375 protein-coding genes, 4 tRNA genes, 1 other RNA gene and 3 pseudogenes (1 of these 383 only partly in view) are annotated in these 458,892 nt (G+C 59.2%); 192 read left to right on the top strand and 191 right to left on the bottom strand.

Annotated elements, in window-relative coordinates; genetic code table 11:
• The coding region (locus LAO20_03885) for a hypothetical protein (GenBank protein ID MBZ5530550.1) at window positions 1-224 on the bottom strand (224 nt) is incomplete at its 3' end.
• A gap of 666 nt (window positions 225-890) precedes the next feature.
• Window positions 891-2,813 carry a M2 family metallopeptidase gene (locus LAO20_03880; GenBank protein MBZ5530549.1) on the bottom strand — a complete coding sequence of 641 codons (1,923 nt, stop codon included), beginning with the start codon at window positions 2,811-2,813 and terminating at the stop codon, window positions 891-893.
• Between the two features lie 589 nt (window positions 2,814-3,402).
• Between LAO20_03880 and LAO20_03875 the strand changes: the two genes are divergently transcribed.
• Window positions 3,403-4,230 carry a hypothetical protein gene (locus LAO20_03875; protein ID MBZ5530548.1) on the top strand — a complete coding sequence of 276 codons (828 nt, stop codon included), beginning with the start codon at window positions 3,403-3,405 and terminating at the stop codon, window positions 4,228-4,230.
• Between the two features lie 6 nt (window positions 4,231-4,236).
• On the opposite strand, the gene LAO20_03870 is transcribed toward LAO20_03875, so the two are convergent.
• Window positions 4,237-5,073: a DUF5677 domain-containing protein gene (locus tag LAO20_03870; GenBank protein ID MBZ5530547.1), complete on the bottom strand. Its 837-nt coding sequence runs from the start codon at window positions 5,071-5,073 to the stop codon at window positions 4,237-4,239.
• Window positions 5,074-5,381: 308 nt separating this feature from the next.
• Between LAO20_03870 and LAO20_03865 the strand changes: the two genes are divergently transcribed.
• The 3 genes from LAO20_03865 (at window position 5,382) to LAO20_03855 (ending at window position 9,134) form a co-directional block, all read left to right on the top strand.
• On the top strand, window positions 5,382-7,856 hold the full coding sequence (locus LAO20_03865; GenBank protein MBZ5530546.1) for an ABC transporter permease: 2,475 nt from the start codon (window positions 5,382-5,384) through the stop codon (window positions 7,854-7,856).
• 133 nt (window positions 7,857-7,989) lie between these two features.
• Entirely contained in the window at window positions 7,990-8,526 is a 537-nt protein-coding gene (locus LAO20_03860; GenBank protein ID MBZ5530545.1) for a nucleoside 2-deoxyribosyltransferase, read from the top strand.
• Window positions 8,523-9,134, top strand: a complete 612-nt coding sequence (locus LAO20_03855; GenBank protein ID MBZ5530544.1) for a thymidine kinase — start codon at window positions 8,523-8,525, stop codon at window positions 9,132-9,134. The genes LAO20_03860 and LAO20_03855 overlap by 4 nt, the downstream gene beginning before the upstream one ends.
• A 184-nt stretch (window positions 9,135-9,318) precedes the next feature.
• Here LAO20_03855 and fusA read toward each other — a convergent pair whose 3' ends face one another.
• The 5 genes from fusA to LAO20_03830 all read right to left on the bottom strand — a co-directional run bounded on the left by fusA (window position 9,319) and on the right by LAO20_03830 (window position 19,600).
• Window positions 9,319-11,427, bottom strand: a complete 2,109-nt coding sequence (gene fusA, locus LAO20_03850) for an elongation factor G (protein MBZ5530543.1) — start codon at window positions 11,425-11,427, stop codon at window positions 9,319-9,321.
• 322 nt (window positions 11,428-11,749) lie between these two features.
• Window positions 11,750-12,034 (bottom strand): hypothetical protein, encoded by a 285-nt coding sequence (locus LAO20_03845; protein ID MBZ5530542.1) that lies wholly within the window; start codon window positions 12,032-12,034, stop codon window positions 11,750-11,752.
• Window positions 12,035-12,502: 468 nt separating this feature from the next.
• Window positions 12,503-15,319: an aconitate hydratase AcnA gene (gene acnA, locus LAO20_03840; protein ID MBZ5530541.1), complete on the bottom strand. Its 2,817-nt coding sequence runs from the start codon at window positions 15,317-15,319 to the stop codon at window positions 12,503-12,505.
• Between the two features lie 134 nt (window positions 15,320-15,453).
• Window positions 15,454-16,680: an Nramp family divalent metal transporter gene (locus tag LAO20_03835; protein ID MBZ5530540.1), complete on the bottom strand. Its 1,227-nt coding sequence runs from the start codon at window positions 16,678-16,680 to the stop codon at window positions 15,454-15,456.
• A gap of 238 nt (window positions 16,681-16,918) precedes the next feature.
• Entirely contained in the window at window positions 16,919-19,600 is a 2,682-nt protein-coding gene (locus LAO20_03830) for a prolyl oligopeptidase family serine peptidase (GenBank protein ID MBZ5530539.1), read from the bottom strand.
• Window positions 19,601-19,901: 301 nt separating this feature from the next.
• On the opposite strand from LAO20_03830, the gene LAO20_03825 reads away from it, so the two are divergent.
• Window positions 19,902-20,405, top strand: coding sequence for a GNAT family N-acetyltransferase (locus tag LAO20_03825; protein MBZ5530538.1), 504 nt, complete (start codon window positions 19,902-19,904; stop codon window positions 20,403-20,405).
• Here the strand turns inward: LAO20_03825 and LAO20_03820 are convergent.
• Complete coding sequence (locus LAO20_03820) at window positions 20,402-20,584, bottom strand: hypothetical protein (GenBank protein ID MBZ5530537.1); 183 nt, start codon at window positions 20,582-20,584, stop codon at window positions 20,402-20,404. The two genes, LAO20_03825 and LAO20_03820, sit on opposite strands and share 4 nt — an antisense overlap.
• Before the next feature lie 61 nt (window positions 20,585-20,645).
• Here LAO20_03820 and purD point away from each other — a divergent pair, with 61 nt between their 5' ends.
• The 6 genes from purD (at window position 20,646) to ispF (ending at window position 25,479) form a co-directional block, all read left to right on the top strand.
• Window positions 20,646-21,923 carry a phosphoribosylamine--glycine ligase gene (gene purD / locus LAO20_03815; protein ID MBZ5530536.1) on the top strand — a complete coding sequence of 426 codons (1,278 nt, stop codon included), beginning with the start codon at window positions 20,646-20,648 and terminating at the stop codon, window positions 21,921-21,923.
• A 96-nt stretch (window positions 21,924-22,019) separates the two neighbouring features.
• A complete protein-coding gene (gene purE, locus LAO20_03810; protein MBZ5530535.1) occupies window positions 22,020-22,535 on the top strand; it encodes a 5-(carboxyamino)imidazole ribonucleotide mutase in 516 nt (171 codons plus the stop codon).
• Window positions 22,536-22,847: 312 nt separating this feature from the next.
• Window positions 22,848-23,585 carry a 3-deoxy-manno-octulosonate cytidylyltransferase gene (kdsB, locus tag LAO20_03805; GenBank protein ID MBZ5530534.1) on the top strand — a complete coding sequence of 246 codons (738 nt, stop codon included), beginning with the start codon at window positions 22,848-22,850 and terminating at the stop codon, window positions 23,583-23,585.
• A gap of 93 nt (window positions 23,586-23,678) precedes the next feature.
• The gene (gene ispD / locus LAO20_03800) at window positions 23,679-24,407 is read left to right on the top strand and encodes a 2-C-methyl-D-erythritol 4-phosphate cytidylyltransferase (GenBank protein MBZ5530533.1); all 729 of its coding nucleotides are present in this window, start codon (window positions 23,679-23,681) and stop codon (window positions 24,405-24,407) included.
• Between the two features lie 66 nt (window positions 24,408-24,473).
• Window positions 24,474-24,914 carry a GxxExxY protein gene (locus LAO20_03795; protein ID MBZ5530532.1) on the top strand — a complete coding sequence of 147 codons (441 nt, stop codon included), beginning with the start codon at window positions 24,474-24,476 and terminating at the stop codon, window positions 24,912-24,914.
• A 49-nt stretch (window positions 24,915-24,963) separates the two neighbouring features.
• Window positions 24,964-25,479, top strand: a complete 516-nt coding sequence (ispF, locus tag LAO20_03790) for a 2-C-methyl-D-erythritol 2,4-cyclodiphosphate synthase (protein MBZ5530531.1) — start codon at window positions 24,964-24,966, stop codon at window positions 25,477-25,479.
• Between the two features lie 47 nt (window positions 25,480-25,526).
• Here ispF and LAO20_03785 read toward each other — a convergent pair whose 3' ends face one another.
• A complete protein-coding gene (locus LAO20_03785; protein ID MBZ5530530.1) occupies window positions 25,527-26,372 on the bottom strand; it encodes a prolyl oligopeptidase family serine peptidase in 846 nt (281 codons plus the stop codon).
• 194 nt (window positions 26,373-26,566) lie between these two features.
• Here LAO20_03785 and LAO20_03780 point away from each other — a divergent pair, with 194 nt between their 5' ends.
• The 7 genes and pseudogenes from LAO20_03780 (at window position 26,567) to LAO20_03750 (ending at window position 37,756) form a co-directional block, all read left to right on the top strand.
• Window positions 26,567-29,929, top strand: a complete 3,363-nt coding sequence (locus tag LAO20_03780; GenBank protein MBZ5530529.1) for a PDZ domain-containing protein — start codon at window positions 26,567-26,569, stop codon at window positions 29,927-29,929.
• A 250-nt stretch (window positions 29,930-30,179) separates the two neighbouring features.
• Window positions 30,180-31,034, top strand: coding sequence for a TIGR04255 family protein (locus LAO20_03775; protein MBZ5530528.1), 855 nt, complete (start codon window positions 30,180-30,182; stop codon window positions 31,032-31,034).
• 996 nt (window positions 31,035-32,030) lie between these two features.
• A complete protein-coding gene (locus LAO20_03770; GenBank protein ID MBZ5530527.1) occupies window positions 32,031-32,879 on the top strand; it encodes a hypothetical protein in 849 nt (282 codons plus the stop codon).
• 27 nt (window positions 32,880-32,906) lie between these two features.
• On the top strand, window positions 32,907-34,109 hold the full coding sequence (locus LAO20_03765) for a class I SAM-dependent rRNA methyltransferase (GenBank protein MBZ5530526.1): 1,203 nt from the start codon (window positions 32,907-32,909) through the stop codon (window positions 34,107-34,109).
• Between the two features lie 148 nt (window positions 34,110-34,257).
• Window positions 34,258-34,722, top strand: a complete 465-nt coding sequence (locus LAO20_03760; GenBank protein ID MBZ5530525.1) for an Hsp20/alpha crystallin family protein — start codon at window positions 34,258-34,260, stop codon at window positions 34,720-34,722.
• 106 nt (window positions 34,723-34,828) lie between these two features.
• A pseudogene (gene clpB / locus LAO20_03755) lies at window positions 34,829-37,380 on the top strand (ATP-dependent chaperone ClpB).
• Between the two features lie 67 nt (window positions 37,381-37,447).
• Window positions 37,448-37,756, top strand: coding sequence for a zinc ribbon domain-containing protein (locus tag LAO20_03750; GenBank protein ID MBZ5530524.1), 309 nt, complete (start codon window positions 37,448-37,450; stop codon window positions 37,754-37,756).
• Window positions 37,757-37,816: 60 nt separating this feature from the next.
• Here the strand turns inward: LAO20_03750 and hemL are convergent, their stop codons facing one another.
• The gene (gene hemL / locus LAO20_03745; protein ID MBZ5530523.1) at window positions 37,817-39,115 is read right to left on the bottom strand and encodes a glutamate-1-semialdehyde 2,1-aminomutase; all 1,299 of its coding nucleotides are present in this window, start codon (window positions 39,113-39,115) and stop codon (window positions 37,817-37,819) included.
• 168 nt (window positions 39,116-39,283) lie between these two features.
• On the opposite strand from hemL, the gene mfd reads away from it, so the two are divergent.
• Window positions 39,284-42,883 (top strand): transcription-repair coupling factor, encoded by a 3,600-nt coding sequence (gene mfd / locus LAO20_03740; GenBank protein MBZ5530522.1) that lies wholly within the window; start codon window positions 39,284-39,286, stop codon window positions 42,881-42,883.
• Between the two features lie 159 nt (window positions 42,884-43,042).
• Here mfd and LAO20_03735 read toward each other — a convergent pair whose 3' ends face one another.
• Window positions 43,043-44,047, bottom strand: coding sequence for a redoxin domain-containing protein (locus LAO20_03735; protein MBZ5530521.1), 1,005 nt, complete (start codon window positions 44,045-44,047; stop codon window positions 43,043-43,045).
• Window positions 44,048-44,212: 165 nt separating this feature from the next.
• Here LAO20_03735 and LAO20_03730 point away from each other — a divergent pair, with 165 nt between their 5' ends.
• Both LAO20_03730 and LAO20_03725 read left to right on the top strand, forming a co-directional pair.
• Window positions 44,213-44,362, top strand: coding sequence for a redoxin domain-containing protein (locus LAO20_03730; protein MBZ5530520.1), 150 nt, complete (start codon window positions 44,213-44,215; stop codon window positions 44,360-44,362).
• Between the two features lie 9 nt (window positions 44,363-44,371).
• Entirely contained in the window at window positions 44,372-44,701 is a 330-nt protein-coding gene (locus tag LAO20_03725; GenBank protein MBZ5530519.1) for a redoxin domain-containing protein, read from the top strand.
• A 56-nt stretch (window positions 44,702-44,757) separates the two neighbouring features.
• On the opposite strand, the gene LAO20_03720 is transcribed toward LAO20_03725, so the two are convergent.
• Both LAO20_03720 and LAO20_03715 read right to left on the bottom strand, forming a co-directional pair.
• Window positions 44,758-45,420: a DsbA family protein gene (locus LAO20_03720; GenBank protein ID MBZ5530518.1), complete on the bottom strand. Its 663-nt coding sequence runs from the start codon at window positions 45,418-45,420 to the stop codon at window positions 44,758-44,760.
• Window positions 45,421-46,152: 732 nt separating this feature from the next.
• A complete protein-coding gene (locus LAO20_03715) occupies window positions 46,153-48,414 on the bottom strand; it encodes a TonB-dependent receptor (GenBank protein MBZ5530517.1) in 2,262 nt (753 codons plus the stop codon).
• Between the two features lie 270 nt (window positions 48,415-48,684).
• Between LAO20_03715 and LAO20_03710 the strand changes: the two genes are divergently transcribed.
• Window positions 48,685-49,023, top strand: coding sequence for an antibiotic biosynthesis monooxygenase (locus LAO20_03710; protein ID MBZ5530516.1), 339 nt, complete (start codon window positions 48,685-48,687; stop codon window positions 49,021-49,023).
• A gap of 20 nt (window positions 49,024-49,043) precedes the next feature.
• Complete coding sequence (locus LAO20_03705) at window positions 49,044-49,418, top strand: cupin domain-containing protein (GenBank protein ID MBZ5530515.1); 375 nt, start codon at window positions 49,044-49,046, stop codon at window positions 49,416-49,418.
• A gap of 101 nt (window positions 49,419-49,519) precedes the next feature.
• On the opposite strand, the gene LAO20_03700 is transcribed toward LAO20_03705, so the two are convergent.
• The 4 genes from LAO20_03700 to LAO20_03685 all read right to left on the bottom strand — a co-directional run bounded on the left by LAO20_03700 (window position 49,520) and on the right by LAO20_03685 (window position 52,690).
• Window positions 49,520-49,996, bottom strand: coding sequence for a MogA/MoaB family molybdenum cofactor biosynthesis protein (locus LAO20_03700; protein ID MBZ5530514.1), 477 nt, complete (start codon window positions 49,994-49,996; stop codon window positions 49,520-49,522).
• Between the two features lie 53 nt (window positions 49,997-50,049).
• Window positions 50,050-50,799, bottom strand: coding sequence for a response regulator (locus LAO20_03695; protein MBZ5530513.1), 750 nt, complete (start codon window positions 50,797-50,799; stop codon window positions 50,050-50,052).
• A gap of 13 nt (window positions 50,800-50,812) precedes the next feature.
• Window positions 50,813-51,319 (bottom strand): cyclic pyranopterin monophosphate synthase MoaC, encoded by a 507-nt coding sequence (gene moaC, locus LAO20_03690; protein ID MBZ5530512.1) that lies wholly within the window; start codon window positions 51,317-51,319, stop codon window positions 50,813-50,815.
• 63 nt (window positions 51,320-51,382) lie between these two features.
• Window positions 51,383-52,690 (bottom strand): molybdopterin molybdotransferase MoeA, encoded by a 1,308-nt coding sequence (locus LAO20_03685; GenBank protein ID MBZ5530511.1) that lies wholly within the window; start codon window positions 52,688-52,690, stop codon window positions 51,383-51,385.
• Window positions 52,691-52,882: 192 nt separating this feature from the next.
• Here LAO20_03685 and LAO20_03680 point away from each other — a divergent pair, with 192 nt between their 5' ends.
• The 3 genes from LAO20_03680 to gatB all read left to right on the top strand — a co-directional run bounded on the left by LAO20_03680 (window position 52,883) and on the right by gatB (window position 56,640).
• A complete protein-coding gene (locus LAO20_03680; protein MBZ5530510.1) occupies window positions 52,883-54,274 on the top strand; it encodes an acetamidase/formamidase family protein in 1,392 nt (463 codons plus the stop codon).
• A 201-nt stretch (window positions 54,275-54,475) separates the two neighbouring features.
• Entirely contained in the window at window positions 54,476-55,090 is a 615-nt protein-coding gene (locus tag LAO20_03675; GenBank protein MBZ5530509.1) for a hypothetical protein, read from the top strand.
• A 65-nt stretch (window positions 55,091-55,155) separates the two neighbouring features.
• Window positions 55,156-56,640, top strand: coding sequence for an Asp-tRNA(Asn)/Glu-tRNA(Gln) amidotransferase subunit GatB (gatB, locus tag LAO20_03670; protein ID MBZ5530508.1), 1,485 nt, complete (start codon window positions 55,156-55,158; stop codon window positions 56,638-56,640).
• A gap of 147 nt (window positions 56,641-56,787) precedes the next feature.
• Here the strand turns inward: gatB and LAO20_03665 are convergent, their stop codons facing one another.
• Window positions 56,788-57,717 carry an MBL fold metallo-hydrolase gene (locus LAO20_03665; protein MBZ5530507.1) on the bottom strand — a complete coding sequence of 310 codons (930 nt, stop codon included), beginning with the start codon at window positions 57,715-57,717 and terminating at the stop codon, window positions 56,788-56,790.
• A gap of 152 nt (window positions 57,718-57,869) precedes the next feature.
• Between LAO20_03665 and LAO20_03660 the strand changes: the two genes are divergently transcribed.
• Window positions 57,870-59,111 (top strand): exo-alpha-sialidase, encoded by a 1,242-nt coding sequence (locus LAO20_03660; protein MBZ5530506.1) that lies wholly within the window; start codon window positions 57,870-57,872, stop codon window positions 59,109-59,111.
• A complete protein-coding gene (locus LAO20_03655; GenBank protein ID MBZ5530505.1) occupies window positions 59,112-59,393 on the top strand; it encodes a MoaD/ThiS family protein in 282 nt (93 codons plus the stop codon).
• A gap of 10 nt (window positions 59,394-59,403) precedes the next feature.
• On the opposite strand, the gene LAO20_03650 is transcribed toward LAO20_03655, so the two are convergent.
• The 4 genes from LAO20_03650 to LAO20_03635 form a co-directional block, all read right to left on the bottom strand.
• Window positions 59,404-60,450 (bottom strand): lactonase family protein, encoded by a 1,047-nt coding sequence (locus tag LAO20_03650; protein MBZ5530504.1) that lies wholly within the window; start codon window positions 60,448-60,450, stop codon window positions 59,404-59,406.
• Window positions 60,451-60,815: 365 nt separating this feature from the next.
• Window positions 60,816-61,016, bottom strand: coding sequence for a hypothetical protein (locus LAO20_03645; GenBank protein MBZ5530503.1), 201 nt, complete (start codon window positions 61,014-61,016; stop codon window positions 60,816-60,818).
• A 31-nt stretch (window positions 61,017-61,047) separates the two neighbouring features.
• Window positions 61,048-61,281, bottom strand: a complete 234-nt coding sequence (locus LAO20_03640; GenBank protein MBZ5530502.1) for a hypothetical protein — start codon at window positions 61,279-61,281, stop codon at window positions 61,048-61,050.
• 47 nt (window positions 61,282-61,328) lie between these two features.
• On the bottom strand, window positions 61,329-62,591 hold the full coding sequence (locus tag LAO20_03635) for a hypothetical protein (GenBank protein MBZ5530501.1): 1,263 nt from the start codon (window positions 62,589-62,591) through the stop codon (window positions 61,329-61,331).
• Between the two features lie 26 nt (window positions 62,592-62,617).
• Here LAO20_03635 and bcp point away from each other — a divergent pair, with 26 nt between their 5' ends.
• The 4 genes from bcp to LAO20_03615 all read left to right on the top strand — a co-directional run bounded on the left by bcp (window position 62,618) and on the right by LAO20_03615 (window position 66,621).
• Complete coding sequence (gene bcp / locus LAO20_03630; protein MBZ5530500.1) at window positions 62,618-63,070, top strand: thioredoxin-dependent thiol peroxidase; 453 nt, start codon at window positions 62,618-62,620, stop codon at window positions 63,068-63,070.
• Between the two features lie 23 nt (window positions 63,071-63,093).
• Window positions 63,094-64,926, top strand: a complete 1,833-nt coding sequence (locus LAO20_03625) for a DUF885 domain-containing protein (GenBank protein ID MBZ5530499.1) — start codon at window positions 63,094-63,096, stop codon at window positions 64,924-64,926.
• Between the two features lie 87 nt (window positions 64,927-65,013).
• Window positions 65,014-65,925, top strand: a complete 912-nt coding sequence (locus LAO20_03620; protein MBZ5530498.1) for a pyridoxal-phosphate dependent enzyme — start codon at window positions 65,014-65,016, stop codon at window positions 65,923-65,925.
• 33 nt (window positions 65,926-65,958) lie between these two features.
• Window positions 65,959-66,621, top strand: a complete 663-nt coding sequence (locus tag LAO20_03615) for a DNA-3-methyladenine glycosylase (GenBank protein ID MBZ5530497.1) — start codon at window positions 65,959-65,961, stop codon at window positions 66,619-66,621.
• A 130-nt stretch (window positions 66,622-66,751) separates the two neighbouring features.
• Here LAO20_03615 and panC read toward each other — a convergent pair whose 3' ends face one another.
• Complete coding sequence (gene panC, locus LAO20_03610; protein ID MBZ5530496.1) at window positions 66,752-67,600, bottom strand: pantoate--beta-alanine ligase; 849 nt, start codon at window positions 67,598-67,600, stop codon at window positions 66,752-66,754.
• Between the two features lie 303 nt (window positions 67,601-67,903).
• Window positions 67,904-68,815: a 3-methyl-2-oxobutanoate hydroxymethyltransferase gene (gene panB, locus LAO20_03605; GenBank protein MBZ5530495.1), complete on the bottom strand. Its 912-nt coding sequence runs from the start codon at window positions 68,813-68,815 to the stop codon at window positions 67,904-67,906.
• 443 nt (window positions 68,816-69,258) lie between these two features.
• On the opposite strand from panB, the gene LAO20_03600 reads away from it, so the two are divergent.
• On the top strand, window positions 69,259-69,594 hold the full coding sequence (locus LAO20_03600; GenBank protein MBZ5530494.1) for a hypothetical protein: 336 nt from the start codon (window positions 69,259-69,261) through the stop codon (window positions 69,592-69,594).
• 60 nt (window positions 69,595-69,654) lie between these two features.
• Window positions 69,655-70,686, top strand: coding sequence for a radical SAM protein (locus tag LAO20_03595; GenBank protein ID MBZ5530493.1), 1,032 nt, complete (start codon window positions 69,655-69,657; stop codon window positions 70,684-70,686).
• A gap of 644 nt (window positions 70,687-71,330) precedes the next feature.
• Here the strand turns inward: LAO20_03595 and LAO20_03590 are convergent.
• Window positions 71,331-71,555 carry a DUF6429 family protein gene (locus tag LAO20_03590; protein MBZ5530492.1) on the bottom strand — a complete coding sequence of 75 codons (225 nt, stop codon included), beginning with the start codon at window positions 71,553-71,555 and terminating at the stop codon, window positions 71,331-71,333.
• Window positions 71,556-72,052: 497 nt separating this feature from the next.
• Entirely contained in the window at window positions 72,053-72,718 is a 666-nt protein-coding gene (locus LAO20_03585; protein ID MBZ5530491.1) for a deoxynucleoside kinase, read from the bottom strand.
• 315 nt (window positions 72,719-73,033) lie between these two features.
• Here LAO20_03585 and LAO20_03580 point away from each other — a divergent pair, with 315 nt between their 5' ends.
• A complete protein-coding gene (locus LAO20_03580) occupies window positions 73,034-73,753 on the top strand; it encodes a polysaccharide deacetylase family protein (GenBank protein ID MBZ5530490.1) in 720 nt (239 codons plus the stop codon).
• A gap of 161 nt (window positions 73,754-73,914) precedes the next feature.
• Here LAO20_03580 and LAO20_03575 read toward each other — a convergent pair whose 3' ends face one another.
• A complete protein-coding gene (locus LAO20_03575) occupies window positions 73,915-74,433 on the bottom strand; it encodes a CarD family transcriptional regulator (GenBank protein MBZ5530489.1) in 519 nt (172 codons plus the stop codon).
• A gap of 241 nt (window positions 74,434-74,674) precedes the next feature.
• On the opposite strand from LAO20_03575, the gene LAO20_03570 reads away from it, so the two are divergent.
• Both LAO20_03570 and LAO20_03565 read left to right on the top strand, forming a co-directional pair.
• Complete coding sequence (locus LAO20_03570) at window positions 74,675-75,148, top strand: transcription elongation factor GreA (protein ID MBZ5530488.1); 474 nt, start codon at window positions 74,675-74,677, stop codon at window positions 75,146-75,148.
• Window positions 75,145-75,867 carry a CDP-alcohol phosphatidyltransferase family protein gene (locus tag LAO20_03565; GenBank protein ID MBZ5530487.1) on the top strand — a complete coding sequence of 241 codons (723 nt, stop codon included), beginning with the start codon at window positions 75,145-75,147 and terminating at the stop codon, window positions 75,865-75,867. Before LAO20_03570 ends, LAO20_03565 begins: the two co-directional genes overlap by 4 nt.
• Before the next feature lie 34 nt (window positions 75,868-75,901).
• On the opposite strand, the gene gltB is transcribed toward LAO20_03565, so the two are convergent.
• The 8 genes from gltB to LAO20_03525 form a co-directional block, all read right to left on the bottom strand.
• Window positions 75,902-80,389 (bottom strand): glutamate synthase large subunit, encoded by a 4,488-nt coding sequence (gene gltB, locus LAO20_03560; GenBank protein ID MBZ5530486.1) that lies wholly within the window; start codon window positions 80,387-80,389, stop codon window positions 75,902-75,904.
• 119 nt (window positions 80,390-80,508) lie between these two features.
• Window positions 80,509-81,414, bottom strand: a complete 906-nt coding sequence (locus LAO20_03555) for a LysR family transcriptional regulator (GenBank protein MBZ5530485.1) — start codon at window positions 81,412-81,414, stop codon at window positions 80,509-80,511.
• A 56-nt stretch (window positions 81,415-81,470) separates the two neighbouring features.
• A complete protein-coding gene (locus LAO20_03550; protein ID MBZ5530484.1) occupies window positions 81,471-81,770 on the bottom strand; it encodes a hypothetical protein in 300 nt (99 codons plus the stop codon).
• A 78-nt stretch (window positions 81,771-81,848) separates the two neighbouring features.
• Window positions 81,849-82,940, bottom strand: a complete 1,092-nt coding sequence (locus LAO20_03545) for an acyl-CoA/acyl-ACP dehydrogenase (protein MBZ5530483.1) — start codon at window positions 82,938-82,940, stop codon at window positions 81,849-81,851.
• 222 nt (window positions 82,941-83,162) lie between these two features.
• Complete coding sequence (locus LAO20_03540) at window positions 83,163-84,350, bottom strand: acyl-CoA dehydrogenase family protein (GenBank protein MBZ5530482.1); 1,188 nt, start codon at window positions 84,348-84,350, stop codon at window positions 83,163-83,165.
• 180 nt (window positions 84,351-84,530) lie between these two features.
• A complete protein-coding gene (locus LAO20_03535; GenBank protein ID MBZ5530481.1) occupies window positions 84,531-84,704 on the bottom strand; it encodes a hypothetical protein in 174 nt (57 codons plus the stop codon).
• 18 nt (window positions 84,705-84,722) lie between these two features.
• Window positions 84,723-84,941 carry a hypothetical protein gene (locus LAO20_03530; protein ID MBZ5530480.1) on the bottom strand — a complete coding sequence of 73 codons (219 nt, stop codon included), beginning with the start codon at window positions 84,939-84,941 and terminating at the stop codon, window positions 84,723-84,725.
• Window positions 84,938-85,210 carry a hypothetical protein gene (locus tag LAO20_03525; GenBank protein MBZ5530479.1) on the bottom strand — a complete coding sequence of 91 codons (273 nt, stop codon included), beginning with the start codon at window positions 85,208-85,210 and terminating at the stop codon, window positions 84,938-84,940. The genes LAO20_03530 and LAO20_03525 overlap by 4 nt, the downstream gene beginning before the upstream one ends.
• 225 nt (window positions 85,211-85,435) lie before the next feature.
• On the opposite strand from LAO20_03525, the gene LAO20_03520 reads away from it, so the two are divergent.
• Window positions 85,436-86,401, top strand: coding sequence for an isoaspartyl peptidase/L-asparaginase (locus LAO20_03520; GenBank protein ID MBZ5530478.1), 966 nt, complete (start codon window positions 85,436-85,438; stop codon window positions 86,399-86,401).
• A gap of 323 nt (window positions 86,402-86,724) precedes the next feature.
• Here LAO20_03520 and LAO20_03515 read toward each other — a convergent pair whose 3' ends face one another.
• The 3 genes from LAO20_03515 to LAO20_03505 all read right to left on the bottom strand — a co-directional run bounded on the left by LAO20_03515 (window position 86,725) and on the right by LAO20_03505 (window position 94,064).
• Window positions 86,725-89,694, bottom strand: coding sequence for a hypothetical protein (locus tag LAO20_03515; GenBank protein MBZ5530477.1), 2,970 nt, complete (start codon window positions 89,692-89,694; stop codon window positions 86,725-86,727).
• Between the two features lie 240 nt (window positions 89,695-89,934).
• Entirely contained in the window at window positions 89,935-90,825 is an 891-nt protein-coding gene (locus LAO20_03510; GenBank protein ID MBZ5530476.1) for a M48 family metalloprotease, read from the bottom strand.
• Window positions 90,822-94,064 carry a DUF2339 domain-containing protein gene (locus tag LAO20_03505; protein MBZ5530475.1) on the bottom strand — a complete coding sequence of 1,081 codons (3,243 nt, stop codon included), beginning with the start codon at window positions 94,062-94,064 and terminating at the stop codon, window positions 90,822-90,824. Before LAO20_03505 ends, LAO20_03510 begins: the two co-directional genes overlap by 4 nt.
• Here LAO20_03505 and LAO20_03500 point away from each other — a divergent pair.
• Window positions 94,057-94,494, top strand: coding sequence for a hypothetical protein (locus tag LAO20_03500; protein ID MBZ5530474.1), 438 nt, complete (start codon window positions 94,057-94,059; stop codon window positions 94,492-94,494). The genes LAO20_03505 and LAO20_03500 overlap by 8 nt on opposite strands.
• Window positions 94,495-94,778: 284 nt before the next feature.
• Here LAO20_03500 and dusB read toward each other — a convergent pair whose 3' ends face one another.
• The 11 genes and pseudogenes from dusB to LAO20_03445 form a co-directional block, all read right to left on the bottom strand.
• Window positions 94,779-96,005: a tRNA dihydrouridine synthase DusB gene (gene dusB / locus LAO20_03495; GenBank protein MBZ5530473.1), complete on the bottom strand. Its 1,227-nt coding sequence runs from the start codon at window positions 96,003-96,005 to the stop codon at window positions 94,779-94,781.
• 415 nt (window positions 96,006-96,420) lie between these two features.
• Window positions 96,421-97,281, bottom strand: coding sequence for a peptide chain release factor N(5)-glutamine methyltransferase (gene prmC, locus LAO20_03490; GenBank protein MBZ5530472.1), 861 nt, complete (start codon window positions 97,279-97,281; stop codon window positions 96,421-96,423).
• 696 nt (window positions 97,282-97,977) lie between these two features.
• Window positions 97,978-99,057 carry a peptide chain release factor 1 gene (gene prfA, locus LAO20_03485; protein ID MBZ5530471.1) on the bottom strand — a complete coding sequence of 360 codons (1,080 nt, stop codon included), beginning with the start codon at window positions 99,055-99,057 and terminating at the stop codon, window positions 97,978-97,980.
• A gap of 143 nt (window positions 99,058-99,200) precedes the next feature.
• Window positions 99,201-100,190, bottom strand: coding sequence for a DUF1385 domain-containing protein (locus LAO20_03480; protein ID MBZ5530470.1), 990 nt, complete (start codon window positions 100,188-100,190; stop codon window positions 99,201-99,203).
• Window positions 100,191-100,382: 192 nt separating this feature from the next.
• Window positions 100,383-102,854 (bottom strand): ABC transporter permease, encoded by a 2,472-nt coding sequence (locus LAO20_03475; GenBank protein MBZ5530469.1) that lies wholly within the window; start codon window positions 102,852-102,854, stop codon window positions 100,383-100,385.
• A gap of 140 nt (window positions 102,855-102,994) precedes the next feature.
• Window positions 102,995-103,936 carry a cation diffusion facilitator family transporter gene (locus LAO20_03470; GenBank protein MBZ5530468.1) on the bottom strand — a complete coding sequence of 314 codons (942 nt, stop codon included), beginning with the start codon at window positions 103,934-103,936 and terminating at the stop codon, window positions 102,995-102,997.
• A 281-nt stretch (window positions 103,937-104,217) separates the two neighbouring features.
• Window positions 104,218-104,766: a methylated-DNA--[protein]-cysteine S-methyltransferase gene (locus tag LAO20_03465; GenBank protein MBZ5530467.1), complete on the bottom strand. Its 549-nt coding sequence runs from the start codon at window positions 104,764-104,766 to the stop codon at window positions 104,218-104,220.
• 42 nt (window positions 104,767-104,808) lie between these two features.
• Window positions 104,809-106,242 (bottom strand): amidophosphoribosyltransferase, encoded by a 1,434-nt coding sequence (gene purF, locus LAO20_03460; GenBank protein MBZ5530466.1) that lies wholly within the window; start codon window positions 106,240-106,242, stop codon window positions 104,809-104,811.
• A 117-nt stretch (window positions 106,243-106,359) separates the two neighbouring features.
• Window positions 106,360-108,541, bottom strand: a pseudogene (locus tag LAO20_03455) (phosphoribosylformylglycinamidine synthase subunit PurL).
• A gap of 363 nt (window positions 108,542-108,904) precedes the next feature.
• Window positions 108,905-109,240 carry a helix-turn-helix domain-containing protein gene (locus LAO20_03450; GenBank protein ID MBZ5530465.1) on the bottom strand — a complete coding sequence of 112 codons (336 nt, stop codon included), beginning with the start codon at window positions 109,238-109,240 and terminating at the stop codon, window positions 108,905-108,907.
• Window positions 109,221-109,496, bottom strand: a complete 276-nt coding sequence (locus LAO20_03445) for a type II toxin-antitoxin system RelE/ParE family toxin (GenBank protein MBZ5530464.1) — start codon at window positions 109,494-109,496, stop codon at window positions 109,221-109,223. Before LAO20_03445 ends, LAO20_03450 begins: the two co-directional genes overlap by 20 nt.
• Before the next feature lie 252 nt (window positions 109,497-109,748).
• Between LAO20_03445 and LAO20_03440 the strand changes: the two genes are divergently transcribed.
• Window positions 109,749-111,413 (top strand): carboxylesterase family protein, encoded by a 1,665-nt coding sequence (locus LAO20_03440; GenBank protein ID MBZ5530463.1) that lies wholly within the window; start codon window positions 109,749-109,751, stop codon window positions 111,411-111,413.
• Entirely contained in the window at window positions 111,410-113,311 is a 1,902-nt protein-coding gene (gene selB / locus LAO20_03435; protein ID MBZ5530462.1) for a selenocysteine-specific translation elongation factor, read from the top strand. Before LAO20_03440 ends, selB begins: the two co-directional genes overlap by 4 nt.
• Before the next feature lie 105 nt (window positions 113,312-113,416).
• On the opposite strand, the gene LAO20_03430 is transcribed toward selB, so the two are convergent.
• Entirely contained in the window at window positions 113,417-114,163 is a 747-nt protein-coding gene (locus LAO20_03430) for a PilZ domain-containing protein (protein ID MBZ5530461.1), read from the bottom strand.
• Between the two features lie 265 nt (window positions 114,164-114,428).
• Between LAO20_03430 and LAO20_03425 the strand changes: the two genes are divergently transcribed.
• The 4 genes from LAO20_03425 to LAO20_03410 all read left to right on the top strand — a co-directional run bounded on the left by LAO20_03425 (window position 114,429) and on the right by LAO20_03410 (window position 118,768).
• Window positions 114,429-115,463 carry an NAD-dependent epimerase/dehydratase family protein gene (locus LAO20_03425; protein MBZ5530460.1) on the top strand — a complete coding sequence of 345 codons (1,035 nt, stop codon included), beginning with the start codon at window positions 114,429-114,431 and terminating at the stop codon, window positions 115,461-115,463.
• A 146-nt stretch (window positions 115,464-115,609) separates the two neighbouring features.
• Window positions 115,610-116,170: a GNAT family N-acetyltransferase gene (locus LAO20_03420; protein ID MBZ5530459.1), complete on the top strand. Its 561-nt coding sequence runs from the start codon at window positions 115,610-115,612 to the stop codon at window positions 116,168-116,170.
• Between the two features lie 137 nt (window positions 116,171-116,307).
• Window positions 116,308-117,684, top strand: coding sequence for a methylenetetrahydrofolate--tRNA-(uracil(54)-C(5))-methyltransferase (FADH(2)-oxidizing) TrmFO (gene trmFO / locus LAO20_03415; protein ID MBZ5530458.1), 1,377 nt, complete (start codon window positions 116,308-116,310; stop codon window positions 117,682-117,684).
• Window positions 117,659-118,768, top strand: coding sequence for a hypothetical protein (locus tag LAO20_03410; protein MBZ5530457.1), 1,110 nt, complete (start codon window positions 117,659-117,661; stop codon window positions 118,766-118,768). Before trmFO ends, LAO20_03410 begins: the two co-directional genes overlap by 26 nt.
• Before the next feature lie 77 nt (window positions 118,769-118,845).
• Here the strand turns inward: LAO20_03410 and der are convergent, their stop codons facing one another.
• A complete protein-coding gene (gene der / locus LAO20_03405) occupies window positions 118,846-120,420 on the bottom strand; it encodes a ribosome biogenesis GTPase Der (protein MBZ5530456.1) in 1,575 nt (524 codons plus the stop codon).
• A gap of 90 nt (window positions 120,421-120,510) precedes the next feature.
• On the opposite strand from der, the gene LAO20_03400 reads away from it, so the two are divergent.
• A complete protein-coding gene (locus tag LAO20_03400; protein MBZ5530455.1) occupies window positions 120,511-122,523 on the top strand; it encodes an ATP-dependent DNA helicase in 2,013 nt (670 codons plus the stop codon).
• A 114-nt stretch (window positions 122,524-122,637) separates the two neighbouring features.
• On the opposite strand, the gene LAO20_03395 is transcribed toward LAO20_03400, so the two are convergent.
• Window positions 122,638-122,895 carry a hypothetical protein gene (locus tag LAO20_03395; GenBank protein ID MBZ5530454.1) on the bottom strand — a complete coding sequence of 86 codons (258 nt, stop codon included), beginning with the start codon at window positions 122,893-122,895 and terminating at the stop codon, window positions 122,638-122,640.
• Between the two features lie 289 nt (window positions 122,896-123,184).
• On the opposite strand from LAO20_03395, the gene queD reads away from it, so the two are divergent.
• The 13 genes from queD to LAO20_03330 all read left to right on the top strand — a co-directional run bounded on the left by queD (window position 123,185) and on the right by LAO20_03330 (window position 134,560).
• Window positions 123,185-123,562, top strand: coding sequence for a 6-carboxytetrahydropterin synthase QueD (queD, locus tag LAO20_03390; GenBank protein MBZ5530453.1), 378 nt, complete (start codon window positions 123,185-123,187; stop codon window positions 123,560-123,562).
• A gap of 201 nt (window positions 123,563-123,763) precedes the next feature.
• Window positions 123,764-124,444 (top strand): radical SAM protein, encoded by a 681-nt coding sequence (locus LAO20_03385; GenBank protein MBZ5530452.1) that lies wholly within the window; start codon window positions 123,764-123,766, stop codon window positions 124,442-124,444.
• A gap of 165 nt (window positions 124,445-124,609) precedes the next feature.
• Window positions 124,610-125,311 (top strand): 7-cyano-7-deazaguanine synthase QueC, encoded by a 702-nt coding sequence (gene queC, locus LAO20_03380; protein MBZ5530451.1) that lies wholly within the window; start codon window positions 124,610-124,612, stop codon window positions 125,309-125,311.
• Between the two features lie 29 nt (window positions 125,312-125,340).
• Window positions 125,341-126,435 (top strand): tetratricopeptide repeat protein, encoded by a 1,095-nt coding sequence (locus LAO20_03375; protein MBZ5530450.1) that lies wholly within the window; start codon window positions 125,341-125,343, stop codon window positions 126,433-126,435.
• Between the two features lie 97 nt (window positions 126,436-126,532).
• A complete protein-coding gene (locus LAO20_03370) occupies window positions 126,533-127,639 on the top strand; it encodes a tetratricopeptide repeat protein (protein ID MBZ5530449.1) in 1,107 nt (368 codons plus the stop codon).
• Window positions 127,640-127,732: 93 nt separating this feature from the next.
• On the top strand, window positions 127,733-129,094 hold the full coding sequence (locus LAO20_03365) for a 3-deoxy-D-manno-octulosonic acid transferase (GenBank protein MBZ5530448.1): 1,362 nt from the start codon (window positions 127,733-127,735) through the stop codon (window positions 129,092-129,094).
• Window positions 129,091-130,053 carry a tetraacyldisaccharide 4'-kinase gene (gene lpxK, locus LAO20_03360; GenBank protein ID MBZ5530447.1) on the top strand — a complete coding sequence of 321 codons (963 nt, stop codon included), beginning with the start codon at window positions 129,091-129,093 and terminating at the stop codon, window positions 130,051-130,053. The genes LAO20_03365 and lpxK overlap by 4 nt, the downstream gene beginning before the upstream one ends.
• A gap of 144 nt (window positions 130,054-130,197) precedes the next feature.
• A complete protein-coding gene (locus tag LAO20_03355) occupies window positions 130,198-131,211 on the top strand; it encodes a hypothetical protein (GenBank protein ID MBZ5530446.1) in 1,014 nt (337 codons plus the stop codon).
• Between the two features lie 22 nt (window positions 131,212-131,233).
• Window positions 131,234-131,689, top strand: a complete 456-nt coding sequence (locus tag LAO20_03350; protein ID MBZ5530445.1) for an adenylyltransferase/cytidyltransferase family protein — start codon at window positions 131,234-131,236, stop codon at window positions 131,687-131,689.
• Window positions 131,686-132,804: a glycosyltransferase family 9 protein gene (locus tag LAO20_03345; protein ID MBZ5530444.1), complete on the top strand. Its 1,119-nt coding sequence runs from the start codon at window positions 131,686-131,688 to the stop codon at window positions 132,802-132,804. Before LAO20_03350 ends, LAO20_03345 begins: the two co-directional genes overlap by 4 nt.
• A complete protein-coding gene (locus LAO20_03340) occupies window positions 132,797-133,360 on the top strand; it encodes an isoprenylcysteine carboxylmethyltransferase family protein (GenBank protein ID MBZ5530443.1) in 564 nt (187 codons plus the stop codon). Before LAO20_03345 ends, LAO20_03340 begins: the two co-directional genes overlap by 8 nt.
• A 32-nt stretch (window positions 133,361-133,392) precedes the next feature.
• On the top strand, window positions 133,393-134,163 hold the full coding sequence (locus LAO20_03335; GenBank protein MBZ5530442.1) for a DUF3108 domain-containing protein: 771 nt from the start codon (window positions 133,393-133,395) through the stop codon (window positions 134,161-134,163).
• 112 nt (window positions 134,164-134,275) lie between these two features.
• The gene (locus tag LAO20_03330; GenBank protein ID MBZ5530441.1) at window positions 134,276-134,560 is read left to right on the top strand and encodes a DUF2007 domain-containing protein; all 285 of its coding nucleotides are present in this window, start codon (window positions 134,276-134,278) and stop codon (window positions 134,558-134,560) included.
• Window positions 134,561-134,574: 14 nt separating this feature from the next.
• On the opposite strand, the gene LAO20_03325 is transcribed toward LAO20_03330, so the two are convergent.
• Genes LAO20_03325 through LAO20_03315 form a run of 3 tightly spaced genes read right to left on the bottom strand, consistent with a single transcriptional unit; the run spans window position 134,575 to window position 139,175 of the window.
• On the bottom strand, window positions 134,575-137,190 hold the full coding sequence (locus LAO20_03325; GenBank protein ID MBZ5530440.1) for a ComEC/Rec2 family competence protein: 2,616 nt from the start codon (window positions 137,188-137,190) through the stop codon (window positions 134,575-134,577).
• A 30-nt stretch (window positions 137,191-137,220) separates the two neighbouring features.
• Complete coding sequence (locus LAO20_03320) at window positions 137,221-138,486, bottom strand: class I SAM-dependent RNA methyltransferase (GenBank protein ID MBZ5530439.1); 1,266 nt, start codon at window positions 138,484-138,486, stop codon at window positions 137,221-137,223.
• Window positions 138,483-139,175: a hypothetical protein gene (locus LAO20_03315; protein ID MBZ5530438.1), complete on the bottom strand. Its 693-nt coding sequence runs from the start codon at window positions 139,173-139,175 to the stop codon at window positions 138,483-138,485. Before LAO20_03315 ends, LAO20_03320 begins: the two co-directional genes overlap by 4 nt.
• Before the next feature lie 135 nt (window positions 139,176-139,310).
• Between LAO20_03315 and LAO20_03310 the strand changes: the two genes are divergently transcribed.
• Window positions 139,311-141,224 (top strand): S9 family peptidase, encoded by a 1,914-nt coding sequence (locus LAO20_03310; GenBank protein MBZ5530437.1) that lies wholly within the window; start codon window positions 139,311-139,313, stop codon window positions 141,222-141,224.
• Between the two features lie 26 nt (window positions 141,225-141,250).
• Here LAO20_03310 and LAO20_03305 read toward each other — a convergent pair whose 3' ends face one another.
• The 12 genes from LAO20_03305 to LAO20_03250 all read right to left on the bottom strand — a co-directional run bounded on the left by LAO20_03305 (window position 141,251) and on the right by LAO20_03250 (window position 156,190).
• Window positions 141,251-142,072, bottom strand: coding sequence for a type III pantothenate kinase (locus LAO20_03305; protein ID MBZ5530436.1), 822 nt, complete (start codon window positions 142,070-142,072; stop codon window positions 141,251-141,253).
• Window positions 142,056-142,919: a biotin--[acetyl-CoA-carboxylase] ligase gene (locus LAO20_03300; GenBank protein MBZ5530435.1), complete on the bottom strand. Its 864-nt coding sequence runs from the start codon at window positions 142,917-142,919 to the stop codon at window positions 142,056-142,058. Before LAO20_03300 ends, LAO20_03305 begins: the two co-directional genes overlap by 17 nt.
• Before the next feature lie 21 nt (window positions 142,920-142,940).
• Entirely contained in the window at window positions 142,941-143,537 is a 597-nt protein-coding gene (locus LAO20_03295; protein MBZ5530434.1) for a YceI family protein, read from the bottom strand.
• 139 nt (window positions 143,538-143,676) lie between these two features.
• Window positions 143,677-144,555 carry a carboxylating nicotinate-nucleotide diphosphorylase gene (gene nadC, locus LAO20_03290; GenBank protein MBZ5530433.1) on the bottom strand — a complete coding sequence of 293 codons (879 nt, stop codon included), beginning with the start codon at window positions 144,553-144,555 and terminating at the stop codon, window positions 143,677-143,679.
• 12 nt (window positions 144,556-144,567) lie between these two features.
• Window positions 144,568-145,179 (bottom strand): hypothetical protein, encoded by a 612-nt coding sequence (locus LAO20_03285; GenBank protein MBZ5530432.1) that lies wholly within the window; start codon window positions 145,177-145,179, stop codon window positions 144,568-144,570.
• A gap of 48 nt (window positions 145,180-145,227) precedes the next feature.
• Window positions 145,228-147,993: a valine--tRNA ligase gene (locus tag LAO20_03280; GenBank protein MBZ5530431.1), complete on the bottom strand. Its 2,766-nt coding sequence runs from the start codon at window positions 147,991-147,993 to the stop codon at window positions 145,228-145,230.
• Between the two features lie 169 nt (window positions 147,994-148,162).
• Window positions 148,163-149,965, bottom strand: a complete 1,803-nt coding sequence (locus LAO20_03275) for a response regulator (GenBank protein MBZ5530430.1) — start codon at window positions 149,963-149,965, stop codon at window positions 148,163-148,165.
• Window positions 149,966-150,113: 148 nt separating this feature from the next.
• The gene (gene bamD / locus LAO20_03270; protein MBZ5530429.1) at window positions 150,114-151,457 is read right to left on the bottom strand and encodes an outer membrane protein assembly factor BamD; all 1,344 of its coding nucleotides are present in this window, start codon (window positions 151,455-151,457) and stop codon (window positions 150,114-150,116) included.
• 19 nt (window positions 151,458-151,476) lie between these two features.
• Entirely contained in the window at window positions 151,477-152,151 is a 675-nt protein-coding gene (rpe, locus tag LAO20_03265; protein ID MBZ5530428.1) for a ribulose-phosphate 3-epimerase, read from the bottom strand.
• A 951-nt stretch (window positions 152,152-153,102) separates the two neighbouring features.
• Complete coding sequence (locus tag LAO20_03260) at window positions 153,103-154,680, bottom strand: hypothetical protein (GenBank protein MBZ5530427.1); 1,578 nt, start codon at window positions 154,678-154,680, stop codon at window positions 153,103-153,105.
• A 425-nt stretch (window positions 154,681-155,105) separates the two neighbouring features.
• Window positions 155,106-155,651 (bottom strand): hypothetical protein, encoded by a 546-nt coding sequence (locus LAO20_03255; protein ID MBZ5530426.1) that lies wholly within the window; start codon window positions 155,649-155,651, stop codon window positions 155,106-155,108.
• On the bottom strand, window positions 155,639-156,190 hold the full coding sequence (locus tag LAO20_03250; protein MBZ5530425.1) for a hypothetical protein: 552 nt from the start codon (window positions 156,188-156,190) through the stop codon (window positions 155,639-155,641). The genes LAO20_03255 and LAO20_03250 overlap by 13 nt, the downstream gene beginning before the upstream one ends.
• A gap of 237 nt (window positions 156,191-156,427) precedes the next feature.
• Between LAO20_03250 and LAO20_03245 the strand changes: the two genes are divergently transcribed.
• A complete protein-coding gene (locus tag LAO20_03245) occupies window positions 156,428-157,285 on the top strand; it encodes an ATP-binding cassette domain-containing protein (protein MBZ5530424.1) in 858 nt (285 codons plus the stop codon).
• 139 nt (window positions 157,286-157,424) lie between these two features.
• Here LAO20_03245 and LAO20_03240 read toward each other — a convergent pair whose 3' ends face one another.
• The 3 genes from LAO20_03240 to LAO20_03230 form a co-directional block, all read right to left on the bottom strand.
• Entirely contained in the window at window positions 157,425-159,884 is a 2,460-nt protein-coding gene (locus tag LAO20_03240; GenBank protein ID MBZ5530423.1) for a TonB-dependent receptor, read from the bottom strand.
• Between the two features lie 238 nt (window positions 159,885-160,122).
• Window positions 160,123-161,223: a TRAM domain-containing protein gene (locus LAO20_03235; protein MBZ5530422.1), complete on the bottom strand. Its 1,101-nt coding sequence runs from the start codon at window positions 161,221-161,223 to the stop codon at window positions 160,123-160,125.
• Between the two features lie 436 nt (window positions 161,224-161,659).
• A complete protein-coding gene (locus LAO20_03230; protein ID MBZ5530421.1) occupies window positions 161,660-164,143 on the bottom strand; it encodes a hypothetical protein in 2,484 nt (827 codons plus the stop codon).
• 256 nt (window positions 164,144-164,399) lie between these two features.
• Here LAO20_03230 and LAO20_03225 point away from each other — a divergent pair, with 256 nt between their 5' ends.
• The gene (locus LAO20_03225) at window positions 164,400-164,867 is read left to right on the top strand and encodes a hypothetical protein (GenBank protein MBZ5530420.1); all 468 of its coding nucleotides are present in this window, start codon (window positions 164,400-164,402) and stop codon (window positions 164,865-164,867) included.
• An 867-nt stretch (window positions 164,868-165,734) separates the two neighbouring features.
• Window positions 165,735-165,875, top strand: a pseudogene (locus LAO20_03220) (helix-hairpin-helix domain-containing protein).
• A gap of 42 nt (window positions 165,876-165,917) precedes the next feature.
• Here LAO20_03220 and LAO20_03215 read toward each other — a convergent pair.
• Both LAO20_03215 and LAO20_03210 read right to left on the bottom strand, forming a co-directional pair.
• A complete protein-coding gene (locus tag LAO20_03215; GenBank protein ID MBZ5530419.1) occupies window positions 165,918-167,606 on the bottom strand; it encodes an FHA domain-containing protein in 1,689 nt (562 codons plus the stop codon).
• 6 nt (window positions 167,607-167,612) lie between these two features.
• The gene (locus tag LAO20_03210) at window positions 167,613-169,697 is read right to left on the bottom strand and encodes a protein kinase (protein ID MBZ5530418.1); all 2,085 of its coding nucleotides are present in this window, start codon (window positions 169,695-169,697) and stop codon (window positions 167,613-167,615) included.
• 282 nt (window positions 169,698-169,979) lie between these two features.
• Here LAO20_03210 and LAO20_03205 point away from each other — a divergent pair, with 282 nt between their 5' ends.
• Window positions 169,980-170,489, top strand: coding sequence for a DUF4440 domain-containing protein (locus LAO20_03205; protein ID MBZ5530417.1), 510 nt, complete (start codon window positions 169,980-169,982; stop codon window positions 170,487-170,489).
• Window positions 170,490-170,704: 215 nt separating this feature from the next.
• Here the strand turns inward: LAO20_03205 and rsmI are convergent, their stop codons facing one another.
• Window positions 170,705-171,553 (bottom strand): 16S rRNA (cytidine(1402)-2'-O)-methyltransferase, encoded by an 849-nt coding sequence (gene rsmI, locus LAO20_03200; protein MBZ5530416.1) that lies wholly within the window; start codon window positions 171,551-171,553, stop codon window positions 170,705-170,707.
• Window positions 171,554-171,800: 247 nt separating this feature from the next.
• Here rsmI and LAO20_03195 point away from each other — a divergent pair, with 247 nt between their 5' ends.
• The 6 genes from LAO20_03195 to LAO20_03170 all read left to right on the top strand — a co-directional run bounded on the left by LAO20_03195 (window position 171,801) and on the right by LAO20_03170 (window position 178,163).
• Window positions 171,801-173,093 carry an amidohydrolase family protein gene (locus LAO20_03195; protein MBZ5530415.1) on the top strand — a complete coding sequence of 431 codons (1,293 nt, stop codon included), beginning with the start codon at window positions 171,801-171,803 and terminating at the stop codon, window positions 173,091-173,093.
• Window positions 173,094-173,197: 104 nt separating this feature from the next.
• Window positions 173,198-173,953: a succinate dehydrogenase gene (locus tag LAO20_03190; protein MBZ5530414.1), complete on the top strand. Its 756-nt coding sequence runs from the start codon at window positions 173,198-173,200 to the stop codon at window positions 173,951-173,953.
• Window positions 173,950-175,674, top strand: coding sequence for an FAD-binding protein (locus tag LAO20_03185; GenBank protein ID MBZ5530413.1), 1,725 nt, complete (start codon window positions 173,950-173,952; stop codon window positions 175,672-175,674). Before LAO20_03190 ends, LAO20_03185 begins: the two co-directional genes overlap by 4 nt.
• Window positions 175,675-175,800: 126 nt before the next feature.
• On the top strand, window positions 175,801-176,544 hold the full coding sequence (locus LAO20_03180) for a succinate dehydrogenase/fumarate reductase iron-sulfur subunit (protein MBZ5530412.1): 744 nt from the start codon (window positions 175,801-175,803) through the stop codon (window positions 176,542-176,544).
• Between the two features lie 60 nt (window positions 176,545-176,604).
• Complete coding sequence (locus tag LAO20_03175; GenBank protein ID MBZ5530411.1) at window positions 176,605-177,114, top strand: hypothetical protein; 510 nt, start codon at window positions 176,605-176,607, stop codon at window positions 177,112-177,114.
• A gap of 92 nt (window positions 177,115-177,206) precedes the next feature.
• On the top strand, window positions 177,207-178,163 hold the full coding sequence (locus LAO20_03170) for a universal stress protein (protein ID MBZ5530410.1): 957 nt from the start codon (window positions 177,207-177,209) through the stop codon (window positions 178,161-178,163).
• Between the two features lie 130 nt (window positions 178,164-178,293).
• On the opposite strand, the gene LAO20_03165 is transcribed toward LAO20_03170, so the two are convergent.
• Window positions 178,294-179,757, bottom strand: a complete 1,464-nt coding sequence (locus LAO20_03165) for an alpha/beta fold hydrolase (protein MBZ5530409.1) — start codon at window positions 179,755-179,757, stop codon at window positions 178,294-178,296.
• Between the two features lie 274 nt (window positions 179,758-180,031).
• Here LAO20_03165 and LAO20_03160 point away from each other — a divergent pair, with 274 nt between their 5' ends.
• On the top strand, window positions 180,032-180,205 hold the full coding sequence (locus LAO20_03160) for a hypothetical protein (protein ID MBZ5530408.1): 174 nt from the start codon (window positions 180,032-180,034) through the stop codon (window positions 180,203-180,205).
• Here LAO20_03160 and LAO20_03155 read toward each other — a convergent pair.
• Window positions 180,191-180,805 (bottom strand): methyltransferase domain-containing protein, encoded by a 615-nt coding sequence (locus tag LAO20_03155; GenBank protein ID MBZ5530407.1) that lies wholly within the window; start codon window positions 180,803-180,805, stop codon window positions 180,191-180,193. The genes LAO20_03160 and LAO20_03155 overlap by 15 nt on opposite strands.
• A 370-nt stretch (window positions 180,806-181,175) precedes the next feature.
• Between LAO20_03155 and coaD the strand changes: the two genes are divergently transcribed.
• The 7 genes from coaD to LAO20_03120 all read left to right on the top strand — a co-directional run bounded on the left by coaD (window position 181,176) and on the right by LAO20_03120 (window position 189,535).
• A complete protein-coding gene (gene coaD / locus LAO20_03150) occupies window positions 181,176-181,685 on the top strand; it encodes a pantetheine-phosphate adenylyltransferase (GenBank protein ID MBZ5530406.1) in 510 nt (169 codons plus the stop codon).
• Window positions 181,686-181,769: 84 nt separating this feature from the next.
• Complete coding sequence (locus LAO20_03145) at window positions 181,770-182,963, top strand: pyridoxal phosphate-dependent aminotransferase (protein ID MBZ5530405.1); 1,194 nt, start codon at window positions 181,770-181,772, stop codon at window positions 182,961-182,963.
• Between the two features lie 240 nt (window positions 182,964-183,203).
• Entirely contained in the window at window positions 183,204-184,196 is a 993-nt protein-coding gene (locus tag LAO20_03140; GenBank protein MBZ5530404.1) for a class I mannose-6-phosphate isomerase, read from the top strand.
• Window positions 184,197-184,306: 110 nt separating this feature from the next.
• Window positions 184,307-185,422: a mannose-1-phosphate guanylyltransferase gene (locus LAO20_03135; protein ID MBZ5530403.1), complete on the top strand. Its 1,116-nt coding sequence runs from the start codon at window positions 184,307-184,309 to the stop codon at window positions 185,420-185,422.
• A gap of 256 nt (window positions 185,423-185,678) precedes the next feature.
• Entirely contained in the window at window positions 185,679-187,118 is a 1,440-nt protein-coding gene (locus LAO20_03130; protein MBZ5530402.1) for a phosphoglucomutase/phosphomannomutase family protein, read from the top strand.
• A gap of 101 nt (window positions 187,119-187,219) precedes the next feature.
• Entirely contained in the window at window positions 187,220-188,095 is an 876-nt protein-coding gene (locus LAO20_03125) for a hypothetical protein (GenBank protein MBZ5530401.1), read from the top strand.
• A gap of 204 nt (window positions 188,096-188,299) precedes the next feature.
• A complete protein-coding gene (locus LAO20_03120; GenBank protein ID MBZ5530400.1) occupies window positions 188,300-189,535 on the top strand; it encodes a M48 family metallopeptidase in 1,236 nt (411 codons plus the stop codon).
• A gap of 249 nt (window positions 189,536-189,784) precedes the next feature.
• Here the strand turns inward: LAO20_03120 and LAO20_03115 are convergent, their stop codons facing one another.
• Both LAO20_03115 and LAO20_03110 read right to left on the bottom strand, forming a co-directional pair.
• Entirely contained in the window at window positions 189,785-190,759 is a 975-nt protein-coding gene (locus tag LAO20_03115; GenBank protein MBZ5530399.1) for an IS3 family transposase, read from the bottom strand.
• On the bottom strand, window positions 190,759-190,998 hold the full coding sequence (locus LAO20_03110; GenBank protein ID MBZ5530398.1) for a hypothetical protein: 240 nt from the start codon (window positions 190,996-190,998) through the stop codon (window positions 190,759-190,761). The genes LAO20_03115 and LAO20_03110 overlap by 1 nt, the downstream gene beginning before the upstream one ends.
• A gap of 863 nt (window positions 190,999-191,861) precedes the next feature.
• On the opposite strand from LAO20_03110, the gene LAO20_03105 reads away from it, so the two are divergent.
• Both LAO20_03105 and LAO20_03100 read left to right on the top strand, forming a co-directional pair.
• Complete coding sequence (locus LAO20_03105) at window positions 191,862-192,665, top strand: hypothetical protein (protein ID MBZ5530397.1); 804 nt, start codon at window positions 191,862-191,864, stop codon at window positions 192,663-192,665.
• Between the two features lie 110 nt (window positions 192,666-192,775).
• A complete protein-coding gene (locus LAO20_03100) occupies window positions 192,776-194,254 on the top strand; it encodes a GMC family oxidoreductase N-terminal domain-containing protein (protein ID MBZ5530396.1) in 1,479 nt (492 codons plus the stop codon).
• A 70-nt stretch (window positions 194,255-194,324) separates the two neighbouring features.
• Here LAO20_03100 and LAO20_03095 read toward each other — a convergent pair whose 3' ends face one another.
• Window positions 194,325-195,311 (bottom strand): NAD(P)H-quinone oxidoreductase, encoded by a 987-nt coding sequence (locus tag LAO20_03095; protein ID MBZ5530395.1) that lies wholly within the window; start codon window positions 195,309-195,311, stop codon window positions 194,325-194,327.
• A gap of 166 nt (window positions 195,312-195,477) precedes the next feature.
• On the opposite strand from LAO20_03095, the gene LAO20_03090 reads away from it, so the two are divergent.
• Both LAO20_03090 and pckA read left to right on the top strand, forming a co-directional pair.
• Window positions 195,478-195,852 (top strand): hypothetical protein, encoded by a 375-nt coding sequence (locus LAO20_03090; GenBank protein ID MBZ5530394.1) that lies wholly within the window; start codon window positions 195,478-195,480, stop codon window positions 195,850-195,852.
• Window positions 195,853-195,934: 82 nt separating this feature from the next.
• On the top strand, window positions 195,935-197,527 hold the full coding sequence (gene pckA, locus LAO20_03085; protein ID MBZ5530393.1) for a phosphoenolpyruvate carboxykinase (ATP): 1,593 nt from the start codon (window positions 195,935-195,937) through the stop codon (window positions 197,525-197,527).
• Between the two features lie 176 nt (window positions 197,528-197,703).
• On the opposite strand, the gene LAO20_03080 is transcribed toward pckA, so the two are convergent.
• The gene (locus tag LAO20_03080; protein MBZ5530392.1) at window positions 197,704-198,105 is read right to left on the bottom strand and encodes a hypothetical protein; all 402 of its coding nucleotides are present in this window, start codon (window positions 198,103-198,105) and stop codon (window positions 197,704-197,706) included.
• A gap of 250 nt (window positions 198,106-198,355) precedes the next feature.
• Here LAO20_03080 and LAO20_03075 point away from each other — a divergent pair, with 250 nt between their 5' ends.
• From LAO20_03075 to LAO20_03060, 4 genes are all read left to right on the top strand, one after another.
• Window positions 198,356-198,655, top strand: a complete 300-nt coding sequence (locus LAO20_03075) for a hypothetical protein (protein ID MBZ5530391.1) — start codon at window positions 198,356-198,358, stop codon at window positions 198,653-198,655.
• Between the two features lie 179 nt (window positions 198,656-198,834).
• Window positions 198,835-202,425, top strand: coding sequence for a TonB-dependent receptor (locus tag LAO20_03070; protein ID MBZ5530390.1), 3,591 nt, complete (start codon window positions 198,835-198,837; stop codon window positions 202,423-202,425).
• Window positions 202,426-202,714: 289 nt separating this feature from the next.
• Window positions 202,715-204,424, top strand: a complete 1,710-nt coding sequence (locus LAO20_03065; GenBank protein ID MBZ5530389.1) for a transglycosylase SLT domain-containing protein — start codon at window positions 202,715-202,717, stop codon at window positions 204,422-204,424.
• Window positions 204,425-204,567: 143 nt separating this feature from the next.
• Window positions 204,568-204,972, top strand: a complete 405-nt coding sequence (locus tag LAO20_03060; GenBank protein MBZ5530388.1) for a hypothetical protein — start codon at window positions 204,568-204,570, stop codon at window positions 204,970-204,972.
• 186 nt (window positions 204,973-205,158) lie between these two features.
• Here LAO20_03060 and LAO20_03055 read toward each other — a convergent pair whose 3' ends face one another.
• Window positions 205,159-206,430: a Glu/Leu/Phe/Val dehydrogenase gene (locus tag LAO20_03055; protein MBZ5530387.1), complete on the bottom strand. Its 1,272-nt coding sequence runs from the start codon at window positions 206,428-206,430 to the stop codon at window positions 205,159-205,161.
• Between the two features lie 288 nt (window positions 206,431-206,718).
• Between LAO20_03055 and LAO20_03050 the strand changes: the two genes are divergently transcribed.
• A complete protein-coding gene (locus LAO20_03050; protein ID MBZ5530386.1) occupies window positions 206,719-207,555 on the top strand; it encodes an isocitrate lyase/phosphoenolpyruvate mutase family protein in 837 nt (278 codons plus the stop codon).
• Between the two features lie 82 nt (window positions 207,556-207,637).
• Here LAO20_03050 and LAO20_03045 read toward each other — a convergent pair whose 3' ends face one another.
• On the bottom strand, window positions 207,638-208,243 hold the full coding sequence (locus LAO20_03045; protein MBZ5530385.1) for a hypothetical protein: 606 nt from the start codon (window positions 208,241-208,243) through the stop codon (window positions 207,638-207,640).
• A 246-nt stretch (window positions 208,244-208,489) separates the two neighbouring features.
• On the bottom strand, window positions 208,490-209,308 hold the full coding sequence (locus tag LAO20_03040) for an MBL fold metallo-hydrolase (protein MBZ5530384.1): 819 nt from the start codon (window positions 209,306-209,308) through the stop codon (window positions 208,490-208,492).
• 259 nt (window positions 209,309-209,567) lie between these two features.
• Between LAO20_03040 and trpE the strand changes: the two genes are divergently transcribed.
• The 5 genes from trpE to LAO20_03015 all read left to right on the top strand — a co-directional run bounded on the left by trpE (window position 209,568) and on the right by LAO20_03015 (window position 213,666).
• A complete protein-coding gene (gene trpE, locus LAO20_03035; protein ID MBZ5530383.1) occupies window positions 209,568-211,109 on the top strand; it encodes an anthranilate synthase component I in 1,542 nt (513 codons plus the stop codon).
• 344 nt (window positions 211,110-211,453) lie between these two features.
• Entirely contained in the window at window positions 211,454-212,554 is a 1,101-nt protein-coding gene (locus LAO20_03030; GenBank protein ID MBZ5530382.1) for an oxidoreductase, read from the top strand.
• 121 nt (window positions 212,555-212,675) lie between these two features.
• Entirely contained in the window at window positions 212,676-212,999 is a 324-nt protein-coding gene (locus tag LAO20_03025) for a helix-turn-helix domain-containing protein (protein ID MBZ5530381.1), read from the top strand.
• Between the two features lie 125 nt (window positions 213,000-213,124).
• Complete coding sequence (locus LAO20_03020) at window positions 213,125-213,349, top strand: hypothetical protein (GenBank protein ID MBZ5530380.1); 225 nt, start codon at window positions 213,125-213,127, stop codon at window positions 213,347-213,349.
• Window positions 213,346-213,666, top strand: coding sequence for a type II toxin-antitoxin system RelE/ParE family toxin (locus LAO20_03015; protein MBZ5530379.1), 321 nt, complete (start codon window positions 213,346-213,348; stop codon window positions 213,664-213,666). Before LAO20_03020 ends, LAO20_03015 begins: the two co-directional genes overlap by 4 nt.
• A 158-nt stretch (window positions 213,667-213,824) precedes the next feature.
• Here the strand turns inward: LAO20_03015 and rnpB are convergent.
• An RNA gene (rnpB, locus tag LAO20_03010) (RNase P RNA component class A) lies at window positions 213,825-214,254 on the bottom strand.
• Between the two features lie 96 nt (window positions 214,255-214,350).
• Between rnpB and LAO20_03005 the strand changes: the two genes are divergently transcribed.
• On the top strand, window positions 214,351-215,061 hold the full coding sequence (locus LAO20_03005; protein ID MBZ5530378.1) for a hypothetical protein: 711 nt from the start codon (window positions 214,351-214,353) through the stop codon (window positions 215,059-215,061).
• Between the two features lie 231 nt (window positions 215,062-215,292).
• Complete coding sequence (hpnI, locus tag LAO20_03000; GenBank protein MBZ5530377.1) at window positions 215,293-216,501, top strand: bacteriohopanetetrol glucosamine biosynthesis glycosyltransferase HpnI; 1,209 nt, start codon at window positions 215,293-215,295, stop codon at window positions 216,499-216,501.
• Here hpnI and LAO20_02995 read toward each other — a convergent pair.
• Window positions 216,455-218,401 (bottom strand): glycosyltransferase family 39 protein, encoded by a 1,947-nt coding sequence (locus LAO20_02995; GenBank protein ID MBZ5530376.1) that lies wholly within the window; start codon window positions 218,399-218,401, stop codon window positions 216,455-216,457. The genes hpnI and LAO20_02995 overlap by 47 nt on opposite strands.
• A gap of 160 nt (window positions 218,402-218,561) precedes the next feature.
• Between LAO20_02995 and LAO20_02990 the strand changes: the two genes are divergently transcribed.
• The 4 genes from LAO20_02990 to LAO20_02975 all read left to right on the top strand — a co-directional run bounded on the left by LAO20_02990 (window position 218,562) and on the right by LAO20_02975 (window position 224,032).
• Window positions 218,562-220,016, top strand: coding sequence for a tyrosinase family protein (locus LAO20_02990; protein ID MBZ5530375.1), 1,455 nt, complete (start codon window positions 218,562-218,564; stop codon window positions 220,014-220,016).
• Window positions 220,017-220,148: 132 nt separating this feature from the next.
• Window positions 220,149-223,154: an FAD-binding oxidoreductase gene (locus LAO20_02985; protein MBZ5530374.1), complete on the top strand. Its 3,006-nt coding sequence runs from the start codon at window positions 220,149-220,151 to the stop codon at window positions 223,152-223,154.
• A 75-nt stretch (window positions 223,155-223,229) separates the two neighbouring features.
• Window positions 223,230-223,565 carry an AbrB/MazE/SpoVT family DNA-binding domain-containing protein gene (locus LAO20_02980; protein ID MBZ5530373.1) on the top strand — a complete coding sequence of 112 codons (336 nt, stop codon included), beginning with the start codon at window positions 223,230-223,232 and terminating at the stop codon, window positions 223,563-223,565.
• Window positions 223,566-223,621: 56 nt separating this feature from the next.
• Window positions 223,622-224,032, top strand: coding sequence for a PIN domain-containing protein (locus tag LAO20_02975; protein MBZ5530372.1), 411 nt, complete (start codon window positions 223,622-223,624; stop codon window positions 224,030-224,032).
• 113 nt (window positions 224,033-224,145) lie between these two features.
• Here the strand turns inward: LAO20_02975 and LAO20_02970 are convergent, their stop codons facing one another.
• Complete coding sequence (locus LAO20_02970) at window positions 224,146-224,379, bottom strand: hypothetical protein (GenBank protein MBZ5530371.1); 234 nt, start codon at window positions 224,377-224,379, stop codon at window positions 224,146-224,148.
• 171 nt (window positions 224,380-224,550) lie between these two features.
• Between LAO20_02970 and LAO20_02965 the strand changes: the two genes are divergently transcribed.
• From LAO20_02965 to LAO20_02910, 12 genes are all read left to right on the top strand, one after another.
• Window positions 224,551-225,249: a cytochrome c family protein gene (locus LAO20_02965; protein ID MBZ5530370.1), complete on the top strand. Its 699-nt coding sequence runs from the start codon at window positions 224,551-224,553 to the stop codon at window positions 225,247-225,249.
• Between the two features lie 30 nt (window positions 225,250-225,279).
• On the top strand, window positions 225,280-228,426 hold the full coding sequence (locus tag LAO20_02960; protein MBZ5530369.1) for a TAT-variant-translocated molybdopterin oxidoreductase: 3,147 nt from the start codon (window positions 225,280-225,282) through the stop codon (window positions 228,424-228,426).
• A gap of 3 nt (window positions 228,427-228,429) precedes the next feature.
• On the top strand, window positions 228,430-229,815 hold the full coding sequence (gene nrfD, locus LAO20_02955; protein ID MBZ5530368.1) for a polysulfide reductase NrfD: 1,386 nt from the start codon (window positions 228,430-228,432) through the stop codon (window positions 229,813-229,815).
• Window positions 229,812-230,348 carry a DUF3341 domain-containing protein gene (locus LAO20_02950; GenBank protein ID MBZ5530367.1) on the top strand — a complete coding sequence of 179 codons (537 nt, stop codon included), beginning with the start codon at window positions 229,812-229,814 and terminating at the stop codon, window positions 230,346-230,348. The genes nrfD and LAO20_02950 overlap by 4 nt, the downstream gene beginning before the upstream one ends.
• Before the next feature lie 73 nt (window positions 230,349-230,421).
• On the top strand, window positions 230,422-231,072 hold the full coding sequence (locus LAO20_02945; GenBank protein MBZ5530366.1) for a cytochrome c: 651 nt from the start codon (window positions 230,422-230,424) through the stop codon (window positions 231,070-231,072).
• A complete protein-coding gene (locus tag LAO20_02940; protein MBZ5530365.1) occupies window positions 231,069-232,328 on the top strand; it encodes a hypothetical protein in 1,260 nt (419 codons plus the stop codon). Before LAO20_02945 ends, LAO20_02940 begins: the two co-directional genes overlap by 4 nt.
• Complete coding sequence (locus LAO20_02935; protein MBZ5530364.1) at window positions 232,321-232,905, top strand: hypothetical protein; 585 nt, start codon at window positions 232,321-232,323, stop codon at window positions 232,903-232,905. Before LAO20_02940 ends, LAO20_02935 begins: the two co-directional genes overlap by 8 nt.
• A gap of 115 nt (window positions 232,906-233,020) precedes the next feature.
• Window positions 233,021-233,848, top strand: a complete 828-nt coding sequence (locus LAO20_02930) for an SCO family protein (protein MBZ5530363.1) — start codon at window positions 233,021-233,023, stop codon at window positions 233,846-233,848.
• On the top strand, window positions 233,849-234,898 hold the full coding sequence (gene coxB / locus LAO20_02925) for a cytochrome c oxidase subunit II (protein MBZ5530362.1): 1,050 nt from the start codon (window positions 233,849-233,851) through the stop codon (window positions 234,896-234,898).
• Window positions 234,895-236,532, top strand: coding sequence for a cytochrome c oxidase subunit I (ctaD, locus tag LAO20_02920; protein MBZ5530361.1), 1,638 nt, complete (start codon window positions 234,895-234,897; stop codon window positions 236,530-236,532). Before coxB ends, ctaD begins: the two co-directional genes overlap by 4 nt.
• Window positions 236,507-237,298 (top strand): cytochrome c oxidase subunit 3 family protein, encoded by a 792-nt coding sequence (locus LAO20_02915; protein MBZ5530360.1) that lies wholly within the window; start codon window positions 236,507-236,509, stop codon window positions 237,296-237,298. The genes ctaD and LAO20_02915 overlap by 26 nt, the downstream gene beginning before the upstream one ends.
• 17 nt (window positions 237,299-237,315) lie before the next feature.
• A complete protein-coding gene (locus LAO20_02910) occupies window positions 237,316-237,618 on the top strand; it encodes a cytochrome C oxidase subunit IV family protein (GenBank protein MBZ5530359.1) in 303 nt (100 codons plus the stop codon).
• Between the two features lie 274 nt (window positions 237,619-237,892).
• On the opposite strand, the gene gatA is transcribed toward LAO20_02910, so the two are convergent.
• The 4 genes from gatA to LAO20_02890 all read right to left on the bottom strand — a co-directional run bounded on the left by gatA (window position 237,893) and on the right by LAO20_02890 (window position 242,779).
• Window positions 237,893-239,329: an Asp-tRNA(Asn)/Glu-tRNA(Gln) amidotransferase subunit GatA gene (gene gatA, locus LAO20_02905; GenBank protein ID MBZ5530358.1), complete on the bottom strand. Its 1,437-nt coding sequence runs from the start codon at window positions 239,327-239,329 to the stop codon at window positions 237,893-237,895.
• A 135-nt stretch (window positions 239,330-239,464) separates the two neighbouring features.
• Window positions 239,465-239,794 carry an Asp-tRNA(Asn)/Glu-tRNA(Gln) amidotransferase subunit GatC gene (gatC, locus tag LAO20_02900; GenBank protein ID MBZ5530357.1) on the bottom strand — a complete coding sequence of 110 codons (330 nt, stop codon included), beginning with the start codon at window positions 239,792-239,794 and terminating at the stop codon, window positions 239,465-239,467.
• 80 nt (window positions 239,795-239,874) lie between these two features.
• A complete protein-coding gene (locus LAO20_02895) occupies window positions 239,875-240,159 on the bottom strand; it encodes a DUF721 domain-containing protein (GenBank protein ID MBZ5530356.1) in 285 nt (94 codons plus the stop codon).
• 136 nt (window positions 240,160-240,295) lie between these two features.
• A complete protein-coding gene (locus tag LAO20_02890) occupies window positions 240,296-242,779 on the bottom strand; it encodes a hypothetical protein (protein ID MBZ5530355.1) in 2,484 nt (827 codons plus the stop codon).
• Between the two features lie 579 nt (window positions 242,780-243,358).
• Here LAO20_02890 and LAO20_02885 point away from each other — a divergent pair.
• The 8 genes from LAO20_02885 to LAO20_02850 all read left to right on the top strand — a co-directional run bounded on the left by LAO20_02885 (window position 243,359) and on the right by LAO20_02850 (window position 251,368).
• Window positions 243,359-245,476 carry a radical SAM protein gene (locus LAO20_02885; protein ID MBZ5530354.1) on the top strand — a complete coding sequence of 706 codons (2,118 nt, stop codon included), beginning with the start codon at window positions 243,359-243,361 and terminating at the stop codon, window positions 245,474-245,476.
• A 122-nt stretch (window positions 245,477-245,598) separates the two neighbouring features.
• Window positions 245,599-246,096 (top strand): hypothetical protein, encoded by a 498-nt coding sequence (locus LAO20_02880; protein MBZ5530353.1) that lies wholly within the window; start codon window positions 245,599-245,601, stop codon window positions 246,094-246,096.
• 286 nt (window positions 246,097-246,382) lie between these two features.
• The gene (locus LAO20_02875; GenBank protein ID MBZ5530352.1) at window positions 246,383-246,988 is read left to right on the top strand and encodes a hypothetical protein; all 606 of its coding nucleotides are present in this window, start codon (window positions 246,383-246,385) and stop codon (window positions 246,986-246,988) included.
• A 10-nt stretch (window positions 246,989-246,998) separates the two neighbouring features.
• The gene (locus LAO20_02870; protein ID MBZ5530351.1) at window positions 246,999-247,556 is read left to right on the top strand and encodes a prepilin-type N-terminal cleavage/methylation domain-containing protein; all 558 of its coding nucleotides are present in this window, start codon (window positions 246,999-247,001) and stop codon (window positions 247,554-247,556) included.
• A gap of 7 nt (window positions 247,557-247,563) precedes the next feature.
• Entirely contained in the window at window positions 247,564-248,292 is a 729-nt protein-coding gene (locus LAO20_02865; protein ID MBZ5530350.1) for a type II secretion system GspH family protein, read from the top strand.
• Window positions 248,293-248,307: 15 nt separating this feature from the next.
• Window positions 248,308-249,885 carry a hypothetical protein gene (locus tag LAO20_02860; protein MBZ5530349.1) on the top strand — a complete coding sequence of 526 codons (1,578 nt, stop codon included), beginning with the start codon at window positions 248,308-248,310 and terminating at the stop codon, window positions 249,883-249,885.
• A gap of 11 nt (window positions 249,886-249,896) precedes the next feature.
• Complete coding sequence (locus LAO20_02855) at window positions 249,897-250,493, top strand: hypothetical protein (GenBank protein ID MBZ5530348.1); 597 nt, start codon at window positions 249,897-249,899, stop codon at window positions 250,491-250,493.
• Between the two features lie 413 nt (window positions 250,494-250,906).
• Entirely contained in the window at window positions 250,907-251,368 is a 462-nt protein-coding gene (locus LAO20_02850) for a hypothetical protein (protein MBZ5530347.1), read from the top strand.
• Here LAO20_02850 and LAO20_02845 read toward each other — a convergent pair.
• Window positions 251,365-252,315, bottom strand: coding sequence for an S-adenosyl-l-methionine hydroxide adenosyltransferase family protein (locus LAO20_02845; protein ID MBZ5530346.1), 951 nt, complete (start codon window positions 252,313-252,315; stop codon window positions 251,365-251,367). The genes LAO20_02850 and LAO20_02845 overlap by 4 nt on opposite strands.
• Before the next feature lie 207 nt (window positions 252,316-252,522).
• Between LAO20_02845 and LAO20_02840 the strand changes: the two genes are divergently transcribed.
• Complete coding sequence (locus LAO20_02840; protein ID MBZ5530345.1) at window positions 252,523-253,524, top strand: A/G-specific adenine glycosylase; 1,002 nt, start codon at window positions 252,523-252,525, stop codon at window positions 253,522-253,524.
• A 97-nt stretch (window positions 253,525-253,621) separates the two neighbouring features.
• Window positions 253,622-255,034: a hypothetical protein gene (locus LAO20_02835; GenBank protein MBZ5530344.1), complete on the top strand. Its 1,413-nt coding sequence runs from the start codon at window positions 253,622-253,624 to the stop codon at window positions 255,032-255,034.
• 14 nt (window positions 255,035-255,048) lie between these two features.
• Here LAO20_02835 and LAO20_02830 read toward each other — a convergent pair whose 3' ends face one another.
• Window positions 255,049-255,474 (bottom strand): PIN domain-containing protein, encoded by a 426-nt coding sequence (locus LAO20_02830; protein MBZ5530343.1) that lies wholly within the window; start codon window positions 255,472-255,474, stop codon window positions 255,049-255,051.
• Window positions 255,471-255,758 carry an AbrB/MazE/SpoVT family DNA-binding domain-containing protein gene (locus LAO20_02825; protein ID MBZ5530342.1) on the bottom strand — a complete coding sequence of 96 codons (288 nt, stop codon included), beginning with the start codon at window positions 255,756-255,758 and terminating at the stop codon, window positions 255,471-255,473. Before LAO20_02825 ends, LAO20_02830 begins: the two co-directional genes overlap by 4 nt.
• A 107-nt stretch (window positions 255,759-255,865) precedes the next feature.
• Here LAO20_02825 and LAO20_02820 point away from each other — a divergent pair, with 107 nt between their 5' ends.
• From LAO20_02820 to LAO20_02810, 3 genes are all read left to right on the top strand, one after another.
• Window positions 255,866-256,369: a TlpA family protein disulfide reductase gene (locus tag LAO20_02820; protein ID MBZ5530341.1), complete on the top strand. Its 504-nt coding sequence runs from the start codon at window positions 255,866-255,868 to the stop codon at window positions 256,367-256,369.
• Window positions 256,370-256,717: 348 nt separating this feature from the next.
• Entirely contained in the window at window positions 256,718-258,406 is a 1,689-nt protein-coding gene (locus LAO20_02815) for a M28 family peptidase (protein MBZ5530340.1), read from the top strand.
• A 103-nt stretch (window positions 258,407-258,509) separates the two neighbouring features.
• Entirely contained in the window at window positions 258,510-260,750 is a 2,241-nt protein-coding gene (locus LAO20_02810) for a hypothetical protein (GenBank protein ID MBZ5530339.1), read from the top strand.
• A gap of 10 nt (window positions 260,751-260,760) precedes the next feature.
• Here LAO20_02810 and alr read toward each other — a convergent pair whose 3' ends face one another.
• The 3 genes from alr to LAO20_02795 all read right to left on the bottom strand — a co-directional run bounded on the left by alr (window position 260,761) and on the right by LAO20_02795 (window position 265,696).
• The gene (alr, locus tag LAO20_02805) at window positions 260,761-261,909 is read right to left on the bottom strand and encodes an alanine racemase (protein ID MBZ5530338.1); all 1,149 of its coding nucleotides are present in this window, start codon (window positions 261,907-261,909) and stop codon (window positions 260,761-260,763) included.
• 175 nt (window positions 261,910-262,084) lie between these two features.
• Window positions 262,085-264,025: an AAA family ATPase gene (locus LAO20_02800; GenBank protein MBZ5530337.1), complete on the bottom strand. Its 1,941-nt coding sequence runs from the start codon at window positions 264,023-264,025 to the stop codon at window positions 262,085-262,087.
• A 510-nt stretch (window positions 264,026-264,535) separates the two neighbouring features.
• Entirely contained in the window at window positions 264,536-265,696 is a 1,161-nt protein-coding gene (locus LAO20_02795) for a DUF4297 domain-containing protein (protein ID MBZ5530336.1), read from the bottom strand.
• A 693-nt stretch (window positions 265,697-266,389) separates the two neighbouring features.
• On the opposite strand from LAO20_02795, the gene LAO20_02790 reads away from it, so the two are divergent.
• Entirely contained in the window at window positions 266,390-267,778 is a 1,389-nt protein-coding gene (locus LAO20_02790; protein MBZ5530335.1) for a beta-lactamase family protein, read from the top strand.
• A gap of 18 nt (window positions 267,779-267,796) precedes the next feature.
• Here the strand turns inward: LAO20_02790 and dnaB are convergent, their stop codons facing one another.
• Window positions 267,797-269,179 (bottom strand): replicative DNA helicase, encoded by a 1,383-nt coding sequence (dnaB, locus tag LAO20_02785; protein MBZ5530334.1) that lies wholly within the window; start codon window positions 269,177-269,179, stop codon window positions 267,797-267,799.
• Window positions 269,180-269,929: 750 nt separating this feature from the next.
• On the opposite strand from dnaB, the gene LAO20_02780 reads away from it, so the two are divergent.
• On the top strand, window positions 269,930-271,321 hold the full coding sequence (locus LAO20_02780) for a beta-lactamase family protein (protein MBZ5530333.1): 1,392 nt from the start codon (window positions 269,930-269,932) through the stop codon (window positions 271,319-271,321).
• A gap of 49 nt (window positions 271,322-271,370) precedes the next feature.
• Here LAO20_02780 and LAO20_02775 read toward each other — a convergent pair whose 3' ends face one another.
• Entirely contained in the window at window positions 271,371-271,880 is a 510-nt protein-coding gene (locus tag LAO20_02775) for a hypothetical protein (GenBank protein ID MBZ5530332.1), read from the bottom strand.
• 67 nt (window positions 271,881-271,947) lie between these two features.
• On the opposite strand from LAO20_02775, the gene LAO20_02770 reads away from it, so the two are divergent.
• Entirely contained in the window at window positions 271,948-273,681 is a 1,734-nt protein-coding gene (locus tag LAO20_02770; GenBank protein ID MBZ5530331.1) for a TonB family protein, read from the top strand.
• Window positions 273,682-273,685: 4 nt separating this feature from the next.
• Here the strand turns inward: LAO20_02770 and LAO20_02765 are convergent, their stop codons facing one another.
• The gene (locus LAO20_02765; protein MBZ5530330.1) at window positions 273,686-274,192 is read right to left on the bottom strand and encodes a L,D-transpeptidase family protein; all 507 of its coding nucleotides are present in this window, start codon (window positions 274,190-274,192) and stop codon (window positions 273,686-273,688) included.
• A gap of 133 nt (window positions 274,193-274,325) precedes the next feature.
• Here LAO20_02765 and LAO20_02760 point away from each other — a divergent pair, with 133 nt between their 5' ends.
• Window positions 274,326-275,402: an alpha/beta hydrolase family protein gene (locus LAO20_02760; protein MBZ5530329.1), complete on the top strand. Its 1,077-nt coding sequence runs from the start codon at window positions 274,326-274,328 to the stop codon at window positions 275,400-275,402.
• 221 nt (window positions 275,403-275,623) lie between these two features.
• Here the strand turns inward: LAO20_02760 and LAO20_02755 are convergent, their stop codons facing one another.
• On the bottom strand, window positions 275,624-276,448 hold the full coding sequence (locus tag LAO20_02755) for an enoyl-CoA hydratase/isomerase family protein (protein MBZ5530328.1): 825 nt from the start codon (window positions 276,446-276,448) through the stop codon (window positions 275,624-275,626).
• 234 nt (window positions 276,449-276,682) lie between these two features.
• On the opposite strand from LAO20_02755, the gene LAO20_02750 reads away from it, so the two are divergent.
• The 6 genes from LAO20_02750 to LAO20_02725 all read left to right on the top strand — a co-directional run bounded on the left by LAO20_02750 (window position 276,683) and on the right by LAO20_02725 (window position 283,408).
• Window positions 276,683-276,949, top strand: a complete 267-nt coding sequence (locus LAO20_02750) for a hypothetical protein (protein ID MBZ5530327.1) — start codon at window positions 276,683-276,685, stop codon at window positions 276,947-276,949.
• A gap of 104 nt (window positions 276,950-277,053) precedes the next feature.
• Window positions 277,054-277,533, top strand: coding sequence for a ribose 5-phosphate isomerase B (rpiB, locus tag LAO20_02745; protein ID MBZ5530326.1), 480 nt, complete (start codon window positions 277,054-277,056; stop codon window positions 277,531-277,533).
• Between the two features lie 91 nt (window positions 277,534-277,624).
• A complete protein-coding gene (locus LAO20_02740; GenBank protein ID MBZ5530325.1) occupies window positions 277,625-278,017 on the top strand; it encodes a hypothetical protein in 393 nt (130 codons plus the stop codon).
• A gap of 26 nt (window positions 278,018-278,043) precedes the next feature.
• Window positions 278,044-278,562, top strand: a complete 519-nt coding sequence (locus tag LAO20_02735) for a hypothetical protein (protein ID MBZ5530324.1) — start codon at window positions 278,044-278,046, stop codon at window positions 278,560-278,562.
• Between the two features lie 88 nt (window positions 278,563-278,650).
• Window positions 278,651-279,916, top strand: coding sequence for a serine hydroxymethyltransferase (locus LAO20_02730; GenBank protein ID MBZ5530323.1), 1,266 nt, complete (start codon window positions 278,651-278,653; stop codon window positions 279,914-279,916).
• A 111-nt stretch (window positions 279,917-280,027) separates the two neighbouring features.
• Window positions 280,028-283,408: an N-6 DNA methylase gene (locus LAO20_02725; GenBank protein MBZ5530322.1), complete on the top strand. Its 3,381-nt coding sequence runs from the start codon at window positions 280,028-280,030 to the stop codon at window positions 283,406-283,408.
• Window positions 283,409-283,779: 371 nt separating this feature from the next.
• Here the strand turns inward: LAO20_02725 and LAO20_02720 are convergent, their stop codons facing one another.
• Window positions 283,780-284,958, bottom strand: coding sequence for a PQQ-dependent sugar dehydrogenase (locus LAO20_02720; GenBank protein ID MBZ5530321.1), 1,179 nt, complete (start codon window positions 284,956-284,958; stop codon window positions 283,780-283,782).
• A gap of 300 nt (window positions 284,959-285,258) precedes the next feature.
• Between LAO20_02720 and LAO20_02715 the strand changes: the two genes are divergently transcribed.
• A tRNA-Pro gene (locus tag LAO20_02715) sits at window positions 285,259-285,335 on the top strand.
• Window positions 285,336-286,200: 865 nt separating this feature from the next.
• Here the strand turns inward: LAO20_02715 and LAO20_02710 are convergent.
• From LAO20_02710 to LAO20_02695, 4 genes are all read right to left on the bottom strand, one after another.
• Window positions 286,201-286,674 (bottom strand): DUF4265 domain-containing protein, encoded by a 474-nt coding sequence (locus LAO20_02710; protein ID MBZ5530320.1) that lies wholly within the window; start codon window positions 286,672-286,674, stop codon window positions 286,201-286,203.
• Complete coding sequence (locus LAO20_02705) at window positions 286,671-288,095, bottom strand: hypothetical protein (GenBank protein ID MBZ5530319.1); 1,425 nt, start codon at window positions 288,093-288,095, stop codon at window positions 286,671-286,673. The genes LAO20_02710 and LAO20_02705 overlap by 4 nt, the downstream gene beginning before the upstream one ends.
• Window positions 288,096-288,495: 400 nt before the next feature.
• Window positions 288,496-288,957, bottom strand: coding sequence for a DUF4265 domain-containing protein (locus LAO20_02700; GenBank protein MBZ5530318.1), 462 nt, complete (start codon window positions 288,955-288,957; stop codon window positions 288,496-288,498).
• A 17-nt stretch (window positions 288,958-288,974) separates the two neighbouring features.
• Complete coding sequence (locus LAO20_02695) at window positions 288,975-294,296, bottom strand: hypothetical protein (protein ID MBZ5530317.1); 5,322 nt, start codon at window positions 294,294-294,296, stop codon at window positions 288,975-288,977.
• Window positions 294,297-296,080: 1,784 nt separating this feature from the next.
• Between LAO20_02695 and LAO20_02690 the strand changes: the two genes are divergently transcribed.
• Entirely contained in the window at window positions 296,081-296,590 is a 510-nt protein-coding gene (locus LAO20_02690; GenBank protein ID MBZ5530316.1) for a hypothetical protein, read from the top strand.
• Between the two features lie 838 nt (window positions 296,591-297,428).
• Here LAO20_02690 and LAO20_02685 read toward each other — a convergent pair.
• From LAO20_02685 to LAO20_02670, 4 genes are all read right to left on the bottom strand, one after another.
• On the bottom strand, window positions 297,429-297,956 hold the full coding sequence (locus LAO20_02685; GenBank protein MBZ5530315.1) for a hypothetical protein: 528 nt from the start codon (window positions 297,954-297,956) through the stop codon (window positions 297,429-297,431).
• 121 nt (window positions 297,957-298,077) lie between these two features.
• A complete protein-coding gene (locus tag LAO20_02680) occupies window positions 298,078-298,476 on the bottom strand; it encodes a cupin domain-containing protein (protein ID MBZ5530314.1) in 399 nt (132 codons plus the stop codon).
• Window positions 298,477-298,492: 16 nt separating this feature from the next.
• A complete protein-coding gene (locus LAO20_02675) occupies window positions 298,493-299,491 on the bottom strand; it encodes an aldo/keto reductase (GenBank protein ID MBZ5530313.1) in 999 nt (332 codons plus the stop codon).
• A gap of 25 nt (window positions 299,492-299,516) precedes the next feature.
• On the bottom strand, window positions 299,517-300,524 hold the full coding sequence (locus tag LAO20_02670; protein MBZ5530312.1) for an AraC family transcriptional regulator: 1,008 nt from the start codon (window positions 300,522-300,524) through the stop codon (window positions 299,517-299,519).
• A 660-nt stretch (window positions 300,525-301,184) separates the two neighbouring features.
• Here LAO20_02670 and LAO20_02665 point away from each other — a divergent pair.
• Both LAO20_02665 and LAO20_02660 read left to right on the top strand, forming a co-directional pair.
• Complete coding sequence (locus LAO20_02665; GenBank protein MBZ5530311.1) at window positions 301,185-301,490, top strand: hypothetical protein; 306 nt, start codon at window positions 301,185-301,187, stop codon at window positions 301,488-301,490.
• 201 nt (window positions 301,491-301,691) lie between these two features.
• Window positions 301,692-303,779, top strand: a complete 2,088-nt coding sequence (locus LAO20_02660) for a B12-binding domain-containing radical SAM protein (GenBank protein MBZ5530310.1) — start codon at window positions 301,692-301,694, stop codon at window positions 303,777-303,779.
• Between the two features lie 135 nt (window positions 303,780-303,914).
• On the opposite strand, the gene LAO20_02655 is transcribed toward LAO20_02660, so the two are convergent.
• The 11 genes from LAO20_02655 to LAO20_02605 all read right to left on the bottom strand — a co-directional run bounded on the left by LAO20_02655 (window position 303,915) and on the right by LAO20_02605 (window position 314,874).
• Window positions 303,915-304,265: a hypothetical protein gene (locus LAO20_02655; protein ID MBZ5530309.1), complete on the bottom strand. Its 351-nt coding sequence runs from the start codon at window positions 304,263-304,265 to the stop codon at window positions 303,915-303,917.
• A 31-nt stretch (window positions 304,266-304,296) separates the two neighbouring features.
• On the bottom strand, window positions 304,297-304,854 hold the full coding sequence (locus LAO20_02650; protein MBZ5530308.1) for a sigma-70 family RNA polymerase sigma factor: 558 nt from the start codon (window positions 304,852-304,854) through the stop codon (window positions 304,297-304,299).
• A 197-nt stretch (window positions 304,855-305,051) separates the two neighbouring features.
• Window positions 305,052-305,441 (bottom strand): hypothetical protein, encoded by a 390-nt coding sequence (locus LAO20_02645; GenBank protein MBZ5530307.1) that lies wholly within the window; start codon window positions 305,439-305,441, stop codon window positions 305,052-305,054.
• 113 nt (window positions 305,442-305,554) lie between these two features.
• Window positions 305,555-306,508 carry an ABC-2 transporter permease gene (locus tag LAO20_02640; GenBank protein ID MBZ5530306.1) on the bottom strand — a complete coding sequence of 318 codons (954 nt, stop codon included), beginning with the start codon at window positions 306,506-306,508 and terminating at the stop codon, window positions 305,555-305,557.
• The gene (locus tag LAO20_02635; protein ID MBZ5530305.1) at window positions 306,505-307,392 is read right to left on the bottom strand and encodes an ABC transporter ATP-binding protein; all 888 of its coding nucleotides are present in this window, start codon (window positions 307,390-307,392) and stop codon (window positions 306,505-306,507) included. The genes LAO20_02640 and LAO20_02635 overlap by 4 nt, the downstream gene beginning before the upstream one ends.
• 4 nt (window positions 307,393-307,396) lie before the next feature.
• Window positions 307,397-307,828, bottom strand: coding sequence for a GntR family transcriptional regulator (locus LAO20_02630; protein MBZ5530304.1), 432 nt, complete (start codon window positions 307,826-307,828; stop codon window positions 307,397-307,399).
• 17 nt (window positions 307,829-307,845) lie between these two features.
• Entirely contained in the window at window positions 307,846-308,439 is a 594-nt protein-coding gene (locus tag LAO20_02625; protein MBZ5530303.1) for a hypothetical protein, read from the bottom strand.
• 384 nt (window positions 308,440-308,823) lie between these two features.
• Window positions 308,824-309,333: a hypothetical protein gene (locus LAO20_02620; protein MBZ5530302.1), complete on the bottom strand. Its 510-nt coding sequence runs from the start codon at window positions 309,331-309,333 to the stop codon at window positions 308,824-308,826.
• A gap of 261 nt (window positions 309,334-309,594) precedes the next feature.
• Complete coding sequence (locus LAO20_02615; protein MBZ5530301.1) at window positions 309,595-310,632, bottom strand: hypothetical protein; 1,038 nt, start codon at window positions 310,630-310,632, stop codon at window positions 309,595-309,597.
• An 83-nt stretch (window positions 310,633-310,715) separates the two neighbouring features.
• Window positions 310,716-314,264, bottom strand: a complete 3,549-nt coding sequence (locus tag LAO20_02610) for a CHAT domain-containing protein (protein MBZ5530300.1) — start codon at window positions 314,262-314,264, stop codon at window positions 310,716-310,718.
• 55 nt (window positions 314,265-314,319) lie between these two features.
• Window positions 314,320-314,874 (bottom strand): sigma-70 family RNA polymerase sigma factor, encoded by a 555-nt coding sequence (locus tag LAO20_02605; protein MBZ5530299.1) that lies wholly within the window; start codon window positions 314,872-314,874, stop codon window positions 314,320-314,322.
• Window positions 314,875-315,252: 378 nt separating this feature from the next.
• Between LAO20_02605 and LAO20_02600 the strand changes: the two genes are divergently transcribed.
• The 4 genes from LAO20_02600 (at window position 315,253) to LAO20_02585 (ending at window position 319,069) form a co-directional block, all read left to right on the top strand.
• Window positions 315,253-315,993: a sigma-70 family RNA polymerase sigma factor gene (locus LAO20_02600; protein MBZ5530298.1), complete on the top strand. Its 741-nt coding sequence runs from the start codon at window positions 315,253-315,255 to the stop codon at window positions 315,991-315,993.
• A 262-nt stretch (window positions 315,994-316,255) separates the two neighbouring features.
• Window positions 316,256-316,483 (top strand): hypothetical protein, encoded by a 228-nt coding sequence (locus LAO20_02595; protein ID MBZ5530297.1) that lies wholly within the window; start codon window positions 316,256-316,258, stop codon window positions 316,481-316,483.
• A 178-nt stretch (window positions 316,484-316,661) separates the two neighbouring features.
• Window positions 316,662-317,123, top strand: coding sequence for a hypothetical protein (locus LAO20_02590; protein ID MBZ5530296.1), 462 nt, complete (start codon window positions 316,662-316,664; stop codon window positions 317,121-317,123).
• Window positions 317,124-317,185: 62 nt separating this feature from the next.
• Window positions 317,186-319,069, top strand: coding sequence for a glycoside hydrolase family 3 protein (locus LAO20_02585; protein MBZ5530295.1), 1,884 nt, complete (start codon window positions 317,186-317,188; stop codon window positions 319,067-319,069).
• A gap of 26 nt (window positions 319,070-319,095) precedes the next feature.
• On the opposite strand, the gene LAO20_02580 is transcribed toward LAO20_02585, so the two are convergent.
• The 4 genes from LAO20_02580 to LAO20_02565 all read right to left on the bottom strand — a co-directional run bounded on the left by LAO20_02580 (window position 319,096) and on the right by LAO20_02565 (window position 325,032).
• Window positions 319,096-321,759, bottom strand: coding sequence for a CHAT domain-containing protein (locus tag LAO20_02580; protein MBZ5530294.1), 2,664 nt, complete (start codon window positions 321,757-321,759; stop codon window positions 319,096-319,098).
• 788 nt (window positions 321,760-322,547) lie between these two features.
• Complete coding sequence (locus LAO20_02575; GenBank protein MBZ5530293.1) at window positions 322,548-323,222, bottom strand: hypothetical protein; 675 nt, start codon at window positions 323,220-323,222, stop codon at window positions 322,548-322,550.
• 18 nt (window positions 323,223-323,240) lie between these two features.
• Window positions 323,241-323,828, bottom strand: coding sequence for a sigma-70 family RNA polymerase sigma factor (locus LAO20_02570; GenBank protein MBZ5530292.1), 588 nt, complete (start codon window positions 323,826-323,828; stop codon window positions 323,241-323,243).
• Between the two features lie 184 nt (window positions 323,829-324,012).
• On the bottom strand, window positions 324,013-325,032 hold the full coding sequence (locus tag LAO20_02565) for a hypothetical protein (protein ID MBZ5530291.1): 1,020 nt from the start codon (window positions 325,030-325,032) through the stop codon (window positions 324,013-324,015).
• Window positions 325,033-325,794: 762 nt separating this feature from the next.
• Between LAO20_02565 and LAO20_02560 the strand changes: the two genes are divergently transcribed.
• Entirely contained in the window at window positions 325,795-327,336 is a 1,542-nt protein-coding gene (locus LAO20_02560; protein MBZ5530290.1) for a multicopper oxidase domain-containing protein, read from the top strand.
• 302 nt (window positions 327,337-327,638) lie between these two features.
• Here LAO20_02560 and LAO20_02555 read toward each other — a convergent pair whose 3' ends face one another.
• From LAO20_02555 to LAO20_02545, 3 genes are all read right to left on the bottom strand, one after another.
• Window positions 327,639-329,732: a tetratricopeptide repeat protein gene (locus tag LAO20_02555; GenBank protein ID MBZ5530289.1), complete on the bottom strand. Its 2,094-nt coding sequence runs from the start codon at window positions 329,730-329,732 to the stop codon at window positions 327,639-327,641.
• Between the two features lie 126 nt (window positions 329,733-329,858).
• Window positions 329,859-331,445 carry a bifunctional phosphoribosylaminoimidazolecarboxamide formyltransferase/IMP cyclohydrolase gene (purH, locus tag LAO20_02550; protein ID MBZ5530288.1) on the bottom strand — a complete coding sequence of 529 codons (1,587 nt, stop codon included), beginning with the start codon at window positions 331,443-331,445 and terminating at the stop codon, window positions 329,859-329,861.
• A gap of 169 nt (window positions 331,446-331,614) precedes the next feature.
• Window positions 331,615-332,220, bottom strand: coding sequence for a hypothetical protein (locus LAO20_02545; GenBank protein MBZ5530287.1), 606 nt, complete (start codon window positions 332,218-332,220; stop codon window positions 331,615-331,617).
• Between the two features lie 118 nt (window positions 332,221-332,338).
• Between LAO20_02545 and LAO20_02540 the strand changes: the two genes are divergently transcribed.
• On the top strand, window positions 332,339-333,013 hold the full coding sequence (locus LAO20_02540; GenBank protein ID MBZ5530286.1) for a response regulator transcription factor: 675 nt from the start codon (window positions 332,339-332,341) through the stop codon (window positions 333,011-333,013).
• Between the two features lie 236 nt (window positions 333,014-333,249).
• Here the strand turns inward: LAO20_02540 and LAO20_02535 are convergent, their stop codons facing one another.
• From LAO20_02535 to fabG, 4 genes are all read right to left on the bottom strand, one after another.
• Window positions 333,250-333,600 carry a helix-turn-helix transcriptional regulator gene (locus tag LAO20_02535; GenBank protein MBZ5530285.1) on the bottom strand — a complete coding sequence of 117 codons (351 nt, stop codon included), beginning with the start codon at window positions 333,598-333,600 and terminating at the stop codon, window positions 333,250-333,252.
• A gap of 287 nt (window positions 333,601-333,887) precedes the next feature.
• Complete coding sequence (locus LAO20_02530; GenBank protein ID MBZ5530284.1) at window positions 333,888-334,331, bottom strand: GNAT family N-acetyltransferase; 444 nt, start codon at window positions 334,329-334,331, stop codon at window positions 333,888-333,890.
• Window positions 334,332-334,402: 71 nt separating this feature from the next.
• A complete protein-coding gene (locus tag LAO20_02525; protein ID MBZ5530283.1) occupies window positions 334,403-335,053 on the bottom strand; it encodes a DUF2238 domain-containing protein in 651 nt (216 codons plus the stop codon).
• Window positions 335,054-335,077: 24 nt separating this feature from the next.
• On the bottom strand, window positions 335,078-335,824 hold the full coding sequence (gene fabG / locus LAO20_02520; protein MBZ5530282.1) for a 3-oxoacyl-[acyl-carrier-protein] reductase: 747 nt from the start codon (window positions 335,822-335,824) through the stop codon (window positions 335,078-335,080).
• A 781-nt stretch (window positions 335,825-336,605) separates the two neighbouring features.
• Between fabG and LAO20_02515 the strand changes: the two genes are divergently transcribed.
• Window positions 336,606-339,023, top strand: a complete 2,418-nt coding sequence (locus tag LAO20_02515; GenBank protein MBZ5530281.1) for a cadherin-like domain-containing protein — start codon at window positions 336,606-336,608, stop codon at window positions 339,021-339,023.
• Window positions 339,024-339,401: 378 nt separating this feature from the next.
• Window positions 339,402-339,836 carry a hypothetical protein gene (locus LAO20_02510; GenBank protein MBZ5530280.1) on the top strand — a complete coding sequence of 145 codons (435 nt, stop codon included), beginning with the start codon at window positions 339,402-339,404 and terminating at the stop codon, window positions 339,834-339,836.
• A 136-nt stretch (window positions 339,837-339,972) separates the two neighbouring features.
• On the opposite strand, the gene LAO20_02505 is transcribed toward LAO20_02510, so the two are convergent.
• Window positions 339,973-340,509, bottom strand: coding sequence for a GDYXXLXY domain-containing protein (locus LAO20_02505; GenBank protein ID MBZ5530279.1), 537 nt, complete (start codon window positions 340,507-340,509; stop codon window positions 339,973-339,975).
• Window positions 340,506-341,648 carry a DUF2157 domain-containing protein gene (locus tag LAO20_02500; protein MBZ5530278.1) on the bottom strand — a complete coding sequence of 381 codons (1,143 nt, stop codon included), beginning with the start codon at window positions 341,646-341,648 and terminating at the stop codon, window positions 340,506-340,508. Before LAO20_02500 ends, LAO20_02505 begins: the two co-directional genes overlap by 4 nt.
• Window positions 341,649-342,765: 1,117 nt before the next feature.
• Here LAO20_02500 and LAO20_02495 point away from each other — a divergent pair.
• From LAO20_02495 to LAO20_02465, 7 genes are all read left to right on the top strand, one after another.
• On the top strand, window positions 342,766-344,346 hold the full coding sequence (locus tag LAO20_02495; GenBank protein ID MBZ5530277.1) for an FAD-dependent thymidylate synthase: 1,581 nt from the start codon (window positions 342,766-342,768) through the stop codon (window positions 344,344-344,346).
• A gap of 12 nt (window positions 344,347-344,358) precedes the next feature.
• Window positions 344,359-344,541 (top strand): hypothetical protein, encoded by a 183-nt coding sequence (locus tag LAO20_02490; GenBank protein ID MBZ5530276.1) that lies wholly within the window; start codon window positions 344,359-344,361, stop codon window positions 344,539-344,541.
• Between the two features lie 180 nt (window positions 344,542-344,721).
• Complete coding sequence (locus LAO20_02485; GenBank protein ID MBZ5530275.1) at window positions 344,722-346,227, top strand: diguanylate cyclase; 1,506 nt, start codon at window positions 344,722-344,724, stop codon at window positions 346,225-346,227.
• 17 nt (window positions 346,228-346,244) lie between these two features.
• Entirely contained in the window at window positions 346,245-346,940 is a 696-nt protein-coding gene (locus LAO20_02480) for a PilZ domain-containing protein (GenBank protein MBZ5530274.1), read from the top strand.
• Window positions 346,941-346,988: 48 nt separating this feature from the next.
• On the top strand, window positions 346,989-347,891 hold the full coding sequence (locus LAO20_02475; GenBank protein MBZ5530273.1) for an ATP-binding cassette domain-containing protein: 903 nt from the start codon (window positions 346,989-346,991) through the stop codon (window positions 347,889-347,891).
• A complete protein-coding gene (locus tag LAO20_02470) occupies window positions 347,884-349,167 on the top strand; it encodes an ABC transporter permease (protein ID MBZ5530272.1) in 1,284 nt (427 codons plus the stop codon). The genes LAO20_02475 and LAO20_02470 overlap by 8 nt, the downstream gene beginning before the upstream one ends.
• A 31-nt stretch (window positions 349,168-349,198) precedes the next feature.
• On the top strand, window positions 349,199-349,939 hold the full coding sequence (locus tag LAO20_02465) for a lysophospholipid acyltransferase family protein (protein ID MBZ5530271.1): 741 nt from the start codon (window positions 349,199-349,201) through the stop codon (window positions 349,937-349,939).
• A gap of 104 nt (window positions 349,940-350,043) precedes the next feature.
• Here LAO20_02465 and LAO20_02460 read toward each other — a convergent pair whose 3' ends face one another.
• Window positions 350,044-351,009: a hypothetical protein gene (locus LAO20_02460; GenBank protein MBZ5530270.1), complete on the bottom strand. Its 966-nt coding sequence runs from the start codon at window positions 351,007-351,009 to the stop codon at window positions 350,044-350,046.
• 797 nt (window positions 351,010-351,806) lie between these two features.
• Here LAO20_02460 and ruvX point away from each other — a divergent pair.
• Together ruvX and LAO20_02450 are read left to right on the top strand one after the other, a co-directional pair.
• A complete protein-coding gene (gene ruvX / locus LAO20_02455) occupies window positions 351,807-352,238 on the top strand; it encodes a Holliday junction resolvase RuvX (protein MBZ5530269.1) in 432 nt (143 codons plus the stop codon).
• 184 nt (window positions 352,239-352,422) lie between these two features.
• The gene (locus LAO20_02450) at window positions 352,423-353,541 is read left to right on the top strand and encodes a VCBS repeat-containing protein (protein MBZ5530268.1); all 1,119 of its coding nucleotides are present in this window, start codon (window positions 352,423-352,425) and stop codon (window positions 353,539-353,541) included.
• 184 nt (window positions 353,542-353,725) lie between these two features.
• On the opposite strand, the gene LAO20_02445 is transcribed toward LAO20_02450, so the two are convergent.
• Complete coding sequence (locus LAO20_02445; protein ID MBZ5530267.1) at window positions 353,726-354,262, bottom strand: hypothetical protein; 537 nt, start codon at window positions 354,260-354,262, stop codon at window positions 353,726-353,728.
• Window positions 354,263-354,540: 278 nt separating this feature from the next.
• Here LAO20_02445 and LAO20_02440 point away from each other — a divergent pair, with 278 nt between their 5' ends.
• Window positions 354,541-355,059, top strand: a complete 519-nt coding sequence (locus LAO20_02440; protein ID MBZ5530266.1) for a hypothetical protein — start codon at window positions 354,541-354,543, stop codon at window positions 355,057-355,059.
• A 49-nt stretch (window positions 355,060-355,108) separates the two neighbouring features.
• Window positions 355,109-358,393, top strand: a complete 3,285-nt coding sequence (locus LAO20_02435; protein MBZ5530265.1) for a lantibiotic dehydratase — start codon at window positions 355,109-355,111, stop codon at window positions 358,391-358,393.
• Here LAO20_02435 and lpxI read toward each other — a convergent pair.
• The 3 genes from lpxI to fabZ form a co-directional block, all read right to left on the bottom strand.
• Complete coding sequence (lpxI, locus tag LAO20_02430; GenBank protein ID MBZ5530264.1) at window positions 358,380-359,249, bottom strand: UDP-2,3-diacylglucosamine diphosphatase LpxI; 870 nt, start codon at window positions 359,247-359,249, stop codon at window positions 358,380-358,382. The genes LAO20_02435 and lpxI overlap by 14 nt on opposite strands.
• 92 nt (window positions 359,250-359,341) lie before the next feature.
• Window positions 359,342-360,115 carry an acyl-ACP--UDP-N-acetylglucosamine O-acyltransferase gene (gene lpxA / locus LAO20_02425; GenBank protein ID MBZ5530263.1) on the bottom strand — a complete coding sequence of 258 codons (774 nt, stop codon included), beginning with the start codon at window positions 360,113-360,115 and terminating at the stop codon, window positions 359,342-359,344.
• Window positions 360,112-360,660: a 3-hydroxyacyl-ACP dehydratase FabZ gene (gene fabZ / locus LAO20_02420; GenBank protein MBZ5530262.1), complete on the bottom strand. Its 549-nt coding sequence runs from the start codon at window positions 360,658-360,660 to the stop codon at window positions 360,112-360,114. The genes lpxA and fabZ overlap by 4 nt, the downstream gene beginning before the upstream one ends.
• A gap of 179 nt (window positions 360,661-360,839) precedes the next feature.
• Here fabZ and LAO20_02415 point away from each other — a divergent pair, with 179 nt between their 5' ends.
• A complete protein-coding gene (locus tag LAO20_02415; protein ID MBZ5530261.1) occupies window positions 360,840-361,943 on the top strand; it encodes a M20 family metallopeptidase in 1,104 nt (367 codons plus the stop codon).
• A gap of 172 nt (window positions 361,944-362,115) precedes the next feature.
• A complete protein-coding gene (tatA, locus tag LAO20_02410; GenBank protein ID MBZ5530260.1) occupies window positions 362,116-362,304 on the top strand; it encodes a twin-arginine translocase TatA/TatE family subunit in 189 nt (62 codons plus the stop codon).
• A gap of 12 nt (window positions 362,305-362,316) precedes the next feature.
• Here tatA and LAO20_02405 read toward each other — a convergent pair whose 3' ends face one another.
• From LAO20_02405 to LAO20_02395, 3 genes are all read right to left on the bottom strand, one after another.
• Complete coding sequence (locus tag LAO20_02405) at window positions 362,317-362,946, bottom strand: Maf family protein (GenBank protein MBZ5530259.1); 630 nt, start codon at window positions 362,944-362,946, stop codon at window positions 362,317-362,319.
• A 186-nt stretch (window positions 362,947-363,132) separates the two neighbouring features.
• Entirely contained in the window at window positions 363,133-363,987 is an 855-nt protein-coding gene (locus LAO20_02400; protein ID MBZ5530258.1) for a hypothetical protein, read from the bottom strand.
• Window positions 363,988-364,079: 92 nt separating this feature from the next.
• Window positions 364,080-365,495: an amidohydrolase family protein gene (locus LAO20_02395; GenBank protein MBZ5530257.1), complete on the bottom strand. Its 1,416-nt coding sequence runs from the start codon at window positions 365,493-365,495 to the stop codon at window positions 364,080-364,082.
• A gap of 358 nt (window positions 365,496-365,853) precedes the next feature.
• Between LAO20_02395 and lepA the strand changes: the two genes are divergently transcribed.
• On the top strand, window positions 365,854-367,659 hold the full coding sequence (gene lepA, locus LAO20_02390) for a translation elongation factor 4 (GenBank protein MBZ5530256.1): 1,806 nt from the start codon (window positions 365,854-365,856) through the stop codon (window positions 367,657-367,659).
• Between the two features lie 329 nt (window positions 367,660-367,988).
• Here lepA and LAO20_02385 read toward each other — a convergent pair whose 3' ends face one another.
• The 5 genes from LAO20_02385 to LAO20_02365 all read right to left on the bottom strand — a co-directional run bounded on the left by LAO20_02385 (window position 367,989) and on the right by LAO20_02365 (window position 375,962).
• Window positions 367,989-368,699 (bottom strand): energy transducer TonB, encoded by a 711-nt coding sequence (locus tag LAO20_02385; GenBank protein MBZ5530255.1) that lies wholly within the window; start codon window positions 368,697-368,699, stop codon window positions 367,989-367,991.
• A 119-nt stretch (window positions 368,700-368,818) separates the two neighbouring features.
• Entirely contained in the window at window positions 368,819-369,463 is a 645-nt protein-coding gene (locus tag LAO20_02380; protein ID MBZ5530254.1) for an OmpH family outer membrane protein, read from the bottom strand.
• Between the two features lie 166 nt (window positions 369,464-369,629).
• Complete coding sequence (locus LAO20_02375) at window positions 369,630-370,277, bottom strand: OmpH family outer membrane protein (protein MBZ5530253.1); 648 nt, start codon at window positions 370,275-370,277, stop codon at window positions 369,630-369,632.
• A 200-nt stretch (window positions 370,278-370,477) separates the two neighbouring features.
• The gene (bamA, locus tag LAO20_02370; protein ID MBZ5530252.1) at window positions 370,478-373,219 is read right to left on the bottom strand and encodes an outer membrane protein assembly factor BamA; all 2,742 of its coding nucleotides are present in this window, start codon (window positions 373,217-373,219) and stop codon (window positions 370,478-370,480) included.
• A 601-nt stretch (window positions 373,220-373,820) separates the two neighbouring features.
• Window positions 373,821-375,962 (bottom strand): molybdopterin-dependent oxidoreductase, encoded by a 2,142-nt coding sequence (locus tag LAO20_02365; GenBank protein MBZ5530251.1) that lies wholly within the window; start codon window positions 375,960-375,962, stop codon window positions 373,821-373,823.
• Between the two features lie 156 nt (window positions 375,963-376,118).
• On the opposite strand from LAO20_02365, the gene LAO20_02360 reads away from it, so the two are divergent.
• Both LAO20_02360 and LAO20_02355 read left to right on the top strand, forming a co-directional pair.
• Entirely contained in the window at window positions 376,119-376,352 is a 234-nt protein-coding gene (locus tag LAO20_02360; protein MBZ5530250.1) for a type II toxin-antitoxin system Phd/YefM family antitoxin, read from the top strand.
• A complete protein-coding gene (locus LAO20_02355) occupies window positions 376,349-376,738 on the top strand; it encodes a type II toxin-antitoxin system VapC family toxin (protein ID MBZ5530249.1) in 390 nt (129 codons plus the stop codon). The genes LAO20_02360 and LAO20_02355 overlap by 4 nt, the downstream gene beginning before the upstream one ends.
• 8 nt (window positions 376,739-376,746) lie before the next feature.
• Here the strand turns inward: LAO20_02355 and LAO20_02350 are convergent, their stop codons facing one another.
• The 4 genes from LAO20_02350 to LAO20_02335 all read right to left on the bottom strand — a co-directional run bounded on the left by LAO20_02350 (window position 376,747) and on the right by LAO20_02335 (window position 384,437).
• Window positions 376,747-379,035: an AMP-binding protein gene (locus tag LAO20_02350; protein ID MBZ5530248.1), complete on the bottom strand. Its 2,289-nt coding sequence runs from the start codon at window positions 379,033-379,035 to the stop codon at window positions 376,747-376,749.
• 157 nt (window positions 379,036-379,192) lie between these two features.
• Window positions 379,193-382,723, bottom strand: coding sequence for an MFS transporter (locus LAO20_02345; GenBank protein ID MBZ5530247.1), 3,531 nt, complete (start codon window positions 382,721-382,723; stop codon window positions 379,193-379,195).
• Window positions 382,724-382,826: 103 nt separating this feature from the next.
• A complete protein-coding gene (frr, locus tag LAO20_02340) occupies window positions 382,827-383,411 on the bottom strand; it encodes a ribosome recycling factor (protein ID MBZ5530246.1) in 585 nt (194 codons plus the stop codon).
• Window positions 383,412-383,543: 132 nt separating this feature from the next.
• Entirely contained in the window at window positions 383,544-384,437 is an 894-nt protein-coding gene (locus LAO20_02335) for an energy transducer TonB (GenBank protein MBZ5530245.1), read from the bottom strand.
• 304 nt (window positions 384,438-384,741) lie between these two features.
• Between LAO20_02335 and LAO20_02330 the strand changes: the two genes are divergently transcribed.
• Window positions 384,742-385,692: a DUF1835 domain-containing protein gene (locus LAO20_02330; GenBank protein MBZ5530244.1), complete on the top strand. Its 951-nt coding sequence runs from the start codon at window positions 384,742-384,744 to the stop codon at window positions 385,690-385,692.
• A 69-nt stretch (window positions 385,693-385,761) separates the two neighbouring features.
• On the opposite strand, the gene rseP is transcribed toward LAO20_02330, so the two are convergent.
• From rseP to LAO20_02310, 4 genes are read right to left on the bottom strand one after another with little or no spacing between them, the layout of a single operon-like run.
• Window positions 385,762-387,093 carry an RIP metalloprotease RseP gene (gene rseP, locus LAO20_02325; GenBank protein ID MBZ5530243.1) on the bottom strand — a complete coding sequence of 444 codons (1,332 nt, stop codon included), beginning with the start codon at window positions 387,091-387,093 and terminating at the stop codon, window positions 385,762-385,764.
• A 42-nt stretch (window positions 387,094-387,135) separates the two neighbouring features.
• Window positions 387,136-388,305: a 1-deoxy-D-xylulose-5-phosphate reductoisomerase gene (locus LAO20_02320; protein MBZ5530242.1), complete on the bottom strand. Its 1,170-nt coding sequence runs from the start codon at window positions 388,303-388,305 to the stop codon at window positions 387,136-387,138.
• Window positions 388,302-389,207, bottom strand: coding sequence for a phosphatidate cytidylyltransferase (locus LAO20_02315; protein MBZ5530241.1), 906 nt, complete (start codon window positions 389,205-389,207; stop codon window positions 388,302-388,304). Before LAO20_02315 ends, LAO20_02320 begins: the two co-directional genes overlap by 4 nt.
• Entirely contained in the window at window positions 389,204-390,037 is an 834-nt protein-coding gene (locus tag LAO20_02310) for an isoprenyl transferase (GenBank protein MBZ5530240.1), read from the bottom strand. Before LAO20_02310 ends, LAO20_02315 begins: the two co-directional genes overlap by 4 nt.
• 191 nt (window positions 390,038-390,228) lie before the next feature.
• Between LAO20_02310 and LAO20_02305 the strand changes: the two genes are divergently transcribed.
• The 4 genes from LAO20_02305 to LAO20_02290 all read left to right on the top strand — a co-directional run bounded on the left by LAO20_02305 (window position 390,229) and on the right by LAO20_02290 (window position 396,568).
• Window positions 390,229-390,531 carry a hypothetical protein gene (locus tag LAO20_02305; protein MBZ5530239.1) on the top strand — a complete coding sequence of 101 codons (303 nt, stop codon included), beginning with the start codon at window positions 390,229-390,231 and terminating at the stop codon, window positions 390,529-390,531.
• 186 nt (window positions 390,532-390,717) lie between these two features.
• The gene (locus LAO20_02300) at window positions 390,718-391,989 is read left to right on the top strand and encodes a TolC family protein (protein ID MBZ5530238.1); all 1,272 of its coding nucleotides are present in this window, start codon (window positions 390,718-390,720) and stop codon (window positions 391,987-391,989) included.
• Window positions 391,986-393,149, top strand: a complete 1,164-nt coding sequence (locus LAO20_02295) for an efflux RND transporter periplasmic adaptor subunit (protein ID MBZ5530237.1) — start codon at window positions 391,986-391,988, stop codon at window positions 393,147-393,149. The genes LAO20_02300 and LAO20_02295 overlap by 4 nt, the downstream gene beginning before the upstream one ends.
• A 323-nt stretch (window positions 393,150-393,472) precedes the next feature.
• The gene (locus LAO20_02290; GenBank protein MBZ5530236.1) at window positions 393,473-396,568 is read left to right on the top strand and encodes a CusA/CzcA family heavy metal efflux RND transporter; all 3,096 of its coding nucleotides are present in this window, start codon (window positions 393,473-393,475) and stop codon (window positions 396,566-396,568) included.
• Between the two features lie 52 nt (window positions 396,569-396,620).
• Here LAO20_02290 and LAO20_02285 read toward each other — a convergent pair whose 3' ends face one another.
• A complete protein-coding gene (locus LAO20_02285; GenBank protein ID MBZ5530235.1) occupies window positions 396,621-397,322 on the bottom strand; it encodes a hypothetical protein in 702 nt (233 codons plus the stop codon).
• A 346-nt stretch (window positions 397,323-397,668) separates the two neighbouring features.
• On the opposite strand from LAO20_02285, the gene LAO20_02280 reads away from it, so the two are divergent.
• The 6 genes from LAO20_02280 to LAO20_02255 all read left to right on the top strand — a co-directional run bounded on the left by LAO20_02280 (window position 397,669) and on the right by LAO20_02255 (window position 403,997).
• Window positions 397,669-397,974 carry a DUF2607 family protein gene (locus LAO20_02280; GenBank protein MBZ5530234.1) on the top strand — a complete coding sequence of 102 codons (306 nt, stop codon included), beginning with the start codon at window positions 397,669-397,671 and terminating at the stop codon, window positions 397,972-397,974.
• 62 nt (window positions 397,975-398,036) lie between these two features.
• Window positions 398,037-400,757, top strand: a complete 2,721-nt coding sequence (locus LAO20_02275; protein MBZ5530233.1) for a TonB-dependent receptor — start codon at window positions 398,037-398,039, stop codon at window positions 400,755-400,757.
• 9 nt (window positions 400,758-400,766) lie between these two features.
• Entirely contained in the window at window positions 400,767-400,973 is a 207-nt protein-coding gene (locus LAO20_02270) for a hypothetical protein (GenBank protein MBZ5530232.1), read from the top strand.
• Window positions 400,974-401,497: 524 nt separating this feature from the next.
• Window positions 401,498-402,346 carry a hypothetical protein gene (locus LAO20_02265; GenBank protein MBZ5530231.1) on the top strand — a complete coding sequence of 283 codons (849 nt, stop codon included), beginning with the start codon at window positions 401,498-401,500 and terminating at the stop codon, window positions 402,344-402,346.
• 95 nt (window positions 402,347-402,441) lie between these two features.
• Window positions 402,442-403,071: a cation transporter gene (locus LAO20_02260; protein ID MBZ5530230.1), complete on the top strand. Its 630-nt coding sequence runs from the start codon at window positions 402,442-402,444 to the stop codon at window positions 403,069-403,071.
• Between the two features lie 71 nt (window positions 403,072-403,142).
• The gene (locus LAO20_02255; protein MBZ5530229.1) at window positions 403,143-403,997 is read left to right on the top strand and encodes a transglutaminase-like domain-containing protein; all 855 of its coding nucleotides are present in this window, start codon (window positions 403,143-403,145) and stop codon (window positions 403,995-403,997) included.
• A 19-nt stretch (window positions 403,998-404,016) separates the two neighbouring features.
• On the opposite strand, the gene LAO20_02250 is transcribed toward LAO20_02255, so the two are convergent.
• Both LAO20_02250 and LAO20_02245 read right to left on the bottom strand, forming a co-directional pair.
• The gene (locus LAO20_02250) at window positions 404,017-404,571 is read right to left on the bottom strand and encodes a hypothetical protein (protein ID MBZ5530228.1); all 555 of its coding nucleotides are present in this window, start codon (window positions 404,569-404,571) and stop codon (window positions 404,017-404,019) included.
• A complete protein-coding gene (locus LAO20_02245; protein ID MBZ5530227.1) occupies window positions 404,568-404,837 on the bottom strand; it encodes a hypothetical protein in 270 nt (89 codons plus the stop codon). The genes LAO20_02250 and LAO20_02245 overlap by 4 nt, the downstream gene beginning before the upstream one ends.
• Before the next feature lie 100 nt (window positions 404,838-404,937).
• On the opposite strand from LAO20_02245, the gene LAO20_02240 reads away from it, so the two are divergent.
• Window positions 404,938-405,351, top strand: coding sequence for a secondary thiamine-phosphate synthase enzyme YjbQ (locus LAO20_02240; protein ID MBZ5530226.1), 414 nt, complete (start codon window positions 404,938-404,940; stop codon window positions 405,349-405,351).
• Between the two features lie 10 nt (window positions 405,352-405,361).
• Here LAO20_02240 and LAO20_02235 read toward each other — a convergent pair whose 3' ends face one another.
• Window positions 405,362-406,789, bottom strand: coding sequence for a response regulator (locus LAO20_02235; GenBank protein MBZ5530225.1), 1,428 nt, complete (start codon window positions 406,787-406,789; stop codon window positions 405,362-405,364).
• Between the two features lie 406 nt (window positions 406,790-407,195).
• Between LAO20_02235 and LAO20_02230 the strand changes: the two genes are divergently transcribed.
• A complete protein-coding gene (locus LAO20_02230; GenBank protein MBZ5530224.1) occupies window positions 407,196-408,686 on the top strand; it encodes an aldehyde dehydrogenase family protein in 1,491 nt (496 codons plus the stop codon).
• Window positions 408,687-408,707: 21 nt separating this feature from the next.
• Here the strand turns inward: LAO20_02230 and LAO20_02225 are convergent, their stop codons facing one another.
• The gene (locus tag LAO20_02225; protein MBZ5530223.1) at window positions 408,708-410,411 is read right to left on the bottom strand and encodes a D-aminoacylase; all 1,704 of its coding nucleotides are present in this window, start codon (window positions 410,409-410,411) and stop codon (window positions 408,708-408,710) included.
• 588 nt (window positions 410,412-410,999) lie between these two features.
• Here LAO20_02225 and LAO20_02220 point away from each other — a divergent pair.
• Together LAO20_02220 and LAO20_02215 are read left to right on the top strand one after the other, a co-directional pair.
• Window positions 411,000-413,237: a HAMP domain-containing protein gene (locus LAO20_02220; GenBank protein MBZ5530222.1), complete on the top strand. Its 2,238-nt coding sequence runs from the start codon at window positions 411,000-411,002 to the stop codon at window positions 413,235-413,237.
• Window positions 413,230-414,585: a sigma-54 dependent transcriptional regulator gene (locus tag LAO20_02215; protein ID MBZ5530221.1), complete on the top strand. Its 1,356-nt coding sequence runs from the start codon at window positions 413,230-413,232 to the stop codon at window positions 414,583-414,585. The genes LAO20_02220 and LAO20_02215 overlap by 8 nt, the downstream gene beginning before the upstream one ends.
• Window positions 414,586-415,635: 1,050 nt before the next feature.
• Here the strand turns inward: LAO20_02215 and LAO20_02210 are convergent.
• The 6 genes from LAO20_02210 to LAO20_02185 all read right to left on the bottom strand — a co-directional run bounded on the left by LAO20_02210 (window position 415,636) and on the right by LAO20_02185 (window position 420,524).
• A complete protein-coding gene (locus LAO20_02210; GenBank protein MBZ5530220.1) occupies window positions 415,636-415,974 on the bottom strand; it encodes a hypothetical protein in 339 nt (112 codons plus the stop codon).
• A 68-nt stretch (window positions 415,975-416,042) separates the two neighbouring features.
• Window positions 416,043-416,462, bottom strand: a complete 420-nt coding sequence (locus LAO20_02205) for a hypothetical protein (GenBank protein ID MBZ5530219.1) — start codon at window positions 416,460-416,462, stop codon at window positions 416,043-416,045.
• Window positions 416,463-416,661: 199 nt separating this feature from the next.
• Complete coding sequence (gene era, locus LAO20_02200) at window positions 416,662-417,579, bottom strand: GTPase Era (protein MBZ5530218.1); 918 nt, start codon at window positions 417,577-417,579, stop codon at window positions 416,662-416,664.
• Window positions 417,579-418,856: a hemolysin family protein gene (locus LAO20_02195; GenBank protein ID MBZ5530217.1), complete on the bottom strand. Its 1,278-nt coding sequence runs from the start codon at window positions 418,854-418,856 to the stop codon at window positions 417,579-417,581. Before LAO20_02195 ends, era begins: the two co-directional genes overlap by 1 nt.
• Window positions 418,853-419,434: an rRNA maturation RNase YbeY gene (ybeY, locus tag LAO20_02190; GenBank protein MBZ5530216.1), complete on the bottom strand. Its 582-nt coding sequence runs from the start codon at window positions 419,432-419,434 to the stop codon at window positions 418,853-418,855. The genes LAO20_02195 and ybeY overlap by 4 nt, the downstream gene beginning before the upstream one ends.
• 73 nt (window positions 419,435-419,507) lie before the next feature.
• A complete protein-coding gene (locus LAO20_02185) occupies window positions 419,508-420,524 on the bottom strand; it encodes a PhoH family protein (GenBank protein MBZ5530215.1) in 1,017 nt (338 codons plus the stop codon).
• Between the two features lie 444 nt (window positions 420,525-420,968).
• On the opposite strand from LAO20_02185, the gene rpsT reads away from it, so the two are divergent.
• Together rpsT and LAO20_02175 are read left to right on the top strand one after the other, a co-directional pair.
• Complete coding sequence (rpsT, locus tag LAO20_02180) at window positions 420,969-421,232, top strand: 30S ribosomal protein S20 (GenBank protein MBZ5530214.1); 264 nt, start codon at window positions 420,969-420,971, stop codon at window positions 421,230-421,232.
• A gap of 234 nt (window positions 421,233-421,466) precedes the next feature.
• Window positions 421,467-423,614: a M13 family metallopeptidase gene (locus tag LAO20_02175; protein MBZ5530213.1), complete on the top strand. Its 2,148-nt coding sequence runs from the start codon at window positions 421,467-421,469 to the stop codon at window positions 423,612-423,614.
• A 37-nt stretch (window positions 423,615-423,651) separates the two neighbouring features.
• Here LAO20_02175 and LAO20_02170 read toward each other — a convergent pair whose 3' ends face one another.
• The 14 genes from LAO20_02170 to LAO20_02105 all read right to left on the bottom strand — a co-directional run bounded on the left by LAO20_02170 (window position 423,652) and on the right by LAO20_02105 (window position 438,869).
• Window positions 423,652-425,880 carry a hypothetical protein gene (locus LAO20_02170; protein MBZ5530212.1) on the bottom strand — a complete coding sequence of 743 codons (2,229 nt, stop codon included), beginning with the start codon at window positions 425,878-425,880 and terminating at the stop codon, window positions 423,652-423,654.
• Between the two features lie 1,515 nt (window positions 425,881-427,395).
• Window positions 427,396-428,292, bottom strand: coding sequence for a hypothetical protein (locus tag LAO20_02165; protein ID MBZ5530211.1), 897 nt, complete (start codon window positions 428,290-428,292; stop codon window positions 427,396-427,398).
• 273 nt (window positions 428,293-428,565) lie between these two features.
• A complete protein-coding gene (locus LAO20_02160) occupies window positions 428,566-428,892 on the bottom strand; it encodes a PH domain-containing protein (protein ID MBZ5530210.1) in 327 nt (108 codons plus the stop codon).
• 641 nt (window positions 428,893-429,533) lie between these two features.
• Window positions 429,534-430,715, bottom strand: coding sequence for a DNA polymerase III subunit delta (gene holA, locus LAO20_02155; protein ID MBZ5530209.1), 1,182 nt, complete (start codon window positions 430,713-430,715; stop codon window positions 429,534-429,536).
• On the bottom strand, window positions 430,715-431,260 hold the full coding sequence (locus tag LAO20_02150) for a hypothetical protein (protein ID MBZ5530208.1): 546 nt from the start codon (window positions 431,258-431,260) through the stop codon (window positions 430,715-430,717). The genes holA and LAO20_02150 overlap by 1 nt, the downstream gene beginning before the upstream one ends.
• Window positions 431,257-432,294: a segregation protein B gene (locus tag LAO20_02145; GenBank protein ID MBZ5530207.1), complete on the bottom strand. Its 1,038-nt coding sequence runs from the start codon at window positions 432,292-432,294 to the stop codon at window positions 431,257-431,259. Before LAO20_02145 ends, LAO20_02150 begins: the two co-directional genes overlap by 4 nt.
• Window positions 432,291-433,175 carry a phosphatidylcholine/phosphatidylserine synthase gene (locus tag LAO20_02140; GenBank protein MBZ5530206.1) on the bottom strand — a complete coding sequence of 295 codons (885 nt, stop codon included), beginning with the start codon at window positions 433,173-433,175 and terminating at the stop codon, window positions 432,291-432,293. The genes LAO20_02145 and LAO20_02140 overlap by 4 nt, the downstream gene beginning before the upstream one ends.
• Window positions 433,172-433,834, bottom strand: coding sequence for a phosphatidylserine decarboxylase family protein (locus LAO20_02135; GenBank protein MBZ5530205.1), 663 nt, complete (start codon window positions 433,832-433,834; stop codon window positions 433,172-433,174). Before LAO20_02135 ends, LAO20_02140 begins: the two co-directional genes overlap by 4 nt.
• Before the next feature lie 450 nt (window positions 433,835-434,284).
• Window positions 434,285-434,515: a DUF465 domain-containing protein gene (locus LAO20_02130; protein MBZ5530204.1), complete on the bottom strand. Its 231-nt coding sequence runs from the start codon at window positions 434,513-434,515 to the stop codon at window positions 434,285-434,287.
• Window positions 434,516-434,595: 80 nt separating this feature from the next.
• Window positions 434,596-435,063, bottom strand: a complete 468-nt coding sequence (gene rimI / locus LAO20_02125; protein ID MBZ5530203.1) for a ribosomal protein S18-alanine N-acetyltransferase — start codon at window positions 435,061-435,063, stop codon at window positions 434,596-434,598.
• A gap of 76 nt (window positions 435,064-435,139) precedes the next feature.
• Window positions 435,140-435,865 (bottom strand): tRNA (adenosine(37)-N6)-threonylcarbamoyltransferase complex dimerization subunit type 1 TsaB, encoded by a 726-nt coding sequence (gene tsaB / locus LAO20_02120; GenBank protein ID MBZ5530202.1) that lies wholly within the window; start codon window positions 435,863-435,865, stop codon window positions 435,140-435,142.
• Window positions 435,866-435,987: 122 nt separating this feature from the next.
• Window positions 435,988-436,383, bottom strand: a complete 396-nt coding sequence (gene mce / locus LAO20_02115; GenBank protein MBZ5530201.1) for a methylmalonyl-CoA epimerase — start codon at window positions 436,381-436,383, stop codon at window positions 435,988-435,990.
• A 123-nt stretch (window positions 436,384-436,506) separates the two neighbouring features.
• A complete protein-coding gene (gene meaB, locus LAO20_02110; GenBank protein ID MBZ5530200.1) occupies window positions 436,507-437,481 on the bottom strand; it encodes a methylmalonyl Co-A mutase-associated GTPase MeaB in 975 nt (324 codons plus the stop codon).
• Between the two features lie 245 nt (window positions 437,482-437,726).
• Complete coding sequence (locus LAO20_02105) at window positions 437,727-438,869, bottom strand: acyl-CoA dehydrogenase family protein (protein MBZ5530199.1); 1,143 nt, start codon at window positions 438,867-438,869, stop codon at window positions 437,727-437,729.
• 721 nt (window positions 438,870-439,590) lie between these two features.
• On the opposite strand from LAO20_02105, the gene LAO20_02100 reads away from it, so the two are divergent.
• Window positions 439,591-441,696 carry a hypothetical protein gene (locus LAO20_02100; protein ID MBZ5530198.1) on the top strand — a complete coding sequence of 702 codons (2,106 nt, stop codon included), beginning with the start codon at window positions 439,591-439,593 and terminating at the stop codon, window positions 441,694-441,696.
• 70 nt (window positions 441,697-441,766) lie between these two features.
• Here the strand turns inward: LAO20_02100 and LAO20_02095 are convergent, their stop codons facing one another.
• Complete coding sequence (locus tag LAO20_02095; protein ID MBZ5530197.1) at window positions 441,767-442,525, bottom strand: hypothetical protein; 759 nt, start codon at window positions 442,523-442,525, stop codon at window positions 441,767-441,769.
• 504 nt (window positions 442,526-443,029) lie between these two features.
• Here LAO20_02095 and LAO20_02090 point away from each other — a divergent pair.
• From LAO20_02090 to LAO20_02080, 3 genes are all read left to right on the top strand, one after another.
• The gene (locus LAO20_02090; protein MBZ5530196.1) at window positions 443,030-443,362 is read left to right on the top strand and encodes a PilZ domain-containing protein; all 333 of its coding nucleotides are present in this window, start codon (window positions 443,030-443,032) and stop codon (window positions 443,360-443,362) included.
• Between the two features lie 407 nt (window positions 443,363-443,769).
• The gene (locus LAO20_02085; protein MBZ5530195.1) at window positions 443,770-443,949 is read left to right on the top strand and encodes a hypothetical protein; all 180 of its coding nucleotides are present in this window, start codon (window positions 443,770-443,772) and stop codon (window positions 443,947-443,949) included.
• An 80-nt stretch (window positions 443,950-444,029) separates the two neighbouring features.
• Entirely contained in the window at window positions 444,030-444,785 is a 756-nt protein-coding gene (locus tag LAO20_02080; GenBank protein MBZ5530194.1) for a septal ring lytic transglycosylase RlpA family protein, read from the top strand.
• 75 nt (window positions 444,786-444,860) lie between these two features.
• Here the strand turns inward: LAO20_02080 and LAO20_02075 are convergent, their stop codons facing one another.
• From LAO20_02075 to LAO20_02060, 4 genes are all read right to left on the bottom strand, one after another.
• Window positions 444,861-445,352, bottom strand: a complete 492-nt coding sequence (locus LAO20_02075) for a DinB family protein (GenBank protein MBZ5530193.1) — start codon at window positions 445,350-445,352, stop codon at window positions 444,861-444,863.
• Window positions 445,353-445,391: 39 nt separating this feature from the next.
• The gene (locus tag LAO20_02070) at window positions 445,392-445,952 is read right to left on the bottom strand and encodes a hypothetical protein (GenBank protein MBZ5530192.1); all 561 of its coding nucleotides are present in this window, start codon (window positions 445,950-445,952) and stop codon (window positions 445,392-445,394) included.
• Between the two features lie 36 nt (window positions 445,953-445,988).
• Window positions 445,989-446,084, bottom strand: a tRNA-Ser gene (locus tag LAO20_02065).
• Window positions 446,085-446,100: 16 nt separating this feature from the next.
• A tRNA-Ser gene (locus LAO20_02060) sits at window positions 446,101-446,198 on the bottom strand.
• 159 nt (window positions 446,199-446,357) lie between these two features.
• On the opposite strand from LAO20_02060, the gene LAO20_02055 reads away from it, so the two are divergent.
• On the top strand, window positions 446,358-446,699 hold the full coding sequence (locus LAO20_02055) for a histidine triad nucleotide-binding protein (protein MBZ5530191.1): 342 nt from the start codon (window positions 446,358-446,360) through the stop codon (window positions 446,697-446,699).
• Between the two features lie 228 nt (window positions 446,700-446,927).
• Here LAO20_02055 and LAO20_02050 read toward each other — a convergent pair whose 3' ends face one another.
• Window positions 446,928-447,356: a response regulator gene (locus LAO20_02050; protein MBZ5530190.1), complete on the bottom strand. Its 429-nt coding sequence runs from the start codon at window positions 447,354-447,356 to the stop codon at window positions 446,928-446,930.
• A 571-nt stretch (window positions 447,357-447,927) separates the two neighbouring features.
• A tRNA-Val gene (locus LAO20_02045) sits at window positions 447,928-448,002 on the bottom strand.
• Window positions 448,003-448,338: 336 nt separating this feature from the next.
• Between LAO20_02045 and LAO20_02040 the strand changes: the two genes are divergently transcribed.
• Genes LAO20_02040 through LAO20_02030 form a run of 3 tightly spaced genes read left to right on the top strand, consistent with a single transcriptional unit; the run spans window position 448,339 to window position 450,090 of the window.
• Complete coding sequence (locus LAO20_02040; GenBank protein MBZ5530189.1) at window positions 448,339-448,974, top strand: sigma-70 family RNA polymerase sigma factor; 636 nt, start codon at window positions 448,339-448,341, stop codon at window positions 448,972-448,974.
• Window positions 448,971-449,435: a hypothetical protein gene (locus LAO20_02035; protein ID MBZ5530188.1), complete on the top strand. Its 465-nt coding sequence runs from the start codon at window positions 448,971-448,973 to the stop codon at window positions 449,433-449,435. Before LAO20_02040 ends, LAO20_02035 begins: the two co-directional genes overlap by 4 nt.
• Before the next feature lie 28 nt (window positions 449,436-449,463).
• Window positions 449,464-450,090, top strand: coding sequence for a DUF3106 domain-containing protein (locus LAO20_02030; GenBank protein MBZ5530187.1), 627 nt, complete (start codon window positions 449,464-449,466; stop codon window positions 450,088-450,090).
• Window positions 450,091-450,157: 67 nt separating this feature from the next.
• Here the strand turns inward: LAO20_02030 and LAO20_02025 are convergent, their stop codons facing one another.
• The 5 genes from LAO20_02025 to LAO20_02005 form a co-directional block, all read right to left on the bottom strand.
• Window positions 450,158-450,655, bottom strand: a complete 498-nt coding sequence (locus tag LAO20_02025) for an Hsp20/alpha crystallin family protein (GenBank protein MBZ5530186.1) — start codon at window positions 450,653-450,655, stop codon at window positions 450,158-450,160.
• Window positions 450,656-450,936: 281 nt separating this feature from the next.
• Window positions 450,937-452,352, bottom strand: coding sequence for a bifunctional UDP-N-acetylglucosamine diphosphorylase/glucosamine-1-phosphate N-acetyltransferase GlmU (gene glmU / locus LAO20_02020; GenBank protein ID MBZ5530185.1), 1,416 nt, complete (start codon window positions 452,350-452,352; stop codon window positions 450,937-450,939).
• 23 nt (window positions 452,353-452,375) lie between these two features.
• Window positions 452,376-453,431, bottom strand: coding sequence for a YvcK family protein (locus LAO20_02015; protein MBZ5530184.1), 1,056 nt, complete (start codon window positions 453,429-453,431; stop codon window positions 452,376-452,378).
• A 7-nt stretch (window positions 453,432-453,438) separates the two neighbouring features.
• Complete coding sequence (locus LAO20_02010; GenBank protein MBZ5530183.1) at window positions 453,439-454,011, bottom strand: tetratricopeptide repeat protein; 573 nt, start codon at window positions 454,009-454,011, stop codon at window positions 453,439-453,441.
• A 241-nt stretch (window positions 454,012-454,252) separates the two neighbouring features.
• Entirely contained in the window at window positions 454,253-454,702 is a 450-nt protein-coding gene (locus tag LAO20_02005; GenBank protein ID MBZ5530182.1) for a PCYCGC domain-containing protein, read from the bottom strand.
• A 115-nt stretch (window positions 454,703-454,817) separates the two neighbouring features.
• Here LAO20_02005 and lepB point away from each other — a divergent pair, with 115 nt between their 5' ends.
• From lepB to carB, 6 genes are all read left to right on the top strand, one after another.
• The gene (gene lepB, locus LAO20_02000) at window positions 454,818-455,408 is read left to right on the top strand and encodes a signal peptidase I (protein MBZ5530181.1); all 591 of its coding nucleotides are present in this window, start codon (window positions 454,818-454,820) and stop codon (window positions 455,406-455,408) included.
• Between the two features lie 68 nt (window positions 455,409-455,476).
• Window positions 455,477-455,770: a hypothetical protein gene (locus LAO20_01995; GenBank protein MBZ5530180.1), complete on the top strand. Its 294-nt coding sequence runs from the start codon at window positions 455,477-455,479 to the stop codon at window positions 455,768-455,770.
• Window positions 455,771-455,899: 129 nt separating this feature from the next.
• Window positions 455,900-456,085: a hypothetical protein gene (locus LAO20_01990; GenBank protein MBZ5530179.1), complete on the top strand. Its 186-nt coding sequence runs from the start codon at window positions 455,900-455,902 to the stop codon at window positions 456,083-456,085.
• A 494-nt stretch (window positions 456,086-456,579) separates the two neighbouring features.
• Window positions 456,580-457,743, top strand: coding sequence for a glutamine-hydrolyzing carbamoyl-phosphate synthase small subunit (carA, locus tag LAO20_01985; GenBank protein ID MBZ5530178.1), 1,164 nt, complete (start codon window positions 456,580-456,582; stop codon window positions 457,741-457,743).
• Between the two features lie 50 nt (window positions 457,744-457,793).
• Window positions 457,794-458,732 (top strand): hypothetical protein, encoded by a 939-nt coding sequence (locus tag LAO20_01980; protein MBZ5530177.1) that lies wholly within the window; start codon window positions 457,794-457,796, stop codon window positions 458,730-458,732.
• 27 nt (window positions 458,733-458,759) lie between these two features.
• On the top strand, window positions 458,760-458,892 hold the 5' portion of the coding sequence (carB, locus tag LAO20_01975) for a carbamoyl-phosphate synthase large subunit (GenBank protein MBZ5530176.1). 3,161 nt of this gene lie beyond the right edge of the window; 133 of the gene's 3,294 nt are visible here — the first part of the coding sequence; the start codon lies at window positions 458,760-458,762; the stop codon falls past the right edge of the window.

Genomic DNA, 458,892 nt, shown 5'->3' with positions numbered 1-458,892 from the left:
ACGCGCAGCTCGACGGCCTGTCCCGCGACGCCCAGCGTGGCCGGCTGGATGAAGCCCGTGATGTCAAATTGGCTCGATGCTGGAATCGGTAACTGCGCTACAGAAACTGTAGCTAGCAAGATCACCGCGATCAGGGTGAGTACGTTTCTTGTTGAAGCCCCGCGCGAAAATGTTTCAGTTAGCTGGGGGGCCAGCCTGGTTTGCAGTCTTGCTGTCTTTCTCATGGAAGTGCTCCCGTCAGATTGAATTTCAAATGGGGAGGGTGTGCTGAGTAGGGCCACGAATCATTGCCGTTCAGACGAAGCACGGCCCAAATACACTTCTCCCTTTACCGCGGTTCGGCCTTTTTTTGGCTGCCGATTAAGCAGCCTTTGCGAAGTTGTCCCTGGGTTCGGTTCTTTCAGGAAAGATAGCTCGGCAGAGTTGGGCTAACAGGTACTCGGTCTTCCCAAAAGTTGATTCTTGCTGCAGGTTCTTACATCAGAGCTTGCAGAATATTGCTGAAAATATCAGGAGGCGGGAGGCTTGTCTGTGACAGCAGTCACAAGCTGAACATGATTAGAAATTTTAATCTCGCCCAACGATGCCAGACGGAAAGAACGTTTGCGGGGTATTCTTCATTGTTTGCTAATACATCGCCAACTGTTGGTTGCTAAGTCTTCCGAACTACGCTTGAGCCATAATCACAGGTCAAAAAATAGTTCCCCAGATCGTAGGTCCGGCAAAATCCTTACGATTTGCAGAGAAACGATTTGCGCAGAAAAACGCGGATCAGCAGGATAGATTTATGTTTCTTCTATCCATGATGATCCGCGTTAAGCTTTTGCCGTTTGCTTTTGCCGTTGCTTTTGCTTTTAGCTAATTGCCATTTGCTAACTGCTAATTGCTCCCTATCTGCTGGTATGCCGAGGTGCAGTTTCTGCTGGGGTATCCATGCCCTGCCAGCCGGGTTTCTCGCCCTGGTACTGCTCGTCGAGCCACTTCTTGAGTGGCGCGAAGTAGTCCAGAATGGCGGTGGCGTCCATCTGCCGCTGGCCGCTGATGGCTTCCAGCGCGTCCGGCCAGGGCTTGCTTTTGCCCATGCTGAGCATCTTGTTCAGCCGCTCGCCCGCAGCCTTGTTCTTGTAGATGGAGCAGCGATGCAGCGGCCCTTGAATGCCCGCGGCCTGGCAAAGCGCGCGGTGGAACTGGAACTGCAAGATGCGCGCCAGGAAATAGCGCGCGTACGGCGTGTTCGAAGCGATGTGATACTTGGCTCCGGGATCAAAGTCCGCTTCACTGCGGTCCACCGGCGGCGCCACGCCCTGATACTTGGCCTTCAGCTCCCACCACGCTTTGTTGTATTGCTCCGGAGTAATTTCGCCGGAAAAAACCTTCCATCGCCACTGATCAATCAGCAGGCCAAAAGGCAGGAAGGCAATTTTGTCCAGCGCCATCTTGAGCAGATAGCCGGTGTCCGCGCTCTCCGGAGGGACGGCATCGAGCAAGCCGACTTCCTTCAAGTACTCCGGCGTAACGGACAAAGCAATGGTGTCGCCCACGGCCTCATGGAAACCGTCATTGGCGCTGTCTTCAAAGAGCGGCGGCTGGTTTTTGTAAGCGCGCTGATAGAAGTTGTGGCCCAACTCATGATGGATGGTGACAAAGTCTTCGTCGCGGACTTCAATGCACATTTTCAGGCGAAGATCATCCTTGTTGTCCACGTCCCAGGCGCTGGCGTGGCACACCACGTCGCGATCTTTGGGTTTCACGAACAGTGACCGTTCCCAGAAGGTCTGCGGCAGCGGTGCAAAGCCCAGCGACTTGAAGAAGTTTTCTCCGTAGTGGACCATGCCCAGCTCGTCCACTTTGTGGTCTTTGAGAAGCTGCGTCAGGTCGTAGCCCTGTGCTCCGCTTGCCGGCGCGACAATCGGGTAAACGTTGCCCCACTCTTGCGCCCACATGTTGCCCAGAAGCTGCGCCGGAATCATGCCGTCCGGGCGCTCGGCGATCTTGCCGTACTTCTTGATCAGTTGCTTGCGGACGTATGTGTGCAAGGAAACGTAAAACGGCTCCACCTGACGCCACAGCCGCTCCATCTCCGCGCTGAACTGCTCCGGCGACATGTCGTAATTGGACCGCCACATGACGCTGGTGTCTTTGAACCCAAGTTCCTTCGCGCCCTGGTTGGCGAGATGCACAAAGCGCGCGTACTTGGGCCGCATAGGTACGGAGATCTTGTGCCAGCCGACCCAGGCGTCCAGCAGTTCGTCCGGATTGGTGCTGGTGGCCAGCGTGCGGCTCAGGTCGCCCAGCGACCGGCATTTTTCCTTGCCGTCCGCGCCGGGCTTGCAGTATTTGCCTTTGCCGTAAGTGCCGTCGAGCCAGGTGGCGATCTCAGTCAGCTCTTTTCGCTCGGCATCATTGTTCGGCGCAGGCGCGGTGAGCGAGAGCTTCAGCAGCATGAATTTGCGCGCCAGGTCGGGCGGCAGCTTCATGCCGTCAAAGCGGCGGGCGGCGAGCGCCAATTCCGTCACGGCTTTGGTAAGCACCTCCTGCGCCTGGGCGGACATGGTTTCCGTGTCGTCCGTGATGAAGTTCTCCTGCACCCACGATGCGCGGCCGGCGCGCACGCCCAGATCGTCGAGCGTGGCCTCGGCTTTCTTCATGAAAGCTTCCGCTTCAGCCACGGTGGGAGCGGCTTTGGCGGACTTCGCCGGCGCGGCGGCGGGTTTTTTGCCGGGCGCGACTTTTTTCGTCTCGGTCTGCGCCAATGCGGTGGCAGACACCAGTAACATCAGGATCACGGTGCGCAAAATCTTGGGTGACGGCATGGTTCCTCCCTTTGAGGCAAACTGGCTAGCCTAGCGTTTTAAGTCGGCCGTGGCAAATCTGTTTCGCAATCTCAAGTGCCCCTCCCCATCCCCGGTCATCCCCGGAAAATATAGACTTAGCTCAAGTCATCCCCAGCGATAAGTGCAATTTCGGAAGCCGCGCCACGTTTGTCGGGCCTTTCAATTGTCAATTTTGGCAATTCCGGCGATTTCGGCAATTTCTTCGCCCCCCCGCCCCTGCCCCCCTGTTTCACCCAATTACACCCAAGCTCACCCAATGTCACCCAAGAACAGGCTGAGGGCCACAACCCCTAAATGCAAAAACCCGGCTTTCAGCCGGGGTTCCAGAAATCCGATTGTGGAACGCAATCGCCTCGCCTTTGGCGCTACTCATTAGTTTCCACATCAGTATATCGTATTTTGTTCGCTTTGTCAATCGGAAATCCGTTCAATGTCCTTTTCCACCTGTAAGCGTTCAGCGCTTAGCCGAAGACGAGACGTGGTACCTCCGTGACGCGTGCGCCAAGGGGTCATCGCTTGGTGAGCAATCCAAGTTGCGCTCTCTGCACGGCCTGGTTGAGAATGAGGCATGGGCGGCAACACAAATAGGACTCCCCAAGATAGCGACCTTCTCGTTCCTTTTGAAATTGCGAGCATTTCTAAGGAATATCTTGAGTATTACAAAATCAGACGAAATAACTTCTTCGCAAGCATCCAGCAGTTTCCGAGCATGTGGAAGTATTTCATGCTGCTAGATAGAATCTGGCTCCGAGGATTCGAAGATCTTAACGTTGCTTCGGCGCCTGAGCGAATGTTCCCTTTGCTGTTGTATATAAATGCACATGCCAAGCTGCGAATCGCGATTGAGTTGGCATTCTCAGGATGTCTGGCGGAGGCCCGCTCCATTCTGCGGGACGGAATTGAATTCGTTGCACATGCACATTCGATGCTAACCGACCCAACACTTCAGAAAGTATGGCTCAGCAAGAACGATGGAAGGCCGGATTTGGAGGCGTTCAGAGACGCATTCGAGCGCAACAAGAAGACGAACGCCTTTAGAGGTTTGGATGAACTACACAAGGCATGGGGCGATTTGTCCGAGACGGGTTCTCACGCGAACATAAACGCCTTGATTGATCGTTTCGAGATTCAAGAAACGGCTACGCACGTCGAATACAAGATCAGATATACAGGTGTTGCGCCTGACTTTTGGGAGAAATCCATCTTTCTCCTGTTGCAATTCTGCACCCTAATGGAGGCTATTTTATTTCGGGACTATAACACCCGTTTGAATCTCGACGTCAATTTGGTACGAATGAGAGAGGAAGCTGCGCTGTTATGGGCTGACGTGAGCAAGAACCTCATTGCGAAACATAACCTAAAGCCGCCACCTGCGCCGCTGATTCACATGCCGTAACGCCTACTATGAAGTTGCCGCCCGTTTACTCATGTCCGTAAGCAGGTTTCCTAAAGGCTCGGCTATACCCGGATGAAACGGACGACCAAGCGCACGGAACGCCATAACCAGAATCTTGTTCAGGTAGATCCCAGCATTGAATGCCGCTAATCCTGCCGTATGTTTTCCACGCTTTGGGGCTGCGGTCATCAGAAAAGGCTCGAGTGGCATCACAGCATGACTGTCAAGACTGACCACGGTTCCGTGTACATATTGGGAAGTCCAAAAGTAAATCCAGTCGTAATCGAACTCCCACTTGAATGGCACACCCTCCAACGTCTCGTAGGTATCCGGTTCATTCGCCATCATCCACACACCCCCTCTTCCCGCCCAAGACGTGACACGCTTAGGATATTTGCGCGCGAGTCTCACAAGTTTCTTATAGTCTGTGATCAGTTTTCGCAACTGGGGTTTGGTGTATCGCGGTATTTTTTTGCCTGTGCTATCCACGATGTAAATATGTTTCAGCGTTCTGCGCATCAGCTCCGTTTTCCATCGGGCGATATAGTCAACGAATCTCTTTGCACGTCTTTCTGAGTATTTGTTTGTGATGAAACGCAAATTCAATGCAACTTCTACCATCGTTCTCGAAAGGCCAAATGCTTCTTCCGGGAAACCTGCATCAATGAGACACATGACAGCTTCGGCTACACTGAGACCTTTCGAGACGTGAGCCAGCACCACTTTGTCGAGAAAGAAATGACCGCGCGCGTAAAATCTTGTTTTGTTGAAGTAAGCCCGAGTGTTGCGGATGAGGCGTTTCATTTCGCGTTTGTGGTTGGGGCTAAGTTCTCTCGTCGCCATTCTCGTCTCCGGCCACTTGGAGCGGCACTTATCTCTCGCCGGCGTCTGGGGAGATTGTAAGCTGAAATAGGGCAGAGGACTTAGGCAAGCTTCCTTTCCTCCTTCCTCCATGGCTCCACAGGCTTTGGCGTTCGTTTTCTTCCGTCACTGTCCGGAATCGGACATTAAAAGTCGGAACCGGACTCCCACAGCCTGCGTATATCTGCTTCAAGGCGAGGCATTTGTCCGTTCGTTTCACCCTGGCATTGTGATTGCCATGTGAAGTTGGCACCCGACCCGCATCATCAGTCCCTGAGAGGAAGAGCCCCATGGAAACCCTGCTTCAAGACATACGTTTCGGTCTCCGCATGCTGGTGAAGAACCCCACGGTCACGCTGGTGGCGGCGCTAACTCTGGCGCTGGGCATCGGCGCGAACACCGCCATCTTCAGCACGCTGAACGGCCTTTTCCTCCGGCCACTGCCGGTGGCCAACGCCGACCGGCTCACGGTGATTGCGGGTCAGACCGTTACCGCGCAGGGCAGTGGCCAGGATTCCGGCTACGAACTCTCTTACCTGGACTACCGCGACGTCCGCGCGCAAGCCACCGCGTTTTCTGACGTGCTGGCTTACAGCCTGAATCTGATCGCCGTGGACTATGAGAACCAGGCCGAGTCCATCCTGGTCAGCCACGTGAGCGACAACTACTTCTCCGCTCTGGGACTCAAGCCGGCGGCGGGGCGGCTCCTCTACGGCGCGGAGACGGAACAGCGCGGCCACGAACCGGTCATCGTGCTGAGTTACGGATATTGGAAGAAACGGTTTAGCGGCGACCCCGGCATCGTCGGCAAGCAGGTCAGGATGAACGGGCGTTCCGCTACCGTGCTGGGCGTGGCTCCGGAAGGCTTCCATGGGCTTTATTCCGTGATTGACATGCAGGCCTACGTGCCCATGGGAATTCGCAGTCTCTGGAGCGACAACGAAGATTTCTGGACCAAACGCGACACGCGCGGTCTGAGAGTTTTCGGCGTGCTTAAGCCCGGCGTGAGCATGAAAGAAGCGCAAAGCTCACTGGACGTGGTGATGGGCCGCCTGGCGCAGCAGTATCCTGAGAATAAGAACCTCAGCGCCCGCATTTATCCGGAGAAGCAGGCCCGTCCGGAGCCCGATCCCTCCAACGGGACGATGATTGCCGGCGCGGTGTTCATGGGGCTGGCGGGCGTGGTGCTGCTGCTGGCTTGCACCAACGTGGTCAACATTGTGCTGGTCCGCTCCACTGCGCGCGGCCGGGAGATGGCCATTCGTGCCGCGCTGGGCGCCGCCCGCACCCGCCTTGTCCGGCAGATGATCACCGAAAGCACGTTGCTCACCTTGCTGGGCGGAATCGGGGGCATGGCGCTGGGCGCCTGGGTCAGCCACATGCTGGGCAACATCCACATTGTCGTTCTGGGCAGTCCGCTGCTGTTTGATTTCCCCTTTGACTGGCGCGTGTTTGTGTGCGGCATCGCCGCGGCGCTGATCACCGGAGTCCTAGTCGGCGTGGCCCCGGCGCTGCGCGCTTCACGCGCGGACATGAACCAGGTGCTCAATGAAGGCAGCCGCGGCGTGGTAGCCGGCTCCAACCGCTCCCTTCTCCGCAATGGTCTGGTAGTGGTCCAGGTCGCCTGTTCGTTGATCTTGCTTGTTGTGACCGGGCTTTTCGTGCGCAGCGCGCGCAATGCCGAGCATGTGTATCTGGGATTTGAGCCCAGCCATGTACTGAACGCCACTTTTGATACTCGTACTCTGAGTTACGACAAAGTGCGCGCACGGCGCTTTTACCGCGAGCTGGAAGAAAACCTGCGGCGCGTGCCCGGAGTGCAGTCGGCGGCGATTGCCTCCAGCGTTCCCATGGGCGTTTCCAGCAGCTCTGACCATATTTACATTGAAGGCCACTCATCGGACCGCAAGGAGTCAGCGCCCCAGGTCCGTTACAACGCCGTGGGCGTGCATTACTTTGAGACCATGCGCGTCCCTCTGCTGCGCGGGCGAACCTTCACCGAGCAGGACAATGACCAGGCGCCGCGCGTTGCCGTGGTGAATGAAGCCATGGCCCACAAGTTCTGGCCCAATGAGGACGCCATCGGCAAACGCTTCAGCGTGGAAGGCCCGGGTGGCCCGTTCATGGAAATCGTGGGATTGACCAAGCAGGGCAAATACACCGGCCCGGCGGAAGATCCCACGCCGTTTTTCTACGTGCCGATGGAACAGGGGAACGAGCTGATTAGCACGATCCAGGTGCGGACCGCGGGTGATCCTGAATCCATGGGACCGGAACTGGTCCGGCAGATTCATGCGTTGGCGCCCACGCTGCCCATTGTTGACCTGCAGGGCATGGATAGCGTCCTGCAAGGGGTGAATGGATTGTTCCTGTTCCGCATGGCCACACGCTTCTCCGGCGCGCTGGGGATGGTCGGGCTGATGTTGGCGATGGTGGGCGTGTACGGAGTAATTTCGTACGCTGCGGCGTTGCGCACGCATGAAATTGGCGTCCGCATGGCGCTGGGCGCTGACCGCAGCAGCATCATGAAGATGGTGCTGCGCCAAGGATTCTTCCTGATTGGCATTGGCGTGGCCGCTGGCTTGGTCTTGGCCGTGCTTGCGGGAATGGCCATCAAGGTCATGCTGGTGAATGTGAGCCCGGCCGATCCGGTGACGCTGGCTGTGGCGTCGGCTTTCTTGTGCGCTGTTGGACTGCTGGCGTCGTTCATCCCGGCACGGCGCGCGATGAACATTGAGCCGCTGAAGGCGCTGCGGCAGGACTGAGGCCAGATTGCCAAAATTGCCAAAATTGAACAACTGCGGAAAACATTGTGCACGCCTCTGGAAAACCCGTCCCAAACTCCGCCAAATCTGCGTTGACGCCGCGCCCGGCTATCGCTGACAATCCTTGCAACTCATGCTTTTCTATCTCGCAGGTTCCATCGAGTACTCGCCTGACCTGGGCAAAGCCTGGCGCGCGGAAATTGCTCCGGCGCTCAAGTCGCTGGGTCATGAAGTGTACGACCCTGCGGAAGACGAGCTGAAGAACCTGAGTGCCGCTGAGGCCCGGACTTTTCGCGCCTGGAAGACCGATGACTTGCCGCGTTTCCAGGCCACCGTCCGCAAGATTATTGCCTACGATCTTGACCTGATCCAGGACCGCTGTGACGCCATCGTCTGCTACTGGGACCAGCACGCCGGACGCGGCGCAGGCACCCAGGGCGAACTGACCTTCGCCCACCGGCTGGGAATTCCCGTGTATCTGATTTGTGGCATTCCGGTCGAGGAAATCAGCGGATGGCTCCTGGGCTGCGCCACGGAAGTGTTCACAAGCTTTGACGCCTTCCATGAATTTGCGCGGCACACGTTCGCACGGGAAGTCGCCTGCGAAGACGTAGCGTCAATCCGAGGAAGCCTGAATCGAGAAACTCTAACCAGAGGAAGCCGGGGATGAATGCCATGCGGGGAAATCTTGGCTGGATTGAAGTGGTCTGCGGTCCCATGTTCAGCGGCAAGAGTGAAGAACTGATCCGCCGCTTGCGCCGCGCGGAGATCGCCCGCCAGCGGGTGCAGATCTTCAAGCCGGTGATTGACCAGCGTTATTCGTCGGACCATATTGTGTCGCACGACGACGGCCGCATTCACGCCGAATCCGTCAGCAACTCGGCGGAAGTCGAGTCCAAGCTGGACTTGCGCACCGAAGTGATCGGCATTGATGAAGCCCAGTTCCTGGGCGAAGGCACGGTGGAATTCGTTGTCCGCCTGGCGGACATGGGCAAGCGCGTGATCATCGCCGGCCTGGACACCGACTACCTGGGACGCCCGTTCCATCCCATGCCTGAATTGCTGGCCGTCGCCGACGAAATCACCAAGACGCTCGCTATCTGCATGCAGTGCGGTAATCCCGCTAAGCACACGCAACGGTTGATCGCCAGCGAAGATTTGATCGTCGTCGGCGCTGCTGGGATGTATGAAGCCCGCTGCCGCCGCTGCTTCGAACCGGACTTGGCAGCCAAGGAAGCCGAGAAGAAAAAGAAAGCGCACTTGGCGACGGCCGGGTAATAGCTTCAAAAACAATCGGCCGCGAATGCACGCGAATTTCACGAATCAATTTTCCTTATTCGTGTTCATTCGCGAAATTCGCAGCGAGCGGTTTGTCGTGGTGATAGGGATCCCTCGCTCCGCTCGGGACTTGAGAAAAACCTCAATGACCCAGTTACCAACTTACCCAATTACCAATTCCGCTCTACTCTTCCACCTCCACCACTTCTCCGCGCTCGGCTTTGAACTGGGTGATGATCTTCTCCTGGTTCACAGCGGGCACAAAGTCATAGTGTGACATTTCCATATTGAAGCTGCCGCGGCCTTGCGTCATGGAGGTGAGGTCGGCGCCGTAGCTGAGCATTTCCGCCATCGGGCATTCGGCCTTGACCACCGTCTTGCCTGCCTTGTTGTCCATGCCCTGAATGCGTCCGCGGCGGGAGTTCAGGTCGCCCATGATGCTGCCGGCAAACTCATCTGGGATGGTGATTTCCACGTGCATGATCGGCTCCAGCAGCGTGGGCTTGGCCTGCTCCATGGCCTTCTTGAAGGCGATGCGCCCGGCGGTCTTAAAGGATAGTTCGTTGGAGTCCACGTCGTGATAGCTGCCGTCGTAGAGGATCACGCGAAAATCAACCACCGGGAACCCGGCCAGAAATCCGCGCTGCGCGGCTTCAACAATGCCTTTTTCCACGGCGGGAATGTAGTTCTTGGGAATGGAGCCGCCAAAGATATCATTCACGAACTCAAAGCCTTTGCCGCGCTCGTTGGGTTCCATCTTGATTTTGCAGTCGCCGTACTGGCCATGGCCGCCGCTCTGTTTCTTGTGCCGGCCCTGCACGTCGGCCTTGCCGCGGATGGTCTCGCGGTACGGGACCTTGGGCGCTTTCAGGTTTACTTCCGTGTGATAGCGCTTCTTGAGCTTGGAGACGATGACTTCGATATGCTGCTGCCCGGTCCCGGCGATGAGGAATTCCTTGGTCTGCGCGTCGCGGAAGAAGCGCACCATGGGGTCTTCTTCCATCAGTTTGTGCAGGCCGTTGGAGAGCTTATCTTCATCGTTGCGGCTCTTGGGCTCAATGGCAAACGTGATGGCCGGCTCCGGCAGGTTGATCGCCGCGAACTGAATGGGATTGGCTTTGTCGCCCAGCGTGTCGCCCGTCAGTGTCTCTCTCAGCTTGGCCACCGCGCCAATGTCTCCGGCATGAAGTTCCGGGACCGGCACCAGGTTCTTGCCCACGGGAACGGAAAGATGCGCCAGCTTTTCTGTGGTGCTGCGGGTAAAGTTCTGCAGTGTGGCGTCATTCTTCACCACGCCGGAGAAAACCTTGAAATAGGTGATGCGCCCGGCAAAAGGATCGTTGGCGGTCTTGAAGACGTAGAGCGAGGCCGGCTCGGCGTCGCTGACTTTGCGTTCAGCCTTGTGGCCGTTGGCGCTGGCTTCCGCGGCCGCCGGAACCGAGGCGTGTTCCGCGGCGGTGGGGAAGTAATCCACCACAAAGTCCAGCAGGTGGTCCGTGCCGATGTTGCCCAGCCCCGACGCAAACAGCACGGGGAAGATCTTGTCCTCTTTGATGGCTTCATGCAGCGCGGGGATCAGATGTTCTTCCACGATGGTGCCGTTGTCAAAGTACTCGGCCATCAACTCGTCTTTGCCTTCGGCGATCAGCTCCACCAGTTTTTCGTGGGCTTCTTTGGCGGCGGCCTCCATGTCGGCGGGAATGGGGCCTTCTTTGCCCTTTCCATTGCCGCCCATATCGTAGGTGTAGGCCTTCATGGTGACCAGGTCCACCACGCCCTTGAGGCTCTTCTCGCTCCCGATGGGAAGCTGCACCGGGACCACCTGGCGTCCGAAGGCGGCGACCAGGCTTTCCAGCGCCGTCTCATAGTTGGCTCGTTCACGGTCCATGCGGCTCACCACAATCACGCGCGGCAAATTGATCTCTTCCGCGTACTGCCAAACTTTTTCCGTCACCACTTCCACGCCGGAGACGCCGTCCACCACCACCAGCGCGGATTCGGCGGCGGACATGGCGACACGGGCTTCATGCGCGAACAGCGTGAAGCCGGGCGTATCCAGCAGATTGATCTTGGTGTTGCGCCATTCCAGCGGAGCAAGGCCGGTGGTGACGGTCATTTGCCGGGCGATTTCTTCTTCATCGTAATCGGTCACGGTGGAGCCGTCATCCACGCGGCCCAGTTTGGGAGTGGCGCCGGCGGTGAACAGCATGGAAGAAACCAGGGAGGTCTTGCCGGAATGGGAGTGCCCGATTACGACCAGATTGCGGATGTCCTTGCCTTCGTAAACCTTCAAAGTGCCTCCTTCAGGCAAACCCACACCGGATTGCAGACGAGTTGATCCGAAAAGTTCTAGCTTGGCGGTTAACTCTTGGTCAAGAGGGTCGGCCGACTCCAGTGGGACGTGGGTTAAGAACCGGTTAAACACAACATTATGCCGCTGGAATCAGGGTTTGAAAAGGGGGCAAGCGGGGAATCGGGAGATCGGGTCATCGGGCGAATGGGCGATCATCAACTGCCACGCGGCGGCAGTAAATGTGACGCGCAGCGAAGAGCGCGACATGAAAAGACTTGAAAAAGGTTGACAGTACGCTGAAGAGACTGTAGCCGGCACTGAGCTACTGCACAGAAGAGCTGGATTCGTTGCCGCGCAGGTTCTTATCGCGAATTTCTTCGTAGCAGCCGCCGCACACCAGAGCGATTTCCATCAGCTCTTCGGTGGCGTCGCCCCAGCCGTCAAACTCCATGCGAATCAGTTCACAGTTGTTGCACCACGCGTCGGGGAAAGGATTGCCGCGGTCGTCCAAATCGCAGAAGAACCCAAGATATTTGCCGTAAACCAGGTGTTTGCAGACAAATGCTTCGTGGCTGACGCCGTGCTGGTTACAACGAATCGTTGCCATAGTAACCTCGTGCTCAAAATCCTAGCAACGGCAGCCCCGCAACTGCCTAAACTATTCTTACATAGTTCCAATACCAAAATGTAACAAATTTTTGAAACCCAAAGGCCATGTCCAGCCATGCTTCGTTAAATTTTCTAATCTTTGGCTCAGTGCTGGACCCGGCATGAATGTGCACTGTCTGAGGCAAATTAAGCGGAAATTTCGATAGGTCTTAACGCTCCGCAAGCGTCTCAGTGCAATTACCTGAGAAAGCACCATTATTAGACAGGTAGCAAAGGTGCTCGCTAGAGATGTTATCTCTTCAGTTTCCTTATGAATTCAGGACGAGTTTCCCACAGCTACGCGCGCGGATCGTCTCTTGGAAGAACAACAGCAGGACCTAACCACAAAGGACGCGAAGGTCCGCAAAGGTCGTTTGTCTCTGCGTGAATCCTCCCCTTCGTGTCCTTCGTGGTTCAGCTTTTGCTTTTATCTTGCCGCTTCCGGCTTCGCCTTGCCCGCCAGCAATTGCCGCAACACGTACTGCAAAATGCCGCCATGTTCGTAGTAGAGAATTTCCTGCGGCGTATCAATGCGCACTAGGGCCGTAAATTCTGTGGTCTTTCCGTCCGGCGCCGTCGCACGGACTTTGATCTGGCGTCCGCCGGAGAATTTACTCCCCAGCATTTGCGGCAGGCCGGCGATGTCGAATACTTCGTCGCCCTTCAGGCCTAGCTTGTCGGCGTCCAGGTCCGGCAGAAACTGCAGCGGAAGAATGCCCATGCCAACCAGGTTCGAGCGATGAATGCGTTCGTAGCTTTCCGCGATCACGGCGCGAATGCCGAGAAGCAGCGGCCCCTTGGCCGCCCAGTCGCGCGACGAACCGGAGCCGTATTCCTTCCCGGCGAGCACGATCAGCGGGACACCGTCAGCGATGTACTTAACGGACGCGTCAAAGATGGACATGTCTTCCGTTGGCCTATCTTTGCCACTGGGAAAATAGCGCGTGACGCCGCCTTCTGATCCCGGCACCAGCGCGTTGCGCAGCCGCGTATTGGCGAAGGTGCCGCGCACCATCACTTCATGGTTGCCGCGGCGCGAGCCGTAAGAGTTAAAGCCCAGCGGCGGCACGCCGCGTTCCTGCAAGTATTTTCCCGCGGGACTGGCCGGCTTGATGGAGCCGGCGGGCGAAATGTGGTCCGTGGTTACGCTGTGTCCCAGCTTGGCCAGCACGCGCGCGCCCTTGATGTCTTTCACCGCCGCGGGCTGGGCCGGCATGTCGTCAAAATACGGAGCGCGCTTGATGTAGGTGGAGCTGGCGTCCCAGGCGTAGGTGTTGCCTTTGGGTATCTGGATCTTCTTCCACTCTTCGTCGCCGTCAAAGATGGTTTCGTACGTGTGCTTGAACATGCCGGAGTCAATGGCCCGGGCCACGGTGTCACTGACTTCTTTTTGCGTGGGCCAGATGTCGCGCAGGTACACCGGCTTGCCGTCTTTGCCTTTGCCCAGAGGCTCACGCGTGATGTCCATGTCAATGCGTCCGGCGAGCGCGTAGGCCACCACCAGCGGTGGCGACATCAGATAGTTGGCGCGGACGTCACTGTTAATGCGGCCCTCAAAGTTACGGTTGCCCGACAGCACGGAGACCGCGACGAGTTGCTTTTCATTGATGACGGCGGCAATTTCCGCCGGCAGCGGGCCGGAGTTGCCGATGCACGTGGTGCATCCGTAGCCCACGATGTTGAAGCCAAGCTGGTTGAGATAGGGCGTGAGTCCGGCCTTGTCGTAATAATCAGCCACCACGCGCGAACCCGGAGCCAGGGAAGTTTTGACCCAGTGCTTGCGGGACAGGCCTTTTTCCACGGCTTTCTGGGCCAGGATGCCGGCGGCCATCATCACCGACGGGTTCGATGTGTTGGTGCACGAAGTGATGGCGGCGATGACGATGGAGCCATCGTGCAAATTCTGAACGTCGTTCTCGTCAACCACCTCTTCCGCCACGGGCGCATGCGGGTCCGCCACTGCAACGGCGGCGCCGCCGCCTTCACCTTCGTATCTGGCCACTTGCACCGGTGCAGCCTTGGCGCCGTTCTGCATCGGTCGCGGACCAATCAGGGTCGGCAGCGCTTGCGCAAATGAATCTTGCGCCTTCGAAAGCGGTGCGCGGTCCTGCGGACGGCGCGGTCCGGCCACGCTGGGCTCCACCGTGCTGAGATCGAGTGCAACAGTTTGCGTGTACTCGGCGTCTTTTGCTCCGGCCGTGCGGAACAAGCCTTGCTCTTTGCAGTAGGCTTCCACCAGGGCGATCTGGTCAGCGCTGCGTCCGGTGATGCGGAGGTAGTCCAGCGTGGTCGAATCCACGGGGAAGATCCCGCAGGTGGCGCCGTATTCGGGCGCCATGTTGGCGATGGTGGCGCGGTCGGCGAGCGGCAGGTTGTCCAAGCCGGGTCCGAAGAATTCCACGAATTTTCCCACCACGCCGGTCTTGCGCAGCATTTCCGTCACGGTCAGCACCAGGTCCGTGGCCGTGGCGCCTTCTTTCAGTGATCCGGTGAGCTTGAAGCCCACCACTTGCGGCAGCAGCATGGAGACCGGCTGGCCCAGCATCGCGGCCTCGGCTTCAATTCCGCCTACGCCCCAGCCCAGCACGCCCAGGCCATTGATCATGGTGGTGTGCGAATCGGTGCCGACCACGGTGTCTGGATACGCCAGGGTCACTCCGTCTTTCATTTCCGGGAACACCACGCGTGCCAGATATTCCAGGTTCACCTGGTGGACGATGCCCATGTCCGGCGGTACGGCTTTGAAGTTGCGAAACGCCGACTGGCCCCAGCGCAGGAACGCGTAGCGCTCCTGGTTGCGCTCAAACTCAAGCCGGGCGTTCACGGCGAAAGCGCCGGCGGTGCCGAATTCATCCACCTGCACGGAGTGGTCAATGACCAGCTCGGCCGGCTGCAAAGGGTTGATCAAGTTGGGATCGCCGCCCATTTTCTTCATGGCATCGCGCATGGCGGCCAGGTCCACCACCGCCGGCACGCCGGTGAAGTCCTGCATGAGCACGCGCGCCGGCGTGAAGGCGATTTCTTTGTCGGGAACGGCCTGGGCTTTCCAGTTGGCCAGGAAGCGGATGTCGTCCGCGGTGACGCTGCGGCCGTTTTCCGTGCGCAGCAAATTTTCCAGCAAAATGCGCAGCGAATAAGGAAGGCGAAGCGTGGAGATACCCTGCTTGTCCAGCGCGTCCAGGCGGCAGATTTCAAATTCCTGGGCGCCCACGCGCAACTTGGAGCGGCTGCCAAAACTATTCATAGCAATTTCACCTGCTTGATTGGATTCGCGCGGGCTGGGAAACGTTCCGGAAGCTTCAGCGTTGGCCGGATGGCCGGCAAGACCCTTCCTTCTTCGCATCGGTTGCACGGGAGGTCCGCCGACTCAAGTCCCGATCAGTCGCCGTAATAGAATTCGCCGCCCCCAACCCGGTAGAGCAGGAGAAGGTTCAAGCCGATGATCAGCGCCGTCACGATATATGCCATGGCGTTGGTACGCTTGTTGTTGACCATATCCGCCATCACGGTTTTCGAGCGGGTCAGCAAGACCAGGGGGACCAGAGCAAACGGAATCGCAAAGCTCAGCACCACTTGAGATAGTAACAAAATCCTGAGGGGATTGAGCTTCAACGCGATGACCACCAGGGCGGGAATAATGGTAATCACGCGGCGCAGGAAGACGCTGAACTTGATATCTAAAAATCCTTCAATGATCACCTGTCCGGCCATGGTGCCGACCGTGGAAGAAGACAAGCCGGAGAACAGCAGGGCAAGGGCAAAGGCCACTCCGGAAACCGCCGGCAAAATGGGTTTGAGGGTGAGGTGGGCCTGATCAAAGGTGAAGGGCGTCCCGCTCTTGAACCAAACCGCGGCGGCCATGATGATCATGGCGGAATTGATGAGCCAGGCGCCGTTCATGGCCATGAGCACGTCCACCAGCTCGTAACGCAGATGGCGGAGCGTGAGCAGCCACTGGTTGGTGGGGCAGTGCTGGGAGTCTTCGCGCACGCGGTGCTGCACCAGCGCAGAATGCAAGTAGATCACATGGGGCATCACGGTGGCGCCCAGCATGGCCACCGCCACTTCAATGCTTGAAGAGCTGACATGGGGGACCATGACGCCGTGGGCAACGGCGGCCCAGTCCGGATGCACGATAAACAGCTCAAAGGCGTAGCAGGCGGCGATGGCAAAAACGAAAACCATGATGAGCTGTTCCAGACGGCGGAATCCGTACAGCTCAACCGCCAGCATCATGAACACCACCACCGCGGTGAGCAGAGCAGCGTAAAACAAAGGAATGTGGAACAGCAGATTAAAGCCCAGGGCCGCGCCCAGAAACTCCGCCAGGTCCGTGGCCACCGCCGCCAGTTCAGCGGCAATCCACAAGCCAAAGTTGACCTTGGGCGTGAAGTATGCGCGGCAGTTCTGCGGCAAAGTCTTGCCGGTGGCGATTCCTAGTTTCGCTGAGAGATATTGAATGAGGATGGCCATGGCGTTGGACCACAGCAGCACCCACAACAGCGTGTAGCCGAACTTGGCGCCGCCTTCAAAGTTGGCGGCAAAATTCCCCGGATCAATGTAGGCCACGCTGGCTACAAACGCCGGCCCCATGTAGCGCCACATCTCCCCGCGCTTGAGCGTGGGCAGCAGCCTCAGGCGGACGCGGAACGGCGGTTTTCGGGAAGTCGGCGGGGCATGCATATCGAGCACAACAGTATAAGGGATGATGCAAGAGGTTTTGCCGGGAGAAAACGTCTTCGCAGCCAAAAAATTAAGATAAAGTCTCGTTTTTCGCCGGTTTGCGCGCACAAAAAAGCGCGCTTCCATTTCTCAATGAAAGCGCGCCCGATAAAAGTTCGGCCTATGGTTCCAGTTCCTGGGTGAAGATGGCGCCTCCCATGGCGGCCAGCACCAGCGATTCCTTGACTGGCTTGCGGGAGTCCTTGGCCACCCACAACGTTTCCTTGTCGGGCCCGCCATCGGCGGAAGAGATCTCGACGCGGTACGCATCAAAGGTCCCGGCCGGCACGGTCACCTTCTCCACGCCTGTAACCTTTAACTGCATCAGCTTTACCTTTTGCTTCTCCACGTCAAAGTTCCGGAAGGTTGTGCTGTAACCTTCCGCCAGGGGCAAGCATGCGAAAGACTGCTTCGCTCCCGGGCCTTCGGCGAACAGCGGTCCACCCAGGTCCACGGAGATGGGCTTGTCCTGTCCGCCCACGTTCATGTTGCCCACGGCCTTGTCGCCGGCGAAGTTGAGGTCAATGGACACCGGCCCCTGTTTCACGCCGAGTTTGCGGGTCGCCAGCGTCCCTTTTTCCATGGAAGAAACCTGGGTCACCGCGCCGTTGGGTGTGTCAATGGTGTCGGTGGCCGTCCAGCCCCCGCCTTCTTCGCTGATCGTGGTCTTGACGCTGAGCGGAATCTGCTGTCCGCCGGCTTCGATCATCGCTTTGTACTTGAACGTGCCTGGCTGCAAATCAACCGCGGTCTTGGGCAGGCCCACGGCGCCGGCGTCTACCTTCTTCGCCAGCACCACGGTCTTGGGGTCAACCGTGATCTCTTTCAGGCGCGCCGTTACTTCCGGCGTGCCGCCTTCCTGGTAGCGTCCACCCAGGTATTTAGCGAAGAACTTCTCCGTGGCCATGGTGGAAGCCATGTTATTGACGGGCCGGGCAAAGCCGTGGCCCTCGTCGGGGATCAGCAGGTATTCCACGGGGAAGCCGCGGTCGCGCAGCGCCACGATGATCTGCTCTGACTCGGCGTGGTTGACTCGAGGATCGTTGGCGCCCTGCGCGATCATCAGCGGCGTCTTGATTTTGTTGGCGGAGGTAAGCGGAGAACGCTCCACCAGCAACGCTTTTCCTTCCGGCGTGGTGGGGTTCCCCATGCGCTGGTAGAACATCTGGCGGCCGGCCTCCCAGTAGGGCGGGATGGAATCCAGCAGAGTGATGAGATTGGACGGACCAAACAGGTCCACCGCCGCCGCGTAAACGTCAGGCGTGAAAGCTACGCCGGCCAAGGTCGCATAGCCGCCGTAAGAACCACCGAAGATGCCCACGCGTTTGGGATCAGCAATGCCTTCAGCGATCAGGTACTTCGCGCCCCAGGTGACGTCATCCTGCATTTTGCGGCCCCATTCGTTGTTGCCGCCATCAATGAACTTCTTGCCATAGCCGGCGGAACCGCGGAAGTTCATGCTCAGCACGGCATAGCCGCGGTTGGCAAAGAACTGCGCATAGGGGTTGTAGCCCCAGACATCCCGGCCCCACGGCCCGCCATGGGGGAAGATGATGGTGGGCAGGTTCTTGCCCGGGATGCCCTTGGGTAACGTGAGATAGGCGGGGATTTCCAGCCCGTCCGAAGACCTGTAGTGGACCACTTTCATCTCCGCCAGCGCTTCGCGGGGAAGTTTTTCCCGGACTCTGTACTGCAGCGCGAGCTTGTGGGTCTTGCGGTCGAACAGATAGGTTTCGCCCGGCTCGGTATCGCTGGTCACGGCCACCAGCCAGTGCTGTTCGTCCTTGGTCCATGAGGCGCGGCCCACGTCTTTGCCGGGAAACTTTGCCTGCAGCCATTTGAAGCCGGCCTCGGTGTCTTTGTCCTTGAAGTAGCGGCGCAGATGATCGTCCAGGTACTGGGTAAGGGCCAGCTCGTCAGTCACCTCTGAGAAAACAGCGCCGGTAAAGTCCACTCTCTTGAGGGGATCGGATTCCACCATCTCCGTTTTTCCGGTTTCCGGATCAATCAGCGCCAGGGCGGTCAGGTCCATGCCGGCGCCTTTGTTGGTCACCATGTACGCCCGCTTGCCGTCTTTCTGAAAGCGGATGATGTTGCATTGCTCAAACACGTTGCAGGAATAGATCTTGGTGAATTTGTCGGCGTCAACGCGAAGGATTTCCGTGTCCCCGTTCTCCGCGGAGCGTTCAGCCAGGCGCAGATTGCCTTGTCGATCGAAGACCCAGCCGGAGATGCGCTCAGTGTTCTTGCGCATCAGCGTCTTCTCCCCAGTGGAGATTTTCAGTTTGTAGAGGTCGTGCCAGGCTTTGTCGCGGTCATTGAGGCCGATGTAGAACACGTCGGGATCGCTCTTGGGCGCTTCATAAGGGATGACGCGTATGCCTTTGAGTCCAGTCAGGTCGCGCGAAGCAGGCGCGTCCGCGCCAGTCGCGGGCTTGGCCGCGGGATCCACGGCGTAGACGTTGTAGTTTTCGTCGCCGTCATTGTCTTTCACGAACAGGATGTACTTGCTGTCATGGGTCCAGAAAAAGCCGGCGATGGGCCGTTTGGTTTCCGTGGTCAGCAGCCGGGCCGCGCTGAAAGGCTCGTTGACGCCTTTTACGTAGACGTTGCGAGTGTCTTTCCAGGGTTTGAGGAACGCCAGATACTTTCCGTCGGGCGAAAGTTGCGCGCCCGCGATCTCCGGGTTGCCAAAGATCAATTCGCGGTCAATGATCGGAGGCAAGCCACTGGCCGGCGCTTTGGTTTTGTGAGCACTCTTGTCTTGCGCGCCCAGGGCAGGGGCCAGCAGTGCCAGGCACATTACGACCATGAACAGCTTCTTCATAAACAACTTCCTTTCTGCGTGAGGAAAGTGGTGGTGACGGTTGTTCTCTCTAAAATTGCCGGCCGCGGACGTGGCGGTCCAATCCAGCGAAGGCTAATCCTTCAGGGTTCCCAATGCAAGGCCAACGGCACGCAGCACGGCCTTTGCATGCCGCATTCTCTATACGCTGCCAGGCGCGAAAAGTTCCCCCGGATTGCGACGCCTACAGCGCTGGCCATCCGCCACCGGGGTCGCACGCCGTTTTTGCTGACGGCGGACGATCTTGCTGGAGTAAGTTATGAATGAGCGCCGCAACTTGACGATCCCCGACCAACTGCAATTTCGTCCTTTCCAGGAGCAGGACGCGCTGACCGCCGCTTCCTGGCGGCATCCTGAGCCGTATTCCGGCTACGACCTTGATCCCTGGGAGCCCAAAGTGTTGACGTCCCTGCTGCGTCCCGATTACAGCTACCACGCGATTCTGCGCGGTCAAGAAATGGTCGGATACTTCTGCGTGGGCGCGGATGCCCGCGTTCCCGGCTGGGCCTATGACGTTACGGCGCTGGACTTCGGCATGGGACTGCGTCCGGACCTGACGGGCCAAGGCAAAGGCGCGGAGTATTTGCAGGAGGTGATCGCGTTCATCGCGCAGAAGTGGCCGCAAAGGGCTTTGCGTGTCACCGTCGCCGGCTGGAACCAGCGCGCCATCCGCGTATGCTTGCGCGCTGGTTTCCGGACTGTGACGACTTTTACCGGCACACGGTCTGAACAGGGCGAGTATTTGGTGCTGGTAAGGAGCTAATCCTTGTCCGTCTCTTCACTTGCTTCAGACAATATCTGCCAAAGGGCCTTGCCGCGGTCCACAATTTGTTTCCGGCCGCATTTGGGGCACTGATACTCGCGCATGTCGCGGCCGGTGAACGTGGTCTTCTCGATTTGGTCCATCTCGACTTGGCAATCCGGACAGGTGGTGTCGCTCATAAGCAGATTCTACGCCGGGGAATGCGGCAATGATTTATCCTCGTCTGGTCATCATTCGTCTATGAAAGTCCTGGTCATCGGTAGCGGAGGACGGGAGCACGCACTGGCGTGGAAGCTGCGCCAGTCGCCGCGCGTCACCCAGGTGTATTGCCTGCCGGGCAACGGCGGCATTTGCCAGGAAGCCACGTGTCTGCCTGGCGATCCCAAGAACATTGACAGCCTGCTGGCCGCCGCGCACCAGATACAGGCGGACGTGACCGTGGTGGGGCCGGAGTTGCCGCTTTCCCTCGGCGTGGTGGACGAGTTCACGCGCCGGGGATTGAAGATTTTTGGTCCAACGCAGGCGGCCGCGCAGCTGGAATCGAGCAAGAGCTTCGCCAAGGAATTCATGCAGCGGTACAACATCCCCACGGCGCACTATGCCGTGGCCGGATCGGAAGAGGAGTTGCGCAAATCCTTGGGCTTGTTCTCCACGCCGGTGGTGGTCAAGGCCGACGGGCTGGCGGCGGGCAAAGGCGTGGTCATCGCCCCGACCAAAGAAGAAGCGGCCCTGGCCGCCGCGGACATGTTCAGCGGCAAGCTGCTGGGGACTCCGGTGCAGCGCGTGGTAGTGGAAGAATTTCTGGAAGGCGACGAGCTTTCTTTTCTGGTGCTGAGTGACGGAGTTCGCGTGGCGCCGCTGGTGGCGTCGCAAGACCACAAGCGCGTGGGCGAAGGCGATACCGGCGCCAACACCGGAGGCATGGGCGCCTATTCCATTGACGCTCTGGCGGATCCCGCCATGGTGGAGTGGCTGCTCAACCACATCGCGCGTCCGGTGGTGGCGGGGATGAAGGCGGAAGGCGCGGAGTATCGCGGCATCCTGTATTGCGGCCTGATGATGACCACGCGCGGCCCCATGGTGCTGGAATTCAACTGCCGCTTCGGCGATCCCGAGACCCAGGCCGTGCTCATGCGGCTGGACAGCGACCTGATGGAAGCCATTGAAGCCACCCTTGAGGGCCGGGTGAGCCACGCTGAGTTCAAATGGTCCAGCGATGCCAGTTGCTGCGTGGTGGTGGCGTCCGGCGGATACCCGGGAAGTTTTGTAACCGGCAAAGCCATCTCCGGCTTGGAGCGCGCCGCGGAAATCAAGGACGTGAAGGTGTTCCATGCCGGCACCAGCAAGCGCGACGGCAAGATCTATACCAGCGGCGGCCGCGTCCTGGGCGTGACCGCAAGGGCGCCGCGATTGGACGACGCCATCCGCAAAGCCTATGACGCCGCGGCGATGATTCAGTTTGAAGACATGTACTATCGAAAAGATATTGGAGCGCGGGCGCTGAAGGCGATGAGATAGGGCAGATTCCGCCAATTAACGCGAAACGACGCGAATCGGCGCCTAACACAAAACTAAATTCGTCATTTTAACTACATGAAGGAAAACCAAAATCGAATGTCTGATACTCCGCTTGTTTCCATTGTGATGGGGTCGGATTCCGACCTGGAGATCATGAATGAAGCCGCCAAGGCGCTGGACGACTTTGGCATCGAGTATGAAATTGACGTCACGTCGGCGCATCGCTCGCCGGCGCGCACGGGGGAGTTCGCGCGCAACGCGGCCGGGCGCGGCATAAAAGTCATTATTGCCGGGGCCGGCGGAGCCGCGCACCTGGCGGGTGTGATCGCAGCGGAGAGCACGCTGCCGGTCATCGGCGTGCCCATTCCATCCACCCCGCTCAACGGTTTGGATTCTCTGCTGGCCATTGTGCAGATGCCCGCGGGAATTCCTGTGGCGACTGTCGCCATCGGCAAAGCTGGCGCGACCAACGCTGGCATTCTGGCGGCCCAGATCATCGCTCTGAGCAATGCGACGGTGGCCGGAAAGATGAAGTCGCTGAAAGAAAAGCTGGCCAAGAGCGTGGAAGAGAAGTCGCAAAAGCTGCAGCAGATGCGGAAGCGCGGCGGGTAGCACCTTTCACCGCAAAGGTCGCAAAGGGCGCCAAGGGTGGGGAAACGTACCGCTAACGCGTAGTGGGTTCCTTTGAGCGGAGGGTGGGAAGCGCAACGTGCGATTCACGACTACCAATATCGTTCTAACCGTAGCAATGCTGGGATTGGTTATCTGGCGCATTTGGTACGGAGAAAAGATCAGCGAAGATCGTCTCGACAATCATGTGCAGAAGCTCTTTTCTGAGCACGATCCGGATGAAAATTCAAGTAGCCCACGCCCAGCTGATGAATACTTATTGAACTGATGAGCACTGATCAAGAGTCATAATTCATGCCCAATTCCTTCACCGCCGTCGCGATTATTCCTGCGCGCCTGGCGTCCACACGGCTGGCGCGCAAAGTGCTGCGCGAGATCGCCGGCAAGCCCATGGTCCAGCGCGTGTACGAAGCCGCCAAAAGCTCGCCGCTGCTGAGCGACGTGATCATCGCCACCGACTCCGATGAAGTCATGCAAGTGGCGCAGAAGCATGGTTGGAAAGTGCAGATGACTTCCTCGGCCCACCGCAGCGGGACGGACCGCATGCATGAAGTCGCGCAGCGGGTCACAGCGGACGTGTATGTCAACATCCAGGGCGACTTGCCCATCCTGCGCGCCGAGCAGATTGAAGCGCTCCTGCGGCCCATGCGGCGGCCGGAGGTGATGGTCTCCACCATCAAGACGCCGTGCCGGCCGGAGGAAATCGCCAACCCCAACGCGGTGAAAGTGGTCACTGACAAGAATGGCCGCGCGCTGTACTTCTCCCGGTCCACTATTCCCTTTGACCGCGACAAGTCAGGCCAATCGCGTTACTTCAAGCATCTGGGCATGTACGCGTATCGCAAGCCGGCGCTGGACCGCTTCTGCAGCCTGCCGGAATCGGCCTTGGAAGCCTCGGAACGGCTGGAGCAGTTGCGCTTGCTGGAAAACGGAATAGACATCTACGTGGAAGAGACGCCGTTCAACGTGGTGGAAGTCGATACTGAAGAAGATCTGCGCCGGGCGGAAGAGATCATCGCGCGCGGCTGGTAGGCAGTTGATTTCTCGCCGCCCCATAGTCGCCACCCTTGCAGTTCTTTGTGGGACTAACCCGTTGCCGCAAAGTTGTTATACTTTGAAACCCTGATGAAGGTCATTGCCATCATTCCCGCCGCCGGCCTGGGCACGCGTATGGCGCCCGTGGGCAAAAAGGGCGTTCCCTCCAAGCAGTGGGTGGAGATCAGCGGAGCGCCCATCGTCGCGCACACCCTGCGCGTGTTTGCCCGCAATCCTCAGATCACCCAAATTGTCGTTGCGCTGCGCAAAAACGAAATGGACCAGTTCCGGCGCATGCTGGAAAAAGAGCGCCTGGCGGCGAAAGTGCAGATGGTGGAAGGCGGCGAGCATCGCCAGGAATCGGTAGCCAACGCCCTGGCCAGCCTCAAAGCCGCCAAGGACGACGTGATCCTGGTCCACGATGCGGTGCGGCCTTTTGTGGACGACGAAATCATCGCCAGCGTGATTCAGGAAGTGGAGAAGCACGGCGCAGCCATTGCCGGGCTGCCCGCGGTGGACACCATCAAGCAGGTGGAACGCGCGGCTGACGGGGCCATTATCACCTCCACCATCCCGCGCGAGCGCGTGGTGCAGGCGCAGACGCCGCAGGGCTTCCGCTACGAGCTGATCAAACGCGCCTTTGATTCTGCCGCCGCCGACGGCTTCCTGGGTACCGATGAAGCGTCGCTGGTCGAACGCCTGGGAGAGAGCGTGCGCGTGGTGATGGGATCGGCGCGCAACATCAAGATCACTACTCCGGCGGACATGGAGCTGGCCGAGTTCCTGCTGGCGCAGCGGCGGGACATTCTAGCCGGTTGAAGGCTTACCACTGATGAACACTGATGACAGCGGTGGGGAGGAAAAACCTTACCGCTGATGACGCAGATGACGCTGATTGATATGAAAGTAAACCAAGCTTACAAACACAGTGAACTCACCGAAACAATTATTGGGGTCTTCTACGATGTGTACAACGAGCTTGGATACGGCTTCCTTGAGTCTGTATATCGCAATGCGCTTAAGCTCGCCTTGGCTGAGAAAAGACTTAAGATTGAGACAGAGGTGCCCGTCCCGGTTTACTTTCGCGGGGAAAAGGTGGGCGATTTCCGGGCAGACATGGTGGTGAACGGCTGTATTCTCCTCGAGCTGAAGACGGCGGATGCAATCGTGATTGCGCATGAGGCGCAACTCCTGAATTATCTCAAGGCTACAACCTTGGAACTAGGATTGATTTTGAATTTTGGGCCCAAACCACAGGTGCGGCGGCTTGTCTTTGAAAATGGCCGTAAAGAGGTGCGAGCCCATCGGCTGGGAGGATCTTCGTGAACCGCTCTAAATCAGCGTTATCAGCGTTCATCAGCGGTGAGGTTTTTCCGTGAGAATAGGTTACGGGTGGGATTCTCACGAGTTCAGAGCGGGAATTCCTCTGCGCATCGGCGGTGTTGAATTGCCGCATACACACGGCCTGTCCGGTCACTCCGACGGCGACGTCCTGCTTCACGCCATCACCGACGCGCTTCTGGGCGCCGTTGCGGCTGGCGACATCGGCAGCTACTTTCCTCCAACCGATCCCAAGTGGAAAGGCGCCGATTCGGCGATTTTTTTGGCTGAAGCCCTCAAGCAAGTCCGCAAAGCCGGATACACCATCGCTAACGTGGATTCCACGCTGGTCATGGCCGCGCCGAAGATTGTCCCGTATGCCAAAAAGATTCAGGCGCGCGTTGCCGAGCTGCTAGGAGTAAAGCCGGAGCAGGTCGGCATCAAGGCCAAGACACCGGAAGGCCTCAATCTGGAACACGCGGCGCTGGCGCACGTGGTGGTGTTGCTGATGGAAACTCGGCGCACGCTGCGACGCACGCGCAGCAAAAAATCTCCGGGCAAGAAGCGGTGAACCCACGCAATGTCCGCTGCATCGTGGCCTCTCCGTTGGGCGGGAGGCTAGCGTCGCAACTGATTGTCAAAAAAACGTGTGGCCCGTCTAAGGGCGTCTTCCGTGGCTTTGTGGTTGGCGCGCTTTGACTGCTTGGTTTTGCCCGGATCGTCGAAATTGTGTTCCGCTCCATCGTAGACAACCAATTCCAGGTCAGCGCCGGATTTTCTGGCCTTCTCGGCAAGTTCCTCGCAGAGCCTGGGGGAAACTTCCTCATCCGCCGAAGCTACCATGAGCAACAATGGCGCGTAGTTCCGGTAGTTGCCCTTTACCGCGTCCATGCCGCAACCGGGATATTCAGCCAGCGCAGCGCGGAAGCCGGTATCGCGCGAAGGTTCCTTGATTCCCGGGGCCCGCCGGCTGATGGTGACCAGCACGGTCATCCCGCCGTTCGACCAGCCCTGCACGCCGATGCGGTCTGGCTGTACGTCTTTTCGTCCGCGCAAGTAGCGCAGGGCCCCGTAGGCGTCCAGCGGCCGCACGGTTTGCTCGCTCACTTCAGCGGGGCGGTCCTCATAACTGCCCTTGGGAAATCCCTTGGCGTAGCCTCTAGGGCCAAAACTATCCACCAGCAACGCGATATAGCCGCGCGATGCCCAGTGCTCTCCCCAAGCCTTGTGCCGCTTGGAGAGAGTTGCCGCGTTGTAATGGCCTTTGGCCAGCGACGAATAAGGACCGGCGCGGCCATGCAGCATCACGATCGCGGGCATGGGAGCAGGCTTGTGGCCCTGGGGCCTAAAGAGGTAGCCGACCAGACGCGTATTCCCATCTGCGCTGGGAAAATGAACGGTTTCGGGAAGCGGTGATTCAGCGAAAGCAGGCACCGCCAACAATACAAGCAGCCATCTCAGCATCGGGGATTGATCCGGTTTTGGGGAGGTCGGGCTTTTATAAGCTCCGTGAAGCAGCTTGAGGATACCGCATGGGCGAAGACTTCGCTAGCATATGAGGCTCGGCGAGGATGGTCACCATGGATTGCCCGCCGCCCGCCGTTACTGCTAACCTTGCCAGTTTGCCGGAATGCTGATTTCTCACCTTGGTGGAGTCTATGAAGAAACTTTCCTTGCTGCTCTCGTCTTTGCTCTTGGCCGTATTTCTTGTCGTCAGCGCCCACGCGGCCGGGCCGTTGCTTTTGCAGAAACCCACGCTGTCGAAGACCCACATCGCCTTCTCTTATGCGGGCGATCTCTGGCTGGTTGCCCGTGACGGCGGCGAGGCCCGCCTGCTCACCAGCGGCAGCGGGACCAAGGGCGATCCCGTCTTCTCGCCCGACGGAAGCATGATCGCCTTCACCGGCGACTATGACGGCAACGTGGATGTTTACGTGATCCCGGCTGAAGGCGGCGTGCCCCGGCGGCTCACGCACCACCCGGGCGTTGACGAAGTAATCGGCTGGACGCCCGACGGCAAGCAGATTCTGTTTCGCTCAGCGCGAAGCAGCTACTCGCGTTTCAATAAGCTGTTTACCGTGAAGCTGGATGGCGGCCTGCCGCACGAGCTGCCTCTGCCCATGGCTGAGGCTGGATCGTACTCCCCGGACGGCAAGCACATTGCCTACGTTCCCACGGACAATACCCGGCGCCTCTCCTCTATCGGATGGAAGCGCTACCGCGGCGGCAAAGCGTCGCACATATGGATCGCCAATCTCACGGACTACGGCATTGAAAAGGTCCCGCGCGAGACGTCCAATGACGGCGCCCCCATGTGGGTGGGCGACAAAGTTTACTTTCTCTCTGACCGCAACGGCCCATTCAGCATGTATTCGTACGATCTGAAGAGCAAAAAGGTTGAAACCGTTGTGGCCGCCACATCGGACATCAAGTCGGCATCCGCCGGTCCCGGAGCAATTGTTTACGAGCAGTTTGGGGCTTTGAGCTTGTTGGATCTGGCGTCAGGGAAGTCGAAGCCAATCGCCGTGACCGTGCCCGCCGACTTGCCCAACGTTCGCCCGCACTTCAAGAAGGTCGAAAATGAAATCACCGCAGCGGACATTTCGCCCAGCGGCGCGCGCGCAGTGTTTGAGGCCCACGGAGAAATCCTGACCGCCCCGGCGGAAAAAGGCGACATCCGCAATCTCACCAACACACCCGGTGTGATGGAGCGCGACCCCTCGTGGTCGCCGGACGGCAAATGGATCGCCTACTTCTCTGACGAGTCGGGCGAGTACCAGCTGCACATCAAGGGCCCGGACGGCATGGGAGAAGCGCGCAAGATCCCGCTGGGCAGTCCGGCGTCGTTTTACTACAACCCGGTGTGGTCGCCGGACAGCAAGAAGATCGCCTTCACGGACAAGCGCCTGACCATGTGGTACGTGGACCTGGCCAAAGGCGCGCCGGTGAAAGTGGACAGCACAACTTACGATCTGCCGCAGCGCGCGTTGTCGCCGGTGTGGTCGCCGGACAGCCGCTGGATCGCTTACAACAAGCAGCTCTCCAGCCACATGTTTGCGATCTTTGCTTACTCGCTGGAACAAGGCAAAGCTCATCAACTCACTGATGGCCTGAGCGATGCCCGCTTCCCCGCCTTCGACCAGAAAGGCCAATACCTGTTCTTCACCGCCAGCACCGATGTTGGTCCCACCACCGGATGGCTTGATCTTTCCAGCGCTGACCGCCGCGTCACCCGCAGCGCCTACGTGATGGTGCTGAGGAAAGACCTGCCCTCGCCGCTGGCGCCGGAAAGCGACGAAGAAAAAGCCGGTGGCGACGAAGCCAAACCCGAGGGCGACAAAGCCGCCGCCAAGCCTGACGAAAAAGGTGAAGCCGAAGGCGCCGCTGACAAAGACAAAGATAAAGATAAAGACAAGCCCAAAGGAGGCAAGCCGGGCAAAGAAGAAGTGGTCGTCAAGATTGACGTGGAAAACATCAGCCAGCGCATCTTGGCCCTGCCCATTCCTCCCAGAAACTACGGGCAACTTCTATCGGGCAAGGCGGGAACGATTTTCCTGCTGGAACAACCTTCCACGCCGGGACCCGACGCGCAGACCACGTTGTGGCGCTTTGATCTGAAGTCGCGCAAAGCGGAAAAGGCGCTGGAAGGCGTGAACGCCTTCGTGGTTTCGGCGGACGGCAACAAGCTGCTCTATCACAAGGGCCGTGGTCCCGCGGGGCACTGGTACATCGGCTCGGCCACGGCGCCCGCTGCCGGCCCCGGTCCCGCCGGCAAGCCGGATACGCCGCTCAACCTGGCAAAGATGGAAGTCCTGGTGGACCCGCGCGCGGAATGGAAGCAGGAATACAACGAAGTCTGGCGCATTGAGCGCGACTTTCTCTACGATCCCAACCTGCACGGGCTCAACCTGGCCGCGGCGGAGAAGCATTACGCGCCTTTCGTCGAGAACCTGGGCAGCCGCATTGACTTCAGTTATTTGTTGAGCGAGATGCTGGGCGAAATCACCATCGGTCACATGTACATCCGCACGCCGCTCGATCCTCCGTCGGACGAAGGCAAGGTCGGGCTGCTGGGAGCGGACTACGCGATTGAAAACGGCCGCTACCGCTTTGCCCGCATTTACCAGGGCGAAAACTGGAACCCGCAGTTGCGCGCTCCGCTCACCCAGCCGGGAGTCAACGTCCAGGAAGGCGAATACCTGCTGGCGGTGAACGGACGCGACCTCAAAGGCACGGACGAAGTCTTTGCCTTCTTCGCCGGGACCGCGGACAGAAGTACGGTTCTCAAGGTCGGCCCCACCGCGGACGGCAAAAGCGCGCGCAACGTGACCGTGGTCCCCATTGAAAATGAGGCCGGGCTGCGCAATCGCGCATGGATTGACGGCAATATGAAGAAGACCCATGAGCTCAGCGGCGGCAAGCTGGCGTATGTTTACCTGCCGGACACCGGCTTTGGCGGATACACGTCCTTCAACCGCTACTTCTTTGCCCAGATCGGCCGCGAAGGTGCGGTGATTGACGAACGCTTCAACGGCGGCGGCGCGGCGGCGGACTACGTGATTGACTACCTGCGGCGTCCGCTGGCCAACTACTGGCTGACCCGCGAAGGCCAGGATTTCACTACGCCGGTCGGCTCCATCTTCGGGCCCAAGGCCATGATCATCAACGAATATGCCGGCTCGGGCGGCGACGCCCTGCCCTGGTATTTCCGCGACGCCAAGATCGGTCCGCTCGTTGGCACGCGCACATGGGGCGGTCTGGTGGGCATCTACGACTACCCGCAGCTCATGGATGGAGGCGCCGTCACCGCGCCGCGTGTGGCCTTCTACAACCGCAACGGCGAGTGGGACGTGGAGAACCATGGCGTCGCGCCCGACGTGGAAGTGGAGATCACGCCCAAAGACTGGATGAGCGGCCACGATCCGCAACTGGAGAAAACCATCGCTCTGCTGCTGGAGTCGCTCAAGAAGAACCCGCTGCCTGTGGGTAAACGGCCGGCGTTCCCGAACTATCACAAGTAAGCGTTGAGTGTTTGGACACAGAGGGCGCGGCTTCGGCTGCGCCCTTTCTTGAGCCGGATGAGATGCAAAAGCGAATGACTCGATCCTAGCGAGTTAATGTTGTTCTAATGTTTTGTCGATATACTTAAGAATGAGAAGGCATTGCAATTACACTTGCACTCCTAGATCTTGTGGTGTAAAAGCATCCGTATCAATATATCGTGGTCAAGAGCCATTCGTAAGGCCGTTTTTGGGCATCATAAATAACGACGTGAACGAATCTGGAGAATCCCGCAATTCAACAGTTGCTGGTGGAAAGCAGCGCTCTCTTCCCGACTTTGAGAATCCGCCGGTGGTGGAGACTGTATTGGGAGTTGAATTCGCTCCGCTGCAGGGTTGGAGCATTCCCCATTTCGGGCTGCTGTGGAACGAGCTTAAAGAGAAATACCCGCTCTTTGAAGTGCAATTGGCGCTTCCAAGTAGTGGTGATGTGGATGTAGGGCTTGGTGCCCAGTCCGGCCTCAGTCTGCATCTAAGTGCTTGGCCAACCCACCGTTGCTGGTTTTTCAATCCGGACCGCACTAGCTTGGTTCAAGTTCAAAATGACCGGTTCGTGCACAATTGGCTCAAAGCGGCTCCAAAAGACCAATATCCTCACTACGAGAATATTCGTCCTATGTTTGAACTAGAATGGACTCTGTTCAGAGATTTTCTAGCCGCTCAAAAGATTTCCTTGCCGGGCCTAGTTAAGTGCGAAATTACTTACATCAACCACATCGAACGCGGTCATGGCTGGCAGACGTTTGAAGACTTGTCTGATCTGATTAAAGTGTGGGCAGCCGAGCGAAAGTTCGACTTCTTGCCTGTGCCGGATCAAGTTATCTGTAACTTGAGATACCCGATGCCTAATGTCCATGGAACATTATCGATCACCGTTGAGCCGGCGATTCGCAAGTCAGATCAGAAAGAAGTTATCCAGTTACGATTAACCGCTCAAGGAAGACCAGACTCGGTCGAGTTGGTCGACATTGTTAAGTGGTTCGACACGGGTCGGGAGTGGATAGTTCGTGGGTTCACGGACTTTACAACTCCGAAAGCTCATCAGTTGTGGAAGAGGAGTGTCTAACATGTCGGGAAGCGCAGCTCTCAATAGAGGTCAGGTGATTTGGCAGCCGCCTGCTAGTCCGCAGGCGAGTCGCGTAACCGTTGCGCCAGTTACGTCGCATTCCGATTGGCTCGATCAATGTATCAGACGGGTGGAGGAGTTGAAACAGCTCCGTCCAAATTGGGACGGCTACGCTAGTCCTCCGATCACTACCGATGCTTTGTCCTCGGCTGCTCTTTTACTCAGAGCCGCTGGTAGACACACACTCCCCATACCGCGAGTTGCCCCCGTAAGCGGCGGCGGCTTAGTTTTGGAATGGAGAGTCGCATTGAGGAGTGTCGAGTTCGAGGTGCTCCCCAACGGCAGAGTTGAATATCTATGCGTGGAGCGTCGCCCGCCAGAGCCCGACCTATGCGAAGAAGGTGAGCTTTCGATAGCAAGGGTTTATGAAGCTCATTATCCGATTGAGTGGTTGCTTGGCTTGCACTGATAGCCGCATGAATGACAGAACCGTCAGAGTCGATCTCAAATGACGCGCTGTTGTATCGGAGGATAATTCCCTCCTGGATAACCTGGGAGGATGGTAAGCCTCGCCCGACATCTGAGGCATTCAAGGACCGGCGAGAATATAAACTTTCCGTCGTAATCGCGAGTGAGTGTTCGCCTAAACGCTTGTTGCGCGGTCGTCCAGAGGACAGCGTAATATCCATAAGGGTCAGTGCGGTACGCGACCTGGGGCTCCGAGTTGAACGAGATTTTGATCGAGACCTGCCCGGGCATGCAGTGATTTTCCCCGCCCCTAAGAGTGCTAAGGCGAGAACTCTGGCCCAAAGAGCAGATTGGGTACAGTTTCGTGATCCCCGGTCCCGTATGTTTGCGATTAAGGCCTGGATCAGGAAGGCGGCGCGTCGGCTTTTGCCGGTCAAGACCGATTAGAGGTCTGTCAATCAATGACTGCCAGGCCTCCGCATCAGGCCCGTCCCCGCGTGCTAAAATTCTTGCCTAGTCCTTCCGCCCATGAATGCAGACCTGCAAAAACTGATCGAACTGGAAAAGGTTGACCGGGAGTTCGTCCGGCTCACCGAGGAAGTTGCCGCGCTGCCCAAACGCGTGGACGCCATCGAGCACAAGCTGGCGGACGACAAGGCGGCGGTCGAAAAGGCCAAAACCGCCATCAAGAGCAATGAAGCCGCCCGTCGCCAACTGGAAACTGACATCAAGGGCCTGCAGGAAAAGATTGCCAAGTACCGGAGCCAGTCTTCCAGCGTGAAGACCAATGACGAATACCGCGCGCTGATGCATGAAGTGGAGTTTGCGGAGAAAGCAATCCGCGGTTGCGAAGACAAGATCCTGGACCTGATGGTGGCGCTGGAAGCTGAAGAAAAAGGCTTGAAGACCGCCGAAGCCGATTTGAAAACCGAAGCCGCCGACGTGGAAAAAGAAAAAGCCGAGGCCCGCAGCCGCACCGCGGAAGACGAAAAGCTGCTGAAAGGCCTGGGCGAGCAGCGCGCGCAGTTGCGCACCGGCGTCTCTGACAGCACCCTGGCCCACTATGACCGCTTGATGCGGCAGCGCAAGTCGGCGATCGCCGAAGCCCGCGACCAGCGGTGCCAGACCTGCTTTGTGCTGATGCGTCCGCAAACCTGGCAGGAAGTGAAGACTAACGAGCAGATCATTACCTGCAGTTCCTGCGCGCGGATCCTCTTCTACGACCCGGCGCACGAGCCTCCGCCACCGCCGGAGACCACCAAGAAAAAGAAGTCGCGCACAGCCGCCGCAAAAGTCGAAACCGCGGAAGGCGATGCAGAAGCGGAGCCGGAAACGGCGCAGGAAGAATCCACCCCGGAAACCACGCCGACGCAGTAGCCGCCTTTCCTATATGCTGTTTGCCAGATGGCAAACCGTTCTGAAATCAAAAAAATCATCATTGATGAACGCGCCGCAGGACGCTTGCGCGCCGGGCACGTGTGGGTTTACGCGTCCGACGTATTGAATGATGCCAGCGCCGCCCCCGGCTCGCTGGTCCACGTGGTCAACACCAAAGGCAAGCTGCAAGGCTCGGCGATCTACAGTTCGTCGTCGCAGCTCAAGCTGCGGCTGATGTCGCGAGAAGAAATTGGCTCGGAAGCCGAGTTGATGACGCTGGTCCGGCAGCGGCTGGCCGAAGCGGTTGCCTATCGCCAGCGGGTGGTGCGCGACTCCAACGCCTGCCGCCTGGTTTTCAGTGAAGCCGACGGCCTGCCTGGTCTGATCGTGGACCGCTATGACCAGATCGTCGCGCTGCAAATCCTGACCCAGGCGTGGGACCGCCCCGAGCGGCGCGAGGCGATCGTTGCCGCGCTAGGCGAACTCACTGGCGCCGGGAATATTGTCGAGCGCGTGGACGCGCGCATCCGCGAGCTGGAGCAGTTGCCGGCGCGCGAGTCGGGCAGCATCCTGGGCCAGCAAACGGCGACCGTCTTCACGATGAACAGCGTCCAGTTTCATTACGACGCGCTCAGCGGACAAAAGACCGGAGCGTTTCTTGACCAGCGGGAAAACTACGCCGCCGCCGCAGCCTACGCCCGCGGTCAGGCCCTGGACGTCTGCACCTACCAGGGCGGATTTGCTTTGCATCTGGCGCGGGTATGCGACCAAGTCACGGCGCTGGACAGTTCGCGCGAGGCGCTGGAGGTGGCCGAGCAGAATGAGAAGCTCAACGCCGCAGCCAACAAGCATGAGATTGAATGGATTGAAGCCAACGCCTTTGATCTGCTGCGCGACTACGCTGACGCCGGCCGCCAGTATGACGTCATCGTGCTTGATCCCCCGGCCTTTGCCAAGTCCAAGAAGAACCTGGCGGCCGCCATGCGCGGCTACAAGGAGCTGAATCTTCGCGCATTGAAGATGCTGCGCCCCGGCGGAACGCTGGTGACCTGCTCCTGCTCCTTCGCCGTGGGCGAAGCGGACTTCCTGGAGATGCTGGCTTCGGCCGCGGTGGACGCCCATCGCTCGGTCAAAATCACGGAGACGCGCGCTCAGGCCAAGGACCATCCCATCCTGCCGGGCGTGCCGGAAACCCACTATCTGAAGTGCTTTATCGCCGTAGTTTCCTAGAAAAATCGTTATAAACAATTGATAATAAAAGAAATAATTTTGTATTTTAATATTGACAATAACACACTCATATTTTATTATCGTGCTGCGCTAATATGCTATCCCGATTGGCGATGGCAAAAAACATTCATTTGAGAGGATTACCAACATGACTCTGATTACCCGAATTGACCCCTTCCATGAACTGGCGACCATTCAGGACCGCTTCAACAGCCTGTTTGAGAATTTTGCCCCCGTCAACGGCAAAGACCAGTTGGCCGCGGGCAATTTCGTCCCCCCGGTGGACATCTACGAAGACGAGCAGAACCTGGTCCTCAAGATGGAAATCCCCGGCATGAAGGAAGAAGACCTGAGCGTGAGCCTGGAGAACAACACCCTCACCGTGAGCGGCGAGCGCAAGTTCGAGCAGGAAGAGAAAGAAGAAAACTTCCATCGCATTGAGCGCCGCTACGGTTCGTTTGTACGCACCTTCCGCCTGCCCAACACGGTGGACCCTGAGAAAGTGTCGGCAGCGTACGAGCAAGGCTTGCTCAAGGTCACCCTGGGCAAGCGCGCCGAAGCCAAGCCCAAGCAGATCAAAGTGGGCAGCGCCGAGAAGACCTTGCAGGGCTGAAATGAAAACACAGCAACCTCCGGTGAATAGTGGAATCGGGAGGCACAGGCCTCCCGATTCTGCGTTTAGGCGGCGTAGGATAGCGGGAGTGCAGGAGTAAACAAACATGGCAATCCGTTGGGACAAATTCACCATCAAGTCGCAGGAAGCAGTCCAGCACGCCAATGAAGTGGCGTCGCAGAACGGCAACGCGGAGTTGCTGCCGGTGCACTTGCTGGCCGGGTTGATGCAGGACAAAGAAGGCATTGTTGTGCCGGTGCTGGCCAAGCTGGGCGCGAACCCGGCCAACGTGGAAGCCCAGGCCATGGAGCAGATCAATCGTCTGCCCAAGGTTTCCGGCAGCTCGGCGCAGCCGCAGCTTTCCAGCGCCATGCAGCAACTGGTGGAGCAGGCCTTCAAAGAAGCCGACCAGTTCAAGGATGAATACGTCTCCACCGAGCATCTCTTGCTGGCCATGGCGTCGCCCGCAAACAAGAAGGACGCGGCGCAGCAAATTCTCTTTTCTTCCGGCGCTACCTATGACTCCCTTCTGAAAGCCCTGACTGCCGTTCGCGGCTCGCAGCGCGTGACCGACCAGAATCCTGAAGGCAAGTACCAGGCCCTGGAACGCTACGCCAAAGATTTGAACGAACTGGCGCGCCGCGGGAAGCTGGACCCGGTGATTGGCCGCGACGAAGAAATTCGCCGCGTGGTGCAGGTGCTTTCGCGCAGGACGAAGAACAACCCGGTGCTGATTGGCGAGCCGGGCGTGGGCAAGACGGCCATCGTCGAAGGCCTGGCCCAGCGCATCATCAACGGCGACGTGCCGGAGATCCTCAAGAACAAGCGCGTCGTCGCCCTGGATCTGGGCGCGATGCTGGCGGGGGCCAAGTATCGCGGCGAATTTGAAGACCGCTTGAAGGCCGTGCTCAAAGAGATTGAAGACTCGCAGGGCCAGGTGATCCTGTTTATTGACGAACTGCACACGCTGGTCGGCGCGGGTGCGGCGGAAGGCGCCATTGACGCCAGCAATATGCTCAAGCCGGCGCTGGCGCGCGGCGAGCTGCGGGCCATTGGCGCTACCACGCTGAACGAATATCGCAAATACATTGAGAAGGACGCGGCGCTGGAGCGGCGCTTCCAGATCGTGTTCGTCGGGGAGCCCAACGTGGAAGACACCATCTCCATTTTGCGCGGGCTCAAGGAGCGCTACGAAGTGCATCATGGCGTGCGCATCAAGGACTCGGCCATTGTGGCGGCGGCCACGCTGTCGCATCGCTACATCTCTGACCGCTTTCTGCCGGACAAAGCCATTGACCTGATTGATGAAGCCGCGGCTTCTCTGCGCATACAGATTGACTCCATGCCCACGGAGATTGACCAACTGGAGCGCAAGGCCACGCAATTGGAAATCGAAAAGCAGGCCATGAAGAAAGAAACTGACGCGAACTCGCGCGACCGCTTGAAAGCGGTGGAACGCGAGCTGGCGCAGGCCCGCGAACAATCCAGCGCGCTCAAAGTGCGGTGGAAAGACGAGAAAGAAGCCATCACCCGCATTCGCCAGCTCAAAGAGCGGATTGATCAACTCAAGACGGAAGAGCAGCAGGCCGAGCGCAAGGGCGACCTGGAGCGCGTGGCGTCCATCCGCTATGGCGAACTGCGCCAGGCGGAGAAAGACCTGGCCAAACTCAGCAGCGAGCAGGAGAAGACCGGCCAGACCCGCATGCTCAAAGAAGAAGTGGACGAAGAGGACGTGGCCAAGATTGTCTCCAAGTGGACGGGCGTCCCCGTGTCCAAGATGCTGGAAGGCGAAGTGAAGAAGCTGGTGAGCATGGAAGACCGTTTGCGCCAGCGCGTGGTGGGGCAGGACGACCCGCTGGTCCGCGTAGCCAATGCCATTCGCCGTTCGCGCGCCGGGTTGAGCGATCCGCGCAAGCCCATCGGCTCATTCATCTTCCTCGGTCCCACGGGCGTGGGCAAGACCGAACTGGCGCGGGCCCTGGCGGAGTTTCTCTTTGACGACGAGCATGCCATGGTGCGCATTGACATGTCGGAATACATGGAGAAGCACGCCGTGTCGCGGTTGATTGGCGCGCCTCCGGGATACATTGGCCATGATGAAGGCGGCCAGCTCACGGAAGCGGTGCGCCGCCGGCCCTATTGCGTGATTCTGTTCGACGAAATTGAAAAAGCGCATCCGGACGTCTTCAACATCCTGCTGCAAATTTTGGATGACGGCCGCCTGACCGATTCGCGCGGCCGCACCGTGGACTTCAAGAACGCGGTGATCATCATGACGTCGAATCTCGGCGCCAGCTATTTGCAGGCTGAAGGCGTGGCCTCGCCGGAAGCTTTTGCGGAGGCCACCGAACATGTTCTGGAAGCCCTGCGGCAGCACTTCCGTCCGGAGTTCCTGAACCGCGTGGATGACATTATTGTGTTCAGTCCACTGGGCGAAGAGCGTTCGTCGAAGGCTATGACCGCGCTTATGGAGCGCGTCCGCTGAAACGGGCCATCCAAAAGATGATTCAGGACCCGCTGGCCTTGAAGATCCTGGAGGGCGAAGTCCTGCACGGCGACCATGTGGTGGTGGACGCCGATGTCGCTAAGCGGAAGATGACGTTTGCGGTGAGCGCCAGGGCGGGAGCGGAGAAGGTGAAGGCGAAAAGTACGGCGTAATGCACGGGCGCGTTGACCGCGTTCTCGCGTTCACCCTAAAATGAGGTCAGCCTCACAGCTTTAAACCATGCCTCTCTACGAATACGTCTGCAAAAAATGTCATCATCGGTTTGAGAAAATCCAGAAATTCTCAGATCGCATGGTGCGCAAGTGTCCCAAGTGCCGGGGGCCGGTGGAGACCACCATCACCGCTCCTGCCGTGCACTTTAAGGGCAGTGGCTTCTACGTAAACGACTACGCGGCCAAGACGCCGTCCAAGGACTCCCAGGACCACAGTCCCGTGGAAAAGGAAGCAACGCAGGACGCCGCGAAGAAGGGCAAAGAAAAGGTCGAAGAAAAGCCCAAAAAGCCCGTCGCTAAAAAAGACAAAGAATAGCGCTGCGGCGTTACGCCTCCGGAAGAAGCTCCCACTACAGTAACTGGTGCTCCGCCAGCCTCACGCTCCAAACGCATGCGCGGCGGCTTCAATGGTCCGGGCGATGTCGCCGTCGGTGTGCGCGGCGCTCACGAAAATGGCTTCATATTGTGATGGCGGCAGGTAGATGCCGCGATCGAGCATCGCCCGGTGGAACTTGGCAAATGCTTCCGTGTCCGACTTGGCAGCGGTGTCCCAGTCTTGCACCGGGCCAGCCTGGAAAAACCAGGTAAACATTGAGCCTATGCGGTTGGCGCTAAGCGTTACGCCGTTCTTTTTGGCCACAGAGAGGACGCCATCCACCAGCGCCGCCGTACGCCGCTCCAACTGAGAGTAAATTTCCGCATGTTCGCGCAGATGGCGTAATGTGGCCAAGCCGGCGGCCATCGCCAGCGGATTACCGGAGAGCGTCCCTGCCTGGTAGACCGGGCCCACCGGAGCAATCATGGCCATGATGTCCGCGCGCCCGCCGTAGGCGCCCACCGGGAGCCCGCCGCCGATGATCTTGCCCAGCGTGGTCAGGTCCGGCGTGATTTTGTACAGCTCTTGCGCGCCGCCCAGGGCCAGGCGGAAGCCGGTCATGACTTCATCAAAGATCAGGACAGCGCCGTGTTGCTGGGTAATTTCGCGGAGAAACTGCAAGTAGCCCGTACGCGGCGGGACGCATCCCATGTTGCCGACCACCGGCTCAACGATGATGCAAGCGATCTGGTCTTTGAACTTCTTGAAAGCCTCTTCCACCGCATGCTGATTGTTGTACGGCAGAGCCAGCGTGAATTGCGCCTGCTCCGGCAGCACGCCTGCCGAGCCGGGAATGCCCAGCGTGGCCACGCCCGAGCCGGCTTTCACCAGAAGCGAATCAGCGTGTCCGTGATAGCAGCCTTCAAACTTGATGATGTACTTGCGATTGGTGAACGCCCGCGCCAGCCGGATGGCCGACATGGTGGCTTCCGTCCCGGAGCTGACAAAACGGACTTTGTTGATGGACGGAAACGCCGCAATCACTTCTTCTGCCAACTCGGCTTCCATCGGCGTGCATGCGCCAAAGCTCACGCCGTCGCGATTGGCCCTCTCCACGGCGTCCACCACCGCGGGGAAAGCATGGCCCAGAATGAGCGGTCCCCAGGAACCCACGTAGTCCACGTATTCGTTGCCGTCCGCGTCCCACAGGTGCGCGCCCTTGCCGTGGGTCACGTAGGGCGGGTCGCCGCCTACGGAATTGAACGCCCGCACGGGTGAATTGACGCCCCCCGGGATGACCCGGGAAGCACGCTGGTGGTATTGGCGGCTCCGTTCCCTGGTGATGGTGGTCGTCGGCATGGCCTTAACAATATACCGCTGAGCGGGCACGGCGCGGATGTGATGAGGCGCACAGGCCCCAGTTAAAACCTACCACGGAGGCACGGAGACACGGAGAAAGCAGAGCGGGCACGAATCGGCATCGACCTCCGTGCCTCCGTGTCTGGGGTGGTGAGATAGAATAGTTGAGTGATCCTGCCGTTCGTCCGCGAAGTCCTGGCGGACGTGGAAAAGGGCCCTGGCTTCCAACAGGCGGCCGCATATCTCAAGCAGCGTAGGGGGGAGTCAGCTCCACCTGCGGGGCGCATTCGTCTGTCCGGGCTGGTATTTTCCGCAAAGACCCTGCTAGTTCCTTTTCTGCAACGCGTCTCCGGCAAGCCGCTGGTCCTCATTACCGCCAATAACCGCACGGCGGAGACCATTTTCTCCGTGGTGCAGGCTTTCTGCGAGCTGAGTGGCGCGTGCAGTCCGCAAGCGGTGGTCAAGCTGCCCGCGTATGACGTGTCTCCGTTTGAGAACATGTCGCCCCACCCGGAGATCCAGGAAGAGCGCGCGACCGCGCTGTGGAAGATTTCCACCGGCGCCGCCAAGATCATTATTACGCCCATGGAAGCCACGGCCATGCGGCTGCGGTCGGCAGAACACTACGCGGGACTGGCGCGGACCATCCGCCGCACCGACCAGGTGGACGTGGAAGAGCTCACGCAGCACCTGAACACCGTGGGCTACACCGCCGTGGACGTGGTGGAGATGCCGGGCGAGTACGCGGTGCGCGGCGGGCTGATTGATTCGTATCCTCCGGAAGCTGACCGGCCGCTGCGCATGGAGCTGTTTGGCGACGAAGTGGAGTCCATCCGCAAATTTGATCCCGGCACGCAGCGCTCGGCCGCTGAGGTGGATGAAGTCGTGCTGCTGCCGCTGACGGAAACTCCCGTCCGCGAAGAGCTGCTGACGGAGATTCATGCGCGGCTCTCCGGCGCGCGGGTGGAAGGCGCGGCGGAGACCGTCCGCGACGCGCTGGCCAGCAGCGGCGTTACCGTTTTTCCCGGCTGGGAATACTACGCCAACGCCGGCGCTCCGTACACCTTGTTTGATCTGCTGCCGGACGCCATGGTCTTTATCGAAGAACCAACTGCCATCGCTGCCGAACAGGAACACTGGTGGGAAAAAGTTGAGCGCCTGCATGAGCAGAGTCTTGTCGGCAAGCTGGCCACGCCGGAAGATATCTTTTTGCCGCCGGAGCAATGGGACGCGCTGATCGCACAGAAGCCGGGCGGCAGTCTGGAACAGCTTGGCTTGCTGCGAATCGCCCAGGCGGAAAACGAACTGGGAATCAGCCCGCCACAGGCGCCGGGGGGCAATCTCATCGAATGCTCGTCGCGGCCCACGTCGCGTTTCCACGGCTCGGTGCCGGGCATGATCGAAGAAGTCAAAAAACTCACGGCCGCCGGGCAGCGTGTGCTGTTCGCCGCGCCCAACACCGGCGAGATGGAGCGGCTGGCGGACATCTTCACCGAATATCAAGTGCCGTTCCGCATGGGAACACGCACGCCCGTCCCGGGGAGTGAAACTTATCTCGACGAAACGGCCTATTTCTCTGGCGACCTGCTTACCACCACCATCGTCCGCGCGCCTGTGCCGGACGGCGTGGCGCTGCCCGATGCTCGCCTAGTGATCTTTGGCGCGCATGATCTGTTTGACGATTCCGAGATCACGCTGGCGCAGCCCATGCGGAGCAAGTCCAAGATCGCGGCCTTCATGTCTGACTTCCGCGATCTGGCGGTGGGCGACTTTGTGGTGCACGTGGAACACGGCATCGGCATGTATCAGGGGCTCAAGGAGCTGCAGCAGGGAGAGATCGTCGGCGAGTACATGGTGCTGGAATTCGCCGAAGCGGCCAAGTTGTATGTTCCGCTTACCCGGCTGGACCTGATCCAGAAATACCGGTCCAGCGAGGGCGTGAAGCCCCCGCTCAGCCGGCTGGGCGGCGCGGCCTGGGCCCGGACCAAGGCGCGGGTGAAGAAGGCCATGAAAGACATGGCCGACGAACTGCTCAAACTCTACGCGGCGCGCAAAGCCGCGCAGGGCCATGTTTATCCGCCAGACACGCAATGGCAAAAAGAATTTGAAGACTCGTTTGAGTTCAACGAGACCGACGACCAGCTCACGGCCACCGCGGACATCAAGCGGGACATGGAGTCCGGCCTGCCCATGGACCGGCTGTTGTGCGGCGACGTGGGCTACGGCAAAACCGAAGTCGCCATGCGCGCCGCGTTCAAGGCGGTGCAGGACAACAAGCAAGTCGCGGTGCTGGCGCCGACCACGGTCCTGGCCTTCCAGCATTCGCAGAACTTCAAGCGCCGCTTTGCCGCTTTCCCCATCAGCATTGAAATGATGTCGCGCTTCCGCACCGCCAAGCAACTCAAGGAAATCGCCGAGCGCGTGGAGCAGGGTAAAGTGGACATTCTCATCGGCACGCACCGCATTTTGTCCAAGGACGTGAAGTTCCAGGACCTGGGCCTGGTGGTGGTGGACGAAGAGCAGCGCTTCGGCGTTCGTCACAAAGAGCGGCTCAAGCAGCTCCGTAAGGAAGTGGACGTGCTCACCATGTCGGCCACGCCGATTCCGCGGACGCTGCACATGTCCATGGTGGGCCTGCGCGACATGAGCGTGATTGAGACGCCGCCCAAAGACCGCATGGCCATACAGACGGTGGTCGCCGGGTACGACCAGGCGCTGGTGCAGTCCGCGCTGGAGCACGAGCTGGAACGCGGCGGCCAAGCCTACTTCGTCCACAACCGCGTGGACACCATTTACGAAATGGCGGCCAAGATCCAGGAAATTGTTCCGCGGGCGCGCGTGCTGGTCGGACACGGACAGATGAGTGAAGGCGAACTGGAGAAAGTGATGATGGCCTTTGTTCGCCATGAGGCCGATATTCTCGTCGCCACGACCATCATTGAAAACGGCCTGGATATTCCGCTGTGCAACACCATAATCATCAACCGCGCAGACCGCCATGGCCTGTCTGAGCTCTACCAGTTGCGCGGACGCGTGGGCCGGTCCAACCGGCGAGCCTATGCCTACCTGCTTGTGCCGGCCGACCAGGAACTGACTCCGGTCGCGCGACGCAGGCTGGCGGCGCTGAAAGAGTTTTCCGAACTGGGCGCGGGATTCAAGATTGCCGCGCTTGACCTGGAGCTGCGTGGCGCCGGCAACCTGCTGGGCGGCGAGCAGAGCGGCAACATTGATGCCGTGGGTTTTGAGATGTACACCGGCATGCTGGACCGCGCCATCCGCGAGCTGAAAGGCGAAGAGCTGGCCGAAAAAGTCAGCACGCAATTGAACCTGGGCATTGACCTGCGCATTCCCACCGGCTACATCACGGAAGAAAACCAGCGCCTGCGCATGTACAAGCGCGCCGCCGGGGTGGAGAGCGAATCGGCCATTGACGACGTCCGCAAAGAACTGCAAGACCGCTACGGCGAGCCTCCGGTGCAGGTGCGGCACCTGCTGCTGGCGGCGTCGCTCAAGCTGCTGTGCGAGCGCGCCGGCGTCCTGGCCATTGACCGCAAGCGCGACGCGGTGACCATCAAGTTCACCGAACAGGCGCAGATTGAGCCGGAGCGGCTGGCAAAGTTCGTCGCCGGGACCAAGGGCGCGCAGTTTTCGCCGGGCGGAGTACTGAAATTCAATCTGAAATCCATCCAGCCGGAAGCGGTGGTTGACCAGCTCAACGGCCTGCTGCGCGAACTGAGCGCGGAAGCGGAGAAGGTGTGGATGGAGTAGGGCTTTCTTCCCGAGCGCAGCGAGGGACCCCTCTAACCACAAAGGACACAAAGGGCCACAAAGGAGAGCTCTACCTCATGCGATGCCGAAGATGTTTTTGCGATGAGTCCACCCATTGATCCAGCCGCGCTCTGAAGAGATGTATTTTGGCGGGAACGGTTAAATGCCTACCGCGCCGTAGTCCGTTCCGGTCTCGGTGTCGCTCACTTGCTCTTTTTCGTACGCGCGATAGGGATTGCGACGCGTACCCAGGCGGCGCCGGCGGAGTTCGAACCCGGCGTAGAGTCCTCCTGACACCACGGCCGCGGTCAGAGCGCCAACCGCGAGGATGCGTCCGGTGTTGCCCAAGAGCGAGTAGCGGGCGGATTTTACCGGAGCCCCGGTGTCTGCTTCACCTGCGTGTTCCCCAGCATGCGCGGCTTCCATCTCCGCGGAAGCGTGCGCTTTGTCGCCAGAATGCAAGGCGCGCGCGCGCAGCCCCACGGCTTGGCGGAAATCACTGACCGACTCGTCGCCGCCGCGCTCCAATGCGCGGAAGGAACTCAGGGCGCTGTAGGAAAGCGGCATGCGCAAGTCCTGCCCGCCATTGACCACCGCGTGGTCGGCGTCGCGTTCCCGCTGCAATTCCAGCAATTCTTCAATGGCGGATTCCACGCCCGCCGGCTTGGCCCACATGGAACGAAACGCCACGCTGCCGGATTTGTCTATGAGAAACACCGGGTTGGGCAGCCGCGAGTATTTGCGATGGATGGAGCCTCGCAGGTCGTCCACCAGCATGGGCATGGCGATGTCTTCTTCGGCGCGCAGCAGCATGGCGGCGCGGACCTTATCGTCAGCCGACTGGTGCGCGGGAATCTGCTCGCCGGGGTGGGCCTCGCGGACGTAGATGAAGAGAAACTCAATGGGTTCGCCGCCGAATTGCCGGTGAAGGCGGTTGATGCCCCCAATGGAAGCGGCGGTCATGGGGCAAGTGGCCGAACCAAAGATCAGCAGCACGTTCTTCTTGCCTTGAAAATCGCTGAGGCGGAGTGTCTTGCCGTCCAAAGTCACGCCTTTGAAGTTGGGCGCGCGCTCCCCCGGTTCCGGGCCGGCAAAGGCCGCCTGCTGCAGCCCCTCAAGCAGCTCGCGCGAGAAGTGGTGGTAGTTATAAGAGCTGAATGGCATGGTCTTGTCCCTGGTACTTCGCTCCCCAGCCTGTGATGCCGGCGGGAACGTCCCTGTTTTCTAAGCTAACCTGTCTTAATTCATTTGACCACGATAAAATTGTAACCTTGCTGCCGGCGGGCCATGTCTTGCCGGTGGCGTCTTGAGTCGCACGTGGAGGAATGAATGGCAGCTTTGCAAGCCGGTCAAGCAGCACCTGACTTTGAACTCCCTGCATGCACGGGCAAGCAGCGGCACAAGTTCAAGCTCAGTGAGTTCCAGGGGAAAAAGCACGTGGTCCTGGCTTTTTATCCGCTGGATTGGAGTCCAACGTGAACCAACGAAATGTCGGCGTACAGCAGGTATCTGCCTAAGTTCGCCGAACACGATGCCCAGGTCGTGGGCATCAGCCCGGATTCAATCTACAGCCACATGGCATGGCAGGAAAAATCCATCGGATGGCAGGAGTATCCCCTGGCCAGCGACTACTGGCCGCACGCCGGTACCGCCGAGAAATACGGCATCCTGCGGCTGGGCGAGCCGCTGCCCGGCATTAATGACCGCGCCATCTTTATCGTCAATAAGCAAGGCGCAATCACGTTCTCCCGGGTTTTTGAACTGGGGCAGGAACCTGATTACGAAGAGATTGTCAGCGAATTGGCCAAGCTGAAATAACTGAAAAACACAAAGGCCGCGAATCTGGTGACAACCATTGCTTCGCGGCCTTATTCTTATCCGGTCTTCTTTGCCGGCTTGACGAATTTCTTCTTGCTGGGCGCCGCCTTGGCTGGAGTCGATGGGCCGGCCTTCTTCAGCATGTCCTCAATAATTTCGCCCATCTTCGCGCGGTCGGTGACTTCCACGAACGGCGTGGACGCGCCGCCGTTGCCGATGACAAAGATGGTGGGTGTATGTTCCAGCCCCAGCCGTTGTCCCAGGGCGTAATCGGCTTTCACCTTTTCCGCCAGCTTGCCGCCCGGATCCAGCATGAACGGCACCGGCGCCTTGTTGTCATTGGCAAACTTCTGGACGTACTGCTGCAAATTGGCGGGAGTGATCTGCGGCTGGTTCTTGTAGATGTAGCCGCGAAAATCGTTGCCCAGCTGTTCTGACTTGGCGTCAAAGAAGCGGGCATAGACGGCCGCCTGGAATGACCAGTTGTGCATGGGCAAGGGGTAGTCATGCAGCACCACCGGGACCTTGTGCGCTTTGGCCACTTCCCAAACCAGAGGGTAGGCGTGGGCGCAGTCCGGACACTGCAGGTCTTCGAACACCACAATGGCCACTTTCGCGCCCGGCGGCGGCTTGAGCGAAGAGGCGTCGGCAGCGAACGCGCTGGCGCACAAGGCCAGGGCAAAGAAAGAGGCAATCAAATACTTAATGCGAGGTCCCATTTAGGCTCCATTTAAAGAATAAGGGCTGTTTCTCTGAGATTTTACTAGAGAAACAACCCGGTTCGGAGCCCTGAGTTTCGCAAGCCAGACCAGTTCCAGCGTTGCTGTAGCCAGTGATCATAGAGGGGTACTCCTTTCTGAAACTGCCTAGCCGCTGTCCGTAAACGAACACCGCCAAAGCGCCTTCTTGTCAAGATGTACTACTTCGCACTGTATTCGTACAGGGCTTTGCGCTAGGATGACGCTGCGCCAAGATGCGCAAGGTCTTTGACAATCAAGCAGCTAGCAACTAGCAACTGGCAATAGCCAAGGCAAACCAAAAGTATTTGAAGGGGGTAGCTTCGACCGAGCGGTAACCGCCCGGTATCCGGCCGATGACCGAGCGGTGACCGACCGGTGACCGGCCCGTCGAATGCGCTTGGACCTTTGTTTGCAACAAAATGCAGGCTAAGGGGGGGCCAAACTCCGGCAAAGTGTCAGGGATGTGCCCGGTCTCAACTGTCAGGGATGCCCCGGCTGGACACTAAGGCGCGGCAATCGCCGGAATCGCGCATGATTGCAGCGTGATCGCCGAAATCGGAACCCCGAGGAGGAGCAGTTCCATCACAGCCGAGGGCGCCTCCACCCCGCCACGCAAAAGCGCGCGTCGGGGCGCCGGGCTGTGACACACGGGATAAGGTCGGGTGCCTGTGCCACACGATTGTAGAGGGGAACACCTTTTCTGAGACTGTCCTAGAAATGGAGCTTCAAGCTGCCGCCCAAAGTGCGGGAAGGGGCGAACTGTATGGGGATCTCTTCGCTTTCCTTGGCAATCTGGTAGCGGTTGTCCGTGATGTTGGTGGCGTCCAGCTGCATGTCCACGCGCCGGCCTTCGGCTTTCCACAGGTTGAAGCCCGCAGCCAGGTCAGTATTGAGGTGCTGGGGTAGCCGGGGGCCGTGCTCCACGATGGTCCCGCTGCCGTAGCGCATGGCTGCGCCGATCCAGGAGTGTCTCCAGCGATTGCGGTAGAAAACGTTGGCGGTGCCGGTGTGGGTCTGGTCAAAAGCCGGTTGGATGCGCTCCCCGGGTGCGAGAGGCTCGTCGCCGGTGAAGCCGCCGCTGACCGGCCCGTAGAAATAAGTGCGGGCCACGGTGTACTGCAGGCGTCCGGTGATCCCGGCTTTCTCCAGGTTGTTCACGTTCAAGACCACGTCCGCGCCGCTGGAACGCGCGGTATGAAAGTTGATGGGCAGGAAGAGGCGGGAGATGCTGATTTCGTGGTTCTCAAAGCTGTTGTGCCCGGAGTGGGTGTAGGCATCCACCTCCAGGCTGACCTGGCGATGCAGTTCCTGCTGCCATCCGATCTCAAAATAGTTCTGGGTGTAGGCCTTCACGTTGCCCACGCGCTGGGCCAGGTCGGCGGCGTTGTTGCCGATAAAGCTGGCCAGCAGCGAATACTCAATCGGCGGCGGCGAAAACAGCCGGTTGTACGCCGCGCGCAGCACAGATTTGCTGCGCGGCAAGTGATACGCCAGCCCGATGCGCGGGCTCACCTGCGCGTGGGTATCCACCAGGTCAAAGTAGTCGTAACGGGCGCCGGCGTCCACGGTGAGATCAGGGAACAGCTTGAAATGGTCTTGCAAATAGAAACTGGCCTGGCCGCCTTTGACTCCGCCGCGGAAGCTAAACACGCCGCTGGCATCCAGTTTGAAGAGGTCGGGATCGCCGCGGCCGTCAATGAAGAAGCTTTCGTTTTCGCGCAGGCGCACGCCGTCAAAGCCTGCTTTGATCACGTGCCCCTTCCACAGGTGGATGAAATCGCTCTTGCCGCCGAAGGCCAGCGGGCTGCGTGAGCCGTCCGAGAGCGGCGTGTCCGGGTCTGACGTGGGCAGAATGTGGTCCGAGCCGATACGCTGATAGAGCGACGTGGTGAGCACGGTGTTCGGCGAAAAATTGTGCCCCCAGGTAAGAATGGCGGTTTGCTGCTTCAGGCGGCGCGACGCGTTGCGGCCCACGGCCTGGTCGTCACTGATGTTGGGCTGCTGAAAGTCGGCGCCGCTGCCCATCATCAGCAGCTTGAAGGTGTTATTGCCGCTGCGCCAGTCAAGTTGGCCGGTACCGCGCAGGCCGCCGCCAAAATCGTTTAGCTCAACCGGCTCCGGCGGATCCAGAAACCGCCCGGAGGTAAAACCATCGGCAAAAATGTAATAGCCCAGCTTGCCCTTCGCGCCGCCGTATTCGGCATTCAGGTCATAGTTGTCCTGGGTGGCGCCGCGGAAAGCCGCGCTGCCGTGGCCGTCCATGGTGCGGCCGGAGCGGGTGGTCACGTCCAGCACGCCGCCGAAGCGGTTGCCGTATTCGGCGGTGAAGCCTCCGGTCATCAGGTCCACGGTCTCAAAGATCTGCGGGCTGGCGCCCGGTGCGAACTGCGGCTGGGTGTTGTCCAGAAAAGAAACGCCGTTGACGAACTCATGCAGGGAAAACTCATTGCCTCGCACGTTGATGAAATTGTCATGGCTCTGGCTGGCGCCGGGCATCAGGTTGGCGACCAGGGCATTGGTGGATTCCACCAGCGGATCAGGAAGGCGCTCCAGGTCCTGGTGGCTGAAGGTTTGCGACGTGCCGGTCTTGTCCGGATCAACCGTCCGGTATTCGGCGCGGACTTCAATGCTGGTCTGGACGGCGCTCTTCTGCGTCAGTTCCACGGTCAGCGACACCGGCTCACGCGGGCGCAGGACCAACTGGTAGTCGCTGGTATAAAAGCCGGAGGCCTCCACCTTCAGAGAGTAGGCCCCGCCTTCCACTCCGGCAAAACGGAACTTGCCCAGCGAATCGGTGGTGGCTTTCTGCGCCGGACTGGCTACCCCGGCATGGGCGAGAGAAACTTGCGCGCCGGCAACAGGTGTACCCGTTGAGCTCTTTACCACACCTTCAACGCTGGTTTGGGCAGCGCAGAAGGACATCGCAAACAAGACAAAGAAAGCAATTAAGCATGCATGACGCAGCACTTTCACAGGTCGGTCTCCGTGATGGAAGTAGCTCTTGCGGACAAGGGAAAGACTATTGGTTCCCGCTGACTTACTACTAGAGATAGTCATAGTCTGTTCAACCGCGGAATCCCGGCGAGCCAACGCGCGCGGCTCAGGCTGGTCCGGTAAAGGTTTCAAAGTTCTTCTGCTCTTCATAAAAAAATATTGTGGGTCGCAAACGGAGTCTGGTCAGTCCAATGGGTTAGACGCCGCTACATAGCTCAGCGGCGGGATTCCGCAGAGAGGCCAAGACCCATGATCGTGATTCTTTTTCGCTCCAAGCTCACGGCCGCGGCCGGCCAGGACTACGCTGACACCAACGCCGATCTTGAAGAATACGTGAAGACCATGCCGGGGTTTGTGGCCGTCAAGAGCTTCCTGGCCGAAGACGGCGAACGGCTCACCCTGGTCTGGTGGCGGGACAAAGAGTCGCTGGCGCACTGGCGCCATGACGCGCGTCATCAAGCGGCCCAGGTCCAGGGTCGCCAGAAGTGGTACGAGTACTACAAGATTGAGGTGGCGGAAGTGTTGCGGCAGAACGAGTTTGAGCGGCCAGCGGCCGCCGGAGTCGCTGCCGGCGCAGGAGACGACTAATGAGCGTCGCGAATGCCGAGATTCGGGTGGTCAATTTGGCCGAAAAGTTCGCCAAGTTCCAGGACCACTTCAGCCCCAAAGTAGTCGGCCAGATCAATGACTTTCAGGTCAAGCTGGTCAAGCTGCAAGGCGAATTCGTGTGGCACCACCACGACGCGGAGGACGAACTGTTCCTGGTCGCTCAGGGCGAGCTGCACATGAAGATTCGCCACGCTGAGGGGCGCGAGACCGATGAAACCATCCGCCCAGGCGAGTTCATCATCATTACGCACGCAGTGGAGCACATGCCGTACGCGCTGGTGGAAACCCACATCCTGCTGCTTGAACCCGGCAGCACGCTCAATACCGGCAACGTGCAGAATGAGCGTACGGTGGCGACGCTGGAACGGCTCTAGAGCGGCGAGGCCGGCTTGCGTGCCGAGCCGTCTGCTGCAGGCGCAGAGAACGGGATGTGGGGAGCAATAGTCGCTGGCGGTGTGGAGCGAAGCGACAGGAGTTATGGGTGTCCAGTTCTGCCATCCAGCAAATCAATCATGTGTCCCAGCAGGCCGATCACTGCTTCCAGCGATTCGGTAGCGCCCTTGGGGCTTCCGGGAAGGTTCAAGACCAGTGATTTTCCGCGGATGCCGCACAGCGCGCGGCTTAATGCGGCTTTGGGCGTCTTCTTTGCGCCTTCGGCGCGGATCGCTTCCGGGATGCCTTCAATCAGCCGGTCGACCACGGAGCGGGTGGCTTCCGGAGTGACGTCGCGCGACGCGATTCCCGTGCCGCCGGTGGTCACCACCAGACGGGTCAGTTCGCAGCATTCAATCAGCCGCGCCGCAATCTGATCTTTTTCGTCGGGAAGAATGGATGTGTGAATCACTTTGAACCCGACGCTCTCCAGCATGCGCGCAACGGCCGGGCCGGATAGATCGGCGCGCTGGCCTTGAAACGATGAGTCGCTGATGGTGAGGACGGAGGCGGTGTTCACTCAAATGGCTTTCACGGTCAGGATTCGTGCGGCTCAAGCGGCTTTAAGCGGCTTTAGGCCTCAAGGACGTTTTCTTCGGTATCGCGGTTTGACTCATCCAGCATGCGCAGCCCTTCCAGCAGCAGGCCTTGCGTGGACTGCGTGATGGTTTGTTCTTTGCTGCTCCCGGTAAAATCAATTTCAAAATTGCCGGAGGTCCAGGTAAGGACTTTGTACACGGCGGCATCGCCTTTGAGTTTGCCATAGACCGCGTGGTTGATCTGGCCCTCAGTAAAGAACATTTTGCATTTGTCGCTGGCGTTGGTCAGGGTCAGTTCGCAGGTCTTGCGTCCCATGTCCAGGGACTGCAACAGATCCAGCGCGTTCATCTGCGCCAGGCTGCCGCGCAGCACGGATTCACCGGGCGCTTCGCGGGCCATCTTCTCCAGCGAGATCTTGTCCACCACTTTTTTGATCCGCGCCGCGGCCTCTTTGGTGAAAAACGGCTTCTCCACAAAGTCTTCCACCGTGTCCTGCAGGCCTTTGAGTTTTTCCGTGATGTCCGTCCTGTCGGCCATCAGGATCACGGGGATGGAGGCGGTGGCGTTGCGGCCTTTAAGCTTTTGCAGCAACTGGCCGCCGTCCATGCCGTTCATGGAGTAGTCGGCGATGATCAGGTCGGGTTTGTCGTCAATGGATTTGAGCAGCGCGTCGGCGCCATCGGTCAAGGTCTGCACGGTACAGAATTGGGCAAGGGCCTGCCGCAACATTTCCAGGATCATGGGATTGTCGTCAACAAGCAGGACCTTGATATTGCTGGGCATGCAACCTGATTTCTCAATGCTGATTTGGCGAGCGCTTGCGCCGGTATTCCCCGCTCTTGCCGCCCGACTTGCGCTCTAACACGATCTCCCGGATGGCAATCCCCTTGTCCAGGGCCTTGCACATGTCGTAAACCGTAAGGGCCGCGACGCTGGCCGCCACCAGCGCTTCCATTTCCACTCCGGTCTGCGCGGTTGTTGTAGCTTTGGAGTAGACCTGAACGCCATTTTCGCATACCTGGGTAGTCACATCAATGAACGTGAGCGGTAACGGATGGCACATAGGTATCAGCTCTGATGTCCGCTTGGCGGCGGAAATCCCTGCAAATCGAGCCACTTCCAGAGGATTACCTTTCGGGTTCCGGGGCAGCGCGCGCAGGACTTCCGGCGACATTTGCACGAAAGCTGAGGCTTCGGCTTCACGCGCCGTTGCCGCCTTGGCGGAGACGTCAACCATGGTCGCCTTGCCGGCGGAATCGTAGTGGGAGAGCTTGGCGGACGTCTTTTTGGATTTTTTGGCCATTCATGCACGCGAGTCAACTGGCTCTACTCTACAAACCGAAACTCAAGGAACCCGGTACGCAGCTCAGCGAATCAATACGGTGACCATCTCTCCGGCCGGAATCTGATCACGGTCCGGCGGCACCACAAGATAGCAATTTGCCCGCGCTGAAGCCAGCAGGTCGCCGGAACCTTGCCAGGGAACGGCGTCCACCTGAGGATCGTCCAGGCCACCTTCGAGGACCGCCAGCAGAAATCTAGTAAGACCAGTCTTGGTCTTCACCGGACTGCGCAACCGCGCTCTGGCCGCCGGCAGGCTGGCGGGAACCGCGCCACCCAATGCTGCAACCAGCGGGCGGACGAACAAGTCAAACGTCACCATTACCGAGACCGGGTTGCCGGGAAGGCCGAAAAAGGGAATGTGGTCTCTTTTCTGTAAAACCGCTTGCGACTCTCGAACCTGCCGCGAACTTAGGTGCGCTGCCACATTGTTCTTGGCCACCTGCCCGAACACCACGGGCTTCCCCGGCTGGATCAGCGCGCCGGTAAAGAAAAATTCCGCGCCGAGGGAACTCAGGACTTTCTCCACCAGATCAAACTTGCCCATGGAGACGCCGCCGGAAAGCAGCAGCAGATCAGCCGACTCCAAGCCGGCCTGCATCAGCGTGGCCAGCTTGCGTTCTTCGTCGGGCGCGATGGGAAGCTGTATGGGTTCGCCGCCGCAAGATGTGACCTGCGCAGCCAAAGAATAGCTGTTGCTGTTGCGGATCTGATGCGGCCCGGGCTTCTCTGCAACTTCCACCAACTCGTCGCCGGTGGCCAATATGGCGACGCGCGGCCTGCGGAAGACTTGCAGCGCCGCCTTGCCCACGGCCGCGGCCATGGCGATCTGCGCCGGTCCCAGCCGCATTCCGACCGGCAGCAGCTTGTCGCCGGCGCGCGCTTCGGCCCCGGCCACCACCACGTTTTCGCCGGCAGCAACCGCGCGCTGAATTTCCACCTTGCCGCCGGAATCTTTTTGCGCGGTGTACTCCACCATCACCACCGCATCCGCGCCCGCGGGTACGGCAGCGCCGGTCATGATCTCTACCGCTTCTCCGGACGAAACCTGGCGGTCAAAGCTGCCGCCGGCCTTGATCTGGCCGATGACGCGCAGCGTCGCCGGCAGTTGGCCAAGAGCGGCCGAGCGGACCGCGAACCCGTCGCGCGTGGAACGATTGAAAGGAGGGAAATCGCGGTCGGCCAGGACGGTTTCCGCCAGAACGCGTCCCAACGCCTGCTGCAGCGGGACCTTTTCCGCTGGCGGAGCCGGCACATCGCGGCAATAGCCGAGCACGGCTTCGCACGCCGCTTCAAAAGTCAGCACGCCCGCGTTCTGTAGGGTAGAAGCCATCGGTTTGATTGTAGTTGTTTATGGCAAAAACGCACGTTAGCGCCTCGGAGTGCGTGCCGTTTTTCTTCTGCGCGCTATTACGAAAATCTATTGTCGCCAGGCTGCGGATTGGGAGTAAAATTCGCGCGATTTTCCGGCCCCGGTGTTTTTTTTGGCTTGTTCGGTTTGAATCCGCCTGAGACAAGGAGAACCATGAGCGACCACCAGCACCCTCACGACCACCAACATGATTCCGACCAGGAAGCTCCGCTGACGCATCACCACGCGTGCAGCAACCTTTTCGGTTGCGGCGACGAACTGGGCACCGGCGTGCTCCGCGAAGACATCAAAGACGCTGCGGTCACCCGGCGCTCGTCCGACCGGCTGCTGCACATGGACGAGATGGACCAGGAGACGCTGGACGGCTACCTGGGCGCGCGTGGCCGGGCCCGCCGCAAATTGTTGCGCGCCAGCAGCTTCATGGGAGTACTGGCGACGGTTGGGCCCTGGTTTGGCAACTTGGCGTTTGGCAAGCTGGCATACGCGGCCGGCCGTGAAGAAATTGACACCGAGCCTTCGGCGCAAGGCAAAGCCAAGCACAGCGCCAAAGCTGACGACAGCAAAGTCCACGTCGTGGAATCCAACGATCAGACCGTGCATCTTGGTGTGTTTGACGCCAATCTGCCGCCCGTCGTCAAGATTGATTCCGGCGACTCCGTCAGCTTTCCCAACACCTGGTCGCACTTCCTGAACCACATGCAGCCCGGCGTCCCGGTGGACAAGCTGGCTGAGATGCGAAAGAGCAATCCGGGGAAAGGGCCGCACTCCATCATCGGCCCCGTTTTCGTGAACAATGCTGAACCCGGCGACGTGCTGGAAGTCCGCTACAAAAAGTTCAGACCGTTTCCCTGGGGCGCGGTGTTCAATAATCCGGGCGCGATTGGCACTGGACTGCTGCCAGGCGATTATCCCCAGGGCCAGATCAAATATCTTGATCTCGACTTGAAAGCCATGAAGGCGCAGTTTCTGCCCGGCATCCACTTGCCGCTGCGCCCGTTCGCGGGTACGCTGGGCGTGGCGCCGCCGGACGGATACTATCCGCCGCTCAGCCCCGGCGTGACCAGTTCCGTTCCTCCGGGCCCGCACGGCGGCAACGTGGACTTGAGCGAGATGGGCGAAGGCACCACCATGTTCATTCCGGTGTGGAAGCCCGGAGCGCTGATCTTTACCGGCGACGCCCACGCCGTGCAGGGCGACGGTGAAATCTCCCTCACCGCGCTGGAAACGCGCATGCAGGAAATGCAGATCCAGGTGGTGCTGCACAAGCAGAAGAACTTTGCCTGGCCGATGGCGGAGACGCCCACGCACTGGATCGCATTGGGGCTGGACAAAGACCTGAACGTGGCCATGCAGATGGCGGCGCGCAACGCCATCAAGTTTCTGGCCACGCGGGCCAGCCTGACGGAACTGGATGCCTATGCGTTGTGCAGCATCGCCGCCAGCTTCCGCGTGACCCAGGTGGTGGACATTGTGCGCGGCGTGCACGCCATGATCCCCAAGAGCCTGTTCTCAGCGGAGTTGCAGAAGAAGATCACGGTGGTGTGAGCGCGCGGCAGCGGAAAAGCAGACTTACCGCGGATTGGCGCGGATAAACGCGGATCAGAGGCGAAGCGCAAGGCAAGATTGCCTTCGCCTTGATAGCCTCCGCGTCTCCGTGCCTCCGTGGTGGAGTTGCTGTGCGGCAGTTGTGAAACCGCCGGTCTCTGCATGATAATCAAGTCAGTGAAAACCAGAAGAACAGCGGTCGTGGTACTCATGCTCTCAGCCTTGGTCTGGTGCCGTGACAAGGGTTTCAACCCGCCGCCGGCCGCGCACGCCAAGACTTACGTCGCCCACGAGTCGCATGACGACGAGAAAGTAACCATCGCCATTGACCCCTATGACACAGCGGAAAAGGCGGCCATTTTCAGTGTCAAGTACAGGGACTACGGGTTTCTGCCGATTCGTTTGATCATCTCCAATGATGGCGATAGGCCGCTCATGCTGGATGGCGTAAAGATTGAGTTCGTCACCTATCGCCGTGACAAGATCCAGGCCGCGACCCGGGATGACATCTTTCGCCGCATTGCCCGGCCGGAAAAAGTCGGCAACAGACCCAAGGTGAACCTGCCCATTCCGCTGCCCCGCGACAACAAGCCTATCAAGGCTGAAGCGCGGGAAGAGGTTGAGTCCGCGGTGTTCGTAAATGTGCCGGTGACGGCGCACTCCAGCCATAACGGCTTCCTGTTTTTTGATGTGGCCGGCATTGAACGTCCTGAGGAGGAGGCCCATGTGTACATCTCCGGCATACGGGCCGGCAACCAAGAGCTGTTTTACTTTGACATTCCGCTGGACAAATACCTGAACCCGGGTGCGAAATAACTGAGCGCGAAGCGGCGCTGTTGTTCGCGGCGTGAACACGACAAATCGCCAAGAATCTTCTTCCTATGGGCAGCACAACTCAAATCTCTGACGCGGTACGGGCCAAGTACGAGCCGGTCATCGGGCTGGAAGTCCACGTCCAGCTGCTTACCCAGACCAAGATTTTCTGCGGATGTTCTACCCAGTTTGGCGCGACTCCGAACAGCAACGTGTGTCCGGTGTGCCTGGGGCTGCCGGGAGCGCTGCCGGTCCTGAACAAGAGAGCGGTTGAGTTCGCGGTGCTCGCCGCGCAGGCGTTGAACTGCCAGGTGCGCGAGACCTCCATCTTCGCCCGCAAGAATTATTTCTATCCTGACCTGCCCAAGGGTTACCAGATCTCGCAGTTTGATAAGCCGCTGGCCGAGCATGGCTTCATTGAAATTCCTGCGGCTGGCGGCGGCTCGAAACGGATCGGCATCACCCGGCTGCACATGGAAGAAGATGCCGGCAAGAGCCTGCATGAAGGCTTCGCCGACTCGGCGGCCAACACCTACATTGACCTGAACCGCACCGGCGTGCCGCTGATCGAAATCGTAAGCGAGCCGGACATGCGCTCGCCCGACGAAGCCTTTGAGTATCTGACGCGCCTGAAAGAGATCATCCTGTACACCGGCGTGAGCGATTGCAACATGGAAGAAGGGTCGCTGCGCTGCGACGCCAACGTCAGCATCCGCCCGCGTGGCCAGGAGCAGCTGGGCACCAAGACGGAGATCAAGAACGTAAATTCTTTCCGCTTTGTGCGCGAGGCGCTGGAATACGAAATCAACCGGCAGATGGAGCTGGTTGAGTCCGGCGAAAAGATCAGGCAGGAAACGCGCCTCTACAATTCCGGCGAAGGCCGCACCTACAGCATGCGTTCGAAGGAAGAAGCGCACGACTACCGCTATTTTCCCGAGCCTGACCTGCAGCCGCTGGTGGTGGACGCCGGCTGGCAAGCGGAGATTCGCAGCCGGTTGCCGGAGCTTCCCGAAGCCCGCCGCAAGCGCATGGTCAGCGACTACGGCATCACCGAGTATGACGCGCAGGTGCTCACGTCTTCGCGCGGTCTTGCAGACCAATTTGAAGAGGCCGCCAGGGCCTCCAAGAGCGCCAAGCGAGTGGCCAACCTGGTGCAGGGCGAACTGATGGGCCGCCTGAAGGCCAAAGGCCTGGAGATTGAGAAATCGCCCATCACCATGAAGGGCGTGGCCCTCTCGGCCGACCTGCTGGAGGACGGCAGCATCTCCAGCAAGATCCTGAAAGACCTGTACGACAAAGCTTTCGAAAACGGCGAAGATTTCTCCGCCGTCTACGAACGGGAAAAGCCGCAGCAAATCAGCGACGCCGGCGCCATCGAGAAGATGATTGATGAAATCATCGCCGCCAACCCCAAGCAGGTGGAGCAATACCGCGCGGGGAAGACGACCATCATCGGATTCTTTGTGGGGCAGGTGATGAAAGCGTCCAAAGGCCAGGCCAAGCCGGAGCTGGTGAATGAGCTGTTGAAGAAGAAACTAGCAGCTGGCAACTAACCTTTTCTGCTATCCCGAGCGTCCTTGCTTGATGTGGACCCTTTTGACAATAGGGTTCCCTCCCCTTCGGCTACGCTCAGGGTTTCGGGCCTGAGGCCCTCAAGCAAGGACGCTCGGGATGTAAAAACGAACGCCAGTTGCCAGTTGCTAGTTGCTTATATGCCCATGCGCGTTCTTTGGCCCGCTGGGCTTCTTGGTCAGGCTGTCAAACAGGACTTCGGTAAAGACGTCAGTATTGATGAAAGCTTTGCCCCATTCGTCCCACTTGGCCAGGACTTTTTCTTTTTTCATCTGGTCCAGCGTCTTGCCTTTCTTGATCGCGGCCTGCACCGCGGCTGAAGTTTCCTTCAACATGGTTACGAATTTGCGCAGGTCGTCTTTGGTGGCCAGCGGGCCGTGGCCGGGAATGATCTTCACGTCGTCGGGCACTTCGGCCAGCACTTTCTCGTCGCCGGCGATCATGCCTTGAACGCTGCCGCCGCTGTCCAGGTCAATAAAGGGAAACATGCCGCCGTTGAAGAAATCATCGCCCATGTGGACCACATTGGATTGGGTGAAGAAAATTACGCTGTCGCCGTCGGTGTGGCCGTGGGGGAAGTGGATGGCCCGGATGTCTTCACCGTTCAGGTGCACGGAGACGTTCTCTTCAAAGGTGATTACGGGCAGCGCGCCTTTGGGCGCGGGCTTGGTTTCGCCAAAACGCGTCTTGCCGCCTGTGGACAGGCGCTTGCGCACGTTTTCCTGGGCGATGATGGGCGCCTTTTCGCCGAAGTGAGGATTGCCTCCCGTATGGTCGCCGTGCCAGTGCGTATTGAGGACGATCTTGACCGGCTTGTCGGTGATGCCTTTCAGCGCGGCTTCAATCTTGTCCGCCAGGGGAAGATACTCGTCATCCACCACCACAATGCCGTCTTCACCCACGGAGGCCCCGATGTTCCCACCGGCTCCCACGAGCATGTAAACGCTGCCGGAAACTTTCTGGACTTTGATTTCCACCTTGCTGAAGTCCTGCTGGGCCATGAGCTGCACGGCCCCGAAGAAAAAGAGGGCGACACTGAACAAAGCAACTTTCCGCATGGGTTCCTCACTTTCACTGCTGTGAATGATGGATTGGGCTTTTTGAAGCGGGACAATATTAAAGGTTAGGGTTTGGTACGGCAAACGTTTTTCAAAATGCCGCGGTACATCGGGAACGCATAAAATATCCGGTTGTTTTAACGGAGGAGGCTATGCCCACTGTCCAGCAGGTTTCAGCCAAGAAAGGCGACGTGGTTTTGCTTGTCGGCACGGCCAAGGGGTTGTTTCTGTTGCGCTCAGACCGGGCGCGCAAGCGCTGGAACCTGGGCGGACCGCATTCGGCCGGCTCGCCGGTATACGCGGCGGCGTTTGACGGCCGCCAGGGGCGCCAGCGTATCTGGTGGGCGACGCAGAGTTTTCGCTGGGGAACGTTTCTTTGTTCGTCGGACGATTTTGGCAAGACCATCACCCAGCCGGAAACGTATTCCGTAAAATTTCCCCCCGAATCCGGCTTGGCGCTCAAGAACATATGGCAGATTTGCGTCGGCCGCGAAGACGAGCCGGACACTTTGTACTGCGGGGTTGAGCCGGCCTGCCTTTTCGTTTCGCGTGACGCGGGCAAAAGTTGGTCGGCGGGGGAAGGGCTGCTCAACCATCCTCACCGTCCCAAGTGGCAGCCGGGGGGCGGCGGGCTGTGCCTGCACACCGTTGTTCCTGATCCGGCGGACGCGAAGAAGATGATCATCGCCATGTCCACCGGCGGCTGTTACCGCACGGATGACGGCGGCATCACGTGGCAGGCCCGCAACGTGGGCATTCGCGCGGATTATCTGCCGGACAAGTACCCTGAGTTTGGGCAGTGCGTGCACAAGATTGCCCGCGATCCGCAGCAGCCCAACCGGCTGTTCCTGCAGAACCACTGGGGACTTTACCGCAGCGATGATGGCGGCGATTCCTGGAAGGACATTGCCAACGGCGTGCCCTCGGACTTCGGGTTTGCCATGGTCACGCACCCGCACGATGCGGACACCGCGTATATTGTGCCGATTGAGTCAGACGAATACCGTTGCACGCCGGAAGGCAAGCTGCGCGTCTATCGCACGCAAAACGCCGGCAAGAGCTGGGAGGCCATGACCAAGGGCCTGCCGCAGAAGAACGCGCTGGAAACCATCCTGCGCGACTCCATGGGCACTGACACGCTCTCTCCCGCTGGGATTTACTTTGGTACGCGCAGCGGAAGCGTCTACGGCTCACATGACGACGGCAAGAGCTGGCAGCTCATCATGGAAGGACTGCCGGCGGTGGTCTGCGTGCGCGCGGCGGTGGTGGGCGACGGGGCTCACTCACCACGGAGACACGGAGACACGGAGAAGAGCAAGGCAAGGGGCAAGAAACCAGTGAAGGCGCAGAGCAAGAAAGTCGTCAGCCGCAAAGCCGGCGCGCGAGGCCGCTAGATGCCTGTGACGTTCCGCATTCCCACATACCTGGCTGCGTTCGCAGGCGGCGCGGGCGAAGTGGCCGTGACCGGCGCCCCGCGCACGGTGCGTGAAGCTCTGGAGGCGCTGTGGGCGATGCATCCCGCGCTGCGTGACCGCATCGTGGACGAGCAGGGCGAAGTGCGCCAGCACATCAACGTGTTCGTCGGCAATGAAGCCATCCGTTTCGCGGATGGATTGAACACTCCGGCGCCCGACGGCGCGGAGATCCTGATTGTGCCAGCAGTAAGCGGAGGATGAACGGTTGCCTTTAGTGCATGGCAAGCTGCACGGATGCGGCGCCGGTGGCGCCGGCGATGGTGAGCGTCCCGTTGCTGTTCATGGTGTAAATGGAAACCGGACTCGACTCATTGACCACGTAGAGAAATTTTCCCGAGGGATCGAAATTAACGCGGAAAGGCTGGCCTCCGGTTGAGATTATGCCGTTCGCGGTCAAAGCTCCAGTGGTGGGGTTAATGGTGTACATGGAAAGCGTGTTGTCCTGCCGGTTCGTCACATACAAAAATCTGCTTGTAGGGTCCACGGCCACTGCAGTGGGCTCATTTCCCGTCGAAACGGCCACCGGGTTAATCCGGATCAATGCTCCGGTGACCTGATCGACAGAGAATTGTTCCATCAGGTTGACCAAGCGGTCCAAAGCGTACGCGAACTTACCCGAGGGAGTGACAGTAAATGCGAATTCTCCCGCAGATATGCTGGGAGGCGTCATCGGCGATAAAACTCCAGTGCTGCCATTGATGGTGTACATGGAAAGCATGCCGCCCTGGTTCGAAGCGTAGAGAAACCTGCCGGAAGGATCTATGGCTATCTGGACCGGCTGCGAGCCGGCTGGAACGCTGGCCGGGGTGGTTGGGGTCAAGATGCCCGTGGTGGCGTTGACGGTGAACATGGAGACCGTATCGTCGTCGGTGTTCGCCGTGTAAACAAATTTTCCGGAAGGATCAATCGCGATACCTTGAGGGAACCATCCCGTTGGGACCGTGGGAGGCGTGTTTGGGGTCAAAACGCCGGTGGTGGGATTGATGGTGTACATGGAAATCGCGGAAGGACCCGCAACGTTGGACACAAGATTCGCGACATAGAGAAACCTGCCCGAAGGGTCAACAACCATGTCCTCTGAGCCGACCAGGCTGGGGAATGTTGAGATGGTAGCGGGAGTTGTCGCCGTGAAGGTCCCGCAGGAGCTGACGGTGTACATCGAGACCGCGTCATGGCTCAACAGGTAGGCAAAGGCAGGGGTGGATGCAGGGACGCATGACGTTGGCGTCGGCGATGGCGGAGGAACAATCTGACTCATATTGCTTCCGCAACCAACGGCGAGCAGGACGAGCGCGCTCAATACGATAGCTCTTGAACATCTGGCGACCATATGAAATGTCCATTCCGGTAGAAACGTCTAGCCTCTATCTGAAGATATAGACTGGCGTAACTACAATCTGTACCCATACTATCCTCACCAAACTACATCCGTTGTAGTCTGCACAAAATAAGGAAAAGTCAAGATTTGTAAGGGATTGCGCGGTGTGAAAACAGGCACGCTGGCTTGTGCAAGGTGCGCGTCGTGAGGACGCGCGCAGGCATCGTCTTTGCTGACGGCCTGCAAAACACCGGTTCCCGACGGCGCGGAGATCCTGATTGTTCCGGCGGTGGGGGAAGCTGAGGTTAAGAAGCGAGCCGGACAGCCTTCTGAATGGCTGGCGAAAGCTTGATTGGTAGAAAATAAGCGGCCGGGTAAAGATAATCCTCGCCCGATTCGTCAATAATTCTTAGGAGGCCAAGTGAACCCGATTCTCTGTCAGGCACGATCTGGTAAATCTTGCGAAGCTCCAGAGAGGCGGGATAGTCGTGGTTTTTGACACACACGGCAAATCCGGCAACCCCGTGCGCTTTCTTCTTAGAAGAGGATCCGTTTGATTTTTGTTTCTTTTTTGCCGATGCCATGCGCCTCATACCAATGCAACTCCGCCGTATGTATCGTACCATCGGCAAGCCGGATTTGAGCTATCCCCTTCATTTTTCGCCAGCGTTTTCCTCTGTAAAACTTGCGCAGTCTCCTTGACTCGCGAACAGATTTGCCCGCCGCAATAACCCGGACGTCAGTGATTCTACCGACGATTTCAAATTCCATTGCGCCTCGGTGCGATCAATTCTGTCGCGCAAACTGAACAGCAAAACCTACTTCAGCGGCGCGCCGGCTCCTTCAAACACTTTGCTCACGCTGCCGCGGCCGACGGAGTAGATGACGTAGCTTTTCTGGTCAAAGTCATATTGGCGGAAGACCAGCTCGGCTGCGCCGTCGCCATCCACGTCAGCGGCGTCAATTAGTTCCAGACGCGGCGCAACATCCAGGCGTGAGGAATCAGCCACGCTGGCGGCCAGGCGTTGCGGGTTGCCTTCAAAATCCATGCGTGCAATCACCGTGATGTAGCGGGTGACGGGCTTGCCCCCCGCAGGAGCTTTTCCTGCGGCCTCCGCGGTGAGGACCACCACCGCGTCATTGCTCATGTCCAAGTCAAAGCCGCGAATGCTTACGTTCTTGAGCGAACTGTCAGTAAGCGCAGGCGTCTCGCGCGGCAACTGCGCCAGCGCCAAACGGCGCACCTTCGCGTCAACCGCAGCCTTCTCTCCTGGCTTCCAGGAAAACTCGTAGGAACGCATGTCCAGCGACTGCTCGTCGGATATTGCCACCAAAGTATGAGTTCCCGGACTCAGCACCGGAACGGGCGGCGCAGCTTTTGTCGTTGCAGGCTGGACGGGCGTGGTTGCGCTTTTGTCGGGACTATCGGTGGAGCCTGGCCGCTTTAGCACCGGACGATCTGTATCAGGCGGTGAAGCCGGCGCGCTCGATGTCGGCGGAACCGGCGTTGCCGTTGGACTGCCGGTGGAGCGGTGCAAGGTAGGCCGCTCGTCAGGAGCGGGCGCGACGCCGGTCTGAGCTGGCGCCGGACTAGGCGTAACCGCCGGCGTAGGCGAAGGGGCCGGCGTCGCCACGGGAACGCTGCCGGGGCGGCGCAACACCGGCCGCTCGTCAGGAGTAGGCGCGGGAGTAGGCGTGGCCTTGGCTTCGGCGGGTCGCACCGGCTGCCACTCGCCTTGTCCAATCCATATTCCTTGTTTGAAAGCGCCGCTCACTGTGACGTAACCAAGCACCGTCCCGGTTTGCTGCGCTTCATAAACCACTCCGGGCTGCAGCGCGAACGGCCGCGGCGCAGCCTTGTAGAGTCCGGCATCATGAAAGCTGCCTTCGTCCAGAATGGCGATGGGAATCAGCTGGGCCTTAGTTTTGCCGGAAGAATCTATGGTGAGCTCCAGCAACGCCGTGGCCCGCAGTTTATGCGACTTGCGGCGCTGCGCGACGACCGCCGCGCTCAGCACGAACATGCCCGCCAGCAGCAGAAGCAGGCTGGCTTGAAAACTTCTTCTGCGATATAAATTCATCTTGATGTTTTGACCTGGAAAAACTTATGCAACTCAATGATAAAGCCCCGGAGTTCACCCTGGCCAATGAAGATGGCCAGAACGTGTCGCTGAAGGACTATCGCGGCAAGAACGTGGCGCTGTTCTTTTATCCCAAAGCCAACACTTCCGGTTGAACGCTGGAAGCGTGCGGGTTCCGCGACGCATTCACAAAAATCCAGAAAGCCGGCGCCATCGTCCTGGGAATTTCCCCGGACAAGCCTTCGGCGCAGAAGAAATTCAAAGAGAAATACGATCTTCCTTACTCGCTGCTGGCTGACACGGAGAAGGCCGTCGCCATCAAATTCGGCGTGCTGAAAGAAAAGAGCATGTACGGACGAAAATACATGGGCATCGAGCGCACAACGTTCGTGATCAGTCCGGAAGGAAAGATCAGCGGGATCATCACCGGCATCAAGCCGGATGAGCACGCCGCCGCGGTTCTGGCTGCGCTCAAGTAAATGCAAGGCGGGAATGGATGGCCATGACCGCACAGAGGCTCGCAAGTATTCACGCGGAGGCGACAGTGCGCTGGTGTGCGATTGTAATTTTCTTGTCTTCAATTTTTGCTCTTGCTCAAGCCAAGTCCGGTCAAGCCGGACCGGGCACGGCTTCCACCACGCTGCATGATCTCTTCACCGCTGAGTGGGACTACGAAATGCAGCAGCGTCCGGAAGAAGCTTCCTCGCTCGGCGACCTGCGCTGGAACACCGCCTGGGACGACGATCGCCCAGAAGCCCACGCCGCCCGCTTCCAGCACAACCAAGGCGTCCTGGATAAACTGGCGAACATTGACCGCGCCGCGCTGCCTCCGGCTGACCAGCTGAACTTTGACCTGTTCAAAAAGCGCATTGAAGACCGCATGGCGCGGTACCAGTCGCACTGGTATCTCATGGTCTTTAACCAGCGCGAGGGAATCCAGACCAAAGACGATCTTGCCAACTCGCTCCGCTTTGAAAAAGTGAAGGACTATGAAGACTGGCTGGCCCGTCTGCATGCTTTCCCCACCGCGGTAGACAACTCCATCGCGCTGTTGCGCCTGGGGATCAAAGAGAAGATGGTCCATCCCAAAGTGATCATGCAGCGCATCCCCGCCCAGATTGACCGGCAGATTGTCGCCGACCCGGCTCAGAGCGGATTCTACAAACCGTTTCTTGAGTTCCCGGCAAGCATCGCTGCGGCTGATCGGCAGCGGCTGCGGCAGGCGGGCCGCCAGGCCGTGGAACAAGAGATTGTCCCCGCCTTCCGCAAATTCAAAGAGTTTTTCGCCAACGAATACCTGCCGGCCTGCTATGACCAGGTGGGAGCGTGGCAGCTCCCGCACGGCGACGAGCTCTACGCTTCCCTGATCCGCCACTACACCACCACCAACCTTACTGCTGATCAAATCCACGAGATCGGACTCAAGGAAGTCGCGCGTATCAAGGCGGAGATGGAACAGATCATGCAGCGGACCGGGTTCAAAGGCACGCGCCAGGAATTCTTTAAGTTCCTGCGCACTGATCCGCAGTTCTACTACAAGACGCCGGAAGACCTGCTCAACGCTTACAAAGCCGTGGCTAAAACGGTGGACCCCAACCTGGTCAAAGTTTTTCGCACGCTGCCGCGCGAGCCTTACGGCGTGAAGCCGATTCCTGACGTGGCCGCGCCAGACACCACGGCCGCGTACTACAGCCAGGGCTCGGCGGACGGGTCGCGCGCCGGGACCTACTTCGTCAATCTTTATAAACCTGAGTCCCGCCCCAAGTGGGAAATGATGGCGCTTACGCTGCATGAATCCGTGCCCGGACACCATCTGCAGATCGCCCGCGCGCATGAATTGGGAGCGCAACCCATGTTCCGGCGATTTGGCGAGTACACGGCGTATGTGGAAGGATGGGCGCTCTACGGCGAGTCGTTGGGGGAAGAAATGGGCCTATATGACGATCCCTATTCCAAGTTCGGCCAGTTGACTTACCAGATGTGGCGCGCCGTCCGGTTGGTGGTGGATACCGGCATGCACACCAAGCATTGGACGCGCAACCAGGCCATCCAGTACTTCATGGACAACGCGCCCAAAGCCGAGCTGGATATTGTGAACGAAATTGACCGCTATATCGCGTGGCCGGGCCAGGCCCTGGCGTACAAGATCGGCGAATTGAAGATCAAAGAGCTGCGCGTTCGCGCCCGCGAACAGCTGGGGGCCGGTTTTGATCTGAAGGGCTTTCATGACGTGGTCCTGGGTTCCGGCGCGGTTCCCCTGGACTTGCTGGAGAGGAACGTGGACCAGTGGATACTTCAGCAGAAAGCCGGGCAACAGAAAACCGGGCAGAAATAACGTCCTGCACGCAACATCTTTGACGTGGACGTGTGGAGCACCTGAGTGGCAGGCATTTCCTTTGCGGATGTTTTAAAGGCGCGAGAAGTGTTGCGTCCGCTGCTGCCGGTAACGCGGCTGGTGGCGGCGCCTTCGCTCAGCCGGGGCGACTCCAAAGTCTTCTTGAAGCTGGAAAGTGATCTGCCCACTGGCTCGTTCAAGGTGCGCGGCGCTCTCTATGCTCTCTCTCTGGCGATGCAGCGCGGCCGCGTCGGCGAAGTGATCGCGCACAGCACGGGCAACCACGGAGCGGCCGTGGCCTACGCGGCAAAATTGTTTCAACTTCCGGCGCGGATTTTTCTTCCCGAAAATCCAAATCCGGTGAAGCGCAACAACATCGCGCGGCTGGGAGCGCAGATTGTGGAACGTGGCCGCGACAGCTCCGAAGCCTTTGAGCACGCCACGGAGTACGCTCGCGCGGAAGGCGTCTTTTTTTTGAACGACGCAACCGATCCTGAATTGCCGGCGGGTCCAGCGACAATTGCCTGCGAAGTTCTGGAGCAACTGCCGGAGACCAGCGCGATCTTTGTCCCTATAGGCGATACGGCGCTGATTCGCGGCGTGGCTGCCGCGGCCAAACATCTTTCGCCAAGCGTGCGGATTGTCGGCGTCCAGGCCGAGCAGGCGCCGTCTTACTATCTTTCCTGGAAGGAGAAGCGCGTGGTTCCCACGGAGACCTGCAACACCCTGGCCGACGGGCTGGCCACCCGCACCCCGGACCCGCAGAACGTGGCGCAGATTGTGGAGCTCGTGGATGACGTGGTGACCGTGAGCGAACAGCAGATGCTGGACGCCATCCGCCATTTGCTGCTGGAAGAGCACATCGTGGCCGAAGGGGCCGGCGCAGCGGCGACTGCAGCGTGGATACAGCGCAGTCAGCCTGCGCGCAACACGGTGCTGCTCATGAGCGGCGCCAATGCTTCGCAGGCCGTGCTGCAGCAAGCCCTGTCGCGAGGCTGAAACGTGCCAACCAATCAAGGAAAATCTTCCGTTCTGAACCCGCGCGCACAAAACGCACCTCTTTCTGGCCGGTTGCTCCCGCGGTCTTTCTTTAACCGAGATCCGCGCGTCGTCGCGCGGGCGCTGCTGGGCAAGTTGATCGTGAGGAAGCAGCGCGGAAAATTTCTCGTCGGACGAATTGTTGAAGTCGAAGCCTATCTTGGCTCCTCCGACGCCGCTGCCCACGCCGCCGCCGGTCGCACCGCACGCAATGCTGTGCTGTGGGGACCTCCGGGACACGCGTACGTTTACTTCATTTACGGCATGTACTATTGCCTCAACATTTCCTGCATGCCTGACGGCAAAGCCGGATGCGTGCTGATTCGCGCAATGGAGCCAGTTGCGGGCATTGAGCAAATGGCCGACGCGCGCGGGATCGAGCTTCTTGGAATTGAAGGCACAAAGCCTCATTCAGTTGCCATGCGCGATCTACGCAGGCTCACCAGCGGCCCTGGACGCCTCTGCGAAGCTCTGGGCATCACGCGTCCGCGGGACAACGGCAAAGACATGGTCTCGCCGAAGTCTGATCTCCAGGTGCGCGACGACGGCTTCCGCGCAAAGAAAATTGCGGTCACGACGCGCATCGGCATTCGGAAATCGGCGGAGATGCCGCTGCGGTATGTGATTGCGGGGAACCAGTTCGTCTCAAAAAAGTGAGCGCTACGATTCCATTGCGCCATGCCAAAATCCAAATTCTTTTGCTGGATTTACCGGTGTTGTTGCCAATCCCATTTGAGACGCGGCGGTGCCGCGTCTCTACGCTAAGAGGCTCGTTCGTCGCGGTGGGCTACGTTGCCGCCAGCACAACGTTATCAATCAACCTGGTGCTGCCCACATACGCCGCGACGGCCACCAGCGCGCCGCCAGCCACATCAGCCACGGGATCGAGCGTGTCCGGATGCACGATGGCAAAATAGTCGAGCCTCACGGCGGGTTCCTCGGCCATCACTTGCTTGCCTGCGACGAGCAGTCTGTCAGCATTCTTCTCGCCTTTTGCCGCCAGTTCCTGCACGCGCCGCAACGCCCGGCTTAACACCAGAGCCTGCTTGCGCTGCTCGCCTTGCAGATAGACGTTGCGCGAGCTCATGGCCAAGCCATCGGGTTCGCGGACGATAGGGCAGACCACAATCTCCACGTCCAGCTTGAGGTCGCGCACCATCTTGCGGACCACCGCCACCTGGGCGGCGTCCTTCTGCCCGAAAAACGCCAGATCGGGCTGCACGATGTGGAACAACTTGCTCACCACAGTGGTCACGCCGCGAAAATGGCCGGGACGCGAGATGCCGTCCAGCTTGCCGCTGAGTCCTTCCACTTCAACCCATGTGGCCGCGCCTTGCGGATACATGTCTTCGACGGCGGGGAAGAACAGGTAGTCGGTTTTCTCCGCGGCCAGCATGGCAGAGTCGCCTTCCAGCGATCGGGGATACTTGGCAAAGTCTTCGTTAGGCCCGAACTGCGTGGGGTTGACGAAGATGGAGACCACGACCGCATCGCATTGCGCGCGCGCCGCGCGGACGAGAGACAAGTGTCCCTGATGCAATGCGCCCATGGTGGGCACAAATCCCACGCGCTTGCCGGCGCGGCGGGCTTGCTTGCTGAGGGCGGTCATTTCTTCGGCGGAAGAGATGGTGAGCATGGGAAGAAGAGGGTATTTGGTACTTAGTATTTGGTAGTTAGCTTTTTTCTGAAATCCCGAGCGGAGCGAGGGATCCCTATCGTTGAAACAAAAGTTAATACCCGTGTGCCGCCCCTACGGGGCTCTCCTCAATTTACGAGCCTACCCAGGCCTCACGGCCTGGGCTACCGTTATGCCGCGCCTGCGGCGCTGGACCCTTCTGGGGGACACAACTAAGTTCTACGAAGAGTGTTCCAGGCTGAAGGCCCAAGTGTTTATTGCCACTAAGTACCAACAGCCAAGAGCCAACTGCCAACAGCCGCTTTACCTCGCGTACGCTTTCAACTCTTTCCGCCGCAGGATGGCCTCCAGCTCAGCCCGCGTGTCTTTGGGAAGGTGATAGCTCTCTTCGTCGCTGGGATAGCCGCCTGACTCCACGTCGGACTTGAACTGGCGCACGGCGTTGCTGATGAGCACGGCGGCATCGCCATAGCGGCGGACGAACTTTGCCGGCGGCGCAAACGTCAGCCCCAGAATGTCAGACAGCACCAGCACCTGGCCGTCGCAATCCGGCCCGGCGCCAATGCCGATGGTCGGGGCCTTCACCTCTTTGGTGATCATCGCGGCAACTTCCCGCGGCACGCCTTCCAGTACCATGGAAAAAACGCCCGCGCGGTCCAGCGCGATGGCGTCTTTGATCAGCTGCTCCACGCCGGCCAGGTCTTTGCCCTGCACCTTGTAGCCGCCCATCTTGTTCACCGACTGCGGCGTCAGGCCGATGTGGCCCATCACCGGGATCTCCGCGTCCAGCACGCGGCGGACGAGCGATACCCGCTTGTCGCCGCCTTCCAGCTTGACGGCTTCCGCGCCGGACTCCTTCACAAAACGCACGGCATTGCGGACGCCTTCGCGGTCGTCGTCCTGGTAGGTGCCAAACGGCATGTCGGCAATCAGCAGCGCGGACTTCACCCCGCGCCGCACCGCGCGCGTGTGGTGCAGCATTTCGTCCAGCGTGACGGGCAGCGTGCTGTCATAGCCCAGCACGACCTGGGCGAGCGAATCGCCCACCAGGACCATGTCAATGCCGGCTTCATCCACCAGGCGCGACGTGGCGTAGTCATAGGCCGTCAAGCAGGTGATCTGCTCCCGGCGTTGTTTCTTCTCTTGGATGGTGAGGGTAGTAATTTTCGGGCGGCCGCTCGCGGACGGGCCTCCGTTGAACGAAGTGATGCTCATTGTGCCTCCAGTGCAGTTCGGGACCTCCCGATACCACCTGTCACCGCATGGGATGCGGATGAGGGTATTTTAGTCCCAATTTATCGGCGTTGGGTAGGGAAAGTTTGAGGGGGCGGTTTTGTCTGGGGGCGGCGAAAAGCTCACCACGGAGACACGGAGGCACGGAGAAAACGGGGCGGAGGTTCATCCCACGCTTCGCCAACACTGGGCGAAAGCGTGGGGCGGCCGGCCGACAGTTCTTAACGGCCCGGACGTACAAGAGGGAGGAGCATCCTATTTCTCGCTGGTCGTGAATGGCCGCCGCCTGTGTCGTGGGTCACAGACAGCAATCTGACTGTGCCATAACCTTGCTTTTGACCCACCTTGTCTGGCGGTTAACTTCCCTCGTGTGGAAGAAAACACCCCACCAGGGCGAGCCTTGATCTGTCCTGTACGGAGGTTTTATGGACCAGAAACAGAAATTCCCTGTTAATTTCACCGTCAATATCGAACCCGCGTCCCTGAAGAAGATCGTTGAGAGCGGCCGCCTGACGGAGTTCATTGACGCATTCTCCACCCTTGCCTCGGCCCACATTCAGTCCGAGATCATCAATCACGTTGCCACCGGTTCGATCGGCGGCCTCAGCATCGCACGCGGCTTCGACGATGAGCCTGGGTACGGCAATGGTCCGCACCACTGGCCGTACCCGAAAGGCATCTTCGAAGACGTCCTGCGCGAGAGGGCGAAGATCGAAACGGCCCGGGTTGTCGAGAAAGCCGTAGCCAAAACTGCAGCATAGCAATCCAAGGGAGGCGATGGCGGAGAGCCGCAACCGCCTCCTCTTTCTCAGGAGTCCACCATGCGCGTGTTGCAGAGCAACCTCGCCGCGGCAACGGCCGAATCAGGCGTGCTGGTCATCCATTTGTTGAATCAATGCAACTTGCATTGCCGGCACTGCTACATGAGTGCCGTCCCCAATCGTGGCGACATGCTTCCCGCAGACCTCGTCTGCCGTGCTCTAAGCGACGCTGTATTGTTGGGCGTCCGCACCGTGCATCTCACCGGTGGCGAACCTTTCATGTATCCCGATCTGCGCCGTGTGCTGGAATTTGCAGCGGAGCACCAAGAATTCCAATTATTCATCTCAACCAACGGAACGTACATCGGCTGCCTCGAAACGGAATGGCTAAAAGCGGCCGGCGCTGCCGCGCAGATTAGCATTGACGGGCCTGAAGAGTATCACGATCGATTCCGCGGTATGCCGGGAGCGTTTAGTGCTTCCAGCCAAGCCATCCAGTCACTGGTGGCAGCAGGTGTGCCTGTCACCGTGGTGGTGACCATCACGCGGGACAACCTCGACTGTCTGCCGTGGCTCGCCGAATGGGCATTGCGCAATCAGGTGGGCAGAATAAGTGTGCAGCCGCTCCAGGCAGTCGGGCGCGGCAGGCACATCGCCGACACGAAATTGTCTGAGCAGCAGGTCTGCACCCTGTTCGCCCGCGTGTCGGATCTGGGGCACGCCTACGCGAACAGCGGTTTGCGCTTCAGCCTTCATTATAAGGCGCGAAGTTTCCTAATTGAGCATCCGTGCGCAGCTTACGTCTGCAACGGCGCTCGCTGCCATCGACTGGTTGCTAAAGAGATCAAACGGCTAATCATTCGCGAGGATGGCACGGTCTTGCCCGAGATTGCGACCTTAAACCCGCGATTTGCACTCGGAAACATTCGGGAAGCGTCCCTACCCGACTTGGTGAGGAAATACTTCGGCGATGGGTACGCCACGTTCCAAGGTTTTTGTCGCTCTATTTACAATGAAGTGGTTGCCGGCAGTACTTCACCTATCATCGCCTGGGACGAAATCGTGTCGGAACGAAGCTGGAATACGCAATAAGCGCTAGCTAGCTTTCCCCCAGTTCTCCGAAGCTAGGACGAGCCGCTCGTTCCCGCCCCAACTATTGACGGGAGTTCCCGACTTTGTGCCAAGAGGCACTCAACGAGATAGCGGTCGGGTGGCCCATCCATTCGCGCCTTTTGCGAAAGGGTGGGATTCGACGATGCACCGCCCTCGTCTTGATTTGCGTGCTCCGCTGCGCTGTGCGCGGGCCTACGGCAGTGCGGAAGGATTCTTTCTGCTCTCTCCCCGGCTTTTCGCTTCGCTCAGTCTGGGATAAATCCCAGACCTGCTTCTTCCCTTGGTGCGCGTAGCTCGCCTCGTAAACGTACCGGGCTACTATCAATCGCCCCTGGCGGGGCTGGCGCGACGTTGGGGCAAGAGAAAGCGTCAAAGGGAACGATGTGTGGATAATGAGTGACTAGTCGCCGCCTCTATTTCTCGCATCAAGTTCCGCTTGGGTTGGCTCGCATCCTTTGTGGTACTCCTTATCGCGGACGATGACCCTGTCGGCGGCACTGGTAATGAGTCGCTCCTCACGTTTACAAGGGTCTCCGTTGCAGCGCCCATGAATGTCAATTACATCGCTCATTGCCGTTTTTTCCTTTCGACAACCTAATCTTCTCTTCCGCGCCTTCCTAACATCACCGCCCAAAATGCTTTTCAAAAAGCTCCCGGGACCGCTTCAGACCTTCTTCGGTCATCACCACCGATTTTGCTTTGCTGGCTGGCTCGGAGATATAGCCTTTGGCATGCAGGCGGTCCATCGCGTCCCAATCGTGTCCTTTCCATGCGCGGTTTCCCTCATGCAGAGTCAGATAGAGCAGGGCAAGGACCATTTCATCAATCTTGTCTTCGTTGTAGTCCATACGTTTTGCTGAAGATATTATCACCTGATTTCCTAGAGCATTTTGGCGGATTGTTAGGGAGCTTGTCCTTCAGGACACTTGACACGCGTGCGCGGCGATGAACTGTTTCGCGATTGCGAAGGCGAATAACAACCGATATTATCAGCAAACCCAGCCGCCCAGGTGGCGGGAAAAATAAGATTTTTGACAAAAGAAGAATTCAGCAATCAGCAGTCAGCACTCAGCACTCAGCAAACAAAGCCGCTTTTTTGGAGGCGGCTAAGTGGCCCATTGGCAGCGAGTTAGCTGATGATTTGCAATTTAGTTAACAGTTGGGTGACCGTTGGGTCGAATGAAATAAACCTTGTGTTTGCACCACGCACCTTAGGGGAGGGGTGGGGGTGGGAGTAACTACAGGGTGATTGGCGAGATGGTTAGTAGATCGCCACACGGGTAGGTTGGGATGAGTCCTGTAACCCTTTTGGAATCCTAGTTGAGGCCAGGGGGGCTTGGGCAGGTCACACGCTCGATCCACCCGTTGACCCCAGCGGCAAAAAGTACTGCGTCCCGCGGATGGGTTCGCTCACGCGGCGCAGCAGCTCCTGCAGGTCGGTGTGGCGCTCGACGAAATCAATGTCGTTGGTGTTCACCACCAGCAGGTCGGACGACGTGTAATGAAAAAAGAAGTGCTCGTAGGCTTTGACCACTTCTTCCAGGTAGGCGTCGCTCACGGCGGATTCGCCGGGGACATTCTTCTTGCGCAGCCGTTTTTTCAGCACCTCAGGCGAGGCCTGCAGATAGATCACCAGGTCGGGGACGGGCAGCTGCTCGCGGAAGTGCTGGTAATAGCGGTTGTAGACTTCCAGTTCCTGGTCGGTCAGGTTGATGTAGGCGAAGATCTTGTCTTTTTCAAAGATGTAGTCGGCGACGACCGCCTTGTGCGATTGCGGCCCCACTTCCAGCGGCTTCAATTGCTCAAACCGCCGAATCATGAACGCGAACTGCGCCTGGAACGCCGCGCCCGGCTTGGCTTCATAGAACTGGCGGAGAAAAGGGTTGTCTTCCGGCTCGATCACCCGCTGGGCGTTCAGCCGGTCGGCGATCACGTTGGCCAGGGTGCTCTTCCCCACCCGGATGGGGCCTTCCACGGCGATATAACGGGGCGGTTCAAAAAGCTTGGCCATGATCTTTGTGAAAAGCGATCTTTGGGAAAAACGTTCGCGACAAAAGTCTAACTGTGTGCAGAATAAATGGCGCGGAGCAGGCTGGCAATTGCCCGATGAGTAACGCCTGTGGGAAACCGGACGAACAGAATTGGTAAGTGGGTAATTTGGTAATTTAGTAATTTGAACCGATTTGGTAATTGGGTAAGTTGGTAATTGAGTAATTTGATGTTGGGGTGTGGTTCTCGAGGTTTGCGAGTCTGCATTGCGGTACCGGCGGGCGCAGCGCAAGAGAATTACCAAATTACCAAATTACTCATTTACCAAATCCACAAGATGCTCGGCCTTATCACATCTCTCGTCGCGGCTTCGGCAGCCGCCAGCTATGCCGGATATGCTGCTATGGCCCCTGGTGCGCAGCTTTACGGACGCACGCTCACCCACGGCAGCGACGCCAGCCAACTCGCCCTGACCTATGACGATGGGCCGAATGATCCGCACACGCTGCGCCTGCTGGACGTGCTGGCCAAGCACAACGCCCGCGCGACATTTTTTCTGATCGGCAAGTACGTCCGCCAGCGGCCGGACATCGCCCGCGCCATCCAGGCTGCGGGGCACGCCATCGGCAACCATACGGACAGCCATCCCAACCTGATCTTTGTGTCCGCCGCGCGCCTGAATCAGGAGCTTGGCGATTGCCGCAAGGCCTTGGAAGACGCTATCGGCGCACCGGCGCCGCTGTTTCGTCCGCCATTTGGCGGCCGCCGCCCCAATGTGCTGCGCACTGCGCGCAAGTTGGGCCTGGAACCCATCATGTGGTCGGTGACCGGCTATGACTGGAGCGCCAAGTCCTCAGACGCTATCGTTCAGAAAGTAACTCGGCAGATTGACTCGCGCAGCCGCAAGCAGAGCGAGATTGTTTTGCTCCACGATGGCGGCCATCTCGGCTTCGGCGCCGACCGCAGCTACACCGTGGAAGCCACGCGCGTCCTGCTGGAAACGTACGCGGCCGCGGGGAAGAGCTTTGTTTCTGTGCTTGATTTGAAAAGAAAATAGGGAAGGACGAGAGTTTGCGGAGCAGGGATATGAGGTTGGGAAGAAAGATCGCTCCAAGGAGCGGGGGAAAATCGGGCTTCAGCCTGTGTAGGTATCAGGGCTGGGCTTCCAGCCCAGCCGAAAGGGACGCAAGAACGATTTGGGCTTTAGCCCTTGAAATCTTACGCGTCGGCCGTAACTTCAGGGAACTTCAATTTGCACTTGGCCAGCGCTTTGTTGAGCAGGTCTTCGATTTCCGGCTCTTCCGCGTTCTTGACCATGGCCAGTTCGGTTACCAGCAGGTAACGGGCCCGGTCCAGCATCTTCTTTTCGCGGAAGGAGAGGGCCTTTTCCTTGCCCAGGATCAGCAGGCTTTTGAGCACGATGGCCACTTCCAGCAGGGAGCCGGTGCGCATTTTGTCGGAATTTTCCTTGAAGCGGTACTTCCAGTCCTGATGGTTGTCGCACTCCCCATCAGTGAGGAAGTTGAGGATTTTGGTGATTTCGCCGTTCTTGACCACCGGGCGCAGCCCTACCGTCGCTACGTTGTGGAAAGGGACTTCCACTTTCAGGCTGCTGGCCATGATCTTAAGCATGTAAAACTTCTGGACGTTCAGGCCGATGGTCCGGCTGCTGATCTGTTCGATCACGCCAACACCATGATTAGGATAGACAACCTTGTCGCCGACTTGAAAGCTCATCAAATTCATGACAACACCTGGATGGGAAATCCTTTGTAGGGGAGGAGCTTGGGACAAATACATTATAAACTTTTTAGGACCTTTAAGCAACTTTGGCCCGGTCAGACCCCAAGGCCGGCTATAAATTTGACAGCTCTGCCCCTCCCGCAGGGCAGGCAACGCATTCACGGGGAAAGGGTTATAATTACTTTTTTCACACGTCCGCCCGAGGCGGCCGGCGCAGGAGCGTATCTCCCGAAACATGCCAGAGCACATCAAAAAGAAGCTGGAAGAAGAGATTCGCGCCCTGGAGCACGAACTGACGCACGAGCTTCCCAAAGAGATCAAAAAGGCCGTGGCCATGGGTGACCTCAGCGAGAACGCCGAATACCACATGGCCAAGCAGCGCCAGGACATCGTCAACGCCCGCCTGGGCCGGCTCAAAAAGCGTATGAGCGAACTGGCCCTGGTGAACCTGGCCAACATTCCCCGCGACCGCGTGGCTTTCGGGTCGAAGATACGTGTGTTTGACTCCACCAAGGACGAAGAAATCGAGTACACGCTGGTGACCAGCGAGGAGTCGGACGTCTCCAAAGGGCTGATTTCCGCCACGTCGCCTATCGGCAAATCCTTGATGGGCAAGAAAGTGGGCGACACCGCGCTGGTGATCACCCCCAACGGCAAACGCGAGTTGGAGATTTTGAAACTCACCACCATCCACGACGAGGAACAATGACCTGGACCGGGGCCTTTGGACGAGCGTGCCGTGTGCTGTTGCACGCGATTGTGCGCGGCCTGGCTCTGACCAAGATTTCGCCCAACGTGCTGACCTTCCTCGGGCTGGTGATCAACATCATCGCGGCAACTTTGTTCGGCTACGCCAATGCCGGCAACACTCCGCGGATGTTTCTCTACGCCGGGCTGGTGATCATCGGCGCCGGCATCTTTGACATGGTGGATGGACGCGTGGCCCGGGCCACAGGGCAAGTTACTACCTTCGGCGCGTTTTTTGATTCGGTGATTGACCGCTACAGCGACGTGGCCCTGTTCTTCGGCCTCCTGGTGTATTACGCGCGCGCCGGCCGCTTCTTCTACCTGCTGCTGGTGGCCTTTGTCATGGTCAGCTCGGTGATGGTGAGCTATACGCGGGCGCGGGCCGAGTCGCTGATTGGCTTCTGCAAGGTCGGATTCATGGAGCGCCCGGAGCGCGTGGTGCTGGTCATTATCGGCGCGCTGTTTGCCCGTTGGCATGCCATGGCCCCGGTGCTGTGGGTGCTGGCCGTGGTTTCCACCATCACCATCATCCACCGGATCACATACACCTACCAGCAGACGCGCATTCTGGATGCCAAGGCCGCTGCTGAAGCCGCCGCCGCAGCGCAACAGCAGGTCACCGAGCCCGCCGTGACCGGCCAGAAACCTGCCAAGAACCCGCAGCAAGTTCCCTCGTTCTGAGCGATTCGCGCAGATTCCAACAGCAGAAGCTAACCTAACAGTTGGGCATGTACGCGTCGTAGTCGGCTTCCCATACCGTGGCGGCCAGCGGCCGGACGACGACTGGATTGGTCCGCGGCTGCCGCGCGGCCACGTCCGGCAGCGTGAACGTCGGATGTGACGCCGTGATGTGCAATCGCCCCAAGATCGGCGCCCAGGTCTGTTCCACGGTGCACGGCAAATTGACAGGTTGCACGCGGACCAAAGGAAGCCGTGGTCCGGAATTGAGCAACAGCGCCGCCCGCGGACTGCCGGTGAGCAGGCTGTGGCGAATCAGTACCTGGCGCAAAGCCCACTCTTCCGCTGCGGAAGAAGACTCAAACCGCACAAAATCCAGGTTGCAATTGTGTTCAGCCGCTAGTTCGGCGGGCAAGTAGGCCAAGCCGCCGGTCATCCCCGAGCCAAAGTTGGTTCCGGTTTCGCCCAGTACCAGCGCCACGCCGCCGGTCATGTATTCGCAGCCGTGGTCGCCCAACCCCTCCACCACGGCCAGCGCGCCGCTGTTGCGCACCGCAAAGCGCTCGCCCGCGCGTCCGGCAATGTACAGCTCGCCCGACGTGGCGCCGTACAGCACGGTGTTGCCGACCAGCACGTCGCCGCGCAAAGAAGCCGCCGGGCCGGAGTCAATGGCAATGCTGCCGCCGCTCAGGCCTTTGCCCACGTAGTCATTGGCTTCGCCCGACAAGTGAAAGCTCAGCCCGGCGATGAGGAACGCGCCAAAGCTTTGTCCCGCCGAACCGCGAAAACGCAGATGCATGGGCGCGGAGCTGGCTGAGAATGTTGCATAGCGGCGCAACAGTTCTCCGCTTAGCTCCGCTCCAATGCTGCGGTCTGCATTCACAATCGGAAGCTCGAATGGCCGCGCCCGGGACTGCTTGCTCAGCATGTCCAGAAGCTGGCGGGAAAGACCTTCAGGCTTCTTGGGTACGCGAGGACTCTCCGGCGCTGTAACGGGAGAGCGCAGCAGATCGCCCACCCAAGCTGCGGCGTCAGACGAGCGCGGCTGAAGAAACTCCGTGTGGCCTGTGATCTCATCCAACGAGCGCGCGCCCAGTCGCGCCAGCATTTCCCGCAGCTCCGCGGCCATGGATTGAAAGAAAGCCATGATCATTTCCGGTTTCCCGGCAAAGCGCATGCGTAACGCTTCGTCCTGGGTGGCGATGCCCACCGGGCACGTATTCAAATGGCATTGCCGGGCCATCACGCAGCCAATGGCCAGCAACGCGGCGGTGCCAAAGCCAAATTCGTCGGCGCCCAGGAGCGCGGCGATCACCAGGTCGCGGGCGAACTTCAGTCCGCCGTCCACCCGCAGCCTTACGTGCCGCCGCAAGCCGCATTGCACCAGCGTGCGATGCGCGTCGCGCAAGCCAAACTCCCAGGGCAAGCCGGTGTTCTTGATGGAACTCAGGGGCGAAGCCCCGGTGCCGCCGTCATGCCCGCTGATGGTAATCACGTCCGCGCCGGCCTTGGCGACGCCCGCAGCGATGATGCCCACGCCCGCTCCGGCGACCAGCTTCACGCCGATGCGCGCCCGTGGATTCACCTTGCGCAGGTCGTGGATCAACTGTTCCAGGTCTTCAATGCTGTAGATGTCGTGATGCGGCGGCGGCGAAATCAGCGCCATGCCCGGCACGGCGCGCCGCAGCTTGGCGATAAACGGGCTCACTTTTGCGGCCGGCAATTGCCCGCCTTCGCCGGGCTTCGATCCTTGCGCCATCTTGATTTCAATTTCCTGCGCGTTGACCAGGTATTCGGCCGTCACTCCAAATCTTCCTGAGGCGACCTGCTTGATGCGGCACGCCGCCTCAGGTTCCATGGAGTACAACTCTGGATCCTCACCTCCTTCTCCTGTATTGCTGCGGGCGCCCAGCCGGTTCATGGCCAGCGCCAGCGTGCGATGCGCTTCCGGGCTGATCGCGCCCACCGACATTGCCTGGGCGCTGAAGCGCGTCAGAATTTCCGCTTCCGAAGCAACGGTCTCTACCGGAACCGCTTCGGCCGACTCAGCAAACTTAATCGCCAGAAGATCGCGGATGGCCGTGGGCTCACGCTGCTCTGCCAGGTCTTCATACGCGCGATAACTCTGCTCGGTCGGCGACTTCACGTGCGTCTGCAAGCGACGCATCAGCTCCGGCGTGGTTCCGTGCACCTCGCCGGCCTTGCGGTAACGATAAAGCCCGGCATCGCGCGGCGCCTGACTTTCGCCGTCAAAGGCCAGCGCGTGGTTGTATAGATAGTCGGCCAGCACCTGTTCGATGGAAGATGCTTCCGCGCAATGCGGCGCGCTCTCAAAGAACTCGCGGCAGAGACGGTCATCCAGCCCCACTACTTCAAACAACTGCGTGTTGCGGTAGCTGGCCAGCGTTGAGATGCCCATGCGAGAAAGCACTTTTCTCAGGCCGGCGTTCACCGCCACGCAATAATTGGCCGCGCCGCCCGGCTTTGCGTCACCAACAGTCGCAGCATCCGCCGGCTTGATTTCTTCCGCAAGCTGCATGGCCAGGTACGGACGCACCGCGGTGGCGCCCGCGGCCAGCAGCAGCGCGATGTGATGCGTGTCTATGACCTGCGCGGTTTCAATGATCAGCGGGACCTGGAAATTTCCTGATTTGGCAATCTCCTGCCACGCCGCCGAAGCCGCCAGCAGCATAGGCAGCGCCGCGCGCTCGCCGCTGACGCCGCGGTCGCTGAGTATCACCAGCTTGGGACTTGTTCCGCGCGCCCATCGCACCTGCGAGCGGACTTCACGCAACGATTCAAGCGCGCCGGGAACGCCCAGCGAAGGGTCAAACGTCACGTCAACTCTCTGGCACGGCGTAAGCGTCCGCTCCAGGAAAGCCAGTTGTCCCGCGCCCAGCACCGGGGAATCCGCAGCCAGGCTGGGACCAATGCGCGTCTCCAGTGACATCACATGGGCCTCCCGCAACGGATCGATTGGGGGATTGGTCACCTGGGCAAAGCGTTGTTTGCAGTAATCCCAGATGGTCCGGCGAATCTTGGACATGAACGCCGGCGGCGTGTCGTCGCCCATGCTCCATATGGCTTCTTTGCCGTCGCTCAGCGGCTGCAAGAGAATGCGAAGCTGGTCTTCACTCCAGCCCAGCGCCGCCGCGGTCCTGCGCGGTTCGATGATTGGCGGCTCGCGGAACAAAGCCAAAGTCTGCGCTTCCTGCGGCAAACGCTCTACGCGATGGACAGACTTAGGCGCACTCTGGGCAGCCATATCATTCAGCAAATCGCCGTTGCGACGGACGCGTCCGGTGGCAACGTCAACCAGCAGCATTTCGCCCGGCGCAAGACGTTGGCGTTCGACGATGGTCTTTTCGTCGAAGTCGGCAAGTCCGGCTTCCGACCCGGCAATCAGCCAGCCGTCAGACGTTCGTGTGTAGCGCAGCGGACGCAGGCCGTTGCGGTCCAGCTTTGCTCCCACCACGCGGCCGTCAGTAAAGATGAGCGCGGCGGGGCCGTCCCACGGTTCATACTCGCCGGCCGCAGTCGCGAAAAATTCTCGGACTTCCGCCGAGACCGGAGCGCCCGCCGCTAGCGCCGGCGGCGTCAGGCTGAAGAGCGCGGTTTCAGCGCTTTGTCCCTGACGCACCAGCAGTTCCAACGCGTTGTCCAGGCTGGCGGAGTCGCTCACGTTCTCTTCCAGGCCATGAAACCACGGCCCGGCTTTCAGCTTGCTGCGGATGGCAGCCTCGCGCGCCTTCATCCAGCGACGATTGCCGGTAATGGTGTTGATCTCTCCGTTGTGCGCCAGCAAACGAAATGGCTGCGCCAGCGGCCATGCCGGTTGCGTGTTGGTGGAAAATCGCTGGTGGAAGATCGCAAACGGGCTTTCGAAGTCCGTGTCCCAAAGGTCAGGATAGAACAGCGGCAGTTGCCACGGCGCGAGCAGTCCCTTGTAAACCACGGTGCGCGACGAGAGCGAACAAAAATACGCAGCCGAACGCAGTTCCGTTTCCGCGCGTTTGCGCAGCAGCAACAACTGGCGTTCAAAGCTCTCGCCCTGAAAAGCGGATGCCATGAAGCATTGCAACACGGACGGCTGCGCTTCAGCGGCGCGTTGACCGGGCACAGAACGGTTGGTTGGAACTGCGCGCCAGCCCAGGCACTCCAGTCCTAGTGATGGAGCCAGCAATTTGACTTCGCGCTGCACCCGCGCCTCTTCGCCCGGCGTGACAAACAACATGCCCAGGCCAAAGTTGCGCGGCAGGCTGATGTTGAGGGCCGCGGCCTGGCGACGCAGAAATCGCTGGGGCAGGGCCGTGAGTAGGCCGGCGCCGTCACCGCTCGAGCCGTCCGCATCCACTCCACCGCGATGCGAAAGCCTTTGCAACGCCACCAGCGCACGGTCCACCACCTCATGCGAAGCGGCGCCGGAGAGCCGTACTACGAACCCGGTGCCACAAGCATCATGGTCAGGATGGCCAAGCGAGGAGGCGCCGTGGTCCCCGTTTCCATGTAAAAGCGTGTTGCCCATGATGATTGATAGCGCAGCGCGGACGATAAGGGAAATTGATAGTTTTGATGTTCAGTATTCGATTTTCTGTGAGTGTATATGCAGCGCGCGGGCCACGCTGACTTGACGCACGGAAGCGCTCAGTCACTCGCGGGATGCAGCCGGGCGGAAAGTTCCTTGCGCGCCAGCTCAAGAAATGACGACGCCACCAGCGGCAGGCTGCGGTCTTTGCGGTAGATCAATCCCAATTGCCGCCACAGCTCCAGGCCTTCCACTTCCAGCAGCCGCACCTCGCCGCGCCGGACGTTCTCGCCGGCAAACGCCGCGCAGATCAGGGACACGCCAAAGCCATCGCGCACGAAGCGCTTGATCATCACCACGCTGGTCAGCTCCATGGTGATGTTCAGGTTTTCGCGATACGGGCGCAGGTTCTTCTCCATCATCTTGCGGATGGACCCGGTCTTGGGCACGATGAGCGGCTGCTGCGCAAGCTCTTCCAGAGTCACGGAGCGTCGGTGAAACAGCGGGCTGCCCGGCCCCGCCATGAGAAAGATGCGGTCGCGAAACACCGGAACGGTCTTCAACTGCGGCGACTTCACCGGCATGCTCACCACGCCCAGGTCCACCGCGCCCTGCTCCACTTTCTCGCTCACCTTGTGGCTGAAGCTGCGGTACACGCTGATCTTTACCTGGGGAAATTTCTTGTGGTATTTGGCCAGCACGCTGGGCAGCACGTAAAGAAATGTGCCTTCATTGGCGCCCAGCGACAACGTCCCCGAGGGCACGCCGCGATGATCGGCCGTGGCGTGCAGAGACTTGCCGTGCAATTCCAGCATCTGCCGCGCGTACTCCAGCACCACCTCTCCCGCCGGCGTCAGGCGGACTTGCTTGGCGCTGCGGTCAAACAGTTTCTGCCCGTATTCCTGCTCCAGTTGCCGAATCTGCGTGCTCACCGCCGGTTGCGAACGCAGGACTTTCTCCGCGGCGCGGGAAAAACTTCCCAACCGCGCAACTTCCATGAACGTTCGTAGCTGGTCGAAATCCATAAGCGTTCAATCATATACAGCTACTGCATTATCTCTCGGCTCGGATTATTGCTTCTTTATCGTGCCAGATGCGACAGCGTCTTTCCGATGATGATGCCCAGACAGAACGCTACGCCCCAGCCTCCGCGGCGGAATTTTGCGCGGAACAACAAGAAGATCAGCAAAGAGACCAATATCAGGTTCCATGGCAATTGAAAAATATACAGCCCGATCCGTTCGTAGGCGCGAATCCAATTGTTGGTATTTGGCGCATTCAGGTCCGGGCCGTAGTGGGGCAAGAATGAAACCACCAAGCCGGCCACAGCCGCCATCACCGAGACTATTATGTCTCGACGTGAAACTTCCTCTAGCTTCACCACAATTCTCCCCAATCGAGCTTTCCGATAGATATGGCTATGCCGGCTTTAAGGAGTTTCTGCATCGGACCCTTTGTCTCACGCGGACTTATCAATCACCATTCTCGCGATCCGCTCGCGATGAAACGCCGCGTCGCCCAGCATGGTCTCCGAAGCTTTGGCGCGCCGATAATAAAGATGGATATCGTTCTCCCAGGTAAAGCCCATGCCGCCGTGGACCTGGATCCCGCGATTGCCCACCGTCCGGCTGGCGTCGCTCGAATACATCTTGGCAATGGACACAGCAACCGCAGCGTCCGGCGCATTCTCGCTCAGCGCCCAGGCTGCGTAATATGCGGACGAGCGGGAGCTCTCGGTTTCCAGATACATCTCCGCGCACATGTGCTGCACCGCTTGAAAGCTCCCGATGGGTTTGCCAAACTGCTTGCGCGTCTTGGCGTAGCCAACCGCCGCCTCCATCACGCGCTGCATCCCTCCGGTGAGCTCCGCCGCCAGCGCTGCCGTCGCCGTAGCCAGCGGTTTGGCCAGATCAGCCGGCTGGGCGCTACCCAGCGGCTCGGCGGGCGTGCTCGAAAACGTCACGGAATAAATCTTGCGCGTGAAGTCCATGCCTTTCATGGGCTCAATCTTGACACCTGGCGCTTTGCCGTCAACCAGGAAGACTCCGTTGCGCGCCGCCACGATGATGAAGTCGGCCACCGCCGCGTCGGTGACGAACAGTTTGGTTCCGGTGAGCTTGCCATTCGTCGCTGCGAGCTGGACGTCGTTTGGATCCCAGCTGGCGATGTCTTCCAGCAGAGCCAGCGTGGCCTTCGCCTGGCCGCCGCATATCCGCGAAAGATATTTCTTCTTCTGCTCCGCGGAGCCCAATGCGTTCAGGACAGTCCCGGCCAGCGCGACGGTAGAGAAGAACGGCCCGGGAAGTAGCGCGTAACCAGCTTCTTCCATGAACAGGGCCAGTTCCACCTGGCTCAGTCCCATGCCACCGAACTCTTCCGGAAAGATGATGCCGGTGAAACCCTGGCCCGTCATCTTGGCCCAAAGTTCTTCGTGGTGGCCCGTGGCGGTCTCCATGAGCCGGCGGACTTCCGCCATGGGCAGCTCGCCGCCAAAGAAACGGCGAGCGGTGTGTTTCAGGATTTCCTGGCTTTCACTGAGTCCAAACTGCATGGTTCTCTCCTAGAAAAAGAAACGGCTCAACCACGAAGGACACGAAGGAGCACAAAGGGACGAAAGGGCGATTGTAAGCACGATGCACGGATCCCCTTGTTCCTGTCCCTATCTTTGATTGACTTAGTATGCACATTGAAATTCCTTCGTGTTCCTTCGTGTCCTTTGTGGTTAAGGCCTTCTGCTTTGGCTAATTGCCAATTGCTAATTGCCAATTGCTTCCTAATAGCTTTTCGGCAACCCCAGCACAAAATGCCCGATAATATTGCGCTGAATTTCTGACGTGCCCGCCTCAATCGTGTTGCCGCGCGAACGCAGGTAGCCGTAGGCCCATGAGCCGTTGTCAATCGCGTGCTCGTCGCCGGATTCCAGTTGTCCGTAAGGGCCGAGCAGCTCTTGCGCCACTTGCTGGAAGCGCTGGTTCAACTCGCTCCAGAAGATTTTCTGGATGGACCCTTCCGGCCCCGGCACGCCCGTCGCGTTGATGCGACTGAAGGCGCGCATCTGGTTCCAGCGCATAATTTCGATTTCCGCGTAGCACTGCGCCAGCTTCTGCCGGATGACAGCATCTTCCGCCGCCGGACGCCCGTTGCGCTGCCGGGTGTGCGCCAGTTCGATCAGACGCTCCATGTTGCGGCGATACATCACCTGAATGCCCGCGCCCAGCGTGCCGCGCTCATGCATCAGCGTGCCCATGGCCACTTCCCAGCCTTCGTTCACCTTGCCCACAACGTTTTCCACGGGCACGCGAACGTCAAGGAAGAAAATTTCGTTAAATTCGGTTTCGCCGGTCATCTGGCGCAGCGGACGCACGTCCACGCCCGCGGACTTCATGTCCACCAGCAGCACGGTCATGCCTTTGTGCTTGGCGGCCGAGGGATCGGTGCGCACCACAACCTCGCACCAGTGCGCGGCCCAGCCGTAACTGTTCCAGACCTTCTGCCCATTCACCACGTAGTGATCGCCCTGCAGCTCCGCTTGGCAGCGCACGTTGGCCAGATCAGAGCCGGCGTCGGGCTCGGAGAATCCCTGGCACCAGATTTCTTCCGCGCTCAGGATTTTTGCCAGGAAGCGCTTCTTGTGGGCCTCCGTGCCGAAAGCGATCAGCGTGGGTCCAACCAGTCCCACGCCCAGGACGTTGGCCAGCGGCGGCGCTCCGGCCGCGGCCAGCTCCTGCCAGAAGATGACTTGTTCCATCAGCGTGGCGCCGCGTCCGCCATATTCCTTGGGCCAGGAAACTCCGGCCCATCCGGCTTCATACATCTTGCGCTGCCAGCTCTTGAGGAAGTCAAAGCGGGCTTCCATGGATTGTTCGCCGCGCGCGTCCCAGCCTTTGGGGACGTTGGCGGAGAGCCATGCGCGCAGCTCGGTTTGGAATATGAGTTCGGAAGGGCTGAGGTTCAGGTCCATGGGGGACTCCTGTTTTTGCAACGACGATAAGTTTACACGCGGCGGGGAGCAGTCAGCACGCAGCAGTCAGCAGTCAGCATTCAGCATTCAGCCTTGAGCCGGACATTTAGGCGCTGGAGCGCATTCAAGAAAAAGCCCCGGCATCTCTGCCGGGGCACAAAGTCAGCTTGTCGCGAAGACTTACTGTGGTTTTCCGCTCGCATCCAGAATGCGGATCTCGCCCAGGTTCAACTCGCGAACACCGGCTTCAATCTTGGCGCGGTCGCCCACCACCACCACTACCCATACCAAACTGTCAAATTCGGCCTCCCGGCTGAGGGGGTGCCGCAGCCGGGAAGCAAGAAGTAACGGCAACGCTGGAATATCGCTCCGCTACTTCAACTTTAGCTGTTTTTTCACCAGCTTGATCAGGTCGCCGGTCTTGCCCTTGTGATGGAATGCCTCGGCGTCTTTGATCTCGAGTTCGTGCATCTTCTGTCCTGGTCCGGCGACGATGCGGGTGACCGGTCCGCGCGGATCAGGCGGCTCCTGCGGCGGAATCCATGTGCCTACCAGCTTGCCTTTCTGACTGATTACGGTGACTTTGCTCATAGCGGATCCTGTATGTTCAAGTTGTATCGCACTGGCCGAGGGCTTGGGTTTTGGATAGTCACCAGGTAGGCCAAGCCGTTATTGCTGGCCAGCACGGCCTGGTCGGTCACCACGAGTTGGACGACGCCCAGGATATCGTCACTGATGTTGGGTGCCTGGATCACAATCCTGCGGTCCAAACCGAAGCCGCTGCCAAACGACGTGCTCCAGGTCGCGGTCGTACCGGGCTGTTGGGTAAAAAAGCCACCTACCGACACAAAAAGGGCCATGTAGCTAATTCCTTCCTCGCAAAGTTTCCATCTTGCAGCTGCATCTTTGCAGCAAAGAAGTAGTGCTTGCGCCGGGCTGAGCGTTTCCATGAAAAAACATGCCAGCGAAAGGTCCAGCTCGGCCGATCACAAACCCGAGGGATTCAGCGGCGCCTCGGATCGCCAAGCGGCTCCATCCCCTTCTGATAAACTTTCCTGTTTGAGTCCCTGCGAGGTAACTCTCAATTGAGACAGCTTCCTGTACTGGTCGTCCACGGCGGCGCGTGGGCCATTCCTGACGATATGGTGGACGCGCACCTGCTCGGCGTGCGCCGCGCCCTCGACGCCGGCTGGCGCGTGCTGGAACAAGGCGGCCGCGCGCTGGACGCCGTGCAAGCCGCCATCGTCCATATGGAAGACGACGAAACTTTTGACGCCGGACGCGGCAGCTTCCTCACCCGCGATGGCCGCGTACAGATGGACGCCCTCATGATGGACGGCGCAACGCTGCGCGCCGGTGGCGTTGGCTGCGTGGAGCGCATTCGCAACCCCATCGCCGCCGCCCGACTGGTGCTGGACGAAAGCCCGCACGTTTACTTCGTCACCGATGGCGCGGAGCGCTTTGCCCAGGAACACGGCATGCAGCTCTGCCGCAATGAAGAGCTGGTGGTCCCGCGCGAAGTCGCGCGCCTGAAAGAAGCGCAAGCCAAAGCCGCGGCCGGACAGCCGGATACTACATTCGCCGGCAGCCCTGATCCCGCGAGTTTGAATGCCGGAAGTCTTTCCGCTGGCCGGTCTGACGACGGCCACGACACCGTGGGCGCCGTAGCGCTCGACGCGGACGGCAACATCGCTGCCGGAACTTCCACCGGAGGCACCGTGAACAAGGCTCCGGGCCGCGTGGGCGACTCCAGCCTGATCGGCTGCGGCTGCTACGCCGACAACCAGAGCGCGGCCGTCTCCTGCACCGGCTGGGGTGAACCCATCATGAAACTGGTGCTGGCCAAGTGGGCCGCGGACCGCGTGCAGGGCGGCGGCGCGCCCGACGCCGTCTCCCAGGAAGCCATGTTTCACCTGCAGCGCCGCCTCAACGGACACGGCGGCATCATCCTGCTGGACCAGCGCGGCCGCTTCGGCATCGCCCACAACACTCCGCGCATGGCCTGGGCGTATAGGAGCACGGAGCGGGAGAAATCGGGGATGGAGTGCTAGGGAAGAGATTGCCAAAATTACCAAGTTGATAATCGCTCACGGGCCACTGACGCCATCGGCAACAAAGGTTTACGTCCCCGATCTTCGTGTTGCCGCCATTCACGTCCCCCTCGTCTTTCGGCACGGAAGATCAAAACAGCGAGGCGCGAAATAACTTGTACCTCGCAAGAGCACAACACCTGAAGCGCGTCTCACGCCACGGTTTTGCCGGGAATGGGTCCCCTACAAGCAAGAAGCAGGATCTGTAGACACGCATGTGAGGACCAGAAGCGCCGCCTTCTGACCGAGCAGCGCTCCTAGTCCAGGGATACGATGCTACCAGTCTAGCGATACCATAGCGCCTTGGCCGGACTCGTCGAGTTGTCATAGATCACCAGGCTGCCATCCGCTTGCATCAGCAGCTCGAAGCGCCCGTTTGAGGAGACAAAACATGAGCCCGTCCCCAAGACGCCCGTCCATCCCGTGCCAGAGCCAACATCGCAAGCAGGATGAGTAAAGGTCCCTGAAACCGGAGCTTGGACGGTGTTGCTGGCCCACACTGGTTTATAGAGGATGAGGCGGCCATCATCTTCCATATGGAGCCAGTTGGCAAAGGTATTGGCTGTATTGTTTGTCCAAAGAGGAGTACCGGCCGGCCCTAGGACCCAGAACCCTCCTAACGTATCCAAGGTCGCATAGGCGCCGGGATTGCCTATGGTGTTGGAAGCCCAGGTAATCTGAGCCAGTTGCCGGTCATACATCACCAAGTTCCCATCGTTCGCCTGCATCACGGCGAAGGTCAATCCGCTGGCCGATTCCAGACACGAACCCGCCGCCAGAATCTGCGACGTAAACAGCGAGCTGCCGATGCTGCACGGATCCTGGGCGATCTTGGCGACGGAGGGAGCACGATATGTTCCGGCCTGCCAAACTTCCTGATAGAGCACAAGGTTCCCGTCGTCTTGCATTCTAATGACCACAGCGGAGGTGCCTGCGGTGCCGGTTGACCATAGCGCCGTGCTATTCGGGCCGTAAACCACGAAGTTCCCGTCCGTCTGCAAGGTTGCGTAGGGCTGCACCGGCACGGCGCATGGGCCGCTCTGGGTGTTGGGAAGATTGCTAAGCTGTACCGAGAACTGGTTCCAATTGTTGAAAACGCAATTCCCGCTGGGGACCGGGCCGTTGCTGAATCTGCTGTTGATCTGGTTGTACTCAAATACGCTCCCCGCATTACCGCTCCCGCCAAAAGCAAGGCCTTTTAGGCCGGATGGGGCGCCGGCGGTAAGGATGTTATTGTTGATAACGGTCGCGCCTACCACCTTTCCGTTGAGCAGGATCCCGTTCTCATTGTTCTGCCCGATCGAGATCGTGTTGTATTGAATCCGGAAATAGTCGTAAATGCCGCCACCTCCCACCACGATCCCGTTCTTCGCCGGATTCAAGATCTGGTTGAATTCCACGATCACGCCGCGATTGGTCAGGCTGTCAGTAAGAAATCCGGAATCATTGTTGAAAGCGAAATTGTCATGGAACCAGACTCCGGGCATCTGCCAGCCTCCATAGCCTTGACATTGCCCATAAGTGTTCGCTAGACCGCTCCAGCCGTTGGCAATGTTAAAAGCAACCTCTGCATTGGCGTTAAAAACCACGAATCCGGTGCACGCCCCGGGCGGAGGTGACATGTTCCCCAGCGATACATACTTGATCTGGTTGTTCGAACTGGCTACCGGCGACGTATTGTTGACGGAGCCAATCGCAACAGGAAACGCTTCAAATTGAATGTTGAGCGATCCCACCTGGCCGGCATAGTTGGTAACGTTGACGTTGTGTATGTTGTTTCCGCCTGCGTCGGAGCGTAAGTTGATGGCCAGAAGGTTGATGGGAATGAAGCCCCCAAAGCTTGGATAGTTATCATCAATGTTCAGATCGGATATTTCAACGCCGCCGGCGTTGTCGTCGTGTGTGCCGATGACGATCCCCAAACCGGTCCCTTGGGGGAACCCCCAGCCCGGCGGATTCGCCAGATACATGGAAAGCTGCAAAGTCGTGGCCCACATTCCTTTGCCATGGATGTGCCAGTTCTTGTTCACCGTAAATCCCGCCGGATAACCATGTTGAGGATCATCCGGATTGCCCTTGGTATGCCCCGAATTGAGGCCATAATTGATCAAATGGTCGTAGATGCCCAGGGTGGGAAAAGTGCCTGAGTCTAGGCAAACCACCAGATTGTATGGACCGTACGGCTGCCCGCCACCGTTCTCCAGGTTGGCGACGCTTCCCGTCTGCTCCGAAATGTGACGTAAGGTGATATCAAGGATTGAAGCATCGAAAGGATCGCCCATCGTCCCAGTCCCCAAGCCGCTCTGGAGCTGTTGCTGGGTCCGATGAGTAAAGGCAATACGCGAGTATCCGCTGGGTACAGGAACCAGGGTGTAATTGATCTGCAGTGGCGATTCAGCATCGCCAGCGTTAAAGGTGTAAACGCCGCCGGCAACCGCATACTGTCCCCTGGCGGGAGAGGATGCCACGCGAGCAAGCTGCGCCGGGAAGCCGGCAGGTGGATTCACGTAAAGCACGCTGCCATCCGCAACGAACGCCGCACCGGAGTGGGCCACGGTAATACCGGGCAACGCCGGAGGCGGCGGTGCAACGGGCACCGTGGCGTATTCCGTGGTGTGACCGTCACCACACTCAGTAGGCGCAGGGAGGGCCCCAAAACCGTGCCGTCCGAAGCCTTTACCGCGGCGCAACCAATGCAGCGTCGCGTCCCAGTAGTCCGTCCACCCATATCCTCCGGCAACGTCCGGGTAGTTGCCAATGTAATCCTGAACGGCAAAATCAGCGCTGCCTCTCCGGCCCTCAACCGGCAGCCCCTGAATAAGGAAGTGGTCAGCCGCCGCAAGGTAGTTCGTGCCATATGCGGCCGCTAGATCAGAGTTATGACTCAGATAATACTTTACGTCAAATTCCAGGCTGCCCCTTCTTCCTTCCACCGGCAAACCTGTCGAGATGAAGTGCTGCAGTGCCGCCGAATATCCGCTGGCGCCATAGGCGGCAAGGAGGTCAGGATTGTGCTGGAGGTAGTACACAGGATCGAAAATAATGCTGGCCCGCCTGCCTTCCAGTGGCAAGCCCCAATTCGTCCAATGGTTTGTCGCGCCTGTAGTGTTGGCGGCCCCGTAAGCGTTCATAAGATCAGGGTAGGTTCCTTCATAGACATAGACGTTGAATATCTCAGGCTGTGTCTGCGCAGATAAAGCTGTCGTAAGAACGAGTATCGCAGTGAACGTAGCTAGCAAGGTTGTATGTTTCATGAATTTGTCTCTCCTGGTTCTGTTATAAGACTATAGTATAGCTATAAGCACTAGCCCTACCGTAAAGCTTGTGGTTAATAACTCTAATCATAATAGGTGTCTTGGTAGCTACCCACTGTGACCCACCACATAGGTTTCTATGGATTGGAGTGAGCGGCATCGGCGTGAAGCCAATTTAGTAAAATACGGGTGAACAATCGTAGTATTGGTTCCGTAATCCGGGGAGGATCAGGGGCGTTCTCACGGCTTCTGCCTGATCGGCCTCTCCCTCAGCGCCGGCCAACCGTTTGCCGCCATGATCCGCTTGATTTGGGCTTCGCGTTCTTCCGGCAGCGGGTGCGAACGGAAGTAGCCCAGAATGCCTTCAATCGCCACCTGGGACATTTCTTCATCCGGCGTGCTGGCCTTGAGGACGTACGTCTTGTGCAGCTTGCTGAACTCCTGGAACATGTGCACCGCGCCCTGCGCCGAGTAGCCGGCCGTCACCGCCAGTCCGGCGCCGTCGCGGTCAGCTTCCAGTTCCTGTTCTTTGCTGTAACCGGCCACAAAGAGTTCGATAGGCAGCGCCACCAGCCCGCCCAGAGGAATATTGCGGAGGCGGGCTTCAATCTGCACGCGCTCCGCGCAGTGGTAGTTGTCCACGTGCTCCACTTCGTGCCCCAGGACGGAGGCCAGCTCGTCTTCCGACTCCATCAGGTGGATGAGTCCCGAGCCGATGAACACATGCCCGCCGGGCAGCGCGAAAGCATTGACGAAGCCTGCGTTGGGAATGTAGTGGAACTTGTAAGGCAGCTTGCGCCGGGCATGCGCGGCGACGGCGCGGCCCACGTCGCTCACGTATTGCTGCATTCGCTCGTTGGCTGCGTTCTGTCCGTCTTTGTCCTTGGCGTCGTGCGGGGCGCCGAAGCGGCCCAGATAGCCTGCGGCCATGTCGTCGCCAATGCGGATCTCCTCGGCGTCAGAGAGCCGCGTGAGTTTGGCCGGGACGCGGCTCAAGTCGCGCTGCGTTTCCGCCAAAGCGTTGAGCACCGCTTCCGGACCTACGCGGGCTTCCGTCTTATGGCGATGGCTGTAATAAAGCACGCCGCCGCAAATCGCCAGCAGCGCCGCCAGGCCGATGAGTCGCTTCATAAGTAGTCCTTCAGCGCCTCGCGGTTTTTGCCGTAGAGGAATGTGACCACGAACAGAATCGCGCCCACGCCGATCCAGCTCAGCGGCCGCCGCACATCGTGGAAGTTCCACGTATCCCAGGGAATTTTCACCACGCAGAAGAGAACCAGGCTCAGTCCCGCCAGGCGGAAGCTGCGTTCCTTTACCCACAGCGCAAGGCTGAACGCCAGTACGCCTTCCGCAGCCCACGCCAGCGTGACAGCGCCTCCGGACATCTTCAGGTACAACAGCGCCGCCGTCAGCACCAGCGTGACAAAGAACACCGGCTGTTCCGGACGGCTCACCAACACGGCCCACCATCCGCCCCCGGATTTCTGCGTCTTCTGTTGGTTGCGAATCAGGAACGCCAGCGGCAGGCACGCCGCCAGCAAGGCCAGCGTCCATATGGAGTAGCTCAAGCTGGAGTACACCGGGTCTTTCAACCAATAGAAGTTCCGCATGGAGAGCCGGAACGCCGTAATACCCAGCATGATGAGCGCCTGGTAGAGAAAGATCTGATGGCGTATTTGCCACGCCACAGCCAGCAGGGCCACAAACAGCGCCGCTAGGCCGACAACCACGGCGTCAGCGGGTGCGGCGAACCAGAAAATGGCGGCCACCGTGGCTGTGCCGAGACAGGCCAGTAGGTATTCCACCATGCTGGTGACGCGCGCAGTTGCGGGCCGTCCAGTTTGCGTGCCGTGATTGATCGCGTACAGGCGTGAGTAAATCCAGAAATAAATTGCCGTCAGCGGCAAAATGGTAAGCACGCGCGGGTCCACCAGTACCTTGAAGAAGTCTGCAGCGACCGGAGTGTTCAGGTTCACAAAGAAGATGCGGACAAAGCTGCTTACCAGGGCCACGTAGCCCTGCGCGCGCCAGCTTCCCGGCGATCCCCAGTTGTGGATGCCGGCCATCTCCAGCAGTCCGGGCAGCTCGAACAGCAACAAGCCGAAGACGCCCCACGCCAACGCAACGTTGACCGCATCCAACTGCGCCCATAGTAGCCAGCTCACCAGCAGTGACGCGGCCCACGAATAGGCATAGCTGATGCGCTCGGACTCCGGCATGTCGGCAATGTTGGTGATCCACGTAAGCACGTACAGCAACGTGCCGGTAATGGCCACGCTGATCAGTTGCACGCCGGTAGCGCGATAGGACGGGGTGAAGCTGCCCCACAGCGTCCATCCCGTGGCCAGCAGTGCCAGCATGCGCGTCTGCCACAGCAGTGGACGGTCTTTCCACCACCGTCCGGCCAGCGCCAGCAGGGTCGCCAGGCTGATCCAGGCCACGGGCACCCACGGCGCTGGAGTTTCGTCGTACGCCAGCAGCGTGAGCAGCAAGGTGCCGATCACCGTGTAAACCGGACGAATAGCTTTGACCGGCGCCCATTTCGCTAGCAGGTAGATGCCCGCCGCGGCCAGACTCACGGAGATCAGTCGGAAGCTGATGTGCCGGGAGGTGACGGTGTTCGTCAGATAAAAATTGACGATCAGCGCGCGGACGCAAGACGCCAGCACCAGCGCAAATGCCTGCCACTTGAGATCGTTGCGATGGAAAAATTCTGCCGCCGCGCAAAGCGCCAGCCCCAGGCATATCCAGAAAACGATGACCGTCCACACCGGCGCCTGGAAATAAATCAGCACGGCCAGCAAGATCGTTGCGCCCCAGGTATAGACAGACGCGAAAAACTTGCCGCCGACGGTTTCCGACAAGCGCACAAAGCGCGAACTCAGGTACAACAGTCCGGCCACCGCGCTGAACATCCATACGCGCTGCGGAAGGCCAAGCCACGTGGCTTTCAGCGGCTCGCCCACAATGATGACTTGCACGAAAGCGACGGCGGAAATCCAGTGCGCCTGATAGGTGAGTTCGGCGATGGAGAACCGCTTGCCCAGCCAGCTCAGCGCCAGGACCATCAGCGCCAGCACCGTGGCTGCTGCGTTGTTGGCGACGCAGGCAAAAATCGCGCACACGCCGAACACGCTGGCAACGAACGACAGCACGCGCAGAGCAAGTTGTTCCGGTTCGTCTGCAAAAAGCTCGCGCCAGCGCCGCGTCAGCACGTGGGAGTTGGCGTACAACACCAGGGCCAGCGCACCCAGCACCCAGGCCAGGTGTGGGTCGTAGTGCGGCCCGCCGTCAACCAGCCTCGCTGACCAGGGCGCAATTCGCACCGGCAGCGCGTAGAGCGCAATCAGGAACGAAATGATCACGCCAAAGGCGCGGAAGAGGCGTTCGCGGGTGAAGATTCCCGACAACAGAAAGGCTTCCGCGCCGGCCAGCCACAACATCTCCAGCGCGTCGCCGGACCACTTGAATGGCAGCGCAGCCACCATCAGCGCGGCGCCCAGGCTGGAAAGGACCTTGAACGGCGCTTCCCGCCGGCGCGACACCGGCAGCTGGCCCAGCGTGAATTCAATCGCGCCCATGGTCAGCAGCGCCCACCAAGCCCACTCAGGATGCAGTGACTGGTACTTCATCACGGCCAGGAACAGCACCGGGTTCAACAGCGCGGACGCCGTGGAAATGGCTTCCTGTTCGCGGCTGGGAATCTTGCGCCACACGTACGACGCGCGGAACACCACCCAGTAGCCGACCACCAATGCAATGCTGGCTTCGTGATGTGGAAACGCGAATCGCACCGGCGGGAACCCCAAAAGCTTGTAGAGCCAATAGCCATGGCTCAAGTAGCTGGCCAGAATGCCGCACAGTTCCAACTGGTACCACTGGTACCGGTGAACAACCACCAGCAGGCCGGCCACCAGGATGGCGCCGGCGATCAAGTGCGATGGATCGGGCGAGGCCGAGCCCACCGACGCCACCACAGACGCGAAGCCCAGCAGAAACGCGCATCCGGTGACCAATTGCGACTTGTATTTCAGAGTGTGCCACACCATGGCCGTGGCCACGGCAATCATCAAGAACAAATCAATGACTTCAGAATGTTCGGACTTGAGGACGCGGATGGACGACACGTGTCCAATGCTGTAGGTCAGCAAGAAGATCGCGGCCCAGCCGCCGCCGACCAGACATCTTCCCATCAACTTGTAGGCGTCTTTCCTCTCCAGGAAGATTCCCAGAGCAAGCAGGCCGATACTCCCGGCATAGAGCATGAGCACTTGCATCCACAGGGCCAGGTGGCTCCAGCCCAGTTGCAGCAGCCAGCCCAGGCCAACCACGACAAGAACAACCGCCACCTTCGGCGCCCAAATGCTCACTAGTTTTTCCAATGAAACTTTCGGCTTTGGAGGCTTGACCGCGGCAAATCTTGGCGGCGCAACGGGAACACTTGGCGCTCGCGGCGGCGCACTCATGCTCGGCGATTGCGGCGCGCGCTCGGCTGCGCTGGCGGCGATAGGCGGCACAGTTGATGACGGACGCGGCGTAACAGGCGCCGGCGGCTTTGGCGGCGCGACGGGCGCGGGCGTTGTCACAGGTGGCGCGATTGACGCCGGACTAACCGGTCTTGGCGCGGCCGCGACTTCTGGCCGTGCCGCCGGCGGCATCAGCGGTGGCGGCGGTGCTGCAGCAGGTTTTTCCGGCGCCGGTTTCTCCAGTACGCTTGCTGGCTGCGGAGTCGGGGCAGCAACCGCGGGCTTCTCCGCAGGCCTTGTGGCTGCGCGCCTGGCTTGTTCTTCCAGGGAATAAAGCCTTGCTGCCAGATCTGCAATTTGCTCGCTGAGGGCTTCTTTGTCGCGGCGGCGGCGCCTGTTCACTACGAATACGTAAACCCCTAAAGCCAAGGTAACCAGAAAGAAGAAAGTCGCAAAGTCTTCCATGCATTCTCCAGTTCGGCAAAGCTAGTTTTTAAGGGGGGGTTAATGTTGCGCTGATTGTAGAACGCCGGTCAGGCAATGTCTTGCAATATTTTGGACAATAGACGTGTTTGGCTTAGGTTACCGCCCAGCAAGACTAGGAGCAGAACTACTTTGCTAGTCGCTGCAAGCCGGCAGGAGATCGGCGTCAGAGGTACGCGACTGGACAGATTTAGATGCCGCGCTTTGCGCCGGTACACGTCCGCTCAGAAGCTCTTCAAAAAACTTATCTACCCTTTCCAGGATGGCCGGCCCTTGCCGCGCTGAGTACACCGCCTGCCGCAGCGCGCTTCCGTTGGGCACGCCGTGCGTGAACCATGCGACGAACTGTTTCATCTTGCCTTCCTGCCCGTGCATGTTCTCTTCCACCAGCATCTGGAAATACGTGCGGATCATCTGGTAGCGGTCGAATTCGGTTGGCTTGTCATAGCGCCCCGTCTCTGCTTGCTGGCGAATTTGCCGGAAGATCCAGGGGTTCGACGCCGCGGTGCGGCCGATCATCACCGCATCGCAGCCGGTCTCAGCGACCATGGCCACCGCGTCCTCCGGCGTGCGAATGTCGCCGTTGCCGATCACCGGAATATTGATGGCGTCCTTGACCGCGGCAATCCATTCCCAGCGCGCGTTGCCGCTGTAGCCTTGTTCCCGCGTGCGCGCGTGCAAGGCCACGGCGTTCAAGCCGCATTCTTCCGCCATGCGCGCCAGGGGCACGCATACAATATTGTCGTCGTCCCAACCCAGGCGGAACTTCACCGTGAACGGGATCTTCACCGCCGCGCGGACGGCCTTGAAGATTTCGCCGATTACCGGCAGGTCTTTCAGCAAGCCCGATCCGCCGTTGCACTTGACCACGCGCTTGGCCGGACAGCCCAGGTTCAAGTCCACCAGGTCAAAGCCGGCGTCTTCCACAATCTTGGCCGATTCGGCCAGTGTGTACGGGTCGCTGCCGAAGAGTTGCGCGGAGATGGGATGCTCGTCCTGATAGAAATGCAGGTAGCGCTTACGCTTCTTCTCGCGCGTGCGGAAGAGGCCGTCGGCGGAGGTGAATTCGGTCATCAGCAGCCCGCAGGCCGAGGTAGGCTTCATTTCGCAAACCGCCGCAGATGGTTCGTCCGCTCCAACACCGTGCCGCGTCCCGACCTGCTTCATGTTTGTTGCCGAGGCGTTCTCTTGTTCTTCCGGCGCAGCCATGATGCTTCCCGGTGCCTCCACAAAGCTGGCGTTGCGGATGAAGCGGCGGAACACCGTGTCCGTGACGCCGGCCATGGGCGCCAGGATGGTCGCTGGCGCGATGCGCACATTGCCGATCTGGACAGACCCCGGCACACGCGCGCCTTGCGGCATGTCAGCCGTGCGGACCGGATTTTCCCAGAATTTGTGCACTTCTAAAATTATTCCATGAGATGGCGGAGAAGGACAGAGAAAGCGTCACGCGACTTGGCTCTGCCCAGTTAACTGCTTTGTTATGTTAGGAAAGGCCTGCCTGGGGCGACGGTGCCACACGTCTCCCCGTAAAGCGACGTCATCCCGAGCCCCGTTTTATGAGGGCGCGCTCTCATCAGCGCCCGAATAGGGGTGAGGGACCTTGTGCTGTTAAAGACTGGCGTAGGGGTACGTAAACACAAGGTCCCTCCAGCCTACTCGCGCGCTGGTCAAAGCGCGCGCTCGCTTCACGGCCGTCGGGATGACGTCGCACTTGAAAAGAAAAATGGAGACTTTCAATTTCCCAGAAGACGCTGTTTCGGGGAACAATGGATCGTTAGGCCCGTCTTGCCGCCACCACGCGGGGAATGCCCTGCAGGTCTGCCGTGGTCTGGATGTCTGCCCATCCGGAGAGCAACTCTTTCACCTGGGCTTCAGTGGAAAAGCCAATTTCGGTCACAAACCAGCCACCCGGACGAAGCGCTTCATGCGCCTGGGGAATGAGCCGGCGATAGATGTCCATGCCTTCCTTGCCGGAGAAGACGGCGATCTTGGGCTCAAATTCTTTGACTTGCTTCTGCACCTTGTCAGCCTCGTCCTCGCCCACGTACGGCGGGTTGGAGATGACAAAGTCAAACTTCTCTCCCGCGTAGATCGCCAGAAGATCAGAGCGGCGGAACAGGACACGTTGTCCCAGCGCCAGTCGCGCGGCGTTGATGCGGGCGATCTCCAGTGCTTCGTCGGAGATATCGCAGCCGTGGATCTCGGCGTTAGGCAGTTCGCTGGAGAGCGCCAGCGCAAGGCATCCCGACCCGGTGCCCACGTCCACGATGCGGATCTTGCCCGATTCCCGATGGTCGCGGTAGTAGTCGTGCACCAGCTCCAGGACCGTCTCGACTACGTGCTCGGTTTCCGGACGCGGCACCAGCACGGCGTCAGAAACCAGCAGGTCCAGGCCCCAGAACTCCTGATGTCCGGTGATGTACTGCGTAGGACAGCCGCGCGCCCGCTGCGCCACCACTTCTTCATAGCGCGCCTGCTCGTCGGCGGTGAGTTCATGCTCGGGGTGGGCGTAAAGATACGCGCGTTCGCGTCCCAGGACGAAGAGGACCAGCAACTCGGCATTCAAGCGGGGGGAAGGAACGTCACTCTCCACGAAGCGTTGGTGTGCGCGGTCAACGGCCTGCTTGAGCTGCATAAGAAGCAATTAGCCATTCGCGCAATTGGGGCGATAATGGCTTTTGGATTGTAACCGAGGTTAGCTTTTCGGCAACAGCCTACCGAATGAGATTTTGACCTTGGGAGACAGTCTCGTAAAGGGGCCGAGCATTTTTAGTGGAGCGTATGATCGTGTCTCCCGACGAATTCTTGTCAGCTCGACGAGCCGGCGCGACGGTTGGATTGCTCGGATAGGTCTCCCCGTCGAACTTGAGTTCAGCCTCGTAACCTAGTCGAAGCCCTCCTCCCCCGACCCAAACTGTGATGCTGTGCCAGCCATGCGTTGTCTTACGCAGAACGCGAATGGGAGGCCACGTGATCGTCGTTCTTGTGATGACTCTCCAGGAACCGGCATCCGAGCTCAGGATGAACAAGCTGCAACCACCGCTCCCGCACCATTCGTTACTCACCAGATAGACAATTGCTTCTTGCTGGCCGTCGCCGTTCAGGTCTATGAAGGCCAAAAGGTATCTGGCTGACTTGTCATCCACCAGAGTTTGAAGGAATTTCCTCACAGAAGCTTCCCTGGCTGAAGTCTGAAACGATGTGCCAGTCGCAAGCGCTGGACACGTGATGATGGCCAGCGCGGAAAGGACAAATGTCATGACGACTATGTGTCTCGATATGCGGTTCGCTCTCACGTGGAATCGTCCCAAAGGCACGGCCACTCGTCCCCCTACGCCACCACTTCCGCCTGGTGTTTGAGCTTCTCTGCCTGGTAGTGCGTACTCAGAGCTTCAACCACTGGGCCCAGCTTGCCGTCCATCACGTCAGAGAGCTGGTGCAGTGTGAGCCCGATGCGGTGGTCGGTCATGCGGTTCTGTGGGAAGTTGTAAGTGCGGATCTTCTCACTACGGTCGCCCGAGCCCACCATGGCTTTGCGTTCCTTGGCCAGGGCCTGTTGCTGCTTTTCCATCTCCATTTCATACAGACGGGCGCGCAGCACGCGCATGCCTTTTTCCCGGTTCTTGATCTGCGACTTTTCGTCCTGGCAGCTCACCACCGTGTTGGTCGGCAAGTGGGTGATGCGCACCGCCGAGTACGTGGTGTTCACCGATTGGCCGCCCGGCCCGGAAGAGCAGAAAGTATCAATCCGCAGGTCTTTGGCTTCAATCTTTACGTCCACGTCTTCCACTTCCGGCAGCACCGCCACGGTGACCGCCGAGGTGTGCACGCGGCCCTGCTGTTCCGTCTGCGGCACGCGCTGCACGCGGTGCACGCCGCTCTCGTATTTCAGCTTGGAGAACGCGCCTTTGCCTTCAATGATGGCGATGACTTCCTTCAACCCGCCGACCCCGGACTCTGACGTGGACAGCACTTCCACCTTCCAGCGCTGGGTTTCCGCGTAGCGCGAGTACATGCGGAACATCTCGGCGGCAAAGAGCGTGGCTTCGTCGCCGCCGGTGCCCGCGCGGATTTCCAGTACCACGTTCTTGTCGTCGTTGGGATCTTTGGGAATGAGCAGGACCTTGAGCTCGGCGTCCGTGGCGGCAAGGCGCTCTTCCAGACGCGTCAGCTCTTCCTGAGCGTAGGCGCGCAGCTCGGCGTCTGACTCTTCGGCCACCATGGTCTTGCTTTCCGCGATGCCGCGCTGCAGATCTTTGTACTCGCGGTACTTCTCCACGATCTCCGCCACTTCGCTGTGGGCCTTGGCGGTCTTCTGGTATTTGGCCGAGTCGCCAATCACCTCCGGCGACGACAGCGCCTGGGTAAGTTCGTCGTATTTCTTTTCGATCTGGTTTAGTCGTTCAAACATTTGCAATTTCCTATTGTAGGCTGCGAGTGCTGGCCTCCCAAGAACTTCGTGGGCGTCAGCCATGGTCCTGACCGTAGAGACGTAGCACCGCTGCGTCTCAAAAATCATTTCAATGGGGATGGGAATGTATGCGGCGGGCGCCGCTAGGCAATCACCAGTTCGCCGCCGTTTTTCTTTTCCAGTTCCATGGCTTCGCGCAGGGCGACAATCGCGCACTCCACCTGGTCGTCCGACGGAGGCTGGGTGGTAATGCGCTGCAGCCACAGGCCGGGCTTGGTCAGAAGGGCAAAGAACGAACGGCCGCGCTTGGCGGAAAAGCGGATGATCTCGTAAGAAACCGATGCGATGATCGGCAGGAACGCCACGCGCAGTCCGAACTTGCCCCAGAAACTCTGCACCGGAAACGCCGCGTACACAAAAATGCAGATCAGCATGATGGTCATCAGAAAGCTGGTGCCGCAGCGCGGATGATACGTAGAGTACTCCTGCGCCTGGGCAGTCGTGGGCATGCCGTGGTCTTCAAACGCGAACACGGTTTTGTGTTCTGCGCCGTGGTAGTGGTAGATGCGCTTGATGTCCTTGAACAGCGAAATGCCCCAGACAAACAGCAGGAAAAGCGCGATGCGGATGGCGCCGTCCACCAGGTTGAAGGCAAAGTTATTGTTCATCGCCGCCCAGTGCGGCTTCAGGGCGCTGGCCGCCGTCAGCGGCACAAACTTGTACATGAAGATGAAGAACGACAGGGAGAAGATCATGCTGGCGGCAATGCCCCAACTGCCCACTTCCATCTTCTTGCCGCCTTCTTCCTCGGCAATGGACTCCAGGCCCACGTTCAGGGAGAACTTGGAAGCGATGAATCCCAGGCGCATGGCCTGTCCCAGAGTGGCGATCCCGCGGATAAACGGCCATCCCAGCCATTTGTGTCTCTCGGAAGGCCGCTGCAGGGGCTCGCTGTGAGTGCTGATTTCCCCCGAACTCTTGCGGATGGCGATTCCCCACGCATGGGGCGAGCGCATCATCACGCCCTCGACCACCGCCTGGCCGCCGACCAAAAGCGTCTCCTCCCCGCTCTCCAATGCCGGCAGGAGTTGCAGGGACACAAAATATCGCAGAATTTGGCGCCAAGGCTTCATTAAGTAATTAGATGAGGAAGTAAGTCCTCAGGGCTCCAGAGATTACCGCAGCGCAGAGCTGCTGTAAAGCTATTGTACGCTATGTGGCTGGAAAGAAATGGACAAAGCGCGTCCATAAGCCCCAAACCGCCAGTAACCACGCTGGCCGGGACTCGGTAGGCGACGTCCCGAGCTGGGTGGCCCGTCAGAGTTCTATTCTCCTCTGAGGGCCTCCACCGGATCCACCGATGCAGCCTTTCGCGAAGGCAGGTAGCTGGCCAGCGTCGCCGTGATCGCCAAGCCCACGGACACTGCGGCATAAGTAGCGAGGTCCATAGGTTTCACGCCAAATAACAGCGATGACAAAAACCGCATAGAAAGCAGCGACGCCGCCAGCCCAAAGACCAGGCCTATGCCGGTAAGCACCAGTCCGTGCCGCACGAACAGGCCTGTTAGTTCCTGGCGCTGTGCACCCAGGGCCATGCGAATGCCAATTTCGCGTGTACGCTGCGAAACCGAGTAAGCAATCACGCCGTAGATCCCCACCGTGCCCAGCAGAACAGCCATGGCGCCAGCCACACCCAGCATCAGCAGAGTGAAGGACGTCCGGGCCATGGAAGATTTGTAGTAGTACTCCACGGTTCGCACGTCGGCCAAAGGAAGGTTGGGGTCCACCGACCACACGGCCTGGCGGACGTCTTTCATCAATCCTTCCGTTCCCGCGCGCGGCGTGCGCAGCACGAACGAGAGTGAGCGGAAGACCACGCTCTTGTCGCCATCAAAATTGGCCATCAAAATGGGCCAATAGACTTCGGTGGGAGCCGGCTTGTTCACGCCGTCATCGTAGATGTTGCCTACCACGCCGATGACCTCGCGCCAGTCGTCGGTGGTACCCACGCGAATGCGCTTGCCCAGCGCCGCCGCTGGACTCTGCCACAGCTCGCGCGCAACGTTTTCAGAAACCAGGGCTACCGGCGTTCTGTTGTAAAGGTCATTCCAGGTCAGGTCCCGGCCGGCGACTAGTGGCGTGCCCATCGTGGCCGGGAACCCAGGCGCTACCCACTTGAAGCGGCGCAGGGCGCCGATTTCTCCCGGCTTGTAGGATTTGTCCTGGGCAAAAATCGGGTCGAAGCTGGTGTTCCTGTCCATGGGGACGCTGGTAGAGAGCGCCACCATCCGCACGCCTGGTACAGCCGCCACCTTGTGCAGAATCTCTTCGAACGTGCGCGCCACGCGCTCTTCGTCGGCAATTTCCGCCTTGGGGATGGACAGGGCAAAGGTCTGTAACTCTTCCGGGTGGTCGAAGCCCGGTTGCACTCTGATCAGCGCGACGAAGGTCCGCGCCATGAGTCCCGAGCAGATCAACAACACCAGCGCCAAAGCGACTTGCACCACCACCAGGACGCTGCGTGCGCGATGCTGTTCGCGGCCCTGGCTCAGGCCGCGTGCGCCTTCACGCAAGCCGGTCGCCACGCGCACTCCGGCATACTTGAAGACGGGAATAATGCCAAAGAGCACGCTGGCCAGGAGCGCAATACCCAACGTAAATAGCAGCACCCAGCCGTCAATGCTGATTTCATTCACCCGCGGCAGACCTTTGGGAGCCATGGCTACCAGCGTCCGCAACGCGGCGTAGGCCAGCCCAAGTCCCAGCAGGCTGCCCAGCACACCCAGGACTACGCTCTCAAACAACAGCTCTGAAGCAATGCGTCCCCAGCCCGCGCCCAGCGCTGCGCGCACCGCCAGTTCCTGCCGCCGGCCTTCCACGCGGACCAGCACCAGGTTGGCCACGTTGGCGCACGCGATCAACAGCACCAGACCGATCGAACCCATCAGCACCCAGAGCAGTTTGCCCACGTCGCCCACCACGCGGCTCTTCAGCGGCGCCAGGTTCGGCGCCAGGTGCGCGTCCTCAAACATCTTCAGGCTGAAGCCCGGCGGAGGCGGAAAAGTCTGGGAGACGATAGGCAGCATGCGCGCGACGTCCGCGCTGGCCTGCTCGATGCTCACGCCCGGCCTGAGCCGCGCAATGGCCGTATAGCTGAAGTTGCCAAGAAACATCTTGCTGCGGTCAAATTGGAAAGGAATGAGCAGCGCGGGATCTTCCTGATCAAGAATGTGGAAATCGCGCGGCATTACGCCGATGATCTCGCGCATCTTGCCGTCCATTTTGATGGTCTGCCCAATGATGGCGCGATTGCCGCCGAACTTGCGCTGCCAGTAGCCGTACATCAGGATCGTCGTGTCCGGGTTGCCGGGTGTGTCGTCCTGGCGGCTGAACGCCCGTCCCAGCATGGGCGATACACCCAGAACAGACGTAAGACCGTCGGTGACTCGCAGCGTCGGCACCTGTTCCGGCTCGGCCAAGCCGGTCACGCTGGCGGAGTCGTTGGTCATCATGGCGATGTCCCGGAAGCTGCGATTCTGCTCGCGGTAGATGAAGTAGTTGGAGGGAGCTCCCGGCAGGCGCGGAACGTTGATTCCCAGCGCCGCGTGCTCCGCGTTCACCAGCTCTTCAGAATGGGGATAAGGCAACGGCTTCAGCAGAATGCTCTCCAGCACGCTGAAAACCACGGTGTTCGCGCCGACTCCAGCCGCCAAAGTGATCAGGGTTACCACGGCAAACATTGGCGCCCGGCTTAACCTTCTCAGCACCTGCTTGAGTTGCGTTGCAAAAAACCCCATTTTCGTCCGCCTCTCTAGGCCCGCACGCGTCCCTTGGCGTCCTGCTAATTAGACGTACGTGATCAATTACGATAACAAACAAGAAAAGGTTGCATCAGGACAAGGGAGGTTGCAAGTTTTGCGGGTCCCTTTGCGCCGCGCTAAACGCGGCGCTTGAGCTTCATGCGGGTCTCCAGACGCGGAATGGCCACCGGAATTGGGCATCCGTGGGAAACCTCACACACGCTGTGCTCGAACTGGATGGTCGTGTGCTCAATGTGGTATTGCTCCATCAAAATCGTCTTTACCTGGCGCAAGATGCGGTCGCTCTCGGAAAGCGGGATATCGTTGATCCGGATGTGGCATGACAGCGCGTGGGTGTCCGAGCCAATGCTCCAGACATGGACGTCATGTACATCATGGATTTCCGCAATTTCGCTGAGCTGGCTGACGATCTGTTCCACGGTCATTCCCCGGGGCGCGCCCTCCAGCAGAATATTGAGCGTCTCCTGAATGATCCCCAGGGACGACCAGAGAATCAGGCAGGCAATTCCGATGGACAGAGCGGGATCAATCCAGGTTTGTCCCGTCCACAGGATGGCCCAGCCGCCCACGATGACCGCCGCCGTGGAGAGGGTATCGCCCAGTTGATGGATGAACGCGCTGCGGATATTCACGTCACTGGCGGCGCGGAACAGGATCCAGGAAATCGTCCCGTTCATGATTACTCCGGCCACCGCCACCCAGATCATCAGTTGCGGCTGCACCTCAACCGGATGGCGCATGCGCAAGAGGGCTTCGTAGAAAATGTAGAAAGCAATGGCCACCAGAGTGAGCGCGTTGATGAACGCCGCCACCACGCCGGCGCGATGGTATCCAAAGGTCTTGGTGGAGCTGGGCGGACGGGTTTGAATGAAAACGGCTACCCAGGAGAGCAGCAGCGCCAGCACGTCAGTAACGTTGTGCCCGGCTTCAGAAAGCAACGCCAGACTGTGTGCGCGCAAACCCGCCACCAGCGTGACTACAACGTACACTGCCGTGGCCAACAGCGAGTACCGTAGCGCCCTCGCACTCAGAGGGGCATTGGGGTGCGCGTGCTGCATAGTCTGAGTCTACCGCCTCAGCGGGCATGAGCCAATCTCAAGCCGCTTGTTGTCCCAATTGTGCAACGGGATGCTTACAATGGACACAGGCAGGCATGATTATCCGCCCAAGCTGCGTATCTATTGTCGAGTAACCCAGCCCTGTAAATCCAGTAATATCGAATCACTGAAGATACAGTAGTAACCCGCCTTTTCCGTCGAAAAGCGAGAATCGGCCAAAACGACTTTCAGGACTGCTTGACGGTATATCTTGCAAGACTGAACTGCGCATAGCCTGTTATCTAAGCCAAAGCCCGTGCAACTCTGTTGCCACGCGAGTCATCGAAGCCCAGCGGTTCCTGCAGAGGCACGCCTTCCAGACGCAACAGCTTTTCCTTTACGTCCAACCCGCCGCCGTAGCCGGTAAGCGTCCCGTTGGCGCCCACCACGCGGTGGCACGGGACAACAATCGCCACTGGGTTGTTATGGTTGGCCTGGCCCACTGCGCGAAACGCCTGGGGCCTGCCTACCGCCTCAGCAATCTCCGCATACGAACAGGTTTGTCCGTACGGAATGCGGCAGAGCGCCTCCCAGCATTTCTTTTGAAACGCGGTGCCCTGCAGGTCCAGCTTGCAGGTAAAGGCGCGAAGTTCGCCGCGGAAATAGGCCTCTATCTCTTCCTGGTAGGGCCGCAGATGTTCTTCGGATTCGATCCAAACTTCATGCTTGGCCTGCCTGGGCATTTTGCCGTTGAATTGCAGACAACACAGGCCCCGCTCGGTGGCCGCGATCAACAAGGGACCAATGGGCGACGCGATGCGCGAGAAATAAACTGTGCGGACTTCAGGCATGGCAAAAAATCTTAGCGCAAAACGCGCCTGGCGGAAAACGCCCTACGGCTTCTTGATTTCCACCGGCGGCGGAATCAGCGTCTCCAGCGGCACAAACTCTGTGGGATAGATTCCGGTGTAGCACGACGTGCAGTAGGTGGTCTTCTCCCCTTCGGCGCAGGCTTCCTTCATCCCTTTCAACGAAAGATACGCCAGGGAATCCGCGCCGATGTAGTCGCGGATCTCGGTAATGGTCTTGTTCGCCGCGATCAGCTGGCCCTTGGACGGAGTGTCCACGCCGTAATAGCAAGGCGAAATGGTGGGCGGACAGGAGATGCGCATGTGCACTTCCTGGGCGCCGGCGTCGCGCACCATGCGGACAATCTTCCGGCTGGTGGTGCCGCGCACAATGGAGTCGTCAATCAGGACCACTCGTTTCCCCGCGAGCAAATTGCGCACCGGGTTCAGCTTGAGTTTCACGCCGAAGTCGCGCACCCGCTGCTCCGGCTCAATAAAAGTGCGGCCCACGTAATGATTGCGGATCAGGCCAAAGCGAAACGGAATCCCCGCTTCCGCGGCATAGCCCAGCGCAGCGGTCACGCCGGAGTCCGGCACGGGGACCACCACGTCCGCTGGAATACCGGATTCCCTTGCCAACTGGCGGCCCAGGGCCTCGCGGCTGGCCTGCACCGAACGTCCAAAGACCACGCTGTCCGGACGCGAAAAGTAAACGTGCTCAAAGATGCAGCTGGACTGCTTCATCTCCGCGGCGAAGAAGCGCGAAGAAACGCCTTCCGGTCCCACCACCACCATCTCGCCCGGCTTCACGTCGCGCTCGTACACGGCGCCGATCAGATCAAACGCGCAGGTCTCGGAAGCAAAGACAATGGTGTCACGCTCCGAGCCGCCGCCGTTGTGGATGCGTCCCATGGACAGCGGGCGGAAGCCGCGTGGATCGCGTACGGCAAAAACGCGGTCGCGGGTCATCATGACCAGCGAAAACGCGCCCTCAATGCGGCGCAGCGCGTCGCACACTGCTTCCGGCAAAGTCTGTTCCTTGGACTGCGCGATCAGGTGCACGATGACTTCCGTGTCGCTGGTCGTCTGGAAAATGGAACCTTGGGCTTCCAGTCGGCTGCGGATTTCCCACGCGTTGACCAGGTTGCCGTTGTGGGCCAGCGCGATCATGCCTTTGTTGCAGTCCACCATGATGGGCTGGGCATTGAGTACGGCGGAGTCGCCGGCCGTGGAGTAACGCGTGTGCCCAATGGCGATGCTGCCGGGAAGCTTGGCCAGCACTTCTTCGGTGAAAATCTCCGCAACTTCACCCATGGCTTTGTGCAGGTGCAGGCGTCCGCCATCGGAGGAAACCATGCCCGCCGACTCCTGGCCGCGATGCTGCAACTGGTGCAGACCCAGATACGCGAGCGTGGCTGCTTCCGCGTGCGTGTGCACGGCGACAACGCCACAATATTCCTTGAGTTTGTCAAATGCCATCGGCCCCACCTGCCCGCGATAGAGTCTCAACCAGTCACAAAGATTTCAAACCCTTGTCATCCATGTCGTCCTTCAGCAGTAACCAAATACCAAGTACCAAATACTAAGTACCAAGTACTAACTACCGCTTCCCGCCAACGCCGCAGTCAGCGCCGTTTCCCATACTTGCTTCAACTCTGACACCGGCGCGGAAATGGCTACCTTGCCATCAATCTTGATCACCAGTTTTCCAGGAACAGTGCGCCCGATCCGGTCCGCTGTCAGGCCCCATTGTAACGCTGTTCTTTTGATGCTCTCAGTCTTTTCCAAGTCGCAGGTAACCACGATGCGACTGGCGTCCTCGCCAAACAGCAGCGTTTCGGCGAACAAACCATTGGAGTTAAGGTCGATCTCCGCTCCCAGACCAGGCTGCACGAAGCCGGCTTCTGCCAGCGCGACCGCCAGCCCGCCATCGGAGACATCATGCGCCGATTCGATGCTGTGGCTGTGGATCAGCTCGCGCAGGCACTTTTGCAGCGCCGCTTCCTGCTTCAGGTCCAGCGCCGGCGGCTGGCCCCAAACCGCGCCCAGCACTTCCTTGGCGTATTCCGACGACCCAAATTCGGCTTCCGCCTGCGCGGAATCTGTTCTCGCACCACCACTCAAAATGAGGACATCACGATTGGGCTGGCGGAAGTGGAAGGTCATGGCGTCGTCCACGTTTTCCAGGATCCCCACAATGCCGACCACCGGCGTGGGATAAATTCCCTCGCCCAGGGTTTCGTTGTACAGGCTTACGTTCCCGCCGGTGATGGGAGTTTCCAGCGCGGTGCAGGCTTCCGCCAGGCCGTCCACCACGGCTGAAAATTGTCCCATGATCTGCGGCTTCTCCGGATTGCCAAAGTTCAGGCAGTTGGTGGCTGCCACCGGAGTGGCTCCGGTGCACGACACGTTGCGGGCGGCTTCGGCCACGGCATGCATGGCGCCCAGCTTCGGAGACAGCCAGCACCAGCGGCCGTTGCCGTCCAAAGCCATGGCCAGCGCGCGCTTGCTGCCCTTGATGCGCATCAGGCCGGCGTCCGCGCCCGGACCTTCCACGGTGTTCGATTGCACCATGGAGTCATATTGTTCAAACACCCAGCGCTTGGAGCAGATGTTCGGCGAAGCCAGCAGGCGCTTGAAGTTGGCAGTGAGATCGCCGTCCGTGAAGCGAATATTCGCTGGCTTGGTGCGCGATACCGGCGGCTCCCAAATCCCCACGGGGCGGTTGTACAAAGGCGCGTCATCCGTCAGCGCAGTGTTGGGTATGTCGGCGACGAGCTTGCCGTGTTCCAGCACACGCAATCGGCCGCTGCTGGTGACCTTTCCTACGATCACCGCGTCCAGTCCCCATTTCTCGAAGACGCGCAGCACTTCCTGCTCGCGCCCGCTCTCGGCGACGAGCAACAGCGCCCATGTCCTGTATGCCCACGACGGCGCCGGTGTGCATGGCTTCCAAACACGCTTCGAGCAAGAGTTTTTCCAGGAACGGATCGCCCACCTGCACGTTGGGCCGCTTGGCCTCTGAGCCTTCACTGAACTCTTCGCTGGCCATGGTGGCGCCGTGGATGCCGTCGCGCCCAGTCTTGGCGCCCACGTAGATGACTGGGTTCCCCTCGCCCGCGGCCTTGGCGTAAAAGATCTGGTCGCGACGCACCAGGCCCAGCGCGAAAGCGTTGACCAGAGGGTTCTGCGAATAGCAGGACTCAAACTTGGTTTCGCCGCCCAGGTTGGGCACGCCGAAACAGTTGCCGTAAGAGGCCACGCCGCTGACCACGCCTTCCATGGTCGAGTGGTTCTTGTGGATGGTGGCCTGGGCATTGTTGTCGTCCGGCGCTTTCGCGCCTGGCGTGATTGGCCCTGGCGTGATGGGTCCAAATCTCAACGAATCCATTACCGCCAGCGGCCGCGCCCCCATGGTAAAGATGTCGCGCAGAATTCCGCCGACTCCGGTGGCCGCTCCCTGAAACGGCTCAATGAACGACGGGTGGTTGTGCGACTCAATCTTGAACGCGCATGCCCAGCCGTCGCCGATGTCAATGATGCCGGCGTTTTCCCCCGGTCCCTGCACCACCAGCTTGCTGCGCGTGGGCAGGCGCTTCAAATGCACGCGCGACGACTTGTACGAGCAGTGCTCGCTCCACATCACGCTGAAGACGCCCAGTTCGGTGAGCGAGGGCTCGCGGCCCAGCGCGCTCTTGATGCGTCCATATTCTTCCGGCGTGATGCCGTGGTCGGCGATGACTTCAGGGGTAATCGCGGAGATTTGCACAGTAGACATAGGCGGTGATTCTATTTTCGCATGTTCCAACATTCAGAATTAAGCGGGTTTGAGCGGTTTGACTGTCCCCCTTTGTGTTCCTTCGTGTCCTTTGTGGTTAGAGGTTTTCCGATCACGGCGATGTCGGCGATCACGTGCGATACCCTCCCCCTCCCCGTTCATCCCCGAAAAATAAGGACTTAGCTCAAGTCATCCCCGGGGATCATTCCAGTTGGAGCACTCCCTTGCCTTCGACGGCAAGATAAGGCTATATGATAGTAAATAAACCACTTATCGTAGCACAATTCCAGGCAAATTTCAAGCAAAAATATGGTCTTAAAATGCCAGCTCTTGCCACCCGGCACTGCCAAATCGCGGCCGCCATCAGGCTACTCGGACTTTCTTTGACCGTGCCGAACGCGGCCTCATCTTCATCGTAATCTCCGCATCCAGATTCAAACGATGCGCATACGTGAGCAGCTTCTCGATGCTCATTTTCGAGATCTTTCCATTAAGCAGATTGCTGATGTTTGGCTGGTAATCATCAAGTAGCTCCGCCAAGCGAGCCTGGGTATAACGTTGCTGCTGTATCCGCTTCAACAGAGCGCTCAAGATCCTCGCCTTAATCTTGAGTGATGCAGCCTCGGACGGGGAAAACTCTAAATCATCAAAAATGTCGGCCTTGGTCACATGCCCGGGCCTATTTGCTCTTCTGGCCATGTTTCTTGTCCTTCTTCTGTTGTTGGATACGCTGCCGCACGCGAGCCAGCCTTTCCTGTGCAATCTCCAGATCGCGCCTATCGGTCTTCCGGCTTCGCTTTTCAAAACAATGCAGAACGTAAATCACAGTGTCGATCTTCGCGAGATAAATAACGCGATACCAAGATCGCTCGTCTTGCTCTTTCAGTTCCCACACACCGGAACCGACAGATTGCATCCGGCGCGTTGCTGAAGCCGGCATCTCGCCCTGCTGCAATTGCCAAAGCGAAAAGCCCAGGTCGGCACGGACCGGGATCAGGAAAGCCGGTGATCACTTCCCGCGAATCTCCTTCCCAGTGGATTTCCGCTGGGGATTTGGTCGGGGTCTTGCTCACACCCGCACTCTATCAGGACTCGGCAACGTTGTATATAAAATATGTTATAAACTCCCTCCTTGCCGCACCCTCGCCCCTGTGAAAGAATCCGATTCAACTTTGACCAGCTATACCGCACCGCGAGGGCACGCAATATGAAGCTTTGGTTTATCGCACTCTTTCTTCTAGGATTCGTATCCACCGTGACAACCCCGCCATCATTCGCCGCCGGGAAAGATCCCGTCCGCGTGGAGCAAGGTCTGCTCTCCGGAGTCCCCGGCGCCAACGCTGACGTACGCGTCTATCGCGGGATTCCTTACGCCGCGCCGCCGGTGGGCGATCTCCGCTGGAGGCCGCCGCAGCCGCCGGCTGCGTGGCAAGGCGTTCGCGACGCCGGCAAGTTCGGCGCCACCTGCTGGCAGGTCCCTTATCCGCCCGCGGCCGCCATCTTCCAGAATGACATCTCCACCATGAGCGAAGATTGCCTCCACCTGAACCTATGGACGCCGGCCAAGACCGCTAATGACCGCCTGCCCGTCATGGTCTGGATCCACGGCGGAGGTTTGACCCGCGGCTCCTCCACCACACCCATGTATGACGGCGAAAACCTCGCCCGCAAAGGCGTGGTGGTGGTCACGCTCAATTACCGCCTGGGCATCTTCGGCTTCTTTGCCAACCCTGAGCTCGCGTCGGAGTCCGCGCACCATGCTTCAGGAAATTACGGATTGCTGGACCAGGTTGCGGCGCTGCAATGGGTGAAGAAGAACATTGCGGCCTTTGGCGGCGATCCCAATCGCGTAACGATTTTCGGCGAATCAGCCGGCTCATGGAGCGTGTGCGCCCTCACCGCCAGCCCGCTGGCCAAAGGACTGTTCGCGCGCGCCATCGGCGAAAGCGGCGGTCTGTTTGCACCGATGCTGACGCAAGAGAAAGCCGAAAAAGAAGGTGAGCGAATCGCCGCGACCTTAGTAACCAACGCGGGGCCAGGTGCGACCACCGCCGCCGCGTCCAGCTCAGCCGCTGACGGGCCAAGCAATCCGTCCTCGGCGGCTCCAGCAGCGAAAAAAGATGTCCTCAAGGCCCTGCGAGCGATGCCCGCGGAAGAACTGGCCAAAACCAACCCTGACACCGCCCGCGCCAACGTGGACGGCTGGTTTCTGCCGCAGGACGTTTACAGCACCTTTGCTCAAGGCAAGCAGAATGACGTGCCGCTGCTGGTCGGAAACAACGCCGATGAAGGCACCATCTTTGCTCCTCCAGCCGGGTTCCTGACGGCAGCCGTGTTCTCCGCCGGAGCGCGCCAGCGCCTTGGCGATCTGGCCGATCAGTTCTTCAAGGTCTATCCGGCCGGCTCCGATCAGGAAGCCCTGGCCTCGTACCTGGCCAGCTTTCGCGACCTGACCTTTGGCTGGGAGATGCGCACGTGGGCGCGCATGCAGGTCAAGACCGGACACCATCCGGTGTACCGCTACTACTTCACGCGTCGCCCGCCCGGACGGCAGAGCGCGCGCCTCGGCGCATTCCATGCGTCGGAAATTCCTTATGTCTTCGGCAACTTCGTCTGGCCGTTCCCCTGGGAAGACGTGGACCACAAGTTGAGTGACGCGATGGCCGGCTACTGGGTGAACTTCGCCGCCACCGGAAACCCCAACGCCAAGGGACTCCCGGAATGGCCTGCCTATGACCCGGAGAAAGACGCGGTACTGGAACTGGGCGATCAGGTCGCCGTCGGCTCGCACATCAACAAAGCCGGGCTGGATTTTTATGACGCCTACTTCCAAGAGCGGATGAAGCCGCAATCGGCGGCCGGAACGAAATGAAGTCCATCATCATCGGCACGGCCGGACACATTGACCACGGCAAGACTTCGCTGGTCAAGGCCCTCACCGGCATTGACGCCGACCGTCTGGAAGAAGAGAAACGCCGCGGCATCACCATTGATCTGGGCTTCGCCCACCTTGAGCTTCCCGCGCCCAGCGGTGAGAATCTACGCCTCGGATTTATTGACGTCCCCGGCCACGAGCGTTTTGTGCGCAACATGCTGGCCGGCGTGGGCGGGATTGACCTGGTGCTGCTGGTCATTGCCGCCGACGAATCCATCAAACCGCAGACCCGCGAACATTTTGAAATCTGCCGGCTGCTTTCCATCCCGCGCGGCATCACCGTCATCACCAAGAGCGATATGGTGGACGAAGAAACCCTCAACGTGGTGAAGCTGGAAGTGGAAGACTTTGTGCGCGGGTCGTTCCTCGATAGCAGCCGCTCGCCGATCGTCGCCGTAAGCAGCCTTACCGGCGCCGGACTGGACGAATTGAAGAGCCAGATCGCGCGGCTGGCCGCCGAGGTTCCGGCGCGCGATACTGAAGCTCTCTTCCGCCTGCCGATAGACCGCGTCTTTGTGATGAAAGGCTTTGGCACGGTCATCACCGGCACGCTGATCGCCGGCAAAATCAAAAAAGAGGAAGAAGTTGAGATTTTCCCGGCGCGGCAACGCGCACGGGTACGCGGCGTGCAGGTCCACGGCGCTCCGGCTGGCGAAGCCGTTGCCGGGCAGCGCACCGCGCTCAACCTGGCCGGCGTTCCCATGGAAGACCTGGCGCGCGGCATGACGCTCGCTTCTCCCGGGCTACTGGACACCACGCAACGCATCGAAGTGCAGCTCTCCTTGCTCAAAGACGCCAAGCCGCTGAAGAACCGTGCGCGCGTCCACCTGCATGTGTTTGCGTCGGAGACCATTGCCGAAGTCGCGTTGCATGAAGGCAATGAAATCAAACCGGGAAGCACGACTTTCGCCCAACTGCGCACGGAAGAACCTTTGCTCTTGCTGCCGGGCGATCACGCCATCCTGCGGCAGTTTTCTCCAGTCGTGACCATTGGCGGCGCGCTGGTGCTGGACGCATTCCCGCTGGCGCGACAAAAAAAAGACGCACGCTTGGCCGTGCTCAAGGCACTGGCCGGCGGATCAAGACAAGACGCGTTGCTGGCGCGCGTTGCGCGGCGCGGGAAAGACGGCCTGGACATGCCTGCTGCCGTTCGCGAAACCGGCTTGAAGCCCTCCGTCCTGCAGCCGGTTTTTGCGGCGCTGGTCCAGCAAAAGCAGATCACGCAGGCGGGAGAATTTTTCGTCGCCAGTGAGTCTTTCAGCCATGCGCGTGAAAGTCTGCTGGCTGCGGTGGACGCCTTTCACAAAGCCAACCCGCTCGTCGGCGGCATCAGCAAAGAAGAGCTGCGGGCCAAGCTCGGCCTGCACCAGACCGTCATGGAAGCCCTGCTGGCGCAGCTGGCGCGCGACAAGAAGACGGAGGTCAGCGGCGAGCAGGTACGCCTGGCGGGACGCGGCGTGGAATTGAAAGACGATGAAGCCAAAGCCAAAGGGCAAATCGAAAAAGCGTTTGCCGACGCCGGCTTGAAAGTCCCGCTGATGAAGGAAGTCCTGGATAAACTTCCGGTGGATCGTACGCGCGCACAGAAGCTGGTCACCCTGCTGTTGCGCGACCGCGTGCTGGTGAAGCTCACCGACGACCTGGTGTTCCACCACAGCGCCCTCGAAAGCCTGCGCCAGGTGGTGGCCGCGCAGAAAGCCAAATCGCCCAAGATTGACGTCGCCACGTTCAAAGACCTGATCGGCGTGACCAGGAAGTACGCGATTCCCCTGCTCGAATATCTGGACCAGCAGCGGGTCACGCGCCGTGTGGGCGACGAACGGGTAATCCTCTAGAGCGCGTCTGAAAAAACTCCGCACAAACAACTGCCATAAACGACGCAAGCTCGCGCAATATCTGCGCGAGCCTGCAATCCACAACCAGTCTTCTTCGCTTTCGAACTAACCAGCGATTGAAAAAGGTGCAATCACCAGACGATCAAGTGGTTCTTCCCGCTGGGATTGCGCCATCTTCCTCTTCAGCCCTTGAATGGCCAGGGCCAGCTTCTTTTGTTTCTCCTGCGCCACGTTCAGGAAGCCAATGCCCATGCCGATGGCCGCGTCGCTGCTCTTGACCACGCCCGGCATCTCCACCAGAAAACCTTCAATGTTCATCTGCAGGCGGACCGAAGTGTTCTGCGGCAGCACCGTGGCGGTGGTCACATAGACGCCGCCTTCGGATATGTCAGTGATCCGGGCGTAGATGGGATGCTTGATTCCGGGCGCTTGAATGGAAGCCCCGGCGTTGCATTCCAGCCGCGAATGGCCGCGCCGCTCATCGGCGTCATGCACGGAGTGCACCACCGGATCGCTGGTGCGAAATTGTTCAGGATTGTTAAGGTTGTCGGGCTCATCGGGAGGCAACGCCACGCCCCATATGTTCTTGCCGGGGACAATGCATTGCGTGCCGATCTGTCCTGCCAGGGGCGTGCTGGCGGCTCCTACCCAAAAAACTCGAAACTTGGTCCGCGCCGTGCCGCGAAGTATTTCTATGACTTCGCCCGGCTCAATGTCCAGGTACAGCCCAGCCAGCCGGGCTGAGTCTGAGGTTACGTCCAATGTGTGGGCCAGTTGCCGTTGCGTTCCGTCGTTTCGGATTATGGTGACCGGAAGGACCACCCGTCTCCGAAGGCTGCTTCTTGTTGCCATTTCACTGCTCCTTACCCTGTACTGCTGAATCCAGGTGATTGCTCACCTGCCGGAAAATCGAATAAGGGTCTCTTCTGCCTACCAAAGTACCCTGTCCTTTGGTACATGTCCAAGATAACTTTAGTAACGTTACCATATATATCATTGAAAATAATAACGATATACACAGTGATCGCCCCGATAGGGATGGCCTTTGGGCATTTTGTGAAGGCTGAGATATGCTGAATTCGTAACATTCGCCATTCTGGCGAAGGAAAGCACACGGATGAAAGTTCTTCTCATCGGAGGCAGCGGTTTCATCGGCCCTGCGACGGCGGCTGCGCTGCAAAAGAGTGGACACCAGCTCACCGTGTTTCATCGTGGCAAGACCCGGGCGCCCGAAGGCGCGGAAGAGATTCGGGGCGATCGCCAGTTTCTTCAGGACTACCAGCTCGAGTTCCGCCGGCAAAAATTTGACGTGGTCGTGGATTTCGTTCTCAGCTCAGGCCGCCAGGCGCAGCAGTTGATGGATACCTTCCGCCATATCACGGGGCGCGTGATCGCGCTCAGCAGCATGGACGTGTATCGGGCCTGGGGCGTGTTCTACGGTCATGAATCCGGGGACCTGCAGGAAATGCCCGTCAACGAAGACTCAGCTCTGCGGACAAACCCGCAGACGTACCCTCCAGAGGTGCTAAAAAAGGTGCGCGTGATGCTGCCCTGGCTGGACGAGCACTATGACAAGGTTTCAGTCGAACGGGAAATTCTGGGCGACCAGGCCTTGCCGGGCACGGTGTTGCGTTTGCCCATGGTCTATGGACCGGGCGACTATGGCCATCGTTTTCGCGCCGTGCTCAAGCGCATCGACGATGGCCGGAGGCAAATCATCTTTGCTGACGACGTAGCAGCATGGCGCACGCCACGCGGATACGTGGAAGACGTTGGCGCGGCCGTCGCGCTCGCTGTGGCGTCACCCCAATCCGCCGGCAGGATTTACAACGTGTGTGAAACTGAATCGTTCAGCGAACTGGATTGGGCGCGAAGGATTGCTGCTGGCGCCGGCTGGACCGGCGAGTTCGTGGTGCTGCCGCATGACCGCACTCCAAAACATTTGCTCATGCCGGGCAACACCGCGCAACATCTGGTCGTGTCCTCAGAGCGCATCCGCAAAAAGCTTGGCTACCAGGAGGTAGTGTCGCGAGACGAAGCCATTCGCCGTACGATTGCTTGGGAACGCGCCAATCCGCCGGCCGCTTCGCTTGTTCCCTTTGACTACCCCGCGGAAGACGAGGCTCTGAGACAATTCAGGATGACCGCTTGAGCAGATGTTGAATCGCCGGCACATTCCCGGTCCCTCGTCATGCGTTTTCCTTGCGGCGATTTTTGGCAATTTCGACGATTCTGGCAAACTCCTCTGACTTTGCGTTCTTCGCGTCCATTGCTGTAAGTTCTGATAGGACCTTTCTCATGCTCTCGATTCGCAACGCTACCGCGCTCGATGCACCGCTGGTCCTGGATTTCATCCGCCGCCTGGCCGAATACGAGCGCGAGCCCGACGCCGTGGTGGCCACAGAAGCCGACCTGGTGCGCGACGGCTTTGGCCCTGACCCCAAGTATCGCTGCCTCATCGCCGAATGGGACGGCAAGCCCGCCGGCTTCGCATTTTTCTTCTTCAACTACTCCACCTGGCTGGGCAAGCCCGGTCTCTATCTGGAAGATCTGTTCGTGCTGCCGGAGATGCGCGGCCACGGCATTGGCAAGGCCCTGTTGCAAAAGCTGGCGCAGATTGCCGTGGCCGAAAACTGCTACGGCATGCGCTGGCAGGTGCTGGAGTGGAACGAGCCAGCGCTCAAGTTCTATGACACTCTGGGCGCCACCATCATGGACGAATGGGAGACCATGCGTTTGATGGAGCCCGCGCTGTCAAAGCTGGCGAAGGGCGGCGACTCATCTTCTGCGGAACAAAGTCGAAAAAAGGCCGAATCACAGTCGAAGCGGGGAATGCACGCTGGCGGTGTTCAAGAATGAAGATCATCGGCGCCGGCAGTGGGTCAGTCTGAAAGACTGCCCACCGCCGCGTATCAGCGTCTAGCGATTCGCGCGCGAATCGCGGGCCTTTAGGCAGACGTTCATCGCGGAGCGATGAAAAGGACAGCGGTTTCTTGATCACACAATCGCGAGCATCCAGAATAACGATCATCGGCGCCGGACTCGCCGGCTGCGAAGCCGCCTGGCAATGCGCCCTCCGCGGCGTGGACGTGGAACTGCACGAGATGCGTCCCGTGAAATCCACGCCCGCGCACCAGACCAGCAAGTTCGCCGAGCTCGTCTGCTCCAACTCGCTCAAATCAGAAAGCGAAAACACCGCGCCCTGGTTGCTGAAGGAAGAAATGCGCCGCGCGGGATCGCTGCTGATCAAGCTGGCGCAGGAAACATCTGTCCCTGCCGGCCACGCGCTGGCCGTGGATCGCGATGCGTTCGCCGCGCGCGTGACGGAAGCAATTTCCGCGGAGCCGCGCATCAAGGTCATTCGCGAAGAAGTCACGCGCATTGACGAAAACGACGGACTCACGGTGGTGGCCACCGGCCCGCTGACTTCCGATGCCTTGTCGCAAGAGATTGCGCGGCTTTCCGGCAGCGATCATCTCTACTTCTACGATTCCATCAGCCCCATCGTGGAAGCCGATTCCATTGACATGTCGCGCGTGTATCTTGCGGCGCGCTACGGCAAAGGCACCGCCGACTACATCAATTGCCCGCTCACCCAAGAAGAATACGACCGCTTCCTGGACGCGCTCATCGCCGCGCAGCCGGTGGAAGGCCACGACTGGGAAAAGCTGAATTATTTTGAAGGCTGCCTGCCCATCGAAGAAATCGCCCGCCGTGGCCGAGACACGCTGCGCTTTGGTCCCATGAAGCCCGTGGGTCTGGAAGACCCGCGCACCGGCAAGCGGCCCTATGCTGTGGTGCAGTTGCGGCAGGAAAACCTGCGCGCCGATTCCTACAACCTGGTGGGATTTCAAAATCACCTGAAATTCGGCGAGCAGGCACGAGTGCTGCGGCTCATCCCCGGCCTGGAGAACGCCAGGTTTCTGCGCTACGGACAGATCCATCGCAACACTTATATCAACGCGCCAACGCTGCTGACTGATCTGCTCAACATGAAGCAGCACCCGAACGTCTTCTTCGTCGGACAGATCTCCGGCGTGGAAGGCTATACCGAGTCCATCGCCATGGGCATGCTGGCGGGGATGCACGCTGCGCGCATCGCGCAAGGGCTGCCGCCGCTGGCGCCACCGCGGGAAACCGCGATGGGATCGTTGGTGCACTACCTCTGCCACGCGGAAGCCAAGCACTTCCAGCCGGCCAACATCACGTTCGATCTTCTTCCGCAACTCGATGAGGCCACGCGCCGGCGGGTTCGCGACAAAAAGCTGCGCCACAAAATGGTTTGTGAAAATGCGTTGAAAGCTCTGGCATCATGGCTTCAACCTGGCGTACACTCGGCTCCCAGCCATGCCGCCACGCCTGTCACCTATTGATGCCATCAGCCCTGCGTTTCAGCGGCTGGCCGATATGCTCTTCCGGCCTTTTCGCGTCTCCAGGTGGGTGAAAATCGGCTTTATTGGCTGGCTTGCGGGCGGAGGCGCCGGCGGAAGCTTGAATTACAACACCAGCCGGCCTTCATTCCCCGCGGGCATGGAGAAGTTTGATCCCTTTAAGGATTTGCCCAAAGCAATGGCCATGGTCCAGGCCTGGCTTGTGGGCCATCTGGTCTTGGTTGTGCTGGTGGCCGCGCTGGTTGTGCTGTTGAGTCTGGCATTCGGGTATCTCAGCTGCCGCTTTCGCTTCATCCAGCTGGACGCAGTGCTCACGCGTGACCCCGCCATCAAGCGCGCGTGGCGGCAATACGGCCCGCAAACCAACCGGTTCTTCGGGTTCTGGGCCATCTTCATGCTGGCCAGCTGGCTGGCGTTGTTCTTCATCATCGTGCGCCCGCTGTGGATGGCCCTCAAAAGCGGGGGTTTTTCCAAAGATCCTTTGGGAGCATTGTTTGGCCTGTTGGCCACTTTGCTCCTGGGCTTGCTCATCTTCGGCCTAGTGGCCGGAATTATCACCACGCTGGCCAACGATTTCGTTGTGCCGCTCCTGGCGATCGAGGACCTCAGCTTGGGCGAAGCGTGGTCCTACCTTGGCACTCTGGTTTCCGCCGAACCGGGTGCGTTTGCCGGTTATATGGGCATGAAGCTGGTTCTGTACATTGTCGGCGGCATCGCTTCTTCCGTCATTTTCTTGATCTGTTTTCTGATTCTGTTGCTGCCCATGCTGCTGCTTGTCTTCATAGGAATACTTGCGGCCACCGCCCTGAAAACTCTGGGAGCCGCCGGCGCCATATTGGGAGCCGTACTGGCCGTGGTCGGCGCGCTGGTGGGCGTGGCGCTGATTCTGCTCCTGACCATGCTGGCCATAGCGCCCTTCGCTGTGTTCTTTACGTCTTATTCGGTGTACTTCCTGGGCGGGCGTGTGCCGCGGTTGGGAGCCATCCTCTGGCCTGCTCCGCCTGTTCCACCTGCTCCACTGCCCGCGGGAATGCCGCCGCCTTCGCCTGGCCCGTGGACGAGTTGACGCCGCTTGTACCCAGCTGCAGTTCGACGATGTCTTCCAGGCCGGAAACGCATACAAAAAGCTGTCTAAGAGTTGCGTTAGCGGCGTCTTCTTTTTTGGGGCTTTAATTCAACTTTCTTCCTTGGACGGTTCTTGATCCAAATCGGCGTGCCGACAAAGCCAAACGCTTTGCGGATCTGATTTTCCAGAAACCGCTCGTAGGAAAAGTGCAGCTTCACGTCTTTATCGGTGAACAGAATAAAAGTCGGCGGCGAGACGTGCGCCTGGGTCATGTAAAAGACTTTGACCTTTTGCCGGTGCGGCACGCCAGCGCGGTCGAAGTCGACGGATTCCAGAAACCGGTTCATCTGTCCGGTGGTGATGCGCTTGCGCCTCTCGGCGGACACCAGCTCCAGCGCGCGGAAAATCTTGTCTATGCTCTTGCCCTCCGTGGCCGACACAAAAAGCATGGGCGCGTATTCCAAAAACTTCAGGGCGTGGCGCGCTCGCTCCTCGTAAACCTTGCGGTCGGCCGGAGGCTTGCCGTCTTTGCGTCCCGGGCCGACCAAGTCCCACTTGTTCACCACAATAATCACGGAGCGCCCGCTCTCATGCGCGTAGCCGCCGATGTTGGCGTCCAGGGAGTTCACGCCTTCCACCGCGTCAATCACCAGCAGAGCGACGTCGGCGGCCTCAAGGTGTTTACGTGCCATGACCACCGACATTTTCTCCGCCATCAGGTGGGTCTTGCCTTTGCGGCGAATCCCGGCCGTGTCAATGAAGCGGTAAGTGTGTCCGTCTTTTTCGATCAGCTCGTCAATCGCGTCACGTGTGGTCCCGGCGATGGGTGACACAATGGCCCGCGAACTGCCCGTGAGAATGTTGAGCAACGTTGATTTGCCCACGTTGGGATGGCCGATGATCGCCACCTTGGTTTCTTTCTCCACGACTTCAGGCGCTTCGGCTTCCGATGACTCGGGTTCCTCTGCCGCGCCGCCGGAAGGCTTAGGCACGAATTCTTCGCCCGTCTCCGGCGCCTCTTCAACTTGGCGCCGCGCTTTGGACTGTGCTCCGCGCTGGTTGGGATGGTCCTTGGTCGCAGCGTCCGCCTCAGCGCTGGCAGTTACTACGGGAACCACTGCCAGAATCGCATCGAGCAACTCCGTAGTCCCCAGCGCGTGTTCGGCGGCGATGGGAAACACCTCACGAATGCCCAGCGTCCTGAAGTTCTCCGCCGCCGCTTGCTGTTTGGCTGTATCCACTTTGTTCACCGCCAGAAAAAGCGGCTTGCCCAGACGCTGCAACAGGCGCGCCAGTTCCATGTCCGGTGAGGCGAGTTCGGTGCGAGCGTCCACCACCATCACCACGGCGTCGGCTTCTTCCAGGGCCACGCGGGCCTGGCGGAAGATTTCCGCGGGGATCAGCGCTTTGTCGTCGGGAACAATGCCGCCGGTATCCACCACGCGAAGGAGGCGCCCCAGCCAGTTGATCTCACCGTATAGGCGGTCGCGCGTGATGCCCGGCTCGTCGCCCACAATGGCGCGCCGCCGTCCAATCAGACGGTTGAACAGCGTGGACTTGCCCACGTTGGGCCGGCCCACGATGGCCAGCAAAGGAACACGAGTTTTGACAGGGTTATTCACTGAAGGTTGAAACGTTGCAACCGGCAGAATTCATTGGGTACTTCGAGCCAAGGTCAAGTACCAAGTACTAAATACCAATTACCATCTTCTTCCACGCTATCATAAGAACAACTCTCACTCATGTCTTCCTTCCCTCAACCCGGAACATCTGCTGGAAATCAGTCCGCGAAAAGACTCCTGCCCACTTTGCACCAGTTCTTTGCTCCGGGAGGAATGCTGAGCCAGGCGCATCCGAATTACGAATTTCGACGTGGTCAATTGCAGATGGCGGAAGCCGTGGAGAAAGCCCTGCAAGACCGCCGCCACCTGCTGGTGGAAGCCGGCACCGGTACCGGCAAAACGCTGGCCTACCTGCTGCCGGTGATTCGCAGCGGCAAGCGCGTGATCATCTCCACCGGCACCAAGAACCTGCAGGAACAACTGTTCTTCAAAGATATTCCTTTTCTTGAACAACTCCTGGGCCCGCTGCGCGTCTGCTACATGAAAGGCCGCAATAATTATCTCTGCCGGCAGAAGCTCTACGACCTCACCGAGCAGCCGGTGCTGAACGGCCTGCAGGAGATTGAACAGTACCGGCAGATCGCCGAATGGGAGCCGGAGACGCAGTCCGGCGACCGCGCCGAGCTGAAGGACCTTCCGGAGAACAACCAGCTCTGGCAGAAGCTGGACGCGCGAACCGAGCGCTGCACCGGCCAGAAGTGCGCGCAATGGGAACGCTGCTTCATCACGGAGATGCATCGGCGAGCGATGGAGAGCGACATTGTCATCGTGAACCATCATCTGTTCTTCGCCGACCTGGCCCTGCGCCAGACGGGCGCGCCGGACGCCGGCATTCTCCCGGAATTCAATGCCGTGATCTTTGACGAAGCCCATGAACTGGAAGACGTGGCCGGCAGCTATTTCGGCGTCAGCGTGAGCAACCTGCGCTTTGAAGAGCTGGCCCGCGACGTGGAATTCACCCTGCAGCGCAAGCAGGCTGCTTCGGCCGGGCTGTTGCAGGCGCTGGGCAAGCTGCGCGAGCGGGCGCGTTTCTTCTTTGGCGTGCTGCCCACGGGCGAAGGCCGCTTTGCTTTTCGTGATCGCGATGGTTTTCTGGAAAAACATGGCGATGATTACGATTCGGTCATGCAGTCGCTGCAGCGAGTCTTCTCCGAACTGGAGGTCCTGCCCAAAAAGCCCGACGAAGTCTTCAACCTGGCCCGTCGCACGCAGGAATTGCAGGCGCAACTGGCGTTCATCATGGAGTCGCAAGACAAGAACACGGTGTTCTGGATTGAGTATCGCGGCGAAGCGCGGCGCGGTCGCGGCGGACAATCCCACGTGGTGCTGCAAGCCGCGCCCATTGATGTCTCGCAGATTCTGAAGAAGACGTTGTTTGAGCCGCTGGAAACCGCCGTGCTAACCTCGGCCACTCTGGCCGTGGCCGGCGCGGAAGACCATGGCAAGTTTGAGTACATTCGCCAGCGCGTCGGCCTGGACCACGCCCGCGAACTGGTAGTGCCTTCGCACTTTGATTACAAGCGCCAGGCGATCCTGTATGTCCCGCCGGACCTGCCTGATCCGCGTTCCACCATCTTCGGCAACCGCGCCGCGGAAAAGATCCGCCGCCTGCTGGAGATCACCCAGGGCCGCGCGTTTTGCCTGTTCACCAGCTACGCCCAGATGCATGACATTCATGACCGCCTGCTGGGCGAGCTGCCTTATCCCATGCTGCTGCAAGGCTCGGCGCCCAAGAACGCGCTGCTGGAAGAATTTCGCCTCACGCCCAACGCCGTGCTCTTTGCTACCGCATCTTTCTGGCAGGGCGTGGACGTACAAGGCGAACAACTGAGCTGCGTGATCATTGACCGCTTGCCCTTCGCCGTGCCCAATGATCCCGTGGTGGCCGCGCGCATCCGCGCCGTGGACTCCAGCGGAGGCAACGCCTTCTTCGATTACCAGGTGCCTGCGGCGGTCATCTCGCTCAAGCAGGGCTTCGGCCGGCTGATCCGCTCGGTGAAAGACCGCGGCGTTCTGGCGCTGCTGGACAACCGAGTCCTCAAGCAGCGCTACGGCCGCGTCTTCCTGGAAAGTTTGCCGGGCTACTCGACGACCCAGGACTTGGGGGACGTGGAGCAGTTCTTCTCGCGCTGAACGTTTTTCGGCGAGCTTTTCTCGCAGGGCCTTGTTCGGCTGGACGTTCTTCCGCTGCAACTGGGCGAAGTCCAGCAGTGCACAGCTGTCATCTGTTTTGTGCCTTTTAGTCTTTCATTCTTTGACTACCTGCAGGCTGGGGCCGGCAATTTCTTCCAGCACCTCGATGACATATTCCTGGACCGCGAACTCCTCCTGGGTGGCGTGGCTGGAAGTGGTTACACCGTGCAAGACCACATTGCCGGCTTCAAGATCGTCGGCCAGTTTGCGGAGAAGCCGCACGGTTTTGGACTCGTCCACTCCAAAGGCATATTTCCCGGCCCGCCCTGCACAATCTGCTGCGCTGATGTTCTTCTTGGTTCCGCTAGACATTTGGTTCCCCTGTTGCGAAGAACGAGCCGTCGCCTCGCCTTTGCGAACGTTAAAAGGTTTGCTTATCCTTGTACACCCGCGCGGCCCAAAATGGCACAGCATTTTCGCATTAGATGAACGGTTTGCACGGCATAATCTAAGAGAAAACTTATAAAGTGCAGACTTTCGGCAAACCAATGGCTTGCGGGCGGGGCAATAAACGGAAGGCGTGGGGAATGGCTCGCTGAAACGCCTACCATTTACAATTAGGTCACGTCGCCAATCCACGCCGGAAACCACAGGGGAGCAGATGTACGAAGTCACGGTAGAAGACTCATTTGCCGCGGGACACTACTTGCGCAACTACAAAGGCAAGTGTGAGAACCCGCACGGCCACAATTACAAAGTCCGCGTGACTTTGCGCGGCGCGGAGCTGGATAAGGCCGGCTTGCTGCTGGATTTCAGAGACCTCAAGGAAGTCATGAAGCATGTGATTGACCGGCTGGACCATCAGATGCTCAACGATATTGACCCGTTCAAGGTTCTCAATCCTTCGGCGGAAAATCTGGCCAAGTATTTTTACGACGAAGCCGGCGCGCGGATGAAGGCCGTCACCCAGGGACGCGTAACCATCAAAGACGTCACCATCTGGGAGACGGACACCACCACCGCGCGATATTCGGAGTGAGCGGGAGCTGCAACCGGGCTGGGCAAGTTGCGAAATCGCAGCGAGCAGCGACACAAATATCAGGGCGCGAGCTAAGCGGACCGAACCCAGCTCAGAAAAGATTCGAGCCTTTAGCCGTAAGAAGCGCATCCGGGAGCGCCTGGCAAATTCGTCCCGGCTTTTCTCCGTGTATCCGTGCCTTCGTGGTGAGATTGGTTTTTGATGCAGATCACAGAAATCTACCGTTCCCTCCAGGGCGAATCCTCTTTCACCGGGATCCCCTGCGTGTTCGTGCGTCTCACGGCGTGCAATCTGCGTTGCCGCTGGTGTGACAGCGAATACACCTTCACGGGTGGCAAGAAAATGTCTGCCGACGAAGTAGAGCGCGAGGTGGAGCGCTTGGCGCCTTCGGGTCTGGTGGAAATCACCGGCGGCGAGCCGATGCTGCAAGAGCGCGAACTTGTCCCCCTGATGGAGCGCCTGCTCGCCCGTGGCTACACCCTGCTGCTGGAGACCAGCGGCGAGCGTCCCTTGGAAAGCGTCCCGCCGGCCGTGCACAAGATCGTGGACGTGAAGTGTCCCGGGTCGGGAGAAGGGGCATCGTTTCGCATGAGCAATCTGGATTCGATCTCCGCGCGCGATGAAGTCAAATTCGTCATCTCCGGCCGTGAGGACTACGAGTTTGCCCGCGACTTCACCCGCCAGCATGGGTTAGAGACCAAAGCCGGCTCGGTCATCTTTTCTCCTGTCTTCCGGAAAGATCCCAGCGCGCAGCGCGACGCTTCCAATTGTGAGCTTGATCCCCGCCAGTTGACGGAGTGGATCCTTCAGGATGGCTTGAACGTGCGACTGGGACTGCAGATACACAAGTTCATCTGGGAACCCGCCACCAAAGGCGTGTGAGACAGTGAGAGGTTTGGCGCGATGCTTTCGGCATTTTTTTGTCGCACAGCAACACTGAATCTGAGCGAAAGTTTTGAGATAATTCTTATGTTTGCAAGGCAGCGATTTCGCATTCGCCGGCCATCGAACTAAGGTAAGAAGCAAACTAAAAGGGAGCTCCTTTTTTTGACCGGTTCCAGGCTGCGGTCGGTGGTGCTATTGAGCGGGGGTATGGACTCCTGCGTGTGTGCCGCCCTGGCGGCGCGCGATACGGACGTTGCGGCGCTGCATGTCAGTTACGGCCAGCGAACGGAAGTTCGCGAACGGCGGGCGTTCGACGCAATCTGTGACCGCCTGGGAATCCGCCGTCGGCTCGTCGTCCGCAATGACGTTCTGAGCCAAGTTGGAGGCTCGGCCCTGACGGACCTGGAAATCCAGGTGCCTGAGGCCAAGCCGGAAATTGGATTCGGGCATGTTCCCGTGACTTACGTTCCTTTCCGCAACGCGCACTTTTTGTCGGCGGCGGTGAGCTGGGCGGAGGTCCTGGATGCCGATCAGATTTACATTGGTGCGGTGGAGCAGGACAGCTCGGGGTATCCCGATTGCCGTCCCGCGTACTACCAGGCGTTCAATGAGGTGATCAAGACCGGCACGCGCGACGGCAAGATCAAGATCGTGACTCCGCTGATCGCCATGCGCAAAGCGGAGATTGTGAAGCTCGGGCTGGATTTGGGCGCGCCGTTTGATTTGACCTGGTCGTGTTATAGCCAGGAAGAGGCCGCGTGCGGCGTTTGCGAAAGTTGCGTGCTGCGATTGCGGGCTTTTGCTGAAGCTGGGGCCCCTGACCCGATTCCGTACGCGTCCCAGGCCGCAGGACATAGAATATAGTTTCAAGTTCAAGCCGGAGGCTGAACACCATGAAGATGACATCAATTTGCTTGAACCTGGCCATGCTGTTTGCCCTGAGCGCGGCTGCGCTCGGCCAGGCCACGCTGACTCGCGTGAATGGCCGGGTCACGGACGGAAAACAGCCGGTCGTTGACGCCCAGGTCACGTTCACCAACCTCAATACGGGAAAGACCTTCAAAACCAAGACCGGCAAGGATGGAACTTACGCTCTCGTCGGGCTGGACCGCGCCGGCTACCAAATTGAGGTCACCAGTTCCAAAGGCGACAAACTGTACAAGGACAAAAGAAACGTCGTTGCCGAAGGCGCCAGCGAAGAGCAGGTGGATATTGACGTCTCGCAAGGCGGCGCTGCCGGTGGCGCGCCCAAGGTCAGCCAGGAACAACTGGAAAAGATCAAATCCGAGAATGCCAAAATCACCAACATCAACGCCCTGATCAACCAGGCCCAGGCGGCCATGCAGGCACAGAACTGGGCGGATGCTGAAACCGCCCTCAAGCAGCTTACGGCGGGCGAGCCGGGCCGCTGGGAGTTCTACCAGGCGCTGGGCAACGCGCAGAGCAATCAGCAGAAGTATGAAGAGGCCGCCGCCTCCTATGAACGCGGCATCCAGGCCGCTGAAGCCATCGTTAACGGCACCGCCAAAGACGTCCGCAACCCTGATCCGGTCAAGGCCAAAGCGGGCATCGGCCAGATGTTGGGCTCTGAAGGCAACATGCTCCTCAAGCTGAAAAAAACCGATGACGCTGTGGTTGCCTTTACCAAGGCAGCTGAAATGGACCCCAATCCGGGGGTCGCCTACTTCAATCTCTGCGCCACGCAGTACAACGTCGGCAACATGGAAGCCGCCGAGTCGGCGTGCACCAAGGCCATCGCCGCCGATCCCAACAAGGCCGATGCCTACTTCATCAAGGGCTCCGCCATGTTCGGCAAAGGCAAGATGGACGCCAGCAACAAATGGACGGTGCCGGACGGGACTGCTGAAGCCCTCAACAAATATCTGGAGCTGGCTCCCACCGGCGCCCACGCCAATGACGTGAAGCAGATGCTGGAGATGGTGGGCGCAAAAATTGAAACCGTTTATAAAGGCGGCAAAAAGAAGTAAATGAATTCATTGCGGGCCTGCGGGCCGGCCATCGGCCGTCCCCTGTGTGAACGTGGGCCCGCGACAAAATCCAACAGCGCGGAGGCGCGGTACTCTCATGAAGAAATACTGTGTTCTTTTCTTGGTCATGATCGCCTGGTCAATCCTGGGCGCCCTGGTAGCCTGGCCCCAACAGGTGAATGCAATTGTGGATGGCACCGTCACCGAAGAAGGCAAACCAGTCGTTGACGCCCAGGTGATTTTGACCAACCCTGACAACGGGCGCACCTACAAGACCAAGACGGACAAGAAGGGCGCGTTTTCCATGGCCGGGGTCGCCTATGGCGGGTACGGCGTGAAGGTTGTCAGCAAGAGTGGTGAAACCATTTTCTCCGACAAGACTGTCGTCGGTACGGGAACCAGTTCCGGCGACAACATTCTGACCATCCAGATCGGCAAAGAGCTTTCCGGCCCCGGTGTTGAAAAAGCCATGATCGGCGGAGGCACGCCCGGCACCGATGTGGGCGGCGGGGGCAAGTCATCCGGCCCCAAGATGACCAAAGAACAGATCAAAGCCGAACAGGAAAAAGTCGGCAACCTGAACGCCATGATCGGAAAAGCCCAGACGGCCATGCAAGCCGGTAAGTGGTCTGAAGCCGCCGACGCGCTAAAGCAGGTGATCGCGGCCCAGCCAGACACCACCAAATGGGAACTCTACAAGGCCCTGGCTGACAATCAGCAAAAGTCCGGCAAGCCCGAAGATGCGGTTCTTACCTACGACAAGGGCATTCAGGTGGCCCAGAGCATCGTGGATGGCAAAGCTCCCAAGGACCCGCGCAACCCCAATCCTGATCCCGCCAAGGCCAAGGCGGGCATCGGCGTGATGTCCACGTCGCAAGGCAACGCCTACGTAAAGCTGGGCAAGATGGATGAGGCCGTTACGTCGTTCAAGAAAGGCGCCGCCGTTGATCCCAATCCCGCGCTGGCGTACTACAACCTTTGCGCCGTGCAATTCAACGCCGGCAAGTATGATGACGCCGCTGCCGCCTGCGACAAATCTATCGCTGCCGATGCCAACAAGGCTGACGCCTGGTTCTTCAAGGGCGCCGCTCTTAACCGCGCCGGCAAGCCGGGCTCTGCGGACGCTCTCAACAAATATCTCCAGCTTGACGCCAACGGCGTTCACACCGCCGACGCCAAGGCCATGCTGGCCACGGCCAAATAGCCAAACGGAATCGCCAAGGTCCTCTCAGGGGCGGCCTTTTGCGGCCGCCCTTTCCGTTTGTGCCGCCTGCGCGAATAAAATGTCTGGTCTTTCATGTACACCCTTTACAGTCTGCTTCTGGCCGTCGTGGCGGCGCTCTCACTGCCGTGGTGGGCCTTGCAGATGCTGCGCCTCGGCAAGTATCGCGCCGGCTTCGCTGAGCGCATCGGCCGCGTGCCGTCCAGGATTGCCCAGCAGGCCAGGCAGCCGCGCGGCCCGATTTGGATCCACGCGGTCTCCGTGGGCGAAGTGCTGGCCGTGGGTCCGCTGGTCAGCCAGTTGCGCCAGGCGTCACCCGATCGCCAGGTTTTTGTTTCCACCACCACTGCCACCGGCCAGCGCCTGGCGCGGCAGCGATTCGGCGACGATCATGTATTTTTTATGCCGCTCGATTTCGGTTTTTCTCTCCGTCCTTACTTTCGGGCGCTCGGTCCCAGCCTGCTGGTTCTGGCTGAGACTGAGTTCTGGCCCAACCTGCTGCATCTAGCCCGCCGGCGCGCCATCCCTGTAGCCATCGTGAACGCCCGCATCTCAGACCGTTCCTTCCCGCGCTACCGCCGCTTCCGCTGGTTCTTTTCCCGTGTACTCGCCAACGTGGATTTGTTTCTCACCCAGACGGCAGACGACGCGCGGCGGCTCAAGGAGATCGGTGCTCCCGCGGAGCGGGTCCAGGTCAGCGGCAATCTGAAGTTCGACATTCCACCCAGCGCGGAAGTCCCATTGATAAAAGATCTGCGCCGCGCCATCAGCCAAGACGCGCCGGCGCACGACTCGCCCGTGATCGTCTGTGGCAGCACCACGGAAGGCGAGGAAGAAATCCTGCTGGCGGCGTTCCGCACCGTTCTTGGGCAGTTTCCCGGCTGTGTGCTGGTCCTGGCGCCCCGCCATCCGGAACGCTTCGATAAAGTGGCGCAACTGGTTTCGGCGTCGGCAATCTCGGGAATCAAAATGGTTCGACGCAGCACCTGGACGCCCGGCGTCCCGCTGCGCGGCTGCGTGTTCCTGCTGGACAGCTTGGGCGAACTGGCTTCTGTTTACGCCATCGCCAGCGTCGCTTTCGTCGGTGGCAGCCTGCTACCCGGAGTAGGAGGGCACAACATCCTGGAACCGGCGCAGCACGGCGTGGCCGTCGTCACTGGCCCGAACACGGAAAATTTCCGCGAGATTGTGCGTATCTTCCTCAACGGTTCAGAGAAACCTGGCGGCACGCCGGGTTCAATCCAGGCTCCGGCTCTGCGTATTGTGACGCCAGACAACATCGCCGGCGAATTCCTGCGGCTCCTGCAACACCGCGATGAATGCGCGCAGCTCGGCCAGCGGGCCAAAGAGCTGTTTCAACAGAACACCGGCGCTACGGCAAAAGCTTTTCAGGCCTTGCAGCCGCTGCTTGGCCGGAAAGAGAAGGGCGCGCAGTGAACCCGCTTTCGGCCATCTTCGCTGCCGGCGTCGCCGCCAGAAACGCGCTTTATGACCGGCGCATCCTGGCCACGCGCAAGCTCACGCGGCCGGTAGTCAGCATCGGCAATCTTTCGGTCGGCGGAAGCGGCAAGACGCCGTTTGTCATCGCCCTGGGTGAGCTGCTCAAAAAGCGCGGAATTACCTTTGATGTTCTTTCCCGCGGCTACGGCCGCAGCGGGCAGAAGCTTGCCGTGGTGGATCCCCAGGGGACCTCTGAGCAATTTGGCGACGAGCCGTTGCTGATCGCCCGCAAGCTGCAAGTCCCGGTCATCGTGGCGGCAGACCGTTATCAGGCCGGGTTGCTGGCGGAAGAAAAATTCCCCTCCAAACTCCACCTCCTGGATGACGCCTTTCAGCATCGCCGCCTGCACCGCGACTTTGACATTGTCATGCTGCCGGCCGCCGACCTGGACGACACCCTGCTGCCCATCGGCCGACTGCGTGAGCCGCTTTCATCGCTGCGCCGCGCCGACGCTGTGGTCCTGCAAGCCAAAACACCAGAGTTGCCGGCTGCGCTAGCCACAGGCCTTTCACGCATCTGGCGCGTTCGCCGGGAAATCATGACTTACTCCATCTCAGCGCGGCCAATTCCGTCTGTGGTTGCTTTCTGCGGGCTGGCCCGGCCGGAGCAGTTTTTTGCATCGCTGAGAAACGCAGGAATCGGAGTTTTGGACACCGTGGCATTTCCCGATCATCATCGTTATACAAAGCAGGACGTTGACCGCCTATGTGCATTGCGCAAGAGTTGCGGAGCAGTGGGCCTGATCACCACTGAGAAAGATCACGTAAAACTGAAGGCCTTTTCCGTGGAATTGCAGCCGCTGCAGATTGCCGTGCTACGGATGCAAATCGACTCGCCGGAAAACGTTGTCGCCGATTTGCTGTCTGCGCTGGCCCAGCGCGGCTACAAGCTGTGACATCTAGGATTGGCGAAGCGGCGCCCGCACTATTCTGGTCGAATTGTTCCCGGCATCCTGGCGGGAACACCGTCTCTCAATACGGCGCGTATACTGTTGTAGCTGCGGATTTTAGCCCCCGCGTGAGAGAATTTCACTTCTGACATGCAAAAGAATTCCAAGCCCGTTGACCGTCTAGTAAGGATCATTGAAGAGTTTCCCAAGCTCACCATCACCGTGCTGGGAGACCTGATCGCCGACGAATTTATTTACGGTGAAATCTCCCGCGTCTCGCGCGAGGCGCCGGTGCTGATCCTGCGCCACCGCGAACGCACCGTGGTGCCTGGCGGCGCCGGCAACGCCATCTACAACCTGGCCGATCTCGGCGTGACGGTATTGCCCGTAGGCATCGTTGGGGAAGATGAATCCGGCCGCGCGCTGCTGCATGCCTTCCGCCAGAAACATATTTCCATCTCCGCCATTCGCCGCATCAAAGGCTACAACACCGTCACCAAGACCCGCGTACTGGCCGGGACCACCCACTCCCCGCGCCAGCAGGTCATCCGCATTGACCGCGAGCCCGACGCCCCGCTGGACCGCACGGCCGTTCGCGATCTGGTCTTGAAGACGCGCGGCTACGTTCGCGCCTCTGACGCCCTGCTGATTTCCGACTACGGCTACGGCGCAGCCACCCCGCAGATTTTTGACTTGGTCCGCTCCCGCGCTTCGCTGACCAACATCCCGGTCACGCTCGATTCTCGCTATCGCGCGCTGGCCTACAACGGAGTCACCGCCGCCACTCCCAACGAGGCCGAACTGGAAGAAGCCCTGCGCACGCGCATCGGCAATGACAACGAACGGCTTCTAGCCGCCGGCAAAGCCGTGATGCAGAAGATGCGTTTGCAATCGCTGCTGGTCACCCGTGGTCGCGATGGCATGGTGGTCTTCGCCCGCTCCGCCAAGCCCACATTTATTCCCATTTACGGCTCTGATGAGGTCGCCGACGTCACCGGCGCCGGCGACACCGTGATCGCCACCTACACCGCCGCGCTGGCCGCGGGTGCGGACGCTGAATCGGCCGCCCGGCTCGCCAATTACGCTGGCGGAATCGTGGTGATGAAGCGCGGTACAGCCACGGTTTCTCGCGCGGAATTGCTGCGCGCCGTCATGGAGGGCTGATCTGGCGCCTCCTGTCCAAAAAATGTTTGAGCTCACCCCGCTTGCCGCGCTGGTGCGGCAATGGCGTACGGCTGGAGAAAAAATCATCCTGACCAACGGCTGCTTCGATCTGCTGCATGTGGGACACGTGCGCTACCTCCACGCGGCCAAGGCACTGGGAGGACGCCTGGTGGTCGCCGTAAACTCTGACGCCAGCGCCCGCGCTCTGAAGGGCGAAGGGCGCCCGCGTATCCCGGCAAGCGAGCGCGCTGAAATCCTTGCCGGCCTGGCTGACGTGGATGCGGTAACCATCTTTGACGCTCCCGACGTCCGCGAAGTGGTCCGTGCCCTCCGCCCGGACATCCACGCCAAGGGCACCGACTACACCGCCGCCACCGTCCCCGAACGCGACGTCGTTCTGGCCTGCGGCGGACGCGTGGAGATTGTCGGCGATCCCAAAGACCATTCGACTACCGAATTATTAGGTAAGGGAGAATGACCAAAATCCTCATCGTGCGCCTGGGCGCGCTCGGCGACATTCTCCATGCCTTGCCCGCGGCCACGGCCATCCGCCGCGCCCTGCCGGAGGCGACGCTTGGCTGGCTGGTGGAGGAGCGCTGGTCAGAACTGCTGACCGCGCGCCGTCACAAACACAGCCCCGTTGATCGCGGCCCGCAGAAGCCGGTGGTGGACCTGGTGCACACGGTCAACACCGCGCGCTGGCGCCGGCGTTTCTTTCGTCCGGCCACGCTCAAGGAAATTCGCGGAGGCTTCAAACGCGTGCGCGACACGCGCTATGACATCATTTTGGATTTCCAAGGCAACATCAAGTCAGGTTTTTTCGCCTGGCTCGGCGGCGCTCCGGTCATTGCCGGCTACGTTGATCCTCGCGAATCCGCAGCACGATTGTTTTACTCCCACAAATTCTCCCGCTCGGGTGACCACGTGATCGAACAGAATCTTGCTCTGGCTGCGCAAACGCTCAAGGACCATGTCGGGCTGGCAGAACTGCCAATGACGGCGCCGCAACTGCCGCGCGATCCTGCGGGCGAAGCCTGGGCCGAGCGCGAGATCCAGCGGCTGGGCATTGCCAGCTTCGCCATCGTGAACCCCGGCGCTGGCTGGGGCGGCAAGCAGTGGCCGGCGGAGCGCTTCGGACAGGTTGCCGCGGCGCTGGCCACCCACAACATCAAAACTCTGGTCAACGTGGGCCCCGGAGAAGAAACTTTGGGGCAGGCTGTGGCCGGCGCCAGCAAAAGCAACGCATTTCTCCTCAACTGCACAGTCGGACAACTCATCGCCATCACCCGCCGCGCGCGCCTTTTCGTTGGCGGCGATACCGGCCCGTTGCATCTGGCGGCTGCGCTCGGCGTTCCCGCCGTGGGACTCTACGGTCCCACCGATCCGGCGCGCACCGGCCCTTTTGGCCCCAACACCATTGCCCTGCGACATCCGGAGAGCGAGACAACTTTTTCTCATCATCGCCGGCCGGAAGAAGGCCTGCTGAAGATCGACGCGGAGGAAGTAATTGCCGCCGCCCGTCATCTCTTAGCAAGCAAACCAGTGTCAAGCAACCAAGTAGCTGGCAAGCCTGTGGAAAGCAGCCATGCCTAGCTGGTCGCGGATCGCAACTCGTATGCGCGTGCCGCTGGGCTTTGTTTTTGCCGCGGCGTATTTTTGGTTTGCGCGTCCGCAGTGGCTGTTTATTGCCGCCGGTGGCGTGGTCATTGTTGCCGGTGTTTTCGTCCGTGCAGTGTCCTCCGGACACATCCGCAAGAACGCCGAGCTCACCACCACCGGGCCGTACGCCTTCACCCGCAACCCGCTGTACCTGGGCTCCGTGCTCATCGCCATTGGGTTTGCCGTGGCCGCGCGCAACTGGTGGATTGCCGGCGGCGCACTCCTCATGTTCCTGGCGATCTACCTGCCGGTGATCCGCGCGGAAGAAAAATACTTGCGTTCAATTTTCCCTGATTACAACCAGTACGCGGCGCATGTGCCCCGTCTTCTGCCCCGGCTCACGCCCTACCGTAACGCGGGCGAAAGCGTTGCCTCGGCGCAGCAATTTTCTATGGAGCTTTATCTCCGCCACCGCGAGTACAATGCAGCTATAGGTTCTGCCTGCATGTTAGGCGCTTTGATCCTCAAAATGGTCTTGGTACAACATTGATCCGATTCCATCACGGACTGGCCGCAGCTCTCGTGTTTTTATTTCCCGGCGACTCATCGCCGCACCCGCCTGCCGATATCGCCCAGGCGGTCCTGGTCGCACCTTCCATCGCCAAGCCTCGCCCGGAGTACCAGCCCCAGGTCGGCCAGACCTACGTCTATGCGGCCGAATGGCGCATCTTCAGCGCGGGAGTCGCCACTCTGCGCATGGAGAAGGCTGGTCCGGAATACCGGACGGTGGGCACCGCTGACGCTGCCGGCACCGTGGCCCTGCTGTTCCATGTCCAGGACCGGCTGGAGTCTTTCTTTGACCCGTCCAGTTTTTGTTCGCGCAGCGTTTCCCGCCATCTGGAAGAAGGCTTCCGCCGCGTGGAGTCCAGCACCACCTTTGACTACCAGCGCCGCAAGTCGGTCACCGACCACAAGAACCTCAGGAAGAATGAGAGCCGGCACGAAGAGCATGACGTTCCCAACTGCGTGACTGACGTGCTTTCCGGAATCTACTACGTGGGTTCTCTGCCGCTGCTGCCCGGCCGCACCTACAATTTCCCGCTCAACGACGGCGGCGAGACGGTAACCGTCGGCGTGCACGCCGAAGCGCGCGAGCAGATCAAGACTCCAGCAGGGACGTTCGATACCATCCGCGTGCAGCCGGAAAGTTCCTCTCCTGTGCTGCGTAGCAAGGGCAAGCTATGGATCTGGTATTCAGAGGACGCCGCCCGCGTCCCGGTGCAGATGCGCGCCCGCATGGACTGGGGCACGCTCACTTTTGTCCTGCAGCGCATAGACAAGGCCAAGAAGTAGGCCCCATCCGGTGTCCCTTGGGTCTCCCGTTTCAAAAACCGCCCGCCAGCACATTGACGTTCGCACTTCTCCCGGCATCCTACTAAGATAGAGGACTGCAAGGAGGAAGAGCATGGGCACACAACCGCAAGCGGACCCTGAACTGGTGAATGTGTTTGACACGCAACAGGAATCGGAGGCCCTGGTGGTTCATGCGCTGCTGACTTCGGCGGGAATTGAATCCGACGTCGCCAGCATTGACGCCGCGCAGTCTATCTGGCCGGGCGTGGGCGGCGTGGTGGTGCGCGTGAACCCGGCGCAGGCCGAAGAAGCCAAGAAGGTCATTGAAGAGTACAAGAACAGCATTCCCGCGGAAGAAATAGAAGCGGAAGAAGGCGCGGAAGACACGGTGGAATAGCCGCTGGCCGTTCCTCAGTAGCTTGAGGCCAGCTTGGCTTGGACCTGTTTTCCATCGAGCAGAAAAGTCACCGCGCCCAGCAGATCAGTACGGTATGTGCGCACGTGCGACGCTTCCAGGCGTTGCAGGACGTCCGCGCGCGGATGTCCGAACGAATTTCGGTAACCCACAGAAACCACGGCGAACTTTGGCTCCACCGCTGCCAGCAGCTCCGGCGTGGTGGAGGTGGCGCTGCCGTGGTGCGCTACTTTCAGCAGATCGGCGTGCAGCGCTTCCGTGGCCACGAATTTTTCCATCTTGTTTTCCAAGTCACCGGCCAGCAGCGCAGACGTCCTGCCATAAGAAACCAGCAAAGCCAGGGAATCATCATTCGCAGGGCGTACCTTGGGCCGCCAGTCAGCGGGTGGAGCCAGCACGCGCACCTGGGCGCTGCCCCACTCCAATTCTTCGCCCGCAGTGTGTATGCGGATGACCGCGTGGTTCTGCAGCGCCGTCTGGTACAGCCGGGCCACCGCGTCCGTCTGGGGATTGATGCCCACCCACAGCTCGCGCGGATGAAAATTCTCAACGATTCGCGTCAGGCCGCCGATGTGATCACCATGTGCGTGGGTAAGCGCCACCACGTCCAGATGAGCAATGCCGCGCGACCACAAATACGTCGAGACCACGTCTTCTCCGAAATCGAATTCGCTCCGTACCGGGCCCACGCTGCCGCCGCCGTCAATCAACATGGTGCGGCCTTGTGGAGAAATCACCAGCAGGGAATCGCCCTGGCCAACGTCAATGCTGGTCACTTCCAGCTTGCCTGGTTCAATGGCGGGACGCGGCGCGTAGAACGCTACAACCGCCGCAGACGCGAATAACAGCGCAAGTCCGGCCGTGGCGGTCTGCGGTTGCCGGCGGACCGCCAGCAGCGCCAGCAAAATCCCTGTCGCCGCCACCAGGAAGATCACCACGCCGGCATCCGGCACGCGCCACTGCGAGATATTGAAGTGTGCCAGCCATTGCAGGCAGCCCAGCGTCCAGTGGAGGGCGGCCGCGGCGATGAAGCCGGCGACCCGCGCCAGCGGCCACCACACATAGCTCAACGCGATGGCGGCCACGCCGGAGTTGAGCATGACTCCGGCCAGCGGCAGCACCAGAATGTTGGCCGGCATCCCGATGATGGCTGCGCGGTGGAAATACGCCCGCATCGGCGCCACCAGCGTCGCCTGGGTAATCGCTGACACCGCGATCAACTCGAACACTGCCACGCCGGCGCTCACCACGGCCAGCACCAGCCATCGCGCTGGAGCTGCGCCTACAAAACGTCCCAGCCGTTCCATGATCAAGCGCATGTCCAGCCGAAGCTGCGCGAGCTTTGGCTCCAGATTGAGATCGTAAGCGGTGGAGTCCATATGCAGAAGAGCCAGGCGGTAGGGTGACGACGTGCGCTGCAACACCGGCACGCCGATGCCGGCAATCGCCACCAACGCCAGAAACGTTAGTTGGAACCCCGCCTCAAACAAGGCCGCGGGCGAAATTACCAGCACTATCAGTGCGGCAAACCCGGTGGCGTTCAGCGACTGTCTTCCCCGATAAAACAGCCGTGCCAGTAAATAGACAGACAACATGAGCACCGCGCGCATGATGGGTACGCCCATGCCCGCGATGTACGCATAAAAGACGGCCAGCGCAATCGTGACCACCGAAGCCGCCCACTGCGGTGTGCGCAGCCGCCGCGCCAGCCAGAATACGGCGAACGCCAGCAGCGCCACGTTCATTCCGGAGACCACCAGCAGGTGGTAAACGCCGGTCTGCTGAAATTCTTCGCGGACGTTGCGCAGCAGAAGCGAATCGTCGCCGATGATCATCGCGGAAAACAGCGCGGCGTCCTCGCGGCTCCACAGCGCCGTTGGTTGCCCGTTGATGTGCTCCAGAATGCTGCGGCGAATGCGGCTGCGCCAGAAACCCAGCCGGCCGCCGGCTCTTCCCGGAAGGATTTCAATTTCGTCGACGGAAACCGAAGCCAGCGTCGAAATTCCCAGGCTGTGCAGGTAGCCCTCGTAGTCAAATGCACCGGGGTTGCGAAAATTTCTCGGCGGTCGCAACTTGGCGATGAAATGTACACGGTCGCCGTACGCCATCTCGGGAAATTGCGGACTCCCGACTGAGTCCTCGCTTTTGGCTCGCCGGTTGCTGGAAAACAGCGTTGCGCGAATGCCCACCGGCTGCGTGAATTTGAGTTCGCCGAGCATCATGCTCTCGGTTTGCAGATCGAAGCGTTCGCGCGGCCCGCTTCCGGCCAGGGTTGCGCCGTCATTCACAACGTGGCCGATGACTTCCACGCGCTCGCCGCTGATGAACTCCGCAGGAGGAACCACCACGCTGGGGATTGGCGTGCAAACACGCGCAAAAGCTCCGGCCCCAACCAGAGCCAGCACTGCCGAAGCTTGCGCGATCCGCAGGTTCTTGTTGGCGACAGCGGCCATCGCGCACGCTGCCAGCAGCGCCGACGCGATGCTCCATTGCGAAGGAGAACGCAGCAGTTGTCCCGCCAGCCAGATTCCGCAAGCAAACGCCGCGGCTGCCACGATGAGAGGCGCATGAGTGTTTAGTTGCGGAGGCTCAGGATGTTGCGGGACGTTCATCGTGCTTACTTGCCTTGCCGAGCGAACTCTCTATCGTGACAGCCTTACGATGCTTTCAATATGAAAAGTCTGGGGAAACAGATCAATCAGGTGCACGTCTTCCACGTGGTAGCCGGTTTCCAGCAGCAGGCGGACGTCGCGCGCCAGCGTCGCTGGGTCGCAGGAGACGTACACAATCTTCTTCACCCGAAGCGCGGCCAGAAGCTGGCTGGCTTTGGTCCCCAGGCCGGAGCGCGGCGGATCAACCACCACCACGTCCGGATGAAGATTGAGGCAGCGCGGCAGAAACTGCTCGGTGGTGGTCTTCACCGGGACCACGTTCTTGAGCGCGTTGGCCTGGAGATCAGCCGCCGACGCCGGCGCCGACTCCACGGCAAACACCTGATCAAAGCGCTTGGCCAGATGGTTGGCGAACAACCCAACGCCGGCGTACAGGTCCACGGCGATCTTGCCGAAGAAATCAGAAGTCACCGTCTTTACCAGCTCCTGCACCAGCAAGCGGTTAGTCTGGAAAAACGATCCCGCGCTCACCCTGAAGGCCTTTTCACCCACCTGGTACATCAGTGACGGATTGCCCACCGCTTCTTTCATCTGCGCCTGTCCGCCCCCGGCTGGGCCGGAAAAGATGGCCAGGCCCTGTATCTCTGAGATTCGGTTCTGCAGCTCGCCGGCAAATTCGCGGATTCCCTGGGCGTCCGGGGCTTGGTAAATCTCCAACACCAGGCGGGAGTCAGCATGGTCGGCGAAGAACTCAATTTCGTTCACCCCTTGGGGAACGCCGCCAGCCAGCCCCAGTTCCCACAACTGCGTGATCAGCCGGTTCACCGCCGGCGAGCTGATGGGACAATTCTTTACCGGCAGCAGATCATGCGACGACACGCGATGGTAGCCCAGCGCAAAGTCCTTTCCGCCGCGAATCTTCACCCGCGTCCGGTTGCGGTAATTCCAGGCTTCCGCCGAATGCGTGATGATTTCCTTGGTCCACTCAAACTTGGCGTTGCGCAGCAGCGTTTCCCGCAGGATGGCGCGTTTGAACTCCAGTTGCGTCGAGTATGCGGTGTGCTGGTAGTGGCAGCCGCCGCAGCTCGAGAAGTACTCGCACTGCGGTTGGATCCGCATCTCTGACGGCTTGATCACATGCTCGGCCGTGCCCCGGGCAAAGCTGCTCTTCTCTTTGCTCAAGGTGGCGCTTACTTCCTCGCCGGGAAGCACAAAGGGCAAAAACACGGCTTTCCCGTCGGGAAGACGAGCCAGGCCATCGCCGCCGTAGACCATCTTTTCGATTTTAAGATTCACATGTAAAAGAGGCTGAGTCTGGGCATTGTAGCCTTTTCGAGCATCCGCCTGTGAGTAAATTGTTTCTGCAGTTGTACGATTTGTGCCGCCGGCATTTTGCTGCGATATGGTGCAATTTCGCGGTCGGCTTCCGCCCGCAAGGCGACGAGCTCTTCTTCCGGTGCAGCCACCGTCAGCGCCGCCTGAAGCTTTTCTTCCATCACGGTCAGCCGGCGTTCCAGGTCTTCGAGTCGCGGCAGGGTGGCAGCGCTCTCCACTTCGTCCGCCAGCGCGGAAAGCGCGGCCGCTACTTCTTCGGCCGTGGCGTGGACCTGCGCGGGCGACTGAATCTGCCGCAGCTTACCTGCATTCTTCCGCATGAACTTTGCGATTTCCGCGGCATTCAGCCCGGTATCAGCCTTTGCTGTCTCCCGCTCGGAGCCGACGGCCGCTTCTTTCATGTCTTCCGCAGCGGCCAGCACTTCCTGCGCGCAATAGGCCAGGCTGTTGATTTTTTTTGTCTTCACCGGACGACGATCGTACTTGTCAAACGTCTCATCTATGCCGCGCAGCACGGCTTCCAGCGGGATTCCGGCGTCTTTCCAGGTTTCAATCAGCGCCCAATCCAGCGTGGAAAGCAGCAGTCCCGTGCCGCGCCGCCGCTGGTAGCGCTCTTCGATCTCCGTAAAGTAGTTGAAGTAGTTTTCCACTGCCAGTGCGGCCTGAATTGATAGTATCAAGTGCGTTGCGCTTCGGCATACGGCGCCGCAACCGCCCCGTATGTGAATGTTTCAGTCGAGAATGTGCCACTGCGCTGAAAGCAGATCTGTCCCCGGAGAAGAAAAATGAAGAAGACTACCTTCCGCTGCGTGCAATCATTTCTGACCATCATCGCCCTGGTGCTGGCCGCCGCAAACGGCTATGGCGCTGACAAGCATCCCTTCAGCCGCGATGATTACTCCGCCCTGCGTCGTGCCCGGGCCACGGCCATCTCGCCGGACGGCAAGACCATCCTCTACCTGGTGACCTACGACGGCGTTCAAGGGCCGGAAAAGCGCGAGTGGTGGATGATCGGCATCTCCGGAGAAAATCCGCACAAACTTTCATTGCCGGAGAAATTCCGCCCGCAAGGCTTCTCCTCGGACGGCGCGCTGTACGGCGGGTATGAAGTGGACAAGTTGGGACAACTGGCCATTGTGCCCCTGGCGGAGAATCAGCCTGTCCGGATGATTGGCTTGAGGTCAGGGGTCCGCTCCGCCTCGATCTCGCCGGACGGTTCGCGCTTCGCGCTACTGGCCGATCCTCGCCCCAAAGATGCGCTAGAAGGCGTGCACACTGTGGTGCAGGCTGATCAGACCAGCCTGTACGTGGTCAACGCCAGCGGCGACAAGGGCGACTGGTGGTGCCCCGAGCTGAAGGACATCACCGACATCGCCTGGTCCGCCGACGGTACGCAGATCGCGGTCATCACGCAAAATCCAAAGATCGGCCATCATGAGCTGCATTCGGCCATTTACGTTTGCAGCGCATCGGGCGCGCGCCGCATTGCCCAGGTTCCCAACGCCACCAACGGACTCGCCTGGTCCGGCGGCGGTAAGGAACTGGTTTTTGCCAGCACTACCACTCCGGTGCTTACGCCCGATCACATCTGGAGCGTCCCACTGGACGGCGGCGCGCCGGTGGACCGCACCCCGCAACTGGATGGCTCGGCCGTGAACGTGACCTCCGATGCTCACGGCTCAGTGTGGGTGGAACTGCATCGCGGCGTGATCACGGAAATCGCCGCTTATCGCGACGGCAAGCTGGAAACCGCGTATCGCTGGACGGATGGCGTCATGAATGGCTTGCCGGTCTCCACCGCGTTTTCCGCATCGCCAGACGTGCGCGCGTTTACCGTAAGCGACCCCGCTCACCTCAACAACGTTGCCGTGGCCCACGGCGGCGAACTGGTGAAGATCACGCATGAGGGCGATGACGTGCTCGCCGGCGCGGACCTGGGCGATGTCCGCGTGGTGCACTGGACATCCAAGGAAGGCATCAAACTGGAGGGAATCGTAACGTTTCCCTCCGGCTACTCGGCCGCGAAGAAGTGGCCGTTCCTGGTGATGCCGCACGGCGGCCCGGAATCCAATGATGAACTCGCCTTCTCCCTTTTCTCCCGCCTGATTGCCGCGCAGGGATACGTGGTCATGGAGCCCGAGTACCGGGGATCAACCGGCTATGGCTCGGATTTTCTCTCCGCCATTTACCAGCACTTCGGCGATCGCGCTTACCGTGACGTGGACAGCGCCACCGACTACGCCATCGCCCAGGGCTGGGCTGATCCCCAGCGGCTGGCCATGTTTGGCTGGAGCGCCGGCGGCTTCATGACTTCATGGACCGTCACCCAGACGCATCGTTATCGCGCGGCGATTGAAGGCGCGGGAATTACCGACTGGCTCAGCTTTGTCCCCACCAGTGATACCTGGCAGACCGACTATGACGCCCGCCTGCAGGAAAAAGACCCCACGCCGCTGCTACAGTTTTCCGCCGTCATGCATTCTGACCAGGTGACCACGCCGCTTTTGATTCTCCACGGCGAAGCTGATGTCCGCGTACCCGTGCTGCAAGGCATGGAGTTTTTCGTGCTGCTGGCGGAGCGCGGCAAGACCGTGCGCATGGTTACCTATCCCGGAGCTCCTCATTTTCCACGCTTGGCGGAGCAAAGACGTGACGTGTTTAAGGAGATTGCCGAATGGCTGGCGAAGCATAACCCGTAGTTTCAGCGAGAAAAGCTGGAGAGAAACTAAGACGTGGCTTTCTGTTTATGCGCCCCCGAATTGCGCTCCCAGATGATGCGCAGGCCATCGAGCGTGAGCAAATCGTCCACGGTCTTGATGTACTTGGAGTGTTCGCCGATCAGCCGCGCCAGCCCGCCGGTAGCGACTACCTTTGCTTCGGAACCAAGCTCCGCCATCATGCGTTCCAGGATGCCGTCCACCAGACCCAGGTAGCCATAGAACATGCCGGACTGCATGCTGGCCACGGTGTTGGTGCCGATCAGTTTGGCCGGCCGGCGGATGTCCACGCGCGGCAGCCTGGCGGTATTTTCCACCAGCGCCTGCGCGGAAATGCCGATGCCCGGCGCGATCGCGCCGCCCAGGTACTCGCCTTTGCGCGAGACAACATCAAAAGTCGTCGCCGTGCCAAAGTCCACCACCACGCAGGGCCCGCCGTATTTCTCAAACGCCGCCACACCGTTCACAATGCGGTCCGCGCCCACTTCCTGCGGATTGTCACAAAGCACGGGCATGCCGGTCTTGGCGCCCGGCTCCACGAACAACGGCTTCAAGTGGAAGTAGCGCTCGCAAACTTCGCGCAGGGTGGAATCCATGGGCGGGACCACGGACGAGATGATGATGCCTCGGACTTCAGAAGACTCAATCTTGCCGATGGCAAACAGGTTGCGGAAGAGGACGCCGTATTCATCCACCGTATGGGTGGCGATGGTGGCCACGCGCCAGTGGGCTTCCAGCTTCGTGCCGACTTTCCCGGCGAATCCCGGCGTTTCCATCCGATAGACGCCCAGCACCGTGTTGGTGTTGCCCACGTCAAGAACCAGGAGCATCGTTTCTCCTTGCCACCGGGCGGACGCTGCCGGAGATCACCATGCGCAGGCCGGTATCGGTCCGGACGCGCAGGAAGCCGCTGGGATCCAGGCCGTCGGTCACGCCGTAATAGCCGCCGTCTTCGTCCACGTGCACCAGTTTGCCCAGCGCGTAAGAAGATCGCGATTCCACCCGGCGCATGATCGGCTCAAAGCGCAACGCTGGCGTGCGAATCGGACTGCTCATGGCCCGCAGCAGAGCGCGGTATTCGCGGTCTACTGCTCGGATCATGGCCCCGGTAAGCTCCACCCGCGAGAATTCCCGCCCTGCCTCTTTGCGCAGTGAAGTGGCGACGTTCCGCAAGCTCTCGGGAAAGCTCTCCTGGTTCACGTTGATGCCCACGCCCACCACCGCGTGGTTCACACGCGTAGGCTCGGAGCTCATCTCCGTCAGGATCCCCGCAAACTTCTTCTCGTTCAGCAGCAAATCATTCGGCCAGCGGATGTCCGGTTGCAATCCCGTGACCTCCTTCACCGCGTCCTGCACCGCCACTCCTGAAATCAACGACAGCCATAGCGCCTCTGCCGGCGACATGGGAGGAAAAATCAGAAACGAACAATAAATCCCCGTGCCTTTTTCCGAATGCCAGGTATGCCCGCCGCGTCCCCGGCCCGCGGTCTGTTCTTCCGCCACAAAGACCGCGCCTTCCGGCCCGGTGTCCGTATGGTGCTCGGAACGCGTGGCCGCGGCCAGCGCCAGAGCGTTGGTGGATTCAGCCTGGTCGAAATGGTGAATATTGCCGGAGAAGATCGTGTTCCGCACCAGCGGCGCAAGTTTCTCCGGCAATAACAAGTCGGCAGAAGACACGGGGCGTTGTCCTCAGGAACCTTATTTGGTTGCGGCGGGGGCCGGTGGTGCATGTCTTGCTTCAACGTTGAGATCAACCTTGACATCGTTGCCGATCATCGCGGCCGGCGCCTTGGAGATCCCAAAATCCTGGCGGCTGACGGTGAGAGAGGCATGCGCGCCCATCGCTTTTCCGCCTTTACCCGCGTCAATGGGCCCTTTCAACTCAAACGGCAGGTCCACGTTCTTGGCGACGCCGTGGATCGTCAGCGTTCCGTGGGCCACGTAGTTGTCGCCCTTTTTTTCCACCGATTTGCTTTGGAAAGTAATTTCCGGAAACTGCGCCACGTCAAAATAGTTGGCCGATTTCAGGTCATTGTCGCGGTTGTTGTTGTCCGTATTGATGCTCGCGGCTTTGATGGTCACCGTGACGGAAGACTTGGTCGCGTCTTTATCGTCAAAAAGGATCGTTCCGGCAAAATCGTTGAAGCGCCCGTTCACCGTGCTGATGGTCATGTGAGTGACCGCGAAATTGACCGACGAGTGCACCGGATCAATCTTGTATTCGTCGGCGGCCAGCGCCGAAAGGGAGAGAGCAAAAACGCCAAGCAACAGCCCAAGAACTTTTCGTACACGCATATTGAACAAGAGTCTCCTTAAAAGATTTTCCCTAGTTTGAGCAGATAGCATCCATCACCGACGCAAAATATTTTGATCTCAAACTATCTCTCAGATAAGTCAGATAAGTCCCTACAGTGCAGACGCTTAGCTCCCTAGCTTACGCGGGAATAATCCGCATACTCAAGTCCACCGCCTGCGGCGAATGGGTCAGCGCCCCCACGGAAATGTAATCCACCCCGGTTTCCGCGTACGCGCGGACGTTTTCCAGCCGAATGCCGCCGGAAGCCTCCAGCGTTACCGCAGTCGAGTGCTTACGCGCCCGGGCCACCGCGGCGCGCGCGTCGTCCACCGTCATGTTGTCGAGCATAAGTCTTTCCGCGCCGTTGGCCAGGGCTTCTTCCAGCTCCGCCATGTTGCGGACTTCGATTTCAATCGGCTGGTCTTCACGGCGATTGGCCTGCACCCGTTGCAGGGCCGCGGCCACGCCTCCGGCCAGCGCAATGTGGTTGTTCTTGATCAGCACGCCGTCAGAAAGGTCCAGCCGGTGATTATGCCCGCCGCCGCAGCGGACGGCATATTTGTCCAGCACGCGCAAGCCAGGCGCAGTTTTTCTCGTATCCAGGATGCGCGCTTGCGTCCCGTGGATGGCGTCCACGAATTTGCGCGTCAGGGTGGCAATGCCGCTCAGCCTCTGCAGCACGTTCAGCGTGACCCGCTCGCACGATAGCAGCACGCGCGCGTTATGCCGGACCACCGCAATCACCTGGCCTTTGCGCATGCGCACGCCGTCAAAGATTTCTCCGTGGCTGATCACTTCCGGGTGCCCGATCACGTGCTGGTCCAGCCGCTCGTAAAGCTCCAGGATGCGGGCCACGGCCCCCACGCCGGCGATGATGCAGTCCTGCTTGGCCAGGATGGTGGCCGTAGCGCGCTGCTGCGGATCAATGCAGGCGCGCGACGTCGCGTCACTGGTGGCGTGGTCCTCCAGCAACGCGTGTTCAAGTATGGCGCTGATTCTGCGGCTGTGCCAATCCATAGGCTGTTCCGCTTACGCCTCCGCCTTTTTCTTAAAAATCCCCTGCATTTGGATCATAATCAGCAACAACATGATCGAAGCTACTCCGAAGCCGAACTTATTTGCGTAAAGCCGGTCGGTCTGGATCGTTCTGGCCCAGGAAAAGAACTCAGGAGATGTCCAGAAGATAAATTCACTAAAAGCGATGATCGACAGAGTTAAACCCAACCACTGGTTCCATTTGGCATAGACCAGTGTTCCAATGATAAGAAACCCCAGGCCCGCGAACCAGTAGAAATGCAACGCGCGTATATCTTTGGCCCTGGCCTCCCACTCAGATATTGAACCTTGGAGTTCGCTTTCTGATTTGAAAGGCTCGATGTCGTAATTTTGTGGCGCCCATGGCTCCTTCCCGGCTTTCACTTCTTCCTGTCTCTTCTTTTCCGCTTCCTTGTGGGCCGCGTCATAGCGGGTCACCAGGTCATCGAGTGAAGTTGCCTTGGCGATATCGCTCTTTGTCTTGCGTCCGAAAACATCGAGGACAGAAGATTGCGGCGCCATCCAGAGCGCGTAAGCATTGCGAACAGTCTGCGTTGCCAAAAACAGGAACGCGATAATCGCCAACGTCTTCTGCAGCGCTTTCATTGAACCCGGTTCCCCATTGATGTCAAGCTAAGAACTTAGAATAGAAGCTTACCCTAGCTTGTCCCAAGCGTCCTTGATCTTTTTGATCAAGATTTCCAGTTCCAGCCCGCGCTGCCGCATGCCTTCCACCACTTTCGCCGGAGCCTTGGCCAGAAACTGCTCGTTTCCCAGTTGCTTTTTGTTGTTGGCCAGTTCGCCTTCCAGCTTGGCCAGATCTTTTTTCAGGCGCTCGCGCTCAGCCGCCACGTCAACTTTTTGTTCATACACCAGCACCACTTCGAATTTCGGCGTGGTCCGCGCTCCCGCCACCTGCGACAGCGACGCGCTGACAAACTCAATCGCTTCGATGCTGCCCAGCCGCTCCACCATGCTGCGGTTTTCTTCAACCAGCTTCTGGACATCGGCTGCGGCGTGAATGCGCACCGGCGCCTTCACCTTGGGCTCCACTTTCATCTCCGCCCGCAGGTTGCGCACGTTCACGATCAGCTCCTGCAGCACCGCCATCTGTTCTTCCGTCTGATCGTTGAGCCACTGTTTATCGAGCTCCGGATACTTCGCCAGCGCAATGGACTTTTTAGGCGGCTGGCCTTCATACATCGCGTGCCAGATTTCTTCCGTGATGAACGGCATGAAAGGCGAAAGCAGCCGCAGAGAGCCTTCAAACACGTCGCCCAGGAAAGCCAGCGCCGGGCGCGCTTCTGCTTCCGGCCCGGAGAGCCGAGGCTTGATGATCTCCAGGTACCAGTCGCAGAAATCCCCCCAGAAGAATTTGTAGATGGTGTTGGCCGCTTCATCAAAGCGATACGCCGCCAGACCGTCATTCACCTCGCCGGCCACGCGATAGAACCGCGAGTAGATCCAGCGGTTCTCCAGGCGTTTGAGTTCATCCGGAGGCGCACCCGAAGTCAGGCTGCCGCCGGCGCGGTCCAGGTTCATGAACACAAAGCGTGCGGCGTTCCATATCTTGTTGGCGAACGCCCGGTAGCCTTCCGTCCGGCTCTCACTGAACGCAATGTCCGTGCCCGGCGAAGCCATGGACGCCAGCGTGAAGCGCACCGCATCGGTGCCGTATTTTTCCGTGACCTCAATCGGGTCAATCACGTTGCCTTTGGTCTTGGACATCTTCTGGCGGTCAGCGTCGCGCACCAGGGCGTGTATGTACACTTCGCGGAAGGGCACACACTCCGGCAAGAACTGGTCCGCTGTCTTGCCTTGTTCGCCGGCCAGCGCAGGACGCTGCGGCGGCAGCATGAAATGGCTGCCCATCATGATCATGCGCGCCACCCAGAAAAACAGAATGTCAAAGCCGGTGATCAGCAGTTGCGTGGGATAGAAAATCTCCAGGTCGTGCGTGGCCTTGGGCCAGCCCAGCGTGGTGAAGGGCAGCAAGGCGGATGAAAACCACGTGTCGAGCACGTCGGTGTCCTGCGCAAGTTCCGTACTGCCGCATTTGCCGCACTTCTTGGGCGCTTCGCGGGCCACGGTGATCTCTTTGCACGCGGCGCAATGCCATGCGGGGATGCGGTGTCCCCACCACAGCTGGCGGGAGATGCACCAGTCGTAGATGTTCTCCATCCACTGCAGATAGATGGCTTGGTAGTTCGCGGGGGTAAAGCGAATGTGGCCGTCTTCCACCACTTTCTTCGCCGCGCCGGCCAGGCTCAACCCGCCGTGATTGGGCTGTTTGTTCACCGCCACAAACCATTGCGTGGAAAGCCGTGGTTCCACCACGGTCTTGCAGCGGTCGCATTTGCCGATGGACATGGCGTGGTCTTTGATGCCCACCAGCAGGCCGCGCTCTTCCAGGTCTTTGACAATCTTCTCCCGCGCCACGTAGCGGTCCAGGCCCTTGTAGGGACCGCCGTTCTCGTTGATGTGCGCAGTTTCGTCCATCACGTCAATCTGCGGTAAGCTGTGCCGCAGCCCGATCTGGAAGTCATTGGGGTCGTGCGCCGGCGTCACCTTCACCGCGCCGCTGCCGAACTGCGGATCAGCGTAGTCGTCAGCGATGATGGGAATCGGGCGCTCCATCAGCGGCAGAATGGCTTTCTTGCCCACCAGCGCGGTATAGCGCGCGTCCTTCGGGTTCACCGCGATGGCCGTATCGCCCAGCATGGTTTCCGGACGCGTCGTGGCAACGGTGATGGACGTCGTTTTGTCTTTATTCTCACCATCGGCCAGCGGGTAGCGAATCTGGTACAGCTTTCCGGTGATGTCCTCGTGCTTCACTTCCAGGTCGGAAATGGCCGTCATGCAGCGCGGACACCAATTGACGATGTATTTGCCGCGATAAATCAGACCTTCTTCATACAGGCGGACGAACACCTCACGCACGCAGTGCGATAGGTTGTCGTCCATGGTGAAGTACTCGCGGCTCCAGTCAACGGAGACACCCAGGCGCTTCATCTGGGTGAGAATCGCTCCGCCATAGTGCTCTTTCCAGTCCCACACGCGCTTGATGAAGGCTTCGCGGCCCATCTTCTGCCGGCTGGTGCCTTCGGCGAGCACCTGTTTTTCCACCATCATCTGCGTGGCAATTCCCGCGTGATCGGTACCGGGAATCCAGTTGGCCATGTCGCCCAGCATGCGCCGCCAGCGGGTGATGATGTCCATCTCCGTGTGGTTGAGCATGTGGCCCATGTGCAGGCGTCCGGTCACGTTCGGTGGCGGCAGCAGCAGCGTGAAGGGCTTGATCTGGGCCTGGGAGCCGGACTCCGGCGTCGGCGCCGAGAACAGCTTCTCCCGGACCCAGTATTCCGCCCAGCGGACCTCAATCGCGCTGGGATCGTATGCTTTTTGGAGCTCGTGTGGCATGCGCGCGCAAAAATGACTGAATCACTGATCTTACAGGCGCAGAGCGGAACTGGGCAAACGCGCCGTTTTTCTCGCGATTGAAAACCCCAGGCCCCCTTCTCGCCGTTCTAAAAAAGCTGAAGGGGGCGATTCTTTCGCCCCCTTCGCTGCATGATCTTGCAAAAAATCCTTACTTCTTCGACTTCAACTCCCGGACGATCTCCTGCACCAGGTCGCCCTTCATGCGTTCCATCACGCGATTGACCGCATCGCTAATGCTGTCATGTTCGCTGCCGGCGGCGCTGGCCACCGCAGCCGCGGCTTCCGGCAGCTTCTCTTCCAGCTTCGCCACCACCGCATCGTGGGTTGCGCTGGCGGGCGGTACTTCGATCGTGGGCTCTTCATGGGCTACTGGAGCGGGCGCAGCTTCAGGGGCAGGCGCAACCACAGCCGCAGGAGCGGCCTCTACTGCTGCTGCCACGGGCGCTGGCGGAGGCTCAGGAACTGTCACCGGCGGGTTGTATTCAAACGATGGCGGCGCCGCCTGGGCAGCCTGCGGCGCTGTTTCTATCGCTGCGGGCAGAACCGGGGCCGGAGGCTCAACCGCGGCAGATGCCAGGACGTCAGGACGCGCCTGATGGTTGTAGGCTGCCAGCGCAGCGGCGACTCGAGCTTCAAAATCAGTGTCGGCAATGCCACCCCGAGGTGCAGAGGCCGTCTCCGCCACTGGAGCGGGGGCTTCCGCGGAAACCGCGCTGGGAGCGCTGGCAGCGGCCGCGAGTACCGGCGTCGGCTCCGCGGTTTGTTGCGTTGGCACTAGTGCTGGTTCGCGAACATCAGCTACGGTTTCCCGGGTAATTTCTTCCGCACTCGCCTGCAGTTGCGGCTCGCGCGCTTCGGCCACTGTTTCGCGCGTAATCTCTTCCGCAGTTTCCTGCAGCTGCGGTTCGCGAGGAATGTCTACATCACCAATGGGCCCCGCTGCTGTCGGAACAACTTCATGCTCGCCCGCCGGCGCTTCGGGTTCCTGATACACCGGAATCATTTTCGGACGCGCGAGCACCGGGCCGGTCGGAATCGGCGCTGGAGGCGCGGCCTCAGCGGGCTCAGCCACCGCGGCGGCCTGAATCGGCGCAGGCAGCGGAGCGGCGGGAATTGCTGCTGGGGCCGCGACGGCGGCAGGCTCGATCACCGCGGCTGTGGCCTGAATCGGCGCACTGGTTGGAAGCGGCGCGGCATTCGCGACAGGCGGCGGCATCGGCGGCGCGATAACTCTTGCCGGAGTATCCATGATCATCGGTTCCGGCTCTACGTCCGGCCGCCATGAAACTGGAATCTCGGTTTCCTGAATTGGTGTGGGCGCCGGCTCAGTCGCGACCGCAGCCGCAGGAGGCGGCGGTGGCGGCGGAGCTGCCACCATGTGCCCCATGCCATGGGCTGCTTCGCCACCCAGCAAGTCACTGAATGCTGAAGAACTCGCCATATGGTCGGGGACTTCCACCATGGGCTGCAGGTTTCTCGCCGGTTGCGGCTCGTGGTGTTCGTGGTGCTCTTCCACGGGGGTGACTGCTATCTCTTCCACCGGACGCACCACCGGAGGCGCCGGAGGCGGAGGCATGGCCGCGATGCGCTCTTCAAATTTTTTGATGATCGCCAGCAGATCGCTGGCTTCAAACGGCTTGATGATCACGCCATCGGCGCGCACGCGACGCGCGTCCTCCGGCTTGTACGGTTCCATCTTGCCCACCGTCAGCAGCACCGGCGTCTTCACCGTCGCGGCGGACGCGCGCACTTTCTCGCACACTTCCAGGCCGGTATATCCCGGCATGTAAACGTCCAGGATGATGATGTCCGGCTTCTGCTCCGCGATTTTCTTCACCGCGGCAGCGCCGTTGCTCACAGCCACAACCTCGTAACCGGCCTCCGTGAGGATCTTCTTCCCCATGTTCTGGGCGGTTACGCTGTCATCGGCAAATAGGATTCGTAGCGACACGTCTAAATACCTTCATTTTAAGCAGGAAACGAGGACAACTTACTGGTAATTACCTTTGAAGTCAATGGGAAGACCACCTCAGTACCTATTCAGGTATGCCTCTTACCCCCATCAAAGGTGCTAGTCCTCCGGGGTAAACCCCTTATCCCTAAAAGGGTACCAGTTTGCGCAAGCCCTTTTTCTTCTTCTTTTTGCTGGTGGAATCCTGCTTGTCATCAGCGCTCTTGGCGTCTCCGCTCTGCGCGCTGCCCGGCTGGGCTGCGTCCTGGGCTTTCGCGTCTGTGGGGGGCGTCTTCTGCAGTTCGTTTACCTGGGCCGGCGCGGCCTTGGGAGGCGCGTTGCCCGGAGGAGGCTCATTGGCCCCCGGAGTCCCGGTTCCGCCGGTCACCGCGTCAATCCCGATCTTCTGTCCCGCCTGCGGGGTGGCTTGCGGGGTGATGCCCAGGATCTCATTGTTCACCGCCTGCACCATGGCCGGAGCGCTGGCGATCTTCTCTTCGCTCATGTTGGGCTCGCCCACTTTGCTGGCCCGCGCCACGCTGGGATGCTTCTTGAAGTTCCCCAGCATTCTCTGTGAAAAACGGTCATCGCTGCGGCTCTGCTGTTCCGCCTTGTTGGCGGCAATGGCTTCCGGCGCGGCTTGGGGGATGGGCGCCTTCATCGCGGCCAGTCGCTTGCGTGCATCCTCCGCGCGCGACATGGCGGGATAGCGCGTGATGATCTTGGAATAAGCGTCAATCGCGTGCTGTTCGAACCCCGCTGTCATCTTCTCGCGTTTGGCCGCGTCCAGTTTGTCCTGCTTCCGCATGGTTGCGGCTTCTCTTTCATAGGCCAACCCCAGTTCGTAAAGCGCTTCATCCACGCCGCTGTACAGCGGGTAAGAATCAATCAGCGACTGCAGACGGGCCTGCGACGCCGCCAGGTTGACCCGCAGGAAATAGAAGTGGGCGATGCGGAACTGACGTTCTGCCAGCACTTCCTGTACTTCCCGCAAACGTTGTTTGGCTTGCGGCACCAGCGGGCTCTCCGGATATTGCGAGATCAGCAGCTTGTATTCTTCCGCCGCGCGCGCCGCCTGGGCAAAATCGCGGTCCGGCTTTTCCATCTGCCGGTAATGGATGTTGGCCACCTTCAACTGCGCTTCTGACGCTTCCGGCAGGTTGGGGAAGAACGTCTGGAAGTCTTTGTATTCCATTTCCGCCTGCTGCGATGCCGCCGTGCCGCCTTCCGTGTACCAGGCGTCGCCGATCGCCAGCTTGGCGCGGGCAATGTACTCTGAATCCGGATAGGTATTGATCAGCGTTTCCAGCAGCGTGCGCGCTTCCTGGAAATGGCCCTTTCTCATGGATTCCATGGCGCGGTCAAAAAGGCCTTTGTCCGGCTGCTTGGAATCAACGTTGGCCAGGGGGTTCTGCACTTTATGATGGCCGCAGCCGCTGGCTGCCAGAAGTGCGCAGGCCAATGCGGCGGAAATAAGGATTTTTCGTAGCATTTTTTACAACCTCAGTTTTTCAGACTCTTTGCAGCGTGGCTTCCGTTGCCAGCTTGAGCAGGCGACGCACGTTGGCCGCCGGGTCGCCGTTGGCGAAGACGCCGTTGCCGGCCACCAGGACTTCCACTCCGGCGCGCACCGCGTCCGCGATATTGTCGGTGTTGATGCCGCCGTCAATCTCAATGCGGAAATTCAGGCGGCGCTCCGCCCGTATCGCCACCAGCTTGCGGACTTTGTCTAGCGTCATAGGAATAAATTTCTGTCCGCCGAATCCCGGATTCACCGACATGATGAGCACGTGGTCCACCATGTCCAGCACATCTTCCAGGGTGTGCACCGGCGTTGACGGATTGATCACCACGCCGGCGTTCAGGTTGCGTCCGCGAATCATCTCCAGCGTGCGGTGCAGATGAACACAAGCTTCCTGGTGGACGGAAATCCAGTCCGCCCCGGCGTCCACAAATGCGGGTATGAACTGGTCCGCGTTCTCAATCATCAGGTGCACGTCCAGGGCAAGGTTGGTCACCTTCCGCAGGCTGGCCACCACCGGAGGGCCAATCGTCAGGTTGGGCACAAAATGCCCGTCCATCACGTCCACGTGCAACAGCGTGGCTCCGCCGGCGGCCACGGCTTGAACGTGGTCGGCCAGGCGGGCAAAATCCGCGGACAATATGGAAGGTGCCAGTTCAGTCAAAGCGATGTGTCTCGGCCAAAATTTACGTGCACTAGATTAACTGGATTCTAACATGCTGAATATGCGCTTCCTGCCTCGAAACTCTACCCTATACTCCTCCGCCACCCTCACATATGGGCCGCGTCCGAACCTTAACCCGAGTGACGCTGTAAGAACGTAACAGGCCGATGACTCTTGCGGTCGCTCTCTCCGCCAATTCAAAATCGGGACTTCCCGATGTCGGCGATGTCGCTGCGATTTCGCGCGATCCCGGCGATCCCCTACCCCTCCCTGTCCATCCCAATATCTAAAGTTGAGCCGTCTTGCGGGCGTCTGAGCCCGCAGGCGAAATCCTGAGCGACCCTGAGGCTTGCCGAAGGGGAGTCGAGGGAGCCCTACCTACCCCCTGGCCTCCATCCCAAGATCTAAAGGACTTACGCAATGTATCCCAATCGAAAGCCGTGAAGCACAGCAGCCCCCGGCTGGCCCGCCTTACGCTCCTAGATATCCATAAGCTATTGTCAATAAATGGCTTACTATAGCATAACAGTAGGTACAAAAGCAACCAAAATACGCCAACTGTTCGCCTTGAACGACCCCAATCCAACATCTTGGGACGACGACCTTAGATCATCCCAACATATTGTGGTTTTGGCATAAGCTAAAGGACCTTCCGTGGATTCCCGGAGGTAAGCCAGCATGGCGGGGTTCAGGTGAGCTCAATCAAGATTTGATCCGCATTTGGCTTTGTGGCCTGCCTTACTCCCAAGGGTTCCGTCGCCCCAGTCCCGCCCTGCGGGACGGCTGGTAGTAGCCCGGCACAGTTCCGAGGCGAGCTTGCGAGCTGAGGAATAAGTGCCGGGTCGAGAGAGAAAGAATCCCTTCCGCGCGCCGCAGGCCGGCGCGCAACGGAGTGGAGCGCCATCGAAAAAGCACTGCCAGAATTACTCAAAGGCTCTTGTCTAACAGCAGCTATTGCCCTGAGCCGCCTCCGCCCTTGCCGCTTCCGCTGCTGTTCTTGCTGCCGCCACTCTTTCCGATTTTGCTGGCGATGGAGCCGACAGGAACTTCGATTCCGAAGACGCCCTTCCAGACGCGTTTGGTGGATGTGGCCGCGGTGAGTTGGGCCGTTGTGGTGGGGTTGCCCGTCACGACCGGGGTCTTCAACCAAATCACGCCGCCGAAAAGGTTAAGTCCCACAGGCAAATTCAGGTTCTTCTGCAGGTGCGTCCAACCGGTAAGATTTTCCGCCATGCCGAAGTAGGGCCGGTACAGGCTCTTGCTGCTTACCGGGATGCCTACGTTGAAGTGGGGGAACCAGGACTCCTTGGACAGCTTCGCCGCCGCGGGAAAGACATCGAAAAGGCCGTAAAGATCGGTGTGCCGTGTAGCCCCCTTCAGCAAGGCATTGTTGTTGATCGAAAACTGGTTCTCGCGGATCCCCGGCGTGGTCACTCCAATGCTCACATCCCACCATTCCCGGTCGTCGCTGGTAAATGTCCGAGTTACTGCACAGGGCGGACTGTTGCCATCACCCGAACAGCCGACGATTCCTGGGGACAAGTTCTGCGGTACAGTAGTCTCTTTCTCAGGAGCTTTCGGAGTGGGAGTTGAGCAGCAACACGCGGCGGGGCATGGAGTCGGTGTAGGAGTTGGAGAGAGGCTCGGTGCCGCTTTCGAGTCGGGGGCGGGGCGAACCGTAGCTGCGGTCACTTTCAGATCGAAGGGCAGCTTCTTGGTTCCCTCTTGTATATGAGCAGTCGCAGCAACTAAATAACAGCTCAGTTTGAGTGGTTTGTTGGCCTCGGGGAGAGCGGGGAGCGGTGGCGCACCACCAACTGGGCTTTGCTTTCCAACACCAACAAGCGCCGAAATAAGCTGGCCAAGATCCTGCTGATTCTCCGGAACCCCCTGAGTCGAAATCGTGGTGTAGATACTCCTGATTCTTTCTTCGAGCTTAACCGCTTCTTCGTCTTTCATTGTGTACGTAGGGGGATCTAGATCTATTTCGATAGCTTCATCAATGAAATCAATACCCACCACTACGGCGCGCTTTTTCCCATAGATCAGTGGATCGCCATTGCCCTTAAACCCGCTCCGCTTGAGCCTAGCACTGCCCGCAGCGACGTACACAATCCAATCGCTCGAGACAAGAATTGGCTGCTTGTCTTGATCTGCCCCCTTTGTGACCTTCGCTTGCGCTGTTTTTTCCGTTGACTTTTCCTTCATCTTCCACTCAACTACGTGAAAGATATAGGCCGCTTGAGGGTCGGGTCCCGCGTCTCCAAAGACTCTGTTGAATTCCTTCTTCAGGAAGTTTTCATAAAGCTGAGACCTTGTCTCGAGTTCTTTTCCTAACCTTAGGTTTACTACGTCTGCGATTTCGCCGCCAGGTCTGCAAAAACCCCGGCTCTTGGAACTCTGCGCCACCACATCGCGGATCGCATCAGGATTCGGCTTGTCTTTTTGCCCGACCCCTGCTCCGCTGAGACACCCAAACACAGCGACCAGACCAGCAAGTCTTACTACCGTTTTCCTTCTGAAATCCACATTGCCTCCAAATATCTTGGTCTCTTTCGGGCCGCCTCACTCACGCTTCAGAGTTTGGGATTGCGCTGCGACCCGTGTTCATCGGATACACGCGATGCGAAAGAATATCTAGTTGTCAAAGAACGTAAGAACGCATCTTTCCCCTTTTTGCCCAAAATCCATCCCGCTAATGCCGGGCGTCGTGGGCCAGGGCCGGGGATGGATATGGCGTCCACGCCGCCAACGGCGTGTCGCTTTGACGTCCATGCCGCTGAAACGCGGGGTCTGGCGAGCGCGGTGGTATGCGGCAAGAACACGCCTCCCGCGAACCTCCACCCGAATCGCCCAACGGCATTCAACGAATCGCGTCGGCGCAGCGGCATAAAGACCCCAGCCTGCTGCGCCGCGAATTTGTCACCGGCGGCCCGGAACAGACAGCCAGGTTTTTACTTGTCCTCCATCTCTTCCTTCAAATGCTTGGCGCAGGCTTCTGCGGTGCTGCGCTTTCCGTGGGCGGAACTCTGCTTGTTCACCGAGTAGGCAAACACTACTTCGCCGCTCTTGACGTCGTTCACCGTAATGCTGGCCTGCTCGTTCGAGTGCCAATCCTTCATGATGATTTTTTTCGCCGTACTGGCCTTCTGCGTGTCAGAAGTCCCGTTGATTTCGTAGTCGGCTTGGTCGCGCTCGGTCACCAGAACCACCGGCACTTTCTTCTTTTCGATGGCCGTCTTCAACTCCACTTCAAAGCCGTTCATGGGGGCCAGGTAGACCTTGGAGTTGGCTGGAATCTTCTTGCCCGATTTTTGGTCTTCCGCCTTCTGATCGTCCGTCTTCTTGTCGTCCGATTTCTGGTCGCCCGACTGCTTGGTTTCCGTCTTTTTCTCGTCTGCCTTCTGCGCGTCGGCTTTTTGGCTGCTCGCGTCCTGGGCCAGGACGGCCATAGGCAACGCCAGCGCCAACGTCAGCAGTAGAATCGTTAGTTTTCGCATGGGTTCTCCTTACAGTCCTTTCCAACACCTTCATTGCCCAGGTGCTTGCCAATCGCTTCGCCGGCGCTTTGCTTTCCTTTGTAGGAATTGAGCTTGTTGACCGAATAGGCAAACACCACGTTGCCGGTTTTGATTTCAAACACGTTGATGCTGGCCTGCTCGTTGGTTTGTTGCGAGCCCATAAAGAGCATCTTGGCCCATCCGGCTTTTTCCGTCTCTGCCGATCCCTTGATCTCATACTCGGCTTTGTCGCGGGCCGCCACCACCACCACGGGCACCTTTTTCTTGACGATCCCCGCGATCACGTAGTTTTCAAATCCTCCCATGGGTGCCACGTAGACCTTGGACCCCGGCGGAATCTTCTTGGTGACCACCGGCTTGTCTGAAGGGGCACCCGGTTCGGTGACGAGAGGTTTGTCCTGGGCATCGCCCTGCGGTTTGGCTGCCGCATCTGGAGCCGGCTTGTCATTGTCAGGTGCGGCCTGCGGCCTAGCCGATGGGCTGGCTTGTGGCTGGCTTTGTGGAGTGGATTGTGCCAAAGTGAAGCTTACACACACTAGGCAAAAGACTACTAGCTTAGCGACTCTCTGCATGGGGCGAGTCACCTCCGATTTATAGTTTTCAAAAAGGGGGTATAGCTAAGACTACTCCCCTGCTGTAAGCCGGGCAAGCAATATATAGGTAGTGGGTTGAGTGGATATGAACCGTGTGGCACAGCCGCCCTCGGCTGTGCGAGTTTACGCTGGGCTGTGAGCTGTCTGATTTATATTCATGCCATGGCCCTGCTGGAGCTGCGCAACCTGGTCAAGGTCTACCCCGCGGACGCTGGTGTCTTCGGCCCAAGCAACTCGCAAGGCGTCCGCGCCGTGAACGGCGTGTCGCTGGATGTCTACGCCGGGGAAACGCTCGGCCTCGTCGGCGAATCAGGATGCGGCAAAAGCACGCTGGGGCGGATGGCCCTCCGCTTGATCGAGCCTACGTCCGGCACGGTGCGCTTCCATGATCGCGATGTCCTGGCGGCATCGGGGGCCGAGCTGCGCCGCCTTCGTCGCGACATGCAGATCATCTTTCAGGACCCCTTCGCCTCCCTCAATCCCCGCATGAGGATTGAAGAAATCATCACCGAGCCGCTGGCAATTCACTCGCGAACGCCGCTTCCCGCAAGCTCCGCGCAGCTTCCCGCGAGCCAAGCCAGCGGCGGAACTCTTTCCCGTCCCCAACTCCACGCCGCCGCCAAGGAGATGATGCACGCCGTGGGCCTCGACGAAACCGCCCTGCGCCGCTATCCCCACGAATTTTCCGGGGGACAGCGCCAGCGCATCGGCATCGCGCGCGCTCTCATCCTGCGTCCCAAGCTCGTGATCTGTGACGAACCGGTGTCCGCGCTTGACGTCAGCGTGGGTGCGCAGATCGTGAACCTGCTCAAAGACCTGCAGCGCGCCTTCGGGCTCACCTATCTGTTTATCTCCCACTCCATGCCCGTGGTCCGTTATTTGAGTGACCGCATCGCCGTGATGCGCGCGGGAGAAATTGTGGAGATCGGCCCGGTGGAGCAAATCACCGAACGGCCTACGCATGACTATACGCGTACACTGCTCGCGGCCACTCCGGAGCCTGAATACCGGCCGGCTTAATTGCTTGTAACGCAACTTGTTATTCTTGAGCGACGCCCTTGATTGCTCGGTGTGCAAAGTTGGCACATCTCGCCCAAACTGCTCCTAAAAATCTGCGCAGATCAGTGTTATCAGCCTCATCAGCGGTAAGGTTTTTGCGCTAGTTCGGTTTCTTCCCCAGCCACCTTATGCGTCCGTTGAGTGTCCGGCGGCTGAACCCGCCGAACACCAGGAAGGTCGGCGAGTTTACGTTGTTGTCCACGAACGTTGGGTTCTGGCTGTCCGTGATGTTGTCTATGCCAATCCGCGCCGCCCAGAGATTGCCTTTGAAACCGAACTTGCGCTCAATCGCCGGGTTCAGGGAAAAGAAGCTGGGGAAGCGGAACTGTCCTGGTCCGGAAACTAAGCGGGCGAACTCGTCCGTGGTGACGAACGGAAATCCCGTGCGCCACAGCACGGAGTACGCGAAATCAAATTTCTTCAGCTTCCACGGCAGCGGCGTTGACCCCCAGGAAACAATCTGGTTGGGTGAATCCCACGGCAGCACTCCGCCCACCTGATTGCCGCTGGTGGTGTTGTCCACGGTGAAGTCCACGGTTTCATTGGAGCGGACTTTGGAGCGCGTGTAGGAAACCAGGAATGGATAGCCTCGCTTGAACTCTTTGCGCACCGTGATCTGCGCCGCGTCATAGTGGTCCTGGCGCTTGGTCTGCAGCAGGTAGTTTCCGTCGGGCTGCAGCTCGTAGGCCCAGCCGTTCACCCCATGCCGGCGGATGTACTCCACCCGCGTGTAAACCTTGCCCGGTAGCCGGCGTTCCGCTCCGGCGCTCCAGTTCACGAACCGCGGCAGCGTCAACTGCCGGGGATCGGCCGAAAACGTTGCCGGCAGAAACAGCGTGCCCGTAGGCAGGAAGAAGGTATCGGAGCGTCCGCCTTGCAGCGATACGGAATAAGTATTGAGGTTGGTGCGGTCGTAGTAGATGCCCGCGCCCGCCGTCAGCTTGGTCTCCGTGGATTTGTCCAGCAGCAGCGAGCCGGCCACCCGCGGCGAAAACACGTCGCGATGCACAAAGCTGTCGCGGTCCCAGCGCGCGCCGGTCTCCACCACCAGCCGCTGCTTGACCGACCAGCGGTCTTGAATAAACCCGCTCGATTCCATCGTGCTCAAGTTGAACGGCTGAGCGTTGGCAAAGATCAGTGTGCGTAGAATGTTGCCGCTGCCGTCCAGCGCCAGCACCTCGCTGCGCGTGATGGCCGCGCGATAGATCACCCGGTCCACGCGTCCGCCCATGGTGATCTGATGCGCGCCCAGGTGCTTCCACGGCTTCAGATACAGGTTGGAGAATGCCTGCGTCCGGTTGGAATCGTTGACCGTCCTGACAAAATAGTTTCCTTGCCGCCCGGTGAAGGTCAGCAGGTAAGGATCGTTCCCCAGCGGCAAGTTGGAGCTTTTGGTCCAGTGGAACGCCGTCCCGAATTCCAGCAGCGTGCCTGGCGTCAGCGTGATTTGGTCCTTCAGCGTCACCAGCCCCAGCGTGGAGTGCTGGTTCAGCGACACTGACACCGGATCAAACGGCGAAATCCCCGCGTGCGTAGCGTCCGCGATGTTCATTACGGCGGTAGCAGTCAGCACATTAGCCGAAGACAGGCTCATGCGCAGGCGCGCCATGTCGGCCGTGCGCCACAGCGTGGTGCTGTCCGCGCCGTCGGGCAGTTCTTTCACGATGGTGAGGTCGTTTTCGCCCTCATGGGAAATGTCGAACCACACTTTGTCCCGGACCACCGGGCCGGAAATGTAGGCCCGCGGCGTCCAGTTGTTGAAGTTGATTCCCTTGACCAATTGGAACGTCGGGATGAAATCGGTGGCGTTGTAGCGCAGCCGGTTGTCGCCGTCCTGGGCTTCCAGGTCCAGCAGTCCGCCGGAGCCCTTGCCATATTGCGCTGAATATCGCGTGTTGCGGACGTCCAGGCGCCGCAACGCGTCGGGACTGACCCGCAAAGCAAGCGCTCCGCTCGCCGGCTGCCCCACCTCAAATCCATCCATGTAGTCTTGTACTGACTGCGTCGCCGAGCCGGCCACGTGCGGCTGGCCGCCGCGGTCCACGATCACCCCGGGGACAAACGGCAGAATGTTGCGGTAGTCGCGCGTCGAAGGATAAGGGATGGTGGCAATGTTTTCCATGCTCAACGTCTGCGATCCCGCGCTCTCTTCCGGATCAATGATCGAAGGCTGGCTCCTTACCTCAACTTCTTCGTGAAACTCTTTTTTCGGCTGCAAACGAACGTCCACCGGCGAGGTCTGGCCGGCAACTGCCTCCAGCTTCTCCACGGTGGCGGCATAGAAACCTTGTTTTTCAACCACCACTTTGTAGTTCCCCGGAGCAAGCCCGGTGAAAGTGGCGCTGCCGCTGGCTGACGTCTTCGCCTGGGCCACTGTCTTGCCGTTTTGCTGGACCACAATCGCTACGCCGGAGAGCGGCTGCCCGGTAGGATCGCTCACCGTGACGTGGATCTGGCTGACTGCGTCCTGCGGCGGCGCCGCCTGAGCCCCTGCGAAGATCGCCACGCCTGCAATCAACAGGATGGCGATGGTCACTCGCAGATGAAAAGATGCTGGCATGTTATTCGGCTTTGTTCTTTGTTCATGGAGCCGGCCCCCGGCGGCTCCGCGAGCAGAATTTCGCGCGGCCTGGACTCGTTGGCCTGCGGATACTTGTCATTTTAAGCTGGAAATAACCTTGCAGAAAGATCAAATCAGGACAGGCCCATGCACGAAAGGGCTAAGCAAATGGGGTCTAAGCAAGCAACGCCGCGCCGTAACCCGCGCATGGCGCATGGCGACTGGCGGCGTCTTGTGCTTACTCCGTGGGACTGTGCGGGGCTGACTCCACCACAATGGGCTGGGCTTTGCGCAGTTCGGATTTCACCGTGTCCAACTTCGGTTCCAACCGCTCGCTGGGCCGTGAGCGCTCATCAAACTTCCCAAAAATCATCTTGCCCGCGGTCGTTTGCAGGACGGATGTTACGGCGATATCCACATTCTTCCCGATCAGCTTGCGCGCGTTGTCCACCACCACCATGGTGCCGTCGTCCAGGTAAGCCACGCCTTGGTTGTACTCTTTGCCTTCTTTCAGGATGAACACCTTCATGGTCTCGCCCGGCAGGACGATCGGCTTCAGCGCGTTGGCCAGCTCGTTGATGTTGAGCACTTCCACGCCTTGCAGTTGCGCCACCTTGTTGAGGTTGAAGTCGTTGGTGACGATCTTGGCCTCATAAGCCTTGGCCAGTTCTATCAACTTCAAATCAACTTCACGGATGGTGGGAAAATCGTCTTCCACAATCTGCACGTTCACCGTGACAATCTTCTGCAGCCGCTGCAGCACGTCCAGCCCGCGACGTCCGCGGTTCCGCTTGAGAGAGTCGGCGGAGTCGGCCACCAGTTGCAGCTCGCGCAGAACAAACTGCGGGATCACCAGGATGCCGTCCAGAAACCCGGTATCGGCGATGTCCGCAATGCGGCCGTCAATGATCACGCTGGTGTCCAGGATCTTAAAGCTCTTGCGTCCTTGCTTTTCCGAGCCGAAGATGCCGCCCAGCGCGGCCAGGTTGAGCAGGTCGCCTTTGTTCGCGCCCACCACCAGGCCCACGTAGGCCATCAGCAGCATGACCATGAGCTGGAGAAATCGTTGGGTCTCAGGATGGGTAATGCTGTTGCGGATGACCACGCTGAAAAGGTAGGCGCCCAGGATGCCGCAGATGCTTCCGATCACCGCGCCGATCAGCCGCTTTAAGCTGACCACCCGCAGCCGGACCTCAAAGGCCACCACCACAAACCCAATCGCCGCGCCGGCGGCGGCCGCAAACCAGGGAGAGAACCTGGCCAGGCCGAAGGGCTGAAGGTTGTAACAGATGACAGCGATGACGCCGATGAAAACAAGACGAATAATGAACAGGTCCATAAGGACCCTCCCGACCGGGAGCTGCTGCTGGTCAAGGTAAGAATGTCTTTAGCAAATCAAAGCAGTACCCTAACGTTCCTTAGCCGCCCCCACAGCATTGTTGCGGAGGATATGAAAATTAATAAGCCCCGCACAATAGATGTTTATGCTTATGCGGGCACAGTATACATCAGACTTCGCCGCTCTGCGCGATCTTGTTGGTTATCGAATCAGTAAATATTGCTCTGGCGTTTGTTGTTGACTCAGCTAACAGCCGCACGGCATCTTGGATAGCACTAGAAAACATTCGCGCAGCAGCCCCCTCTCCTTCGCGAACAAGTTGGCCGAACCATGATGAGCGGCCTCGGGTCCTTCCGCGGTTCCGCGGAGGGACTTGTCAAAAAGCCGGCGCTGAAAATCTCGGGGGAGAATATAGGCGCCGGTCTTTTGATTCTCCCTACTTGTTCTCGATGTTCCCCAGCACGTCATCGTAGTAGGCGATCATCGCCCGCTTGGGCTTCTCCTTCAGCCCCTTGATTGGCGCATGCTGCTCAATCGTGTTGCTGCCGGACATCTGCGCGGAACCCAGCCGGGCGACTCTGCCATTCGCCAGCTCCACGTAGATCGGCACCAGCATGACAAAATCTTTGCTAACGTCGGCTTGCGTCAGCTTGAAGTTCAGCACCACGTTGCCTTCAGCGTCATTGGAAAAGGAGTGCTCAAACTTGTACGACGGATACTCCGTTCCGTACACGTACTGATCAAAGAACCAGTCCATCTTGTGGTTCTTATCCACGTCCATTTCCGGCGTCATATGCTTTTCCAGCATGGCCTTGAAGTCTTCCGTGCTGGCGATGCGGTTGGCGTAGGTCTTGGTGAAGTCGTGCAGCAGTTCTTTGAAGTGGACGTCGGGGTCGCCGCCGCGGCTGTCCGTCATCATGAAGCGCACCATCTGGAGAACGTACGCGCCTTTGGGATAGATCAGTCGCCGCGTAATGTCGAAGCCCGACTTCGCTGTGCTCAGCCGGTAGCCTAAAGTCAGCGGTCCCACGTCAATCGGCCGTCTGCCCTCTTTGTTCTTCTGCAGGAGAAGCAGGCGCTGGTCTGCCCAAAACTTGTGGTACTCATCCAGGTTCTTCTGGGAGTAGACGTATTGCAGGAACAGCGATGCAGACATGTCAGAAAAGCCTTCGCTCATCCACTGATCGCGGTAGGAATTGAACCCCACCAGGTGCCCCCACCACTGGTGCGCGATCTCATGCGGTCCCACCACCTTGAAATAGGCGTGCGGGTCGTCCATGCCCAGTTGATGGCGCACCGTGGAATCGAAAAAGTAAGTAATGGGCAGATACACCAGGCCCGGCCAGGACTGGCCATAGCCAATTGCTGTTTGCTGGGTCATGGCCAGGCGCTTGTACGGAGCTTCGCCGAAGAAGTCGGTGTAAATCTCCACCGAGAGCTGCGCTTCGGCCATGGCTTTCTTCATCAGGCTTACGGTGCTCATGGTTCCCAGCGCGCCGGCTGGCATGTGGCTGTCCATGCTGGGAAGATCGCTCATGTGTTGGATGCCGGCGACGATGTCGGGTGGATTCGGGTTGGCGAATGTCTCCAGCACCCACGGTTGCTTCAGCGGCTTGCCTTCGTCGCGCTTGAAGTTGCCGAAGTTGAAGCCGGCCACCGCTTGGGGAACGTCGGTGGTCCATTCGGTAACGCTTTCGCCACCCTCGTCCGTCTTTTTGACGAGTCTTCCGGTGGCGACCATGGTCAGGTTCTTGGGCACTCTAAAGGTCATGTCGTAGGTGGCGTAGCTGCCAAACCCCTGCCCGGGATACCAGTCGTCGCGCGCAATGGGATAGTAGTTGCCGCCGCCTTCGTTGGAGATGGCGTCTTTGCCGCCATATCGCGTGGTGATCGAATACGTTTCGCCTTTCTTCAGTTCGCGGGGCAGGACCACGGCAAAATCAGCGTCTTCATTCTTGTCTTCCTGGATAAACCAGAGCGCCTCGCCGTCTTTGCCTGTGACCGAATCCACCCGCAGCGTGCGGAAGAGCTGCAGCGGCACCACTCTGACTCCATCCTGCAAGGCGACGAAGCTGGTTTGTGCCGCGCCTGTCAGTTGCGCGCTCTTGGCGATGGATACTTCCAGCTTCTGGTGCTGCACGGCGACCGTGCGGTTCTGCTCCGCGCTGTTCGCCGTCCCCGCGGCGTATTCCTGCGCCAGGTGAAAGCCCGCCCAGATGCCGGCGTGGTTTTCGTCCCAGAGCAGCAGGCTGACTTCTTCCGGTTTCACAAACCCTGACCCGTGCGGGTCAACGTCATAAATCATCTTGTCGCTGTACTTCTTGCCTTTGATGAAAGCAATGAATTTGCCGCCGGGCCGCGAACTGAGCACGTCCTCCAGAAGGCGGGCGGTCAAATTGTCTTTCAGCTTTTTCTTGAGCTGCTGCTGGATGTCTCCCAGCGCGCCGTTGGCGTCGCCGCTTGCCGGGGACGCGCCCGGCGCTGCCGCCTTCCTGATCTCTTCTTCTGATCCATCCGTAAAGCGAAACACCGCGGTTGAAAACTGTTCTTCAAAAGGCTGTCCTTTGGTAAGGATGGCCAGGTTCCGCTGTTCCACCCGGATGGGAGGCTTCAAGGCAAAGGTGGCGTCGCCGAAGAACACTGCTCCTGTGATCTTTCCGTTCACCGGTTCCAGCAAAGAAAATGTCCCGCTACTGAAGGTAAACACCCCGGCATCGCGCTTCAGCGTGAAGTTCTTCACCTGGATGGTCTCTGTGCCCACCTTGATGTTCCGTAGCTTGGCGTAGGTAGCTTCGTTGTTGGCGCGCGCGCGCGGCGCGTTCGGTTCGGTGGATGGCTGCTGGCTGACGACAACTACGGGGCAAGTAAGCGCTGCCATCATGACTAGCAGGTTCATAGGTGCGGCACAACGCCGGAACATAGATAAGCTCCTTTGAAGGGGGAAGCCTAACACTATGCTTCTTCCCGGCGAATTTCAAATCGCTATGCGGCGGGGTTTCCCGGGTGTTCTCGGTTGATTTCAGGGCTGCGCTGCGGACGCGATCCGGGCTAGGGTATTTACCCCGGAACATGGGTAATGTTGCCGCTTGCCCGGAAAATGTGCGACATTATCCCGTCATCTCGCCGGACAGCGGCAAGAGACCGGGACCCGGTTGCGGGCCCCGCAAGGGAGAATCATGGCAAAACAACCGCAAACACGCACGTATGAAGAAACCGTCGCCTGGCTTCGCGACCACGGATTTGACATCCTGGAAGCGCCCGGCACCAAGAACCGCGTGTTCCTCAAGAAACTGAACTGCTCCGCCGCCATTGAAATGTCGGGCGACGATGGCGTTCGCCTGTTCGCCAAACCCGGGTTTCTGATCGGCGGAGAGATTTCCCGCCTGACTGACAAGGGCTACCAGAAATTCCTCAAGACCAGCAAGTCTGAAGTTCCGGCCACCGCTGACCACCTGAAGGCCTTGCATGAATTTTCTGAGGAACTGCGCGAAGCTCTGGGCGGGACCAGTTTGTATAACGAATCACTGGGCACGGTGAGCGAAAGCTACGTCTATGACCGGGTGAAGGACCGCGATCTGCCTGAAGCACAGCGCCCGCAGCGCGCCTGGGAAACCAAAACCGAAACCGGCCGCAAACCCGCCTGATAATTTCTCTCTGACTTGCCTCTTTGGGGCGCTCCAAGCGCCCCTGGTGCGCCCTCGTCCATCGCATTGCCCCGATGAGGCCCCTCTAGTATCATCCTTGGCATTCTATCCGTCTGGTCTGCGGGGGACTCGAACCTTTGTGATCCGTACTCCATGATCTGTGTCACGAATTGCATTCCAGCTTTGGTGATATGCCGTAAGAGAGCCCGACTAGGAACAAAGATTGAGCAAAGCAGAAGAATCTGGACGAAACCAAAGGAGACAATTATGAGGACAGCAAGATATCTGGTGTGGCTCACCGCTCTTTGCCTGGTGCTGGGGCTGATGGTGGCGCCGGTGCTCGCCAACGTTTCATCCAGCGCGCAGGATGAAAAGAAAGATGACAGCAAGGCCAAGAAGAAAAAGAAGAAGGGCGCCGACGACTCTGCCTCTGAAAAGAAGGAGCCCAAGAAGTCAAAATCCAAGAAGAAGGGCGAAGACGCCACTGCCAGCGACGACGCCAAGTCCAAGTCGAAGAGCAAAAAGAAAAAAGGCGCCGACGAGAGCGCCGCGGCTGACCAGAAGGAATCCAAGTCGAAATCCAAGAAGAAAAAGGGTGCTGAGAGCACTGAAACCAAGTCGGCCGCCAAGTCCGGGGCCGCTGCTGATGAGTCACCTAAAGAAAGCAGCAGAAAAAAGAAGAAAGGCGCAGAGACCCCTGCCGCCGCTCCCACTGGTGGAGCAGCAGCTGGCAAGTCATCGACACCGGCTCCCGCCGCGGCCCCCACTTCGCCTGCTGGCGGCCAGCCCGCCACTGGCGGAACTGCCAAAAAGGCCGCCGAGTCCAAGAAAGGCGCTGAGACCACCCAGGCCCAGACTCCTCCGCAGCCCGGCATGGTGTGGGTCAACACCGATAGCGGCGTTTATCACAAGAGTGGCCGCTGGTATGGAAAAACCAAACAGGGCAAATTCATGAGTGAAGCGGACGCCCAGAAAGCCGGCTACAAGCCAGCCAAGAGTGGAGACTAGCTTTAACCATGAACCTGGAGAAAGACACTCGATCCAGGAAGATTAAGTAGAAACTCTTCTGGATCCCGTCCTTTTCGAATTCAAAGCGCCTCCGGTGAGGCGCTTTTTCTTGCTCTTGGAACGCGGGCCTTCTTCCCAGCCCACGCTGAAAATGTGCACCGGCTCGATGCGGCCTTTCAGGCACAGCGTCGGCAGTTCCGCCAAGTCAAACTTTCCGTCCAGCTCCACCGCCGTGGCATGCGAGATCAGGATCTGCTGGCCGGCCGCGCTGGCCATCAAGCGCGATGCCGTGTTCACCGTGTCGCCCACCACGGTGTAGTCCAGCCGGCGCGGCGAACCAATGTTGCCCGCCGTCACGATTCCCGTGTTGATGCCGATGCCCACCCGCAGCTCCGGCCAATGGCGCAGGGCGGCGTCGCGATTCAGCTCGATCAACAGCCGCTGGATCTGGATGGCTGCGTGCACCGCGTTCTGCGCGTCCTGGCCCTTGGAGATAGGCGCGCCGAACACCGCCATCACCGCGTCGCCGATGTATTTGTCAATCATCCCGCCGCAGTCCAGGATCACGTCAGAGACGCGCGTGAAATATTCGTTCAGGATTTCCACCACGCGGCCCGGCTCCATCAGTTCGCTCATGGAGGTAAAGCCGCGGATATCGGCGAACATGACGGTCACCTGCTGGTTCACGCCGCCCAGTCTCGCTTCCGGATTGGCGGCCACCATCTCCGCCACTTCCGGAGACAGAAACCGTTCCAGCGCGGCGCGTTGCACGCTGTTGCGGGCGAGCTTTTCGTGGGCCATGGCGTTGTCAATGGCCGCGCCGGCCTGCGCCGCCAGCAGCGCAAACACGTTGAGTTCTTCCTGGGTAAAGGCGGAGGCTTTCTCCATGTTGTCCACGTACAGCACGCCGAACATCCGGTTGGTGCCCAGCAACGGCGCGCACATGGCGGAACGCAGCCCGGAAAGGATCAAGCTCTCACTGCCGCTGAACCGCGCGTCGGCGCCGGCGTCGTCAATCAAAATCGGCTGCTGCTCTTTGCGGATCAGCTCCAGCACGCTCTGGCTCAGGATGATCTGCGGCTGCTTCGCCGAACTCACCGGATGCCGGTAAAGCACTTCGCTCTGCCGCAGTACGTTGCCCGATTCATCGAACAGCATCACGAAACCGCGCTCCACGCCTTCAATCATGGAAGCCAGCCCAACCAGCTGCTCGCTGATGTCCTCCACGGAGAGCTTGCCGTTCAGCGCCTTACCCGCCTCGTAAAGCACGGTCAGCAGGTAGTTCTCGCGTTCCAGCTTCTTGACGCGCTGCGCCAGATCGGCCACCGCGGTGTCTGAGACTTGCACGCCCGGCGGCAGGGATCCGGGATCTGTCCAGCGGCGAATAATCTGGTTGAAGGTTGACGGCCACTCGGCCCGGCGGACTTGGATCCCTTTTTCGTCGATGTTCTCCAGTTGCAGCTGATAGCGGCCCACCTGGATCACGTCGCCGTTTTTCAGCTCGCTTTCCCGCTCAATTTTCACTCCCTGGAGGAAAACGCCGTTGGTGCTGCCGCGGTCGGCGATGAAAGCGCGGTTGTCATGCTGTTTGATGACCGCATGCAGGCGGCTGACGCTGGCATCGTTGAGCACCAGGTCATTGGCGTTGCCGCGGCCAACGGTGACCACTGGCTTGCCCAGCTCCAGGATCCCCTTCTTGCCGTCGGGAGAAGAAATGATGAGGCGGGCCATGGATGTTTACTGCTTTTCCAGGATCTCGTCCAGGTTGGCGATCTTGCCCTGCTGCACGCGGATGTTGCGGTGCACGCTCTTGTATCCATCCATTTGCAGAACAATGCTGTACACGCCGGGATCGGCGGGCCAGCGCGCGTTGGTCTTCTTGCCGGCCGTCTTTCCGTCCACGATGATGGTGGCCCCTGCGGGACTGGTGCGCACGTGCACCAACCCTTTGCCGTCGGGTACGGTGTCCGCGCCCAGCATGCGCCGCAGCAGATTGTTGCCGGGCCCGTCATCCGTGTGCTGGTTCACGCTGAGCAGCACCGGTGAAAAGCTCATGGTCTGCCCTTCCGCCAGCGTGCCTTCCGTGAAAGTCTCTTTGAACCCGGCCTTGCGCACGCTCACCCGGTGGACGCCTTTTTCCACCGTCAACTGCGCTGGCGTGGTCATGCCGGAATCGCGGCCGTCCAGCCAGACGTTTGCTCCCTGCGGGTTGCTGGTGACCACAATCGTGGAGACCGCGGGATTCAGGTCGGCGGCCACGTCCAGGCTCTTGCCTGCCGCCGATTCCACCGTGCGCGTCTGCGAGATGAACCCTGCCTTGGTGAACACCACGGTATGCAGCCCCGCGGCCAGGTGTGACGCCGTGAACGGCGTTACCCATGAGGGCTCGCTCCACCCGTCCACTTCAACTTTCGCGCCGTCCGGCTTGGAGACAAATCTCAATTCGCTCTGCTGCGTGAAAACTTGGTTCGGAGAAATCGCCGGCTTCTGCGTCTTGGCCGGCGACGTTGCCACCGCTCGCACGTACTTCACCGTGGTATCGCGGGCGATGCCTGAGTTACCGCTCTTTGCGCCCGTGGCCGTGTTCGTTCCTGACGCCGGCTGCAAAGACAAAGACGGCTGATCGGTCTGCGACGGGCTCTGCGGCTGTGGTTCCGCGGCTTTCACCACGGACTCAATTTGCTGCATCCGGGCATGCGTACGGTAGTACGCGAACGCCCCCAGGGTTGAGCCCAGCAGCAGCACCAGCCCAACCGCTGTGGCCAGCATTTTCTTGGTCACCCGTGGCGCCACGGCGATTTTGCGGCGCATCAGTATCGGCGTTTTCGCCTTGGCCACCGCCGGCTGCGGCGCCCGCACCGCGTTCCCGGCTGCTACTTTGAGCGGCAGCACGGCCGTCTTGTCCAGAGCCGAAGTTACCACGGCCGGTGAAGCCGCCGACGAAGATGAAGTGGCGTGCATCGGGGCGGCCTCGGCAACTTTTCTCGACGAAACGGTCGTGATGGACTCCAGGTTCTTGTAGTTCTCCAGGTCGCGGACCAGTTCCGCGCCCGATTGGTACCGGTCTTCCGGCAGCTTGGCCAGCGCTTTCACCACAATCGCGCTCAGCCCCGGATGGACGGTCACATCAAGATCGCGTGGCGCGATCGGGTTTTCATTCACAATCTTGTAGATGATGGTCGTAACGTTCTGCCCCACGAACGGCTTTTCGCCGGTGAGCATTTCGTAGAGGATCACGCCAAAGCTGAACAGATCAGAGCGTCCGTCCAGCGGACGGCCTTTCACCTGTTCCGGGGCCATGTAATTCGGCGTGCCCAGCACCTGTCCGGTGGAAGTCATGCTGCCGCCGGCTTTGGCGATGCCGAAATCCATGATCTTCACCGTGCCGTTGCCGGTGATCATGATGTTGGCCGGCTTCACGTCACGATGAACAATTCCGTGCGAGTGCGCGTAGTCCAGGCCCCGGCAGATCTGCCTCGAGTACTGGATGACCTCTTCCGTAGTGAGGATGTGTTTTTCCGCGATCAGCTCGTGCAGCGTGGTGCCCTGGATGAACTCCATGGCAATGTAGAAAATTCCGTCGTGCTGGCCGGCGTCGTAGATGGTGACGATGTTGGAATGGCTCAGCACCCCGGCGGCGCGGGCTTCGTTCTGAAACCGGCGCACCATCTCCGCGGCGTCCAGTCCATGGACGTCGAGCCGCATCGTCTTGAGCGCTACCGTGCGGCCAATGGTGGGGTCTTTTGCTTTGTAAACCACACCCATGGCGCCCCGGCCGAGCTCGCCGATGATTTCGTATCTACCGACCGTTTCTAGAGACATTGAGGGCATTTTCGTTTCCGACTCAAGTGGCGCCCAACAGTTTTGGGGATAAACACAACGTCTTTAACTGCTTGTTCGGCTGTCTGTTCTTGCTGCTTTTTGGGAAGACGGCCTAAGGTGAGTCGAAAATACCCTACCCCCATAGCTGGGTCAATGTACCTTTGCACTCGGGACGTGACTTTAGTAAGCACCGGTAACTGGTCATAACGGCCCCTTGGCGACACGGATACAATGGTCGCTATGCTTCGACCAACGTTACTTGCCCTTTGTTTCTCTGCCCTTATGGCGACGCCTGCCGGGCTGGCTGTCCGCAGCTCGGTCCAAACGCCTGTCCAGCAGGACCCCGCGCGCAACCCGGCCGCCACCCAGCCCAACCAAGGTCAGCAGCCTCAGGAAGACGCCGAAGACCTGCGCGCGGACATGGAAGAGGGCGTCAAACACTTGCTGGTTTCCCAGGTTGAAGCCTGGAACCACGGCCGGCTGGAGGGCTTCATGCAAGGCTACTGGCGCTCGCCCGACCTGACCTTCTTCTCCGGCGACATCGTGACCAAAGGATGGGAGCCAACTCTGGCGCGCTACCAGCAGCGCTACCAGGGCCAGGGCAAAGAGATGGGACGGCTGGAATTCCAGGAGCTGAAGATTGATATTGTCGGACGCAAAGCCGCCATCGCCACCGGCCGCTGGCAGCTGACCATGTCCGACGGCAAGACTCCGCACGGGCTGTTTACCCTGATCGTCAAGCGCATGCCCGGCGGATGGAAGATTGTGCACGACCACACATCGGCCGAGTAGCGCGGCGTGAGTACGTGCTTGATTTGTTGTGGTGGTTCGGAGTCATGGCGCGTTCACCATTCCGGTGCGTGATCACCATGCCCCAGCGCCGTAGGCGCGGAATGAGTTAGCCCAGCGCGGAAGCGCTGGGTAGGATGCACAGGGAAGACGAGCCCCGTAGCCGGGGCCCCCGCCGCGCCCTTCGCGCGGTGGGGTGGTTTAGGGGCGGCACAACCTCACTTTCGTTTGCGTTGCAGCTCCCGATATACCTCGCTCTTTGCCCGGCCCGTTTCCTTGGCCAAAACTTTCAGCGCGGCTTTCTCATCTATCTTTTGCTCACGCATGATCTCCTTAAGCCGCGCGGACAAATCCTTGCCTTCTGACAGCGCTCCTGCTTCGCTTTTTCCGATCAACAATGTGATCTCGCCCTTGAGATCGCCTTTCTGTAACCGCTCCAGAATGTCCTTCGCCGATCCACGCAAAAACTCTTCGTGTACCTTGGTGAGTTCGCGGGCGATCACCAGCGGCCGCGTCGGTCCCAGCGTGGCGACAATATCTTCCACGGCTTCGTGTATGCGGTGCGGCGTCTCATAAACGACAACTGTATGGTCCGCGTCGCGGAACCGCTCCAGCACAGTCCGTCGCTGTCCTGATTTGGCCGGCAGGAACCCGTGAAACTCAAATGAATCCGTAGCCAGGCCGCTGCCCACCAGCGCGGCGATCATCGCGGATGCTCCCGGCACCGGCACCACGGCAATGCCGTTCTCAATCGCCAGCTTGATCAAGCGGTAGCCCGGATCGGAAATTCCCGGCATCCCCGCGTCGGAAACTTGGGCGATGGTCTGGCCCGCCTGCAATTTGCTGACAAGTTCCGCCGCGCGCTCAGCTTCATTGTGCTCGTGATAGCTGACCGCGGGCGTTTCGATGCCGTAGTGGTCCAGCAGTTTGCGCGTCTGCCGCGTGTCTTCGCAGGCAATCAGGTTGGCTTCTTTCAAAATGCGGACGGCCCGGAAGCTGATGTCCTCCAGGTTGCCGATGGGCGTGGCCACCACGTACAGAGTGCCTTTTTGAATTTGTTCTGTCATGCTGTGCGAGTTTAGTTTACGCGTTCGCGCTGGAACATTTTTCACCCAGCGAAGATGTTCGCGATCTAAGTATGCTTGCGACGAATCTATACAACTCGCCACACCTCACGATGTGCCATCCCGAGCCGGCGCCTGCAAAACTCAATCAACTCAGCAGGCTCGCTTGGCGAAGGCGAGGGATCTGCTCCGCTGCAGTATGGGCACACAACAGACCTCAGCCTGCCCTGTTATAATCCCGGATCGCTTTATGAAAACTTTCATCGCCTCTCTCACTCTGTCCTTGTGTTCTTGCTTAGCCATCGCCCAACCAGCTCAGCAGAAAACGGCCATCCACGCCGGACATCTGCTTGACGTAAAAACCGGCAAGATGCTGGACAACGTCACCATTTTCATCGCCGGAGGCAAGATTGATCACATTCTGGTCGCTGGTGCCTCGTCCGGCATGAACCTGCTGGGCGAGCCCAGCACGATTGATCTCCCCAACGCCACGCTGGTCCCCGGACTGATTGACTCGCACACCCACCTGACGTTTGATCCCAACTTCGGCTACCAGGAACTGGGTGTGTCCATTCCCAAAGAAGCGCTGATCGGCGCCAAGAACGCGCGCATCACGCTGGAAGCCGGGTTCACCACGGTGCGCAACCTGGGCGCCAGCGGCTATACGGACGTTGCCTTGCGCGACGCCATCAATGAAGGCATGGTGCCCGGCCCGCGCATCATCGCCAGCGGCCCGGCGTTGAGCATCACCGGCGGCCACTGCGACCAGAACCTGCTGCCGTACGAATGGCACGCCAAGTCAGACGGCGCGGCGGACGGCGTGGAACACGTCCAACAGAAAGTCCGCGAGATCATCAAGTACGGAGCGGACGTGATCAAGATCTGCGCCACCGGCGGCGTACTCAGTAAGGGCGACGACCCGCGCGCCAGCCAGTACACGCTGGAAGAAATGAAGGCCATTGTGGCCGACGCCCACCGCCTGGGCCGCAAAGTGGCCGCGCACGCCCACGGCGCGCAAGGCATTGCCTGGGCCTCAGAAGCCGGCGTGGACTCCATTGAACACGGCTCCTATATAGATGATGAAGCCATCGCCATCATGAAGAAACATGGCACCTACCTGGTGCCCACGCAGTATCTGGGCGACTGGATGCGCGAAAACGCCGTCAAGATCGGCCTGCCCCCAATGTACTTCGGCAAGATGAAAGAAGTGACTGCCGTCTCGCGGCAGAATCTCAGGCGCGCCTTCAACGCCGGAGTGAAGGTCGCTTTCGGCACGGACGCCGCCGTCTATCCTCATGGCCTCAACGCGCATGAATTTGCCGTGTACGTGGAGATGGGCATGACGCCGCTGCAGGCCATCCAGACGGCCACCGTCAACGCAGCCGATCTGCTGGGATGGTCGGACCGAATCGGCTCGCTCGACGAAGGCAAGTTCGCCGACATCGTGGCCGTGAACGGCGATCCCACCAAGGACGTGACGCTGTTGCAGAATCCGGTGATGGTGATGAAGGGCGGCGTGGTGGTGAAGCAGGCGGGGCACTAAAGCCCTTCGACAACCCGTTTGGCCGAGCCGCTCTCGGCTGGGCCACATCTATTTGCTACACTTATCGGTTTCAAAATTCCCCCAATGTCATCGGGAGGTGTAGTTTGGCCCAGACCGGAAACAGCGCCGTGCAGGGTTTCGGACGCACGCAGCGCCGCGACGCCTGGTGGCTGGAAGCCATTCCCGTCATTATTCTTCTCGGCGGGTTCGGCCTTTACGCCACGTTTCGCGCCTTTGAGGGCACGCGCTACACCTGGGGCCCGTATCTTTCTCCTTTCTACTCCCCGCTGATTGACCCAAACCACCATTGGTGGAAGTTCTCGCCCGCCTTGCTGATCCTGATCTTCCCGCTGGGTTTCCGCATGACGTGTTACTACTACCGCAAGGCCTACTATCGCGCGTTCTTCTTCGATCCTCCGGCGTGCGCGGTGGGCGAGCCCGCCGGGCGCAAGTATCGCGGCGAAACCAAGTTTCCTTTCATCCTGCAAAACATCCATCGTTACTTTTTCGTGGGAGCGGTCATTTTCCTGGGCTTTCTTTGGTATGACGCCATCCGCGCCTTCTGGTGGGACGGCCGCTTCGGCATCGGCGTTGGCAGCCTGATTCTGGTCGTCAACGTGACGCTGCTGAGCTTCTACGCGTTCTCCTGTCACTCTTTCCGGCATCTGGTCGGCGGCAAGTTGGATTGTTTTTCCTGTTCGGCGTTCAATGAGACGCGCCACGGGATATGGCAGACGGTGAGCGGACTCAACAACCGCCACATGCTGTTCGCCTGGTGCAGCCTGATCTCCGTGGGCTTTGCTGATTTCTACGTCCGCATGCTGTGCACCGGCGCGTTCAAGGACTTCAGAATCCTGTGAGCAACCAATCCAAATACGAAATTCACGAGCATGACGTGCTGATCATCGGCGCCGGCGGGGCTGGCCTGCGCGCGGCCATTGAAGCTCTGGCCCAGGGCGCGCGCGTGGCCGTGGTCTCAAAATCTTTGCTGGGCAAGGCCCACACCGTGATGGCGGAAGGCGGCATTGCCGCGGCCATGGCCAACGTTGATCCGGCTGACAGCTGGAAGACCCACTTCCGTGACACCATGCGCGGCGGCAAAGGCGTAAACAACTGGCGCATGGCCCAGCTCCATGCGCAGGAAGCTCCGGAGCGCGTGCGTGAACTGGAGCAGTGGGGCGCGCTCTTCGACCGCACTTCTGACGGCGACATCCTGCAACGCGCCTTCGGCGGACACACCTTCAAGCGTCTCTGCCACGTGGGCGACCGCACCGGCCTGGAGATGATCCGCACGCTCCAAGATCGCGGCGTGCAGATGGGCTTTGACGTGTTCATGGAGTGCACCATCATCCGCCTGCTGACCGATGGCGGCCGCGTCGTTGGCGCGTTCGGCTACTGGCGCGAGCAAGGCCGATTTGTCCTGTTCAAGGCCAAGTCCATCGTCATGGCCACCGGCGGCATCGGCAAGGCGTGGCGCGTTACCTCCAATTCCTGGGAGTACACCGGGGACGGCATGTCCCTGGCGTACGACGCCGGCGCCGACCTCATGGACATGGAGTTCGTGCAGTTCCATCCCACCGGAATGGTGTGGCCTCCGGGCGTGCAGGGCATCCTGGTGACGGAAGCCGTGCGCGGCGAAGGCGGCATCCTGCGCAACAAAAACGGCGACCGCTTCATGGAGAAGTACGATCCTAAGCGCATGGAGCTTTCCACCCGTGACGTGGTGGCGCGCTCGATTTACACCGAGGTGAAAGAAGGCCGCGGCAGCGAACACGGCGGCGCTTACCTGGACATCTCGCACAAGCCGGCCGAGTACGTGAAGCAGAAGCTGCCCAGCATGTATCACCAGTTCAAGGAGCTGGCGGACGTGGACATCACTAAGGGCCCCATGGAAGTCGGTCCCACGTGCCATTACATGATGGGCGGCATCCGCGTGGAGGCCGAGACGGCGCAGTCGTCGCTGCCGGGATTGTTTGCCGCCGGTGAAGCCGCCGCGGGATTGCACGGAGCGAATCGTCTGGGCGGCAATTCACTTTCTGATCTCCTGGTCTTCGGCCGACGCGCTGGACTGGGCGCTGCCGATTACGCCAAGAAAGCTTCGCAAGGCACGCTGGACGATGCCCAAATCGCTGAAGCCGAGCGCGACATGCTGGCGCCCTTTGATCGCGGCCAGGGAGAGAGTCCATACGCCGTTCATCGCGACCTGCAGGAAGCGATGCAGAACCTGGTGGGCATCTTCCGCACCGACGAAGACATGACCAAAGCCATGGGCGAACTGGAAAAGCTGAAAGCCCGCGCAGCCAAAGTCCGCGTGGAAGGTTCGCGGCTGTTCAATCCTGGCTGGCACCTGGCGCGCGATTTGAAATGCATGCTGACCGTGTCAGAAGCAGTGACCCGCAGTGCGCTGGCGCGCAAGGAGAGTCGCGGTGCGCACAGCCGCATTGATTTTCCCAAGCTGGACGACGCCGGCTGGGGCGCGCAGAACAATTTGATTTCGCGCGACGGCGACAGCATGAAGCTGCGGCAGGTCCCGACCAAAGAACTGCCGGCTGAGCTGAAGCAGATCTTGGCGGAGGACTAGCAGTTGGCAATTAGCAAATGGCAGCTAGCCCAGCTAAAGCCGCTGCTGGCATCGTTTCATGGAACGCCTGCGCTAGCTGTGCTAATTGCTATTTGCTAACTGCTATTTGCTGATTTCGGAGGATTCATGGCCGACGCAGTCCTGGAAGTTTTTCGCGGCAACGCCGAAGGCGGGTCGCCGAAGCAATACACCGTGCCCATCACGCCCGGCATGGTCGTCCTGGACGCGGTCCATTACATCCAAGGCCACCTGGAGCCTGACCTCGCCGTCCGTTGGAACTGCAAGGCGGGCAAGTGCGGGTCGTGTTCGGCGGAGGTCAACGGACGTCCGCGCCTGATGTGCAAGACCCGCATGGACGCCCTGCCGCAGGACAAGCCCATCACCGTCGCGCCGATGAAAAGTTTCCCGGTCATCAAAGACCTGGTGACCGACGTTTCCTGGAACTACGAAGTCAACAAGAAGATTCCGCCCTTCAGTCCTAAGCCGGGCGTGAAATGGAAAATGCAGCAGAAAGACGTGGACCGCGTGCAGGAATTCCGCAAGTGCATCGAATGCTTTCTTTGCCAGAACGTCTGCCACGTGCTGCGCGACCACGACAAGAAGGCCGAATTCGCCGGGCCGCGGTTCTTTGTCCGCACCGCCAGCCTGGAGATGCATCCGCTGGACGGCGTTTCCCGCACTCAGTTGCTCAAAGACGCCATGGGCATCGGCTACTGCAACATCACCAAGTGCTGCACGGAAGTCTGTCCGGAAGAGATCCACATCACCGACAATGCCATCATCCCCCTGAAAGAGCGGGTGGTGGATGAGTTTTACGATCCCATTTTGCGGCTGGTGCGGAAGATACGCGGCGCACCCAAACCGGACTAGAATAAAGCTTGCTTCTTGCGCGTCAGAGAGACTGCCCAGTTGCGCTTGCGAGGTTGAATCATGGATCGCCCATTCAAGACCATTTCCAAGAACGGCGTTGCCGAAGCGCTGGCCAAAGTCCAGCATTACCGCTATCTGAACCAGGCGGAGGAAGCCGAATCCATCTGCCGCGACATCCTGGCTGCCGATCCTGAGAACCAACTGGCTTTGCGCATGCTGGGTCTGGCCCTTACTGACCAGTTCACCGGTGCCGCGGCTGACCGCCAGCAGGAAGCGCAAACGTGCTTTGAGAAACTCGCCAGCCCGTACGAGCGCGCGTACTACCTGGGAATCCTGTATGAGCGCCGCGCCAAAGCGCAGATGCGCGCGGGACATCTGGCGCACAGCCTGGCGGCCAGTTTTGAAAAGGCCATGGAATGCTTCGAGCAGGCCGAGAAAGTCCGTCCTAAAGACAATGACGATGCTCTGCTGCGCTGGAACCGCTGCTTGCGGCTGCTGCAAAGCATTCCCCAGTTGGAGCGTGCCGAGCACTTTGAGATGGACGACGCCCCGCCGATCTTCAGGGACTAAGGTCACGCTTCTCTCACCACCGGCGTGATAACCGTCACATCTTCCGTGTGCGCCTCCTTCCTAGACTAATAGCAGCTTTTTGAGGTGTAACAATGAGGCTGCTTGAACCTGCCATTTCTCTTTCCCTGAAAAACATACTTCTGGCCACCGACCTCACTCCGGCGTCGGAGACGGCATTGAAGTACGCGCGGGCGCTGGCGAAGAAACACGGATCGCAGTTGCACGCCATCCACGTAGGCGGCGAGTATTCGTATCAACTGCTGGAGCCGGAGCCGCTGGACATCACCTTCCGCGAGCTGCCGGATGCCGCCCTGCATCCCACCGACGCCCTGCGGAAACTTTTTCAGGGACTGCCCACGCAGGTCCCGCTGCGTCACGGCGCCATTTGGGAATTGATCAGTGAAGTGATCTCCCGGCGTGAGATTGACCTGGTGGTCCTGGGAACTCACGGACGCAGAGGCCTCGACCGGATGCTCTTCGGGTCCATTGCGGAAGACGTGCTGCGCAACGTCGCTTGCCCGGTGCTGACCGTTGGTCCTGACGTGAAGTTTGACGATGTTCAGGAACTTAAAATCGCGCGCATCCTGCTGGCCACGGATTTTGACGCGCATTCTTCCGCGCCCGCCTATGCCGCGTGGCTGGCCAATGACTTTCAGGCCGCGCTGACCGTGGTGCACGCCGTCCACGACAAGATCCAGGAGCAGATCAAGGCCGTCAACCCGGGAGAACTGAACGAGTACGCCCACCCGGACGTTCCTCCCGTCCCGCGCTGGCAGCCGGAGCTGCCCACGGAAAAGCAATTTGCGTCGTTATTTGCGGAAGGCAGCCAGCCGTGGTGCAAGCCGCAGTGCATGGTTGAGTTCGGACTGCCCGCGGACGCGATTTTAGGGGCCGCAGCCAGGGTCCGGCCGGACCTGATTGTTCTGGGCGCGCGCCACCCCGAACCCGCCAGGCTCAACTCGCATCTCCTGTGGCCAACCGCGGCCAAGGTGATCGCCGACGCACAGTGCCCGGTGCTCACCGTGGGGCCGCAGCAAGACATTGGGTAAATGAGTGATTTTGTAATTTGAGCCAGGTGCGCCGCCTTATCTAAACGGGCGGCGCGCTTGTGTGCAGCCGTGTCATTGGTTTTCTTCAATTACTCATTCACCAAATTACCCGATTACCAATTCCGTTTGCTCACTGTTTCGCAATCCAACTCGCCATCTTCTCCAGCGCCGCCGGAGACATGGTCTCTTCTATCTGAGCGTACTCGCCCGGCGAGCCGGTTTTGGCCGTTTGGAAAAGATGGTTCAGTCCGGGCATCTCGGCAATTTCAAAATGCTTATTGCCGGCAGCCTCCAGGGCCGCGCGAATCGGCGGCAGGTTCTGCTTCGGTGGCACCTGCAAATCTTTTTCGCCATTCAGCACCAGCACCGGGCATTTCACTTTTCGCAACGCCGTGGCCGGGTCGTAAGTGATGAAATAACGCAGCCAGGGTGAAGTGAGTTGCTTGAGGGCCGTGCCCGCTTGAGCTTCCGGGACCTGGCCCACCAGCTTTTCCTTTAACTTTGTTTCCAGAACGGCGTCGTCTTTCTCCTGCTTCACCAGGGCCAGCAGCTCCAGTTGCCGGGCAGCGGCCTTCTCCGCGTTTTCGTGCGTGACGCCGTTGGCTTCGGCGATCAGTCTGGTTTGTTCGGCAATGATCTGGTCTCCGGGGACGCCGGTGCCGGCCATCATCACGATAAAAGCCAGATCCGCATTGCGCGCCGCGATCATGGGCGCGATGACCCCGCCTTCGCTGTGCCCGATGAGGCCGATTTTCTTTGCATTCACTTCCGGCCGCGTCTTCAGGTACGCGATGCCGGCTTCGGCGTCGCCGGCAAAGTCCACCGTTGTGGCGGTGGCAAAGTTGCCGGTGGACTTGGCGGTGCCGCGATCATCGGCGCGCAACACGGCGATGCCGTGGCGCGTGAGGTAGTCGGCCAGCACCAGAAAAGGCCGGTGTCCCATCAACTCCTCGTTGCGGTTCTGCGGGCCGGAGCCGGTAACCAGCAGCACGGCGGGGAAAGGCCCCTTGCCTTCAGGGATGGTCAGCGTAGCCGCCAGCGTCACACCGGGCGCAGATTTATTCGCGTACGTCAGCTCCTCTTCGCGATACGGATACGGCTTCTTGGGGTCCTGCGGCCGGACTGCCGGGGCCAGCAACCCGGCCGTTATGTCCGTCTTCTTGAGCGTCAAAGGAAGGCTGGCGCCGCCCTGGCTCCATGTGCCCTCCATCGAGGCCAGATCCTTGGCCAGCGTGCCGGAAAATACGCCGCCAACCAGCGAGAACTCCAGCTTCACGCTGGCGCCGTCAAGTTTGACCGCGCTGGCCGGGATAGCGCTGCCGCCCTGGTCCAGGCTGATCATGGACGCGGTCATCCCATCGGGCGTGGTGGTGATGTGGACCACCAGGCGCAGTTTCACGCTGCCGGTATCCAGAGTGCCCGCCCATGCGCCGTCAGCGTCAGAGGGCTTTACCGCGCGCTTGAAGTTGAGCGCCAGCGGAGTGCCCTGCGACCACGTGCCCTCAATCAGAGTTGCGCCGGCGTTGACCTTGCCTTCGTAGGTGCCGTTGACGGACGCAACCGCGAAGTTCAGCTTGCCGCCGGTGAATGACATGGTCGTAACCACCAGGCCGTTCGCGCCCTGGTCCACGCTGTCCAGTGTGGACTTGAAGCTGCCGTCCGCGTTCTGTGCGATGTGCAGGACCAGATGCAGCTCAGTTCCCCCGGCAGAAAGCGTGCCTTGCCAGTCTCCGGCGATACTGGGAGCGGCTGGTTGGTCGTTAGTTCTTGGCGGGACTTGCGCAATGGACCAAGCTGGAACTGCTGCGGCCAGCAACAGCACGGCACATAGAGCGGCGAAAGAGCGCATGGAGAATTTCCTCATCATCATGCTAAAGATTGTTGCAAGCCATCTGCAAGCCAAGTACACCGGCGGTTTTGCTCCCTGCATCATTTCCGGATGGCCGGGTTACCCGATTCTGGGCGGGTTCGCCGTCCTGGCGCTGGTGGTGCGCGTCAGCGGCAGGCAAGCGCCGGAACGCGTTCCATCACAGGCGGTGTGATCTTCCTGCGACTGCCGCGGTCTCCTGCGTGCAGCAAAAGAGCCGGGCCGGCGGAATATTGAAGGGCTCAAAATCCTGGTGAACCAGAGAGAAATGGCTGCGCAGGGAAGGCAGCAGCGTGCGGGAGTACTGATAAACCAGAAAACTGCCGTCGGGATTCAGGACCTTGCGGGTTTCGCCCAATATCTTGTTGCGCAGTCTGGCGGGCATGGTGGTGAACGGCACGCACGAGATGATGTAGTCTGCGCCATCCACGTCCAGCCGGCGCAACTCCCTTCGTGCATGCTCCGCCGACGCATGGACCACGTGCAGTCGCGGATCAGGAAACCGTTGGGCCAGATAGTGGACAAAGTCGTGGTTCATTTCGAACACGATCAGGCGCGCCTGCGGCGACATGCGTTGCAAAATTTGTGCGGTAAAGGTGCCTATGCCCGGCCCGTACTCCACCAAGGTGCGGGCACGTTCCCAGTCCACACTTCCCAACATGCGCTCGACCAGAAAACGGCTGCTGGGCACCAGCGAACCCATCATCCTCGGGTGCTGCAGAAAATTCCGCGCAAAAAGCAGGGCTTCCTGGGTCCAGGACGGCCGGCGCGGCATTTTTAGCTTCGCGAGAAGTGTTTGATTAATGGACACGAGATTGAACCTATAACCTTACTTGATCATTCTACGATACAAAGGGAGAGAAAAACTGGTAGTGGGTCAGTTTGGCCTGATCCACTACCGGTATCAGCGTCTAGCGATTCACTTGTGAATCGCGGGCCCCAGCCCTGGACTTTAGTCCTGGGTGAGCGAAGCGAATCAGCAGACGTTCATCGCGGTAGCGATGAACATGCGCTTGCCAGACGAAAAACTGGTAAAAGGACCAAACTAACCCACTACCGAAAAACGGGGTTCCGCCCTGATTTGCTGCGGGACTTGATCCATCATAAAATCAGGACTTAAGCAGGCCCACTGAGCAGGCACTCTTTTGAAGAACATACGCGCCATTTATCCGGGATCGTTTGACCCGCTGACCAACGGCCATCTCGACTTGATCGAGAGGGGCAGCAAGATTTTCGATGAACTGATTGTGGCCATCCTGCGCAACGCGGAAAAAGAGCCGCCCTTGTTTAGCGTGGCCGAGCGCATGGATATGCTGGAGGAGATGGTGCGGCGCTACGGCAACGTCCGCGTGGACACCTTTGAAGGGCTGCTGGTGGATTACGCCGCGCGCATGGACGCCAAAGCGGTCCTGCGCGGCATCCGCGCCATCAGCGACTACGAATATGAACTCCGCATGGCCCTGCTGAACCGCAAACTCGCTCCCCAGATTGAGACCGTTTTCATGATGCCGGCGGAGGCGTATTCCTACGTAAGTTCGCGCCTGGTGAAAGAAGTTTGCCAGCTCGGAGGCTCGGTCCGCGACCTGGTGCCGGAGCTGGTGGAGCAAAGGCTCCTGGAAAAAATCAACGGCGCGGCAGCCAAACACCGCGGCTAAGGCTGCGCTGAAAACGCGCGGCCAATGCCGCGTTAGAGACCGCGGCCTGTGCCGCGTTAGAGAATAAAGACGTGAGGGATTTTCATGACGACTCTTCCGGCAGTAAAACAATTTGCTGATCGCATCAACCGCATTGAAGTTTCCGCCACCATGGCCGTGGTAGCCGAAGCCGCCAAGCTGAAAGCCGCGGGCGCTGACCTGGTGGAGTTCGGCGCCGGCGAGCCGCACTTTTCCACGCCGCAGCATATAAAGGATGCGGCCATCGCCGCCATCCAGCAGGACTTCACCCGCTACACCGTGGTGCCGGGCATTCCGGAACTGCGTTCCGCTCTGGTCAAACGCCATGCCGCCGACTTTGGCACCGACTACAAGCCGGAAGAAGCCATTGCTTCCACCGGCGGGAAGTTGGCCCTGTTCAATGCCGTCCAAGTGCTGGTGGACCATGGCGATGAAGTGATTGTCCCCGTGCCCTACTGGGTTTCTTTCAAAGACATCATTGAGTACGCCGGCGGCAAATGCGTTTACGCGCAGACTGAAGAAGCCGGCGGCTTCCGCCTGACGCCGGAGATGATTGAGCGCAAGATCACGCCGCGCACGCGGGCCGTGATCATCAACAGCCCCAACAATCCCAGCGGCGCCGTGCTCACGCCGGAAGACTTCACGGCGATTTTGCGCATGGCCCACAAGCGCGGGATTTACGTGATCGCCGACGAGTGCTACGTCTATCTAAACTATCGCGATAAGAATTTCTCCGCCGGGTCGGTCAGCGACGTGCGCGAACACCTGGTCATTGCCGGATCGCTGTCCAAGACTTACGCCATGACCGGCTGGCGCCTGGGATTCGCCCTGGCCCCCGTGCCTATTGTCAACGCCATGTCCAAGCTGCAGAGCCAGAGCACTTCCAGCACGGCGCACATGGTACAGAAAGCGGGCGTTGCGGCGCTGACCGGACCACAGCAATGTGTGGCCGACATGAAGGCCGAGTACATCCGCCTGCGCGACCAGACGCTGGCGGCGCTTGCCAAAATTCCCGGCATTACTTGCGTGAAGCCGGACGGCGCGTTTTACGTGTACCCCAACGTGTCGGCATACTTCGGCAAGGCCGGAATCAACTCCGCGGCGGAGGTCGCCAAGCGCCTGCTGCATGAAGCCCACGTGGTCACCGTGCCAGGCGAGGCCTTCGGAACAAACGAGCACATCCGGCTCTCGTACGCCACGTCTTCCGGTGAGATTGTGCGCGGCCTGGAGCGGATGCGCGCGTGGTTCGCCAAACTCTAGCGCCGGCGCGTCTGGGCCGACTTTCACGATGATGCCATTTCCATCTAGAACGTCATCCCGAGCCCCGTTCATGAGGACGCGCACTCTTCAGCGTCCGAATAGGGGCGAGGGACCTTGTGTTTCGGCATCAAGGAGCTTTTTGGATCCAAAAACCTTGAGTTCGAAGATTTTGAGTTCAACAAATGTTGAATTCAGCGATTTTGAATTCAAAGCAGCGTCCGCGTTTTCTGCGACTCCCGCATGACTGATCTCTATCCACTGCTCATCCAGCCCGAGTTTCACGAGCGCGTTTGGGGAACGCGTGATCTCTCCCCTTTCTACGCTCGCCAGGTCACCGGCAGTCCCATCGGCGAAGCCTGGCTCACGGCGGACTTATGTAAAGTGGCCAACGGCGAATTCGCCGGCCGGTCGCTGGGATACATGTGCCGCAGGTTTGAGGCACGGCTGCTGGGCGACATGGTGGAAGACTTGTCGCGCTTCCCCCTGCTGATCAAATTTCTTTTTCCCCAGGACAAGCTCTCCGTCCAGGTGCACCCCGACGATGCGGCCGCGCGGCTTGCCGGCCAGCCCAACGGCAAAAACGAATGCTGGTACGTGCTGGATGCCAAACCCGGCGCGCGGATTGGATTGGGCTTGAAGCCGGGAACCAGCAAACTCGAACTCGAGCAGGCCATCCGTGACGCGCGCATGGAGCAATTGCTGAACTGGATGGAGGTGCGCGCGGGCGACATGTATTACGTGGACGCCGGGACCATTCACGCCATTGGCCCGGGCGCGGTGATCGTGGAGACGCAGCAAAATTCTGACACCACGTACCGGCTGTACGACTACGGGCGTCCGCGCGAGTTGCACGTTGACGCCGGCCTGCGCGCGGCCAAAGAGCACACGCACGCCGGGCGAGTCGCCGCCGGAACAGCCGAAGAGCACCAGGGCAAAGCTCAAGTGAACCTGATCACGTCGCCCAGCTTCATCGTGGACAAATTTGTCCTGAGGCAGCCGTGGCAGTTCCAGCGTCCTAAACATGCGGTGCGCAGCGTGTGGTGCCTGGTGGCGACGCGGGGCTGCGCGGTGATTGCCGCCGAAGGCGCGGCGCCGGTGACGTTTTCCGCTGGTGAAGCCGTGGTGGTGCCCGCAGCGGTGGAACGGTTTATCCTAAAACCGCAGTGGGACGTGGAGTTTTTGTGCGCGTCGCTACCGGTGGAGCCGGTGGCGGAACCGAAGACAAGCAAATAGCAACTAGCAACTAGCAATTGGCCGTTAGCTATTAGCTCTTGGCGAAAAGCCAAGAGCCAAAAGCCAAAAGCCATTTACCATTTGCTCTTCGCCAACCCGGAGTCATTTAGTTGTCCAACCATTTCTATCCCGTCATCCTCGCCGGAGGCGCAGGCACGCGGTTCTGGCCGCGGTCGCGCCGCAAGCGCGCCAAGCAGGTATTGGCCCTCGACCAAACCAAAGCCGCCGAGAAGACCATGTTGCAGCAGACCGTGAAACGGTTGCTGCCTTTAAGCTCGGCGAAAGATTTCTGGATCATCAGCAATGAGCATTTGGGCAAAGAAATCAGGCGGCAGCTACCCGCGGTGCCGCCGAAACAGATCGTCGTGGAACCGGCGCCGCGCAATACCGCTCCCGCCATCGGCCTGGCGGCGTTTCTGTTAGAAAGGCTTCATCCGGACGCGATCATCGGCATGTTTCCGTCTGATCATGTGATCGCCGATGAAAAAAACTTCCGCAAAGTCTTGCGGCAAGCCATCGCAATTGCGGCCAAGCCGGGAAACATGGTGGTAATGGGCATCCAGCCTTCGCGCGCCGAGACCGGCTATGGCTACATTGAAGCCGGCGAGAAACTCGATGGCGATCTGTTTCGCGTGAAGCGCTTCACCGAAAAGCCCAACCAGCCGACGGCGGAAGAATTTGTTGCGGCGGGAAACTACTACTGGAACAGCGGAATGTTTGTGTGGAGCGCGCGGACACTGACTGCCGCGCTGCGCGAGCACCTTCCAAAGGCCGCTCCCTACCTGGCTGAAATCGCCGCGTCCTGGGGCAAGAAGACTTTTGCCAAGACTTACGCGCGGCTCTATCCCAAGTGCGAGAACATCAGCATTGACTATGCTGTGCTGGAACCGCGGTCAGCCAAAGGCGAGCATGCGTCCAACCTGTTCTGCCTGCGCGCTGATTTCGGCTGGAATGACCTGGGATCGTGGGCGGCTCTGTATGATCATCACGCGGCGAAGCAAAAGCCGGAAGCCGGAAACGTGGTACACGGGCAAGGCGCCTACGCCGCGAACGCTACCGGCAACTATATTTACGCGCCCGGCAAGTTCGTCGCTGCCGTGGGCGTGCATGACTTGGTGGTGGTGGAAACCGAAGACGCCATCCTGGTGACCACGCGCCAGCATTCCCAGGACGTCGGCAAGATTGTGAAATACTTGTCCGACAAAAAAATGACGGACCTGACGTAATTGTTTTTGCGAACACCGCGACTCTTGATCTGCTTTCTTGCCCGCGAGGGCCGACTAGCGCGCCGAGCGGCTTGCCACGGCGCAGAAAGAATCGAAGTACGCGACCGTTGCTCGTAAGCGGTGTGGAGCGAAGCGACATAAATGTCTAACCATTAGCCGCGAGCCCGACTAGCGCGGCGAGCGGCTTGCAGCAGGCGCTGAAAGAATCGAAGTGCGCGACCGTTGCTCGTAAGCGGTGTGGAGCGAAGCGACATAAATGATAGACATAAAATTCGGTACCGATGGCTGGCGCGGCGTGATCGCCGACGATTACACCTTTGAGAACGTGCGTCGCGTGGCCGGTGCGATTGCCGCTTACGTCCTCAAGAATGAAGATCCGTCGCGCGGGCTGGTCATCGGCTATGACACGCGCTTTGGCTCGCGCCGCTTTGCTCAGGCCACGGCGGAGGTGATCGCCCAGGCGGGAATCGCCGTGAAGATCGCCGCCGACTACACTTCCACGCCCGCGCTTTCCTACGCCGTGAAAACCCAGCGTACCGCGGGCGGCGTGATGATTACTTCCAGCCACAATCCCTGGGACTGGAACGGCGTAAAGTTCAAGGCCACTTACGGCGGGTCGGCCACGCCGGCCATCATCGCTCAGATTGAAGCAGAAGTCCGCGCCGGCACGATGCCCCAAGGCACACCGGCGAAGATCGAAGAAGTTGACCTCATCACGCCGCACGTCGCCGCCATCTGCAAGTTTGCCGACATGGACAAAATCGCCCAGGCCGGTTTCAAGTTCGCGATTGACTGCATGTACGGCGCGGGCCGGAACATTTTGTCGGAGATTTTCCGCCAGCGCGGCATCGCGTACGTGCAGATCAGGGACGAAGTGAACCCGCTGTTTCCCGGAATCAATCCGGAGCCAATTGAGCCGCACGTGCGCGCCTTGCAGGACGTGGTGGTCAAAGAGCATTGCCACGCCGGCTTCGTTACTGACGGCGACGCCGACCGCATCGGCGCCGCGGCTGAAGACGGCATGTTCGTGGACGCGCACAAGATTTATTCCATCCTGCTGCAGTGGCTGCTCACCCGCCATGCCGACTGGCCCGGTGACGTGGTGCGCGCCTTCAACACCACGCGCATGCTGGACCGCATTGCCGCCAAGCACGGACGCACGCTGATTGAGTGCCGCATCGGGTTCAAATACATCTGTGACCTCATGATGGAGCGCCAGATCCTCATCGGCGGCGAAGAGTCCGGCGGCATCGGCCTGCAACGCCACCTTCCGGAACGCGACGGCCTGCTCAACGCGCTGCTGCTTGCCAACGTGATGGCCGACGAAGGCAAGAGCCTGGGACAACTCGTCGCGGCGTTGCAGTCAGAATACGGCCCGCATTTTTACGGGCGCCGCGATCTGCGCATTCCCCATGAAGTAAAGGATGCGGGCATCGCCCGCGCCGCCGCCCCGGAAACTGCTTCTCTTGGCCCGTGGAAGATCCTCAAGAAAGAAGACCTGGACGGCATCAAGTTCTTCCTTGACGCTCCCATCAAAGACCATGGCGCGGAAGCTTGGGTGCTGTTGCGGTCGTCGGGGACCGAGCCGCTGATGCGCATTTACGCTGAAGCGTCGTCGCCCGAGCTGGTGCAGCAGGTGCTCGACGAGGCGGTTGCGTTCGTGGACGCCAAGGCCGTCGCCGGAGCGCATTCTTAGCGATTTCGGCCGACGAACCCAGCTCTTCGACGCTCAGCTTTTCCACGCCGCCGTCTTTTCCGCATGACAAGCCGCGTGCGGTCTGTTTAAATCCTGAGCATATGCATTCCAGCCTTTTTGCCCTTGCCTTGCTCGCCGTGTGGAGCGTGCCTGCGGTGGCCCAGAGCGCAACCGCCGGGACTCCGCCCGCCATCCTGGAGATTTACCGTGACCAGGTTAAACCCGGGAAAATGGCGGACTACACCAGGCTGGAAGGCGAAGCGGCGCGTGCCTGCGCCCACGCCAGCACCTGGCCGTACCTCGCCATGCAGGCCGTCACCGGACCGCAGGAAGTCTGGTTTGTCTCCGGCTTTGATTCCTATGCGGCCATGGAGAAAAGCGCGGAGCCTTTCGTCCGCAACGCCGGGCTGGCCGCCGAACTGGGCAAGGTGATGGAAGCCAAGGCCGCGCTGGTCAACGATCCGCATACGGTCATTCTTGAATACCGCGAAGACCTGGGCCGCAACAAGGGCCTGGTGTCAGCCCAGGCGCGGTTCTTCAACGTGACGGTGGTGCGCGTCTATCCCGGCCGCGAAAAAGATTTCGAAGAGGGCCAGCGCATCATTCGCGCCGTGCGCGAGCGCGCCGGCGTGGTGGACAACCGCGCCGTCTACCAGGTGGTGTCCGGCATGGCGTCCAACAGCTACATGGTTTTCTCTCCTTACCATTCTTTCCAGGAAGCCGGAGAAGCCCTCAGCCCCTTTGCCCAGGACGAAGACCTGGACGATTCGCAGCGCACCCGGCTGCGCGAATTGCGCCTGGCGGCGGTGCAAAACGCCGAGACGTTCGTGTTCGCCATCAGCCCGCCCATGAGCAACCCGGCAGGCGAGTGGATTGTGGACGATCCCGAGTTCTGGCGGTCGTCGCCTCCGTTGCAACGGGTACCTTCGGCTCCGGCGCTTACCCCGGCTCCAAAGAAGCCGGAAGGCAAGAAGTAAACCTGCGGCAAGATAGGCAGCACGCAACGAAACATTGCCCGCGTTCAAGCGTCTATGTATCAGCACAATCTCTTCCCGGAAGGGGACATGATGATTTCACGCGCTCTGCGGTTTCTTGGGTTGATGGTCCTTGTACCGGCTGTCTTGTCCTGCCTCCTTTCCGCACAGCAGGCCCCTGCCTCCAGCGGCCAAGCCGCTAACCAAATGCCGTCCGTGGTGGCGGTCCCGCCGGCGGCCAAGGCGTCTGCCAGCTTTGATCCTGATACGGCCACCAACGCTTATCTGGCCCAGATTCCAGCCGGCGCCAAGGCGCGATCGGATGCCTATTTCGAAGGCGGATATTGGCTTATCCTGTGGGATTTTGTTTACGGCCTGGGAGTTGTCTTACTGCTGCTCAACCTGGGGTGGTCGGCCGGCTTCCGCAACCTGGCCGAGCGCATTACCCGCTTCAAGCCGCTGCAGACCATGATTTATTGGGCGGAATATGTAGCGGTGACGTCCGTGTTGTTTTTCCCCTTGACGGTCTATGAAGGATATTTCCGTGAGCGCAAATATGGGCTGGCCACGCAGACCTTTGGCCCGTGGATGGGCGACCAGCTCAAAGGCTTTCTGCTGAGCCTGTTGCTGGGAGCGGTGGTCGTCACGGCGTTGTTTGGGGTGGTGCGCCGCTTGCCGCGCTCGTGGTGGTTGTGGGGCGCGGTGGTGGCCAGTTTCTTTCTGGTTGTGGCGGTGCTCATCAGTCCCGTATATCTTGCTCCCATTTTCAACAAGTACACACGCCTGAACGATCCTCGAATTACCGTGCCCATATTGAGCCTGGCGCGGGCCAACGGCATCCCGGTCCGGGACGTTTATCAATTTGACGCCTCCAAGCAAACCACGCGCATGAGCGCCAACGTGAGCGGTTTTGCCGGCACCATGCGCATCAGCATGAATGACAACCTGCTGCGCCGCGGCTCGCCGGAAGAAATCCAGGCTGTGATGGGCCACGAGATGGGGCACTACGTGCTCAACCACGTGTACAAAGGCATATTCTTCTTCGTCGTCTTGATCGTGGTGATGTTCGCCTATTTGCGTTGGGGAGTTGAGTGGTCGTTGGCGCGCTGGGGAGAGAAGTGGCAGGTCCGGGGCATCGGCGATACCGCGGTGCTGCCCGTGGTCGTGCTACTCGCATCAATCTTCCTGTTCGCTCTTACGCCGGTGACCAACACCTTTGTCCGCACGCAGGAACATGAAGCCGACATGTACGGACTCAACGCCAGCCGCCAGCCCGACGGCTTTGCCCAAGCGGCCATCCATCTGGGCGAATACCGCAAGATGAGTCCCGGGCAGGTGGAAGAGTGGATCTTCTTCGACCACCCCAGCGGCCGAAACCGCATCCACGACGCCATGCAGTGGAAAGCGGAGAACCTGAAGCTGATGATGGACGAAGCGAAGTGAGTGAGGAGCGCTTGTCGGCGACCACCGGTTTTCAATGACCCGAATTTGGCAGTTCCGGGGATCTTGGCAATTCTGGCAATTTTCTCCATCCCCAGCCCCTCCCCGTTCATCCCCGAAAAATATAGACTTACACGATTCATCCCCGGCGATACCCGTTTTTCTGAGGTGCACCCCTCGGGTGAGACAGTTTTCGAGTGTCACACGTGTCATTTTTATGGGTGAACCCCTGAACTGAGACAGACGATGATGTCATAGGATCTCCTGGTCTGTCCCCAGCAGCAGGGGGTTGGGGTCTGGGGAAGGGGACGGCGTTTGAGTCCCCGTCCCCAGATCCAGTAATGTACTAGCTCTCCCGAAGGAGCAGGTGATCGTGGCCGCCTTCGAGCTCTGATCTCCGGTTTGCATCGCTTCAAACTTTTCCGGCGAAAGATAACCCAACGCCGAGTGTAGCCGTTTCTTGTTGTAGTAGCGCTCGATGAAGTCTTCCAGGTTGGCCCGCAGATGCTCCATGTCACGATACGCGCTGGCATAGATCTCTTCCCGTTTCAGCGTCTGCATGAATCGCTCACAGCGGGCATTGTCGTACGGATTTCCCGGACGGCTCATGCTCGCCACCATCTGGTGCTTCTCCAGCAGGGCAACATACTGCCGGCACGCGTATTGCACACCGCGGTCCGAGTGATGCACCAACCCCGGCGGCGGCTGCCGTTCCGTGATCGCCTTCTCCAGGGCTCGCAGCGCCAGGCCACTGCTCAGACTACGATTCAACTCCCAGCCCACCACCTTGCGCGAGAATGCGTCCAGCACGACCGCCAGAAAAACAAACTCGCCCCACACCTGGATGTAGGTGATATCGGCCACCCACAACTGATTCACTCCCGTCAGCTTCATTCGACGGGCCAGATTTACTGCTATTTCCAGCGTGTGATTGGAGTCGGTCGTCACCACAAACTGCTTGCGCTGCACGGCCAGCAGATTATCTTCCCGCATCAGCCGCAACACCCGCTTGTAATTGACCACCATCCCCCGATCCCGCAGTTCCTTCCACACCCGCCGGTAGCCGTACCGCCGCCGATGCTCCACCACGATCTGCTGTATCGTCGAGCGCACCAGCATTTCTTCTTCCACCGGATTGTGTTCCTGAAAGCTCCGATAGTACCCGGCACGGCTTACCACCGCCACCTGGCACATCCGTTCCACACTCAAGCTGCCTTGCACCGGCATCACTTCCCTGATCTGGTCGTAGATGCCTTCGCGCCAGTGCTTCCGCTCCCCTGGCGTCGCGCCTCTATTTTGTGCAAGGCACCTTGCAAAAAATCCACCTCCAGCACCTTGTCGGCCAGCGCTCGTTTCAGCCGTTGGTTCTCTTTCGCCAGCGCTGCCTCCCGCTGCCGCCCCGGATCCTTCTCCCCGGGCTGTAACCGTTCCCGCCAGCGGTAAAGACCGCGCAGGTCCACTCCCAACTCTGCCGCCAGCCCACTGACGCTCTCGCCCGCGTTCCATTCGCTCCACGGCCGCTCGCCAGAACTCTCGCCCTTTCTTCTTGACCCCTTTTACGTTTGCCACTCGCAGCTCCTTTCCTGCTAAGTGTGCATTCTTTCACTGTCTCACTTTTGGGGTGCAGGACATTTCCGATCACCGGATGACCCGATCACCAGGGTCACCCAATTTCAGGGGGGGGTACCCTTACCCCCGTTTCACCCAATTACACCCAAGCCGGGGTCCCCGGCAGGTCCGGTTTTGGCCTGCTGGGGTGGAAGGTCACCCAAGGTCACCCAAGAATCGGCTGAGGGCCACAGTATTTGCCCAGTACCAAATACTAAGTACCAAGTACCGGTTTTCTTTCAGTTTTCAAAGAGCGATACAAACTTGACAGCGCAATATTATCGTCTTGTGTTCGCTATGTAAAGCGCGAAGTAGTTCATGGTCCTAAAAACTGCCGTAGCGGTACGAGGCGTGGAGCGCAGCCGCCCTCGGCTGCGGCTTTTGTTTGGCTGATTGCTGACTGCTCTTTTCCGCCGCAGCCCCGCGCCCGTCGCGTTTGTGGAATCGCGGCGACCACCTGACAAAAGTCCCGCAAGGGACGAAAGATAGTAGCCCGGCCACGTTCCCGAGTCCCGCCTCGCGGGATGAGGGATAAGTGCCGGGTAAACAAACGAATAATCCCGTTCCGCGCGCCGCCGGCCCGCGCGCAGCAACGCGGAGCGCGCAATCCATTGCCGTCAGGCTTATCGGCCCCGATACTCCTTGCACTTCCATTCCGGATTGGCTACAAACTTAGCGCTACGAGTCTGCGTCTTCTTCAACTGCGTTCAGGTGCGAAATCATGAAATTTGTCCATTTTAGCTATCTTGCAACGCCTGGAGTGGCTGCCTTAAGACCTCATGAATTGCGCGACGGCGATGCGTTCGTGGAGTTGTCTCATGCTCTTACAAAGCTAGGTCATGAATACGGTGGCCTGATTATCAATCATCCTGAAGAAAGAGGGCAGCAAGACTCCAGCTTAAAGAACGTTTACCAGATGTCGGCCCACGATTTCCTGGTGTTGACAACGCGCCCGCCACTCAATGACCGGCCGGTCGTAGGCCAGCCGAAACCCATGAAGAGAAGTGAGACCGCGCTGGAACACGCGGTTTTCGATTCCATCCGTAAGCACCTGTCGTATTGCACGCGGAATGGAATTCAGTTGAATCACCGGGAGTGCGTGCAGGACGAATTCCTAAATCGAGCCGACATGGGGTATTACGTCAAGACAGACAGAACGCATCCTCGCTTTGAAGCTGCTTATCACGAAAAGGACGATAGACTACACTTCGCTCCGTTTCAGCTAAACCTAACGACCGCGGGATACCTGTTGCACGCGGAACCAATTGTCCTGCCCAGCGGGAAAAGGGGCCCGCGCGTGCTCGTGGTGTTTGGAGTCAGTGGGACAATCGGCTTGGCCTTAGCTTATTTGCTACGCACCCAACCTTTCCCGCCTTTTAGAGGCCTATTGAAGCAACTCCTAACCAAGCCTTCGATTGTCATGGTCGAAATATCCGTACCAGAGCCCAATCCGGTGCCGCAGCCGTTCCGGGATCTTCATTTCGTGGAGCGCTGGAAATATCAGATAGTGACCAAACCAATTTAGCTGGCGATTTCAGTTCGTTCAACGAGCTAACGTTGTTTGGGGAAGCGCCTTCTTATTCACTCCTTCTATCGGTCGGATCTTCGCGTACAAGATACCGCGGAGAGTGACTCATGCGCCTGACAACTTCTGTCCAGCAAGCAGCCAGAATGGAACACGGCATCGTCATCGTGGGCACGGGGCCGGCGGGAACAGCGGTAGCGGAAGACCTTTACCTCCACTCAGGAGCACTCATTACCATGTTGGAACTTGGACCAGCCGGGTTGACAACTCATTTCAACAATGTTTTGAAAAACGCGCTTCGGAGAAAATTCATCGATCACAATAAGAGCACGCCTTGGTTGGGTACGATGGTCGGCGGCATGTTGGTACCCGGCTTGGGGGGCAGAGGGACAGTGGCTGGAGCCAATCGACCCAGATTCTACCAGGAGGACTTTGTCTGTTTTCCCGGAGGCGAGTGGCCGCGTGAAGTCGTGGATGAGTTGTCCGCCCTGTTTTCGAAAGCTGAACTCATGCAAAGGGTAAGAATTGGCGACATTTCATGTCCAGCGCAAGAGTGGACAGCCATGAAGCTCGGCAGATTCTGTGCAACACCGCCCAGGATCGCGGTTGATAAACCGTCCGGCGATTTTAGTCCTTCATGCGGGTACGATAGCCCCGCCGAGCGTCTAATGAAGCTGGTTGCTTTGGACAGTATCAGCGAATCCCCAGGAAGACTGCGGATTGTGACAGATTGTTATGTTACGCGCATTATTCACGACGGGAAACGCGCGACAGCCGTGTGCTGCCTGGACACTACTCAACTCGGCACGCGTCCAACCGTGTTACCACTGGATCACCTGGTGCTGGCAGCGAGCCCGATCGAATCAGCCCGCCTCGTTTTGAATTCCGGCTTGGCCGAAGGCCGGCCGATAGTCGGCCGATTCTTGGCCGAGCATGTGGAACGAAGATCCAAGATTCGTGTTCGTGTGCCGGGGAGAACAAGTCCGAATGATGGAATCAGCTTGGTAATTCCGCCGTCCGGTAGAGCTTCCAGCGAACGTTTCCAGATTCATTTGCGCGGAGAGCCTGATCCGTCCGACGCGCGATTCTTAACTGTTGACGTCGGCGCTTTTGCGGCGATGGAGCCCCAACCGGACAACATGGTCACGCTTGCCCTCGAACGAGATGGGTTTGGCGTGCGCAAAGCGAAAACGTTCTTGAGAGCTAGCCCCGGAGACGAAACACGGACACGCAACATGTGCGTGCGAATCCAGGAAATTGTCGGCGAGCTTGGCGGCGAATACGTTACAGAGCGTTTTCCCCTTGAAGATACGGCCCCTCGATACACGGACGAGACGCGTAGGATCGAAACGATGGCTCCGGGCCGTAGCTATCACGAGGCGGGAACACTTCGAATCGGAACAGCGCCAGAGACAAGTGCATGCGATATTGTTGGGAGGCTGTGGGGCATGGACAACGTGTACGTGGGGGATGCATCTTTATTTCCTTGCGTTGGTGCGGCCAATCCAATACTAACTTTGAGCGCGCTTGGGTACTGGGTATCTAAAAACATTTCATCGCAAGTCCAGCAGGCTGATGTTTGCGCTTAAGTCTGGTGTCGCCAACAGATTCCTTGCCTGCCGACATTGCACGTGCCTGGAACGGCATTAAAAGTGGACCTCACATCTCCACCACCACTTTCCCCACCGTCTCATTCGATTCCAGCCGCGCGTGTGCTTTGCCGATTTCGGCCAGCGGGAACTTGCTGTCAATCGTCGGACGCAGCATGCCCGAGGCCAGCAGCGGCACAACTTCAGCCGCGAAGGCCCGCGTCACCTGGATCTTTTCTTCCAGACTTCGCGCACGCAGAACGGTTCCGCGAATCTCCAGGCGTTTGCTCATCACGTAGCGGGCATCAAGCTCAGAAGCTGCGCCGCCCACGGTCCCGACCAGAATCAGCCGGCCTTTCGCGCCCAGCAATTTCTGTGCGGCCTTGATGTGCGGGCCGCCCACCAAATCAATCATCACGTTGATGCCTTTTCCCGCCGTCCATTTCTCAGCCGCGGCGACCAGATCGTCAAAGTTATCGCGCACGGTTAGGCCATCTTCCAAGCCATATTCGCGCGCCTGATCAATCTTGTCCGGCGTGCGTGAAGTTCCAAACGGGACGGCTTGAATCGCGCGCGCCAGTTGCACCGCCGCCAGCCCCACGCCGCTGCCCACGGCGTTGATCAGCACGGTTTCGCCGGGACGCAGCCGCGCCTGAATCCACATCGCGTCATGCGCCGTGATGAAAACTTCCGGGACGGCAGCGGCTTCCGCCCAGCTTAAGTTCGAAGGGATTTCCGCCAGCAGCAGTTCATGCGTAGCGACGTACTCCGCCTGCGCGGCCCCACCCAACAGGCCAAAGACTCGCTGGCCAGGTTTCCACGTGCGTACGGCCGCGCCCACTTCGGCGACTTCGCCCGCAAATTCCATCCCGGGGATTTCCACCGGGCATCCCGGAGGCGGCGGATATTTCCCCTGGCGCTGCAGCAGGTCGGCGCGATTCAGCGCGGACGCCCGCACGCGGACCAGAACTTGATCATCATTAATCTTCGGTATGGGAACTTCGCGGACTTCCAGAACTTCCGGTCCGCCGAAGCGGGCGATCCAGGCTGCGCGCATGGTAGTCATGATGGGTTTCTATTTTTACAGAACTAGCGGCATTTTGTTTGCAGCGGCCTTTTTTCTCAAGTATTTGATTGTATTGTGATTAACGTCACAGTCCGCAGCGGGTGTCCCGGCTATCATTGCTTGGTTTGGCAGGCTCCGATATAGTTTTAGGACGAAAATGTACGAGGACTTCCACGTAACCGACCGTTGGACTGGGCAGAAACTTCACTGCGTCTACCAGGCCTTGATTGTGGCCATCGCCACCCGCCACGCCGACGCCGTTGACATCAAGTTTTTGGCCAGCGGCCGTCCGGTATGGATCGCGTTGCCGCATCCTGCGTGGGTGGAATACCACCAGCGTACCGGCCGGATCATTACCGATCCGCTGGCCATACAGACCGCGGGCCGTTATTTAAGGACGGCTATCGAGTCCGGCAGCTACGAGCACGGGCGGGAAATGTACGCGCTCACGTTTGAGGAAACCCTTGAACATTTGAATTCGGTCCTGAAGGAAGTTGGCGCGCCTCAAGACGCGCTGCTGACGACGGCTTAGCCGTCAATCACGCCCAAAGGCGGCTGGTCATGCCCCGGTACAGGGGCGGCTCCGGCTTTTGGCCCCAGGAGATTTCAACTTTATGTCAACCATTCCAGCCATAGATACCAATGCCGCAATCGAAACTCTATTGAAGAGCAACCGGGTTTACCGCAACCTGCACTCCGGTCTCCTGGTGGAACATTCCGTCCGCCTGAATGAATGCCAGCTGTCCGATAACGGCGCTCTGGTGGCGCTCACCGGCAAGTTCACTGGACGCACCACCGCAGACCGCTTTACGGTGAAGGACTCCATCACCGCCGACAAGGTCGCCTGGGGCGAGATCAACCAGCCCTTTGACCCGGAAAAGTTTGACGCCATTTTTGAACGCGTCATGGAATACCTGCGCGGCAAAGAGCTTTTTGTCCAGGACCTGTATTGCGGCGCCGATCCCCAATACCGCATGCCGGTGCGCGTGATCAACGAGCAAGCCTGGCAGAACCTGTTCGTCCGCGCCATGTTTGTGCGTCCCACCAATGAGGAGCTCAAGACCCACAAGGCCGAGTTCACCGTCATCGGCGTGCCCAAGATGTTTACTGATCCCAAGCGCGACGGCACCAAGTCAGAAGCGTTTATCGCGGTGAACCACGCGCGCAAGTTGGTGCTGGTGTGCGGCAGCGGATACGCCGGCGAGATGAAGAAGTCCATCTTCTCGGTCATGAACTTCCTTCTGCCGCAGCGCAACGTTTTCCCCATGCACTGCTCAGCCAACAAAGGCAAAGACGGCGTGACCGCGTTGTTCTTCGGCCTCTCCGGCACCGGCAAAACCACCATCTCCGCCGACCCGGAGCGCGGCTTGATTGGCGACGACGAGCATGGCTGGAGCGCCAGCGGCATCTTCAATTTTGAAGGCGGCTGCTACGCGAAAACCATCAAGCTGTCCAAAGAAAACGAGCCGCAGATCTGGAACGCCATCCGCTTTGGTTCGCTGCTGGAGAATGTCTACATTGATCCGGAAACCCATGTCCCGGATTATGACGATGTTCGCTACAGCGAAAACGGGCGCTGCGCGTATCCGGTGGAATACATTGACAACGCCGTCATCCCCGGCGTTGGCGGACACCCGAAAAATGTGATCTTCCTTACGGCGGATGCCTTCGGCGTGCTGCCTCCGATTTCTCGTCTGAACAACGACCAAGCCATGTATCACTTCCTTTCCGGATACACGGCGAAGGTTGCCGGCACGGAAATCGGGCTGAAAGAGCCGAAGCCGAATTTCTCCACTTGCTTCGGCGCTCCGTTCCTGCCGCTGGCCCCCAAAGTTTACGCAGAGATGCTGGGACGCCGCCTCAAAGAACACGGCGCGCAATGCTGGCTGGTCAACACCGGCTGGTTCGGCGGCCCCTACGGCGTGGGTTCACGCATGAAGCTGCCCTACACCCGGGCCATGGTCAGCGCCGCTCTCGCCGGCAAACTCAAGGACGTGGAGTTTGAAACCGATCCAGCGTTCGGACTGAGCATTCCCAAGTCTTGTCCGGGAGTGCCGGCGGAATTCCTGCACGCGCGCGATGTCTGGAAAGACAAAGCGGCCTATGACAAAGCTGCCGCCGACCTAGCTGCGCGCTTCATCAAGAACTTTGAGAAGTTTGATGTGCCGGACAACATCCGCGCTGCGGCTCCGGGAAAGAAGGCATAAGCCGCCCCGCCAAGTCACAGAGCAAGGCTTTTTCGCCGCCGTGAGCGCTACTCCGGCGGCGTTCTTTTTTGTGGACGTTTGATGTTACCCGGGACATCTCTTTGACTGCCAACAACGCCTCGGGTGAGGCAGTTGGCCATCGCTGACGCTAAGTTTCTCGCCTCAGGCCACTTTGCTCAGGCCACTTTGACGTTGCTGAGCCGCTCTTCGATCTTTTCTATGAACGACACAGGTTCCTGGCCGGTCCGGCGGCCAAGACGTTGGCGCAAGAGTTCCAGGAATTCAGTTACCCGGCGCAGCCGCTGCGCCTCCATTCCGTCCTGTACTGCCTGGGGGTCAAATTGCGAAGCTGTTTCAATGTACTTCCACAGCAAAATGCGCATATTGTCCACCGCGCCTTTGAGGCCGGTGAGAAGGTCCACGTTCAACTGGGCCGGCGATTGCTTGCCGGAAGCATCCGGTCCCTGCATTGCCAGCCAGTAAAGATCACCGTGAAGGGCCGTTAGTTCGCTCGTCAGGTCCTTCAGATGGTTTACCAGTCCGTCAATTGGGGTCTCGGATTGGGATGACATACTCATTGGGGAGGTACCTCTACATAACCCTAGTGACTAGGATGCTCCTATTGTTTCAAGGTTGGGTGTTACCTTAGTACATCGTACCGAAAATAAGTGGATCCTCATTCCAAACTGGAAAGCGGGTAGTGTCCTAATTTGGACAACTACTGGAAAGCGGTTAGCGCTTTCACGCACTTTTCCGGCTGCATTGCAGCCTTTAGCGCGGTCCGGCGCGCTTAGAATGCGGTGTTGGGGTTCTTCTGGTGGAGAGTTCATGTTTCAGCGCAAAGTGAGCGTGCAGTACAAGGCGGACGGGCGTCTGCAGCCTTGCCCCATGAAGTGGCTGGACAATTTCGCCATGCGCAATTTCACCAACGACCCCATGTTTGACGACACTCTGCCCGTGGCCGACGGCTGGCTCGAACTAGGCGCGCGCGTCTCTCTCGTCCGCCTGCAGACGGCCATGGAAGATTGGTTCCGCAAGAAGAGCTATCTGGGGAAAGAGGAGACGCTGGTGGTAAAGGAAGAAGTCGTCAGAGAAGAAGCCGCCAAAGACGAAACACCTGGTGGCTAGGCTCACTTTTACCCATCCGAATTCTTCAGTGCGACCGCCGCTATCGAATCAGCCCGCCGGTAAGTCAAATAGTTGCTTGCCTTTGTGACCGGGGAATGATAAAAAGTCGAACTGTTTACCCATCCGTTAAGAGGATTGCACGCCCGGCAGACCGCATGGGACTAGAGGAGTGACATTCAATGAAAAATATTCAGCGCGTTCTGGTGTTGTCGTTGGTGGTACTCATGGCCGCTTCAGCCTTGGCGCAGACCGCAGCCACAGCCGAACTGAGAGGCACGATAAAGGACCCCAACGGAGCGGTCATCGCGGGCGCCACGGTCACCTTGCGTGATCAATCCAAGAACGTGGAGCGCACCACGCAAAGCGATGGCGCCGGTGAATACGTGCTCCTCTCCGTTCCTCCTGGCAGTTACACGTTTACGGTCACGGCCAAAGGGTTTTCCAAGATGGTGTCCAACAACGTGTCGCTTACCGTGGGCCAGGCCGCGCAGTATCCGGTGACTCTGCAAATCGCCACCACGCAAACCGAGGTCACCGTCACCACCGAGCCTTTGCTGATTGAAACCGCCACCACCTCCACCAGCACCACCATCGGCCAGGGGCGGATTGAAAACCTGCCTATCAACGGGCGCAACTACGTGAACTTTTCGCTGACCAATTCCCAGGTGCAGCGTGACATCGCGCCCAGCATCGGCGCCGCCCCCACTTCAGGATTGAATTTTGGCGGCCAGCGCGCCCGCTCCAACGCCGTGAACGTTGACGGCATGGACGCGGTGGACAACTCGGTGAACGGCATCCGCTCCACCCTGTCGCAAGAAGGCGTGCAGGAGTTCCAGATCATCACCAACGGCTATGAAGCCGAATACGGGCGCGCTTCCGGCGGCGTAGTGAACATCATCACCAAGTCCGGCACCAATAACTTTCACGGCAGCGCGTTTGGCTACCTGCGCAACCGCAACATCCAGGCGGTGAATCCCTTCAGCAATACGCCTGACCCCGCCTACACGCGCGCCCAGGCCGGCATCGCTTTTGGCGGAGCGCTCAAGAAAGACAAAACGTTCTACTACTTTTCCTTTGAGACCACGCGGCGGCATGAAACCGGTTTCTCCACCATCGGCGAAGGTAATTTTGGACTTGTTCCCCTGGGCAACGCCGCTTCCTTTGGACTTCCCGCCGGCTCGCTGGTGACGCCGGCGCAGGCACAGTTCCTGGCCACCGTCCCCATCTCGCCGCTGTCGGTGGGTTACGCACAGCTGGCTGCGGGTGGCTCGGGCGTGGCTTTAGCCGGCACACCTGGATCGTTGACCCCGCTTGGTTTTTTCCCTACCACTGGCGCGCCGCTGCCTGCTTCCTTTCACGGCCTGCTGAGCCAGGTAGGCAACTATCCGGTTTCAGAAGCCACTGACGTTTACTCGCTGCGCATGGACCACAAGTTCAACGCCAACAACTCTCTGATGTTGCGCGGCGGACTCAGTCCCAGCAACGTGAACGGCATCCAGGTGAATGCCCAGAACCAGGACTTCGGACAGAACGCGGTCTCGCGCACCTCCACCCAGAACTATCACGACGGCAGCATCGGCGTGCAGGAGACGTGGATCCTGGGCTCCAGCAAGATCAATGACATCCACTACCAGTTCTCGCGCCGCGGCTTGCTCTATAACTTCTCTTCCGCGCCCGGCGGAGGCGACGTGGCCGTGAACATCCCGGGCTTCGCTTTCTTCGGCCGCGAACCGTTCTCGTTCGTCAACCGTACGGAGAAGCGCCACCAGATCTCCGACAATTTTTCCTGGATCAAGGGCCGCCACAGCATCAAGTTCGGCGTGGACGTCAACCATCTTCCCGTCGTGGCTGATTTCACCGTGAACTTCGGCGGCATTTACAACTTTGGCGAACTCGGCGCCACCTCGCTGAGCCCGGCCTTCGCCGGCGCGCCGAATTTTTCCGCCGTGCAGGCCTACGGTTTGGGCATTCCCCAGGTCTTCATTCAAGGCGTCGGAAACCCGCACGATTCGTTTTCGCTCACGTCCATGGGATTCTTCGTACAGGATTCCTGGCGCATTGGCAACCGGTTGACGGTGAATTACGGCGTGCGCTATGACCGCGAATCCACCCCGGTATTTGCTGCTGTTAACTCCATTTCGCAAGCGGCTCAGGACGCGCTGGGCATCACTCAAGGCATCCCGGCGGACAACAACAATATTGCGCCGCGGCTGGGTGTGGCCTGGGACCCCAAGGGCGACAGCAAGACCATCGTTCGCGCATCCTATGGATTGTTCTATGACCATCCGCTGCTGGCCCTGGCCTTTGATTCTGATGTGGCCGACGGCAGCCAGGCGCCCCAGTTCATCTTGTTTGGCGGAGCGCCTTGCAATCCCACCGGACCGCCTTCCCCCTTGAACGCGCTGAATCTCAACGCCACCAATGCCTTCCAGGGACTGTTGGGACTGGGCAACTGTCTGCCCGCTGGCTTGGCGTCAGGCTTGAACTACCTGGGCGCGCAACAGCGCTTCAATCCTGCTCCCAACGCGCCTTCGCTGTTTACCGGACAGCAGTATCTGGGCGCGGGCATTCCCTTGATCTCCCAGCCGTTTGGTTTTCCCACCGGCAAGGGCTTCCAGTATGGATATGCCGAACAGGGCAGTTTGGGCATCGAGCACGATCTGGGACATGAGTTCGCCCTCAGTGCGGTTTACAACTTCACCGGCGGCCACCATTTGAACCGCCCGATCAACGCCAATCCCACCAACCCGCGGGCGCTGATTGAAAACTGGGAGAAGGCCAATGCCTGGGCGGTAGCCAATGCTCAGCCGTTGTTCACCAATCCTTTGACCATCGCCACCTGCAACGTGGGCCCCGCCGGGCCGTTTGTCCCGCCGGCGCTGCTGAGCTTCTTCCGCAAGTCGGGATTCAACCCTTCGCTCACTACGCTGTTTGCCGCGTGCATGCCGCTGGCCAACGCGGTGGCCGCGCAATACAACTTGGGCGTAGGAGCGCCGGTCCCATTCAGTGACATGGTGGCCAACTTCTCCAACGGAAGCTCGGTCTACCACTCCATGACCGTGAACCTGCGCAAGCGCATGAAGAACCATTTTGAGTTCCTGGCGTCATACACCTGGTCGCACGCCATTGACGACTCCACCGACCTGCAGACCCTGCTCTCGCCGCAGAACGACATCCGTCCTGACCTGGAGCGGGGCAATTCCACCTTTGACCAGCGCCACCGCTTCGTTTTCAGCGGCGTGTACCAGAGCGGGAACCGGGGCGAAGGCTTCTGGGGCAAGGTGATGAGCAACTGGACCGTGGCGCCGATCATCGAGTTCAGCTCCGGACGTCCGTTTAACATCATCACCGGCACCGACCAGAACTTTAACTTCAGCACCTCCACCGACCGTCCGAACGCCGTGGCGCCCGGCACGCCGACCAATCCTTGCGGCAATCCCACGGTAGCTTCCAACGCCTCGCCCACCGGGGCCTTCCAGATTCCGTGCTTCATTGATGCCAACCCGCTGGACGGCGTCTTTACCGGCTCCCTGGATGGCAACATAGGACGCAATAGCGGGACCCGGCCCATGACCATCTTCACCGACATGCGCTTTGCCAAGACCATCAAGTTCGGCGACCGCATCAAGCTGGAAGGCATCATGGACGCCTTCAATTTCATCAACCGCTTCAACGTGGCGGACGTGAACTCGCTGTACAACGAAGCCGGCCAGGCTACCGCGGCGTTTGACCCGCGCCAGTTCCAGTTTGGCCTGCGGCTGAGCTGGTAGCAGCCTCAAAGTAACCTGCGGCCCCGGATTCCCCCGGGGCCGTTTTCTTTGTATCAATTTGAAAACAAACGGAGTAACTGATAGGCAGAGCTGCTGCGGGAAAGTGTCGTTCAGCGCCAATATTGGTCAAAACAAAGGTATTATGGAAGCAATGCAGCTTTCCAACATCCTTAGTCGCCCACGCTTTCTAGTTGGGTCTTTCATGGCCGCGATCATCGGCAGCCTGTTGCTGCTGGCCTCCTGCGGAGGCAACCAAGTGTCGCGAGCTGCCAAGCCGGCGCCGGAAGCTATGGCTCCGGTCGCCCAGAAGCCCGCCGCCGCTGCGGTGGCTTCGCCAACTCCTGCGCCGCCGGCCCAGCCGGTCCAGCCTCCGCCGGAAAAGGCCGATCCAGTGCCCGCCACCATCGCGGAAGCCGAGAAGGCGTATGAGTCCGGCCAGGCCAACTACAAGGCTGGCCACCTGGACGCAGCCAAAGAGGACTTCAACCGCGCTGTGGACATCCTGATGCAGGGCCCGGTGGCCATTAAGTCTGACGAGCGGCTGCAGGCGGAGTTCGACAAGATCACCGAAGAGGTCAGCAAGCTGGAAACCACGGCTTTCAAGGCCGGTGACGGCTTCAGCGAGCCGCCGTCGGAGCCGGCCCCCATCGATGAAGCCAATCTGGTGGAGCCTTCGGTGGACCCCAAGGTCAAGGCCAAAGCGGAAGCTGACTTGGGCCGAATGCAATCCGATCTTCCGTTGATGATCAATGACTACGTGGCCGGCTATATCAGTTATTTCTCCACCCGAGGACGTCCTGTCTTTGCAAGCGCGCTGGTCCGCTCCGGACGCTACAGCCAGATGATTCGCCGGGTCTTCAAGGAAGAAGGCGTGCCCCAGGATTTGATCTATCTGGCCCAGGCGGAATCCGGCTTCAAACCGCTGGCGCTTTCCCGCGCCCGGGCCCGCGGCATGTGGCAGTTCATGGCCAGCCGCGGCGTCGGCTACGGACTAAGGCGGAGCTGGTGGGTTGACGATCGTCAAGACCCGGAAAAAGCCACGCGCGCCGCCGCCCGCCACCTCAAAGATCTTTTCAATCAGTTTGGCGACTGGTATCTGGCCATGGCCGCCTATAACTCCGGCCCGGGCAACGTGCAGCAGGCCGTCCGGCGCACCGGATACGCCGACTTCTGGGAACTCTACAAGCGCAACGTGCTGCCGGGAGAAACTAAGAATTACGTGCCTATCATCCTGGCCATGACCATCATGTCCAAGAACCCGGCACAGTACGGTCTGGATGGAGTGCAGCCTGAGCCGGCCGAGCAGTATGACGTGGAGCGGGTCAACTATCCCGTGGATTTGCGACTGGTGGCCGAGTGCGTGGACGCTCCCGTGGACACGCTGGTGGAATTGAATCCCAGCCTTCTGCGGCGGACCACACCCAAAGACCAGCCCTTTGACCTGCATCTTCCTGCCGGGACGCGGGAAAAGTATGAAGCTGCCATCGCCGCCGTGCCAGAGGACAAGCGCGTAGCGTGGCGCTACCACAAGGTTGAGCCGGGCGAGAACCTCACGGCCATCGCCAAGAAATACCACACCACGGAACGGGCCGTGGCCCAAGCGAACAATTTGGAAGGCAACGCCATCGCCGTTGACGTGAAGCTTGTAATCCCGGTAAGTGCTTCAGCGGCCGGACTAGGCAAGATTGTCTATTCCAAGTATCCATCGCGCTACCGTACTCACACCGGCGACACGGTTCTCTCCGTGGCGGAGGATTTCGGCGTGCCACCAGATCGGCTGCGCCGCTGGAACCGGTTGAAAGGAAACCAGTTAAGCCGAGGCCGCGTGCTGGTCGTTTACAAGCCATTGGGGCCCGGAGAGCCGGACCGCCCGCCAGTGCGGCGCAAAAAGTCAGCCCGTCCGGCCGGCAAGACCAAGGCCGCGGCGCCGGCTAAACGGCCAACCGCAACTCACGCCGCGCAGGGCTCGAAAGATAATCTGAGCGCGCGTTCGCAGTGACTTGATTATTCCCGCCGCAAGTTGCACACTTGGTGCGCGGGAGTTGACATGCAATTCATGTGAATTGTTATAATCCGCGCCTGTTTCGGAGTTGAATCAACTGCGGGAGAGAAGTAGAAGCGGCCCTAATTTCTGGAGGAACTATGAGCTTTTACGACGAGACCCTCAAGGCAAGGCATGAGGATGACAGCGACGACGACTACGGCGACATCGGCGGCTTCGGTAGCGCTTCCATTGAAGAGGACTACGAAGAAGAGGAAGAAGAATCCATTGGCGCTGAGACCGGCGGCGGAAGCATAAGCATGGGCGGCGGTGAGACTTCTGCTCCCAGCCAACCAGCACCTAAGCGCAGCTCCGGCGGAGGCGGCGGCGGGAAGAAGAAAGCTGCCAAAAAGAAAGCGGCCAAGAAAAAGGCCGCCAAAAAGCCAGCCAAGAAAGCTGCCAAGAAAAAAGGCGGAAAAAAGAAAGCCGCCAAGAAGGCGGGCAAGAAGAAGGCGGCTAAAAAAGCTCCGAAGAAAAAAGCCGTCAGGAGAAAGAAGAAGAAGTAAGTATTTCGCCGTTCCGCGTGGCGCCGTTCATCTGGGCGCCGTTCAACGAAGAATCACCAGTACAGAGGCCGCGGTCCGCCGCGGCCTTATCCTTTTCGATTTGTCGCTACGCTCCAACCTGCTGGTCGATCTTTCTTCCTGGCCGCGACTGCTTAGCAATTTTGGCAATTCCGGCGACCAAGCGTCCTACGCGTAGATCCCTCTAACCTTGATGACATGCGCTACGCGGCTGATGGCCAGCATGTATGCCGCAATGCGATTGTTCACGTTGTGCGTCTCGGAGAAGTGCACCACGTCTTCAAAGGCTTCCCTCAGGATGAACTCCAGTTGTTCGTTCACCGCTGACTCTTTCCAGAAATAGCCCTGGCGGTCCTGCACCCATTCAAAATAGGAAGCGGTCACGCCGCCCGCGTTGGCCAGAATGTCAGGAATGATAAAGACCTTCTTGTCGGCCAGGATCTCATCAGCCGACGCTGTAGTGGGCCCGTTGGCGCCTTCGCAGATGATCTTGGCCTTGATGGCGGCGGCGTTCTGGCTGGTAATCACATTCTCTGTTGCCGCGGGAATCAGGATCTCGCAGTCGGTGACCAGAAGTTCCTTGGGATCGGCGGCTTCCGCGCCGGGGAAGCCCACGATGCCGTGTTTGTTGTTGCGGTCGCGGAACTCCAGCAGGTCGTCAATGTTGATGCCCTTGGCATTGAACAGCCCGCCGTTGTATTCGGCAATGCCGATGATCTTGTAGCCGGCGTCGGCCATCAACTTGGCGGCGTTGGAACCCACGTTGCCGAAGCCCTGTACAATCACCCGGGTGCGTTCGCGGTCCATGCCGAACTTGCGCAGGGCCTCGTCGCAGTTGATCATCACGCCGCGGCCGGTGGCTTCGCGGCGCCCGCGTGATCCGCCGATGTTGATCGGCTTGCCCGTCACCACGGCGGTCACCGTCTGCCGCATGTGCATGGAGTAGGTGTCCATCATCCAGGCCATGGTCTGTTCGTTGGTGTTCATGTCCGGCGCGGGCACGTCTTTTTCCGGCCCAATGAACTCGATGAGCTCGGCAGTGTAGCGGCGCGTGAGTTTTTCCAGTTCGCCCAAAGATAGCTTCTTGGGGTCTACGATGATCCCGCCCTTGGCTCCGCCGAAAGGAATATTGACCACGGCGCATTTCCAGGTCATCCAGCTGGCCAGGGCGCGGATTTCGTCCAGGTTTACGTCGGGCGAATAGCGGACGCCGCCCTTGGCCGGGCCGCGGGCGATGGAGTGTTGTACGCGGAAGCCGGTAAACACTTCCAGGCGGCCGTCATCCATGGAGACGGGAATGTGCACGATGATTTCGCGGGTGGGGTAGCGCAGGATCTTCCAGAGGCCTTCATCCAGATTCAGCTTTTGCGCAGCAAAGTCAAAGCGGGCTGCCTGGGCCTCCCAGGGATTCAGCTCCTGCTCTAAAGATATGGTTTTCATTTGAACTCCAGGGAATTAGGGCAAACGGGTAGAGTATAGAGATGCCGTCAGTCAGCTAGCAAGCGGGAGAACCGCAACTTACACTTGGCAGGGGAAATCGCACCAAGAGCAGCAGCCCCAAGCGCCTATCGGCCGTTCCGGAAAACATTATATCCTCTCTTGCGGCTTTCCCCTGGCTTTGAGCGGGCGCGGCCGCAGCAAGGACTTGAGTCTGGCGGGGGCTGATTGGTTACATCAGTGGCGGTCGCACCCAGTCCTAAATACATTGGTTTGAAGGATAGGCAGCTTATGACCCATACCCAGAAAGCAGCCCGGCTGCTGGAATTACACCACGCAGCAAGTCCTGTAATCCTGATCAACGCCTGGGACGCGGCCAGCGCACGCATCGTGGAGCATGCCGGCTTTCCCGCCGTCGCCACCACCAGCGCCGGCGTAGCCAACGCGCTGGGCTACGCTGACGGGCAGCATGTCCCGTGGTCCGAGATGGCCCAGGCCATCGAGCGGATTGCCGAGGTCGTGCAGGTCCCGGTGACTGCCGATATTGAAGCCGGATTCTCCAGCGACGCGCAGCAGTTGGAAGCTGTCATTGAACAGGTGATTGAAGCCGGGGCCGTGGGCGTGAACCTGGAAGATTCCGTGCCCGGACACCCCAGTCACAGCATTCTATTCAGCATTGCCGACCAGACGGCCCGCATTCAGACCGTCCGCCGCATTGGCGAAAAGCTGAAAATCCATCTGCTGATCAACGCCCGGACGGACGCTTATTGGCGCCAGGGCGTCTCGCGCGAAGAAGCGCTGCGCGACACCCTGGAACGCGGCCATGCCTACCTGAAGGCCGGCGCAGACTGCATTTTCGTCCCTGGCCTGCGCGATCCGGGACAAATCAGCACCGTGGTTGGCGAGTGGAAGTCACCGATCAACATATTGGCCGGTCCCGGAGTGCCGTCCATTCCTGAGTTGACCAGGCTGGGCGTGAAGCGCATCAGTTACGGCTCCGGCCCTATGCGTTCGACCATGGGCCTGCTACGCCGCATGTGCGACGAAGCCAAAGCTACTGGCACCTACAACGCGATGACCGAGGGAGCAGTCTCACATGCGGAGATCAATGAATTGATGAAAAAGTAGCTTCACAGCTTCACTCCGAATTTCTTCACGTCGACCCGATTGCAACAGGGGAGCTGAGCGTATGAGCGGCAGGCTGGCATTTTCAGTTTGGCTCCCCGCCCGGACGCGAACCGTAATTCGGTTTGGGCAGCAAACGGTCGCGGTCGTAAGGTGGTTTTTCGTGGAAGGGGATGAGGTCGCTGGGAAAGTCTTCCTGCCAATGCCGGCGAAAGTCATCGTCGGCGTAATACCTCAGATAGAGCTGGTTATCTTCCTCGCTGCCGCTGCCGAGCAGTTGCAAGTGGTATGAAGAATTGCCGGACAGTTGCAATGCCTTGGTTTCCTCCCGAAGGGAATCGGTCCAAAGACGGGTGTAGAGCTCGCGGTCGCTGAGATGATCTGTCTGTTCGATAAACACTTGAAGCAGGGCGAGCTTTTGAATTACCTCCCAGAGTTTTGCCGTCAGTTCCTCGTCTTTGAGCGAATTCGGCGAGGGGAGTGACACGCCGGCGTTCTCAAGTTGCTGGAAGTGGGTCGTCCACGGAGCTTCCTCGTAGTCCACCACGTGTTTCCAGAATGCCTCTTCCACTTCAACTGGCGATTCGTCCAGGCCGCCAACCTCCATCTGGCCGCCACAAAGCTCTCCTGCCTGACGTTTTAGTTCTTCAATTCTCTTTTCACGGTCGTCCTGAGCTTTAGGCTTGGTCATGATTACCTCCTGTCAGGCCGACGGCACACGAGCACGCGCTTGCAAAGACAACTGCCAATCCTACACGAGGGCTGAGCCGCCTCCTAGCGCGTTTAGCCGATCGATCACGATAGGGACCTCTCTCTCCGCTCGAAGGTTTCAGAAAAAAAGCTTAGGGGAGCCGGACAGTTGTTGTCACGATAGGGTTCCCTCGCTCCGCTCGGGATTACAGAAAAAGGCTAACTGCCAATTGCCATTTGCTAATTGCTAGAGGACTATCTCCATCCCCTCAGCCGCCGCCCTCACCTTGGGATAGTATTCGCGGGCTTTGGCGACGATGCTGTCAATACACTGGTCGGTGTGGTCAGGATCGTGGTGGAAGAGCACCAGTTCCTTGGCGCCGCTTTCCATCACCACGTTCACGGCTTCGCGCCAATGGCTGTGGCCCCAGCCCAGGCGGCGGGCCGCGTATTCTTCCGGCAGGTATTGCGCGTCGTAGATGAGCACGTCGGCGCCTTCGGCCAGCTTGCGCACGCTTTTGTCGAATACCGGATGGCCGGGTTCGTTGTCCGTGGCATAGACCAGCACTTTGTCCTTGGTTTCAATGCGGAAGCCCAGGCAGCCCTGCGGATGGTTGAGCCACATGGTCTGCACCGAACAATCGTCAAAATCCAGCCGGCCTTCTTCAATGTTGAAGAACTGGCGGTGCGCCGCCATTTCATTCATGTTGACGGGAAAATACGGGTCGGACATCTGCTCTTCCAGCGCCCGCTGCAGACCGCGCGTGCGGTTGGATGAGTGAAAGAAAAACTTGCTGGTTGGGTTGTTGTAAAGCGGGGCGAAGAACGGGATTCCCTGGATGTGGTCCCAGTGAAAATGAGAGAGGAAGATGTGCGCGCACAGCGGATTGCCGTTGGTTTCCTGCTGCAACTGTTTGCCCAGGTTGCGGAAGCCGGTGCCGCAGTCGAAGACGTAGATGTGCCCGTTGAGGCGGACCTCAACGCAGGAGGTGTTGCCCCCGTAGCGCAAATTCTCCAACTGGGGGGTCGGCGTTGAGCCGCGAACTCCCCAAAACCTAATCAGCATCCACATTCACCTTTGTGACGCAGCCGTACCACTCGTTGTGCAGGAATGCGCGTCGCGTCCCTTTCATCTGGCTGGGACGCGGGAAACTTCGTTGGGGGAGTGCTCTTGAAGTTTGAAAAAAATTATATTCCAAAATCTGGGCCATTTCTGTGATCAGGGGTGTACTTCTCCGCACAAGAAGGACGTGTCCGTTCGGACAGCCGAGGCCATCGGGTAAACTGGCAGTTGAGTAAATGGCGGTTGAGTACACTAGCGTCCCATGCTCTTTCCCGACTTCAAGCAGTTTTCCGCCCTGGCCCGCGATGCCACGCTGGTCCCCGTGGCCAAGACCGTGGGCGCGGACCTGCGAACGCCGGTCTCGGCGTTCTTGAGCATTGCCGCCGAAGAACCCAACGCCTTTCTGCTGGAGTCGGTGGAAGGCGGGGAAAAAGTGGGGCGATACACCTTCCTCGGCGTCCGCCCGTACATGATTCTGCGTTCCCGCGGGCGCGACATCACGCTGGAACAGCAGGGCCGCATCCAGCACAGCCAAGGTAGCATTTTCCAGGTGCTGGACCACATGCTGCGCGAGCACCGGCCGGCCCGCGTTCCCGGCCTGCCGCCGTTTACCGCCGGCGCTGTGGGGTTCTTCTCGCACGATGTGGTGCGCCAACTGGAGCGGCTGCCCTCACTGGCCCAGGACGACTTGAAAGTCCCCGACTGCGTGCTCATGTTCTTCAACCGCTTGCTGGCTTTTGACCACGTGCGCCATGAGATCTACATCATCGCCACCGCCGACGTGCGGCGCGAGCCGCCGCGCAAAGCTTACGAGCGCGCCGTCCGCGACGTTGAAAAGATTGAACGGCAACTGGCCGCGCCCTTGCCCGCGAAATACCTGCGCGCCGCCAAGCCTCGGGAGGGAAAAGTCAAGATTGGGCTTTCCACCACCAAGAAAAAGTTCATCGCCACGGTGGAGAAAATCAAAGAGTACATCATGGCCGGTGACGTGTTTCAGGCCGTGCCTTCGCTGCGCTTGGAGCTGGAGCCCGGCGTGCCGCCGTTCAGCATCTATCGCGCGCTGCGCCGCGTGAACCCATCACCCTACATGTATTTTCTGCGCATGGCGGGCGAAAGAGCAGAAGCCGCTCATGCGGGTAAATCGCGCTCCAGCGGTTTTCAGAATAATGCAGCCATGACCGTGCTGGGCTCGTCGCCGGAGATGCTGGTCCGCGTGACCGGCCGCAGGCTGGAGTACCGGCCCATCGCCGGGACGCGCAAGCGCGGCAAGGACGAAAGCGACGACCTGCGCCTGGAACAGGAACTTCGCAGCGACGAGAAAGAACGCGCCGAACATGTGATGCTGGTGGACCTGGGCCGCAATGACGTGGGCCGCGTCAGCGACTTTGGCACCGTCAAAGTCCCCAACTTGATGTTTGTGGAGCGCTACTCCCACGTGATGCACCTGGTGTCGTCGGTTGAAGGCTCTCTGCGCAAGGACCTGAGCGCGGTGGACGCCTTTGCCGCCTGCTTCCCCGCAGGCACCCTCACCGGCGCGCCCAAAGTGCGGGCCATGGAGATCATTGAAGAAGTGGAGCCGGTGCGCCGCGGCGTTTACGGCGGGTCAGTCCTGTACGCCGATTTTGCCGGCAACCTGGATTCCTGCATCGCCATCCGCACCATGCTGGTGAAAGGCAAGAAGGCATACGTGCAGGCCGGCGCCGGTATCGTTGCCGATTCAGTACCAGAAAGCGAGTATCAGGAGTGCCTGAACAAAGCGCAGGCGCTGGTGCGGGCGGTGGAGCTGGCAAGATCGGGGGAGTAAGGAAGAAGAATCTCGCCGCTGATTACGCAGATAGGCGCGGATGAACGCTGATTCGCGCGGATCCAGCTTAGGCAATCCAACGTTTAAGAACTGTCGTCCTGAGCGAGCCCGAGTCCCGTTGTCGGGACGAGGGCGAGTCGAAGGATCCCGAAGATGTCAAAGCCACCCATGCAGCCTCAGTGAATTTTCCCGGCGCCGCGTGGTGGGAACGCCTTGATGCTGTATTCGTGCCGCAAGCATTCTCGGGGTCCTTCGACTCCGCGCCCGGCAGCATGGAGTTTTTCGGCGCTCTCGCGGCGCTTCGCTCAGGATGACAGATTGAGACTGCAATGATGAAAAACAGAATGAAACTATTCGTTCCACTCTTGCTCCTTCTCGCCTCCGCCGGCGCCCAATGGCAAAAGCTCCCCATCCCCACCACCGCCGGATTCCGCGGCCTGAGCGTTGTCAGCGAGAAAGTTGTCTGGGCCAGCGGGACGGACGGCACCATCATCCGCACGGACGACGGCGGCAAGACGTGGTCTGTCATGACCGTGGCCGGCGCGGAGAAACTCGACTTCCGCGGCATTCGCGCTTTCGACGACCAGACGGCCGTCATCATCAGCTCCGGCCCGACCGAAAAGGGCCAGGCGCAGATCTACCGCACCACCGACGGCGGAAAGACTTGGAAGCAAGTCTTTGAAGAAAAGCGTGCGGGGATTTTCTTTGATGCTGTCGCTTTCTGGGACCGCCGGCACGGCATCGTGCTGAGCGATCCCATCGAAGGCAAGTTCGCGCTGTTCATCACCGACGACGGCGGCCTGACCTGGAACCAATTGCCACCCGCTGCGCTGCCTGCTGCCCTTCCCAACGAAGGAGCGTTTGCCGCCAGCAATTCCTGCTTGGTGGTGCAAGGCGAAAAGAATGTTTGGTTCGCCACCGGTGGAGCAAAAGTGGCGCGAGTGTTCCGCTCCAATGATCGCGGCAGGACCTGGCAGGTAGCGGAGACGCCGATGCATCCGGCGAACGCGTCTTCGGGGATTTTTTCCCTGGCTTTCCAGGACGCCAAGCACGGAATTGCCGTGGGCGGCGACTACCAGAAGCCGGAAAGCTCGGATTTGCCTAATGTCTTGCGGACGAGCGACGGAGGGAAGACGTGGCAGCCGTTGGAACCGACCAGTCCCAAAGGCGTGTACTTTTCGTCCACAGCCCTGCTGTCGCCTCACGGGGTGGATAGCATCGTTGCCGTAGGAATCAACGGGGCCTTCATGTGGGACAAAAGTTGGGGACGAGTCGGCGATGAGGGCCTGAACCTGAACAGCGTTGCTGTGGCAAGAGGCCGCGTCACTTACATTTGGGCCGTTGGCCCCAAGGGGACGGTCGTAGAAACTGCCGTCGTCAAAGGCTTGAAGGGCATTAAGGGCCCCACGTTTCGCCACCCGGCGGAAACTGCTGGAAAAGATTGAAGGCCCTCACACACGAGCCCTTTGCGACATTTGTGGATGAAAGGATCACTCGCCTCGCTCGGGGTCATGAGAACGTTGATCTGATCAAGGACCGTTTAAAGAGGCTGAAGGAGATGTTGCGATGAAAAGCGAAAAACTGAAAGTGGTGCGTGGAAGCGGGAATGTGTTCCGTGATCTCGGACGCAAGAACGCGGATGCCGAGCAGTTGAAGGCGATTCTCGCAGCCGAAATCATCAAAGCACTCGACCGGGAGGGCCTAAGCGTGCGCGCGGCGCAAGCCCGCAGAGGGATTGCGGCAGCGGACTTCTCGCGGATTCGCCATGCAGACCTCGGAAGGTTCACCGTTGACCGCCTTATGTCCATCATCAACCGGTTCGGCTCGCGGGTCGAGGTCAAAGTCCGAGTGCGGCGCGCAGAAACAGCCAAGCACCAGGCAACGGCTTAGGTTGAGGCGCTTTGCAGCCGTGAGCGAAGCGGGAGCCCGCTGGCGAAATCCTGAGCGAAGCCGAAGGACCTTCGCAGTTACCCATCTATTGACAGCGTTAGAAATGCCCTCTTAGACTGACAAGTATGGAAGTACATTTTACCCCTGAGCAAGAAGTGCGGCTCTTGAAAATTGCCACACATGAGGGCATTGATCCTGCGCAGTTGGTCAAAGAAGCCGCCTTACGCCTACTGGAGGACGACGCCCGCTTTCGCGCCGCCGTGCGTCAGGGCATCGAACAAGCTGACCGTGGCCAGTTGATCGAAGAAGATGAAATGGATGCTCGTGTTAAACGGCTGTTCCCTTCTTGATGCGTATTCGCTGGACGCCGGCCGCAGCAGATGATCTCGAGCATATCAAGGACTATCTCACTGAGCATCATCCGCATCTTGCACGGTCCACCGTCCTTGAGCTTTACGAAGCCATTCGTTCCCTAAAAACATTCCCACACCGTGGACGCCCAGGACGTGAGCCAGGGACCCACGAACTGGTTTCTTCTCGCCTACCCTACGTTGCTGTCTACCGTATCAAGGAACAAACCGTCGAAGTCTTTACACGTTTACCATGCTGCTCAGAACCGACCTTAAAATCTGGTTTTCGTTGTCGTAAATGTCTGGAGCAGAAATGAAAGTCTTCGGCTCTGAGCGCAGGGCCACAAGTTGAGGCGCTTTGCGGGCGTGAGCGAAGCGGGAGCCAGCTGCCGAAATCCTGAGCGAAGCCGAAGGGCCCAGCGATATTTCTCCAAAAATTGAAGGCCCTCAAATCCTCTCGAATCTGAGGGCCACAAGTGATGCTGGACCTATAAGCCGAATTCTGTACGGCGTTGCCGCCGTGACGGTCATTCCTCTAGGCCGTTCATCGCTGAACGGCTCAAGCGACCTACCCGGAAGTTGGGCGCACCGAGCCGGCACGCATGAGAACAGCTTACGCCATCCCCATTCCTTCCCTATTTGGTCTTGCTCCGTGTGGGGTTTGCCATGCCCCGGACATTACTGCCCGGGCGGTGCGCTCTTACCGCACCTTTTCACCCTTACCTGAGGCTTGCGCCAAAGGCGGTATATTCTCTGTGGCACTTTCCGTCTACCAGCCTTAAAGCTGGCGTCCCGGACGTTATCCGGCACACTGCTCTGCGGAGTTCGGACTTTCCTCTCTCCCCCTGCGCAGCCCAGAGAAACTCTGGCGTCCACAGTAGGACAGCGACCATCCGGTCCAGCATCAGCTACCTACTATTATAAGATGTATTTCAGCGCGGATATGCGTCACCATCTTTTTCCGCGACTTGCAGCCAACACCTAATTTCCAGGAGTCAGGCATGTTACGCAGAGCCATCGTCGTCGCCTTGTTCGCGGTTGTCCCCTTGAGCCTGTTCGGCCTGCTCATGCCCCGCAAGCCCACGCCCGAGGAGCAGAAGGCCATCGCCAAGTATGCCCTCCACATCAACAAGTTACTGAACCAGTTCCGTGGCGCGGAGTGGACGGAGAAGATAGATTTCGAACTGACGGACACCATGGTGAATCCGGATTCCAACCGTCCCCTGGACATCACCGAGCTGTTCCAGCGCACCTACGACGCGCGCACCACTTCACCGCGCTACAAGAAGCTGATTGTCCCCATGGTCCGCAAGATGGAAAAGGAAAAGGACACTGCGGAGAAGCACCTGCAAAACGCCCTGATTGAGGACCTGCTGCACGTTCGCGTGCAGGTGAATAACAACGTGTTGGTGAGCACCCTGCATCCTGGTCCGGGGAAGAAGAACGCGGTGAATGTGCCCGGCGCCATCGCGGCCTACAAGGATGAGGACAATCGCTACGGCTACGGGTCGTCTTACGTGCTTCTCTTTGGCAATCCCAAGGCAATCAAATGGGACCCGGCTTCACTCTATTTCTATTATTACTTTGCTCATCCGCCGAACTCCCCTTTTATTGAGAACGTGGAGATCAGGATTTACGGCGCCGATGATCGCATCCAACAGTTGCTGCGCAAGGTTGACTGGAAAGAAGTGAATCTGGCGCTCACCCCGTAAATGTGTGGCCGTGGCCACTCAAGCCACGGGCCTTCGGGGATTAAGGAACGCTTTTTGCCAAACGCTTTTTGGATCGATGGCTGTAACCGCCGGTTGCCGGCGGGCATCCAAATGCTTCAGAGAACGGTATAGCGAAGACAGAGAGCGCGCGATTCTTGAGTGCCGGAGTAGAATGCGCCTGGAAGCAAGGAAACGGGAAACCAGGCACAGGAAAGACGACAGCGGAAATTCATGTTCTATCTCTTGCCAAGCCTCGTGGCTGCCGTGCTGGCCGTATGCGGCATGGGGTTCTATGCGCTTTGCCTGTGGAGCGCGCGCGCTTTTCTGCGCCAGGGCCGCAAGCCGCTGCCGGACTTTACTCCTCCCGTATCCATCTTGAAGCCGCTGCGCGGCGTTGATCCCCAAATGTATGAAAGCTTCCGCAGCCACTGCGTGCAGGACTATCCCGAATACGAAATCATTTTCGGTGTGAGTGAAGCTGAAGACCCGGCGGTGGAAGCCGTCCAGCGCCTCATGCGGGAGTTCCCGCAATGCCGCGTTCAACTCGTGGTGTGCCCGCAGGTGCTGGGCAACAACCGCAAAACCAGCAACCTGGTGCAGATGCTGGCGCTGGCAAAATACGGCCACATCATCATCAACGACAGCGACATTTACGTGGAGCCGGACTACCTGCGCCGGGTGATGGCCCCGTTCGCGCAGCCGCGGGTGGGGATGGTGACCTGCCCCTATCGCGGGATCGCCACGGGCACGCTGGGGTCGCGGCTGGAGTCGCTGGGGATCAGCACGGATTTTATTGCCGGCGTGCTGGCGGCGCGGCAGATTGAGAATGGCATCCACTTTGCCCTGGGCTCAACCCTGGCGATATCGCGCGCGGCCCTGGAAGCCATCGGTGGCCTGGAGCCGCTGGTGGATTATCTGGCCGACGATTTTGAACTGGGCTACCGCGTCTCCAAAGCCGGTTTGGAAGTGGTGCTGGCCGGCGTGGTAGTGGAAACGCACCTGCCGGCTTACACCTTCCGCGGGTTCTTTGAACACCAGTTGCGCTGGGCTCGCAGCACGCGGGATTCCCGCCGCATGGGTTACCTGGGAGTGCTGCTCACCTTCGGCTTGCCCTGGGCGATGATTGCCGTGGCCCTGGCTGCAGGCGCGTTGTGGTCATGGGCCCTTTTGGTTGCCGCCTCTGCTCTCCGTGTAGCGGTGGCGCTGCAAGTTGGCGCCGGCGTGGTGCATGACCGCACCGTGGCGCGCTATCTCTGGCTGCTTCCGCTGCGCGACTTGATCGCTTTCTGGGTGTGGTTCGCCAGCTTTGCCGACCATAAAGTCCACTGGCGCGGCGAAGTCTTCATTTTGCAGGACGGCAAGATCCGTCCTGCTCACCCCTCTGCTCCGCTGGTCAGCGCTGCGGAGCCGAAGCCGGACAAAGTTTCGGTTCATTGGTAAGCACCACCTTGCCGCCCCACTTGGCCAGCACGCAACTGCGATCAACGTAGTCCGGCAGCGTTTCTTTTTGCGGGCATGCATCACTGACGGCGGCCGCCGGCTTCGCGTCTTCCTGCGTCAAAAGAAAAACCGTATCCCCGCTGTGCCACAGCTTCGCGAAAGACAAATTGTCGTCAAAGATCTTTGGCGCGTCAGGAAACGTGGAGCCATACCAGATGTTGTTGCAGCGTCCATTCAAGATCCGAATCTGACGATGCGTATAGAAATTGACGCTCGACCCGGCTTCGTAGTCGCCGTTGACTTCGATCACCGGGCTTTGTCCCTGCTGCCAGCGCGATTCAATGGCGTCCGCCAGGACTTTTGAGGACAGCACCGGAGAGAAGATCTCCAGCCCGCGGTGCGCTTCATGCAGCAGCACCACCATCATCAGCGCCAGGGCCACGTTGGCGTAGAAGGCCTGGTTGCGGCGGCGCAGCCACAGGCTCAGCAGCGTCCCCAGCGCGAAGGCGATTCCCGTGGCGATCAGCGGGATCTTGAACGCGCCCATGGCTTGCGGCGTGAGGTCCAGGAAGTGGCCGAAGGACAGCGCGTATTCCTGGGGATTCTTCTTGAGCAACTCGGCGATGTCGTAGTTCTGCGGCGGCGTTTTCGCCTGCCAGGCCAGATAGGCGCATGCGACGCACGCCGCCACGCCGATCGCCGCCAGCACCAGCGAAGCAATTCGTCCGCTGCGCCGCTCCGGGCTGTCCGCAGGCGACGCGGCTTCGCGGGCCAACCATCCGCCCAGCAGCAGCGCCACCCCAGGCACGCCGGGGATGACGTAATACTCCTGGCGGCTGGAGAAGCTGAAGAACAGCAGGACCAGCAGTGCCCACAGCGCGAAGAGCAGAGTTCCGCGTTGCTGCGCGCTCAGCCCATTGCGGAATTCGGAAATTTTCGCGGGTACCTGCCGCAGCGCCTGCACAATGAACGCCGTCCAGGGCATCAGCCACAGCAGCATCAGCCCCCAGAACAGCCACAAAGGCACAGTGTCATAGTCGGCGGGGAAACGTTTGTTCAAGTAGCGCAGAAAATGTTCGTTGACAAAGTAGAACCAGAAGAAGCCTTTGGTCTGGCCTTGCGCGGGATTGCGGAATCCGGCCAGCAAATGCCACGGCGCGGCGATCAGCAGAAAAACCAGGAAGCTGGAGAACAGGCGCAGCTTCAGCAGATGGCGCAGGTTGCGCGTGAGCAGCAGAAGAAGAAAAATTGTACCGATGGGGAAGACCAGCCCGATCAGGCCTTTGGTCAGGACGTTGAGCGCCATGGTGGCGGCGATGCCCCAGCAAATCCAGAGCGAAGGCTTTTTCCCCGACTCACTCTGTTCTATCGAGGTCAGGAAGAAATCAAAGCCGATCGCCAGCCACAGCCCGACCATCATGTCGGGAATGAGGATGCGGGTGAAGATAAACGGGCCAAAACCTGTCGCCAGCGCCAGCGCGGAATACATCCCGGCTTCTTCGCCCTGGTTTTCCTGATGAAAGACTCTTCGGCCCAGGCGGTAGACGATCAGCAGCAGCGCCAGCACCCCCAGGGCGATGGGCAGCCGCGCCGACCACTCGCTCACACCGAACAACTTGAAGCTGGCGGCCACGCACCAGTACATGAGCGGCGCTTTTTCCAGATAGCGGACGCCGCCGTTGATGTGCAGCGTGACCCAGTCGCCGGTGGCGGCCATTTCGCGCGCAGCTTCAGCATGGACGGTGTCCGCGTCGTCCATCAAGGGCGGCCGGAAGAGAGCGGCGGCGTACACCAGCACCCAGACCAGCACGATGAACGCGATGTAGCGCAGGCGCTTCCCCGCAGGCGCCGCCGAGCGATCCAAGCTGAGTGGAGACTGTGTGGAAGTGGGGGCAGGCATGAGCGGATTCATTATATCCAGCGGCGAAACTTTCTCCCGGCTTGCGGCGGCGGAGAAATAGGCGTAACGTTCGCCGGAGGAAGCCTACTATTTGTTGTACTTGGTCTTTCCCCGGTGTGTGTTGCCCCTGATCTTCAAGCAAGAAAATGGAGGTAGTGCAATGCGGAACCATTTCACCCGTCGCCGTTTCTTGGTCACAGCCGGCGCAGCCGCGTCTACTGTGCTGGGCTCCTCAATCTTCAACCTGGATTCAGTCTGGGCCGCGCCCGTAATGCGCCGCAATCTTGGAGGTATGGCTGCCAGCGATCCGGTCCTGGTGTCTTATCGCAAAGCCATCAAGGCCATGAAGCTCCTGCCCACGGCCAACCCGCTGAGTTGGGACTATCAGGCAGCGATTCATGGAACCACTCTTTCCGGCTCCCACATCGCCTGGAACACCTGTGAACACGGAACGCACCTGTTCTGGTGCTGGCACCGCATGTATCTCTACTGGTTTGAGCGCATCATCCGCAAGATGTCCGGCGACCCTGGCTGGGCCCTGCCGTTCTGGGATTATCATGACCCCGCTCAGCGCACCCTGCCGCCGCCGTTCCGCGTCTCTGGCAGCGAACTCTTTGTCGCCGCCCCCAACCGCCCGTCCGCATGGAATTCCGGAAGCGCCTCTTTTCCGGCCGGTCACGTCGACCCTTCTGCCGGAATGGCCGCACTCGACTACTTCACCGCGCAAGGCGACATTGAGAGCAATCCCCATAACAACGTGCATGTCGATATCGGCGGCTGGATGGGAAATATCTCGGAGGCGGCCCAGGACCCGGTTTTCTTCGTGCACCACTCGAACATTGACCGCTACTGGAACCTCTGGCTGGCCCAGGGCGGGGGGCGCCACGATCCTCTCAGTGACGCCACCTGGAAGAACCACACCTCTATCTTCTTTGACGAGAACGGCAAAGAAGTGAAAATGACCTGCTGCGACGTCCTGCGTTGCGCCGAGCAGTTGAACTACACTTATGAAGGGGAGCCGCCGCAAGTCAAGGAGTATTGCTTGAAAATCATCTTCCCATGGTGGATATTTGTGATTGCGCAGGTCCTGATCCCCTGGCCCGGTCCTCCGGTGGAATTGACCGAGCGAGAAGTCACCGTCCCCATTGACATCTCCAAAATCCGCGAGCGCATTCCTGCGCTGCTCCAGAGCAAGAACGAACAGCTTGTCATCGAGCTGGCAAACGTGGTGGCCGAGCGTGAACCCGGCGTTGTCTGGGAGGTCTATCTCGGTGCGCCGCCCAACACGGCCATGAACGCCGAGAGCCCGCATTTCCTGGGAACGGTTTCACTCTTCAGTAAGGGCGTGCGGTCGCATACTCATGGTGAATTCCAGCCGGAGCATTTCACCTTCAACGCCAACCGGGCAATCGAAGCGGCATTGCGCACCAGGCAGGAAAAGCTGCCGCTGGTCTTTGTGCCCACCGGTCCGCTCATTGATGGCAAACCTTCGCACCCCAAGGTGCAGTCGCCAGTGCGGATTGGCGCGGTGAACGTCGCGATCGCGCGCCAGCAGGAACAAAAAGAAGGGGCCGTTCCGGGGCGGCCGGAAATCGAGCCGAAGCGGCCAAAGTAAGGATCGCGTTCCTCACAAAACTGCTGTAAAACCAGAGCGTCCGCAGAATGGAATAAAATTCATGCGGACGCTTTTTTTGCATTCTCAATTTTTGCGAACAGCCCGGTTCGAGCGCGTGGCTGAAGGAATTGGATGGAAGAAAAAACCCAGACGGCATGGAGCGGCGCGGATGCCCAACACAAAGCCGGCGTTCTGGCCGCGGAGCTGCGCAGCGCCATCACCGGCGAAGTCCGCTTTGACGATGGCAGCCGCGCCCTGTATGCCACTGATGGCTCCAACTATCGCCAGGTGCCCATCGGCGTGGTGATCCCCAAGACCATTGAAGACGTGGTCCAGACGGTAGCGCTGGCCAGCAAATATGAGGCGCCCATTCTGGCCCGTGGCGGCGGCACCAGCCTTGCCGGCCAATGTTGCAACGTCGCGGTGATTATTGATTTCTCCAAGTACCTGGACCAGATCATCGAACTCAATCCGCGGGAAAAATATGCGTGGGTGCAGCCCGGCGTGCGGCTGGACCAGTTGCGCAACCAGGCCAACCAGCACAACCTGACCTTCGGGCCTGATCCTTCAACCCACGAGTACTGCAATCTGGGCGGGATGATCGGCAACAACTCCTGCGGCGTGCATTCCGTCATGGCCGGGCGCACGGTGGACAACGTGCTGGAACTCGACGTCCTTACCTATGACGGCTTGCGCCTGCGCGTGGGGCCGACCTCGGACGCGGAATGGGAAGCCATCATCAAGGAAGACGGGCGGCGCGCACGGATTTACACCCGGCTGCGCGCGCTGCGCGACCAGTACGCCGAATTGGTCCGCCAGAAATACCCGAAGATTCCCCGGCGCGTTTCCGGCTACAGCCTGGATGAGCTGCTGCCGGAAAACGGATTCAACGTCGCCAAGTCCTTGGTGGGGGCGGAATCCACCTGCGTGATCATTCTGGGTGCGAAAGTGCGCCTTGTTGATTGGCCCAAGCAACGCAGCCTGCTGGTGATGGGCTTCAAAGACGTCTACGCCGCGGCGGACGTGGTGCCGAAGGTGTGCGAATCGAAACCCATTGGCCTCGAAGGCATGGACGAAATCCTCATCGAGAACATGATCAAGAAGAACCTGCATGTTCCGAGCATCCGGATGTTGCCGGAAGGCAAAGGCTGGCTGCTGGCCGAATTTGGCGGCGAGACCAAAGAGGAATCAACCGGCAAGGCGCGCGAGCTGATGTCGCGGATGACCGGCTCCGCGGATTTGATCGCCATGAAGCTGTTTGAAGACGACGACGAAATCTTGAAGGTGTGGAAGGCCCGCGAATCCGGGCTGGCCGCCACGTCGCGCGTGCCCGGCGACAAAGAAGCCTGGGAAGGCTGGGAGGATGCCGCCGTCGCGCCGGAAAAGCTGGGCGCGTACTTGCGCGAATTGCGCCGCATATGCGGCAAGTACGGATACAAGTCGCCACTGTACGGGCATTTTGGCGATGGCTGCGTGCACACCCGCATTGATTTTGACCTGCTCACCGCCGAAGGCATCAAGAATTTCCGGTCATTCATGGAAGAGGCGGCTGCGTCGGTGGTGAAACTGGGCGGTTCGCTTTCCGGCGAGCATGGCGACGGCCAGGCCCGCGGCGAACTGCTGGAAATCATGTATGGCCCGGAATTGATGGAGGCTTTCCGCGAGTTCAAGCGCATTTGGGACCCGCAGTGGAAGATGAATCCCGGCAAAAAGATTGACGCCAACAAGCTGGACGCCAACCTGCGTCTGGGGACCGGCTACAACCCGCCGCGGTTGAAGACGCACTTTCATTTTCCGGAAGAGCACGGCGACTTTGCCGAGACCACGAACTTGTGCGTGGGCGTGAGCAAGTGCCGCAAAGATGAAGGCGGGACCATGTGTCCCAGCTACATGGCGACGAAAGAGGAGATGTACTCCACCCGGGGCCGCGCGCGCCTGCTGTTTGAAATGCTGCAGGGCGATCCCCTGAAACGCGGATGGAAGAATGAGACGGTGAAGCAGGCGCTGGACCTGTGCCTGGCGTGCAAGGCGTGCAAGACGGAGTGTCCGGTGAACGTGGACATGGCGACCTACAAAGCTGAATTCCTGTCGCACTACCACGCAGGAAGTTTGCGGCCGCGCGCGGCGTACGCGATGGGGCTGATTCATCGCTGGGTAAAGCTGGCAAGAATTACGCCGGGGCTGGCAAATTTTGTAAGCAGAGCGCCCGGGATTTCGCGCGTGGTGAAGTTCCTGGGCGGGATCGCACCGCAAAGAAAACTTCCACAGTTCGCGGCACAATCGTTTGCTGCGTGGTTTCGCGAAAGGCGGTCCAATGGTGCAACGATCCGCTCGGGCGGTGTTCAAAGTGAAGACAAGCCGCAGGTGATGTTGTGGCCGGACACGCTCAACAACCACTTTCATCCCCAGATCGCGCAGGCGGCGGTGGAAGTGCTGGAGCACGCCGGATATCAGGTGACGATTCCAGAAGCTTCGCTATGCTGCGGGCGTCCGCTGTACGACTTCGGCATGTTGAAGACCGCGCGGCATTTGCTGGAACAGGTGTTACAGGAGCTGCGTCCGCAGATTGCGGCGGGAATTCCGCTGGTCGGTCTGGAACCGAGCTGTGTCTCTGTCTTTCGCGACGAGATGGTCAACCTGATGCCGCACGATCGCGACGCTCATCGCCTGCGCGAGCAGACTGTTCTGCTGAGCGAATTTCTGGTCAAGAAGGCCGGCTACACGCCGCCGCAACTCAAGCGCAAGGCGCTGGTGCACGGGCACTGCCATCACAAGTCAGTGCTGAAGTTTGATTCCGAACATGAACTGCTCAAGCGCATCGGGCTGGAATTCAAGGTGCTGGACTCCGGTTGCTGCGGGATGGCAGGGTCATTCGGGTTTGAGGCGGATAAATATGACGTGTCGGTGAAGATCGGCGAGCGCGTATTGCTGCCGGCGGTACGCGCAGCCGCTGAAGACACGCTGATCATCGCGGACGGCTTCAGTTGTATGGAGCAGATCGAGCAGCTCACCGGCCGCAAGGCGCTGCACATTGCGGAAGTGCTGCAGATGGCGATCCGCGAGCAGCAGAGCCGGTCCGGCGCCGACGCAGATGGGGCCTCAAGAGATGCAGTTTTGATCGCCGCGGGTAAAGGCTGATCCCTTGGGCCACGCCCAACGCCGGCATTTTTGCGGAACTCGAATGTGGTAGGATATTCCTACCAGGTGCAAAATATGTCCTCTGAAATCGCAGCGCTTGAATATTTGGCAACAACCCGAATTGGGGAAAAAGGCCAGCTAACCGTTCCTAAAGAGTTTCGCCGGGAGCTGGGGCTTAGCGCCGGCGCTCCTTTTGCGGTTTTGCGGATGGGCGACGGCCTGATTCTTCTCCCTGAACAGAAGCGGTTTGAGCAGCTCTGTGAGCAGGTAAGTTCGAAGTTGACCCGCGCAGGGATTACGGCGAAGACGGTTTTGGCCACTCTCCCCGGGATTCGCCAGCGCCTGTATGAACGCCGCTACCGCGCGAAGACAGCGAAGTCCGCGTCCCGGCGGTCACACCGGAAAAAGTGAAAGGGCGCGCACGTCTCCGGTTGTTTCTGGATTCCAACGTTCTCACGGGTGGAATCGTGGCCCAATGGGGACTCGACAAGGCGGTTTTGTCCCTTTGCGCGGCTAGGGTGTGCCGGTTGGTGCTGGCGGCAGCCGTCCGCGATGAGGTGGAACAAAACCTCTTGCTGCATGCAGAAGCGCTCCCTTCCATGGAAGCAGATCAACTTCTGGGCGACTATCACCGCCTGCTCAAACTGACCAACCCCGAGATAATCCCTTATCCCCAGGCGAGTGCCGTGCGGGCAGGCAGGTACTTGATCCGGCATGAGCCGGACGTCCCAGTACTTCTATCGGCGGTTGCCAGCAAGCCGGACTGGCTATTGACCCACAATACAAAGCATTTCACGCAAGGCGTTGCGCAGCGTACCGGCCTGCGAATCGCAACGCCAGCGGAGTTTTTCCGGACACTCTCTCTGGCATTCCAATAGGAGTCAGATGTGCCGAGGAATGCGTGGCCCAAGCCTCTGCGAACAAGACCCGTACAATGACAACTGGCAACATTATGACTCGCCGAACGAAAGAACGTTTGTACAAGCTGGTGCTAAACCCTCCCAAAGGCAGCAAGCTGGAGGCCGCCAAGAATCATGGGGTTGACCTGATGGAGAATATTCGGCGGCTCGCCATGACGCCGGCCGAGCGGGTTTGGGAAATGGAGTACGCTCTTCAGCGCCGACAACGCCGAAGGAAAACAACGCGCTGAGCGGTCGGTGGCAAGACCTTCTTCGCCGCCAACAAACCCGATTTTCCACCCATTAGCGGATCCTTTTTTTGCCAAGCAGAGAATTTTTTTGATTTTCCACCATCAAGGCTAGCTGAATCTCGCACTCTTTGTTTATAATCATCCGTTTTCGCGGCGAGCTTGGGGCTCGCCAGCGAACTGGAAGATTGGCCCCCGAGTAGCGCTGTGATGAAGCGCGGAGGCGCTTTCATCCAGGACCGGGATTCCATGGCACAGATCTTCCACCGCAGTGCGAACACTCTTGCTCGCGCCAGCCTTCTAGGGCTGGTCCTGCTCCTTACGGGGGTGGGAGCGGCGCTCATGCAGTTTCAGCGTTCTCCCTACGTGACCAACCAGCACATCGCGCCGGACCAGCCGGTGCCTTTCAGCCACCAGCACCACGCGGGCGGGCTGGGGCTGGATTGCCGTTACTGCCATACGTCGGTGGAGGAATCGAGTTTTGCGGGAATTCCGCCCACCAAGACCTGCATCAACTGCCACGCCCAGCTTTGGACCAAGGCGGACATGCTGGAGCCGGTGCGCTACAGCTATCGCACGGGCGAGTCGCTGAAGTGGACGCGAGTGCATGATCTGCCTGATTTTGTTTATTTCAACCACAGCATTCACGTGGCCAAAGGCGTGGGCTGCCAGAGCTGCCACGGCCAGGTGGACCAGATGCCGCTCATGTATGAAGAGAACACGCTGCAGATGGAGTGGTGCCTGAACTGCCATCGTCAAACGGAGAAATTCCTGCGGCCCAAAGACCAGGTTTTCAACATGACGTACCAGCAGCCGAACCCGGACAATCCGGTGGAGGTGGACGGCGTCAAGTTCACTGATCAGTTGCAGCTGGGCCAAGCGCTGCATAAGAAGTACGGCCTGCGTTCGGTGCAGGACATTACCAGTTGCTCCACCTGCCACCGGTAATGGCGGGACACATTTACAAAATGGAAGCGAATGTCGAATAACAGCGATTCAAATTTGAACTTGGTTCCCGTCGGGCAGATCAAACCGGCGCGGCTGGACCTGGATGCGGTGCGGCAGAAGCTGTCGCAGGCCCGTGGTCCCCGCTATTGGCGCACGCTGGAAGAATTGGCTGACCAGGAAGCCTTTGGCGAAATGCTGGAGCGCGAGTTCCCCCGGCAGGCTTCCGAATGGGTGGATCCGGTTTCGCGGCGCGGGTTCCTGAAGCTGGCCGGAGCGTCGCTGGCGCTGGCCGGGCTCGCGGGCTGCACCAAGCAGCCGCTGGAGCAGATTCTGCCGTACGTCCGCCAGCCGGAAGACCTGATTCCCGGCAAGCCGATCTATTACGCCACGGCCATGCCGTTTGCCGGCTACGCCCACCCGCTTCTGGTGGAGACGCACGAATTTCGTCCGACGAAGGTAGAAGGCAATCCCAACCACGAAGCCTGCCTGGGTTCGAGTGACCTGTTTGCGCAGGCTTCCATTCTGGACCTCTATGATCCCGACCGCACCATCGGCATCACCTATAAGGGCGAGCCGCGTCCCTGGGCGGAGTTCCTGGGATCGGCGCGCGGCGTGGTGCAGTTCCACAAGACCAACAAAGGCGCCGGGCTGCGATTCCTGACGGGCGCAACCTCGTCGCCCACGCTGGGCTCGCAGATGAAGGCCATCCAGCAGATTTTCCCCGAGTCCAAGTGGCACCGCTGGGAGCCGCTACATCGCGATACGGCGCGTGCCGGCGGCAAGCTGGCGTTCGGCGCGAACTATGACGCTGTCTACAAGTTCGACGCCGCCGACATCGTGGTCTCGCTTGATGGCGACTTCCTCTCCGGCTCGTGGTTCCCGGGCTTTGTGCGCTACGCGCGCGACTTCATGGCGCGCCGCAAAGATCCGGCCAAAGGCATGAACCGCCTGTACGTGGCGGAAAGCTCGCCCACCACCACCGGCGCCAAGGCGGACAGCAAGATCGTGGCGCGACACATCGAGATTGACAGGATTGCGCGCGCGCTGGCGGCGAAGCTCGGCGTCCCCGGCGCGGCTGCCGAACATCTTGAAGGCGAGCATCAGAAGTGGGTGGACGCCGCCGCCGCTGATCTGACGCAGCACAAAGGCAGGAGCCTGGTGGCGCCGGGCGTGTTCCAGAGCGCCGCGGTCAACGCCATCGCCCACGCCATCAACGCGCATCTGGGCAATGTTGGCCAGACGGTCAGCTTCATCGACCCGGTCGAGGTTGATCCAGTGGACAACGCGCAGTCCATCCGCGAGCTGGCTGACGACATGCGGGCCGGCAAGGTGGAAACGCTGGTCATCATGGGCTGCAACCCGGTGTACCATGCGCCCGCGGACGTGGATTTTGAAAAAGCGCTGGCTGGCCTGGCGGAAAAAGGCAAGACGGTCATTCATCTTTCGAACTACAAGAACGAAACCAGCGACTACGCTACCTGGGAAGTGCCGGAAACGCATTATCTTGAAGCCTGGAGCGATGGCCGGGCCTACGACGGCACAGCCACCATCATCCAGCCCATGATCGCGCCGCTGTATGACGGCAAGAGCGCGCATGAGATTGCCGCGATCTTTACTGACCAGCCGGGCACGTCGGGCTACGATCTGGTGCGTTCCTACTGGCGCTCGCAGCACCCCGGCGACGACTTTGAAGCCTGGTGGCGGCGCTCCGTGCATGACGGCTACATCAGCGGCAGCGCTTTCCCGGCGAAGCAGGTATCGGCCAAGCTGGGCGCGCTGCCGGCCGTGGTGGATGCCGGCGGAGTTGAGTGCATCTTCCGTCCTGATCCCACCATTTACGATGGCAGCTTCGCCAACAACGGATGGCTGCAGGAAACTCCCAAGCCGCTTTCCCGTACCACGTGGGACAACGTGGTCCTGGTCAGCCCGGCCATGGCCCACCGCATGGGTTTCCTGGAGATGGAAGGCGAAAAGGTCGAAGAGTCTGACCCGCCGAAGAACATCAACAAGGACCACCAGTCCGATGCGCTGAACGTGATTGAAATCACGGTGAATGGCCGCAAGGTAACAGCCCCGGCCTGGGCGCAGCCCGGTCATCCTGATAATTCGATCACCTTGTTCTTCGGCTACGGCAGGAGAAAAGCCGGGCGCGTGGCCATGGATTCCGACAAGAACGCTGACAAGCCTGATCCGCGCGGTTACGACGCTTACTCCGTCCGCACCACAGCGACGGCTTACGTGAGCACCGGCGAAGTGAAAGGTACCGGCAAGTACTGGGACATCGCCGTGACCCAAGGCCACTTCACCATGGACAATCGCGAGCCGGTCAAAGCGGCCACGCTGGCGAAGTTCCAGAAGGACCCCGGGTTCGCCCGCGAAGGCGAGCCGGCTCCGGCAAAGAACGAGAGTCTCTATCCCGACTTCCGTGACCTTGGCTGGTACAAGAAGCCGGGATACGCCTGGGGCATGGCCATTGATTTGAATTCTTGTATCGGCTGCCAGGCGTGTTCGGTGGCGTGTTACGCGGAGAACAACATTTCCGTGGTCGGCAAGGAGCAGGTGCAGCGCGGGCGCGAGATGATGTGGATCCGCATTGACACCTACTACGAAGGCGACGCGGCCAATCCCAACGTCTATTTCCAGCCCTTGACCTGCATGCAGTGCGAGAACGCGCCGTGCGAGCCGGTATGCCCGGTGGGCGCCACGGTGCACAGCACTGAGGGCTTGAATGACATGGTGTACAACCGCTGCGTGGGCACGCGGTACTGCTCCAACAACTGCCCATACAAAGTCCGGCGGTTCAACTTCCTGCTGTTCGCGGATTTTGATTCGCCCAGCCGCAAGCTGGGACGCAACCCGGATGTCACCGTCCGCAGCCGTGGCGTGATGGAAAAATGCACGTATTGCGTGCAGCGCATCAATGCCGCGCGCATCAACGCGGAAAAGCAGGACCGCGCCATTCGCGATGGCGAAATCCTTACGGCGTGCCAACAGGCGTGTCCCACGCAGGCCATTGTGTTCGGCAATATTGCCGATCCCAACAGCCGCGTTTCCAAAATGAAAGCACAGGAGCGCGATTACGCGCTGCTGGCGGAGCTGAACACGCGTCCGCGAACCACCTATATTGCCGCGGTGAGCAACCCTAACCCGGATCTTGAGAAGGCGGAAAAGGCATAGCGCATGGCCCTGAATGACCAAGTAGATCAACTGCCGCCGAAAGGCGTACGGCCGCCGATCATCGGCCCGGGACAGACGCTGGGCACGGTCACCGACCGGATTGCCGGCATCGTGCTTACCAAGCACACGCCTATCTTCTGGTTCGCCATCGTCGCCGTCTCCGTGGCCATTTTTGGCATGTTCAATACGGCCGTCGGCTACCTGCTCATGCGCGGCACCGGCATCTGGGGCATCAACATTCCCGTGGGCTGGGGATTCGCCATCGTCAACTTTGTGTGGTGGATCGGCATCGGCCATGCCGGAACGTTGATCTCAGCGATTCTTCTGCTGTTCAAGCAGAGCTGGCGTACTTCGATCAACCGCTTTGCCGAAGCCATGACCATCTTTGCCGTGATGCAGGCCGGCTTGTTCCCGCTGGTGCATACCGGACGTCCGTGGCTGGCGGCGTACTGGCTGTTCCCCATTCCCAACACCATGGGCGTGTGGCCGCAGTTCCGCAGCCCGCTGATCTGGGACGTGTTCGCCGTGTCCACGTACTTCACCGTGTCTTTCCTGTTCTGGGGCATTGGACTGATTCCGGACTTCGCCACGTTGCGCGATTCCGCCAAGTCGCTGGTCGTCCGCCGCATTTACGGGATGCTGGCCATGGGCTGGCGAGGATCGGCGCGCCACTGGAACCGCTACGAGACGGCCTACCTGCTGCTGGCAGGTCTGGCCACGCCGCTGGTGCTCTCCGTGCACAGCGTGGTGAGCTTGGACTTTGCGTCTTCGATTGTTCCCGGCTGGCATACCACGTTCTTCCCGCCGTATTTCGTTGCTGGCGCAATCTTCTCGGGATTTGCTATGGTGCTGATCCTGGCCATTCCGTTCCGGGCTTTGTATGGCATGCAGGACTTCATCACCCTGCGCCATCTGCAAAACTGCGGCAAGGTAATGCTGGCCACAGGCATGATTGTGGCGTACGCCTACGTGCTGGAAATGTTTATGGGCTGGTACAGCCATGACAAGTATGAGCTGGCCATGGTGCACAACCGGCTGCACGGCCCGTATTCCTACTATTACTTCATGCTGGTGCTGTGCAACATCATCATTCCGCAGTCGCTGTGGTTCAACAAGGTGCGGTCGTCGCCGCTGATGCTTTTCCTGGTTTCCTGCGTGATCCAGTTGGGCATGTGGTTGGAGCGATTCGTGATCGTGGTGATGAGCTTGCAACGCGACTTCCTGCCCAGTTCGTGGGGCATGTACTGGTACACCAAGTGGGACGTGATGACCCTAGTGGGCACCATGGGGTTCTTCACACTCTTGTTCTTCCTGTTCATCCGGCTGATGCCCTCGATTTCCATTTTTGAAATTCGCACGCTGCTGCCGCAATCGAAGGTGAAGGAATGACCGCGGAACCGATTTACGGACTGCTGGCTGAGTTCGACAACCCGACCGACCTGGTGCATGCCGCCAAGGCTGCGTACGGCGCCGGCTACCGCAAGATGGACGCTTACACGCCGTATCCGCTGGAGGAAGCGGCGGAAGCCATCGGCTCGCACCATAACCGCGTACCGCTGATCACGCTGGTGGGGGCTATGCTGGGGATGATCGGCGGATATTCGTTGGAATACTGGGTGTCCGTCATCGCTTACCCCATCAACTCCGGCGGCAAGCCGTTCCACTCCTGGCCATCGTTCATCCCGGTTACGTTTGAGTGCGCGGTGCTGGGGGCGTCGCTGGCCGCGGTGTTTGGCATGCTGGCGCTGAACGGGCTGCCGCAACCGTACCATCCGGTGTTTAACGCGCCCAACTTTACTTCCGCCAGCCGTGACAAATTCTTTTTGTGCATTGAAGCGCAGGACCCCAACTTCAGCCTGAGCGATACAAGAAAATTGCTGCAGACGTACCATCCGCAGGTGGTCTCGGAGGTGCCGTATTAAGGCCCCGGCACAATTCCGCGCGCTGTTGCTGGCTGTGACCGCGGCCGCGTTGCTCTCCGGCTGCCGCCAGGACATGCACAACCAGCCCAAATTCATTCCGCTGCGCTCCAGCGAGTTCTACCCTGACCACCGGTCGGCGCGCTATCCCATGCCCGGCACGGTGCCGCGTCTGGAAGACGCGGCGGTGGACAAGGAACAGCTTAATCCCAACAGCTACTTCCTCAGCGGCAAGCATGGCGCCATGTTCGGCAACGATCTGCCTTCGCAGATCAAGCTGGACCGCGATCTTCTGCTGCGCGGCGAAGACCGCTACAAGATCTACTGCACGCCGTGCCACTCCGCGGTGGGCGACGGCAACGGCATGATCGTGCAACGCGGGTTCAAGCATCCGCCCACGTTCCACCAGGCGCGGCTGCGCAATGCACCTATCGGACATTTTTATGACGTCATCAGCCACGGCCTGGGCGCCATGCCGGACTACGCCACGCAGATCCATCCCGCGGACCGCTGGGCCATCGCGGCTTACATCCGCGTGCTGCAGTTAAGCCAGAACGCAACCGAAGCCGACGTAGCGGCTGAAGATCGCGGCAAGTTGAGCGGGCCACAAGGAGAAGGAATCAGGATTCCAAGTTCGTCATACACCAGTCCCACGGCCATGCCGCCGCCGGCGAAAACCGAAACGCCGAAGCCCGAACAGCCCAAGCCTGAAGGAGGCGCGAAGTGAGCGAAACTACAGCTACAGTTCGCGTCACCCCGCAGGATTTCGCGCCGCCGGCGCTGATCGGCCGCATGCGTACGCGCGCAGCAATTGTCGGCGTGGTGGGCGCGGTGGCGCTGGTGGTCATCACCATGGTCACCCACAACTGGGACCTGTTCCTGCGCTCCTGGCTGTTCTCTTATATGTTCTGGCTGGGGCCCACCACCGGCGCGCTGTGCCTGCTTTGCCTGCAATACGCCACGGGCGGCAACTGGGGACGCCTGGGCCGCCGCATATGGGAAGCCGGCGCAGGCAACCTATGGCTGATGGTGATCTTCTGGCTTCCCATCGCTTTTGGGATAAAGAGGCTCTATCCCTGGGCGCAGATGTCGCGCGATCAAGCCGTTGCCGCGCTGGGCGAGGAAAAGGTCAGGTTCTACCTGAACCCCACCGGGTTCTGGGTGCGCGGCCTGGTGATCTTCGCTATCTGGATGCTGATCCTGTGGGTCCTGCGCCGCTGGGCGGACAAAGAAGAAGCCGGGCAAACCACGCCGCAGAAGTTTGTCCGCATCCAGAACCTGAGCGGCTTCGGCATTGTCTTTTACGGCGCGGCCATCACCTTCCTCTCCATTGACCTGACCATGTCGCTGGATCCCAAGTGGTGGTCCACGGTTTGGGGCATGCTGTTCATGGTGGGACAGGTGCTCACCACGTTCTGTTTCACTATCTGGCTGCTGGTGAAGTTGTCGCCGATTGAGCCCATGTCCAAGATCTTTAAGGCCGAATACCTGCACGACTTCGGCAAGCTGATGTTTGCGTTCGTCGTGCTGTGGGCCTACCTCTCGTTTTCGCAGTGGATCATTATCTGGTCCGGCAACCTGCAGAGCGAGATCAGCTGGTACCTGACCCGGCTGAACAGCGGATGGCAGTATTTCGGGACCATCCTGATCTTTGCCCATTTTGTGTTTCCCTTTGCGCTGCTGCTCTCGCGCAACACCAAGCGCTCCACCGGCCGCGTGGTGAAGATTGCGCTGTTCGTGATGTTCATGCGCATGGTGGACCTGTTCTGGCTGACCGCGCCGAACTTCTACCAGGGCTACGGCAAAGACGCTCAAGGGCTTACGGGTTTCCACCTGACGGACGGCCTGATGTACGTGCTGTGCCCCATCGCCATGGGCGGCATCTGGCTGTTCTTCTTTTACTGGCAACTGGGCCGGCGCGCGATCATGCCGGTGAACGATCCTGATTTTGCGCAAATGATGGAAGCGGAACACCATGGATAACAAGAATCCTCAATCCGGCGGCCACTTGAGAGAAGGCCACGAAGAGACTGACCTGAGCATAAAAGGAATCGTGTGGTTCGGCGTGTTCCTGGTGGTCTCCGGCATATTCGCTTTTGTCTCCATGTATTTCTTCTACCACGGGCTGCAGTGGTTCCAGGAGAAGCAGGTGGCCAAGACCGCGCCCATGACCCCCATGGAGAAGCAATTGCTAACCCAGCGCAGCGGCGCCAAAGCCGGCGCACCGGAAACGGCCAAAGAGGAAGAAGCCGCGACCACTCCGGAATGGTACGGGCAGGGCAAAGACCGCCGCCAGATGGAAGAACAGTTGAGCCGGACTTTCCCGCGCCCTCGCTTGCAGTATGACGACGAGCACGACATGAAGATCTTCCGCGACTCCGAAGACCAGTGGCTCAAGAGCACGGGCAAGGATGCCAATGGCAACATCCATATCCCCGTGGACCGGGCCATTGAGTTGCTGGCGCAGCGCGGGCTTCCGGCGGTAAGCGGGCCGTGGCAGCCGCCAACGTTGCCCACCGCGGTGCCCATGGTCCCCATGCAGAGCACGGCCAGGAAATAAGAAGTTGAGCAAGAAGAAGTCGAGCAAAAGAAGTTGAGCAAAAGAAGTTGAGAAGCAAATGAAGTATAGAAACACAATTCGGAATCTGGCCGCTACGCTGCTCGCCGCGTCGCTCATGAGCGTTGCTGCCGGGGCCCAGGCGGCTGCGCCCATCGTCAACCCGGGCGAAGGCGGAACCAACCAGAAGCTGGCCATCTTCGACCAAGTGGGAATCGAGCAAAAGCTGAACCAGCAGGTCCCGCTGGACCTTACGTTCACGGATGAAAACGGCCAGCAGGTAAAGCTGGGGAAATATTTCGGCAGCAAGCCGGTGATTTTGTCGCTGGTGTATTACCAGTGCCCCATGCTGTGCTCGCAGGTGTTGAGCGGATTGACGGGCGCGCTGAACGGGATTGTGCGCTTCAACGTAGGCCGTGATTTTGAAGTGGTGACGGTGAGTTTTGATCCACGCGATACGGCGAAAGACGCGGCGGCCAACAAGAGCAGCTACCTGCGTCGCTATCGCCGCGGCGGAGCGGAACAGGGCTGGCATTTCCTGACCGGCAGCAAAGAACAGATTGCCGCGCTGGCCGGAGCGGTCGGCTTCCGCTATCAGTGGGACCCGGAGATCCAGCAGTTCGCGCACGCCAGCGGCATCATGCTGCTCACGCCGGACGGCCGCGTCGCGCAGTACTACTACGGCATTGAATACGCGCCGCGTGATCTGCAGTTCGGCATCATCGAAGCTTCCAAGGGCAAGATCGGAAACGTGGTGGACCAAGTGCTGCTCTACTGCTACCACTACGATCCGGCCAAAGGGAAGTATGGAGCCGCGATTTTAAACATTATGAGGATGAGTGCTTTGGCGACAGTGCTGGTGCTGGGCGGATTTGTGATCATCATGTTCCGCCGTGATTTGCACGCCGCCGCGCAGAGCCGTTTCAAGACTAGGACAGCCGAATAGATGGACTTCAAACTGCCATTATTTCCGGAGCAGGCCTCAAGCATCGCGGCCCAGGTGGACTATTTCTACCTGTTCCTGGTGCTGATCACCACGTTTTTCTCCCTGCTCATTGCCTTGATGATCATTTTTTTCATCATCAAATACAGGAAGACCCCGGAACGCCAGGCGGAACAGATCCACGGCTCGACCTTGCTGGAGATTACCTGGACGGCGATTCCGCTGGCCATCTCCATGGTGATCTTTGTATGGGGCGCGTGGCTCTATTATCAAATCCAAAACCCGCCGCAAAATGCCCTGGAGATTTACGGCGTGGGCAAGCAATGGATGTGGAAGTTCCAGCACCCCGGCGGCCAGCGCGAAATCAACTCGCTGCACGTGCCTACGGGGCGTCCGGTGAAGGTCACGCTGATTTCGCAAGACGTGATCCACGACTTTTTTGTTCCCGCGTTTCGCGTGAAGACTGACGTGCTGCCCAACCGCTACATGCACACCTGGTTTACGCCCACGCGGCCGGGGACCTATCACCTCTTCTGCGCGCAGTACTGCGGCACCAAACACTCCGGCATGATCGGAGAAGTGGTAGTGATGAAGCCGGAAGACTACGCGGAATGGCTGGCCAGCGGCAAAGCGGAAGGCTCCATGGCTTCCATGGGCGAAAAGTTGTTCCAGGAATTCGGTTGCACTACCTGCCACCGTCCGGACGCGGGTGCGCGCGGCCCTAACCTGCAAGGGCTGTACGGACGGCCGGTGCGCTTGTCCGACAACCGGGTGGTCATCGCCGACGACAATTACATCCGCGAATCCATTTTGAATCCCAACGCGAAAGTGGTGTCCGGCTTCCAGCCGATCATGCCCACGTTCCAGGGTGTGGTGAGCGAAGAAGGGCTGATCCAGATCACCGAGTACATCAAGCACTTGTCGCAGCAGGAGTCAGAACCGATCAACAACCGAAGCAACCCCGGGGAACTCCGCGATACTGAGGTCCCAACCATCCAGCAAGAATTAAAAGGCAGAGGCAACGAGCCCGCAACACCGGGGAAGAAACCATGAGTACCGCCGCTACCACAGTCAAGCCGGTCATGCCGGCCAAGCATTACCTGAACGATAACTACGGGATCCGGTCCTGGCTGCTGACCAAGGACCATAAGCGGATCGCCGTGCTGTACCTGGTCACGATCACGTTTTTCTTTTTCCTGGGCGGCCTGTTCGCGGCGCTGATCCGGCTGGAGTTGCTCACGCCGGAAGGCGACCTCTTCCAGTCAGACACCTACAACAAACTGTTCACCATGCACGGCGTGAACATGATCTTCTTCTTCCTGATTCCATCCGTGCCGGCGGTGCTGGGGAACTTTATTATTCCCATCATGGTGGGCGCCAAAGATCTGGCGTTTCCCAAGATCAACCTGCTGAGCTGGTACATCTTTATTGTGGGCGCGGGATTCGGCCTGGCGGCGCTGGTGGGCGGCGGCGTGGACACCGGCTGGACTTTCTACACTCCGCTGAGCACCGGCTACGTGAGGACCCCGGTGATTGTGCTGGCGGTGGGTATTCTGATTGCCGGGTTTGCGTCCATCTTTACCGGGCTGAACTTTATTGTCACCGTCCATCGCATGCGCGCTCCGGGCATGACCTGGGGACGCCTGCCGCTGATGGTGTGGGCCAACTACGCGGCCAGCCTGATCATGATCCTGGGGACGCCGGTCATCGCCATCACGCTGATTCTGGTGGCGCTGGAACGCGGCTTCCACATCGGCGTATTTGATCCCAAGCTGGGCGGCGATCCCGTCCTTTTCCAGCACATGTTCTGGTTTTACTCGCATCCCGCCGTGTACATCATGATTCTGCCCGGCATGGGCGTGATCAGCGAGATTGTTACTTGCTACTCGCGCAAGCGGGTGTTCGGCTACACGTTCATTGCGTTCTCTTCCATCGCCATTGCCGTGTTCGGGTTCATCGTGTGGGCGCACCACATGTTCGTGGCGGGCATCTCGCAGTACTCGGCGCTGGTGTTCAGCCTGCTGAGTTTCGCGGTGGCCATACCTTCGGCGGTGAAGGTCTTTAACTGGACCGCGACCATGTACAAAGGGTCGGTGACCCTGAGCACGCCCATGCTCTACGCTCTGGCGTTCATCGGGCTGTTCACCATCGGAGGGCTGACGGGACTGTTCCTGGCGGCGCTGGGGACCGACATTCACATCCACGACACGTACTTTGTGGTCGCGCACTTCCATTACGTCATGGTGGGAGGCATGGTCACCGCGTATTTGGGCGGGATCCATTTCTGGTGGCCCAAGATGACGGGCAGGCTGTATCCGGAAGCGCCGGCGAAACTGGCAGCGCTGATTACGTTCATCGGCTTTAACCTGACGTTCTTCCCGCAATTCATTCTTGGCTATCTGGGCATGCCGCGGCGCTATCACATGTATCCGCCGGAATTCCAGGTGCTCAACGTGCTTTCCAGCGCGGGCGCGTCTGTGCTGGCCGTCGGATTCATCATGCCGCTGGTCTATTTCCTGTGGTCGCTGAAGTACGGCCAAGTGGCCGGCGACAACCCGTGGGATGCCAAGGGACTGGAGTGGCAGACGACTTCGCCGCCGCCTACGCACAATTTCCATGAGATACCGGTTGTGACCGAAGATCCTTACAACTACGGAGACGATGAGGAGGAGCACGGTGTCCACTAGCCAGACAACCACTACCGACCATCATCCGGCGCTGGTCCATCAGTTTGACAGCATGGAGCAGCAGAAGGAAGCCTCCACCTTTGGCATGTGGGTGTTCCTGCTGACGGAAATCATGATGTTCGGCGGATTGTTCGCCTCCTATCTGATCTACCGTTTAAAGTTTTATGCCGCCTGGGAAGCCGGCAGCAGCAGCATCAACGTCACCTGGGGATTCGCCAACACGCTGGTCTTGATTGCCAGCAGCTTTACCATGGCCATGGCGGTGTGGTCGGCGCAGAAGGGTGACCGCAAGAAGCAAGTCGTTTTCCTGATCCTGACCATGATTCTGGGCGCGGCCTTCCTGGGCGTGAAGGCCGTGGAATATACCGACAAATACAAAGAGTGCCACATCCCGGGAAGCTTCATCGGCAAACCGTTCAACGCCACCGGCGGGCCGGGCTGCACCACCGGCAACATTGCCAAAGAATTCATGGAGCATCAGGAGCGGATGGGGAAGCCGGTGACCGAAGTTTTCGCCGAGCAGACCGCCAAGCAGACCCAGATTTTCTTCTCCTTCTATTTCGCGATGACCGGCCTGCACGCGTTCCACATGGTAATTGGCCTGGGACTGCTCACCTGGCTCACCTTGCGGGCGAACAGCGGAGAATTTGGGCCGGACTACTTTACGCCCGTGGAACTGGGCGGACTGTACTGGCACTTTGTTGATATCGTATGGATTTTCCTGTTCCCGTTGCTGTACCTGATTAACCGGACGCACAACGGCTGAGGTTGGCAAAGAGAATTATGTCAGACGAAAAATCGCATCCGACTCCGCTCCTGTATTTGCTGATCGTGTCCTGCCTCTTTGTGGGCACCGTACTCACGTACTTTGCCGCCACCTGGGACATGGGCATCTGGAACCCGGTGGTGGCCTTGACTATCGCTTGCACCAAAGCCGTGCTGGTGGTGCTGTTCTTTATGCACGTGCGCTACAGCAACAAGCTGACCATGGTGACGGTGGCCGCGGGGTTCTTCTGGCTGCTGATCCTGATCACGCTCAGCTTGAGCGACTACATTTCCCGCGACTTGTGGTTTGGAGCGAAATAGCTTTTTGAGAAAAACGATAGGCCGGGGCCGCGGGCCCCGGCTTTCTTATTTGGTGAGAATTTCTTCCAGGTAGTCGAGCGCGCGCGGGTCGCGCGGTTAGGAAAGAACATCCACCACGGAGACACGGAGGCGGAGAAATACGGGGGCTGAAATTCATGGACTCTGTCCGGACGGCAGGTGGTCTTGTGCCGCAATTGCCAGGGTAAGGGCAGCACGGCGCTCTGAAGACCCTAACTCAGTCTTCCTCCGTGTCTCCGTGCCTCCGTGGTGGAAATTAGCGGTGACTCGCTTCCACGGCGCCGGCCACGCGCAAGACGGTGCTTTCGTCGAAGTGCTTGCCCAGAATCTGCAGACCGATGGGCAGGCCGGTCTTGGTTTCGCCGCAAGGGACGCTGATGCCCGGGATGCCGACCAGGTCGGCGGTGACGGTATAGATGTCCGCCAGATACATGGAGAGCGGGTCGCCGGCCCTTTCGCCCAGCTTGAAAGCGGCCGTGGGCGCGGTGGGAGTGACGATGGCGTCCACTTTCTGGAACGCGTCGTGAAAGTCGCGCGCCAGCAGGGTGCGGACCTTCTGGGCCTTCAGGTAGTAAGCATCGTAGTAGCCGGAGCTGAGCACGTAGGTGCCCAGCATAATGCGGCGCTTGACCTCCGCGCCGAAGCCTTCGTCGCGGCTGAGGCGGTACATTTCCGACAAAGTGCGTGCCTTGGGCGAGCGATAGCCGTAGCGCACGCCGTCAAAGCGCGCAAGGTTGGCGGAGGCCTCCGCCGTGGCGATGACATAGTAGGTAGGAGTGGCGTAAACGGTATGCGGTAGCGAGATGGGAACGATTTGCGCGCCGGCAGTTTGCAGCTTCTGGATGGCGGCTTCGATTGCCGAGCGGATTTCCGCGTCCAGACCTTCCGCGAAATATTCCTTGGGTACGCCCAGCTTCAGGCCCTTGACCGTTTGGGCGAGTGCCTGCTCGTAGTCGGGGACAGGAATGCTGGCGGAAGTGGAGTCCATGGGATCGTGCCCGGCGATCACGCGCAACAGAATCGCCGCATCCTGCACGGTGTGGGTGAGCGGGCCGATGTGGTCCAGCGACGAGGCGAAGGCGATGAGGCCGTAGCGCGAGACGCGGCCGTAGGTAGGCATGAGGCCAACCACGCCGCAGAACGAAGCCGGCTGGCGGATGGAGCCGCCGGTGTCTGAGCCCAGCGTGGCCACCGCCATTCCGGCAGCCACCGCGGCCGCTGATCCGCCGCTGGAACCGCCCGGAACGCGGGTTTTGTCGCGCGGATTGCGCACCGGGCCGTACGCGGAATTCTCGTTGGATGAGCCCATGGCGAATTCGTCGCAATTCATCTTGCCCAGGATCACGGCGCCAGCGGCTTCCAGGCGCGCGACGGCGGTGCAGTCGTACGGTGGAATGAAATTCTCAAGAATCTTGGAACCGGCGGTGGTGCGCACGCCGCGGGTGACCATCACGTCCTTGATGCCCATGGGAACGCCGGCCAGCGGAGGCAGGGGACCGCCTTGGGCGGCCAGGTCGTCCATGCGCTGGGCTTGAGCCAGCGCGCGGTCTTCGCAAAGAGTTAGGTAAGCGTGAATGTCGGGATCTTCAGCCTTAATTTTTTTGTAGAAGCTTTCGGCCAGTCGGACAGCGGTGGTCTTCTTCTCCGCGATGGCGGAGCGAGTGGCGGCGATGGTGAGTTGTGAGACGTCCATGATCTTTGCAATCGAATGCTTGATAGCCGCAAATTGCTGATTCGTCTTTAGCAACTAGCAATTGGCAGCTAGCAATTAGCCAAACCACATGAACCCATCAGCCTTGGCCAACGGCTAATTGCCATTTGCTAATTGCTATTTCTCAATCACCTTCGGCACCTTGAAAAAATCTTCATTCGCCGCCGGAGCGTTCTTCAGCGCCGCGTCATGCGGAAGCGAAGGCCGCGGGGAATCTTCGCGCCACGCGGTGGCCGGCTTGCCGCCGCCGGGCACGTCTGTTCCTGAGGCGTTTATTCCAAGGACCTGGGCCATGGGCGGGACGTTGGCGGTGTCCAGCTCATTGAGGCGGTCAATGTAGCCGAGAATGGAAGTGAGGTCGCGCACCATGTGCTGGCGCTCGTCGCTGGTGAGCTCCAGGTTGGCCAGGTCGGCGACGTGGGAGACGTCTTGGTCAGTGATTTTCATAAGTAGCAAATAGCAATTAGCAACTGGCAATTGGCAAAGTCGGAACAGCACCGATGTTTCTACTGGCTAGCTGCCAATTGCTATTTGCTAATTGCTGTCTTGAATTTCACTTCTTTCACCAGCGGCCCCAGCAGACCGTCAAACCCGGCGATATAGCGCGTGGTGAAGCCGAAAAGTTGGGCTCCCCAGGCGCGGTCAGGGACTTCCACGGTCAGAACGCCACCGGCAAAACTCACAGCGCGGGTACGCGAGGCAACTTCCTTGCCGCACACCAGAGGCCATGCGAGCACCACGGCTTCTTCCGCAGGCTGCGCCCGCAGGAGTTCGCTCATGATGTTGCGCAAGCCAGTGCGGACGGGTTCCATGGTTTCTCTCGGTTCGAAAGGTGATTCTAACATCAGCGTGGCGAGTCATGCCTTGACACTTGTCTTGCGTTTGCGGGATAGAAAGAAGCAGGGCCGCCCGAAGGCGGCCCTGGCATTGCCTGAGAATTGCAGGCAGTTAGTTGATGGTCAGCCCAACAGTCGTGGTGTGGTTCAACGCGCCGCTCACGCCGCGAACGGTGAGCGTTGAAGTCCCCCGGCTGGCGTTACGGCTGACGGTGATCCTCATGGTTGAGGTTCCCGCGCCGGTAATGCTGGTTGGGGTGAACGTCGCCGTTACGCGGCTTGGCAGTCCGGTTACGCTCAGGGTAACGGTCCCAGTGAAACCATTCACCGCGGTAATGGTGACTGTGTAATTCCCGCTGGTATTGCGGGTAATGGTTTGGCTCGCCGGAGTCGCGGAGATGGTGAAATCAGGCACTGGCGCCGGATTCACCACCAACGTGACAGTTGTGGAGTGCACCAGCGTGCCCGCGGTCCCGGTGATGGTGAGCGTGTAGGTGCCCGCCGGGGTTGAGGTGCTGGTGGTTACCGTCATGGTGGAGTTGCCGGAGCTGGTCACTGATGCAGGGTTGAAGCTGGCGGTTGCGCCCGTGGGCAGCCCGCTGGCGCTGAACGTGACAGTCCCGTTGAACCCGCCGGACGGCGTTACCGTGGCGGTGTAGCTGGTGTTGGCGCCCGCAGTCACCGTCTGCGAACTCGGCGATGCAGTCACGGCAAAGTCACCCACGATGGGCACTGTGACAACCAGAGTCGCGGTAGCGGTATGAGTCAGCGTGCCGCTGGTTCCCGTAATGGTCAGCGTGTAGGTGCCGGCCGGGGTGGTGGCCGCGGTGGTTACCGCGAGGGCGGAATCACCAGAAGTGAGCGAGGACGGCGTGAAAGTAGCGGTGGCGTCGGTAGGCAGTCCTGCAATGGTCAAAGCCACGGTGCCGGTGAATCCGTTCTGCGGAGTCACGGTTTCCGTGTAGTTCGCGGTTGAGCCCTGTGTCACCGAAACCGATGCCGGGGCCGAGGTCAGGGTGAAGTCCGGAGTTCCGCAGCCTGCGAATTTGAAATTCGCGATGCGCGTGCTCCAGTTGAAGGTCCCGTTGGCTTTCTCAAACTCGTTCACGTACCACATGGTGCAGTCATCCACGGGGTCCACGCTGATGCTGCTGTAATCTCCCCAGCGGCTGAGGCCAGTGGTCTGGGAACCGGTGCCGTTGAGAATCGTCTGCTCGGCGCCCATGCTGCCCAGCGGGTCACCGGGTGAGCGAGCGGTGAAGCGGATGCCCGGGTTGATGGTGCTGCTGGAAGCGCTGTAGCCCACGGCGATGTTGCCGGCGCTGTCCATGGCGGCGCTGCTCATCCAGCGGAAGGTGGCGTCGGGCGCGAAGGTGCCCTGCTGGAAGACCGTCGGTGTGAGCGGGGTCCGGATTTCGTACCAGCGAACGGCTGCGCTGGTGCCGCTGGTAATCGAGTGACTGGCAACGATTGCTTCGTGGTCGCCGAAGTTGCGATAGGCCAGCCGGTACATCAGGCGGTCAGCCAGCGAATCCAGCTTCTGGGTGGTGCCCAACTGCGGGATGCAAGTGCCGCCGCCGCTGCAAGCAGCCGTGAAGGCGGCCACGGGAATATTGATGGGGCCGGTCAGAGTAGCGGTGCCGGCGGTGAAATTAATGTTGGACATCTGGAACATGGTGAGCTGATTTGTTCCAAACTCCATGAAGTAGGCGGGCGAACCTGCGGGAGGGGGCGTATTGCCGTCAATATCGGCCGGCAGCTCTCCGCCAAACGCGTTGCTGAGCTGGAAGCAGATCTGGGTGGCCGGTTGTCCGGCGAGCATGGACGTGCGGTCAAAGGCGCATAGCTTGGAACCGGCAAAGGTCGAGCCGTTGTTAAAGATGTTGTAAGTAATCAGGTAGGCGTTGTTCCAGACACCCAGCTTGGGGTAATCGTTGAACTGAACGGTGCCGTAATTGAAGGCGTAAAGGTTGTAGGCGCCGGTGGCGTCGGCGGTCTGCGACACGGCCACGCACTGCCAGAAGCCTTGCGTGCTGCCGCTGGTGACGGAGAACTGGGTTAGCACCCAGCGGTGCGCCGCTTTGTCGTACTGGGCGATGGGGTCGCCGTCATTGTGCACAGCACATGGATGGGTTGCGCCCAGGGCCTGGAACAGCGTGTTGCCGGCGGTGGGCCCGGCCAGCAGCGTGCCTGCTTTGGAAAACACGGCGAACGATTCGTTGACCCATTCCACAAATTGCGTATCGCCCACAGCGCCGTTGGTGTCAGGCGGCGCTGCATTGGGAGTGAAGCCATAGTCTCCCTGGCCAACTCCGGGAAAACTGGTGATGTTGCCCACGGTGGGAGCGGCCAAAGACAAGGTTTGCAGCGCGGTGTCCGGCCCGGCGGTTGTGGCGGCGCCTCGATTCAGCATGCGAATCGGTTTATCGCGGTGGCCTTCCTGTTCGGGAATGACGATCTTCATGTCCCGCAACGGTATGGTCTTGGCGTGGTCACTCTTGGACCACTCGGCGCGATGTTCAGCAAAAAGGTTTAAGGAGCCGGCCAGCAACAGCAGCAGGCAGGAAAGCCGTATCACCCACGGGGAGCCCTTCATGTGCACACCCTTTTCTCTTGGAAACACCAAGCTGTCTGATTTTTTCGTCCGGAAGAGTGAAGCAGGGGGGATTCGCTGATCACGTACGTCCTAGGGAAGGTAGTACTTATTGGGGCGCTTGTAAAGGAGAACCGACGGTCCATTTTGGGACAATGCTGGCTTACTGCGAATCGCCCTCGACAAGACATGCTTGATCTCGACAGCCCCGTGAAACGCGGTGAGGCGAGACGTAGCAATGCTACTTCTCTACGCTGAAATCCTGTTGACCCGCGCGGGCCAATCAACGTCAGGAAGAAACCCGCTGCGACACGGAAAGAGCGACCGGGAGTGAAACCTGGTAGCTGGCTTGGTGGCTCTCTATCTCGCTTTAAATCCAATGACTTAGCCAGGGAAGTGCGGCTCCATTTAATGCGCCAGAGAGCCGCTGAACCGCCGTTTCCAGCCGTTCAGAGAATCCTTCTTATTAATAGAGCGGCTGGCCAATAAGATAGTCAGGATTTATTATCCCGTTTTGTTTCCACTTGATAGCTGCACAGACGCGCCGCTGAATCCAGGGCGCGATGGAGAAAACTTACCACCATGCACAAACCCGTCAAATATGCTGAGAAGGTATTGACAGTCGCGGCCAAGGGCGTGTGGGCCGTGTTCGAGCGCGCCAATCGGATCAAGCCGGCCCCGGCGTTTACGCCGAACTGGTCAGACAAGCCGATGTTGAAGTCGTGGGAGAAGAGCAAGCCTCCGCTAGGCTGGCCGCGCTCCACGGATTCGCTGTGCCCGAAGTGCGTACCGGAAATCCGCCAGCAGATTGTGGACGGCAAGCTGCCGCATGAAATCCTGCTCAACGAGAAGGTCGGCGAGATCAAAGCCACCATCATTGAGCGCGACGGCCAGATCCTGATGGTGAAGGACTGCCCGCTGCACGGCCACTTTGAAGACGTGATGGCCATTGACACCGAATTCTTCAAGCATCTCGAAGACGTTTTCCCCGGCCGCGACATCGCCGCGCACAATGACGAGAAGCTGCACCATCACGGCACCAGCACGGTGAAGCACGGCCGCGGTTCAGTGCTGACGATTGACCTGACCAACCGCTGCAACATGATGTGCGACCCCTGCTTCATGGACGCGAACCAAGTCGGCTTTGTGCATGAGCTGACCTGGGACGAAATCAAGACCATGCTGGACAACGCCATCTCCATCAAGCCCCGGCGCCAGATGTCGGTACAGTTCTCCGGCGGTGAACCCACGCTTTCGCCGTACTTCCTGGACGCGGTGCGCTACGCCCGCCAGGTTGGCTACAACTCCGTGCAGGCGGCCACCAACGGAATTGAATTTGCAAAATCGCCGGAATTTGCGCGCCAGGCGGCGGAAGCCGGCCTGCGCTATGCCTACCTGCAGTTTGACGGCATCGGCAACGCGGCCAATTCGCATCGCCAGGTGGGCAACCTGTTTGACGTGAAGCTGCGCGCCATCCACAATCTGCACGAAAACGGCGTGGACATTGTGCCCGTCACCACCATCATCAACGGCATCAACAACGAGCAGGTGGGGCGGATTATCCAGTTTGCTCTGGACAATCCCAAGACCATCAGCTTCCTCAGCTTCCAGCCGGTCTCCTTTACCGGCCGCGACGAAGAGATCACCGACGACCGCCGCCAGGCGCAGCGTTACACGCTGAGCCATCTGGCGCACGACGTGAAAAACCAGACCGGCCTGGGCGTGCCGGCGCGCGACTGGTTCCCGATCTCATTCATGTCCACGTTCTCTGACTGGGCTGACCTGATCCATGGTCCCACGTCAGACTGGGGACAACTGAGCTGCGGCTGCCACCCGAACTGCGGCGTAGGCATGGCGGTGATGATTGACAAGGAAACCAAAGAAGCCGTGCCGGTCACGGCGTTCCTGAATGGCGACCGCATCGCCAAAGACGTTGCCAAAGTCACGGACGCAGGGCGCGGAAGGTTCCTGTCCGTCGTCGGCATGGCGCTGGCGCTGGCGCGCAATTACGATCCGTTCCAGGCGCCCAAGCACTTCAAGCTGATTGACCTGCTGCGCAAGTTCGACAAAACGTTTGGCGCCACCAAGAAAGCCGACGAGAAATACGGCAAAGTAGACGGCGACCGCACCATTGAAGACATCAAGAAGCGCCGCCAGGACCGCTGGAACTTCCTGTTCATCGCGGGCATGTGGTTCCAGGACCTTTACAACTACGACTTCCGCCGCACCGAGCAGTGCATCATCCCGTACGCCACGCAGGAAGGCGAGATCAGCTTCTGCGCTTACAACACGGGCGTGGGCTGGCGCAACATCATCGAGAAGATGCACATGACGTCCACGCTGACCAAGTGGTATGACGAGCACGGGCGGCATGAAATCTTTGCCGGCGGCAAGGCCGTGGGCCTGGCTGAAGGGTCGCACAAACTCCGCTTGAATGAAGATCACGTGCATGCCGGACGCAACACCACGCTGGACGAACTGGGCATCGCCAAGACCGCCCGCGAAGAAAAGCTCCGCGCGCGCGACGAAAAGATCAAGAAATCCGCCGATGATGCCCGCATGGAAGCGCTCTATCGCGAGCACATTCTCAAAGAGCCCAAGCCGCAAGGCGGGTTCGTTCCGCTGGGCGCCATCACTTCGAACGGAAACGGCGCGAAGGCGGAAGCCGCCAAGAAGAAGGAAGAAGTGTTCGGCGACTAACTTTTAGACTTACCGCAAAGGACGCGAAGGGCGCAAAGGAGAAGAAAGTTTCTCAATCCTTTGCGCCTTTTACTTTTTGAGTCCAAGGCTTCACAATTGATGGTTGTTCAGGAGGATTTTGCATGACGTTGCGCCGGAGAATCCAGCCAGTCACCGAACCGACGTTGCGTCCTTGGCGTCCTTTGCGGTTGACCATGATTCTTCTGGCGGTCGCCATTGCTGGCTGCGGCGGGCCGCCCAAGCATCCCACCTGGACGAACGCCACCGGCGCCGAGCAATACGAGCGGCTGATGTGGAAGAGCATCCGCGATGCGGACTGGAAAAACGTGGAATACCACCTGGCGCCCACGTTTATCGGTGTGGACGAACGCGGGCAGGCCTTCAACCGTGAGAGCTGGGTGCAGCACTGGATAACGAACCAGATAAGAGAATTCTCATTGGCTGAGGTGTCGGTGCAGCCCGAAGGGGCGGACATGGTAGTTACTTACGTTTTGCAGTTGAGCTACGCCTCCTCCACTACCAGCCTCTCCGCCGACAAAGGCCTGCGCGTGGTCTCGGTATGGCAGCAAGTCAAGAAGGGCTGGATACTTACAGCCACCACGATCACGCCCGTGGCTTGAGGCCACGCGATCGTTCAAGCGTGTTTATTACTTTTGGCGTCCCACTTCGGAACTAAAGTCATCTTGGTCAATCTGGTTCTCCGCTTCTACGATTGGGAATCGTCTATCTGGCTCGCTTACCCCTGGCTGTTTCACTGATCGCATGTGCCGGAAGGCCAATCGCCCACGGCGCCATCGGGCATAACGTTTTGGTCGAGCTGGGCGCGAGATGGGCGATAGACAAGTTACGGGGTGTACCAAGATGGGGTGTCGGAATATCAAGCCAAGTAAGTCAGGCTTCTCTCTGGTGGAATTGTTGTTGGTTGTGACGATCATCATCATCATCGCCGCCATTGCCATACCAGCAATTCAGCGGATCAATACAACCTACAAACTGGACGCCTCAGCGCGTTCGGCCGCGAGCTTGATACAGCAAGCCAGGCTCCAGGCGGTGAAGAGCAACCAGCCTGTCTACGCACAGTACAACACCACGAGCACGCCCAACATGGTGTTCGCGAATACAGATCCATCCGTCACGACCTACGTGGCGGGAAACGGGGACGTAGCGCTGAGTTCGACCGTCTCCTTCCAGACCACCGGGCTGCCCGACCATGCCCAGCTGGACGCTTATATGGGCGTGTCAGGATCGCCGGGAAGCCCCAAGCTGCAAACCGGGACGGTGATCGGCTTTAACGCCAGAGGATTGCCGTGCGTGGAGGGCGCCTCAGGCCCCGCCGTTTGCCTGCAACAGGACGCCACCGGAGCCACCCCGGTTTTTGCCTGGTTCATCAGCGATGGCCGCGGTTCCTGGTCGGCCGTTACGGTAACGCCGGCGGGGAGAGTCAAGAGTTGGCATTTGACGAGCCTGGACGCAACATCCAAGGCCTGCGGTTACACGGCTTGCTGGCAGTAAAGAGGTAGATGTGAATACGAGAATACGAAATCGAAAAGGCGCCCGGGGATTCAGCCTGGTGGAATTGACGGTAGCCATGATGGTCCTCGTGGTTGGAGTGCTGGGCGGGATGGTCATGGTCATTATGGGAATGACCAGGAACAACAGCAACCGCGTGGACACTACCGCCACCAACATTGCGCAATCGGTCATAGAAGAAGTCGCCGGAGCGCCTACCAACACCAATCCGGTCCTGGTGGTCACCGACTGCGTCCAGACCAACCCGGCAACCAGTACGCTGAAAATCAATACGGCGCCGGGCGGAGCGACCTTAAAGAGCAACGGGGACGTGGATTTCAGCGCGAATACCGCGGCCTCACTCAACGCTGCGAACTACCAGATGAACTACACGGTGTGTGGAAACAACGGGCTGATCACGGTGTATGACGTGCGCTGGAGCGTCAAAGCCGTGGGCGCCGGGGGATGGGGGAAGCTGGTCACGGTTTCAGCCCGCCAGCCGTTTGTGGCAACCAACACGGGAATCATCTTTATTCCGCCGGTAACGCTGCGGACTGTAGTGAGCATGTGAGGGCCGCATGAGGACCAAATCAACACCCAGGCAGGCCGGTTTCTCGCTGATCGAACTTATGATTGTCGCTCTGCTGCTTTCGATCGTGGTGGGAGCAATCTTCAGCCAGATTGAAAGGGCCCAGGTCCGTTACCGCGTGGAGTCGCAGAAACTGGACCTGACCCAGCAAGAACGCGATTTCATTGACCAGTTCGCACGCGACCTGCATCAGGAAGGCTATCCTTCTCCCCGGTTGTTCGCCAACCGGTATGACCTCAGCTCCAGCCTCACGGCGGTGGGGATATGGTACATCTCACAAACCGACCTGGCGATGGAAGGCGACGTGGACAACGACGGCGTGGTGGAGGTCATCCGCTACCACTATGACGACGGCAGCACCTGGGCGGGAAAGGGCGCGAATCCCTGTCCGTGCCTGCGGCGGAGTTCCACTCCTAAAGCCGACGGCGCCTGGCCGTGGGCCCAGCCGGCTCCGGTGTACTACACGCAAGTGCAGAACGTGATCCCCATTGCGGGCCAGCCCTTTTTCCAGGCGTACGCGGCGGATGGCAGCGTGATTGACACCACTGTTCCCCTGGTACTGTCATCGGCAGCCCAGACCGATCCAACCTTTCAGCAGCTGCTCAATATCAAGGCAGTGCGCATCACATTCACCACCCAGGGCGCCTCCAACGACACGGACTTGCACAAGTCCATCCAGGTGACCATGACCGGCATGGCCCGTTTACCGAACAATTAGTAGAAGGAGCAAGGGATGAAGTTGATCAATGCAATCCGGGCGAGGAAAGAACGGGGCATGGCCCTGATGGTGGCGTTGCTGGCGCTGGTGCTGCTGGCGGCCATTGGCACCGGGCTGATGTTCATGGCGGACACCGAGAACAGCATCAACAACAATTATCGTGATTCGCAGAGGGCCTACTTTGCCGCGCGCGCCGGGGGCGAGAACGTACGCGTGCTCCTGGCCCCCACCGGCGTGCTGAATGCCAGCGCCAGCGCCTTGACCATGCCGTTAGCGGGCGCGAATACTGGCGTGATCTACGTCAAGAACCCGACGTCCGGCGAGGCCATTGATCCCACCACCGCAACCGGGGCCACGCTCGACAGCAATCCTTACCTGGATACGGAGTTGTGCCAGGAACAGTTCACAGGGTTTCCGGGGCTGACTCCCACCACCGGTCCATGCTCGGGCTCCATGCTGATGGGTTCGCCGGTTTACTACACCGCGCCTACATTGACGACGGCGAGCATCCCCGGCATCAACGGGGCGGACGCGCTGGCCTTCAAATGGGTAAGGATCACCAACAAGCAGAACTTTATGGGGATGCTGAATCGTACGGTGGACGGAACAGCGTCGAGCGGGCTGCAGGTCTGCTGGGATGGGACCAAGGAAGTGGCGATCCCCGTTGGTCAGACGTGTACCGGACAGACGCCCTCGGCCAATCCAGTATGGTTGCTGACATCGCTGGCAGTGACTCCTAAGTTCGGCCAGAATTCCGGCGCCAGACGCATGGTGCAAATGGAAGTCGCCTTAACGCCAGCCTTGGTACCGCCAGCCCCAATTTCCACGCAAGCCCCGGTGAACCTGCAAGGCAGCTTCGTCATCAATGCGTACGATAATTGCACCTGCACCTGCACCACGGCGAAAATTGGCGGGAAAAACGTGACGGCTTGCGGTGGCGCCGGTTGCTATGACCAGGCCCACGCGGTCTATACGCAAAACACAGTTTCCGTCACCGGCGGCGCCGGCAACACCATCACCAGTTACGGGACAGACCCGACCGGGGCTGCGTCCATGCAGAACGTAAACCCCTGGCCGTACAACATTGACGATCTCATCAATACGTACAAGGCTTCAGCCCAGTCTCCAGGGTACAGTTGCAGCGGCACCGCAAATTTCTTTGCCACGCCGCCGACGTATCTGAATTGCGGGACGCAAACCAACCAGACGTTTGGGACCTATCCCACCGGGCTGCCGGCCGAGCCCGGCACCGTAGACGCCGTGACGGAATACATTGGAGGCAGCGTCAAGCTGACCGCAGCCGCCAGCGGCTCCGGCATCCTCATTGTGGATGGCGACTTGGAGGTCAACGGCGGCCTGAACTGGTACGGCCTGATTCTGGTGCGGGGCAAAGTTTCCTTTACCGGCGGCGCCGGCCAGAACGTCAACCTCTATGGATCGATTCTCGCGGGCCAAGATGTCAACGCGACCGACGTCGCGCTTACCGACACGTTTGGCGGCAGCATCAACTTCCATTATGACGTTTGCGCCTTGAAGAAAGTCAACGGGAGCCGTCCACCCAGGCTTCTGGCCACGCACGAGTTGATGTTTTGAGGACACGACGTATGACGAAAACTTTCTGGACGCTGGCGGGATTCCTGCTGATAGCCTGCAGCGCGGGGATGGCGCAGTCTGACCAGCCGTCAATGGCTGAGATAGCGAAGCAGAACAGGGCGAGCAAGAAGACGGCGAAAGTCCTGACCGAAGACGATATTCCCCAGGCCCGTCCAGCGGCTGCCTCTCCCGCTGGCGCTAGTGCGAAAGACGGCGCCGCGAGCGCAGCATCGCCCGCCAAGACCAGCGCCGGCGAAGCTGGTAAAGCAGCGCCTGCAAGCAAGAGCGCGGCGTCCGTCAGCGAATTGAAAGACGCCTTGCATGCCAGCATTGTCCAGCGAGACGGCTGGCAGCATTCCGCCCAACGTTATGAAGAACTGCTGGCCAAGGAAACAGATGCCTTCCGCCGCCAGATGTACCAGGACGCGCTGGATGGCGACCGCAGAAACGCGGCCCTGTACCAAAAGAAAATTGACCAACTGCAGGCTGATTTAGCGGCGGCACAGAAAGCCGCGCCGCAAAGCATTGAAGGCCCCGCCGGCGCGAGCGGGGCATCCGGGAGTTCGCCCAGCGCAAACGCGGCGTCCGGCGGATCGTCCGACCGGTAAACCCGGAGGCCGTAGCGGGCCGCTGAACGGCCAATGCACCAAACCAGGGCCGGCACTAGACCTACGGCGACTGCCGCTAGGCACCTTTGGCACCTGACGCGGCTGCACCGGAAACGCTACAATTTTCACGATCAAGAAAAGTTCTGTCTCTCCTGCTGGGGTAGGCGTCCTCTGATGAAGGCGTTCGGTTTGCGCAAATCGTGCGACAGACGCAGCGGACCGCAAATGAAGCGTGCATGGAGTTCCAGTCGGCCTTTCGTCCGCGAAGGATGGAAGACCCTTCCCCGGCGCTCCTGTCACACATGACGCAGAACCCGGGCGGGTGATTGCCCTCGTCTCAACTCGGCTGGCCGGACGAACACGAATACCAGCGCTCGTGTTGAGCCAAACCTTCAACAAGAAAAAACAGGTAGTTGTACACATGGCGTTCGCAGGTCGCCCGTGGGAGCAACCCACACCGCGTACCGACAATCAATGGACGGGTGCTCGTTTGCAAGACGTTCCGTCACGGTATTCGCAGATCTGCCGGCAAGCCGGCGAGGCAAATCAAAGAATTGCCCGCTGCAAGGCCAGACAACTTTAACCCTGCCCTGTGTCAGTTGGAAAAGAGTGAGATTCAGGGTGAAGAGCTTCAGGCCCAGCATGCCCCGCCTGTTCGTTGGGCGATGCTGCCGCCCCCAGAGATGCCCGACTGCACAGCTGGCTGCAAAGCCGGCTTGATTGCCAGTTGGAATCTTTTGTTGAAACAAAGACCAGCCGTTTCGCGGCTGGTTTTTTTGTGGCTAAAACCAAAAAGAAAAACCTCACCGCTGATAACGCTGATGACACTGATAGAAAGGAACGGGAAACACCACGGCGTGAAGCAGGCCTCTTAATTCTGTCGCCGAGAGATGAAAATGGGGGTCGGTGGCTTAACGCCGTATAGCGCGGCGAAGCTGCCCTGGTTCACGGCCAAGGCCAGATGTCCGCGCGAGTCAATATAAAGAAGAGGCTGGTTCAGGGGGACGTCACTGAACGTCCGTGCCAGGGCCAGTTTTATTTCTTTATCGCCCAGGTGGACCGTGATTTGCTGACCCAGTTGGTAACCCAGCTGATTGAATTGCTCCGCGTCAATGTTGGTTACCAGATTGCCGTACGGTCCGTCGGTGGCGATGACTTCGCCGGTGAGTCCGCGGTCGTCAAGCGTGGCGGCTCTTACGTCAAGGCGAACCAGGCTTGCGACGGGGACCTCAGGGCCCACGGCGGCCCAGTTGTCGCCGCGAGCAAGATGCGCGGCCACGGGAGAAAAAATATCGCGGCCGTGAAAGGTGGAAGACAGTTTGCCGCCGGTCGTCTTTACGCCAACCATCCATGGGGTGTTGGTGATCTCCCGAGCGGCGGTGATGCCGTCGCGCTGTTCGATGAAAGTGAGCAGGCCGTTATCCGGCAGGACAAAGTATTGCCCGCGTTTTGACCGGGCGACGATCGCTTTGCGGGTACTGCCCACGCCAGGATCAATCACCGCGACGAACACAGTCCCCGCAGGATAGTAAGGCGTGGCGCCGAAGAGAAAGCGCGCGCCATCGAGAATCGAGAACGGCGTGACGTCATGCGTGAGGTCCACGATGCGGACGGAAGGCATGATGGAGTACGTCACCCCGCGGCATATGGCCACGGAATCGTCGGCGAGGCCAAAATCGGTCATGAAGACAATGGTGGGAGGATAAGCGGGGGCAGGACGAAATGTCTTTCTTGGGCCGGCCGCTGGCTGAGCATGCGCAGGCAGCACGGTGAGAAAGAGAGCAAATGACAGGGTGAAGCAGAATGCTCGGGCAACGCGCATCGGACTCATAGAGGAAGTTCATTCTAGACCAATTCGAGATTAGCGTGCCGGCATTTGGCCTCAGCGGATGACGCCGGCAATTCTACAGGCAGAACACGCAGGCATGAATGCCTGCGCCAATCCTCTTTTGTAGGCCTTGCGATGGAGACGCAGCGATCCTGGAATTGCCATGACTCGGGCAGGCGTACGCTACAATCAGCAGCGGCCATGGCCTCTGCAATTACATTCTCTCCGCAAAAAATCCGTCAGTTCAGGCGGCGGCTGCTGGGCTGGTTCAAGAGAGAACAGCGCAAGCTTCCCTGGCGCGGAGAAGGCGATCCCTACCGCATTCTGGTGTCAGAGATCATGTTGCAGCAGACGCGCGTGGCCGTTGTCGAAGAGCGGTACAAGAAGTTCGTCGCACAATTTCCCAGCGCAAAGCGCCTGGCGGCAGCTCGTGAACAGACGGTGCTGGCCGCATGGAGCGGTCTGGGTTATTACCGCCGGGCGCGGGCTTTGCATGCGGCGGCGAAGCAAATCGCTGGGCATGCCGCTGCCAAACAGATCGCCGGAAACGGCGGGTTCCCGCGCACAGCGGAAGCTTTGATCGCGTTGCCGGGCGTAGGACGATACACGGCCGCGGCGGTGGCCAGCATCGCTTTTGGCGAGCCGGCGGCCGTTGTAGATGGCAACGTCAAGCGCGTTCTGAGCCGGCTGTTTGGCATGGACATGGCAGACGACCAATGCTGGACGACGGCGAATGAACTTCTTGACCCCAGGAATCCTGGCGATTTCAACCAGGCGATGATGGAACTGGGCGCGCTGGCGTGTCTGCCGGGCAAGCCGCTGTGCGAGCGGTGTCCGGTGGCAGCGATGTGCGCGGAGCGCGGGGCGGGGACGCGCACCAGGCAAGCGCCACGCAAGAAAGCAGAGCTACGCTACCTGCTGGCGATCAAGCATGGGCGAGTGCTGCTGCGGCAGCGTCCGCAGAGCAGTTCGCTGATGCCGGGCATGTGGGAATTGCCGGAGAGCGCAGATGTGCCTGCCGGGCAGAAGCCGTTGATCACGACCAAGCATTCGATTACCACCACGGACTACCGGGTCCTGGTCTTCGCGTCCGATGGCCGCGCGTGCAAAGGGAAGTGGGTGCCGTTGTCCACAGCCGGGAAGATGGCGCTCACCGGATTGACTGGCAAGATTCTCCGCCAAGCCGGTTTTGTGCGACAGTAAGAGCAGGAGCAAAAGTATGTTCACAGCATCTTCCTCTTCTTTCCTCGCTTCTCTGCACAGTTCGCGCCCTAGCAAGAACTTCATTCAAGCAACGTGCTTGCGAACGATCACGGCAGTTTTCGTGCTCCTGCCGGCTCTGGCCGGTTTCGCCCAGGCGCCATCGCCAGCCGAAGCCGGCAAAGTTTCCGCGTCAGGCGCAGCGGATTGCACGAAGAGCTCGGGGTCGCTGCCCCAGGGAGCGTCGCGCGTGTACATCGCATTGCGCAGCGGTAAAGACGGCTCCGGCGCGTCCGCGGCCGACGCCCGCGACGGCAGCACGGTGGAGAGCTTCGACACGATACTGCGCTGCTACTCTGAAGGCTGCGCCGACTCGGGGAATCCGCACAAAACTGTCGCCAAGACCGAGAACCTGATCGTTTGTCTGGGACCGGGAACGTTTCACACCAAAGGCACCTACGACTTCATGATCAACCTGCCGCACCAGCCGCAGGGCTTCACCATCGGTAAAGGATGGAAGATTCACGGCTCGGGAGTTGGCGTGACCACGGTGCAACTCGTCGCGCTTTTTGTGGCGCCCGGGCCCAAGAACCCGCAGAACATCCCTGAGGGAACAGGCGTGGGCGTGGTCTTCAGCACAAATTCCGACGAAGCTTCAGGCGTCGAGGTGTCCGATCTCACCATTGACTGCAACTATCCCGCGCTGAAAGCTGAGGCGGACCATCAGAACCTGAGCGCCATCAACCTGGAAGGCGTCCATTTGCGCTCTTTCCGCGGAGGCCACTGGATCCACGACTTACACGTTCTCAATACCGCGGGAGAACTGGGCGCGCGATGGGAGACCTTTCCGGTATGGATCGTTTCCGTGCGGCAGACCGCGCTGCCTTCTGACAACAACGGCAACGTGATTGAGCGCGTCCGCATGAGCCGCTTCACCGGCCAGTGGTGCACAGCCATTGCCGTGGGCACCGCCGTGGCGGAGGTGCGGAACAACACCGTGGAAGGCTACAAGATCGCCTACGGCGGGTGGATGCTGGGCGCCACGCTGTTCCACCACAACGTCTCCATTGACAGCGAATACGGCTTCAACATTGACAGCCTGGCCAATCAAGGAACGCGAATCCAGGCGAACCAGATCATCCATCCGCGCAACTACGGCATGGTGATCGGCGGCGGCGGTTCGTACGCGGATTTTGATGTTTCGGGAAACACCATACAGATCAACAAATCTGGCGTGATTGGCCTGCTCTTTCAAGGGAATGTTACCGGCACGGTGGTGCGCGACAACAGCATTATTGCCGAGTCGCGGGTCAAAGCCACGGCGGTCCGGAATACCGGGGCCAATGTGAACAATGTGTATGAGGCAAACCGCATCAGCAGCAGCTTGAAAGCAACGTTTCAAGGGTCATCGTCGCAGTCGCGGAGTTGCTTCTTCGGCAACGTGGACGAAACAGGGAAGGCAAGCAGGGAGTTTGCCGACAATCATCGCGGCACGTGCATGAAAGGGAAGTGAGGCGACCATTCGCTTCAAGGAGTGCGCAGGCGTTTGATAATTTCCGGCCCAAATTGCCGGAAATGCCTGGCGTTCCAGGTATAGACAACGCCAGCTTCGATCTTCAATGCGCATTGTGCTAACAGAGCATCATAGATGGTGCCACCCACAACGCCATTGTCAGTCGCGGTCTTGATAGCCTGATAGTATTCCTCGCCGGTTAGAGCGACCAAGGTGAGGCGCTCCACCACGTTGTCAAGAAACAGCATCACTTGCTCTCCGCTGAGCCGGTGTTTCCCTGGCAGGCGGGTTGCGGTAGCGTAAAGCTCAGCGAGGCTGTGTGCTCCGCAACAACCAGTTCTCTTGTCGGCTTTGAGGAAGGCTTTCAAGCTGGCGTCGTGGTGTTCATGATCTTCCAGGAAGACTGGGAGCAGGACTGATGTGTCAAAGAAAAACTTCATTCGTCTGAGTCCTGGTCTTTGCTTTTGCCCAGATTCCGGGCGTCGCGCTGCCGTCGGACCTGCTGCACAGTCTTTTCGACAACCGCGGCAGTCAGCGGCTCTCCAGCGCGGTACACCCACACGCCGTGCTTCTTGCGCAGATGTGCCTGGCCTCCGATGGGCCGCAAAATCAGTTCCTCGCCGGAGTTCTCGATTTCCAGGGCATCGCCCGGCTCCAGATGGAGCTCGTCACGCATCGGCTTGGGCAGGACGATTCGCCCGGATTTGTCCAAGGTCAACTTCATAATGGCATTATAATACGGTAAATGGCATCTGTAAATGGCATAATAGATGCAATCCAGATGCGCGCAGGGATTCGCGGCCCTAGTTAGAATGAATACCGGGAGGGTCCATGCCCGCATTGGAAGCCGGCGTCCGCGCGCCGGAGATCAATCTTTCATTTCTCGACGGCCACAAGTTCTCGTTGACGGAAGCCCTGAGAACCGGCCCCGTGGTAGTGGCGTTTTTCAAAGTTAGTTGTCCAGTGTGCCAGTTTGCGTTTCCATATCTGGAGCGCATCTTCAAGGCCTACGGCCAAAGCGGGAAATTCACCTTCGCCGGTGTATCCCAGGACAACGCCAAAGACACGCAGGCTTTCAATCGCCAATGCGGTTTGACCTTCCCTGTGCTTTTGGATGAGAAGGAAAAGAAATACCCGGTGTCGAACGCCTACGGGCTGACCAACGTGCCTACGGTGTTTATGATCTCTGCGGACGGCGAGATTGAATTTTCGTCCGTCAGCTGGTCGCGCGCGGAAATGCAACAGTTGGCCGACAAACTGGCGGAACTCAACGCGGCTTCTCCGGCACAGATATTCAGGCCGGGAGAGAAAGTTCCGGAGTTCAAACCCGGCTGAGATTCCAAGAACTAGCCCGCGGTGCGCGGGACAGAGTTAGAAACGATGAGGATTGGGTTTATTGGTCGCTTACAAATGATGCACATGGTGCCGAGCGCACGATGATTTGTGCGTCAAAAAAAAGCAACTGGGCCAAATGCCATCCGACAGCAAGATCGTGAGAACTCACTGAAGCGGCATGGTCAGGGAGAGATTCTCGGGGTCCTTCGACTGCGCGACGCCATGCTTCGCAGCGTCGCTGCGCTCAGGATGACACAGGTTGAGGTGGTGATGAATCCCGAGGAAATCGTGATAACAACATCAAGTTAGTATGGCTAAAATCGAATCGCCGTGGAATCTTGGGGGACTATGAAAAAGCTTGCTGGCATCTTGATCCTGCTCTGCGCATCGCAAGCGCTGGCGCAAAACACGCAAAAGAAACCGGCCCCTGGCGGCCTTCCCGCGTCCGCGCAACGGGCCATGAGTTCGATTGACGCAGAGAAGATCCGCGCCACGGTGAAGTATCTCTCTGACGACGCCCTGGAAGGACGCGGCACCGGACAGAAAGGCGGCGACGCCGCTGCCGACTGGATTGCCGCACAATTCAAGAGCTATGGCGTGCTGCCCGCGGGCGATAACGGAACTTATTTCCAGAGCGTGGGCTTTTACGGCGTGACCACCGACGGCAAGCAGACGCAGCTTGCCTTTGTCCCCAAGAGCGGCGAGCAGATCGCGCTGAAATTCGCCGATGACTATGTGGCCACCGACCTGACGCATTCGGAGAAATCGGAAATTGACGCGCCTATCGTCTTCGCGGGTTATGGCATCCATGCTCCGGAATATAAGTGGGACGATTACAAAGGCGTTGACTTGAAGGGCAAAGCGGTGCTCATGCTGGTGAATGAGCCGCCTTCTGACGATCCTAATTTCTTCAAAGGCCGCGCGCTGACCTATTACGGCCGCTGGACTTACAAGTATGAAGAAGCGGCGCGTCGCGGCGCAGTGGCGGTGATTCTTGTCCACAAGACAGAGATGGCCAGCTATCCCTGGGAGGTGGTGCGCAACTCCTGGGGCGGAGAAACCTCGCTTCTGCAAGACGACAAAGATCCCAAGCTGAAGTCGGCGGGATGGGTCCAGTTGGAAGTCGCGCGCAAGCTGGCGCATGCCGCGGGCCATGACCTGGAACAGATGTTCAAAGACGCGAACACCCGCGGATTCAAGCCGGTGGACCTGGGCGTGCGCTTGAAAGAGACCATCGTCAGCAAGGTGCGTCCGTTCGCTTCGCGCAACGTAGTGGGCAAGGTGGCGGGCTCTGACGCCAAGCTGGCCGGCCAGGCAGTGATGTACACCGCGCACTACGACCATCTGGGAATTCATCCTGACGAGCCGGGCGACAACATCTACAACGGCGCGGCGGACAACGCCACCGGTTGCGGCATCCTGCTGGAACTGGCGCGGGCCTTTGCCGGCGCCAAAGAGAAACCGAAGCGTTCCATTTTGTTGGCGGCGGTCACGGCGGAAGAGCAGGGCCTGCTCGGCTCGCGTTATCTGGGCCTGCATCCGCCGGCGCCGGCCAAGGACATCTCAGTCGATTTGAATTTTGACGACATCCAGCCGTTCGGCGACCCCGAGCAACTGGTGGTCTCCGGCGCAGAACGGACCACGGTGTATCCCCTGGTGCAGTCCACGGCGCAGTGGTTCGACCTGGTGATCCAGGCGGACGATCATCCCGAAGCGGGACATTATTACCGTTCCGATCACTTCAGCATGGCCCGCGTCGGCGTGCCGGCGTTCAGCGTCAATGAGGGCGCGCTGTTCAAGGGGCACGATATTACCTGGGGTGAAGAAAAAGAGAGAGACTACGTGGCCCACCGGTATCATCAGCCGTCGGATGAATATCGTCCTGAGATGGACTTCACCGCGGACGCCAAAATGGCCAAATTCGGACTCATTTTGGGCTGGCAGGTGGCCAACCAGGCGGAATTGGTGTCCTGGCAGCCGGGCGATGAATTTGAGAAGGCCCGCAAGGCCTCCCATACAGCAAAAACCGGGTTTTGATGACCTAATCTGTTGCGAAGAAGTGCCGAAGGTAACATAAGGGCCGTCCGGCTTCGGGTGTAAAATCCCATTTTCCCCCGCTAAAGAAGCCCCTCGGCAACAAATGGCATTTTCTTTCCTTCAACGCGGAAACCTGGCGGACCACGCCCGCCACCTTTCGTTGTCCAGCTATGAGCCTTCGCTCACGCTGGAAGACCTGGTGCCGGGGATAGACAACGTCCGGCATGACGTGTTCCTGAGCCCCAAATTTGTTGACGCTGCCCGTCTGCACATTTTCAAGCTGATTGCCAAGCACGGCAACGTGGAAGAGTTGGCGACGGAAGAATCCCCGGACCGCCGGTTGCGGGCCCGCATGGCGCAACGCCAAGTCACGCGGCAACCGGACACCAACCGCCCGTTTGACCAAGCGGAATTCAAACACCTTCTCACCGACCTCCACGTGGTGGCGCTGAACCGCGCCAAGGCCGAGAACAACGTTTCCCTGGACTTCCTTTTCCGCCTGGCGGTGCTCAAGTTTCAACGCGCTGAACTGGTCAACCAGTACGGCATCGTGCTGGAGCGCTGCCGCGGCCGGCTCAAACTGTATGAAGGGCCGCGCCAGTCCGGCACCAACACCACCATGGGACTGCGGGAGCGCGTGATGCGCTTCCAGATCAACAAGAAAGCGGTGCTGCGGCGCGCTGGGCAGGATTTGTTCGTCGTGCTGCGGGAAGCCGAGAAAGAAGCTCTGGGCAAAACCCGCAGGTCGCTGTTCGGCGATAACCACGCCGCCACCTTTGATCTGTTTTTGAACCGCCTGCTTTTTTCGGAAGATGGCCAGGACGATTATTTGAACAGCGAGCATTACGTGATGCTGGGCAACTATGAGCGCGACCCTGACCGCTTCCAGACCATCCATGACGTTGCCGGGAAGTTCTTGAAGTCGCTGGGTGTGGTCGAGGAATTCGATGACCCGGAAGTGGAAGGCCTGCTCAACGTCCCGGAAAACGCCCAGGAGATCATGGCAGCCGGCGCGCCGGACGACGCTTCGCCCCAAGGCAAAGCGCAGAAGGCCATGCTCAATGCCTGGGTTGATTTGCTGCAAAGAGAGAGCGTGATGGAGAGCGTGCTGGCGTCGTATGAAGTGGCGCCGCTGCTGGCGCAGTACTCGCCGCCCATCAATTTGCAGCAATTGAAGAATGCTTTGATTTCGCGCACCGAGCGCCAGCGCGTGGAAACGTTGCTGGACGAACACGGCAAGATCTCCGCGGCCAACCTGCACGCCGCTGTCAGGAAAATTGAAACTTGCAAGAGTGCGGAACGCGCGCGGCAGGCGGGACGGTTCTTCGCCGACTTTCTGCGCTACCATCGCGACCTGCGGCGCATGGAGACGGTGCTGGCCGTCATGGACAGCGTGAACGTCCTGGGCAATGAGAAGTTCCGCGAACTTTCCGCGGTCAACAACACGCTGTACGAGTTCCTGCTGGCGGAAGAGCAGAAGCCGTCAGAAGAAAAAGTGATGCATCACGTGGTGCTCAAGGCGGACATCCGCGAGTCCACCACGCTGACCCGCACGCTGGTGGAGCGCGGCCTGAATCCGGCGTCATACTTCAGCCTGAATTTTTACGACCCCATCAACAAACTGCTGCCCAAATACCAGGCGCGCAAAGTATTTATTGAAGGCGATGCCATCATCCTGGCGCTGTTTGAGCGAGAAGGCGAACCCGCGCTGGGCGTGGCCCAGACTTGCGTGATGGCCAAAGACATTATTGAAGTGGTCACGGAGTACAACGCGCGGTCCACGGCCGCCGGACTGCCCAGCCTGGAATTGGGGATCGGCATTTCCTACCAGGACTCAGCCCCGCTGTACCTGATGGACAGCGCGCGGCAAATCATGATCTCCAAGGCCATCAATGAGAGCGATCGGCTTTCTTCCTGCCACAAAGGCATGCGCCGCCTGCTGGAGGCCCGCGACCTGATGTTTAACGTGTTCTCCTTCAAGACGGTGGAAGACGCCGATACCGGCGGCAATCCTGACGAATTCCTGCTGCGCTACAACATTGGCGGCATTCACATCAGTCGCGCCGCGTTTGCCAAGCTGCGCACGGAGATTTCTCTGCAAGCTTTTGACGTGGAAGTACCCATGATCTGGCGGAAGAGCGCCGTGCGCCTGTACTCCGGCATGGTGCCGCTGGGGCAGGGGCTGTTTCACCGCATCGTGGTGCGCGAAGGCCGCGTGGCCCACGTGGACGCGCGCGACTTTGCTTTGAAGAGATTCACCGACGATAACTACTACGAAGTGTGCACCAACGCGCGCATTTACGAAGCCATTGAAAGCGCGCAGACCACGGCCGCAGCGCGCTGAATCCGCCCCTTTACTCCAAATAAATCCTGGGCATGCGCGCGGAGATGTTGCACAGAATGTCGTATGGAATGGTGGACGCGACATTCGCCTGGTCCCACGCGGTGATCTGCCGCGAATCAGTTTCTCCGATGACGATCACCTCATCGCCCACGTCCACTCCGGCAATGCCGGTCACGTCCAGGGCGGTCAGGTTCATGCTGATGTTGCCGATCATCGCCGCGTAATCGTTGCGCACAATCACCCGCCCGCGCGACGACAAATGCCGGTTCAGCCCGTCGCCGTAGCCCACCGGGACCACCGCCACGCGCGTGGCTGACTGCGTCACGTAACCGCTGCTGTAGCCCACCGGCTGGCCGGCTTCCACGTCGCGCACCTGCAGCACGCGGGTCTTCCACGTCAAAGCGGGCTTCACCGGAAGCTCCAGCGACGAATCACTGGTCCCCGTCACAACCGAGGTCAGCGGCAGGGAATACCCGTACAGCGAGAGCCCCGGACGCACCATGTTGAACCACGATTTTGGCCGGCTGGCGATGGCCGCGCTGTTCGCCATGTGCCGGAGCGCCACGGTCAGTCCCGCGTGGTTGGCCTTGCCCAGCGCTTCAGCAAAGCGCGCCAGTTGCTGCTCGCCAGCGGGATGGTCGATCATCTCCGACGCGGCAAAGTGGCTGAACATGCCTTCCAGATAAATGTGCGGAGCTGAGCGGATGGCGGAAAACATCTCTTTCAGATCACCCAAGTCCGCGCCCAGGCGGTTCATGCCCGTATTCACTTTCAGGTGGATGGCCACCGCGTTCTTGGGTTTCACGCGCTCGGCGGCGTTTTCCAGCAGCTCGATGTGGTTCCAGTCCCACACCGCGGGCGTAAGCCCGTAGCGGACCACGTCATTCTCTTCGCCGCGCCACAACCCGCCCAGCAGAAGGATGCGTCCGTGGATCCCGCCTTCGCGCAGGGCGACGCCCTCTGCCGCGGTGTTCACGGCAAACCATTTGCAGCCTTCTTCCTGCAAGGCCAGCGCGCACGGCCCGGCGCCGTGGCCGTATGCGTCACTCTTGATCACCGCGCAGACCACGGCTTCAGGCTGTACGAAAGAATGAACGGTGCGGAAGTTATGCCGCAGCGCAGTGAGCGAAATTTCTATCCAGCAAGGGGGTGTGTGCATTCGATTGGTGGTCCGGCGTCTTCATTCCGGCAACTTCATTCCGGCAAACATGCGTGGCAAGCGGGTGGGAAGGCCGTAAGTTGATTATAAAGGCAGGGGGTTGGATGAGGCGGCGTTACGGCAGTTCAGGGAATCCGGAGAGTAAAGCAAGAGTCGACTCACAGACGCCGACATCTCAAGGTCGCTTTGTTTTCCGGCTGCCCAATGATTCCGCACTTGCTCCTGAGTCTTGGGCCGGGGGCTTCTTGATCTGGCCTGGTATCGGAACAAGGCGGTCATCCTCTGACAGGCGGAGCTTCACAAATGGGTCAGCCTGGGGTGGAACAAAACCGTCAGCCAAGATGATCTGTAACCTCGAGGAATACTTATCTGAAACCTCGATCAAGTAGTCGTACGCCTTATTTACCCTTTGAATGTCGAATCCTTCTTTTCCAACATTGCTGGTCAAACCGTCAATGAACAAAAGCCCTGGGAGGTTGAGTCCAAGCTCAATGGCTGTTTCGTGGTGTGCAAGAGCGTGTGCGAAATTTACGAAGATTTCTAGTCCAGGAGAGCTAAGGTTCTCGAATTTTCGACCATCAATGACAGGCAAATATGTTGTTCGATCGATAAACGCGTTCTTAGGGTTTAGGAATTGCGGTAGTGAAACGCGGTCAAGAATCCGCTGAAAGTTAGCTTCGAGCTTTTTTATATTATTTTCAGCCGACTGCTTCTTTAACGAGGCATCATCCAATTGGGATTCGAGACGCTCTTTCTCGCTTTCGAGCTTTGCCCTCGCTGTACTCAGGTTTTCCATCCTGGAGTAAAGCCTCAGATAGTCCCTATAGCGATCTATGTCCGACTTTAAGCTCGCTCTCTGAGCCGACAGCTCCGCGATGCCCGACGCTTTATCAGAGACGAATGAAGAGCTGAGGTAGTCCAACTCCTCTCCAAGCCTCCGGCGCTTAACCTGTTGTTGGTTGATCTCTTCTTGAATACGAATGAGAGCACCTTGACGCGTGCGGATTAACTCGTCAGTCTCCTCCCGTTGAGCCATGATCCGCTCCTGTTCGTTTATGAGATCCTTTCTTGACATCTGCGGACTAGGAACCCGGTGACAAAGATAGCACTGGTCAGGTTTGTCATCGGCGGGATCTACAGACGCACCGCAACGCGGGCAAACTTTAAAGTCAAAATCGCTCAGATAAGTTTCTGCTACGATTGCCTTCGTCAGTCGACCGCTCTGGGACTCAAGTTGATTGATCAAGCGGGTGAGTTGTTCAATCGAACGCTCTTCTCGTTCAAGAGCAAGTCGGACTGCCGCCTGTTGCTCATCGATTCGCAATATTTCGGAACGCAGAGTTTCTATGGCAGAACTCTTGCCAAAAGTTGCTTGCCGCATGACCTCTTCCTCAATATTGCTTAAGGCGGTCTCGGTATCGGCAAGCTGACGCTGCAATTGTGCCCGGTTCTCCCATGCCGTCCCTTCGAGCAACTTCTCAAAAGCTGAGGACTGATTGTTGATAGACCGAAGGTCTGAGTAAACGGTTCTGAGCTGCTCCTGAACGATGGCAATCTCGATGTCGTAAATGCCGTAGATTACCTCGAAGACATATTTGCGTTTGATGTTTTTGAATGGGTCCTGATGGCCGAAGACGCTCTGATCAATTTCCTGCTGAGTTAGGTGACAGTAGAGAAAAAAGTCGTTGATGGTAAGAGGGGACGATTCACTCTCCGGTTTGCTCGGCGCTGTGGGTACCCTTAAAGCCGGGTAGTGCATTTCTTCCAGCAACCAATCGCCAAAGGTGCGTTGGCCTGGATATTCTCGTTCCATTGCAGGCAAACGTAAAGCGCTCGAGCCGGTTGCAATGTCAACTTTAGCGGTCTTTGTCGAAACCGCAAGGCGAACAATCGATATGTGCGAGTCTCCGATCAGAAGATCGCCTGCTAATGCATTAACATGCTCACGGACTTCTGGAATGAGGTTATCCAAACCCGCTCCCAAGAGCCCACGACAGAGGCGCAAGAGTGTTGATTTGCCGGAAGCAATTGGCCCAGTAATAATGTTTAGCCCGGGTTCAAAAGCAACTTTCCTGTCGGTACCGACAAGCGAAATCTGGTTGAGCGCCACCTTCACAGTCGTTCCCCCCAATTTGCACCGGACACTTCCGGAAAATGCCTGTAAATGAATTCCTTCAACGCCGTGCCACTAAGGTCAAAGTTGCGCCTAAGGAGTCGTGCGCATTGTGCAGTTGGTTTCCACGGCTCAGTATCGGCAAATTTATCCGCGAGGGCTTCCCCTTGAGTGCTTGTTTTGTATCCTATACCGCCAGGAACTGGTACCGGAATGATCAGGCCCCTACCAATGAGCCGACCCAAAACTGCAAAGTACGAGGGATCCCAAGGTCCATATCGAAAGCGGATCATTCTGTTGTCGATGTCATTTCCTTGTTCAGAAATCTCTTGCTTGAGTAACGCTTCGGGATTGCGAATTCGTAAAGCCCTCTCTAGAAATTTTGGATACCTCAAGAGGAAATCTAGCTTAGCTAGTTTTGTGCGACCCTCCAAGGCTCTAGTCTTGCCGGAGAAAGCGTGAATGAGTAACAACAAACGGACTTCGGACTCCGCAGACGGCTGAAATACGCTTTTACGCATCTACGTTGCCCCAATCGAACCTGCACTGGTCAGACAACTCGCACAACTCCCCCATAAGCAACTCGACGTCTTGCTCGAAAAAATCGTGTTTGTCGATGATTTCCCGGTTGGCCGTGAGGACGTCCATGAGCTTTGTCCAAATGTTAGATGCCGGATTGGGGCCATTTCCGTCCGCAATGCTAATTGCTACAGCACGGCTTAGAAGCCGCTGGCGCACATCCTCCAAAAGTTCCTCGGCGTCAGCAAACAATGAAGCGGACGATTGCTCAAGCTCTGTGGACACAGCGTGGGCTCTTAAGCTCTTGGCCACGCTGATCAACTGGGGTGGAGCGCCGCCTATGATCAACTTTTGTTCAAGAGGAGATGTAACCGCCTTTTCTGGCTCGATAACTTGCCTGAGCAAGGTTCCAGCCTTGGAAGTAATCGGGCCAAACAACGGCTTTAGAATCTCTGGTGTGAGGCGCTTCTTCTGAAAAACTTGATGGTCACTCAGAGGCTCCAGAGTTAGGCAAAACTCTTCCCAGTCATCGGCATCAAGTTTGACATGCATCGCCTCGAGAATTCTCTCGATGATCTTGTCATATATGCTTTTCGTTTGTTCGGCAGTGAGGTGCTTGGCGTGCTGCCCCAAGAGCAACAAGTTTTGTGCTTCGATGCTGTTGCGATAGCGATGATAGGGTAATACGTGGAGTTTGCTCACGAACTGGGACACTTCTTCAAAAGTGCCCTCGACCGCGTCTTGTATTTTTTTTAGCGTTTCAGGCGTTGCTTCATTCCTGCGAAGCTGTTGTATTGCGTCCTGGAGTTTCAAGGCACCTTCTAGAATTAATTCCAGCCGAATATTTGCGTGATCCTTGATTACTTGATAAGTACGAAACAGCGTATGTATGCCGCCACCATGCTTTTGAAGGATGTCTGATAGCCTCCAAGGACCGCGGTCAACGTTGCGAGTTTTGATCTGCTGAAAACGCCACCGTGCGCTCTCCTCAATAGCAATGTCCTCGAAATGCTCCATTACGACGGACTTGATATTTCCGCCGATTGCGCAGTTCAAGCAGAAAGGAAACGCAACCTCAGCTTGGAAACGAAAGCGTGCGGAGGTATCTGCTCCAGTATCGTCCGGGGGGACCAGGTTGCCTATCTCGATGGCCATACAAGGGTGCCCTAGTCTACACGAGGTTTTGAGATGTGGAACATCATGAACTGCAAACATTCTGATTCTCGCAACACGAGCTAACGGGCCGCTCAGCCTCGATTTCCTAGATTCGCTATGCATTCGCCTAGTGAGGCTATCATGCAGATCGGTTGCGCAAAATCACAAAATGTGGGGATGGTCTAAGGTCGGGCAACCCCACATCTTGTGGTCGGGCGTTTTTGGGGCTGGCCAGAGCGGTTTTTGCTTGCGTTTTGGCAGCTTCCGTGGTAACATAACTCATTTTATTGCAATGGTTTAGGGGAATATGCAGAGTTGGCGGAAAACATGCAATTTCGAGTCAAAAAGGGTGGTTTTTGGAGGGGGATCGCCGGGGATGAATCGTGTAAGTCTATATTTTCCGGGGATGAAGCTAGGGGCCGCACGGAGCGCGGCATCGCCGAAATCGCCGACATCGCGCGTGATCGCCGTGATCGGAAAGGCAAAAGAACCTTGCCGCTGATGAACGCTGATCACGCAGATTGGAGAACCCAGACGCCCAGGCCATCATTTACTATCGCCACCGGAGATTGCATGCGTCCTATTGATCGGATTAAATCAATGAGCAAGAAACTCAGTCTGGTGTTCGCGGTTCTCGCGTGCGTCGTGAGCGTGGCCGGCAATGCGTCGGTGCAAGGAACGGCTGTCGCCAGGATGTCAGCCGTCGCCAAAGCGCAAGCGCCGACACAAGCGCCGTCTGGCCCAACGCCTGGTCCAACGTCGCAACCCGCCCGCCCGGACATTGACGACATCGTCACGCAGGCGCTGGCGGCCAGCGGAGTTCCGAGCGCGCAAGTGGCCATTGTCGAAGGCGGCAAGTTGACCTACGTCAAGGCGTATGGCCAGGCGCGGCTTGATCCCCCGCTCCCCGCGCGGACGGACATGCGCTACTCCATCGGCTCCATCAGCAAGCAGTTCACCGCCGCCGCCATCCTCATGCTGGAGGAAGAAGGCAAGCTCTCGCTGGACGACCACGTGGAGAAGTTCGTCCCCGGGCTGACGCGCGGCAATGAAGTCACCGTGCGCCAGTTGCTCTCGCACACTTCCGGATACCAGGACTACTGGCCGCAGGATTACGTTCCGCCGTTCATGCTCACGGCCGTCACGTCGCAAAAGATCCTCGACCTGTGGGCGCGCAAGCCGCTGGACTTTGACCCAGGGACCAAGTGGCAGTACAGCAACACCAACTTCGTCATCGCCGGGATGATCGTGGAAAAAGCCGGGCACATGCCGTTTCTCGACTTCCTGCGCGCGCGCATCTTCAAGCCGCTGGGCATGAACAGCGTCGCGGACATTGACCAGAACACGCTGGCCGCAACCGACGCCACCGGTTACTTCCGCTACGCCCTTGGCCCACCGCGCGTGGCGCCCAAGGAAGGCAAAGGCTGGCTGTTTGCCGCCGGCGAGCTGGCCATGACCGCCGAAGACCTGCAGAAGTGGAACATCTCAATCATCCAGAAGAGCCTGCTCAAGCCGGCGTCATATAAAGAGCTGGAAACCGAAACTCGCCTCAAGGACGGCGGCGGCACGAATTACGGCCTGGGCATACGCGTGCTCCACATCAACGGGCGCCTGGTCCTGCAGCATGGCGGAGAAGTGTCCGGCTTCACCGCCGCCAGCGTGGTTCTGCCCGAAGACGGCGTGGCCGTGGTGGCGCTGACCAATCAGGACGCGGTGGATGCCTCGGCCGTGATCATGCGGGCGATTGTGAACAGGCTGGTGGCGCTCAATCCTCCGCCGGAGCCTGACCGCGATGAGCGCGTGAAGAAAATCCTGGAAGGCCTGGCCCGCGGAGAGATTGACCGCGCATTGTTCAGCGATAACGCGAATGCCTACTTTACCGACGTCGCGCTGAAAGACTACGCCGCCAGCCTGGCGCCGCTGGGCGAGGTAGAGAATTTGCGGCAGACGTCCACTGGCAAGCGCGGCGGCATGACGTTTTGGGATTACACGGCCCGCTATTCAGGCAAGTCCGTGGCGATTTCCGTCTATGCTTTGCCGGGCGGCAAGATCGAGCAGTTTTTGGTGAGCGCGCAGCAGTAGGAGATCCGTGTGACGTTGCTACTCTTCCGGCGGAGGTCCACTCTCGTTCGTCGTGTTCTCAAAGCGCGTAAATTTCTTGATGAACGCCAGATGGACCGTTCCTGTGGGGCCGTTACGCTGCTTGGCGATGATCAGTTCCGCTTTGCCTTCCAGATCGGGGTCGTCTTGTTTGTAGACTTCTTCGCGGAAGATGAAGCCCACCACGTCGGCGTCCTGCTCGATGGCGCCCGATTCGCGCAGGTCGGCAAGCTGCGGACGGTTGTTGCCGGTACGGGCCTCCGGCGCGCGGCTCAACTGCGAGAGCGCCACCACCGGGCAGCGCATCTCCTTGGCCAGGCCTTTCAGCCCGCGCGAAATCGCCGACACTTCCTGCGTGCGGTTCTCATAGCGCCGCGCCGTGCCCATGGGCGCGCCGGCCACCAGTTGCAGGTAGTCCACAATGATCATGTCCAGCCGCCCTTGGGCTTGCATCAGGCGGCGGCACTTGGCCCGCATTTCAGAGATGGAGATACCCGGAGTGTCGTCAATGAAGATGGGCGCGTCCACCAGCGACGCCAAGCCGGTCACCAGCTTGCCGCGCTCTTCGCGGCTGATAAAGCCGGTGCGCACGCGGTGCGAATCCACGCGCGCCTGCGAACACAGCATGCGCATGATGAGCGATTCGCGCGACATTTCCAGGGAGAAGATGCCGACGACTTTCTTGTCATACACCGCGGCATTTTCCGCGATGTTGATGGCAAACGCCGTTTTGCCCATGGACGGCCGCGCCGCGATGATGATCAGGTCAGACTTCTGCAGCCCGCTGGTTTTTTCGTCCAGGTCTTCATAGTAGGTGCGCAGTCCGGTGATGCGCTGGCCTTGTTCGTAGAGCTTGTCAATCGAGCCGAACGAGCCTTTGACGATGTCCGGGATGGCCATGAATCCCTGGCCAATGCGTTTTTCCGCGACGCGAAAAATCTCCGACTCCGCCGCGTCCACAATCTCTTCCGCCGGCGCGTCCTGCTCGTACGCTTTCTGGATCGCCGTGGTGGCCGCGTGGATCAGCCCGCGCAGCAAAGCTTTGTCTTTGACGATCTTGACGTACTGTTCAATGTTCTTGACGCGCGGCAGCCCGTCGGTGAGCGACGTAACGTAAGCCACGCCGCCCACGGCTTCAATCTCTTTGTGCTGGCCCAGTTGTTCGGTGAGCGTGACAAAATCAATGGCCCGGCCGGAGTCAGAGAGCTCCATCATCCGCAGGTAAATGCGGCGATGGGAGTCGAGGGAGAAATCTTCAGCCAGCAGAAATTCCGCGGCCTGGTGATAGGCCTGGTTGTCCAGAAGGATCGCGCCCAGGATGGCGCGCTCGGCGTCGGCGCTCGCCGGGAGCGCGCGGTCAAGACTGTAATCGGTGGTTGCCATAGCCGATTTCCTTCACCATCCTACTACAGAATTGTATGGCGAAAATCAGGAGAAGCTGGGGTTTCTGCCTGCAAAAAGCACAGGAAATCCACACCGCTTTCCCACAGCGTCGTGCAAAACCTTGCTTTTTGCGATGAAAACACCGGATTGCCCTAACTCCCGGCATGCCCCGGCTCAAAGCTGTCACCGGCTCGCGGAACTCGGGGTCGTCCAGCGTGAGAGCGTGTTGCAAGAAAACAAAACCCGGCCTGTACCAGCCATACAAGCCGGGTTTGCGGGGTGGATGTTCGTCGCCGCGTGTTGCCGCGCTGGCGATTCAGAGATTTACGCGGGCTCCTCTCGCGCCTATCCGGTGAAGGATCAGGTCAGGCTGCGCCCGTCTGGGAGCGCATGCCAACGCAGATTGAGCCCAAACATTGCCCCAGCGGGGAAACGTTCTCGACCGTTGCGAATCGAACGCTCTATCTCAGTGGTCGAACATCGCACACTTGGGTGCTAGAAATATCCATGAAGGAATGAGTGCGTGCAAGGGCCACGCCGGGATTGTGGTGGAAATCTCTGTGGAGATTGCCGAATTCTGTGGAAATGGGTGGAAAAGTGGGAGGCATCATAAACAGAGGGTCGGCCTTCAGCGAATTTCTGGCCTTTCTGGGAACGCGACGCCCACCTTCGCAACTCCGGGGGCTGGTGTAGAGTTATGCGGTTGCAAAGAAGAGCCAACTCCGCAGCATATCGCCTGAGGGAGGAGATGTGAATTACTGCAGAACTGCTGTGATTCTGTTGTTGTCATGGGTGTCATTGTCCGCCAAGGCTGATGACGTTGACACTTACATTGAAGCGCAGATGAGGCAACTGCACATCCCCGGCGTTTCCCTTGCCGTAGTTCGCGACGGACGCATCGCAAAACTACAAGGCTACGGCCTGGCCAACGTGGAGTTGAACGTGCCTGTCACTCGAGACACGGTATTTGAGATCGGATCCATTACCAAACAGTTCACGGCCACGGCCATCATGATGCTGGCGGAGGAAGGAAAGGTCGGCCTTGATGAAAAGATCAGCAAGTATCTCGCCGGTGTCCCGGACGCATGGAGCGGCGTGACGATACGGCATTTGCTGACCCATTCTTCGGGGATACAGAACTATCTGCTGGTGCCCGGTTTGTTTGAAGCCACCACGCGCCCCGGATTGTCCCATGATGACATTGCGCGGCTCTTCTTCGCCCGCCTGCAGCAGTTGGAGTTCCGGCCAGGCGAGACCTGGGCCTACAGCAACACGGGCTATCTCCTGCTGGGCAACGTTATCGAGAAGGCAAGCGGGAAATCCTACTGGGAGTTTCTGGATGAGCGGATCTTCAAACCGCTAGATATGAGTTCAAGCCGCAGCAGCGAGCCGGCAACAATCATTTCCAGACGCGCGGCCGGCTACGAATGGACGGGCAACAGCTTCAAGAACCGTGCGGCCCTTACGGAAAACGCTTATGGCGCCGGTTCCATTGTTTCCACGGTCGGCGATATGGCGAAATGGGACGCTGTGCTTTACGGCGAGAAGCTGCTCAACAGGCTGAGCCTGAATCAGATGTGGACTCCCGCCAAAGCGGCGGGCGGCGCTCTTGCACCGTTCAATTACGGGTTCGGCTGGTTCGTGGACACCTATCACGGGCATCGCGTAGTGGCGCACACTGGCGGCACGCCGGGGTTTTCGTCGGCCATGTATCGTTTCGTGGACGACAAGCTTACCGTCATCATCCTGACCAATCATGCCGACCGCGTCATTGACCACCTGGCCATTGACATAGCGGGCATGTACGTTCCGGCACTCGCGAGGCCCAAAAGCGCGCAGGCTGATCCGGATGCCAGGACTTCGCCGATGCTAAAGAAGGCGCTGGTGGACCTTTGCGCCGACAAGGCTGCTCCAGAGCCGTTCACTCCGGCGATGCAACTCCTTTTGAAAACCGCCATGGGAAGAGAAGTGTGGCCATGGGTCTGCGCCGACGGCGAAGTCAAGTCTTTCACCTTGAGCGAAAGGGAGGAGACGGGTGACGCCCACATCCTGCGCTACCAAGCCGTGCTGGGAAATGCCACCCGCTGGTTCAGTTTTACAGTAACAGCAGACGGGAAAATCGCTCAGGTTTATTGGCGGTAAGCGGGGCGCACGGCCAGTCCGGAACTAGCGGAGAAACCCTTCCTTATCCTTACTTCTCTTCCGGCTCGGCCAGCAACTTGAACTCAACTTCGCGCGCGCGTGATGTAACTCTCTTGTCGGCGTCGCTGACAAACTCCTTGAGCGTCCCCCGCAAAACATAGTAGCCGTCTTCGGTTTTGGTCTTGGCTGGGCCGCGCGCAAACGCTCCTTTGAACTCAAACCAGACTCCGTATAAAGCCTTAGTCGTAAACGCCATTTCATGGCCCTTGACGGACGCCTGGCTGAACCACTGGTCCAGGAACGTGACTTGGCCGCCCTCTTGGTCGCCCTGTCGGGAGATGTATCCGGTGATACCGTCCTTATCCAAAGTTATCTGGACGAACTCGCCTTCTTTCAGGAAGCTGTACATGCCGGAGAAATCTTCGGCGGGCGAATTATCGCTATCTGGCTGGGCCGCTTTGGTTTGCGAAGGTGGCGCGGTTTTAGCGTTCTTGTCCTGGGCGGCTGCCGCCAGGGACAGCGAGAGCAGACACGCGATAAGCAGTCTGAATCTAAACATGGCGTTCATCATAGAGGCCGGAGATCAGAAGATATAATCGTTCTACTGGCCTGGAAGTTCAAGCCCAATGCAGTTGATGACTAACTCGGCGCCCAACGAGCTGGATGCGGGCCGCGCGGGCCTCAGTTTCATTCTTGAGCCTGAGCCCTGGCTGCGCATCTTCCTGCGCAACGTGGCGGACCTGTTCCGGCCCGGGCCGCCGCCGGTTTGGGTGACGGCGCGTCCCGCTGCGTACTGGCCGGACGCCCTCGTCCACCGGCCTGCGCCCTGGACGGCCATCCGCCAGTCCAGCTTCGCGCATATTCTGGCCATGCTGCTGGTGTACGAATTTACGCAGTTCTGGGTGGACCAGCCCCAGGTGATCTCGACCACTCCGCGTAACACCGTCATTCACTACCAGCTTTCCGAATACCTGCCGGCGGTGAACCCGCTCAAGAAGAGCCCCACGCCGCCAACGCGCCGCAAGGCCCAGACCGCTGACCCGGAATATGCCGCGCAGGAAATCATCTCCATCCACGTGGACCACACCAGCAAACGGCAGACCATCATCCAGCCGGACCTCAGCATTCTCCAGCAGGACGTGCCCTTGCCCAACATGATGGTTTCCACCGCGGTCCCCGGCGCGCCGGTGGCTTCGCGACATGCGCTGGCCAACCTGCTGGACAGCGCGCCGCAAGTGGTGCCGCCGGCGGAGCAGACAGCTCCCGCACGGCGCTTGATCTTTCCGGCGATCCCGAAGCCGGAAATTGTCGGTCCATCGAGTCCGCCGACGACCGATCATGCAGGGCCAATTCTGCCGCTGAATGGACCCATCGTGGTGCAGCCCAGCCCGCAGGCCGTGGTGCGCGATCCCAGTCGCCTGCAGATTCCGGCGCAGGCCCCGGAAGTTGCGCCGCCCGCTTCCGGCGTCGCCACTAGCCACACGCTCGGCCAGTCATTGCCGAATGTCGCGCCTGAAGTTGTGCCTCCAGCGCAGCAGGCAGCAGGACGTCGCGGCAGCCCCGGGCTCGCGCTTTCCCAGCAAGCGCCCACCGTGGTGCCGCCGCCCCAGCCCATCTCCGCCGGCCCTGGAGAAACCCAGTCCCGCGCCGCGGGGCAAATCCTGGCTTTGAATGCTCATCCAGTAGTGCCCATGGCCCCGGTCATTATTCCTCCCGGCAATCGGCAGGGCGAGTTTGCCGCCGGCCCGGAAGGACGCCCCGGCGCCACAGCGCGCCCGGAAACCCGCGCCGGCGATGCCCCGTCTGACTCAAGTCGCGGCGGAGACAGCTCGAGTTCGTCCAGCATTTATGTGTCTGCTCCTCCCGCCAAGATCACCGGCAACGTGGTCATGACGGCGCCCGCCGCGCACTTTGCCGTGCCTGATCGCACAGACCTGCCGCCGGACAAGATTGACAACCAGATTTTCGGCAGTCGCAATCGCTATTCCATGAAGCTGGGCATGACCAACTTGAATTCCACCCTGTCCAGCTGGACCATGCGTTTTGCCGAGTTGCACGCTGAGCCCGGAGCGCCCGGCAAACTCAGTTCGCCTGACCCCATCAAGAAAGTTGATCCGGCGTATCCCGCCAGCATGGTGCATGACCGCATTGAGGGCGTGGTGGTGCTGTACGCCGTGATCCGCACCGACGGCACGGTGGGCGAGGTCCGCGTGCTGGAGGGTTTCAACGAACGTTTGGACGAAAACGCCCGCGTTGCTCTGGAGCAGTGGCGCTTCCGCCCCGGAACCAGAAACGGCGTCCCCGTGGACGTGGAGGCGGTGGTGCGCGTGCCTTTCCGTGTGCCGAAGCAGGAGTTCTGAAGCCTTACGGCCTGATCTCCACCCTGGTCCCTACGTTCACCATCGCCCAGATCTCGTCGATCTCAGGATTGGTCACCGCGATGCAGCCCAGAGTCCAGTCCATATTGCGCCTTTCCGCAGGCGGGCCGGTCCACGCCGGCGTTCCACCGTGGATGAAAATGTCGCCTCCGGGATTCACGCCCAGCCTGCGCGCTCGCTGGCGGTCCGCTGCGCTGGGATACGAGATATGCAGCGACAGATGAAACTGGCTGTGCTGGTTGCGCGAATCAATGGTGTAACGGCCTTCCGGAGTTTTGTTGTCGCCTTGGCGGTCTTTCGCGCCAACGGGCTGTCCGCCCAACGCCACTTTGTAGGTCTTCAGGACTTGGCCCTGGCGCAGTAAGGTCAGCGTGCGCGTGGATTTCACGATGACGATCTGGTCCGCCCGTGGCAGGTCGGCGGCGGAGTTGATCTCCGCTCCAAAAAGCATCCACCCGGCAACCATCGCGACGGCCAGCAGGCGTCTTTTCATAGCACTCCATTCTGCCATCTTTTTTCGACGACTCAACGCCCAATCCGCGCCTTCTGCTGCGGCCGAATTCCGCGCGGACGGCGCCTCATTTAGAATTTAAATAACAGCAATGCCCAGCCTTTATCAAAAATGGATGTACGCGTGGGAGACCCGTCTCACCATGCGCGACACCAACCGCGTCGTCCGGCCCCTGGATTGGGGCCTGGACTGGGCGCGCCGCTGGCCCGCACTCAATGGCCATGCCCCTGATTCGCCCGACGCGTACGAACAATACATACACGACTTGAATGACCGCGTGGTCGCCAACAGTGACCAGTTTTTCTCTTACGTCACACCCGCCGATTTCCGTCTGGAAACGCGCAAGATTGAACTCTTCGCCACCGGCAGCAACGCTTCGGAGAAGGCCCCCAAGGGCGAGGGCATCTACCTGCGCTTCACCTCGCCGGTGCGCACGCCCTATCCTGAGAACGACCTGGTGAATGCGCGCTGGTTTGAGACTGCGGGCGACCGCGCAGTGATCATCCTGCCGCACTGGAACGCCAACGGCATCGCTTACAACGCGCTGGGGACGCTGCTGAACCGCTTTGGGATCTCCGTGCTGCGCATGAGCAAGCCGTACCATGACATCCGCCGGCCCAGCGAGACGGCCCGCTCGGACTACGCCGTGTCATCCAACATCTGCCGCACCATTGACGCCGCGCGCCAGGCCATTGTTGACGTGCGCTCCTGCATTGATTGGCTGTACCAGCAGGGTAAGACCAAAGTCGCGGTGCTGGGGACGAGTCTCGGCTCCTGCTACGCCTTCTTGGCCGCCGCTCACGACGCCCGGCTGCGCGTCTGCGCCTTCAACCACGCTTCAACTTACGTCGCCGACGTGACCTGGACCGGCCAATCCACGCGCCACGTCCGTGAAGGCCTGGAAAATGACGGGCTCACCCTCGATCGCCTGCGCCAGGCCTGGCTGTGCATCAGTCCCATGGCTTATTTTGATAAGTTCGCGCGCTTCCCCAAGAAGTGCCTGATGATTTACGCCAAGTACGATCTGACCTTCATCCCGCAACTCTCACGCGAAGCCGTGGCCGCTTTCGGCGAACATGGCATTGACCTCAAGACGGTGCTGCTCCCCTGCGGACATTACACCACCGGCGAAACGCCGTTCAAATACATGGACGCGTATTACATGGTGAAGTTTCTGGCGAAGAACCTGTAGGGCTTTTTCTGAAATCCCGAGCGGAGCGAGGGATCCCTATCTTCTAGAACGGCTTTCAGCCAAAACAGAAATAGAATCTCGCTTATGTTACAGAAGAACTCCGGCTGTCCGTGACCCCAGCGTTGTCGGCGATCATAGGGACCCCGCGCTACGCTCGGGATTGTGGAAAGAGCAGATGCCCCGATGGCCCGATGATCCGATGTCGCGATGTTGCGATGCTATTACTTGTTCTTCCACACCGGTTTTCGCTTCTCGATCACCGCGCGCAAGCCTTCCTGCACGTCTTCCAGGCTCATCAGTTCGTTGAGGTAGAGGTCCTGCGAAGTCTTCATGGCTTTCTTGAGCGGCTGGCCGATGGAGCTGTTGATCACGCGCTTGGTCACTTCCAGCACCGGGCCGCTGAACTCGGAGATGCGGAAAATCAGGCTCTCCACGTAGGCGTTCAGCTCACTTTCCGGCACGACCTTGTTGACGAAGCCGAACTTCAACGCTTCTTCCGCGCTGAGCGCTTCGCCCGTCAGGATAAGCTCGTACGTCTTCTTCTGCCCGATGATCTGCGGCAACATCACGGCCGCAAACGGCGGAAACACGCCGAGCTTTACTTCCGGCTGCGCAAATTTTGCTTTCGGAGTGGCAATCACCATGTCGCCGAACCCCACCAGCTCTGAGCCGGCGCCGATGGCCGGTCCGTTCACCACCACCAGGACCGGCTTGGAGATGTCCACCATGGCCTGGAAAACGCGGGTGAATGCGTCCAGCGTTTGGAAGACGCGGTCCGGGCGCGAATCTTCCAGCGAAATGCCGGCGGAGAAGGCCTGTTGCGACGATGTCAACAGGATGGCTTTTACGTCGCCTCGGCCGTTCAGGCTTTCAATCGCCTCCGCCATTTCCTTCATCATGGGGACAATCAGCACGTTGTGCGGCGGGTTATTCAGGGTGAGGCGGGCGATAAAGTTGGCGATCTCAAATTGGATGTACTTGAGCGGGCGTGTCCCCCTCCTGGTGTCTCCGGTTAAATCAATTTCGGGCGCGGACGGTGTGGACATGAGCTCCCTCAAGAACTGCTTTTGCAAAGCTTGACGCAAGATTATCTGACGAATGACCTCCAGGAACAAGAGAACAAATGCCTTACGGTCACTCGCTAGTTCATACTCCAGCCCAGCCGTCTTTCACCCACTGGGGCTTGACCTTCCGGATGGGATTCTCCCACTCCCAGTTGACAGCAAGCCACGCGGTTGTCTACCTTTCTTAACGCATTCAGAAAGGGGAGGACACTCCACATGAAAACAGTTTCCAAGCTATTGGCGTTAGCGACGATTTTTGCTCTGTTCAGCATGCCCGCGGTCCAGGCCGTCGGCGCGGACGATGATGATCAACCCCACATGGAGGCTGCTCTGAAGGCCTTGCGTGAGGCCAAAGCGCACCTTGAAATGGCCAAACATGACAAAGGCGGACATCGCGTGGCGGCCATCAAAGCCACCAATGAAGCCATCCGGCACACTGAAATGGGTATGAGAGCCGGCGACAGACACGAAGACCACAAATAGATGACTGCGTGAGCAGATCAGATCTGATCAAGGCCGGTTGCGGGCAACCGGCTTTTTCTATTTCTGCCGTCTCCCGCATCTCTCCCTTGCCGTAGAATGACCGCATGAAAATCGCATTGGGCGCCGACCACGCCGGCTACGAGCTCAAAGACAAGATCAAACGGTATCTCCAGCAGAAGGGCCTGGAGGTCCTGGACGAAGGCACCTTCTCCAGCGAATCAGTGGACTATCCTGACTACGCGCGGCTGGTGGCGCGCGACGTGAGCGAGCGCCGCGCCAGTCTCGGCATCCTGGTCTGCGGCAGCGGCATCGGCATGGCCATGGCCGCCAACAAAATCGCCGGCATCCGCGCTGTGAACGCTTCCAGCGAGCAGGAAGCCCAGCTCAGCCGCGAGCACAACAACGCCAACGTTCTCACTCTGGGCGCGCGCATTTTGCCCCAAGACCAGGCGCTCTCTATCGTGGACAAATGGCTGGCCACGCCGTTCGCCGGCGGACGGCACGAGCGGCGCGTGGAGAAGATGGGCGCGCTCGACCAGGAGCGGGAAGAATCGCCCACAGGTTCTTCCGGCGCAAAGCGGTGAATACACAAACTGCTTTTGACGGACCCTGAAGTGTACGCAAGAAACGCCGCCCGGGCCGTTCCTGAAGAATAGGGACCAGGGAGGTCTTGTGATGAAAAACTGGGCGAAGGCTGTTCTCCTGTTTTCTTGCTGTGCTCTTGCCGGTTGCGGCAGCAGCACGACAACCTGCAAGCTCACGGCCATCAATGTCTTTCCGCAAAGCGCCACCGCTGACCATGCCGCGTTGGCTCCCGGCAATCAAATGCAGTTTGCGGCATTCGCCGCCAGCGGGACTTCCGGTTGTGCCGTTGCTTTGTCCAACCTCACGAATGCAACGTGGAGCGTCTCTGATCCGGTGGCGGTCAGCATCGGCAACGTGCAGGGCCCGAACTACGGAATGGCCACATGCCTGACTGCGACCGCATCCGCCGTAACTGTGACCGCCACCGTTCCTGCCGGCGACGGCACCACAGTGAGCAACACATCTTCCCTGTCATGCAAATGAGATCCTGGAAGCGTATAAAAGTCCATATGATACGAACCAAGATGAGCCTCTTCCTCACGCTCTTGTTGTTGACCGCCGGCATGGCTGCCCAACCGAAGCCTGCTCAATCCAAGCCCGCGCAAAAAAAACCGGCGCAGGACAACAGCGCGCAGTGGATCGCGAAACTCAAAGCCACGCCCTTGGCCGACATCGAATCCGGCCTGCCGGACCGGACCTTTGGCAAGTGGTTCGCAGACCAGGCCCGGCCCGGCGTGCCGCAATACACCGCGAAGCCATGCGAGATCGGCGAATCCAGCGGCCCGATGTGCGTGGTAGCCAGCGCCAACGTCAGCCGGACCAAACGGCTGGAACTCACATTCGCCCTGATGGGCGGCGAGCGGACAGTGCAGAACGACAAGAACCCCGCGGCCAAGCAGGCCACTTGCCGGTTCCTGGTCGGCTCGGTGGGGCCGCGCGATCCTCGCATGAAGTTCCCCACCCAGGTGATCAGGAAGCTGAGCGACCTGCCGCCTCTTGTGCGCGGCCACAACGCGCTGGGCCACTAAACGTTCCCCAATCGCCCGCAAGTCCTAGTAAGATTCTCTTGGTATGCACATAAAAGATATGCACATAAAAGACATGAAAACTGCCTGGATGTCCCGTTCGCTCATGGAAGCCGACCCGGAGATTGCCCGCGCCATCAACCATGAAGTGCAGCGCCAGCATGAAGGGCTGGAACTGATCGCTTCAGAAAACTTTGTCAGCCTAGCGGTGCTGCAGGCGGTGGGGTCGGTCTTCACCAACAAGTACGCGGAAGGCTATCCCGGCAAGCGCTATTACGGCGGCTGCGAATTTGCCGACGTGGCGGAGAGCCTGGCCCGCGACCGCGCCAAGCAACTTTTCGGCGCCGAGCACGCCAACGTCCAGCCGCACTCCGGCTCGCAAGCCAACATGACCGCCTACATGGCGCTGCTGCAGCCGGGCGATACCATCATGGGACTCAACCTGGCGCACGGCGGGCACCTCACCCACGGCCATCCTTTGAACTTCTCCGGCAAGCTGTACAAAGTGGTCCCGTACAACGTTCGCAAAGACACCGAAACCATTGACTATGACGAACTGGAGCAACTGGCCGAACGCGAACATCCCAAGCTGATCATCGGCGGCGCCAGCGCGTACGCGCGCACTTTTGATTTTGCCCGCATGAGGCAAATTGCCGACAAAGTCGGCGCCAAGCTCATGGTGGATATGGCCCACTTCGCCGGACTCGTCGCCGGCGGCGCGCATCCATCGCCCGTGCCGCATTGCCACATCGTTACCACCACGACCCATAAAACACTGCGTGGTCCGCGCGCCGGCTTGGTGCTCTGCCGCCAGGAATTCGCCGCGGCCGTGGACAAAACAAATTTCCCCGGGACACAGGGCGGCCCGCTGGTGCATATCATCGCCGCCAAGGCAGTGTGCTTCCGGGAGGCGCTGCGGCCGGAGTTCAAGGACTATGCCCGCCAGATCGTGGCCAACGCCAAAACGCTCGCGCAAAAAATGATGGATGAAGGTTTCCGCGTGATCTCCGGCGGCACGGACACCCACCTCTTCCTGCTCGACGTCTTCGCCAAGGGCATCCTGGGCAGCGACGCGGAGACCGCCCTGGGCCAGGCCGGCATCACTGTTAACAAAAACGCCATCCCCTTTGACACCAACCCGCCCTTCAAGCCCAGCGGCATTCGCATCGGCACGCCCGCGCTTACCACGCGCGGCATGAAAGAAAAAGAAATGGTGCAGGTGGGCGCCTGGATCGCTGAAGCTCTGAACAATCACCAGGACGCGCAGGTGTTGGCGCGCATCCGCCGCCAGGTGCTCGAACTGGCCGAAGCTTTTCCTTTGTATCCGGAATTGCGCGAACCGGTGGGCGTGGCGTGAGTGAAGGACGATTCTGACTCAAAGAATAGGCCGTCGCACAACTGGCAGTTGTAGGTTTCTTTTGGGACAAGCTCAGCGTGAGGTAATATCCTCTGTGCTGCCTGAACCAAAATGTCGCTAAAAAAATACCTAGAAGAAACGAGTTCTGGTTCCATAGCGAGTGAAATTGGTTTCTACACTCCGCTGGCGACGCATCTTTTTGGGGCCTTGCTCGGGTACCCTCCCAAACAGCGCATCATCAACAAGTCTGGCGAACACGGCATCCCGGATATCCGCTTATATTCGCAAGAAGACAACTCAGAGTGGGTAGTCGTTGAGGCCAAGCGCGATGACGCCGAAATCAGGGACGAAGACCGCCGGGCGAAACTCTGGCGGGAACAGGTCGTTGGACACCGGTACATCAGCCCAGAGACTTTCTATGTTGTGCTCTGCGCGCCGCGGACCTTCTACGTTTGCGACTTGGATGGCAATCCGCTTGAAACGATCCATATCGAAGACAACTATTTGCGGAATCCGCGGACGGGTGCGGAATTCCCTCTCTCTGACAAAGGGTTTCGGGAGGTTGCGGGCCGGATAAGTTATGACGCCTCCCTGGAACGCCGGCAGTTCGAAGCCTTCCGTCGCGGTGAGGTGCGCAGCGGCCACATCCCGCTCACCCCTGAAACTCTTTCCCAGCTGCAATCCGTATTCGTATATGCCATAGACAAACTCAAAGAATATTGCCGCGTGCATTTTCGCGAACTGCGCGCCAAGCATGACGACGCGAGAGCGCAGATTGGGGAAATTGACCAGAAACTGGCGAATATCGGCTCGGGAGCCATTAAAGAAAGACAGAAGCTCTTATATCGTCGAAAAACTGTCCGGGCCAAGTATCGTCTGGCGCTCCAGCTCTTCGAAGACGATTACGACCGGTTCAAGCACGATCAGACATACGCTGGCACGCAGCTAGAAGAGAACTTTGAAGACATCTTTTGCACCAACACAGCGTATGTCGCGTTGAGCCGGCTCTTCTTTGTGCGAATCTGTGAGGATTCGGGGCTAACCACACACAAGATTTCCAACTCGGGGATCGCGGTGTGGCGTGACTTTGTCCAGAACATCAAAGGCAATTATCAGGACCTGCTGGATGTGGCCTTCAAAGACGTGGCCCACGTTTACTCCAGCCTGTTTGAAGCATCCGTGTTTGACTGGTTCGGAAAAGGCAACGGCCTGCTGCATGACATTCTGGAGAGAATTCTTTTCCGCCTGAACGCATTCGACTTCCGCGTTATCAACCGCGATCTTCTCGGTTCCATCTACCAGTATTTTCGCCCGCGGATTGAGCGTAAACGGTTGGGAGAGTATTACACGCCGGTAGAGGTGGTTGATTTCATCCTGTCGAGGACTGGAATCGCAACTGACCCAGCCATCATGCAGAAACGGATTCTCGATCCTGCCTGCGGATCGTTTACCTTCGGCGTGCGCACAGCGGGCGTTCTCTTGCGGGCCGGCGCAGGTCTTTCGCCGCAAAACAGAATTGACTTGGTGCGAACTTGCCTGCGCGGCCAGGACATCAATCCTTTTTCCGTTTTTCTCTCGCACTTGAGCCTTTTGTTCGCGCTGCTGGATCTCTACCTTGAAGCAAAACGGATTGACCCCAGTTTCGAGATCAAGCCGATGGACGTCTCCATACAGAACTCGCTGACGGCGGCAATTCCCACACCCAGGGAAATCGGCGGGATGGAAGAGGAGGAGTCCGAGGCCAAGAGAGAGCAGTTTGATTACGTCATTGGCAATCCTCCTTTCGTTCGCAATGAACGTCTTCCCAAAGAGGACCGCGAGGTCCTGAATGATCTCTTCCCCAGTTTGTCCGTAAGAAATACCGACCTTTCGGTGTACTTCATTTATGCCTCCATTGAGTATTTCACGAAAGAGAACGGAATCCTGGGCATGGTGGCGCCGATTGGCATTGCCAATACTCAAATGGCGGCGTATCTCCGGAATTTTCTCAAGCAAAAAGACTATGAGCTTACGGAGCTGGTTTCCCTGGAGTGGTGCGCCAAGGAGGCTTTTCCCGGCGCGGACATTGTCCCAATTCTGATTTTTCTAAAGAAGAAGCAGCGGCCTGCAAAACACCGGATTCGCTTGATCTCGGGTCTGCAGACCCTTGGCGAGCTTACGCGATGCATGAAAGACGAAACTTTCCTCAAGAGCAAGTCGGCGGAGCTTCCTTTTGATGAATGGACGCAGCTAAGCGCCAACGGGGACTGGTGCCTTGACGTTGCGGAAGAGGATTTACCGATTCTGCGGAAGCTCAATGCCAAGTCGAGCATAGAGCAGCAAGACGTGGCCCGCTGTTCTTATGGTATCAAGGGTGGCAACCGGCAGAAGTTTTTGCGACTGGCTGAAGATGTGAAACGAAGCTCCGATGAAGTCCCATTTCTAAAGGGACAGCATGTCGCCGCTTTCAATGCTTCCACTGAAGTGGACGAATATGCAAATTTGACGAAGATCGCCACTGCAGAAGACGCATCCATTTGGGATGAACTGGAATTTTATAAGGCGAACGAGGGAAAAACCGACAACACAGGAATGGGCAGGTACGATTACGTCACTCCCGAACGACTGGGGAACTCCTCACCCAGCGATACCCTCTGCTGCTTGATCCCCGAAATATACGTGACACTGGTCGCGTCTGTGATCGATCCTCTCAAGGTTGCTGCCAACAACAGCGCGATCATACTGGTGCCCAAGAAATACAGTGCCTACTGCTTATCTGCAATTCTTAACTCGAGGGTTTCACGTTACTATGCATTCCTAACGCAACGATCCGCAATCCTCCTGCGACGGCGCACACACTGGTTTCCCCGCTCACTAAAAGCTATTCGGATGCCGGAGCTAACTAAGCAGACGGCGCAGGCGTTGCACAATCTAGCTCGTGAAGCCACAACTCTCTCGGCTGGTGTTGCCGGGAATGAGGCAGAGGCCTATCTCGCGGGCAATGCGAAAATTGAACAATTCAAGAAGGCCGCCTTTCTGGGCGTGAAGTTTAGTCTCGAGGGCGAAATAGACCGCGAGGATTTGGCCGACGCCAAAGAATCAGAAAACGAACTCCATATTGGAAAAATTGCAATTAGCGCTCCCGATTCCGACCTATTGATACTGCTGCGGGCCGCATTGCTGGCGACCGACCAAGACGAATTTACAGCCGAAGACTTGGAAAACGCCCAGCTTCCAGGTGAAGCAGCAGACAGGAAGGAATTGGCCCACGCGATCAATGATTTTGCCGCGAACATTAAGAGGACGGAAGAAGGTGTCTTGCGGATACTGGAAGAGATTGATGAGATTGTCGCAAACGGCCTGGGACTCACCGCCAAGGAGCATGACATTATCAAGCGGCGCTGCCAGCAGTTTCCTCTCTCTGTGACCGTGGAACGGCCAAGGTTTGCATGGAGCGCAGACCGCAAGAGTCAGGCCCGGCGAATCTACCAACCTGGAGAGCGGTTCAGGTAGGATTTGGTAAACTCTTAACTTGTCAAGGTGAATAGAATACGATATAATGAGAATTGATGCGCAAGGCGTCAGAAATAAGACAAGGTCTTTGACAATCTAATCAAGCACGGTCACCAGTCGGCCAAAGAGAATCCGCAGAACCATGGGTTCCATGCAAAGGACGCTAAGCCGCAAAGAATCAAGCGCTTAGCAGGAAAATGTACTGACTGGTTAACAGTTGGGTGACCGTTGGGTCGAATGGAATAACTCCTTTGATTGCAACAGACCGTCAGGGGGGAGGGTGGGGTGTGGAGTCACTGAATGGTAATTGCCGAGACAGTTAATAGATGTGGTCGCCATGACACGAAGCAGTATTCGGGAATCGAGTAACATCACTGCGGCACAATCTTCAACAACGTGCCCGAACCAATATCCACCAGATACAATTCGCCGCTCTGGTCGCGCCCGAAGGAGCTGATGGTCTTGCCCGTGGTCGCCACCAGCGCGTGCTTCCAAACGTTGGGAGAAGTTTCCTGCAACGTAAAGATCTTGCCTGAACTCAAGTCGCCAAACACGTAGAGCCCTCGCAGGCTGGCGATGGCCGAGCCGTGATAGACGAACCCGCCAATCACCGCATCGCCTTCCGCGTGGCTGTATTCGGCGATGGGCAGCGTCAATCCGGCCATGTTGCAACCGCTCGCTGGACTGAAACAATGCAGGCCTTCCATGATTTTCCAGCCGTAATTGCCGTCCTTTACGCCCAGGTCCACTTCTTCGAATGAGTCCTGGCCCACGTCGGCGATGAACATGCGCCCGCTGGGCGGATCAAACGAAAAGCGCCAGGGATTGCGGAAGCCGTAAGCCCAAATCTCCGGCCGCCCGCCGCCGGCGACGAAGGGATTATCCAGGGGGATGTGGTACTGCAAACCGGGGTCAGTGGAGTTCACGTCAATCCGCATCATTTTGCCCAGTAGCACATTGGTGTTTTGCCCGTTGCCGAAGGGGTCGCCGGCATCTCCGCCGTCGCCCAGGCCAAAGTACAGCAAGCCGTCCGGGCCAAAGGCCAGTTGTCCGGCTTTGTGATTGGAAAAATTGCCGGTCTGGTCCACCGTCAGCAGGATGCGTTCACTCGCTGGGTCGGCCAGGTTGGCGTTGGCCGCCGAAGCCAGATACTCCGCGATGACCGATTGGATCTGTCCCGACACTTGCGTGCGGACGTAGTTCACATAGAACTTTCGGTTGGTCGCGAAGCTGGGATGGAAAGCCATTCCCAGCAGGCCCATTTCGTCGCGATTGGTGACTTTCGCGCTGATGTCCAGGAAAAGCTGGGGAAGCATCGCGCCGTTCTGGATGATCCTGATCTGGCCGCTTTGCTGCACCACGAACAGGCGGCCGCTATCATCGTTGGGTTGTTCCAACCCCAGCGGCGCATTCAGCCCCGTCACAACTGTGGCCAGCGCGAACCCTCCGGCAGAGAATATTGTGGAGTTTCCGCCGCCACAGCCAACGGCAGACATAAGCAACGCCGCCAGCGCGATCCTTACAAAGCCCGCATTCGCTCGTTCTTGCATGCGTGACTGCCTTTTTGAATCCTGGGTTCATGATATCGCTGGATGCCCGTGCGCGGGACGAGAGAAGGCAGAGTTCCTGTCAACGTAGTTCCGGACACAAGGCGCGACTTGCTATCGGTTGGTCTTCCTGGGCGCTGGGAGATTCGGATTCTCTCCGGATTTGCGCCCCCGCGCGGTTTCAGACCACGTAACTTTGGTTCACGTTGGCGTTGAATGGCGCCGAAAGCGCGGGAAAACTCTGCTATAATCACTTGTCTACTGCATCCGTCGCGCCTTGCGACTGTGCGTTTTTCGTTTCGTCGGGGAGTGGCTCAGCCTGGTAGAGCACCTGGTTCGGGACCAGGGGGTCGGAGGTTCAAATCCTCTCTCCCCGACCATTTATTTTCAGCGACTTACCGCAACCCTAAAGACTCAAACCCGACCCACTTGGTCTTTGCCCGTGCTCTAGCTTTCGGACGCGCATAGATGCTGCACTTCGTGCGTATGGCAGGGTGCACGACCATCTGCAAAATCGACCACAGTCTCTTTGGTTATGTTTTCTAAGCACTTAAATAAAAAATGCATTGGACGACGAGCGGCAAGGTCAATGCTTTCAAGCAGAACGACAAAGGACAGCTCGGCGAGAAACATCTGCGGACGATCTTGCTTGGGGTGGGTTCGCCATTTAGTCACCGCAGATCTGAATTTTGGCGAGTGACCGCTGAAATCATGAGCTGAAAGCTTCATCAGGGGTGGGATTGGCGTACTACCTGGAAAGCATATTCGGGCAAAGAATATGCGTCCAGCGTAGTGAGGCGCAACAGATGGTCTCCGGGGGGCAGGTATCGTGTCTCGATGATCGCCGAAGCGAAGTCCTTGTTGCCGTCCCGCTCAATTTGGGCCCCCTGTTGGGACAAAATGGATTGTCCCACATCATTGAGAAGATCGACCCGTTCAGCGGGTCATAGGTGAAAGTCTGGCTGCGGGTGGCGTCTTTGTTGTTGGTGATGCCCCAGACGTTGCCGTTGTCCGTGCCGCTGCCCGCCGTTCCATTGCCGGCATGGAAGTTATAGCCAATGGAACGGGTGATTCAAGTGAAGGCGCTTTCCAGTCCGGAATCCCCGGAACGCGCGGTGTTCGCCTGTTGGGGTGAGGGGGTCGTCGACAGACTTGTTCGTCCAATGTTACGATGCTCACGCATCGCCAGGGGATAGTTTTCCCTCGACACGACCTTCGCTCTTATGGAGGGCACCCGTCCCAGTCTCAGTGCAAATTCTGGTATCTCACCGCGGATTCCTCGATTCCGATATTGCCTTGTTCTGCTTCGCTGTCCAAGAACGAAAGTGTTTCTGTAACTCGCGCATCTGGTGGCATCGTCACAGAAAGCAGTGATAATTCATCCATGAGCTCTGTGCCACAGCCAAGGTTATCAAGCTTCTCTCGTATCATCTCTGCCAAGCCTTCCTTCTTTAGGAGAACGCGAATAGTAGAATTCTTCGATTGGTGAAGCAAGCGCGAAAACTGCAAAGTCTTACCGATCTTTCCTGCTGAAATTTCGTCACCTAGACTGATATCACGCACAAAGAAAGGAACATTATCGACAATATATGTTCCTTGGTCGGTGGGAATGCACCACAGAAACTCATTTTGTGCCGGGGGATATCCGTTCTCGTCCGACTCGAGATCAAAGTAAACCTTGATTCGTCTCTTTGTTTTTGAAAGGCTCGCCTGTTTCATTTCGAGTTAGCTCCCTCGCTTTGATTGCATCTCTTGCATTGCCACTTGCCGTTGCTTAGTTCAGTCTTGCCTCCCTTGGACGAAGCTTTTTTGTGGCCGGCCTGTCCCTCTCTTGGTGAGTGTTTCGAGCCTTTTGTGTATGGTGTAGATCTTACCGTTTTTTTGTGGCAAGTGTCGCAGTTCCCCTGCGCTCTACTCTTCAACTCCTTGCTCTCCGCAGGGGTAAAACGACGCTTTGGATCGCGTTCAGAAGGGGATGCGCCTCCTCCGCCCTTTCTCGCACCTGCGCCGCTAGTAGAAACTTGAGGTTCTGGTTCGTGTTCGGTCTCCTGGGTTTGGCCTTGGTTCTGCGCTTGGCCTTGCTGACTCTGCCCTTGGGCCTGCGGCGCCGGAATATAGAAAGAGCTACAATCACCTGCGCAGCCTTCGGGTACTTCGAACTTTGGCCCGACGACTACGAGCGTCATCGCGCCAGCAGAGGGGAGTGCTAACAGTGCAGCCGGTCCCGCAGCCGCAAGGGCGGACCCTGCCACGGGTGCCGCTGGCGCTGCTGGCTTCAAAGCATCGATCATCGCCTTGCCTGCCTCGTACCCTTCGTCAACAAGCCTTGCAATATCCGACAAAGTGCAGCAGCCATCATGCCCGTCGGCGTCCACCCTCACCGTGGGAATGTTGCGGACATAGCTGTACTGGTTCAGCGACTGCGGATCTCCAAAATCCGCATACGGCACCGGAATCGGCGTCGCCGACCAGTCCGCGCTGATAAACCTCCCCAACCCATTCGAGTAATACCGCGCGCCGAAGTAATCCAAACCAGATTCCAAGTCCCTTTCTTTGCCGGTGAATTTGTAATGATTCGAGTCGTTGGCGACGAACTGCAGCTCGCCGCCCCAGGGGTAATAGTCCGATTCGGCCTTGATCACACCGGCCGCATCCGTTACCACCGACGCGGTCTTCAGGTGGTCAGAGAAGTAATAGAAAACTCCGGTGGGCGCAACCAGGTCGCGGCGGGCCACGCGCTGGCCGCCAAAGAACACGTATTCGCTCTTCAGCGTCCCTGTCTGGTCGGACTCGGCCACGATGCCCGGCGTCATGTACCAGTACAGCGTGCCGGTGCTTCCGGCAATTTTCTTCACCCGGTTGCCGTCGGCGTCGTAGGTGTAAGTAGTGGTGACGCCGCTCTTGGTGGCGGTGGCGATGCGATTTTCCGCGTCGTAGACAGCAGTAACGCCATCTGTGCCGTCGCTGGTCATGTTGCCGGACGCATCGTAAGCATAGCCTGAGGTGCCGATGCGGTTATTGGCAAGTACCATGATGCTCAGGTTTTCCGCCGAGCACTTGGTCACATTCTTCTGCAGCAGGTTGCCCCAGGCGTCATAGACGTAACTGTTGCCCCAGAACTTCTTCTGGCCGCCCAGCACGTTGACGGTGCAATCCGTCCCCGTGTTCTGGGCTGAGATCAAACGGTTCAGCGGGTCATAGATGAAAGTCTGGCTGCGCGTGGTGTCTTTGTTGTTGGTGATGCCCCAGACGTTGCCGTTGTCCGTGCCGCTGCCCGGCGTTCCATTGCCGGCGTGGAAGTCATACCCGATGGAATGGGTGATTCAAGTGCAGGTGCTTTCCCAGCCCAGAGCCCCCGACGGGCGCCGTGTTCGCCTGCTGGGGTGCAGGCTGTTCGTCGACAGACTTGTTTGGCCAACATCGCGATGCTCACGCATCGCCAGGGGTAGTTTTTCCTTGACAGGTACTTCGCTCTTATCGAGGGCACCCGCCACCAGCTAAATCGTCCTCCGGTAGAGGTATTGTGATTTTGACCATTGGTTACGACTTCACAGGATGTCCGCAATAGCCCTCGTCGAATTCGAGAATGCCAGCTCGGTCAGCCTCCTGAAGAACTCGGTACACCCCATAGATGTCTGCTTCTGGCAAAACGTCTATCCCGACTATTTTGTCCGTTGCAGGTTCGATATCGCAGTGCATTTTCTCAAGAGCCTGAAGCACACTCATGACTTGAGGACTTTTACGGTCAGACTTCGCGTATACCCTGTAGGTGCTGTGACCACCGCGTTGGATAACTCCATGGAATACGAGGACATCACCTTCTGATTTCGCACCCACCCTATCACCATAACTAAGTCCATAAACGAAGGTCGGAACGTTTCGCACCACAAATTCCTCATCGCCAGCGGGCTCAGCCCAAACCCACTCGGCGTCTCCTCCAGATGCATCGTTTGCGGGAAGAGGTACTTTGATTTTGACCATCTTCTCTTCATTCATTTCCATGTTCAACCTCAGTTCTGTTAAGGATTCTTCGGATTTTTTGGCGCGTCTCCAGTACCCTTACTCTTATTACAATACTCGCAGGTCACGTTTGTATTATTAAGCGAGTTGTTACCAGGGGGATTGCCCGCTTTTGCTTTTGCATGGTCAAAGTTTATCTTGTTGTCTGTACCCGGACCCACTTTTTCCTTACAAAACACACACTTAGCGTTTCCTCCGTTGGCTGCCTTATTCTCCTGTAAGGCTTGCCCCTTCGTTGTATCGTTGATGCGCTTGCCAGCACCAGGCCCTCCGGCCTCACCCTCTTTAGGAGCCATCCCAAGCGGTGCTTTGGCGGTTCCCGCGGCGCTCTCAATTGGAGCCTTTAGAGCGTACGCAGTCGCCCCGCCAGTCAACACCGCCTCCGTGACAATTTCCATGGCTCCTTGAGGGCCTTGGTCTAAAACCGCATTCATCACCCCTGATGCGCCTTTGTTGTAATAGTCCTGAGCTGCAACTGTGACCGTATCTGTAATGACTTGGGCCGCTTTATACGGGCCATAAAAGGGAATGGCAGCGATTGCGACACCTTTCGCCGTGTTTCCAACGAAATTGGCGGTGCCGACTGCTGCACCCTTCACCTCGTCCCACCAGCCGTGACCATCAGGGTCATTTACCGAAGTTGGCACACCGCCAACATAGCCGTAGAGATTCAACGATTGCGGATCTTCAAAGTGCGCATACGGTACCGGAATCGGAGTCGGCGACCAGTCCGCGCTGACAAACCGTCCCAGCCCGTTCGAGTAATACCGCGCCCCGAAATAATCGAGCCCAGATTCCGAATCCCGTTCTTTGCCGGTGAATTTGTAATGGTTGGAGTCGTTGGCGACGAACTGCAGCTCGCCACCCCAGGGGTAGTAGTCCGATTCGGCCTTGATCACACCCGCCGCATCGGTAACCACTGACGCGGTCTTCAGGTGGTCCGCGAAGTAGTAGAACACTCCCGTGGGGGCGAGCAGATCGCGGCGGGCCACGCGCTCACCGTCAAAGAACACGTACTCGCTCTTCAGCGTCCCTGCCTGGTCCGACTCGGCCACGATTCCCGGCGTCATGTACCAGTACAGCGTGCCGGTGCTGCCGGTAATTTTCTTCACCCGGTTGCCGTCGGCGTCGTAGGTATAGGTGGTGGTGACGCCGCTCTTGGTGGCGGTGGCAATGCGATTCTCGGCGTCGTAGACAGCCGTAACGCCATCTGTGGCGTCGCTGTTCATGTTGCCGGCAGCATCGTAGCCATAGCCAGAGGTGCCGATCCGGTTGTTGGCCAGCACCATAATGCTCAGGTTTTCCGCCGAGCACTTGGTCACATTTTTCTGCAGCAGGTTGCCCCAGGCGTCATAGACGTAACTGTTGCCCCAGAACTTCTTCTGGCCTCCCAGCACGTTTACGGTGCAATCAGTCCCGGTGTTCTGGGCTGAGATCAACCGGTTCAGCAGGTCATACGTGAAAGTCTGGCTGCGTGTGGTGTCTTTGTTGTTGGTGATGGCTAAGACGTTGCCGTTGTCCGTGCCGCTGCCCGCCGTTCCATTGCCGGCGTGGAAGTCATACCCGATGGAAAACACCGTCTGGCTGGGCGAAGCAGACGACATGTTCACCGGCTGTAGCCGCTTGTTGTAGCTGAACGTGTTCGTGATTCCGGCAAACGAACCGGTGTTGCCGTTGATCAGACTAGTCAGGGAGCCGGGCGCATTGTAGGTCCCGGCTGTCGCGTAGTTGATGCCGCTGCCCGAATCCACCGCGGAGACAACCTGTCCCGCGAAATCAGGCGTGTAGGTCACCACATGCCCGTTGGGGTAGGTCAGCGTCTTCACTGAGCCGCCAAGATGGTACGCGTAGCTGATCGACTTGGAAATGCTTCCGATCACGCGCGTCTCGCCCGTCAGGCGCCCCAGAATGTCATAGCTGTAGCTGGCCGAACCCGCCTGGTCGGTGAGCGACGTCAAATGGCCTTTGGCGTTGTCGCCCGAGTCATAGACGTAGCTGACCACCGGCGCGGTGATGGGACAAGCCGGAGGCGCATACGTGTGCGACTGGTAGTCGCGCTTGGTGGAGCGATGCAGCTCGTCATAACAGTAGCTGACGGTCTGCGTAGTCCCGTCCGTATGGTTCGGCGCGGGCGAAGTCTTCATCAGCAGTTCGCCGTCCGCATCATACGTGTAGCTGATCGTCCCCGATTCCGGGTTCTGCGCCGTCAGCAGCCGGCTGAGCGAATCGTAAGTAAACAGCCGGGTGCGCCACTGGGTGCTGTCCCCGGGGGCCGAGCCTTTCTGGTCCACGCGCAGCAGATTGCCCAAGCCGTCATACTGGTATTGGGTGACGTACGGATTGTTGTTGATATCGCTGGCGTTGTAGCCTCCGGTCAATCCCGCGCCGGACGCAGTGGTAGTAAATGATGGTTGCGTGAATTGGCTGCTGTTCCATGTATAGCCAGTCGAGAGCGGGTAATTCGATGCCGGGCCCGCGCTCTTGCTGGTCAGGTTCACGGTGCCGCCCGACGCCACGGCGTTGGCCCAGGAACCGGCGCTCACCAGCCCAGCCAGCCGGGTGGCGATCAAAGCGGTTGTATCGCCATTCCCATAGGTTGTCGTATAAGCCGTCCCATTCACGGTGATGGTGACGGTGCCGGTGTCCGGCGCGGTTGAGCCATTTTGTCCGCCGGTCAGCGCGCCCGAAGCCGGTGAGGCAGCGAAGGAAGCGTCGAAGAAGTTCCCTGTCGTATCGCCGGTGGCGGAGGCGGTGCTGAACGCGTAGTTCGTGGATGCTCCCGTGGCCCGCGCCGTGAGGGTGATCACCGGAGTTGAACACGACTGGTCTGAGCAGGAGGCATCCGCCGGCGCACTGGCGTCATTATGGAAAGCGTCTCTCAAGGCTGCGGCCACTAGCGATGGCGTGTTGACGGTTCTTGAGTAAGAGACTTGTTTCTGTGCACCGTTCACCGTGATGCTCACCGTACCCGCGTCATAGATAAACGCATGCGGCGGACAAGGGTCCAGCAGGCAAGCCGACTGCTCATCTCCGCTGATGGTCACCGTTGTGTGGCCGGAGGTGGCCTGTTGCGAGTTGCCTGTCTGCTCGCTCCCGCTAATGCTGACTGAGCCGGTGGCGTTGCTGGCGGCGGCATTCGGATTGGGCTCGTGGACTTCCACCAGCCGTCCCACGGCGTCAGCACAGGTGAGCCGCTGCTTGCCGGCTTCGTCGGAAGCCTGGGTGCAGACCCCAGGAGCGCCTGGCGGCGTTATGTCGTAACTGACCAGGCTGATACTTCCGTCTTGCTTGGTGGTCTGCGTGACCCGGTCCAGCGCGTCAAACTGCGACGCCGTGATTCCGTACGTCGGGTCTGCTGTCGTGAAATACGGATTCGAGACTGAACCGACGTGGGCCGCCAGGTCATAAGCTGTATCCACGATCGCTGTACCGCCGGGGGTAACGTGCTGCATTTTGTACGGACGGTTCAGGCCGTCAAAGGTGGCGGTCGCGGAGTCAGTCAGTGCGGTGGTGATCGAAGTACTCCGGGTTACAGTCAGCGGAAAAGTATTGGGAGTGGAGAAACTGAAACTCGTGGTGGCACTTAGGCTGCCGTTCGCCGGATCGGGCGGCGCCTGCGCCGACGTAATGCGAAACATATAGTCATAGGAATAATTGCTGGTGTGCGCAGAGTCGCCGGGCGTGTTGCCGCTGGCCTGGGTCGTCGCGTTCTCATTCGTCAGGCTCGTCAACATTCCGGTGTTGAAGTTGTACGTCCCGCTGACACAATGAATTACCGAGCCGCCAGTGGTGGGAGAGCAGGTTTGCGTGACGTAGGCGCCCGCATACGCGGAATGGTAGCTGAGCGTTGTCGTATGGCCCAAGGCATCAATCTTCTGATAAGGCTCTCCTGTGTCATACCAAATGGTGTGGCTGACCACAGAGGGCTGCGCCGGCACTGAGGCGCATGATCCGCTGGTGAGGGACCACAACCACTTGCTGGCAGAGGTTTGGTTCCCCCGTACTGCATAGGGCGCGGAGAACAGTTGCGTGGAAATATTGGAAGGCTGCAGCGTGATGCTATTGTAAGTTTCGTCGTATCCGTAGCTGGTCTTCGACAGAACGCACCCGCTGCCGTCTTTGACGGTGACCGATGCCGGCAGATCCAGCAAGCCGGCAGTCAGGTAACGGCCATCAACCTGCCATTGATAGGTGGTGTCAACCTCGCGCAACAGCGGCCCGGGCGAGCCTTGCCCCCAATCGTATTCCTTCTCTGTAACCACGTTGCCGAAAATGGGTTGGCCAGCGCCCAGGCCGGCGTCAGGATCACGATGAACTTTCTTCACCTTACCACTCGGATATATGGTGGTTGTAACGTCGGTGGCAAACACGTTCCCCAATGCTTGGCCCCATCCAGTCTCGACGGAAAACACTACGCTTGAGTATTGCGTGTCCACTTGCTGGAGCAGTTGGCGGGAACCTCCCGTGCCTTGATAGTGCTGGGTTTGAGTTTCATGGAAGCCACAGCCGCCGAGGCCCGTTCCATCCAGCGCGGTAAAGACGTGTACTGTATCGTTGTTGAGAGGATCGGTGACGGTGTTGCTGATGATTCCGTTGGCGACCGTTCCCCACTGATACTGCCATACCGACGAGTGGCCGTTATTGTCGGTCACCGTCCTGCTCAAAATGGCGCGGCTTATCCCGCCATCAAATTGAGTACACGACGGAAAATTAATCATCCCCCAGGCGTATGTGATTGAGCCTCCGCCTGGGAGTCCAACGTAAGTCAGGTTGCCGTAGCTGTCATAGTCGAACGTTATGCGGCTGCCGTCGGCTTGGATAACGGTGACTAACTCTGAGGACTGTACCGGCGGAGTCACTCCGGGCGCATTTTGGGCCTCAAGGGCGCCCGTATTAAAAGAGGTCTGGATCGTAATATTGGCATAGCACCACTTCATTGACCGCGATGTGCCGTCGGGTGCTGGATATGTCGCGGTCCAGGCCGTGGTAAACGCATGGCCTCCAACGCTCACACACCCCACAAAGTCAGAAGCTAGTGTTAGATTGCTGAGAGGGAACACTCGGTTTACGGTGTCCGTGCCTGCACCCGGCACGCCGGGGACTGGTATCGCGATTCGATTTCCATTGCTGTCAGTGACTTGCTGGGCAAATGCGACCTGTGGGCAATACTGGTCACCCATGGGCGCATCATCGATCAACGGATTGACTCCACCGCCGCCGGAGGGAAGATGGTTGGTCGCCATGGGACCGCAGCCCGAAGTAGTGGGAAACACAGCAACATACTGATTGCCGTGACGGTCAGTCACCGTCGCGGTGCTCATCACACCGCTTGCGTCGGCAACGCTCATTGTCAGTTGGTAGCCGGTAGTGTCCAACGAATAGAATCTTGTGGCCTCACCACTCGCGTCTTGCGTGCCAGCAACGCCAAGAAGCTGGTGAGTCGACCCATCTGGGCTTAGGATTGAGTACCCAAAAGCGCTCATGGTTGTCTGTCCTGTCGCGCTCCCGTTCTTGTCAACGGTGCGTTGAAGGGAAAGGGCCAGAGATTGCTGAACGATAACGCCTGACGATTGATTCTGCCAGTAACATTGCGTTCCGCCTGACTGGTCGGGCTGACACGCTACTTGCCAGGTTTTCGAGGTTTGTTGTAAGAACTCCTGCATGGGCAAGCCACCACGCTGACCGTAGTTAGGCAGGATTGGGGCGTGTAACATCACATTGCCATTCAGGGCGTTGACTGTGTCAATCTCGCTCCCCTCGTAGGAGCCATAGTGCTTGAAGCCATTTTCGAGGTTCGGCGGGTTCTGGGCTAGGCAAATTTCTGCCACTAGACTCATCAAGACTGCCAATACGAGCTTTTTCACACACGCCTCCGCAAGATTCGGAAACACATGGGTTGACGACAGATGGGCCTATAACACATCAACTACGACGTCCAGTACCGGCCGTGGACGGCTGGCAAGGGGGTGCCAGTTCAACTAAGAACCGACTTCAACAAATTGGCGACACCATAGCAGACTCAACAGCGGAAAAACAAGTGTCCTTGCCATCAACTTAGGACAAGCCCACATGTTAAGAAGTGGGTCGCGAAAGACATGTACCGAATCGAGCTATAGGTCAGGGTCTCTCACAAGTAGCTGTCAGCATCAGAGAATTCGCACGCTGTGAGATTGTAGTCCTGCTATTCCCGGTGACTTTTTCAACAGTCCTCTTCTGTTTACGGAACAGCGATTCGCGAGGATCCAAACGCTGCGGAATCTGTATGCTCGGGGCGTTCTGCAACGATTTTGGAACGTGGACCACGACAGAAGCCTCGGGCACCTAATATTGAAAGCGTCGGAAGGCGAGCGGAACTGTAGGCAAATTTGTGACAGCAAGAGCCTTCAACTTCAACAAATCGCAACAGCATTCCACGAATGGCCTGCAACAGGTTCAATATCAATCACTTAGAAACAACAAATTCCAGCAGGTTTCAATACGGTCTGGAATCTGGTTCGGGACCAGGGGGTCGGAGGTTCAAATCCTCTCTCCCCGACCAATTTCTTTCAAGAACTTACGCGTGAATTCTGGTTTTCCGTCTACAGCGGTGTAGACGATTTTGTGACGGTGTGCTCGTTCATGGTCACCGGGCGGCGGTGGCTTCACGGCCTCCTTGCTCATACTGTGACAGTTGTATTGAGTGCACAACACCCCTTTCCTCAAAAAGATCCGTTTTGAGTGACTTTGGCAGAAGTCATTTCGCAGCACAAACATTACAAACATTAGAGACCGTGAAAAAAGAAATTGATAAGCTGAACGCAACGCCTTCCAAGCGTATTTTCCATTCGATTATCTATCGCCGATCACGATCTCAACCGCTCGATCAAAAAAAGGTGAAACGAAACGGTTAGGCGGATCACTTCTTATCGGGGACAAAGGCGTGCGGTGTGAACCCTAGTTGCTGACCCGGCAACTTTCGAGTCCAACGCTCGACCACACCTCAAGAATGGTTTGCGGCCAGCTCTGCTATGTAGCTACGGAGCAACTGTACTGGCGAAAAGACGGCCCGACAGGTGCTCCGAGGCGGCAACTTTGGGGCTGCGGTGAGCCGCTAACAGGAGTGAACATGTCACCTGCAAACGATCTCCAGCAAGCAACCCAGGGGACGCCGTGCAAATGCATGCTGGCGGACTACATGGAAAAGTTGCTCGCAATTAACGGCAACAATAGGATCGAGCTGTGGAAGTATTTCGAAGACCGCGGAAAAGCACTTCAAGCGACACTTTGGGATCAGGGAAAGTGGCTCTTGGGCATGCAAGGTGCTATCCTCTTTCTGCCGTTCACGGGGGCACAGCTAGCCGACAAGACGCCGCATTTCCCATATCTTACTCTGCCTTTCGTGATGCCTATTTCTGCGTTTGGAATGGCGGTCAGTCTATATTCCCGGAATCTTCAGAAGGAGACGGGGAAACATATCGCTCGGAACTTTGATCGGGCCATCTATGCCAGAGATCGTGTGTGCTCCGTGTCTTCCCCGTACCGTAATTCGGTACTGTGGTGGAGCACGCTAGTTCTCGGGATTCTTTTCCCCCTTGAGATTGCAGCCCCGATTTTCTTAGAAAAAGTCCTCCGATAAAAAGGGGCAGCGGGCGTCCAAGCGGCATGAGGATCCAATCAACACGGAACCGGTCAACCGCACCACCGCGGTGGAGTATCGCGAAATGCAGCGTTTCCTCAATCGACCCTCTGGATTTGCGCCAGGGGAACAAGCGATTACGTTTTTCTGGCGTGGACAAATCACTTACGAATGGGCCATTATCCGCCCACGGATCATCAATCCTTATGCGACATATCGTTACTAATCCAGCGGTTCGCCTCCGCGTCAACTCTCCCAAGGCGTTTCTCTGAGCTAGCCGTTTTCGACGCGCCCCTTGATGTCCGAGTACGCCGCATTGATGAGCCTTTTTAGCGCCGCCGCGTTTGTACCTGTTCCATCCCAGCTTCACATGGCGCATGAACTTGCCGGTGCCTTGCAACAATCGTGCCGGATCCGGCAGCGCTGCGCCGTGAAAGAACCCCACGTTAACGTGCGAAGTGAATACATTGACGTAGCCGAAGGGCGCATCTCCCAAACATGCAACCGGACAGCCGTCATGCAAAAGCTCCCGGACTTCGTCCCCGCATTTTCGCATCACTTCAAACCACTGATGCGCGATGGCTCCCAATGCACCTGCACGCTCTTTCATCCACGCATCGATGGCGGGATCGTGCTCGACAGCGCAGTTGAATCGCAGCAATTCCGTTTTCATCGTCGTGGCGTTTTGAGCGCTACCCGCTGGTTCCAGGGCGCCACACTTTTCTCATATTCCATGGGATCGCCGAACCCTTCGGTTTGGACGCCGAGTTGGCGAAGAACGTCCAAGTTCAATCCCTCTCCCCGGCCAATCTTTACAAGAAATACGCACGAACCGCGCTCACTTCTGCTGTTGCCCTCTCTGCACAAAGACGTGGTACGTTACGGCGTCCCAGGCATTATGAATCCCGATAAAGAGCAGCAGCAAGGCTGCTGTAGCCACGGCAAACAGCGCTTCGCGCACGTATGAGCGGGCGGCGAATGCCGATATCGCCAAACTTGCGTACGCCGCAAACGGTAGCAGAACATGAAACAACCAGTCCTCAAACTCAGGTTTGTATGCAGGTTGTTGCCGCATACGATGGGCCACAATGGCGGCATACACTACGCCAGTGAGACCCATCAGGCCCCATAGAACTGCAGCGGGAGCGGTCCCGTGCCATGGCGCGCATAGGACCGCTGCCAACAGCAGTACGGCCCCGAAGTGAACGATGGTCGGCGTCGCAAACGCGCGCCCAGCTTGGGCCGCACCTTGTCCAATGGGCATGGTGGCGATGAGGGTTATGACGACGAACTGCAGTCCGATCAACGCGCCGGCAGACGACCCGACGATTACGTAGAAGTTCTCCCAGCCTGATAGCGCTGTCATGTCAGCTCCTGAGAAAGTGTATATCGCGAGAACGACGGGCGGTGCATGCTAAGAAGATCGAGTCTTTTCGCACACTTCAACGGCTGGAGGAACAGTCCTTTTCGATCAAGCGCCCGTGGCTTCAGCGGGCAAGGTATTGTTCGTTGCTGACCTTTTCCATCCAGTCCACAACCTTCCCGTCCTTCTTTTCCTGTATCGCGATGTGCGACATGGCTGTGGTCGGAGCAGCCCCATGCCAGTGCTTTTCGCCCGGCGAGAACCAGACCACATCACCGGGCCGGATCTCCTCAACAGGTCCGCCTTCGCGCTGGACCCAGCCGCAGCCGGCCGTGACGATGAGGGTCTGCCCGAGCGGATGCGTGTGCCATGCAGTCCGTGCGCCCGGCTCAAAGGTTACGCTGGCGCCTTGAACCAGCGCCGGGTCGGGCGCCCGAAAGAGCGGGTCAATCCGCACTGTGCCGGTGAACCAGTCTGAGGGGCCTTTCGCAGAAGGTTGCGAGCCAATTCTCTTGATTTCCATTTTCTGTCTTCCTCCTCTATAGGCCGGTCATTTTCTCCAGCCGTTCCGGGTACCGGGTGCCATGCACCGTGATCTGTGAGGCGGCGCTATCGATGTCGCGCAGGTCGTCTGCCGTCAATTCGACTGCCGCTGCTCCAATGTTCTCTTCCAGGCGGTCCAGTTTGGTCGTGCCCGGGATGGGAACAATCCACGGCTTTTGCGCGAGCAGCCAAGCAAGCGCGATCTGAGCAGGAGTCGCTTTCTTCCGTTGTGCGATCCGGCCAAGCAGATCAATCAACGCCTGGTTTGCCTTTAGGGCCTCCGGCGTAAAGCGAGGGAGAGTGTTGCGAAAGTCGGTGCTGTCGAATTTCGTGCTATCGTTCATTGCTCCCGTCAGGAAGCCCTTGCCGAGAGGGCTATACGGGACGAAACCAATCCCGAGTTCCTCGATCGTCGGGATTACTTCCTTTTCGGGGGTCCGTGTCCACAGTGAATACTCACTCTGGAGAGCAGTCACCGGCTGCACCGCGTGCGCGCGGCGAATTGTCTTCACGCCTGCCTCGGAAAGTCCGAAATGCTTGACCTTGCCTTGCTGGATGAGGTCCTTCACCGCGCCGGCGACATCCTCTATGGGCACGTTCGGGTCAACGCGATGCTGATACAGCAGATCGATAACCTCAACCTTCAACCGCTTGAGCGATCCTTCGACGGCCTGCTTGATGTGCTCTGGCCGACTATTCAGACCTGCCGCTCCCGGCCGATTATCGCTGCCGCTCAGATCGAACCCGAACTTGGTGGCGATCACCACTTTGCCGCGGAACGGAGCCAGGGCTTCGCCCACCAGCTCTTCGTTCAGGAACGGGCCGTAAACCTCAGCCGTATCAAAGAATGTGATGCCACGCTCCACGGCGGCATGGAGCAGTTTCGTCATCTCCTGCTTGTCTTTGGGCGGGCCATACGAAAAGCTCATTCCCATGCAGCCGAGTCCAATGGCCGACACTTCCAGATTGCTTTTTCCAAGTTTGCGTTTTTGCATGATTTCTCCTTGCTGGATAAAACGGTTAAGACGCTGCTCTTGCGCGCTGCTTTTCACGCCAGCGGGCGGGTGGAACTCCTTCCCAAGTGCGGAAAGCGCGAACGAAGGAGCTGGAGTCCTCGTATCCGAGAAGGTAGGCAGCTTCATTCAGTTCGAGGACGGAATTATTGAGATAGTGGCGAGCAAGCTGGTGGCGAGCTTCTTCTAAAACGCGCTGGAAGCTGGATCCTGCGTCTTGCAAACGCCGCTGCAGAGTACGGGAACTGATATGGAGCGCGTCGGCGATGTCCTCGATGGTGGGACGCCGGCCAGTGAGTTGTTGCTGTATCGCTACGCGCACACGCTCGACAAAGTTCTCGTCGCCGTTCTCCTGCTTCAGTTCCTCCTCAAACTGCGGCGCAAGCATTCCCAGAAGCTCGGCATTGCGGGTGACGAACGGGCGCTGAGCGTCAGCGGCGAGAAACACGATCGCGTTGCGCGAGGCTCCGCAGACCACGGGGCAGCCGAAGTAACGCTCAATGGTCTTCACGTGCGAGCGAGGTTGCACGAACTCAACGCGGAGAGGCGAGAGACGCGTGCCCGTGCCGTGGCGAGCGATCGAGAGCACCCAGGCGAAGCAGCATTCGATCAGCACCGGAGGCTCGACTTCGTCAGCCAGAAGCCAGCGGAACTGGATGCCCCACTCTTCGTCGTCCTTTTCCTGCAGGATCTCTTCCGGGCAGGTGAGCTGCTTGTAGCGCGCCATTTGTTCTATGGCTGAGCGGAAGTTCTCTGTGGAAAGAGCCGCGAGGCCGACGGGGTGGAACCGTTCGGTCTTGGTTTCTGTGCCGAGCAGGAGACCAATCGCCGGGTTGGCGCTGACTTCGCCCACGGCACGCCACAGGGCAAAGAGTTCCTCAGTGTTGAGCAGCACGCGCGGCTGGTCGATAAATCCCTGGGAAAGCCCGGCCCTGCGCAGGACTTGAGAGGCGCGGACTCCCAGTTCTTCCATCTTGAGAAAAGTGCTGCCGGAAAAGCGAAAGTGCTTATTCATCGTTTTACTCAGTCTAGATGCACGCAGCGTCTTCCGATATGCAAAACACGCCATTGTTCATGCAAAATACGCCAATTTTTGTAGCCGAAGGCTGGCAGATTTGGGCTTTGTGCGAAAATTCGAGAGTCTGTCTGCCAAGCACGGCCGATCCTCTTAAGGGCTTGTTCTCTTAAGACTTACGCGCAATTTTTCTGGAAATCACACTTGAAGCGTGCGTTCGGGTATATACTCTCGTCCTGTTTTTGTTAGAGTTCTTCAATGAATCTGGAGGAACCACCATGCCTCAAGCTGTCATCACCGTAGAGCAAGAGTGGGCCAGAGCCCTGGCAAGATTCGTAGCCAACCAGATACCGCAGGCTGTAAGCCAAGTTCCTGACATCCAATTGAACTCCGACCAGGTTGCTGTGCTACAGAGGGCATTTGAAAATACGTTGGTCACCAACATGGGCTGCGCAGTCACTACCCCTTGAGTGGTCGCGGTGCACCGAGGGCCGGGAATAGCTGGCCAGAGGTGAATCAACATCATTCAGCCGCAGACCAACCCGTGATACCCATGAAAGATTGGAGAGATATACACGTCAGTATCCTTCATTCCGGCTTGACAACCGGTAATGAGGGATCAGGTTCCGTTGCGAAAATATCTGCTCAGGAGCGACTTAAATGTCAAAAGCCAAAGATGAAGCGAAAGGTGTTGATCGTCGAAATTTGATGCGTGGCGCGCTTGCACTAGGCGGGGCGTCCATACTCGGTGGCGTCGCGGCGATGCCCCAAAACGCTGTCGTTTCGGAAAGAGAATGGGCCAGAGTTCTCGCAAGACACGTAGCCAATCAGCTGCAGGAGGCTGTACGCACAGTTCCTGAACTGGGGTTGACCCAGGTTCAGGTTATAGCGCTCAGGAGTGCATTTGAGAATACGTTGGTCGCCAACATGGGATGCGACGTCCCTACCGATCAGCCTCCCGCCTAATCGCGATGCATCACGGCCGGCAGATACGTAGCCGGTGGTGTGTCAACGTTCGTCTATTCGCTGCGCTCACCCAAGACCAAAGTCTTGGGCTGGGCCAGCGATTCGCAAGCGAATCGCCGGACGCTCACGCTCGATAGTGGGTTCAGTCTGATCGATAAATGACCCACTATCGTTCAGCCGCGTTCAAACTAAGTGACAACCATGAAAGTTTGTCTCATCAGTGCGCCCACGGCCAACCAGTTCGATAGCCGTGCCGTGGGCGAAACAGAAGCAGCTCGCATCATGGGCGAGCTTGCTCCCGTCGGCATACTGAGCCTGGCCGCCGTGCTGGAAGCCAAAGGCTTGCAACCGCAAGTTGTGGATCTCAATCGCGTCTATTACAGCTGGCTGCAGGATTCGAATCGAGATAAAGCTAGTTTTTGCAGCTTTGCCGGAGCGTACTTTGCCGGCCGCGACTTTGCCGGCGTTGATTTTTTTGGCTTCAGTACGGTTTGCAGCAGCTACCCTCTGACGCTTCGCATCGCTGCGGAGGTCAAGCGAGCGCATCCCGAGTCAGCGGTCGTACTAGGCGGTCCCCAGGCTTCCGTGGTGGATATCTCCACCCTGCGCGCTTTTCCATGGATTGACCTGGTAGTGCGCGGAGAAGCGGAGCAGACCCTTCCTGAGCTTGTGGATGCGCTCACCGCGGGCCGTTCTCTCGCGGAAATCCCAGGCATCACCTTTCGCGGGAATGGTGATGGAGGAATCGTCCGCAACCCGGAAGCGCCCCTGGTCGCGGACCTGGACGCCCTGCCATTTCCCGCTTTTCATCTCTTTCCTGACGTTCGCTTCTGCCGTCACTTTCCGCTGGAGCTGGGACGCGGCTGTCCTTTTTCCTGCACCTTCTGTTCGACCAACGATTTTTTTCGCCGCCGTTTCCGGCTGAAGAGTCCGGCGCAAATGCTAGCCGACATGCGCCGGGTCAAGCAGACGTACGGCATCAGCTCTTTTGAGCTGGTGCACGACATGTTTACGGTGGACCGCAAACGCGTCGTGGAATTTTGTGAAGCCCTGCTGCAGAGCGGGGAAGAGTTCACCTGGGGCTCCAGCGCGCGCACGGATTGTGTTGACGAAGAACTGATCGCGCTCATGGCGAAAGCCGGCTGCCGCGGCATCTTCTTTGGCATTGAGACCGGCTCGCGGCGAATGCAGAAGATCATTGACAAGGGCCTGGAATTGAACGATTCGACGGAGCGCGTGCGTTCCTGCGACAAGTTCAAGATCAATACCGCAGTCTCATTGATGGCCGGCTTCCCCGACGAAACCATGGACGACCTGCGCGATACAGCAGCGTTCTTTGTGGATTCACTGCGCTATGACCACGCGGACCCTCAACTCAGCATCCTGGCCCCGCTTGCCGGTACGCCCATCCAGACGCAGTACAAGGATTCGCTGGTCCTGAATGACGATGTTGCCGACATGTCTTATCGCGGATGGCAGCAGGAGCCGCAGGACCATGCGATGATTACCGCGCATCCGGAAATATTTTCCAGCTTTTACGCCGTTCCCATGCCATACCTCGAGCGCGAATTTCTCAAGGAGTTGCGCGACTTTCTCCTGTGCGGCATGAGGGCGTTTCGAAAGCTTCTCCTGGGGCTGCATCAGGACAGCGGCAACGTGGTGCACGTGTTTCAGCAATGGCAGGAATGGCGGACCAGGAACGGACTGCACTTTTCCAACGGTGATCGCACCGCCTATTACGCGCAAACAAGCTTTCCGGCGGACTTTTTCAGGTTTGTGCGGCTGCATTACATCCCTGCTGCCAGCAAGGCGCCTTTGGCCATGACCGCGCTGGTGGAATACGAAACAGCATTGCTTGGCCGCGATCATGAATCGGACGCCGTTGGCGACAATCCTGGGCAAGTCTCCGATAGCAGTTCCGACGATATGGAAGGCCTGCTTTCTCCCGACAGCCGTCTGCAGCTGCGTCGGGGAGTCAATGTCATCACGATCCCGGCTGACTATCAGGAGATTGTCCGGCGGCTCCGGCAGAGGGGCCCGTTGCATGACATTGCCGAGAAACCAGTGAAGCTCGCCATTCGCAGGACTCCGGCGGGGCCGGCTGAAGTTCGTCAGCTCACTCCGCTCTCCGCCGAATTGCTGGGCCTTTGCGAAGAAGGCTTGACGGTACAGGAGATTACGGGAGAATTCCTGCTACGTAACATCGAAATCCCGGGTGTTCCCCCGGAGAAGGCATGTTTAGCGGGGATTGAGATACTGCGCCAGCAGCGCCTCATAGCCTTGGCGTAACCAAGGTCGATCCTAAATCCTCTCGCCCTGTCCCCGCTACACGCTGGTTCTGCCGAAGATAAATCAACAGGTCAGAAAATTCGTCAGATAATTTCAGGTTGAAAAGAAGTCCTTTGCTCTGGCCGGCCTGTCACTTCATTGTCCTTGTCCTTTGCTCTCGCCGCTGGAGGGCTCTGGGCCAAAGCCGCAACGTCCGCGCCAGCTTTGCCGGTATTTTTCGCGCTCCTCAGGCGTCATCTTCTCCCAGCGCTCGGCCATGCGTTCTTTGATGCGACGCCGGGCATCAGAGCGAGCGGGACCGTGCCATCCATGTCCGCCGAAGAGGATGCGGGACAGCACCAGAATTCCAAGCCCTTGCCAGAAGGTGATCAGTCGCCATCCGAAGAGCGACGGCAGCAGCCAATTCCACAGGTGCATCACCAGCTCGCCGCCGACAAAGATAAAGAGCGCCAACCCCAGAATCGCCAGGGGAGCTATCCAAAACAGCCTTTTTCGTCTGTTGCTCATAGTCAGTTCCTCACCTCTTCATGAATTCGTCGTAAATGTCCTGCAACCGCTCGCGCAGATGCAGCACGGCGTAGCGTTTGTGCGAGAGCAGCGTATTCACGCTCACGCCGGTCTCGGCGGCCAGCTCTTTGAAGCTGCGTCCTTCCAGCTCGTGCGCCACGAATACTTCACGCTGCTCGCCGGGCAGCTCGTCGAGCGCAAGTTCCAGCTCATCCAGAAGCACGTTGCGGACGTAGAGCGCATCCGGCCCAGCATCGGGCGATGGCAGCAGGTCTTCGATCTGCAGCAGCTCGCCGTCTTCGTCCGCGATGGCCGCGTCGCTGAAGGCCTCTGGCTTCTTCTTGCGGAAGAGGTCCGTGATGCGGTTGCGCGCCACGCGAAACAGCCAGCCGGTGACGTGCTCAATCGGCATCAGCAGGCGGTTGGCTTCCACCAGCCGGTAGAAGACGTCCTGCAGAATGTCCTCGGCGTCGCGCGGGTCAGGCACGCGCCGGCGAATGAAATTGCGCAGCCGCGACTGCTCCCGCTTGACCACTTCGGAGATCCGCTGGTCCTGTTTGAGTGCCATTTGCTCCAGGCTCGCCACGTCCTTCACCTACGGCTGTAGACGAATGAGGGGTACGGATATTGTAGGGTGAGCGAAGTTGCTGAGGACGACAGCGTGGATGCGAGGGGGATACTCGGCTGCCCCGAGTCCGGTCACGAGGCGGGGAAGGCCAACGGTTGTACCGTGCGACGGGCCTTTCCAATGTTCAGGTTGTTGGACTAACGGGGCTGGCCCCGTTGCAGGCTCCACAGCCCGCGCACCGAGAGGATGACGGAGAAGAGCGCGGTCACGCCGAGCGCGATGAGCGTCCAGACGAAGAAGTAGGCCCCGCTGGAGTTGGCGATCCTGCCGCCGACGAGTCCCACCCCTCTCATGTGGATGACCAGGACCCCCAATCCACCAATCGACCCGAGGAACATGATGATGTACCCCGATCGCCGTTCGGCGAGCACCAGCGTTCCGTACAGCCAGACGACCAGGATGAGCACCCCGCCGAGGCCTGAGACCCCTCCCGGCGACATCCCGCGGATGATGTCGTCCGCCCAGTGAAACATCATCAAGAGGATCGAGAGCAGAGACGTGATGGTCAGCATAACGTTGGGCTTCATTAGATGTTCTCTTTAGATCTGTGTGCGCGGCGACGCTTCTGCGATTCGTTCTGTCACGGCTGTGCTCATACTCGTTTCTCCTTAGCGATCGATGGAGCAAGACTGCACGCCAATCAAATCGGCCCACGATAGCGGCGCAACCGGGCGGCTGCGAAGAGGAATGCGACTGCGACGATGAGTCCGATCCACAGGCCCGGCGTGCTGAAGAACTTTTCCGGATCGAGTGATGTCATGCCAGTCATCGACACGCCACCCGCCTGTGCCGAGAGGCCAGGCGCCGATGAGATGTTGAAAGCCTCGGGGCCCCCAAGGCGGTAAGCCAGCCAGGCGCCGAAATGCGAGGTGTTGAAAGCAATCTTCTCGATGGCGGAGATCGCAAGCGGCGGCAAGACGGCCCATAGGAATGGCGCGCGCCTCGCCCAGGCTGAGACCAACAGCAGCCAGGCGTAGATGGGCGCGTACCAGAGCGCATGCACGGTCACAAGGTGATAGAGCAGCATCAGCGAACTCTGGAGCAACGACACATGTGTCCATAGTGTCGCCATGTTCAAACCGTCCGCCAGGACAACAGCACTGCTCAGCAGCAGCATGATGAACTGCGTGACGAAGGTGAGCACGAAGGAGAACAACATGAGAACGAACGGAATGCTTGCCTTGGAAAGCACCGTGGTGAGATCGGAAACCGGCAGTGACTTCCAGAACAGGATGCTGCGATCGCGGCGCTCGCTGTACAGCGCGTCAAGACAGTAGTACAACCCGACAAAAAAGGCGGTGGCCATGATCAGACCCGCCGCAATGTCGTATGGCAACACGATCGCGGCCCGCTGCTTCGCCGGGTCGAGCGCGAACACCCTACTCATGCGGTGTCCCGGCAGAGCAATAATGCCGAACAGGAAGGCGACCAGAACGACGGCAGCCGCTGCCAGTGGCGCAATATAGATCGAACGGTTCTCCCATAACTCGCGCCGGATCGACCAGTACATAAGGCGGGCCGGCGAGATGACCGTGGGCGCGACGGTCTGCGATTCGAGCGAGGACTCGGGTACGGCGTCGGATTGAGTATTCATCTGGCCCCTCCTTGTGCCTGAATGGCCTGATTGCCCATGACGGCAACGAACAAGTCGGCGATGCTGGGTGTGCGCACGTCGCCCAGCGCGGCGAGTTGCTGGCGATCAACATGATCGGACGCCAGATCAAACAGCAGAATGCTGCGACCAAAGACCTCGCGCTCGTGCATTGGCTTGAGCGCCCGCGCCGCCGCGATCTGCGCTGGATGCACCATCACTTCCAGATAGCGCGCCTCCAGTTCTTCCATGTTGCAATCGAATACGATGCGGCCGCGGTCGATAAACATGACATCGGTGAGGACATGCTGGATCTCGTCCACCTGATGTGTGGCTACGACGATGGTGCGGTTGCGATCGAAGTAGTCAGTCAGCAGGGAATCGTAGAACTGCTTCCGATACAGGATGTCCAGGCCCAGCGTCGGCTCGTCCAGCACCAGCAATTTCGCGTCAATGGCCATGATCAGGGCGAGATGCAGCTGGGTCACCATGCCCTTCGACAATTCCCTGATCTTGCTGCCGCGCTTGATGGTGGTCCTGGCAAGAAAGCCTTCCGCTTTGGCACGATCGAATCGCGGATGCACGCCGGCGACATAGTCCAGCGCCTGCCACACCCGCATCCAGCGCGGCAACACGGCCACATCGGCGATGAAGCAGACATCCCGCATGAGCTGGTCGCGCTCCGTCCAGGGATTGCGTCCCAGCACGTTCAATTCTCCCTGGTATGAGGTGAGGCCCAGAATCGCGTTGAGCGCAGTGGTCTTGCCGGCGCCGTTGGGACCGATGAGTCCCAGGATGCGGCCTTCTTCAACACGCAAGTTGATGCCGTCCAATGCGATGGTTGTGCCGAAGGCCTTGCGGAGGCCGCGGGCTTCTATGCATGCCATGGCTTCAGCGTTCCTCCTTGGGGGGATTCGACTCGGCGGTTTTCGGCGGTGCTGTGTCCGCGGACGGCCCGCGGTTTGCGGCGGCGCCGGCATCCTTGAGGAGCTCTTCCGCCTTCAGTCCGAGCCGCTGAATGGTCGCCTGGACCCTGGGCCATTCTTCGCCAAGAAACTTCTCTCGTTCGCCCTGCAGCAACAATCTGCGCGCGCCGGCATTGATGAACATGCCGCGGCCTCGCCTGGTTTCGACCAGCCCTTCGTCCACCAGTTGCTGGTAGCCTTTCAGGACCGTGAGCGGATTGACGCGATAATCGGCGGCGACTGTGCGCACGGAGGGCAACGGATCGCCTTCCTTGAGAACGCCGTCGAGTATCATCGCGACGACACGGTCGCGAAGCTGGCGGTAAATCGGCTGATTGTCATTCCACTCATGGTCCATCAGGTTTCAGGTTGCCTCTAACGGGCGGCGGCTGTTTGCTGATTTGCGCGCTGCAAGTCCAGGTGCGCGTGCATCAGCTTGTCGCCCTTCAACTCAAACGTCCAGTCCTCGGTGTGATGGTTCGCGTCGATAAAGGTGAACACTGCGTGCTGCATGTGGCCATACTTGGTGTTTCCGGCGACGTCGAGAAAATCAAATTCCACGGTCTTCCCGTCCGGCGACACCCTGGCGGCCATACGAGGCCGGTTTCCGGCATCACAATAATGCGTCAAGAGCAGCCGATCACCGTCCAGATAGAACATGGTAACCGGATGATCGTACTTCGTGGGATCGTCTTTTCCGGCCTCGCCCATCTCATGCACCAGAGCGTTGCCGCGGGAGGTCACGCGCAGCGTGACGTCCCCAATCGCGCCATTTCCCATCTCTTTCATCGGCGGGTCAGTGGTGATTGTGGCGTGCCAGGTACCAGCGAGAGCTTTGAGTTTGTCGAAAGACGTTTGCGCGTCGGACGGTGCGGCAGTCTTTTGCGCGTCCGGCGGTGCGGCAGACTTGTGCGCGTCGGACTGCGCGAAGGCGATGGTTGAGAACGACAGCAGAACAACAGGTAGCATACAACGAAGAGATTTCATGTTTGATTCTCCTTACGAATTCATTTCTTCTTGTGCGGCTCGGGTCGGGCTAATCGCTGAGGTATTTCAGTTGGGATTTTCGGAATCAGTGCGTAGCATTCCCAAGGCGAAGCACACTGTTATAGTTAACTACAACACTAATGAAATGTCAATTGCTTTTTGATTATCATCTATCCCCATACAAACAATGGAGTAAATTGGCAATCGCCGCTCTTGGACCCGAGGCATCCTAGCTTCGCCGAGTCGGTTATTCGGACCAAGCCCGTGTTCGCCAGACACTCCAAAAACTCTGGTTAATCCAGACCGGGATGTTCGTGACCAAGCAAGAAGGGCTGAGTGCTGAGGGGGACAAACGGCGCTGTGCGGTCACTCCTGTGCCTGAAGATCGTTTCGGCTCCACAGCGATAACGCCAAGCCGACGATCATCATTGCCAGGAGTCCAAGGTTCACGTAAAAGCCGGGTGGCGTTCCGGTCCTGACAATAGGTATGAACTGGAGAACCAATTTTCTGCTCAGGTGTTCTAGTAGAAGCAACGCAAACATGAAGGGAACCATGCTGCGATATCGAACCAAAACCAAGATACATAGCAGACAAAACATGAACTGGGCGAGTCCCCAGATCGCGAACATGGCAACCACCGTCTGTGCGGCGGCGGAGGGAAACGTGTCAAGGGGGATTCCGTCGGCGGAAGTCGCCACCGAGTAACCGTTGAAGATGGAGTTAAGGCTCATAGCGATCTTCATTAACATGAGCAGGGCAAAGAGCCAGAGCGCGAGCTTGTGACCGCGATAAGCATTGTCAACGCGCTGAGGAAGAAGCTGGCTGGAAATTCTGGTCTTGAGACGTGGTGCTGCTTCTGCAATCCGTTCCGTCATTTCAGGGCCTCCTGAGCGACAACGGAGCGGAACCGGGAGGAGACCATTCCACCCGAGCATAGGGCGCACTCCATCATGGAGACACATACGAGGACTGAAGGCCGAGAGTTCCACGTTTCCGCAGGGCAGTACGCTCCCACGGGTTGCGCTTTCGTTGCGGATTCGTGACGACACCGTAAGACGCAAAGCAAACAACAAAAAGCCGGGCTTCCCCGAAAGTGAGTATGGGAAGCCCGGACTGGATTACGGCAAGTGTTTTCGCTAACTTGGGAAGTTCACCACAGGTCCAGTGAGCTGACAGTCGATGATGTGTGAGGCTTCAAGAAGCCTGGGTTCTCCCAGCAACCCTGGTCTCAGGATCGCGGGTGCCAGAGTTGCCTGTGAGCTATAGGTTTCATTCTTGCATGGCTCACCTCTTCGCCCAAGCTTTTCTATCTCAAGTCTCTCTTGCAAGCCCGGAAAGGACTTGAGAATCTGCTTATTGAAAAACCTGATCGCGTGCTCCTTCCGTTCTTCTTCATCGTGGGGGCTTGCCAGCAGGCCAACCCCGAAAAAGAACGTCCATCCGGACTCCGGACAGGTGGACGCATACTCTTTGGGCACGTCCGAACATTCACCACGTTTGTGGTCCTCGCCGGTGCGGGAAGATCCCGGCCGTTCTTCGCCGTGCTTCCTGCATTCATCCTGATACCGCCTTATCAGCTCGGCGCAAGGCGTTGGTCCAATCAGATCTTCACCCAACATCATCCTCACCTTGGACTGGTCAGTCACGTCGTATTCAAGAACATGATTGACCGGCATGCAGCCATGGCGATCATGGTGCCTGAATTTCACCGGCGCTGGCGGTGGAGTGAACGTGATCCTCTTGGGAACGGGAAGATCTATGGTCACGAAATAGTCTTTCTGGCACCACTCGTCAGTGCGAACATTGAACGAGGCCAGTCCTGTGTCAATCTCCGGTTCGGTTTGGGTTCTCAGCCCTTCAGACGACAGTTCAAAGTTGTATACCCGGTTCGTCGGCTGGGGTCTGAGAGGGCCCTTGTGGTCGCGCCGTTTGGGGTCATCAAAGAAATAAAACTGATGCTTATCGTTCTCCTCTCTCGGCGTGAATATCCGGATGCGCGAACCACGGTCCTTCTGCACCACGATCGCAAATGCCCCGTCAACTACGACACTTAGCTTTCCTGACGCTGCGGGACGGGGCGGGTAGCTGCTGCCTTTGGCTTTATGCTGGCCGGCGCCCAACGTGCTGGCAATGGGCATTGCAAGCAGACCTCTGAGCAAATCACGTCTGTCCATGGGCTTTCTTCTCCTTAAAGCACTAAACGGAGCCCCGCAACTTTTCCCTAGCCAGGGCGCGCCCAATTATAGGAGGCTTGGGTCTAGTTTGCTCGTCCGGCCAGATCCAGGCCGGCCCAAAAGTAAGGATGACTGTGAGCGCGGAGGACGTTGTTCCTTGCATGAAACATGGCTTGTGCGGCGGTTTCGCCTTTGCCCAAATGTTGAAAGAAGACGGCCATAAATTCTGATGTGCTCTGGGAGTCCACATCCCAGCGGGTGGAAATGACATTCGGGACGCCCGCAGCCTGAAATGCGCGCACCAGATTTGCGGGGTCAGACGGACCATTCTCGTTGCTTGCTCCGCTGGAGCAAGCTTCCAGCACCGCTAATTTCAATCGCTTGAGGAGTGTTGGACGAATATCTTCAGCCCGGATTCGCTCATCTCCCAACACCAGGACCGTGCCGGAGGCGTCGTGAATGCCGTGGCTTATTACCAGGAGGATCTCACTGGCCGGCAACTTGAGATCCATCTCTGAGCGGGAAGCGTGCTTCGGCGTCAGTACCGTCGCATGGGAAAACTCCGCCACAATCTTGTCTACCAGTTCATCTTGACCAGGCAAGTTGCTCGAGCCTTGCACCACCAGCATAGGGGAACCGTTGGCCACAGGCACCGACCGGCGAAGATCGTTCTCGCGGTAAATTCCCGGAGACGCAGTTACAGCATAGTCTTGTCCAAAAAAGCGTCCATCAGAGCGCACAAGAGCAACCAGCGGAAGGCTAGACAACTTCTCGTCCATCTCAACGACCACTGGTTGGCCGGGCGAGATTTCGGCCAGGACAGGCTCCAGGAAAAGAGCGCCCAGTGCCTTGTCAGTCCTGAGGAGGTCGTCCTGGCTGGATTGTGGACCGGGGGGCGTGGCGCATTCGCGGGCAAAAGCACTTACCTTCTGTTCCAATTCGTATGGATTGATCTTTACCGCGTGTCCCTTGATGCCGTTTGCGCTGACCGACCAAATCTGCAAGCGGTCTTCAAAGACCGCGTAGATCAGGCGCGTTTCTGATAGAGAGACTTGAAGCGGGAAGATCTGCGTTTGCTGCTCCTTCCACGAGGTCTTCGCGGCATGGCTGTCCTGTTGCGTCCGGCTACCATACCATTCCCAAAGCTTCAGAGCGTCGACGTCTTTGCCTTGCTGCAAGAGAACCAAGGCAAGCCCGCGATACACTGGGTCTGCCCCTTCGACCCACTTAAGCCGTTTCGCTTCATCATTTAATGCAGGGAGAGCTTTTTCCGCAATAACGATTCCTGCTTCGTACTCCGCTGCTGCCTCGCCATACCTGGCGAGATGACGATAACTGTCTCCGGATACTGTGCGGAATGCCATGACCAGGAATTCGTCAGTAATCCTCGGTACACGTTCGGCGGCTGGCTCGAGTGTGTCTACCGCACCTTGCGGATCGCCCATCTTCAATTGGGTTTGCGCGAGACCGATTTTTACAAACAAGACGTACTTATCTGCCGACGGCTCATTAGGCGCCCGGCCCAGAAACAGGTTGGCTTTTCGCGTGGCTGTTCTTGCCAAGTCATCTTGTCCCAGGTTCACGGAAACCGCACTTAGCCTCCCATAAAGCGTCCCCTTGAGGATCACACCTTCATCTTCGGGGGGATACGCCTCCTGAATGCCGATGGCTTGTTCAAGCAAGGCTTGCTGTGCATAGAGCAGATGTTTCTTCTCGGCATACTGCTCCAGCACGATGCACAATTGATACAGGCGGTCGGCTGGATATTCTCCTTCCCCGTAAAGGCGAAGCCCGTCAACGCCTCTGCGCCAAGACTCTTCGTCACGGTGCTGGAGACGCTCAATTCCTGCGCTGATTCCCATGACGCGCAAGCGAAGCACGGGGAAACGGAATTTTCCCGCAATCTCCTGGCTGGCATTGAGCTCATTTTTGGAGGCTTCAAAATCTTCCTTTAGGTTCAGGCATGTTGCCCTCACCAGTGCCACCTGGCCCTGCAGCGAGCGGTAGGCGGTAAGGGCTAACTGTTTCTGCAGCACACCAGAACGTGCAACACACTCTCGGGCTTCCACTTCGCGCTGGTTGGCGTAGATGTCTTCATAGCGGGCCCTCAACTCTCCCGCAAGGTTGTGATGCTTCGCAAAGAGGCCCGCAGCGTGTTCGGCCCGGGCTGCAGCCGCCCCGTAGAGCCCCTGTTTGTTCTTTGCAAAAGCCTCAGCCAGTGCTTTGACTGCGTCTGCTTGATCAGGATGAATGGCGTTAAGAAAATCACGGAGCCATGGGTCGGAGTGTTGCTCTGCCAGCAGGTCGGCAAGCTTACGGGTATAGAGGGCGGCTTTGCTCTGAGGGTCGTTTACGGCGATGGGAAGCCAATATCGGATGGCGACGTCTTGATACTGCTCTACCTGGGCCTGGAGTAGGCCGTCGTCAGGGAATTCAGCCGGGCTGCGGCTCTGCTGCTTGGGTGCTTTTGATTTTGCTCTCTCCAGGCGCGTCCTGGCGTTCTTGGCCCACTCGCTCGATGAATCGGCCTTGAGATATTCGTTCCACCGTGCTACCGCCAGCTCCCAGGCATTAATATTTTCGTAGGCAACCGCCAAGTCGTACAACGCGGCCTTGCGGTCTTCATCGGGAAGCCTGGGCCGCTTGAGGACGCCCTCCAGCAGGTCAATGGTCTTCGGCAGATTCGGGTGGTCTGACGCGTAGTAGCTGATGGCCAGCTCAATTTCCAGGCTGGGATCGTCGCGGCCTTCTGCGCGGGCGCGCTCAAAATCGCTGGCGGCTCTGGCGGCGCCGCTTCCCGTGCCTTCAAGCAACGTTGTGAGTCCTTCCACCTCAAGCCATTGCGCGTCCATGCGGCCAGCGCTTTTCTGGGTCAACAGAATCTCTTCGGCCTTCACCAGCGACAGGCTTCTCTTCGGCTCAGATCCCGGCCCCATCTTGATCTCGTAAGGGGCGTAGGGAGCGCCGGGGATTCGCATCTCCAGCGTCTTTTGTTCTGGGTTGGCTGCAAGCGCCAGGGCTTTGGCCTTGGTTGGGGAGGGCTTGACGCCCGACACGATCAAGGTCGTAACCCCGGTCGTCGCCACCACGAGAAGCAGGGCGGCGACGGCCCCGGCAGCCCATCGCGGCGCCGGGAGCTTCGGAACCATGCTCCCCGCTACCTTTTTCAACCAGTCCGCAATGTTGAGTGGTTCACGCCCGGGGATATTTTCTGCGACAAATTTCTCTCGCCACGCCGCGGTGGCCGTGGACCGCTGGGCCAAGAAGGCGGCGGCTTCCTGTGGCATCTCTTCAGAAAATTCTTCCAGGTAGCTTTGCAGCAACGGCCCGCAAAAGTCGCAGTGGGCTGCGTGATGAATAGTGGCCGCCACCAGCTCTGCCGGGACGAGTCCGGCGGCCAGGTTGGCGATTGTTTGGTTGCTGGGACAGTCCTTGTGTCGCGCGCGCGCCACTCTGGTCTGTTCAAGACCGAGCTGAGCGCGTTGCAGTTGCAATGTGCGACTCAGGCACGTTCCGCACTCGGACAGGTGGGTATCAATCAGAGCATCGCGGGCGTCCGGTCTATCGCCGGGTCGCGACCGCAAGTACTCCTTGATCTCAATATCCGCTAGGTGGTTGGATTGCTGGCTCACAGTCCCCGCCTTTTTTTCTTTCTCAACATAGCTAACGTCCCAACCTGGGGAAACCCTAATCCTCTTTTTCCTCATCTTCCGCCGGCGGGTCCGTATCGGGGCCATTGAACCTGCCGCGCAATAATCGAGTGACGGTCCACAGAGCGTATTCAACTTGCTTTATTTTCATTCCGATACCGGGAATCTCCGCAATCTGCCGGGCGCTAAAACCTTGCTTGAAATACAGCCCAAAAATGCTGCACTCAATTTCAGACACCCGCGTCTTTAGGTAAGCGTCCATCTGGTCGAGCAGAGCGTCACGCTCCGCCCGGACCTGAAAATTTTGCGGGTCAGGCGGGTCAACGTACTCCTCCAGCGGCTCCTCATTTCTCCTGGCGATGCTGCGGTAGTAGTCTTTCGCGACGTTGGAGGCCACAGTCTTGGCAAACTTAAAAAGGTCCCCGTCGCCATTTTGGAATTCAAATTCGCGCAGAGCTTTGGCATTTTTATCCAGCAGCTTTTTGAGCGTATCTTGGGTCAGGTCCTCCACGCACTCCTGCGTTGGCCTGGTCCAGCCGGCAAGGTTCTTGTAGACCACCCCGGCGATGGTGGGTTCCAGTCTGAGGATCAACTCACTCCACGCAGCTTCATCTCGTTCCGGTTGGAGACAACGTTCCAGCAACCTCTGAATCGAAAGATCAGGGTAGTTATCCATGGGGCGGCTTGCGAAGTGAGATTGTAACGCAATCCCGCAGGGTCCTCAGCGACCCGTTTTTTGTGTCCCATCTTGGCGGTGACGGCAGTGTGTTCCAGGCATGGCCGGCCGGGTCACCCCAAAGTACACCGTGAAACCTTCCAGGTCAGTTCACCCGACCCACCAGAAACATTGTCCGCGCCAGATATTTTTTAGGGGATTTCGTCTCCCCGGCGTTAGATATGGCAGGCGACAAGTCTTTCTCGCCGGGTCAGCGTCAGGGCGCTTACCAGAGAAGTAAGGAGACGGATCAGTATGTCCACAGCGCAGTGTCTACCGCTCCACCAATTTGATGCCAGCTACATCAGCAAACTTGGGGCCCGGGACAGTGAGGTCGAGGCCCACTTTGCCTGGTACTTCAGCCATTTCATGACGGGCAGCCTGCGGCGTCGTGCCGCTTCCACGGAACGGATCAACGACATTCGCCAGGAAACCTTTGCCCGCGTCCTGGCGGCGGTCCACTCTGACCAGGGAATACGGCGCCCGGAATGCTTTGGGGCGTTTGTAGCTTCGGTTTGCCGCAATGTTCTCTACGAATCGTACCGTAGTGACCGCTTTGAGCCGCTGGACGACATGCCGCCTCAGCTGTCCGATCCGGTCGGCAGTCCGGAAGCGATGTACACCGCCTTTGAGGTCCGAAAACAGGTTCGCGGGGTGCTCCGGCAGATGCCGAACGACGAGGAAATGTTGCTGCGCGCAGTGTACCTGGAAGAGCGCGATCGCGATGAAGTCTGCCGCGAACTGGGGATCAGCCGGGGCTACTTGCGAGTGTTGCTGCATCGCGCCAAGCAGCAGTTCCGGGCACGCTTCACTAAAACGGCCAACACCAGACCGGAAGCTCAGCGGTCCAAAGCTAGGACGCGTCCCGTCCGCAGCAGCAAGCCGGGCATGAACGCAGCCTGCCAGAGGGTGGATCGCGGAACACGGGCCCAAGTCAAAACTCCGCTGATCGTAATCCAGGGCGGCCGCAGTCTGGCCGTCGCCGCTCACGCTTGATCTCCAACGCTCTCGGCTAGCCTGAAAAAATCTGAATGAGCTTGAGATGCCGCGTCTTCTCCACAGGGGCGCGGCATTTCGATTCTGGCCGCTCAAACCTTTGCGATAGAGTCGCTTACACGCTTGGTTGCACTTTAAATTGGGCCCTTATTTTAACCTGCTTTTAACATTCACTTCACATTCCAAGACCTTGGTTGTGGCTAGAATAGGCGGGAAGTTTCGCCCCGCCCTCCTTTTCGGCTGGCCCAGAAAGGTAGTGAGTATGAAGATTGTGCGTCACCCATATCACGCGAGTATCGCCCCCCAGGCAGCCACGCCGGAGTCTCTGTGGCACGTAGTAGTCAAGATTGACGGATCTTCAGAAGTGCTGGTCCAGCACGAGGCATCCAGCAAGGAGGACGCCTGCTGCACCGCCATGCTGGAATTGGTGCGCTTGCAGCGCAAAGTCGGACCCTCAAGCTCTCAGGTTCCAGAACTGCGCCGGGCCTGAGCAGCGGCGGCCTGCCGCTTACATCCGGGCCCGCCGCAAACCCCTGCATTAGATTGTTCCAATGATGGCCATTTGGCCCAGTCTGGCCATCGCTGTGACAACCGTCACCGCCTCCAAGTAGCAACCTCATGGACAATCATGGTTGGTGTTTGCTCTTTGCTGCGAGGAGGTAGACGTCATGATACTCACCTACAAACTGGTTCGCGCGATTGAATCGCACTCAGAAGAGTTGGCCGCCGGCCTGGTCGCCAAAGTCAAGGAGTGCCCGCTGCTGCCGGAGTACCACAAGGTCCCCCCGGAGGATTTGAAAGCCAAGGTCGGCGAAATCTACAGCCACCTGGGCGACTGGCTTTTGAGTCGCAGCGAGGGCGACATCGGACAACGCTATTTGGAGATCGGCAGGCAACGCGCCGCGCAAGGCGTGCCCCTGAGCCAGCTCAACTGGACCATTGTTCTTACCAAAGAAAACCTGTGGGAATTCCTGCGTCACGGCCCTGTTGCCGCCGACCTGGCGGAAGTGTGCGGCGAACTGGAAATGCTCCAACTGCTCGACCAGTTCTTTGACCGAGCGATTTACTACGCCGCCGTGGGCTATGAGCGCGCCCACGCTGAGGTCGCGGAAGCGGCGCTGGCGAAATAGAGCATTGCTACAAAAGGAGCGTCTCTGCCCCAGCCTGCGGCGCTTCTGCTATCTTTGCCTTTATGATCAGGCGCCTGGGAATCCTACTGTCGCTGTTTGCCCTCTTGCTTTCTTCGCACGCCGCTGAACGCTACTCCAAAGCTGGGCCAGTGTCCCTGGACAAAGAGGGCCGGCGCTGGGCGCAGCAGACGCTGAGGAAAATGTCGCTCCCGGAAAAAGTAGGGCAAATGCTCAGCGTCCGCTACTTCATGGACTTTGAAAACTTTGACAGCGACGCCTACAAGCAGTTCCGCGATCAGCTGCAGAAATACCACATCGGGTCCGTAGTCATTACCGTACACGTGGACGGAGCAACGCTGCTCAAGAGCCCGCCGCTGGAAGCTGCAATGATGACCAACCAACTGCAGCGTGAGTCCAAGTGGCCGCTGCTCATCGCCGCCGATTTTGAGCGTGGTCTGGCGCAGCGCATGGTTTCCGTTCCGCAATTTCCTGAAGCCATGGCATTCGGCGCCGCGGGAAATCCCGCTTACGTTGAGCGGTTCGGCGCGATTGTCGCGGAAGAGTCGCGCGCCGTGGGCATTCACTGGAATTTTTTCCCGGTAGCGGACGTCAACAGCAACCCCAGCAATCCCATCATCAATACACGCTCTTTCGGGGAAGACCCGATAGCGGTGGGCGACATGGTGGCGGCCTTCATTCGCGGCGCGCGCGCCCACGGGATGCTGACCACCGCCAAACACTTTCCCGGACATGGAGACACCGCAACGGATTCGCATCTGGGCGTGGCTCTGGTGCCCAGCGACGCCGCGCACATGGCCGGCGTGGAGCTGCCGCCCTTCAGGAAAGCTATTGCCGCCGGCGTGGATTCCGTGATGGTGGCTCACGTCACGGTGCCTGCCCTGGAGCCCGACCCAAACAAAGTCGCCACCATCTCTCCGGCGGTGATCAACGGAGTGTTGCGCAAACAACTTGGCTTCAAAAACCTGGTGGTGACCGACGCTTTGGAAATGCGCGGGCTGACCAGCCTGTATCCTCCGGGACAAGGCAATCCTGCGGGCCGGGCTGCGGTGGACTCGGTGAAAGCCGGCAACGACATGCTGCTGCTTCCCACCGATCTGGACGGAGCGTTTCAGGGCGTCATCAACGCCGTCCGTCGCGGCGAGATTTCAGTGGCACGCATTGACGAATCCGTGCTGCGAATCCTGGAAGCCAAGGCTTCGGTCGGTCTGCACAAAGCGCGCTACGTGGATCTGAACAAGGTCCCGTACCTGGTGAGCCGGCAGGAGGACATGCAATTCGCGCAGCAGGTGACCGACGACGCCGTGACGCTGGTCCGCGACAACGGCCAGGTGCTTCCGCTGACGCGGTTGCAGGCGCCGCCGACTGAAGGCGAAATCTACCGCCCACAAGTCAAGCAGGACCGGCAGGTGGTGACCATCGTGATCAGCGACTCGGTGCGCGGCGGCTGGGGACGCGGGTTTGAAAACGCTTTGAAGTCCCGCCGCGCCGACGCCACGGTCTTCTATGTGGACAACAATCTGGCCGCCGTGCTAACGCCGGAGATTCTGCAGGCAGTGAAAGAAGCGGGCAAAGTCGTGGTCGCGATCTATGTTTCGCCGTCCGCCGGCAAGCAGGTGATGGTGGACGGCAAACTCGTCAACAGCGTGGGACTGGAGCAGGCGTCCGGTGACGTGTTGCGCCAGGTGCTGGACGTGGCCGCCGCCAAAACCGCGGTGGTGGCCATGGGCAACCCCTACGTGGTGCTGGGGGCGGGCGGCGTCCAGACTTACCTTTGCACCTACTCCAGCATCTCCGGGGCAGAGTTGAGCGCGGTGAAAGTGTTGTTTGGAGAGCTTCAGCCGCGCGGCAAACTGCCGGTAACGCTGCCGGGAATCGCGCCAAGGGGATTTTCTCTGGAGAGAAGCGGCGCGCGCAAGGCGCAGTAAGCAAATCGCAAGAGATTGAGCCTGAGCTAACGGCCGGTGTAGACCTGCAGAGGCGCCCAGTAGTAGGGGGCGCTGTGGTAATCACCCGAGTGGACCAGTTTGAGTTTGGCGGCGCGCAGGGCTTGAGAAGCCGTTTCGTGTCTGTGCAAGCCAGCATACAGACGGTCCATCACACTTGGGTTGGACTCGTCGTCAATGTTCCACAGTGCGGCGATTACCTGGTGCGCTCCGGCGCGCAGAAACGCGCGCTGCAAGCCCAGCAGGCCTTCTGACGCTCCCAGGTCTGTTCCCGCGCCGTAGCAAGACGAGATGGTGACAAGATCAGCCTGCAACTTGAGATTGTCCTTCACAATGTCCCGTGCCAGGAGCTGGTGAGCGCCATGCGCGCCCCGGGAAAGGATGAGAGCTGAGTCCAGAGGCTCAGAAGGATCGGCGGTCCCGTGGGTGGCAAAGTCAATGTATTTGAATTGACCCGGATGGCCATCCAGATACGCTTCAGGAACCGCCGCCCCTCCAGAAAGCCTTCTGACCTCGGCGGCAGGGAAGTGCTTCTCTATGTTGCGCATCTCTTCCACAGCATGGGGAGGCCTGGGAAAGTGCGGATCAACTTCCTCCGGCGCCCCGATCAGCAGGAGCCCGCGTCCCTTGCGATGTATGCCTTGACCGGCCAGAAGCAAATCCAGCGAACTGGCGTTTTCGATTTCAACATCGTCAATCCAGTAATGAGGGCGGCCATCATCGGAGATCAAAGTCTCCAAGTTCATCCGATACAGGGCGCTGTCCGCAACCAGGACCACGTGGGCCCCGGGCGGGACGAAATCACGAACGGGCTTTACCAGAATCTGGTAGAGCTTCATTTGTGCCGGGCTGGCATCCAGGCCGGCCTGGTCTTTGATCTCCTTCGCGTACGATGCGGCCAACGTTTCCAGCTCATTCTGGTCCGTTGCCAGCCTCTTTACCTCCAGATGATTTGGCGTAATGGCCCACACAAAGGCCTCATTCTCGGCTTCGTAATAAGCCAGGACCACGGCCTTTTCGGCCCGCAGCATGGTTTGTATCCGTGCCACCCAAGCACGCGCATTTTCCCGGTGCGCTTTTACGCCGAGCTGTTCCGTCAAGGCGCGCGCGCGCGCGAGTTGGGCGACTTGCAGAGATCTTTCGGGATGATTTCGCCTCACCAGAAAGGCGACATAGTCGTTGAAGATTGGCCAGTTGCCGCCCATGGTTGCAATATCAATGTTCTTGATGCTGCGCTGGAACCACTCGTCGGCTTGAACAGGCTGGTCCTGGCGATCGTAGATCCGGGCCAGTTCAGCTTGAACGGCCCATTCGAGCCGGTGGTTATCGCGGACCTGGGGCAACAGCGCAAGGAGAAGCGAGGTGGCATGAGAATCGCGTTTTTTGGAGGCGATGAAGGCCTCATCAAGATTCCAGTCTCGGAGATCGAAGCCTTCGAGCTTGAGCTTTTTCGATTCCTGATGATACTGCTCGGCCTGCTGGATGTTTCCGTACCCTCGTTCGATTCCCACAAGATTGTGCAAGCATTTTGCCTGGATACTTTGGTCGCCAAGTGCCCGAGCTGCCTCGAGCGCTTTCTTGTAGTACTCCCGCGCCATACCCGACTGCTCCATGTTTTCGTAGGCGCGTCCAATATCCAGCTGCCACTTTTCCTGGTCTTCGACCTGATGAAGTGTGACGGCGAGTTTTTCAGCGGCCTTGGACTGCTCCAGTGCTTTGTCGAAGAGCCCCAACTCCGTATAGGCGTACCCAAGCCTTCCCAGAGCGCGTTCTTCGAAATAGCCGGCTTGCAAGGCGCGGCTGGATTGCAGCGCCTGTACCAACCAGTCCTTACCTTTCTCGTTCTGGTGTTTGCGCAGCGCGCATACCCCCAACCAGTAGAAGGCCTCCACTCTGGTGAAATCGTTAGCATGCTTGGACTGGATTGTCTGCTGAAAGAGTTTCTCGGCGTCATCCTCCCGCCGCCTGGCAAGTTGGCACTGGCCCTGGTACATGGCCAGTTCGGCTCGCATGGCCTGGTCAGCGCCCGCAAGCCGCACGGCTTCCACGAAACTCTGGTCGGCTTCCGGATCTTTGCGCAGCGTGCAGTATGCCGAGCCGAGGGCCAGCGTCCGGGGCCATACTGCTTGCGGCGGTATCGCGGAAACTGGTTCAGCATGCAGGAGTTGAAGAACGTCGTAGGCTTTATCGTGGCGCAAAAGAACATGGGCCAACAGAATACGGAAATCCCAGTTGAGCTCAGGATACTTGGCGGACCGGGCTATACCGTCTTGCGCAGATTTATGCGCTTGATCGTCATAGCCACGCTGAAACTGCTGGCGGGCCTCCAGGGCCTGCTTTTCCAGGGAGGCTCGCCTATTGCAGCCGGTAATGAGCAGGCAGGCGATAACAAAAAGCGCGCAGCTTAACCGGGCCCGCTGCCTGACGAGGTAGGTCCCGTGCCGCCTCCGTAGCCGGATGAGCACATTTGCACACGAAACATGGTTAGAGTACGGGAATGACGGGTCACGGTCATCTCCGCCAGTCGGATCACGCCAAACTTGGGGATGCAGATGATTGACCCGTAGCCTTCGAGCTCGGTGGTCTTGTTGAGGTCGGCCAGGTCGAGATGGTTGGCCGCGGAGAGCCTGTAGCGCCCCAGGTCGGCCGGTCTCTTTCCAGGTTTCTTCCATTCCTGCACCATCTTGGTCATGCCGCGCAGGGCATGGTATTCGTCTTCAATCCTCTTCCGCTCGGCAGGGCTCTCGTCGCACAGGCAGCTACCCAAGAGCCATTGATCTTTCTTCCCGCCCTGGTGCGACTTGATAAGTTTTGAGTAAGTATCGTTATCGTGAAACAGTTTTGTGTCCAATTCTACATCGATCTGGTGCCCGGCGATGCGCAGGTTCTCAAAGTAGCTGCCGGTGATGTCGAAGCTGGCCTCGCCGCTATCGTCGGCTGGACAATATACCGCCATGCGGGAGACCACACGGTCCGCGGTAAGCATGTCCGCGACATTTACGCCTTCCAGGACCGACCAGGCGTGAGTGGTATGAATATTGTGGCAGTCATCGTAGCTTCCGCCTACTTCAGAGTAAGCTCTCTCGAAAGAAACTAATCCATCTACTTTCAAGCCAGGATGGTTGTTGGATCCGTGTCCTCCGTGGCCGGCGAGGACGGTGGAAGCTTGCGGCGGCAGGCTATGTTGCTTGGGCCTTTCAAATTCTGCGGCCAAAGCGAATGCCGAAGCATGGTATACATATTGTGAATGGTGGCGCGAGCAAGTCATAGTTTGTTCTCCAATGAGCTGGGGCAATAAAGAACACCCATCGGGACACCGATATGGTGCAAGGCTAAAGCCAGCCAACTGCTTCAGCCAACTGAATGAAACCGATTGTACTACCTTCATCGTGGCACGAGATAGCGCCTGGGGGAGACAAGTTGCGGGCGGATGCGGCGGAGGGGACAGAGTAAGGTGCAGTTAGTTCATGAACCGCAATTCGAAATCGCTCCCGCCTACCTCTTTCACGGCGCCGTCACTGGTGCGTCCGGTAACAACCATAGAATAACGGCCCTCGCCTAACGATTCAGCCAGCACTGCGATGGTAACCATATCGCCCGTTTGGCTTGCTGGCAAAGGCACCACGTACCGCACCTTGCCTGAGACTGCACTGATCCGCGCTTGGTAGGAGACATACTCTCCTTTCGGCTGGTATCTCACTGCCAAGCTCAAGATGCTGTTCTTCGGCGCAAGTATCAGGTTGGGATCGCCGGCTCCATGAACACTCCCTACCAGTGTAGAACGCAATTCGAGCTTGGGTTCCTTCAGCTGCGTGATCATAGTTCTCTGATATGAGCTCCAGCTCCCGGTGAGCAGCAGCAAGGCGAACGCGCTGGCGAAGGCCGGCTGGCGGAAGCTGGCCATGATGCGGGCCAGCAAGCCAGGGCGCGGCAAGGGCACGACTGCGGTCATGGCCGATTCGCGGATAGCAGCGGCGACGTCAAAGCCAAATTTCACCTCATCAGAGCATTCCCGGCAGCCGATATAGTGCTCCTCAAAAGCGCTGCACTCTTCGTCGCGCATTTCCTTCAGCAAATAGCGCACAGATGCTTGCGTTTTAATTGCGTGATTATGGTTCATTGCGTTGGTTTCCATACAGATCCTCGTTCCAATCTATTCATCGTCGTGGTCATCCGCCGGTTTTGCATTACCATCAACCAAGTACTTCCGCGCTTTCTGCTTGGCCCGGCGGACCAGGCCGCGTAAATAGTCCCTGTCCACCCCGAACTCTTCGCAGATCGTGTCTTTGTCCTTCTCGTCCAGAAAAAGCCCGCGCAGGATGCCCCGGTCGCGAGGCGAAAGCTTTTCCAGCATTTCATGCACTGCCGTCTTGGTTTCTTTTTGCAGCAAGAGCCCTTCCGGTCCAAGATACTTTGCGGGAATCTCGATCCCGTCCACATCCTCATGCAGATGCCGCAGGGCATCACGCCGGTACTCGTGATAGACGTTGTCGCCGATCTTGCTGACAAAGCCGCCGAGCGCCTCCGGATGACGGACCCCCGTTCCCCCGCGAATGTTCGCAATGGCACGCTTCAGCGTCTCCTGCACCAAGTCGCCAATCTGGTCGGCCTGAACTCCGCGACTGCCAAACTTCGGCCGCAATAATCTGCTCGTAAAGTAGGCGACGAAGTGATTTTCCGTGGCCGGGTCCTGGGCCTCAAGCCGCCGGAGGTAGTCCGCGTCAAAGGTGAAGAATTCCACTGGTCTTGTACTTGTAGGCGACCAGTATACTTCACGCTTCGAGCGTACATGTTTACGTTCCGGCCCGCTGGGCAAGACACAAGGAACCTTTGGCTGGAGCAGCTTTTGCCGGCCCTGCCGCGATTCTTTCGTTCCTGCCAGTGCGCCTATCAAAATCACCTCACAACTCTTAGCTACCTATCGCTCAAAACAGCCTCCGGGGACGTGGCAGATCCGAGCCGAAAAACAGCCCAGGCTGGCCTTCACCCAGCATCAGTGCGGAAACCGCCGTCGCTGTTGCCAGCAGACCAGACTGGTCCACTACCGCTTGATGGGCGGACCGGACTCCGTGCAAAGCCGGTCCTAAAACTGGAGTGCCGGGCCAGGATCCGTCCTGGCGTTGCCGGGCAAGCAAGCTGTCGGCAACGGACCGCGCCCTGCGCATGCGGAGCCGCGACAAGCAGCGGAGCAGCAGAGCAACATCGAACGAAGTTTCCGGGTTCTCCAGCGCCGTCAGCTGGCAAACTCTATTCAGCCGCGACCACGGCGCCAGCGCCGCATCACAATCCAGGATTTCCGAACAGATATAAAAACGGTCAGAACTGTTGCCCGCCTGCGCCGTGGCGGGCATGGTCAAATGCGAAGCCAGATAGTCTTCGGTTGAGGAGTCAAGGTCCCCGAGCGCTTTGACGGCCAGCGCGGTGGTTGCCGGACGAGTCGCGCAGTCACAGCCTTCCACGTCCGAACTTTCCAGCTCTGTTCTAGGACGGACGGCGAACCCGCCACCCGCGCAACGGCAGCGCTGCAGCCAGTCCAGGACCGAGCGGGACACGGTGCGACCATGCTGGCGCAAAGAGATGACGGCCCACGCTGTGGATTCCGCGTCAGCGGGTGCGCCAGCGGCGCTGCTCCAGACGCCTTCGCTTCGCGCTTGCAGAATCCATTCCAGCGCCAAGACAATCTGCTGTTGCTGAGACGAGCGGAAACAGCTCGCCGGCAAATCTCCCAGGCGGGCCAACACGTAAGCGGTTACCCAGCGATCGGGAACTCCGTTCCGCCCCTGCAACTCCATCCAACGATGTTCTTGCTGCTGGGCCAGGATGAATTGCACGCCCAAAGCGATCGCCTCCGCAGTCCGCCTGTCTGTCCCAGCCCTGGTCTGCTCGGGGATGGCCTTCCTCGACATGCCGGATCGTGCGCTCAGTTTTGGCTGTCTGTCGGTCAAGGCTCTCTCCATCCCGGCGTGCCGCCTTTCATGTTTCTTCTGCTGAAATAGTGACCAGTTCGGAGAAAACGGTGCGGAGGTGGCGGTAATTAATTTGAAGATGGAGTTAACTGCAAGATAATAAATAACTTAACAAAATATTGCTTGGCGTCCCGGCGAGATCCGGGTCTCTTCGTAACTATTAAGAACGTTGAGAACGCAGGCTTTATTAGATTGATGTCACGAATATGCACGTCCTGAAGTAACTTAAAGCGCGTCGGCAATTGCTGTCTTCAGAATGTAACTGTTTCTTGCAGCTGGCATTAGCTTTGGCAAGACCTGCCAATATTAGGTACCAAAGAAACATTAAATTTTCTAATTTTATGGATTTACCTCTGTTTTTTCGGCTACTTTGTATTCGCGTTAGCGGCCTCTTCCGGAACCACTTAGGCCGTCAATGACAAGCAAGCGCGACCTCCGAGCGCTGACAAAGCAGACGACGGATCCATCCACAAGCGGACAACCGCCCATGCCTTGTCGCGCCTGAAGTGTCCCCTCTCAGGAGCTCTCACAAACATGAAAAAGAGTCGACGCGATATCCTCAAACTTGGGGCGATGGCGGGCGCAGGTCTGGTACTGCCCAAAGTTGCATCAGCCCAAACTCCCAACACGCGGGTCCCCGTGCCCGGCGGAGTGACTTTCCATGGTCACGTTTCCCATCCGCTGGGACAGCTGAAAACTGCTGCCGGCACCCTTGCGCAGTTTGTTGACCAACTGCCGATCATGCCGGTGATTCATCCTTCGGCAACCGGCGTGACGCACATTCGAATGTTGCCTGCTTTGCAAAAAATCCACCGCGATCTTCCCGCCACGCCGATCTGGGGCTACAACGGCATCTGGCCTGGACCGACGATGGAAGTACGCCGGGGCACGCCGGTAAAGATCAAGTATCACAATGATGCTTTGCCGACCACGCATCCGTTACCGGTGGATTTTACACTTCACGGTTCGGAAGCGGACAAGCCGCAGGTGCGCAACGTTGTCCACCTGCACGGCGCCAAGATCCTTCCTGAGAGCGACGGCTATCCCGAAGCTTGGATTTCACCGGACGGAGTGACTGGCCCAGTCCTGTTCAACCCGGACGCCTTCGTTTACCCCAACGACCAGCAATCTACCCTGCTCTGGTATCACGATCACACCCTGGGCATCACCCGATTGAACATGATCATGGGACTGGCCGGCGCTTACATCATTCGCGACGCGGTGGAAGACTCGCTCAATCTGCCCAAAGGCCAGTTTGAAATTCCACTGATCATGCAAGACCGCTTGTTCAACCCGGATGGAACTCTCCTCTATCCCGTCGCCCTTGACGGCACGCACCAGTTCTGGATCCCCGAATTCTTCGGCGACACCATGTGCGTGAACGGCAAGGCATGGCCGGTACTGGACGTGGAGCCGCGGCGTTATCGTTTCCGCATGCTCAACGGTAGCAACGCGCGCTTCCTGAACATGCGCATTGTAAAGACCGACGCACACGGCACTGCGCACGGCATGGCGGGCCCGAAGTTCAACGTAATCGGCACGGACGGCGGTCTCTTGCCGGCTCCCGTTTCCCTGACCACGCTGTTGCACGCCCCGGCTGAGCGCTTTGACGTGATCATTGACTTCACCGGCAAAGGTGGACAGTTCTTTGTTCTCAAGAACGACGGCCCAGCCCCGTTCCCGGGCGGCGGTGAAGTGGTGCCCACGGAGATCATGATGTTCCGTGTTTCCAAGCCGCTGTCGTCGCGCGACACGTCAACCATTCCGTTCGTGTTGAATCCCGACCCGATGGACATCAACCCGAATTCGGCCACGCGCACCCGCGACGTGGTCCTGACCGAGTTGGACCGCGCATCGGACGGCTTCCCCATCATCGGCCTGCTGGACAACAAGAACTGGGACGATCCGGTCACGGAAGATCCGAAAGCCGGATCCACCGAGATCTGGAACATGATCAATGACACCGGTGACGGACACCCGAAACACATTCACCTGGTGCAGTTCCGGATTCTCAGCCGCCAGCCGTTCGACCAAACGACTTACGACAACACTGGGCAAATCGTATTCACCGGTCCGCCGCAGGCGCCGGCTCCTGAAGAGCAGTTCGCTGCGAAAGACGTGGTGAAGGCCTTTCCGGGCGACGTCACCAAGCTCGTCATGAAGTTTGACCTGCCTACGGGAACGCACGTGGTCCCCGGGCAGAGATACAAATTCGTGTGGCATTGCCATATCCTGGAGCATGAAGACAACGAAATGATGCGCCCGATGGATGTGGTGGGGTAGCCCTAGCCCCCAAGGATGTGGCTGGCTGATCTTTCATGGGGCTCAGCCAGCCGCTACTTGAGGCGAGTTTAAGTTCCGCGCATGACGGCACGGCGGCTTGCAGTCGTCGCCGGGCGGTTGGCGCGGGAAAGTAGCGGGCAAGCCATCGGCCGCGGTTTGAACGACCCGCCAGCCGTGAGCCGGTGGCGAGCATTACATACTCGGATGAGCCCGCTATTGCCAGCGGCCCCAGATTTGTTGTTCTGGGGCCGCTTGTTTTTGCGCGCCCACGCGAGCGTGAAGAATTGGTTTAAGGGTTTAGATCAATGCTGCTGCTGGGCCAGCTTGGTCTTGGTGCTTTCCAGCTTTTTCTGGACGCGCGCCACATCCTGTTGATCAACGTCAGCGGGGACGGAGCGGCCCCATTCGGCCAGTGCGCGCTCCCAGTGCATGACGGCCATCTTGAGCTTGCCGGTCTTGGCATACAACTCGCCCAGGTGATCATGCATGGTGGCGTCATTGGGATTTTTTTCCATGGCGCGGCGCAGGTTCTGTTCGGCGAGTTCGTAGTTGTTCAGCTTGAAGTAGGCCCAGCCCAGCGAGTCCAGATAAGCGCCGTTCTCCGGCTCCAGTTCCACGGCCCGTTTGATCAGGCCCAGCGCTTCTTCCAGATGCATGTTGTGATCGGCCATCATGTAGCCGAGATAGTTCAGCGTACCGGCGCTGCCGGGGTCCTGCTGCAAGACCTTGCGGAATTCCTGTTCGGCCAGATCGAATTTCTTTTCCCGCTCGTAGGTTGCGCCCAGGATAAAGCGAATGCCCTGCCGTTCTTCCGGACGCGTGGCCTGCTTGTCCATTCCCAGCAGAATGTCTTCGGCTTCCTGGAAGCGCTTGAGGCGCACGTAAACCTGAGAGAGCGAGATCAGTGCGTCGCGGTCGTCAGGCAAGCTCTGCACCACGGCCTTGGCCAGATTGATGCTTTCTTCCGCTTTGCCCTCGTCGGCAAGCTGCTGGGCCAGCGCCAGCTTCATGTTCTTGTCTTCGGGCAGTTTCTTTACCGCTTCTTGCGCGGTTCGGGTGGCGTCCGCCCAGAGTTTCTGGTCGCGATAGTTGTCAATGAGTCCGGAATAGCCGCGCGCGGACTCTTCGCCGCCCATGTCCACGATGCGGCGGTAGGTTTCCTGCGCCAGCGGATACTTGCCGGACTGGCGATAGATGTTCCCCAGGCGGTCCAGGAAGAGCGCCAGATTGTGACGGTCAGTCGGCGCGGTGGAGCGGGCGATCAGCTTTTGCAGGGCGGCCGCGGCTTCGTCCAGTTTGCCCTGGGCTTCCAGGATGTTGGCTTCACTGTACGCGACTTCCAGCGAGTCCTGCTGCAGCGCCTCGGCTTTCTTCAGGCTCTCCAGGGCCAGATCGAACTTGCCCATGCGGCGGTAAAGATCGGACACGCGCAGCGCAGCTTGCGGGTCCTGGGGATCAGCTTCCTGCAGCATGCGGTACTGTTCCAGCGCGGCCGTGGTCTGGTTATCGTTGGCCAGGTTCTGGGCCAAACCGCGCAGCGCGTCCAGATTGTCTTTGTCCAGGATCAGTGCGTGCTGGTAAGAAGCGATGGCAGACTTGTAGTCCTTCTGCTGCTCAAAAGTGTAGCCCATCATGGCGTAGATCTTGCTGGTGCGGCGGGCTTCAGGGACCGCGTTCAGCGTTTCCAAGGCGTGTTTGTTGTCGCCCTGCTCGTTGTACAGAAAGGCCAGGCGGGCGACCGCTTCTTCCGAACCAGGATCAATTTCCAACGCCGCTTTCAGCTGGACTTCCGCCTTGGGCAGGTCTTTGCTCAAAAAGTACAAGTGCCCGAGAAGAAGATGATTGTCAATGTTCTTGGGTTCGATGCGGGCGATGGCTTCATACTGCTCAACCGCGAGTTTGAGGAGTTCCGGCGAAGGCGCGCCGTTTTGTCCGTCGCCCATGGAGCGAAGGTAGATGCGGCCCAGCAGCTTGCGGGCATGCAGATTGTTGGGGTCGCGCTTGATGATTTCCTGGGCTTCCAGAACGGCGTCACGGATGCGGCCCGTGCGCGAGTACAACTCGGCCAGCCCGGCGTTCAAGAACTCTGAAGAGGGATCGTTCTCAATGGCCAGCTTGTATTCTTCAATGGCCTTGGTCGCGTACTCTGACCGGCTGTACATGGCCATCATCTCTTCGTACATATGAGCCAGAGAGTAGTGGTAGTACGAAGCTGCGTGGTCCACCTTCTTGGCGGCTTCCGGCATTCCGGGAGCGCCCGGCTGCGCGGGCTGTTGTGACGTGACGGACGGCTTGCCGGCCGGGGCTTTTTCCTGCGGATGCGTTTTCTGCGCGACTGCGGAGAGTGAGAGAAGCAGGACTAGAGAACTAAGCAACGAGCGTTTGCTGAAATTCATAAGAATAATGAGGACCGAAAATACAATCCCTTCATTTGGATGCTGCGGGCGCTGCCGGGAGTCAACCCTTCTGTCATAATTCTAGCCCGGCTGGGCCTAAACCGCGCAGTAGATAACACTTCCTACTTAGTGACGGAAGTGACGGACGCCGGTAAGCACCATGGCCAGCCCCAGGCGGTTGGCGGCGTCAATGACCTCCTGGTCGCGTACCGACCCTCCCGGCTGGATGATGGCCGTAGCGCCTGCCCGCGCGATCTCTTCCACGCCGTCCGGGAAAGGGAAAAACGCGTCTGAAGCGGCCACCGTGCCCGGCAAAGGTAAGATCGCTTTCATGGCCCCGATCTTGCAGGAATCCACGCGGGACATCTGCCCTGCGCCAATGCCCACGCTTTGGCCGTCGCGCGCATAAACAATGGCATTGGACTTCACATGTTTGCACACTTTCCATGCAAACAGCAGGGCGCGGAGTTCTTCGGCGGTAGGCTGGCGCTGGGTGACAACCTTCAGATCAGACGGCGCCAGCGGGCGCATGTCAACGTCCTGCACTAACATTCCGCCGGAAACGTGCTTCATCACGAATTTGGCCGGCCCCGGCTTTACTTCCACCAGGCGCAGGTTCTTCTTTGCAGCGAATTTGGCCTTGGCTTCGGGGTCAAAGCCGGGAGCAGCGATGGCTTCCACAAACAGCTTGGCCATTTCTTCCGCGGCGGCGCCGTCAATCACCCGGTTCACGCCGATGACTCCACCGAAAGCCGACACGGGGTCAGCTTCCAGCGCGCGCAGGTAGGCTTCATGCAGAGTGTGCCCGGTGGCCGTGCCGCACGGGTTCGTATGCTTGATGATGGTGCAAACGGTCTGGTCGAATTCCTGCGCCAGGTCCCAGGCAGCCTGCAGGTCAACAATGTTGTTGAAAGAGAGTTCTTTCCCCTGCAACTGGCGGCAGTTGGCCACGCCGGTGGCGGAACCGTCAGAGTACATGGCGGCGCGCTGGTGCGGGTTTTCGCCGTAGCGCAGGTCCATAACTTTGCTCAGGGAAAAACGTAGCGCCGCGGGGAAGTCAGCTTGCGGCGGAGCTGCTTGTGATGAAGAAAGCCGGAACTGGCCGGCGTCGGCTTCATTCAGCGTGATGCCCGCCAGGGTGGCCGCGATGGCGCTGTCATAAGCGGCGGTGGTGGCGAAGGCCCGTTGCGCCAGACGCCAGCGCGTGGCCAACGAGACATCGCCGCCGGAAGCCGACATCTCCGCGGCGATGGCCGAATAGTCATCCGGCGAAGTCACAATGGCCACGTCGCGAAAGTTTTTGGCCGCGGACCGCACCATGGACGGCCCTCCGATATCAATGTTCTCGATCACCTCGTCAAAGTGCACGCCCGGTTTGGATGCCGTCTTTTCAAACGCGTAAAGGTTGACCACGACCATGTCAATGGGCTGGATGCCGTGCTCGCGTGCCGACGCCACGTGGCTGGGATTGTCGCGCACGTGCAGGATCCCGCCGTGGACCTTGGGATGAAGCGTCTTGACGCGACCGTCCATCATTTCGGGAAAGCCGGTGAGCTCGGAAATATCTTTCACCGCCACGCCGGATTCGCGCAACAGCTTGGCAGTTCCGCCGGTGGAAATGAGTTCAACTTTCAGGGCGGAGAGTTTTTTGCCGAAGTCTACGAGGCCGGTCTTATCGGTGACGCTGAGTATGGCACGCTGAATTTTGGGCACGGCGTTTCCTCGGAAGGGGGAAGGGTTAAGGAATAAGGTAACAGTGAGGGCCGACGACGTGCAAACAGAGGAAGAGGAATTGGTAATTGAATGATTTTGTAATTTCGTAATTTGAAAACGCAAATCGGCAAATTATCCGATTACCAAATTACACAATCCCCAATTTCCCTTACGCTTTGGGTTTGGCTTTGAGTTTGACCTGGCCGTTTTTGATCTCCACCGAGTATTCCACGGATTTGGAGCCGTACTCTTTGCGGAGTTGCGAGGTCTTTTGCTGGACGAATTTCTTGAAGGAGTCCAGATTGGCCGAGCTTTTTTCGCCGGTATGCTTGCGCGCGTCAGAGAGGGCGTGGAACAGGGCCTCGACCTGCTTCTGGTCGGACTTGGAGTCAGAGAAAGCCACGCTAAAGGGCTTAGCGTCAACCACTGAGCCGTGCAGCTTAAGCTCCTGCTCGGCGGCATGCTGCTGGTCAGGACGCAGGCCCTGGATTCCCAGAACGGCGTCCTGGGGACGGCGGTACCCTTCTTCCTTGATCTGCAGTTTCTGCTGCCACAGAGCGTTGTACAGCGCGAACTTCTGCTGCGCGGTGTTATAACGGAAGCGCTGGCCGTAATTCATGCGGCTGCCGTCAGAATATTTTTTCAGCAGGTTTTTGACTTTCCATTCGATGTCTTGGGGCGGTTTTTTGGAACCGCCGCCGAAATAGATGTCGTACTCCACCTTGAGGCGGCGCAGATGATCTTCGAGCATCGAGAGTTCTTCGTCGATCGTCAAGGGAGCAAAACTCCGTCTTCCGCGGTCACGATTGCGGCTGAGCGGACTATATCATAAGAAAAATTACCGAAATTTACCCCAAAGTCCAGGCAGTTCATTGTGCTTTGGATTGCATCCAATGTCAGATATGAATGGTGTAAATATGTCCCCCAAACGGATTCGTCTTATTATCGCCTACGATCATAAAGTGCTGCGCGAGTCGCTGGCGTCATTACTGACTTCGCAGGAAGACTTCGAGGTGGCGGGTTGCGCCATCACCGGCCCGGAGGCCTTAACCATGGTGCAGGAGCTGCAGCCGGACGTGCTGATCCTGGACCAGTTCCTTCCTCCCGGCGATGGCTTTGAAGTGTTGCGCGCGCTGGATCGCGCGGGCAACCGCGCCGGCGCAGTGGTGCTAACGTCATCCGAGAATGAAGCCGACTACGCGCAAGCCGTGAAACTCGGCGCGCGCGGGCTGGTCCTCAAGAACGATGGCTCGGAAACCTTGTTCGCGGCCATCCGCACCGTGGCCCGGGGCGAACTCGCGTTCTCCGATGAGCGGGCGCAGCAGGTGCTGGCCAGCATGAGCGCGGAATCGCATAAATCCAACCACGCCCTGGGCAGGCTTTCTGATCGCGAACGGCAGATCGCTAATTACGTGGCCCGCGGCTTGAAGAACAAAGACATTGGTCAGGCCTTGTCCATCAGCGAGAACACGGTGAAAAGGCATTTGCAGAGCATTTTCACCAAAACCGGCGTTCGCGACCGGTTGGAGCTGGCCGTCATGACGCTGGGTGAGGCCAACGCGGCGTAGTTTTTCTGTCGCTGCGCTCCAAACCGCTTGCGAGTGTAGCTTCGGGCTCAGTTTGCTTGTGCGCCTGCTGCAGGCCGCTCGGCGCGCAAGTCGGCCTCGCGGCCCAATATTCCTGTCACTTCGCTCCGGACCGCCGGCGAGTCTGCTTTTCGCCGAGGCCAACCTGCTCCTCTGCGGGCCGCTCGGCGCGCAAGTCGGCCTCGCGGCCAATTTCTGTCTAGGGGCTGAATGCTGACTTATTTGCCTGAGCTGGATGCCATCTTCTTGACCATCGCCAGCACCAGTTTGCGGTCGCTGTCATTCAAGTTGGTGGCGTAGCGGCGGATCTGGCTGAGAAAGCGGACTTCTTCTTCGCTCAGTGGCGGCAGGCTCTTGGAGTTGCCGTTGGAGTGGTGGTCGGCGAAGAACTGCCCCAGAGGCAGGTCCATAGCGCCGGCGATCTTGGCAAGAGTATCCAGTGACGGAATGGTATGCCCGTTTTCTACCCGCGAAAGGTAGCAGCGCAACAGTCCTGTACGCTTCTCAATGTCCCCTTGGGACATACCTTTCTGCATCCGGTAATTCCTGATTGTTTCTCCAATATTCATTTGGGAACCAGCACAACAGGGCTCGCATCAGCGATCGGGGTTGCGTGAATAGTAATCACGCGCCAAGCTTTCTGCAAGCACAATTTTTGTCAGCCAAGCGTGCAAAACCTGCGAGGAACTCGGCGTCAGCCACAATTCTGTTGCACACATCCCAATGACTGTTGACGCGCGCACTAAGCAAAATCATGTAGTTACCAAATAAGCATCTTGTAGACTGCCCCGGCTGAACGCGATAAGAGAATAGAGTTGACGAGTTGCTTTCAGCTTGCCGCAGCATCCGCATGATTCTATGCAGACCGGCGCGGAGACGACTTTAGACTGAGCTCCATAAAGACGGTTTTATCCACAGGCGTGTTGTAGTAAGGAGCCACTTCTTTGAATCCCAGTTCGCGGTAAAGGCTGATCGCGCGGTCCATTTTTCCCGGAATGGTGTCCAGGCGCATGGCCGAGTATCCGCAGGCCAGCGCCGCGGCGATGAGCTCTTCGGCCAGCGCGCGGCCAATGGCGTGTCCGCGAAATCGGGAACGCACGTAGAGCCGTTTCATCTCGCAGACGCCGGGAATGTCTTGCGGCAACGGCCGCAGCGCGCCCACTCCAGCGGGCTGGCCATTCCAGAGAGCTAGAAAAAGGCGTCCGCCGGGCGGGGCGTACTTGCCAGGCAGCGTACGCATTTCGTCTTCAAAACCCTGGAAACACAGGTTGTATTCCAGCCAGGTGGCGTACTCCACCATCAACTCGCGCGCCGTGGCGATGTGCTCCGGGGTCTCGGCTTGGATGATGGTCAGCACTTCTGTGCTCCCGCTCAGGCCTGCGCCCCACTCGTCTTTCGCGACAGCAGATCTTCAAGCCGGGCGATCAGGCGATCATGCCATCGCGAAAAAAACATCAGCGCAACCAGCGCGCCGACTAAGGCAGTGGCCATATCTTCCTGCGTGTCCCAGGGATCGCCTTGCGTCCCCAGGAACGACTCCGCGGCCGTGCCGGTGGCAACGGAAATCCGCCACTCGAAAAGTTCATACGCGGCGCTGATGGCCAGGCAGATACTCAATACGATGTAAAAAAGCCAGCCGCGTCGCAAAACAACTTTGCGGCGCAACAACACTTCGCGCGCAATCAGCGCAGGGACAAAGCCCTGGGCAAAATGGCCTACGCGGTCGTAATCATTGCGCAGCAGATGGAAGTGGTCGCGTACCCAGTCACCCAGCGGGACCAGCGCGTAGGTGTAATGTCCGCCGACAAACAGGATGCAGGCGTGGATGGTTATCAATACGTAAACAAAAGTCGTAAACGGGAACCTGCGGTAAGTAAAAGCCAGCACGCCCAGGGCGATCAGCGCTGGGAAGACTTCAAGACTCCAGGTGAAGTAGTCGTGAGGATGGATGGCGGACCACGCCAGCACCAGGGTGAACACGGTCAGCAGGACCAGCAACGCGGGTTTTTGCTCAGGCAACATGGCGCACAATCCTTTTCGCGGACGTTACCCCATCAGCATGCCGCCATTGACTTTGAGAACGTGGCCGGTGATGTAGCCGGCCTCTTCCGAAGCCAGGAAACGCACCGCATGCGCGACTTCCATATCAGTGCCGGGGCGGCCGAGGGGGATCATCTCGCTAACTTTTGCCTTCAAGTCCTCAGAGAGCCCTTCCGTCATGGCCGTGGTGATGTAGCCCGGCGCGACGGCGTTCACGGTAATGCTGCGCGAGGCCACTTCGCGGGCCATGGCCATGGTAAATCCGATCAGCCCGGCTTTGGCGGCGGCGTAATTCGACTGTCCGGCTTGTCCCGTCTGGCCGAAGACGCTGGTGATGTTGATGATGCGTCCCCAGCGCTGCTTCAGCATGCCGCCGATCACCGCCTGTGTGCAGAAGAATGCGCCGCTGAGGTTGGTCTGGAGCACGGCGTCCCAGTCAGCGCGTTTCATGCGCAAAAGCAGCATGTCCCGCGTGATGCCGGCGTTGTTAACCAGGATGTCAATCTTGCCGAAGCGGTCTTGGGCCGCCTTCACCGCGGCTTTGACTTCGTCTTCATTGGCCACGTCCATGCGAAAGGCCGCCGCCTGGCCGCCTAGCGACTCGATTTCTTTGACCACGTCCGCCAGTTTGGCCTCATTGCGTGCAGCCAGTGCGACGGAGGCTCCGCTTTCCGCCAGCTTGAGCGCGCAAGCGCGGCCGATTCCCTGCGAAGCGCCAGTCACCAGGGCCACGTGGCTCGTTGCTTCCGGCATGTTGGCTGATGGCCTCCTTCCGGGGAAAGTAACTGCGCATTATATAAGGAGCCAAGCTGAAAGCGCGGCAACTGGGGGCTTCGCGTGCAATTTCGGAGCCATACCCACATTACCCTGGGCGAAAAGAGTCAAGGTTTTACCCCATACAAAATGCCAAGGTTGCCTGATTGAAGGTGCAGATTCAGTCAGGCATGCTTCTGGGTACCATTGAGGCTGTCTTCCGGGCCGCTCGAGTAGCTGTATTGCCTGAGCGGTAAGTGGCAGCCTCAAGACGTAAGACGGATGACCTCGCAGAGCTCGACGGTTTCACCGCGACGGAACGCGAGTGAGGCCGGCAATGAGTGAACATGCGCATCGGTGCCTCATCACACCGCGAAACAGCGCAGCTATGCCGCAGTGGCCCGTTCCACGGTGGCAAACGCTTCCGGCGTTTTGCGCCAATCAAACGCAGGAAGCAACGAATCGCCCGGGCTTAACCGCCCGGGCTTTCGCTTTCCGGGCCTCTTCCCCGGCGTCCGCTGTTACGCCATCTGAAGCAAGATTGAAAAATTAATGTTGCCGGACTGTTCCACGCGGAACGCCTTCCTGTCTTACCCAGCAGAGAGAATTTCACAAAAGCTCTTGTTGGTAGCGAGCCGCAAAGGACGACGGAACTCCGAAGCAGCTCAGATAACAGCAACTCTCCAAAAACAACTTAAGGACGGATACTCCCATGACTTGTGCGCCACGTCGTACTTTGCAGGCTTCGTCAGCTTCCAGGAAAATTTCCGGATTTGTGCTGATGCTGCTTTTAACCATCGTCTTTGCAACCACTTCCACGCAGGCCCAGCTAAAGCGGGTGGGGCCTGTAAGTGCATCCAACGGATTCCCGCAGTGGTACCAGGACAACAGCGGTCTAACCATGGAATTCTGCCAGAACCTTAGCCAGGCAGAGCTAAACGGCGGGTGGTGCCGGTTGCTGCCGCCGGTTCCGCCGACGGCGCCGGAAGTTTTTCCCACCAACTTCGCCGACGAGCACTTCTACTGGGGACTGAACGCCGGGGCCCTCAGGGCGCCCATCGCCGGCTCAACCCAGACGGTCGTGGTTTCTCTGGTCGCTGGACTGGAAGGCGCATTCGCCACCGGTCCAGTGATCAGCGGGAACCAGATCGTCTTCGCCCGCGTGCGGATCAAGATCAAACCCATCCCTTATGACGGCACCTACACGGTGTACACGCCGTTCGGAAAATTTGTGTTCGAAAACCAATTGGCCAGCGACCCGCGCGGGCTGTTCTTCACCGAAGACGTGGGTCTGACGCCGGGCGACTTCACCTTGGCGCTGAATGGCCGCATTGGACCGTTCCTGCTGCCCTCCGCCAATCCCGGCGGCGCGGAAATGCCAGCGCTGACGGCTGCTAACCCGACTCCGGACAGCGATCCGGCCCACTTTGGCGGCGCATTTGTTCCCACGCCTTATCCGGGAACCGGGAAAAGCTACATCGCCGATCCCAAGCGGCTGGGGCCGATCACCGGCAGCCCGATTGCCAATTACCTGCTGCCCGACGGCACCACGCGCAACGCCAACATCTTCCGCATCGAAGGCCCCAACGGTTTCGTATATGAGACAACCGACTTCAGCCTCTCGGGACGGGTCTTTGAAGGCGCCATCGCCGGACGGATGCAGGTTGACCGGGCAAGCTACGCGCGCTCGGCTTCCGGCAACAAGGTAGACGTTTACGCTACAGCGTTCCCCAACGTCCAAGGACGGCTGCCCGCGGGCCAACAGCCGGCGCCGATTACCACGCATCTTTCCTTCTTTGACGTGCCGTGCTCCGCAACTCTGGATGCGGCGGGCAATCCCGGGCCGCCGTTTAGCGCGCCCGCCGGAGCCACCCCGACGCAGATGCTGGCCAATGGCAGCAACTACTACGGCCAGAGCCAGCCGGCCGCCATCGCGCAGGAAGTCTGCGTGCAGGCCAATGCCGTTGACGCCGGGGGCCAGACGGTCTCCACGTTCATTCCGACTCTGCTGGGCGACCAGGTCTTCATCACCGAAGCGCTGTATGATCCCGCGAGCCAGAGCCTCTCGGTCAAAGCCAACTCCAGCGACCAGGTGATTGCGCAGACCCTGGTAGTTGAAGGTCTGGGCAACATTGATTCCGCGTCCGGACAACTGCTGGTCAGCCCGCTTCTGGCGCCTCCCGCCAAAATCAGGGTGATTTCGTCAGGCAGCGGCTTGAATGAATTCCAGGTGAACACCGGCGCGGTCGCCGGCGGCGGGCCCATCCTGCCCATCGCCGTCAATGACGGTGCAGCTACCAGCGAAGACACGGCTGTCACCATCAACGTTTTGGGCAATGACACCAATGCAGCGGGCGGGACCGTGAGCCTGGTCAGCCTGCCAGCGCTGGGCACCGCCGTGGTCAACCCCGACGGCAGCATTCTGTACACGCCCAACTTGAACGCCAATGGGACGGACAGCTTCAGCTACCACGTAATCGTGGGCGCGCAGGTTTCCAACGAAGCCAGCGTCACCATCACCATTGCTCCGGTAAACGATCCGCCGGTGGCCGTGAATGACGCGGGCTCTGCGCTGCGTGGAGTCCCCAACAGCATCAACGTGCTGGCCAATGACACCGATCCAGACGGCTTCGCTGACCTGGCCCGCGCGGTGATCGTGACCGGCAACGCCAACCTGGGCATCACCGCTGGAACGTCCTTCGCTGGCGGCGTGGTGACCTTCACTCCTCCCGCAACCGCTGTGGGCGGCGTGTACACCTTCACCTACAACGCGGTGGACCAGTCAGGTGTGGCCTCGGCCACGCCGGCCACGGTCACCATAACGCTGACCTCGGCGGAGAGCATTACTCCTGCGAAGGGCATCTACACGACGAAAACCGGTCGCTGGACGGTAAGCGGCACGGCATCGCCCAGCGCCGGCCAGACCATGCGAATCGCCTACGATCCTGGCACCGTTGCTACCTACAAAGTCAACGGCGCTTGCACCGGCAACGCGGCAGGCGCCGTCCTGGCCAACGTAACCGTGGATGCAACCGGGACCTGGACGTATGACCAGATCCTGGCCAGCACCGCAGGCGTTCTCAATCCCAGCAACACGTCGGGCAATTCCGCCGGCTTCTGGTGCGTGGCGCCCAAGACGCTCCGCATCACCTCGGCCCTGAGCGGCGCCAGCGCCACCATCGCCATCAGCTTGAAGTAGCTGGTTCATAACCCCGCGCTGCGGTCAGCGACATTCGCCGGAGCGCGGGCCACAAATAACAACGCAAAATCATGGGGAGTTTCAAGTTCGATTCCCTTCGCTTGCCGGAAGCTGGCGGTGGGAATTGAAAATGACGGCTCGGGTCCCAACCCGGGCCGTTGTTTTTTTCGGCAGAGTGGGTTCGCGGGCGGGCGACGCACCAATGGGACTAAGGCCCACGCCCCTTCGGACTTTCGTTCTCGACCGCCTGGGTATAGCATCAAGTCTGCTGCTGCCGGGCTACTGGAACTTGGCAGCTAGGAAAACCCGATTTTCAGTCCTGCGCTTCGTCACCCGATGAACAGCTGCTCTCCAACGGCGGCTGGTAAGAGGTAAGACATGACCAAGTCATTGACTCTCTCGAAAATTCTGTTTGCCCTGATATTTGCCTGCGTCACAGTTGCGGGCATCGCAAGCTGCGGCGGCGGCATGATGGACACATCACGGCAGTTGCAAAGCATCACGGTCACCCCGGCCATGGCCACCGCATCCAGCACTTCCGGAGGCGTGCAGTTCACGGCCACGGGAATGTACAACATGAACCCCATGTCGGTGATGTCGCCGCCCGTTGAGTGGTCCCTCATGCCTTTCGGTTCGGCGCAGCCGCAGCCCGCCGGCGTGAGCCTGGACGCCAACGGGATGGCCCATTGCTCGGGATTTGTAGGGACCGTTCCGATTGTCGCCACCGCGCCCATGGACCCGAACATGTCGCTCTCCATGATGAACATGATGACGCGAAACGTGAGCGGCATGGCACAGCTTACGTGCCAGTAAAACCGCGCTCACCGATGTGGCGGCCGCCCGCGCGAAGCGTTCGTTGCGTCGCGATAAGTCCTAGCGACACTTCGTTCTATTGGCGATACGTCGTTCTATTAGCGGTACGTCGTTCGATTAGCGATAAATCGCTTCCTTAGCGGTAAGTCAGTGGTATCCACTCTGCGCCGCGCTTGATCGCCAACTGAATTGGACGCGGCGGACCTTTGCGCGGGACCGTGACTTCAGCCCACAGCTCGTCACCCGTTGCGCGATTCATGCGCGGCATTTCCGCGTGCTCCGGCACGAAGAACGCCACGTTCGGCGACAAAAGATAAACATCGTTGCCGGGCTGGTTGGGTTGCCGGCTCCAGGTGAAGACGCTCATCCCTGTGGGCGTCTCCGCTTTGTGGGCCACCAGCTGGCCGTTCTCCACGGAAACACGCACGTACTGTGAGTTGTACTGGTACGCGTACTTGGGGTCCGGCGTGGGATTGGTCTCGTGTTCCGGCGCGTGGATTTGCAAACTCAAGTTGATGTAACGCCCGCGGATGGGCATGTCCGGGTCCACTTGCGCGGTGCGGACCCAAATACGCGGACGCGTTTTGCGGTCATACAGCAGCTTGCCGCTCAGACTCAGCACGATCAAGATGTGAATCAGCGCGACGGCCACGCCCTTACCCAAAGCATTCATTGTGTTCCTCCCGACGACGCGGCGCGCGCGATCAAGTCAGCGCGCAAGCGGTTCAGCACCCAGCCTCCAGCCAGGAAAATTACGCCCAGCAGGATCAGCCCCATGGACCGGCCCAGCTTGTCCAGAACGTCAGAGAAGTAGAAGGTGATCACGTCCAGGGCGAAGATCGCGGTGCCGAAGTTGATGAACAGCCTGCGATTTTCGCGCACGCCCCACCAGCAAAGTCCGCAGGCCCCGAGCGCCACCCAAAGATAAAGCCACGGGTTATGTGATGGGGTGTGCAGACGGCTCAGCATGGCCAGCACAAATACCCACACCGCGGAGGCGAACATCGGCACAGAATCTTTTCTCCTGATCAGCGCGGCAATGCCCAGCGCGGGGACATAAGCCGCAACGTAGCCCAACACCATCAAGTGCGCGGGAAGTCCAGGGTGACGCAGCGTCGAGCCGTAATAGTCATAGGTTTCGCCCGACCACATCACATCGCCGATGAACGGTATGAGAGCGAATGCGCCAACCCATACCATACCCAGGCGCAAAGCGCGATTGGGTTCGCGCGGCGTGGCCGAGAAGTAGAGAATCGCCAGCAACAAAAACCCCTGCGCGGCAATGTTCCATGCGCCACGATAGCTCTCCGTCGCCAGGCTCCATTCGCCGCCAAGCCACCAGGGAATCAGCACCGCTGCCAGCAGCGCCTGCGGCCATTGGCGCAGAATCAGCCATGCCACCACCGCGCCCGCCGACCACAGCATCAGTCCGCCGGGCCAATGTTCTTCCAGGTTGAAAATCTGCCCGGCCAGATAAATGCCCGCGCCCAGTGACACCGTCCCAGCCACGTGCAGGGCCACGCCGATGGCCGGCACCTTGGGCCCCAGCAGGCTGGCGACCAGGTGGAACACCGCCACCATGCCCAGCACCAGCGCGAAGCGCTGCATGGGCGATAGGTCGTCCCAGTGCGAGGCTACAAACAGCAGGATGCCGGCGCACAGCATGAGCGCCCCAAACCCGACGGCCAGCATCGCCGGCCAGCGCATGCGTCCTTTGCCCGCGGCCTGCTCGAACTCGCGTACGCGCCCGGCGGTGGCTGCGTCAATCAGGTTGGCATCAACCCAGCGTTGCAGATCTTTTTCCCAGCTCATGGGTGGTTGCTCCGTGGGGATTATCCATCATCTGGAATGCGCGACAACAGGATTCTTGCCGGGCTTCTGTGTCTCGCGACGGTTGCGGTTGAATGGTATTACACAAGTCTTACAAAAAGACGGTGCCGGATTACCGATGCACATCTCGAGTGTGACGTGGCGAGAGTTTTGTCATTCCGGCGGTCGCAATGATTTTGTCATTCCGATCCGGAGCTTGCCGAAGGGGAGGAACCTGTTTTGCTTTCCGATCACGGCGACGTGTCGGGTGATGTCGACGATCTTCAGCTTTTCGCTTAGACCTCCGATTCCTGGCATCGGCAGGTGAACTTTCAGAACTGCGCTCAACGACTATATTCCGAGAGCGTTTGCTTCGCGATGAGCGAAAACGAACACTTCCACGAAGCCGCCTTGTCAATGGTGTACTACTTCGCACTTGATTCGCTATTTGAAATGCGATATTATAAGCTGCGCCTCAGGGCGTGAAAGAACCGAGATCATTGAAAATAAAGCAATTAGCAACTGGCGGCTAGCGGCTAGCCAAAGCTGGCGCCTCTCAGCTGATTGATTGGGACCCGATTGGGATCGCCGTCGGCTAAGTCCTTTGTTTATTGGGACCATTGGGATGAATAGGGGAGGGGTGTGGGGATCCCAATCGGAAGATCGGGTGATCGGGGCATCGGGTGATCGGAAAAAGGTATCGCCGGGGATGAGTTGGGCTAAGTCTATATTTTCCGGGGATGAAGCGGGAGGGGCTGGGGATCGCCGGGATCGCGCGTGATCGCCGACATCGCCGTGATCGGAAAGGCAAACCTTACCGCTGATCCACGCTGATGACACTGATTTAGGAACGAGGGGAGCAAGAGATAATTGAGTAGAGATTGCCGAAATCCACGGCTTCGCCGGGACAGGTCGCCGGAATCCACGGCTAGCCGGGACAGGTTGCCAAAATTGATGGTTAAAAGGCAAACGGCCTGGCACATCGCCGAGATCGCACGTGATCGCCGACATCGCCGACATCGGAAAACCCTCAACCACGGAGGACACAGAGAGAAGCGCGGAGGCCACCGATTTTCTTCCCCCGTTTCCCACAACCTTCTTGAACTAGAATCTCTCTGCCATGAGCACGCCTGAAACCACCACCGCCGCCAAATCTCCGGTCGCCGAAAAAAACGGCTCTCCCGGCCCCCAGGTCAACGTCTTTGCCGTGCACGGCGTGGACCCCGAGGTCCAGGCCTACGCCATGGCCAAGTATTCGCGGTCGGCCTTGTCCATGAAGGAGTCGCTCAAGGAGATCAGCGACCAGAAGGCCGAGCAGTTCCTGAACACGTTTTATTTCCAGTACGGCCACCGCTCCATTGCTGACCTGGCGCACATCGCCATGGCGGTGGAGAAGCTGTCCATCCTGGCGGCGATTGTGCTGGTGGACGAGCAGCGCTGGGACGGCCAGGAGCGCTCCACGCGCTACCAGAATTTCAAGAAGAGCGGATATTTCGTCCCCGACTTTGGCGGCGACCAGGCTTCCGAGCAGAACTACCGCGCCACCGTGGATTTTCTCTTCGCCGAATATGACGCCTTCACCCAGGAGATGCTGGGCTATTACAAGTCGCGGGTCGCGCAGCCGGTGGACATGCCGGAGGACGCCTACACGCGCACCCTGCGCGCGCGGGCTTTCGACAATTCGCGTTACCTGCTGCCGCTGGCCACCAACACGTCGCTGGGGCAGATCGTGAACGCGCGCACGCTGGAAACGCAGATCGCGCGGCTGCTGGGGAGTCCGTACAGTGAAGTCCGGCATTTGGGCGAGTTGCTCAAGCAAGCTGCGAAAGAGCCGGCGTTCAACGCGCAGGCCGAATGGCTGCGCGGGCTGGTGGAAGAAATCAAAGCCGCCGACCCGGCGCTGGGCGCGCGCGCAGAAGAGCAGTTGATGCGTCCGGTGAAAGTGGCGCCCACGCTGGTGAAGTACGCCAACGCCAGCGACTACGAAATCAAAACGCACCACGACCTGGTCTTCGCCGCCGCGGAGTTGATGGAAGGCGTGCCGGTGCAGCCCGCGCCGCTGGTGGACCTCGTCGAAGAAGGGCCGCTTGAATTGGCGTTGGCGACCACGTTGCTCTATTCCGGTTGCCATTATCCTTACCGCCAGGTGCGGGAACGGGTGCAGGCCATGAGCGGCGCGCAACGCCAGGAGATCATCGCGCTCGGCATGCGGCATCGTGGCGCTCATGATGAGTTGCTGCGGTCGTTTCACGCCGGACACCAGTTCTGCTTTGACATCCTGATGGACATTGGCGGCTTTCGCGACATGCATCGCCACCGTCGCTGCACGCAGATCGAGCAGGGATTCACGCGTCATCACGGCTATGACACGCCTGATGACATCGTGGCCGCCGGGTTGGGTGACCGCTACAAAGCCGCCATGCAGCGCGTCGCGCATGCCAGCAGTGAGATGAATGCGTCCGCTCCCACACACGCCGACCTCTATCTGCTGCCCATGGCCTTCCGCAAACGCACCCTGTTCAAAATGGATTTTGCTGAAGCTTTGTACATTGCCGAGTTGCGTAGCGCTCCGGCGGGGCATTTTTCTTATCGCAACGTGGCCTACGCCATGTATCAGGAGGTGGCACGGAAACATCCTTCGCTGGCCCAGTACTTCCGCGTGACCGACGCGCGCCAGCCGGTGGATTTGCTGAAGCGCTAGATTTTCGCGAACGTGAGCGCGGACGAGGTAGCCCAGGCTTTCGCCGGCTTTCCACCGCGCCGCGCCAACATCGGGCGCGCTGGGGGCCCCGGGTTTGGCGAAGCCTGGGGATACAAAGCTCAAAAGCAAGCCTGGCTGACCGTCGTCGCACTGGCTGAAGTGCAGTCAGGTAAAGACATTACCCCTTCGTCATGAGGTTAAAACACTAGGGCGGGGACCCGGCGCCACGAAAGGCCTTTCTGAAAGTCTTAATCGGCGGTAAAATTTCAATTAATTAAGCCAGGTATGTGCTCTCACCCCCTACGGCAAAGCTGCGCGGACACCTTCTGCCGGGAAGCGCATGGTTGTTTTCCGAAATAGGAGAACTAGATTCGTTTGCTCGAGTCCATGCAAAAGATCGCCATTTTGTACGACGCCAGCCAGGCGGTCCTTTCCACGTTTGACCTGGACGAAGTACTCAACCAGATTCTCACCATCATCCGCGATTATTTCCAGCTGCAAAACGGCGCGGTATTGTTGCTGGATAAGACCCGGGAAGAGCTTTTTGTCCGCGCGCAAATTGGCCGCAGCGCCGAGGACATTGGTTTCCGTGTGCCCATGGGCCAGGGGCTCACCGGCGCAGCCGCGCGCTTGAAGCGGCCCATCTACGCGGCCGACGTGTCGCAAGATCCCCGGTACTTGATGAAAGTGCCGGAAACGCGGTCGGAAGTGGCCATCCCGCTGATGGTGCGCGACGAAGTCGTGGGCGTGCTGGACTTTCAGAGCGAGCAAGCCGACTTTTTTGACGCCGGCATGATTGACTTGCTCACGCTGTTTTCCACGCAGGCGTCCATGGCGCTGGAAAATGCGCGGCTGTATTCCCTGGAGCGCCGCCGCGCCGAACAACTGGAAGCCATCAACGCCGTGGCCCGCCAGACCACGGCCCTGCTGGAGCTTGACCAGTTGCTCACCGTGGTGTGCCGCCTGCTGCTGGAATGGTTCCACGGCATTGATCACGTGGCGGTGCTGATTGCAGAAGGCGATTCACTGCGGGTGCGCGCTTATGAAGGGCGCTTGACGCCCTCGGTCGCCATGGGAGCGCAATTGGCTCCGGGCGCCGGCCTGGCCGCGCGCGCGCTGGCCACCGGCCGCAGCGTGATTGAAAACGACGTCAGCAAAGTGGAAGGCTACATCGCCGGCTTTGTGGAAACGCAATCGGAAATGTGCGTGCCTCTGATTTTCTTTGGCGAGAAACTGGGCGTGCTGGCCCTGGACAGCGCCCGCAAGAACGCGTTTGACAAGGAAGACCAGCAGCCGCTGGAATCGGTGGCCGATATCTGCGCCGCGGCCATGCAGAACGCCAGCTATTTTGACCGCATGAAGCAACTGGCCTACGTGGACGGGCTCACCGGAATCCACAATCGCCGCTTCTTTGAAATGCGGATTGTGGAAGAACTCGAGCGCGCCGCGCGCTTCCAGGGCCGCATGTCCGTGATCATGGCGGACATTGATAATTTCAAGCGTTTGAACGATGAATTCGGCCATCTGCTGGGCGACGAAGTGCTGCGCTCCGTCTCCATGCTGCTGAAGCAGCAACTGCGCAAGGTGGACCTGGTGTGCCGCTACGGCGGAGAAGAGTTCGCCATCATTGTGCCGGAGACCACCGGAGAAAACGCCATGCGCGTGGCGGACAAGCTGCGCCGCCAGATCGCCAACCATCATTTTCCCGGGGTGCCGCGGCCGGTGACCATCAGCTGCGGCGTTGCCGATTACCCGACCCACGGTATTACCCGCGACGAAGTGGTGGCCGCCGCTGACGCTGCCATGTACGTGGCCAAACAGGAGGGCCGCAACCGGATTGCCGCCGCCTCCACCAAGAAGGAATTGTCCGCATCCAGGTAGAACAGGTATAGGGTCCCATGAGCAGCGCCACACCGATCCCCGGGAAGATTATCGCCCGCGCCGCCAGCGTCCATATTGACAACGTCTGCAACGCTTTCCTGCACGATTGTTTCCGCCAGTTCGGAATTCAAATTGTCGCCGTGCCCGGAGACGCCGCGGAAATGTTTGGCCACCAGAAGTTTGAAGCCTGCGTGCTGCGGCTTTACGATCCCGAAGCCGAGCGCATCCTCAGTGCCGCGCGCAACTCCACCTCCAACCGCCGCATGGTGATTTACGGCATCGCGCGCAGCGCCCATGAAGCGCTGCTGCATTCCAACTTCGGCGTGAATGCCATCCTGGACGAGCCTCTGGACCGGCAGAGCGTGTTGAAAGTTGTCCGCTCCACGCACCTGCTGGTGCTGCACGAGTTGCGCCGTTACGTGCGCGTCCCGGTAATTTCTGAGACGGTGATTGAAGGCGGCTCTGGCAGCGCGGCTGCCGTGACCATGGACATCAGTTCCGGCGGGCTGTCCGTGCGCTGCCCGGCGAATCTCTCGTCCACCGACCCGGTCAAAGTCACCCTGACCCTGCCCGGGCTTCCCCGGCTGGTGCTGCGGGCTTTCATCTGCTGGAAGCGCGAGAACGAAAAAACCTACGGCCTGCGCTTTGATCCTTCCGACGAGCGCCGCTTCCGCGTTCGCGGCTGGATAGATCATTATCTGGAAATCATGTAACCTGAACGCCACGTCCTGCGTATCGTTTCAGGAGCCAATTCTTTCCTCATGAACACCATTGAACTCAGCCAGGTCCGCAAGACCTACGACCAGTTTGTGGCCGTGGACAACCTTTCGTTCAGTATTGGCGAAGGCGCCGTATTTGGGCTGCTGGGCCCCAACGGCGCGGGTAAGACCAGCACCATCCGCATGATGATCGGCATCACCGCGCCGGACAGCGGCAGCATAAGCGTTTTCGGCAAGCCGTTTGAGCGCACCAGCCTGCACAACATCGGCTATCTTCCCGAAGAGCGCGGGCTCTATAAGAAGATGAAGATCGTGGACCAGTTGGTGTTTCTGGGCGAACTGCACGGCATGAACGCTGCCGTCGCCCGGAAGAAGGCCATCGCATGGTGCGAGCGGCTGGAGATTGCGGAGAAACTGCAAAGCAAGGTGGAAGAGCTTTCCAAGGGAATGCAGCAGAAGATCCAGTTCATCGCCGCCCTGTTGCACGAACCGGACTTCGTCATCATGGACGAGCCGTTTTACGGGCTCGATCCAGTCAATGCCGGCTTGCTCAAAGATGTGCTGATGGACCTGAAGAAGAGCGGCAAGACCATTCTGTTTTCCACCCACCGCATGGACCAGGTGGAACGGCTCTGTGACAGCATTTGCCTCATCGATAAAGGCCGGCCGGTTCTGCAAGGGGAGCTGAAGGAAGTGAAGTCGCGCTACGGCAAGCGCAACGTCCAGATCCAGTACGAAGGCGGCGGGGGCTTTCTGCAAAACAAAGCGCTCGTCGCCTCTTGCGACGACTACGGTAACTACGTGGAAGTGAAGCTGGCGCCTGGGGCTGATCCCCAGGACCTGTTGCGGCTGGCCTTGGAGCGCGTGCGCGTCAACCGCTTTGAGCTGATGGAACCGTCCATGGAAGAAATCTTCAAAGAAGTGGTGGGGAAGACCGATGCGTAATGTTTGGATTATCGCCAAGCGCGAATACCTGGAGCGGGTCCGCGCCAAGTCGTTCCTGATCATGACCATCCTGATCCCCGCGCTGATGATTGGCGTTTCGGTTGTGCCGTCTCTGATCGCCACCCGGTCCTCGGGCGGAACCAAGAAGATTGTTCTGGTAACCGCCGACCCGCAGACCGGCGCGATCCTGCGCGAGGAACTCCTGGACCTCAACAAGCCGAAAAAAGAGGCGGATATGCCAGGTGGCCAGCGCGGTCCGTTGACCACCACGCACTACGACGTTACGGTAGAGACGGACGTCTCCGACGCGTCCCGCCGCGCCTTCACAGAGAAAGTGAAGGCCAAGCAACTGGATGGCGTTATCTGGGCCAGCGATGAAGCGCTGGCTTCCCGGAAGTTTGACTACATTACGCTGAACGTTTCCAGCTTCATTGATACTTCCATCCTGGAGCGGGCCATCAGCGTCGGCGTGCGCCGGCAAATGCTCAAGGGCAAAGGCCTCACGGACGCTGACATCCAGAATGCCCTGAAGCCGGTGGACCTTGCGGCCATTAGTCCTGAAGGCAAAGACAAACCCGATCCGCAGAAGCTGTTCCTGACCGTGCTGGCCCTGGTGATGGTGCTGTATATGACCATCCTGCTGTATGGCGTCAACGTGATGCGCGCTATCTTGGAAGAAAAAACGTCCCGCGTGATGGAAGTCATGCTTTCCACCGCCACGTCGCAGCAGATGATGACCGGCAAGATCCTGGGCGTCAGCGCCGTGGGGCTTACCCAAGTCGGCATTTGGTCCGTGGTAGCGGGCGCGTTGCCGCTGCTGGTTGCCAGTTCAGCTGGCACGTTCAGCGGTGTGCTCAGTACCAAGCTGCTCGTTTATTTTGCCGTGTATTTCCTTCTTGGCTTTGCCCTCTATAGCACCTTGTGCGCGGCCATTGGCGCCATGGTGAATTCCGAACAGGAAGCCCAGCAACTGCAGATTGTGGTGATGATGCCGTTGATCCTTGCCGTCATCATCATGGTCAACATCATCCAGTACCCGTCCAGCCCGCTGGCGTTTTGGGCGTCGCTGTTTCCCTTTACTTCTCCCCTGATCATGCTGACGCGGCTTGCTCTGCAGCCGCCGCATACGTGGGAGATTGCCCTGTCCATTGCGCTGCTGGTGGCCGCGGTATTCGGATGCGCCTGGCTCTGCGGACGCATCTACCGCGTCGGCATCCTCATGTACGGCAAGAAGCCCACGCTGCCGGAAATCTTGAAGTGGATCAAATACGCGTAGCCGGGAATTGCCGCAGGTAAAATCACTTCTGATGGAACCTGTGGCCCAGACCGCTGAACAAGAAATCAGGAGCGAGAATGCTACTCGCTCTTTTTCTTGGCGCGAACGCCTGTCCCTGTTTCTGATCACCTGGGTGGGCTACCTGCTGATCCGGCTGGTTGGACCTACACTGCGCTACACGTTCATTCCCGAGCCAGGCTGTCTGGCGAACGACCACGGGCCAACAGCGCTCTCCATCTGGAGCTTCTGGCATCGCTGCGTGATTCCGGCGGCGTATCGTTTCCGCAACCAGAAGATCGCGGTGATGACCAGCCGCAGCTATGACGGCGAATACATCGCCCGCATCATCCACAAGCTGGGATTCAGAGCGGTGCGGGGATCCAGCTCGCGGGGCGCGGTGGGCGCGCTGATGGGGATGCGCCGCCAATTGGAGCAGGGACATACGGTGGCCTTTACCATTGATGGTCCGCGCGGGCCAAGATACGTGGCCAAGCCCGGCCCGGTGTTGCTGGCCAAAAAAACCGGCACGCCGATCGGGTGTTTTTATATTGCCCTGGAGCGTGCGTGGATCTTGAAATCCTGGGACCGGATGATGATTCCCAAACCGTTCTCGCGGGCGATGTTTTTTGCCAGCAGCCCGATCATTGTTCCGCCCGACGCTAGCGACGAGCAGATGGCCGCATTTCACCAGCAGATGCAGGAGACGCTGGAGCGTTGCCGGTTGAAGGCGGAAGAAGCAGTCAGCAATCAGCAATCAGCAGTCAGCGGTTAGCAATTAGCAGCAATACAACAAAGCCTTTAGGTCAGGGCGCTCCTTTTGCGGAGCGCCCCAGTTTAGCAGTGCTGCTTCAAGAAAACATCAGCATGCTGGCGTCTTTAGTGAATGCAGGTTTCATTGGCCGTGCCAAAGGTGTTGTGCTTCCACGTGTTGCTGTCGCAATTGGCGTTGGTGTCTGCCAGGTCAAAATTCCCATTGTTCAGTGCCGTGTTTAAGAAAATGCTGTTGTTGGTGCTGTTCTCGATGAAGCCGATGCCGATTCCCACGTCGAAGTTGTTGTTGGCGGTGTTGAACCGCACATCATTGCTCGTGCCGCCGATCAGGATGCCGTCAAGATTGTTGCTGGCGGTGTTGTCGCGGAACGTGTTGCCATTGCCAACTGCCAGGAACCCGGCAAAATAGCCGCTGGCATTGTTTCCCTCAAAATGATTAAAGGATGGACAGGTCGTCGGGTCACTACAGTTCGCATTCGAGCCGCCGATGGTCACAATCCCAAAGGACAAGAATTCCTCGGCGCCAGCGCCTATGAGAGTCACATCCTTGACTGAGGAATGGGAGGTCAGGTTAAACGCCACGCCCAAGAAGAAGCCGGTAATCGTTCCCGGCCCATTAATGGCTACGTGGGAGTTCCCTTGATCGCCTAAGAAGACCCCAACGGAGATGCCGATGGCAGTGTTATTGCCATCGCCGGAAATCGTGTGGCCGTTGAGCAACAGCGTCACATGGTCGGCAACGATGTCAATACCGTCTACCGTAGCAGGAGGATTTGCCGTGGGCGCCGTCCTGCCAAACAAAGTGCTGGGGACCTGCGACAACACGGTGCTTAGAGCACTTGGCCCGTTTGTCGTGGGGGCCACAGGGGCGCCGCAATTCAGGTCGTTGGCCAGAATGTATAGTCCTGGCTGGGTGATCACCGTGCCGCAGTCGATAATGGGTGTGGGCACTACATCCTGCGCGAAGGCCGCGCTGGAAATGAAGGCTGCTGCAAGCAGGCTGAAAAACACAAGGCGCAGGCTGCCGGAAATGATCCGGCCTATGAGAGACTTTTTGGATGTGAACAGCATGGTATTCCTTTCTTTGCTCGAGGATCTCGAGCTCTAGTTTCGCAACCGGCTGGCCTTGCCTGAACAGAAGGACCAAGGCTTCTCGCTGAATGTCTTCTCCCTGCCTGCGCAAAAAATGAGTCCCAAATTTAGAACCGAATTCTTGCTGGTTCTTTGGGCCATCTTCAGGCTCGCGGGCCAGACGGCTGTCATGATCGTTGTCAAACCGCGTCGAACTGAGGGCCAATCTGAATGGAGACGGCGTCATCACTTACAACGAGGGGTGAAAGATTACTTGTCGAACTTGCGCGGGAAATTCTTCTTCACGCGCACCGTGTTGAGCTACACACTAACTAGCGAGGTGTAACTACACTGTGATGATAGTCACCTATTGGTGTGAGAAGTTATGAAATCTATGTTGAGCTAGTTCCAAAATAGGATGAGATTAGTCTTATCTAAACGGCAAGAGTAGTTCATAAGAGAAGTCTTATGGTTGATGTGAAAAATGATTTACATAGCAAACTATCATCAGTTAGCATTTGGCCCATTGAATGGATAGAGTGCTTAGAGAAGTCTTATCGTCGGCGTGAAATAGTAGCATTGCATTTCATCAAGCGCATGGAGAGCGATCCTAAGAGAAGCCTAATCGCTGGAGTGAGAGCTTCAGCACATTCGCAATCAGCGCTTCAAATCTGCAGGCGGTGACACAAATGCATCCGCAACCCGCCCCTGCATCATAAGAAGATGAGCTTTGACGACAAGTTCCTGGCCAGATCACCCCGCATCTGCCAAACTCCAACGCCCCGTATAATCCCATCATGCCTTCTCCCGGACGCATCCTGGCCATTGATTTCGGCTTGCGCCGCATGGGGCTGGCGGTGTCTGATCTGCTGGGGATTACCGCGCAGGGAATTGACACGCTCGAGCGCAAGAACAAGCGCAGCGACTTTGCCCGCCTGGAGCGCGTGCTGCGTGAATACCAGGTGCAGGAGATCGTGCTGGGCAATCCGCTGCGCATGAGCGGCGAAGAAGGCCGCCAGTCGCAAAAGGTGGCGGAGTTTGCCGAAGAGCTGCGGAAGAAGTTCCAGCTTCCCGTCCACCTCTTCGACGAGCGGCTTACTTCCGCGGAAGCCAACCGCCTTCTGCGCGAAGCCGACCTGAGTATCGAAAAGCGCGCTAAAGCCGTAGACCGCATGGCCGCCGTCCTGATCCTTCAGGCGTTCTTGCAGTCGCGAGCCTCAGCTGAATAAGCCGCCGCATGCGCGCATAACTCGCAGGCGCAGTTCCGCTTGTGCATGCTCATCAGTAAGCACCAAGCATGTTGGCAATCACCGTATCACCGCAGGTGCTTTGCCGCCTGCCGCGCTCGCGGGGTAAACTGATCTTCGGTTCACCACATGCCTCGGAGGGGCGGGCAAAATGAACATGGGCAAAATGAATTCTTGGCAACGCAACACTCTTCAATACATCGTCGGGCTGGCGCTGGCGTGCGCGCTGCTCACGGCTTTGGCAGTCGGGCAAGGGCCGGGAGGCTGTTCGCCAATGTCTGCGGGCACGCAGTTTGCTGACGTCACCGGCAGCGGCAGGGCTGACCTCATCACCGTGTACAAGAACGGAATCTCCGTCCGCCCGTCTGACGGCTCGCGTTTCTTGCGTCCTAACACCTGGTCCCCGCGCGGGTTCTTCGGCAGCGACGAATCCGGCACCGCTAACATCTACTTTGCCGACGTCACGGGTGACGGCCGCGCCGACGCCATTGTCTCCAACCTCAACGGCCTTGACGTCCGCGTCTCTGACGGCCGCGGGTTCCTGGGCAACGAGGCTTGGACCAACGGCCCGTTCTTCGGCAGCCTGTACGGGCGCCACAACCTCTACTTTGCCGACGTTACAGGCGGCCGCGCCCGCCGCCGCGCCGATGCCATCGTCGTCAACCCTGACGGCATTGTGGTGCGGCGTTCCGATGGCCGGCAGTTCCTTCCCAATGAAGCCTGGACCAACGAGCCTTTTTACGGAGAGCTGGGCACTTACTTTGCCGATGTGGATGGCGACGGCCGCGCCGATGCCATCGCCGTGAACCGCAACGGGATCACCGTCCGCCGCTCCGATGGCCGGAGGTTTATGGGCAATGAACTTTGGATGGAAGGCCTGTTCCAGGGAGGCCGAAACCGTTGGGGCGACCGGGACCGCGGCCGCGACCGCGACCGCAGCCGCGATTGGGACCGCCCCAGAGGCAAAGTGCTTGCTTACTACTTCGCTGACGTGAACGGTGATGGCAAAGCCGACGCCATCATGGTGACCACCGAAGGCGTCCTGGTGGGCCTCTCGGATGGCCAACGGTTTCTGCCGCCTTATTTGTGGATCGTCGGGCCGTTCTACGGCGGAGTTGGGACCTATTTTGTAGACGTCACCGGCGACGGCATGGCCGATGCTGTTGCCGTCAATACCAACCGCATTGACGTTCGCCGCTCTGATGGCACGCAGTTCCTGCCTAACGAGGCTTGGACGCGCGGCGCCGCTTATGGCGACATCGTGCCCCTGTGCAGCATTCGCTAGAGACGAGGGTCAAGCGCCGAAGGCGCGAAACAGCCTAGCCCACCCGGGGTCCCCGGCGCACGCTTCGTGCGCTGGGGTGGCGTCCTGAGGCGAGCGCAAGCGAAGCCGGAAGGGTGGGTTGGCGTCGAGACGAAGTCGAGCCCCGGAGGGGCGACACAGAGCGGAACGCGTTTTGAAGTGGCCTTCAGATCACCACGCCGTCCATCCGGAACACTCTTTTCTTCGGCTTGAAGGGCGGAATGGGCTTGGGCTCCACCAGCGGCGCGTTGTCCCGCCAGAAGCTCTTGAAGTCGTGGTGCTTGGCGCCGCTGCGGTAGAAGTCCAGCAGGTAGGCCTGGTCGCTGGCCGTATAGTTGGAGAACCACTGGTGCACGTCCGCGCTGGTAACGCCGGATTCGCGCAGCAAGGTCAGCCCGTAGCGGCCGGCTTCGCCTTCGTAGGCCAGGATCGCGGGAAACAGTTTTTCGTCCACCGGAGGCTGCACCTGCTTGCCTAGCTCAAACGAGCCGGGGTCGGTGTCCCACTGCACGGTGTGGCCGAAAAGGTGGCCCAGCAGGAACAGACGCTGCTCCGGTGTGGTGAGATAGTCAATGTCAATCTCCGCGCCGTCCAGGTCGCCGGTGAGCGGGTCGGGAATGTCCCGGGTGATCACCGGGATTCCGTAGACTTTCTCCAGACGTTCCTGCACGAGCGCCGCGTAGTCGCTAAACGGGATGGCCATGCGTCCATTCTAGCTGCCACGGAGACCTTCTGGAACTACCCACAGCTTCCGAATTTCGGCCAGCACAGGGCTGACCACAGCAACTCTCGCCGCCGGGCCGGGTTGAAGCTTGCTAGAAAAGTTGCCGTATTTCGCGCCGCAAGATGGTAGAGTAACCCTGTTCCGCGTTCGAAGGGGCGAAGCGGGAAAATCCAAGGAGAAGAATCATGCGCAAACATTGGGTCGCGTTGCTGTCCATGCTGGGATTGGCCGGAGGCGGCATGCGGATGGAGTCGCAGGTGCTGAAGGGCAGCAAGCCCCCGGCGGCGACGAGCAAGCCCAACACCGCCAAGACCGCTGGTCAAGCGCCTGCCGCCAACAACGGCAAGCTTCAGGTCAAACAGCAGACCCTGCGTCAGCAGAACCAGAGCGGCGTCGCCGCGAAAAGCGGCCAGCCGCAAAAAGCCGTTGGTCAAAACACCGGTACCTGCCGATACTCGGAAGGCTGCCAAACTCAGAACAAGCAACTGACTAAGGGCAACCAGCAGATAACCAAGGGCAATCAGCAGATCACCAAAGGCAACCAGCAGATTACCAAGGGAAACAACGCCAACAAGCAGCTCACGCCGCCGCCGCCCGGCCAAGCTCGTTCCAATCAGCAGCTGACCAAAGGCAATCAGCAGCTGACCAAAGGAAACCAGCAGATTACCAAAGGAAATCAGCAGATAACCAAGGGGAATCAGCAGATCACCAAGGGGAATCAGCAGATAACCAAGGGCAATCAGCAGGTGACTAAAGGCGCCGCCGTCCCCAAATAAGCTTGTTGGCCGGGGCAAGCAAGCAGACCTCGCGGAAGAGAAGAATTCGTTGCTAAGCGATGAATACGCCAGCTCAGGATTTTTTGTCCTGCGCACGCCGCTGCTTCCTATTGAGGAATATCTGAAGCTCTCTTCGCTGGCGGCGGATTCTCCGCCCGGCCAGTCCGCGGCGGTCGATGACCGTGCAGCGGCCCGCACCCATCTCCGCCGCTGGGTCGAACGTCCGGAGGTGCGCGAAGCCCTGTGGATCGCCTCCCCGGAATTTTCGCAATCGCTTACCACCTGGCGGGATGATCCGGGAGGCGCAAAGGGCAGGAAGATAGAGCAGGCCTTGTATCGTTACCTGGCTCGCATGACGGCGCGGGCAACTCCCTTCGGCGCCTTCGCCGGCTGCAGCACCGGCGAGATCACGGACGTAACCCGCCTGGAGCTTGGCCCCAGCAGCCAATACCGCCGCAGCACTCGCCTGGACATGGAATACCTCTGCGGTCTGGCTGACCACCTGATGGCTGATCCGGCGTTGCGCGGCAATCTCCGGTTTCGTTGCAACACCACGCTGCATCTGGCTGCCGGCAAGTACCACCATGTGCGGGGCGACTGGCAGCAGGGCGACCACGTCTTTCAACTGGTTGCCACCGATCCCACACCCGCTCTGGATGCAACGTTGTCGCGGGCCGCTTCCGGCGCTACGGCGGGCGAACTGGGCTTCGCTCTGGCAGCAAGGGACCCTGAGATCAAGCCCGAGGAAGCAGACGAATTCGTTGGCCGGCTCATTGAATCACAACTCCTGGTCGCCGACCTGGTGCCTCCGGTCACCGGCGCCGAAGCCATTCTGCACATGATTGAGCAGATCGAGCAGGCGCAAGCCCCAAGCCTCGCCGCCCAACTGCGCGCGCTTGCCGAAGATCTGCGTGCCCTGGACCGCAGCGGCCTGGGCGCCGACCCTGCCGCCTATGACCGGATCGTGAACGCCGTCTCCAGCCTGGGCGGTGAATTCCGGCCGGGACGGCTGGTCCAGGTGGATGTCATCAAGCCGGCCGCAGCGGCTTCGTTGGACAGGCAGGTGGTGAACGACGTTCTGGCCGCGATTCAAACGCTCCATTCCATCTTCGACGTTGCCAGCCCTTCAGCCTTCCAGCAATTCAAGGAGGAATTTCAAGATCGCTATCGCGACCAGGAGATTTCACTCCTGGAGGCGCTCGATGACGAAGTCGGCATTGGTTTTGAGAATGAAGACAACCCTACCGCCGAGCCGCTGCTCGACGGCATTGATTTTCGTCCGGTCGAAGAAGCGCCGCCCGACGAAGCCCAACCGCGCCGGCTCGTTCTGGAGCGCCGCCTGGAAGAGCTACGCGCGAAGAACGAAATTGTCCTCGATCTGGACCCCGAGATACTGGACCAATTGAAAGCCGCCAATCCGCTCCCTCTGCCGGACGCCTTCTCCGTCATGGGCGCTTCGCTTCGCTCGCCCGGTGGCCAGCCAAGCTTTTACGCGCATACCATCTTTGGTCCTTCGGGCGTCAACCTCCTGGCCCGTTTCCGCCATGCCGACGAGCGACTCGCGGAGTTTGTGCAAGCGCACATCAACGCTGAAGAAGCCATCCATGCGAGCGGCGTTGTATTCGCTGAGATTGTCCATCTCCCCGAGGGCCGCGTGGGCAACGTGCTTTGCCGGCCCGTACTGCGGCAGTACGAAATTCCTCTGCTGGCTACGCCCGGAGTGCCGGCGGAGAGGCAGATCGCGCTCTCTGATTTGACGGTATCGCTGCGCGATGGCCGCATCGTTCTTCGCTCGCGACGCCTGGGCGCTGAGGTGTTGCCCCGGCTGACCTCGGCGCACAACTTTGGCAGTCCCCGCAGCTTGAAGCTCTACAAATTTCTTTGCCTGTTGCAGAGTCAGGGAACTCTCTCTGACTTGTTTTGGGACTGGGGAGCCGCGGGAAAAGCCGCGTTCTTGCCGCGCGTCACGCTGGGCAACATCGTTTTTTCGCTGGCTTGCTGGCGCATCAACCAGGAAACGGCGCTCGATCTCGCTCAGGGTCGCACTTCTGTTCCGCAATGGCGCCAAGCAAACCTGGTCCCACGCTTTGCCTATATCGCCGAGTTCGACAACCAACTCCTTATTGATTTTGAAAACCCGCTGGCCGTGGAAACGTTCCTTGAACACATCAGAAAGCAGACGGAGACGGTGCTGGTGGAAATGTTCCCACCGCCGGACGCATTGTCGGTCCGCGGGCCGGAAGGCAGCTTTGTCCATGAAATTATTCTGCCGATGGTGCGCACGCGGCCGGCAGTCCCTGCACCGGCAACCGAGGCGCCTGCTGTCGGCAAGCCGCTGGAAGCGTCGCCGGCACAGGACAGCCAGCCCGCTTCCGCCGCGCTCCCAGCCAGAGCGGCGTCGCCTGGTTCACCATTGGAGATGGGATCAGACTGGCTGTTCGCCAAGCTCTACTGCAGCCCATCGCACGCGGACCGGCTCCTGCTCGAGCTGGTCCAGCCGCTGGTGGCGGAAGTGATGTCCGCGGGTCTGGCTGATCGCTGGTTCTTCCTCCGCTATGGCGATCCTAACTGGCACTTGCGGCTCCGCTTTCACGGCAACCCCGCGCTGCTCAACCTTCATGTGCTGCCGCGGCTCCGACAGTTGGCGGAAGACCACCAGCGCCAGGGGACTTTGTGGCGGCTGCAATTTGACGCTTACGAGCCTGAGGCTGAGCGCTATGGCGGCCCAGCCGGCGTCGGGATTGCCGAGCATCTCTTTGAAGTGGACAGCGAACTGTGCCTTGACTTGCTCCAGCTCATCTCCGATCTTGGCGACGCTGACTTGCGCTGGCAACTGGCCTGTTGCGGCGTGGACCGCTTGCTCTCCACGCTCGGCCTGGCTCTCGAGGAAAAGGAATCTTTGGCCCGAAACATGGCGCGGGCCCGCGAACAGCAATTTGTGATTGATCAGGATTACAAGCAGCAAATGGCACAAACCTTTCGCACCCAGCGGCAAACTTTGTCCGCCTTGATCGCGGAATTCGAGACAGGAAAGACGGTGGGCCAGGCTGCCGAAGCCGACAAGGCAGCAATCATTCCGGAGAAAGCCGTCGCAGCGCTGGAGCGCTACTCCGCCCGGTTGCAAACCATCCGCGAGCAACTGGAAAATCTGCAAAAAGCCAAGGAACTTGGTCAACCGATTCCAGATTTGGCCGCCAACTTCGCGCACATGCATTTGAACCGCATGTTCCGTTCGCGGCACCATGAGCAGGAAGCTGTGGTGTGTGATCTGCTCAGCCGGACGTACGCTTCCATGCTCGCCCGGCGAGCCGGCGCTGCGCCTATTCCGCAGTAATCGCGATCCCCGCCTGGTCGGCGGTGGTGGTGATTTTGTCGCCGTCGAGAAACAAACATTTTCCGGCGTCCACGGCCAGGCAGGTCGCGCCGGCCTGCTGCATGGTCGCAATGGTCTTCACGCCAACCACCGGCACGTCAAAGCGCATGTCCTGGTTCGGCTTGGCAACCTTTACCACGGTGAGAGCGCGGCTTAGTGCCGCCGGACCGGCATCGGCCGCGTGAGCGTCATTCCCCAGGCTCTTCATGATCTCGCCCGCGCGCGCAATGGTCGCATCGGTTCCTTCCATGGCTTCCACCGCAACGCACGCCGCTTCCGCAATGACCACCGTCTGGCCGATATCGAATTGCGCAAGATGCCGCGCTACCTGGCGTCCGTAAGCGACATTCTTCTGCTCGGCCTCACTCGGCGCGCGCCTGGTGAGCACGCCCGGCTTGGCCAGCAAGGGCTCCAGATAAGAAGTGGAACTGATCAGATGGATGCCTTCCTCTTCCAGGACCTTGGCCACCGCGCCAATCAACGAATCGGTGTTGCGCGTGCCCAGGGAGAACAACACCTTGGCCAGCCGCCAATCGGGCCGGATGCTGGAAAAAATCTGCTTGTGCTTGACCTGCCCGGCCATCACGGCGGTGGTCACGCCTTCGCGCTTGAAAGTGTCAATCAGCTTGCCCAGTTCACCCAGGGACATCCAGTGCACCGCCGCAGCGCCGCGTTGCTCAATCAGGGGCGATGTTTCTTCCTTGATCGCCGCCACGATAACCTCTGCGCCTTGCGCCCGCGCAGCGTCGAGCAGCAACAGGGGAAAGCTGCCGTTGCCGGCGATGAGTCCTAGTTTTTTGTCAGAGGGCACGGTCACAGTGTATCAAGTGTCCGAAAGGCATCAGCGTGCGAGATTTTGCGTTTGATCTGCGTGTATCAGCGTTCATCAGCGGTAAGGTTTTGCCGCGGTCATTTGATCACGCCGCGCTCAGACTTCTCAATGAACGCAATCAGCATGGCCACGTCTTCACCCTGGTCGCCTGAGGCCTTTAGTTCTTCCAGCGCCTGGGTGGTGTTGAGTTTGGAATTGAGCAGGATTCGGAACGCCTTCTGGATTTTCTGTATGCGCTCTTTGCTGAAGCCGCGGCGTTCCAGGCCGATGGAGTTCACTCCGTAGGCTTTGGCGTCGCGTGGCGCCACGGTCTTGGAAAAAGGCAGAACGTCGCGCGTGACAATCGTCCCGCCGCCGATGTAGGCGTGCGCGCCCACCACGTCAAACTGGTGGACCGCGGAAAACGCTCCTACTGACGCCCACTCTTGAATCGTGACGTGTCCGGCGAGTGTGGCGGCGTTGGCCATGATCACGTGGTCGCCCACCACGCAATCGTGGGCGATGTGGGCGTACGCCATGATCAGCGTGTGGCTGCCCACGCGCGTCAGCCCGCCGCCTTTCACCGTGCCGCGGTTTACGGTGACGAACTCGCGAAACAGGTTGTCGTCGCCGATTTCCAGGCGGGTCGGCTCGCCTTTGTAGGTCAGGTCCTGGGGCTCGCCGCCAATCGCGCAGAAGGGGAAGAAGCGGTTGCGCGCGCCAATCTTCGCCGGGCCGTGAATCGTCACGTGGGAGATGAGCTCGCAGCTCTCGCCCAGTTCAACGTGCGCGCCAATCGTACAATGCGGCCCAACCATGCAGGACGCCGGGACCTTGGCGCTGGGATCAATGACTGCCGTGGGATGGATCATGCGTTTGGGTTGGACGCCGAACCGGAATCCTGGCGTCCGCGTTCGCGGCTGACCAGTTGCGCGCTCACCGTGCCTTCACACGCCAGCTTGCCTTCCACCAGCGCTTTGCCCGCCATGCGCACGATGATGGCGCCGTGCGTCTCCTTCCAGGCCAGCAGTTCTACTTCAAACCGCACCTGGTCGCCGGGCACCACCGGCCGGCGGAAGCGCGCCCGCTCAATGCCGGTGAACATAATCAGCTTGTCGCCGCGGTCCGCTACTTCGGTGAGCAGCAGCACGCCCCCGGTCTGGGCCATGGCCTCCACCAGCAGCACGCCGGGCATGACGGGGACGCCGGGAAAATGTCCCTGGAAGAACGGCTCATTGATGGTGACGTTCTTGATGGCCACGATTTTCTTCTTGCGTTCAATCTCCAGCACGCGGTCAATCAGAAGAAAAGGGTAGCGGTGCGGCAGAATGGCCTGGATCTGCGTGATGTCCAGCAGCCCGGCCTGGCCGTCGGCCGCGGGCGCGTCAGCTTTTTGCGAAGTGGCTGTCTCACTCATTCAGTCGCGAATTATAGAGGATTTACTGCGCAAAGCCTACCAACCGCCTGATCGGCCGTTCAGCGAATCTCGCCTTCCTCATCCCCTACGATTTATCATTCCTTCGCCACATGCCCAACCCGAGCGCCGGACAATCCGTGGTCGCCTACCACCAATTCTGCCAGCAGCACTTGCCAGACATGCTGGAAACGCTCAGACGCCTGGTGGAGATGGAGTCGCCCAGTGACAACAAGCCGGCGCTCGACCAGTTGGGCGAATACCTGGCCCAGGAGTTTGAGCGTCTGGGCGGCAAGGTCACCTTTGATCGGCAAAAGGACGCCGGAGACAACCTGAAAGCTGAGTTCCCCGGCACAGCGATTCCTGGTACGGCCGACAAACCGGTGCTGCTGCTCGGCCACTTTGATACCGTGTGGCCCCTGGGCACGCTCAGGAAGATGCCGTTCCGCATCGAAGGCGGACGCGCTTTCGGCCCCGGCGTCTATGACATGAAAGCCGGCATCACCATGATGCTGTTTGCGCTGCGCGCGTTGCGCACCAGCGGCGCCGCCCATCGCCCGGTGACCGTGCTGCTGGATAGCGACGAAGAAGTCGGCAGCGCGACCGGCCGTCCTCTGGTGGAAGCCACGGCCAAGAATTGCGAGGCCGCGCTGGTCCTGGAGCCGTCGCAAGGCGTGCAAGGCTGCTTGAAGACCGCGCGCAAAGGTGTGGGCGACTTCACCATTCGCGTTCGCGGACGCGCCTCCCACGCCGGCGTGGATTTTGAAAAAGGCCACAGCGCCGTGGTGGAGCTGGCGCGCCAGGTCCTGGAGGTGGCCAAGTTTACTGATCTGGCCCGTGGCATTACGGTAAACCCCGGCGTGGTCCAGGGCGGCACGCGGACCAACGTGGTGGCTGCGGAAGCCTGTGCCGAAGTGGACATTCGCATCGCCCGCGCCGCTGACGCCAAAGAGCTCGAAGCCCGCTTCGCCGCATTGAAGCCGTTCGATCCCGCGTGCACTCTGGAGGTCACCGGAGGGTTGAATCGTCCGCCCATGGAGCGCACGGAAGGGACCGTACGTTTGTTCCGCGCGGCGCAGGAACAGGCGAAAAAGATCGGCATGGAACTGGATGAAGCCGCCACCGGCGGCGGGTCGGACGGCAACTTCACCTCCGCGCTGGGAGTGCCCACACTTGACGGCCTGGGCGCCGTGGGGGAAGGCGCTCATGCCGCGCACGAGTCCATTGTTTTGGAGGAATTGCCCCGGCGCACCGCCCTGCTCACCAGCATGATTGAAACCCTGTAAATTCCAGGGGTTTTTATTAAAGAAACTAATCGCTCCTGCGGCTAAGTTACTCAAGTTCCACAGTTTCTTTGACTCCCCATGCGATCATGGCCTACAATCTAAGTCCTGTAAGTTAAACCTTTAAGACCAGCGGAACGCTCGCGCAACGGCGGTTCCGGATGGAGTGGAAAAAATGTTTGGTGGAAAAATTGGCGTTCCGGAACTGCTTATCATCCTTTGCATAGCCCTCATTTTCTTCGGCCCCAGCAAGCTCGGCGATCTGGGCAAAGGACTGGGCGACGCGATCAAGAACTTCAAAGGCGCGATGAAAGAAGGCGAGAAAGACCAGCAGCCTTCGACGCCTGCCGCGGACAAGAAATAAAACCCGGCAATCTCAGGCGAGCCCGCCGGCTCTTAACATTTCTGCTATTAACTGCAGAGGTAATCCAACCACATTGGAATACTCCCCCTCCATGCGGTCGGCCCATTGGGCAGCTCCACCCTGGATCGCGTAAGCTCCGGCTTTATCCATGGGTTCGCCCCCGGCGACGTACTTCTGAATTTCTTCTTCCGCGATCTTCCTGAAGAACACCCTCGTGGTGCAGGACCGCGTGTCGGCTTTTGCCGGCGCGCCGCTCTCGCTCGGCGAGGCGCGACTGGGCGCAATCACGCCCGGCAAAATCTGGCTTGGCGAAATCAGGCTCACCGCGGTGGTCACCTCATGTGTGCGGCCTGAAAGCTTTCGCAGCATGCGCGCGGCGTCAGCCTGGTCCAGCGGCTTCCCCAGGACTTCCGAATCCACAACTACAATCGTGTCCGCGCCGAGCACGTAGCGGCCCGGATGCCGGATGGCGACGGCCCGCGCTTTCTCTTCCGCCAGCCGCAGCGCATAAGCCAGCGGCTCCTCGCCCGGCTTCTGGTCTTCGGCGATGTGCGCCGGGTCCACTTCGAACATAATTCCGGCTTGGCGCAACAGTTCCTGCCGGCGCGGAGAAGCTGATGCGAGGATGAGCGGCTGCTTCATTGTAGATTGTCAGGTTGCATTCCGCGGGTAATACCCAAGATGTTTCGGTTATACAAACTCCACTAGATTTGTCATCCTGAGCGAGTCCGAGCGAACGCGAGGGCGAGTCGAAGGACCCCGAGGATGCTTCTGCTACCATGCAGCTCCAGGGAATTTTCTCGAAGCTCCCTCTTAACAAATAAAAAACTATTTCTTGCGGTTTGGCGCTTGCTTCATCAGTTTCTCCGCCTCCGCAGCGTCCATAATCACCGGCTTTCCGCCAGAGGGCGGATGCAAGACCACGACGAGTTTCTCGCTGCAATCCGGCCCAGCCCATCCGTAATAGTGCTTCAGGTTGTATGCCTTGGACAGTTCAACAGACAGCTTGGCCGGCTCCGTGATGGGATGCGGCACTTTGTAAACGTGGTGAGGATCGTAGGTTAAGATTCCGGGCCCCGATTCCTGGCTCATGCACGGCATCCCGACGATCTCTGGATGCCCGTCGCTGTCCAGGTCCACCACTGCTTCTAGGTCCAGCTCTGTATTCAGCAGCGTGATCGGCCCGCCGGACGGCTTGAACCCGATCACGTGCAGCCGCTCCGCGTCGCTGGCATAGACCCAGCTGCGGAGAAACAACAACGGCGGCTCGCTCGCGCTCGGGGAGTCAGGCAGAACCAGCACGTATTTCGATTGCGCCAGATTCTGCTTCGCCAACTTGGCATAAACATCAGACGGCTGTTCCTGGCTGTTGTACGCAATCCACCCATCTTGATTGTCCAGCACGAACTCCGGTTGCCCTTTCACCTGAATGTGAATTCGCGTGAAGTCGCCCGGATCGTCGTAACCTTCCGGCAGCTCAAGCTTGAAGTGCGCAGAAGCTTGCCCCGGCCTCCACGCGTAGTCGAACTCCTCTACCGTCTTCCATTTCGTGGCGGTTTTGGTCACGGACGGCGTCGCCTGTGCGGAAGGCGCATCGCTCGGCGCGGCAGCCTGCATGGTGTAGAGTTTGCAGCCGGAGGCCAGCGCGACGCCGAGAATGGCGATCGTGGAGACTAGCTTCATACTTTCAGAACTGAACATTCTGGCGATCATAGGGATCCTTCGCTCCGCTCAGGATTCTTGTCCGCGTTCATCCGCGCGAATCCGCGTACGTCCTACCTTACGCCCACCTGTCCCCTCACCGACTCGACCAGCTTCTTTGTGTCCCATCCCACACCGTCTTTGAAGACCACTTCAACGTTCTCAATGTCGGTGATCGCCGACGAGGGGTCGCCCTTCACCACCATAATGTCCGCCTGCTTGCCCACTGCCAGCGAGCCCACATGCGTCTGCTCTCCCATAAACTCCGCGCCGTTGAGCGTGGCGATCTTGATAGCTTCCAGCGGCGTGAACCCGGCTTCCACCAGCAACTCCACTTCACGCTGGTCGCCGTAACCGGCGATGGTCCCGCCAATGCCCGTCGGATCCAGGCCGGCCAGCAGCACGCCGCCGGCTTTGACAAACGCCCGTTCAAATTCCATTTCTTTCTGGAACATCGCCGGCCAAGGGCTTTCTTTGTTCTGCGCAATGCGCGTGCGGTTGGCCTGGTAAGCTTTGCGCGCGTCCTCGCTCAGCGCGTCGAGCACCTTCTGCGGCTCGTCCGGCCGCGTGGTCACGTATTGCTCAAACACCGGCAGGGTTGAAGTCAATGCCACGTGATGCTGCACCAGCACTTTGATCGTCGCTTGGATCTCCGGGCCGTTCACGTCCAGTTTGTTCGCCGCGACCACGGCCTGCGTGGGATTGGGGCAAACGTCCGGCTTCTTGTCAGGATGAAACTCCGTATCCACGGTGAGCCCATGTTCCAGGTCGTCAATGCCCAGCTCAGCTGCTTCGCGGAACCCGATGGAACACAAATGTCCCGTCACTTTGATCCCGCGCTTGTGCGCTTCTTCGATGGCCGCTTTGAGTTCGGCGCGGGTAACGAAGTTATAGGCTTTGAATGACCGCGCGCCCTCTTCCGCCCAGTACGCCACGGTGCGGCGCGCGTCGTCCGGATCTTTCAGGCCGTGCACCTGCAGCAGCGGCAGCCCCTCGCCTTCCAGGTACGGCCCGGTCATGTTGATCTTGGGGCCGATCAGCTTGCCCGCGTCAATGCCTTTCTTCAACTCCAGGTCCAGATAGGGTTCAATGCTTCCCGTGGTGCGAATCGTGGTGACGCCCATCGCCAGGTAGAGCCGGGGGAAGGTAAGCGGCATGTCGTGGTACAGCCCGCCGCCCGCAGGATAGAAGATGTGGTCATGCATGCCCACCATCCCGGGCAACGCCGAGTATCCGCTGAAGTCCATCCGCTTGGCGTCCGCCGGGACCTGCACCGAACCGCTGGCGCCGATGGCCGCAATCTTCCCGCCCGAGATCACGATGGTCTGATCGTTCCTGGCCGCCGCGCCCGTGCCGTCAATCACCCGGACGTGTTCCAGCGCGATCACCGGCGACTGTTCGCGGATGAAGTCTTTGATGGATGGTGCAGGCTGTGACTGAGCGGCGGCAACTGAGAAAAACAGTAGTAGAACGACGAGCAGGCGGCGCATGGGCAATCCTCCGAGGAAGCGGGAACGTTGCAGCATAACGGGAGCGTCAAGGGTTGCGCAATAGTGCGATCTGCGCCAGAGCAAAGCCCAACATCTTTGAAACACGGAGGAAAGGAGGAAGGGGAGGGAAAATGGTGATTGCCAAGATCGGGTAATCGATAATTTGAGAACTCAAAAGCGCAAGACGCTGAAACTACGGAAGAGAACCTGAATCAGGAAACTACAGAATAGATGGAGGCAGGATTGCGTCGAAGTCCTCCGTTACCTCTGTTCCTCCGTGTTTCAAGGGTTTTGGGTTTCTCTGCCTCTACGAAAGCGCCATTCCCGCAGATGCTAGAATAGAAAAGAAGCCCATCCGATGGACCGTTCACACATCCGCAATTTTGCCATCATCGCGCACATTGATCATGGCAAATCCACGCTCTCTGACCGGCTCCTGGAGCTGACGGGGTCGCTCGCCATGCGTGAGATGCATGCCCAGGTTCTGGACGCCATGGACCTGGAGCGGGAACGCGGCATCACCATCAAGGCCCACGCCGTGCGCATGAAGTACACCGCGAAAAATGGCGAAGAGTACCAGCTCAATCTCATTGACACGCCCGGCCACGTGGACTTTTCTTACGAGGTTTCCCGCTCGCTCGCCTCGTGTGAAGGCGCGCTGCTGGTGGTGGACGCCGCCCAGGGCGTGGAAGCGCAGACCCTGGCCAACGCTTACCTGGCCATCAACAACCATCTGGAAATTATCCCGGTCATCAACAAAATTGATCTTCCCAGCGCGGACATTCCGCGCGTCAAAGAGATGATCGAGCAGACCGTGGGCCTGGACTGCAAAGACGCCGTGCTGGTCAGCGCCAAAAGCGGTCTGGGCGTGCCGGAGCTTTTGGAAGCGATTGTGCATCGTCTTCCACCGCCCAAAGGCGATCCCGGCAATCCGCTGCAAGCGCTGATTTTTGATTCCTGGTTTGATCCCTATCGCGGCGTGATCGTGCTGACCCGGCTGTTCCAGGGGACGCTGCGCAAAGGAATGAAAGTCCGTCTGTGGTGGAACGGAAAGACGCTGGATGTTGAGACGCTCGGCGTGCTGACGCCCAAGGCGGTGGAGATTGACGAACTGGTGGCGGGCGAAGTGGGCTTCATGATCGCCAACAACAAGACGGTTTCGGACACCAAGATCGGCGACACCATCACGGACGACGCGCGCCCTGCCATCGAGCCCCTTCCCGGCTTCGAAGAACTCAAGCCCATGGTCTTCGCCGGACTCTACACCGTGGACGCCCATGAGCACACGGCGCTGCGCGAGGCCCTGGAAAAACTGCGGCTTAACGACTCGTCTTTTTTCTTTGAGCCGGAAAGCTCCGCCGCGCTGGGCTTCGGGTTCCGCTGTGGTTTTCTCGGCCTGCTGCACATGGAAATCATCCAGGAGCGCCTGGAGCGCGAGTTTGGGCTGGAGCTGATCACCACCGCTCCTTCAGTGCGCTACCTGATCACCAAAACGGACAAAGAGAAGATCGAGGTTGACAACCCTTCGCGCTGGCCCTCGCCCAGCGAGATTGCCAAGATTGAAGAGCCGGTGATCATGGCCACCATCCTGACCAACGAAGAGTACGTCGGCGGGATACTCAAGCTGGTGGAAGACAAGCGCGGCAAGCAGAAAGGTTTTGAGTACGTGAGCGCCAGCCGGGTGATGCTCACCTACGAGCTGCCGCTCAATGAAATTGTTTTGGATTTCTATGACCGGCTGAAGACCGTCTCCCGCGGCTACGCTTCGCTCGACTATCATCTGTCCGGTACGTGGGAGTCGCCCATGGTCAAGCTGGACATTCTGGTGGCCGGCGAGCCGGTGGACGCGCTCTCCATCATCGTGCACCACGACTTCGCTTACGAACGCGGGCGGGCGCTGGTTTCCAAGATGCGGGAGCTGATCCCGCGGCAGATGTTTGAGGTGCCGATTCAGGCCTCCATCGGCGCCAAGATCATTGCCCGTGAAACCGTGTCGGCTATTCGCAAAAATGTCCTGGCCAAGTGTTACGGCGGTGATATCACGCGCAAACGCAAGCTTTTAGAAAAGCAAAAAGAGGGCAAGAAGCGCATGAAACGCATTGGCCGTGTGGACATCCCCCAGGAAGCCTTTCTGGCCGTGCTTAAGGTGGGCGAGAACCAATGATGCTCACAAGTGGCATTCGTTGCTCCCCGAAAATGTGTAAATCCTTGATTCCTGGTGCAAGCTTGCTCCCCCAGCCTCTGCAACTCATTTCGCTTGCAACGGATGCAACGTAAGTTGTGCGAAATCTACAGTTTGCAATTGCAACACGATTTGGGCAAACGTCCCGTAAGTCACGGGAAAAGCGCCAGCCGGGAATCCTGACGATGCGAATTGCACAGATTTTTCCACAGAAAAGCTAAGGCCGGCCGGGGAATCCCCGTCCGGCCGGGAACTGATGGGTTCGCCTGAGCTTGTCCGGGATTCCCACGGGTCTGCGCCAACACTGAAAGCTAATCCCCATTCCTCTTGAAAGTCACGGTGATGAACGTCTCCACTTCCACCGGCTCGCCATTCAAAATGTACGGGCGATAACGCCACTGCTGGACGGCGTCAATCGCGGCGGCGGCCAGCAGCGGATGGCCGCTGATTACGTTCAGGCTTTGCACCGTGCCGTCCTTGGCGATGAGCGCATGCAGCTTGACCACGCCCTGCAAATGGATGACGGTTGCGGGATGCGGGTAGACCGGTTCCACCCGGTGGAGCAGCCGGCCTTCTGACAGGACGGAGATTCTGCCCGGCGTCGCCGGTCCTGGCTGAGGACGAGAACTGTTGCCACCGGTCGGCGGACCATCCGGCAGACAGTTGCTGGTGCAGTTGCCAATGATGTAGGTGGGTTCGTTCGCCGGCCCGATGTCAGTCTGCGGCGGATAGTTTATTTGGTTCCCGATGGCTGCGACCTCTACGAAGCGTGCAGCCGAGCCGCGGGTTCCGCCCGTGGTCGCGCCACCTGCCGGCTTCACCGGGGTCTTGTCCGCCACGCGCACAACGTGCAAAGCCGGCTGCGGTACGCGTGCAAAAATCGGAATAATGCCGGTAGAAAACAGCGGGATGAGGATGAGGACCGCGGCGGCCGTCAGCTCCAGTGTGAACGCCGTCAACATGGGCCAGCGTTTGCGTTTGCGCGCAGCCGGCGAAGATTCAAGCAGAGTTTCTAGAAACATTCCGTACCTCCGGTGAGAGATTTGACACCGGAGAGCGGCGCGCAAGCTCCACGCGAAGCTGTCATGGAAAAAAATAAAGGCCGCCGGTAAGCGGCGGCCTGCGCAGATTTACGGAACAATTACGGTTTCTTTGGTGTCGCCGCGGGCTTGGCCGCGGGTGTTGCGGGCTTTGCCGCGCCGCCAGCAGGCGCGCCGGAGACCGGGTTCTCCGCGTTGTAAGCATCCACCAGTTCTTTGTTAATGTTGTTTCCCGGGTAGACCCACACCACTGGAGTCTGCGGGTTGGCGGTATCCAGGATGACCGCGTACCCGTTCTTGTCAGCGTATTTCTCCAGGACCTTGATCATCTTCTGGCCCAACCGCGTCATGATCTCCTGCTCCGCTTGCTGGACCTCCGCCTGGAAGTCTTCATAGGAGCGCTGCAGGGTCTTTTGTTTCTCGCTGATTTCTTTCGCTCGTTTGGCGCGTTCCGCGTCGCTGAGTTTGTCGCTCTGGGCCTGCAACTGGGACTTCAACTTCTCGATTTCTTCATTCTGGGCCTTCAGCGCGTTGCCTCTGGGGCCGAAGCGCTGTTGTATGGTCTCTGACTCCTTCTTGCCCTCGTCGGTGGCCAGGATGGCTTCCTGGCTGCTCACGACGCCGATTTTTGTCCTGGCGGGCGCGCTGCCGGGTGCGGAACCGCCCTGCGCGGCAGCGAGGATGGAAAACAGCGAACACAACGCAAGGCCGAACACGCGAAGCTGAAGTTGTAGTTTGTGCGACATTGAGGTTGGAGGCTCCTAAGATTTATTTTTTCAGACTTGTGTTTCAACGGCGCGATCTTCATTCGCACGGGCGGAAGAGCAAATCGCGGATGACCTAGCCGAAAAGATGACCTTTGCCGAAAAAAGGCCGCCGATTGGCGGCGGCCTGGGAACATGTTCGAAACAATTACGGCTTCTTGGGTGTGGCAGCGGGAGCGGCGGGCCTGGGCGCGGGGGGCTTGGCCGCTGCGCCAGCCGCGGGTTTCGCCGCGGGTGCGCCGGACACCGGGTTCTCCGCGTTGTAAGCGTCCACCAGTTCCTTGGTGATCAACGTGCCATCGTTGGCCCAAAGGACGGTTTGCCCGGTGGAAACGTCCATCACCACCGTGTAATTGTTGGCTTTGGCGTATTTGCCCAGCACCACCATCATTTTGGAGCCGATGCGGTTGATCACTTCCTGCTGGGCGCCTTGCACTTCATTCTGGAAGTCTTCGTAATCGCGCTGCAGGCCTTTCTGCCGCCCTTCAAGGTCTTTCACCCGTTTGGCGCGCTCTTCATCGCTCAGTTTGTCGCCCTGTGCCTGCAGTTGCTTGGTCAGGTTGTCAAACTCGTCTTTGCGGTTCTTCAGGTCGGCTTGCTTCACGCCGAACTTGGCCTGCAGGGCATCAGCTTCCTTCTTGCCTTCGGCGCAGTTCTCAATGGCTTCCTGAATGTTGATGATGCCGATCTTGGCGCCGGCAGGCGCCGCGCTGGTTGCCGGAGCCGTTGCGCTTTGCGCATTTGCCACCAGGGCCAATAGGGCGCTCAGCGCCAGGCTGAGGGACAGGGTTCGCATCTTTGACGTACCAAACATGGGTTTAGATTACTCCTTCGATCTTATTACGTTCTCTTTTGATTGCACTGCTGCTTCCACATCAGGCCGGACCAGAGGTCCCAAAAGCGCCTGCGCGACAGGAATGCTTGCTTGCCTTAGAAGGGACGAATACGTCCGATTATAGGTTGTGTTCTCCGGCAGCGTCAAACCTGGTTTCTCCTTTAGAACGTGGTGCTGATGGTGAAGCGGAACGTCTTTTTCGGCTCCTGCAGGTGGAAGTCCGGGGACAGCGTGGCAATGGCCTGCTGGAAGCTGAAGTCGCCAATCGCGCCCGCGGGGAACATGGCCCGGGTGATCGGGCTGGGCTGGCGCACAATGGTGTCCAGAGTCAGCGGATTGTACGCGTAGTAAACGCGGAACGGCTGCTGCACAATGGGCAGCAGGACCTGCAATTCCAGTCCGGTGGACAAGCGAGGCACGTAGTTGGTGCCCGGCACCGGCTGCAAGGCGCCGCTGAACGGGATGGTGTTGCCGCCGGCGCACTGGAACCCGACGATGGTGGGACAGCCAAACACCGTGCTGTTCAGTTGCGTCAAGGCATCGCCGGCGATCTTCAACTGCGTGTCCCGCGCGACAAAGTCCATGCCAAAGTCGGCAAAAGGCGCCAGCACCACCGGTCCGAACACTTTGATGCGGTACTCGACGTTGCCCACCAGGGAGGTATCGCCGCCGGGCAGGGTGATGTTGTTGACCGGTATGGGCACGATCACGCTGCCTCGCCGCGGGTTGGTGGGATCAATCGGCACCAGGCTGCCGTCCGGGTTGTGCAACTGGAACGGCTGGATGGTGGTGACAAAGACGTACGGTGACACGGTGCGGACGTCAAAGCCGCGCAGATCGTTTTCGCCGCCCATGTAGAAGCGCTGGTAGGGCGGCGCTGCTTCGCCGCCAAAGCCGTTGATGAAGCTGCCCTGGAAGTGCACGCCCAGCACGTTGTTGTGGTACAGCGGCTTCCATTGCGTGTACGCGATCAGCGGGCGATAGAACTTTACGTTGCCGCCCAGCCCCGCCACTTCGGTGGAAATGAACAGGCTCTTGCCTTTGTGGGGACGGATGGGATTATCAATGGTGCTGAACCCAAACGTCGGCGTCACCGAACTGGTAACGATTCCCTTGAGCGCGTTGGGACCGGAAATGTTGCGGAAATTCAGGGTCTGGAACAGATTGCGCGAAGCATCGCTGAACGTGTTGATGGTGGTGTTGTCGAGCGAATACGTCAACCCGACGCGCTTAAAGGAATGTCCCAGCGCGTAGCTGGCTGAAGCGGTGAAGCCTGTGCTGGACTGGTTGTAATTCAGCAACTGGTTGAGCACGGACGTCGGCAGGTTCAATTGCTGGTTGGCGGCAATGGAAGCCTGGCGCGCCTGGTTGAAATCAAACTTCCGGCTGAACACCGTGAACCCCAGTTGCAGCGGCCGGTCAAACATGTACGGCTCGGTAAATCCAAACAGCAGCACGCGGGAAAGGCTGCCCACGTTGGCCTGGACGGTCAGGGTCTCGCCCAGTCCCAGGAAATTGTTGGTCTGGTAATTCAGCCCGATGAACGAGCCTTCCAGGCCGCTCACGCCGCCAGTGAGTCCAATGCTGTTCTTGCCTTTCTCTTTTACCTTGACGATCAGGTCCACGGTCCCGTTGGCGTCGTCGAGCTTGCGTTCGGTATCGTCTTCCGGCTTCAGCGATTCAAAGTAGTTGAGCTGGTTCAGGCGCAGCACGCTCACTTCCCACGCCCGGCTGTTGAACACCTGGCCTTCCTGGATCAACAGTTCGCGCCGGATAATGCGGTCGCGGGTGGTAGTGTTTCCCTGAAACTCGATCCGGCGAACGTAATACGCCTTGCCTTCATCAATATCAATATTGACCTTGATCAGTTTCTTCTCGTCATCAATGTCAAAGCTGGGGACCTGGGCAAAGTTGATGAATCCCAGTTCGCCGTAGGCCTTGCGCAGGTTCTCAATGCCTTTTTGCAGCATGTGTGTATCAAAGGTATCGCCGTCTTTGATGGGGAACAGATTGCGCATGATCACCGTGTTGGTGATGGCCTTGTAGTTCTTGAACGTGATGCCCTTGAGCTTGAACTTGGGGCCTTCTTCCAGAGCGATGGTAATGTCCATCACCTTGGCCGGCCGCTTCTGGATGACCGGAATGTGCAGGCCTCCGGTCACGTCCCGCAACTGGGTCTTGGGGTCTTCCACGGTGGCTTTGAAGTAGCCGCGCTGCTGCAAGGCGTCGCGCACGCGCTCGGCGTCCTCTTCCAGCTTGGAGGCGTCAAAGGTCTTGCTGAAGATGTTTTCCAGGAAGATGGAGCTGGGAATGCCGATGGGATGCAGGTTCTTCATGGCCGCGCGCAGTTTGCGGCTGGGAACATGCTGGTTGCCTTGGAAAGTGATCTTGCCCACCTTGATCTTGGGACCTTCTTTCACACTGAAGGTCACGGACACCGAAGCCGGCGGTATCTGCTGCACCTGAACGGCGATGGCGGCGAACTGGCGCCCGTGCTCGGACAGCAGTTGCTGCAGGGCCACTTTGGCTTTGATCACTTTGGTGGGATCGTAAGGGCTGTCCACGGTCAGGCCGACCTTGGCTTTTTTGTAGCGCTCCAGCACGTCACTCTGGGAAACCGAATTCAGCCCGTGATAGTCAATGGTCCGGATGGTGGGTTTTTCCCGGACGTAAAAGTGAATGATCCAGCCCTTGGGGGACTCTTCGCGTTCCACCCGGACGTCGTCAAAGTACCCGGTGTTCCATACCGAGCGGAGGTCGCGCTGCAAGGCGGCTTCGTCGTAAACATCGCCCGCGCGGCTGTAAATGCGGGCTTTGATGGTCTCACTGGGGACCTTGCGGTTGCCGCTGACGTCAATATCCTGAATGAGTTGGCCATTTTGCTGGGCCACCACGGGGGCCAGCCAGAAGACGACAAGACACAGGACGAGGACCCGCGTCAGCGACAGGCAGGCGCACTTCCGACTGGTTTCCTTGAAAGACACCAAGATATGACTACCCTCAGAACAAGTTGGGAAAACTCAGATTATACGGGAGTTATCGCTGGAGTGCCACTTGACCATTCAGCGTCTGCCCGTAGCCTGCCCACCGCAGCGCTTTTGCCCTCCGCCCGCCCGTGGCGTTTTTCCTAGTGACTCCGCTGTTAGAGTTCCGTCCTTGAGGAGCAACACGTGGGTTCCCATGAACTCCTCATCGGCTCGATCACTTGCCGGTACATCTTTCAAAATCCAGTGGTTCGCCGGAGCAGGCCCTTGCCCGAGACGGTCTACTCCGTGGGATAAGAACGCCGCATTGCCGGAACCTTGCGGGGTTTTTGTGGGATTTCTTCGACGCTTGCCGTTAATCGTCGCCGGCATTCTTGCTGCCGTAGAAAAACAGATCCTTCGACTCCCCTTAGGCAAGGCTCAGGGTCGCTCAGGATGTTGGCAGCAGCCTCCCGCTCCTCCCGCTATGCGGGATCGCTCACGCCTGCTAATAGCAGATCCTTCGACTCGCTCTGCTCGCTCAGGATTTCGCCTGCGGGCTCCCGCTGCGCTCACGCCCGCAAACCGGCTCAACTTCCACCAGGCATGAGTAGAACGCCGGACCCTCTCCCAGGTCGGTAAGCGTTTCAGAAGTAAGCACGTTAATGCTCTTGCCGTCAGGAGCCAGACGGGCCCAGTTCAACTTGGCGGCCACCACGCCGCGCTGCACCGCGCCGTTGACGTGGGCGCGCAGCCGCACTTCGCCGCGGTTGTTGAAGACCCGCACCCAGTCGCCCTCGCGAATGCCGCGTTGGCCGGCGTCGTCCGCGTGGATCTCCAGCAGATCAGGCTGCTCCATTTTTTTGACCGAATCCACGTTGCAGAAGCTGGAGTTCAGGAAGTTATCGGCCTTGCGCGACAGCAGTTCCAGCGGAAGCTTTTTGGCTTTTTCCGAATGCCGTGATTCCTGCGGCGGAACAAACGCCGCAATCGGGTCCTTGCCCTGGGCGGCCAGAGCTTCACTGAAGAGTTCAGCCTTGCCGCTGGGGGTGAAGAAGCCTCCCTGCGTGTAGGGCAGGAAGGGGGCATCGCCGTTGCCGAAGTTCAGGCGCGTGGGGCCTTCATTTTCCAGACGCTCGCGCGTGATGCCGTCCAGCCAGCCGTCCAACCTCGGGTTGCCGGTGCTGGGGACCAGGGCCAGGTCAATCATCTCGTCCACACTCTGGAGGAAGCAGTCTTCGGTGAAGCCCATACGGGCGGCCAGATCGGTGAAGACGTCATGATTGGAGCGGCACTCGCCCAGCGGCGCAATCGCCTGATTGGAAACCTGTACGTAAGTATGCCCGTACGCTTTGGTCAGGTCCTTGTGTTCAAAGAACGTGGTTGCCGGCAGCACGATGTCCGCGAAATTCGTGGTGTCAGTAAAAAACTGTTCGTGGACTACGGTAAACAGGTCTGGCCGGGAGAAGCCACGGACCACTTCGTTGTTGTCGGGCGCGACGACGGCCGGGTTGGAGTTGAAAACAAACACGGCCTTGACCGGAGGATTGTCGAGCTGGTTAAGCGCCGTGCCCAGCTCCACCATGTTGATCATGCGAGCGCCGCGTCCCAGAGGGCTTTTGGCCATCAGGTCAGGGCGTTCCAGGGCCGGGTTGTTGAGCCCGAACGAGCCGCTGAGCGAGAGTTGCATCCCGCCGCCCACTTCTTTCCACGACCCCGTTACGCACGGCAGCATGGCGATGGCCCGAACGGCGGAGCCTCCGTTCTCCGCGCGTTGCACGCCGTAGTTCACGCGAATGGTGGCGGGGCGTTGCGTGGCGTAGTCCCGCGCCAGCTTGCGGATGTCGTCCGCGGAGATTCCGGTCCATTGGGCGACTTTTTCCGGCGGGTAATCCTGCACTCGCTGCTTCAGCTGCTCAAAGCCGACGGTGTATTTGCTCAGGTAGTCAGCGTCGTGCAGGTTTTCGCCGATGATCACGTGCATCATGCTCAACGCCAGAGCCACGTCCGTGCCGGGATTGATGGGCAGATACCAGTCGGCGGCCTTGGCGGTGCGCGTCAAATACGGGTCAATCACCACCAATTTGGCGCCGTCGCGCCGCGCTTCTTCGATGAACGGCCACAGATGGATGTTGGTCCCGTGGATGTTGGCGCCCCACGCAATAATGTATTTCGATTTTGCGAATTGCTCCGGCTCCGTCCCGATGTTGCGCCCAGTAACCGACATGTTGCCCGCCGCGCCGGCCGTGGCGCAGATGGTGCGGTTCAATTGCGAGGCGCCCAACCGGTGGAAGAACCGGAACGCCATACCGGCAAAGGTGAGCACGCCCATGTTGCCGGCGTAGGAGTAAGGGAGAATCGCTTCCGGGCCGAACTCGGCGGAAACTTGCTTGAAGCGCGCTGCAATTTCGTTGAGCGCTTCGTCCCAACTGATGCGGGCAAAGTCTGAGGCGTCGCCCTTGCCTTTTCCCTTGGGCGCGATGCGCCGCATGGGGTACAGCACGCGGTCCGGGGAATACACGCGGTCCAGGTACTTGGTGACTTTGGCGCAGAGAAACCCGCGCGTCACCGGATGCGCGGGATCGCCCTGGACCTTGGTCGCGCGCCCGTCTTCCACGGTAATCAGCACGCCACAAGCGTCAGGACAATCATGCGGGCAGGCGGCGCGGACAACTTTCTTCATAAGAGGCAATTATATGTCGATGGCGAAGGCTTGGGTGGGCAAGTGTGCCGGTGGAAGGCCACATTTGCCGGTTTGCCGTACTCGGCGGATTCGTCAAAATCCTTTCTCTTCTTAATATGGTCATGTTATTATGACCATGAACAGGATGATATAACCATGAAGAAGATGCCTGCCGGCGAGTTTAAGGCGCGTTGCCTGGCGGTGATGGACAGCGTGCAGAGAACCAAAGAAACCGTCTTGATCACCAAGCGCGGACGGGCCGTGGCCAAATTGATCCCAGCCGACGACACTCCCGCGCCCTTTCTTGGACGATTGGAAGGGACCGTGAAAATTACCGGGGACATTGAATCGCCGGTTGTGCCCGCGGAAACCTGGGACGCGCTGCGGTGATCCTGCTGGATACTCATGCGTTGGTGTGGGCCGTCGCTGAGCGGAAGCGTCTGTCCCATGCCGCCCACGCCGCCATCTTGCAGGCGCAAAAAATGGATGGCGTGGCCATTGCCTCCATTTCGCTGTGGGAACTGGCCATGCTCATTGCACGCGGTAGGATTCAAGCTTTTGGCACGGTGGATGCCTCGGTCCGGCTGCTGACCGAAGGGGTGGTCATCAAGCCGATCACGCCCGAAGTCGCAGCGCTGGCAGCTCAATTTCCCGCGGATTTTCCCGCCGATCCCGCCGACCGGTTGATTGGCGCGACCGCCGTGGCGGAAGGAATGTCTTTGGTCACCCGCGACGCGAGATTACGTGCCAGCCCGTTGCTGCGCACCATCTGGTAAATGGAAGATCACCCGGCGACTGGCATCACCACTTCATTGGCTCGCGTCTTCAATGCGCGCAGATCGAGCTTTCCGGTGCCCAGGTAGGGCAGGGTGTCCACGCGGAAGAACTGGTCTTTGCGCGGCTTCCACAGCGCCGGCAGGTCGGACTCCGCAAGCTTCTGCAGGATTGGCGCCAGTTGGTCTTCGCTGAGAACGTGCAAAACGATCAGCCGCTCGCCTTTTTTCTCGTCCGGCACGGCGGAAACTACGAAAATCTGCTCCGCTGTGTCCGCCAGTTCGTGCAGCGTCTCTTCCACTTTCACGTGCGGGACCATTTCGCCGGCGATCTTGCTGAAGCGGCTGAGCCGGTCAGTGATGGTCAAGAAGCCGTCTTCGGCGACAGCGGCAATGTCGCCAGTGGTGTACCAGCCGTCGCGCAGTACTTCCGCCGTCTTCTCCGGCCGTCCTAGGTAACCCTGCATTACGTTGGGCCCGCGTACCAGCAGCATGCCCGGAGTGTTCGCCGAAAGCGCCGCGCCGCTATCTGGATCAACAATGCGGATGCTCACGCCGGGCAGCGGCTGGCCAATGGTCCCCGGGCGCGCGCCGCGCTGCACGATGCCCGGCCCGCGAAAATCAAAGATATTGACCGCCACCACGGGCGAGCATTCGGTGCACCCGTAACCTTCCAGCGGCCGGACGCCGAACGTGTCCTCAAAGGCTCGCGCCACGCGCTCCGATAGCTTTTCCGCTCCCACCAGCACGCAGCGCAGGCTGGCAAAGTCTTCGCGCGGAATGCGGCGCATGTACGCCTGCAAAAAAGTCGGCGTGGCGATGAGGAACGTGGCTTTGTACTTGCGCGTCATCTCGCCGATGATCTGCGCGTCCAGCGGGCTGGGATGGTAGACCACGCCTACGCCGTAGGTCGCCGTGAGCCACAGGGTTACGGTGAAGCCAAACGCGTGGAAGAACGGCAGTATGCCCAGCAGCTTGTCTTCACTGGTGAACGAGAACACCTGGGTCATCTGGCGGATGTTGGCCAGCACGTTGTGATGGGTGAGCATCACGCCCTTGGGATCGCCCGTGCTGCCGCTGGAAAAGATGACGGTGGCCAGATCGTTGGTGGTGCGCTTCGTCGCGCCCAGCACGCGCTTCATCAGGGCATACGGCAGGAAGAAGGCGATGAACAGCGCCGCCAGCTTTTCCTTGGTCTTAGGATTGGCCAGCACGTCTTCCAGATACACCGTGTGCGCGGGAACTTCAATCTTGTTGATGGCCGCCAGCTTCTCCATGAACAGCTTGGAAGTAATCACCGTTTGCAGCTTGCACTGCTGCGCGCAGGATTCCAGCACCTCAGTGCTGGCGGTGTAATTCAAATTCACTGGAACTTTACCCAGCAGCGTGGCCGCGAAATTCACCAGCGCGCCGCCGGCCGACGGCGGCAACAGCACGCCCACCATCTCCTGGTCTTTCCAGTGTGCGCGCAGACGCCGGGTCACGAAGATCAGTTTGAGCAGCATGTCAGCGAAGCTGACTTTGGGGAAGCGCGCGTCGCCCATACAGAAACGCCACGGATAGCGGCGCGCGGTGCGCACCAGCACGCGGTCGAGCGTGCGATCGGCCGCGCGATCGGCCTCAAAGGCCGCGGCATGCAGTTCCTGCACCGCCGTCCGAACCTCTGACGCGCTCGCCGTGGAAGGCAGCCACTTGCCAAAGCTGACCGTCACCGGATACGGCATGCGCCGCGGGGCTTTCCACAGAAAACGCTCACGCTCGTAACTGAAGATGCTTCCCCACACGCCGTGCAGGTTCACCGGGATGATAGGCGCGTCCACGCCGCGGATGATCCGCTCCATGCCTTTGCGGAAAGGTAGCATGGAGCCGGTGCGCGTGATCTGGCCTTCGGCGAACACGCAGACCAGTTCGCCGGCGCGGATGGCGGCACTGGCCACGCGGAAGGACTCGATCAGGTCCCGCGGGCGCAGTTCAGTGGGGATGGGAATCGCCCGCATCAGCAGCGCAAACGGTTTGATGAAGGGGCTGTCATAGACGTCGCGGAACATCAGAAAACGAATGGGACGGTTGGCTGCCGCGCTGATGAGTACCACATCCACAAATGACATGTGGTTCGACACCAGCAGCGCGCCGCCCTTGCGCGGGATGTTCTCTTTGCCCAGGACCCTGATGCGATAGACGATGCGGCTCAGCACCCACAGCAGAACGCGCAGTCCCCAGTTGGGCAGCGCAATAACCAACCGGACCAGCATGGGTTGCCGGGGCTGCGCGCCTTCGTGGATGGTTCCAGGAGAGGACATCAAGGCCTGTTTATTGGATGCTGGCCGGCGGTTATTCTGGCACTTGTTGTCGGCGATGTAAACAGGGTTGCGAAAGCCGAACAGGCTCTTGAGGTTAGGAGTGAATGCATTTCATGGCTGTGACGACATGGCCTCGGCGATTGAGAGCTATCTGCTTCTACGCAGACGCTCCCGCCAGTTCCGCGGCCTTGGCCTTCATACTACGCAGGTCCAATTTGCCGGTGCCCAGGTAGGGCAGCGCGTCCACGTGGAAGAACTGGTCTTTGCGCGGCTTCCACAATGCAGGCAAATCACAGCCGGCAAGTTTTTCCACGACCGGAGCCAGCTTGTCGTCGCTGAGGGTGTGCAGCACCACCAGGCGCTCACCTTTTTTCTCGTCGGGGACGGCGGCCACGGCAAACACCTGCTCCGTCGCGCCGGCCAGCTCGTGCAATTTGTCTTCAACTTTGATGTGCGGCACCATCTCGCCGCCGATCTTGCTGAAGCGCGTCAAGCGGTCGGTGATGGTCAAGAAGCCGTCTTCTTCCAGGTTGGCGATGTCGCCAGTGATGTACCAGCCGTCTTTCAACACTTCTGCGGTCTTCTCCGGACGGCCCAGGTAACCTTTCATCACGTTGGGGCCTTTCACCATCAGCATGCCGGGCTTGCCGGGCGGCAAAGGTTCGAGCGTGTCAGGATCAACCACCTTTACGCTTACGCCGGGCAGAGGATGTCCAATGGTCCCGCGGCGGCCGCCCACCTGGCGGAAGCCGGGAGCGCGGAAGTCACGCCCGTTCACGGCGACGACAGGCGAACACTCCGTGCATCCGTAGCCTTCGAGCGGACGAATGCCAAAAACATCTTCAAACGCCAGGGCCACGCGTTCCGGCAGTTTCTCCGCGCCGACCATCACGTACTGCAAGCTGCCAAAATGTTCCGGCGAACAGCGCCGCATGTAGGCTTGCAGAAACGTCGGCGTGGCCACCAGGAAGGTGACACTGTACTTCGACACCAGCGCGCTGATGGACTTTGAGTCCAGCGGGCTGGGATGGAACACCACGCCAATGCCGTGCACCACCGGCATCCACAGCGTTGCGGTGAAACCGAACGAATGGAAGAACGGCAGAATGCCCAGGACCTTGTCTTTGCCTTGCAGCATGAAGACCTGGGTGACCTGGCGAATGTTGGAATAGATGTTGTAGTGCGTGAGCATCACGCCCTTGGGATCGCCGGTGCTGCCGCTGGAGAAGATCACCGTGGCCAGGTCACCGGCGCCTTGCGGTTTTGCGCCCAGCGCGCGCTTGAGCAGTTGAAAGGGGAACGTCCACGCCAAGAGCAGCGCGGCCAGCTTTTCGCCGAGCCGCGGCGCGTCCAGCGCGTCTTCCAGCAGGATGGTCTTGCCGGGAATCTGCATGGCCGGGAAGCGCTCGAGGAACGCCTTCGATGTAATCACCGTTTGCAGGTTGCATTGCTTGGCGCACGACGCCAGCACTTCATTATTGGCCGTGTAATTCAGGTTGACTGGAACGCGTCCCAGCAGCGAGGCGGCGTAGTTCACCAGCGCTCCGCCCACGGACGGCGGCAGCAGGATGCCCACCATTTCCTGGTCTTGCCACAAAGGCTTCATGCGTCGCGCGACAAAGATGGTTTTGTTGAGCAGTCCGGCAAAGCTGATTTTGGGGACGCGCCCGTCGGCGGCGGCAAAACGCCACGGATAGCGGCGGCAGGTGTGCACAAAAGTCTTGTCCAGCGTGAGCTTGGGTTTGTAGTCGGCGGCGAAGGCGGCGGTCTGCAACTCCTGCACCGCGCGCCGCACTTCCACGGCGGGCGCGTCGGCGGGAAGCCACTTGCCGAAACTCACGGTCACCGGATAAGGAATGCGCCGGGGAAACTTCCACAAAAAGCGATTGCGCTCAAAGCTGAAGACGCTGCCCCACACGCCGTGGAGATTGACGGGAACAATGGGCGCGTCCACTCCCTTCATGATGCGTTCCATCCCGCGGCGGAAAGGCAGCAGCTGCCCGGTGCGCGTGATCTGGCCTTCAGCGAAAATGCAGACAATCTCCCCGTTGCGGATGGCGTCGCTGGCGGTGCGGAGCGAACGGATCATCTCCCGCGGCCGCAGCTCGGACGATATGGGAATCGCCCCCATCATTTTGGCGAACGGCTTGATCATGGGCTGGTCATAAATTCCTTGGAACATGACAAAGCGGATCGGCCGGTCAGTGGAGGCGATGAGCAGCGCCACGTCCACAAATGACATGTGGTTGGAGACGAACAGCGCGCCGCCTTTTTCCGGGATGTTGTCGCGGCCTATGACCTTGATGCGGTAGAGCGTGTGTGTGAGGAAGAACAGCAGGAGGCGCAGGAACCAGTCGGGCAAGAGGTAGAGAACATAGACAGTTCCCGCCAAAGTAAAGACGGCGCCGGCGACGAACACGCCGGGCGAGTGCAGATGACCGTAGCGGGTCAGGGCAAAATACATTCCCGCGGCAGCCGCTCCAGAAATGAAAGAGAGTAGATTAGCGGCGGCGATGATTCCGCCTTTGTTGTCCGCCGCAGGACGATGCTGGATGAGCGCATTGACCGGCACGGCGACGAAGCCGCCAAAGATCCCCAGTCCGGCCAGCACTCCCAGCGCGGAGAGAAAGCTGTGCGGCACGCCGCCGAAGAGCGCGGCCATCACCGTCATGCCCAGCGCACCCAGCGGGATCAAGCCGTATTCGATCTTGTTCCCGGAAAGATATCCGGCCAGAACGCTGCCCGCGCCAATCCCCAGGGCCAGGGCGGCATCGAGAAAGCCGATGCGCGTGGTGCTGAGATTGAGCACGTCCTTGCCGTAGACCAGCACGGTCTGCAGGAACAGAGTGCCGAGGAACCAGAAGTAAGTGTTGCCCAACACAGCCAGCCACAGCGCACGGTCCGGACGCATGAGCTGGACCTGCTCGCTGAGTTCGGCTACAAAGTTCGCGCGAAATTTTTTCTGCGGCGCCGCCGCGGGAATCTTGGCGATGGCCAGGCTGGTGAGCCATCCCAGGACGGCCAGGGCCACAAGCATTCCGCCCGCATACGGTTCGCGTCCCTGGAAGGTCTGGGCAATCCAGCCGGCGGCCATGGCGCCGGAGATGATGGCCAGGAACGTCCCCAGTTCAATGATGCCGTTGCCCCAGGAGAGCCACTTCTCCGGCAGCAACTCCGGCAGCAGCCCGTACTTGGAGGGACCAAACAGGGCGGCCTGCATGGCCACAACGAACAGCACCAGCAGGGCCAGCGGAAAGTGCGAGAACAGCAAACTCGGGTCCCGCCAAAGATCAGTCAACTGCACCAGGCGCTGCTGCTGGGTGGCCGACAAGGCGAAGATGGCCAGCACCATGGCGGCAATTTCGATGACCTTGGTGGCGACGGTGACCTGGCGCTTGCTGAAGCGGTCAGCCAGGAAGCCGCCGGCCATGCTGAACAACACAAGGGGAATGAAGAACAGAGCAGTAATGAGCGAAGCCAGAGAGTTCCTGCGGACCTCATCCAACGCCGTGCCCAGCACCATGAAGGTGAGCAGATAACGCAGGACGTTGAGGCTGAACGCGCCTTGAAATTGCGTGATGATGAGCGCCCAGAAGCTGCGCCGCCAGTTGGGGTTGACGGGCTGCTGCGGAGGAAATACATCGGCGGCGGGCACTGCGTTCGCTTGCGTGGCGGCTGGATCGGACATGAATTAAGATCTGGCGATGGGAGATCGGATCATCGGGCCATAAGAAAATCCGGGCCGGCTTGGCGTTCAGATCACCCGATCACCCGGTCACCAGATGACGATGTTACACCGTCATCAACTCTTTCTCTTTCGCGGCGGACATCTCTTCCATCTTCTTGATTTCCGCGTCAGTCAGCTTCTGGACTTCGTCCAGCGCTTTCTTTTCGTCATCTTCGGCGATTTTCTTGTCCTTCATGGCTTTCTTGACGGCGTCATTGCCGTCGCGGCGGATGTTGCGTATGGCCGTGCGGTGGTCTTCAAGAATCTTGTGCAGGTGCTTGACCATGTCTTTGCGGCGTTCTTCGGTGAGAGGAGGCACGGGGACGCGGATCAGCTTGCCGTCATTCATGGGGTTCAGTCCCAGCCCGGCGGAGCGGATGGCCTTTTCGATCTCGCCCATAATGCTGGGATCGAACGGCTGCACGGTGATCAACTGGGCTTCCGGCACGTGCACGCTGGCCACCTGATTCAGCGGCATCTCAGAGCCGTAGTAAGGAACGCGGACGGTATCCACCATATGCACAGACGCGCGTCCGGTGCGCGCCGCCGCCAGGTTGGTGCGGAAGTCTTCCACCGCCTTGTCCATGCGGGTCTTCAGTTGTGTGAACACGTCTTTCAATGCGGGGATAGTCGCAATTGGCTGTGCCATGCCGGATAGCCTCACAGGGAAAGTTGCAAACGTCCGATTATACTTGAGCGCGAAAAATCAAGGGCCCCGCAGCCGCCCGCTTGTGGTGCAGCATTGCGTGGCGACGCCTGCTGATCCCGCGACGGCTGGTTCCTACTGGCAGACGCTGGCATCCGTCGCCAAGGGGCAGGGGTGCAGCGGCATACCCTGCTGCTTTTCAAACCTGATCAGGCGCTTGGCGTACATCAACACGCTAACCGGCCCGGCGCTGCTGGTGGCCGGCTCAAATTTCCACTGCTCAATCACTTCCGCCACGGGGTCGTCGGCTCCGGCGCCCACTGGTTTGGTGATCTGCACGTCCTTCACGCTGCCGCTGGGGTCAACGATGAACTGCAGCGTGACCGTTTCGGCGTTCACGTCCTTGAACGGCGCCGGTCCAATCTCAATGCTATTGGCCTTGGAAAGCAGTTTGGGCGGCTTGACGTCGTCGCCAACGTTCTTTACGTCCTTGAGCATCTCCGCCTGCCGCTGCTGCCATTGCGCGCTGCGCGACCGCTCGGTGGTGAGAAAATCTTTCCAGTACTCGGGCACAATGTCTGACAAGCGCTGTGCCCGAAAAAGGAAGATTTTGGCCAGCGTGGCCGAAATGGCATTACCGCTGGGATTGGGCGGCAGGTCAATAGTAATGCGGACTTCATCATCGTCCAGCGTGTAGTTGCCCATCTCGGTGCCTTCCCAGCGCATGACGTTGCGTTTGCCGGTCAACAGCAGCGTCTTATCGCCCAGCTTCGCAGTCGCGATTTCCACGCGGCCGTAAGCCGTCCACGGCCCGATTTTTGCGGTGCCCACCAGATTGCCGTAAGAGTCAAAATGCAGTTCGTGCTCGCGGTAGAACTGTTGCATGACCGCTACTTTACCCACCAGGATTTGCTTGAGCTTGGCTTCCACTTCCTTGCGGTCATAGGGTTTTTCGTCGTTGCGAGAACCAGAGGCCGCGGAGAACACCGGCAGCAGCAGCAATAAAGAGGCAAGAATCCTGGGCATCATGGCATCCTTCTCCGGGCAACTATTTTACCGTTTGTCGGGCAAGGGACGATAGACCAGAACGGCCGCGAGGGGCCGCTGGCTGCGTCCTGTGCCACGCCCTCTAGCGACGGCAATTTCCAGAAGAATTTCATCGTCCTTTAACCCATGGCCGAGATGCCAAGCTTATAACCATCGCATAGTGATTGAATGCCTCACTGCTCAAAAGGGGAGCCCTTCACCTCCACGATCCAAGGGTTCCCCCTTCCTCTCACGGAATCCATTTTCTTCGGGATAAGCCCTGTTCGCCCTGTGGTAGCCTTTGCGTGTGCTGCATATCACCAACGGCGACTCCGTAGTGGAGACGTTTCGCCAGGGCAGGTTTCCCGGCCAATACATCTCCTGGGCTGACGTGCTGCATGACGGGCCCGTCCCGCAATTGGACACCCTCGAGGCGCTGTCTGAGGTGCGCGCGCAGGCGCTGGCGGGATTCGGCTGGAGCGTTGAGCAAATTCGCGCCAGTTTTGCCGAGCGCGACCGCGCGCTGGCCGGCTTCCGCAAACACGAAGAAGTGGTGCTGTGGTTTGAGCATGATCTTTACGACCAGCTGCAGCTTCTCCAGTTGCTCGACTGGTTTTCCACGCAGGACCTGGGCAAGACCCGGCTCAGCCTGATCCAGGAGAATGCCTTTCCCGGCGTACAGCCGTTTTACGGTCTTGGACAGTTGAGCGCCCGGCAACTGGCGCGGCTTTTTCCCGTGCGCCGCACGGTTTCCGCAACCCAGTTGGCGATTGGCAAAGACGTATGGCACGCCTTTCGCGCGCCTTCGCCGGAAGAGCTGTTCGAGTTGGCGGGCAGCGACTTTCCTGAAATGCGGTTCCTGCGCGCGGCGCTGATGCGCTGGTTTGAGGAGTATCCCGGGGTCAGCGATGGACTCTCGCGCACCCAGCGGCAGGTCCTGCGTGCCGCCGAATCCGGCGCCCGAAGCCAGCGGGACATCTATTTTGCCGCGAGTAAATTCGAAGAGTGCCCGTGGGGCGACGCGTCGGTCTTTCTGCGGATCGCCGGCCTCGCGGCTGGTCCGCATCCGGCCCTGCAAAAAAAGTCTGATGACGATTACGCCATCAGCGAAGACGGCCGCATGCTGCTGGCCGGCAAAGCCGACTGGATCAAGCTGTGCGGCGGGATTGACGTGTGGCTGGGCGGGGTGCACCTGACGGGAACAGAAGCCGCGTGGCGGTGGGATGGCGCAGCGAAGAAGTTGGTTCCCATGAGATGACGGTTCGCCGCAAAATCAAAACCGCCGGGTTTCCGGCGGTCCTGAAGAAATCAAACTTGCCTCAACTCGTCACCCATGGAACTGCTTGGCCAGGTCGTTGTAGATGACCATGGCGGCGAACAGGATCAGGAATACAAAAGCAGCCTGATAGACGCGTTCTTTGACCTGCTGGTTGATGTCCCGGCGCATCACGCTTTCAATCAGCAGCATCAGGACCAGGCCTCCATCCAGGATAGGAATGGGCAGCAGGTTGAAGATGGCCAGGTTGACGCTGATCAGGGCCATGATTTTGAACAGCATGGGCGGGCTGATCCGGGCGGCTTCGCCGGTGATCTTCATGATCCCGATTGGCCCGCTCATCTGCTTGACCAGTTTGGTGTCCCCCATCATGCTGTGCAGCAGCCTGAAGATCTGCACGGAGTTCTCTTTGCACTCCAGGTAGGATTCGTCCAAGGCCGCGAGAAACGGGAGTTTGTCCAAGTGATACGGTCCCAGGCCCACGCGATACTTTACGGGCATGGGCCGGGGGGTCATTTGAAACTTCAATTCGTGGCCGTCGCGAAGCACGGTCAGCTCCACCGGCTTGTCTTTGGTTTTTTGCAGGGAGGCCAGGAGTTCTGAGATATCGGTAACGACGACGCCGTCCAGCGACACCAGCACATCGCCAATGTGGACGCCGGCCAGCACAGCCGGTCCGCCGGGTTCCAGTGAGCCTACAGCCTCCGGCAGTTCAAGACCGATATCGCCGCTTCCGTCCGGCCCGGTGGGCTGAGACAGTACCTGTACGGTATGTGTCTGGCCGCCACGGAGGATGGTCAGGTCCACCGTCTTGCGGGGGATCATAGCGGCGTTCAGCACTTCTTTCCAGTTCGGGTTCGCGGTGTCCTGCACGCGCACAATGCGGTCGCCCTTTTGAATGCCGGCGTTGGCGGCGCTGGAGCCGGGCGTCACGGCAATCACGTCCACGTGCTCGCGCAGAGAGGCGCGGTATTCATGGTGCACCATGTTCACGCCGGTGAGCACTGCGATGGCCAGGATGACATTCATCGCCGGCCCGGCAATGGCGACCAAAAACCGCTGCCAGCGCGGGTGGCTCATGAACTCGCCGGGATCCCCCGTGCGGTCTTCCATGGGGTTCTCGCCCGCCATCTTCACGTAGCCGCCCAGAGGCAAGAGGCTGACGCGATAGTCGGTGTCGCCGTGATGGAAGCCCCAAAGACGCTTGCCAAAACCCAGGCTGAAGACTTCAACCCGCACGCCGCACAACTTGGCCACCGCGTAGTGGCCGAACTCATGGACAAAAACCAGCACGCCCAGCACAAACACGAACGCCAGTGGAGTTATCAGCGGATCAGGAATCGCCAGGAAAAGACCGAAAGTGGAAGGGATGAACAAATGCATATGAGACTGTATCCATTTTAACTGCAAAAGGAGCGAGGCGGGCTAGCGAGTTAGCTGATGTGACAATTTTTGTCGGGCCAGTTCGCGCGCCTGGGCGTCCAAGGCAAGTACCTCTTCTATAGATTCGGGCTGGCGGGTTTTTGTTTCACGAATTGTTTGTTCTACGACCTTAGATATGTCGGTAAAGCCGATCTCGCGGCCAAGGAATGCTGCTACAGCCACTTCGTCGGCGGCGTTTAGGGCGATTGACTTAGAACCGCCCGATTCCGCCGCTTCATAGGCCAGGCGCAGGCAGGGGAATTTGGCGAAATCCGGAGGGCAGAAGTCCAGCTTCTTGAGGTCGAGCACGTTGAAGCGCAGGTCGCTGGCGACGCGGTCCGGAAACGTCAGCGCGTACAGGATAGGCAGCCGCATGTCGGTCACTGAGAGCTGCGCCAGCAGGCTACCGTCATTGAACTCGACCATGGAGTGAATGGTGGACTGCGGGTGCACGATCACGCTGACCTTGGCCGGCGGCAGGTCGAAGAGGCGGCAGGCTTCAATCACCTCGAAGCCTTTGTTCATCATGGTGGCGGAATCAATGGTGATGCGCCGGCCCATCTTCCACGTGGGATGGTTCAGCGCCTGCTCCACGGTGATCTTTTCAAATTCTTTTTGCGGCGTGTGCAGGAACGGCCCGCCGCTGGCTGTGAGCCACACGCGCTCGACTTCGTTGAGCCGTCCGCCGCGCATGCACTGGTGGACGGCGTTGTGCTCGCTGTCAATGGGCAGCAGCGGCTTGCCCTGCCTGCGTGCTTCCGCGGTGATCAACTCGCCCGCGGCGACCATGCATTCTTTGTTGGCCAGGCCAATGGCCTTGCCCGCGCGGACGGCTTCGTACGTGGCTTTGAGTCCAGCGACGCCCACGATGGCGCTGACTACAAAATCAACTTCCGGGTGCGTGGCCACGCGCACTGTGCCAGCCTGTCCGCTTACGACTTCAATGTGCCCCAGGCCCTCGGCCTTGAGTTGCTTAGAGACTCTTTCCGCGCTCTGCTCAGACGCCAGCGAAAGAACTTTGGGTTTCCAGCGGCGGGCTTGTTCCAGCGCGGAGTCAACGTTTGCTCCAGCGGCGATGGTCACCAGCTCAAAGCGCTCAGGATGCGACGCGATCACGCTGAGCGTGCTTTGACCGATGGAACCGGTGGAACCGAGGATGGCGATGCGTTTCATTTAAGGGAATTTGATTGGAGAAATCCGGTTAGATTCGCATAGTACCACACGACGGGAATGGCAAAGAGCAACGCGTCAATGCGGTCCAGAATGCCGCCGTGGCCCGGCAGAAGAGTGCCCGAGTCCTTGATGTTCGCGCCTCGTTTCAGCACAGATTCGAATAGATCCCCGAATTGTGCTGCCACGTTCGTGATGATTCCTAGAGCAATGATGGAGACGAGTGCTAGGCCTTTTTCGGTTCCAGCCAGGGATGGATCATGGTGCAACGCGGGCCCAGCAGAGAACAGGCTGTTGAGCGGTCCTCTGAAATGAAAGATCAAAAGCGCCACTCCTACACTAGCAACTACGGACGCGATTGCGCCTTCCCAGGTTTTCTTTGGGCTCACCACAGGAGCTAGCTTGAGGCGTCCCAGGTTCCTGCCGACGTAGTAGGCAGCCGTATCCCCAGCCCACACAGAGAGCAACGCGAATAGAACCAGGAATCCTGCGTCGGGAGCATTACGGAGTGGTATCAGTAACCCAAGCGGCAGGGCAAGATAGAGTACGGCAAATGCTGAGGAACCCGCGGCAGGGAATGCCATATGCATGTCATGCCGAAAAACCAGTGGAATTCCAAAGACCAACGGCAGGAAGGGAACGATTGGGAAAGACCTGGCAACCGATTGGAGCCGCGCGAAGTGGGGGTCATTATCGAACAGCAGCACCGCAATCAAGGCCAGCGAAGTAAGGTAGGTTAGCCAGATCATCGGTTGAATGCCGTACCCTTTGATCACATTCAAGTACTCATGGATGCTGAGAACGACGATCGCCGCCAGCGCCAGCGCGAACAGCCACAAGGGCGCTTTGAACACCAACAGCAGCACCACCGGAATCAGCACAACGGCCGTCAGGACGCGCTTCATTTGGTGTGGGAATGCGGATGGATTGGTGGATGATGCGGCGCGCCGGTGGCCGCGGCCGGCTCGTTCAGGCCGCCATAGCGGCGGTCGCGCTTCTGGAATTCCTGGATGGCTTCCAGCAGATGCAGGCCGTTGAAGTCCGGCCACAGAGTTTTGGTCACGTAGATCTCAGCGTACGCCACCTGCCACAACAGGAAGTTGCTCAAGCGCATTTCTCCGCTGGTGCGGATGACCAGGTCCAGTTCGGGAAGATTGTGGGTATAAAGGTGGCGGCTGACGGTCTCTTCGTCAATCGTCAGATGGTCAATGCCGCCGTTGTGGGCGGCCGCGGTGACCATGGCCTTGAAGGCATCCACAATTTCAGACCGCGATCCATAATTCAGCGCCAGGGTGAGCACCATGCCGGTGTTGTGCGACGTCTGCTCCTTGGCCCAGGCCATGCGCTCCTGCACTTCTTGCGGCAGCTCATGGTGGCGTCCGATGAACTGCAGACGGATATTGTTGCGCTGCATCAGCGGCAGTTCGTTCTTCAAATAGCGGTGCAGCAGCTTCATCAGGAAGGTGATTTCGCCGGGCGGGCGCTTCAGGAAGTTTTCCGCCGAAAAAGCGTAGAGCGTCACGGCGGGCAAGCCAATGCGCGACGCCGTCTCAATCACGTAACGGACGGCCTCCACGCCGCGGCGGTGCCCGGCGATGCGGGGCAGATGGCGGCGTTTGGCCCAGCGTCCATTGCCGTCCATGATGATGGCTACGTGGTTGGGGAACTGGCCGGGATCAAGCTGGCTGTACAGCTCAGCTTCTTTACGGTCCAGACCTTGAGGAATTGCGCGCAAAACGGCCTCTCTTCAACGTAAATGCTAAATAACAAATGCCCAATCGAGTGTTGCCCGCAGCGGTTCTAAGGGAAAAATTAGGCCATTGGGGCAACAAAATGCTCTGCTAGAATAATCGTACTCTATCGTAACCAATCTTGTGTGTTTCTAAGCATAGGTTGCAAGGGTATGCTGGTAACCGGTCTTGCGCTGTGACTGAAAATCGCCAAATCGAGAGGGGCCTGCTGCTGCGCTGTGCCGCGGTGGTGTGCGTCCTGCTGGTGCTGGCATTCAGCGGCCTGGAAGCCATGCATTCCCATCCGCATGGCAAGATGGCTGGCGGGTCAGGCGCGTGCGCGGTCTGCGTTTCCGCCCATTCCAACGCCCCAACGGCCACGTTCCGTCCCCTGCCGACGATGCTCACGGTGGCCGTCGTCACCTTTCCGTTGAGCGACGAAAGCAAGGACATCAGCAAGGTTTTCAGCCTCTTCATCCGTCCTCCACCCTCCGCCTGAAAGCGGCTGGCCGCCATTCTCGCGATTTTGAGAAGCTCCTTTTTGGGCCATCAAGACAATTTGTAATCGAGCCAAAGAATCAGGCCTCCGCTTGGGTCCGTCAATCTGACGCGACCGGTGTTATCCCATTTTTCCGTGATTTTTGGGAAGCCACGCGCTCTCCCGGGGAACCATCAGGAGGTATCAATGAAGCGTTTTCATACCGTGCTCGCCGCTCTGGCCGTGGCCGGCAGTTTATGCGCGCAGTCGCCGCCCGGCGGACAGAGGGCCCCGGCCCCAACCAAGGTCATCACGCTGGAGGAGGCGATTGCCCTGGCAATGGCCAACAGCCCCAGCATCATCGCCACCCGCACGCAAATCCAGCAGAACCAGGCGCAGGAGATCACCGCCAATCTGCGGCCCAACCCCGTGCTGTCCGGAGATTCCCAGTTCATTCCCCTCTTCAACCCAAGCCAGTTTCCCAATGACGTGGAACAGTTCGATGTCGGGCTGGGGTACACCTTTGAACGCGGGGGAAAGCGGTCCAAGCGGCTGCAGGCGGCGCGCGACCAGACGACGATGACCAAGTCGCAGGTGGCCGATGCCGAGCGCTCGCTCACCTTCAACGTGGCGCAGCAGTTCATCAATGCGTTGCTGGCCAAATCCAATTTGCAGCTGGCCGAAGAAAACTTGCAGAGCTTCCAGCAGACCGTGGACATCAGCGACGAGCGCTACAAAGCCGGCGACATCAGTGAAGGCGACAACCTTAAGATCAAGCTGCAATTGCTCCAGTTCCGGACGGACGTAAGCTCGGCGCGCGTGGCCAAAGTGCAGGCGTTGGGCAGCCTGCGTCAGCTGCTCGGCTTTGCCTCCGTCCCGCGCGATTTTGACGTCGCCGGCGATCTGGAGTACCAGCCGCTCACCGCCCGGCTGGAAGACCTGCAGGCCAAGGCCCTGACGGAGCGTCCTGATCTGCGCGCCAATCAGCAAGGTATTACCGCGGCAAAAAGCCAGATCGCGCTGGCCAAAGCCAACGGCAAACATGACGTAAATCTCACCGGAAACTACTCGCACACGCCGGGCCTGAGTTCTGTCTCATGGTTTGTCAGCATTCCGCTGCCCGTCTTCGACCGCAACCAGGGTGAAATCGCGCGCACAAAGTTTGCCCTGACGCAGGCGGAATTTACCGAGAAAGCCGGCCAGGACACGGTGATGACGGATGTAACCAACGCGTATGAAACCACCGCGACCAACCAGGAAGTGGTCCGGCTTTACATGTCCGGATACCTGAAGCAGGCGCGCGATTCGCGGGATATCAGCCAATATGCCTACAAAGGAGGCGCCGCCACGCTGCTGGACTTTCTTGACGCGGAGCGCAGTTATCGCGCCACCCAACTGGCCTATCGCCAGGCGCTGGCTGCTTACATGCTCAGCCTGGAGCAGCTGCGGCAGGCGGTGGGTACCAGGAGTTTGCCATGAATCACAGACACTATTTACCAAGCAAGACTGGACGGCTCACTCTGGCCGGCCTGCTGCTGGGCCTGGCCATCACGGGGTGTTCCGGGAACTCCGGCGTAAAGTCCGCGAGCGCGGACAACTCCGGCTCCAACTCAAACCTTTTCACCGTTCCCAAGGAGCAGATGGAGCACGTTCAGGTGGTCACCGTGCAGCCGGCCGACTTTCCCCGAATCCTTCGTCTCACCGGATCTGTGGCCTTCAATGGTTTCCTGACCACACCGGTGATCACCCAAGTGGGCGGGCCGGTAAGCCGTCTGGTGGTATCGCCCGGGCAGCAAGTGAACAAGGGCCAGCCCATGCTTTACGTCAGCAGTCCGGATTATTCTCTGCTGCGCGCCAGTTACCTCAAGGCCCGCGATACACATTCCCTGGCGCACCGAAATTACGCTCGCGCGCAGGACCTCTATGCCCACCATGCAATCGCCGAACGGGACCTGCAGGCCGCGGAGTCGGCGGAGATACAGGCGCAGGCCGACTTGCAGGCGGCGGAGCAGTCGCTGAAAATTCTGGGCATTCCCCAGCCCGATACGCTGGTAGAACGTCCAGTTTCTCCGGAAGTCCCGCTGCTGGCGCCGATCACGGGCGAGGTAGTCGAGCGGTTGTGCGCGCCAGGACAGGTGATCCAGGCCGCCGCGACCCAGTGCTTCACCATTTCCAACATGAAAACAGTGTGGGTCCTGGCCAGCTTGTATGAAGACCAACTGGCCTTTGTGCATGTGGGCGACCCGGTAACCATCAAGACCGGCTCCTATCCCGATGCTTTCCACGGGCGCATTTCCTTCATGGGCGCCGCTCTTGATCCCACGTCGCGCACGCTGCAAGCGAGAATTGATACGGCCAATCCCGGGAACAAATTGAAGAAAGACATGTACGTGACGGCCACCGTGGTCGCGGGCAAGATCAGCAACGCGCTGCTGGCGCCGGATTCGGCGGTGCTGCGCGACGCGGAGAATGAGCCGTTCGTGTACGTGGAGGTGGCGCCCGGCCAGTTCGCCCGCCGGCAGATCAAGCCGGGTGGAAACTTCGGAGGCAAAACGCACATCTTGAGCGGGCTTAAGCCGGGGGAACGCATCGTCGGTGACGGCAGCTTGTTCCTTCAGTTTGCAAATTCGTTGCAGTGAAGGTGGCTAGCAGGTGCGCCGAGCCCGCTGTGGCAGGAGCAGTGAAATGTTTGTCGGGACGGGAGTCGTGAGCGGTTTGTCGCGAAGCGACAACAAATGAAGGCCGCGAAGCCGACTAGCGTGCTGAGCGGCTTGTTATGGGAGCAGTGAAAACTTGGAAGGCGCCACGCTCGTGAGCGGTGTGGAGCGAAGCGACAAAAGACGCAACGAGGGTACGAGAGGCCGCGAAGCCGACTAGCGTGCTTAGCGGCCTGTTATGGGAGCAGTGAAAACTTGGAAGACGCCACGCTCGTGAGCGGTGTGGAGCGAAGCGACAAAAACTAATGATCCATAAGGTCGTACAAATGGCCCTGCGTCAGCGCTTTCTGGTGCTGATGCTGGTGGTGATGTTGATTATCGCTGGGACGATCTCATTCCAGCGCATGCCGGTTGACGCCTATCCGGACCTGGCTCCGCCGATGGTGGAGATCATTACGCAGTGGCCCGGACATGCCGCCGAAGAGGTGGAGCGGCTGATCACCCTTCCGCTGGAAGTAGAATTCTCCGGCGCGCCCAAGATGGAAGTGATGCGTTCCATCTCGCTGTACGGGCTTTCTGACATCCGGATCACGTTCGCGGGCGGCACGGACAACTACTTTGCCCGTCAGGTGATCTTCCAGCGTATCAGCGACGCGCAGCTGCCTAGCGGCGTCACGCCCAGCATGGCGCCGCTGTTCAGCCCCAGCGGCCTGGTCTACCGCTACGTATTAGAAAGTCCGGACCGCAGCCCGCAAGAATTGAAAACGATTGAAGATTGGATCGTGGAGCGCGCGTATAAGTCCGTTCCCGGCGTGGCTGACGACTCCGGCCTCGGCGGCACGGTCATGCAGTATCAGGTGCTGCTTGATCCCGCGCGCCTGTACGGCTATCACATGACGGTGCCGCAGGTGATGACCGCGCTGGCCAACAACAATTCCAACGCCGGCGGAGGTTTTTACTCGCAAGGCGGGCAGTCTTACTACGTGCGCGGCATCGGCCTGGTGCAAAACACCAAGGACATCGGCAACATCATCGTCGCCAGCAACAAAGGAACGCCGATCCGCATCCGTGACGTTGGCGAGGTGACCATCGGGCACGCGCCGCGCCTGGGATTGTTTGGCTTCCAGACCCACAATTCCAATCAGGACGATGCCGTGGAAGGCGTGATCCTGATGCGCCGCGATGAACAGACCCAGAACGTGCTCAAGGCGGTGCAGAAAAAGACCGAGGAACTGAACAGTTCCATTCTGCCCAAGGACGTAAAGGTCCATCCGTTCTACGACCGCAGCGATCTGGTTAGCGTGACAACAGACACCGTGGAAGGCAACCTGGTGCGGGGCATGATCCTGGTGATGCTGGTGCTGTTGTTCTTCCTGTTCAGCCTGCGCGCAGCCATCATTGTTTCGCTGACCATACCGCTGGGCCTGCTGTTCGCCTTCATCGTGCTGCATGCGCATGATGTTTCCGCCAACCTGCTGTCCATCGGGGCCATTGATTTCGGCATCATCATTGACGGCACCGTGGTCATGGTGGAGAACATCTACCGCGAGCTGGCGCTGCGCCATGGCCAGGAATACAAGCTTACGGACGTGATCCTGGCCGCGGCGGCCGACGTTGACCGGCCTATTTTCTACTCGGTGGCCGTCATCATTGCCAGCTACCTGCCCATCTACGCGCTGAGCGGCCCCTCAGGGAAGCTCTTCCATCCGATGGCGGAGACCATGTCCTTCGCGCTGATCGGCGCTTTGATTCTTACGCTCACCCTGGTGCCGGTGCTGGCTTCGTACTGGTTCAAGAAAGGCGTGAAGGAAACCACCAACCACGCGTTTGAATGGATCAAGCGCGTTTACACCTGGCAGCTTGACTGGTGCCTGGAACATGGCCGGATGACGCTTCTGCTGGCCGCTCTGGTGTTCGGCTCCACGCTCCTGCTGGTGCCGTTTATCGGCGGCGAATTCATGCCGCATCTGGACGAAGGCGCGCTGTGGGTCCGGGCCACCATGCCTTACACCATCTCCTTTGAGGAGTCCAGCAAGATCGTGCCGCAGGTCCGCAACATTCTGATCTCGTATCCCCAGGTCACCGTGGTTGGTTCGGAACACGGGCGACCGGACGACGGCACCGATCCCACGGGCTTCTTTAATTCCGAGTTTTACGTGGGCCTTAAGCCATACAGCGACAAGTCCTGGAGCGGCGCCATTGATACCAAAGAGAAGCTGATTGCCTCCGTGGACAAGAAGCTGAGCGCGTTTCCGGGAATCATCTTCAATTACACCCAACCGGCGGAAGACGCGGTGGATGAAGCGCTCACCGGACTCAAGAGTTCCCTGGCGGTGAAAATCTACGGCAATGATCTGCAGGTACTGGAAGCCAAGGCGCTGGATATCAAGAAGGCGCTGGAAAACGTGCCCGGCTTCACCGGCCTGACGGTGGTGCGGGAACTGGGCCAGCCCAGCCTGATCATTAACGTTGACCGGGAAAAGATAGCCCGCTACGGCATCAACGTGTCCGATGTGGAAGCCGTGCTGCAGGCGGCGGTGGGAGGACAGGCGGCGACGCAAGTGGTGCAGGGAGAAAAGCTGTTCGACCTGGTGGTGCGCATGGAACCGCAGTTCCGCAGCAACGCGCAGGAAATCGGCAACCTGCTGGTGGGCACGCCTGACGGCCAGCAGATTCCCATCAGCCAACTGGCGGACATCCACGAGGGCATTGGCGCGTCCTTCATCTATCGCGAGAACAACTCCCGCTACATCGGAGTGCAATACAGCATTGAAGGCCGCGACCTGCAGCGCGCGGTGGAGGATGGCCAAGCGACGATCAAGAAAAGCGTCACCATCCCCGCCGGATACCGGGTGGAGTGGGGCGGCGAATACGACCAATTCCTGGCAGCCAAGCAGCAACTCAGCATTATCGGACCACTGGCGGTGCTGCTGATCTTCTTCATCCTGTTTGCCCTGTACGGGAATTTCAAGTTCCCGGCCATCATCGCGCTGGACGTGATCATGACCGAACCGGTGGGCGCGCTGATCGCGCTGAAGCTCACGCACACGCCGTTCAGCGTTTCATCCGTGCTGGGTCTGCTGGCGCTGATGGGCGTATCGGTGGAAACCGGCGTGATCCTGGTTTCTTACATCAACAAGATGAGGCGGGAAGGCATGGACATTCCCACGGCCACGCGTGCCGCCGCGTTGCTGCGCTTGCGCCCCATCATGATGACCGCGCTGGTGGCTTGCCTGGGACTGCTGCCGGCGGCGCTTTCGACGGGCATCGGATCGGATACGCAGAAGCCGTTCGCGATCGTAATCGTGGCCGGCCTGATTTCGCGATTGTTCCTGGGGTTCTTCGTCAACCCCGTGCTCTATCGGACGGTAGCGCGGGAAGGCGATGTGCTGCAAGTGTGATGAAGATGGCACGGAGCGGGAGTTGGTCCCGCTCCGTTTCTTGTCCATCTCGTTAGAAGGCGATGGTGACCGCTATCCCGACGCCGGGGCGCGAGCGGTTGTACAGGTAGTACCCATCGTCAGTGTAATCAAGATATACGTCGTCGGTTTCGTACCAAGTGTCCGGCCACATTTCCGGCCAGGGATCAACGAACGTGACCCAATAGCCGTCATAGCGGAAACGCGGGTAGCCGCCGACGAAGATCATGGGCAGTCCGTAAATGCGGAAGAAGTGGTCCCTTCCCCAGTACGACCGGAAGCGCGCTTCTGGTATGCGGTAGCCGTTGTAGCCGCCGCGCTGGCCCCAGGAGCGGTGGTCGTCATTCCACGCCCTGGCGCGAGACTGGCCGAAGCCGCTGCGCACCTGTTTTTGTTGTTGCGGAATGCCGCTATGGTGGACGCCGCCGTAAGCAGGGCCGTTGGGCCTGACGCCGCCGTAATAAGCGCCGCCGTATGCCTGCCCCGGCCTTGTCTCGCGTTGCGCAGGTCTACTGGCCTGCGGCTGACGCTGCTGTTCCGGCCGCTGGCGAGTTTGCGCCGGCTGCTGGTGCGCCTGCGCGGGTTGCTGATGCTGTGCAGGTTGCGCTTTTTGATGTTGCTGCCCTTGCGATTTTCCCTGCCCCTTACCTTTTTGGTCACCCTGTCCGTAGCCAAGGGCAGCGGTTGCAAAAAACAGCAAAAAAATTCCCGTACTGATAATGCCTGCGCGTTTCATGTTTCTATGCTCCTTTTGAGCGCGAATGGTCCGTAGACGCTCCGTCTTTCGAGGTTAGTTCAGGTGCGGCTTGGAAGTCTGTCCAAAAAGGATCACATCACACGAGGTCCGTTTGCGGTTTCGGAGAACCTCCAAAAAACTCCCCAAACAAACTAAGATGCCGGTCGGAACGCGAATGTGCTTAAACCGAATGGCCTGAAGGTTGAGAGGAACACTCGCGGACGGGCGTAAACTATTGAAATCACTGAAGAAAGCACCTTGCAATGGATCCTCTTGAAAGCCGATTTTTAGTGTGTTGGTATGGTTAGTTTCGTGTTATGCTGCGGCATATTATTGTAGGCAACGTGTGAGACGGAAGCTTCGCAATTTCGCCCGGTCATTGCCATGGAAAGGCACGGTGGTATGTGCCTGCCTGCTGCTGGTGGTGATGTCTGCGGCGGTGCAAGCCCTTCATCTCCACCCTACTGACCTCGACGATGCCAAGCACTGCTCGGTCTGCCAGTTGGCCCACTCGGCCATACATGTTTCGGCGCCGGCAGCGCTGACAGTTTCTGCCCACGCCACAGCGTATCTGCATGCTGTGGGTGATTCTGAACCTCACTCCAATCTGACCTCTTTCGCGCTCTTCTCGCGGCCTCCTCCGCTGGTCTAACTGATTTTTTCGGCCCCAAAATTTCTAAAAAAATCATATAGACCCACTTTATTGGAGGAGTCATGCATATCTCTTTACGGAGAGGCTTCCTGCTTTTGTCAGCCTTCTTCTATTTTGCTTTGATATTGCTGTTTTGCCTGCGCGCGCAAGGACAGACTTCAGGCAGTTCAGGAACGATTCAGGGTACGGTCACCGACCCCAGTGGCGCGGTGGTGCCCAAAGCTACGATTGAAGTTCACAACCCAATTAGCGGGTTAAAGCGGTCAGCAACTACCGATGCAACGGGGAAATTCACCGTCCCCAACGTTCCCTTTAATCCGTATCACCTCACGGTCAGTGCCTCGGGTTTTGCGACTACAGTGCAGGACATTGATGTGCGCTCGGTGGTCCCTGTAAATCTCACCATCGCGCTCAAAGTCAGCAGCGCCGCGACTACGGTTACCGTGGAGGCCGGAGCGGCAGACTTGATCGAGACTGACTCGCACTCGCATACCGACGTGGACCGGGCGTTGTTTGACAAGATGCCGCTGGAAAGCGCGTCGTCTTCGGTGAGCTCGCTGGTCACGCTGGCCACGCCGGGAATCGCCGCGGATTCCAACGGTCTTTTCCACGGCCTGGGCGACCATGCCGAAAACTCGTTCTCCGTGGACGGCCAACCCATCACGGACCAGCAGAGCAAAGTCTTCTCCAACCAGATTCCTCTTGATTCCATTGAGTCCATAGAGGTGTTCGCCGGTGCGCCGCCGGCTGAATACGGCGACAAGACCAGCGTGGTGATCAACGTGACCACGCGCTCCGGCCAGGGCATGACCACCCCCAAGGGGAGCTTCACCACATCATATGGAAGTTTCGGCACATCAAGCGTGGGCTTCAACCTGGGCTATGGCGGAGAAAAATGGGGCAACTTCATTTCCGTGAACGGGCTCGCCAGTGGCCGCTTCCTGGACCCGCCGGAAGTGACCGCCATCCACGACAAAGGAAACCAGCAGAACATCTTCGACCGCCTGGATTTTCAGCTGTCCAGCGCTGATTCCGTCCACGTGAATCTGGGACTTACGCGGTCCTGGTTCCAGAACCCCAATGCGTTTGACAATCTGAATTTGCAGGACCAGTTCGGGAATGCCGTGGGCTCTACCGATCAGCGTTCGCAAATCAGGACTTTCAACCTGGCGCCGTCCTGGACGCACCTGCTCAGTTCGTCCACGGTGTTCACGCTGGGTGCTTTCGCGCGTCACGACCAGTACAACTATTATCCCAGCAACAATCCATTTGCCGATTTTGGCCCGCTGCAGCAAGAGACCATCAGCCAGACCCGCATGCTCACCAACCTGGGCGTGCGCTCAGATGTCTCGTACGTGAAAGGCATGCACAACTTCAAGGGGGGAGTCACCTATCAACATACGCTGCTGACGGAAAATGACAGCCTGGGGATCGTTGATCCAGGACTTAACGCACCGTGCCTGGATGCTGCCGGTGGCGCGCCGGTTCCGGGATTCACTGACCCCTCGCAGTGCGCGGCTGCGGGGTTCACGCCGAACATAGCTGCCAATCCTAACACCACCTCGCCTTTCCTGCCGTTCCTGGCGTGCTTCGATCTGACGCGGGCTAATCCAGCGGCGACGGACGGCTGCACGGGTTCTAACGCAACGTCGTTCTTGTTCCGCGGACATACGGACGTGAAAGAGCTTTCGTTGTATCTGCAAGACACGATCACCAAGGGAAACTGGTCTTTGAGTCTGGGGATACGCGGCGATCTGTACAACGGCCTAGCGACGCACCGTGAAGCTGAGCCTCGGTTGGGCGTGTCTTACAACTTCAAGAAGACCAACACGGTCTTTCGCGCTTCCTACGCGCGAATTTTGGAAACGCCGTTCAATGAGAACCTGGTGCTCTCGGCCACGGGATGCAACTTTGGCGTGATTGCCGCGTTGGTGCCGTGCGTACCCGCAGCGTTCAGTCCCGGCTGGCGCAATGAATTCCATGGCGGTCTGCAACAAGCCTTTGGCAAGCATCTGGTGTTCTCCGGAGACTACATCTGGAAGTACACCCACAATGGCTACGATTTCAGCGTGCTGGGCGCTACTCCCATCACGTTCCCGATTGCCTGGAACAATTCCAAGATCACCGGGTTCGATGGGCGCGTGAACGTGACGAACATCCGCGGATTCACCGCGCTCTTTGTGTTCTCCAGCGTGAATGCCCGCTTCTTCCCGCCGCAAATTGGCGGATTGGGCGTGACCGTGGGACAGGGCGGCACTCCTTTCCGCATTGACCACGACGAAAAATTCAACGAGACCACGCACCTGCAATACCAGATGGGAAAGCGCGGGCCGTGGGTGGGGTTCAACTGGCGTTACGACAGCGGTCTGGTGGCCGGCGCTGTGCCCTTTGCCACGGATGGCACTACTCCGGTTGACTTGACCGGGCTTACTGCCGATCAACAGATGCAAGCCGGTTTGTTCTGCGGCAACGTGTTCCCAACGCTCAGCGCGCCGCTGACCACTTGCGCGCCTTCGCAATTCGGGTCAACGAGAGTGTCCATCCCGGCGCCGGGGACGGAAAGTGACGACCACAATCCGCCGCGCATTGCTCCGCGCAACCTGTTCGACGTGGCGCTGGGTCATGACAACCTGTTTCACGGCGACCGATACAAGTGGAGCCTGCAGGGCACGGTCATCAATCTGACGAACAAGACGGCGCTCTACAACTTCTTGTCCACATTCAGCGGAACGCACTTTGTTACGCCGCGGGCCTACACGGCGCAACTGGCGTTTCACTTCTAAGGAGCCACCATGATGAATATTTCGCGTTGCTCCTTGGTTCAAAACCGGCGCCGGTCGTTGGCGCCGGATCAACCCGGTGGACCGGCAGTGGCTGGTCGTGGGGTTTCACGCCCAACATCGGTGGTGGTCGCTATCTTTGTGGCCATGGTGGTGCTGTCAGCGATTGCCGTGGTTGTCCTGAGGGCCATTGGTTCTGACTTGGGCCCGCTCAAATAGAGCGGGGGCCAGAGGAGGCTCCAGGATCCGCACAAAAAGCCAGCAAAAGCGCAAAGTTAGTTGCGCCCGCGATTTTGCCCTTTACTTTCGTCCCAGTTTCGCCTAAAATAGGTTCCGATTCCTTGCTCTGGCCATGGCCAGGGGGCAAAGAATGAAACTGGGCGCAACGGAATATTCCGTTGCGTTTTGCGTTTTAAAGAGGAGGAGGGAGAACTTTAACCACAGAAGGGCACAGAGGAACACGGAGGGCAGATCAGCAGAATCCGCTCAAAACCCACGCCAAATTGGGATGAGTCGCGTAAAGCCTTTTAGATATTGGGATGGACGGAGAGGGGGAGGGTAGATCGCACGTGATCGCCGGAATCGCAACGTGATCGGAAACCAAGAAACCACCGCCGAGGTCGGCGGCGCCACAAGGGTAGGGTTGGGATGAGTCCTGTAAGCTCTTTAGAATGCTAGTCGAGGGTAAGGGGTGGGGGGCTACGAGATTGCCGAAATCTTCAACATTGGGTTGGGGTTTGAGAGTGGCGGCGCTCAAAACCAGCAGCGTGGTAATTGGCTTATGCCTCTTTACGGGCGTCGGGGACGGGTGTTTCGCGCAACCCGCGTCGCAAACCAGATCGCAACCCGTCGGGGAAACCGCATCGGAAACGGTCGCCCACGAGGTTCCGGAGGCGAATCCCGCGCGGCCCACCGTGGCCACGCCCGCCACGCTCACGCCCGTGGGCTATCTGCAATTTGAAAACGGCGTGCTCTATGCCACCGGGTTTCCGGGATTCTCCAGCCGGATGGGCGCCAATCAGGTCACCAAGCTGACGGTGCATCCTCGCCTGGAATTTCTGGTGCAGAGCGAGCCGTTTGTGCACAGCGGACTGGGGCCGGTCAGACAGTTCGATCCCGGTGACGTGCTGGCGGGATTTCAAGCGGTGCTGTTTCCAGGGGAGAAAGCCAAGCCCACCGTCGCTGTGAGCTATTTCAAGCATGTGTACGCGGGCTCGGCGCCTGATATTGACATCGGCACGCCCGAGCACAGTTTGCTGCTGCTCATCAGCAACGATATGTTCGGGTTCCACTTTGACATCAACGGCTGGTTCAACGAGCAAAAAGACGACCGCGTGCGTCGGGCCCAGTTTGGACAGACCGTGTCCATCTCGCATCCCCTAAAGAAGTTCACCATCGCCACTGAACTTTGGCACTTTACCCAGCCGCTGACGCGCGGCAATGCCGTGGGGAGCCTGTGGTGCATCTCGTATCCGGTCCGCAAGAACCTGGTGGTGGACGCCGGGTTCAACCGCGGACTAACTGGCAGCTCCGTCACTTGGCAGGGCTTTGCCGGGTTCACATATTTGCTGCCGCACAAGTTGTGGAAGTAAGAGCTTTGCCAGCTGCCGCATTCGCCGGATGACGTTGCAGGCGCCGGCGGCATTTCCGCCATGAGTTTTCGGCGACGCAAGCTACAATTGGCCTGATGGCGTTGCCCACCACCCCGACTCTGCTTCCCGTGGTGACTGCGGAGCAGAGGTATGCCGCGGTCCGCGTGCTGCAGTGGATCAGCGTGGCGTGGATGTCGGTTGAGGTGCTGGTATCCGTGATTGCCGGAGCCCGGGCGCACAGCGTGGCGCTGCTGGGGTTCGGCGGCGACAGCGCGATTGAACTGGCGTCAGCGATGGTGGTGCTTTTTCGCTTCACCGGCACGTGGCTGAGTGAGCGCCGGGCCGCCAAGATCGCGGCGCTCTTGCTGTTCGTGCTGGCGGCCTTCATCGTCGCCACCTCAAGCCTGTCTTTGCTGGGGCTGGGGCCGCAACCCACGCCCAGCTATCTGGGAATCTTGCTGCTGCTGGCTGCCGCGGTGGTGATGCCCTGGCTGGCACGGCGAAAAAGAAAACTGGCGCAGGAAACCGCCAGTTCCGCGCTGGCAGCTGACGCGGTGCAAAGCTCGCTGTGCGCATGGATGTCCTGGATTGCGCTGGGAGGGCTGGCGCTAAATTCGCTGTTTGCGATTCCGTGGGCCGATCCCGCTGCCGCCCTGCTGCTGACGCCTATCATTCTCAAAGAGGGCCGTGAGGCCTGGCGAGAGAAGGCGTGCCATTGCTGTTGAGGTGAAGAACGAGGCCGGGCGCCGGCTGCTTCGAGCAGAAAATACCGGGCGCGGCTTGCAAGGATTTTGACGTGATATCGCGTTGCAGTCCGGAAGTGGTGCAGGCTTTCACTGAGCTGGTGCGCGCAGAAATTGACGACGAGCGCATTGACCTGCTGCGGGCGGCGCTGACCTTTGCCCGCATTGAATATCCGCAACTCAAGCCCGAGCCTTACATTCGCCGCGTGGAAGAGCTGGCGCAGCGGGTAGCGGCCCAGGTGCAGGTAACAGGCGATCCGGAGCAGTCCATTGCCGCTCTCAACCGCGTGCTCTACCAGGAAGAAATGTTCCGCGGCAATACCGTGGACTATTACAGCCCGCTGAACTCGTTCATCAATGACGTACTGGACCGCCGCCTGGGTATTCCCATTTCGCTGGCGCTCATCTATATGGAAGTGGGCCAGCGCGCCGGATTTCCTCTGCTGGGCGTGGGCATGCCCGGACATTTCCTGGTTAAGCACTACGACGTCAGCGGCCGGGCAACGCTCATTGACGCCTTTGAGCGCGGCCTGATCGTCACCGAAGAAGATTGCCGCCAGAGGATCAAGAACGTCACCGCCGGGCAAGCGGCGCTCCAGCCGGAGTTCCTGCACAGTGTGACCAAACGCCAGATGCTCACACGCATGCTCAACAATCTGCGCACCATCTACATGGCGCGGCGCGACCTGAAGCGCGCCGTGCAGGTGGTGGACCTGATCCTGGTGATCTATCCGCGCTCGCCGGAAGATGTGAAGCAGCGCGCCGTCTTGCGTTACAACCTGGACGATCTGGGCGGCGCGGTGGCGGATTTTGAAGACTACGGCAAGATGTCGCCCGACGCCTCCGACGCGGAAGAGATCAAGCAGACAGCGCTGTCCTTGCGCCGCCAGATGGCCAGGTTGAACTGATCTTCGCGGTTCCCCGCCGTCATTTCGTGGCGGCTCGGTTCTTTAGATAGTCCTCAATCGCCTTTTGCCAGTGCGGCCCAGACTTAGCGTCCGACTCGCCCTGCTGGCGAACGTGGTCATTCAGCGCAGGCGAGAGCGCGGTGCGCTCGTAGGTAACCGCTACGTGCGTTGCAGAAGCTCCGCTCGCGGCCAGGCGAATGTCAATCAGCACGGCCATGGCATCGGGAATGACGTAGGTGTACTGAATGTGGCCGTTTTCAAAATCCAGTGCGGTGTTGACCCAGGTGCTGGTGTGGGCGCCGTGCTGGATGGTGAAGACTTCTCCCGGCTTGTCTTCTATCGGCGCCGACTGCGGATAGATAAACTGCGGGTCCCAACCTTCCGCCCAGGCGCGTTCGCGATGCGCGCCGAAGAGCGGCGCCACCACGTTTTGCGGAGCATTCACCGTGAAGTCAAAGCTGTTGCGCACGTGCAGCGGCTGCGTCTTGTACTCGGAAGTCTGGGGCTTGGAGGCCTGGGACGCGGCCGTTGCGGCCACGAATCCCAAAGTGATGGCGAAGGTTGACAGAATCATTTGCGACGCTCCTTGAGCTGGTGGCTGTCCGCGGCCCGCAGCGTCAGCCCGTAGATTTTCTTGAACTGTTCGATTTCCTTGAGGGTGTCCGGAGAGAACGGCGCCTTGCCTTCAAACGCGTGAAGCACGATGCCCTCCAGCAGGTCGCCCAGGGTCATGTCTTTCAGTTCGGCCACGGCCTTCAGGACCTTGAGCAGCCTCTTCTCCAGGCGCACGCCGGTCTGGGCGCGCTCCACTTCCACAAATTGCTTGGGTGGCGATGTCATATGTACCAATGTACTAAAATACCAAGATAATGTCAAACGCAAGGCCTGGCGACCTGCGACTCATTTACACTGCCTCGGAAATGGAATGGGGGAAGCACGGATGAAATTCCACGCCGATTACCTGACTTTCAACACCCGGCACCATCGCGAGTACGTGCACATCACGCCGCAGGTGGAGAAGATTGTGCAAGCCAGCGGGGTAAGCAACGGGCTGGCGCTGGTTTCCGCCATGCACATCACAGCGGGGGTCTATGTGAATGACAATGAACCTGGGCTGATTCATGACATTGACTCCTGGCTGGAAAAGCTGGCGCCGTTCCATGAAGAGTACCTGCACCACCACACCGGCGAAAACAACGGCGACTCACACCTGAAGGCGATTCTGGTGCATCACCAAGTGATCTTGCCCATCAGCCAGGGTCGTCTGGTGCTGGGCACGTGGCAGCGGGTTTTTTATGCGGAGTTTGACGGGCAGCGGTCCAAGCGCGTGGTGGTGGCCGTAATGGGTGAGTAGAGTAACCGCCCTACTGCGTGACGCCAGACTTCCCGGCATGGGGCTGCAACAACGCAGGAAGCCGCAAGGTCATCTCCGGGACATTTTCCTGAAAAGCAAGAACTCCGCCGATGGAAGAGACCATTTCTTCCACGTGCGGCAACTCCTTGGCAAAGATAGTGCGGACGTCCTGCAGCGCTTCCGGCTTTCCGTCACTGGGTTTCCAGCGGAAGTCCAAATGGCACCGGCCGTCCACGAAGGTGGAGGAAACCGCAAGCACCAGCGGCCGGGTGTTGCGGCCGACCAGTTTACTGATGGTAAGGGCCAGGAACTGGCGCAGCACCGGGCTGCTGGTCACCTGAAGAGAGTTGTCCCATTGGCGGTCCAGGCTGAGCAATCCTGAATGCAGAAGGACACTGAAGTCGTTAAAGATGTCATTGAGCAAGCTATCCAGTGGCGTCCAGGGTCCGGTGGGAAGGGGCGATTCCCGCACCATGCCGGAAATTCCTTTGGCCAGCGCGATGGCGCGGTCGGCTTGTTGCTCGATGTTCCTGATGTCCGCGGCCTGGTCTGCGACGGCGCCTTTGCGGAGTGCCAGCACTTCCAGAAAACAGCGGATGCTGGTGAGCGGTTGTGCCAGATCGTGGGACACGGAGTGCACCAGGGCGCGCAACGGACTTTGCTGCAAAGACGAGCTTTCTGTATCGCCAAACGTTCCCGGTAAATTCGGGTCATGGGCCGCGGAGTGGCCGGAATCGTACAAAGTGCGGCCGGCCGCCCCGCCGTTCACCGGCCGTCCCAGGCGGTATCCCGCTCCGCGCACCGTGTAGATCAGCTTGGGTTCGTTGCCGGAGTCAACCTTCTTGCGCAGGTAGTTAACGTAAACGTCAACAAGGTTGCTGTCCGTGCCGGATTCTCCTCCCCAGCATTCCTTGAGAAGTTCGCTACGATGTACGGTCTCCCCGGCGCGGCGAAGGAGCAGGTGGAGCATGTCAAACTCCTTGGGAGTCAGCTTAATTTCCATCTTGCCGCGATGTACTTTGTGCGTAACCGGGTCCAAGTCCAGATTTTCCACCCGCAACACGCTGAGGGAAGGGTCAGTCTTGCGCCGCAGGAGGGCACTGGTCCGCGCCGCCAATTCCTGGAAAGAAAACGGTTTGGTGATGTAGTCGTCAGCCCCGAGGTTGAAGGACTGGATGCGGTCAGAAACGCGGTTGCGCGCGCTGAGCACGATGACGGGCGTTTCCAGGCCTTCTGAGCGCAAGCGCTCCAGCAGTTCGAGGCCATCGGTCTGGCCAAAATTCAGGTCCAAAATGATGAGCTGGTAGTTTTGCCGCTGGAGCTCGGCCAGGGCCGCCTGTTCGTCCAGCGCGGTGTGTACAGAATAACCTTCAGATTCCAGCGACCTGGAAAGGAAATTCGCTAGTTGGGCGTCATCATCGGCCAGAAGAATAGACATGGCCACCTTCCTTACATTAAAGAGGGTCCTACGCAAAACAAAATGGCGTCTCGCCAGAAGAATACTTTAGATATTAATTAAAGCTATACACTTCTGAGTAAAAACCGTGGAAGACCTGAGCTAAGGTTCCATTTTGGAACTATAGCAATCTATTTTAGACCACGATTCATCCTTTAGGGCGCTCCTAAATTATTCCTTAAAAACTTCTGCTTACACGCGGAAGCCCGTGCGACGAGGCGGTAGCGCTCATTTTTTCAGGGCCAGTGTTATCATTGCTTTGCGCGTACCGGGCGAAGCGCTGAAACCGCTTGCCGGACGCAGTCACCGCGTGAGCCTCTTTCTGAGGCCGGCGTAATCCTGATACGATAACCAGTTTGATCTCTGGAAAGGCAGCCATCCGTAACGCATGTCGGCAAAAACCTATAAGAACCTGATCGGCGGCGAGTGGGTAGAATCCCGCAGCGGCCAAACCTACGAAAACCTTAATCCCGCCGATACCCGCGACGTTATCGGGGTGTTTCAGCGTTCGGACAAACGCGACGTGGATGACGCGGTTTCCGCCGCTGCGCTGGCCTTTGACCGGTGGCGGCTCACGCCGGCGCCCAAACGCGCGGAGATCATCTATCGCGCGGGCCAGATTCTGCTGGAGCGCAAGGAAGATTATGCCCGCGACATGACGCGAGAGATGGGCAAAGTCCTCAAAGAGACCCGGGGCGACGTTCAGGAGGCCGTGGATACCGCCTTCTACATGGCGGGCGAAGGCCGCCGCCTGTTCGGCGCCACCGTGCCCTCGGAACTGCCAAACAAATTTGCCATGGCCGTGCGCGTGCCCGTGGGCGTATGCGGCATGATTGCTCCGTGGAACTTTCCCATGGCCATCCCGTCGTGGAAACTTTTGCCGGCGCTGGTCTGCGGGAACACATGCGTGATCAAGCCCGCGGAAGATACGCCGCTTTCCACCTTCAATCTGGTGAAAGCCCTGACCGACGCCGGCCTGCCCAAAGGCGTGATCAACATTGTGACCGGGTTCGGACCGGACGCCGGCGCGCCCATCGTGGAGCATGCAAAAGTAAATGCGGTTTCCTTTACCGGATCGAGCGAGGTGGGGCGGACCATTGGCGAAGTGGCGGCCCGCGGCTTTAAACCGTGCTCGCTGGAGATGGGCGGCAAGAACGCCATCATCGTGCTAGACGACGCCAACCTTGATCTGGCGCTGGAAGGCGTGCTGTGGGGCGCCTTCGGCACCACCGGCCAGCGATGCACCGCGGCCAGCCGGGTGATCGTGCAAAAAGGCGTGTATCGCCAGTTCGCCGACCGGCTGATCTATCGCGCACAAAGGCTGAAAGTCGGCAACGGCCTGGATGAAACGGTGGAAGTGGGCCCGCAGATCAACGAGCAGCAGGTGGCCACCACGGAGAAGTACGTCCAGATCGGCAAAGGCGAAGGCGCCAAGCTGGAAGCCGGCGGCAAGGCGCTGAACAAGCCGGAACACGCGTACGGCTGGTTCTTTGAGCCCACGGTCTTCACGGACGTGGACGGCAAAATGCGCATTGCCCAGGAAGAAATCTTTGGCCCGGTCATCAGCGTGATCCCGTGCGAAAGCTTTGAGAACGCGATTGAGATTGCCAACGGGGTGAACTACGGGCTCTCGTCTTCGATCTACACCAAGGACGTGAACCGCGCGTTCCGCGCCATGCGCGACATCAACGCGGGCATCACCTACGTGAACGCGCCGACGATTGGCGCGGAAGTGCATCTGCCGTTCGGCGGTGTGAAATCCACGGGCAACGGGCATCGCGAAGGCGGCCTGGGCGCCGTTGACTTCTATACGCAGTGGAAGGCGATCTACGTGGATTACTCGGACAAATTGCAGCGCGCGCAGATAGACACCGAGTAGTCCTGACTCCCTTCGGGCGATCTACTTTGAGTATCCCGGTCCGCGCATGACTTTCCCGGGACGCGCGCCAGTGGCTTTGCCGGCGTCAATCACCAGTACGCCATTCACCAGGACGTATTGCATTCCTTCAGAAAGCTGATTGGGACTTTCGAAGGTTGCGCGGTCAGTGATGGTTTGCGGATCAAAGACCACGACGTCCGCCCACATTCCGGCCTTGAGAACGCCGCGGTCCGTCAGACGCATCCTCTGCGCGGGCAGCGCGGCAAATTTCCGGATGGCTTCTTCCAGCCGCAACTTTTTCTCTTCGCGCACGTACTTGCGCAGGATGCGCGGAAAAGTTCCGTAGGCGCGGGGGTGCGGATGCTCCTGTCCCAGCAGGCCGTCCGGGGCGGTGCCTTGTGAATCGTTGTCCACGGAAACCCAGGGCTGGGTGAGCGCCAAGGCCACGTCCGGTTCGGACATGCCGAAGACAGCAACTTCAGTGAATGTTTTGTCTTCAATCAGCAGGTCGAAGATGGTATCAATGGGGTCCTTGCCCCACATCTTCGCGATCTGGGCGATGGTCTTGCCCTGGAGCGGCAGCAGCTTGGGGTTTTGTACGACGCTGACCAGGATGGCTTCGGGGCCGGGAATTTCCTGCCACTCGTTGTCCCATTCGGTGGTGGGCGTTTCCATGTCCTTGCGGATGCGCGCGCGCATGGCCGGGGCGCGAAGACGCTCCAGCAGCTTGGCGTCACCACCGTCGTGCGCCCAGGGCGGGATGAATGCGGAAAAAGAATTGAACCACGCGGGATAAGCGTAGGTGTTGGCGCTGATGTCCACGCCGGACTCGCGTGCCTTTTCAATGTGAGCGACGATTTCCGGCATGCGTCCCCAATTGGGTTTGCCGGCGGCCTTGAGATGCCAGATCTCGACCGGGATTTTTGCTTCACGGCCAATGCGGATGGCTTCATCGAGAGCAGCGGTGATGGCATCGCCTTCACTGCGCATGTGCGTGGCATAGACGCCGCCGAACTTTGCGGCCTCAGCAGCCAGGGCGATCAGTTCCTCGGTGGTGGCGTAGGGCGCTGGCGCGTATTGCAGTGAAGTGGAAACGCCCACGGCGCCGTCGCGCATGGCGTCGCGCACCAGGGCTTTCATCCGTTCCAGCTCCGCCGGACTGGGCGCACGATTGTCATCGCCCAGGACCATCCTTCGTACCTGCGTGACGCCAACATAGCTGCCCAGGTTGATGCCCATGCCTTGTTTTTCCAGGCGGGCAAAGTACTGGCGGAAGGTCCGCCAGTCGGGCGTGATCTTGAGATGGTCATAGGTCACCTGGTCGGCCTTGATGATGGCGTCATTCAACGGCGCGGCCGAACCGCCTTCTCCGGTGAACTCGGTGGTGATGCCCTGAAAAATCTTGGAAGGAAGCTGGGGATTTACCAGGATGGTCAGTTCAGACTGCCCCAGCATGTCAATGAACCCCGGAGCCACGACCATGCCGCGAGCGTCAATGGTCCGCGTGGACGCGGCGGACGCCAGGGTGCCGATGGTCGCGATTCTTCCGTCGCGAATGCCCAGGTCGCCGGAGTACCACGGCGAACCCGTGCCATCAATGATGTGGCCGTTGCGGATGATCACGTCGAACGGCTGTTTGTCTTTGTTTTGGGCAGAGCCAGGTAGGGCGGGGCTCGCGATAACGAGGGCGGTGAAAAGAGTTACCAGAAGTCTTGCCTTGAGCATGGTCTTCTCCGGGAGAGCGACTTCGAGACAGGCTCGCGCATATTAACAGTTTGTAATTGGAGTTTCGAGGTATCCTCTCTTTGCGGGAATCAGGATATGCCTCAATTGTTGATTTATCTCTACGTAGCTGTGTGTTTGGTCCTTGTGGGAGCGGCATTCCGCCTGCTTTATGTTTGGCGCAAAGGCGCGCAGCTAAGAGGAATCGCGCGCGCGCAGAACTGGCCGGCAGCCGACGGCGTGCCGACAGCGGAGAAGCCAGTGAAGCCGGCAGGGCGTGGATCGGCAGGCGGATTGTGGTCCGGTTTAACCAGGACAAACCTCAGGAGTCGCGCTTTCTGCAGGTTGATGGTGCACCAGGCAAATCGCGCATTCCGGCAGGACTTTCCAGCGAGCCCTACATTGCAGGGCTTTCGCTGAAAATGAATCGTCAGCCGTAAGATTGCCGTCAAAAACACGAATAAATTTGCATCACTCCTTATCGTTGACGGCTCCAGCTAGAATGCAAGCCTGCAAATGGAAGCGGGCCTTATAATTGGGCCAGTGCTCACCTCCGGACCGCCCGCGCGCCCGGCGTGAGTTAAGACAGAAGTGGCCGCACCCAATCCAGATTCGCCCAAGACTTCGCGCCCAGTTTCACTGCGGCGCATCGTGCTCATCCCGCTGGCGCTGGGCATCGTCGTGCTTTTTGGATTGGTTTTCTCCCAGCAAGCCTTCAACCTCAAACAACTGGAGCCGGATTCAGCGCAGCAAACGCTGGTGCTGCTGGCGCTCTCCGCCCTGGTTTTCCTGCTGCTGGTGGTGCTCACATTTGTCCTGTTCCGTAACCTGGTCAAACTTTACGCGGAGCGGCGGCTGGGAGTGCTGGGCTCGCATTTTCGCACGCGCATGGTGCTGGGAGCGCTGGCGCTGTCGTTTGCTCCGGCGCTGGTGATGTTCATGTTCTCTTACGGGCTGATGAACCGCTCCATTGACAAATGGTTCTCCACCCCGGTGAACGAACTGCAGCAGGACTCCGGACGCGTGGCCAAGCTGCTGGCCGATTACGCCGGCGACAACGCGCACCAGGAGGCGGTGGAGATCGCGCAGTCGGCTGACGTGCAGCATGCGTTTGAGACCGCCAACTACACCGGCGTGCTGCATGAGTTTCGCCGCCACCAGCCCACGCTGCAGGGAGGATTTGCCCTGGCCATAGCGGACGGCACGGCGGTGGCCAGCGTCAACCTTCCCCGGCCCTGGCCTACGCTGCAGCGTGACCTGCCGGTTTTGGCGCAGGTGGAAGGCGGTTGGCAAAAGTGGAATTACCACGACAGGGAATACATCCTGGCCATGGCGGCGGCCGGCGACAAAGGCAGCATCATGGTGGGGCTGCCGTTGCCTCCGAATTTCTCGCCTACGCTGGAGCAGATCAACCAGAACCAGAAGAACTATCTTGCCCTGAGCCGCGAGAGCAAGCGGATTCGCGGGTTGTGGATGCTCCTGCTCACCCTGCTGACGGTGCTCGTGCTGTTTGTCGCCACTTGGACGTCACTGTTCGTGGCCCGGCTGGTTACGCGGCCGGTGGAAGCCCTGGCGGAAGCCACCCGCGAAATTTCGCTCGGCCATCTGGAACATCGCGTGGAGGTCTCCGCGGCGGACGAACTGGGCGAACTGGTGGCGTCTTTCAACCGCATGGCCGCGGAGCTGGAATCCAGCCGCAAAAAGATTGACGACTCGGCGCGCGCCTTGACGGCAACCAACACCGAACTGGACCAGCGCCGCCGCCATATTGAAACCATTTTGGAGAGCATTCCCACCGGCGTGCTCTCGCTGGGGCCGGAGCAGCGCGTCACCCACAGCAACATGGCCTTCCAACGCATGTTCCAGCCGCAGGGCGGCGCGCCCCTGGTGGGTTCCAGCCTGCAGCATATCTTCCCGCCGGACGTGGCTTCTGATCTGGAGCACCTTTTGCGACGGGCTGACCGCATGACGGTGACCGCCGCCCAGTTTGAGATTCCGGTGGACAAAGACAAGATCAACGCCAGCGTGACCGTGTCGTCGGTGCAGCACGGGAAGCAGCGGCTGGGCTACGTGATCGTGTTTGAAGATTTCAGCGAACTGCTCAAGGCGCAGAAAGAAGCCGCGTGGCGCGAGGTGGCGCGCCGCGTCGCCCACGAAATCAAGAACCCGCTCACGCCGATTGCGCTGTCCGCGGAGCGCATCCGCCGCCACCTGGAGCGCGGCGCCAAGCCGGAAGAGGCGTCGCTGGCGGTGATCAACGGTTGCGCGGAGACCATCACCGAAGCGGTACAGACGGTGCGAGCGCTGGTGGATGAATTTTCGTCGCTGGCGCGTTTTCCCGCAGCCCAGCCGCGGCCGTCGGACATCAATGAAATTGTCGAGAGCACCCTGGCCATGTTCAACGGCCGGCTGGACGGCATCCGCGTGGAGAAGCAGCTGGACTCCGGCCTGCCCCTGGCCATGGCCGATCCGGACGCCATCAAGCGCGCGCTGGCCAACCTGATTGATAACGCCGCGGAAGCCATGAAGGACTCGCTGGTGCGGGAAATTCATATCACCACAACTTTGCTGGAAGACCATGACGCGCTGGAAGTGATGATTGCCGATACCGGCCACGGCATTAACCGCGACATGAAAGAGAAACTTTTCCTGCCTTATTTTTCCACCAAGAAGCGCGGGACCGGCCTGGGCCTGGCGATTGTGCGGCGCATTGTGGAAGACCATCGCGGCAACGTTCGCGTAGAGGAGAACAAACCGGCGGGCGCCAAGTTCATCGTTGAACTTCCTTTGGCCGGCGAAGTGACGCTGGCGGAGGCCCGGAATGCATAGCATTCTGGTGGTCGACGACGAACGCGATATCCGCGAATCTCTCAAGGGCATTCTGGAAGATGAAGGCTACAAAGTCCTGCAGGCCGAAAGCGGCGAAGCCTGCCTGGAAGAACTCAAGAAGCGCCCGTGCGAAGTTGTCCTGCTGGATATATGGCTGCCCGGAGTGGACGGCCTGGACACCCTGGAGCGCATTCGCCAGCTTCCGGCGGAAGACGCGCCGGAAGTAGTAATGATTTCCGGCCACGGCACCATTGAAACCGCCGTGCGCGCCACCAAGCTGGGCGCTTTTGACTTCCTGGAAAAACCACTATCGCTGGACAAAACGCTCATCGTGATCAAGAACGCGCTGGATGCGCACCGCCTGCGCCGCGAAAACTCCGAACTCAAGCGCCAGGTGCAGGCCAAGAGCGTGATCGCCGGGGAAAGCATCCCGATGAAAGCCTTGCGCCAGCAGATCACCATCATGGCGCCGACGAACGGCCGGGTGCTGATCTTCGGGGAATCGGGCACTGGGAAAGATTTGGTGGCGCACGCCATTCACGCGCAGAGCCTGCGCAAAGACAATCTGTTCGTCGAAGTGAACTGCGCGGCCATCCCGGAAGACTGGATTGAAAGCGAGCTGTTTGGCCATCGCAAAGGCGCTTTGCCCGGCGCGGCCGGCGACAAAGAAGGCAAGTTCGAAAAAGCCAGCGACGGGACGCTGTTTTTGGATGAAATCGGCGACATGAGCCTGAAGACGCAGTCCAAGGTGCTGCACGCGCTGGACGAAGGCAAGTTCACCCGCGTGGGCGACGACGAGCCGATCAAAGTGGACGTGCGGGTGATCGCCGCGACCAACAAAGACCTGGAAGAGGAAATCTCCAAAGGCAACTTTCGCGAAGACCTGTTCTACCGCCTGAACGTGATTCCGTTTTACGTGCCGCCGCTGCGCGAGCGCAAAGAAGACATCGCGCTGCTGGCGCGGCACTTCCTCAAAGAATTTTCCGCCGCGTACAGCCGCCGCCCGCGCGAAATCACCGCCGATGCGCTGGACGTGCTGGAACGCTACTCCTGGCCGGGCAACGTGCGCGAACTGCGCAACGTGATTGAGCGCCTGGTCATCATGAACCCCACCGTGCACAAGATCGAACGCAAGCATTTGCCGCCGCTGATGCATCGCGAAGGCAGCCGGACGAGCGCGGGGTTTTCCACGCTGCATCAGGCGCGCGCCGCCTACGAGCGCGACTACATCCTAAAGAAGCTGGACGAAAACCACGGAAACGTCAGCCGCACGGCGGAGGTGCTGGGCCTGGAGCGCAGCCATCTCTATAGGAAGATGAAGACCTTGGGGATAGCGGTGAAGGAATAGTTTGTTTCTTTATCCCGAAGCGGAGCGAGGGAACGCCTGCTTCGTGATAGCCACCCTTTAGGGCGATCCATCCCAATCGAATCTCACCACGGAAGCACGGAGCAGAGAATTCAAATCGCCAATCTTTGGCAATTGCGGCGATTCTGGCAATCTCCTTGGCCACCCCCCTTTCGCCAGGATGTGTTGCAAACAAAGGCCCAAACACATTCGACCGGCCGGTCACCGGCCGGTCACCGGTCGGTCATCGGCCGGTCACCGAACGGTAACCGCCCAGTCGAAGCCGCTCCGTCAAAGTCTGGTTTGCCTTGGCTATTTGCCAGTTGCTAATTGCTAGCTGCTGATTGTCAAAGACCCTGCGCACCTTGGCGCAGCTTCATCCTAGCGCAATTTCAGTAACGAATACAGTACGAAGTAGTACATCTTGACAAGAGGGTGTTGTGGAGGTGTTCGTTTCCGGACAGCGGACAGCCGGGCGCCATAAACATGCTTAGGTCAGGCTCACGCTGCTTGAGTCCCGCCAGGGACTCGCCGATGGTAGCCCGGTACGTCGCCGAGGCGAGCATCGTAGGCACTCGGATCGCAGTCGAATAGCGCGCAGGCTCATGGCTGCTCTTGCGCAATGACAATCGGGTTAGGAGACGCGACTTGGGCTCGCTTCGCGAGCTGTTCAGCAAAGTTCAGTGCATCGCGTTCTTCTTGCGCCCTGTTCTTGCATGGCATGTTATGGATGCGAGCGTGATGCTCTCGGTCAGAAAGGTCATACCGAACCTCCACAGCAATGCCTACGCTTGCAGCAGCTGTGTAGATATCCCTGACAAGAATGCTCACGGCTCCATGGTTTTCCCTTAGGTCTCTAACAGAATCGATCATCGTGAACCCCAAAGACATTCCGTCGGGGTGACGCGCTCCGTCTTTAAGGAATGCCCGATCTCGCACGCTGTCGCGATTGGGCTTGGAAAGGAAATTGGAACTACTGCAGCCTCTAAATAAGACGGTCTCTTCGGGAACTAGATCGCCCCTATTCTCAAAGTCTTGATCGCACATTTGAGGCTATACATACACCCATTCAACCCATTGTCTAAGCTGATCGCCCGTGGCACTGCGAATCATGTCGCACTGCACTTGTCCATCACGATCTTCCTCGTGATAAACGGAGAAGGTACGCCCGCCTGGAGCGAAAATAGCCTTCACTCGTTTCCCGATACGTCTATTTCCCCAAGTAACGTGGACTTCTCCCCAGTAAGGCTCAATTTCCATTTCCTGTTGCGCGGCATTCGGGATCGCATCGCCGATCGAATCGGCAACGCGGATCACAGTGAACTGATCGAGAACAGGTTCTCCCGGCTCATAGGCTCGAATTACCAGCAAATCCCTGGCAAACCTGTCCACCAACTCAGGGTATGCAAATATGACGCGCCTCTTTGTAGACGACGGAGCGCTCGGGATGCAGTGCGCACTCATTTCTTCACTTCACTTTCTTGAGACTTATCAACCTGCTGGGCAACGCTCGGTTGCAGAGCTTCAAGAACCTTCACTCGCTCATCCAGCCATCGCTGCAAAGCTCTTGCGGTATCCAAGGTCATTACCACGCTTACTTCTAATTCGCGCTCTACTCCGTCTTGGAGCTTCTTCTCTCCTGAAAGCTCCGGTCCTAGAGCTCCTTCGTCTGTAAGCGAATGGACGGTCGACACTGGCAACGCGGGGTGATCACTGTACAGCGAAAAAAACACATTCCCGTATGGAGTTATACCGCCATAAGCTCCATCAGCATGAATGACGCGGAAATGACTGCTTCGAACCCAGTTAAAACGTACTTTCGGATCATCTGCCATTTTTATTGAATAACCCAAGCGTTTGGGAATTTTCTGGCCCAGCACAAGAATTTGTCGTTCGCGACGCAGTGGGATGGATTGGCCGCATGGCCGTGCCGGACAAAGCAGATCGCATTCTTAAAGGATAGCACGATTGTCCGAAGCCTTGACGGTCAAAACCAGTCTTACGAGCCTCCGTATTCGGCGCTGTAAATGCTTGATTCTGCTATCACTTACACCATCGTCTACGTAGGTTTACGCTGTCCTACCTTCGCCAATCCAGCTCATCCACAAACGACGCTGACTCCCGCCAGCCGGCTTTTACCTTGACGAACAGTTCCAGGTAGACTTTCTTGCCGAGCAGATTTTCCAGTTCCATGCGCGCGGCCGTGCCTATCTCTTTCAGCTTCTGGCCGCCTTTGCCGATCAGGATGGCTTTTTGTCCATCGCGTTCGCAGAAGATGGCGGCGGCGATGCGCGTCAGCTTGGGCGTGTCCTCGTATCGCTCAACCACTACGGCGGTGGCGTAAGGAAGTTCCTTGGCGGTCTTGATCAGGACTTTCTCGCGGATGATCTCGCCGGCGATGACGCGCTCCGGTTGGTCCGTAAACTGGTCTTGCGGAAAATAGCGCGGGCCGACGGGCAGCGCGCGGATGACTTTGTCGGTCAGGACATCCAGGCCAACGCCCTTCATGGCGGAGATGGGAATAATCTCCTGAAAGTCATGCAGCTTGCTGTAATGCTCGATGATCGGCAGCAGTTTGTCTTTCTGCAAACGGTCAATTTTGTTGAGCAGCAGAAAGACCGGGCCGCCGGAGCGCTTGACGAGGTCGAGGACGTGCTGGTCGGCGAGGCCGACCTTGCCGGCGGCGTCAGCGGTTGTCACATCAACGATGAGCAGAATAATGTCGCGGCTTTCCAGCGCGGCGTGAATCTCTGACATCATCTTGCGGTTGAGACGGCTGTCCGGGCGATGCACTCCGGGCGTATCAATGAAGATGATTTGTCCCGCCTCGCGGCCTTTTTGGGCTTTCACATTCACCATGCCCTGTATGCGGGTGCGCGTGGTCTGCGGCTTCTCCGTGACGATGGCCACTTTCTCGCCGACCAGAGCATTGAGCAACGTGCTTTTGCCGGCGTTGGGCCGGCCGATGATGGAGACAAATCCGGAGTGAAAGGCCATTAGACCGCCGCCTGAGCCGGCTGCGGACCCGGTTGGGCGCGGCTGACGCGGACTTTATCCACTTTGCGGTCAGTGGATTCCAGGATTTCAAAACGCAGGGCTTCCTCTTCGATGACCTCGCCCGGCTGGGGAATGCGGCCAACCATCGCGCTGACCAGGCCTCCGACGGTGGTGGTGTCGCGCGGCTCCAGGCGCAGGTCGAAGAGGTCTTCGAGGCGTCCCACGTCCACGGTGCCTTTGATGACATAGGCGCTCTCGCCTTCGCGGACCACGTCATTGGAATCTTCATGTTCGTCGCGAATCTCGCCGACGATTTCTTCGACGAGGTCTTCCAGCGTGGCCAGGCCGGCGACGCCACCGTATTCGTCAATCACAATGGCCATGTGGATGTTTTCTTTCTGCATCTCGCGCAGCAGGGCGGAGGTCTTTTTGGTTTCCGGCACAAACAGCACGGGACGCATCATATGTTTCACCAGCGAGGTCTTGGCTTCGGTGTCGGCAATCTGGATGATGTCATGGGAAAGCGCCATGCCCTGGATCTGATCAATGTTGTCCACGTACACGGGAACGCGGGAGTGGGGTTTCTGGCGCAGCAGCGTGGTGAGCTCTTCAATGGTGGCGTCGGCGGGAACGGCAACGATGTCCGGACGCGGGGTCATGACTTCGCGCACGGTCTTGTCGCCAAACTCGACCACGGATTGGATGAGCTGGCGGTCACTCTCCTGCAGGATGCCTTCTTCCTGCCCGGCTTCAATCAGGGCGTCCACCGCTTCGGAAGGATGTTCCACTTGTTCGGGCTCATGCGGTTCGGCCAGCGCGGCCACGGAAAGCCCGAAGCCCAGCACCAGGGTGAAGGGCAGCATGATGTAGATGAGCAACTGGAGCAACAGGGCGAAGCGCACCAGCCATTCACCGCGCGTGCGGGTGAACAGGACGAAGGGCAGCAGGCGGTGGCAGACGATTACCACCAGAATGATGCCCACCGCCGCCTGGATGATCTCCGGGATGGTCCAGCGGAGGTCCACAAAGACCAGGTAGGCGATCAGCAGCGCGATGGCCGCGGTGCAGAGCTGGGTGAGCATGGCGAAGGCCAATGCGGCGCGCCCGCTGGCCGAGTGCAGGCGCGGCTCAACCCACTTGTCAAAGGCTTCAATGTTTTCCTGAAACTCACGCGAGAGGAATTTGCCGGACTCGGTGTACAGACGGTCCACGTATGAGACCAGCACCAGCAAGGCGCAGAGCAGAAGGATCGAGATGTAAACCAGCAGGATGCTCATCGCGGGCCCCTGCTTCTGCGTGGAGATGAAGCTTTCGCCCGGACACGCGGCGCGCGAGTTGCCGAAGAGCGTGCCGTGCGAGCGCGTGGCTTTGACGAGCGCGCGGCGAGCTTGCGGGCGCTGAGCGAGCGTTGAATCAAAGACCGTTGAAACAATGACCGCTGAATCAGAGAAGCAGGCAGCTTCAATCGCGCGCGCAAGCGGGCTTCTGTCTTTTCCATACGGCCGTTGTCGGTTTCATGGTCGTAGCCGGCCAGGTGCAGCATGCCGTGCAAGACCAGGATCTTGAGTTCGTCGGCGGTCTTGTGACCGTAGCGCGCGGCATTTTCGCGGGCGATATCGGCGGAGATGGCGATGTCGCCTCCGGCGAGGCCGCGAACATTGCGTTGCGGGAAGCTCAGCACGTCCGTGGGCTTGTCCTTGCGGCGAAAGCCGCGGTTTAAAGCCCGCAGACGGCGATTGCCAGAGATGAGCACGGCCACGTCACCCGGCACGCGGGCGAGCCGCTGCGCTTCGCGGGCGAAACGGGCCAAGGCCCGCTGGCTCACGCCGGCCACGGATTTTTCAAAAACAATCACAAAATCATCACAGGTTCAGAAAGCAAATCGGGAGGGCTTCTGACCGCCCTCCCGAGAAGATTCTACTAGATTCCTACTGCTGCAGAGGCGGTTCCTGCGGCTCCTGATCTTCAGCCACGGCGCGCGGCATGTCCAGCGACAGCTGCTGGTTGCGCGCCCGTTCGTCGTACGCGCGGACGATGCGCTGCACCAACTGGTGGCGCACCACGTCTTCTTCCGTGAAGTAGTTGAAAGAAATTCCTTCCACGTTCTTCAGCACCTCAGCGGCTTCCACCAGCCCGCTGCGGCGCGCGCTGGGCAAATCAATCTGCGTGACGTCGCCGGTGATGACCGCTTTGGAGTTGAATCCCATGCGGGTCACAAACATCTTCATCTGCTCGGAAGTTGTGTTCTGCGCTTCGTCCAGGATGATGAAGGAGTCGTTGAGCGTGCGCCCGCGCATGAAAGCGATGGGCGCGATCTCGATGACGTTCTTCTCCAGGAAGCGGTCCACTTTCTCCGGGTCCATCAGGTCGTAGAGCGCGTCGTACAGAGGACGCAGGTAGGGATCGACTTTTTCCTGCAGGGTTCCGGGGAGAAACCCCAGACGCTCACCGGCTTCCACCGCCGGACGCGCCAGGATGATGCGGGCGACCTTCTTGTTGTTCAGCGCGGAAACCGCCATGGCCACGGCCAGGTACGTCTTGCCCGTCCCGGCGGGACCAATGCCGAACACCATGTCGTATTTTTCGATGGCGTCAATGTAGCGGCGCTGGTTCATGCTCTTGGGCTGTACCTGGCGCTTGCCGAACTGGCGCTGCTTGCCGGCTTCGGCGAGACCGCGCAGCGTCGCGGACACGTCTTCCGCCACCACGCGGAGCATGGAGTTGAGGTCACCGGGGCTCATGTCCTGGCCGGCGCGATGCAGGTAGTCGAAGTCAGTGAAGATCTGCTCGGCGCGGGCCACGTCACGCGGCGCGCCTTCGATCAGCACGGAGTCCGGCTTGAGATCAATGGCCACGCCCAGGCCGTCTTCCATGATCTGCAGGTTCTCATCGCGGGTCCCGAAGAGCTTTTGGATGTTCGGAACAATGTCAATATTCTTCTTCATTCAGACTTCTTCTTTACTCCGTTGCTTTCTTTTGTGCGCACAGCATTCCGGCCCTCAGCGCAAGCTGAGAGCATAGGATTTGTATTGTGTTTGGAGAGGCCCTGCGTTTGGCCTGCGTTTTGTTCCACCGGCCGTGGAGGCAATGCCATTCAAGGTGAGCGTAATCCCGTTCGATGGCGCAAGTCAACTGGTGTTCGGTGAAAGTTGAGCCGCTATGGCGGCGTGAGCGTAAGCGGGAGCCGACAGGTGAAATCCTGAGCGACACTGAGGCTCTTGCCGAAGTGGAGTCGAAGGATCTCTCGCTGCTACCTGTCCATCCCAACATTTGAGAACCTTGCAAGGCTAGCCGGTAGATGCTCGCCATTTGACCGAAGGCGCTAAATCCAAGTAAAATAAGTCCTTCAGCACCCGCTGAAATCCATTCAAGAGGACACCAAGCAGCCCATGGCAGACCATTTTTCAGCGCTTAAGCGCGCCCGCCAGACCGTAAAACGCACCGCGCGCAACCGCGCCAACACCTCGCAACTGCGCACCGCGTTGCGCAAGTTCCGCGAGACCCTGGCCACGGGCAAAGCCGCCGACGCCAAAGCCGCGTTCGCGGGCACCGTCTCCATGATTGACAAGGCGGTGAAAAAGGGCCTGATCCACAAGAATGCCGCGTCGCGGTATAAGTCGCGGTTGAACGCGCGCATGGTGGCAGTGAAGTAGCAAGCAGCTTCTAGCTGCTGGCGATTAGCTTTTAGAAGAAGCCCGGTGAAAGCCGGGCTTTTTGCTTTGGGAAGAGGTTGCGCGGTTCCTGGTGCGAGGAGCATGCAGTATGGAATCCAAACCTTGCTGAGAAACCGAAAAACCGAAAGGCGCGTCGATCATCGCCGCGCGTTTATGCTACCCTTCTGTTCCCGTGTCCGTCCTTAGCTCAAGACCTAATCGGAGCGACTATCCATGAAAATTACATTCAGAAATTTAGTGGTTGCGCGCGCAGCGTGGCGACTGGTTGCGCTGGCCTTCTTTGTCCCTGCCCTGGCTTTGCAACACGCGCACGGCCAAGCGCTGACGGAACGCGCGCGCGTTCTCGCCGTGACGGAACGTTCGCACGATGTCGCCGTGACGGAAGACGTGCACGGCGTGTCCGTGACGAACATGGACCTTTCCGTCCGGCCGGGCGACGATTTTTACAACTACGCCAACGGCGGATGGCTCAAGCGCACGGAGATTCCTGCTGACCGCTCGCGCGTGGGCATGTTCACCAAGCTGGCCGAGCTGACCAACAAGCGCACGGCAGGCATTATTGAAGAAGCGGCAAAGTCCAAGGCGGCGGCAGGTTCCAGCTCGCGCCAGATCGCCGATCTCTACAACTCGTATATGGACGAGGCGGGCATTGAGGCCACAGGTGTTGCGCCATTGAAGCCGCATCTGGACGCGATCCAGGCCATCCGCAACAAGAAGCAACTGGCCCACGCGCTGGGTGAGAGCATGCGCGCCGATGTGGACGCGCTGAACAACACCAACTTCCATACGGCCAACCTGTTTGGGTTGTGGACCGCGGGCGGCTTCAATGAGCCGGACCACTACGCGGCGTATCTGATGCAGGGCGGCCTGGAGCTGCCGGACCGCGAGTACTACCTTTCTGACAGCCAGCGCATGAAGGACGTCAGAGAAAAATATGTGGCGCACATTTCCGCTCTGCTCAAGCTCGCCGGCTTCACTGACACCGACGCCCGCGCCAAGGGCATTGTGGAATTGGAGCACGCCATCGCCGAGAAGCATTGGAGCCTGGCCGACAACAACGACATCCACAAAGCGAACAATCCGTGGAAGCGCGCTGATTTCGCCGCGAAAGCGCCGGGACTGGACTGGGCGGAATACTTCCGCGGCGCCGGGCTGAGCAAGCAGGCGGAGTTCATCGTCTGGCAGCCGTCGGCGTTCACGGGCGAGTCCGCGCTGGTGGCCTCCACGCCCCTGAACTCCTGGAAAGACTGGATGGCGTATCACCTGATTGAAGAGTACGCGCCGGTGCTTCCCAAGGCCTTTACCGAAGAGAACTTTGGCTTCTTCGGCAAGGTCCTGTTCGGCGTGTCCCAGGAGGCGCCGCGCTGGGAACGCGGCGTGAACGTGGTGAACCGCTATGTGCCGGATGCGGTGGGAAAGATCTATGCCGAGCGCTACTTCTCTCCTGAAGCCAAGGCCCAGGCGCAAGAGATGGTGGCCAATATTATTGCCTCCTTCCGCAAACGCATTGATGGTCTCACATGGATGGCCCCGGCCACCAAGGCAGAGGCCCAGGCCAAGCTGAGCACGTTGTACGTGGGCATCGGGTATCCGGAGAGCTGGCATGACTACTCCGGATATGAGGTGAAGGCGGGCGACATCTTCGGAAACCAGTGGCGGGCCGGAGTGTTTGAGTATCACCGGCAGGTGGCGCGACTGGGCGGCAAGGTGGACCGCAAGGAGTGGTCCATGTCGCCGCAAACGGTGAACGCCGTGAATCTTCCGCTGCAAAATGCCTTGAATTTCCCGGCCGCGATCCTGCAGCCGCCGTTCTTTGATCCTCTGGCGCCCGCGGCGCTGAACTACGGCGCGATCGGGACGGTGATTGGGCACGAAATCAGCCACACGTTCGATAGTGAAGGCGCCGCGTTTGACGCGCAGGGCAAGGTCCGCAACTGGTGGACCAAGGAAGACCTGGACCACTTTGAAGCCGCCACAGCGAAGCTGGCCGTGCAGTATGACGGCTACAAGCCTTTCCCGGACCTGGCGCTGAACGGCAAGCAAACGCTGGGAGAGAACATTGCCGACGTGGCGGGCGTCTCCGCGGCCTTTGACGGCTATCGCGCGTCGCTCAACGGCAAGCCGGCGCCCAAGCAGGATGATCTTTCGGGCGACCAGCAGTTCTTCATCGCGTTTGGCCAGAATTGGGGTTCCAAGGCGCGCGAAGCCGCGCTGCGGCGGCAAGTGATGACCGACGTCCACTCGCCGGGCCAGTACCGCGCGTCCACGGTGCGCAACATTGATGCCTGGTACCAAGCGTTCGAGGTGAAGCCAGGAGAGAGACTGTATCTCGCGCCGGACGACAGAGTAAGGATCTGGTAAGGAAAGCCCGGCGAGGCCGTGCTTTTTGATTTAGCAATCAGTTTTTTCCCGTCTGTGCCGCTTCTTTCTTCGGCCCAGACGGCTCGGTGAGCGCGACAAATCTCTCCCGTACCGCAGGCGCGTACAGCTTGTGGAGGTACGCATCAAGTTTGTGGAATGCGGAATCTCCCATGGAAGCCTGCAGTTGGGCGATGTGGGAAATCAGATTGAGGCTGGCCTGGTCCGCTCTCTGCTGAAGCGCCGCCGAGCTGGGATCAACCGCGACAGGTGTACAGTTGGCTTGCCCGCACATCGGTTGCGGAGACGCCGGTTGCAGGGCGCCAATCGGAAGCCCCGGGTTGGCTGCTTGCGAAACAGGGACCGCAGGCGACGCCGGTTGCGCTGGACCCGGCGCGGGCATGGGGAACATTCCGAGAGCCCCGCCTGCCGGAACTGCGGCGAATTGATCCAGGTGCGGCGGACGATAATCGGCTGCAATTCTTACCAGCAGTTCCCACTCATGGTCTCCAATCCCGGCGGCCCGCATTTCTTCCCGGCGCAGGGCTGTTTCGCGCTCCCCGCCCGCGGAGTTCTTGAGGCCCGGCTCGTTGAGCCATGCTACGTAGGTGAAGAAGCGGATGTAGATATCGTCGTCAGATGGGGGAACCGGTACGATTTTTCCCGGTGTTGCCTGATAAACGCTGAGGACGAATCCGGCGACTTTGGCGAAAGACGCGGCGCTCAGCTGCGCGCGCAACCGGGTGACGCAGGCGCTGAACGTTGCACGCTCTTTTTCGCGCAGCTCGCGGTAGCCAGGCACCGGCGGCGCGTAGGCTCCCCAGCCGCCGGGCAGACCTTCGGCTTTGGTGCGAAACAGAGAATCGATTTTCTGGTGGACCAGGGCCGCCTGCTGGTTGCAGTCTGACGAGACGCGCTTGACGATTTCGACTTCGTTCTCACTGAGGCCGCCCGCCGGAGGATCACTTTTGTCAAAATCCATCCACTTGCCATCGTCCCAGACCACAACTTTATGGAACGCCAGGTCCGCGAACATGCCGATGTCCCGGAACCACGCTTGATAGACCAGGGAATCCGGCACAGGCATGCCGTGATAGTTGTACCGCCACAACATTCTCTTCCCGTCAGGTCCAAGATGAAAAGGTATACCGGGCGGAAACTCCGGGGCGAGAGCGCGCGTGTTGGGCGGCGGTGCATCCACAGCCGCTGCCGGAGCTGGCGCGCTGGAGGCAGGCGCATCCGCGGTTGCGCCGGCGGGCGCGGGCTCTGCAGGCAGAGTGTCGTCCACAGCGTCCACAGCTTCCATGACTTCCATGGCTTCCATATCCTGGGCGTCAAGCTCGGCTTCGAGTTCGGCGGCATCGGCAACGTCGGTCAAGTCGCTTTCCGCGCCGGCGGCGTCGTCAGCAAGAGACGCGGTGTCACTTGTCACCGGACTGCTGTCAGGGCATCCCATGGACGCAGGTTGGGCGGCCGTCCGGGGCTTGGGATTCTCGGCTCCGCAGCCGGTGCAACCGTATGCCGCCAACCGTTGCCGGATCCGCTCCCGCCAGACTAGTAGCGAAGGTCTTGTGGGAGAGGTGTTATGCGCGAACTGGTCCATGCTCTGCACGACAAGTTGCTTCTCGCGGACGGCTGCGTGCTTCATGGCGCGCGCGTACTGGTTGCAGCTGGCCAAAGCGGGGAACCAGAGCCGAAGAGTGCGCAGCATGTCCGGAGTCAAGTTCACGGAAACTTGGCCCAGCTTCATGCGCAACTGCGCGGTCTTTTGCGCGTCGCCCCTGGCGCTTGTCATGGCGATGGTCAAGGCTGAATTCAGGCGATCAAACTCCACCTGGTTGGCGATCTGGTTAGCCAACAGAAAGGCCGCGGCACGGTCTTCCCCTTCATACGAGCCGTCATCAAAGATGGCGGCCTCAGCCACCACCGCTCCGCCGTTGACGCTGGCGATGGCAAAGCTCCTGAGTCCGGCTGATCCGCTCCTGATGGCCGGTTTGGCCTTGTTTCCCAGGACAATGCTCCGGCCGCACTGGCCGCCGCAGGCATAGTCGCCGTCAACCATGGGAACACCGCTGGGAACCAGGCGCAGGGCAAACGCCGTGACTGCATGGCTGGAAGTGTCGGCTACGCGGAAGCGGTAGCGGCCGTTATTCTCACCGGCGTAGCTGACGGCCAGCGAAGGAGCTTTACTGTCGGTTTGCACGGGTGACGAAGAATTCTGGCCAGCGGCTGATGCTGCCAGTAGCGCGACCACAATGAGCAATTTCATGCGATTGACCGAGCCTATCAGGTTTGTATCGGAAATAAGCTTAATCTAACAAAGCAGCAGGCACACCGTCAGAGTCTAGAACGCAGGCTAAAGCAAAGGGTTGCAAAAATAGTTTGGCTACCTACCCCTCCCTGTTCATCCCAAGGTCTAAAGTTGAGCCGCTTTGCGGGCGTGAGCGAAGCGGGAGTCCGCAGGCGAAATCCTGAGCGACCCTGACGCTTGTGGAAGGGGAGTCGAAGGAGCTCTCACCCACCCCCCATGGGTCATCCCAATGTTTAAAGGACTTACGCGCCGCATCCCAACCCATACCCGTGTGGCACAGCCGCCGGGTGGACTCGCCCTCGGCGACGATGGTTAGGTTTTCCCGATCCCGGCGAAGGGCGGGTTCTTTTTTCTGGTGGAGCGCAGGCGCCCTCGCCTGCGGAGTTTTCCTCCCTGCCCCTCCCTGTTCATCCCAAGGTCTAAACGACTTACACGATTCGTCCCAGTGCGATACCCGTGTGGCATCGCTCGCCCACGGCGATGATGGTTAGGTCTTCCCGATCCCGGCGATCACGCGCGATGTCGGCGATCCCGGCGATTGGTACTCCCTACCTTCAACTAGGATTCTAAAAGCTTTACACAATTCATCCCAGTGGGCCAGCCCAGCTCCACAGGTTCCGATTGAATCCGGGCCACCGTTAACTCAAACTTCAATCACCACCCAGTTACCACCCACCCCACCCCTCCCTCTGTCTGTTTGTTGCAAACAAAGGGAGTTCTTCCATTCGACCCAACGGTCACCCAACTGTTTACCAACCAGTAAATTTTCTTCTAACTTATTGATTCTCCGCGACCTCTGCGTCCTCTGCGGTGAGTCGGGTTTTTCGGGCTTTAGGCTTTGGCTGACTGCTGACGGCTAATTGCCGAGTGCTAATTTTCAAAGATCGTTTCCGGACGCCATCGCCCCCGGTCGCCATTTTGGCGTTTGTGAAAATCTAGTCATTATACCGTACTTTGTTCGCCTTAACAAACTAAGACTAACCGCCGCAGGCCACTAGGCAGCCTCTCGTGAGCCAACAAGCCCTTTGCACAACTGTGCGCGAGCGCCAATCAGGCGCGAAACAGCCTAGCCCAGGCCGGACCGGGCCCCCAGCGAGCCCGGTTTTGGCTTGCTGGGGTGGGGAAGGCCTGGGTAAGCGAGAAAAAAAGACAAGCCCCGTAGGTGGCGACACTCATTTGTCACTCTTGCCCTGCAAGTCGCGCAACAGCCCGCGCGAACGCCTGCTGATTGAGCGCGAAGAATTTCTTGTGCCGCACCTACGGCGCTCGAATCTCGAAACACGCTTACCCGGGGCTTCCGCCCTGGGCTAACTCATTCCGCCCCTTGCGGGGCTGGGTGAGATGTTATTCCGGCCACGGTTCGTGCCTTGACACTTGTATCGCGTGAGGGAAGGTGGGCCACCCAGCCAGGGGAAATGTAATGTCGATTTCCACCTACGCTCATCGTGCGGGATAGGCGGAGCACCCGGCTAATCACAACTCCATACTCTTATATTGCGACTTCACCTCCGCCTCGATTTCAGACGGTCGGCGAAGGAAAACAGCTGTCCTTTTCAGTGGAGACTGGAATTGTTCAATCTTGGCGGCCATCTTTGCCAAGTCGGCGCTCTCAGGAACCAAGATTTCTATCCTGACGTGGTCGAGAATCATTAAGGCCGGTGCTGCGTCTTGCGGATTCGTTAGTGCTGTCCGCTGTACTTTCTTGTAGGCCTCGGTGATGTTGTTTAGAAGCAATCTGACTCGCATGACAATTTCCGTGGATTTCTCATCCTGAAAACGGCCGAAAAATACCACCTCGTCCGAACTATCGAACAGATTGAACTGATGAACCGCACCGAGACTAAATACTGCCCTAACATCATTAGCAGTCATATCGCTGAGCCGCAAGCCCCTCAGGCCCATATACTTGACCACGTCAGCGTCAGGGATTCCCATCTGGCCCCCAGTGGGCTCATGGACCTTGAAGCGGAGGATTGCATCGTCGATTGCGACTTCCGCTTTGTCTTTAAAGTTTTCCGGCTTGTATTTAATTGTGTCGAGTGGATAAATGTTGAACGCCAGCTTCTCGCTTTGCCGTTGCATAGGTATTACATGTTTGTGGAAGCTTAGCATCATCCCGTATTCGAAGTGGACATTAGGATTGGGGATTTTGATTCCCGGGCTTTCCGCATGGACGGAGTTGTTCAGCAGGACGATAGTGAAATGCGAAGTGATGATCTTCGAGCAAATCTTTGTACAAAAAGCGAAATTACCAGGATCGATGCGCTGCAACGCCACATAGCAGTCGTAATTCCGTTCTTTCAGAAGTTGCCGAAGTATGTCTTCTTCAAGTTGAAACTCGCCGTCGGCAGGTCTCGCAAGAAAACACATTCGTGCGCTCCCGAAACCATAGCCGCATGACGGCATCCCAATAATGCATTGTTCATTGATCTTGTACTCTGGCCCTGTACTTTTGCCTAGCATACAGATATATCTACCCGGTGATGCGTCAAAAATCAAATATTGTTCGCGCTTCGCTGTGCTGCGCGCCAGCCTTCGGCAGAGTGGAAGGATTCTTTACTTTGCTTACCGTTACCCAGGGCTCACGCACCTGGGCTAGGCTCTTTCGCACCCTACGGTGCTTCACGATGTTTTCCCCACGCTTTACGCTTTTCCGGCACTCTGCTGGTAATGCTCAATCAGCTGGCGAATCCGTTCGGCATCGCCCTTGGAATGGCCGTGGCTCAGGATCGGGTTGGCGCCGCCGGACGAATCAATTCGAATGTCCGACCAAATCATCCCGGTGCTGATCTGCACGGACGCCACCTTGGCCATGGGGATGCTTTCCTCAGTGCTGCCAAAGAACCTGGGCTTGATGCGCAAGACGCGCTCCGGACCCACGGCGATGCGGGTGGGGAAGAAGAAATTGCCCTTCGTCCACCGGCTGGCGCTGAAGGTTTCTGACGAGTTGGCATCGGGTGCGGCGGCCATGATTGCTCCCTGTCTTTTTCGGACCATTGTAAATGACGCAGTTTCAGGTACATCGGCATGCGGTCTTCGGTTGGGACAGGTAGGGCTCCGGCGGGTTACCAAAGGCCATGCCTGAGAGTACGACCGTCATGTTGTCATCCCAGGTTCTTCGCAGTATCAACGTCTTAGGACTGTCAGCATTCGCAGTCCCCTTGGGAATGAGGCTGGAACGAAAATGAGCTTCACCTACTACCTAGCTGTCGACGCCGACGACAGAATCGTTTTCGCGTGCATTCATCAACACCAGACGGTAACTTCAGCCGTAGCCTGCATTGCGTGGGCCGGCGGTTACGTGGTGGGCGTTGAGGACGGGATTATGCGTGCCTTGACGGATGCGGAGGAATGGGAATTTCAAAGCGCTATGTACGGAAGAACGTCTACATCCAAACTTGACCCTGGCTCCGTTTACTGGCTAGAGCGTTTGCTGCGTTCCCGGCTTTGACGGCAGGTTCTGCGGTCCACGGGTATTGCTCAAGTTCACGCCGAATCGGATCTAGCGCGTTGTATCGTTAAACCCTGGGATGGTCGTTTACCATACGGGGTCCCTCGCTCCGCTTCGGGATTTCAGAAAAAAGCCTCCTCCGTGCCTCCGTGGTGGAAGCTCAGACCGGCAGCTCTTCCTGCTGCCACTCCGTCGCCGTCACTCTCGGCTCTTCGGCCAGTTGGATCACCAACTGCTCCAGCACCAGGCGCTTGCTTGGAGGATTCGAGCGCAGCGCCAGATCGGCGCGGGCCACGAGCTTCAAAGTCCGGGTGAGTTCGCGGCGGGACTTATAGCGCCGGGCCTGGCGGATGACGTCTTCGGCGGCAAACGGCGGCACGCGGAAGCCCTGCCACAGCGCCTGCCAGATGGCGCGCGAGTCGCGCACGTTCTTTTCCACGATCACCAGCATCTGGCGGAAGGTGCGGGCCAGCATGTAAAGGTGGCCGATGGCCGCGTCGTCGCCTTCACCGCTGGAGAGCAGCGCGTCCAGCACGCTGAGCGCGCGCGGCTTGTCCTTGGCGGAGATGGCGTCAGTAAGTTCGTAGAGCGAGCGCTGTTTGGCGGCGAGCACCATGGTCTCCACGTCGCCCAAGGTGATGTGCTTTTTCTCGCCCACGTAGAGCGTGAGTTTTTCCAGTTCGCGGCTGACCAGCATCATGTCCGCGCCGAGGGAGTCCATGAGTTCGCGGGCGGCGTCAGGGTCAACCTTCACGGCTTCTCTCTGAGCGTGTTCGATGATCCAGCGCATGCCGTCGGATTCTTCCACGCGGGCCAGCTCGACGATGCCGCAGAATTCGCCCAGGGTTTCGCGGATGCGGTCAAAACGCTCTTTGTCCTGAAAGTCCATGCGGCGGACGTCGGCGGGAATGCTGAGATGGTCAGCGATGAAGATGAGCACGGCATCCGGGTTGGGATCTTTCACGTAGGCTTCAATGGCGGCGAATTCTTCCGCGTGCGAGCCGCGGCCGTAAAGGTTCTTGACGCCGCGGATGAAGAACACCTGAAACGGCGCCATCAGCGAAGGCGTGCGCGCGCGGTCCAGCACCTCCGCCACGCTGGCTTGCGCGAGATCAAGATCGTGCAGGCTGAAGTCGCGCAGGTCCGGGGGAACGAGGTGTTCGAGCAGCGCCTGGCGGCAGCGGTCGCGGAAGAAAACTTCGTCGCCGACGAAAACGTACGCGGGACGGAGCTTGCGTCCGGCAACTTCAGAGACGAACTTTTCTGACGGCGCAAAGCTGCGCGGCAGGCCGGGGCCCCCGGCGCGCGCGGTTTTCGCGTGTTGGGGTGGCAGGCCGGGCATCAGAAGGCCTCCAGGACGTCACTGACCAGGGTGCGGGCGAAGTCGTGCGACATGCGTTCCAGCGCGGGCGTCTCTTCTTCAAAGAAGCTGGTCACCTCGCGCGAGACCTGGTACTGCTCGCGGAAGGTGTAGTTCTGGTTCTCAAAGAGCACGCGCCCGGCGCGATTGGTCAGCGTGATGCGGATGGTGACGGTAACCACGGCGCTGGAGATGCGTCCGGTGTGGGCGTCATAGGTCAGGGGCGCGGCCACGGCGGTGAGCACGGTGCCTTTGAGAATCGCGTCAGCGGAATCGTCAGCAGTGGGGACCACGCGGTAGCGGGTGCGTCCCACGAACTCGCGGACCACCTGGCGGGAAAGAAGTTGTTCGATGCGGTAAGTCTGCGTCTGGTTTACAAAGACCGGGACAGCCAGCACATGCAGGTTGTCAGGCAGATGGGCGGTGCGGCCCGCAGTGTGGTAGCCGCAGCCGGCGAAAGCGAGAACGGCAATCGCCAGCGCGGCGAAATTGAGTTTAAGAAGGCATGATGCAAAAAATCTTTTCACTGCACCTTCCCATGCGGACGCACCGCGGCCAGGGCGGTGGCGCAATCCACGGCGGTCAGAGCGGCCAGGCGGAGGTTGTCCACGGCGGCCCACAGCCAGAAGCCGTTTTCGTGGATCACGTCACGCCGCACCGCCAGCAGGATTTCGTCTTTGCCGGCCACGTTCACGTTGCTGGGCGCATCTTCCGGCGACCGCGCCATCACCACGTGCTCGCCGGCCATGGCGTGCCCAAAGTCCCCGGCGGAGATGCTTTGCTCCAGCTCAATGTAAACAGAAAAGGTGTGCGCGTGGAACACCGGCGCCTGCAGCAGCATCAGGGCAGGCACGGGGACGCTCTCCGGCAGCAGCCGTCGCAAATGGCTGCCGATGCGCCGCTCGGTGGCTTCCAGCGATTGCTCTGACGTTTGGCCGTAGCGGCCAATCATGTTGAACGCCACTTGAGTGTCAAAGACCGCGGTGGGCATTTGCTGAAAGGAGAGAAGGTTGACCGTCTGTTCGTGGAGCTCGTCCATACCCTTGCGCCCTAGTTCGGAAACCGGCTCGAAAATGGTGGCCGCGATTCTGCGGATGGTTCCCGCCTTGCGCGCGCGCAAGACCAGCAAGGCCAGGGCCACGGCCGCAGGGTGGGCGATGGCGATGGAACTGGAGTCCAAGTTGAGCTTGGTGTGCTGCGCCAGTTCGCGCTCAATCCACGGGGCGCAGACGGGGACGTCAGGCTGGTCTTCCAGCGCGTACGAGAGGTCCACGATGGCGCTGCCGGCTTCGCGCGCCAGCTTCCAATGCTTGCGGGTAAAGCTCTCGTCGGCGGCGAAGAAGGTGAAGTCCACGCCGCGGAGCTGGTCGCGGGTGACCGGCTGCACCAGGGCAACTTCGTCCTGCACGCGCTCCAGCTGTCCCAGAGATTCGTCGTCAAGCAAGCGGACATCCACGGCGGGGAAGTTGCGCTCTTCCAGGACGTCCTTGAGCTCTTTGCCTTTCAGCGTGGCCGCGCCGACAATGGCCGCCACGTACAGGTTCTGGTTGTCTGTTTTCATCGCGATTGAGGCGCTTCCTCGTAGCTGGTAGGAGCCGGCGGCTTGGGCCGGCGACGGAACGCGTAGGAGAGCCGGGTAAACACGCCGCTCAGCATATAGCCGATCGCCAGAGCGATCAACAGGTACTGAGACAAAGCCCATATGAGATAAATCATGGCGGAAATCCAAACCAGCACCCAAAACGGATGCCGGTCGCGCAGGTTGAGGCCCTTCAGGCTGTAGAACCGCCAGGTACTCACCATGAGAAAGGCCACCATGGCGATGAGCGCCAACCAGATGCAGGAGAGCCACCAGAAAGTGATGGGATGCCCCAACACCATGTGGACGGTAGCGGCCACCACGCCGGCGCCCGCGGGAATGGGCATGCCGACAAAATACTTTCTGTCCGGGCGACCCGGATTGGAAGGCTGAGGGTTCAACTGAATGTTGAAGCGCGCCAGCCGGCTGGCCCCGGCCACAAGAAAGATAAACGTGACCACCAGGCCCAGGTGTCCGATCCGGTCTATGAGGTTGAAGGTGCCAAAATCAGAAGGCTCCAGCACCCTGAAGCCCCAAAAATATGCCAGCAGGGCGGGCGCAACGCCAAAGGTGATCACGTCGGCGAGCGAATCAAGTTCGCGGCCAAAATTACTGGTGGTGCCGGTCAAGCGGGCGACAAATCCGTCAAGCCCGTCAGCCAGCACGGCAATGCCAATGGCCAGCGCTGCCAGATCAAAATGGCGGAAGTCCGTTTGCGTGCCTTGCAATGTCTGGGTAATCGCGTAGTAGCCCGCGCCCATGTTTGCCGCCGTGAACAATGACGGCAAAATGTACATGCCTTTGCGCATGCGGCGCTTTTGTGAATCGGGAATGCGCTCATCCAGCCCGAGAGGCATTTTCATCGGAACGCTCCCGTGTGTTCCCGCGGCTGTTGCCCGGCGGGCGGCGCCACCGAAACGCGCGCCAGGACGGAAGAACCGCCTTTGACGCGATCGCCGATTTTCACGCGCAGTTCCGCGGGAGAGGGAAAAATGACGTCCGTACGCGAACCGAATTTGATCAAGCCCACGCGCTGGCCGCGAAGCAGTCTGTCGCCGGCTTTGTGGTTGAACACAATGCGCCGGGCGATCAAGCCGGCAATCTGTTTGAACACCACGGTCATGTTTTCGGCTTGGACGGTGATGATGGTCTGCTCGTTGGCTTCCGCGGAGGTGGCGTCCATGGCGTTGAGGAATTTTCCCTTGCGATACACCACGTCTTTGATCACGCCGGAAACCGGAGAGCGGTTTACATGCACGTCAAACACGTTGAGAAAAATACTGATGCGCGTGGCCGGATTGCCACTGAGTTGGGTGGAGGAAACGTCGGTGACTTTGCCGTCCGCGGGGGAGACGATCAGCCCGGCTTCTGAGGGGATGACACGCTCGGGGTCGCGAAAGAACCAGAGAAAGAACGCCGCCAGCAGCAGCGGAAGGCCGGCCAGCCAGGGAACGCCGAGCCAGCACAGGAACGCGGCCACCACCAGCATGCCCAGCGCGTAATAGATGCCGTCGCGAACCATCCCAGAGATTATAGCGACTGCGTCGTATATGGGAATTTCAAGTTGTTCTTGCTTCGTCGGCTGGTGGGCCGGCGATTGCCGATACTGAAGTTAACTTATTGAAAACAAACTGATTATATCGCTGCGGCAGCCGCCGCAAGCTGGTTTTGGAAGATTTTTTGCGGATCCTTATATTTTTTCGGCGGGAAACCACTCTACTAGGACAACAGGCAAGTTCATCCGTCGACTGCAATTTAAGAATGAGGGCACGGACCCGGAAGCCGTGCCCTCTTCGCTTTTTGGCTCAAAGCCTTTCTTCGCAACCCCATCTTATTCGGCGACCCCATCCCTCTGACTGATTCCAGCCAGCTGAATTTCTGGGCGTCGGCTGCGCTCGTCCAAAAACACAAACCTCACCTGACAGGTACGAATGGCCTGCGAGGCGAGGTTGGATTCTCTAAAAAGCCTTGGTTAAGCTACCTGGGTTGACCCGCGCCGGTGCTCCTGCTCGATCATTTGCATCTGGTCTTTCAGACGCAGCTTTAGCTTCTTCAGACGGACTTCCTCGAGCTTTTCGTCTTCGGAGAGATACCGCTTGTCAGTAAGGGAGCTGAGACGCTGGGAATATTGAGTGTGTTCATGCGCCAGCCTACGAAACTCATCGTGGCTGGCAAGAAGCTGTTCGCGAACGGAATCTACCATCCGGAAGAACCTCCTGCATTCTTCATCTTCACGGAACGTTAACATAGCGGGAAGGCCGGTTCAATGGAATTCATCGCGTCTTAAGGAAAAAGAAATCTTAGAACCAGGGCATCCTCATCCGGATGGCGATAATACGCTTTCCGCCGTCCCGCTTGCACAAAGCCTGCTTTTTCATAGAGTAAGCGCGCCGCCTGATTTGATTCGCGGACTTCCAGGTGTACATTTGTACCGCCCCAGGCGTGCACCACGCGAAGAAACTCCTCCAGTAACAAGGACGCTAGGCCGCGCCTGCGGACCGGACCGCTAACGGCAATGTTTTCAAGCTCCCATTCCCCTGCGACCTGTCGCCCGATGACAAAACCTTGCACACTCCCGCTCTGTTCCACTCCGTCTTCTTCGGCCACCAGGAGCAAACGGTCTGGCCCCGTTTCCGCGGCAAAGACTTTTTCATACTCGCTGGCCGGCCAGTCTGACGCGCTGGCGGATTCTCCAGCAATCGCCATCACCTGGGCCAGATCAGACCACGCCGCGGCGCGCACACGAATCATGGCTGACGACCTTTGAGTGATGATTCGCGAGGGGCTTTGAAAGCGCCGATCATTGCGCTACCGCCAGATACGACCATCACTTGCCGCCTTTGTTCTGATGAACGCTCTTCTGATGAACAATCTCTGCGTCCGAGCGGCGCAGATAGTTAGCGTCCAGCGCTTCCGCCGTGACCGTTTCACCGGCCAGCAGCTTGCGTAAACCAAGCCGGGCAATGACCGCGCTGTCAGGACGGGGAACGAGTGTGACTTCCGTCTTGACTTCGCCGCCGGGCCGCATCGCAGAGACCACACGCGCAACCGATTCGTCGCAGGTGATGATTGTGGGAGTTGGGTCAGACTGCAATAGCTCCAGCATCTCCGCCTGCGTGTCCAAAGATTCCAGAATGAAGTGGATGGTTGTTCCATTGACGTCCACGTCATACAGGCCCACGAACACTTCATTGCGGCTGGCGTCCATGACCGCAGCCACGCGCCCTGGGGTTTGCGAAAAGCTGGCCAGAGCGTGCAACAAAGAAACCGTGGCGATGGGCTTCTGCAAAGCTTCAGCCAAACCCTTGGCTGCGCTCAGCCCGACGCGCAATCCGGTGAACGATCCCGGCCCGGAAGCCACGGCGAACCCGTCAAGGCTCTTGGCGGCGAAGCCGTGCTTGCGCAGCAGGCCCGCGACGGTCGGCACTAACTGGGCGGAAAACGTGCCGCCGGCAATGGGCGCGGACTCCAGCACGCGGAAGCTGCGCTCATCGCCCTGCGCCAGCGTCACGCCGCCCGATTTTCCGGTTGTGTCTATGCCGAGTAAGAGCATTTTTCCGAAATCACAAAAGACAAGAAACCACAAAGGACACGAAGGACCACTAAGGGACGAATCAAAAAACAACTTCGTGAACCTTCGTGTCCTTTGTGGTTAAAAAGTTGTGTTTCCGTTGTTTATCCTTGCACCAACTCCAACAGCACTCCGCCCGTGCTGGAAGGATGCACAAAAACATACTGGTGCCCGCCGGCGCCGGTCTTGATTTCGTCGGAGATCAGCCGCGCGCCCGTGGCCTTGAGCGTGGCCACCGCTTGCTTCAAGTCGGGGACGTGGAGCGCCACGTGGTGCAGGCCTTCGCCGCGCTTTTCCAGAAATTTGGCGATCACCGAATCCGGGCCCGTCGGCTCCAGCAGCTCAATGCGGCTCTCTCCCAGCGCCACCATGGCGACTTTTACTTTCTCGTGCGCCACCACTTCTTCGCCGCCCACTTGCATCCCCAACTGCTCATAAAATTTGCGCGCCTGGGCCAGCGACTTTACCGCGATGCCGAGATGGTCAATGGTGTGGGACATGAATAAAGCTCCTGGCTGCTAGCGGCTCGCTGCTGGCTTGGGTATTTGGCTCTTGGCTTCATATTCTCAGATCTCGGCGATGACGGCGATCACGCGCGATGACGGCGATCTCCACTCACCCGATCACCGGATCACCCGATCACCCGATGCAGCAAAGCTACTCACGATTTCCTCCACCAGCGTATACGGATCGCGGCGATGCGCGGCGACGTCCGCCGCCAGCCGTTCCAGGTCGCCTTCAGTCATGCGCTCGTCGAGAAGGCGTCGCAGCAGAGCGTCGCGCAACATCTCCACCAGCCGCTCGCGCCAACTACTGATCTTCTTTTTGAGCAGCAGGTTGTTCTTCTGCAGGAACTCTTCAAAATTGACGATGGCTTGGGCCAGTTCCTTCACGCCTTTGCCTTCGCTGGCCACGGTCTTCACCACCGGCGGCGTCCAGCTGTCATGGCGGATGGCCAGGCTCTGCATGGAGCGGATCTCGCGCTCCACGCGGTCCGCGCCCTCGTGGTCGCTTTTGTTGATGACGAAGATGTCGGCAATTTCCATGATCCCGGCCTTGATGGTCTGGACGTCGTCGCCCATACCCGGCACCAGGATCACAATGGTCACGTCGGCCAGACGCACGATGTCCACTTCATCCTGGCCGACGCCCACGGTTTCAATCATCACCAGGTCTTTGCCGCTGGCGTCGAGCACCGTGGCCACGTCCGTGGTGGCGCGGGCCAGCCCGCCCAGGTTGCCGCGGGTGGCCATGCTGCGAATATAGATTCCCGGATCAGCGTGATGCGCCTGCATGCGTATGCGGTCGCCCAGGATGGCGCCGCCAGTGTACGGGCTGGTGGGGTCCACGGCGATGATGCCCACCGTCTTCTCTTGTTTGCGATACTCGCGGGCCAATTGATCCACTAATGTGCTTTTGCCGGCGCCCGGAGCGCCGGTCAGGCCGAGGACGCGTGCGCGTCCGCTGAACGGGAACAGGGCCTTGAGCAGCGCCAGCGACTCCGGACGCCCGTCTTCAATCACGCTGATGGCACGCGCCAGGGCGCGCACTTCGCCGGCGCGAATGCGTTCAACCCAGTTTGTGATCGCGGTGTCCATCAGCTTGTGTCGCCCCTCCGGGGCTCGTCATTATTTATCGTCGCTACCCAGGCCTCACGGCCTGGGCTACCGTCATTTCGCGCCGGCGGCGCTCGACGCGTGGCGGAATCAGTGATTCCTCGTCAAAATCGCGGTGATGAAGGTCGGAAGCGCAGCCAACTATTTTGCCGCGACGATTCGCCTGAATCCCTACTGTGCGCTCTCTGCGGTGAAAGCTTTGCGCCCTTTGCGTCCTTTGCGGTGAATCAGTCTTTCAGCAGCTGCCGCGCAATCACCAGCCGCTGGATTTCGCTGGTGCCTTCGCCGATGGTGCACAGCTTCACGTCGCGATAAAACTTTTCCGCTGGATAGTCCTTGATGAAGCCATAGCCGCCGTGGATCTGCACGCTTTCGTTGGCGCAGCGCACCGCCACCTCCGACGTATACAGCTTGGCCATGGACGATTCCTGCGTGGTCTTCAGGCCGGCGTCTTTCATGCTGGCGGCGCGCATGGTGAGCAGGCGCGCGGCGTCAATCTCCGTGGCCATGTCCGCCAGCTTCCATTGGATGGCCTGAAAGTCGCTGATCAGTTTGTTGAACTGCTTGCGCTGCTTGGAATATTTGAGCGCGGCTTCGTACGCGCCTTGCGCCATCCCCAGTCCCAGCGCGGCGATGGAGATGCGCCCGCCATCCAGCACGCGCATGGAGTCAATGAACCCGTCACTTTCTTTGCCCAGCAGAGCGTCGTCCGGCACCCAGCAGTCTTCGAAGATCAATTCTGATGTATCGCTGGCGCGCAGGCCCAGCTTGTTTTCTTTTTTGCCGGGACGAAATCCCTTGGCGCCTCTTTCTACGATGAAGGCCGAGAGGCCGTGCGTGTTCGCCGTCTTGTCCGTGACGGCGATGGCCACGATCACGTCGGCGTGCGAGCCGTTGGTGATGAAGGTCTTGGTGCCGTTGAGCACCCACCCGCCTTTTTTGCGGGCAGCGCTCATGCGCGCGCCGCCGGCGTCAGAGCCGGAGCCGGGCTCGGTCAGGCCCCAGGCGCCAATGAACTCTCCCGTCGCCAGCTTGGAAATATACTTGCGCTTCTGGGCTTCTGTCCCGGCCAGAAAGATGTGGTTGGAACAGAGCGAATTGTGCGCGGCCACGGTGATGCCCACCGAGCCGTCCACGCGCGAAAGCTCTTCCACAATGATCACGTATTCCACGTAGCCCAGGCCGGCGCCGCCGTACTCGGCGGGAAAGATCGCTCCCATGGCGCCCATCTTGCCCAGTTCCTTGATCACTTGCAGGGGGAAGTGCCCGTGTTCGTCCCACTTCATCACGTTGGGCAGGATCTCGCGCTCGGCGTACTCGCGGATGGATTTCTTCAGCGCCAGTTGTTCTTCGTTCAGTTGAAAATCCAAAACTCAACTCCTCCAGCGATCAGTGGACCGCAGGCGCCCTCGCCTGCGTTCGATATTGCTACGACCGCAAAACAGACCATTATCCCATGACCGTTGCTTGAGATGCGGCTATCGATCAGGGCCGCTCGAAAAATGAACGCGCGGGCTCGCGTGCGACGTGATTTGGTCCGACCTGAGCGAAGAGACTTGGCGAACGGACCCTTCCTGGCTCCCCCATTCGGCGGCCCATCGCAGCCAGACCATTTCTGCGAAATTAGAGTCTCCAATGTTCACAGCTCGGCTGCTTATGACCCAAGATACTGATAACAGTACAGTTAATTCGATTTCACATTAGAGTTTTTAATTTAATTCCAATGACCGTCTAATGAACTCCCGCGCTGCAGCGAAAAAAGTGTTCCACCGAAGCCCCGCCGCGTGTCTTACCAGACACTCGCGTAAGTTTGCCCGTGAAATTGAGGAGCCAACTGATAGACCTGTGCTTAAGGGAACAGACTCTTACTCTCGGCCGCGGCCTACGATCATGAAGACGCGATGAGATACCGCAAGAGTTCACCCTGCAAGGCCCAGTTGTTTTCCCAGGACCCAGAGTGAAGCAGTAAAGCCGGGCCGGCGGCTTGTTTCAGCTGCTTTAACAACAAAAATCACGCATCGTCACGGCCCGGCCATCCGCCAAGGTTGGCTGGCCTGAAGTGTGCCCAACTACGAAAGCCGGAGAAACCAAATGAACATCCCCAAAGCTGCAAGACTGCTATTCATCTTTTTATTGCTTCTTACCACCGCCCACTTTGCCGCCGCTGCTGTGGCGGTACCGTCGCCGCTGGCGCCTGCTTCCGGCGCAAGCCTCTCTGCCCCGCTCACTATTTCCTGGTCGGCGGTGACTGATCCCAGCGGGATCCTCGGTTACAACTGGCAAGTCAGCTCATCGTCAACTTTTTCCGTCATCGCCGCGCAGAACTCAACCAACCCCGGCGTGACACAGGACACCGTCAGCGGTATCGCGAACGGGACATATTTCTGGCGCGTGCAGGCGGTAAGCGGCGCGTTCGTGCAGGGACCATGGTCGGCGGCACGGAGTTTCACCGTCACTGGAGCGGGCGCGGGCGCGCTGGCTCCGCCCACGATGCAGCCCACCAAGGGATACTCCACGTTCCATCCGCTGGAAGCGATTACGTTCAATTGGACGCCGGTTCCCGGCGCGGCCAGCTACCTGCTTCAAGCCGCCACCGATCCCAGCTTCCCGGCCATCACCCGGATCCAGTTCGACAATATTCCCAATCCCACCTTTACGTTTGCCAGCGGCAATGAAGGAAATTATTCAGCGCGGGTGTTCGCGGTAGACGCCAACGGCGCGGCCAGCGCTCCTTCCAATGCCATTACTTATTCGGTGTCTTATAACAATCCGCTGCCCGCACCTCCGTCGCTGATTGCGCCCAACGGGGCCGGCACCCTGACTTTGCCCATCACCTTTACCTGGACCGACGTTCCCAACCCGCAGCCCAGCGGCTACGAGCTGCAGATTGCCAAAGATTCCGGCTTCTCCACCATTGAAATTGACTCGCCGCAGCTCAACAACGCGTCCCGCACGGAGATTTCGCTCACGCCGGGCCAGAAATTCTGGCGCGTCCGTTCCGCCCAGGGCGATGCTTCGCCGACCACTGCGGCGGTCACGAAATGGTCCGCCGGCGGAACGTTCACGGTCAGCTCGGCGCCCGCGGCGCCGGTGTCCCTGGCGTTCACCAGCAACCCGCTGTACAGCGGAAATTCAACCTGGGTGCAGTTGCAGCTTACGTCAGCGGTTCCGGCGGGTGGCGCAACCATCAGCTTGAGCAGCTCGAATCCTGCTGCCGTGCCGGTCCCGGCTTCCGTGATGATGCCCGGCAACACCGCGTGGACGCAGTTCCAGATGCAGGCCGGACAAGTGGTTTCCTCCACGCCCGTCACCATCACCGCGACTGTGAATGGCTCGAGCGCGACCGGACAAATCACCGTGCTGCCTCCGTCCTTGCAGGCGATCATCCTCACGCCAGCTTCGATCAACGGTGGAGCCCAGGCCGGAGCCATCGTAATGCTGAATGGAGTGGCGCCGGCGGGCGGAGCTGCGGTGAACCTCAGCAGCAGCTCGTCCGCTGTGCTGGCTCCCGCCGTGGCGACGATTGCCGCAGGTGACGCGTCAGTGTCCTTCGCTATGCCCACCGCCAGCGTGACCGCCAACACGGCCGCGACGATTACCGCAACCTGGAACGGCGCAAGCGTCCAGGCGCCGCTGACTCTGACGCCGCAAGGCCAGCCCGCTTCCATCGCGCTCAGCCTGGCTTCGGTGACCGGGACGACCGGCTCGTTCGCCACCGTGAAGATTGCGGCCCCTGCGGCGGTTGACCAGATATTCCAGGTCAGCAGCTCCAACCCGGCGGTCACCGTGCCTGGCGCTGTGCTGATTCCGGCCGGAACCACGGCGGGTGGGTTCAACGTGATCACCCAGCCGGTGACCGCACAGACGCTGGTGACCATCTCGGTCTCCGGCGGCGGCGCGACCCGGTCCGCGGTCCTGACGCTGAATCCTTCGGCGCCTGCCGCGCAAACCGCCACGCTCACCGTAACGGCCAGCGGCCGCAGCGGAGAGCGCGTGACCTCCAGCCCGCTGGGGATCAACGCGGCCGTCGGAAGTTCGGCGTCTGCGTCGCTGACCACAGGGAATGCTGTGAAGCTCACGGTATCCAACGGCCGTAGCGCCATCTGGTCGGGAGCTTGTTCGAGCGGCGGCAACAAAACCACCAGTTGCACCTTTACTCTGACCGGCAACGCTTCCGTCAGCGCCAACGTGCAATAAACCCTGCCCCGCAGGGTGTGATGAAAACAAAGGGCTCCCGGTAACCGCCGGGGGCCCGTTGCAATTTCCATCAGGACAAGCGCGGCAAACCGGCTGTCGCCGGCACCGACGTTGGCGCGCTTTCCTTGGCCGGGGCTTGACTGCGTTGTGGCAGCGGCTCGCGGCGATACAGCTTCGCCGTGTTCTGCGCCACCGAGATCAGCAGGATGAGCAACATCCCAGTGATACCCAGAGTCCCGCCAATGTCGAACAAGCGGTACGCTCGTCCCGCAACATGCGTCATGGTTTTCCAGAACAACGCAAGGTTGCCGACGCACAGCAGCAGACGCAGTTCGGTGGGGCCCATTTTGAAATAGGAAATCTTGAAGTCGCTCAGCGTATAGCTGGCCAGATAGACCTCAATGGACAGCATGAGGTAGGCGATAAGCAGTCCCAGGGCAACCCATGGCGACATGTATCCGGAAAGCGCCAAGCCGCCGAGAAGGAAGAGCGCGCTGAAGGCGTCCACGATGTGGTCCACGTAGAAGCCGTAGCGCGGGCGCGGGCAGTTGCGGAAGCGGGCCAGCGTGCCGTCCAGGCTGTCGCCCAGCCAGTTCGCCGCCAGGCCGGCCATCACCACGATCAGCCCTGCGCGGTTCCAGCGCGACCACCAGTAGCCAGCGCCGGCCATGGCCATTGCGGCCAGCCCGAGGACGGTTAGATGGTCAGAGTTCATCCAGGCCGGCGTGCGTGCTGCCAGCCACAGTAACGCTTTCTTCTCCAGTCCGGCGAGAAAGCTTTGCTGCGTGCGTTTGGCTTCCCGGAAGCGAAGAGTTTGATTGTTGGGCATTGTTGGTTCCTCCGAAAATTCGTGTTGCGCAGGGCCAGCATGCAGGCAGAATCGCTGCTCCGGCAATGCACCGGCGCGCAACTGGAGGTAAATCGCAGGTAAAGCGCCAAGCGTCAGAGGCAAAGGCCTGATTTTGCAGGACCAGAGTTTACTTTCGTAGATAGAGTTGACTTGTTGGTGATCGGGGAGAACTACAGGCGCCTGGTCTGGAGCAAACGGCTGGTGGCTTGCCCGAAGCCGGACATGGGCGCTAAGAACAAGGGAAAATCCACATGATAAATTTCTAATATTCGGTAGCCAGATTGCGCTATCTATAAGCACAGATATAACTTGCGTCGAAACCTCTCAATAGAACTAAATTAAAAGCACTAACCTTGATCACTCTGTCCTTGACAGAAATCAGGTCTCGAAGGAAAATCACTCCATTCCGGCTAGGATTCCGCACAAAGTCGTCCCCAACTTCCGGGGCGGGTCCGAGACAGAAAGAAGCTCGACGGAGACCTTATGGAACGCCCAGACCCTGGCGTGGCCGATGTGCCGCAACGCCGTGAGGCCGAGAAAGACCGCGCCACGCGCCACGAACTCAAAATCCCTTTGCGCTATCGCCTGAACGGCCAGCAGGACTGGTCAAGCGGCGAAACCATTAACGTCAGTGAGTCCGGGATCTTATTTTCTTCCAACAATTTGTTGGAAGTAGATTCTCGCCTGGAAATCACTTTTCAAACCTCCGGTGCACCGGCTTTGCGCTCCAGTACTCGAGTCGCCAAGGTAGTTCGCCGGGTGCTGAGTAACTGGCCGGAAACCAAGCTTCTTTTCGGCGTCAGATACTGTTCCTAGAAGCCGCATGGTTTAGCCCAAGAGCAAGCACCTCCCCGCCCTCCCCATTTGTACCTGCAAGGGCAACAGCTTGCTCGGCCACGCTGACAAGGCCGGTACGCATGGCCTATTGCCAGCATTTCTTTTCCGAAACTACCGGGACTAGCAAGGACTCAAGTCTTCATAAACTATCGTGCAGACGCTGTGAGTCCGCAGCGATCATCAACCCGAAGCAGCAGCCATCCGGAAGACGGGCGACCTCCGAAGGCGGTGCCTTGGCTGCCAACGCCTTTAGAAATTGACCGGCGGGGTGCGAGCAATCCATAATTCATAGGAATTGACATTGACTGTGATGGTGAAAGAAAAGAGCTATGAGCACACAAAACGATCCGAATCAGCCAACTCCGCTGGAGGAGCTGGGGCGCAAGGTGGGCAAGTCCGTCGGCGAAGCGGTGAAGAACCTGGACCAGGAGAGCGAGCGGGTGATCGCGTACCTGAACGCCGAGGTGGTCCCGGCCATACGCAACAAATCGAGCAAGGCGCTGCGTACGGCCGCCGAGCAACTCTCCAAGCTGGCCGAATACATGGACCAGCACCCCACCAAGTAGCGGGATGGCAAGCAGCGGGTCTGGCCGGTCTGGCCTTGTTGCTGGCGGGCTGCGGACACCACAAAACCGAAGCCAGGAATGTGCCTCCACCACCGGCTTCGGCCAGCACGCCTGCGCCACGGTCGGCGCCTACGCCTGCGCCTGGGCTGACCAAAACTAAGCCGTCGCCCTCTGTGCCGCCGGGGTCTTCAACTTCGTCTGCACCTTTATCTTCGTCCAGCATCCCGGCTGCCCGGCCGACGCCTTCGCCCAAGCCTGAAGCGGAACTCACGGTCCCCAAAGGCGCCAAGGTTCTCTACGCGGAAACCGGATGGGCCAGCTGGTACGGGCCGGGCTTTCAGAAACGGCATGGAGCCAACGGCGAAGTCTTTGACACCGAGCGCATGACGGCCGCGCACCGCACCATTCCGCTGAATTCCATCGCGCGGGTTACCAATGTGAAGACCCAGGAATCGGTGGTAGTCCGCATTACTGACCGCGGGCCGTTCGTCGGCGACCGCGTGCTGGATCTCTCCCGCGCCGCCGCCCGCAAGCTTAGCGTGTACCAGCACGGCACAGCACTCGTCCGGATTGAGGTGGTGGAGTCGCCCTCGTCCATTTACGAAGGCGGCCGATGGTGCGTGCAGATTGGCGCGTTCCAGGACCATGACCAGGCCAGCAAGCTGAAAGAAAAGCTGGCGCGACGCTATCGCACGGCGAAAGTCCTGCAATTTGCCAGCCCGGTGGGCGGCGATTGGCTGCGCGTCCTGGTGGCCGATGACAGCAAGAAGCGCGCCCAGGAACTCATGCGCGAAACCCACACCGACGCTGGGGTATTTTTGGTCAGGATGGACTGAAAGAGGCAGTCAGCATTCAGCCGTCAGCCGTAAGGCCCTGTTCACAAGCCGATCCACAACTCCGCAGGTGAAACTCTACTTAATCACGCTGGAAAAAATGAAATCGTGCTGCCAGTCCTGCTTGTAGCCTTGCTGGCGCAGGAACGTGGCCAGCTGCGCCCAGTGCCGCAGGCCGTGCAGCAGCGCGTGGATGAAGATTTTGCGGCGGCTGGCGGTGAGTGTCCCGCCGGTGCGCGTGGGGAAGCTCATGATGCCGTCCCAATCCGGGTCGTTGGCGGCCACGGCAAAGCTGCGCAGGTCTTCCGCGCTCTTGTGGGCGGCGGCGAAGAGTTCATTGGCGGACATGGGCATGAACACGTCATACTCGCTGACCGGCTGGTTCAATAGGCGCTCGGCATAGCGCACTTGCACGGCGACGATATGCACCACCACTTCGCGGACGTTCTTTGTCCCGGCGATGTCGCATGGCAAGTTGAGTGCATCTGGGTTCTTTTTGAAGAACTCGCCCCAGTGCTGTGTTTCTTCCGCGCAGTAGTCCAGCAGTTCACCAAAACTGAGTCCTCGCATGAATACTCCTGGTGAAAATATACCAAAGCTGAGATTCGTTTACGCTTGTTTGACAGGACTCTCACTATTGCTCTTCACCATCTGCAGCATCTCTTTGCGAATCCAGCCGGAGAAGAAGCCGATGAGCGTCCAATACAGACGGAATTTGATCCGCGCCGCGCGTCCGCAGCATTGCACACGCGTTTCCGTGCTGAGCACCGTACCGCCGTCAACTTCCGTGAGATAAAAATTCCAGCCGGCCTTGGCCATGCCGGGCGGTGACAGAGTGGAAAACTCTTCCGGCTTCCAGTCGTGCAGCACCGGCGCGTCCGGACGCCAGAAGCGCCCGATGATCGCCAGAACGATTTCTTCCTCCGGCACGCGAGCAAGCTTGTAAAACCCGCCAGCGCCGCGGGCCCCCAGGGTGGCCAGTGTTCTCGGTTCACCTGCCGGCGGCTTGCGACGTCCGAACGTGCGCAGAGCCATCAGGCGGCGAGAGACCGGCATCTGGGAGAAATCGGCGCTCATTATTTCATTCCAGACGCGCTGCCGCGATGCGGCAATGTGGATGGAGTACGCGGCTTTCACGTCGTACACCGGCATGAGCTCGTCGAGCTTCATTCGAGTTTCATCTTACAAGCTGCTCGCAACAAGAATTGGAGGAGGGTGAGGGATTTGAACCCCCGTATGCCGGGTTCACCGACATTTGCCAGTTTTCGGGACTGGTGCATTACCGGACTCTGCCAACCCTCCGGGAAAGTGAGAGAAATGGCGGAGGGTACAGGATTTGAACCTGTGTGGCCCCGATTCGACGAGGCTGTGGCACGTTAGCAATGTGCTGGTTTAACCGGACTCACCCAACCCTCCGCTATGGCTAGCGAATGCTGCGGGATCGGGATGATCGGTGGAAGTTCACAGACTGACTATAGCATGGATTTCCACGAGCGGGCTCTGAGTTCGTCGAGCCTTGGGAAAAGTCCACCACGCAGAAATCATAAGGCTGATTCTGCTACCATTTCCCCCGTCATGAGCGACTGTCTTTTCTGCAAGATCATTGCCGGCAAGATTCCTTCGAAGAAAGTCTATGAAGACGACCTGGCCTATGCCTTTGAGGACATCAATCCCCAGGCGCCGACCCACGTCCTGATCATCCCCAAGCGGCACCTCGTAGACATCAAGGAAGCCACCGAGCATGACGCCGAGATCCTGGGACACCTGAATCTGGTGGCCGCCAAGATTGCGCGCGAACGCAACCTGGAGCGCGGCTACCGCACGGTGTACAACGTCGGCCCGGACTCCGGCCAGTCCGTGTTCCATCTGCATCTGCATTTGCTGGGTGGAAGAAGCATGAGCTGGCCGCCGGGGTAAGCTTTTTCTTCATCTCGAGCGCAGCGAGAGAGCCCTATAACCACAAAGGACACGAAGGAACACAAAGGGTGCGCACAGAGCAGTTGAGAGCACTGGCGCAGATCCCAATCGTTAGTGTCCGAAGCCGATAGGGATTCCTCGCTCCGCTCGGAATTTCAGAAAAACCAACTCGCCACAACCACACTGACGTCCCAGGGCGAAATGCTGAGTGCCGATTGCTGAGTGCTCCTAAGCTTTATTGAAATTTTCGTCCGGCTCGTCTTCCGCGCCGTGGCGGCGCAAAATGTTGGGCAGGTTTTGCGAAAACGCGGAGCGCGGCATGACCACGTCGCAACCGGCTTCCTGGGCTTTCATCTTCAGGTCGCCCTGCAGGTGGGAGACAAATCCCACAATCGAAGTGGGCTTCTTGAATTTACTGCGCATCTTGGTGATGATGGCCAGCGGCTTGATGCTGTTGCTGTTCAAGTCCACCACGATCAATGACGGCTTGTCTTCCGTGTCGCCAATCTTGTCCAGGATGTCTTTCTCCGTCTTCACGAACTCCACTTTCACGTTGAGCTTGCGCGAGGTCTCCTGGATTTTTGCCAGGAAGAAGAGATCGTCCACGAAAGCGTAAATGCGGGTGGGAGCATCTACGCGCTGGCGTAGCGGCTCCATGTTGGCGATGGGAGCAGCGCCGTTGCGGAAACGGTCACCCTGCGTCCCCTGGCCGTTCTGGGCGCGGTAGCTGTGGTCCATGGGACCTACGAAAGCCGGGCTACGGCGCGGTCCGCGGCTGCGACCGCGGTTCTGTCGGTTCTGTCCGTCGCCGCCTCCGCCGCCTCCCGGGCGTCCCTGGCCGCCTTGGTTGTTCTGCGACGGATGACCAAAGCTTCTTTTGCGACGCCGCTGCTTCCGGTGTCCCGGATTGTGCGGCTGGTTGGTTCCTTCATTCATGAAAATTAACCTGTAGAGTTTTGGTGTTGTGCCGGGTCCCGCAATAGCTCAGCAAGCGCTCTGTGAGCTGTGTGTATTCACCTGGATCTGGCGGGGCAAAGGTCCGGACAATCTGTTTCTTCGTGAAATCTTCTTTTATCAGCGCTTTAGCGCGAACAGCCGCACCGGAACGGGCAGCAAGTTGAAGACAGGGCAATAGTACCACGAACCACCCTGACTCGGGCGCTAAAACTTTACGCATTCCCGGCAACCGAGGACAAGAAACGTAAAGACCTTCCTGGGTTGTTAAGAATGGTGGGCGCTATAGGATTCGAACCTATGACTTCCACCGTGTGAAGATGGCACTCTACCGCTGAGTTAAGCGCCCACGTTGCCTCACGCGTCATCGCCGGCAAAATGGGTAAGCAAATATATTAGCAGAACTGCCGCAAACGCCGAATCCAGCGTCCGGGACCATTCCACCCAGCGCTGGTTGCGCTGCGACAGAACGGGGCGCCGATGGGAAGTCCGGGACCGCACCCAGCCGGCCACGATACATGTCTTAATACGATACTTACCCCCAAACAGAAGTTACCAATGTACTCAAATTGGCCGATGGAATAGACTGCTTACCAAGGCTTTACACGGCTTCTGCCCGCAACTTTTTAGGGTCTGACGGGTTGAAGAGGGTGTGAGCAGCGTAGCCTTAAAATCGGGGTTGTTGATGCCCACAGCGACCGGCAGGGTGCAGGATATCGCGCAGATGGCGGCTAGCCAGGTGCCATATGATTCGCTCAGCGACGCGGAGGTAATGCTCCGCGTTGGAGCGGAGGACACCGCCGCTTACTCGTACCTGGTCCAGAAGTTTCACCGCCCCATGATCGCGTTCATGTACCGCATGTGCCACAACCAGGCGGTGGCGGAAGAGCTGGCGCAAGAGGTGTTCCTGCGGGTGTATCGCTCGCGGCAGAGCTACGCGGCGGAAGCCAAGTTCACCACCTGGCTGTATCGCATCGCCACCAACCTGGCGGTGAACCACGCGCGCGACCACAAAGTGGAACGCAGCGGCAAGGTGGCCAGCCTGGATGAGCCCGACGAAGAAACCGGCACCACGCTGGACGTGGCCGACCAGACGCTGAACGCGGAACAGCAGATCCTGCGCCGCGAACGGATGGCCGCCATCAAGAGCCAGGTGATGGCGTTGCCGGAAAAGCAGCGCGCCGCCGTGCTCATGCACAAGTATCAGGGAATGGATTACCGGGAAATCGCTGAAGTTCTGAAGCTCAGCGAGTCCGCCACTAAGTCTCTGCTCTTTCGCGCCTATGAAGGGTTGCGGGAGCGGTTGAAGGAATTTGTATGAACTGCACTCATATTCGCGACAATTTGATTGACATTGCGGCCGGCGCGCAGCCGGCCCCGGAGATGCTGGCCCATCTCCGCGAATGCAGCGCCTGCACGCAGGAAGTGGTGTCCATGCGCAAGACCATGGCGCTGCTGGATGAATGGGAAACCCCGGAGCCTTCTCCTTACTTTCTGACCCGCTTGCAAGCGCACGCCCGAGAGGAACAAGGGAAGGCGCCGGCCCGCGTTGGCTTGTTCGCCTGGGTGCGCAAACCGGCCATGGCGGTGAGCCTGGCGGCCATGCTGGTAGCCGGAGGAATCACGTATCGCTTTGTGTTGCCGGTAATCAATGGATCGCAGATCGAAACCGGCGCTGCCAAAGATGTGGAGAGCCTGGACAAGAACGCTGATTTGCTGGTCAACGACGACTTGATTGACGAGATGAGCGGCGGGCCGTCTGACGATGTTGCTGAACCATAAGACAAACCGTTAAAGGACCGGACCAAAGGTGAGGGGGAGCAAAATCTTCGGCGCAGTAGCGCTGGCGTGGCTGGCTGCAGTCGCGGTCACCGCCGATGCGCAGCGCAGTCCGTCTCCCCAGCATCTTCTGCCCCAGGCCCAGGGAAATCCGCAAAAGAATTCCGGTCCCGCAAAGAAAAAAGCCGCTCCGCCCGAGCACCACATGGGTGACTGGCTGGAAGCCCACAAAAACCTTCCGCCTGACCAGCAGGAAAGAGCGCTGGAAAGCGATCCTGGTTTCAAGAACCTGCCTCCACTACAACAAGCGAAGCTGCGGGATCAGTTGCGCAGATTTAACAGCCTGCCGCCGGCCCAGCGCGAGCGTGCGTTGATTCGCATGAAGTTTCTGGCCAGCCTGACGCCGCAACAACGCCAGCAAATCCGTCTGTCGCAACAACAGCTTCAGGGCCTGCCGGAAGACCGCCGCGTCATGGTCCACAAGGCATTGAGGCATCTGCGCCAGATGGACCCGCAGCAGCGCGCTGAAGTCATGCAGTCAGACCGCTTCAAGAGCACGTTCTCTGACCAGGAGCAGGGCATTCTCCGGCAGTTGGCGGCCATCAATCCTCCCGGCGAAGGCGGCGCAGCAGCGCCCGGCGCCCAGCAGCCGAAATAGCCGTCACTCAAAACAAGAAAAGGCGGCCGCTCTCGCAGCCGCCCATCCTTATTACCGTTCTTTGGGGTTACGCTGCCTTGGTGGTCTTCACCGGCATTGTCTTGTTGATTCCGATCTTGATCTGCTTCGGCTTGGCTTCTTCCAGCTTGTTCAGCATGATCTTCAGCACGCCGTTGTTGAACTCGGCATTGATCTTCTCCGTGTCCACTGTCATCGGCAGAGTGAAGGAACGGGTGAATTTTCCATAGCTGCGCTCGATCCGGTGGAAGTTGTCTTTCTTCTCCTCGTTCTCCAGTTTGCGCTCGCCGGTGATGGTGAGGACGTTGTTTTCCACCGTAAGGTTCAGGTCTTTCTCCTCCATGCCCGGCATTTCCGCGGTGAGGATGATGTTGTGCTCATCTTCATAGATGTCAACCGGGGGGACAAAGCTGGTCGCGGTGAGCGGTTGCTCGAAGGTGGGCGCCAGTCCGCGGAAAAAGCCTGTCGGCGGGTTGAGCAGCTGGTTGAAGCGGTCTTGCAGCGAAGTGAGCTCAGTGAATGGGTCCCAGCGTGTAATGTTCGCCATGATGGTTCTCCTTTTGTGAATTTAAGAAAGCAAGATTTCAATGAAGTGACAGGATCGAAGGGGAAGTTTCTGCGTCGGGAGAAAGGAGGAACTTCTCGTTCTTTCTGCCCCTGTATTGTTGATGGTCAGGAACGCCCGTTTGTTGTCGGATGTAAGGCGAAACATTTTGTCGCGTGACATCGCGCAAGATGTTTCACATTGTGCTGGTCACGCCGGCCGTCTGCCGAACATGCGCGTAGACAAATCACAACGGGGATATAGCAAATTCCAGGAGGGCGACGCTATTTGCTCTTGCTCTGCGTTTCCCGGCGCCGTTTGGCCCAGCCTTCTTTTATGTGCTGGCGGGCGCGTCCGAAAGCCAGAGCGTCTTCCGGAACGTCCTGCGTGATGCTGGATCCGGCGGCCACGTAAGCTCCCCGGCCAATCCGCACCGGCGCCACCAGCGTGGAATCGCTGCCCACGAAGGCGCCGTCTTCGATCACCGTGATGTGCTTGTTGACGCCGTCGAAGTTGCAAGTGATGGTTCCGGCGCCAATGTTGACGCCTTCGCCGATCTCGGCGTCACCCAGGTAACTCAGGTGGTTGGCTTTGGAGCCGCGTCCCATGCGGGATTTTTTGACCTCGACAAAATTGCCCACGTGCGCGCCCGGGCCGATCTCGCTCTCCGGGCGCAGGTGCGCGTACGGGCCCAGCTTGACTTCGGCCGCCACGCGCGACTGGTCAATCACGCAGCCCGGCCGCACCAGGACGTTATCGGCAATATGCGAATCGCTGATCACGCTGAAGGAGCGGATGCGGCAGTCGGAACCAATCCGCGTTTTGCCCAGGATTTGGACGAAGGGTTCGATGATGGTGTCAGCGCCAATCTCGACGTCGGCGTCAATCACGCAGGTGTCCGGGCGATAGATGCACACGCCGGCCTCCATCAGCTCATGGCACTTGCGCATGCGCAGCGACGCATCGAGCGACGCGAGTTCGGCCAGAGTATTGGCCCCCAGCACTTCCGCCGCGTCATCGGCTTTCACCGCAACCACATTGGCTTTGGCGCGCACTAGCAGCGCCGCCATGGTGGTGAGGTAGAACTCATGGTGGGCGTTGTCCGTGGTGAGCCGGTCAATGTTGGCGAACAACGGCTTGGTGGCAAAGGCGTAAATCCCGGTATTGATTTCGCGGATCTTCTGCTGGGACTTGCTGAGGGCGCTCTGTTCCACGATGGCTTTCACGCGGTCACCGCCCGCGCGGAGCATGCGTCCGTAGCCGAACGGCAAACCCGTGTCGGCGCTGAGAATGGTCATGGCGGCGCGTTTTGCCAGGTGAAAGTCGCGCAGCCGAATGATGGTGGAGGTGCGGATCAAAGGCACGTCGCCGGAGAGCACCAGAATGTTTTCGTAGCTTTGCACATGGTCGCGGGCGCACATGATGGCGTGGCCGGTGCCGCGCTGCTCGGCCTGCAGGATGAAGCGGACGCCGGTAGCTTCCACCGCGGCGCGGACTTCTTCCGCCTGGTGGCCGATGATGACGTAGATGTCGTGAGCGGCCACCACTTGTTGCGCTGCAGCAATCACGTGGGCCAGCAGCGGCTTGCCCCCGATAGCGTGGAGCACCTTGGCGCGCTTGGATTTGAGCCGCATGCCTTTGCCGGCGGCCATGATCACAATGGCCAAGGCCGAAGAAGATGTGGTGTGGTGGTTACCCATGTGTTTGCTGCCAGCAGAACATCTTACGCCTGCTGGACCACCGGCAGGGGCAGCCGGGCGGAGGCGGCCAGCCGCAACAGCTCGCGGCACAGGCGGTCGGTGGCGTGGCGGGCGAAGGCGTTCTCTTCCACAAAATTGCTGGCCACGCAACGCACACCCATTTTTTCCACGGCCGCCGCGTCACATTCCACCTGCTCGGCGCGTTCTTCCGCGTAACGTTCCTTCATCCGGCGCGAGACGGGCGCGGAGTTCACCAGCGCGTAGTCAAAAATCTGCTGGCGGGCATGGCCGACCAACGCTTCCAGGTGCTGGGAGGCGGTCATGTGCAGGCTCTCATTGGCTTCCGTCATGAGATTGCAGATGAAGACTTTTACCGCGCGCGATTGCGCGATGGCCTCAGGGATTCCCCGCACCAGCAGGTTGGGCACCAGGCTGGTGAACAGCGATCCCGGCCCCATGGTGATGACATCGGCGGCGGCAATGGCCTGCAGCGTTTGCGGCAGTGGCTCAGGGTCCGCCGGAACCATTTTTAGTTCGACGATGCGTTTTTCGCTGGCGTTGATCTTGGTTTCTCCCGTGACGCGGGAGCCATCGTCCATGATGGCTTCCAGTTCAACGTTGGCTGACGTGGCGGGAAGGATATGCCCGCGCGTGACCAGGATTTCTGACGCTTTCTTCACCGCGGCGGCAAAGTCCCCGGTCATGGCCGTGAGCGCCGCCAGAAACAGGTTGCCGAAGCTGTGGCCTTCCAGTTCGCCGGAACTGGAAAAGCGGTATTGAAAAAGCTGGGAGAGAAGGTTCTCGTCTTCAGAGACCGCCACCAGACAGTTGCGCACATCGCCCGGGGGCAGCATGTTGAGCTCACGGCGCAGCCGTCCGCTGGAGCCGCCATCGTCGCTTACGGTGACCACCGCAGTCAGGTCAGAAATCCATGGCCCGTCCGGCGGAGCTTCGCCGGGGAGCACGGTGTAGCGCTTCAGTCCTTTGAGAATCGTGGATAGGCCGGTGCCGCCGCCAATTGCCACCACGCGAAATCCGCGGCCGCTGCGGCTGGCGTTCTGGGCTGAGTTTGGCGCCATGTTTACTTCAGCGTTTCCTGGTGTCAGATCCTGCGGACGGCTGGTCACTGGGCTCGGGGTAAAGGAGTTCGGTGAACCGGGGATCATCCCCCATGTTCTGGAAGTCAGAATCGTTCCGCGCCTGATAGCGGTTGTGCGGGTTCAGGCGGATGGCTTCGCCCAGGCTCTTGAGCGAGCTTTCCACTTGTCCGGTAAGACAGTCCACCACGGCCAGGCCGTAGTAAGCGAAGTCGGCCTTGGGGTTGTGCTTCAGGATCTTTTCCATGTGTTCCCGGGCCTGGTCAAAATGCCCGCCGTTCATCAGAGACACCGCGTAGTCGAAGTGTTCTTCGTCAGTCTTAAAGCTGGAGGAGGTTGCGCTGAGCTGCTGTTTGCAGGTATTCAGGTGCAGCCGGGCGCGGTCGGCAAGCTCGCGCGGACCGCTGGTCACGATCTTCTCCAGAAGACCTTTGGCCTTTTCGAATTTGTGCTCCTGCATAGCCTTCAGGCCAGCTTCATAGTTTTGCACAGCCTGTGCAAAACCGGGATCTTCCTTGAAGCCAGCGTTCTGCGGCGGAGCAGGTGGTTTTTTGCCAGGCATCTTCGAACTACCCCTAGTAGCTTGTGTTTTGTTGGGTTTAGCAACCGAATGTTTAACGCTTGCTGCCAGTTTCTTCTTCATTCTATTGTGCCCTTGCGGCTCCGGATGAAACTGGGGCTAAGCAAGGCTGTGGAAAAGATCAAATCCTCCCGCTTCTTAGCGAGAAGGTTTTAGGGGTGCAACTCTTTATACGCAACAAGCTTAGTACGCGTCAACTGCACCATAGACAGTGCAAAAATCCTTAGTTCACAGGTTCAGGATGTTGCAGGTCAATCTGCTGGAATTCGCCGCGGATAATTCCTTCGCGAATCATCTTGGGCGTCCAACCTTTTTTGGACTTCTGATACGCGTACAGAGCTTCCGCCATGCAGGTGCCGCAATTTGCGCCGTGGGTATTTTCAAAACAGCTGCGCAGGCTGGTATGGCCGGCGTGCCGGTCGCAATGGCAGTAGCAGGGCATCTGATACATCACGCGGGAGCCCTTCGCGGCAGCTTTGTAGGACTCCTTCTGCGCCGGCTGCGTGAGGCCAGATTCGGCCAGCTGTGCTTGCGTGAGGATTGCAGGCAACGTAGCGCCCTGGGCCGGGGCCGTGGCGTGAAAGGCGGGAACTTCACCGCCCGGCGGGTTCCACTGGGCGTGCGTTATGACGACGGCAAAAATGAGTGCGGCTAAGCCAAAAAAGTATTTCATATTCGCCTATTTTACCTCAGAATGGACTTTGGTCATGCCTGCCACCCCAAGGGGTGGCAGAAGCACTGGACTTACCCCGTATAATCAATCAACAAGGGAGTTAGACCCAAGGAAAATGCCTGAACCAATCCAACCGCCGCCTCCGGTCCAGCCAGTCCTGCCCGCGCAGGAGCCATCTTCGTCATCTTACAGCGGACTGCGCGCGCTGCGTTCCTGGGCCCGCGATCTGTTCTTCTCCGTGGTGGTGGCTTTCTTCATCATTCTTTTTGTTTACCAGCCGGTGAAAGTGGAAGGCAGCAGCATGGAACCTGGACTGGAAGACCAGGAGCGCATTTTTATCAACAAGCTGGTATACCGCCTGGAGAACATTGATCGCGGCGACATCGTGGTGTTCCGCTATCCGCGCGATCCGCGCAAGAGTTTTATCAAACGGGTGATCGGCCTGCCCGGCGACCACCTGCGCATTTCCTACGGACGCGTCTTCGTGAACGGCAAGAGGGTGGAAGAGTCTTACGTGCCCGCAGAATTTCTGGATAGCCGTTCGTATGGGGAAATTGAAGTCCCCGCAGACACCTATTTCGTCCTGGGCGACCATCGTTCCATGTCCAATGACAGCCGCGATTTTGGTCCGGTCTCCCGCGACAACATCTACGGAAAAGCGGTTTTTGGATATTGGCCGGTGGAGAAATTGGGCGTGCTGAGATAAAGCAGCACTTAGCAATCAGCAGTTAGCCAAAATCAAAATCAAAATCAAAAGCCAAGAATCCGACACTAATGGCTAATGGCCAAAAGCCAAGAGCCAACAGCAGAATCCATCAGCCCAACGCCAGCATCCAACAATGTGCAGAGTTCATGCTGAAGAACCTCAAGGTCGCGCTCATCCGCCGCTTCGCGCGCAAGCGTCTGGGTAAAGACATTGCGCCGCTGGAAACCCTTGCCACCAATCCTGATGTGCTCATTCCTTACACCCAGTTCAGCATGGCCCTGGACAAGACCAGGCTGGCGCCGCGCAAGTTGAAGGTGCTGGCGCAGATCCGGGCGGCAAAGCTGGTGGAATGCCCGTTTTGAATTGACATCAACTCCGCCGCAGGTGCGGCGGCGGGCCTGAGCGACGAACAAATCCGCAATCTCAACTGGCACCAGGAAAGCAATCTGTTTGACGCCGACCAGAAGCTTGTTCTGGAACTGGCCGACGCGATGACGGCCACGCCGGCGCGCGTGACGCCCGAGCTTCGCGAACGATTGCAGAAGCGCTTCTCCACGCCGCAATTGGTGGAGTTGGCTGCGGCGGTTGCCTGGGAGAACTATCGCGCGCGGTCGAACCGTGTTTTCGGCTTCGGCAGCGAAGGGTTCTACAAAGGGACTGAGCAGGAAAAACACTAACCACAAAGGACACAAAGGGAAACCCAAACCCAAAACCTTTGAAACACGGAGGAACAGAGGTAGCGGAGGATTTCGGAGAAAGACAAGATTCACCGCGGAGGCGCGGAGGCGCGGAGGCGCGGAGACACGGAAGACACGGAGACACGGAGAAAAACAAAGCTTGGTGAGTTTTCTTCTCTGAATAGTTTTCCCTGGCCTTCGTTCGTAATCTCTGCTCAAGATATTGTGTTTTTTCCCTTTGTGTTCCTTCGTGTCCTTTGTGGTTGGCTCTGCAAATTGTGGAGAAGAGAAGAGCTCAAAGTCGCACACAAGTCCAAATCCTCCGTTGCCTCCTTCCCTCCGTGTTTCAAAGGTTTTGGGTTTCCCCCTTTGTGCTTCTTCGTTTCCTTTGTGGTTAGCTTTTTTGGAATCCTGCGGCGTTATCCACAGCCCGGCCCTATCTGCGAGCGCTGCTCGTCTGCTAAAATTCTTAAAATCCACGTCCCGGAGACCCCATGCAGGCAATTCTTGCGCTGGAAGATGGACGAATCTTCAGCGGCAGAGGCCACGGCGCCAAAGGCGAATGTTACGGGGAAGTTGTTTTTAATACCTCTCTCACCGGCTACCAGGAAATATTCACCGATCCTTCTTATGCCGGGCAGATCGTCGTCCTGACCAATCCTGAGATCGGCAACTACGGAACCAATCCTGAAGACAATGAGGCCACCCATCCTTACATCGAAGGGCTGGTGGTGCGCGAGTTTTCGGCGGTGAGTTCCAACTGGCGGTCGCAGCAGGTGACGGACGAGTATCTGGAAAAGTTCAAGATCCCGGTCATCGCCGATATTGACAGCCGCGCCCTTGTCCGCCACCTGCGCTCACACGGCGTGATGCGCGGGGTGATCTCGTCCATTGAAACCGATCCTGAAAAACTTGTGTCCAAGGCCCGGTCCATCCGCAAGATGGATGGAACAGATTTAGCGAAAGTCGTCACCACCAAGCAACGCTATACCTGGGAGACAGGCCGGCAGCCGGTGACGGCGGCCGATGCTGCGGGTGTGGCTGCGGCCAAAGTTGCCGCCGGGTCTGCGCCGAAAACCGCAGCCCCGCAACGCCACGTGGTGGCATATGACTACGGCATCAAGCAGAACATTCTGCGCATGCTGGTGGACGAAGGCTGCCGGGTAACGGTGGTCCCAGCGATGACGTCGGCGGAAGACGTGATGGCCATGGCGCCGGACGGCGTGTTCCTGTCGAACGGCCCCGGCGACCCCGAACCTTGCAACTACGCTTACGAGAGCATCCGCCGCTTGATGGGGAAAGTTCCGGTGTTCGGCATCTGCCTGGGACACCAGTTGATCGGCCTGGCGTTGCACGGCCGGACCTACAAACTCAAGTTCGGGCACCATGGCGGGAACCATCCGGTAAAGCAACTGGAGACGGGAAAAATTGAAATCACCGCGCACAACCACAACTTTGCTGTGGACCCGGATTCGCTGAAAGAGTCCGAGGTGGTCAAAACGCACGTGGACCTGAACGACAACACGCTGGAAGGCCTGCGTCACCGAACGCTGCCACTGTTCAGCGTGCAGTACCATCCGGAGGCTGCGCCCGGCCCGCACGATTCGCAGTACCTGTTCAAGGATTTCATGAAGATGATGGCGGAGTGGAAGGGATGAACTTCCACCACGGAGGCACGGAGGCACGGAGGAAGGCAAGCAATTCAAGTTTGCCCCAATGCTTACTTTGCGTATTTGACGCTGCGCGGATCATTCTTATCGTTGTCGTCTTCGGGGCGAATCCCGTACTCGCGCAAAAATCCCCGCAGGTCACGCTGGAAGGCACGCTGTATAGCGTGGACGCCGAAGCGCCTGTGCGCGCGGCGAGGATTCAAGTCCAGTTGCTGCCGTTGCTTGAGCCGCTGGAGAATTCCGCGCCGGGACGCTGCGCCAGCCTCAAGCGCAACCCTGAAGGCCCGATCTACAAACTCGTCACAGACTCCGCGGGCGGATTTGCCTTGAACCGCCTTGTGCCGGGGCAGTATTTCCTGGTAGTGACGTCGGCGACGGAGTCGTTCGATCTGATTTCCACCTGCCTGACCGTCACCGGACCAGAGGAAAGCAAATCATGCGGAAGCAAGACAAACGCACCGGCGAGCGAAAAGCAGAACGCTCCGCTCGTTCCGACCAAAGCATCAACACCGGCGACGCAGCTTCAGACGCGTCAACCACAGGCCATCCTTGTCCGCTACTCCAACCGCATGAAGTCATACCACGGGGACATTCTGGTGTCGCATCCGTGCGCGGAGCGGCGGGCGGACGTTTGCGATTCGCTGCATGAGACGCGTCCGCTGACGCTGGCCGCGCGTCAGATTCTCCTGCAGCGCGGCGGCGAGCCGATGGCCAAAGCCGTGGTGCGCGTGGCGCGCGCTTCGCAAAAAGAGGGCGCAACGGTTTCACTCACCGCTGACGCTCATGGAATCCTGGACGCCGGTCCGTTGTACTCGCTGGCGGAAGGCACGGGAAACGTCATCCTGCTGCTGATTTCCGTGGCAGGCGAATCGGCGAAAATTCTGGTGCAAGTTGCGGCCGAGCCCACAACCGCCAAGCAAACGTTGTCGCTTTTCCAGCGCAGAAAGTGCGGATGGGAAGCGGAGGTCATTAATTAAGGAAATGAAACTGAGGAAACCAGATTAATGCCACGCAGAGATGACATCGCAAAGATCCTGATCATCGGCTCCGGTCCGATTGTGATTGGCCAGTCGGCGGAGTTCGATTACTCCGGCACGCAGGCCTGCAAGGCGCTCAAGGCCGAAGGCTTTGAAGTGG

The organism is Terriglobia bacterium, assembly GCA_020072815.1.
Taxonomy (GTDB): Bacteria; Acidobacteriota; Terriglobia; order Terriglobales; family Acidobacteriaceae; genus Angelobacter.
Note: the sequence above shows the minus strand (reverse complement) of the source record. Positions and strands in the feature narration are given on the sequence as shown.

Coding starts and splice junctions, on each gene's coding strand:
- tatA (MBZ5530260.1), top strand. CDS start 362,116: ATGTTTGGTGGAAAAATTGGCGTTCCGGAACTGCTTATCATCCTTTGC.
- LAO20_02990 (MBZ5530375.1), top strand. CDS start 218,562: ATGCGGAACCATTTCACCCGTCGCCGTTTCTTGGTCACAGCCGGCGCA.
- LAO20_02295 (MBZ5530237.1), top strand. CDS start 391,986: ATGAATCACAGACACTATTTACCAAGCAAGACTGGACGGCTCACTCTG.
- LAO20_02185 (MBZ5530215.1), bottom strand. CDS start 420,524: ATGAAGAAGAATATTGACATTGTTCCGAACATCCAAAAGCTCTTCGGG.
- LAO20_02760 (MBZ5530329.1), top strand. CDS start 274,326: ATGTACGCGTGGGAGACCCGTCTCACCATGCGCGACACCAACCGCGTC.
- LAO20_03325 (MBZ5530440.1), bottom strand. CDS start 137,190: ATGAACGTCCCGCAACATCCTGAGCCTCCGCAACTAAACACTCATGCG.
- LAO20_02095 (MBZ5530197.1), bottom strand. CDS start 442,525: ATGCCCAACAATCAAACTCTTCGCTTCCGGGAAGCCAAACGCACGCAG.
- LAO20_03680 (MBZ5530510.1), top strand. CDS start 52,883: ATGAGCGACCACCAGCACCCTCACGACCACCAACATGATTCCGACCAG.
- LAO20_02245 (MBZ5530227.1), bottom strand. CDS start 404,837: ATGACATCGCCACCCAAGCAATTTGTGGAAGTGGAGCGCGCCCAGACC.
- LAO20_02980 (MBZ5530373.1), top strand. CDS start 223,230: ATGTCCTCTGAAATCGCAGCGCTTGAATATTTGGCAACAACCCGAATT.
- LAO20_03295 (MBZ5530434.1), bottom strand. CDS start 143,537: ATGCGTGTACGAAAAGTTCTTGGGCTGTTGCTTGGCGTTTTTGCTCTC.
- queD (MBZ5530453.1), top strand. CDS start 123,185: ATGTACGAAGTCACGGTAGAAGACTCATTTGCCGCGGGACACTACTTG.
- LAO20_03845 (MBZ5530542.1), bottom strand. CDS start 12,034: ATGGCAACGATTCGTTGTAACCAGCACGGCGTCAGCCACGAAGCATTT.
- era (MBZ5530218.1), bottom strand. CDS start 417,579: ATGGCCTTTCACTCCGGATTTGTCTCCATCATCGGCCGGCCCAACGCC.
- trpE (MBZ5530383.1), top strand. CDS start 209,568: ATGCTCTTTCCCGACTTCAAGCAGTTTTCCGCCCTGGCCCGCGATGCC.
- LAO20_03480 (MBZ5530470.1), bottom strand. CDS start 100,190: ATGAAGCCTTGGCGCCAAATTCTGCGATATTTTGTGTCCCTGCAACTC.
- LAO20_03410 (MBZ5530457.1), top strand. CDS start 117,659: ATGCCGCCACGCCTGTCACCTATTGATGCCATCAGCCCTGCGTTTCAG.
- LAO20_02765 (MBZ5530330.1), bottom strand. CDS start 274,192: ATGAAAAGACGCCTGCTGGCCGTCGCGATGGTTGCCGGGTGGATGCTT.
- LAO20_03595 (MBZ5530493.1), top strand. CDS start 69,655: ATGCGCGTGTTGCAGAGCAACCTCGCCGCGGCAACGGCCGAATCAGGC.
- LAO20_03130 (MBZ5530402.1), top strand. CDS start 185,679: ATGATAGACATAAAATTCGGTACCGATGGCTGGCGCGGCGTGATCGCC.
- LAO20_02055 (MBZ5530191.1), top strand. CDS start 446,358: ATGAGCGACTGTCTTTTCTGCAAGATCATTGCCGGCAAGATTCCTTCG.
- nrfD (MBZ5530368.1), top strand. CDS start 228,430: ATGGCCCTGAATGACCAAGTAGATCAACTGCCGCCGAAAGGCGTACGG.
- LAO20_02005 (MBZ5530182.1), bottom strand. CDS start 454,702: ATGAAATACTTTTTTGGCTTAGCCGCACTCATTTTTGCCGTCGTCATA.
- LAO20_02015 (MBZ5530184.1), bottom strand. CDS start 453,431: ATGGCGCCAAACTCAGCCCAGAACGCCAGCCGCAGCGGCCGCGGATTT.
- LAO20_02830 (MBZ5530343.1), bottom strand. CDS start 255,474: ATGAAGTTTTTCTTTGACACATCAGTCCTGCTCCCAGTCTTCCTGGAA.
- LAO20_02230 (MBZ5530224.1), top strand. CDS start 407,196: ATGTCGGCAAAAACCTATAAGAACCTGATCGGCGGCGAGTGGGTAGAA.
- LAO20_02195 (MBZ5530217.1), bottom strand. CDS start 418,856: ATGAGCATCCTGCTGGTTTACATCTCGATCCTTCTGCTCTGCGCCTTG.
- LAO20_02580 (MBZ5530294.1), bottom strand. CDS start 321,759: ATGGAAGAAACCTGGAAAGAGACCGGCCGACCTGGGGCGCTACAGGCT.
- LAO20_02695 (MBZ5530317.1), bottom strand. CDS start 294,296: ATGAGCACCGCGACGGTGACTGACCGTCACGGCAATCAGTATGTTGCT.
- LAO20_03240 (MBZ5530423.1), bottom strand. CDS start 159,884: ATGCCAGCATCTTTTCATCTGCGAGTGACCATCGCCATCCTGTTGATT.
- rsmI (MBZ5530416.1), bottom strand. CDS start 171,553: ATGACAGAACAAATTCAAAAAGGCACTCTGTACGTGGTGGCCACGCCC.
- LAO20_03870 (MBZ5530547.1), bottom strand. CDS start 5,073: ATGGCGACGAGAGAACTTAGCCCCAACCACAAACGCGAAATGAAACGC.
- LAO20_02890 (MBZ5530355.1), bottom strand. CDS start 242,779: ATGAAGGGCTCCCCGTGGGTGATACGGCTTTCCTGCCTGCTGCTGTTG.
- LAO20_02235 (MBZ5530225.1), bottom strand. CDS start 406,789: ATGTCTATTCTTCTGGCCGATGATGACGCCCAACTAGCGAATTTCCTT.
- LAO20_02725 (MBZ5530322.1), top strand. CDS start 280,028: ATGTCGCTAAAAAAATACCTAGAAGAAACGAGTTCTGGTTCCATAGCG.
- LAO20_03765 (MBZ5530526.1), top strand. CDS start 32,907: ATGGCAAACCGTTCTGAAATCAAAAAAATCATCATTGATGAACGCGCC.
- LAO20_03205 (MBZ5530417.1), top strand. CDS start 169,980: ATGGCGACGCCTGCCGGGCTGGCTGTCCGCAGCTCGGTCCAAACGCCT.
- LAO20_02910 (MBZ5530359.1), top strand. CDS start 237,316: ATGTCAGACGAAAAATCGCATCCGACTCCGCTCCTGTATTTGCTGATC.
- moaC (MBZ5530512.1), bottom strand. CDS start 51,319: ATGGCCAAAAAATCCAAAAAGACGTCCGCCAAGCTCTCCCACTACGAT.
- LAO20_03040 (MBZ5530384.1), bottom strand. CDS start 209,308: ATGCTGATTAGGTTTTGGGGAGTTCGCGGCTCAACGCCGACCCCCCAG.
- LAO20_02620 (MBZ5530302.1), bottom strand. CDS start 309,333: ATGACGGAACGGATTGCAGAAGCAGCACCACGTCTCAAGACCAGAATT.
- LAO20_03575 (MBZ5530489.1), bottom strand. CDS start 74,433: ATGAGCTTTCAAGTCGGCGACAAGGTTGTCTATCCTAATCATGGTGTT.
- LAO20_03245 (MBZ5530424.1), top strand. CDS start 156,428: ATGGCCCTGCTGGAGCTGCGCAACCTGGTCAAGGTCTACCCCGCGGAC.
- LAO20_02640 (MBZ5530306.1), bottom strand. CDS start 306,508: ATGAATACTCAATCCGACGCCGTACCCGAGTCCTCGCTCGAATCGCAG.
- LAO20_03625 (MBZ5530499.1), top strand. CDS start 63,094: ATGACCGCACAGAGGCTCGCAAGTATTCACGCGGAGGCGACAGTGCGC.
- LAO20_03500 (MBZ5530474.1), top strand. CDS start 94,057: ATGCTCACTAGTTTTTCCAATGAAACTTTCGGCTTTGGAGGCTTGACC.
- LAO20_02050 (MBZ5530190.1), bottom strand. CDS start 447,356: ATGGAGCCGCTACGCCAGCGCGTAGATGCTCCCACCCGCATTTACGCT.
- LAO20_02710 (MBZ5530320.1), bottom strand. CDS start 286,674: ATGAAACAGGCGAGCCTTTCAAAAACAAAGAGACGAATCAAGGTTTAC.
- LAO20_02985 (MBZ5530374.1), top strand. CDS start 220,149: ATGGAAGAAAAAACCCAGACGGCATGGAGCGGCGCGGATGCCCAACAC.
- LAO20_03095 (MBZ5530395.1), bottom strand. CDS start 195,311: ATGCGCGCAGCCTGGATCGCCCGCTTCGGCGGACCGGAAGTTCTGGAA.
- LAO20_03280 (MBZ5530431.1), bottom strand. CDS start 147,993: ATGCCACACGAGCTCCAAAAAGCATACGATCCCAGCGCGATTGAGGTC.
- LAO20_03160 (MBZ5530408.1), top strand. CDS start 180,032: ATGCTAAAGATTGTTGCAAGCCATCTGCAAGCCAAGTACACCGGCGGT.
- LAO20_02750 (MBZ5530327.1), top strand. CDS start 276,683: ATGAAAACAGTTTCCAAGCTATTGGCGTTAGCGACGATTTTTGCTCTG.
- LAO20_03510 (MBZ5530476.1), bottom strand. CDS start 90,825: ATGAAGCGACTCATCGGCCTGGCGGCGCTGCTGGCGATTTGCGGCGGC.
- rpsT (MBZ5530214.1), top strand. CDS start 420,969: ATGGCAGACCATTTTTCAGCGCTTAAGCGCGCCCGCCAGACCGTAAAA.
- LAO20_03865 (MBZ5530546.1), top strand. CDS start 5,382: ATGGAAACCCTGCTTCAAGACATACGTTTCGGTCTCCGCATGCTGGTG.
- lpxA (MBZ5530263.1), bottom strand. CDS start 360,115: ATGATCCATCCCACGGCAGTCATTGATCCCAGCGCCAAGGTCCCGGCG.
- LAO20_03195 (MBZ5530415.1), top strand. CDS start 171,801: ATGAAAACTTTCATCGCCTCTCTCACTCTGTCCTTGTGTTCTTGCTTA.
- LAO20_02145 (MBZ5530207.1), bottom strand. CDS start 432,294: ATGAAAACAGACAACCAGAACCTGTACGTGGCGGCCATTGTCGGCGCG.
- LAO20_03350 (MBZ5530445.1), top strand. CDS start 131,234: ATGTTTGAGCTCACCCCGCTTGCCGCGCTGGTGCGGCAATGGCGTACG.
- LAO20_03175 (MBZ5530411.1), top strand. CDS start 176,605: ATGGATCGCCCATTCAAGACCATTTCCAAGAACGGCGTTGCCGAAGCG.
- lepA (MBZ5530256.1), top strand. CDS start 365,854: ATGGACCGTTCACACATCCGCAATTTTGCCATCATCGCGCACATTGAT.
- fabZ (MBZ5530262.1), bottom strand. CDS start 360,660: ATGAGTGAGACAGCCACTTCGCAAAAAGCTGACGCGCCCGCGGCCGAC.
- purE (MBZ5530535.1), top strand. CDS start 22,020: ATGTCTGATACTCCGCTTGTTTCCATTGTGATGGGGTCGGATTCCGAC.
- fabG (MBZ5530282.1), bottom strand. CDS start 335,824: ATGCCGGAAGCAACGAGCCACGTGGCCCTGGTGACTGGCGCTTCGCAG.
- LAO20_01990 (MBZ5530179.1), top strand. CDS start 455,900: ATGACGGCCACGCCGGCGCGCGTGACGCCCGAGCTTCGCGAACGATTG.
- LAO20_02275 (MBZ5530233.1), top strand. CDS start 398,037: ATGCATATCTCTTTACGGAGAGGCTTCCTGCTTTTGTCAGCCTTCTTC.
- rpiB (MBZ5530326.1), top strand. CDS start 277,054: ATGAAAATCGCATTGGGCGCCGACCACGCCGGCTACGAGCTCAAAGAC.
- purD (MBZ5530536.1), top strand. CDS start 20,646: ATGAAAGTCCTGGTCATCGGTAGCGGAGGACGGGAGCACGCACTGGCG.
- LAO20_02350 (MBZ5530248.1), bottom strand. CDS start 379,035: ATGTCCTCTCCTGGAACCATCCACGAAGGCGCGCAGCCCCGGCAACCC.
- LAO20_02385 (MBZ5530255.1), bottom strand. CDS start 368,699: ATGTTTCTAGAAACTCTGCTTGAATCTTCGCCGGCTGCGCGCAAACGC.
- selB (MBZ5530462.1), top strand. CDS start 111,410: ATGAAGTCCATCATCATCGGCACGGCCGGACACATTGACCACGGCAAG.
- LAO20_03005 (MBZ5530378.1), top strand. CDS start 214,351: ATGTTACGCAGAGCCATCGTCGTCGCCTTGTTCGCGGTTGTCCCCTTG.
- LAO20_02855 (MBZ5530348.1), top strand. CDS start 249,897: ATGACGAAAACTTTCTGGACGCTGGCGGGATTCCTGCTGATAGCCTGC.
- hemL (MBZ5530523.1), bottom strand. CDS start 39,115: ATGCCGACGACCACCATCACCAGGGAACGGAGCCGCCAATACCACCAG.
- LAO20_02010 (MBZ5530183.1), bottom strand. CDS start 454,011: ATGCCTGGCAAAAAACCACCTGCTCCGCCGCAGAACGCTGGCTTCAAG.
- LAO20_02460 (MBZ5530270.1), bottom strand. CDS start 351,009: ATGCTGTTCACATCCAAAAAGTCTCTCATAGGCCGGATCATTTCCGGC.
- LAO20_03065 (MBZ5530389.1), top strand. CDS start 202,715: ATGGCTCCGGTCGCCCAGAAGCCCGCCGCCGCTGCGGTGGCTTCGCCA.
- LAO20_02615 (MBZ5530301.1), bottom strand. CDS start 310,632: ATGGACAGACGTGATTTGCTCAGAGGTCTGCTTGCAATGCCCATTGCC.
- LAO20_03155 (MBZ5530407.1), bottom strand. CDS start 180,805: ATGCCGCGCCGGCCGTCCTGGACCCAGGAAGCCCTGCTTTTTGCGCGG.
- LAO20_02300 (MBZ5530238.1), top strand. CDS start 390,718: ATGAAGCGTTTTCATACCGTGCTCGCCGCTCTGGCCGTGGCCGGCAGT.
- LAO20_02365 (MBZ5530251.1), bottom strand. CDS start 375,962: ATGAAGAAAGTTGTCCGCGCCGCCTGCCCGCATGATTGTCCTGACGCT.
- LAO20_02475 (MBZ5530273.1), top strand. CDS start 346,989: ATGAACACCATTGAACTCAGCCAGGTCCGCAAGACCTACGACCAGTTT.
- LAO20_03170 (MBZ5530410.1), top strand. CDS start 177,207: ATGAGGCTGCTTGAACCTGCCATTTCTCTTTCCCTGAAAAACATACTT.
- LAO20_03255 (MBZ5530426.1), bottom strand. CDS start 155,651: ATGCGAAAACTAACGATTCTACTGCTGACGTTGGCGCTGGCGTTGCCT.
- panB (MBZ5530495.1), bottom strand. CDS start 68,815: ATGAGCATCACTTCGTTCAACGGAGGCCCGTCCGCGAGCGGCCGCCCG.
- LAO20_03825 (MBZ5530538.1), top strand. CDS start 19,902: ATGAATGAGCGCCGCAACTTGACGATCCCCGACCAACTGCAATTTCGT.
- LAO20_02450 (MBZ5530268.1), top strand. CDS start 352,423: ATGAATTCTTGGCAACGCAACACTCTTCAATACATCGTCGGGCTGGCG.
- LAO20_02505 (MBZ5530279.1), bottom strand. CDS start 340,509: ATGAATGCTTTGGGTAAGGGCGTGGCCGTCGCGCTGATTCACATCTTG.
- LAO20_03090 (MBZ5530394.1), top strand. CDS start 195,478: ATGTACGAGGACTTCCACGTAACCGACCGTTGGACTGGGCAGAAACTT.
- LAO20_03530 (MBZ5530480.1), bottom strand. CDS start 84,941: ATGAGCAAAGTCACCGTAATCAGTCAGAAAGGCAAGCTGGTAGGCACA.
- LAO20_03665 (MBZ5530507.1), bottom strand. CDS start 57,717: ATGCGGAAAGTTGCTTTGTTCAGTGTCGCCCTCTTTTTCTTCGGGGCC.
- lepB (MBZ5530181.1), top strand. CDS start 454,818: ATGCCTGAACCAATCCAACCGCCGCCTCCGGTCCAGCCAGTCCTGCCC.
- ispD (MBZ5530533.1), top strand. CDS start 23,679: ATGAAGGTCATTGCCATCATTCCCGCCGCCGGCCTGGGCACGCGTATG.
- LAO20_02040 (MBZ5530189.1), top strand. CDS start 448,339: ATGCCCACAGCGACCGGCAGGGTGCAGGATATCGCGCAGATGGCGGCT.
- acnA (MBZ5530541.1), bottom strand. CDS start 15,319: ATGAATAGTTTTGGCAGCCGCTCCAAGTTGCGCGTGGGCGCCCAGGAA.
- prmC (MBZ5530472.1), bottom strand. CDS start 97,281: ATGCAGCTCAAGCAGGCCGTTGACCGCGCACACCAACGCTTCGTGGAG.
- LAO20_02075 (MBZ5530193.1), bottom strand. CDS start 445,352: ATGCGAGGACTCAGTTTTGGTGAACTGCTGGACTACTGCGCGGAAGAA.
- alr (MBZ5530338.1), bottom strand. CDS start 261,909: ATGCACACACCCCCTTGCTGGATAGAAATTTCGCTCACTGCGCTGCGG.
- LAO20_02650 (MBZ5530308.1), bottom strand. CDS start 304,854: ATGGCACTCAAACAGGACCAGCGGATCTCCGAAGTGGTCAAGCGGGAG.
- LAO20_03785 (MBZ5530530.1), bottom strand. CDS start 26,372: ATGCTGAGATGGCTGCTTGTATTGTTGGCGGTGCCTGCTTTCGCTGAA.
- LAO20_03430 (MBZ5530461.1), bottom strand. CDS start 114,163: ATGGCAACAAGAAGCAGCCTTCGGAGACGGGTGGTCCTTCCGGTCACC.
- dnaB (MBZ5530334.1), bottom strand. CDS start 269,179: ATGGCAACCACCGATTACAGTCTTGACCGCGCGCTCCCGGCGAGCGCC.
- LAO20_02995 (MBZ5530376.1), bottom strand. CDS start 218,401: ATGCCTGCCCCCACTTCCACACAGTCTCCACTCAGCTTGGATCGCTCG.
- gatC (MBZ5530357.1), bottom strand. CDS start 239,794: ATGAAAATCACTGACCAAGACGTCTCCCACGTCGCCGACCTGGCCAAC.
- LAO20_02335 (MBZ5530245.1), bottom strand. CDS start 384,437: ATGATGCCCAGGATTCTTGCCTCTTTATTGCTGCTGCTGCCGGTGTTC.
- gatB (MBZ5530508.1), top strand. CDS start 55,156: ATGGGCAGCACAACTCAAATCTCTGACGCGGTACGGGCCAAGTACGAG.
- LAO20_03730 (MBZ5530520.1), top strand. CDS start 44,213: ATGGCAGCTTTGCAAGCCGGTCAAGCAGCACCTGACTTTGAACTCCCT.
- LAO20_02260 (MBZ5530230.1), top strand. CDS start 402,442: ATGGCGTTGCCCACCACCCCGACTCTGCTTCCCGTGGTGACTGCGGAG.
- LAO20_03020 (MBZ5530380.1), top strand. CDS start 213,125: ATGGAAGTACATTTTACCCCTGAGCAAGAAGTGCGGCTCTTGAAAATT.
- LAO20_03385 (MBZ5530452.1), top strand. CDS start 123,764: ATGCAGATCACAGAAATCTACCGTTCCCTCCAGGGCGAATCCTCTTTC.
- LAO20_03105 (MBZ5530397.1), top strand. CDS start 191,862: ATGAAATTTGTCCATTTTAGCTATCTTGCAACGCCTGGAGTGGCTGCC.
- LAO20_03420 (MBZ5530459.1), top strand. CDS start 115,610: ATGCTCTCGATTCGCAACGCTACCGCGCTCGATGCACCGCTGGTCCTG.
- LAO20_02595 (MBZ5530297.1), top strand. CDS start 316,256: ATGAAGATTGTGCGTCACCCATATCACGCGAGTATCGCCCCCCAGGCA.
- LAO20_03075 (MBZ5530391.1), top strand. CDS start 198,356: ATGTTTCAGCGCAAAGTGAGCGTGCAGTACAAGGCGGACGGGCGTCTG.
- LAO20_02820 (MBZ5530341.1), top strand. CDS start 255,866: ATGCCCGCATTGGAAGCCGGCGTCCGCGCGCCGGAGATCAATCTTTCA.
- LAO20_02360 (MBZ5530250.1), top strand. CDS start 376,119: ATGAAGAAGATGCCTGCCGGCGAGTTTAAGGCGCGTTGCCTGGCGGTG.
- LAO20_03555 (MBZ5530485.1), bottom strand. CDS start 81,414: ATGGATTTCGACCAGCTACGAACGTTCATGGAAGTTGCGCGGTTGGGA.
- ruvX (MBZ5530269.1), top strand. CDS start 351,807: ATGCCTTCTCCCGGACGCATCCTGGCCATTGATTTCGGCTTGCGCCGC.
- LAO20_03330 (MBZ5530441.1), top strand. CDS start 134,276: ATGGGCACACAACCGCAAGCGGACCCTGAACTGGTGAATGTGTTTGAC.
- LAO20_02100 (MBZ5530198.1), top strand. CDS start 439,591: ATGAACATCCCCAAAGCTGCAAGACTGCTATTCATCTTTTTATTGCTT.
- LAO20_03650 (MBZ5530504.1), bottom strand. CDS start 60,450: ATGAGTCAGATTGTTCCTCCGCCATCGCCGACGCCAACGTCATGCGTC.
- LAO20_02730 (MBZ5530323.1), top strand. CDS start 278,651: ATGTCCCGTTCGCTCATGGAAGCCGACCCGGAGATTGCCCGCGCCATC.
- LAO20_02675 (MBZ5530313.1), bottom strand. CDS start 299,491: ATGCAAAAACGCAAACTTGGAAAAAGCAATCTGGAAGTGTCGGCCATT.
- ctaD (MBZ5530361.1), top strand. CDS start 234,895: ATGAGTACCGCCGCTACCACAGTCAAGCCGGTCATGCCGGCCAAGCAT.
- LAO20_02590 (MBZ5530296.1), top strand. CDS start 316,662: ATGATACTCACCTACAAACTGGTTCGCGCGATTGAATCGCACTCAGAA.
- LAO20_03225 (MBZ5530420.1), top strand. CDS start 164,400: ATGGCAAAACAACCGCAAACACGCACGTATGAAGAAACCGTCGCCTGG.
- LAO20_03470 (MBZ5530468.1), bottom strand. CDS start 103,936: ATGCAGCACGCGCACCCCAATGCCCCTCTGAGTGCGAGGGCGCTACGG.
- LAO20_03050 (MBZ5530386.1), top strand. CDS start 206,719: ATGACCCATACCCAGAAAGCAGCCCGGCTGCTGGAATTACACCACGCA.
- LAO20_03565 (MBZ5530487.1), top strand. CDS start 75,145: ATGACCTGGACCGGGGCCTTTGGACGAGCGTGCCGTGTGCTGTTGCAC.
- LAO20_03055 (MBZ5530387.1), bottom strand. CDS start 206,430: ATGAAAACCATATCTTTAGAGCAGGAGCTGAATCCCTGGGAGGCCCAG.
- LAO20_03100 (MBZ5530396.1), top strand. CDS start 192,776: ATGCGCCTGACAACTTCTGTCCAGCAAGCAGCCAGAATGGAACACGGC.
- LAO20_02795 (MBZ5530336.1), bottom strand. CDS start 265,696: ATGGCCATCGAGATAGGCAACCTGGTCCCCCCGGACGATACTGGAGCA.
- LAO20_03310 (MBZ5530437.1), top strand. CDS start 139,311: ATGAAGAAGACTACCTTCCGCTGCGTGCAATCATTTCTGACCATCATC.
- LAO20_03710 (MBZ5530516.1), top strand. CDS start 48,685: ATGATCGTGATTCTTTTTCGCTCCAAGCTCACGGCCGCGGCCGGCCAG.
- LAO20_03365 (MBZ5530448.1), top strand. CDS start 127,733: ATGTACACCCTTTACAGTCTGCTTCTGGCCGTCGTGGCGGCGCTCTCA.
- LAO20_02635 (MBZ5530305.1), bottom strand. CDS start 307,392: ATGGCATGCATAGAAGCCCGCGGCCTCCGCAAGGCCTTCGGCACAACC.
- LAO20_02555 (MBZ5530289.1), bottom strand. CDS start 329,732: ATGAATTTCAGCAAACGCTCGTTGCTTAGTTCTCTAGTCCTGCTTCTC.
- kdsB (MBZ5530534.1), top strand. CDS start 22,848: ATGCCCAATTCCTTCACCGCCGTCGCGATTATTCCTGCGCGCCTGGCG.
- LAO20_02290 (MBZ5530236.1), top strand. CDS start 393,473: ATGATCCATAAGGTCGTACAAATGGCCCTGCGTCAGCGCTTTCTGGTG.
- LAO20_02140 (MBZ5530206.1), bottom strand. CDS start 433,175: ATGAAAATGCCTCTCGGGCTGGATGAGCGCATTCCCGATTCACAAAAG.
- LAO20_03835 (MBZ5530540.1), bottom strand. CDS start 16,680: ATGTGGCGCTACATGGGGCCGGCGTTTGTAGCCAGCGTGGCCTACATT.
- LAO20_02700 (MBZ5530318.1), bottom strand. CDS start 288,957: ATGGAAATGAATGAAGAGAAGATGGTCAAAATCAAAGTACCTCTTCCC.
- LAO20_02465 (MBZ5530271.1), top strand. CDS start 349,199: ATGGAACCTGTGGCCCAGACCGCTGAACAAGAAATCAGGAGCGAGAAT.
- gltB (MBZ5530486.1), bottom strand. CDS start 80,389: ATGGGCAACACGCTTTTACATGGAAACGGGGACCACGGCGCCTCCTCG.
- LAO20_03235 (MBZ5530422.1), bottom strand. CDS start 161,223: ATGGACCTGTTCATTATTCGTCTTGTTTTCATCGGCGTCATCGCTGTC.
- LAO20_02815 (MBZ5530340.1), top strand. CDS start 256,718: ATGAAAAAGCTTGCTGGCATCTTGATCCTGCTCTGCGCATCGCAAGCG.
- frr (MBZ5530246.1), bottom strand. CDS start 383,411: ATGGCACAGCCAATTGCGACTATCCCCGCATTGAAAGACGTGTTCACA.
- LAO20_03030 (MBZ5530382.1), top strand. CDS start 211,454: ATGAAACTATTCGTTCCACTCTTGCTCCTTCTCGCCTCCGCCGGCGCC.
- LAO20_02645 (MBZ5530307.1), bottom strand. CDS start 305,441: ATGAAGCCCAACGTTATGCTGACCATCACGTCTCTGCTCTCGATCCTC.
- LAO20_02130 (MBZ5530204.1), bottom strand. CDS start 434,515: ATGGTAGATTCCGTTCGCGAACAGCTTCTTGCCAGCCACGATGAGTTT.
- LAO20_03600 (MBZ5530494.1), top strand. CDS start 69,259: ATGGACCAGAAACAGAAATTCCCTGTTAATTTCACCGTCAATATCGAA.
- LAO20_02025 (MBZ5530186.1), bottom strand. CDS start 450,655: ATGGCGAACATTACACGCTGGGACCCATTCACTGAGCTCACTTCGCTG.
- LAO20_02445 (MBZ5530267.1), bottom strand. CDS start 354,262: ATGGCCATCCCGTTTAGCGACTACGCGGCGCTCGTGCAGGAACGTCTG.
- LAO20_02915 (MBZ5530360.1), top strand. CDS start 236,507: ATGAGGAGGAGCACGGTGTCCACTAGCCAGACAACCACTACCGACCAT.
- LAO20_03165 (MBZ5530409.1), bottom strand. CDS start 179,757: ATGTCATTCACCGGCGGCAAGCTGAACTTCGCGGTTGCGTCCGTCAAC.
- coxB (MBZ5530362.1), top strand. CDS start 233,849: ATGGACTTCAAACTGCCATTATTTCCGGAGCAGGCCTCAAGCATCGCG.
- LAO20_02515 (MBZ5530281.1), top strand. CDS start 336,606: ATGCTGCTTTTAACCATCGTCTTTGCAACCACTTCCACGCAGGCCCAG.
- LAO20_02495 (MBZ5530277.1), top strand. CDS start 342,766: ATGAGCACGCCTGAAACCACCACCGCCGCCAAATCTCCGGTCGCCGAA.
- LAO20_03375 (MBZ5530450.1), top strand. CDS start 125,341: ATGAAGATGACATCAATTTGCTTGAACCTGGCCATGCTGTTTGCCCTG.
- LAO20_02285 (MBZ5530235.1), bottom strand. CDS start 397,322: ATGAAACGCGCAGGCATTATCAGTACGGGAATTTTTTTGCTGTTTTTT.
- LAO20_02215 (MBZ5530221.1), top strand. CDS start 413,230: ATGCATAGCATTCTGGTGGTCGACGACGAACGCGATATCCGCGAATCT.
- LAO20_02960 (MBZ5530369.1), top strand. CDS start 225,280: ATGTCGAATAACAGCGATTCAAATTTGAACTTGGTTCCCGTCGGGCAG.
- LAO20_02845 (MBZ5530346.1), bottom strand. CDS start 252,315: ATGCGCGTTGCCCGAGCATTCTGCTTCACCCTGTCATTTGCTCTCTTT.
- LAO20_02525 (MBZ5530283.1), bottom strand. CDS start 335,053: ATGTTGCCTGAGCAAAAACCCGCGTTGCTGGTCCTGCTGACCGTGTTC.
- LAO20_02175 (MBZ5530213.1), top strand. CDS start 421,467: ATGAAAATTACATTCAGAAATTTAGTGGTTGCGCGCGCAGCGTGGCGA.
- mce (MBZ5530201.1), bottom strand. CDS start 436,383: ATGTCCCACACCATTGACCATCTCGGCATCGCGGTAAAGTCGCTGGCC.
- LAO20_03855 (MBZ5530544.1), top strand. CDS start 8,523: ATGAATGCCATGCGGGGAAATCTTGGCTGGATTGAAGTGGTCTGCGGT.
- LAO20_02170 (MBZ5530212.1), bottom strand. CDS start 425,880: ATGAAATTGCTCATTGTGGTCGCGCTACTGGCAGCATCAGCCGCTGGC.
- rseP (MBZ5530243.1), bottom strand. CDS start 387,093: ATGCATTTGTTCATCCCTTCCACTTTCGGTCTTTTCCTGGCGATTCCT.
- LAO20_03210 (MBZ5530418.1), bottom strand. CDS start 169,697: ATGTCTCTAGAAACGGTCGGTAGATACGAAATCATCGGCGAGCTCGGC.
- LAO20_02165 (MBZ5530211.1), bottom strand. CDS start 428,292: ATGTGTTTTCTTGCGAGACCTGCCGACGGCGAGTTTCAACTTGAAGAA.
- LAO20_03580 (MBZ5530490.1), top strand. CDS start 73,034: ATGCTCGGCCTTATCACATCTCTCGTCGCGGCTTCGGCAGCCGCCAGC.
- LAO20_02625 (MBZ5530303.1), bottom strand. CDS start 308,439: ATGCTACCTGTTGTTCTGCTGTCGTTCTCAACCATCGCCTTCGCGCAG.
- bamD (MBZ5530429.1), bottom strand. CDS start 151,457: ATGCTACGAAAAATCCTTATTTCCGCCGCATTGGCCTGCGCACTTCTG.
- LAO20_03570 (MBZ5530488.1), top strand. CDS start 74,675: ATGCCAGAGCACATCAAAAAGAAGCTGGAAGAAGAGATTCGCGCCCTG.
- LAO20_03760 (MBZ5530525.1), top strand. CDS start 34,258: ATGACTCTGATTACCCGAATTGACCCCTTCCATGAACTGGCGACCATT.
- LAO20_02160 (MBZ5530210.1), bottom strand. CDS start 428,892: ATGGCCGCCGCACCCGATGCCAACTCGTCAGAAACCTTCAGCGCCAGC.
- LAO20_03060 (MBZ5530388.1), top strand. CDS start 204,568: ATGAGCTTTTACGACGAGACCCTCAAGGCAAGGCATGAGGATGACAGC.
- LAO20_03080 (MBZ5530392.1), bottom strand. CDS start 198,105: ATGAGTATGTCATCCCAATCCGAGACCCCAATTGACGGACTGGTAAAC.
- LAO20_02035 (MBZ5530188.1), top strand. CDS start 448,971: ATGAACTGCACTCATATTCGCGACAATTTGATTGACATTGCGGCCGGC.
- panC (MBZ5530496.1), bottom strand. CDS start 67,600: ATGCTCACCATCTCTTCCGCCGAAGAAATGACCGCCCTCAGCAAGCAA.
- LAO20_02575 (MBZ5530293.1), bottom strand. CDS start 323,222: ATGGAAACCAACGCAATGAACCATAATCACGCAATTAAAACGCAAGCA.
- LAO20_02090 (MBZ5530196.1), top strand. CDS start 443,030: ATGGAACGCCCAGACCCTGGCGTGGCCGATGTGCCGCAACGCCGTGAG.
- LAO20_02415 (MBZ5530261.1), top strand. CDS start 360,840: ATGCTGGAAACGCTCAGACGCCTGGTGGAGATGGAGTCGCCCAGTGAC.
- LAO20_02345 (MBZ5530247.1), bottom strand. CDS start 382,723: ATGTCCGATCCAGCCGCCACGCAAGCGAACGCAGTGCCCGCCGCCGAT.
- carA (MBZ5530178.1), top strand. CDS start 456,580: ATGCAGGCAATTCTTGCGCTGGAAGATGGACGAATCTTCAGCGGCAGA.
- LAO20_03655 (MBZ5530505.1), top strand. CDS start 59,112: ATGCCTGTGACGTTCCGCATTCCCACATACCTGGCTGCGTTCGCAGGC.
- LAO20_02840 (MBZ5530345.1), top strand. CDS start 252,523: ATGGCCTCTGCAATTACATTCTCTCCGCAAAAAATCCGTCAGTTCAGG.
- LAO20_03425 (MBZ5530460.1), top strand. CDS start 114,429: ATGAAAGTTCTTCTCATCGGAGGCAGCGGTTTCATCGGCCCTGCGACG.
- LAO20_02320 (MBZ5530242.1), bottom strand. CDS start 388,305: ATGAAACGCATCGCCATCCTCGGTTCCACCGGTTCCATCGGTCAAAGC.
- purF (MBZ5530466.1), bottom strand. CDS start 106,242: ATGGCATTTGACAAACTCAAGGAATATTGTGGCGTTGTCGCCGTGCAC.
- LAO20_03140 (MBZ5530404.1), top strand. CDS start 183,204: ATGACTGATCTCTATCCACTGCTCATCCAGCCCGAGTTTCACGAGCGC.
- LAO20_02660 (MBZ5530310.1), top strand. CDS start 301,692: ATGAAAGTTTGTCTCATCAGTGCGCCCACGGCCAACCAGTTCGATAGC.
- LAO20_02665 (MBZ5530311.1), top strand. CDS start 301,185: ATGTCAAAAGCCAAAGATGAAGCGAAAGGTGTTGATCGTCGAAATTTG.
- LAO20_02935 (MBZ5530364.1), top strand. CDS start 232,321: ATGGATAACAAGAATCCTCAATCCGGCGGCCACTTGAGAGAAGGCCAC.
- LAO20_03120 (MBZ5530400.1), top strand. CDS start 188,300: ATGCCGTCCGTGGTGGCGGTCCCGCCGGCGGCCAAGGCGTCTGCCAGC.
- LAO20_03180 (MBZ5530412.1), top strand. CDS start 175,801: ATGGCCGACGCAGTCCTGGAAGTTTTTCGCGGCAACGCCGAAGGCGGG.
- LAO20_02770 (MBZ5530331.1), top strand. CDS start 271,948: ATGCAGTTGATGACTAACTCGGCGCCCAACGAGCTGGATGCGGGCCGC.
- LAO20_03395 (MBZ5530454.1), bottom strand. CDS start 122,895: ATGTCTAGCGGAACCAAGAAGAACATCAGCGCAGCAGATTGTGCAGGG.
- LAO20_02480 (MBZ5530274.1), top strand. CDS start 346,245: ATGAGCAGCGCCACACCGATCCCCGGGAAGATTATCGCCCGCGCCGCC.
- LAO20_03440 (MBZ5530463.1), top strand. CDS start 109,749: ATGAAGCTTTGGTTTATCGCACTCTTTCTTCTAGGATTCGTATCCACC.
- LAO20_03515 (MBZ5530477.1), bottom strand. CDS start 89,694: ATGAAACATACAACCTTGCTAGCTACGTTCACTGCGATACTCGTTCTT.
- LAO20_02965 (MBZ5530370.1), top strand. CDS start 224,551: ATGGCACAGATCTTCCACCGCAGTGCGAACACTCTTGCTCGCGCCAGC.
- LAO20_02685 (MBZ5530315.1), bottom strand. CDS start 297,956: ATGACAGCGCTATCAGGCTGGGAGAACTTCTACGTAATCGTCGGGTCG.
- LAO20_02790 (MBZ5530335.1), top strand. CDS start 266,390: ATGTCAGCCGTCGCCAAAGCGCAAGCGCCGACACAAGCGCCGTCTGGC.
- LAO20_03465 (MBZ5530467.1), bottom strand. CDS start 104,766: ATGCCTGAAGTCCGCACAGTTTATTTCTCGCGCATCGCGTCGCCCATT.
- LAO20_03635 (MBZ5530501.1), bottom strand. CDS start 62,591: ATGAATTTATATCGCAGAAGAAGTTTTCAAGCCAGCCTGCTTCTGCTG.
- LAO20_03640 (MBZ5530502.1), bottom strand. CDS start 61,281: ATGGAATTTGAAATCGTCGGTAGAATCACTGACGTCCGGGTTATTGCG.
- LAO20_02135 (MBZ5530205.1), bottom strand. CDS start 433,834: ATGGTTCGCGACGGCATCTATTACGCGCTGGGCATGCTGGTGGTGGCC.
- LAO20_03660 (MBZ5530506.1), top strand. CDS start 57,870: ATGCCCACTGTCCAGCAGGTTTCAGCCAAGAAAGGCGACGTGGTTTTG.
- LAO20_02540 (MBZ5530286.1), top strand. CDS start 332,339: ATGTCAGATATGAATGGTGTAAATATGTCCCCCAAACGGATTCGTCTT.
- LAO20_03045 (MBZ5530385.1), bottom strand. CDS start 208,243: ATGACCAAGCCTAAAGCTCAGGACGACCGTGAAAAGAGAATTGAAGAA.
- LAO20_02825 (MBZ5530342.1), bottom strand. CDS start 255,758: ATGAAGTTGACCTTGGACAAATCCGGGCGAATCGTCCTGCCCAAGCCG.
- dusB (MBZ5530473.1), bottom strand. CDS start 96,005: ATGCCGCAAGGCGCGCGTGTGCCGGGGTCTGTCCAGATCGGCAATGTG.
- pckA (MBZ5530393.1), top strand. CDS start 195,935: ATGTCAACCATTCCAGCCATAGATACCAATGCCGCAATCGAAACTCTA.
- holA (MBZ5530209.1), bottom strand. CDS start 430,715: ATGCCCGGCCTGCCACCCCAACACGCGAAAACCGCGCGCGCCGGGGGC.
- LAO20_02225 (MBZ5530223.1), bottom strand. CDS start 410,411: ATGCTCAAGGCAAGACTTCTGGTAACTCTTTTCACCGCCCTCGTTATC.
- LAO20_02945 (MBZ5530366.1), top strand. CDS start 230,422: ATGCACAACCAGCCCAAATTCATTCCGCTGCGCTCCAGCGAGTTCTAC.
- LAO20_02375 (MBZ5530253.1), bottom strand. CDS start 370,277: ATGCGAACCCTGTCCCTCAGCCTGGCGCTGAGCGCCCTATTGGCCCTG.
- LAO20_02735 (MBZ5530324.1), top strand. CDS start 278,044: ATGATACGAACCAAGATGAGCCTCTTCCTCACGCTCTTGTTGTTGACC.
- LAO20_03145 (MBZ5530405.1), top strand. CDS start 181,770: ATGACGACTCTTCCGGCAGTAAAACAATTTGCTGATCGCATCAACCGC.
- LAO20_02670 (MBZ5530312.1), bottom strand. CDS start 300,524: ATGAATAAGCACTTTCGCTTTTCCGGCAGCACTTTTCTCAAGATGGAA.
- LAO20_02880 (MBZ5530353.1), top strand. CDS start 245,599: ATGACGTTGCGCCGGAGAATCCAGCCAGTCACCGAACCGACGTTGCGT.
- LAO20_02630 (MBZ5530304.1), bottom strand. CDS start 307,828: ATGGACCATGAGTGGAATGACAATCAGCCGATTTACCGCCAGCTTCGC.
- LAO20_03725 (MBZ5530519.1), top strand. CDS start 44,372: ATGTCGGCGTACAGCAGGTATCTGCCTAAGTTCGCCGAACACGATGCC.
- nadC (MBZ5530433.1), bottom strand. CDS start 144,555: ATGGATTGGCACAGCCGCAGAATCAGCGCCATACTTGAACACGCGTTG.
- LAO20_03370 (MBZ5530449.1), top strand. CDS start 126,533: ATGAAGAAATACTGTGTTCTTTTCTTGGTCATGATCGCCTGGTCAATC.
- LAO20_02810 (MBZ5530339.1), top strand. CDS start 258,510: ATGGCATTTTCTTTCCTTCAACGCGGAAACCTGGCGGACCACGCCCGC.
- LAO20_03875 (MBZ5530548.1), top strand. CDS start 3,403: ATGGGCGGCAACACAAATAGGACTCCCCAAGATAGCGACCTTCTCGTT.
- LAO20_03025 (MBZ5530381.1), top strand. CDS start 212,676: ATGAAAAGCGAAAAACTGAAAGTGGTGCGTGGAAGCGGGAATGTGTTC.
- LAO20_02950 (MBZ5530367.1), top strand. CDS start 229,812: ATGACCGCGGAACCGATTTACGGACTGCTGGCTGAGTTCGACAACCCG.
- LAO20_02395 (MBZ5530257.1), bottom strand. CDS start 365,495: ATGCGCCGCCTGCTCGTCGTTCTACTACTGTTTTTCTCAGTTGCCGCC.
- LAO20_02470 (MBZ5530272.1), top strand. CDS start 347,884: ATGCGTAATGTTTGGATTATCGCCAAGCGCGAATACCTGGAGCGGGTC.
- prfA (MBZ5530471.1), bottom strand. CDS start 99,057: ATGTTTGAACGACTAAACCAGATCGAAAAGAAATACGACGAACTTACC.
- LAO20_03305 (MBZ5530436.1), bottom strand. CDS start 142,072: ATGCTCCTGGTTCTTGACGTGGGCAACACCAACACGGTGCTGGGCGTC.
- LAO20_02400 (MBZ5530258.1), bottom strand. CDS start 363,987: ATGAAGCTAGTCTCCACGATCGCCATTCTCGGCGTCGCGCTGGCCTCC.
- LAO20_03340 (MBZ5530443.1), top strand. CDS start 132,797: ATGCCTAGCTGGTCGCGGATCGCAACTCGTATGCGCGTGCCGCTGGGC.
- LAO20_03400 (MBZ5530455.1), top strand. CDS start 120,511: ATGTCTTCCTTCCCTCAACCCGGAACATCTGCTGGAAATCAGTCCGCG.
- LAO20_02775 (MBZ5530332.1), bottom strand. CDS start 271,880: ATGTTTAGATTCAGACTGCTTATCGCGTGTCTGCTCTCGCTGTCCCTG.
- LAO20_03540 (MBZ5530482.1), bottom strand. CDS start 84,350: ATGGACCTGAACCTCAGCCCTTCCGAACTCATATTCCAAACCGAGCTG.
- LAO20_03720 (MBZ5530518.1), bottom strand. CDS start 45,420: ATGGGACCTCGCATTAAGTATTTGATTGCCTCTTTCTTTGCCCTGGCC.
- LAO20_03230 (MBZ5530421.1), bottom strand. CDS start 164,143: ATGTTCCGGCGTTGTGCCGCACCTATGAACCTGCTAGTCATGATGGCA.
- LAO20_02070 (MBZ5530192.1), bottom strand. CDS start 445,952: ATGAAGCTCGACGAGCTCATGCCGGTGTACGACGTGAAAGCCGCGTAC.
- LAO20_03860 (MBZ5530545.1), top strand. CDS start 7,990: ATGCTTTTCTATCTCGCAGGTTCCATCGAGTACTCGCCTGACCTGGGC.
- LAO20_02405 (MBZ5530259.1), bottom strand. CDS start 362,946: ATGAAGCAGCCGCTCATCCTCGCATCAGCTTCTCCGCGCCGGCAGGAA.
- LAO20_03450 (MBZ5530465.1), bottom strand. CDS start 109,240: ATGGCCAGAAGAGCAAATAGGCCCGGGCATGTGACCAAGGCCGACATT.
- gatA (MBZ5530358.1), bottom strand. CDS start 239,329: ATGGACGTCTCACAACTCACCATCGCCGCCACTCGCTCCGCCATCGCG.
- LAO20_03880 (MBZ5530549.1), bottom strand. CDS start 2,813: ATGCCGTCACCCAAGATTTTGCGCACCGTGATCCTGATGTTACTGGTG.
- LAO20_03820 (MBZ5530537.1), bottom strand. CDS start 20,584: ATGAGCGACACCACCTGTCCGGATTGCCAAGTCGAGATGGACCAAATC.
- LAO20_02740 (MBZ5530325.1), top strand. CDS start 277,625: ATGAAAAACTGGGCGAAGGCTGTTCTCCTGTTTTCTTGCTGTGCTCTT.
- LAO20_03285 (MBZ5530432.1), bottom strand. CDS start 145,179: ATGAAAGCGCTGCAGAAGACGTTGGCGATTATCGCGTTCCTGTTTTTG.
- LAO20_03770 (MBZ5530527.1), top strand. CDS start 32,031: ATGAATGCAGACCTGCAAAAACTGATCGAACTGGAAAAGGTTGACCGG.
- LAO20_02380 (MBZ5530254.1), bottom strand. CDS start 369,463: ATGTCGCACAAACTACAACTTCAGCTTCGCGTGTTCGGCCTTGCGTTG.
- LAO20_02600 (MBZ5530298.1), top strand. CDS start 315,253: ATGTCCACAGCGCAGTGTCTACCGCTCCACCAATTTGATGCCAGCTAC.
- LAO20_02530 (MBZ5530284.1), bottom strand. CDS start 334,331: ATGGTGGAGTACGCCACCTGGCTGGAATACAACCTGTGTTTCCAGGGT.
- LAO20_03345 (MBZ5530444.1), top strand. CDS start 131,686: ATGACCAAAATCCTCATCGTGCGCCTGGGCGCGCTCGGCGACATTCTC.
- LAO20_02500 (MBZ5530278.1), bottom strand. CDS start 341,648: ATGAGCTGGGAAAAAGATCTGCAACGCTGGGTTGATGCCAACCTGATT.
- LAO20_02930 (MBZ5530363.1), top strand. CDS start 233,021: ATGAGCGTTGCTGCCGGGGCCCAGGCGGCTGCGCCCATCGTCAACCCG.
- LAO20_03525 (MBZ5530479.1), bottom strand. CDS start 85,210: ATGGCCCTTTTTGTGTCGGTAGGTGGCTTTTTTACCCAACAGCCCGGT.
- LAO20_02250 (MBZ5530228.1), bottom strand. CDS start 404,571: ATGATTCTGTCAACCTTCGCCATCACTTTGGGATTCGTGGCCGCAACG.
- LAO20_03475 (MBZ5530469.1), bottom strand. CDS start 102,854: ATGGGGTTTTTTGCAACGCAACTCAAGCAGGTGCTGAGAAGGTTAAGC.
- LAO20_03590 (MBZ5530492.1), bottom strand. CDS start 71,555: ATGGACTACAACGAAGACAAGATTGATGAAATGGTCCTTGCCCTGCTC.
- LAO20_02720 (MBZ5530321.1), bottom strand. CDS start 284,958: ATGCAAGAACGAGCGAATGCGGGCTTTGTAAGGATCGCGCTGGCGGCG.
- tsaB (MBZ5530202.1), bottom strand. CDS start 435,865: ATGCTCTTACTCGGCATAGACACAACCGGAAAATCGGGCGGCGTGACG.
- LAO20_02315 (MBZ5530241.1), bottom strand. CDS start 389,207: ATGAAGCGCGTCCTGACGGCCGTTGTGCTGATTCCGGTGGTGCTGCTG.
- LAO20_03070 (MBZ5530390.1), top strand. CDS start 198,835: ATGAAAAATATTCAGCGCGTTCTGGTGTTGTCGTTGGTGGTACTCATG.
- LAO20_02240 (MBZ5530226.1), top strand. CDS start 404,938: ATGAAATTCCACGCCGATTACCTGACTTTCAACACCCGGCACCATCGC.
- hpnI (MBZ5530377.1), top strand. CDS start 215,293: ATGTTCTATCTCTTGCCAAGCCTCGTGGCTGCCGTGCTGGCCGTATGC.
- LAO20_03780 (MBZ5530529.1), top strand. CDS start 26,567: ATGAAGAAACTTTCCTTGCTGCTCTCGTCTTTGCTCTTGGCCGTATTT.
- LAO20_02755 (MBZ5530328.1), bottom strand. CDS start 276,448: ATGTCCACACCGTCCGCGCCCGAAATTGATTTAACCGGAGACACCAGG.
- LAO20_03735 (MBZ5530521.1), bottom strand. CDS start 44,047: ATGCCATTCAGCTCTTATAACTACCACCACTTCTCGCGCGAGCTGCTT.
- LAO20_03125 (MBZ5530401.1), top strand. CDS start 187,220: ATGCATTCCAGCCTTTTTGCCCTTGCCTTGCTCGCCGTGTGGAGCGTG.
- LAO20_03830 (MBZ5530539.1), bottom strand. CDS start 19,600: ATGTGCCTGGCACTGCTGGCCCCTGCCCTGGGCGCGCAAGACAAGAGT.
- LAO20_03585 (MBZ5530491.1), bottom strand. CDS start 72,718: ATGGCCAAGCTTTTTGAACCGCCCCGTTATATCGCCGTGGAAGGCCCC.
- LAO20_03355 (MBZ5530446.1), top strand. CDS start 130,198: ATGCAAAAGAATTCCAAGCCCGTTGACCGTCTAGTAAGGATCATTGAA.
- LAO20_03685 (MBZ5530511.1), bottom strand. CDS start 52,690: ATGGCTTCTACCCTACAGAACGCGGGCGTGCTGACTTTTGAAGCGGCG.
- LAO20_02585 (MBZ5530295.1), top strand. CDS start 317,186: ATGATCAGGCGCCTGGGAATCCTACTGTCGCTGTTTGCCCTCTTGCTT.
- LAO20_03750 (MBZ5530524.1), top strand. CDS start 37,448: ATGCCTCTCTACGAATACGTCTGCAAAAAATGTCATCATCGGTTTGAG.
- LAO20_02885 (MBZ5530354.1), top strand. CDS start 243,359: ATGCACAAACCCGTCAAATATGCTGAGAAGGTATTGACAGTCGCGGCC.
- LAO20_02510 (MBZ5530280.1), top strand. CDS start 339,402: ATGACCAAGTCATTGACTCTCTCGAAAATTCTGTTTGCCCTGATATTT.
- LAO20_03115 (MBZ5530399.1), bottom strand. CDS start 190,759: ATGCCGGTGCAAGGCAGCTTGAGTGTGGAACGGATGTGCCAGGTGGCG.
- LAO20_03695 (MBZ5530513.1), bottom strand. CDS start 50,799: ATGCCCAGCAATATCAAGGTCCTGCTTGTTGACGACAATCCCATGATC.
- LAO20_02690 (MBZ5530316.1), top strand. CDS start 296,081: ATGTCACCTGCAAACGATCTCCAGCAAGCAACCCAGGGGACGCCGTGC.
- LAO20_02860 (MBZ5530349.1), top strand. CDS start 248,308: ATGAAGTTGATCAATGCAATCCGGGCGAGGAAAGAACGGGGCATGGCC.
- rimI (MBZ5530203.1), bottom strand. CDS start 435,063: ATGATTCGTGTGCGCGCCGCGGCGTGGTCTGATCTGGCCCAGGTGATG.
- LAO20_02535 (MBZ5530285.1), bottom strand. CDS start 333,600: ATGAATATTGGAGAAACAATCAGGAATTACCGGATGCAGAAAGGTATG.
- LAO20_01995 (MBZ5530180.1), top strand. CDS start 455,477: ATGGCTAATGGCCAAAAGCCAAGAGCCAACAGCAGAATCCATCAGCCC.
- LAO20_02270 (MBZ5530232.1), top strand. CDS start 400,767: ATGATGAATATTTCGCGTTGCTCCTTGGTTCAAAACCGGCGCCGGTCG.
- LAO20_02680 (MBZ5530314.1), bottom strand. CDS start 298,476: ATGGAAATCAAGAGAATTGGCTCGCAACCTTCTGCGAAAGGCCCCTCA.
- LAO20_02865 (MBZ5530350.1), top strand. CDS start 247,564: ATGAGGACCAAATCAACACCCAGGCAGGCCGGTTTCTCGCTGATCGAA.
- LAO20_03795 (MBZ5530532.1), top strand. CDS start 24,474: ATGACGCTGATTGATATGAAAGTAAACCAAGCTTACAAACACAGTGAA.
- LAO20_02895 (MBZ5530356.1), bottom strand. CDS start 240,159: ATGGAACCCGTCCGCACTGGCTTGCGCAACATCATGAGCGAACTCCTG.
- LAO20_02560 (MBZ5530290.1), top strand. CDS start 325,795: ATGCCGGTGATTCATCCTTCGGCAACCGGCGTGACGCACATTCGAATG.
- LAO20_03545 (MBZ5530483.1), bottom strand. CDS start 82,940: ATGCAGTTTGGACTCAGTGAAAGCCAGGAAATCCTGAAACACACCGCT.
- meaB (MBZ5530200.1), bottom strand. CDS start 437,481: ATGGACACCGCGATCACAAACTGGGTTGAACGCATTCGCGCCGGCGAA.
- glmU (MBZ5530185.1), bottom strand. CDS start 452,352: ATGGGTAACCACCACACCACATCTTCTTCGGCCTTGGCCATTGTGATC.
- LAO20_03215 (MBZ5530419.1), bottom strand. CDS start 167,606: ATGGCCCGCCTCATCATTTCTTCTCCCGACGGCAAGAAGGGGATCCTG.